415 protein-coding genes, 1 tRNA gene and 8 pseudogenes (1 of these 424 cut by a window edge) are annotated in these 461373 nt (G+C 69.7%); 219 read left to right on the top strand and 205 right to left on the bottom strand.

The features are described 5' to 3' along the window. Positions 1 to 131: 131 nt before the first annotated feature. The 3 genes from IEY88_RS15380 to IEY88_RS15370 all read left to right on the top strand — a co-directional run bounded on the left by IEY88_RS15380 (position 132) and on the right by IEY88_RS15370 (position 3019). On the top strand, positions 132 to 554 hold the full coding sequence (locus IEY88_RS15380) for a YciI family protein (protein WP_189155357.1): 423 nt from the start codon (positions 132 to 134) through the stop codon (positions 552 to 554). 29 nt (positions 555 to 583) lie between these two features. Next, entirely contained in the window at positions 584 to 1873 is a 1290-nt protein-coding gene (locus IEY88_RS15375; RefSeq protein WP_189155356.1) for an RNA polymerase sigma factor, read from the top strand. Positions 1874 to 1942: 69 nt separating this feature from the next. Continuing rightward, the gene (locus tag IEY88_RS15370; protein WP_189155355.1) at positions 1943 to 3019 is read left to right on the top strand and encodes a hypothetical protein; all 1077 of its coding nucleotides are present in this window, start codon (positions 1943 to 1945) and stop codon (positions 3017 to 3019) included. Positions 3020 to 3055: 36 nt separating this feature from the next. Here the strand turns inward: IEY88_RS15370 and IEY88_RS15365 are convergent, their stop codons facing one another. Then, on the bottom strand, positions 3056 to 4480 hold the full coding sequence (locus IEY88_RS15365; protein WP_189155354.1) for an amidase: 1425 nt from the start codon (positions 4478 to 4480) through the stop codon (positions 3056 to 3058). A gap of 50 nt (positions 4481 to 4530) precedes the next feature. Here IEY88_RS15365 and IEY88_RS15360 point away from each other — a divergent pair, with 50 nt between their 5' ends. Beyond that, positions 4531 to 5043, top strand: coding sequence for a hypothetical protein (locus IEY88_RS15360; protein ID WP_229693404.1), 513 nt, complete (start codon positions 4531 to 4533; stop codon positions 5041 to 5043). Between the two features lie 33 nt (positions 5044 to 5076). On the opposite strand, the gene IEY88_RS15355 is transcribed toward IEY88_RS15360, so the two are convergent. Continuing rightward, a complete protein-coding gene (locus IEY88_RS15355) occupies positions 5077 to 5577 on the bottom strand; it encodes a CGNR zinc finger domain-containing protein (RefSeq protein WP_189155352.1) in 501 nt (166 codons plus the stop codon). Between the two features lie 25 nt (positions 5578 to 5602). Here IEY88_RS15355 and IEY88_RS15350 point away from each other — a divergent pair, with 25 nt between their 5' ends. Next, entirely contained in the window at positions 5603 to 5809 is a 207-nt protein-coding gene (locus IEY88_RS15350; RefSeq protein ID WP_189155351.1) for a hypothetical protein, read from the top strand. Next, positions 5796 to 6410: a TetR/AcrR family transcriptional regulator gene (locus IEY88_RS15345; RefSeq protein WP_229693403.1), complete on the top strand. Its 615-nt coding sequence runs from the start codon at positions 5796 to 5798 to the stop codon at positions 6408 to 6410. The genes IEY88_RS15350 and IEY88_RS15345 overlap by 14 nt, the downstream gene beginning before the upstream one ends. 47 nt (positions 6411 to 6457) lie before the next feature. Here the strand turns inward: IEY88_RS15345 and IEY88_RS15340 are convergent, their stop codons facing one another. Both IEY88_RS15340 and IEY88_RS15335 read right to left on the bottom strand, forming a co-directional pair. After that, complete coding sequence (locus IEY88_RS15340; RefSeq protein WP_189155350.1) at positions 6458 to 6979, bottom strand: P-loop nucleotide/nucleoside kinase family protein; 522 nt, start codon at positions 6977 to 6979, stop codon at positions 6458 to 6460. 10 nt (positions 6980 to 6989) lie between these two features. Continuing rightward, positions 6990 to 7853 carry a ferredoxin family protein gene (locus IEY88_RS15335; RefSeq protein WP_189155349.1) on the bottom strand — a complete coding sequence of 288 codons (864 nt, stop codon included), beginning with the start codon at positions 7851 to 7853 and terminating at the stop codon, positions 6990 to 6992. A gap of 110 nt (positions 7854 to 7963) precedes the next feature. Between IEY88_RS15335 and IEY88_RS15330 the strand changes: the two genes are divergently transcribed. Beyond that, positions 7964 to 8335, top strand: a complete 372-nt coding sequence (locus tag IEY88_RS15330) for a DoxX family protein (protein WP_189155348.1) — start codon at positions 7964 to 7966, stop codon at positions 8333 to 8335. On the opposite strand, the gene IEY88_RS15325 is transcribed toward IEY88_RS15330, so the two are convergent. Then, positions 8336 to 8659 carry a hypothetical protein gene (locus IEY88_RS15325; protein WP_189155347.1) on the bottom strand — a complete coding sequence of 108 codons (324 nt, stop codon included), beginning with the start codon at positions 8657 to 8659 and terminating at the stop codon, positions 8336 to 8338. It lies immediately after the preceding gene. After that, complete coding sequence (locus tag IEY88_RS15320) at positions 8656 to 9243, bottom strand: PadR family transcriptional regulator (RefSeq protein ID WP_189155346.1); 588 nt, start codon at positions 9241 to 9243, stop codon at positions 8656 to 8658. Before IEY88_RS15320 ends, IEY88_RS15325 begins: the two co-directional genes overlap by 4 nt. 49 nt (positions 9244 to 9292) lie before the next feature. On the opposite strand from IEY88_RS15320, the gene IEY88_RS15315 reads away from it, so the two are divergent. Next, positions 9293 to 9991 carry an SDR family NAD(P)-dependent oxidoreductase gene (locus tag IEY88_RS15315; protein ID WP_189155345.1) on the top strand — a complete coding sequence of 233 codons (699 nt, stop codon included), beginning with the start codon at positions 9293 to 9295 and terminating at the stop codon, positions 9989 to 9991. A gap of 56 nt (positions 9992 to 10047) precedes the next feature. Further along, entirely contained in the window at positions 10048 to 10677 is a 630-nt protein-coding gene (locus tag IEY88_RS15310) for a class I SAM-dependent methyltransferase (protein ID WP_189155344.1), read from the top strand. A gap of 96 nt (positions 10678 to 10773) precedes the next feature. On the opposite strand, the gene IEY88_RS15305 is transcribed toward IEY88_RS15310, so the two are convergent. Both IEY88_RS15305 and IEY88_RS15300 read right to left on the bottom strand, forming a co-directional pair. Further along, positions 10774 to 11523: a ZIP family metal transporter gene (locus IEY88_RS15305; RefSeq protein ID WP_189155343.1), complete on the bottom strand. Its 750-nt coding sequence runs from the start codon at positions 11521 to 11523 to the stop codon at positions 10774 to 10776. 3 nt (positions 11524 to 11526) lie between these two features. After that, on the bottom strand, positions 11527 to 12612 hold the full coding sequence (locus IEY88_RS15300; protein WP_189155342.1) for an epoxide hydrolase family protein: 1086 nt from the start codon (positions 12610 to 12612) through the stop codon (positions 11527 to 11529). Between the two features lie 52 nt (positions 12613 to 12664). Between IEY88_RS15300 and IEY88_RS15295 the strand changes: the two genes are divergently transcribed. The 4 genes from IEY88_RS15295 (at position 12665) to IEY88_RS15280 (ending at position 15653) form a co-directional block, all read left to right on the top strand. Then, a complete protein-coding gene (locus IEY88_RS15295) occupies positions 12665 to 13609 on the top strand; it encodes a helix-turn-helix transcriptional regulator (protein WP_189155341.1) in 945 nt (314 codons plus the stop codon). A gap of 2 nt (positions 13610 to 13611) precedes the next feature. Continuing rightward, complete coding sequence (locus IEY88_RS15290) at positions 13612 to 13878, top strand: hypothetical protein (RefSeq protein WP_189155340.1); 267 nt, start codon at positions 13612 to 13614, stop codon at positions 13876 to 13878. A gap of 338 nt (positions 13879 to 14216) precedes the next feature. Next, entirely contained in the window at positions 14217 to 15083 is an 867-nt protein-coding gene (locus IEY88_RS15285; protein WP_189155339.1) for an SDR family NAD(P)-dependent oxidoreductase, read from the top strand. A gap of 9 nt (positions 15084 to 15092) precedes the next feature. After that, positions 15093 to 15653, top strand: a complete 561-nt coding sequence (locus IEY88_RS15280; RefSeq protein ID WP_189155338.1) for a TetR/AcrR family transcriptional regulator — start codon at positions 15093 to 15095, stop codon at positions 15651 to 15653. Here the strand turns inward: IEY88_RS15280 and IEY88_RS15275 are convergent. Both IEY88_RS15275 and IEY88_RS15270 read right to left on the bottom strand, forming a co-directional pair. After that, positions 15642 to 16439, bottom strand: coding sequence for an LLM class flavin-dependent oxidoreductase (locus IEY88_RS15275; protein WP_189155337.1), 798 nt, complete (start codon positions 16437 to 16439; stop codon positions 15642 to 15644). The two genes, IEY88_RS15280 and IEY88_RS15275, sit on opposite strands and share 12 nt — an antisense overlap. Before the next feature lie 55 nt (positions 16440 to 16494). Next, positions 16495 to 16989, bottom strand: a complete 495-nt coding sequence (locus IEY88_RS15270; protein ID WP_189155336.1) for a DinB family protein — start codon at positions 16987 to 16989, stop codon at positions 16495 to 16497. A gap of 786 nt (positions 16990 to 17775) precedes the next feature. Here IEY88_RS15270 and IEY88_RS15265 point away from each other — a divergent pair. The 5 genes from IEY88_RS15265 to IEY88_RS15245 all read left to right on the top strand — a co-directional run bounded on the left by IEY88_RS15265 (position 17776) and on the right by IEY88_RS15245 (position 22738). Next, a complete protein-coding gene (locus IEY88_RS15265; RefSeq protein WP_229693402.1) occupies positions 17776 to 18753 on the top strand; it encodes a tyrosine-type recombinase/integrase in 978 nt (325 codons plus the stop codon). Between the two features lie 129 nt (positions 18754 to 18882). Then, the gene (gene ku / locus IEY88_RS15260) at positions 18883 to 19707 is read left to right on the top strand and encodes a non-homologous end joining protein Ku (protein WP_189155335.1); all 825 of its coding nucleotides are present in this window, start codon (positions 18883 to 18885) and stop codon (positions 19705 to 19707) included. Then, entirely contained in the window at positions 19708 to 21150 is a 1443-nt protein-coding gene (gene ligD, locus IEY88_RS15255; RefSeq protein ID WP_189155334.1) for a non-homologous end-joining DNA ligase, read from the top strand. Then, positions 21140 to 22012, top strand: coding sequence for a non-homologous end-joining DNA ligase (gene ligD, locus IEY88_RS15250; RefSeq protein ID WP_189155333.1), 873 nt, complete (start codon positions 21140 to 21142; stop codon positions 22010 to 22012). The genes ligD (IEY88_RS15255) and ligD (IEY88_RS15250) overlap by 11 nt, the downstream gene beginning before the upstream one ends. 33 nt (positions 22013 to 22045) lie before the next feature. Then, entirely contained in the window at positions 22046 to 22738 is a 693-nt protein-coding gene (locus IEY88_RS15245; protein WP_229693401.1) for a GrpB family protein, read from the top strand. Here the strand turns inward: IEY88_RS15245 and IEY88_RS15240 are convergent. Beyond that, positions 22716 to 23732, bottom strand: a complete 1017-nt coding sequence (locus IEY88_RS15240; protein ID WP_189155332.1) for a GlxA family transcriptional regulator — start codon at positions 23730 to 23732, stop codon at positions 22716 to 22718. The genes IEY88_RS15245 and IEY88_RS15240 overlap by 23 nt on opposite strands. A gap of 53 nt (positions 23733 to 23785) precedes the next feature. Here IEY88_RS15240 and IEY88_RS15235 point away from each other — a divergent pair, with 53 nt between their 5' ends. Beyond that, the gene (locus IEY88_RS15235) at positions 23786 to 24163 is read left to right on the top strand and encodes a cupin domain-containing protein (protein ID WP_189155331.1); all 378 of its coding nucleotides are present in this window, start codon (positions 23786 to 23788) and stop codon (positions 24161 to 24163) included. A gap of 124 nt (positions 24164 to 24287) precedes the next feature. Next, a complete protein-coding gene (locus IEY88_RS15230; RefSeq protein WP_189155330.1) occupies positions 24288 to 27011 on the top strand; it encodes an AfsR/SARP family transcriptional regulator in 2724 nt (907 codons plus the stop codon). A gap of 684 nt (positions 27012 to 27695) precedes the next feature. Here the strand turns inward: IEY88_RS15230 and IEY88_RS15225 are convergent. From IEY88_RS15225 to IEY88_RS15210, 4 genes are read right to left on the bottom strand one after another with little or no spacing between them, the layout of a single operon-like run. Then, positions 27696 to 29228: an ATP-binding cassette domain-containing protein gene (locus tag IEY88_RS15225; RefSeq protein ID WP_189155329.1), complete on the bottom strand. Its 1533-nt coding sequence runs from the start codon at positions 29226 to 29228 to the stop codon at positions 27696 to 27698. Continuing rightward, a complete protein-coding gene (locus IEY88_RS15220; RefSeq protein WP_189155328.1) occupies positions 29225 to 30061 on the bottom strand; it encodes an ABC transporter permease in 837 nt (278 codons plus the stop codon). Before IEY88_RS15220 ends, IEY88_RS15225 begins: the two co-directional genes overlap by 4 nt. Further along, the gene (locus tag IEY88_RS15215; protein ID WP_189155452.1) at positions 30058 to 30963 is read right to left on the bottom strand and encodes an ABC transporter permease; all 906 of its coding nucleotides are present in this window, start codon (positions 30961 to 30963) and stop codon (positions 30058 to 30060) included. The genes IEY88_RS15220 and IEY88_RS15215 overlap by 4 nt, the downstream gene beginning before the upstream one ends. Before the next feature lie 45 nt (positions 30964 to 31008). Next, a complete protein-coding gene (locus IEY88_RS15210) occupies positions 31009 to 32766 on the bottom strand; it encodes an ABC transporter substrate-binding protein (RefSeq protein ID WP_189155327.1) in 1758 nt (585 codons plus the stop codon). Positions 32767 to 32809: 43 nt separating this feature from the next. Between IEY88_RS15210 and IEY88_RS15205 the strand changes: the two genes are divergently transcribed. Continuing rightward, positions 32810 to 33637, top strand: coding sequence for a M55 family metallopeptidase (locus tag IEY88_RS15205; RefSeq protein ID WP_189155326.1), 828 nt, complete (start codon positions 32810 to 32812; stop codon positions 33635 to 33637). Between the two features lie 49 nt (positions 33638 to 33686). Then, a complete protein-coding gene (locus IEY88_RS15200; RefSeq protein WP_189155325.1) occupies positions 33687 to 34973 on the top strand; it encodes a M20/M25/M40 family metallo-hydrolase in 1287 nt (428 codons plus the stop codon). A 100-nt stretch (positions 34974 to 35073) separates the two neighbouring features. Here IEY88_RS15200 and IEY88_RS15195 read toward each other — a convergent pair whose 3' ends face one another. The 4 genes from IEY88_RS15195 to IEY88_RS15180 all read right to left on the bottom strand — a co-directional run bounded on the left by IEY88_RS15195 (position 35074) and on the right by IEY88_RS15180 (position 37875). Next, positions 35074 to 35649, bottom strand: coding sequence for a pyridoxamine 5'-phosphate oxidase family protein (locus IEY88_RS15195; protein WP_189155324.1), 576 nt, complete (start codon positions 35647 to 35649; stop codon positions 35074 to 35076). A 316-nt stretch (positions 35650 to 35965) separates the two neighbouring features. Continuing rightward, positions 35966 to 36544, bottom strand: coding sequence for a DinB family protein (locus IEY88_RS15190; protein WP_189155323.1), 579 nt, complete (start codon positions 36542 to 36544; stop codon positions 35966 to 35968). A 4-nt stretch (positions 36545 to 36548) separates the two neighbouring features. Beyond that, positions 36549 to 37139, bottom strand: coding sequence for a DinB family protein (locus IEY88_RS15185; RefSeq protein ID WP_229693400.1), 591 nt, complete (start codon positions 37137 to 37139; stop codon positions 36549 to 36551). Positions 37140 to 37152: 13 nt separating this feature from the next. Next, the gene (locus IEY88_RS15180; RefSeq protein WP_189155321.1) at positions 37153 to 37875 is read right to left on the bottom strand and encodes a class I SAM-dependent methyltransferase; all 723 of its coding nucleotides are present in this window, start codon (positions 37873 to 37875) and stop codon (positions 37153 to 37155) included. Between the two features lie 105 nt (positions 37876 to 37980). Here IEY88_RS15180 and IEY88_RS15175 point away from each other — a divergent pair, with 105 nt between their 5' ends. Beyond that, positions 37981 to 39642: a M14 family metallopeptidase gene (locus IEY88_RS15175; protein ID WP_189155320.1), complete on the top strand. Its 1662-nt coding sequence runs from the start codon at positions 37981 to 37983 to the stop codon at positions 39640 to 39642. Positions 39643 to 39651: 9 nt separating this feature from the next. Here the strand turns inward: IEY88_RS15175 and IEY88_RS15170 are convergent, their stop codons facing one another. Continuing rightward, a complete protein-coding gene (locus IEY88_RS15170; protein WP_189155319.1) occupies positions 39652 to 40857 on the bottom strand; it encodes an FAD-dependent monooxygenase in 1206 nt (401 codons plus the stop codon). An 86-nt stretch (positions 40858 to 40943) separates the two neighbouring features. Between IEY88_RS15170 and IEY88_RS15165 the strand changes: the two genes are divergently transcribed. The 3 genes from IEY88_RS15165 to IEY88_RS15155 all read left to right on the top strand — a co-directional run bounded on the left by IEY88_RS15165 (position 40944) and on the right by IEY88_RS15155 (position 43045). Then, the gene (locus tag IEY88_RS15165; RefSeq protein WP_229693399.1) at positions 40944 to 41480 is read left to right on the top strand and encodes a TetR/AcrR family transcriptional regulator; all 537 of its coding nucleotides are present in this window, start codon (positions 40944 to 40946) and stop codon (positions 41478 to 41480) included. Positions 41481 to 41747: 267 nt separating this feature from the next. After that, complete coding sequence (locus IEY88_RS15160) at positions 41748 to 42197, top strand: hypothetical protein (RefSeq protein ID WP_189155318.1); 450 nt, start codon at positions 41748 to 41750, stop codon at positions 42195 to 42197. An 83-nt stretch (positions 42198 to 42280) separates the two neighbouring features. Continuing rightward, positions 42281 to 43045, top strand: a complete 765-nt coding sequence (locus IEY88_RS15155; RefSeq protein WP_189155317.1) for an alpha/beta fold hydrolase — start codon at positions 42281 to 42283, stop codon at positions 43043 to 43045. Positions 43046 to 43049: 4 nt separating this feature from the next. Here the strand turns inward: IEY88_RS15155 and IEY88_RS15150 are convergent, their stop codons facing one another. The 4 genes from IEY88_RS15150 to IEY88_RS15135 all read right to left on the bottom strand — a co-directional run bounded on the left by IEY88_RS15150 (position 43050) and on the right by IEY88_RS15135 (position 45965). Continuing rightward, positions 43050 to 43595 carry a TetR/AcrR family transcriptional regulator gene (locus tag IEY88_RS15150; RefSeq protein WP_189155316.1) on the bottom strand — a complete coding sequence of 182 codons (546 nt, stop codon included), beginning with the start codon at positions 43593 to 43595 and terminating at the stop codon, positions 43050 to 43052. 23 nt (positions 43596 to 43618) lie between these two features. Further along, positions 43619 to 44695, bottom strand: a complete 1077-nt coding sequence (locus IEY88_RS15145; protein WP_189155315.1) for an agmatine deiminase family protein — start codon at positions 44693 to 44695, stop codon at positions 43619 to 43621. A 76-nt stretch (positions 44696 to 44771) separates the two neighbouring features. Then, positions 44772 to 45557, bottom strand: coding sequence for a pentapeptide repeat-containing protein (locus tag IEY88_RS15140; protein ID WP_189155314.1), 786 nt, complete (start codon positions 45555 to 45557; stop codon positions 44772 to 44774). A gap of 6 nt (positions 45558 to 45563) precedes the next feature. Beyond that, positions 45564 to 45965 (bottom strand): winged helix-turn-helix domain-containing protein, encoded by a 402-nt coding sequence (locus IEY88_RS15135; RefSeq protein ID WP_189155313.1) that lies wholly within the window; start codon positions 45963 to 45965, stop codon positions 45564 to 45566. 48 nt (positions 45966 to 46013) lie between these two features. On the opposite strand from IEY88_RS15135, the gene def reads away from it, so the two are divergent. Continuing rightward, complete coding sequence (gene def, locus IEY88_RS15130) at positions 46014 to 46586, top strand: peptide deformylase (RefSeq protein ID WP_189155312.1); 573 nt, start codon at positions 46014 to 46016, stop codon at positions 46584 to 46586. Here def and IEY88_RS15125 read toward each other — a convergent pair. The 3 genes from IEY88_RS15125 to IEY88_RS15115 all read right to left on the bottom strand — a co-directional run bounded on the left by IEY88_RS15125 (position 46526) and on the right by IEY88_RS15115 (position 50734). Beyond that, positions 46526 to 47500 carry a coiled-coil domain-containing protein gene (locus IEY88_RS15125; RefSeq protein ID WP_189155311.1) on the bottom strand — a complete coding sequence of 325 codons (975 nt, stop codon included), beginning with the start codon at positions 47498 to 47500 and terminating at the stop codon, positions 46526 to 46528. The genes def and IEY88_RS15125 overlap by 61 nt on opposite strands. Before the next feature lie 421 nt (positions 47501 to 47921). Continuing rightward, positions 47922 to 49421: a DNA/RNA non-specific endonuclease gene (locus IEY88_RS15120; protein WP_189155310.1), complete on the bottom strand. Its 1500-nt coding sequence runs from the start codon at positions 49419 to 49421 to the stop codon at positions 47922 to 47924. After that, entirely contained in the window at positions 49379 to 50734 is a 1356-nt protein-coding gene (locus tag IEY88_RS15115; protein ID WP_229693398.1) for an ArgE/DapE family deacylase, read from the bottom strand. The genes IEY88_RS15120 and IEY88_RS15115 overlap by 43 nt, the downstream gene beginning before the upstream one ends. Positions 50735 to 50857: 123 nt before the next feature. On the opposite strand from IEY88_RS15115, the gene IEY88_RS15110 reads away from it, so the two are divergent. Then, the gene (locus IEY88_RS15110) at positions 50858 to 51295 is read left to right on the top strand and encodes an Lrp/AsnC family transcriptional regulator (protein WP_189155309.1); all 438 of its coding nucleotides are present in this window, start codon (positions 50858 to 50860) and stop codon (positions 51293 to 51295) included. A gap of 21 nt (positions 51296 to 51316) precedes the next feature. Here IEY88_RS15110 and IEY88_RS15105 read toward each other — a convergent pair whose 3' ends face one another. The 5 genes and pseudogenes from IEY88_RS15105 to IEY88_RS15085 form a co-directional block, all read right to left on the bottom strand. Continuing rightward, the gene (locus tag IEY88_RS15105) at positions 51317 to 52666 is read right to left on the bottom strand and encodes a hypothetical protein (RefSeq protein WP_189155308.1); all 1350 of its coding nucleotides are present in this window, start codon (positions 52664 to 52666) and stop codon (positions 51317 to 51319) included. An 88-nt stretch (positions 52667 to 52754) separates the two neighbouring features. Continuing rightward, positions 52755 to 52940 (bottom strand): annotated as a pseudogene (locus tag IEY88_RS15100) (M15 family metallopeptidase); the annotation flags it as partial. 131 nt (positions 52941 to 53071) lie between these two features. Further along, positions 53072 to 53806, bottom strand: coding sequence for an SDR family NAD(P)-dependent oxidoreductase (locus IEY88_RS15095; protein WP_189155307.1), 735 nt, complete (start codon positions 53804 to 53806; stop codon positions 53072 to 53074). Between the two features lie 106 nt (positions 53807 to 53912). Beyond that, the gene (locus IEY88_RS15090) at positions 53913 to 54503 is read right to left on the bottom strand and encodes a TetR/AcrR family transcriptional regulator (RefSeq protein ID WP_189155306.1); all 591 of its coding nucleotides are present in this window, start codon (positions 54501 to 54503) and stop codon (positions 53913 to 53915) included. Positions 54504 to 54630: 127 nt separating this feature from the next. Then, a pseudogene (locus tag IEY88_RS15085) lies at positions 54631 to 55494 on the bottom strand (helix-turn-helix transcriptional regulator); the annotation flags it as partial. Between the two features lie 62 nt (positions 55495 to 55556). On the opposite strand from IEY88_RS15085, the gene IEY88_RS15080 reads away from it, so the two are divergent. After that, positions 55557 to 55955: a VOC family protein gene (locus IEY88_RS15080; protein WP_189155305.1), complete on the top strand. Its 399-nt coding sequence runs from the start codon at positions 55557 to 55559 to the stop codon at positions 55953 to 55955. On the opposite strand, the gene IEY88_RS15075 is transcribed toward IEY88_RS15080, so the two are convergent. Then, positions 55906 to 56472 carry a TetR/AcrR family transcriptional regulator gene (locus IEY88_RS15075; protein WP_189155304.1) on the bottom strand — a complete coding sequence of 189 codons (567 nt, stop codon included), beginning with the start codon at positions 56470 to 56472 and terminating at the stop codon, positions 55906 to 55908. The genes IEY88_RS15080 and IEY88_RS15075 overlap by 50 nt on opposite strands. A gap of 67 nt (positions 56473 to 56539) precedes the next feature. Between IEY88_RS15075 and IEY88_RS15070 the strand changes: the two genes are divergently transcribed. Next, complete coding sequence (locus tag IEY88_RS15070) at positions 56540 to 57031, top strand: FBP domain-containing protein (protein ID WP_189155303.1); 492 nt, start codon at positions 56540 to 56542, stop codon at positions 57029 to 57031. Positions 57032 to 57034: 3 nt separating this feature from the next. Here the strand turns inward: IEY88_RS15070 and IEY88_RS15065 are convergent, their stop codons facing one another. The 7 genes from IEY88_RS15065 to IEY88_RS15035 form a co-directional block, all read right to left on the bottom strand. Further along, positions 57035 to 57211, bottom strand: coding sequence for a hypothetical protein (locus tag IEY88_RS15065; protein WP_189155302.1), 177 nt, complete (start codon positions 57209 to 57211; stop codon positions 57035 to 57037). Between the two features lie 82 nt (positions 57212 to 57293). After that, positions 57294 to 58052, bottom strand: coding sequence for an isocitrate lyase/PEP mutase family protein (locus IEY88_RS15060; RefSeq protein WP_189155450.1), 759 nt, complete (start codon positions 58050 to 58052; stop codon positions 57294 to 57296). Between the two features lie 74 nt (positions 58053 to 58126). Next, entirely contained in the window at positions 58127 to 58489 is a 363-nt protein-coding gene (locus IEY88_RS15055; protein WP_189155301.1) for an ArsR/SmtB family transcription factor, read from the bottom strand. Then, positions 58486 to 58950 (bottom strand): SRPBCC domain-containing protein, encoded by a 465-nt coding sequence (locus IEY88_RS15050; protein ID WP_189155300.1) that lies wholly within the window; start codon positions 58948 to 58950, stop codon positions 58486 to 58488. The genes IEY88_RS15055 and IEY88_RS15050 overlap by 4 nt, the downstream gene beginning before the upstream one ends. 79 nt (positions 58951 to 59029) lie before the next feature. Further along, positions 59030 to 59191, bottom strand: coding sequence for a DUF397 domain-containing protein (locus IEY88_RS15045; protein WP_189155299.1), 162 nt, complete (start codon positions 59189 to 59191; stop codon positions 59030 to 59032). Beyond that, the gene (locus IEY88_RS15040; RefSeq protein ID WP_268241238.1) at positions 59169 to 60032 is read right to left on the bottom strand and encodes a helix-turn-helix domain-containing protein; all 864 of its coding nucleotides are present in this window, start codon (positions 60030 to 60032) and stop codon (positions 59169 to 59171) included. The genes IEY88_RS15045 and IEY88_RS15040 overlap by 23 nt, the downstream gene beginning before the upstream one ends. A 90-nt stretch (positions 60033 to 60122) precedes the next feature. Further along, on the bottom strand, positions 60123 to 60707 hold the full coding sequence (locus IEY88_RS15035) for a TetR/AcrR family transcriptional regulator (RefSeq protein ID WP_189155297.1): 585 nt from the start codon (positions 60705 to 60707) through the stop codon (positions 60123 to 60125). Positions 60708 to 60798: 91 nt separating this feature from the next. Between IEY88_RS15035 and IEY88_RS15030 the strand changes: the two genes are divergently transcribed. From IEY88_RS15030 to IEY88_RS15020, 3 genes are all read left to right on the top strand, one after another. Further along, complete coding sequence (locus IEY88_RS15030) at positions 60799 to 61830, top strand: NAD(P)-dependent alcohol dehydrogenase (RefSeq protein WP_189155296.1); 1032 nt, start codon at positions 60799 to 60801, stop codon at positions 61828 to 61830. A 57-nt stretch (positions 61831 to 61887) separates the two neighbouring features. Next, a complete protein-coding gene (locus tag IEY88_RS15025) occupies positions 61888 to 62454 on the top strand; it encodes a TetR/AcrR family transcriptional regulator (RefSeq protein WP_189155295.1) in 567 nt (188 codons plus the stop codon). Between the two features lie 72 nt (positions 62455 to 62526). Continuing rightward, the gene (locus tag IEY88_RS15020) at positions 62527 to 63945 is read left to right on the top strand and encodes a carboxylesterase/lipase family protein (RefSeq protein WP_229693396.1); all 1419 of its coding nucleotides are present in this window, start codon (positions 62527 to 62529) and stop codon (positions 63943 to 63945) included. On the opposite strand, the gene IEY88_RS15015 is transcribed toward IEY88_RS15020, so the two are convergent. Beyond that, positions 63942 to 64166, bottom strand: coding sequence for a hypothetical protein (locus tag IEY88_RS15015; RefSeq protein WP_189155293.1), 225 nt, complete (start codon positions 64164 to 64166; stop codon positions 63942 to 63944). The genes IEY88_RS15020 and IEY88_RS15015 overlap by 4 nt on opposite strands. On the opposite strand from IEY88_RS15015, the gene IEY88_RS15010 reads away from it, so the two are divergent. Genes IEY88_RS15010 through IEY88_RS15000 form a run of 3 tightly spaced genes read left to right on the top strand, consistent with a single transcriptional unit; the run spans position 64167 to position 66417 of the window. Further along, positions 64167 to 64544, top strand: coding sequence for a hypothetical protein (locus IEY88_RS15010; RefSeq protein ID WP_189155292.1), 378 nt, complete (start codon positions 64167 to 64169; stop codon positions 64542 to 64544). A 52-nt stretch (positions 64545 to 64596) separates the two neighbouring features. Then, positions 64597 to 65154, top strand: a complete 558-nt coding sequence (locus IEY88_RS15005) for a vitamin K epoxide reductase family protein (protein WP_189155291.1) — start codon at positions 64597 to 64599, stop codon at positions 65152 to 65154. 39 nt (positions 65155 to 65193) lie between these two features. Next, positions 65194 to 66417: a hypothetical protein gene (locus IEY88_RS15000; RefSeq protein ID WP_189155290.1), complete on the top strand. Its 1224-nt coding sequence runs from the start codon at positions 65194 to 65196 to the stop codon at positions 66415 to 66417. On the opposite strand, the gene IEY88_RS14995 is transcribed toward IEY88_RS15000, so the two are convergent. Beyond that, entirely contained in the window at positions 66391 to 66939 is a 549-nt protein-coding gene (locus IEY88_RS14995; RefSeq protein ID WP_189155289.1) for an HAD family hydrolase, read from the bottom strand. The two genes, IEY88_RS15000 and IEY88_RS14995, sit on opposite strands and share 27 nt — an antisense overlap. After that, complete coding sequence (locus IEY88_RS14990; RefSeq protein WP_229693395.1) at positions 66936 to 67673, bottom strand: DeoR/GlpR family DNA-binding transcription regulator; 738 nt, start codon at positions 67671 to 67673, stop codon at positions 66936 to 66938. Before IEY88_RS14990 ends, IEY88_RS14995 begins: the two co-directional genes overlap by 4 nt. A gap of 74 nt (positions 67674 to 67747) precedes the next feature. Here IEY88_RS14990 and IEY88_RS14985 point away from each other — a divergent pair, with 74 nt between their 5' ends. The 5 genes from IEY88_RS14985 to IEY88_RS14965 are packed head-to-tail and all read left to right on the top strand — an operon-like array spanning position 67748 to position 71024. Next, positions 67748 to 68908, top strand: a complete 1161-nt coding sequence (locus IEY88_RS14985; RefSeq protein ID WP_229693394.1) for an MFS transporter — start codon at positions 67748 to 67750, stop codon at positions 68906 to 68908. A 10-nt stretch (positions 68909 to 68918) separates the two neighbouring features. Continuing rightward, complete coding sequence (locus tag IEY88_RS14980) at positions 68919 to 69590, top strand: RraA family protein (RefSeq protein ID WP_189155287.1); 672 nt, start codon at positions 68919 to 68921, stop codon at positions 69588 to 69590. Between the two features lie 5 nt (positions 69591 to 69595). Further along, positions 69596 to 70162, top strand: a complete 567-nt coding sequence (locus IEY88_RS14975; RefSeq protein ID WP_189155286.1) for a TIGR03086 family metal-binding protein — start codon at positions 69596 to 69598, stop codon at positions 70160 to 70162. A 47-nt stretch (positions 70163 to 70209) separates the two neighbouring features. Beyond that, positions 70210 to 70608 (top strand): VOC family protein, encoded by a 399-nt coding sequence (locus IEY88_RS14970; RefSeq protein ID WP_189155285.1) that lies wholly within the window; start codon positions 70210 to 70212, stop codon positions 70606 to 70608. A gap of 5 nt (positions 70609 to 70613) precedes the next feature. Then, a complete protein-coding gene (locus IEY88_RS14965) occupies positions 70614 to 71024 on the top strand; it encodes a YciI family protein (RefSeq protein ID WP_229693416.1) in 411 nt (136 codons plus the stop codon). A 31-nt stretch (positions 71025 to 71055) separates the two neighbouring features. Here IEY88_RS14965 and IEY88_RS14960 read toward each other — a convergent pair whose 3' ends face one another. The 4 genes from IEY88_RS14960 to IEY88_RS14945 form a co-directional block, all read right to left on the bottom strand. Next, positions 71056 to 71751, bottom strand: coding sequence for a hypothetical protein (locus tag IEY88_RS14960; RefSeq protein WP_189155283.1), 696 nt, complete (start codon positions 71749 to 71751; stop codon positions 71056 to 71058). A gap of 50 nt (positions 71752 to 71801) precedes the next feature. Continuing rightward, entirely contained in the window at positions 71802 to 74954 is a 3153-nt protein-coding gene (locus tag IEY88_RS14955) for a S8 family peptidase (protein ID WP_189155282.1), read from the bottom strand. A 95-nt stretch (positions 74955 to 75049) separates the two neighbouring features. Continuing rightward, positions 75050 to 75742 (bottom strand): aspartate/glutamate racemase family protein, encoded by a 693-nt coding sequence (locus IEY88_RS14950; protein WP_189155281.1) that lies wholly within the window; start codon positions 75740 to 75742, stop codon positions 75050 to 75052. A gap of 8 nt (positions 75743 to 75750) precedes the next feature. Continuing rightward, complete coding sequence (locus tag IEY88_RS14945; protein WP_189155280.1) at positions 75751 to 76305, bottom strand: TIGR03086 family metal-binding protein; 555 nt, start codon at positions 76303 to 76305, stop codon at positions 75751 to 75753. Positions 76306 to 76370: 65 nt separating this feature from the next. Between IEY88_RS14945 and IEY88_RS14940 the strand changes: the two genes are divergently transcribed. Next, entirely contained in the window at positions 76371 to 77141 is a 771-nt protein-coding gene (locus tag IEY88_RS14940) for a helix-turn-helix domain-containing protein (protein WP_229693393.1), read from the top strand. Here IEY88_RS14940 and IEY88_RS14935 read toward each other — a convergent pair. Further along, positions 77134 to 77556, bottom strand: coding sequence for a VOC family protein (locus IEY88_RS14935; protein WP_229693392.1), 423 nt, complete (start codon positions 77554 to 77556; stop codon positions 77134 to 77136). The genes IEY88_RS14940 and IEY88_RS14935 overlap by 8 nt on opposite strands. Positions 77557 to 77679: 123 nt before the next feature. Here IEY88_RS14935 and IEY88_RS14930 point away from each other — a divergent pair, with 123 nt between their 5' ends. Further along, positions 77680 to 78270, top strand: coding sequence for a LysE family translocator (locus IEY88_RS14930; protein ID WP_189155278.1), 591 nt, complete (start codon positions 77680 to 77682; stop codon positions 78268 to 78270). Here IEY88_RS14930 and IEY88_RS14925 read toward each other — a convergent pair. From IEY88_RS14925 to IEY88_RS14880, 10 genes are all read right to left on the bottom strand, one after another. Further along, positions 78267 to 79511 carry an RNA polymerase sigma factor gene (locus IEY88_RS14925; RefSeq protein WP_189155277.1) on the bottom strand — a complete coding sequence of 415 codons (1245 nt, stop codon included), beginning with the start codon at positions 79509 to 79511 and terminating at the stop codon, positions 78267 to 78269. The genes IEY88_RS14930 and IEY88_RS14925 overlap by 4 nt on opposite strands. Before the next feature lie 7 nt (positions 79512 to 79518). Beyond that, entirely contained in the window at positions 79519 to 79749 is a 231-nt protein-coding gene (locus IEY88_RS14920; RefSeq protein WP_189155276.1) for a YciI family protein, read from the bottom strand. A gap of 63 nt (positions 79750 to 79812) precedes the next feature. Next, positions 79813 to 80649: an NAD(P)H-binding protein gene (locus IEY88_RS14915; RefSeq protein ID WP_189155275.1), complete on the bottom strand. Its 837-nt coding sequence runs from the start codon at positions 80647 to 80649 to the stop codon at positions 79813 to 79815. Beyond that, positions 80646 to 81401 carry a TetR/AcrR family transcriptional regulator gene (locus IEY88_RS14910; RefSeq protein WP_189155274.1) on the bottom strand — a complete coding sequence of 252 codons (756 nt, stop codon included), beginning with the start codon at positions 81399 to 81401 and terminating at the stop codon, positions 80646 to 80648. Before IEY88_RS14910 ends, IEY88_RS14915 begins: the two co-directional genes overlap by 4 nt. 62 nt (positions 81402 to 81463) lie before the next feature. Further along, entirely contained in the window at positions 81464 to 82150 is a 687-nt protein-coding gene (locus tag IEY88_RS14905) for a hypothetical protein (RefSeq protein ID WP_189155273.1), read from the bottom strand. Positions 82151 to 82220: 70 nt separating this feature from the next. After that, positions 82221 to 82730 (bottom strand): YflT domain-containing protein, encoded by a 510-nt coding sequence (locus IEY88_RS14900; RefSeq protein ID WP_189155272.1) that lies wholly within the window; start codon positions 82728 to 82730, stop codon positions 82221 to 82223. 37 nt (positions 82731 to 82767) lie between these two features. Beyond that, positions 82768 to 83544, bottom strand: coding sequence for an arylamine N-acetyltransferase family protein (locus tag IEY88_RS14895; RefSeq protein WP_189155271.1), 777 nt, complete (start codon positions 83542 to 83544; stop codon positions 82768 to 82770). After that, positions 83522 to 84031 (bottom strand): GNAT family N-acetyltransferase, encoded by a 510-nt coding sequence (locus IEY88_RS14890; RefSeq protein WP_229693391.1) that lies wholly within the window; start codon positions 84029 to 84031, stop codon positions 83522 to 83524. Before IEY88_RS14890 ends, IEY88_RS14895 begins: the two co-directional genes overlap by 23 nt. 40 nt (positions 84032 to 84071) lie before the next feature. After that, positions 84072 to 85328 (bottom strand): hypothetical protein, encoded by a 1257-nt coding sequence (locus tag IEY88_RS14885; protein ID WP_189155270.1) that lies wholly within the window; start codon positions 85326 to 85328, stop codon positions 84072 to 84074. Then, the gene (locus IEY88_RS14880) at positions 85325 to 85903 is read right to left on the bottom strand and encodes an RNA polymerase sigma factor (RefSeq protein ID WP_189155269.1); all 579 of its coding nucleotides are present in this window, start codon (positions 85901 to 85903) and stop codon (positions 85325 to 85327) included. Before IEY88_RS14880 ends, IEY88_RS14885 begins: the two co-directional genes overlap by 4 nt. 113 nt (positions 85904 to 86016) lie before the next feature. Between IEY88_RS14880 and IEY88_RS14875 the strand changes: the two genes are divergently transcribed. Beyond that, positions 86017 to 86265 carry a hypothetical protein gene (locus IEY88_RS14875; protein WP_189155268.1) on the top strand — a complete coding sequence of 83 codons (249 nt, stop codon included), beginning with the start codon at positions 86017 to 86019 and terminating at the stop codon, positions 86263 to 86265. A 493-nt stretch (positions 86266 to 86758) separates the two neighbouring features. Then, positions 86759 to 87490 (top strand): SDR family oxidoreductase, encoded by a 732-nt coding sequence (locus IEY88_RS14870; protein WP_189155267.1) that lies wholly within the window; start codon positions 86759 to 86761, stop codon positions 87488 to 87490. Here IEY88_RS14870 and IEY88_RS14865 read toward each other — a convergent pair. Both IEY88_RS14865 and IEY88_RS14860 read right to left on the bottom strand, forming a co-directional pair. Next, positions 87472 to 87975 (bottom strand): DUF2087 domain-containing protein, encoded by a 504-nt coding sequence (locus tag IEY88_RS14865; RefSeq protein WP_189155266.1) that lies wholly within the window; start codon positions 87973 to 87975, stop codon positions 87472 to 87474. The genes IEY88_RS14870 and IEY88_RS14865 overlap by 19 nt on opposite strands. Before the next feature lie 71 nt (positions 87976 to 88046). Next, on the bottom strand, positions 88047 to 88523 hold the full coding sequence (locus tag IEY88_RS14860; RefSeq protein WP_189155265.1) for a hypothetical protein: 477 nt from the start codon (positions 88521 to 88523) through the stop codon (positions 88047 to 88049). Positions 88524 to 88571: 48 nt separating this feature from the next. Between IEY88_RS14860 and IEY88_RS14855 the strand changes: the two genes are divergently transcribed. Then, complete coding sequence (locus tag IEY88_RS14855; protein WP_189155264.1) at positions 88572 to 89540, top strand: helix-turn-helix transcriptional regulator; 969 nt, start codon at positions 88572 to 88574, stop codon at positions 89538 to 89540. On the opposite strand, the gene IEY88_RS14850 is transcribed toward IEY88_RS14855, so the two are convergent. Genes IEY88_RS14850 through IEY88_RS14830 form a run of 5 tightly spaced genes read right to left on the bottom strand, consistent with a single transcriptional unit; the run spans position 89528 to position 94480 of the window. Beyond that, a complete protein-coding gene (locus tag IEY88_RS14850) occupies positions 89528 to 90271 on the bottom strand; it encodes a DUF3626 domain-containing protein (RefSeq protein WP_189155263.1) in 744 nt (247 codons plus the stop codon). The genes IEY88_RS14855 and IEY88_RS14850 overlap by 13 nt on opposite strands. After that, a complete protein-coding gene (locus tag IEY88_RS14845; protein ID WP_229693389.1) occupies positions 90264 to 90878 on the bottom strand; it encodes a DUF2238 domain-containing protein in 615 nt (204 codons plus the stop codon). The genes IEY88_RS14850 and IEY88_RS14845 overlap by 8 nt, the downstream gene beginning before the upstream one ends. Further along, entirely contained in the window at positions 90868 to 91386 is a 519-nt protein-coding gene (locus IEY88_RS14840; RefSeq protein ID WP_189155445.1) for a sugar O-acetyltransferase, read from the bottom strand. Before IEY88_RS14840 ends, IEY88_RS14845 begins: the two co-directional genes overlap by 11 nt. Positions 91387 to 91403: 17 nt before the next feature. Beyond that, positions 91404 to 92162, bottom strand: coding sequence for an SWIM zinc finger family protein (locus IEY88_RS14835; RefSeq protein ID WP_189155262.1), 759 nt, complete (start codon positions 92160 to 92162; stop codon positions 91404 to 91406). Further along, on the bottom strand, positions 92162 to 94480 hold the full coding sequence (locus IEY88_RS14830; protein ID WP_189155261.1) for a DEAD/DEAH box helicase: 2319 nt from the start codon (positions 94478 to 94480) through the stop codon (positions 92162 to 92164). The genes IEY88_RS14835 and IEY88_RS14830 overlap by 1 nt, the downstream gene beginning before the upstream one ends. 41 nt (positions 94481 to 94521) lie before the next feature. Here IEY88_RS14830 and IEY88_RS14825 point away from each other — a divergent pair, with 41 nt between their 5' ends. From IEY88_RS14825 to IEY88_RS14805, 5 genes are all read left to right on the top strand, one after another. Beyond that, the gene (locus IEY88_RS14825; RefSeq protein WP_229693387.1) at positions 94522 to 95277 is read left to right on the top strand and encodes a TetR/AcrR family transcriptional regulator; all 756 of its coding nucleotides are present in this window, start codon (positions 94522 to 94524) and stop codon (positions 95275 to 95277) included. 107 nt (positions 95278 to 95384) lie between these two features. Then, on the top strand, positions 95385 to 96626 hold the full coding sequence (locus IEY88_RS14820; RefSeq protein WP_189155260.1) for a GlnX family signal transduction membrane protein: 1242 nt from the start codon (positions 95385 to 95387) through the stop codon (positions 96624 to 96626). After that, a complete protein-coding gene (locus IEY88_RS14815; RefSeq protein WP_189155259.1) occupies positions 96623 to 97579 on the top strand; it encodes a glutamate ABC transporter substrate-binding protein in 957 nt (318 codons plus the stop codon). Before IEY88_RS14820 ends, IEY88_RS14815 begins: the two co-directional genes overlap by 4 nt. A gap of 11 nt (positions 97580 to 97590) precedes the next feature. Then, entirely contained in the window at positions 97591 to 99717 is a 2127-nt protein-coding gene (locus IEY88_RS14810; RefSeq protein WP_189155258.1) for a serine/threonine-protein kinase, read from the top strand. Next, the gene (locus IEY88_RS14805) at positions 99717 to 100688 is read left to right on the top strand and encodes a PP2C family protein-serine/threonine phosphatase (RefSeq protein WP_189155257.1); all 972 of its coding nucleotides are present in this window, start codon (positions 99717 to 99719) and stop codon (positions 100686 to 100688) included. The genes IEY88_RS14810 and IEY88_RS14805 overlap by 1 nt, the downstream gene beginning before the upstream one ends. A gap of 134 nt (positions 100689 to 100822) precedes the next feature. Here the strand turns inward: IEY88_RS14805 and IEY88_RS14800 are convergent, their stop codons facing one another. Then, positions 100823 to 101092 carry a virion tegument protein gene (locus tag IEY88_RS14800; protein ID WP_189155256.1) on the bottom strand — a complete coding sequence of 90 codons (270 nt, stop codon included), beginning with the start codon at positions 101090 to 101092 and terminating at the stop codon, positions 100823 to 100825. Between the two features lie 211 nt (positions 101093 to 101303). Between IEY88_RS14800 and IEY88_RS14795 the strand changes: the two genes are divergently transcribed. Continuing rightward, positions 101304 to 102071, top strand: a complete 768-nt coding sequence (locus IEY88_RS14795; RefSeq protein WP_189155255.1) for an alpha/beta hydrolase — start codon at positions 101304 to 101306, stop codon at positions 102069 to 102071. On the opposite strand, the gene IEY88_RS14790 is transcribed toward IEY88_RS14795, so the two are convergent. Then, positions 102064 to 103107, bottom strand: a complete 1044-nt coding sequence (locus IEY88_RS14790; protein ID WP_189155254.1) for a LacI family DNA-binding transcriptional regulator — start codon at positions 103105 to 103107, stop codon at positions 102064 to 102066. The genes IEY88_RS14795 and IEY88_RS14790 overlap by 8 nt on opposite strands. Positions 103108 to 103243: 136 nt before the next feature. On the opposite strand from IEY88_RS14790, the gene IEY88_RS14785 reads away from it, so the two are divergent. From IEY88_RS14785 to IEY88_RS14775, 3 genes are read left to right on the top strand one after another with little or no spacing between them, the layout of a single operon-like run. Continuing rightward, the gene (locus tag IEY88_RS14785) at positions 103244 to 104254 is read left to right on the top strand and encodes a sugar ABC transporter substrate-binding protein (protein ID WP_189155253.1); all 1011 of its coding nucleotides are present in this window, start codon (positions 103244 to 103246) and stop codon (positions 104252 to 104254) included. Positions 104255 to 104258: 4 nt separating this feature from the next. Then, the gene (locus tag IEY88_RS14780) at positions 104259 to 105212 is read left to right on the top strand and encodes an ABC transporter permease (protein WP_189155252.1); all 954 of its coding nucleotides are present in this window, start codon (positions 104259 to 104261) and stop codon (positions 105210 to 105212) included. Next, the gene (locus tag IEY88_RS14775; protein ID WP_189155251.1) at positions 105209 to 105973 is read left to right on the top strand and encodes an ATP-binding cassette domain-containing protein; all 765 of its coding nucleotides are present in this window, start codon (positions 105209 to 105211) and stop codon (positions 105971 to 105973) included. The genes IEY88_RS14780 and IEY88_RS14775 overlap by 4 nt, the downstream gene beginning before the upstream one ends. A 90-nt stretch (positions 105974 to 106063) precedes the next feature. Here the strand turns inward: IEY88_RS14775 and hrpA are convergent, their stop codons facing one another. After that, positions 106064 to 109930: an ATP-dependent RNA helicase HrpA gene (gene hrpA / locus IEY88_RS14770; protein ID WP_189155250.1), complete on the bottom strand. Its 3867-nt coding sequence runs from the start codon at positions 109928 to 109930 to the stop codon at positions 106064 to 106066. 441 nt (positions 109931 to 110371) lie between these two features. Between hrpA and IEY88_RS14765 the strand changes: the two genes are divergently transcribed. Beyond that, complete coding sequence (locus IEY88_RS14765) at positions 110372 to 110926, top strand: DUF4240 domain-containing protein (protein ID WP_189155249.1); 555 nt, start codon at positions 110372 to 110374, stop codon at positions 110924 to 110926. Next, positions 110926 to 111252 carry a hypothetical protein gene (locus IEY88_RS14760; RefSeq protein ID WP_189155248.1) on the top strand — a complete coding sequence of 109 codons (327 nt, stop codon included), beginning with the start codon at positions 110926 to 110928 and terminating at the stop codon, positions 111250 to 111252. Before IEY88_RS14765 ends, IEY88_RS14760 begins: the two co-directional genes overlap by 1 nt. Here the strand turns inward: IEY88_RS14760 and add are convergent. Next, complete coding sequence (gene add / locus IEY88_RS14755; protein ID WP_189155247.1) at positions 111168 to 112196, bottom strand: adenosine deaminase; 1029 nt, start codon at positions 112194 to 112196, stop codon at positions 111168 to 111170. The genes IEY88_RS14760 and add overlap by 85 nt on opposite strands. Positions 112197 to 112416: 220 nt before the next feature. Next, a complete protein-coding gene (locus IEY88_RS14750; protein WP_189155246.1) occupies positions 112417 to 112824 on the bottom strand; it encodes a hypothetical protein in 408 nt (135 codons plus the stop codon). Between the two features lie 161 nt (positions 112825 to 112985). On the opposite strand from IEY88_RS14750, the gene IEY88_RS14745 reads away from it, so the two are divergent. The 3 genes from IEY88_RS14745 to IEY88_RS44225 are packed head-to-tail and all read left to right on the top strand — an operon-like array spanning position 112986 to position 115571. After that, complete coding sequence (locus IEY88_RS14745) at positions 112986 to 113357, top strand: DUF4180 domain-containing protein (protein WP_189155245.1); 372 nt, start codon at positions 112986 to 112988, stop codon at positions 113355 to 113357. A gap of 52 nt (positions 113358 to 113409) precedes the next feature. Continuing rightward, positions 113410 to 114456: a threonine aldolase family protein gene (locus tag IEY88_RS44230; protein ID WP_229693386.1), complete on the top strand. Its 1047-nt coding sequence runs from the start codon at positions 113410 to 113412 to the stop codon at positions 114454 to 114456. After that, positions 114453 to 115571 (top strand): site-specific integrase, encoded by a 1119-nt coding sequence (locus IEY88_RS44225; protein WP_229693385.1) that lies wholly within the window; start codon positions 114453 to 114455, stop codon positions 115569 to 115571. The genes IEY88_RS44230 and IEY88_RS44225 overlap by 4 nt, the downstream gene beginning before the upstream one ends. 379 nt (positions 115572 to 115950) lie before the next feature. On the opposite strand, the gene IEY88_RS14735 is transcribed toward IEY88_RS44225, so the two are convergent. Next, the gene (locus IEY88_RS14735) at positions 115951 to 116400 is read right to left on the bottom strand and encodes a YybH family protein (RefSeq protein WP_189155244.1); all 450 of its coding nucleotides are present in this window, start codon (positions 116398 to 116400) and stop codon (positions 115951 to 115953) included. A 104-nt stretch (positions 116401 to 116504) separates the two neighbouring features. Between IEY88_RS14735 and IEY88_RS14730 the strand changes: the two genes are divergently transcribed. Both IEY88_RS14730 and IEY88_RS14725 read left to right on the top strand, forming a co-directional pair. Further along, a complete protein-coding gene (locus IEY88_RS14730; protein WP_189155243.1) occupies positions 116505 to 116879 on the top strand; it encodes a YciI family protein in 375 nt (124 codons plus the stop codon). Next, positions 116876 to 118054 carry an RNA polymerase sigma factor gene (locus tag IEY88_RS14725; RefSeq protein ID WP_189155242.1) on the top strand — a complete coding sequence of 393 codons (1179 nt, stop codon included), beginning with the start codon at positions 116876 to 116878 and terminating at the stop codon, positions 118052 to 118054. Before IEY88_RS14730 ends, IEY88_RS14725 begins: the two co-directional genes overlap by 4 nt. Here IEY88_RS14725 and IEY88_RS14720 read toward each other — a convergent pair. The 3 genes from IEY88_RS14720 to IEY88_RS14710 are packed head-to-tail and all read right to left on the bottom strand — an operon-like array spanning position 118026 to position 120602. Further along, entirely contained in the window at positions 118026 to 118718 is a 693-nt protein-coding gene (locus IEY88_RS14720) for a histidine phosphatase family protein (RefSeq protein WP_189155241.1), read from the bottom strand. The two genes, IEY88_RS14725 and IEY88_RS14720, sit on opposite strands and share 29 nt — an antisense overlap. A 10-nt stretch (positions 118719 to 118728) precedes the next feature. Beyond that, entirely contained in the window at positions 118729 to 119556 is an 828-nt protein-coding gene (locus IEY88_RS14715) for an undecaprenyl-diphosphate phosphatase (RefSeq protein ID WP_090062663.1), read from the bottom strand. After that, entirely contained in the window at positions 119553 to 120602 is a 1050-nt protein-coding gene (locus IEY88_RS14710; protein WP_189155240.1) for an LLM class F420-dependent oxidoreductase, read from the bottom strand. Before IEY88_RS14710 ends, IEY88_RS14715 begins: the two co-directional genes overlap by 4 nt. Before the next feature lie 72 nt (positions 120603 to 120674). Here IEY88_RS14710 and IEY88_RS14705 point away from each other — a divergent pair, with 72 nt between their 5' ends. The 3 genes from IEY88_RS14705 to IEY88_RS14695 all read left to right on the top strand — a co-directional run bounded on the left by IEY88_RS14705 (position 120675) and on the right by IEY88_RS14695 (position 122706). Next, positions 120675 to 121640 carry an aldo/keto reductase gene (locus IEY88_RS14705; RefSeq protein WP_189155239.1) on the top strand — a complete coding sequence of 322 codons (966 nt, stop codon included), beginning with the start codon at positions 120675 to 120677 and terminating at the stop codon, positions 121638 to 121640. A 200-nt stretch (positions 121641 to 121840) separates the two neighbouring features. Next, positions 121841 to 122497, top strand: coding sequence for a YncE family protein (locus tag IEY88_RS14700; protein ID WP_189155238.1), 657 nt, complete (start codon positions 121841 to 121843; stop codon positions 122495 to 122497). Continuing rightward, positions 122494 to 122706, top strand: a complete 213-nt coding sequence (locus IEY88_RS14695) for a DUF5703 family protein (RefSeq protein ID WP_189155237.1) — start codon at positions 122494 to 122496, stop codon at positions 122704 to 122706. The genes IEY88_RS14700 and IEY88_RS14695 overlap by 4 nt, the downstream gene beginning before the upstream one ends. Here the strand turns inward: IEY88_RS14695 and IEY88_RS14690 are convergent. Then, a complete protein-coding gene (locus IEY88_RS14690; RefSeq protein WP_189155236.1) occupies positions 122699 to 123631 on the bottom strand; it encodes an aldo/keto reductase in 933 nt (310 codons plus the stop codon). The genes IEY88_RS14695 and IEY88_RS14690 overlap by 8 nt on opposite strands. Positions 123632 to 123864: 233 nt before the next feature. On the opposite strand from IEY88_RS14690, the gene IEY88_RS14685 reads away from it, so the two are divergent. The 3 genes from IEY88_RS14685 to IEY88_RS14675 all read left to right on the top strand — a co-directional run bounded on the left by IEY88_RS14685 (position 123865) and on the right by IEY88_RS14675 (position 128889). Continuing rightward, positions 123865 to 124587 (top strand): helix-turn-helix domain-containing protein, encoded by a 723-nt coding sequence (locus tag IEY88_RS14685; RefSeq protein WP_189155235.1) that lies wholly within the window; start codon positions 123865 to 123867, stop codon positions 124585 to 124587. A 46-nt stretch (positions 124588 to 124633) separates the two neighbouring features. Further along, positions 124634 to 128260 carry an nSTAND1 domain-containing NTPase gene (locus IEY88_RS14680; RefSeq protein WP_189155234.1) on the top strand — a complete coding sequence of 1209 codons (3627 nt, stop codon included), beginning with the start codon at positions 124634 to 124636 and terminating at the stop codon, positions 128258 to 128260. Positions 128261 to 128427: 167 nt separating this feature from the next. After that, positions 128428 to 128889 (top strand): hypothetical protein, encoded by a 462-nt coding sequence (locus IEY88_RS14675; protein WP_189155233.1) that lies wholly within the window; start codon positions 128428 to 128430, stop codon positions 128887 to 128889. Here IEY88_RS14675 and IEY88_RS14670 read toward each other — a convergent pair. The 9 genes and pseudogenes from IEY88_RS14670 to IEY88_RS14630 all read right to left on the bottom strand — a co-directional run bounded on the left by IEY88_RS14670 (position 128870) and on the right by IEY88_RS14630 (position 137669). Beyond that, on the bottom strand, positions 128870 to 129970 hold the full coding sequence (locus IEY88_RS14670; protein WP_189155232.1) for a hypothetical protein: 1101 nt from the start codon (positions 129968 to 129970) through the stop codon (positions 128870 to 128872). The genes IEY88_RS14675 and IEY88_RS14670 overlap by 20 nt on opposite strands. Positions 129971 to 129985: 15 nt before the next feature. Then, complete coding sequence (locus tag IEY88_RS14665) at positions 129986 to 131071, bottom strand: hypothetical protein (RefSeq protein WP_189155231.1); 1086 nt, start codon at positions 131069 to 131071, stop codon at positions 129986 to 129988. Between the two features lie 11 nt (positions 131072 to 131082). Next, on the bottom strand, positions 131083 to 131916 hold the full coding sequence (locus IEY88_RS14660; RefSeq protein ID WP_189155230.1) for an alpha/beta fold hydrolase: 834 nt from the start codon (positions 131914 to 131916) through the stop codon (positions 131083 to 131085). Between the two features lie 63 nt (positions 131917 to 131979). After that, positions 131980 to 132771 (bottom strand): SDR family NAD(P)-dependent oxidoreductase, encoded by a 792-nt coding sequence (locus tag IEY88_RS14655; protein ID WP_189155229.1) that lies wholly within the window; start codon positions 132769 to 132771, stop codon positions 131980 to 131982. Positions 132772 to 132783: 12 nt separating this feature from the next. Beyond that, positions 132784 to 134109 (bottom strand): M20/M25/M40 family metallo-hydrolase, encoded by a 1326-nt coding sequence (locus tag IEY88_RS14650; RefSeq protein WP_189155228.1) that lies wholly within the window; start codon positions 134107 to 134109, stop codon positions 132784 to 132786. 19 nt (positions 134110 to 134128) lie between these two features. After that, positions 134129 to 135020 (bottom strand): annotated as a pseudogene (locus IEY88_RS14645) (glutaminase). A gap of 26 nt (positions 135021 to 135046) precedes the next feature. After that, positions 135047 to 135640 carry a DUF6801 domain-containing protein gene (locus IEY88_RS14640; protein ID WP_189155227.1) on the bottom strand — a complete coding sequence of 198 codons (594 nt, stop codon included), beginning with the start codon at positions 135638 to 135640 and terminating at the stop codon, positions 135047 to 135049. A gap of 144 nt (positions 135641 to 135784) precedes the next feature. Further along, entirely contained in the window at positions 135785 to 136942 is a 1158-nt protein-coding gene (locus IEY88_RS14635; protein ID WP_189155226.1) for a PucR family transcriptional regulator, read from the bottom strand. 58 nt (positions 136943 to 137000) lie between these two features. After that, positions 137001 to 137669: a GAP family protein gene (locus tag IEY88_RS14630; RefSeq protein WP_189155225.1), complete on the bottom strand. Its 669-nt coding sequence runs from the start codon at positions 137667 to 137669 to the stop codon at positions 137001 to 137003. 141 nt (positions 137670 to 137810) lie between these two features. Here IEY88_RS14630 and IEY88_RS14625 point away from each other — a divergent pair, with 141 nt between their 5' ends. From IEY88_RS14625 to IEY88_RS14595, 7 genes are all read left to right on the top strand, one after another. Next, entirely contained in the window at positions 137811 to 138692 is an 882-nt protein-coding gene (locus IEY88_RS14625) for a LysR family transcriptional regulator (protein ID WP_189155224.1), read from the top strand. 68 nt (positions 138693 to 138760) lie between these two features. After that, the gene (locus IEY88_RS14620) at positions 138761 to 139645 is read left to right on the top strand and encodes an ABC transporter ATP-binding protein (protein WP_189155223.1); all 885 of its coding nucleotides are present in this window, start codon (positions 138761 to 138763) and stop codon (positions 139643 to 139645) included. Next, a complete protein-coding gene (locus IEY88_RS14615; protein ID WP_189155222.1) occupies positions 139642 to 140349 on the top strand; it encodes an ABC transporter permease in 708 nt (235 codons plus the stop codon). Before IEY88_RS14620 ends, IEY88_RS14615 begins: the two co-directional genes overlap by 4 nt. After that, entirely contained in the window at positions 140322 to 141488 is a 1167-nt protein-coding gene (locus IEY88_RS44220; RefSeq protein WP_229693384.1) for a sensor histidine kinase, read from the top strand. The genes IEY88_RS14615 and IEY88_RS44220 overlap by 28 nt, the downstream gene beginning before the upstream one ends. Next, the gene (locus IEY88_RS14605) at positions 141485 to 142090 is read left to right on the top strand and encodes a response regulator transcription factor (RefSeq protein ID WP_189155221.1); all 606 of its coding nucleotides are present in this window, start codon (positions 141485 to 141487) and stop codon (positions 142088 to 142090) included. The genes IEY88_RS44220 and IEY88_RS14605 overlap by 4 nt, the downstream gene beginning before the upstream one ends. Before the next feature lie 1035 nt (positions 142091 to 143125). Further along, a tRNA-Leu gene (locus IEY88_RS14600) sits at positions 143126 to 143208 on the top strand. Positions 143209 to 143304: 96 nt separating this feature from the next. After that, positions 143305 to 143781 carry a hypothetical protein gene (locus IEY88_RS14595; protein WP_189155220.1) on the top strand — a complete coding sequence of 159 codons (477 nt, stop codon included), beginning with the start codon at positions 143305 to 143307 and terminating at the stop codon, positions 143779 to 143781. On the opposite strand, the gene IEY88_RS14590 is transcribed toward IEY88_RS14595, so the two are convergent. The 4 genes from IEY88_RS14590 to IEY88_RS14580 form a co-directional block, all read right to left on the bottom strand. Beyond that, positions 143753 to 144823: an integrase core domain-containing protein gene (locus tag IEY88_RS14590; RefSeq protein ID WP_189155219.1), complete on the bottom strand. Its 1071-nt coding sequence runs from the start codon at positions 144821 to 144823 to the stop codon at positions 143753 to 143755. The two genes, IEY88_RS14595 and IEY88_RS14590, sit on opposite strands and share 29 nt — an antisense overlap. 35 nt (positions 144824 to 144858) lie before the next feature. Beyond that, a complete protein-coding gene (locus IEY88_RS14585; RefSeq protein WP_189155218.1) occupies positions 144859 to 145485 on the bottom strand; it encodes an NB-ARC domain-containing protein in 627 nt (208 codons plus the stop codon). Positions 145486 to 145800: 315 nt separating this feature from the next. After that, complete coding sequence (locus tag IEY88_RS45480) at positions 145801 to 146070, bottom strand: integrase core domain-containing protein (protein WP_373294087.1); 270 nt, start codon at positions 146068 to 146070, stop codon at positions 145801 to 145803. Continuing rightward, a complete protein-coding gene (locus IEY88_RS14580; RefSeq protein WP_229693383.1) occupies positions 145982 to 146887 on the bottom strand; it encodes an integrase in 906 nt (301 codons plus the stop codon). The genes IEY88_RS45480 and IEY88_RS14580 overlap by 89 nt, the downstream gene beginning before the upstream one ends. Before the next feature lie 97 nt (positions 146888 to 146984). Here IEY88_RS14580 and IEY88_RS14575 point away from each other — a divergent pair. After that, positions 146985 to 147239, top strand: a pseudogene (locus IEY88_RS14575) (SGNH/GDSL hydrolase family protein); the annotation flags it as partial. Here the strand turns inward: IEY88_RS14575 and IEY88_RS14570 are convergent. After that, entirely contained in the window at positions 147225 to 147581 is a 357-nt protein-coding gene (locus IEY88_RS14570; protein ID WP_189155216.1) for a hypothetical protein, read from the bottom strand. The pseudogene IEY88_RS14575 and the gene IEY88_RS14570 sit on opposite strands and share 15 nt — an antisense overlap. A gap of 664 nt (positions 147582 to 148245) precedes the next feature. Here IEY88_RS14570 and IEY88_RS14565 point away from each other — a divergent pair. Next, positions 148246 to 151191 (top strand): hypothetical protein, encoded by a 2946-nt coding sequence (locus tag IEY88_RS14565; RefSeq protein WP_189155215.1) that lies wholly within the window; start codon positions 148246 to 148248, stop codon positions 151189 to 151191. Next, positions 151184 to 154654, top strand: coding sequence for a hypothetical protein (locus tag IEY88_RS14560; protein ID WP_189155214.1), 3471 nt, complete (start codon positions 151184 to 151186; stop codon positions 154652 to 154654). Before IEY88_RS14565 ends, IEY88_RS14560 begins: the two co-directional genes overlap by 8 nt. A gap of 17 nt (positions 154655 to 154671) precedes the next feature. Here the strand turns inward: IEY88_RS14560 and IEY88_RS14555 are convergent, their stop codons facing one another. Both IEY88_RS14555 and IEY88_RS14550 read right to left on the bottom strand, forming a co-directional pair. Then, the gene (locus tag IEY88_RS14555) at positions 154672 to 155412 is read right to left on the bottom strand and encodes an LGFP repeat-containing protein (protein ID WP_189155213.1); all 741 of its coding nucleotides are present in this window, start codon (positions 155410 to 155412) and stop codon (positions 154672 to 154674) included. A gap of 8 nt (positions 155413 to 155420) precedes the next feature. After that, positions 155421 to 157457 carry a hypothetical protein gene (locus tag IEY88_RS14550; RefSeq protein WP_189155212.1) on the bottom strand — a complete coding sequence of 679 codons (2037 nt, stop codon included), beginning with the start codon at positions 157455 to 157457 and terminating at the stop codon, positions 155421 to 155423. Positions 157458 to 157568: 111 nt separating this feature from the next. On the opposite strand from IEY88_RS14550, the gene IEY88_RS14545 reads away from it, so the two are divergent. From IEY88_RS14545 to IEY88_RS14535, 3 genes are read left to right on the top strand one after another with little or no spacing between them, the layout of a single operon-like run. Beyond that, on the top strand, positions 157569 to 157940 hold the full coding sequence (locus tag IEY88_RS14545; protein WP_189155211.1) for a response regulator: 372 nt from the start codon (positions 157569 to 157571) through the stop codon (positions 157938 to 157940). A 47-nt stretch (positions 157941 to 157987) separates the two neighbouring features. Further along, complete coding sequence (locus IEY88_RS14540) at positions 157988 to 159709, top strand: histidine kinase (protein WP_189155210.1); 1722 nt, start codon at positions 157988 to 157990, stop codon at positions 159707 to 159709. Next, positions 159697 to 160383: a LuxR C-terminal-related transcriptional regulator gene (locus IEY88_RS14535; protein WP_189155209.1), complete on the top strand. Its 687-nt coding sequence runs from the start codon at positions 159697 to 159699 to the stop codon at positions 160381 to 160383. Before IEY88_RS14540 ends, IEY88_RS14535 begins: the two co-directional genes overlap by 13 nt. 1007 nt (positions 160384 to 161390) lie before the next feature. On the opposite strand, the gene IEY88_RS14530 is transcribed toward IEY88_RS14535, so the two are convergent. Then, on the bottom strand, positions 161391 to 162836 hold the full coding sequence (locus IEY88_RS14530; protein WP_229693382.1) for a recombinase family protein: 1446 nt from the start codon (positions 162834 to 162836) through the stop codon (positions 161391 to 161393). Positions 162837 to 162975: 139 nt separating this feature from the next. Between IEY88_RS14530 and IEY88_RS14525 the strand changes: the two genes are divergently transcribed. Then, on the top strand, positions 162976 to 163257 hold the full coding sequence (locus tag IEY88_RS14525; protein ID WP_189155208.1) for a hypothetical protein: 282 nt from the start codon (positions 162976 to 162978) through the stop codon (positions 163255 to 163257). A gap of 100 nt (positions 163258 to 163357) precedes the next feature. Here IEY88_RS14525 and fxsT read toward each other — a convergent pair whose 3' ends face one another. Further along, positions 163358 to 165787 (bottom strand): FxSxx-COOH system tetratricopeptide repeat protein, encoded by a 2430-nt coding sequence (fxsT, locus tag IEY88_RS14520; RefSeq protein WP_229693381.1) that lies wholly within the window; start codon positions 165785 to 165787, stop codon positions 163358 to 163360. Between the two features lie 513 nt (positions 165788 to 166300). Here fxsT and IEY88_RS14515 point away from each other — a divergent pair. Together IEY88_RS14515 and IEY88_RS14510 are read left to right on the top strand one after the other, a co-directional pair. Then, complete coding sequence (locus IEY88_RS14515; protein ID WP_189155207.1) at positions 166301 to 166990, top strand: DUF7822 domain-containing protein; 690 nt, start codon at positions 166301 to 166303, stop codon at positions 166988 to 166990. Positions 166991 to 167310: 320 nt separating this feature from the next. Then, on the top strand, positions 167311 to 168213 hold the full coding sequence (locus IEY88_RS14510) for a hypothetical protein (RefSeq protein ID WP_189155458.1): 903 nt from the start codon (positions 167311 to 167313) through the stop codon (positions 168211 to 168213). A gap of 424 nt (positions 168214 to 168637) precedes the next feature. On the opposite strand, the pseudogene IEY88_RS44210 reads toward IEY88_RS14510, so the two are convergent. The 3 genes and pseudogenes from IEY88_RS44210 to IEY88_RS14500 all read right to left on the bottom strand — a co-directional run. Then, positions 168638 to 168724, bottom strand: a pseudogene (locus tag IEY88_RS44210) (hypothetical protein); the annotation flags it as partial. Positions 168725 to 169097: 373 nt separating this feature from the next. Continuing rightward, entirely contained in the window at positions 169098 to 169430 is a 333-nt protein-coding gene (locus tag IEY88_RS44205; RefSeq protein WP_229693380.1) for a hypothetical protein, read from the bottom strand. 197 nt (positions 169431 to 169627) lie between these two features. Then, positions 169628 to 170329, bottom strand: coding sequence for a GntR family transcriptional regulator (locus tag IEY88_RS14500; RefSeq protein WP_189155206.1), 702 nt, complete (start codon positions 170327 to 170329; stop codon positions 169628 to 169630). A 128-nt stretch (positions 170330 to 170457) separates the two neighbouring features. Between IEY88_RS14500 and IEY88_RS14495 the strand changes: the two genes are divergently transcribed. The 8 genes from IEY88_RS14495 to IEY88_RS14460 all read left to right on the top strand — a co-directional run bounded on the left by IEY88_RS14495 (position 170458) and on the right by IEY88_RS14460 (position 176997). Next, positions 170458 to 171423, top strand: coding sequence for a phosphoglycerate dehydrogenase (locus IEY88_RS14495; protein ID WP_189155205.1), 966 nt, complete (start codon positions 170458 to 170460; stop codon positions 171421 to 171423). Beyond that, on the top strand, positions 171420 to 172175 hold the full coding sequence (locus IEY88_RS14490; protein WP_189155204.1) for a hydroxypyruvate isomerase family protein: 756 nt from the start codon (positions 171420 to 171422) through the stop codon (positions 172173 to 172175). Before IEY88_RS14495 ends, IEY88_RS14490 begins: the two co-directional genes overlap by 4 nt. Next, entirely contained in the window at positions 172172 to 172801 is a 630-nt protein-coding gene (locus IEY88_RS14485; protein ID WP_229693379.1) for a hypothetical protein, read from the top strand. The genes IEY88_RS14490 and IEY88_RS14485 overlap by 4 nt, the downstream gene beginning before the upstream one ends. After that, positions 172798 to 174030: a 3-oxo-tetronate kinase gene (gene otnK / locus IEY88_RS14480; RefSeq protein WP_189155203.1), complete on the top strand. Its 1233-nt coding sequence runs from the start codon at positions 172798 to 172800 to the stop codon at positions 174028 to 174030. Before IEY88_RS14485 ends, otnK begins: the two co-directional genes overlap by 4 nt. Next, positions 174027 to 174656, top strand: a complete 630-nt coding sequence (locus IEY88_RS14475; protein ID WP_189155202.1) for a class II aldolase/adducin family protein — start codon at positions 174027 to 174029, stop codon at positions 174654 to 174656. Before otnK ends, IEY88_RS14475 begins: the two co-directional genes overlap by 4 nt. Next, positions 174653 to 175333: a substrate-binding domain-containing protein gene (locus IEY88_RS14470; RefSeq protein ID WP_189155201.1), complete on the top strand. Its 681-nt coding sequence runs from the start codon at positions 174653 to 174655 to the stop codon at positions 175331 to 175333. Before IEY88_RS14475 ends, IEY88_RS14470 begins: the two co-directional genes overlap by 4 nt. A 69-nt stretch (positions 175334 to 175402) precedes the next feature. Then, positions 175403 to 176746 carry a TRAP transporter large permease subunit gene (locus IEY88_RS14465; protein WP_189155200.1) on the top strand — a complete coding sequence of 448 codons (1344 nt, stop codon included), beginning with the start codon at positions 175403 to 175405 and terminating at the stop codon, positions 176744 to 176746. A gap of 20 nt (positions 176747 to 176766) precedes the next feature. Beyond that, on the top strand, positions 176767 to 176997 hold the full coding sequence (locus IEY88_RS14460) for a hypothetical protein (RefSeq protein WP_189155199.1): 231 nt from the start codon (positions 176767 to 176769) through the stop codon (positions 176995 to 176997). Here the strand turns inward: IEY88_RS14460 and IEY88_RS14455 are convergent. The 3 genes from IEY88_RS14455 to IEY88_RS14445 form a co-directional block, all read right to left on the bottom strand. After that, on the bottom strand, positions 176953 to 177300 hold the full coding sequence (locus IEY88_RS14455) for a hypothetical protein (RefSeq protein WP_189155457.1): 348 nt from the start codon (positions 177298 to 177300) through the stop codon (positions 176953 to 176955). The genes IEY88_RS14460 and IEY88_RS14455 overlap by 45 nt on opposite strands. Positions 177301 to 177697: 397 nt before the next feature. Next, positions 177698 to 178636, bottom strand: coding sequence for a hypothetical protein (locus IEY88_RS14450; RefSeq protein WP_189155198.1), 939 nt, complete (start codon positions 178634 to 178636; stop codon positions 177698 to 177700). A gap of 131 nt (positions 178637 to 178767) precedes the next feature. Beyond that, complete coding sequence (locus IEY88_RS14445) at positions 178768 to 179079, bottom strand: PAS domain-containing protein (RefSeq protein WP_189155197.1); 312 nt, start codon at positions 179077 to 179079, stop codon at positions 178768 to 178770. 710 nt (positions 179080 to 179789) lie between these two features. Between IEY88_RS14445 and IEY88_RS14440 the strand changes: the two genes are divergently transcribed. Then, complete coding sequence (locus IEY88_RS14440) at positions 179790 to 179945, top strand: hypothetical protein (protein WP_189155196.1); 156 nt, start codon at positions 179790 to 179792, stop codon at positions 179943 to 179945. Between the two features lie 85 nt (positions 179946 to 180030). On the opposite strand, the gene IEY88_RS14435 is transcribed toward IEY88_RS14440, so the two are convergent. Continuing rightward, a complete protein-coding gene (locus IEY88_RS14435; RefSeq protein ID WP_189155195.1) occupies positions 180031 to 180360 on the bottom strand; it encodes a hypothetical protein in 330 nt (109 codons plus the stop codon). Positions 180361 to 180489: 129 nt separating this feature from the next. On the opposite strand from IEY88_RS14435, the gene IEY88_RS14430 reads away from it, so the two are divergent. Further along, positions 180490 to 183300, top strand: a complete 2811-nt coding sequence (locus IEY88_RS14430; protein ID WP_229693378.1) for an AfsR/SARP family transcriptional regulator — start codon at positions 180490 to 180492, stop codon at positions 183298 to 183300. 849 nt (positions 183301 to 184149) lie between these two features. Here IEY88_RS14430 and IEY88_RS14425 read toward each other — a convergent pair. Together IEY88_RS14425 and IEY88_RS14420 are read right to left on the bottom strand one after the other, a co-directional pair. Next, positions 184150 to 184683, bottom strand: coding sequence for a MarR family winged helix-turn-helix transcriptional regulator (locus tag IEY88_RS14425; RefSeq protein ID WP_229693377.1), 534 nt, complete (start codon positions 184681 to 184683; stop codon positions 184150 to 184152). A 73-nt stretch (positions 184684 to 184756) separates the two neighbouring features. Beyond that, positions 184757 to 185983, bottom strand: a complete 1227-nt coding sequence (locus tag IEY88_RS14420) for an amidohydrolase family protein (protein WP_189155193.1) — start codon at positions 185981 to 185983, stop codon at positions 184757 to 184759. 108 nt (positions 185984 to 186091) lie between these two features. Here IEY88_RS14420 and IEY88_RS14415 point away from each other — a divergent pair, with 108 nt between their 5' ends. Beyond that, positions 186092 to 186586 (top strand): MarR family winged helix-turn-helix transcriptional regulator, encoded by a 495-nt coding sequence (locus tag IEY88_RS14415; protein WP_189155192.1) that lies wholly within the window; start codon positions 186092 to 186094, stop codon positions 186584 to 186586. A 381-nt stretch (positions 186587 to 186967) separates the two neighbouring features. On the opposite strand, the gene IEY88_RS14410 is transcribed toward IEY88_RS14415, so the two are convergent. Then, on the bottom strand, positions 186968 to 188107 hold the full coding sequence (locus IEY88_RS14410) for a TIGR03364 family FAD-dependent oxidoreductase (protein ID WP_229693376.1): 1140 nt from the start codon (positions 188105 to 188107) through the stop codon (positions 186968 to 186970). A 166-nt stretch (positions 188108 to 188273) separates the two neighbouring features. On the opposite strand from IEY88_RS14410, the gene IEY88_RS14405 reads away from it, so the two are divergent. Then, positions 188274 to 189740 carry an alkaline phosphatase family protein gene (locus IEY88_RS14405; protein ID WP_229693375.1) on the top strand — a complete coding sequence of 489 codons (1467 nt, stop codon included), beginning with the start codon at positions 188274 to 188276 and terminating at the stop codon, positions 189738 to 189740. A gap of 17 nt (positions 189741 to 189757) precedes the next feature. After that, positions 189758 to 190834 (top strand): alcohol dehydrogenase catalytic domain-containing protein, encoded by a 1077-nt coding sequence (locus IEY88_RS14400; RefSeq protein WP_189155191.1) that lies wholly within the window; start codon positions 189758 to 189760, stop codon positions 190832 to 190834. A gap of 9 nt (positions 190835 to 190843) precedes the next feature. On the opposite strand, the gene IEY88_RS14395 is transcribed toward IEY88_RS14400, so the two are convergent. After that, a complete protein-coding gene (locus IEY88_RS14395; protein ID WP_189155190.1) occupies positions 190844 to 191572 on the bottom strand; it encodes a GntR family transcriptional regulator in 729 nt (242 codons plus the stop codon). A 131-nt stretch (positions 191573 to 191703) separates the two neighbouring features. Between IEY88_RS14395 and IEY88_RS14390 the strand changes: the two genes are divergently transcribed. The 7 genes from IEY88_RS14390 to IEY88_RS14360 all read left to right on the top strand — a co-directional run bounded on the left by IEY88_RS14390 (position 191704) and on the right by IEY88_RS14360 (position 200117). Beyond that, complete coding sequence (locus tag IEY88_RS14390) at positions 191704 to 193749, top strand: alkaline phosphatase D family protein (protein WP_189155189.1); 2046 nt, start codon at positions 191704 to 191706, stop codon at positions 193747 to 193749. Positions 193750 to 193890: 141 nt separating this feature from the next. Next, entirely contained in the window at positions 193891 to 194793 is a 903-nt protein-coding gene (locus IEY88_RS14385; protein WP_189155188.1) for a phosphate/phosphite/phosphonate ABC transporter substrate-binding protein, read from the top strand. Further along, the gene (locus IEY88_RS14380) at positions 194793 to 195494 is read left to right on the top strand and encodes a phosphonate ABC transporter ATP-binding protein (RefSeq protein WP_189155187.1); all 702 of its coding nucleotides are present in this window, start codon (positions 194793 to 194795) and stop codon (positions 195492 to 195494) included. The genes IEY88_RS14385 and IEY88_RS14380 overlap by 1 nt, the downstream gene beginning before the upstream one ends. Continuing rightward, positions 195491 to 196324 carry a phosphonate ABC transporter, permease protein PhnE gene (gene phnE, locus IEY88_RS14375; protein ID WP_229693374.1) on the top strand — a complete coding sequence of 278 codons (834 nt, stop codon included), beginning with the start codon at positions 195491 to 195493 and terminating at the stop codon, positions 196322 to 196324. The genes IEY88_RS14380 and phnE overlap by 4 nt, the downstream gene beginning before the upstream one ends. Beyond that, positions 196321 to 197016, top strand: coding sequence for a phosphonatase-like hydrolase (locus IEY88_RS14370; RefSeq protein WP_189155186.1), 696 nt, complete (start codon positions 196321 to 196323; stop codon positions 197014 to 197016). The genes phnE and IEY88_RS14370 overlap by 4 nt, the downstream gene beginning before the upstream one ends. 151 nt (positions 197017 to 197167) lie before the next feature. Continuing rightward, positions 197168 to 198100, top strand: coding sequence for a helix-turn-helix domain-containing protein (locus IEY88_RS14365; protein ID WP_189155185.1), 933 nt, complete (start codon positions 197168 to 197170; stop codon positions 198098 to 198100). Positions 198101 to 198314: 214 nt separating this feature from the next. After that, on the top strand, positions 198315 to 200117 hold the full coding sequence (locus IEY88_RS14360; RefSeq protein ID WP_189155184.1) for a S8 family peptidase: 1803 nt from the start codon (positions 198315 to 198317) through the stop codon (positions 200115 to 200117). 79 nt (positions 200118 to 200196) lie between these two features. Here IEY88_RS14360 and IEY88_RS14355 read toward each other — a convergent pair whose 3' ends face one another. From IEY88_RS14355 to IEY88_RS14345, 3 genes are all read right to left on the bottom strand, one after another. Beyond that, complete coding sequence (locus tag IEY88_RS14355) at positions 200197 to 201063, bottom strand: XRE family transcriptional regulator (RefSeq protein WP_189155183.1); 867 nt, start codon at positions 201061 to 201063, stop codon at positions 200197 to 200199. A gap of 90 nt (positions 201064 to 201153) precedes the next feature. Continuing rightward, on the bottom strand, positions 201154 to 202326 hold the full coding sequence (locus tag IEY88_RS14350) for a PrsW family intramembrane metalloprotease (RefSeq protein ID WP_229693373.1): 1173 nt from the start codon (positions 202324 to 202326) through the stop codon (positions 201154 to 201156). Next, on the bottom strand, positions 202323 to 202913 hold the full coding sequence (locus IEY88_RS14345) for a hypothetical protein (protein ID WP_189155182.1): 591 nt from the start codon (positions 202911 to 202913) through the stop codon (positions 202323 to 202325). Before IEY88_RS14345 ends, IEY88_RS14350 begins: the two co-directional genes overlap by 4 nt. A 770-nt stretch (positions 202914 to 203683) precedes the next feature. Here IEY88_RS14345 and IEY88_RS14340 point away from each other — a divergent pair. Continuing rightward, the gene (locus IEY88_RS14340) at positions 203684 to 203923 is read left to right on the top strand and encodes a hypothetical protein (protein ID WP_189155181.1); all 240 of its coding nucleotides are present in this window, start codon (positions 203684 to 203686) and stop codon (positions 203921 to 203923) included. A 253-nt stretch (positions 203924 to 204176) separates the two neighbouring features. Here the strand turns inward: IEY88_RS14340 and IEY88_RS44200 are convergent, their stop codons facing one another. The 4 genes and pseudogenes from IEY88_RS44200 to IEY88_RS14325 all read right to left on the bottom strand — a co-directional run bounded on the left by IEY88_RS44200 (position 204177) and on the right by IEY88_RS14325 (position 208705). Next, positions 204177 to 204479, bottom strand: coding sequence for a recombinase zinc ribbon domain-containing protein (locus IEY88_RS44200; protein WP_268241236.1), 303 nt, complete (start codon positions 204477 to 204479; stop codon positions 204177 to 204179). 104 nt (positions 204480 to 204583) lie between these two features. Next, a pseudogene (locus tag IEY88_RS44195) lies at positions 204584 to 204760 on the bottom strand (hypothetical protein); the annotation flags it as partial. A 1015-nt stretch (positions 204761 to 205775) separates the two neighbouring features. After that, positions 205776 to 207380 carry a choice-of-anchor M domain-containing protein gene (locus IEY88_RS14330; RefSeq protein WP_189155180.1) on the bottom strand — a complete coding sequence of 535 codons (1605 nt, stop codon included), beginning with the start codon at positions 207378 to 207380 and terminating at the stop codon, positions 205776 to 205778. After that, positions 207377 to 208705 (bottom strand): choice-of-anchor M domain-containing protein, encoded by a 1329-nt coding sequence (locus IEY88_RS14325; RefSeq protein ID WP_189155179.1) that lies wholly within the window; start codon positions 208703 to 208705, stop codon positions 207377 to 207379. The genes IEY88_RS14330 and IEY88_RS14325 overlap by 4 nt, the downstream gene beginning before the upstream one ends. Positions 208706 to 208886: 181 nt before the next feature. On the opposite strand from IEY88_RS14325, the gene IEY88_RS14320 reads away from it, so the two are divergent. The 9 genes from IEY88_RS14320 (at position 208887) to IEY88_RS14280 (ending at position 219218) form a co-directional block, all read left to right on the top strand. After that, positions 208887 to 209534: a choice-of-anchor M domain-containing protein gene (locus IEY88_RS14320; RefSeq protein ID WP_189155178.1), complete on the top strand. Its 648-nt coding sequence runs from the start codon at positions 208887 to 208889 to the stop codon at positions 209532 to 209534. Next, entirely contained in the window at positions 209531 to 210166 is a 636-nt protein-coding gene (locus tag IEY88_RS14315; RefSeq protein ID WP_189155177.1) for a choice-of-anchor M domain-containing protein, read from the top strand. The genes IEY88_RS14320 and IEY88_RS14315 overlap by 4 nt, the downstream gene beginning before the upstream one ends. A gap of 170 nt (positions 210167 to 210336) precedes the next feature. Then, positions 210337 to 211869 (top strand): anchored repeat ABC transporter, substrate-binding protein, encoded by a 1533-nt coding sequence (locus tag IEY88_RS14310; RefSeq protein WP_229693371.1) that lies wholly within the window; start codon positions 210337 to 210339, stop codon positions 211867 to 211869. 14 nt (positions 211870 to 211883) lie between these two features. Continuing rightward, a complete protein-coding gene (locus IEY88_RS14305; RefSeq protein WP_229693370.1) occupies positions 211884 to 212792 on the top strand; it encodes a choice-of-anchor M domain-containing protein in 909 nt (302 codons plus the stop codon). Next, positions 212789 to 213532 (top strand): anchored repeat-type ABC transporter ATP-binding subunit, encoded by a 744-nt coding sequence (locus IEY88_RS14300; RefSeq protein ID WP_189155174.1) that lies wholly within the window; start codon positions 212789 to 212791, stop codon positions 213530 to 213532. The genes IEY88_RS14305 and IEY88_RS14300 overlap by 4 nt, the downstream gene beginning before the upstream one ends. Further along, positions 213533 to 214405 carry an anchored repeat-type ABC transporter permease subunit gene (locus tag IEY88_RS14295; protein ID WP_189155173.1) on the top strand — a complete coding sequence of 291 codons (873 nt, stop codon included), beginning with the start codon at positions 213533 to 213535 and terminating at the stop codon, positions 214403 to 214405. 105 nt (positions 214406 to 214510) lie between these two features. Continuing rightward, on the top strand, positions 214511 to 216688 hold the full coding sequence (locus IEY88_RS14290; protein WP_189155172.1) for a TIGR03773 family transporter-associated surface protein: 2178 nt from the start codon (positions 214511 to 214513) through the stop codon (positions 216686 to 216688). Positions 216689 to 216767: 79 nt separating this feature from the next. Next, entirely contained in the window at positions 216768 to 218183 is a 1416-nt protein-coding gene (locus IEY88_RS14285; protein ID WP_189155171.1) for a choice-of-anchor M domain-containing protein, read from the top strand. Between the two features lie 60 nt (positions 218184 to 218243). Continuing rightward, positions 218244 to 219218, top strand: coding sequence for a WxL protein peptidoglycan domain-containing protein (locus IEY88_RS14280; protein ID WP_189155170.1), 975 nt, complete (start codon positions 218244 to 218246; stop codon positions 219216 to 219218). Between the two features lie 548 nt (positions 219219 to 219766). Here IEY88_RS14280 and IEY88_RS14275 read toward each other — a convergent pair. The 4 genes from IEY88_RS14275 to IEY88_RS14260 form a co-directional block, all read right to left on the bottom strand. Further along, the gene (locus IEY88_RS14275) at positions 219767 to 220411 is read right to left on the bottom strand and encodes an SAM-dependent methyltransferase (protein ID WP_189155169.1); all 645 of its coding nucleotides are present in this window, start codon (positions 220409 to 220411) and stop codon (positions 219767 to 219769) included. 47 nt (positions 220412 to 220458) lie between these two features. Further along, complete coding sequence (locus IEY88_RS14270) at positions 220459 to 220881, bottom strand: Fur family transcriptional regulator (RefSeq protein ID WP_229693369.1); 423 nt, start codon at positions 220879 to 220881, stop codon at positions 220459 to 220461. A 96-nt stretch (positions 220882 to 220977) separates the two neighbouring features. Then, entirely contained in the window at positions 220978 to 222072 is a 1095-nt protein-coding gene (gene mrf, locus IEY88_RS14265; protein WP_189155167.1) for a ribosome hibernation factor-recruiting GTPase MRF, read from the bottom strand. Between the two features lie 264 nt (positions 222073 to 222336). After that, the gene (locus tag IEY88_RS14260; RefSeq protein ID WP_189155166.1) at positions 222337 to 222486 is read right to left on the bottom strand and encodes a zinc transporter permease; all 150 of its coding nucleotides are present in this window, start codon (positions 222484 to 222486) and stop codon (positions 222337 to 222339) included. A gap of 220 nt (positions 222487 to 222706) precedes the next feature. On the opposite strand from IEY88_RS14260, the gene IEY88_RS14255 reads away from it, so the two are divergent. From IEY88_RS14255 to IEY88_RS14205, 11 genes are read left to right on the top strand one after another with little or no spacing between them, the layout of a single operon-like run. Beyond that, entirely contained in the window at positions 222707 to 223957 is a 1251-nt protein-coding gene (locus tag IEY88_RS14255; protein WP_189155165.1) for an ATP-grasp domain-containing protein, read from the top strand. Beyond that, on the top strand, positions 223954 to 224748 hold the full coding sequence (locus IEY88_RS14250) for a Rossmann-like domain-containing protein (protein WP_189155164.1): 795 nt from the start codon (positions 223954 to 223956) through the stop codon (positions 224746 to 224748). The genes IEY88_RS14255 and IEY88_RS14250 overlap by 4 nt, the downstream gene beginning before the upstream one ends. Further along, the gene (locus IEY88_RS14245) at positions 224748 to 225803 is read left to right on the top strand and encodes a PLP-dependent cysteine synthase family protein (protein ID WP_189155433.1); all 1056 of its coding nucleotides are present in this window, start codon (positions 224748 to 224750) and stop codon (positions 225801 to 225803) included. The genes IEY88_RS14250 and IEY88_RS14245 overlap by 1 nt, the downstream gene beginning before the upstream one ends. Then, entirely contained in the window at positions 225800 to 226828 is a 1029-nt protein-coding gene (locus tag IEY88_RS14240; protein WP_189155163.1) for a dipeptide epimerase, read from the top strand. The genes IEY88_RS14245 and IEY88_RS14240 overlap by 4 nt, the downstream gene beginning before the upstream one ends. Further along, complete coding sequence (locus tag IEY88_RS14235) at positions 226825 to 227997, top strand: MFS transporter (protein ID WP_189155162.1); 1173 nt, start codon at positions 226825 to 226827, stop codon at positions 227995 to 227997. Before IEY88_RS14240 ends, IEY88_RS14235 begins: the two co-directional genes overlap by 4 nt. Further along, the gene (locus IEY88_RS14230) at positions 227994 to 228779 is read left to right on the top strand and encodes a class I SAM-dependent methyltransferase (RefSeq protein WP_189155161.1); all 786 of its coding nucleotides are present in this window, start codon (positions 227994 to 227996) and stop codon (positions 228777 to 228779) included. The genes IEY88_RS14235 and IEY88_RS14230 overlap by 4 nt, the downstream gene beginning before the upstream one ends. A gap of 11 nt (positions 228780 to 228790) precedes the next feature. Then, on the top strand, positions 228791 to 230320 hold the full coding sequence (locus IEY88_RS14225; RefSeq protein ID WP_189155160.1) for an ABC transporter substrate-binding protein: 1530 nt from the start codon (positions 228791 to 228793) through the stop codon (positions 230318 to 230320). Continuing rightward, the gene (locus IEY88_RS14220; RefSeq protein WP_229693368.1) at positions 230317 to 231261 is read left to right on the top strand and encodes an ABC transporter permease; all 945 of its coding nucleotides are present in this window, start codon (positions 230317 to 230319) and stop codon (positions 231259 to 231261) included. The genes IEY88_RS14225 and IEY88_RS14220 overlap by 4 nt, the downstream gene beginning before the upstream one ends. Further along, complete coding sequence (locus tag IEY88_RS14215; RefSeq protein WP_189155158.1) at positions 231258 to 232031, top strand: ABC transporter permease; 774 nt, start codon at positions 231258 to 231260, stop codon at positions 232029 to 232031. Before IEY88_RS14220 ends, IEY88_RS14215 begins: the two co-directional genes overlap by 4 nt. Next, on the top strand, positions 232028 to 233446 hold the full coding sequence (locus tag IEY88_RS14210) for an ABC transporter ATP-binding protein (RefSeq protein ID WP_189155157.1): 1419 nt from the start codon (positions 232028 to 232030) through the stop codon (positions 233444 to 233446). Before IEY88_RS14215 ends, IEY88_RS14210 begins: the two co-directional genes overlap by 4 nt. Before the next feature lie 32 nt (positions 233447 to 233478). Then, complete coding sequence (locus tag IEY88_RS14205) at positions 233479 to 234018, top strand: GNAT family N-acetyltransferase (protein ID WP_229693367.1); 540 nt, start codon at positions 233479 to 233481, stop codon at positions 234016 to 234018. 43 nt (positions 234019 to 234061) lie between these two features. On the opposite strand, the gene IEY88_RS14200 is transcribed toward IEY88_RS14205, so the two are convergent. Beyond that, positions 234062 to 234421 (bottom strand): ArsR/SmtB family transcription factor, encoded by a 360-nt coding sequence (locus IEY88_RS14200; RefSeq protein ID WP_189155156.1) that lies wholly within the window; start codon positions 234419 to 234421, stop codon positions 234062 to 234064. Between the two features lie 40 nt (positions 234422 to 234461). Between IEY88_RS14200 and IEY88_RS14195 the strand changes: the two genes are divergently transcribed. Then, entirely contained in the window at positions 234462 to 236351 is a 1890-nt protein-coding gene (locus tag IEY88_RS14195; protein WP_189155155.1) for a heavy metal translocating P-type ATPase, read from the top strand. On the opposite strand, the gene IEY88_RS14190 is transcribed toward IEY88_RS14195, so the two are convergent. The 7 genes from IEY88_RS14190 to IEY88_RS14160 form a co-directional block, all read right to left on the bottom strand. Then, entirely contained in the window at positions 236346 to 238112 is a 1767-nt protein-coding gene (locus IEY88_RS14190) for an ABC transporter permease subunit (RefSeq protein ID WP_189155154.1), read from the bottom strand. The genes IEY88_RS14195 and IEY88_RS14190 overlap by 6 nt on opposite strands. Beyond that, positions 238109 to 239605: an ABC transporter substrate-binding protein gene (locus IEY88_RS14185; RefSeq protein WP_189155153.1), complete on the bottom strand. Its 1497-nt coding sequence runs from the start codon at positions 239603 to 239605 to the stop codon at positions 238109 to 238111. The genes IEY88_RS14190 and IEY88_RS14185 overlap by 4 nt, the downstream gene beginning before the upstream one ends. A gap of 83 nt (positions 239606 to 239688) precedes the next feature. Beyond that, positions 239689 to 240498 (bottom strand): class I SAM-dependent methyltransferase, encoded by an 810-nt coding sequence (locus IEY88_RS14180; RefSeq protein WP_189155152.1) that lies wholly within the window; start codon positions 240496 to 240498, stop codon positions 239689 to 239691. After that, positions 240491 to 241381 carry a class I SAM-dependent methyltransferase gene (locus IEY88_RS14175; RefSeq protein WP_189155151.1) on the bottom strand — a complete coding sequence of 297 codons (891 nt, stop codon included), beginning with the start codon at positions 241379 to 241381 and terminating at the stop codon, positions 240491 to 240493. The genes IEY88_RS14180 and IEY88_RS14175 overlap by 8 nt, the downstream gene beginning before the upstream one ends. After that, a complete protein-coding gene (locus IEY88_RS14170) occupies positions 241381 to 242517 on the bottom strand; it encodes a GTP-binding protein (RefSeq protein ID WP_189155150.1) in 1137 nt (378 codons plus the stop codon). Before IEY88_RS14170 ends, IEY88_RS14175 begins: the two co-directional genes overlap by 1 nt. Positions 242518 to 242811: 294 nt before the next feature. Next, on the bottom strand, positions 242812 to 244242 hold the full coding sequence (locus tag IEY88_RS14165; protein WP_189155149.1) for an MFS transporter: 1431 nt from the start codon (positions 244240 to 244242) through the stop codon (positions 242812 to 242814). A 128-nt stretch (positions 244243 to 244370) separates the two neighbouring features. Further along, on the bottom strand, positions 244371 to 244856 hold the full coding sequence (locus tag IEY88_RS14160) for a DUF4396 domain-containing protein (protein ID WP_189155148.1): 486 nt from the start codon (positions 244854 to 244856) through the stop codon (positions 244371 to 244373). Between the two features lie 163 nt (positions 244857 to 245019). Between IEY88_RS14160 and IEY88_RS14155 the strand changes: the two genes are divergently transcribed. From IEY88_RS14155 to IEY88_RS14115, 9 genes are all read left to right on the top strand, one after another. Then, positions 245020 to 245397 carry a DUF6153 family protein gene (locus IEY88_RS14155; protein ID WP_189155147.1) on the top strand — a complete coding sequence of 126 codons (378 nt, stop codon included), beginning with the start codon at positions 245020 to 245022 and terminating at the stop codon, positions 245395 to 245397. Between the two features lie 52 nt (positions 245398 to 245449). Continuing rightward, positions 245450 to 246061, top strand: coding sequence for a DUF305 domain-containing protein (locus IEY88_RS14150; RefSeq protein ID WP_189155146.1), 612 nt, complete (start codon positions 245450 to 245452; stop codon positions 246059 to 246061). A 373-nt stretch (positions 246062 to 246434) separates the two neighbouring features. Further along, positions 246435 to 246716 carry a metal-sensitive transcriptional regulator gene (locus IEY88_RS14145; protein ID WP_189155145.1) on the top strand — a complete coding sequence of 94 codons (282 nt, stop codon included), beginning with the start codon at positions 246435 to 246437 and terminating at the stop codon, positions 246714 to 246716. Positions 246717 to 246752: 36 nt separating this feature from the next. Beyond that, positions 246753 to 246962: a heavy-metal-associated domain-containing protein gene (locus IEY88_RS14140; RefSeq protein WP_189155144.1), complete on the top strand. Its 210-nt coding sequence runs from the start codon at positions 246753 to 246755 to the stop codon at positions 246960 to 246962. A gap of 11 nt (positions 246963 to 246973) precedes the next feature. Beyond that, the gene (locus IEY88_RS14135; protein WP_189155143.1) at positions 246974 to 247912 is read left to right on the top strand and encodes a DUF8832 domain-containing protein; all 939 of its coding nucleotides are present in this window, start codon (positions 246974 to 246976) and stop codon (positions 247910 to 247912) included. A gap of 31 nt (positions 247913 to 247943) precedes the next feature. Then, entirely contained in the window at positions 247944 to 250184 is a 2241-nt protein-coding gene (locus IEY88_RS14130; protein WP_189155142.1) for a heavy metal translocating P-type ATPase, read from the top strand. Positions 250185 to 250242: 58 nt separating this feature from the next. Next, entirely contained in the window at positions 250243 to 250413 is a 171-nt protein-coding gene (locus tag IEY88_RS14125; protein ID WP_189155141.1) for a hypothetical protein, read from the top strand. A 146-nt stretch (positions 250414 to 250559) separates the two neighbouring features. Further along, positions 250560 to 250922 carry a BlaI/MecI/CopY family transcriptional regulator gene (locus IEY88_RS14120; RefSeq protein WP_189155140.1) on the top strand — a complete coding sequence of 121 codons (363 nt, stop codon included), beginning with the start codon at positions 250560 to 250562 and terminating at the stop codon, positions 250920 to 250922. Continuing rightward, the gene (locus IEY88_RS14115) at positions 250919 to 251851 is read left to right on the top strand and encodes a M56 family metallopeptidase (protein WP_189155139.1); all 933 of its coding nucleotides are present in this window, start codon (positions 250919 to 250921) and stop codon (positions 251849 to 251851) included. Before IEY88_RS14120 ends, IEY88_RS14115 begins: the two co-directional genes overlap by 4 nt. 89 nt (positions 251852 to 251940) lie before the next feature. On the opposite strand, the gene arsM is transcribed toward IEY88_RS14115, so the two are convergent. After that, on the bottom strand, positions 251941 to 252828 hold the full coding sequence (gene arsM / locus IEY88_RS14110) for an arsenite methyltransferase (RefSeq protein ID WP_189155138.1): 888 nt from the start codon (positions 252826 to 252828) through the stop codon (positions 251941 to 251943). Positions 252829 to 252908: 80 nt separating this feature from the next. Between arsM and IEY88_RS14105 the strand changes: the two genes are divergently transcribed. Continuing rightward, positions 252909 to 253259, top strand: coding sequence for an ArsR/SmtB family transcription factor (locus tag IEY88_RS14105; protein ID WP_189155137.1), 351 nt, complete (start codon positions 252909 to 252911; stop codon positions 253257 to 253259). 135 nt (positions 253260 to 253394) lie between these two features. Further along, on the top strand, positions 253395 to 255461 hold the full coding sequence (locus tag IEY88_RS14100) for a PhoX family protein (RefSeq protein ID WP_229693365.1): 2067 nt from the start codon (positions 253395 to 253397) through the stop codon (positions 255459 to 255461). A gap of 87 nt (positions 255462 to 255548) precedes the next feature. Here the strand turns inward: IEY88_RS14100 and IEY88_RS14095 are convergent, their stop codons facing one another. Next, entirely contained in the window at positions 255549 to 256184 is a 636-nt protein-coding gene (locus IEY88_RS14095) for an arsenate reductase ArsC (RefSeq protein WP_189155136.1), read from the bottom strand. Next, on the bottom strand, positions 256181 to 256867 hold the full coding sequence (locus tag IEY88_RS14090; protein ID WP_189155135.1) for an arsenate reductase/protein-tyrosine-phosphatase family protein: 687 nt from the start codon (positions 256865 to 256867) through the stop codon (positions 256181 to 256183). The genes IEY88_RS14095 and IEY88_RS14090 overlap by 4 nt, the downstream gene beginning before the upstream one ends. Before the next feature lie 196 nt (positions 256868 to 257063). Here IEY88_RS14090 and IEY88_RS14085 point away from each other — a divergent pair, with 196 nt between their 5' ends. Next, positions 257064 to 257711, top strand: coding sequence for a TetR/AcrR family transcriptional regulator (locus tag IEY88_RS14085; RefSeq protein ID WP_189155134.1), 648 nt, complete (start codon positions 257064 to 257066; stop codon positions 257709 to 257711). 183 nt (positions 257712 to 257894) lie between these two features. Continuing rightward, the gene (locus IEY88_RS14080; protein ID WP_189155133.1) at positions 257895 to 258818 is read left to right on the top strand and encodes an NmrA family NAD(P)-binding protein; all 924 of its coding nucleotides are present in this window, start codon (positions 257895 to 257897) and stop codon (positions 258816 to 258818) included. 337 nt (positions 258819 to 259155) lie between these two features. Here the strand turns inward: IEY88_RS14080 and IEY88_RS14075 are convergent, their stop codons facing one another. The 10 genes from IEY88_RS14075 to IEY88_RS14030 all read right to left on the bottom strand — a co-directional run bounded on the left by IEY88_RS14075 (position 259156) and on the right by IEY88_RS14030 (position 267041). After that, on the bottom strand, positions 259156 to 260121 hold the full coding sequence (locus IEY88_RS14075) for an ArsO family NAD(P)H-dependent flavin-containing monooxygenase (protein ID WP_229693364.1): 966 nt from the start codon (positions 260119 to 260121) through the stop codon (positions 259156 to 259158). A gap of 4 nt (positions 260122 to 260125) precedes the next feature. Continuing rightward, positions 260126 to 261202: an ACR3 family arsenite efflux transporter gene (arsB, locus tag IEY88_RS14070; protein WP_308425977.1), complete on the bottom strand. Its 1077-nt coding sequence runs from the start codon at positions 261200 to 261202 to the stop codon at positions 260126 to 260128. Continuing rightward, on the bottom strand, positions 261199 to 261492 hold the full coding sequence (locus IEY88_RS14065) for an ArsR/SmtB family transcription factor (protein ID WP_229693363.1): 294 nt from the start codon (positions 261490 to 261492) through the stop codon (positions 261199 to 261201). Before IEY88_RS14065 ends, arsB begins: the two co-directional genes overlap by 4 nt. A gap of 54 nt (positions 261493 to 261546) precedes the next feature. Then, positions 261547 to 261906, bottom strand: a complete 360-nt coding sequence (locus IEY88_RS14060) for an ArsR/SmtB family transcription factor (protein ID WP_189155131.1) — start codon at positions 261904 to 261906, stop codon at positions 261547 to 261549. Positions 261907 to 261919: 13 nt separating this feature from the next. Further along, on the bottom strand, positions 261920 to 262735 hold the full coding sequence (locus IEY88_RS14055) for a response regulator transcription factor (protein ID WP_189155130.1): 816 nt from the start codon (positions 262733 to 262735) through the stop codon (positions 261920 to 261922). Positions 262736 to 262738: 3 nt separating this feature from the next. After that, entirely contained in the window at positions 262739 to 263638 is a 900-nt protein-coding gene (pstB, locus tag IEY88_RS14050) for a phosphate ABC transporter ATP-binding protein PstB (RefSeq protein WP_189155129.1), read from the bottom strand. 25 nt (positions 263639 to 263663) lie between these two features. Next, entirely contained in the window at positions 263664 to 264557 is an 894-nt protein-coding gene (gene pstA / locus IEY88_RS14045) for a phosphate ABC transporter permease PstA (protein WP_189155128.1), read from the bottom strand. Then, the gene (gene pstC / locus IEY88_RS14040; protein ID WP_229693362.1) at positions 264557 to 265540 is read right to left on the bottom strand and encodes a phosphate ABC transporter permease subunit PstC; all 984 of its coding nucleotides are present in this window, start codon (positions 265538 to 265540) and stop codon (positions 264557 to 264559) included. Before pstC ends, pstA begins: the two co-directional genes overlap by 1 nt. Then, on the bottom strand, positions 265537 to 266505 hold the full coding sequence (locus IEY88_RS14035) for a PstS family phosphate ABC transporter substrate-binding protein (protein WP_229693361.1): 969 nt from the start codon (positions 266503 to 266505) through the stop codon (positions 265537 to 265539). Before IEY88_RS14035 ends, pstC begins: the two co-directional genes overlap by 4 nt. Before the next feature lie 170 nt (positions 266506 to 266675). Next, on the bottom strand, positions 266676 to 267041 hold the full coding sequence (locus tag IEY88_RS14030; RefSeq protein ID WP_229693360.1) for an ArsR/SmtB family transcription factor: 366 nt from the start codon (positions 267039 to 267041) through the stop codon (positions 266676 to 266678). A gap of 85 nt (positions 267042 to 267126) precedes the next feature. Here IEY88_RS14030 and IEY88_RS14025 point away from each other — a divergent pair, with 85 nt between their 5' ends. From IEY88_RS14025 to IEY88_RS14015, 3 genes are all read left to right on the top strand, one after another. Then, on the top strand, positions 267127 to 267768 hold the full coding sequence (locus IEY88_RS14025; protein WP_189155126.1) for an arsenate reductase ArsC: 642 nt from the start codon (positions 267127 to 267129) through the stop codon (positions 267766 to 267768). Further along, positions 267768 to 267932 (top strand): hypothetical protein, encoded by a 165-nt coding sequence (locus IEY88_RS14020; protein ID WP_189155125.1) that lies wholly within the window; start codon positions 267768 to 267770, stop codon positions 267930 to 267932. Before IEY88_RS14025 ends, IEY88_RS14020 begins: the two co-directional genes overlap by 1 nt. 76 nt (positions 267933 to 268008) lie before the next feature. Then, positions 268009 to 268410, top strand: coding sequence for an arsenate-mycothiol transferase ArsC (locus tag IEY88_RS14015; RefSeq protein ID WP_189155124.1), 402 nt, complete (start codon positions 268009 to 268011; stop codon positions 268408 to 268410). On the opposite strand, the gene IEY88_RS14010 is transcribed toward IEY88_RS14015, so the two are convergent. Together IEY88_RS14010 and IEY88_RS14005 are read right to left on the bottom strand one after the other, a co-directional pair. Continuing rightward, the gene (locus tag IEY88_RS14010) at positions 268407 to 269543 is read right to left on the bottom strand and encodes an MFS transporter (RefSeq protein ID WP_229693359.1); all 1137 of its coding nucleotides are present in this window, start codon (positions 269541 to 269543) and stop codon (positions 268407 to 268409) included. The two genes, IEY88_RS14015 and IEY88_RS14010, sit on opposite strands and share 4 nt — an antisense overlap. A gap of 40 nt (positions 269544 to 269583) precedes the next feature. Continuing rightward, positions 269584 to 270915 carry an FAD-dependent oxidoreductase gene (locus tag IEY88_RS14005; protein WP_189155122.1) on the bottom strand — a complete coding sequence of 444 codons (1332 nt, stop codon included), beginning with the start codon at positions 270913 to 270915 and terminating at the stop codon, positions 269584 to 269586. A gap of 98 nt (positions 270916 to 271013) precedes the next feature. Between IEY88_RS14005 and IEY88_RS14000 the strand changes: the two genes are divergently transcribed. Together IEY88_RS14000 and IEY88_RS13995 are read left to right on the top strand one after the other, a co-directional pair. Next, positions 271014 to 271850: a helix-turn-helix domain-containing GNAT family N-acetyltransferase gene (locus IEY88_RS14000; protein ID WP_189155121.1), complete on the top strand. Its 837-nt coding sequence runs from the start codon at positions 271014 to 271016 to the stop codon at positions 271848 to 271850. Positions 271851 to 271907: 57 nt separating this feature from the next. Further along, positions 271908 to 272924 carry a flavin-containing monooxygenase gene (locus IEY88_RS13995; RefSeq protein ID WP_189155120.1) on the top strand — a complete coding sequence of 339 codons (1017 nt, stop codon included), beginning with the start codon at positions 271908 to 271910 and terminating at the stop codon, positions 272922 to 272924. A gap of 51 nt (positions 272925 to 272975) precedes the next feature. Here IEY88_RS13995 and IEY88_RS45085 read toward each other — a convergent pair whose 3' ends face one another. The 4 genes from IEY88_RS45085 to IEY88_RS45470 all read right to left on the bottom strand — a co-directional run bounded on the left by IEY88_RS45085 (position 272976) and on the right by IEY88_RS45470 (position 273999). Beyond that, a complete protein-coding gene (locus IEY88_RS45085; protein ID WP_268241234.1) occupies positions 272976 to 273101 on the bottom strand; it encodes a hypothetical protein in 126 nt (41 codons plus the stop codon). Between the two features lie 187 nt (positions 273102 to 273288). Next, positions 273289 to 273591, bottom strand: a complete 303-nt coding sequence (locus IEY88_RS45475; protein ID WP_373294096.1) for a tetratricopeptide repeat protein — start codon at positions 273589 to 273591, stop codon at positions 273289 to 273291. Continuing rightward, positions 273515 to 273811, bottom strand: coding sequence for a hypothetical protein (locus tag IEY88_RS13985; protein WP_189155118.1), 297 nt, complete (start codon positions 273809 to 273811; stop codon positions 273515 to 273517). Before IEY88_RS13985 ends, IEY88_RS45475 begins: the two co-directional genes overlap by 77 nt. Next, positions 273745 to 273999, bottom strand: coding sequence for a tetratricopeptide repeat protein (locus IEY88_RS45470; protein WP_373294081.1), 255 nt, complete (start codon positions 273997 to 273999; stop codon positions 273745 to 273747). Before IEY88_RS45470 ends, IEY88_RS13985 begins: the two co-directional genes overlap by 67 nt. Before the next feature lie 141 nt (positions 274000 to 274140). Between IEY88_RS45470 and IEY88_RS13980 the strand changes: the two are divergent. After that, positions 274141 to 274326, top strand: a pseudogene (locus IEY88_RS13980) (histone-like nucleoid-structuring protein Lsr2); the annotation flags it as partial. 377 nt (positions 274327 to 274703) lie between these two features. Here IEY88_RS13980 and IEY88_RS13975 read toward each other — a convergent pair. The 9 genes from IEY88_RS13975 to IEY88_RS13940 all read right to left on the bottom strand — a co-directional run bounded on the left by IEY88_RS13975 (position 274704) and on the right by IEY88_RS13940 (position 314754). Continuing rightward, the gene (locus IEY88_RS13975) at positions 274704 to 275918 is read right to left on the bottom strand and encodes an MFS transporter (RefSeq protein ID WP_189155116.1); all 1215 of its coding nucleotides are present in this window, start codon (positions 275916 to 275918) and stop codon (positions 274704 to 274706) included. Further along, entirely contained in the window at positions 275915 to 295474 is a 19560-nt protein-coding gene (locus tag IEY88_RS13970; protein WP_189155115.1) for a non-ribosomal peptide synthase/polyketide synthase, read from the bottom strand. Before IEY88_RS13970 ends, IEY88_RS13975 begins: the two co-directional genes overlap by 4 nt. A gap of 14 nt (positions 295475 to 295488) precedes the next feature. Further along, positions 295489 to 309138, bottom strand: a complete 13650-nt coding sequence (locus IEY88_RS13965) for a non-ribosomal peptide synthetase (protein ID WP_189155114.1) — start codon at positions 309136 to 309138, stop codon at positions 295489 to 295491. Between the two features lie 82 nt (positions 309139 to 309220). Next, positions 309221 to 310549: a serine hydrolase domain-containing protein gene (locus IEY88_RS13960; protein WP_189155113.1), complete on the bottom strand. Its 1329-nt coding sequence runs from the start codon at positions 310547 to 310549 to the stop codon at positions 309221 to 309223. Between the two features lie 424 nt (positions 310550 to 310973). Beyond that, positions 310974 to 311177, bottom strand: coding sequence for an MbtH family protein (locus IEY88_RS13955; RefSeq protein WP_229693358.1), 204 nt, complete (start codon positions 311175 to 311177; stop codon positions 310974 to 310976). 472 nt (positions 311178 to 311649) lie between these two features. Continuing rightward, positions 311650 to 311799: a hypothetical protein gene (locus IEY88_RS13950; protein ID WP_189155111.1), complete on the bottom strand. Its 150-nt coding sequence runs from the start codon at positions 311797 to 311799 to the stop codon at positions 311650 to 311652. A gap of 388 nt (positions 311800 to 312187) precedes the next feature. After that, positions 312188 to 312406: a Rossmann-fold NAD(P)-binding domain-containing protein gene (locus IEY88_RS45465; RefSeq protein WP_373294080.1), complete on the bottom strand. Its 219-nt coding sequence runs from the start codon at positions 312404 to 312406 to the stop codon at positions 312188 to 312190. Then, positions 312400 to 312921, bottom strand: coding sequence for a DoxX family protein (locus IEY88_RS13945; RefSeq protein ID WP_189155110.1), 522 nt, complete (start codon positions 312919 to 312921; stop codon positions 312400 to 312402). The genes IEY88_RS45465 and IEY88_RS13945 overlap by 7 nt, the downstream gene beginning before the upstream one ends. 219 nt (positions 312922 to 313140) lie before the next feature. Further along, a complete protein-coding gene (locus tag IEY88_RS13940; protein WP_189155109.1) occupies positions 313141 to 314754 on the bottom strand; it encodes a peptide chain release factor 3 in 1614 nt (537 codons plus the stop codon). Between the two features lie 163 nt (positions 314755 to 314917). On the opposite strand from IEY88_RS13940, the gene IEY88_RS13935 reads away from it, so the two are divergent. The 3 genes from IEY88_RS13935 to IEY88_RS13925 all read left to right on the top strand — a co-directional run bounded on the left by IEY88_RS13935 (position 314918) and on the right by IEY88_RS13925 (position 317702). After that, the gene (locus tag IEY88_RS13935; RefSeq protein ID WP_189155426.1) at positions 314918 to 315289 is read left to right on the top strand and encodes a MerR family transcriptional regulator; all 372 of its coding nucleotides are present in this window, start codon (positions 314918 to 314920) and stop codon (positions 315287 to 315289) included. Between the two features lie 72 nt (positions 315290 to 315361). Beyond that, positions 315362 to 317038, top strand: coding sequence for a ribonuclease J (locus IEY88_RS13930; RefSeq protein ID WP_189155108.1), 1677 nt, complete (start codon positions 315362 to 315364; stop codon positions 317036 to 317038). 358 nt (positions 317039 to 317396) lie between these two features. Further along, positions 317397 to 317702 carry a hypothetical protein gene (locus IEY88_RS13925; protein WP_189155107.1) on the top strand — a complete coding sequence of 102 codons (306 nt, stop codon included), beginning with the start codon at positions 317397 to 317399 and terminating at the stop codon, positions 317700 to 317702. A gap of 93 nt (positions 317703 to 317795) precedes the next feature. On the opposite strand, the gene IEY88_RS13920 is transcribed toward IEY88_RS13925, so the two are convergent. Further along, positions 317796 to 318710: an SDR family NAD(P)-dependent oxidoreductase gene (locus IEY88_RS13920; protein ID WP_189155106.1), complete on the bottom strand. Its 915-nt coding sequence runs from the start codon at positions 318708 to 318710 to the stop codon at positions 317796 to 317798. Positions 318711 to 318810: 100 nt separating this feature from the next. On the opposite strand from IEY88_RS13920, the gene IEY88_RS13915 reads away from it, so the two are divergent. Continuing rightward, positions 318811 to 319476 carry a TetR/AcrR family transcriptional regulator gene (locus tag IEY88_RS13915; protein WP_189155105.1) on the top strand — a complete coding sequence of 222 codons (666 nt, stop codon included), beginning with the start codon at positions 318811 to 318813 and terminating at the stop codon, positions 319474 to 319476. Between the two features lie 318 nt (positions 319477 to 319794). On the opposite strand, the gene IEY88_RS13910 is transcribed toward IEY88_RS13915, so the two are convergent. Then, positions 319795 to 320457, bottom strand: coding sequence for a response regulator transcription factor (locus tag IEY88_RS13910; protein WP_189155104.1), 663 nt, complete (start codon positions 320455 to 320457; stop codon positions 319795 to 319797). Next, a complete protein-coding gene (locus tag IEY88_RS13905) occupies positions 320454 to 321563 on the bottom strand; it encodes a sensor histidine kinase (protein ID WP_189155425.1) in 1110 nt (369 codons plus the stop codon). The genes IEY88_RS13910 and IEY88_RS13905 overlap by 4 nt, the downstream gene beginning before the upstream one ends. 212 nt (positions 321564 to 321775) lie before the next feature. On the opposite strand from IEY88_RS13905, the gene IEY88_RS13900 reads away from it, so the two are divergent. Beyond that, on the top strand, positions 321776 to 323218 hold the full coding sequence (locus tag IEY88_RS13900; protein ID WP_229693356.1) for an alpha/beta hydrolase family protein: 1443 nt from the start codon (positions 321776 to 321778) through the stop codon (positions 323216 to 323218). Positions 323219 to 323745: 527 nt separating this feature from the next. On the opposite strand, the gene IEY88_RS13895 is transcribed toward IEY88_RS13900, so the two are convergent. Beyond that, positions 323746 to 323940, bottom strand: coding sequence for a hypothetical protein (locus IEY88_RS13895; RefSeq protein WP_189155102.1), 195 nt, complete (start codon positions 323938 to 323940; stop codon positions 323746 to 323748). A 1068-nt stretch (positions 323941 to 325008) separates the two neighbouring features. Between IEY88_RS13895 and IEY88_RS13890 the strand changes: the two genes are divergently transcribed. Continuing rightward, positions 325009 to 325404, top strand: a complete 396-nt coding sequence (locus tag IEY88_RS13890) for a hypothetical protein (RefSeq protein ID WP_189155101.1) — start codon at positions 325009 to 325011, stop codon at positions 325402 to 325404. A gap of 346 nt (positions 325405 to 325750) precedes the next feature. Here IEY88_RS13890 and IEY88_RS44185 read toward each other — a convergent pair. Further along, positions 325751 to 325861: pseudogene (locus IEY88_RS44185) on the bottom strand (integrase core domain-containing protein); the annotation flags it as partial. Between the two features lie 236 nt (positions 325862 to 326097). Between IEY88_RS44185 and IEY88_RS13880 the strand changes: the two are divergent. Both IEY88_RS13880 and IEY88_RS44180 read left to right on the top strand, forming a co-directional pair. Continuing rightward, positions 326098 to 326328 (top strand): hypothetical protein, encoded by a 231-nt coding sequence (locus IEY88_RS13880; RefSeq protein ID WP_189155100.1) that lies wholly within the window; start codon positions 326098 to 326100, stop codon positions 326326 to 326328. Positions 326329 to 326490: 162 nt separating this feature from the next. Then, positions 326491 to 326628 (top strand): hypothetical protein, encoded by a 138-nt coding sequence (locus IEY88_RS44180; RefSeq protein WP_229693355.1) that lies wholly within the window; start codon positions 326491 to 326493, stop codon positions 326626 to 326628. Between the two features lie 418 nt (positions 326629 to 327046). Here the strand turns inward: IEY88_RS44180 and IEY88_RS13870 are convergent, their stop codons facing one another. After that, complete coding sequence (locus IEY88_RS13870) at positions 327047 to 327313, bottom strand: DUF3253 domain-containing protein (RefSeq protein WP_189155099.1); 267 nt, start codon at positions 327311 to 327313, stop codon at positions 327047 to 327049. Positions 327314 to 328622: 1309 nt separating this feature from the next. On the opposite strand from IEY88_RS13870, the gene IEY88_RS13865 reads away from it, so the two are divergent. From IEY88_RS13865 to IEY88_RS13850, 4 genes are all read left to right on the top strand, one after another. Then, a complete protein-coding gene (locus IEY88_RS13865; RefSeq protein WP_229693354.1) occupies positions 328623 to 329444 on the top strand; it encodes a phosphotransferase in 822 nt (273 codons plus the stop codon). 339 nt (positions 329445 to 329783) lie between these two features. Beyond that, a complete protein-coding gene (locus IEY88_RS13860; protein ID WP_189155098.1) occupies positions 329784 to 329963 on the top strand; it encodes a hypothetical protein in 180 nt (59 codons plus the stop codon). Positions 329964 to 329982: 19 nt separating this feature from the next. Then, positions 329983 to 330390: a hypothetical protein gene (locus IEY88_RS13855; protein WP_229693353.1), complete on the top strand. Its 408-nt coding sequence runs from the start codon at positions 329983 to 329985 to the stop codon at positions 330388 to 330390. A gap of 41 nt (positions 330391 to 330431) precedes the next feature. Continuing rightward, positions 330432 to 330875 carry a hypothetical protein gene (locus IEY88_RS13850; RefSeq protein WP_189155096.1) on the top strand — a complete coding sequence of 148 codons (444 nt, stop codon included), beginning with the start codon at positions 330432 to 330434 and terminating at the stop codon, positions 330873 to 330875. Positions 330876 to 331144: 269 nt separating this feature from the next. Here the strand turns inward: IEY88_RS13850 and IEY88_RS13845 are convergent, their stop codons facing one another. From IEY88_RS13845 to sbnA, 10 genes are all read right to left on the bottom strand, one after another. Continuing rightward, positions 331145 to 332446: a UDP-glucose dehydrogenase family protein gene (locus IEY88_RS13845; protein WP_189155095.1), complete on the bottom strand. Its 1302-nt coding sequence runs from the start codon at positions 332444 to 332446 to the stop codon at positions 331145 to 331147. A gap of 3 nt (positions 332447 to 332449) precedes the next feature. Further along, the gene (locus tag IEY88_RS13840) at positions 332450 to 334171 is read right to left on the bottom strand and encodes an asparagine synthetase B family protein (protein ID WP_189155094.1); all 1722 of its coding nucleotides are present in this window, start codon (positions 334169 to 334171) and stop codon (positions 332450 to 332452) included. Between the two features lie 61 nt (positions 334172 to 334232). Beyond that, entirely contained in the window at positions 334233 to 335978 is a 1746-nt protein-coding gene (locus IEY88_RS13835) for an asparagine synthetase B family protein (RefSeq protein ID WP_189155093.1), read from the bottom strand. Between the two features lie 35 nt (positions 335979 to 336013). After that, positions 336014 to 337069 (bottom strand): nucleoside-diphosphate kinase, encoded by a 1056-nt coding sequence (locus IEY88_RS13830; protein ID WP_189155092.1) that lies wholly within the window; start codon positions 337067 to 337069, stop codon positions 336014 to 336016. Further along, positions 337069 to 337713, bottom strand: coding sequence for a hypothetical protein (locus IEY88_RS13825; protein WP_189155091.1), 645 nt, complete (start codon positions 337711 to 337713; stop codon positions 337069 to 337071). Before IEY88_RS13825 ends, IEY88_RS13830 begins: the two co-directional genes overlap by 1 nt. A 4-nt stretch (positions 337714 to 337717) precedes the next feature. Further along, a complete protein-coding gene (locus IEY88_RS13820; RefSeq protein WP_189155090.1) occupies positions 337718 to 338200 on the bottom strand; it encodes an NUDIX hydrolase in 483 nt (160 codons plus the stop codon). Between the two features lie 15 nt (positions 338201 to 338215). Continuing rightward, positions 338216 to 339019 (bottom strand): hypothetical protein, encoded by an 804-nt coding sequence (locus IEY88_RS13815; RefSeq protein WP_189155089.1) that lies wholly within the window; start codon positions 339017 to 339019, stop codon positions 338216 to 338218. Then, the gene (locus IEY88_RS13810) at positions 339016 to 340704 is read right to left on the bottom strand and encodes an amino acid adenylation domain-containing protein (protein WP_189155088.1); all 1689 of its coding nucleotides are present in this window, start codon (positions 340702 to 340704) and stop codon (positions 339016 to 339018) included. Before IEY88_RS13810 ends, IEY88_RS13815 begins: the two co-directional genes overlap by 4 nt. Beyond that, positions 340701 to 341723, bottom strand: a complete 1023-nt coding sequence (gene sbnB / locus IEY88_RS13805) for a 2,3-diaminopropionate biosynthesis protein SbnB (protein WP_189155087.1) — start codon at positions 341721 to 341723, stop codon at positions 340701 to 340703. The genes IEY88_RS13810 and sbnB overlap by 4 nt, the downstream gene beginning before the upstream one ends. Before the next feature lie 26 nt (positions 341724 to 341749). After that, complete coding sequence (gene sbnA, locus IEY88_RS13800) at positions 341750 to 342745, bottom strand: 2,3-diaminopropionate biosynthesis protein SbnA (protein WP_189155086.1); 996 nt, start codon at positions 342743 to 342745, stop codon at positions 341750 to 341752. 718 nt (positions 342746 to 343463) lie between these two features. Here sbnA and IEY88_RS13795 point away from each other — a divergent pair. The 9 genes from IEY88_RS13795 to IEY88_RS13755 are packed head-to-tail and all read left to right on the top strand — an operon-like array spanning position 343464 to position 357775. Continuing rightward, a complete protein-coding gene (locus tag IEY88_RS13795) occupies positions 343464 to 344609 on the top strand; it encodes an acyl-CoA dehydrogenase family protein (protein ID WP_229693352.1) in 1146 nt (381 codons plus the stop codon). 44 nt (positions 344610 to 344653) lie between these two features. After that, a complete protein-coding gene (locus IEY88_RS13790) occupies positions 344654 to 344902 on the top strand; it encodes a phosphopantetheine-binding protein (protein WP_189155084.1) in 249 nt (82 codons plus the stop codon). A 25-nt stretch (positions 344903 to 344927) separates the two neighbouring features. After that, a complete protein-coding gene (locus IEY88_RS13785; RefSeq protein WP_189155083.1) occupies positions 344928 to 352739 on the top strand; it encodes a non-ribosomal peptide synthetase in 7812 nt (2603 codons plus the stop codon). After that, a complete protein-coding gene (locus IEY88_RS13780; protein ID WP_189155082.1) occupies positions 352732 to 352950 on the top strand; it encodes an MbtH family protein in 219 nt (72 codons plus the stop codon). The genes IEY88_RS13785 and IEY88_RS13780 overlap by 8 nt, the downstream gene beginning before the upstream one ends. Positions 352951 to 352958: 8 nt before the next feature. After that, the gene (locus tag IEY88_RS13775; protein ID WP_189155081.1) at positions 352959 to 354089 is read left to right on the top strand and encodes a nucleotidyltransferase family protein; all 1131 of its coding nucleotides are present in this window, start codon (positions 352959 to 352961) and stop codon (positions 354087 to 354089) included. Beyond that, a complete protein-coding gene (locus IEY88_RS13770) occupies positions 354086 to 355030 on the top strand; it encodes an ABC transporter ATP-binding protein (protein WP_189155080.1) in 945 nt (314 codons plus the stop codon). The genes IEY88_RS13775 and IEY88_RS13770 overlap by 4 nt, the downstream gene beginning before the upstream one ends. Then, positions 355027 to 355797 (top strand): ABC transporter permease, encoded by a 771-nt coding sequence (locus tag IEY88_RS13765; protein WP_189155079.1) that lies wholly within the window; start codon positions 355027 to 355029, stop codon positions 355795 to 355797. The genes IEY88_RS13770 and IEY88_RS13765 overlap by 4 nt, the downstream gene beginning before the upstream one ends. Beyond that, entirely contained in the window at positions 355797 to 356600 is an 804-nt protein-coding gene (locus IEY88_RS13760; RefSeq protein ID WP_189155078.1) for an ABC transporter permease, read from the top strand. The genes IEY88_RS13765 and IEY88_RS13760 overlap by 1 nt, the downstream gene beginning before the upstream one ends. Before the next feature lie 20 nt (positions 356601 to 356620). Then, entirely contained in the window at positions 356621 to 357775 is a 1155-nt protein-coding gene (locus IEY88_RS13755) for a threonine synthase (RefSeq protein ID WP_229693351.1), read from the top strand. Positions 357776 to 358779: 1004 nt separating this feature from the next. Here the strand turns inward: IEY88_RS13755 and IEY88_RS13750 are convergent. Next, the gene (locus tag IEY88_RS13750) at positions 358780 to 360816 is read right to left on the bottom strand and encodes a hypothetical protein (RefSeq protein WP_189155076.1); all 2037 of its coding nucleotides are present in this window, start codon (positions 360814 to 360816) and stop codon (positions 358780 to 358782) included. A 128-nt stretch (positions 360817 to 360944) separates the two neighbouring features. Between IEY88_RS13750 and IEY88_RS13745 the strand changes: the two genes are divergently transcribed. The 19 genes from IEY88_RS13745 to IEY88_RS13655 all read left to right on the top strand — a co-directional run bounded on the left by IEY88_RS13745 (position 360945) and on the right by IEY88_RS13655 (position 388677). Continuing rightward, positions 360945 to 361895, top strand: coding sequence for a hypothetical protein (locus tag IEY88_RS13745; RefSeq protein ID WP_189155075.1), 951 nt, complete (start codon positions 360945 to 360947; stop codon positions 361893 to 361895). After that, the gene (locus tag IEY88_RS13740) at positions 361888 to 365223 is read left to right on the top strand and encodes a CHAT domain-containing protein (protein ID WP_189155074.1); all 3336 of its coding nucleotides are present in this window, start codon (positions 361888 to 361890) and stop codon (positions 365221 to 365223) included. The genes IEY88_RS13745 and IEY88_RS13740 overlap by 8 nt, the downstream gene beginning before the upstream one ends. 75 nt (positions 365224 to 365298) lie before the next feature. Beyond that, positions 365299 to 366093 carry a hypothetical protein gene (locus tag IEY88_RS13735; RefSeq protein WP_189155073.1) on the top strand — a complete coding sequence of 265 codons (795 nt, stop codon included), beginning with the start codon at positions 365299 to 365301 and terminating at the stop codon, positions 366091 to 366093. Beyond that, positions 366090 to 366896, top strand: coding sequence for a hypothetical protein (locus IEY88_RS13730; RefSeq protein WP_189155072.1), 807 nt, complete (start codon positions 366090 to 366092; stop codon positions 366894 to 366896). The genes IEY88_RS13735 and IEY88_RS13730 overlap by 4 nt, the downstream gene beginning before the upstream one ends. Next, a complete protein-coding gene (locus IEY88_RS13725) occupies positions 366893 to 367330 on the top strand; it encodes a hypothetical protein (protein WP_189155071.1) in 438 nt (145 codons plus the stop codon). The genes IEY88_RS13730 and IEY88_RS13725 overlap by 4 nt, the downstream gene beginning before the upstream one ends. After that, on the top strand, positions 367327 to 368292 hold the full coding sequence (locus IEY88_RS13720; RefSeq protein ID WP_189155070.1) for a hypothetical protein: 966 nt from the start codon (positions 367327 to 367329) through the stop codon (positions 368290 to 368292). The genes IEY88_RS13725 and IEY88_RS13720 overlap by 4 nt, the downstream gene beginning before the upstream one ends. Positions 368293 to 368295: 3 nt before the next feature. Beyond that, positions 368296 to 369501, top strand: a complete 1206-nt coding sequence (locus IEY88_RS13715; protein ID WP_189155069.1) for an OmpA family protein — start codon at positions 368296 to 368298, stop codon at positions 369499 to 369501. After that, complete coding sequence (locus tag IEY88_RS13710; protein WP_189155068.1) at positions 369498 to 371759, top strand: protein kinase domain-containing protein; 2262 nt, start codon at positions 369498 to 369500, stop codon at positions 371757 to 371759. Before IEY88_RS13715 ends, IEY88_RS13710 begins: the two co-directional genes overlap by 4 nt. A 34-nt stretch (positions 371760 to 371793) precedes the next feature. Beyond that, positions 371794 to 373149: a hypothetical protein gene (locus tag IEY88_RS13705; RefSeq protein ID WP_189155067.1), complete on the top strand. Its 1356-nt coding sequence runs from the start codon at positions 371794 to 371796 to the stop codon at positions 373147 to 373149. After that, on the top strand, positions 373146 to 375107 hold the full coding sequence (locus tag IEY88_RS13700; RefSeq protein ID WP_229693350.1) for an AAA family ATPase: 1962 nt from the start codon (positions 373146 to 373148) through the stop codon (positions 375105 to 375107). The genes IEY88_RS13705 and IEY88_RS13700 overlap by 4 nt, the downstream gene beginning before the upstream one ends. Next, positions 375104 to 375700, top strand: a complete 597-nt coding sequence (locus tag IEY88_RS13695) for an FHA domain-containing protein (RefSeq protein ID WP_189155066.1) — start codon at positions 375104 to 375106, stop codon at positions 375698 to 375700. Before IEY88_RS13700 ends, IEY88_RS13695 begins: the two co-directional genes overlap by 4 nt. A 20-nt stretch (positions 375701 to 375720) precedes the next feature. Then, positions 375721 to 376962, top strand: a complete 1242-nt coding sequence (locus IEY88_RS13690; RefSeq protein ID WP_189155065.1) for a hypothetical protein — start codon at positions 375721 to 375723, stop codon at positions 376960 to 376962. Continuing rightward, positions 376959 to 377633 carry a 4Fe-4S single cluster domain-containing protein gene (locus IEY88_RS13685; RefSeq protein WP_189155064.1) on the top strand — a complete coding sequence of 225 codons (675 nt, stop codon included), beginning with the start codon at positions 376959 to 376961 and terminating at the stop codon, positions 377631 to 377633. The genes IEY88_RS13690 and IEY88_RS13685 overlap by 4 nt, the downstream gene beginning before the upstream one ends. Positions 377634 to 377901: 268 nt before the next feature. Then, on the top strand, positions 377902 to 378864 hold the full coding sequence (locus IEY88_RS13680; RefSeq protein WP_189155063.1) for a hypothetical protein: 963 nt from the start codon (positions 377902 to 377904) through the stop codon (positions 378862 to 378864). A 61-nt stretch (positions 378865 to 378925) separates the two neighbouring features. Continuing rightward, on the top strand, positions 378926 to 381619 hold the full coding sequence (locus IEY88_RS13675) for a CHAT domain-containing protein (RefSeq protein ID WP_189155062.1): 2694 nt from the start codon (positions 378926 to 378928) through the stop codon (positions 381617 to 381619). 31 nt (positions 381620 to 381650) lie between these two features. Next, on the top strand, positions 381651 to 383123 hold the full coding sequence (locus IEY88_RS13670) for a hypothetical protein (RefSeq protein ID WP_189155061.1): 1473 nt from the start codon (positions 381651 to 381653) through the stop codon (positions 383121 to 383123). Beyond that, a complete protein-coding gene (locus IEY88_RS13665) occupies positions 383120 to 385975 on the top strand; it encodes a helix-turn-helix transcriptional regulator (RefSeq protein ID WP_189155060.1) in 2856 nt (951 codons plus the stop codon). The genes IEY88_RS13670 and IEY88_RS13665 overlap by 4 nt, the downstream gene beginning before the upstream one ends. Before the next feature lie 25 nt (positions 385976 to 386000). Further along, positions 386001 to 388382: a caspase family protein gene (locus IEY88_RS13660; RefSeq protein ID WP_189155059.1), complete on the top strand. Its 2382-nt coding sequence runs from the start codon at positions 386001 to 386003 to the stop codon at positions 388380 to 388382. 10 nt (positions 388383 to 388392) lie between these two features. Beyond that, a complete protein-coding gene (locus IEY88_RS13655) occupies positions 388393 to 388677 on the top strand; it encodes a hypothetical protein (RefSeq protein ID WP_189155058.1) in 285 nt (94 codons plus the stop codon). Between the two features lie 298 nt (positions 388678 to 388975). Here the strand turns inward: IEY88_RS13655 and IEY88_RS13650 are convergent, their stop codons facing one another. Beyond that, on the bottom strand, positions 388976 to 389353 hold the full coding sequence (locus IEY88_RS13650; protein ID WP_189155057.1) for a hypothetical protein: 378 nt from the start codon (positions 389351 to 389353) through the stop codon (positions 388976 to 388978). 160 nt (positions 389354 to 389513) lie between these two features. Here IEY88_RS13650 and IEY88_RS13645 point away from each other — a divergent pair, with 160 nt between their 5' ends. Continuing rightward, a complete protein-coding gene (locus IEY88_RS13645) occupies positions 389514 to 390056 on the top strand; it encodes a CHAT domain-containing protein (protein ID WP_373294095.1) in 543 nt (180 codons plus the stop codon). 20 nt (positions 390057 to 390076) lie between these two features. Here IEY88_RS13645 and IEY88_RS13640 read toward each other — a convergent pair whose 3' ends face one another. Then, a complete protein-coding gene (locus tag IEY88_RS13640) occupies positions 390077 to 390922 on the bottom strand; it encodes a hypothetical protein (RefSeq protein ID WP_189155055.1) in 846 nt (281 codons plus the stop codon). 86 nt (positions 390923 to 391008) lie between these two features. On the opposite strand from IEY88_RS13640, the gene IEY88_RS13635 reads away from it, so the two are divergent. The 6 genes from IEY88_RS13635 to IEY88_RS13610 all read left to right on the top strand — a co-directional run bounded on the left by IEY88_RS13635 (position 391009) and on the right by IEY88_RS13610 (position 396124). Next, complete coding sequence (locus IEY88_RS13635) at positions 391009 to 391587, top strand: hypothetical protein (RefSeq protein WP_189155054.1); 579 nt, start codon at positions 391009 to 391011, stop codon at positions 391585 to 391587. 125 nt (positions 391588 to 391712) lie between these two features. Further along, on the top strand, positions 391713 to 392171 hold the full coding sequence (locus IEY88_RS13630; RefSeq protein WP_229693347.1) for a hypothetical protein: 459 nt from the start codon (positions 391713 to 391715) through the stop codon (positions 392169 to 392171). 2 nt (positions 392172 to 392173) lie between these two features. Further along, complete coding sequence (locus IEY88_RS13625) at positions 392174 to 393907, top strand: hypothetical protein (protein WP_189155053.1); 1734 nt, start codon at positions 392174 to 392176, stop codon at positions 393905 to 393907. 2 nt (positions 393908 to 393909) lie between these two features. Next, on the top strand, positions 393910 to 394062 hold the full coding sequence (locus IEY88_RS13620) for a hypothetical protein (protein ID WP_189155052.1): 153 nt from the start codon (positions 393910 to 393912) through the stop codon (positions 394060 to 394062). Between the two features lie 4 nt (positions 394063 to 394066). Beyond that, complete coding sequence (locus IEY88_RS13615; RefSeq protein ID WP_189155051.1) at positions 394067 to 394564, top strand: hypothetical protein; 498 nt, start codon at positions 394067 to 394069, stop codon at positions 394562 to 394564. A 15-nt stretch (positions 394565 to 394579) separates the two neighbouring features. Further along, positions 394580 to 396124, top strand: a complete 1545-nt coding sequence (locus tag IEY88_RS13610) for an AAA family ATPase (RefSeq protein WP_189155050.1) — start codon at positions 394580 to 394582, stop codon at positions 396122 to 396124. Positions 396125 to 396328: 204 nt separating this feature from the next. Here IEY88_RS13610 and IEY88_RS13605 read toward each other — a convergent pair whose 3' ends face one another. Continuing rightward, on the bottom strand, positions 396329 to 398962 hold the full coding sequence (locus tag IEY88_RS13605) for a helix-turn-helix transcriptional regulator (RefSeq protein WP_189155049.1): 2634 nt from the start codon (positions 398960 to 398962) through the stop codon (positions 396329 to 396331). Positions 398963 to 399149: 187 nt separating this feature from the next. Between IEY88_RS13605 and IEY88_RS13600 the strand changes: the two genes are divergently transcribed. The 3 genes from IEY88_RS13600 to IEY88_RS13590 all read left to right on the top strand — a co-directional run bounded on the left by IEY88_RS13600 (position 399150) and on the right by IEY88_RS13590 (position 402745). Then, on the top strand, positions 399150 to 400709 hold the full coding sequence (locus IEY88_RS13600) for a S8 family peptidase (protein WP_189155048.1): 1560 nt from the start codon (positions 399150 to 399152) through the stop codon (positions 400707 to 400709). Positions 400710 to 400733: 24 nt separating this feature from the next. Then, positions 400734 to 402494, top strand: a complete 1761-nt coding sequence (locus IEY88_RS13595; protein ID WP_189155047.1) for a trypsin-like serine protease — start codon at positions 400734 to 400736, stop codon at positions 402492 to 402494. A gap of 71 nt (positions 402495 to 402565) precedes the next feature. Next, entirely contained in the window at positions 402566 to 402745 is a 180-nt protein-coding gene (locus IEY88_RS13590) for a hypothetical protein (protein WP_189155046.1), read from the top strand. Positions 402746 to 402805: 60 nt separating this feature from the next. Here IEY88_RS13590 and IEY88_RS13585 read toward each other — a convergent pair whose 3' ends face one another. Then, complete coding sequence (locus tag IEY88_RS13585) at positions 402806 to 404365, bottom strand: S8 family peptidase (RefSeq protein ID WP_189155045.1); 1560 nt, start codon at positions 404363 to 404365, stop codon at positions 402806 to 402808. Positions 404366 to 404525: 160 nt separating this feature from the next. Between IEY88_RS13585 and IEY88_RS13580 the strand changes: the two genes are divergently transcribed. The 4 genes from IEY88_RS13580 to IEY88_RS13565 all read left to right on the top strand — a co-directional run bounded on the left by IEY88_RS13580 (position 404526) and on the right by IEY88_RS13565 (position 410081). Beyond that, positions 404526 to 407381 carry an ATP-binding protein gene (locus IEY88_RS13580; protein WP_189155044.1) on the top strand — a complete coding sequence of 952 codons (2856 nt, stop codon included), beginning with the start codon at positions 404526 to 404528 and terminating at the stop codon, positions 407379 to 407381. Positions 407382 to 407447: 66 nt separating this feature from the next. Then, a complete protein-coding gene (locus IEY88_RS13575) occupies positions 407448 to 407636 on the top strand; it encodes a hypothetical protein (RefSeq protein WP_189155043.1) in 189 nt (62 codons plus the stop codon). 200 nt (positions 407637 to 407836) lie between these two features. Beyond that, complete coding sequence (locus IEY88_RS13570) at positions 407837 to 408997, top strand: AI-2E family transporter (RefSeq protein WP_229693346.1); 1161 nt, start codon at positions 407837 to 407839, stop codon at positions 408995 to 408997. Positions 408998 to 409040: 43 nt separating this feature from the next. Further along, positions 409041 to 410081 carry a fatty acid desaturase family protein gene (locus IEY88_RS13565; RefSeq protein ID WP_189155041.1) on the top strand — a complete coding sequence of 347 codons (1041 nt, stop codon included), beginning with the start codon at positions 409041 to 409043 and terminating at the stop codon, positions 410079 to 410081. A gap of 133 nt (positions 410082 to 410214) precedes the next feature. On the opposite strand, the gene IEY88_RS13560 is transcribed toward IEY88_RS13565, so the two are convergent. The 7 genes from IEY88_RS13560 to IEY88_RS13535 all read right to left on the bottom strand — a co-directional run bounded on the left by IEY88_RS13560 (position 410215) and on the right by IEY88_RS13535 (position 416037). Continuing rightward, the gene (locus IEY88_RS13560) at positions 410215 to 410784 is read right to left on the bottom strand and encodes a GNAT family N-acetyltransferase (RefSeq protein ID WP_189155040.1); all 570 of its coding nucleotides are present in this window, start codon (positions 410782 to 410784) and stop codon (positions 410215 to 410217) included. Positions 410785 to 410789: 5 nt separating this feature from the next. After that, positions 410790 to 410936, bottom strand: a complete 147-nt coding sequence (locus tag IEY88_RS45460; protein WP_194518677.1) for an RGCVC family protein — start codon at positions 410934 to 410936, stop codon at positions 410790 to 410792. Positions 410937 to 411299: 363 nt separating this feature from the next. After that, positions 411300 to 412076, bottom strand: a complete 777-nt coding sequence (locus IEY88_RS13555; RefSeq protein WP_229693345.1) for a transglutaminase-like domain-containing protein — start codon at positions 412074 to 412076, stop codon at positions 411300 to 411302. 89 nt (positions 412077 to 412165) lie between these two features. Then, a complete protein-coding gene (locus IEY88_RS13550; protein WP_189155039.1) occupies positions 412166 to 412321 on the bottom strand; it encodes a DUF6307 family protein in 156 nt (51 codons plus the stop codon). Beyond that, positions 412318 to 412851, bottom strand: coding sequence for a DUF5994 family protein (locus tag IEY88_RS13545; RefSeq protein ID WP_189155038.1), 534 nt, complete (start codon positions 412849 to 412851; stop codon positions 412318 to 412320). Before IEY88_RS13545 ends, IEY88_RS13550 begins: the two co-directional genes overlap by 4 nt. A gap of 411 nt (positions 412852 to 413262) precedes the next feature. Next, positions 413263 to 413652, bottom strand: coding sequence for an STAS domain-containing protein (locus IEY88_RS13540; protein WP_189155037.1), 390 nt, complete (start codon positions 413650 to 413652; stop codon positions 413263 to 413265). 324 nt (positions 413653 to 413976) lie between these two features. Continuing rightward, positions 413977 to 416037, bottom strand: coding sequence for a fimbrial biogenesis chaperone (locus IEY88_RS13535; protein WP_189155036.1), 2061 nt, complete (start codon positions 416035 to 416037; stop codon positions 413977 to 413979). 262 nt (positions 416038 to 416299) lie between these two features. Here IEY88_RS13535 and IEY88_RS13530 point away from each other — a divergent pair, with 262 nt between their 5' ends. After that, on the top strand, positions 416300 to 416689 hold the full coding sequence (locus IEY88_RS13530) for an HPF/RaiA family ribosome-associated protein (protein ID WP_189155035.1): 390 nt from the start codon (positions 416300 to 416302) through the stop codon (positions 416687 to 416689). 301 nt (positions 416690 to 416990) lie between these two features. Next, positions 416991 to 419705 (top strand): AfsR/SARP family transcriptional regulator, encoded by a 2715-nt coding sequence (locus IEY88_RS13525; protein ID WP_229693414.1) that lies wholly within the window; start codon positions 416991 to 416993, stop codon positions 419703 to 419705. Here IEY88_RS13525 and IEY88_RS13520 read toward each other — a convergent pair. Further along, positions 419672 to 420190, bottom strand: coding sequence for a hypothetical protein (locus tag IEY88_RS13520; protein WP_189155033.1), 519 nt, complete (start codon positions 420188 to 420190; stop codon positions 419672 to 419674). The genes IEY88_RS13525 and IEY88_RS13520 overlap by 34 nt on opposite strands. A gap of 247 nt (positions 420191 to 420437) precedes the next feature. Between IEY88_RS13520 and IEY88_RS13515 the strand changes: the two genes are divergently transcribed. After that, positions 420438 to 421415 carry a zinc-binding dehydrogenase gene (locus tag IEY88_RS13515; protein ID WP_189155032.1) on the top strand — a complete coding sequence of 326 codons (978 nt, stop codon included), beginning with the start codon at positions 420438 to 420440 and terminating at the stop codon, positions 421413 to 421415. A gap of 25 nt (positions 421416 to 421440) precedes the next feature. Here the strand turns inward: IEY88_RS13515 and IEY88_RS13510 are convergent, their stop codons facing one another. Both IEY88_RS13510 and IEY88_RS13505 read right to left on the bottom strand, forming a co-directional pair. Next, positions 421441 to 422937, bottom strand: a complete 1497-nt coding sequence (locus tag IEY88_RS13510; protein WP_189155031.1) for a hypothetical protein — start codon at positions 422935 to 422937, stop codon at positions 421441 to 421443. 150 nt (positions 422938 to 423087) lie between these two features. Continuing rightward, positions 423088 to 423246: a hypothetical protein gene (locus tag IEY88_RS13505; protein WP_189155030.1), complete on the bottom strand. Its 159-nt coding sequence runs from the start codon at positions 423244 to 423246 to the stop codon at positions 423088 to 423090. Positions 423247 to 423370: 124 nt separating this feature from the next. On the opposite strand from IEY88_RS13505, the gene IEY88_RS13500 reads away from it, so the two are divergent. Both IEY88_RS13500 and IEY88_RS13495 read left to right on the top strand, forming a co-directional pair. After that, the gene (locus IEY88_RS13500) at positions 423371 to 424336 is read left to right on the top strand and encodes a hypothetical protein (RefSeq protein WP_189155029.1); all 966 of its coding nucleotides are present in this window, start codon (positions 423371 to 423373) and stop codon (positions 424334 to 424336) included. Between the two features lie 173 nt (positions 424337 to 424509). Then, positions 424510 to 426027 carry a carboxylesterase/lipase family protein gene (locus tag IEY88_RS13495; RefSeq protein ID WP_308425976.1) on the top strand — a complete coding sequence of 506 codons (1518 nt, stop codon included), beginning with the start codon at positions 424510 to 424512 and terminating at the stop codon, positions 426025 to 426027. A gap of 12 nt (positions 426028 to 426039) precedes the next feature. On the opposite strand, the gene ligD (IEY88_RS13490) is transcribed toward IEY88_RS13495, so the two are convergent. After that, the gene (gene ligD, locus IEY88_RS13490) at positions 426040 to 427035 is read right to left on the bottom strand and encodes a non-homologous end-joining DNA ligase (RefSeq protein ID WP_308425975.1); all 996 of its coding nucleotides are present in this window, start codon (positions 427033 to 427035) and stop codon (positions 426040 to 426042) included. Positions 427036 to 427118: 83 nt separating this feature from the next. Here ligD (IEY88_RS13490) and IEY88_RS13485 point away from each other — a divergent pair, with 83 nt between their 5' ends. Beyond that, positions 427119 to 427895 carry a GAF and ANTAR domain-containing protein gene (locus IEY88_RS13485; protein WP_229693344.1) on the top strand — a complete coding sequence of 259 codons (777 nt, stop codon included), beginning with the start codon at positions 427119 to 427121 and terminating at the stop codon, positions 427893 to 427895. Between the two features lie 135 nt (positions 427896 to 428030). On the opposite strand, the gene IEY88_RS13480 is transcribed toward IEY88_RS13485, so the two are convergent. Together IEY88_RS13480 and IEY88_RS13475 are read right to left on the bottom strand one after the other, a co-directional pair. After that, the gene (locus IEY88_RS13480) at positions 428031 to 429350 is read right to left on the bottom strand and encodes an alpha-lytic protease prodomain-containing protein (protein ID WP_189155028.1); all 1320 of its coding nucleotides are present in this window, start codon (positions 429348 to 429350) and stop codon (positions 428031 to 428033) included. Between the two features lie 195 nt (positions 429351 to 429545). Beyond that, a complete protein-coding gene (locus IEY88_RS13475) occupies positions 429546 to 429974 on the bottom strand; it encodes a DUF3995 domain-containing protein (protein ID WP_189155027.1) in 429 nt (142 codons plus the stop codon). 61 nt (positions 429975 to 430035) lie between these two features. Here IEY88_RS13475 and IEY88_RS13470 point away from each other — a divergent pair, with 61 nt between their 5' ends. The 3 genes from IEY88_RS13470 to IEY88_RS13465 all read left to right on the top strand — a co-directional run bounded on the left by IEY88_RS13470 (position 430036) and on the right by IEY88_RS13465 (position 431190). Next, complete coding sequence (locus tag IEY88_RS13470; protein WP_189155026.1) at positions 430036 to 430611, top strand: TetR/AcrR family transcriptional regulator; 576 nt, start codon at positions 430036 to 430038, stop codon at positions 430609 to 430611. 97 nt (positions 430612 to 430708) lie between these two features. Then, positions 430709 to 430840: a hypothetical protein gene (locus IEY88_RS45080; RefSeq protein ID WP_268241233.1), complete on the top strand. Its 132-nt coding sequence runs from the start codon at positions 430709 to 430711 to the stop codon at positions 430838 to 430840. Between the two features lie 86 nt (positions 430841 to 430926). Further along, positions 430927 to 431190: a GlsB/YeaQ/YmgE family stress response membrane protein gene (locus IEY88_RS13465; protein WP_189155025.1), complete on the top strand. Its 264-nt coding sequence runs from the start codon at positions 430927 to 430929 to the stop codon at positions 431188 to 431190. Between the two features lie 128 nt (positions 431191 to 431318). On the opposite strand, the gene IEY88_RS13460 is transcribed toward IEY88_RS13465, so the two are convergent. Together IEY88_RS13460 and IEY88_RS13455 are read right to left on the bottom strand one after the other, a co-directional pair. Continuing rightward, positions 431319 to 431975, bottom strand: coding sequence for a response regulator (locus tag IEY88_RS13460; RefSeq protein WP_189155024.1), 657 nt, complete (start codon positions 431973 to 431975; stop codon positions 431319 to 431321). Beyond that, a complete protein-coding gene (locus IEY88_RS13455) occupies positions 431972 to 433111 on the bottom strand; it encodes a sensor histidine kinase (RefSeq protein WP_189155023.1) in 1140 nt (379 codons plus the stop codon). Before IEY88_RS13455 ends, IEY88_RS13460 begins: the two co-directional genes overlap by 4 nt. Before the next feature lie 158 nt (positions 433112 to 433269). Between IEY88_RS13455 and IEY88_RS13450 the strand changes: the two genes are divergently transcribed. From IEY88_RS13450 to IEY88_RS13440, 3 genes are all read left to right on the top strand, one after another. Continuing rightward, positions 433270 to 433743, top strand: a complete 474-nt coding sequence (locus IEY88_RS13450) for a DUF6326 family protein (RefSeq protein WP_189155022.1) — start codon at positions 433270 to 433272, stop codon at positions 433741 to 433743. 159 nt (positions 433744 to 433902) lie between these two features. Then, positions 433903 to 434595 (top strand): hypothetical protein, encoded by a 693-nt coding sequence (locus tag IEY88_RS13445; protein ID WP_189155021.1) that lies wholly within the window; start codon positions 433903 to 433905, stop codon positions 434593 to 434595. Next, the gene (locus tag IEY88_RS13440; protein ID WP_189155020.1) at positions 434592 to 434870 is read left to right on the top strand and encodes a hypothetical protein; all 279 of its coding nucleotides are present in this window, start codon (positions 434592 to 434594) and stop codon (positions 434868 to 434870) included. The genes IEY88_RS13445 and IEY88_RS13440 overlap by 4 nt, the downstream gene beginning before the upstream one ends. A gap of 12 nt (positions 434871 to 434882) precedes the next feature. On the opposite strand, the gene IEY88_RS13435 is transcribed toward IEY88_RS13440, so the two are convergent. The 4 genes from IEY88_RS13435 to IEY88_RS13420 form a co-directional block, all read right to left on the bottom strand. After that, positions 434883 to 435305, bottom strand: a complete 423-nt coding sequence (locus IEY88_RS13435) for an ATP-binding protein (protein WP_189155019.1) — start codon at positions 435303 to 435305, stop codon at positions 434883 to 434885. Between the two features lie 76 nt (positions 435306 to 435381). Beyond that, positions 435382 to 435759 carry an STAS domain-containing protein gene (locus tag IEY88_RS13430; protein WP_189155018.1) on the bottom strand — a complete coding sequence of 126 codons (378 nt, stop codon included), beginning with the start codon at positions 435757 to 435759 and terminating at the stop codon, positions 435382 to 435384. Continuing rightward, positions 435756 to 436997, bottom strand: a complete 1242-nt coding sequence (locus IEY88_RS13425; RefSeq protein ID WP_229693343.1) for a PP2C family protein-serine/threonine phosphatase — start codon at positions 436995 to 436997, stop codon at positions 435756 to 435758. Before IEY88_RS13425 ends, IEY88_RS13430 begins: the two co-directional genes overlap by 4 nt. Further along, positions 436994 to 437803, bottom strand: a complete 810-nt coding sequence (locus tag IEY88_RS13420; RefSeq protein WP_229693342.1) for an alpha/beta fold hydrolase — start codon at positions 437801 to 437803, stop codon at positions 436994 to 436996. The genes IEY88_RS13425 and IEY88_RS13420 overlap by 4 nt, the downstream gene beginning before the upstream one ends. 238 nt (positions 437804 to 438041) lie before the next feature. Here IEY88_RS13420 and IEY88_RS45455 point away from each other — a divergent pair, with 238 nt between their 5' ends. Both IEY88_RS45455 and IEY88_RS13410 read left to right on the top strand, forming a co-directional pair. Continuing rightward, a complete protein-coding gene (locus IEY88_RS45455; RefSeq protein WP_373294076.1) occupies positions 438042 to 438455 on the top strand; it encodes a hypothetical protein in 414 nt (137 codons plus the stop codon). Continuing rightward, positions 438452 to 440740 (top strand): SpoIIE family protein phosphatase, encoded by a 2289-nt coding sequence (locus tag IEY88_RS13410; protein WP_229693341.1) that lies wholly within the window; start codon positions 438452 to 438454, stop codon positions 440738 to 440740. Before IEY88_RS45455 ends, IEY88_RS13410 begins: the two co-directional genes overlap by 4 nt. A 189-nt stretch (positions 440741 to 440929) precedes the next feature. Here the strand turns inward: IEY88_RS13410 and IEY88_RS13405 are convergent, their stop codons facing one another. Then, a complete protein-coding gene (locus IEY88_RS13405; RefSeq protein ID WP_189155017.1) occupies positions 440930 to 441238 on the bottom strand; it encodes a hypothetical protein in 309 nt (102 codons plus the stop codon). 132 nt (positions 441239 to 441370) lie between these two features. Continuing rightward, on the bottom strand, positions 441371 to 441607 hold the full coding sequence (locus IEY88_RS13400; protein WP_189155016.1) for a hypothetical protein: 237 nt from the start codon (positions 441605 to 441607) through the stop codon (positions 441371 to 441373). A gap of 587 nt (positions 441608 to 442194) precedes the next feature. On the opposite strand from IEY88_RS13400, the gene IEY88_RS13395 reads away from it, so the two are divergent. Further along, positions 442195 to 444201 (top strand): ATP-dependent Clp protease ATP-binding subunit, encoded by a 2007-nt coding sequence (locus tag IEY88_RS13395; RefSeq protein ID WP_189155015.1) that lies wholly within the window; start codon positions 442195 to 442197, stop codon positions 444199 to 444201. Between the two features lie 118 nt (positions 444202 to 444319). Next, a complete protein-coding gene (locus tag IEY88_RS13390) occupies positions 444320 to 444667 on the top strand; it encodes a hypothetical protein (RefSeq protein WP_189155014.1) in 348 nt (115 codons plus the stop codon). Here IEY88_RS13390 and IEY88_RS13385 read toward each other — a convergent pair. After that, a complete protein-coding gene (locus IEY88_RS13385; protein WP_189155013.1) occupies positions 444640 to 446790 on the bottom strand; it encodes an ATP-binding protein in 2151 nt (716 codons plus the stop codon). The two genes, IEY88_RS13390 and IEY88_RS13385, sit on opposite strands and share 28 nt — an antisense overlap. Positions 446791 to 447124: 334 nt before the next feature. On the opposite strand from IEY88_RS13385, the gene IEY88_RS13380 reads away from it, so the two are divergent. After that, positions 447125 to 447790 (top strand): GNAT family N-acetyltransferase, encoded by a 666-nt coding sequence (locus tag IEY88_RS13380; RefSeq protein WP_189155012.1) that lies wholly within the window; start codon positions 447125 to 447127, stop codon positions 447788 to 447790. A gap of 174 nt (positions 447791 to 447964) precedes the next feature. On the opposite strand, the gene IEY88_RS13375 is transcribed toward IEY88_RS13380, so the two are convergent. From IEY88_RS13375 to IEY88_RS13355, 5 genes are all read right to left on the bottom strand, one after another. Beyond that, complete coding sequence (locus IEY88_RS13375; protein ID WP_189155011.1) at positions 447965 to 449023, bottom strand: hypothetical protein; 1059 nt, start codon at positions 449021 to 449023, stop codon at positions 447965 to 447967. After that, entirely contained in the window at positions 449020 to 449523 is a 504-nt protein-coding gene (locus IEY88_RS13370) for a SigE family RNA polymerase sigma factor (protein WP_189155010.1), read from the bottom strand. Before IEY88_RS13370 ends, IEY88_RS13375 begins: the two co-directional genes overlap by 4 nt. Positions 449524 to 449871: 348 nt before the next feature. Next, a complete protein-coding gene (locus tag IEY88_RS13365) occupies positions 449872 to 451005 on the bottom strand; it encodes a Gfo/Idh/MocA family protein (protein ID WP_189155009.1) in 1134 nt (377 codons plus the stop codon). Then, a complete protein-coding gene (locus IEY88_RS13360) occupies positions 450975 to 451685 on the bottom strand; it encodes a ThuA domain-containing protein (RefSeq protein WP_189155008.1) in 711 nt (236 codons plus the stop codon). The genes IEY88_RS13365 and IEY88_RS13360 overlap by 31 nt, the downstream gene beginning before the upstream one ends. A 161-nt stretch (positions 451686 to 451846) precedes the next feature. Further along, positions 451847 to 452512, bottom strand: a complete 666-nt coding sequence (locus tag IEY88_RS13355) for a lytic polysaccharide monooxygenase auxiliary activity family 9 protein (protein WP_189155007.1) — start codon at positions 452510 to 452512, stop codon at positions 451847 to 451849. 263 nt (positions 452513 to 452775) lie between these two features. Between IEY88_RS13355 and IEY88_RS13350 the strand changes: the two genes are divergently transcribed. Further along, on the top strand, positions 452776 to 453525 hold the full coding sequence (locus IEY88_RS13350) for a GH12 family glycosyl hydrolase domain-containing protein (RefSeq protein WP_189155006.1): 750 nt from the start codon (positions 452776 to 452778) through the stop codon (positions 453523 to 453525). 112 nt (positions 453526 to 453637) lie between these two features. Continuing rightward, on the top strand, positions 453638 to 454813 hold the full coding sequence (locus IEY88_RS13345) for a fumarylacetoacetate hydrolase family protein (protein ID WP_229693340.1): 1176 nt from the start codon (positions 453638 to 453640) through the stop codon (positions 454811 to 454813). 69 nt (positions 454814 to 454882) lie between these two features. On the opposite strand, the gene IEY88_RS13340 is transcribed toward IEY88_RS13345, so the two are convergent. Together IEY88_RS13340 and IEY88_RS13335 are read right to left on the bottom strand one after the other, a co-directional pair. Further along, on the bottom strand, positions 454883 to 455419 hold the full coding sequence (locus IEY88_RS13340) for a hypothetical protein (protein WP_229693339.1): 537 nt from the start codon (positions 455417 to 455419) through the stop codon (positions 454883 to 454885). A 63-nt stretch (positions 455420 to 455482) separates the two neighbouring features. Beyond that, positions 455483 to 456277 (bottom strand): DNA-formamidopyrimidine glycosylase family protein, encoded by a 795-nt coding sequence (locus IEY88_RS13335; protein WP_189155004.1) that lies wholly within the window; start codon positions 456275 to 456277, stop codon positions 455483 to 455485. Positions 456278 to 456350: 73 nt separating this feature from the next. Here IEY88_RS13335 and IEY88_RS13330 point away from each other — a divergent pair, with 73 nt between their 5' ends. Then, positions 456351 to 456671 carry a hypothetical protein gene (locus IEY88_RS13330; RefSeq protein ID WP_189155003.1) on the top strand — a complete coding sequence of 107 codons (321 nt, stop codon included), beginning with the start codon at positions 456351 to 456353 and terminating at the stop codon, positions 456669 to 456671. Positions 456672 to 456796: 125 nt separating this feature from the next. On the opposite strand, the gene IEY88_RS13325 is transcribed toward IEY88_RS13330, so the two are convergent. The 4 genes from IEY88_RS13325 to IEY88_RS13310 form a co-directional block, all read right to left on the bottom strand. Next, complete coding sequence (locus IEY88_RS13325) at positions 456797 to 457951, bottom strand: ROK family transcriptional regulator (protein WP_229693338.1); 1155 nt, start codon at positions 457949 to 457951, stop codon at positions 456797 to 456799. An 82-nt stretch (positions 457952 to 458033) separates the two neighbouring features. Further along, positions 458034 to 459533, bottom strand: a complete 1500-nt coding sequence (locus IEY88_RS13320; protein WP_189155001.1) for a glycoside hydrolase family 36 protein — start codon at positions 459531 to 459533, stop codon at positions 458034 to 458036. Between the two features lie 29 nt (positions 459534 to 459562). After that, positions 459563 to 460903, bottom strand: coding sequence for an ABC transporter substrate-binding protein (locus IEY88_RS13315; RefSeq protein ID WP_189155000.1), 1341 nt, complete (start codon positions 460901 to 460903; stop codon positions 459563 to 459565). A gap of 29 nt (positions 460904 to 460932) precedes the next feature. Further along, positions 460933 to 461373 carry the 3' end of a carbohydrate ABC transporter permease gene (locus IEY88_RS13310; protein WP_229693337.1) on the bottom strand. It continues 510 nt past the right edge of the window, so 441 of the gene's 951 nt are visible here — the last part of the coding sequence; the start codon falls outside the window, past its right edge; its stop codon occupies positions 460933 to 460935.

The following is a 461373-nucleotide window of genomic DNA, read 5'->3' as shown; positions in this document are numbered from 1 at the left end:
GTCGTCTCACCAGCGGAAACAGAAAGTTCGAAGAAAATCCGGATCACGTGTCGATCGAAGACCCAGCTTGTTCGACCTGAGCGTGAAAGGGTCCACAACGGACCCGCACGAACCATCTGGGAGCAACCGACATGAAGTTCATGCTGATCTGGCGCGTGACCTCCGACGAGGCCTGGGGCAACCTCGGCGAGATCGACTTCGACCAGATGCTCGAGACCGTCGGCAAGTTCAACGAGGAGCTCATCGAGGCCGGCGTCCTGGTCGCCGCCGAGGGCCTCGCCCCCGCGGAGGAGGGTGTGGTCGTCGACTTCTCCTCCGAACCGCCCGTCGTCACCGACGGCCCGTACGGGGAGACCAAGGAGCTGTTCAACGGCTTCTACCTGATCAACGTCCCCACCATCGAGGACGCGATCGGGTGGGCCAAGCGCACGCCGATGACCGCGGCCGGGTTCAAGACCGAGATCCGCCGCGTCCCCACGATCGACGAGTTCCCGCAGGACAACGAGTGGATCAAGAAGGAACGGGCCTGGCGCGAGTCCACCGGCCAGCTCTGACCCCGTCCGGCTGATCTATTTTGGGGCCCATGGACGACCCCACGGGACGCAAGGCCGTAGCAGCGGTGTGGCGCATCGACTCCGCGAGGATCATCGGTGCGCTCACCCGCTACACCGGCGACTTCGCACTCGCCGAGGACCTGGCGCAGGAGGCACTGGCCGAGGCGCTGGTCACCTGGCCGCGCGAGGGCGTCCCGAACAACCCGGCGGGCTGGCTGCTCACCGTCGGCCGGCGCCGCGCGATCGACGCGTTCCGCCGCCGCAGCGCCCGCGACGAGAAGTACGCCGCCATGGCCCACCACCTGCCCGAGGGAGGCGCGTTGACCGGCGCCGACCCCGGACCCGCCCCCGACGACGTGCTGTGGGACCCCGACCAGATCGACGACGACACCCTCGCGCTGATGTTCACCTCCTGCCACCCGGTGCTCTCGCGTGAGGCCGGGGTCGCGTTGACGTTGCGCGTGATCGGCGGTCTGACCAGCGACGAGATCGCGCGGGCGTTCCTGGTGCCCACCGCGACGGTGCAGGCGCGCATCACGCGGGCGAAGAAGACCCTCGGCGCGGCCGGGGTGCCGTTCGAGGTGCCGCCGGTGGCCGAACGGCCCGCGCGGCTGGCCCAGGTCCTCAGCGTCGTCTACCTGATCTTCACCGAGGGCTCGTCCGCGAGCTCCGGCGACGAGGTCATCCGCTTCGACCTGGCCGGGGAGGCGCAGCGGCTCGCGAGGATCCTGTCGCGGCTGATGCCCGAGGAACCCGAGGTCCACAGCCTGCTGGCGCTGCTGGAGCTGACCGCCGCGCGTTTCCCGGCCCGGCGTGGCCCGGACGGGGAGACGGTGCTGCTGGAGGAGCAGGACCGGCGCCGCTGGGACCGGTCCGCGATCGCCCGGGGCCGTGCCGCCCTCGCGAAGGCCACCGGCGCGGGCCGCGGGTACGGCTACTACGGGCTGCAGGCCGCGATCGCCGAGTGCCACGCGGTGGCGTCGTCGGTGGGGGAGACGAACTGGGGCCGCATCGTCGCCCTCTACGACGGCCTCGGGCGGCTGGCTCCGTCGCCGGTCGTGGACCTCAACCGCGCCGTGGCCGTGTCGATGGCGCAGGGCCCCGAGGCCGCGCTGCCGATCGTCGACGCGCTGGCGTCCGCGGACACGTTCAAGGACTCGCACCAGCTACCGGGCGTGCGCGGAGAGTTGCTGCGCCGCCTGGGCCGGTTCGGTGAGGCCCGCACCGAGCTTGAGCAGGCGATTCGATTGTGCGGCAATGAACGTGAGCGGGAAGTCCTGACGAGGAAGCTGGCCGAGCTGTCGCCATCTGACCACTGAGGGTGAACCTTAAATCCGATAGGGCGACATCCGTAGCACTCGACCGGGTGACGCGGGAATGATGTTGTGATGGACTCGCTGCCCGCCGCCGTGGCCTCCGCGCTCGTCGAGGCCGACAGCGAGACCGCCGACTGGCCCGCCCGCTGGCAGGCGCTCACCGCCGTGTCGGTCGAACTGCAGTCGCTGCTCGTCACCGACCCCGGGCCGCGGCTGGTCGCGCTGATCGAACAGATCGTCACCCAGCTCGCGGACGGCGTCGCGGGCAGCCGCCGCCATCGCGTCGAGCTCGCCGAACTGGCCCACCGCGTGCTGGGCACCCACGCCCGCGCGTGCGCCGAGACCGCCCCCGACCCGTTGCGCCTGGCCGACTGGCTGCTCGACCTGCAGCTGCGCCACCCCGACGCGCCCGACGTCAGCCTCTCGGCCTACACCGGCGCGCTCGACGACGACGGTCTCGCGCGCTACCGGGAGCGGGCGGTGGCGTTGTTCGAGCCGCTGCCGGTGATCGGGTTCGGCGAGACCGGCCGCTACGACCGCGCCCGCTGGGCGTTGCTGCGCGTCATGGAGGAGCTCGCCGAGTACACCGACGACGTCGACCTGCAGCTGCTCGTGCTGTCCAAGGACCTGTCCTCGGGCTGGCACTACCTGCAGGTCGCGACCGTGCTGCGCGACAACGGCCGGTCCGACGAGGCGCTGGAGTGGGTCGAGCGCGGGCTGCGGGCCGTGGGCGGGCGGGGCGCGGCGCTGCGGCTGATCGACCTCGCGGTGGAGGAGCACCTGCGACGGGGCAGCCCGCAGCGCGCGGTGCGGGTGTGCCGGGAGGCGTTCCTCACGCGGCCCAACCTCGACGTCTACCTCAAGGTCCGGGCACTGGTCGTGCACACCGACGACTGGCCGCCGTTGCGCGCGGAACTGGTGCGGCACCTCGTGACCGACGGCTCCCGGCTCGCGATCGAGGTGTACCGGCGGATCGTGGAGGTCGAGCTCGCGCGCCGGGGGATCGAGGAGCAGGAGCTGCTCGTGGAATGGCTCGCGCAACTACGCGGTCTGCAGCCCGACGCGTTCGCCGACTACCTGGACCACATCAAGACGCGGCACGTCGCGGACCGCGAACTGCTCGACGAGTTGACCCGGCGCGGATTCTGACCGTTTCCGGTTCGGATAGTCCGTTCTCGTAATATCCTAGTTCGTATGATCGAGGCCGGTGGGGATCCGGTCCGCCCACGGCCGAGCGCGCTCGAGCTGGGCGGACACCGACAGCAGCGTGCACTCGTCGTGCTGGCGGCCCACGAGCTGCACCGCCAGCGGCAGACCGGTCGACGTGCGGCCGGCGGGAACCGAGGCGGCGGGGTTGCCGACGATGTTCCACAGCGGCAGGAACGTCGTGTAGTGCGACGCCGCGAGCAGCGCCGTCACGACGTTGCGGCCGTCCCACTCGCCCACGCGGATCGGCGGGCGGGTCAGTGCCGGGGTCAGCAGCACGTCGATCGAGGCGAACACCCGGTTCGCGTACGCGGTGAGCGCCGCGTCGTCCTTGGCCGCCCACCGCGCCGTCGCCCGCGGGACGCGCCGGCCCAGCTCACCGACCGCGCGCGTGCGCGGCTCGACCAGGTCCGGCAGCTCCATGCCCTGCCGTGCCAGGTGGGCGTTGTGCAGGTAGCGGGCCGCGAACTGGGTGGAGGCGGTGACGTCGCGCATCGGCGGGTCCAGGCGCACCACGTCGTGGCCGAGGTCGGTGAGCAGCGCGGCGGTGTCCTGCACGACGTCGCGGACCTCGTCGGCGAGCGCGATGCCCGGACCCCACGGCCGCAGCGACACCCCGATCCGCAGCCGGCCCGGATCCGTGCGCGCGGCCTGGGTGAAGCTCGTGCGCGGCGGGTGGGCGACGTGCGCGTCACCGGGGGCGGCGCCGTGGATCTGGTCGGCGACCAGCGCCCAGTCCGCCACCGTGCGCGTGAGCGGTCCCGCCACGACGAGACCTCCCAACATCTGCGGCTCGGGCGCCAGGGAGATCCGGCCGCGCTGGGGCTTGAGCCCGAACAGGCCTGTCACGGCGGAGGGGATGCGGATCGACCCGGCGCCATCGGTGCCGATCGCGGCCGCCGCGAGTCCCGCCGCCACCGCCGCGGCCGAACCACCGCTGGACCCGCCCGGCGAGTGCGTGAGCGACCACGGGTTGCGCGTCGGCCCGGCCCAGGAGCTCTCGGTGAACGGCCACAGGCCCAGTTCCGGCATGCGGGTGCGGCCGATGATCACCGCCCCGGCCTCGCGCAGCCGCGTGACGATCGCGGCGTCCGCCGGCTGCGGGGTGCGCGCGGCGTTGGTGCCCTTGGTGGTGGGCAGGCCCGCGAGCGCGATGTCCTCCTTGACCGCGATCGGCACCCCCAGCAGCGGCAGGTCCTCGCCCGCGGCCCTGCGCTCGTCGGCCCTCGCGGCCTCGGTGAGGGCCTGTTCGGCGAAGACCAGCCGGAACGCGTTGAGCCTCTGGTCGATCCGCTCGATGCGGTGCAGGTGCTCGGCGACCAGGTCGTGCGCGGTCACCTCACCGGACCGCACGGCGTGCGCCTGCCTCGCGACCCCGGCGAAACACAGCTCCGTCAGCTCCATGAACCGACCCTAAGCGCCCGCAGCTGATCTACGGAATGGGAGTTCCCCGCATGAGAGTCCTCGCGATGGCCGCCGCCACCCTGCTCGCCCTGAGCACCCTGGTGTCACCGGCCCATGCCGCCGCCGCGCCGATCTACCGCTACGAGATCATCAACCGCGCCAACAGCTGGCTCACGGCGAACAACGGCACCCGCGTGCCCTACTCGCAGAGCCTCAAGTGGACCGACGGCTACCGCCAGGACTGCTCCGGCTACGCCTCGATGGCCGCGAAGCTCGACAAGGTCCCGGACGCGCCCAACACCGTGGCTCTCAACACCTCGACCTGGACGTTCTCGATCTCCATGTCCGAGCTCAAGCGCGGTGACCTGGTCATCGACGCCCTCGGTGACGGCGACAACCGCCACGTCGTGATCTTCGACCGCTGGACCGACTCGGCCAAGACCCGCTACTTCGCCTACGAGCAGCGCGGCGACTGGGGCACCGACTACCGCTCCCGCACCTACGGCCTGGAGCCCTACTCCGACTACAAGCCGCGCCGCCTGCACAACGTCATCGACAAGTGACCCCGGGCGCGGTGCCCGGACCGGGCACCGCGCTCACGCCGTCTGGCGGTGGCGGTGGTTCGCGACGGCGACGCGGTTGGCGCACTTGGTGGAGCAGAACCGCCTGCGGCCGTTGCGGCTGGTGTCGACGAACACCGTCTCGCAGCCGTCACGGTCGCACGAGCCGATGCGCCCGGCGTCCTCGCAGAACAACGCCGCCATGCCCGCCGCCGTGTACGCCTTCACGCGCACGTCGGTCGGCGCGTCCTCACGGGCGTAGTGCAGGTGCGGGGCGCGGCCGTCGTGCGTGGAGATGTAGTGCGTGGTCGAGGACTGGGCCAGCAGGTCGTTGAGCAGCTCGACCGTGGGTGCGCGGAAGGCCTGGCGCAGCCGTTCGACCCAGTCTCGTACGTCACGTTCCTGCCGTGCGTCCAGCGACCCCAGGGGCTTGTAGTCCGACGCTTTCAGCACGTCGAGCAGGTCTGCGGCGGGGTCGGCGTTGACCAGGGTCGCGGCGAGTTCGGCGGCCGCCCCGCCGTAAGGGTTGAAATGCACTAGACCATGACATCAGAGTGAGGTCATGATCGCCACCTGCCCCGCCTGCCACTGGCCGTCCGCCTCCGCGCTGTCCTCGCACGGCGCGGTCGCCTACCTGCGCTGCGTCTGCGGCCTGTTCCTCGTGCTCGAACGCGGCGTCGTCACCGCGACCGCCGGGACCAGCACGTTCGCCCCGATCCGCCAGGTCAGCGGTGATCTTGCTAGTGTCCCGGACCGTGAGCCGTCGTGATCTCCTGTGCGACACCGCGATCCAGATCCTCGCGGTGCAAGGCGGCCGGGGCCTGACCCACCGCGCGATCGACCGCGAGGCAGGCGTCCCCATCGGCACCACCAAGAACTACTTCCCGACCCGCGAGGCCGTCCTCACCGCGTGCGCCGCCCGCATGACGTCCCTGCACCGCGCCGCCGTGCAACGCCTGCGGGAGACGACCCCGGCCGACATCGGCGCCACCGACGTCGCCGAGCTCTACCCGGCCCTGCTGCGCCGCGCCGTCGCCGACGACCCGACCCAGATGCTCGCGATGGTCGAGCTCTACCTGGAGGCGGTGCGCCGCCCCGGCGTCCGCGAGGCGCTCTCGGGCATGGTCCTGGCCAACGCCGAGGCCGCCGCCGCCCTCCAGCAGGCCGCGGGTCTACCCTCGACCGTCCGCGACACGGGCCTGCTCGACGCCTACTTCCTGGGTGTCGCCATCTCGCTGCTCGCACTGCCGGCCGAGACACTGGCCACGGTGGGCCTGGACGACCCGTACGCGCTGGGCATCGGCGTGTTCTCCGCGACCGCGCCCAACGCCGACCCGGCACCACAACGGCGATCAGCAGGATCACGCTGATCACCGCCGGCGTCGCGGGCGGTTCGCCCTTCGCGTGAGCGGCGAGATCACCCCACGTCCAGCGCCGCCCTCAGCGCGGCATAGGTCGCGTCGGCGTCGCCGGTGGCGTCGAGCACCGTCGTGGCGGGGGTGAGATAGGCGGTGACGCGGTCGTGGCTGCTCCGGATCACCTGCTCGCCGCCGAGCGCTTCGACGACGTGGTCGATGTGGTGCTCGCGCCGCCGGTAGCGGTCGAGGACGGTCTCGGGCGGGGTGAGCAGCACGAACTCGACGTAGTCCGCGCCCGCGGAGCGCGCCGCCGCGGCGAACCTGTCGCGCTCGCCGCGGCGCATGATCAGCTGCGGCATCACCACGTCGTTGCCCGAGGCGAGGTGGGTGGCCGCCATGGCGAGCGCGAGAGGCCGGACGAGGTCGACCGCGCCGTAGAAGTCCTCACGCCAGCCGCCGACGAGCCGGACTATCTCGTCGGCGTCGAGGTCGAGGGTTCCGGGGTGGTCCGCGGCGTAGCGCGCGGCGATCGTGGACTTGCCGACGCCGGTGGGACCGTTGAGGTGGATCAGCCGGGGCACCCGGACGAGATTAGCGGCACACCTTCACCAGCTCGTCGATCGCCGTCGCGACCAGCGCGATCGCGATGTCCGGCGACTTCCCGCAGCTCGCGGGCCGCGGCGGCACCGGCTGCTCGGTCAGCGCCACCCGCCACTCCCGGCCGTCGGTGTGCTGCACGGTCGCGGAGTCGGCGTCCTCCGAGACGACGGTGAGCACGTCGCGGGTCTCGCCGATCTGCTGCCGCACGGCGACCTCGGCGACCTGGCCCCGCGGGGTGAAGCAGGAGCGGCCCCGGCAGCGATCGGCGACGATGCCCTCCGTGACGACGCGCTGGGCCAACTGGTGGTCGATACGTCCGTACAGGTGACCGGTGGGCAGCAGCACTCCGGTGGGCGCGAAGCGGTGCCCGCCGGTGTGGGTGCACTCCCACAGGTTCAGCGCGGTGGCGATCGGGCGGCCGTAGAGGGCGCAGCAGACGTCGCGTTTGCTGTTCGTGCAGATCAGCAGCAGCGGGTCGGTCACCGGGGTGCCGAACGCGGTGGAACGGCCCGCGCCCAGGGCCTCGAAGTCGAGTTCGAGGGCCTCTTCCGGGGCGGCCAACTCGGCCTGCTCCAGCCACGACCCACCGGGCTTCGTCGAGGCCAGGTACAGGCGGCGCCGTGCGGGGACGTGGTCGTCGGCGTGCCGGCCGGGGCGGCGGATCAGCAGGATGCGCACGCCGGTGCCGTCGGCGCGACGCTGCAGTTCGGCGCCGAGCTCCGGGTCGAGGTGGCTCTCGGTCAGGGCGTCGCGGCCCCACGGGCCCGACTGCTCCAGGCACAGCCACGCCGTCGCGGTCGCCGCCGTGCCGGCCAGCGGTTCGCCCGCGAAGTCGGAGAGTATCGAGCACCTCATCTGCACACTCTATACGGCCGTTCGGGTGAGGACTAAGGCCACCCTTAGTTGATCGGTGTGGCCTTGGTGCCGGTGGTCGGTGGGCTGGGCACGGGGCTAGGTTTTCGTTCATGGACGTCGCGGTGTGGATCGTGTCGGGAGTGCTGGCGGCCCTGTACCTGGTGGCGGGCTTCACCAAGCTCGCGAAGTCCAAACAGGAACTTCTGGCCGAGCCGCGGATGGCGTGGGCGGGGGACTTCTCGTCCGGGCAGGTCAAGGGCATCGGCGCGGTCGAGGTCGCGGGCGCGTTCGGGCTGGTGCTGCCGTGGCTGACCGGTGTCGCACCGATCCTGACGCCGATCGCGGCACTCGGTCTGGCGCTGGTGCAGGTGGGGGCGGCGATCACGCACGTGCGGCGCGGTGAGGGAGCGCTGGTGCCGATCAACCTCCTGCTGTGCGCGCTGGCGGTGTTCGTCGCCGTGGCCCGCTTCGGGCAGCTCTGATCAGCCCTGGAGCCGCCGCACCCGTTCCCGCATCGACGCCTCGAGCCGGGCGCGGTAGCCGAGGAACAGCTTGTTCGCCAGGTAGGGAGCCCAGTTGCCCTGCTTGGCGATGTTGTAGACGCGGTGGCGCACGAGCGTGCCTTCGGGGTGGGGGTGCAGCGTGTCCTCGCCGCGGTACCACCAGTCGCCCCAGTAGGCGATGACGCCGTTCTCGCGGTCCACGAGCCGGTGTGGTCCTGACTCGCCGGCGTCGGCGAACATCCGTGCGCGCACGTCCTCTATCGGCGCGTGCACCACGCCGGTGACTTCGAACAGCAGTCTCATCGGTGCCTGTCCTCCCAGTCGGGGTAGCCGCCGACGGTGCCCTCACCGGTGGCGGTGGCGAACCAGGACAGCCAGGCGCGTTCGGCGCGCAACATGGCCATCCGGTAGTCGAGCTCGATCCACGCGAGTTGCGGCAGGCCCATGCCCGCGAGCTTCTCCAGCAGCACGGCCAGCGCGGTGAGCTGCTCACCCACGGCGGCCTCACGCCGGCGCACGACCTGCAAGGCGTCGGCCGGGGGCAGCAGGCCGACCAGCGAGATCCCGGCCTCGAAGCGCGGGTACTCCCTGGCGGGGACGGCGATCAGCTCGCGCAGCCAGTCGTGCAGCTCGGCCGTGCCCGCGTCGGTGACGGCGTAGACGGTGCGTTCGGGGCGGTTGCCGGCCTTCTGCGTGGCGGAGGCGGTGATCAGCTCGTGGCGCCGCAGCGACTCGACGACGGTGTAGAGGGAGCCGTAGTTGAGCTTGATGACCTCCTCCTGGTGGCGTTCCCGCATGGTCCGCGCCATCTCGTAGGGGTGCATCGGCCGCTCCGCCAGCAGCGCCAGCACCGCGAGGGCCAGGGGGTTTGTGCGCTTGAACGTCATATCCGCTCCCGTATATCCGGTACCGAGTATACGGTTTAGGGTGGGTGGCATGACAACGGTGATCACCGGGGGAAGCCGGGGGATCGGTGCCGCGACCGCGCGCAGGCTCGTGCGCGACGGGCACCGGGTCGTGATCAGCTACCGGCAGGCGCAGGACGAGGCACGGCGGCTGGAGCGGGAACTGGGTGTGCTCGCCGTGCGCGCCGACACGGCGGACGAGGACGACGTGGCCCGCCTGTTCGACGCCGCGGGCGACGACATCACCGGTGTGGTGAGCAACGCCGGCATCACCTCGCCGTCCGGCCCGCTGGCGCAGTTGCGCACCGAGGACCTGCGCCGGGTGGTAGACGTCAACCTCGTCGGCGCGCTCTTCGTGGCCCGCGAGGCGGCGCGGCGCATGACCAGCGGGTCGATCGTGAACGTGTCGTCCGGGGCGGCGACGCTGGGCAGCCCGGGGGAGTACGTGCACTACGCCGCCACCAAGGCCGCCGTGGACGCGCTGACGATCGGCCTGGCCAAGGAACTCGCGCCGAGCGGGATCCGCGTCAACTGCGTGCAGCCCGGCACGATCCGCACCGACATCCACCGCCTGTCCGGCGAACCCGGCCGGCCCGACCGCGTCGCCTCCCGGATCCCGCTGGGCCGCCCCGGTGAGTCCGAGGAGATCGCGAACGCCATCGCGTGGCTGCTCTCCGACGAGGCCTCCTACACGACCGGCGCGATCCTGCGCGTCGCCGGCGGGATGTGAGCTACGGCCTTTCGCCTCTGCGGCCGGTGTTCGCGCTGCCCCTAAGCTTCTCCGTCATGTCCGCGCCCACGCTCACCGACTTCGTGCTCGCCAACACGACGCTGGCCCCCGTGCCGCTGGTGCCCGAGGTGGTGCTGCACAGCGCGGCCGAGGCGATGGACCTGTGGGAGCTGACCCGCCACGACCAGCCGCCGTTCTGGGCGTTCCCGTGGGCGGGCGGCCAGGCCCTGGCACGGCACCTGCTCGACAACCCGGGCCTGGTGCGCGACAGGAAGGTGTTCGACCTCGCGTCCGGCTCGGGCCTGGTCGCGATCGCCGCGGCACTGGCCGGCGCCGAGGTGGTGACAGCGAACGACATCGACCCGCTGGCACTCGCGGCCGTCGAGCTCAACGCCGCCGCCAACGGCGTCACCGTGCGCACCCTGGGCGGCGACCAGCTCGACAGCGACGCCCACGGCGCCGACGTGGTGCTGGCGGGCGACGTGTTCTACGACGCCGAGATCACCGCGCTGGTGCTGCCGTTCCTGGCCAGGGCCGCGGCACGGGGCGCGCTGGTGCTGCTCGGCGACCCGGACCGCGCGCACCTGCCTCCCGGCCTGTTCACCGCACGGGCCCGCTACGACGTGCCGGTGCCGCTGACGCTGGAGAGCACCGAGACCCGCGGCGCGACGGTGTGGCGGGCCTAGCCGCACCGGACCCAGCCGCACCGGACCCAGCCGCACCGGACCCAGCCGCACCGGACCCAGCCGCACCGGACCCAGCCGCACCGGACCCAGCCGTGGTCAGCCGAGCCGTTCCACCACGAACGCCGTGAGGAACCCGGCGGTGGTGCACAGCCCCGTGTACAGGCGCGCCCGCTCGTAGGCCTCGGGGATCATGGTGTCCGCGATCATCGCGAGGATCGCACCGGCCGCGACCGCGGTGATCACGGCGATGAGCTGCGGGGACGCGCCGTCGAGCAGCACGTTGCCCAGTGCCGCGGACACCCCGCTCGCCACGGCGATCGCACCCCACACCCCGAACACGTACCCCGCGCCGCGGCCCGCCTGTTTCATGCCCGCGACGCTGGAGAGCCCTTCCGGGACGTTCGAGATGACCACCGCCGCCAGCATCGCCACCCCGACCCCGCCGCCGCTGAGCAGCGACACACCCAGCACCACCGACTCGGGGACGCCGTCGAGCAGCGCTCCCACCGCGATCGCGGTGCCGCTGCCGGCCTGGTCGCTCTCGGCGGGCTGGTTGCTGCTGCGCTTGCGGTGCCGCGCCCCCCGTCTCGCGAGGAACAGGTTCGCCAGCACGTAGCCGACCGCGCCACCGAGGAACCCAGCGGAGGTGGCGAGCAGGCCGCCGGTCTTCTCCGCCTCGTCCATCAGCTCGAACGCCGCCGCCGCGGTCAGCACCCCGGCGCCGAACGCCATCACGACGGCCACGACGTCGCGGGGCACGCGCAGGAACCAGGCGACGAGCGCGCCCGCCACGAGCGCCCCGCCGCCTGCCAGTCCCCAGATCCCCGCCTCTACCCATTGCGGCATGACCTACATCTTGGCGAAGAACACCTTCAGATCGCCCGCCAGCAGCTCCGGCGAGTCGTGCCCGGAGTAGTGCCCGCCGCTCTCGAACTCCGACCAGTGCACGATGTTGTGGTGGTCGCGCTCGGCGAAGCGGCGGATGCTCTGGAAGTCGTCGGGGAAGACCGCGACGCCCATCGGCACGGTCGTGGGCTCGGTGGGCTGGTCCTCGCGGTGCGCGTCCTCGAAGTACAGCCGCGCCGAGGACCCGGCGGTGGCGGTGAACCAGTAGATCGCCACGTTGGAGAGCAGGAAGTCCTTCGAGACGGCCGGTTCGCCCATCAGCTGCATCGTCCAGGCGAGCTGGCCGACGGGGGAGTCCGCGAGCGCGAACGCCACGTTCTGCGGCCGCGCCTGCTGCAGCTTCGCGTACCCGGACATGGTCTCCCAGAAGTTCTGCAGCACCCCGAGCCGCCGGTAGTCGTCTCCCGTCAGACCTTCCATCTCGGCCGCGTCACCCGAGGGGAACGAGAACACCTGCGTGACGTGCACCCCCGCCACGTGCTCCGGATCGACCTGCCCGACCTGCGGCGCGATGATCGCCCCCGCGTCGTTGCCGTGCACCCCGTAGCGCCGGTACCCCAGCCGCGCCATGAGCTCCGCGAACGCCTTCGCGATCCGCCCCGAGTGCCAGCCCGTCCGCGTCGTCGGCCCGGAGAATCCGAAACCGGGGATCGACGGGATCACCAGGTGGTGGTCCTCGCGCAGGTGCTCGACCACGTCGGCGAACTCCAGCACCGAACCCGGCCAGCCGTGGATGAGCAGCACCGGCAGCGCGTCCGGGTTCGGGCTGGTGACGTGCAGGAAGTGAACGTTCGTGCCGTCGATCTCGGTGACGAACTGCGGGAAGCCGTTGAGCCTCGCCTCGACCGCCCGCCAGTCGAAGTCCTCCGCCCAGTACCGGGCCATCTCCCGCACGTCCGCGACGTCGTCGCCGTAGAGCGACCCGGCCCCCTCGACCTGGTCGGTCCACCGCGTCCGCGCCAGCCGCGCCTTGAGCTCATCGAGGTCCGCGTCGTCGATCGCGATGGTGAATTCCCTGATCTCCGTCATAACCCGAGGCTAACGACGCTTGCGGCCAGCCTCTGTCCTAAAGTGTCGGTCCATGTTGGAAACCTCGGCACGCCTGCTGCGCCTGCTCGCCCTGCTGCAGTCACGCCGCGACTGGCAGGGCAGCGAACTGGCCGACGAGCTGCAGATCAGCCCCCGCACCGTCCGCCGCGACGTCGACCGCCTGCGCGAGCTCGGCTACCCGGTCAACGCCACCACCGGCTCGTTCGGCGGCTACCGCCTGGGCGCCGGCGCCGAGCTCCCACCCCTGCTGCTCGACGACAACGAGGCCGTCGCCGTGGCCGCCGCCCTGCGCACCAACGCCGTCACCGGCCTCGAAGAGGTCTCCCTGCGCGCCCTGCTCAAACTCGAACAGGTCCTCCCGTCCCGCCTGCGCCACCGCGTCTCCGCACTGGAACAGATCGAGTCCGTCCCCCGCGACCACCCGGCCCCCGCCCTGGACCCCGAACTGCTCTCGACCCTCGCCGCAGCCTGCCGCGACAGCGACACGCTGCGCTTCGACTACAACGCCCACGACGGCACCCCGACCCGCCGCCGCGTCGAACCGCACCGCCTCGTCAACTGGGGCCGCCGCTGGTACCTCGTCGCCTGGGACGCCGACAAACAGGACTGGCGCAGCTTCCGCGTCGACCGCATCACCCCACCCCAGCCCCCGTTCGGCCCCCGCTTCACCCCACGGGACCTCGACGCCACCACCTACGTCGCCTCCCGCGTCACCCAAGCCGCCTGGCGCTTCCAGGCCCGAGTCCTCGTCCACGCCCCGGCCGACGCCGTCGCCGCCCGCATCCACGCCGCCATCGGCACCGTCGAAGCCGTCGACGAGGTGTCCTGCGTGCTGGTCACCGGCTCCGACTCCGTCGAGACGCTCGCCGTGTGGATCGGCATGCTCGGCTTCGACTTCGAGATCACCTCACCACCCGAACTCGTGGCACACGTTCGCTCTCTTGCGGCCCGCTACGCCCGCGCCGTACAAGACTGAGCATGGCCATCACCGGACGGGACATCGAGCGCCTGCTCTACACCGACACGCCCGACCCGATCCTGGTCGTGCACAACGAGGTGGCCGAGATCGTGGCCGCCGCCGAGTTGGGCGGGCACACCGGAGCCGTCGTCGTGTGCTCGCGCAGCGAGATCCTGCGACACGTGGGGGAGCGCGACCTCAGCGAGGGGGAGCTGACGGCGATGGCGGCGGCGCTGACCGCGGCCATTCGTGACCCGGCTCAGCAGCAGCCGCTCTGGCCCGCCTGAGCACGCCGGGCCGACCCGGGAGCCCGTCCGCCGGCAGCGGTGCGGGATCGGTCCCGGCGAGTTCGAGCACGGCGGCACACGCTCCGAGGGCGCCGACCACGGCTGCCACCAAGATCGCGGCGAAGCCCAGGTACCGGCCCGACACCACCTGTCACGGTGACCTCGCCCGCGCGAAGGACTAGGCCAGGTCGTCGACGTTCGCCACCGCGAACACGGCCGCCTGGACGGTCACCCGAGATCCGCAGCGAGCATCCGACCCAACGCGAAACGGATAGCTCATCCGGATGTGTGCTAGCGTCGCCATTAAGCGGATTCGCTATCCGGATCGAGGAGACGTCATGACACGCAAGGCAGTGGTCACCGCCGGCACCGGAGGCATCGGGCTGCAAACCGCACTCGGACTGGCAGAAAAGGGCTTCGCCGTCACCATCGTCGGACGCAACGCCGAACGCGGCGACCAGGCCGTCACGACCATCAACGCCAGGGGAGGGCAGCCCGCACGCTTCCTGCAGGCCGACCTCGCCTCACTCGACCAGGTACGCCAGCTCGGCGAACGCATCGCCGGCGAAGGAGAACTCGCCGTACTGGTCAACAACGTCGGAGCCATGTACCCCGACCGCACCGAACTCGACGGCGTCGAGGCCTCGTTCGTCGTCAACCACCTCTCGCCCTACCTGCTCACCGAACTGCTGCTACCCGTCCTCACCGAACGCGTCGTCAACGTGACATCCGGATCCGTCGTGGTCGCCAAGAAGATGTTCGACGCCGTCGAACCACCCGGCGGCTACTACGGCTTCCACTGGTACGGACGCGCCAAGCTCGCCAACCTCGCCTACACCCTCGACCTCGCCCAGCGCACCACGGGCATCGGCGTGTTCGCCGCGGACCCCGGGGGAGCGGCCACCGACATGACCGACGGCACCCTGCGCACCCCCAAGATCGTCTCGCCACCGCTGCGCCTGCTCTGGCCGCTCGTGCGCCGCACCTTCGAACGCTCCACCTCAGGACCCGCCGCCGTCGCCGCCCGATCCTCGATCACCGCCGCCACCGCCCCCACGCTCACCAGCGGCACCGTCATCGGACGCCACAACAAGCCCGTGAAACCACACCGCACCGCCACCGACCCACGAGTCCAGCAAGCCGTGCGCCGCCTCAGCGAGAGGCACGCACCACTCCGCCCCGTTCCGGATGGCGTATCCACCTAGAATCCGGGCATGACGCCGCAGCGAAAGGACGCCGCCCGCAACTGGGAGCACATCCTCACCGTCGCCAGAGAACTCGTCGACGAAGGAACCCCGCTGCAGCTCAACGACGTCGCCCGGCGAGCAGGCCTCGGCGTCGGCACGGTCTACCGGCACTTCCCGACCACCGAAGCGCTCCTCGAGACCATCGCCACACCCTGCCTCGAAGCACTCGCCGGCCACGGCGAACAAGGCCTCACCCACGACGACCCCTGGACCGCCTTCGCCGACTTCCTCGCCAGGGTCGTCGAAGGACAGGTCACCGACCCCGCACTCGTCAAAGTCGCCGCCGCCACCCAGGACGAACTCCCGCGCACCACCGAACTCAAAGCACAGATCCTCGCCGCCGGCACCCAACTCCTCGCCCGCGCACGCGACGCCGGAGCCGTCCGCCCCGAAGTCGACGACGCCGACCTCGTCCCACTCATGTGCGGCATCGCCTACGCCACCTACGTGCACAGCGCAGGCCCCGCCGACCGGCTCCCCACCGCACGCCGCTACCTCGACACCCTGCTCCGAGGCCTACACGCCTGAACGCGGGGGACCAGCCACCACAAAAGCCCGCAACTCCTCAAGACCCCGCGCGCCGCCGTCGGTCAACATCCACGTCACACCGGCCTCCTCGTACTCCGCCACCTCCACCGGTAACGAGGCCCCGCCCCACAACACGACATCACCGTCCGCCGGACCACCCGACGCCACGAAATCCGCCTTCAACCGAGTGGCATCAGCAGGGGAGAGCACCACCAGACCCTCCGGCCCGAACGTCGCCGGCACCACCCCCGCCGCATGCTCCGCCGCACGGAACGGCACAGACCGAGGCCAGACACCACCCACCCAGATCGGCACCTCCACCGGCGCGAACCGCACACCCGACACGTCGAACAACGCGCCGTGATGCTCCACCTCGACACCCGACAACAACGCCCGCACCAACCCCACACCCTCCGACAACGCCTCCGCCCGCGACACCCGCTCGCCGAAGGGGGAGTAGTCCTGCGGCACACCCGCACCCACCCCGAGCACCACCCGCCCACCCGACAGCCGCTGCAACGTCGACGCCTCCAACGCCACCTTCCACGGACGCCGACGCCCCAACGACGTCACCAACGGACCCAGCCGAATGCGAGACGTCCGCGCCGCCACCGCACCCAACGTCACCCACACATCCGCCACCACCGGCTCACCCGGCACCACCACGTGATCCCACAGGAAGAACCCATCCCACCCCGCCGCCTCCGCCGACACAGCGAGCGACACCAGCACAGACGGATCACCCAGAGACGAACCGAACGACGGCACATAGATCGCATTGCGCATGACCCGAGTGTGCCAAGCACCCCCGACAAGATCATCTACACGCGGGGGAGCAGCACTAACGACCCTCCCCGGTCGCCCCGTCCAACTGCTCCCGCAAAATGTCCGCATGCCCGGCGTGCCGCGCCGTCTCCGCCACCCGGTGCACCAGCACGTTGAACAACATCACCTCAGGACGCGGCCACCACGGCACAAAACCACGCGCATCCACCGCAAGCGCCGAGACCGTCGCATCCGCATGCACCCACACACGCCGATAGCGACCAACGATCTCCTCAACCGACTCCGACTCATCCGCCCGCATGTCCAACCCACGCGCCGCCACGTCGTCCCACCGCGGCAACGGCTCGGAAAACGGCCGCCCGAACACCTCACCGAGGTACCGCGACTCCCACAACGCCAGATGCTTCACCAAGCCCAGCAGGTTCGTCCCCGAAGCCGTCAGAGGACGCCGCACGTCCGCCTCCGACAACCCCTCGAGCTTCCACACCACCGCCTCGCGCAACTCACGCAGATCGCCGAGCAGATAGTCCTTGGCGAACTCATCGATCACGACCACTCCCGTTCGCCTCTATCGCCACGGTGACGTAAGGCCACATCTCCTCGAACGGAACCGCCGGCCACGGACACCGGAGTGACAGTCGCGGCCACCAGCAGAGCGGACAACACCGGCAGATCCGCCAGCGGACCGCGCGCCCAAGGGGAAGGCTCGCCGACGGCGTCACCGAAGCGCTCGTGATGGTGCAGGAACCGATCCCAGTCAGGCATGGCGCCGATCATGGCAGGAGAGCGCGTCCAGGCGGCCCGGATCTCCGTTACTTGACATAATGTAGATTATCGGCGAAATGGTGACATGCGAAGATCGCGTCAGAAGGGGCTGAAACGCCCGTGTTGGCGCGTCTGCAAGCCACAGCCAACGGGCAGGCCGGCTGCGCTTGCAGACGCCACAACATCAGATCCACGGCGATGCCGGAGCGCGGTCGGCACCGACGTGCAGTCATGAAGACGTACGTGCGAGGGCGCCATTACGCTCACGATCCCCGACAAGTGACGCCACCTGGTCGAGCAACGTCCCGAGCCGAACCAGAACCCGGCGAAACGGACATTTCATGCATAATCGCCATTATCCAGCACAACAACACCAAGCGACCCCGCGAACTCGAACGGTCGACATCCAACGCAGTTCCGCCAACGGCACGCCGGCGCGCGTCAGGCCCCTCGGTCTCCCCGCTCCGCAGCTCTGACCTGCGACTCCGCCCCCGCACGACGACCGGGTGGGTGCGAAACGGAGGGTCTCCCCTCCCCTGGCCGCTCCACGGCGTCCAGGATTGTCGGTGGCGTGCGGTACAAGATCCATATGCACGTGTTCGCCGCCCAGGACGCCTTCTTCCTCGCCCGCCGCACTCGCAAGGACTCGCCGCACACCACGGCCGCCTACCAGCGAGATCTGTCCGGCGTGAACACGCTCCTGGCCGAGACCCTCTCCTGCCCCGCCGAGGACCTGACGGTCGGTCATCTGACGGGGGCGAACCTGCGTCAGGCCTTCGGGTTGTTCGCGGACACTCATGCCAAGAGCTCGGTGTTGCGGGCGTGGTCGACGTGGAACCAGTTCCTGACGTTCTGCGTGGCGGAGGACTTGATCGCCGGCAACCCGATGGGTGCGGTGGCGCGGCCGAGGACGCCGGCGCTGGTGCCGAAGCCGTTGCGGGGTGAGGACACTCCGGAGCAGTTGCTGACGGCGGCGGCGGAGGGTGCTCGGAAGGGGCGTGATCCGTGGCCGGAGCGGGATGTGCTGGTGATCGCGCTGGGGTTGGTGGCGGGGTTGCGCAGTGCGGAGATGCGGACGTTGACGCTGGCGAGTGTGGTGGGGCGGGAGGGTGATCGGCGGTTGCACGTGAGGGGGAAGGGCAACCGGGATCGCAGTGTGCCGATCGAGCCGCCGATGGAGCGGATCGTGGAGGCGTACTTGGCGAGTTGCAAGCGGCGGTTTCCGCAGGGGCGGTTCGACCGGGACAGTGCGTTGTTGCGGGATCGGCATGGGGAGCCGATCGGGCGGGGTGGGTTGGAGTACCTGGTCAAGTCGTGTTTTCGGTGGGCGGGGTTGAACGATCGGGTGCCGACGGGGGCGAATCTGCACGCGTTGAGGCACACGTTCGCGACGCGGTTGGCGGAGGACGGGGCGTCGGCGAGCGAGATCATGGCGTTGCTGGGGCATGCGAGTTTGGCGACGAGTCAGAACTACATCGAGGCGACGGCGCGGGAGCGGCGCGCGGCGGTGGCGAGCAATCGGACGTATCGGGCTTTGAGGGACATGTAGCGGGGTTCGACCGTGGTGCGGGACGCTCTGTCGTGACGTGTGAGCCGGGGGTCGCCCTGTTGCCGGATCGTTAGGCCGAGTGGGTGACCTGATAGTGCGAAAACCGCATTTCAGGGGTACCCAATGAGAATGAGATCCGTGTGGCGTGGGGCCATCTCCTTCGGGTTGGTGACGATCGCCGTGCGCCTTTACACGGCTGTCGAGGAGCACGACTTCCGTTTCAACCAGGTGCACCGGGAGGACGGCGGGCGCATCAAGTACAAGCGCGTCTGTTCGGTGTGCGGTGAAGAGGTCGAGTATTCGGAGATCACCAAGGGCTACGAGTTGGACGACGGCCGGATGGTGATCATGGAGAACGAGGACTTCGAGAAGTTGCCGGTGAAGACCGACAAGTCGATCGACGTCCTGGAGTTCGTGCCGGCGGAGGAGATCGATCCGATCTACTTCCAGAAGACGTATTACCTGGAGCCGGACAAGGCGGCGGCGCGTCCGTACGTGCTGCTGCGGGATGCGTTGGTGAAGACGGGTCAGCTGGCGGTCGTGAAGATCACGATCCGGCAGAAGGAGACGCTGGCGACGATCCGGGCGCGGGATGACGTGTTGGTGATGCACACGATGTTGTGGCCGGATGAGATCCGCAAGGCGGAGTTCGACTTCCTGGACCAGGACGTGGAGGTGCGTCCGCAGGAGTTGAAGATGGCGACGTCGCTGGTGGAGTCGATGGCGGGTGACTTCGATCCGGACACGTTCACCGACGACTACCGGGATGCGCTGGAGAAGGTGATCGCGGCGAAGGCGGAGGGTGCGGAGTTGCCCGAGCAGCCGGAGGCCGAGGAGAAGGGTGATGTCATCGATCTGATGACGGCTCTGGAGCGCAGTGTGGAGAAGGCGAAGGCGGGGCGGAAGGGCGCGGAGAAGAAGTCGGCGCCGAAGAAGAAGGCTTCGTCTGCGTAGATGGCCGGGCTTGACGAGTACCGGCGCAAGCGGGATCCGGCCAGGACGCCGGAGCCCGTTCCTGATGCTGATGTGCTGCCGCGGGGTGGCAACGACACGTTCGTGGTTCAGGAGCATCACGCGAGCAGCCTGCATTGGGATGTGCGGTTGGAGCGTGATGGGGTTTTGGTGTCGTGGGCGGTGCCGAAGGGTTTGCCGCCGACGACTGATGTGGTGCGTCTGGCTGTGCACACCGAGGACCATCCGCTGGAGTATGCGGAGTTCTCCGGGGAGATCCCGAAGGGTGAGTACGGCGGCGGTGAGATGTTCCTGTGGGATCGCGGCCGGTACGAGACGGTGAAGTGGTCTGACCGCGAGGTCGACGTGATTTTGCACGGGCAGCGTGTGCAGGGGCAGTTCGTGTTCTTCCGGTCGGGTGGGGACGGGAAGAACTGGATGATGAAGCGTCGTCATGCGCCGGCGCGTCCGGACTGGCAGGTGTTGCCGGAGTTGGTCAAGCCGATGCTGGCGGTGCCCGGTCCTCTCCCCCGTGACGATGATGATCAGTGGGCGTACGAGTTCAAGTGGGACGGTGTGCGGGCGGTCCTGCGGGTGGAGGGTGGCCGGGTGCAGGCGTGGTCGCGTCTGGGCAACGACATCACGGTGGCGTATCCGGAGTTGCAGGGTGTGGGTGAGCAGCTCGGTTCGACGGAGGCTCTGCTGGACGGGGAGATCGTGGCGTTGCGGGACGGGCGCCCGAGTTTCAGCGCGTTGCAGAACCGGATGCATGTGACGAAGTCCGAGGCGGCGCGGCGGGCGGCTCGTCAGTACCCGGTGACGTTGTTGTTGTTCGACCTTCTGCACCTTGATGGCACGTCGGTGACGCATCTTCCTTTCCGGCAGCGGCGTGAGTTGTTGCGGGAGCTGGAGTTGCGGGGTTCGCATTGGCTGACTCCCCCGTCGTACGACGAGGAGGGTGCGGCGGTGCTGGCGGCGAGCCGGGAGCAGGGGCTGGAGGGGGTGGTGGCGAAGCGGCTGGATTCGCCTTATCAGCCGGGGACGCGGTCGCCGGTGTGGCGCAAGATCACGGACCTGCTGGCGCAGGAGGTGGTGATCGGTGGCTGGCGGATGGGTGAAGGCAAGCGTGCGGGGGTGATCGGCGCGTTGTTGCTGGGTATCCCGCGTGATGGCGGGCTGGCGTTCGCGGGGTCGGTGGGCACGGGGTTCAACGACGCGGAGCTGGCGGTGCTGACGCCTCGGTTGGAGGCGTTGGCGCGCAGGTCGTCGCCGTTCGTGACGGAGATGCCGCGGGAGCGGTCGAGGGGCGCGAAGTGGGTCGAGCCGGAGCTGGTGGCCGAGGTGGTGTTCCGGCAGTGGACGCCGGACGGGCGGATGCGGTTTCCGGCGTGGCGTGGTTTGCGGCCGGACAAGTCGCCTGAGGAGGTGCGTCGGGTTGTCGAGTGATGCGACGGTGCGGGTCGAGGGCCGGGTGCTGAAGCTGACGAACCTGGACAAGGTGCTGTATCCGGAGTTCGGGTTCACCAAGGGTGAGGTGATCGACTACTACACCCGGATCGCGCCGGTGCTGCTCCCCCATCTGAAGGATCGTCCGGTGACGTTGAAGCGGTATCCGAACGGGGTGGACGGGAAGTGGTTCTTCGAGAAGAACGCGTCGGAGCACCGTCCTGACTGGGTGCGCACGATGCGGCTGGAGTCGCCGGGCAGCACCAAGGGCAACGAGACCGTGAACTACGTGATGGTGGACGAGCTGGCGACGCTGGTGTGGCTCGCGAACCTGGCGGCGCTGGAGTTGCACGTGCCGCAGTGGACGGTGGGGCCGCGCGGGGGGAAGCGGGATCCGGATCTGCTGGTGTTCGACCTGGATCCGGGTGCGCCGGCGACGGTGGTGGAGTGTTGCCGGGTGGCGGAGCGGATCCGGGAGGTCCTGGACGACGACGGTGTGGACTCGTGGGCGAAGACGTCGGGCAACAAGGGGATGCAGATGTACGCGTACGCGCCGGCGAAGGACACGTCGGAGTACGCGAAGGCGGTGGCGCAGCGGTTGGCGCAGGAGTTGCCGGAGCTGGTGGTGGCGACGATGGCGAAGGCGCAGCGCACGGGGAAGGTGTTCATCGACTGGTCGCAGAACAACCCGGCGAAGACGACGGTGGCGCCGTACTCGTTGCGGGCTCGGGAGCGGCCGGCGGTGTCGACGCCGTTGACGTGGGACGAGGTCGAGGACTGCGAGGTCGTGGGGGATCTGGTGTTCACGGCGGACGAGGTGCTGGAGCGGGTGGATTCGGCGGGTGACCTGTTCGGGAGTTGATAGTCTGGCCGGCTGCCTGTGAGGGGGTCTGCTGTGAGTGTCGAACGGGAATCGCTGGTGGTGTGGCGGCGGGAGTTGCTGCGGGACTGGTTGCGGGACAACGCCGCGGATCGTGAGTTGTACGCGGCGTCGGGTGCGGCGGTGGAGGTGGAGATCCTCGAACGGGCGTGGGCCGCGGTGGTCGAGGAGCCTGCCGAGGTGGAGTACGTGACCGAGGTTCCACCGCACAACGCGCCGATCACGCTGGAGGAGTACAACCCGCAGTGGCCGTGGTGGTATGCCGTGGAGGAGGCGAGGATCCGGGCGGCGCTGGGGCCGGTGGCGGTGCGGGTGGAGCATTGCGGGTCGACGTCGGTGCCGGGGCTGGCGGCGAAGCCGTTGATCGACATCGTGCTGGTGGTGCCGGACGCGGCGGACGAGGCGTCGTACGTGCCCGCGTTGGTGCGGGCGGGGTACTACCTGCGGTTGCGGGAGCCGGGCTGGTTCGAGCACCGGTTGCTCAAGGGCACGGTGCCGAACGTGAACATGCACGTCTTCTCCCCCGGGTGCGAGGAGGTGGACCGGATGCTGGCGTTCCGGGATCGGCTGCGCTCGCACGACGCGGACCGGGAGGCCTACGAGCGGGTGAAGCGGGAGCTCGCGGTGCGGACGTGGGAGCGGGTGCAGGACTACGCGGACGCGAAGACGCGGGTGGTGCGGCGGATCACCCTGCGGGCGCTGGCGTGACCGGTGCTGAGTTGGTTGGTTCTGGGCTGGCGGGCGCTGGGCTGAAGCGGCGGCGGTAGTCCGAGGGTGTGAGGCCGGTTTCGCGGCGCATGAGGGCGCGCAGGTTGGCGGCGGTGCCCAGGCCGGTGCGGCGGGCGACGACGTCGAAGCGCCTCTCCCCCAGTTCGATGAGCCGGCAGGCGAGGGTGACGCGTTCGCCGGTGAGCCACGCGAGGGGTGTGGTGCCGAGCTGGGCCTGGAAGCGGCGGTGCAGGGTAGCGGGGCTGACGGCGGCGCGGGTGGCGAGGTCGCCGACGGTGAGCGGGGTGTCGAGGTGGTGCTGGGCCCAGGCGAGGACGGGGGCGAGTGACTCGTCGCGCAGGTCGGGTACGGGGCGTTCGACGAACTGGCGCTGGCCGCCGTCGCGGTGGGCGGCGAAGACGAGGCGGCGGCTGACGGAGGCGGCGGTCTGGGCGCCGTGGTCGCGGCGGACGAGGTGCAGGCCGAGGTCGAGGGCGGCGGCGCTGCCGGCGGAGGTGAGGATGTCGCCGTCGTCGACGAACAGGACGTCGGGTTCGAGGTGCACGGCCGGGTAGCGGGTGCGGAAGTCGTCGGCCCACTGCCAGTGGGCGGTGGCGCGGCGGCCGTCGAGGACGCCTGCCTCGGCGAGGGTGAAGGCGCCGCTGCAGAATCCGACGAGGCGGGCGCCGCGGGTGTGGGCGCGGCGGATGGTGTCGAGGACGTCGGGGCGGCGTGGTGCGTCGACGTTGGGGCGGTTGGGCACGATGAGGGTGTCGGCGTGCTCGGCGGTGTGCAGGCCGGTGACGCCGGTGAGGGTGAAGAAGCCGTCGCGCATGACGGTGGCGGGTTCGGGTGAGCAGAGGCGGAAGTCGTAGAGGTGGCCGCCGAGTTCGGGGCGGTGCAGGCCGAAGACCTCGGTGGCGCAGCCGAGTTCGAACGGGTTGGAGTTCTCGTCGACGATCACGACCACGCGGTGCGAGGATTCTTGCGGCATGTGCGATTCCTAGCACTCACGCTCGCGTTCAGGCAACGGCGAGGCTGAACACCATGAACCCCATCTCGCTGGACGACGCCCTGGCCTCGTTCGACGCCCTGTGGAGCCCTCGGATCGTCACCCGCGTCAACGACTACGACGTGCGCGTGGCGAAAGTGCGGGGTGAGCACGTGTGGCACGTGCACGACGACACCGACGAGTTCTTCCTCGTGCTCGACGGTGAGCTGCACCTCGCGCTGCGGGACCCCGAGCGCACGGTCAGCCTCGCGAAGGGCGAGGTGTTCACCGTGCCGCGCGGGACGTTCCACAAGCCGTCGGCCCCGCACGGTGCGCGGATCCTGATGTTCGAGCCGACCGGCACGCTGACCGTCGGTGACCGGCACGACGAGGTCCCGGGGCACGTGGACGCGACGACCGGGCACGAGCTGTGATGCAGGAGATCGCACGTGGCCACCGAGATACGGGCCGTCACCGAGATGCGTTGGTAGTCGATCTGTTCGGCCCAGCGCCCGTTCCGGTCTCGCCGATCAAGGAACTCGGGAACAATCACCCCCTGTGAGGTTCGGGGTGCTCGGTCCGGTGCTGGTCGACGGCGTGGAGGTCGCGGCGCCGCGGCAACGGGCGTTGCTGGCCATGCTCGTGATGGACGCTGGTCGGATCGTGGGGCACGACCAGCTGATCGGCGGCTTGTACCCCGAGCCGCCCGCGGGTGCGGCGAACGCGCTGCAGTCCCAGGTGTCCCGGCTGCGCCGCACCGTCGCGGGCCTGGTCCTCGAGCACCACCCGGCGGGCTACCGGCTCGTCGCCGACCCGGCCGACGTCGACCACCTGCGGTGCGCCGAGCTGCTGCGTGCCGGTCGGGCCGCGGACGCGCTGGCGTTGTGGCGCGGCCCGGCGCTCGCCGACGTGGACGCGCCGTTCGCGCAGGCCGCGCGGCACACCCTGACCGAGCTGCTCATCGAGTGCGCGGTGGCGGGCGGGACGACGAGACACCTCACCGAACTGCTGGCCGGGCACCCGCTGCGGGAGGACCTGCGGGCCGCGCTGATGCGGTCGCTGCACCGCGACGGCCGCCAGGGCGAGGCGCTGGAGGTGTTCGCGCGAGGCCGTGCGCTGCTGGCCGGCGAGCTCGGCGTCGATCCCTCCCCCGCGCTCGCCGCCGCCCACCTGGAGGTGCTCGCGGCCCAGGCGCCGCACCGGGGCGTGCCCGCGCAGCTCACCAGCTTCGTCGGACGCGACGAGGACTTGCGGCGCGTGTCGACGTGGCTGCGCGACAACCGGCTCGTCACCCTCATCGGCCCCGGCGGCACCGGCAAGACCCGGCTCGCCGTCGAGGTCGCCCACCGCGAACCCGGTGAGGTGGCGTTCGTCGACCTGAGCGCCACCTCCGACGTCGCCCGTGCGCTGCTCGACGGCGTCGGGGTCCGCGAGGCGGGGCTGGCGCCGGCGGGTCCGCTCAGCGCCGAGGACCGGCTGCGGGCGGCTCTGGCGGCACGGGAGGTCGTGCTGGTCGTGGACAACTGCGAGCACGTGGTCGACGAGGCCGCCCGCGTGCTCGGCGCCGTCCTGTCCACATGCCCCGGCGTGCGGGTGCTGGCGACGAGCCGTGAGCCGCTGGGCATCACCGGCGAGACGCTGAGCCCGGTGACCGCGCTGGACGACGAGGCGGCGACCCGGTTGTTCCTGGACCGGGCGCGGGCGGTGAAGCCGGGGTTCCACGCCGAGCGCGACCTCGTCGCCGAGGTGTGCCGGCGCCTCGACGGCATCGCGCTCGCGATCGAACTGGCCGCGGCGCGCGTGCGGGCACTGCCACTGGCCGAGATCGCCGCGCGCCTGGACGACCGGTTCCGGTTGCTGTCCAAGGGAAGCCGCACCGCCGCGCCCCGCCATCGCACGCTGCACGCCGTCGTGGAGTGGAGCTGGGACCTGCTCACCGGTCCCGAACGCGACCTCGCCGCCCGCTTCACCGTGTTCAGCGGCGGCGCGGGTCTCGACGCCGTCACCGCCGTGTGCGAGTCCGATGTGGACACACTGGTCTCGCTGGTGGACAAGTCCCTGCTCGAACTCGCCGGCGACCGCTACCGGATGCTCGACACCATCCGCGCGTTCTGCGCCACCCACGCACCCGATCTGCGCGAGCGGCACGCACGCTGGTTCCTCGCCCGCGCGCAGGAAGCCGAACCGCACCTGCGCGCCCACGACCAGATCGACTGGCTCGCCCGGCTGTCCGCCGAGCACGACAACCTCGTCGCCGCCGTCACCTGGGCCACCGGCCACGACGTCGGCCTCGCGCTGGAACTCGTCGCCGCCCTGGCCACCTACCACTGGTGCCGGGGCCTGCGCACCGAGGCCGCCCGGCAGGCCGACGCCGTGCTGCACGCCTGCGGCGAGACCCCGCCGCCGGGTCACGAGCAGGAGTACACGCTGTGCCTGCTGCTCGCGTGGCCGATCGCGACCGGTGACCAGAGCGCCCGCATCCGCCAGGCCGACGCCCTGCTGACCGCGCTCGACGCCCCGCCGCGCTACCCGATCATGACGATGATGTGGGGCATGGCGCTCGGGGCGCCGGAGAACGACTCCACGGTGTGGCACCGCCGCACCCGGCTGCTGGGCGACGACGCGTGGAGCGCGGCACTCGTGCTGGTCGGGGACGGTCTCATGGCGCGCTTCGCGGGCGAGACGGCGGTCGCGCGGGACCTGCTGCTGCGGGGCGCGGCGGCGTTCACGCGGGTCGGTGACCGGTGGGGTGCGGCGCTGGCGTTCAACCAGCTCGGCGAGATCGCGCTGACCGACGGCGACGCCGCGAATGCTCTGATCCACATCGAACGGGCCCGCGGGCTGCTCACCGAGCTCGGCGCCAGCGAGGACACCGCCGAGGCCGTCAACGGCCGTGCCCAGGCCAAGATCGCCGCGGGTGACCTCGACGGGGCGAGAGCGGACTTCGTCCTCGCGTTGTCACTGGCCGAGCGGGCAGGGGCGCTCGTGGTGCGCGCGGGCGCCCACCTCGGGCTGGCCACGCTCGCCCGCGTCACCGGTGACCACGCGACCGCACGAGCGGAGTGCGACCGGGCGTGGGAGCTGTGCCCGGTCGGCTGGTACGGGCCCGACGAGATGCGCTGTCACATCGCCGTGCAACGCGGTCTGGTCGCGCGCGACCGAGGCGACCTCGACGAGGCCCGGCAGCACTTCGAGGACGCGCTGCGGCGTGCGCTGGGACAGCGCAACCGCGTAACCGAGACCGCCGTGCGCGCCGAACTCGCCGCGCTGGCCGTGACCTGAGCCGCCGCCACCACAGCCACGCCGGCAGCCTGCGGTGCGCGATGAACGTCCACAGGTCGTCCTGCGCCACCTCGTCGGGATGGCGGCGCAGCACCTCCAGGCACTCCCGCGACACCACCCCGTGCAGGCGGGCCACGTGCGCGAGCGCCGTCGCGCCCTGGCGGCGGACCTCGATGCGGTTGTGGTCCAGCGCGCGGGCCACCCGCCGCGAGACCACCAGCGGGTCCGGGTACGACAACGCGAGACCGATCACCGCCACCCCGACCATGTCCTCGCCGCGGTCGAACGCCGCGTCGACCTCCTCCGGCCGCACCGCGCCCATCAGCGCGGCGTCGTCGTGCCAGTCCATCCCCTCGCCGCGCATCACCCGGTCCAGCAGGAACCGCTGCCGGCCGTCGGAGCGTTGCCCAGTGTGCTCCCAGTCCGCGGCCAGGTAACGCCACACCGCGGCGGTGTCGACACGGGAGGTCGAGGCGAGGATGCGGCACAGTTCCAGCACGTGCCCGGGTTCGCTGGCCTGCGCGAGCTCGCCCAGCACACCGGGCGGGCGGCCCAGGTCCTGCCACGCCAGTGCCGCCAGCGCCGGCACCTCCTCGACGCGCACCCAGCCGTCGGCCCCGCCCCGCCCGATCTCGGCGGGCGTCAGCGAGGCCCGGTAGCGGGCGTGTTCGAGCGGGATCACCCTCACACCCGCGGCACCGCGCGCAGCAACGCACGCGTGTAGTCGTGAGAGGGGGCGAGCAGGACCTTCTCCACCGAGCCTTGTTCCACGATTGTCCCCTGGTGCATCACCGCGACCCGGTCGGCGATCTGCCACGCCAGCCCTAGGTCGTGCGTGATGATCAATGAAGCAAGGCCCAGTTCGCGGCGCAACCGGAGCAGCAGCGCCACGACCTCCCCGCGCACCGAGGCGTCCAGCGACGCGACGGGCTCGTCGGCCACCAGCAGACGGGGCCCCAGCACCAGTGCCCCGGCGATCACCACCCGCTGCTGCTGACCCCCGGACAGCTCGTGCGGCAACGACTCCAGGTACAGGCTCGCCGGACGTAGCTCCGCCCGTTCCACAGCGGCCGTGACCAGGGCTTCCTCGTCGCCGGGGACACCGTGCACGCGCAGTCCCTCCGCGACGGCGTCGAACACCGCGTGCCGGGGGTTCAGGGCACTGGAAGGATCTTGGAGGACGAGCTGGACCTGGCGCCGGAACGCCTTGAGCGCCCGGCCCGTGCGGGCCACCTCGGCACCGTCGAAGATCACCCGACCGGAGGACGGTGTCCGCAGCCCCATTATGGTACGAGCCAGTGTCGTTTTGCCGGAGCCGGACTGGCCGACCAGCGCCACGATCTCGCCCCGCCCGACCGTCAGGTCCACACCGTCGACCGCGCGCGTGCGCCCGTAGTCGACCACCAGGTCCCGGACCTCCAGCAGCGGCTCCGGCTCGCCGGCGGGTTCGGCCCAGCGGTGCGCGGGGTCGCCGATCACCGGGAACGCCGCCGTCAGCGCCGCGGTGTGCGGATGGCGGGGGTTCGCGATCACCTCACGGGTCCGGCCGCGCTCCACCAGCTCGCCGCGGTGCATCACCGCCAGGTCGTCACACGTCTCCGCCAGCACCGACAGGTCGTGGCTGATCATCAACAGGCCGAGGTCCTGCTCGGCGACCAGGCGCCCCAGCACCGCCAGCACCTGGGCCTGCACCACGACGTCGAGCGCGGTGGTCGGCTCGTCCGCGATGACCAGGCGCGGCCCGCACGCCAGCGCCATCGCGATCATCACCCGCTGCCGCTGCCCGCCCGACAGCTCGTGCGGGTAGGCCCGCGCCTTCTCACGCGGCAGCTCGACCTGCTCCAGCAGCTCGGCGACGCTGCCGGGCGTGCCGTGCAGGCGCATCGGCTCGGCGATCTGGTCACCGACGCGGTGCACCGGGTTGAGCGAGTGCATCGCGCCCTGGAACACGATCGACGCCGACGCCCACCGCACCGCCCGCAACCGGCCCCACGACATCGTCGCCACGTCGTCGCCGTCGAGCAGGACCTCGCCCCGCACCCGCGCGGCCCTGGGCAGCAGCCGCAGCACCGCCATCGCCACCGTCGACTTGCCCGACCCCGACTCACCCGCCAGGCCCAGCGTCTGCCCCGGCGCGAGCGTCAGGTTGACGTCGTTGACGACGCACTTCGGTCCGTAGTGGACCGTGAGGTTCCTCAACTCCAGCAACGGGTTCACCTCTTCGGCGTCACAACGGCTTCGAGTGCGCGCCCCACCAGCGTGAACGCCAGCACCACGGCCACGATCGCCAGCCCCGGCGGCAGCAGGTACCACCACGCCCGCTGCGGCACCGCGCCGTGCAGCTGGGCCTGGTGCAGCAGCGCGCCCCACGAGATCCGCGTCGGATCCCCGAGGCCGAGGAACGCCAGCGTCGACTCGGCCACGATCGCCGACGCCACCGCCAGGGTCGCGTTGACCAGCACCAGCGGCACCACCGACGGCAGCACGTGCCGTCCGATCACGTGCGCGTGGCCGCCGCCCAGCGCGCGTGCGCGTTCCACGAACGGACGGGCCTCGATCGTCAGCGTCTGCGCCCGCACCATCCGCGCCGTCGACGGCCAGCTCGTCAGCCCGATCGCCAGGATGATCGTGCCCAGCCCGCGCGGCAGCACCGTCGACAGCGCGATCGCCAGCACCAGCGCCGGCAGCACCAGGAAGAAGTCCGTGACCCGCAGCAGCGCGCCCGCGAGCAACCCGCCGAAGTGACCGCTCAGCACACCCACGAGCGTGCCGATGCCAACCGACAGCACCGCCGCCGTCAGCCCGACGAACAACGACGTGCCCGTGCCCTGCGCCATCAGCAGCGCCACCGACCGTCCGGTGTGGTCGGTGCCCAGCCAGTGCCCCGCGCCCGGCAGCTGCCACGCCGCCGCCGTCACCCGCGTGACGTCCAAGGCGTCCGCGGGGATCAGCAGGGGCGCGACCAGGGCGATCACCGCGGCCGCGACCAGCACCGCCGCGCCGGCCGTTCCCGTGCGCTGGGCCAGCAACCCGGCCCTGAACGTGCTCATACGACCTTCACCCGTGGATCGAGGACCCCGTGCAGCAGGTCGGCCAGCAGGTTCATCACCACGACCGCGCCCGCCGTCACCACCAGCAGCCCCTGCAGCAGGAAGTAGTCCGGCCCGGTCAGCGCGTCGTAGAACAACAACCCCAGCCCCGGCCAGGAGAACACCGTCTCCGTCGTGATCGCCCCGGCCACCACCAGCCCGAACCGCAGGAACACCAGCGTGATCGCCGGCAGCACCGCGTTCGGCACGGCGTGCCGGCGCCGCACCAGGTCGTCGCGCAGGCCCTTGGCACGCGCGGTCGTCAGGTAGGGGGCGTGCATCTCCTCGAGCAGCGACGACCGCATCACCAGCGCGTACTCCGCGCACACCACCGCGACCAGCGTCACCGACGGCAGCACCAGGTGATGACCCACGTCGAGCGCCTGGGAGACGAAGTCCGGCGCCGTGTCGGTGTCGCGCATGCCCCGCGACGGGAACAGGTCCCCCGTCACCATCATCAGCAGCATGCCGAGCCAGAACGTCGGCACCGCCCACAACGTCAGCGACACCCCCGTCGTGACCCGGTCGAACGCCGAGCCCCGCCGCCACGCCGAGCGCACCCCGAGCCACAGCCCGAGCAGCACCGCGATCAGCGTCGCCGTCCCGACCAGCAGCACCGTCGGCCCCAGGCGTTCGAGGATGACGTCCGCGACCGGGCGGCGGAACGTGAACGACGTCCCCAGATCCCCCCGCAGCAGCGAGGTGAAGTAGCTCCAGAACTGCTCGGGCAGGGAGCGGTCCAGGCCGAACTGCGCGCGCAGCTCGGCCTGCATCGCCGCGGTGGTCGGGCGGCCGCGCGTCATCGACACCACGGGGTCGCCCGGCACCACCCGGAACAGGAAGAAGCCCAGCACCGCCACCATCAGCAAGCTGAGCGCGGCACCACCGAACCGACCGGCCAGACGCACCTACTCGCGCTCCCCCGCCGTCGCCTTGCGGCGCCGTGTCACCACCACGAACGCCAGCACCAGCACCGCGACCGCCGCGCCCGCGACGGCGAACCCGCCCCAGCCCGTGCTCCCGGCCTGCGAGGTGCGCACCGCCGGTTCGGCGCCGTAGTAGCCCCACATGCCGTTCTGCGCCATGATCACGCCCCCCTGCGCGGGCTGCGTCGTGAACTTGGCGAAGTGGTCGGAGCGGTAGCCCTCCAGCGCGTTGTCGTAGGCGAGCACGACGGCGGGCACCTGGTCGTAGAAGCGGGCCTGCATCTGCTTGACGATCTCGACGCGCTTGGCTTCGTCGAACTCCGAGAGCTGCTGGGCGTAGAGCCTGTCGTAGGTCTCGTCGCAGAAGTAGGTGTCGGTGGTGCCGCCCTTGCCGTCCGCGCCCGGCCGTTGCGCGCAGGTGTGCAGGCTCAGCACGAAGTCCGGGTCGATGTTGGTCGACCAGCCCGAGAACGCCAGGTCGTAGGTGGCGGCGGTGGTGGACTCGTTGAGCTGGTTGTCCGACACCAGGCGCACGTCGAGCGGGATGCCGATGTCGCCCAGCGACCGCTTGAGGTACTCGCTTGCCTGCTCGTCGTAGGCGCGTCCGGCGCGGCCGATCAACCGCAGCGGGAAGCGGGTGCCGTCGGCCTTGCGGGGCAACCCGGCGGCGTCCAGGGCCGCGTTCGCCGCGGCGGGGTCGAACGTGCGCAGCTCGGCGGCGCCGGGCTGCCAGTGGTACTTGCCGAACACCGGCGGCACGAGCCCGGCGCCCTTCTCCGCGTACCCGAGGTTCACCCGCGCGATCAGCGCGTCCAGATCGATGGCCCGCGCGATCGCCCGGCGCACCCGCACGTCGCGCAGCACCGGGCTGCCGTCACCGATCGGCTCGCCGGTGCGGGTCTGCGCGCCGGGGTTGATCATCAGCTCGGTGAAGCGCCGGCCCTGCGCCTTGTTGCGGGTGACGCCCGGCTTGCCCTGCAGGGAGTCGAACTGGGCCGGTGCCATCCTGTTGACCAGGTCGATCTCGCCCTTGCCCAGCGCCTGCACCGCGGCGTCGGAGTTCTGGAAGTACACGAAGTGCAGCTCGTCGAACTTCGCCGCGCCGCGCCAGTAGTCCTTGTTGGCCTTGAGCTTGATGAACTGCCCCGGCACGTGCTCGGACAGCACGAACGGCCCGGACCCCACGACGGGCATCCGGTCGTTGGCGTAGTCCTTGATGCTGCCGGCCTTCTCCCACACGTGCTTGGGCACGATCGGGACGTCCAGCGCCAGCATCGTCACCTGCGGCGCCTTGGTCGTGATGACCACGGTCCGGTCGTCGGTGGCGGTGACGGACGAGAAGTTCGCGACGAAGCTGCCGTTCGCGGTCCGGGCGACCTCGTCGGTCATCATCAGGGTGAAGGTGAACGCGACGTCGCGGGCGGTGATCGGCACGCCGTCGGACCACTTCTTGCCCTCGGGGACCGTGAAGGTCCACGTCAGCTTGTCGGCCGAGGGCTCCCACCTGTTCGCCAGGCCCTCGGTGACTGACTGGTCCGACGCGGAGTACGCGGTCAGGTAGTCGTACATCAACCGGCCGACCTCGGTGCTCGACTGGAACACCGCGAGGAACGGGTTCATCGAGTCGATCTGCTGCACGATCGCGACCTTCAGCACCACCGGCTGCTGCGCCGGTGCCGGAGGTGCCGAAAGCCCCAGAGTCGTTGCCACGGCAAGCAACGCGCACAACTTCACCCGCACGAAAACCCCTCTTCCCCAGCAGCCACCGCTAACTTACCGAGATGTGCGGATCATGATCTCGGCGGACATGGAAGGCGCCACCGGAGTCACCTGGACCGGGGACGTCATCCCCGGTACCGAGCAGTGGCAACGGTTCCGGCGCCTGTTCACAGCAGACGTCAACGCGTGCGTCACCGGCCTGGTCGCGGGCGGGGCGCAGCAGGTGGTCGTCAACGAGGCGCACTCCTCGCAACGCAACCTCCTGCTCGAAGACCTCCACGACGCGGCACGCCTGCTCACCGGCCGGCACAAGCCGTTGTCGATGATGCAAGGTATCGACTCCGATGTGGACGGAGTGGTGTTTCTCGGCTACCACACCGGCGCGGGCGCCCGCGGCGTGCTCGCCCACACCTACCTGGAGAACTCGATCACCGGCGTCTGGCTCGACGGCGTGCCCGCCTCCGAGGGCCGGCTCAACGCCGCACTCGCCGCCGAACACGGCGTTCCCGTGCTGCTCGTGACCGGTGACGACCTCACGTGCGAGGACGCCGTCTCCTACGCCGCCTCGGCGTGGACCGTGGCCGTCAAGCAGTGCGTGTCGCGGTACGCGGCCGTGTGCCTGCCACCCGCCGTGACTTCTTCACAGATCACAGAAGCGGCCACCGCCGCCATGGCCTGTGCGGGCCGCGCCACCGGCGTCGTGGCGCCGCACCGCGTGGAGATCGAGTTCGACGCCACGCACCTGGCCGACGCCGCCGCGATCGTGCCGACCGTCGAGCTGCTCGGGGCACGCCGCGTCGGGTTCGACGCCGCGTCGATGACCGAGGCGATGAAGGCGTTCAAGGTCGTCACGCACATCGCGGCCGAGGCGGTCGAGGGCATCTACGGCTGACACGGGGTTGCGGCGATTCCACCTCACACGTGCGGATACGGTGGGATTCATGCCGCTGGACGTCGCGCAGGTCTGCGCACAGCTGATCCGGTTCGACACCACCAACCGCGGCGGTGGCGAGAGCGCCGGCGAACGGGAGGCCGCCGAGCACGTCGCGGCGCTCCTGCACGACAACGGCGTGCCCGCCACACTGCTCGAACCGGCCCCGCGGCGCACCAACGTCCTCGCCCGCGTGCACGGCACCGACCCGTCGCTGCCCGCCGTGCTGGTCCAGTCGCACCTCGACGTCGTGCCCGCCGACCCGGCCGAGTGGAGCTTCGACCCGTTCGCCGGGGAGATCCGCGACGGGTTCGTGCACGGCCGGGGCGCGGTGGACATGAAGGACATGGCCGCGATGACGCTCGCCGTGCTCAGCCGCTGGCACGCCGAGGGCCGCCGGCCGCGCCGCGACGTGGTGCTGGCGTTCGTCGCCGACGAGGAGGACCAGGGCGCCTACGGCGCGCACTGGCTCGTGGAGCACCACGCCGCCCACTTCGCCGGGGTCGGGGCGGCGATCAGCGAGTCCGGCGCGTTCTCCTACGACGTCGGCGGCGTGCGGCTCTACCCGATCGGCACCGCCGAGCGCGGCACGTCGCACATGAGGCTCACCGCCACCGGCCGCGCCGGGCACGGGTCGCGGCGCAACGACCAGAACGCCGTCACCGCCCTGGTGACCACACTGGGCCGCATCGCGGCGCACCAGCACCCCGTGCGGCTCACCCCGACCGTCGAGGCGTTCCTCGTCGGCGCGGGCAAGGCCCTGGGCGTCGAGGTCGACCTCGACGACGTCGACGGCACGCTCGCCAGGCTCGGACCCGCCGCGAAACTGGCGGAGAACACCGTGCGCTGCTCGACCACACCGACGATGCTGCAGGCCGGGTACAAGGTCAACGTCATCCCCGGCACCGCCACGGCCCACCTCGACGTCCGCACCCTGCCCGGCACCGTCGACGAGCTCGTCGCCACGATCGACTCGCTGCTGGCCGACGGGGTGAGCCGCGAGTTCCTCGAGCACCAGCCACCCGTCGAGGCGCCGATCGACACCCCGTGGTTCACCGCCATGGCCGACGCGCTGCGCGACGAGGACCCCGCCGCGGCCGTCGTCCCGTACTGCCTGGGCGGCGGCACCGACGCCAAGGCGTTCAGCCGGCTGGGCATCCACTGCTACGGGTTCTCACCGCTGCGGCTGCCCGAGGGGTTCGACTACCGGGCGATGGCGCACGGCGTCGACGAACGCGTACCCGTGCAGGGCCTGGAGTTCGGCGTGCGCGTCCTGGACCGCTTCCTGTCGAGCTGACCGGCACACCGCCCGCTCCCTGCTGAGCGGGCGGCCGAGGAACGCCTGCGAACTCGCTCTTCGTCATGCCCCGGGACAGAGCCGTCGCGACGATCTCGACTCAGCGCGGCGGCAGCGGCAGCTCCATCGCGGGCAGGCCGTCGATGCTCGCGATGTTGTACGGCTTGTTGTTCGTGTACTCGCGGAACTCCTCCTCGCTCTTGCGGCCGAAGTGGTTCGAGTGCAGGTCGCGTTCGGCGCGGTAGTCCATGAACGGCACCGCGAACCCGCACGTGTCGCTGATCAGCTCCGCGCTCACTACGATCACCGCCCGCAGCCCCGGCCCGTCCGCCTCGCCGAAACCCGCCGCCAGCCCGGCGAACCGCGGGTCGTCGCGGAACACCGGCTCACCGCGGCCGTGGATCCGCACGATGTTCGGCGCCCCCTCGAACGCGCACCACATCAACGTCACGCGCCCGTTCTCCCGCAGATGCGCGATCGTCTCGGCGTGACTGCCACCGAAGTCCAGGTAGGCCACCGTGCGGTCATCGAGGATCCGCAACGTCCCCTGCCGGCCCTTGGGCGAGAGGTTGACGTGCCCGTCACCCGCCAGCGGAGCCGTCGCCACGAAGAACACCTTCTGGTTCTCGATGAACTCCCGCAGCCGCGGCTCGATCCGCTCGTATTCCTTACCCATGCTCAGCAGTATCGATCGCCTCGCGGAACCTGTCAGCCGTCTTTCCCAGGTGGTGAACCAGCTCCGGCCCGTCCACGAAGAACCCGCACCCCAGCACGCCCAGGTACACCGCCAGCAGCTCCACCGTGTCCGCGGCCCTCCACTGGCGGTGGCCGGTGCCGGGACGTTCCTGGGAGTGCGTCCCGGCACCCGGCCACCACCAGCTGTGCTCACGCCACGCCTGCCGCCGAACGCGCCCCCAACTCCAGCCACACGTGCGTGGTCAAAGCCATACCCGCTGCCCTGCGCGCTTCCAACTCCAGCCACACCCATGTGGTCAGGCCATACCCGCTGCCGTGCGCGCCTCCAGCTCCACCCGGTCCCGGTAGACCTGCCAGTCCTGATCGGGCAGGTTCGAGGTGCCCGAACGCAGCCCCGCCACACCGTCGAGGCCCTCGCGCAGGATGTCCGCGTGCCCGGCGTGCCGGTTCACCTCCGCGATCTGGTGCACCAGCAGCAGGTGCAACGTCACGTACTTGCGCTCCTCGGGCCACCACGGCACGACCCCCGGCGCGTCCAGCGGCAGCTCCTCGATGCTCGTGTCCGCGAACGCCGTCGCCCGCGCGAACAACCCGAGCACGTCCTCCCGCGACTCCCCGGCCGTGGCGAACATGTCCGAGTTCGGGTCGGCGTCCACGTCGAAGGGCAGCTTCTCGGGGAACGGACGGCCCAGGCAGTCGCCGAAGTAGCCCGCCTCGACCCCGGCCAGGTGCTTGACCAGGCCCAGCAGGTTCGTGCCCGTCGGCGTCAACGGGCGCCGCACGTCGTACTCCGACAGGCCGTCGAGCTTCCACAACAACGCGTCGCGGGCGGCCTTCAGGTAGCGGTGCAGGTCGGATTTCGGGTCAGAGGCCATGCCCTCACCCTCGCAGAGCCGGGTCCGCGGCGGCGGCGATTTCCTCCAGCCGGGCGTGGTGCCCCGCCCACCAGGACGCCTCCACCTCCGGCATGTTCGTGTTGCCGTCCTGCATGCCCACCGCGCCGTCGACCAACTCCCGCACCACGTCCGCGTGCCCGGCGTGGCGGTGCAGCTCGACGATCACGTCCAGCAGCACCTCCCGCAACGACACCGCACGCCGGCTCTCCGACCACCACGGCACCACACCCGGCGCGTCCACCGGCAACGCCGCGATCGTCTCGTCGGCGTACGCCCGCACCCGCCCGTAGAAGGCGACGACCGACTCCCGCGACTCGTCGAGCGAGGCGTACATGTCCGAGGCCGGTAACGCCTGCGCCGTCGACCACAGCGGCGCGCCGGGGAACGGGCGGCCGAACACGCGGCCGAAGTAGTTGAGCTCCACCCCGGCCGCGTGCTTCACCAGGCCCAGCAGGTTCGTGCCCGTAGGCGTCAACGGGCGCCGCACGTCGTACTCCGACAAGCCGTCGAGCTTCCACAACAACGCGTCGCGGGCCTCGTTCAGATACCGGTGCAGCAGTGCCTTCTCGTCCACATCGAGAAGCGTCTCAGACGGCACCGACAGTTCTGAGCACCAGCAGATCGAGGTGGTCCACCACCGGGCCGGACTCGACCTCGGCCGCCGCCAGCAACCGCTCCCGGCCCGCCTCGAACTCCGCCGCCGACAGCGACCGCAGCAGCGTGTCCGCCTCCTGCCGCAGCGTCGAAGCCTTGTCCGCCAACGACAACGCAGTCACCTGAGCCACCGCCTCCAGCCGGTCCACGACGAACCCCATGCCGTCCGCGACCTCGCCGACCGTCGGGAACCCCGACAGCGCCCGCACCGCCTCGGGGAAGAACCGGAACACCCCGATCCCGTGATGCCGTTCGCGGAACAACGACCGCAGCACCACCACCCCGCCCGGCCGCAGCACCCGCCGCACCTCCACCCCCGCGGCGGGCAGGTCGCGCACGTGGTGCACGACCGTCGACATCCACACCACGTCCACCGACGCGTCCGGCAACGGAATCGCCCCAGCGTCTCCGGCGAGCATCCCCAACCCCGACGCACGCCTCATGTCCGCCGACGGCTCCACCGCCACCACCGACACCTCCGGGAACCACGCCCCGAACGCCCGCACGAACAACCCCGTCCCGGCCCCCAGGTCCAGCACCACGCGTCCCGGCGCGAAATACGGTGCCACCGCGGCCCGCCACGACGACAACCCCTCGAGCGAGATCTCGCGGGCCACCCGGTACGCGGTGGCTTCCTCCACGTCGTAGCGCGTCATCCCACCAGCTAACGCCATACGTATGGCGGGATGACAGTGAGGCTTCACACGCACTAAACATCGGGGAGCCATGTCCCTGCCGTGGTCACGAAAGGGTTGCCCTGCATGCGAAAGAGCCATCTCAGACCCCTGATCGGGGTCACCGTCGCCGCGAGCGTCGTGTTCGCCATGGGAGGCGTGCCCACCGGCGCGGCCCCCGGCGCCGAGGAAACGTCGACGAACTACCAGGTCAGCAACGTCCGCACCGCTGATCAGCGCACCAAGCTCGCCAAGTCCGGTGCCGCCATCGACTCGGTCGAGGAACACGGCATCGTCGTGATCACCGCGACCGCGCGCGAGGCCAAGAACCTGAAGGCACAGGGGTTCGAGGTCACCGAGCTGCCCAAGCGGATGGAGGCGAGCTCGGCCATCGGCCCGTTCGACTTCCCCGCGGCGGACTCGAACTACCACAACTACGCCGAGATGACGACGGCGATCAACAACGCCGTCGCGGCGCACCCGAACCTGATCAGCAAACAGGTCATCGGCAAGACCTACGAGAACCGCGACATCCTCGCCCTCAAGATCAGCGACAACGTCGCGGCCGACGAGAACGAGCCCGAGGTGCTGTTCACCGCGCACCAGCACGCGCGTGAGCACCTCACCGTCGAGATGGCGCTGTACCTGATCAACCAGTTCACGAGCCAGTACGCGTCCGACGCGCGCATCAAGGGCCTCGTGGACACCCGCGAGATCTGGATCATCCCGGACGTCAACCCCGACGGCGGCGAGTACGACATCGCGACCGGCACCTACCGGTCGTGGCGCAAGAACCGGCAGCCCAACGCCGGTTCGGCCAACGTCGGCACCGACCTCAACCGCAACTGGAACTACAAGTGGGGCTGCTGCGGCGGTTCCAGCGGCAGCACCGGTTCGGAGACCTACCGCGGGCCGAGCGCGGAGTCCGCGCCCGAGGTGAAGGTCGTGGCCGACTTCGTGCGCGGCCGCAACGTCGGCGGCAAGCAGCAGATCACCGCGTCCATCGACTTCCACACCTACAGCGAGCTCATCCTGTGGCCGTGGGGCTGGACCTACGACGACGTCGCACCGGGCCTGACCCAGGACCAGCGCGACACGTTCGCCACCATCGGCCAGTCGATGGCCTCGACGAACAACTACACACCCGAGCAGTCCAGCGACCTCTACATCACCGACGGGTCGATCCCCGACTGGCTGTGGGGCACGCAGGGCATCTTCGCCTACACCTTCGAGATGTACCCCGGCAGCGCCGGCGGTGGCGGCTTCTACCCGCCCGACGAGGTGATCCCGGCGCAGACCGCCCGCAACAAGGAGGCCGTGCTGCAGCTACTGGACCGCGCCGACTGCCCGTACGAGGCCATCGGCAAGGAAGCGCAGTACTGCGGCGTGAACCCGCCGGACCCCGGTGGCAAGTTCTTCGAGAACGCCGCGGACTTCCAGATCAGGGACAACACCACGATCAACTCCCCGATCACCGCGTCCGGCCTGACGGGCAACGCCCCGTCGACGCTCAAGGTCGCCGTGGACATCAAGCACACCTACCAGGGCGACCTGAAGGTGGACCTGGTGGCTCCGGACGGCACCGTGTACGTGCTGCACAACCGCTCCGGCGGCGGCACGGACAACATCAACACCGCCTACACCGTCAACGCCTCCAGCGAGGCCGCCAACGGCACCTGGCAGCTGCGGGTCAACGACAACGCCAACCAGGACACCGGGTTCCTCGACAAGTGGAGCCTGCAGTTCTGAGCTGAGCCGTCAGGGCGCCGGAGTTCCGGCGCCCTGACGCCCGTAGTCGCGCACCCGCATCGAGTCGTGCATCCGCACGCCCTTCGAGTTGAGCTTGGCCAGCGGCCGCACCACCCACGACGGCAACGACGTGAGCACCTGCGCGCCCCGCGTCAGACCCCACACGCCGAGCCGCGTCGACGGGATCAGCGTCTTCGCGACACCGAGCGCGAACGCCCTGCTGCGGTGCACCAGGTCCCGCATCTCGTTCTCGTAGCGCGCGAACGCCGCCGCGTGGTCCCCGCCCGCGGACAACTCGCCCGCCAGCACGTACGCGCCCAGCACCGCGAGGCTGGTGCTGCCGCCGATCGCCGGGCCGGGGCAGTACGCCGCGTCCCCGACCAGCGCCACCCGCCCGCGTGACCACGTGTCCGTCCGCAGCTGGGTGATCGAGTCGAAGTAGAACGCGCCGTCGCCGTCCAGGTGCTCCAGCCACGAGTCGACCTCGGGATGCAGTCCGCGCAACGCCTGCCGCAGCAGCTCCTTCTGCCGTGCCACGTCGCGATGGTGGTAGGACAGCTCGGGCGAGCGGAACAGGAACACCGCGCGGGCGTCGTCGAGGTGCCGTGCCCCGTACACCGCCGCGGTGCGTCCCGGTCCGATGTGCCCGATCATCTCTCCCGGGACACCCAGATCGCGGGGTACCGACAGCACCGCCAGATACGCGCCCACGAACGTCTTGGCGACCTCGCCGAACACCAGCCGCCGCACGTTCGAGTGCAGCCCGTCCGCGCCGATCACGAGGTCGAACCGGCGCGGCGCTCCGGTCTCGAACGTCACCTCGTCGCCGATGGACGTGATCGAGTCGCCGAACACGTACTCGACGTCCTTGCGGGTGGCGTCGTGGTAGATCTCGCTCAGGTCGTCGCGCATGACCTCGACGTGCCGGTCCGACGCGGCCGCGAACAGCTTCGTCACGTCGGCGCTGAGCGGCTTGCGCGTCCCCTCGCGCAGGTACGTCAGCCGCGTCGTGCCGGTCGCCAGCGTCTCAATGCGCGGCAGCACCCCCATGCGTTCGGAGATGTCCATCGCCGGCTTGAACAGGTCCACCGCGTGCCCGCCGGTCTTGCGCAGCACCGGTGACCGCTCCACCACCGTCACCTCGTGCCCGTGCCGGGTGAGCCAGTAGGCGAGCACCGGACCTGCGATGCTGGCCCCGGAGACGAGAACACGCACGTCAAACCCCCTTACTTAACGGTCGGTAAGTGACTTGCCGCGAGCGTACACCCGAGACTTACCGATCGTTAAGTAGGATTCTGGGCGTGGTACGACAGTCCGACACCAAGCAGCGGATCATGCAGACCGCGCGGGAGCTGTTCGCACGTCAGGGCGTGCAGCAGACCAGCCTGCAGGAGATCGCCGACCGCCTCGGCATCACCAAACCCGCGCTCTACTACCACTTCGCCTCCCGCGAGGACCTCGTCCGCAGCATCGTCACCCCGCTGCTCGACGACGGCGAGAAGTTCCTCGCTCGCATGGAACAGCGCACCGACGTGCCGGCGCGCGAACTCGTCGAGGGCTTCTTCGACTTCCACCACCGCCACCGCAAGGACATGTTGCTGCTGCTCACCGAGCTGACCACGCTCGCGGAGCTCGGCCTGATCGACGTCGTGCTGTCCTGGCGCGCCCGGCTCACCGCCCTGGTGTTCGGACCCGAGGCCACGCTGGAGCAGCAGGCTCGCGCGGTGCTCGCGTTCGGCGGCATGCAGGACTGCACCATGCAGTTCCCCGACGCCCCGTTCGACGAACTGCGGGCCGCGACCGTCACCGCCGCGAGCGCCGCGCTGGGGATCGACTGACCGATCGGAGATCCCGATCGAGGTCAGCGGCACTGTCAGACCCCCGTCGCTACCGAGGAGCCGCGCAACGCTTGCCGATCTTCCAGCCGACGTTGCCGAAGCACCAGCGCGAGAACTCGGACGCCAGCGTCGTGCCGGACGAGATCAGCCAACGACGTCCACATCCCGGAACCCCGGCCACCAGGGGTTGCCGAGCCCGGCGGACGCGCGTCAAAAGCCGCCGTTCGGTCGCTGTCGATCCGCGCCGGGAGGGACGAACATCACGCGATGCCCCTCCGCCGCGCCTGGGTGCTGCCGCTGACACCGACCGCCGTCGTGCTCCTGATCGCGATCGCCCTCGTCCCCGTCACCGGCTCCCACGAAGCGTGGCTGCTCGTCGTCCCGATCACCGCCGTGCTGCTCGCGAGCGCCGTCGCGGCCGCCGCCGGACACCTCTCGGGCCACCTCACCGGGCACCCCTGGCCGATGGCCCTCGCCACCGGCGTGATCACCGCCACCACCCCGTTCGCGGTCGGCGGCCTGCTCGGCGGACCGGTACCACCGCTGCTCGTCCTGCCCTGGCTGGTCTTCGGCCTCGGCGCCGGCTACTGGCAGCTGCACCTGTGCGAGGGAGCGCGATCGCGCCCTCTGCACGCCGCCATAGGATTCAGCTACACCTTCGTGTTCACCGCCGTGACGCTGCTGTTCGCAGTGGTGTCCGCGCGGCTCGTCGACTAGATGAGAACGGACTCTCGGAAACCGCGCTCGGCCCGTCTGAGCGCGAGGTAGGGTCCTGAAACCGATTAACCGCCGGGAGAGACATGCGCGCCGTCGAGATCAGACCTGGGGTCCGGATCCGCTGGGTCGAAGTGCCGGGTGCCACGCCGGCACGCGTCTACCTGCACGGACTGGGCGCCTCGTCGGCGCCCTACTACGCCGAGGCAGTCGCGCACCCGCTGCTGGCCGGCCGCCGCAGCCTCATGCTGGACCTGCTCGGCTTCGGCATCAGCGACCGCCCCGCGGGCTTCGCCTACTCCCTCGAGGGCCATGCCGACGCCCTCGCCGTCGCGCTCGCGAAGATCGGCCTGCGCCGCTGCGAGATCATCGGCCACAGCATGGGCGGCGCCGTCGCCATCGTGCTCGCCGCACGCCACCCCGAGATGGTGCGCTCGCTCGTGCTCGTCGACCCCAACATCGACCCCACCACGCCGTCGCTCGGCGCCCCCGGCAGCCGCGGCATCGCCGCCTACGGTGAGGCGGACTTCCTCAGCCACGGCTTCGACCGCGTGCTGCGCGACGTGGGCCCGCACTGGGCCGCCACCATGCGCATGGCGGGCCGCGAAGCCCTCTACCGCAGCGCCGTCGACCTCGTCCGCGGCACGTCCCCGACGATGCGCAAGCTGTTGCTGGAACTGGAGATCCCGCGCGTGCTGCTGCACCCCGAGGACGCCCCGCCCGGTGGCGGCCGCGAACTCGCCGGAGCCGACGTGCAGCTCGTCTCCGTGCCGAACACCGGCCACAACATCATGATCGACAACGTCGAGGGCTTCGCGCGCGCCGTCGCCCAGCAGCGCCTGTCCGTCTAGGGCCCTAGTCCAGTTCGCGGGCGATCGCGCCGGCCAGCAGCTCCCGCGCCCGCCGCAGGGTCAGCGAGCCGCTGTGCCAGCGCTCGCTCAACCCCTCGACGAGCGCGGTGAGCCGTTCCGCCGCGGCCACCGCGTCGAGCTCCGGATCCACCTGCCGCACCAGCGTTTCGACGTCGGCGTTCCACGCCTCGGTGGCCGTGCGCAACGTCGCGCGCAGCTCCTCGTCAAACGCCGCGCTCGCCCGCAGCTCACCCCACGCGACGCTGGTCTCCCGCACCACCGCGTCGTCCTGCAGCTCGCCCAGGAGCATCTGCTCGACCCGTGTGCGCGGGTCGTCGGACTCGGCCCCGCCGGTGTAGGACCGCGCGCGCTGGTTCACGTGCTCCAGCGCGGCCCGCAGGATCCCGGCACGGTCCTTGAAGTGGTAGTAGATCAACGCCGTGGACACCCCGGCCTCGGCCGCGAGCTTCTCGACGCGCAACCCGCGCACGCCGTCCTGCGCGATCACCCGCACCGCGGCCTCGAGCATCTGGGTCCTGCGCTCCGACACTGGCGCCCTCACTTCCGTTCTCGCTACCGGGGTTGCTGCTGCGTGGTGCAGTGGATGCCGCCCCCGCCCGACGCGATGGCGTCGATGTTGATCTGCACCACCGTACGTCCGGGGAACAGCCGCTCCATCGTCGCCTTCGCCGCGGCGTCCGCCCGCCGGTCACCGAACTCCGGCCCGACCACGGCACCGTTGCACACGTAGAAGTTGACGTACCCGGCCGCGAAGTCCTCATCCCGCACCCGGACCGTCTCGGGCCCTTCCATCACCTCGACCCGCAACGGCCTGCCCGCCGCGTCCGTGGCGCCGCGCAGGATCTCCAGGTGACGGCGCGTCACGTCGTAGTCGAACGACTCGGGGTCGTTGTCCAGCCCCGCCACCACCACGCCGGGCCCGGCGAACCGCGCGTAGAAGTCGGTGTGGCCGTCGGTGATGTCGCGCCCGGCGATGCCCGGCAGCCAGATCACCTTCCTGATCCCCAGCAGGCGCGCGAGCTCGGCCTCGACGTCGCTCTTCTGCCAGCCCCGGTTGCGGTTGCTGTTGAGCACGCAGCTCTCGGTGATGATCGCCGTGCCCTCACCGTCGACCTCCAGCGCGCCACCCTCCAGCACCAGGTCCGTCCGCACCCGCTCCGCACCGGCCTGAGCGGCGACGAACCCGGCGACCTTCGCGTCACCACGGTGGTCCTGCTTGCCGCCCCAGCCGTTGAAGTTGAAGTCGACCGCACCGCCGCCGGTCACGAAAACAAGTCCGGTGTCGCGCATCCACAGGTCGTCGAACTCCGCTGTCACCAGCTCGACCCCCGGCATCAACGACCGGGCCAGCTCCAGGTCCTCGGCCCGCACCAGCATCGACACCGGCTCGAACCGGGCGATCGTCGTCGCGACCGCGGCCTGGTCACGCCGCACCTGGGGCAGCAGATCCGGGCCCCAGATCCGCTCGCCGGCCGCGAACGCCATCCACGTCCGCTGGTGCGGCTGCCCCTCCTCGGGCATGACCCACGACTTCTCGCCGGCGGTGGTGCCGCCGGTCCCGCTCCCGCACCCGGCGACCAGACCGCTGATGGCGGCTGCCGCCGACTGCACGAAGTTGCGCCTGTTCATGCCCCCACCGTATTCCTGACTAAATTTTCAGTCAAGTCGAAACCGCTGGTAGAGCCGTCACATGAGCGTGGGAGCGTCAGTGGCGCCTGGCGGGCGCCGTCCAGTGCGCGGGCCGGGACAGCGCCTCGGGCAGCTTCGTCCGCGCGTTGCCCCGCGCCGCGTTCACCTGCGGCTGGGTCAGGAACAGGCAGGTGCTCAGGTCCGCCCCCGACAGGTCGGCGCCCCGCAGATCGGCGCCGATCATGTCCGCCCGCGACAGGTCGGAGTTCGTGAGATCCGCGCCGATCAGGTACGCGCCGCGGAAGTCCGCGCTGCTCAGGTTCTTGTTGCGCAGCCGCGCCCCGATCAGGTCGGCGCCCCGGTAGGACTTCGCGCTGGCCCGCAGCTGTTCGCTGGTGCGCAGCAGCAGGACGTTCACCTTCGCCCGGATCTCCGCGACGTCGAGCGCGAGGATGTCCTCCGGCGTGGCGACGGTGTGCTGTTCGACGTCGGCGTAGGCCTCGGCGAGATCGTCGTGCGGGTCCAGGCGGCGCGCCTCGGCGAGGTACCAGAGCAGCTCGTGCAGCTGCCGCACGACCGGGAACACCGCGAACATCTTCTGCCGCTCGCCGGTGCGCCAGTCGACGCCGGCGAACACCGTCTGCGACACGCGCTGGCCCGCGCCGAAGCAGTCGTAGACCGTGCAGCCGGGATAACCCTTCTGCCGCAACTGGTCGTGGATGCCGCAGGAGTGGTCGGCCAGCAGGTTCCGGCAGGGTGAGCCCGCGTCCTTGGTGGCCGCGAAGTCCGCCGACCTGGCGAACGGCAGCGCGACGCAGCACAATCCGAAACAGTTGGCGCAGTCGCCTTTCAGCTCGTCCATCGCCGGTCAGCCTACTGGGTTGCCGGTGCGCAACCTGACCTCCGCCGTCACGGCCACCGCGTCCGCGGGGCGCGTGCCCCGGTCGCGGTAGCGGAACAGCAGGCGCCGGATCGACGCGCTGATCTCCGCCATCTCGTCCGGGGTCACGTGGATGAGCGCGGTGAACGCGTCGTCCGCCGGCTCGTCGTCGGTCTCCCACCGCAGCTGCCACGGGCGTGCCTTGCCGCCCTGGTGCGGCGCTTCCTCGATCAACCCCAGCTCAGCGAGCTGCCGCAGGTGGAACGAGCACGACCCCGAACTCTCGCCGAGTCGTGCGGCGGCCTGGGTCGAGGTGAGCGTGCCGTGCTCGGCCAGCAGGTCGAGCAACGCGAGGCGCACGGGGTGGTCCGGTAGCGGGCGTCGGGACATGACGGGCACCCTACCGATAACTTTGCAAAGACTGCTACTTTGCAAAGCATGCCTGGTTCACCCCGCCGCATCACCGTCGTCGGCGAAGAGATCCTGACCCGCCGCTGCCGCGAGGTCACCGAGTTCGGCACGCCCGAGCTCACCCGGCTGATCGACGACATGTTCGCCACCAACCACGTAGCCGAGGGCGCCGCCATCGCCGCGAACCAGGTCGGCGTCGACGCGCAGCTGTTCGTGTGGGACATGACCGACGAGTGGGGAACCCGCCACACCGGCCACATCCTCAACCCCGTGCTCGACGACGTGCCCGCTGACCAGCGCACCCTCCTCGAGGAACCGGAGGGCTGCCTGTCCGTGCCGGGCCCGTACCGCGTCGTGGCCCGCCTCGACCGCGCCGTCGTGCGCGGCCAGGACAAGGACGGCATCCCGATCGTCGTCGAGGGCAGCGGCTACTTCGCCCGCTGCCTGCAGCACGAGACCGACCACCTGCACGGCAGGCTCTACCTGGACCGGCTCACCCAGCGCGAACGCAAGTCCGCCCTGCGCGAGATGGCGGCTTCTCAGGACGAGGTCTTCGCCCGCCGCGCTGCCCGCAGCTCCTCCGCCGCCTCGTCCAGCTGACGTTCCGCACGCTCGGCGCGGGTCAGCGTCTGGGTACGCGCGTCCTCCACGACGGCGAGCGTCTGCCGTACCGCCGCCACCTGCTCCGCGCTCTCCTGCCTGACCTGCGCGAACCGCGTCTCGAACTCCCCGCGTGACCGCTCCAGCTCAGCCCGCGCGTCCGCGGCGGCCTGCTCGGCGCGTTCCGCTCGCACCACTGCCTGATCCCGTGCCTTCGCGGCCCGGCTGACGGTCTCCGCCGCCTCCTGTCGCGCCTGGCCAGCGGCCTCGACCGCCGCGGACGCCTCGGCTTTGGCCTGTTCCACCACGGCCTGCGCCTCCACGCGCGTCCGTTCGACCTCCTGGGCGGCCTGGGCACGAGCCTGTTCGATCTCCTTGGCCGCCTGCCTTCGCGCCTGCTCGGCGTGCTTCACCGCATCGGACTTCGCCTGCTCAGCCGCCTCCAGCGCCTGACGCACCTTCTCGTCGGCCTCGGCCCGGATCTCCTCGACCACCGCGGCGGCCTGCACCCGGACCTCGGCGATCTCCGCCTCAGCACGGTCAACAGCGACCCTCGCCGCCTCGCGAGCCTCGTCCCGTTCCGTCACCGCGGTGTCGACGGCGTCGTCGGCCTCCTCCGCCGCGCGCACCGCCTGCTCGGTGGTCTCCTCGGCGGCCTTGCGCGCCTGCTCCGCCTCGTGCCGGCGTCGTTCCGCGGAAGCCACCTCGGCCTGCGCCTCCGCGACCCGTCGCGCGGCCTCGGCTTCGGCGGCCTGCACCAGGCTCTCGGCGACACTCGGGTCAGCCATCGCGTTCAGCTCACCGACGGCCCGTCCGAGGGTCTGGTGCATCTGCTCCGACAGCACCCGGAACCGGTCGAGGAGCTCTTCGGCCCTGATCTTGGCGGTACCGGAGACCCTGGGGAGATTCGTCACGGTGACGACCTCCACGTTTTGCTCGGGGGCTTCCGCCAGTCGCTGCCTCTCCCGCCACGCCCGCCAGCGCGTGTGCTCCGGCAGATCGCAGTACTCCGAAGGCCTGCCAGGCCCGCCACCTCGAAAAACGGGGCGCTCACAGCCGGGGAAGTTGCAGCTCGTCTCCACGGCGATAGCGTAGCAGAAATACGTGTGCAATAACGTTAAGTAACGCAACGCTACTCAATTGGGCGGGAAAAGTCTGGCCGCCGATAAGTGAACATTATCGGCGGCCAGAAATGGCGGGCGGGAGTTCCGTTGGGGTGCCCTGATCACGCTGGCTCTGCCGCACGGAGAGGGCTGAAAAACATGGGCATCGACTTCGACTGCGAGTTCCACGTGCACCGGACAGCCTGGCCGGCTACGCACAGGTGCCGCGACATCAGTGGATCGTGTAGTTCGAGACCGTTCGGCGGATGATCTCCTTGCCGGTGCACAGATCCCGCGCCACCACCTCGATCGCGACCGGCGACAGGACGTTGCCCTCGTAGACCGGGGTCGCCGTGTACTCGACGCACGTGGTCGGGTTCAGGGTGACGAACTCCTCGACGTGGGACTCGACGTCCACGTACATCCGGATGTTCTGCAGCCCGCCGAACGGCACGAGGTTCTCCCGTCCCCCGCTGCCACCCAGCACCCTGGCGAGCAGGTGGGCCCGGTGCTGCCCGGCGACGACACCCGAGTAGCCGGCCGGGTCCTCCAGCGGGCGCTGGCCCGACCACGTGCGGCCGCGCATGGTGGCGCGGACCCCGGTCGCGCGACCCAGCGAGTCGAGGCCGCCGTAGGTGGCGTTCGTGCCGGGCGGGCACTCGCACTCGCCGTCGCCGCCGTCGGGTTTCTCCTCCTGCGCGGGGTCCGTGTCCGCGAGGCCGCCCGGTGGCAGGGTGCCGCCCCACTTGTCCATCTGCGCGTTGATTTCCTGGGTGTGCGCGATGGCGTACGCGACCCCGAGCGTGATGGCGACGCCTACCAGCGTGAGCACGACGAACACCGGCGCTTTCACGGCCAGGCCGAACGCCGCGCGGCGGGCCACCGTCTGCGTGGTGATGGGGACGAGTCGGCAGGCGACGATGCGGTAGATGCCGCTGGCCTCGCGGGCGGTCTTCGCGAGGTCGACCGCGGGCAGGGCGCTCAGCACGACGACCGGGCCGCTGGCCACGGAACGGCCGCCGATCGACGCGCCCTCTCCCCTGGCCAGTTCGGAGTCGACGGCCACGATGCGCTCGCCGCCGGTCTGCTGGCGTTCGGCCACGGGACCGAGGTCGCGGTCGCCGACGACCAGGTGGGCGGACCTGTCGGGTACCTCGACGCCCCGGTCCTTCGCCGCCTTCGCCACCTTGCCAGCGATGCGCTCGCTGTGGTCGTGCGCGACCTCGGCCAGGTCGCGGATCGCGTCCGGTGGGAGTTTCGCCAGCCGTGAGGTGATGTCCTGGTCGGACATGGCGTGCAGCTGGCGGGTCACCGCGGCCCACTCGCCGGCGCGGACCGCCTGCTCGTACACCTGGTAGATCCGTCCGATCCGGGCGACCTCCGCCCGCCCTCTGTCCAGCGCCGCGATGATCGTCTGCTCCTGCGGCCACCCGGCCAGGTGCACCGCGACGGCGGCCCTGGTGTTGGCGGCCTCGCCCACGGACAGGCCTGCCGAGAGCCGGACGATGTCGGCGTCGTTGAACCCGTTGAGCCGGGTGGCGACCGTCTGCCACTCACCGGCCTGGATCGCCCCGCGCAACGCGGTGAGCAGGTCCGACCGTGACGCCCGTTGCACCGCGAGCCGCTGGACGAGCCCGGTGACGGCCCTGTTGCCCACGGCTCTCTGCAGCGCGTGGGCAGGGGCGTGCGTCAGCGGGCTCCGGGTGGGTTGGACGGCTTGGGCGTGGAGCATGGAATCCAGGCTGTTCCACCCCGACGTTCACGACAACGGCCGTAGGGGCAGTCACCCGACCGTCCGCAGGGTGGCCAGGACCAGGGCCCGCGCCACCGTGACGACCTCATTGACCCGCACCTGCTCCTGCGGGCCGTGGGCGAACCGCACGTCACCGGGTCCGTACTGCAGCGTCGGGATTCCCGCTCCCGCGTACAGGCGCAGGTCACTGCCGTAAGGCGCACCTGCTCGGCGGGTCGCGCGGACCTGGTGACGTCGGCGTGCGCGTCGCCGACCAGCGCCGCCAGGGGATGCGCGGCCGGCAGCCTGCCGCTGGCGAACTGACCACCGGGCCACGTCACGACGGCCGGGTGCGACCGCAGCCACGGGTCCGACGCGCAGGCCTCGGCCACGCACGCCTCCAGGTCGGCGCGGGCCTGCGCGGGATCCTCGCCCAGCGCCACGCCCAGCCGTCCCTCGGCGACCAGCAGGTCCGGCACGCTGCTCGCCCAGTCGCCGGCCCGCACCGTGCCGACCGACAGCGGGTACGGGATCTTCCAGCCCGACATCAGCGGATCGGCGTCGGCGTTGCGCCTGGTCTCGAGGCGGGCGAGCGCGGCGTGGATCGGCAGGTACGCGTCGATGGCGCTGACCCCGGCGTAGCGGGTGCTGCCGTGCGTGGCCTGGCCGGGGACCTCGATGCGGAACGTCAGGGCGCCGCCGTTGGCGACCATCAGCGCGCCGCTGGTCGGCTCGGTGATGATGCAGGCGTCGCCGGTGTGGCCGCGCTGGATCGTGCCGAACGCGCCGAGCCCGCCGTCCTCCTCGCTGACCACGAAGTGCACCGACACCTGGCCGCGCAGTCTCGCGTCCGCCGCACGGATCGCGGCCAGCGCGGCGAGGATCGCCACCACACCGGCCTTCATGTCACACGCCCCGCGGCCGTGCACGACGTCGCCGACGGCCCGAGGGCGGAACGGATCGCCGTCCCACTGCGCCACGTCGCCGGGCGGGACCACGTCGACATGCCCCTGCAGGATCAACGTCGGCCCGTCGCCGGTCGCACGGCTGCAGCCCACCAGTCCCCACGCTTCTGTGCGCGGGGCTTCGCCACCGGGGAAGTCGGGGTGCGCCCGCAGTGAGGCCAGGTCCATGGACCACAGGTCGACGTCCAGGTCCAGCCGCTCCAGGTGCCCCGCCAGCACGTGCTGCGCCTCGGACTCCGCGGCACTGCCCGTCACGCTCGGCACCGCGAGCAGGTCCAGCAGGAGCCGGCCGATCGCGGCCTCGTCCACCGCGGCCAGCGCCGCCGCCTCGACATCGTTGATGGTCACGAGCCGTGAGATTAGGTTCGCCCGCACACGCAATCAATCGCCAAAATCGGCATCTACCAGCGCATTCTTTGCAAAGATCAGTGCTCTATGGCAGTTATTTGCACCAGGCCGGATCCTCTGGGCATGGACGACATCGACGAAGCGATCATCCGGTGCGTGCTGCGCAACGCCCGCGCCACGTACGCCCAAATCGGCAAGGCAGCGGGGTTGTCGCCGTCCGCCGCCAAGAGACGGCTCGACCGCCTCGTCGCCACCGGGGCGATCCGCGGCTTCAGCGCCCTGGTCGACCCGCAGGCCATGGCGTGGCACACCGAGGCGTTCGTCGAGGTCTACTGCACGGGCAACCCCACCCCCGCCGAGCTGACGAAGGCTCTCCACGACATCCCTGAGGTCATCGAGGCCTGCACCGTCTCCGGTGCCGCCGACGCGATGCTCTACATGCTCGCCCGGGACATCCCGCACCTGGAGCAGGCCATTCAACGAGTGCGCTCCACGGCTCTCGTCGACCGGACCGAGAGTGCGATCGTGCTCTCCCGGTTGCTGACCCGACCTCGCCTGTGAATGCGCCCTGGCACCGCACGACTAGGAGCCCTTCTTCTCCGGCGACAGGGCGTCGGCGAGCTTGCCCGCCGCGCGCCGCCTGGCCTCGCCGTCCGCCGTCCTGACGTAGGAAAACGGGTGCTGCCCCTCCTGGGAGATCACGTCGTGGACGCACTGGTAGATCCTCCGGAGCGCGACGCGCCAATCCAGGCCGTCGGGAATCTCGCGGAGTTCGATGATCGCGGCCGGCGTGCTCTCTGGTTCGTCGCGGTGCGCGACCTGGTCGACGCGCGGACCCAGCGCACCCAGCCCTTCGTGGATCTCCTCCAACACCTGCAGCAGCTGTGCCGGTCCCATCTTCGGTGGCGCCCACTCGATGCCGGCCCGGAGGGACTCCGCGCGCTCGCCGCCCTCCAGGAACCCCGCCTTGCCGCGGGCGGTCAACAGGTCGACACCCCTGGCCGACATGCCTTCCAGCCAATCGCGCCGGCTCGTGTGGTTGCGGTGCCCGAACGTGATGCCCTTGTTGTCGTACCTGAGGTGCTGGGAGAACACCGGTGCCGACGCGCGGTCGTCCCCGCCCATCGCGAGCTCGTCCGTGAGCGCGGCGACCCACAGCTCCTGGCGGTCGCGGATGACCCGCTGCTCGTCCGCGGGGATCATCGTGAACAGGGTCGCGAAGTCCGTCCTGGACATGGCCCGCACGAGCCCCTTGAGCGTGCGAGCGGAGTCGCCGCGATCGCCGGCGACGAGGTACGACCGCAGCAGGTGGATCAGCCCGGTCAGGTCGGGGCTGGGCGAGTCGACGATCCGTTCGGCGGCCTGGTGCGGCCAGCTGTCCTTGGGGCCCTGCACCACGGCGGCGCGCGCCTGGGTCAGCGCGGCGAACAACTGGGGGATCCGCGCCAGCGGCACCCCGACCGTCACCTGTGCGAACGGCGTGAAGGGGTCTTTCGACTCGAGCAGAAACCCCTTGCAGCCGTCTTTCAGCTTCAACGCGCGGAACTTCTTGCCGGTGGCCCGCTTGTCGAGCTGGGTGATGGTCTCGCCGATCTGCCGAATCAGCGCTTCGAGACCGCCGGGGTCCATGACACCCGGCGGGTGCGACACGATCTCGAGGACGGACCCGGTCCCCGCGTCCTCGGCCTGCAACTGGAACTCGTCGCGGACGGCGATGGGGACGCCCTTGTCGACGCGTTTCCGTGGCCTCGTGTCGGTGACCACCGACCACTTCGAGTCTTCGAGCTCGATGCCGACGTTGCGCTGGACCGACAGCAACCTGCCCATCGCGCGGTTGCCGGCCGCGCTCTGCAGGGCCATCAACCCGGCACGCGTCGGCCTCGCCACCGGAAGGGCCTGCTCGCGCCGCGGCTGCGGCAAATGGTCGTGCACACTGCCTCCCGTGGAGTAGTCGCAGTGCACAGTGGCGCGACCGGCGGCCTGGCCGCAGCGTCCGTGCGGGCTGGCGGAAGGGCGGCGGTCAGCGCGCGACGGGGAAGTTGAAGTAGGTGTCGGGGAACGGCTCGTCGTTGAGCGTGAAGTGCCACCACTTCTCGGGCAGGTTGCGGAACCCGGCCCGCGCCATCGCCGACTCGAGCAGCTGGCGGTTCTCCCGCGCCTGGCCGGTCACGCGCGGGTCGTCGGTGTGCGAGAGCGTGTCGAAGCAGTCGTAGCCGGTGGAGGGACAGGGCCAGGAGCGCGGACAGCAGCACGGCTCGCATGGACCTCATCCAAGCAGTTCACGTTGCCCGCGCACCGGCTCCGGCCGAAGCGCCATCTCCTCGCCGAGACCCTGCCTCAGATCTGCGCGTAGCCACCGTCGACGGCGAGTTCGGAGCCGTTGACGTAGCTGGACGCGTCCGACGCGAGGAACACGGCCGCCGCGGCGATCTCCCGGGGCTCGGCCAGCCTGCCGAGCGGAACCGCCGCCTCGCCGGCGGCGAGCGCCTCGGGCGGGACCAGGTCGAGCAAGCCCTGCGTGCGGGTGCCGCCGGGCGAGAGCACGTTGATCCGGTACTGGCGTGTCCTGGCGCCGTGGGCGAACCCGCGGGCCAGGTTGCGGATCGCGGCCTTGGTCGCCCCGTACACCGGCAGGAACGGCTCGGGCCGCGAGGCCGCCGTCGACCCGGTGAGGATGATGGACGCCCCAGGCGCGAGCAGGGGCAACGCCTTCTGCACGGTGAACACCGTGCCCTTGACGTTGGTGGTGAACATGGCGTCGAACTGTTCCTCGGTGATCTCGCCCAGCGGGGCCGCGATCCCGATCCCGGCGTTGGCGACCAGGACGTCGATCCGGCCAGCCTGCTCGGCGACCGTCGCGTAGAGCCGGTCGAGGTCGTCGAGCAGGCCCACGTCGCAGCGGATCCCGGTCACCGCGGACCCCAGTTCGGCCTCCACCCCGGCGAGCTGCGCCTCGCGGCGGCCGGCGACGAACACCCGTGCGCCCTCGGCGACGTAAGCCCGCGCGATCTCCAGCCCGATGCCCGCGTTCGCGCCCGTCACGACCGCGACCTTGCCGTCCAGCACCTTCATGACCACTCCGCTCCAGTTATTGACTGATTGGTCCATAACACCCCGATGTGGACCGTTCGGTCAATAACTCGGGGAGCATCGTGGCGCAGGCCACTGCGGAGATGTCTCAGGAAGAGGGGAGCAGACCGGCGAGCAGAGCCTCGGCCATGGCCGACAGGGCGGCGGGGTCCTGGCCGATGCGGCCGAGCACGACCAGCCCGAGCTGACCGGCCAGCACCGCGCGGGCGGTGACGTCCGGGTCGAGACGGGACGCGACGTCGCCCTCGCGCTGCGCCCGGCGTACCGCCTCGGCCAGCACGGCGGTGGTCGCGGCGTAGCTGCGCCGCGCCTCCGCGGCCACCTCGGCGGCGCTGGCCGAGAGCTCCATCGCGGTGTTGGCGAGAAGGCACCCCCGGCGGGCCTGCTCACCGCTGGGGTCGAGCAAGGACCCGGTCACGAAGTCGCGGATCACGTCGATGCCCCGGTCCGCGCGCTCCAGCCACCCGCGCAGCATCCGGTCGTTGGCCTCGTCGTACTCGCGCAGGACGCGCAGGAACAGGCTCTGCTTGTCCCCGAACGCCCCGTACAGACTCCCCTTGCCCAGGCCGGTGGCCGTCAGGAGGTCGTCGAGCGACGTGCCCGCGTACCCCTTGTCCCAGAACGCCGCCCGCACGGCCGACAGCACGAGTTCCTCGTCGAACTGGCGTGGGCGCGGCACGGTCCGAGACTACCCGTAATGGACCGATCGGTCCATGATCAGGGCAGGTGAGGAGGCGGGCCGACCGCAGGAGCCGACCGGCGAGAGCCGCGACGAGGTCGCGCAGCTCGTCCGGCCGCTCGACCACGAACGACAGGTCCAGCGACGCGAGCACGGCGGGCAGCCAGTCGAGCCGCTCCACCCGCAGCACGACCCGCGACCAGCCCTCGGCGCCTGGTTCCACCACCGCGACGCTCGCGGGAAGCCGGGTGTGGATCTGCTCGGCGGTGCCCTGGATCCGCAACGTCACCTCGTGCCGGTGCGGCGCGGTCGCGATCCCGGTCAGCACGCGTTCCGCCGCGTCGACCGGGCCGGGCGGGTCGAACGAACCAGGCAGGGTCCGGACGGCGACCACGCGGTCCAGCCGGAACGTCCGGTCCTCGCCGACCGCCGGATCGGAGCCCGTCACGTACCACCGGCCCGAGTGCGCGACGAGTCCGTACGGGTGGAACGTGCGGTCGCTCCGCTTGCCGTCCCCGGCGGTGTACCGGAGCGCCACAGGCCGGTGGTGGGTCACCGCGTCGGCGATCGCGAGCAGGACCGGCGCGTCCGGAACGGCCGGCGACTCGCGCCGGTCGGTGAACGCGAGCGAGCCCAGCACCGCGTCGAGCCTGCCGGCGAGCCGTGCGGGCAGCACCCGCCGGACCTTCGCCGCCGCCGTCTCACTCGCTGTACCCGTCATCAGACCCGTGACCAGGCCTACCAGCACCGCCAGGGCCTCGTCGTCGCTCAGCATCAGCGGCGGCATACGGTACCCGGCAGCGAGCCGGTATCCGCCGTAGCGGCCGCGCACCGATTCGACCGGCACGTCGAGGTCGAGCAGGTGGCCGACGTACCGGCGCACGGTGCGTTCGTCCACGTCGAGGCGCTCGGCGAGTTCGCCCACGGTACGGACGCCTCCTGATTGGAGGAGCTCCAAGAGCGCGAGCACGCGGGCGACGGGCCGGGGCATGACCGCAATCCTCCCGCACATACCGGGCGGGTTCTGTCCGGTATTGGTTTTAGCGTGCGGTCATGGACTTCGCATCGATCCGCATCATCACCGCCGACGTCGCCCGCCTCGCGGGCTTCTACGAACGCGCCACCGGCGTGGCCGCGACCTGGGCCACCGAGGACTTCGCCGAGATCAAGACCTCGTCGGCCACCCTCGCGATCGGCAGCACCCGCACCGTCGCGCTGTTCGCCGCCGGGTCGGCCGAGCCGTCCGCCAACCGCAGCGTCATCATCGAGTTCCTCGTCGACGACGTGGACGGCGTGCACGAGAACCTGACCGGCGTGGAGGTCATCCAAGAACCCACCACGATGCCGTGGGGCAACCGCTCGTTGCTGGTCCGCGACCCCGACGGCAACCTCGTCAACTTCTTCAGGCGGGCCACGCCCGCAGCAGCGAGTCCAGCGCGTCCAGGGCTCTGAGCCACGACGCCTCGACCCCGCGCGGGTGGCTGTGGAACGCGCCGGAACGTTCCAGCGACACGAACCCGTGGAACGTGCTGTGCAGCAGCCGTACCGCGTCGGTCTGGTCGGGTTCCCACAGGTCGTAGCCCCGCAGCAGCGCGCGCGTCATCTCGGCGTGCTTGCCGGCCGCGCTGTCCGCTGCCGTGTCGGGGTCGAGCGCCATCTGCATCGCCGAGTAGCGGCCGGGGTGCTCGTGGGCGTACCGGCGGTAGGCGCTCGCGAACGCGACCAGGGCGTCCTTGCCCGACCGTCCCGCGATCGCCTCCGCCACCCGGTCCGCGAGCTCGGCGAGCGCCAGGACGGCGAGCCGGACCCGCAGGTCCTGGGCGTTGCGGATGTGCGAGTAGAGCGAGGCGTCCTTCACCCCGAAGCGGCGGGCCAGCGCGGACACCGTCACGTTCTCGAAGCCGACCTCGTCCGCCAGGTCCGCCGCCGCCTGCGTGAGGCGGTCGGCCGTGAGCCCCGCACGTGCCATCCGTCACCCTTCCTAGGGTCCTTAATGATTTGCCTAGGACCTCTAGGTAAGCCTAGCGTCCCTGGTCATGAAGCCGCTGACCGAACACGACATCCGCGCGTCCTTCGTCAATTCCACCAAGGGCGAGGCGAAGCGCATGCACGTACCCAGGGATCTGGGCGAGCGGCCGTGGGACGACCTGGACTTCCTCGGCTGGACCGACCCGGCCGCGCCCGACCGCTCGTACCTCGTGACCGAGCTGGAGGGACGGCTCGTGGGCATCGCGCTGCGACGAGCGGCGCAGGCCGGACGCGCGCGCAAGACCATGTGCTCGTGGTGCCTGACCACGCATTCCGGGGACGGGGTGTCGCTGATGAGCGCCCGCAAGGCCGGCAAGTCCGGGCAACTGGGGAACACGGTCGGCGTCTACGTCTGCGCCGACCTGGCCTGCTCGCTGTACCTGCGGGGCAAGAAGAGCGCGGGACCCGGCTCGCGGTTCAAGGAGTCGCTCTCGCTCGACGAGCAGGTCGAGCGGATGACGTCCGGGATCAGCGCGTTCCTGGGGCGGGTGAACTCGTAGGCGTCAGAGCTCGAGCACCAACTCGGCGGTGCAGGCGCGGGCACAGGGCCACGGGTCGCCGCACTCGGTGCAGCCGGTGGTGGCGGGCAGGTGCGTGTCGAGCACCTGGACCGCCCTCGTTCGATAGCGCTCCAGGTCAGTCTCCCAGTTGTGGCGGGAGCCCGCGGTCGCACTCGTCATGGTCATCAGTCCTCGGGTTGAGCTTGTGCACACAGCATGCACCTGTGACGCCGCTCACGGGCGACAATTGCGCTAAACCCGCCTATCGGCGGGTCGCGAGCTGCTCGACGTCGGAGCGCAGGTGGCTGAGGGCAGTGCGGTAGAGCTGCGGGCCGACCGAGACACGGGCGACACCGGCCGCACGAAGCGCCTGCAGCGACCCACCCCGCAACGGCAGACCCGCGTTCACCGGAGCGCCGACCTCGGTGACGACCGCACGGAGGTCCTCCGGCCCGGCTCCGGGCACGAACACGCAGTCGGCGCCGGCCGCCCGGTACGCCTCCGCCCTGCTGATGGCGTCCGTCAGCCTCCGCTCCCCGGAGAACGGCGAGGCGGGGAAGAACGAGTCGATCCGCGCGTTGATCACCAACGGCACCCCGATCCGGTTCGCGGCCGCCCTCATCTCCCCGATGTAGGCGGCACGCACGTCCAGGTCGACCAGACCGCCGTTCGCGTGGTCGGTGTCCTCGACGTTGCAGCCGGCCGCGCCGATCCGGGTGATCAGCTCGGTCAGCTCGCCGGGAGGCAGTCCGTACCCGGCTTCGGCGTCGACCGTGACCGGCACGTCCACCGACGCCACGATGCGCGCGGCGACGAACATCATCTCGTCCCTCGGCGCTCCCTCCCCGTCGTCGTAGCCCAGCGCGGCGGCGATCGCGTTGCTCGCCGTCGCGATCACCGGGAAGCCCGCCTCGACGACGACGCGGGCACTGCCGACGTCCCAGGCGTTCGGCAGCACGAGCGGGTCGCCCGGGACGTGCAGCGAACGCAGGAGTTCGGCCTTGGCGGCCTGGTCGGACATGGGTGGTACGGGCACCTCGGCCGGTGACCGCTCGACGGTGGAGTAGCCGCGCTCGGTGCGCGGCGCCGGTGTCGTCATGACTTCTCAGGTCCTGCCTCTCGATCAGCCCTGTCACGCTGGATCCGCTCGGCGATGCGCTTGATGCGTTGCAGCCGGGCGTCCCAGGTCGCGCCGACCGCGGACAGCTGGGCGACCGCGCGGGCGAGCTGCGCCTCGTCCACCTCGTAGCGGCGCTCGCGTCCGGCCGGCGTCACGTGCACCAGACCGGCGCGGTCGAGCACACCGAGGTGCTTGGCGACCGCCTGCCGGGTGACCGGGAGCCGCTCGCTCAACGTCGTCGCGGTGCCACCCCCGTCACTGAGCAGCAGGTCGAGCATCCGGCGACGGGTCGGGTCGCCGACCGCGGACCAGAGGTCGTCGTCGATCGCGGTGCTCACGATCGCGCGACCAGGGCGTCGGCACGCGCGACGAGGCGCGGCAGGAAGTGGTCCCACCCGCGGACGTGATCGGCGTAGGCCTGCTCCAGCACGGCGGCCTCCCAGCCGCGCTCCCGGAACCCGGTCTCCTTGAAACGCAACACCGTGCCGTCGCCGGACGCGATCAGGTCGATCGTGACGAGCAGCGAGTTGCCCGGCGCCGCCGACGCCCCCTGGTCGTAGACCCAGCGGAACGCGAACCTCCGCGGCGGGTCGGCCTCGACGACGGTGAGCTGCTCGACCTTCACGTCCGGAGAGGCCGGGTCGCCGAAGCTGATCGTGCCGGTGCCACCGGGCACCGGTTCGAACTCGGCCTCGTCGGGCCACCACTCGCGCATGTGCTCGGGCGAGCTGACCACCTCGTAGACCACCTCGGGGGCGGCGTCGATGCGCAACTCCCGTTCGATGCTTCCGTGCTCCATGCGACTCTCCTCAAAGCGCAACCATCGGTTGCACTTCACGCTAGCCGGAGAGGTCAGCTCGCGCAACCTTTGGTTGCACTCAGGACTGCTTGGTCACCATGCGCAGGAAGTCCGCCCACTGGTCGGCGCTGAGCGGAAGCTCGACGGACGGGGACTTGCTGTCCCGTACACCGACCCCACGGCCCACCTCGACGCAGTTGGTGTCGGCAGCGCTGTAGCTACTTTTCCGCCAGCAGGTCATGACGAAACTCCTCACCGATGATGTCGGTGATCAGCATCCTGGTTCGCGCCTCGTCCAACGCCGTCCGTCCGAGTGACTTCAGCACGTCTTCGTAGAGACCGACCGAAGGCTGATCTTCGAGAAACACCGTAGCTCCCGCGCTCTCCACGTAGACGAGCGGCGGGATCTTCTTGAAGGTCAGCATGTCGAACGAACCTGACAGTCCGTCGTGCGGCCCAGCCGCCGTGGGGATCACTCGGATCGTCAGGTAAGGCCGGACCGACACGCGCAGCAGGTGATGAAGCTGGTCAGCCATGACATCCGGACTTCCGACCGGCAGGCGGAGGGCCTGTTCGTGGATGTAGAGCGTGATGGCTCGGAAGCCGTCGAGAGCAGCGTTCTGACGCTCGATCCGGTTGCGGATCGCACCAGGGCGTTCTTCTGCCGACAGCTGCCGTGATGAGTTCACCATGGCGGCGATGTAGTCGGGAGCTTGCACCAGGCCGTGCACGACGTTCATCGACCAGCCGGTGACGCCGGTCGCCTTCTGCTCCTGCTCGCGCAGTGTGCGGGCCCTGTCCTTGGTACCGGCTTTGGGCTGCAACCAGTCCCGCTGGTGGGTTTCGTGGTGCAGGGCCATCAGGTGGTCGAACTCGTCGGGCGGCGTGCGCAACAGTCCCAGCAACTTGGCGAGGTCGACGTCGCTCACGCCTTCCTTGCCGTTGACCAGTTCCGAGACCTTGGCCTCCTGCCAGCCCAACAGCTCGGCGGCGGCCCGGTTCGTGAGGTCGGCCGCGCGCAGCAGCGCCCGCATCGCGTCACCGAACTCGCGGCCGCGCACCGTTGATCTCCGCAAAGGCATGCGGGACAACGTAGAGCGGCTGTTCCGTTTGGCTCCACCCATTCGCCGCAGGTCAACCTGAAAGCATGCTGTTTGGACGAATTCCAAAGGTCAGGGGGCTACGGCGCGGCGCACGCTGTCGCGCAGGAAGTCCCGCCTGCGGTCGTGTGCCTCGGCGGGTTCGCCGGCGGTGGCCGCGTAGACGTTGCTGACCGGCGACCACGCCATCGACATCGCGATGACCATGGCCATCAGGTCGAACGGATCACCGTCGCGGACCAGTCCGTCCGCCTGCGCCTGAGTGATCGCCTGGAGCTTGGACGTGTCGAGGCGGTCGGTCTCGGTGACGAGATGGCCGGCGGGGCGTCGTTCTAGGCGGGTCCACGTGGCCAGCCGGATGAGCTCCGGGTTCTGCAGGTACTCGTCATAGAGGCGGACGGCCCAGTCGGGGAGGTCGGTGGCGTCGATGGGGACGACGTCGACGATGCGTTCGAGCGAGGCGAAGAAGATCGCGTCGAACAGGCCTTCCTTGTTGCCGAAGTAGGCGTAGAGCTGGGCCTTGTTGGTGCGTGCGGCGGCGACGACCCGTTCGATGCGGGCGCCGGCGATGCCGTGTTCGGCGAACTCGCGGGTGGCGACGTCGATGATGCGCTGCCGGGTGGCGGCGCCTCGGGTGGTCAGCTGCTGGTCGGGCATGGGGGAACTGTACCGACAGACCAGTCGGTTTACTTTCGGGCCGCAGCGGGCTAGCTTGAAATAGACCGAACAGTCTGTTTGAAGGAGCGTCATGCGAAGCACCACCGGCTGGCAGGCCGACGGAACGGCGTTGCGCTCGACGCCGATCTCCCGACGTGACCTGCGCAGCGACGACATCGCGGTGCGCGTGGACTTCTGCGGGGTCTGCCACACCGACCTGCACTCCCTGCGCGGCCACAACGGCGAGGGGCCCCTCGTGCCGGGTCACGAGTTCACCGGCGTCGTGACCGAGGCCGGGCCGGACGTGACGGCGTTCCAGGTCGGCGACGCCGTGGCGGTCGGCAACATCGTCGACTCCTGCGGCGTGTGCACGATGTGCGTGGCCGGCCAGGAGAACTTCTGCCGTGAGTTCCCCACGCTGACCTACGGCGGTACCGACCGTTACGACGGGACGACGACACTCGGCGGCTTCTCGCGGGAGTACGTCGTGCGCGAGAAGTTCGCCTATCCCCTGCCGTCCGGGTTGGACCCGGCAGCCGCAGCGCCGTTGCTGTGCGCCGGGATCACCGTCTGGGAGCCGTTGCGGGCGTTGGGTGTCGGTCCGGGAACGCGGGTGGCGGTGGCCGGGCTCGGTGGGCTGGGGCACCTCGCGGTCAAGTTCGCGGCGGCGCTCGGTGCCGAGGTGTCGGTCGTGAGCCGGTCCGCAGACCGCGCGAAGGACGCCCTGCGGCTGGGTGCGCACGACGTCGTGGTCTCCACCGACGCGGAGAGCGCGGCCGCTGCCCGCGACCGGTTCGACGTCCTGATCGACACCATCCCGGTCCAGCACGACCTCGGTCCCTACCTCCAGCTGGTGGCCGTCGACGGGACGCTGAGCCAGGTCGGGTACCTCGGTCCCCTCTCCCTCGAGACGATGGACCTGCTCGTCGGCCGCAAGAAGCTGAGCTCCGGCGGTAGCGGCGGGATCCCGGCGACGGCCGCCATGCTGGAGTTCTGCGCCGCTCACGGCATCGTCGCCGACGTCGAGGTGCTGCCGTCGGCCCGCGTGGACGAGGCGCTCGACCGGCTCGACCGCGGAGACGTGCGGTACCGGTTCGTCCTCGACCTGTCCGACCTCGACTGACAGGGCTTTCCAGTCGACGGGCACACTTGATTTGCTCAGGCGTGCTAAGTTTTGCTCATGCGAGCAAAGTCCGTGACCGAGCAGGCCCGGCGGGCGCAGATCGTGGCGGCGGCCATCGCCACGATCGCGGAGCTGGACTACGCGGAGACGTCATTCAAGGCCATCGCGGCACGGGCCGGACTGAGCAGCACGGGACTGATCTCGTACCACTTCAGGAACAAGCAGGAACTCGTCGACGTGGCGTTCGCGGACATCTTGGAGCGCTTCCAAGGATTCGTGAACGCACGGATGGGCCAGTCCGGGGCGCGCGCCGAACTGCGGGCGTTCCTGGTCGCCAACATCGCGTTCCTGCGCGAGCACCGCGCGGACATGGTGGCGTTCCTGCGGATCACGGCCCACGCGGCGGTGACGGACGGGGGCATCGCCGACTCCGATCACGCGGGGCTCGCCGACCTTCTGCGACAGGGACAGGAGGCCGGCGAGTTCCGCGTGTTCGACCCGGAGGTGATGGCCGTGTTCGTCCTCGCGATGCGCAACGGCGTCGTGCTGCGGTCCGGGTCACTCGATCTCGACGTCTGCGAACAGGAGTTGGTCGCGGCCGTCGACCTAGCCACGAGGGGTTGATTCATCGTGCGTCGGGGCACGTTGTTGATCGCCGCGTTACTGCTGGTCAGTGCATGCGGCAAGGGGGAAGCCATGACGTCGGGCGTCGTCACCACCGACACGGGGAAGGTCAAGGGGGACCAGCGCGACGGGCACCTGCGGTTCCAGGGGATCCCGTACGCGGGCGCGGAGCGGTGGAAGCCACCGGTGCGGGCGGCGGCGTGGAGCGGGGTCCGGGAGGCTGCCCGGCCCGGCAGCCCGTGTCCGCAGGTCGGGTCCAGCTACTCCGAGACGAAGAGCACGAACGAGGATTGCCTGTTCGCGAACGTCACGACACCTTCGACCGGTGGCCGCAAGCCGGTGCTGGTGTGGGTGCACGGCGACGGCGCGATCGGGGCCGGGCACCACTTCGACGCGGAACGCCTTGCGCGCCAAGGGGACGTCGTCGTGGTGACGTTCAACTACCGGATGGGCGTGTTCGGCGGGTTCGGGCTGCCAGGGCTCGAGCACTCCGGCGAGTTCGGCCTGCTGGACCAGCGCGCGGCGTTGGAGTGGGTCCAACGCAACATCACCGGTTTCGGCGGGGATCCGGGCAACGTGACGTTGTTCGGGGTGTCGTTCGGCGCGACGGCCGTCGGCGCGCACCTGATCGGGCAGCCGCCGCTGTTCCACAAGGCGATCATGCACAGCTCGTTCACGATGGTGGACGTGCCGAAGGGCGCCTGGTACCCGGACCTGGAGGCATTGCCGTCGCTCGCGTGGCGGCCGGTGCCGGAGATCCAGGAGATCGGCGCGATGATCAGCTCCGAACTGGGCTGCGCGGACGTCGAGTGCCTGCGCCGGCTGCCGGTCGAGAAGCTGCTCGACCACCCGCAGATCATGAACATCTTCCAGCCCGTCGGCTACGGCGGCTCGCTGCTGCCCCGTTTGCCGGGAGAGTCCTTGCAGGCGGGCGAGTTCGCGGACGTGCCCATGCTCGTGGGCGCGACCCGCGACGAGCACAACAGCTTCGTCGGCCTGTTCCGCCCGGACCCGATGTCCACTGAGGACTACTCACGGCTCGTGCGGGAGGCGTTCCCGGACCGCGCGGCCGAGATCGAGCGCGAGTACCCGGTCAGCGCGTTCGCCTCGCCGAAGCAGGCATGGGCTTCCTTGCTGACGGATCGCGTGTGGGCGAGGGCGACGTTCCAGCAGAACACGCTGTACGCGAAGAAGGCACCCGTCTACGCGTTCGAGTTCGCCGACCGTGCGGCGTCCACGGACCCGTCGTTCCCGCCCGAGCTGCACGGCGCGAACCACTCGTCGGACATCGACTACCTGTTCCCGGACGCGGACTTCGCCAAGGACCGCGGCCTGTCCGACCACATGATCAAGACGTGGACGGACTTCGCCCGCGCGGGAACGCCGGGGTGGCCGCGGTTCTCCGACGGGCAATACGTGCAGTCGCTCGCGCCGGGTGCGATCGGGCGCGTCGACTACGCGGCCGAGCACAGGCTGGGGTTCTGGCGTTAGAGCGCCTCGGCGAACTCGCCGAGGTCCCTGATCTGGTCACCGGTGAGGGTCTCCAGCTCGGCGGCGGGGATGTTCAGCAGGACGGCCAGGTCGCCCGCCCCTTGCGCGAGTGGCGCCAGCGCCTCCAGCACCGGCTGTCCGGCGATCACCAGCCTGTCTGATTCGTGCAGCTTCTCCCCCATGTGCGCGAGCCTGGGCACGACATCGCTACCCTGGATCACGTGCCAGGCACCCGCAGCTCGCGAACCCGCGCGTACGTCGCGCGGGTTTTCGCCGTGCTCGCGCTGGTCGCCGGTGTCGCGATGATGCAGGGCACGCCGTGCGAGACGGAGTTCGCCTGGACCGCGCAGTGTCCGACGTCCTCCACGTCGGCGATCGCCTTCGTGGCCGACGACGCGGACGCGGGTTCGTCGATGCTCGACGGCATCCTCGTCGCGGGCTGCTGTCTCGTGGTGGCGCTGGCCGTGCTGATCGGGTTCGCGCTGCTGCGGCGGACCGGTTCGTTCGCTCTGCTGGCGGTGCGTCTGCCTGCTGTTCTGCCTCCCCCTTCACGCCGGCTGGAAGTGCGGCTGACGCAGCTCTGCGTGCTGCGCGCCTAGACCGACCCCGTTCTGCGGGTCCGTCTTCCTTCGCCACACGTGGAGTTCTGCCATGTCCAAGAACGCTCGTCTGTCCCTGATCATCGTCGCCTGGGTCCTCGCGATCGGCGGCTTCGTCGGCCTGGTCGCGTCGTTCGTCCTGACGATCGAGAAGATCGCGCTGCTCAAGGACCCGTTCTACGTGCCGACGTGCAGCATCAACCCGGTGCTGAGCTGCGGCTCGATCATGAAGACCCCGCAGGCCGAGCTGTTCGGGTTCCCGAACCCGCTGCTCGGCATCGCGGGCTTCGCGGTGGTGGCGACGCTGGGCGTGCTGCTGCTCGCCGGCGTCGAGTTGCCGTCGTGGGTGTGGATCGGGCTGCAGGTCGGCGTGACGGCCGGTGTGCTGTTCGTGCACTGGCTGATCGTGCAGTCGCTGTACGAGATCGGGGCGTTGTGCCCGTACTGCATGGTCGTGTGGGCGGTGACGATTCCGATCTTCTGGTACACGACTTTGCGGAACTTCCGGCCGGGGTTCCAGTTCCACAGCGTGGTGCTGATCCTGTGGTACCTGGTGATCGTCGGGCTGGTGCTGCAGGCGTTCTGGTTCTACTGGTCGTCGCTCGTTTAGGTCCGTAGCGTTCTCGTCCCCTGCGGCGACTAACCCGCCGTGGGGGACGGAAAACAGACACGGCCTCAGTTGCGGCGCGGCATCTCGGCCAGTCGAGCGAAGCACCTGCGGGCACGGCTCGAGCCTGGGCGTGAGCGCTACCGGGTGGTGCACGAGGTCGCCGCCGAGCACGGAGTCCCGGTCGACCTGGACCGGGCTCACCACCGGAAGCTCGACCTGCGGCTGGTCCGGGACAGGATCTGCTCCGCCCGGTGGGAGACGGCAGGCGCCATGAGCTATCTCTTCCTGCTGCTCACCGTGGGGACTCTCATCGCCCAGCACTTCAAGGTGTCTTCAGCGCACGGCGTGTTCATCAGCCTGTTCGGCGTGATGCTCGTCGGATTGCCGGCAGTGGGCGCAGACGCACTGGCGCGGGGACGATTCCGGCGCGTCGCGTCCCTGTTCTTCGTCAGCTACAACTTCGTGATCGTCGCGGCGGCCGCGCTCATCGTCTACGGCGAGTTCGTCGGCAAGGGGCCCGTACACGCGCTAGTCGGCCACCCGGCCGACAACAAGGATCTGTACGTACTGGTGCACGCGGCGCTCACCTACGCCTGCTTCGTGGTGGCGATGTTGGTGTCGATGCCGATCGAGAAGCTCATCGATCGGCATCGCCGGTTTCGCAGCCGTTCGATGGCCATCGCGGTGGACACGCTGTTCCGCTGCGTCGAGTCGGCCCGCGACGAGAAGTCGTTCATGGACCCGGACACCAGGAACCGGCTCATCACGCAGACGCAGGAAGTCGCGCTCGTGCTGAAGCACGGGCTGTGGCGGACCATGCGCGTGCGAAACCCGCTGGCGTCCAGGGAGTTCAGGAGACGGTGCGTCCACGCCGGGCAGTCGATCGAGCTTCTGTGCGTGAAGCTGGTGCTGCCCGACAGGACGACTCATCGGGACTACCTGCACAAGATCCTCACGCTCGCCGACACCCTGCTGTCCGGCAGGTACGGCGAACTGCCGGACGATCCCGAGCGCGCCTCGTACGTGGTGCGGAGCAAGATCGCGATGGCCGGCAGGTTCGTGGGCAAGGTGACCGTCGGCCTCGCGCCGTTGGCCGTCTACCTGCTCCTGCGTCACTTCAAACTGGTCCCGGCCGCCGCGGAGGTCCCGGTGCTGACGCTGTGCATCGCGTGGCTCGCCACCTACGGACTGAACGCCCTGAGCCGCCACGACAGCTCGTCGCAGTTCCCGAACGTCCTAGGCATCTTTGGCAGCACCAAGTAGACCGCGCAGGCCGCCGATGCCGGTGAAGTGGTGCCCGCGCATCCCCACCAGCTCGGCGGCTCGCACGTTCTCCATCCGGTCGTCCACGAACAGGATGTCGTCGTCCCCCAACGCGTCCCGGCAGAACTCGAACGCCGCCCGCTCCGGCTTCGCCGCACCGATGCGGCACGAGAACGCCCGCAGCTCGAACAGGTCCAGCCACGCATAGGTGCGCTCGAAATGACGCGCGTGCTCCTCGGGGATGTTGGACAGCAACGCGATGCGCTGGCCCGCGTTGCTCAGTTCGTGCAGCAGCGCGACCATCTCGTAGTCAACGCGGGCCCAGCTGGCGACGTCCTGTTCCACCAGTGGCGGGTGGCCCACCAGCGCCCAGTACTCGTCGGCCGTCACGTCGCCGCGGTCGTAGCCGGGGCGGTGGGCCCAGTAGGCGGTCCAGAAGTCCGGTGAGGTGCTCATCGTGGCCATGACCTCGGGTGACTGGTCGCGGGCGATGACGCCGAACATGTCGAACAGCACGATCATGCCGTCACCACCGTGACGCCCGCCGCGGTCAGGCCGTCGTCGCCTTCCGCGTCGGTGACGACGGCGTCCAAAGAGGACACCGCGGCAACGTGGGCCAGGGCGGTGCGGGTCAGCTTCGAGGCGTCCACGGCGGCGATGACGCGGCGGGCCGAGGTGATGGCGGCTCGTTTCACCGAGGCGTCCTCCAGGTCGAAGGCGGTCAGGCCGTGTTCGGCCGACAGGCCGCAGCAGCCGATGACCGCGGTGTCGAAGCGCAACGCCTGCACCGAGGCCAGGGTCAGCGGTCCGGTCAGCGCCAGTTCGCCGGGGCGGGGGCGGCCGCCGGGCACGAGCAGCGTCACGGTCGAAGAAGAAGACAGGGCGTTCACGGCGTGCAGCGACAACGGCATGACGGTCACGCGTCTGTCGTGCAGCAGGCGGGCCACCTCCAGGCAGGTGGTGCCGCTGTCCAGGACGACGGACTCGCCGTCCGCGATCAAGCCGGCGACAACCGAGGCGATGCGGCGCTTCGCGGCCGTGTTGTCGTCCGAGCGCAGCGCGAACGGGGGTTCCGACCCGCGCAGGAGCAGGCTGCGCGCGCCGCCCCGGTAGCGTTCGAGGACACCCTGGGCGGCGAGGATCTCCAGGTCACGGCGGATGGTCATCTCGGAGGCGCCGGTCAGGGTCGCCAGGTCCGCCACACCGAGCGAGCCGGCGTCGCGGACCGCCTCGGTGATCTGCTTCAGTCGGGACACACCCGAGATTGAACAACAGTGATGTTCGAAACTCAACCTTTCGAACATGCGATTCGTTCGTTAGCGTGCTCCGTGTGAACGCTCTCAAGGCCGCGCGGGTGGCCACCTTCACGTACTTCGCGCTCAACGGGTTCCTGCTCGGCCTGTGGCTCGTGCACATCCCGACGGTCGAGGACCGCACCGGCATATCGCACGCCGAACTCGGCCGACTGTTGCTGCTGCTCGGGCTCGGCGCGTTCATCGGCATGCGGCTCGGCGGCAAGTTCACCGACCGCGTGGGCGTGAAACTGGTCGTACCCGCCGCAGGGGTGTTCTGCAGCATCACGGCCCTGATGCCGGGTCTGGCCGTGAACCAGTGGACGCTCGGTGCGGCGCTGCTCATCTTCGGCCTCGGCAACGGCCTGATCGACGTGAGCATGAACGCGCACGCCGTGGTGGTGGAGCGGCACTACCAGCGTCCGGTGATGTCGGCGTTCCACGCGACGTGGTCACTCGGCGGTGTGGCCGCGGCGTTGACCGGCGCACGCACGCTGAGCTGGGAGCTCTCCCCTGCCACGACACTCGGCGCCGCCGCGGTGCTCGGTGTCGTCGTCAGCCTCGTGACCGCCCGGTTCCTCCTCAACGAGAAGGAGGAGCAGCACGCCGTCGAGCAGACCGGAAAGCGCAAGGTGCCGCGCCGGATCTGGATCATGGCCGTGCTCGCCCTGCTGGTGATGCTGAGCGAGGGCGCCGCGAACGACTGGAGCGTGCTGCACCTGCAGGACATCCTCGACGCGTCACCGCAGATCGCCGCGCTCGCCTACGGCGCGTTCGCCACGACCATGACCGTCGGACGGCTGCTCGCGGACCGGATCACCGCGAAGGTCGGGCCGATGGCGGTGCTGCGGTGGGGCTCGGTGATCGGTGCGGTGGGCATCGCGACCGCCGCGCTCTCGCCGTGGATCTGGCTGGCGCTGGTCGGCTGGGCGATCGCCGGCATCGGTCTGTCGGGCACGGTGCCGCAGCTGTTCAGCGCGGCCGGGCACGCGGAACCCGGTGCGGCGGGCGCCAACGTCTCCCGCGTGGCCGGGCTCGGTTACCTCGGCGTGCTGGCCGGACCTGCGGTGATCGGCTGGCTGACGCACGTCGTGCCGCTCAACATCGCGTTCCTGCTGCCGGTGGCGCTGTGCCTGGTCGCGGCGCTCTCGGCTGGCGTGTTGCGCACAGAACCCACCGAGGAGAAGGTCGCGGCGTAAGAATGCCCGCATGGATCTCGCCACCCTCGATCTGACCACCGCGCACCTGGCCGACGCCTGCATCCGGGCGAACATCCCGGTGCGCACAGTCGTTCTCACGCCGGTCATCCCCGGCACGAAGACGTCCGGCCGCGTCCTGCCCGCCCGGCACGCGGGCAGCGTCGACGTCTTCCTGGAAGCACTCGAACGCAGCCAGCCCGGCGACGTGCTGGTCGTCGACAACGACGGCCGCACGGACGAGGCCTGCGTGGGCGACATGATGGTGCTCGAAGCGCAGCAGGCTGGGCTCGCGGGCGTCGTGATCTGGGGTCTGCACCGCGACACGCAGGACATCCGCACGATCGGGCTGCCGGTGTTCAGCCTCGGCGCGAACCCCACGGGGCCGTTGAGCCTGCGCGACCGCGCGCCCGAGGCCCTCTCGACCGCGGAGATCGACCAGTGGACCGTGACGTCGGACGACGTCGTGTTCGGTGACGACGACGGCGTGCTGTTCGTGCCGGCGTCCGAGGCGGCCGCGCTCATCGAAAAGGCGCGCGGCATCCGGGATGTCGAACGAGCGCAGGCGGACCGCGTGCGGCAGGGTGAGTCCCTGCGCGACCAGCTCCGGTTCGGCGAGTACCTGGAGAGCGGGCTCACCTTCCGCGAACACCTGCGCAGGATCGGCGGCGCAGTCGAGGAGTGAGGCCAGTGATCGCGGAGAGATATCGCGCTCGTGCGGAGGCGTTCGAGGCGAAGGTCGCGAACGTGCGTTCAGACCAGTGGGGCAACCCCTCGCCGTGCGCGCAGTGGACGGCCCTGGAAGTCGTGGACCACGTCATCGACATGCACGGCGTGATGCTCGGCCATCCGATCGAACGCACCGAGGACCCGCTCACGGACTTCCGCGAGGCCCGCCGTCAGGTTCAGGCGGCATTGGAGTCGGACCGGGCGACAACCGAGGTCTCCACCCCGGCCGGCCCGATGACGCTGGAGGACCACGTCGACCAGGTGGTGAGCGACGACCTGGTGCTGCACGGCTGGGACCTCGCCCGCGCCACCGGCCAGGACGAGACGATCCCGGCCACCGACGTGGAACGCCTCTGGGCGACGGCGACCGCCGTACCCGCCGACCTGATGGAACGCTTCCGCACACCCGGCGCGTTCGGTCCCGGCATCGAGGTCTACGGCGCCGAGATCGCGGTGCCTCCCGACGCTCCGCTGCAGGACAGGCTGCTCGGGTATGTGGGCCGGGACCCCATGTCGAAAAATCCCTGAGCACTTCGACGGGTCCACGTAGGCAGCCGCTGAAAGGAACTTCGAACATGGACTGGACCCTGGAAGTCGTCGTCGTACCGGTGTCGGACCTCGACCGGTCGAAGCGGTTCTACTCCGAGCAGCTCGGCTTCACCGTCGACCACGACACGACGTTCAGCGAGGACGCGCGCGTCCTGCAGCTCACCCCGCCCGGCTCGGGCTGCTCGATCGTCATGGGCAAGGGCATCGTCAAGGGCGAGCCGGGTTCGCTGAAGGGCGTGCAGCTCGTCGTGTCGGACCTGGAGAAGGCCCGCGCGCAGCTGCTGGAGCGCGGCGTCGAAGTCGGCGAGATCGTGCGCATGAACGAGGCGGACGGAGGGTCGTTCATCTTCTTCGACGACCCGGACGGCAACAGCTGGGCCGTGCAGGAGATCAAGGCCCGCGCTACCGGTGGGGAGTGGAAGTGAAGTACATGCTGGTCAGCTACGGCGGCAGCCAGGAGGACTGGGAGGGCCTCGCCGCCTGGTCGGACGAGGACATGCACCGCATGATCGCCTACATGCGCGACCTGGACGCCGAGCTGCGCGCGTCCGGCGAGCTGCTGCAGTCCGAGGGGCTCAGCGGTCCGGCGCGGGCGTTCGTGGTGCGGGGCAGCGACAGCGGCCCGGTCGTGGTGGACGGTCCGTTCGCGGAGTCCAAGGAGGTCATCGCCGGGTACTGGGTGGTCGACGTGGCCAGCCGGGAACGGGTGCTGGAGATCGCGCAGAAGGCGTCGGCTTGTCCCGGTCCTGGTGGGACGGTGCTGAACCAGCCGATCGAGGTGCACCCCGTCATGGGGGCACCCGACGTGGACCCGGAGACGCTGGCGCCGTACCAGCAGTAGCGGTGAGGGGGCCGGCGACACCGGCCCCCTGCTAGGCGCTGATGGCGTTTTCGACGTCTCGGTCGGTGAGTGACGGCCGGAACGGTGTCACGTCGACCTCAACGTTGTTCCAGTCACGAACGCCATGGACCTCATGCCCTGCGGCGTTGCGCATGACCACCTCCGACATCCTGTGCAATGCGAGTCCTCGGTGAGGGCGGTCCCAGAGTTGGGCGTCTCGCCACTGTCGGCTGATCTGCCGCCTGCGAAGGACCCCATGGGAGTCGCGGTGCCAGCCGCGTCCCTGACTGTCGATGAACGTGGTGTCGACCAACGCATCGTTCGGCAGCGCGACGGTGTCGCATCCATCTGCGCCGAACAACCGCGCGTATCTCGCCTCATCTGCAGGAACCATGTTGACGTACGCGGCATATCGCTTGCCCCGCGCGGGCACGTAGATGGAACTCACGACTGCGTAGTACGGGTGTGCGGAGGAGTTTGCGACCTTGATCGTGAACTGGGAGTCGGGGTGACCGTTGCGCTGATCCGGTTCGTGCCCCGAGTCATCGCCTTCCAGGTCAACCTGGCAGATGACGACTCGGGCCGATGCGTGCAGCCCGGCAGCGTCTCGGCGCGCTTGGTCCTCGCGGTTCTTCCGGAGCGCCGTTGCGGCAACGATCGCACCCGCGGATCCGGCGATCGCGGAGACACTGCTGGCGATGACAGGGACGGTTGAGGTCCAGCTCATCGCGTGACGGTAGACGTGAGGGGGCCGGCGACACCGGCCCCCTCACGCGGTCACCTCAGGTCGTACGCGCGGATGATCGTCTGCTGGACGTCACCGCCCGCGTCCGCCGCCCGAGCCTTGAACGACACGTTCTCGGCCCCGTGCGGGTGGATCAGCGTGACCTGCCAGCCCGCCCGCGTCTTGCGCAGCGGCACCGGCTTCCACGACTTGCCCTCGTCGTAGGACACCTGCACCGCCGGGGCCTTGATGTCGGTGACGGTGCCCGTTCCGTTGCGCTCCACCGTGATCGGCACGGTGACGACGCGTCCGGCGCGGTTGTGCTCGTCCAGGGCCGGCGCGAAACGGACCGCGAGCAGCGGGATCGACTGGAACGCCTCGCCTGGGACGTGTTCCGAGGTGAACGACCAGTCCGCGGTGACCCGTGACGACAACGAGTCGCGCGTCGCCTCGGTGTGGACGGTGTAGCGCTTCTTCTCCGCCGGCGCGTCCGGGATGTAGGCGTAGCCGGATTCGGGCTGGTCCGAGATGACCTTGCCGTCCACCGTCACGGTGGTGCGGCCGGTGCTCGGCGAGTAGCCGTACATGCCCTGCGCGCTCTGCAGTGGCACGTCGAGGCGCAGCAGGTTGCCGACGCGTCCGGCGAAGCGCACGGTTCCCGGTGCGTGAGGCACGCCGGGGCCGTAGACGGCGCTGTTCCAGTGCTCGGTCACGGTCCTGCCGAGCTTGAACACGCGGGGCGTGATCGAGGACTGGAAACCGAGGCTGGGCCACTCGCCGAGCTTCGCGAACTCCGTCAGCGAGCCGGACCACTCGACGCCGGGGGTGTAGAACTCCTCGAGCCGCAACGGCAGCGGGCCGGAGGCGCCGTTGTCGCGCTGGCCGATCGAGCCCGGTACGCGGGCGTGCGTGACCGAGTTGACGCGGGCCAGTTCGCGGTCCTTGACGGAGCGCTGGACGTTCGCCGGCACGCGGGTCTTCTCGCTGATCCGCACGTGGTACTGGTACGGGCTGCCGTCGAACTTGCCGTTGGCGTCCGGCTTCGCCAGCACGGACTCGGCGTAGAAGTCGAACTTCGGCCACGACGTCTTCGACGGGCGGACGCGGATGCCCTCGAACGAGTTGAGGTACCAGGTGCCGCCCGTCGCGCCCCAGTTGGCCTGCATCAGGAAACCGAGGCCGGCCTGCGCCGCCTTCGCGTCCTTCTGCTCGACCGCGATCGAGGGCTGGGTGCCCTGCCGCGCGTCGAACACGATCTCGGTGTTGCCGGTGACCTCCAGGGCCGGCTCGGTCAGCGTGGTGATCAGGCCGCCCTTGGTCGGGTCGGGGTCGCGGGTGCTGATCGTGCCGTCGAGGAAGAACTTGCCCTTGGGCAGGCGCTGCACGATCGTGCCGGACGGGTCGTGGCGGAAGTGCGCCTGCGGCTTGTCCAGGTCGACGAACCTGTAGTCGTAGTACTGCGTCGGCGCGCCGTTGTGGTCGAGGAACGTGAGCTTCAGGTCGTAGCTCTCGACCTCCTTCACGACACCGACCGCCACCCGCACGCCGTCGGACGAGAGGACCACCGCGCCGTAGATGCCGTCCGCGACCGCGGCGCGGGTGTCCGCCGTGACCGTGGCGTCGGCCGATCCACCTGCGGGGATGGTCAGCTTCGCCGGGGAGACGCTGAACAGGCCGGCTGCGGCGGGCTTGACCTCGGCGATGCTCAGGTCGACGGTCACGTCGGTCGTGCCGTTGTTGCGGTAGGTCAGCTTCTGCGTGATGGGCTTGTCGTCGTCGTGCGGCCACACCGCGGTGCCCAGCGAGAGGCTGCCGTGGTTCGTGGTGACCGCGGAGGACACGGCGCGGCCGACGTCGAGACGTCCGGCGCCCTGGTCGTAGATGCTCAGCGACGGGTTGGGCTTGGCGCTGTTCATCAGCGCGGCCTTGATGTCCTCGGCCTTCCACGCCGGGTTCTTCGACGCGAGGATCGCCGCCGCTCCCGCCACGTGCGGGGTGGCCATCGACGTGCCGGACAACGCGACGTGGCCTTCGCCCGCGGGCGTGCCGATCTGGCCGTTCTTGGCCTTCGCGGCCACGATGTCGACGCCCGGCGCGGTGATGTCGGGCTTGACGGCGTTGTTGAACCAGCGCGGGCCGCGCGAGGAGAACTCGGCGAGCGTGTCGTCGCGGTTGACTGCGCCGACGGTGAGGGCCGCGTCGGCGGAGCCGGGTGAGCCGATGGCGCCGCCGGAGTTGCCGGCGGCCACGACGAACAACGCGCCGGTCTGCTCGGTGATGCGGTTGAGCGCGAGCGACATCGGGTCGGTGCCCTCGTCGGGCCACGAACTGCCGAGGCTCATGTTGATGACCTCGGCCTTGGCCGCGGCCCACTCCATGCCGGCGATGATGTCGCTCTCGCGGCCGCCGCCGTAGTCGCCGAGCACCTTGCCGTTGATGAGCTTCGAGTCCGGCGCGATGCCCTTGTACTTGCCGTCGCCGGTCACGGTCGACGCGACGTGCGTGCCGTGGCCGACACGGTCGTCGGTGGTGTCGCTGTCGGAGAAGTTCTTCGACTCCACGACGGCGCCCGCGAGGTCCGGGTGGGTCTCGTCGACGCCGGTGTCGAGGATCGCGACGGTGACGTCCTTGCCGGTGAAGCCCTTCTCCCACGCCTGGGGCGCGCCGACCTGCGCGGCGCTGCGGTCCAGGGACGCGGTGACCTTGCCGTCCAGCCAGATCTTGCCGGTGCCCGCCGCCCGGGCACCGGCCCAGAACGAGCCGTCCTTGCTGATGGTGATCGCGTGCGAGCCGATGCTCGGCAACGACTCGGCGTTCGCCGCGCTGATCACCTGCCCCTGCACGATCAGCGGGATCGTCTTGCTGGCCGCGTCGTCGTAGCCGGATCTGGCGAGCAGTGAGACGTCGAACAGCCGCTCGTCGAGCGCGCCGGAGTTGAGCCCTGCCTGGGCGTCGAGCGGCACGACGTGCAGGTCTCCGCGCGGGTCCTTGAACGAGCGGAACCCGACGTTCTCCCTGCCCTTGGCGCCTCTCGCCTGGACCTTGCCGTTGCTGACGACGACCTCGTCGCCGGTGACGAGCGTGACCTTGGTGCTCAGCCCGTCGGCGCGCACCTCTTGTTCCTGCGGTGCCGCGGAAACGGGGACGGCTGCCGTGGCGGCAACCACGACAGCCGTCAGCCCTGCGGCGATGTGTGCTCGTTTCAACGCGAACTCCCCTAGTTCACCGAAGTAGGAATAGCCCTCAGTGACTAAGACATCTCGTTGAGTCGCGACGTTGCTGGCTTGGCCAGGTCATCCGTTCACAGAGTTGTCTGGATTGCCCGTTCGACGGCCGCCTCGACGTGCAGGCGGGTGGTCGGGAACACCGGAAGCGGCACGTCAGCCTGCGTGATCAGCAGTTCGATCTCGGTGCAGCCGAGGATGACTCCCTGCGCCCCGTCGAACTTCGAGATCACGTCTTGATAGGCGCGGCGGGACTGTTCGCGAACGATGCCGAGGCACAGCTCGTCGTAGATGATCCGATGCACGGTCGCGCGGTCCTCGGCCGAGGGCAGCAGCACCTTCAGCCCGTGGGACTCCAGGCGTTCGCGGTAGAACGGCTGGTCCATGGTGAAGCCGGTGCCGAGCAGGCCGACGGTGGTGAAGCCGGCCCGCTTGATCGCCTGGGCGGTGGTGTCGCCGAGGTGGATCACCGGGATGTCGATCGCGGCCTGGACCTGGTCGAACACCTTGTGCATGGTGTTGGTGCAGATCAGCAGGAAGTCGGCGCCACCTGCCTGGACCTGCGCGGCGGCCTCGGCGAGGGCCTTGCCCGCGTCGTCCCACCTGCCCTCGACCTGCATGCGCTCGATCTCGGCGAAGTCGACGGAGTGCAGCACGACCTTCGCCGAGTGCAGCCCGCCGACGCGTTCGCGCACGAGCACGTTGGCGAGCCGGTAGTACTCCGCGCTGCTCTCCCAGCTCATCCCGCCCAGCATCCCGATCGTCAGCATGGGGCCAGTCAAGCACTCCAGCGCGGGTCGCGGCCGGTGGAGGCCAGCAACTGCTCGAACGGCGACGCGTCGGCCGGTGCCTCGACGGCGTCCTTGAACACCTTCCACTCGACGGCCATCGGCCCCATCTGGTTGACCAGGCTCGCGACCTCGGCGAACACCTCGGGGTCCGGTTCGAAGCGCTGGCCGGTCGCCTGCGCGAGGTCGGAGACGTGGATGGTGAGGTCCAGCAGCGCCAAGCCGCCGACGGTCTGCGCGGGCATGTTCATGTTGCCCGAGATGCCCTCGGTGGCGCCGGGCTCGCCCCACGCCTCGACGAGCTTCGCCGTCTCGGTGGGGTACTGAGCGCGCCAGTCCGGGTAGGACGGGGTGTGGCTGAAGTCGGCGTCCTGCTTCGCGGCGAGCTTCTGGAACTCCACGACGACGTGCAGCAGGTGGTCGAGCAGGGCGCGGACGTCGTAGTCGGCGCATGGGGTGGGCCTGGCTACATCGTCGTCGGTGATGTTCGCGATGACGGGCAGTGCGTGGTCGCGGGCTCGGTCGAGCAGAACGCTGAGCTTCATGGGCCTGAGCCTATTTCCGGGTGTTCCGGTCCTCTTGAACAAACGCGCCAACCTAGGATCCTGCTGTGCAGGGGCCGCGTCGGGACACTCGCGGGATCGTGGACGCGCGCGAGTTGTTCGCCCGCGTGCGGTTCCGCCGCCGCATGCCGTGCGCCGAGCTGCGGCCGTACCTGGAGCACTACTGGCTGATCGACGGCTCGTTGGACGCGCCGTACACCACACACGTCGTGCCGCATCCGTCCGTGAACGTCGTCTTCGAGCGTGGGTTTGCCCAGCCGGAGATCGCGGGCGTCGGGCTCGGGTTGTTCAGCCGGGTGCTCGAGGGGCGGATCCGGGTCGCGGGCGTGCAGTTCCGGCCCGGTGGGTTCCGGCCGTTCCGCGCGGAGCCGGTGTCGGAGTGGACCGGGCGGCACGTGCGGCTCGACGTCCCGTCGGCGCTCGTGCTGGACGTCGAGGACGAGGACGAACGGGTGGCCGCGCTCGACGCGTTCCTGCTGGGGCTCGGACCGGTGGCCGATCCGCAGGCGACACTGGCGATGGACCTGGTCCAGCAGATCCGCGACGACCGGGAGATCCGGCGGGTGGCGGACTTCGCGCGGGACTGCGGCGTGGCGGTGCGCACGATGCAACGGCTGTTCGCGGACTACGTCGGGGTGAGCCCGAAGTGGGTCATCCTGCGGTACCGCATCCACGAAGCCCTGGAACGGGCCGAGTCGGAGGTCGAGTGGGCTCGTCTGGCCGCCGACCTGGGTTATAGCGACCAGGCCCACCTCGTCCGGGACTTCACGCAGACCGTCGGTGTCTCTCCCACGGCGTACGCGCGCGCTCTCACGTGAGGTACTCGCACAGCTCGATGAGAATGCCCTCGGGGCCGCGGACGTAGCAGGTCCGGAGGAGGTCCTCGTACTTCTCGACGTTCTTGACCAGCTCGGCGCCGTGCGGCTTGATGCGGGCGAGAGTGTCGTCGAGGTCGTCGACGGTGAACGCGACGTGCCGCAGGCCCAGGGCGTTGATCGGCGCGTGGGAGCTGCCGTCGATGCTCCGCGGGGTCTGGAACTGGCTGAACTCGATCCGGTACCGGTCGTCCGGGGTCTTCATCATCGCTATCTCGCTGACGGAGCCGTCGAGGCCGATGACACCGTCGACGAACTCGCCCTCCATGTGGGCCTTGCCCTCAAGCTCCATGCCGAGTGCCTCGAAGAACGCGACGGCGGCCGCGAGATCGGTGACGGTCATTCCGACGTGGTGCATGCTCCGGATGCTCATACCCCTGGGACGGTGCCACTCACGCGTTCTCGACGTCAAAAGTGGTCCAACTTCGTGGTCGGTTTTTGGCTCTCCTTACTGGACCGCTTTCGCGGCAGAGTTCACCGCATGAGCCTCGCCTTCCTGATCACTACGTTGATCGCGGTCGCCACTCCTGGCACCGGTGTGCTGTACACGTTGTCCGCCGGCCTCGCGCACGGGCGGAAGGCGAGCGTGATCGCCGCGTTCGGCTGCACGCTGGGGATCGTGCCGCACGTGCTGGCCACGGTGACCGGCCTGGCGGCGTTGCTGCACGCGAGCGCGCTGGCGTTCGAGATCGTGAAGTACCTGGGCGTCGCGTACCTGGTCTACCTGGCGTGGGCGACGTTGCGGGACAAGAGCGAACTGGTCGTGGACACCGCCACCGCACCGGCGTCCGCGCGCAGGGTCGTGGTGTCGGCGGTGCTGATCAACCTGCTCAACCCGAAGCTGACGATCTTCTTCGTGGCGTTCCTGCCGCAGTTCGCGACGGGGCTCGGGCAGATGGTGACGCTGAGCGCGGTGTTCATGGCGCTGACGTTCGTGGTGTTCGCCGTCTACGGGGTGTTCGCGGCGTCGATGCGCGACCGGGTGCTGGCCCGGCCGCGGGTGATGGTGTGGCTGCGGCGGTTCTTCGCGGCCTCGTTCGCCGCGCTGGGGCTGAAGCTCGCGCTGACCTAACAGCTCGCGGCGCGTTCGAGCAGCAGCGTCCGTTCGCGTTCGTTGCGGGTGAGCGAGGCGGCCTTCTCGAACTCGACCTTCGCCTCACCGTTTCGCCCGAGCTTCAGCAGGAAATCGCCGCGCACGCTGGGCAGCAGGTGGTAGCCCTGCAACGCCTTCTCGCCCGCGATCTCGTCGACGAGCGCGAGTCCGGCGGCGGGCCCGAAGGCCATCGACAACGCCACCGCGCGGTTGAGCTCGACGATCGGTGACGGCGAGATGCCCGCGAGCACCTGGTAGAGGGTGGCGATGCGTTGCCAGTCGGTGTCTTCGGCCTTGCGCGCGCGGCCGTGGCACGCGGCGAGGGCGGCCTGGACGTAGTACGGGCCGGGCGGCTGGTTGAGGGCTTCGGCGCGTTCGAGGGCCTTGAGGCCGCGGCCGATGAGCAGCCAGTCCCAGCGGCCCCGGTCCTGCTCCAGCAGCAGCACGGGCTCACCGCCGGGACCGGTGCGTGCCTTGGTGCGGGAGGCCTGGATCTCCATGAGCGCGACCAGGCCGTGGACCTCGGCTTCCTTGGGCGCGAGCTCGGCGAGCACGCGGCCGAGCCGCAGCGCCTCGGCGCAGAGTTCGGGGCGCAGCCAGTCGTCGCCCTGGGTGGCGGAGTAACCCTCGTTGAAGATCAGGTAGATGACCTCGAGGACGCTGGCGAGGCGGGCCGCGAGCTCGGGGCCTTCGGGGACCTCGAACGGCACGCCGGCGTCCGCGAGGGTCTTCTTCGCGCGGACGATCCGCTGGGCCACGGTCGCGTCGCTGACCAGGAACGCCCGCGCGATCTCCTCCGTCTTGAGGCCGCCCAGCATCTTCAGCGTGAGCGCGACCCTCGCCTCGGTGCCCAGCACCGGGTGGCACGCGGTGAACATGAGGCTGAGCAGGTCGTCGCCGATCTCGTCGTCGATGCCCTCGCTCGCGTCCGGCGTGGCCTCCTGGACGTCGCGGCCGATCTCCTCGACCTTGCGGTTGAAGTTCTCGCGGCGCCGGATCTGGTCGATCGAACGCCGCTTGGCCGTCGTCATGAGCCACGCGCCGGGGTTGCGCGGGACGCCCTCCACCGGCCACTGCTCCAGCGCGGCGACCAGCGCGTCCTGGGCCATCTCCTCGGCGAGTCCGACGTCGCGGGTGTACCGGGCCAGGGCGGCGATGACCTTCGCCGACTCCATCCGCCAGACCGCGTCGACGGTGCGGTGCACCGAGGTAGCCCCCATGGAGGAATCAGACCACAGCCACCTGACGTATTTCCACGACGCACGCCGGGAGCGCGATGCGCCTGATCCGTTCGACCGCCTCCTCGCGGTCGCGGACGTCGATCAGCCAGTAGCCCGACACCCCGCACGCGTCCGGGACGAGGTCGCCCACGTCGAGCAGGACACCCGCGCGCCGCAACACGTCGCCGTGCAGCGCCGCCAACGGACTCGGGCTCCTGACGAACACCATGAACCGCACCGGGCCTCCTCGTTCGCCGTCCATGAAGACGTCGAACGAGGAGGAGCCGAATCGACGCGGTGATCAGCCGCGGAAGTCCGCCTCGTGATCACGTGCCCACTGCGCGAACGTCCGGTACGGCCTGCCCATGAGCCGTTCGTAGTCCGGCGACACGACGAACTCGTAGTCGGCGAAGTCGTCGGGGTCACCGCCCTCGTAGCCCGCGATGCCGAGGACGTACCGCGCGATCTCCTCGGGCCAGCCGACGCTGACGTAGTAGGCGAGCGCCTCCTCGACGGTGACGTCCTGGAACGTCAGCGAGCGGCCGATCGCGGCGCCGATGTCGCGCGCCATGTCCCGCTGGGTGATCTGCGGCGGGCCGGTCAGGTCGTAGGCCTTGCCCGCGTGGCCGTCCTCCCGCAGCACCTTGATCGCCACGTCGGCGATGTCGGCCTCGTGGATCGGCTGCCCGGCCGCGTCCGGCTCGGGGTGCACGATCGTGCCGTCCGCGCGGATCGACGGGCCCCAGAGGTCGATCTTGTTGACCGCGAACTCGCCCGGCCGCAGGTGGGTCCACTCGACGCCGGACGCCTCGACGGCCTGTTCGACCGGGAGGTGGTGGCTGGTGTCGTAGCCGTGGGTCACCGCGCCCGAGGACAACGTGACGATCCGGCGCACCCCCGCCCGCACTGCCCGGTCGACGACCTCCTGCGCGGTCGGCGGGTGCACGAACAGGTAGAGCTTCTCGACGCCGTCGAACGGAATGCTGTCCGGGTCGTCGAGGTCGGCCTTCACCACCTCGACGCCCGCCGGGAACTCCGCCCTGGCCGGGTCGCGGGTGATCGCCCGCACCGGGCCGGTGAGCCCGCGCACCACCAGCCGGCCGACGTTGCCCGTCGCGCCGGTCACGAGTGTCGTCATCTCATGCCGCCTTCGATGCCGTCCAGCAACCTGTCGAGCCCGTAGTCCCACGAGGTGTGCACGTGGTCCGCGAGCGTGCCCTCGGTGTCGTAGGCGCCGGCGTTCCACAGCGCCGTCATCGCCGGGTAGCGCTCGACGTCGAAGTAGTCGTCCCAGAACACCTGCCGCGCGCCCCACCACGTGTCGCCGGACTCACCGGTGGTCGCCGCCAGTTGCTGGTCGTCCACCTCGGACGCCGCCGCGCCGTGCACGAAGCCCTCGACGGCGACGTGCGCGACGGTCACCTGCCTCGGCTCCAGGCCGGAGTCGGCCAGCGCGGCCAGCACGAACTCCTGGCCGTCCATCAGGCCGGGCCCGAGCGGCGGCCGCACCATCGACACGTCCCGCATCCACGGATGTGCCTGGTAGACCGCGCGGGTGCGGTCCGCGTAGTGCTTGATGCGCTCGCGCCAGGTGCCCTCGGGCGTGAGTTCGCGTTCCTGCAGCACGGTGTCGGTCATGAGGTCGATCAACTCGGCCTTGCCGGGCACGTGCGTGTAGAGCGACATCGTGCCGACGGTCAGTTCCTGTGCGACGCGGGCCATCGACATCGCGCCGAGGCCCTCGCGATCGGCCACCGCGATCGCCGCGGTGACGATCTGGTCGACGCTCACCTTGGGCTTCCTGCCGACCTGCTTCGGCTCTCGCGGCGTGCGCCAGAGCAGTGCGAGCGTCCTGGCCGGGTCTCCCCCGCCGCTGCGTTCGGCGGCCATCCGTCCACCCCATTTCCGTAGGCCATACGGAAAGAATACCGTATGTCGTACGGAAATGGGTGCTAGCTGACGTACCAGAGCACCTGGACGCTGGTGGGGGACGTCTCGTGCAGCTCCGCGCACACCTCGTGGACCAGGACGAGTCCGGTCTGCCTGCACATGCGCTCGTCGGTGGGCAACGGTGGCCGGTGGGTGAACCCGCCCGACGCGAGTCCCGCGCGCACCACCTCGGTAGCGCGGTCCCCGGTCGCGGTCAGCTCTCGCGAGCAGTTGGCGCCGTGGCCGGAGCCGCAGTGACCGCTTCCCTCGGCCACCTCCAGCCCGGAGGCGGCCGACACCACGCCCTCGTTATGGGGCATGCGCGCGTCGAGCTCCAGGATGACGGCGATGGCCACCCCGGGGACGATCATGGCGGGCAGCCACAGGACGCCGGCGAGCAGGCGCCGTTGCACGAGCAGACCGACGGCGATCACGACCGCCGCGATCATCGGGTAGAGCCAGTAGACCTCGAGCGCCGAGGGCACCCACCGGCCTGGCAGCTCCATTCTGCGCGGCAGCACGAACCACGCCAGCAGGACCACCAGGAGCAGGCCGACCACGATCCCGGTCCGCCACGAACGGGCGAGGACGATCCACAGGACGATCGGCACCATTCCGAAAAGTCCGGTGTCCACGGACAGCACGTTCACGACGAATCCCGCCACCAGCGGCACGGCACGCCACCAGTGCAACTCCCCCAAGTCCCGCACGCGACCATTAAAGCGGAAACGCCGCCCCGAAGATCGGGACGGCGTTTCCTTGTGGTGGGAGCGGGTTTTCCTACGAGCGCCAGGCGAGCGAGGTCAGCATCTCCTTGCCGCGTTCGGCGCTGCGCGGGTGGCTGAGCACGTCGTAGCGGCCGGCCACGAGCTGGGTGGTCGAGGCGAAGTCGCGGCGGCCGCGGGTGGCCGCGTAGCGCATCGCGGCGCTGGCCAGGCCGAAGACCGTACCGACGACGAGACCCGTGATGATCGGGGCGAGGGCGCCGCCGGTCGAGAACAGGCCGAGCAGCAGACCGACGAACAGACCGAACCAGGCACCCGACGCGGCACCGGCGCCGAGCACGCGACCCCAGGTCAGGCGGCCGGTGACGCGTTCGACGATCATCGGCTCGACGCCGACGATGGTGACGTCCGCGACCGGGAAGTCGTTGTCCGCCAGGTGGTCCACGGCCCGCTGTGCCTCTTCGTAGGTCCCGTAGGAACCGATGGGCCAGCCGGTGGGCGGAGTAGGCAGTGCGTTGACGCCCGTGGAATTCGTTCCCGTGGCGAACGGAGTCGCGGTGGTCATTTCCAACACCTCCGAATTGCGATCCCTGCACCTGGTACTACGAACGGGCGTCCGATTCTGTTCCCAAGGTTGAGCTGATGTGACTCAGCTCCCTGTCGGTAAGCGTGATGTCCAGTGATTCCAGCGTTTTCCCGAGGTCGTCCACCTGAGAATTCTCAGGTTTCTCCCCCGCGCGTTCCACGGTGAACTCGGTGCCGACCAGACGGCGGCTCAGCCCCGGTTCCAGACGCATGGCGACGAGCTGGCGACTGAACGGCGACCGTTCGTGCGTGGCGACGTAGTAGTTGGCCGCCATGTAGTCGACAGGGCGTTGCTCGATACCGGTCTCGAACGCGTGCTGCAGGTCCCAGCCGTCCGGCGATTGCTTCTCCAGCACCCAGCGGCCGTCCTCGCGGCGCAGGCGGTGCGGCCACCCGGCCTGGTCCACGACCGCGCCGTCGACCAGCGGCATCGGGTGCAGCATCCCGGCACCGAACCCGACGTCGACGAGCTGGTCGTCGACGATGGACACGAAGTGCGTGCGCGGCCCGGTCATCACGCGGCTCATCTGCCGGCTGACGGTGTGGCCGAGACGTTCCAGCACGGCCGTGAAGAGCAGCTGGTGCTCGTAGCAATAGCCGCCGCGGCGCCGTCCGAGCATCTTGTCCTGGATGTCGCCGAGGTCGAGTGACGGCACGTGGCCGAGCATCACGTCGATGTTCTCGAACGGAATGGCGCGCACATGCGCTTCGTGCAACTCCGTCAGCGAACTCGACGCCGACGCCCCCGTACGCGCGAAGTACGCGCCCAAATCAACCGAGTCGGTCTGCCACATGCGGTTCCCCCTGAGCTCGCTGCCATTCCTCCTTTGTCAGCGCGTACTCGACCTCTCCGTATTCCGAGCCGGGCAACGGTTCGGGGAAATCGACGTGGAACGTGCGGACGTGCCGCAGCCCGCACTTCTCCATCACCCGCCGCGACCCGGCGTTGACGAACATCGTCGTGGCGACGACCCGCCGCACACCGCCGACGGTGAAACCGCGTTCGATCAGGGCTTTCCCGCCCTCGGTGGCGTAACCGAGCCCCCAGCACGCGCGGTGCAGCCGGTAGCCGAGCTCGACCTCGCCGGTGCCCTTGAACTCGAACCAGCCGGCGAACCGGCCGCTCGCCTTCTCGAACGCCGCGTGAAAGCTCTCGCCGAGGTAGTTCTCGACCGGCGCCGGGTCGAGGTACCGCATGACCTCGGGATCGGCGTGCAGCTCGCGCAGCGCGTCCACGTCGGACGGCCCGACAGGGCGCAGCGTCAGTCGTTCCGTTTCCACGCGGAGATCGTGCCGCACTCGCGCGAGCTGCCCCACCTGTTTACGACGGGTTCTGCGGTGTGATCGTCTCCAGGACCTTCCCGGTGGCGTCGCGGACGACCACGCGTGCCTCGGGGTGGCGGTCGAGCAGCTTCGCCGCGAGCACGAACGTGCCGTTGCCGATCGTGGCGGGCACGTCGGCCGCACCGGGGCTGGTGTAGGTGATGGAGGCGACGCGGGGGTCGAGCACCAGTCCGGTCGCCGCGGCACTGGTGCTGCCGCCGTCGTAGTACTCCCCCTGCTCGTTGACCTTGTACGGCTTGAAGTCGTAGTACGCCAGCATTCCCGCGATCGTCGTACCGCGGTACTCGCCCAGGTCGTCGAGGTCCATCACCGTGCCGGGTGTCGGGTCGTTGTCGGAGTCGCGGCAGTAGAGCAGCAGGCCGCCGAACCGGCCGGTGACGAGCGTGTCGGTGGCGCTGACCTTGACCGTGAGTCCGTGCGCGAACTGGTCGGGGTCGGGGACCGCCCGGTTCTTCAGGCAGGCGCCGAACCGCGCGGCCTCGGGGGTGTCACGTGCGGCGGGCGGCAGCGGCCGGTCGACGACGGACGCGGTGGGCTTCGGGACGCCGCGCACGGCGAACTCCTCGCCGTCGACCAGGGCCTTGGTGCCGTTCTCCGCCTTCTGGAACCCGCTGGGCGCGAGGAAGAGGCCGTCGACCAGCGCGGGGATCGTGTTGCTCTGCGCGGAGTCGGCTATCTGGGACAGGCTCAGGATCCTGATGTCCGACGAGACCAGGCCCGCCATCGTGCCGCTCGGCGTGGTGAACAGGATCTCCACCTGACGCCGGCCCTCGAGCACGGCCGGGTCCGGCACGGAGATGGTCGTCGTGGTGGCGGTGTTCGCGCAGAAGAACACACCTGCGGGCACCCGGAACGCGCTGAGGACGGTGCCGTTCTTGTTGCTGGTCGCCAGCGGCGTCCACTCGGCGGCGGGCGGGTGCTCCTTCGCGGCGGCGGCGCACCGGGCCAGCGCCCCTGGGGCGACCTTGCCGGTCTCGACGTGGTTGACGATCTTGCGGTCCTTGCCGACGAACTCGCCGTTGTGCTGCATCGGCGGGGCCGCGACGTCGGCCGGGCTGCCGAGCAGGGCCTGGCTCGCGAAGACGGCGCCCGCGGCGAGCACGCTGACGCCGGCGGCGATCAGCAGCGGCCTGCCGGTGCGGGCGGCCGGGCTCATACCTTCGGAGAGCCGCTGCCGGGCGCGCATGCGGACGTCGTCGGGCAGGGGGCGGTGGTCGGGCATCTGGTCGATCACGGGGTGTCCTCGGGGGTCAGGTCGCGCAGGCGGGCGCGGGTGCGGGAGACGCGGGCGCGGACGCTCGACTCGGTGATGCGCAGCAGCGCGGCGGCGTCGGCGGTGGACACGTCGCCGAGAAGGCAGAGCTGGGCGATCTCGCGTTCGGACGCGGGCAGCTTCGCGATGGCGGCGACGACCGCGGCGAGGCGGCGTTGCGCGTCGGTGCGGGCGGCGACCTCGTCGGCGTGGTCGCGTTCGTCCTGCGGGGTCAGTCTCGCGACCAGGCGCAGGGCCCTGCGCGAGGCACGCCATTCGGTGCGAGCGCGGTTCGCCGTGACCGTGTAGAGCCAGGGCAGTGCCGAATCGCGCACCAGCTGGGCCTCGCCGCGTTTTCGCCACGCCGTCAGGAACGTCGCGGAGAGCAGGTCCTCGGCCTGCGACCAGGAGGCCGTCAGGCGGTAGGCGTAGTTCCAGACCGCTTCCGCGTGGCGTTCGAACAGCTCGGTGAACGCGGCGTGGTCGCCTTCCGCGATCTGCTCCCAGAGGCGCGTGTCGGGCGGCCCGACGTTCGCGCGCTCGGTCGTCTCAGTCATCACACTCCGCCTGGGGCCGTCACGGCTCAGTGTGCTGCGTGACGTGCGTCACCGGGCGGTGGGGAGCTGCCCCTCATTCGAGGCGTGAATGACACCGATGGCAAGATCGTGGGGTGCCGATCGAGCAGCAGCAGCCCGGCAATGTCGAGGCGGAGACCCAGGTGTTCGCGAAGATCACGACCCCGCAACTGGAGGCGGTGACGATCCCCGGCGTGGCCCCGGCGACGCCCGTTCCCCCCGTGGCGGCCCCTCCGCCGGTCGTACCCGCGGCCGCCACCGCGGCGTCCGCGTCGAAGTCCAAGTCGCTGACCCGGCGGTTGGCCCGCCGGATCCTCGGCCCGACCTTGATGACGAAGAGATAGGCCCTGCGACGACTACCGGTCGGGGACCTGACCCAGGCCTCCGCAGACCCGGCAGGCGGTCCGGTCCTCGTTGAGCCCAGAACCAAGGCAACGGCTGCACTCCTTCACAGAAGAACAGTGTCCGCTTCTACTGGGAGTGGGGGCAGCCGCCAAGCAGGGACCGTCCCGGCAATAATGGGTGACCCCCATCGTTCACGCTCGGTGATCAGGCGCGGGTGGACGGTCCGGCTGGAATCTCGTTGGCACGTGCGACATTGCCTGCGACGATGCCCTTGCTCTCCCCGTGCGGCAGCCTCCACCAACCGGAGCAGCCGCGCGGGCACGGGTGCGACATCTCGTGCAGCACCAGCCCTTCCGGACCGGGAACGGGTTGTTGCCACGACATGGTCCCGGACCCCGCGCACAGCAGGCAGGTGTCCTCTTCGCACTCCACACCTGTAAGTACTCCACACGGGACACTTCGGGCAATCGCTGGATCGAGGGGAGATCACCGATGGCGGTCGCGGTCGTGACGGGAGCGGGTTCCGGGGTGGGACGCGCGGCGGCGCGCACCCTGCTGGCGGCCGGGTTCGAGGTGGCGCTGGCGGGCCGGCGCGAGGACGCGCTGGCCGAGACCGGAGAGGGCTTCCCCGACTCCGCCCTCGTCGTGCCCACGGATGTGTCGCGTGAGGACTCGGTCGTCGCGTTGTTCGAGGCGGTCGTCGCGCGCTTCGGCCGTGTCGACGTGTTGTTCAACAACGCCGGGATGAACGTGCGCGCGACACCGGTCGAGGAGTTCTCGTTGAGCGCGTGGGAGAAGGTCGTCGGGGTGAACCTCACGGGCGCGTTCCTGTGCGCTCGGGAGGCTTTCAAGGTGATGAAGACGCACGGCGGTGGCCGGATCATCAACAACGGATCGATCTCGGCGTCCGTGCCGCGCCCGCACGCGGTGGCCTACAACGCGACCAAGCACGCGATGACCGGGCTGACGAAGTCGTTGTCACTGGAGGGCCGTGCGTTCGGCATCGCGTGCGGGCAGATCGACATCGGCAACGCCGCTACGGAGATGACCGAGCGGATGGGCGCCGGTGTGCTGCAGGCGAACTTCGAGGTCCGGGCGGAGCCGACGTTCGACGTGCAGCACGTGGCCGACGCCGTGCTCTACCAGGCTCGGTTGCCGCTCAACGCCAACGTGCAGTTCATGACGGTGATGGCGACGGCCATGCCTTACATAGGCAGGGGTTGAGCCTGGTACATGCCGCCGCCGCGCTCGAGCAGACCGAAATCGACGAGGTAGCGGCGGATGGTGACGTGGTCGACCTCTCCCCCGTCGCACCACGTCTTGAGCAGCTCGTTGACCTCGGTCTCGTCGTAGTAGGTCCGCGCGGTGAACGCGTGCGCGGCGACGTGCTCGAGGATCTTGCGGCGCCGCTCGGGGGCGACCGGCAGTGAGATGAGCTTCTCGCCCCTGATGAACGGCGCGAGCCCGTCTGCCGGCATCGCGTCGGTGAGTGTCGCGGCGAGCGGCTTGAGGTCGGCCGGCCTGGCCGGTTCCCCTTCGACCAGCCCGGCCTCGCGCAGCTTGACCAGCGCGGTGCCGGCGTCCTTGACCTTCAGCCCGGAGGCGGCGGCGACGTCGGCCAGGGTGCCCGCGCCGAGGACGACGGCGGCGAAGGCCCGCAGCCTCGTGGGTTCGGCCAGGGCGCGCACGACGGCTTCCGGTGTGGTCATGTCTGCGAACCTAACGCCGCCGTCCACCCGTTTTCAGGATCAGCGGGCGGGTGATCCCTGCCAGTCCTCGCTCACCGGCCCACCAGGCCCTCGGCCATGACGTCGCCGAGGTAGGCCTCGAAGTCCGGTGTGCCGGGCTTGAGCACGTGCCGCACCCACGCCGTGCGCTCGTGGGCCAGCGGCGGCAGCTCCCAGACGCAGCCGATGAGGTCCTTGGGGATGACGGTGAAGTGCGTGAGGTCGGGGTCGGTCGAGCCGAGGAACGGCTGGTCGCCGGACACGGCGGTGCGGCAGTGCAGGACGTTGTCCCAGACCCAGTTGTAGGCGTTGAGGTACATGCCGGCCTGGCTGCGGTGCAGGACCGTCACCGTGGCGGGCGGGGTCGGGTCCTCGAAGTCCGGGTAGATCTTCGGCAGGAACGCGTAGGCGGCCTCGCGGATGTCGTCGGTGATCTCCAGGCCCGGGGTGACGACCTCGTAGCGCTTGACGTGCCTGCCCGCGACGACCAGCGGTTTCCTGACCGTCAGCTGCTTCTCGTAGAAAGCCATGCGTCGAACATATGAACTAACCCTGACAGGGTGTGTCAGTGTGTCCGCGTGCGCGCGAGTCGATTGGTGTCGTTGCTGCTCCTGCTGCAGACGAAGGGCCGGATGACGGCGCAGGCGCTGGCCGACGAGCTGGAGGTCTCGGTCCGCACCATCTACCGCGACGTCGACTCGCTGCACGCGGCGGGCGTGCCGCTCTACGGCGACGCGGGCCCGTCCGGCGGCTACCAGCTGCTCGACGGCTACCGCACCCGGCTGACGGGCCTGACCGAGCAGGAGGCGGAGTCACTGTTCCTCGCGGGCATGCCGGGCCCTGCCGCGGACCTGGGCCTGGGCGACGCGGTGTCGGCGGCACAGCTCAAGCTGATGGCGGCGTTGCCGTCGCCGATGCGCGACCGGGCCTCGCGGATGGCCACGCGGTTCCACCTCGACGCACCCGCCTGGTACTACGACCCGGAACGCTCGCCGTTCCTGGAACTGGTGGCGGACGCGGTGTGGCGCGAGCGCCTGCTGGAGGTGAGCTACCGGCGGTGGCGTTCACCGGAGGAGGTGACGCGCGTGCTGCGACCGCTGGGCCTCGTGCTGAAGGCAGGGCGCTGGTACCTGGTGGCCCTGGGGTCGTCGCGGATCTCGACGTACCGGGTGTCGCAGATGCAGGCGGTCACCGTGCTCGACGAGTCCTTCACGCGGCCAGCGGGCTTCGACCTGGCGGCGCACTGGGCGGCGTCGCTGGAGGAGTTCCAGGCGCGGCAGTACACGGGCGTCGCGGTCATCCGGTTGTCGGCTCGCGGCTGGGAGATGTTCTCGAACCACGTGCTGCCCGTCGTGGCGCGGGCGGCGGAGCAGTCCGTGGTGGAGGAGGACGGCTTCTTCGTGGTGACGATCCCGATCGAGTCTCTCGGGCACGCGGCGGGCATGTTGCTGCGGCTGGGCGGTGAGGTCGAGGTGCTGGAGCCCGCGGAGTTGCGGGAGCAGGTGACGGCGGCTGTGCGGCGGCTGGCGTCGATCTACCTGGGGTGACCGAACCGGGCGAGGTGGTGCCAGAGGTGTTTGACGACCTGGGGGTTGGCGTCGGTGTTGTCGAGCAGGTCTGGGGTGATGAGGCCGTCGCGGGCCAGCTCGAGTCCCAGTTCGACGGACTCGGGTGTGCGGTAGTCGCGGTGGCGCAGCAGGTCCTGTGTGGACAGCCGGAAGCCGGGGTGCCGTTCGACCGGGCACGGCAGGTCGACCTCGGGGAAGGTCGGGTCCAGCACCACGGCTTCGACGTCGGCGAGGGTGATGGGGCCGTGGACGTGGGCCTCGACGTAGTTGTCGAGCGGGTCAAGGCTGTCGTCCTCGGTCAGGGCGAAGTGCCGGGCGGTGCCGAAGTCGACGGGCTCGAAGACGCTGTCCGGGTAGCAGAACGTCGTGCGGTCCAGCACCTCCTCACGAAGGCGCAGGTGAGCGGAGCCGAAGCGGGGCGCACCGCCGTACGACAGCCGACGGTGGTTGAGCGCGCCGTATTTCGGCCGGTCCGAGGGTGTCGCGTGGTCGTAGGCGCCACCGAACAGGCGGCTCTCCCAGTCGCAGCGGGCGCCGCCAAGTCCTCCGTTGCTGGTGCCGGTCTCGAACTGGGAGCGGTAGACACCGTCGCGCACGAGACTGTCGAGCACTCCGCGTCCAGGGTGGAAGTTCAGCGTGACACGGAGGTCTCGTGACAGCGGTCCGCCGACAGACAGGCTGTCAACGTGCGCGATGGCCAGCTCAAACACGTGCGAGCTCCCGGTCGTGCACCCGCCCCAGCACCACCTGCGCGACCAGCGCCCCCAGCAGCGCCATGAACATGTCCCACTGCGTGTCCCAAACGTCGCCCTGGGTGCCGAGGAACTCGTCCGCGCCCGAGCCGGCGACCACCGCCGCCAGCCACTCACCCATCTCGTAGGTCGCGCTGAACGCCAGACACACGCACACGACGAGGAAGAACACCCACCCGCCGGGCCGCACGACACCCCGTCGCAGCAGGATCTCGCGGGCGAGCACCGCCGGCACAAAACCCTGCACGAAGTGGGCGAAGCGGTCGTAGTGGTTGCGCGCCAGGTCGAACCAGTCCTGCACCCAGAACCCGGCAGGCACCCGCGCGTAGGTGTAGTGGCCGCCCAGGATCAGCACGAGTGCGTGCAGGAAGATCAGCCGGTACAGCAGCGGCGTCAGCCGGAACCGCCGGTAGGTCGAGACCAGCAGCACCCCGCCGATCACGACGGGCGCCACCTCCAGGTACCAGGTCGAGCGTGAGTGGGGCGAGATCCCGGACGCGATCAGCGCGACGACGGTCAGGCCGAGCAGGACCAGTGGTTCGACGGCGCGTTTGTCATAGCTCACGGATCACCTTGCAGGGGTTGCCGACGGCGAGCACGCGCGGCGGGATGTCGCGCGTGACGACGCTACCGGCTCCGATGACCGAGTTGTCGCCGATCGTGACGCCGGCGCAGACGATGACGCCGCCGCCGAGCCACACGTTGTTCCCGATGGTGATGGGGGCGGCGGATTCGAACCGCTGGCGGCGGGCCTCGTGGTCCTCGATGGGGTGCAGGGCGGTGAGGAGCTGGGCGCGGGGGCCGATGGAGACGTCGTCGCCGATGGTGATGGTGGCGCAGTCCATCAGGATGGCGTCGTAGTTGAGGAAGCTGTTGGAGCCCATGTGGATCTGGTAGCCGTAGTCGCACTGGAACCGCGGCATGACCCACGAGCCTTCGCCGAGGGAGCCGAAGAGTTCGGTGATGACCTCGCCGGAGCGGGTGGCGTTGAACTCGTCGACCAGCGTCTGGCAGCGCAGGCGTTCGGCGACGAGTTCGGGGTCGGAGTCCTTGTAGAGTTCGCCGGTCATCATCTTCTGCTTTTCGGTGATCACTCTTCGAGAGTGCCCGAACTCAGCAGTGCGCGGGCGCGGGAGGCGGCGATCTCCATCAGTGCCACGACGTCCGCGGCGGCGAAGCCGGGTGGCGGTTCGACCGCGAGCACCACAGGTGTGGTGGCCGGAAGTGCGGGACGGGCAGGGAGTTGACCTGCGTCTTCGACGGAAACCACCACAGGTGTTCTGGTTCCGACGGGGCCGGCGACGCGCTGGCGCAGGGCGTCGAGGAGTTCCTGTTCCGGTTTTCCTTTGAGCAGCAGCAGTATGAACGGGTCTGCGTCGAGCAGCCACCCGACTTGCAGTGCCAGGGCGGCGGCGTGGCGGCACGGGGAGTCCCAGCCGTCGCAGTCGCACTCTCCCTCCAGGTCGCCGATGCCCGGCAGCAGGTCCACTCCGGACTCCTCGGCGGCGAGGACGAGGTCGCGGGGCATGTCGTTGTCCAGCAGGGCGGCGATGTGGCCCGCGTGCTCGGCGACGCGGTCGAGGAACCGTCCCCATTGGACTTCCGAGAGCACCGGGACGCGCACGGTGGTGCTGTAGACGGTGTCGTCGTCGTGGACCTGGGCGTGCAGGAGGCCTGGGCTGACGGTGATCGGGCCGACGACGCCGGCGTGGGCGTAGCGGCGGGCGAGGCGGATCAGGCCGGTGTCGAGCGCGGTGTCGGACAGGGCCTTCACCCACGCCTTGCCCCACCACGTGGTGGAGACGCGGCGACTGACCTTCGGGAACGCGGCGAATCCGCGTGCGGTCACTACGAGCTCCTCAGTGCCACGAGTTCGGCGAGTTCAGCGTCGGTGAGTTCGGTGAACGCGGACTCCCCGCCGTGCAGCACGGCGTCGGCGAGGTCGCGCTTGTCCTGCAGGAGCGCGGCGATGCGTTCCTCGACGGTGCCCTCGGTGACGAGCTTGTGCACCTGGACGGGCCTGGTCTGGCCGATGCGGTAGGCGCGGTCGGTGGCCTGGTCCTCGACGGCGGGGTTCCACCAGCGGTCGAAGTGGATGACGTGGTCGGCGCGGGTGAGGTTGAGGCCGGTACCGGCGGCTTTGAGCGACAACAGGAAAACGCGCGCGCGGCCGTTCTGGAAGTCGTCGACCATCCGCTCGCGTTGCGGGATCGGGGTGCCGCCGTGCAGGAACCGGGTGGGCTGCTTGATGTGCTGTTCCAGCAGCCGGGCCATGCCGACGTACTGGGTGAAGATCAGCGCGGAGCCGTCCTCGGCGACGATGGTGTCCAGCAGTTCGTCGAGCAGGTCGAGCTTGCCGGAGGGGCCCTGCAGCGTGGGGTGGCCCAGGTAGTGCGACGGGTGGTTGCAGATCTGCTTGAGCCCGGTGAGCAGCTTGAGCACGAGCCCGCGCCGCGCGATGCCGTCACTCGACGCGATCTGGTCGAGGATCTCGCGGGTGAGCGCCTCGTAGAGCGCGGCCTGTTCGGTGGACAGCGAGATGTAGCGGTCGGTCTCGGTCTTGGCGGGCAGTTCGGGGGCGACGCCGGGGTCGGACTTGCGGCGGCGCAGCAGGAACGGCCGCACGACCTTGGCGAGGGTGTCGTCGGGTTCGGGCCAGCGGGCCCGGAACGCGCGGTGCGTGCCGAGCAGACCCGGTGTCGTCCAGTCCAGGATGGACCACAGCTCCGACAGCGAGTTCTCCACAGGCGTGCCGGACAGCGCGACGCGGGCGGCGGCGGGGATGGAGCGCAGTGCCTTGGCGGTGCCGGAGTGCGGGTTCTTGACGTGCTGGGCCTCGTCGGCGACGACCATGCCCCACGGGTGTTCGCGCAACGCCTCGGCGTCCAGGCGCATGGTGCCGTAGGTGGTGAGCACGACGCCTTCGGAGGCGAGGGTCCGTTGTGGACCGTGGTAGCGGCTGACGGGTGTGCCGGGGGCGAAGCGGTGGATCTCGCGTTCCCAGTTGCCGAGCAGCGACGCCGGGCACACCACGAGCGTGGGCTGGTCGTGGCCGCGGTGCAGGTGCAGGGCGATGAGAGTGATGGTCTTGCCCAGGCCCATGTCGTCGGCGAGGCAGGCGCCGAGCCCGAGGCCGGTCATGTGGGCGAGCCAGCGCAGTCCGTGCAGCTGGTAGTCGCGCAGCCGCGCCTGCAACGCGGCGGGCTGGTCGAACTCCGGGACGGTCGTGATCGCCGCGGCGAGGTGGTGCGGGACGACGTCGACGCGTTCGCCGTCGATGATCGCCACGCCGGTCAGCGCGGCGGTGACGGCCTGGGCGGCGGTGATCGGCTTGAGCCGGCGGCGGACCTTGCGGCGCAGGCCTGGGTCGACGAGCACCCACTGGTCGCGCAGCCGCACGACCGGCCGCGACGCCTCGGCGACGAGGTCCATCTCGGCCTCGGTCAGTTCGGTGTCGCCCAGGGCGAGCCGCCAGTCGAACGTGAGCAGGTCGCCGGCCTGGAACGTGCCGCTGTGCTCGCCGATGACGGCCTTCGCGGACAGGTTGGTGGCGAGCTCGCGCGGCCAGTGGACCTCGATGCCGGTGGCGAGCAGCTCGCCGACCTCGTCGTCGGTGAGCTCGGCCTGGTCGAGCAGGCGCTGCAACGGCGGCCAGTCGACACGGGCCATGGCCCTGATGGCGTCGAGCTCGCGGCCGGAGCCCCGCACGTCGCGCGGGTAGGGGTCGGTGACGGCGCGGACCTGCACGATCGCCCGGAACCGCAGGTCCTCGGTCGTCTCGATGCGCAGCGACAGCGTGATCTGCTCGTCGGCCCACGCCTTGAGCCCGGAGACGTCGCAGGGTTCCATCCCGGCGAACGGCCCGGTGCCGGTACGGGGCAGCGTGTCGGCGACGGCGTCGAGGAACCCGCGCAACGACTCGTAGTCGCCGTGCGCGGCGAGCTGGCGCAGGTGCAGCTCGTCGGCGTGGTCGAGCGGCCCGATCCGCCAGGTGTCGTGCCCGGCGGCCGTCACGCCCGGCACGATCCGCCCGCGCGCGACGAGGCTCAGCGCGGTCGCGGCGGCGACCGACCAGTAACCGTCGCCGGACAGCACCTCGGGTAAGGCCTCCAGCAGGGGTTTTCCGTCGAACTGGCCGAATCTGGGCGGGTCGGCAGGCACGAACATACTCTGTACCGTACACGATACGGTACGGTAGTGTCGGGCTCGTGATCGAACACACGGGCAGCGGTGACCCGGCGCGGACGCTGGCGTTGCTGTGGCGCACCCAGGAACGCGTGTCGCGCAAGGGCAAGCCGGACCTGAGCGTGGACCGGATCGTGCGGGCGGGCATCGAGCTGGCCGACTCCGACGGCCTCAAGGCGCTGTCGATGCGGCGCGTGGCGGAGTCGCTGGGCGTCGGGACGATGTCGCTCTACACCTACGTGCCGGGCAAGGGCGAGCTGATCGACGTCATGGTCGACACGGTGCAGGCCACGACCGGCCGTGAGACGGCGCAGGGCTGGCGGGCGCACCTCACCTACGTGGCGCGGGAGAACCTGGCGCTCTACCGGCGGCATCCGTGGTTGCTGCAGGTGGCGCCGTCGCGCACGGTGCTGGGCCCGCAGGTGGCGGCGAAGTACGACTTCGAGCTGCGCGGCCTGGACGGCATCGGCCTGTCGGACGTGGAGATGGACTCGGTGCTGGAGCTGGTGCTCGGGCACGTGCAGAACTCGGCGCGGGGGCTGACGGCGGCCGCGGTGACCGAGAAGGAGACGGGGCTGACCGACCAGCAGTGGTGGGACGCGGCGGCTCCGTTCCTGATGACGGTGTTCGACCCGGCCCGCTACCCGGTGGCCGCACGGGTCGGCGGTGCTGTCGGGGAGGCGCACCAGAGCGCGTTCAGCCCGGAGCACTCGTTCGAGTTCGGGTTGGAGATGCTCCTGGACGGCGTGGGGCGGTTGATCGAGTCGCGGGCGCTGTAACACCTGGGTGACGCTTGCCGCCATGCGTCGTTAGTTTCCACGCGGGGTCATCGAGGTGCCTACAGTTACGCGACGCCGATCAACTTCGCCGTTCGGGAGGCCCGCTCGTGGTGATCGACTCGCAGCCGCGGCAGGCGCTGGTGCGCCGCGTCACCGGTCTGGCGCGGTCGACCCCGGGCCGGCTGAGCCTGATCGCCGTGGTGCTGGTCGTGGCGGCCCTGGCGAGCGGGTGGCTCTCGACGTGGAGCGTGAACCGGCAGGAGCGGGCGCTGGAGGACCTGGCGACGCGGTCCGAGCCCCTCGCGCACGCGGCGCAGGAGGTCTACCGGGCGTTGCAGGACGCCGACGCGACGGCGGCGAGCGCGTTCCTGTCCGGCGGGCTGGAGCCCTCCCAGCTGCGGGAACGCTACGAGGCGGACATCGCGCAGGCGCAGGCGGCGCTGTCGGTCGCGACGGCCTCCTCCCCCGATCTCACGGCGACGCTCGCGGCGCAGCTGCCGGTGTACACGGGATTGATCGAGACGGCGCGCACGAACAACCGGCAGGGTTTCCCGGTGGGCGCGGCGTACCTGCGGGAGGCGTCGGGGCTGATGCGCACGCAGCTGCTGCCCGCGGCGCAGGAGCTGTACCGGGCGGAGACCGACCGGGTGGCGCGTGCGCAGGACGAGGCGAACTTCCCGGTCGTGTCGGCGCTGGTGGCGCTGGCGTTCGTGATCGCGCTGGTGCTGATCCAGCGGTACCTGACCCGCAGGACGAACCGGCTGCTCAACGTCGGCCTGCTGGTGGCCACGGGGGCGGCGGCGCTGTCGCTGTTGTGGGTGACGACGGTGTCGGTGCTGGTCATGAACGACGTGGCGGACTCGCGGACGGCCTCGCAGAAGGTCGACGTGCTGGCGCAGGCGCGGATCGCGACGCTGACCGCGCGGGGCGAGGAGACGCTGACACTGGTCGCGCGGGGTGCGGGCCAGTCCTACGAGAAGAACTTCGTCGAGGTCTCCGAACGCCTCGAAGGCCTGCTGGACCGGGCCAAGGCGCTGGACAGCACGGAGGCCGTGGACGCGGCGACGCAGCACTTCCGGCAGTGGCAGGAGGTGCACCAACGCATCCGCGAGGCCGATGACGCCGGGCAGTACAACGAGGCGGTGGCGTTGATCGGCAACCCGCACTTCGACTCGCTGGACCAGGCGCTGGTGCGGGCGATCGGTGAGGCGCGGCAGGACTTCAGCGACGAGGTGGCGGTGGCGCGGGCGTCGCTGGCGGGCACGGCGGTGGGGGTGCTGGTGCTCGCGCTGATCAGCGCGGCGGGCTCGACGGCGGGGCTGTGGCAGCGACTCAAGGAGTACCGATGAGGCGACTGGCACTGGCGGGGTTGCTGCTGCTCGGCGCGTGTTCGGCCGGGCCGGCGCCGAGTGAGGTGGTGCCGCGCAGCGCCGCGGCCCCGCAGCCGGCGAACGCGAGCACGGTGTCGGCGGCGCCCAGCAGCGCGGCGGGCGCGCCTCCGTCGTGCGACGCGACGGCGAGCCTGCGGCCGGGCCCGTTGCCGGCGGCGGGTCAGATGCCCGCGGGCTCGACGATGGAGAAGATCCAGCAACGTGGCCGGTTGATCGCCGGGGTGGACCAGAACACGTACCTGATGGGGTTCCGCAACTCGTTCACCGGCGAGATCGAGGGCTTCGACGTCGACGTGGCGCGCCAGATCGCGAAGGCCGTGTTCGGTGACGAGAAGAAGGTCCAGTTCAAGGTCGTCACGGCCGCGGAGCGCATCCCGATGCTGCAGAGCGGCGCGGTCGACGTCGTGGTCCGCACGATGACGATCACCTGCGAGCGGCTCGAGAGCGTCGCGTTCTCGCAGGTCTACTACCAGGCCGGGCAACGGGTGCTGGTGCGCCGCAACTCCGGGATCACCGGCGTGGAGGGGCTCGGGGACAAGCGGGTGTGCGTGGCGTCGGGGTCGACGTCGCTGGGCAACGTGGTGGGCCGCGCGAAGACGACGGTGAGCGTGCCGAACTGGACGGACTGCCTGGTGATGCTGCAGCAGGGGCAGACGGACGCGATCTCGACCGACGACACGATCCTCGCGGGGCTGGCGGCGCAGGACCCGTACACCGAGGTCGTGGGGGCGCGATTCACCGACGAGTCGTACGGGGTCGGGATCCCGAAGGGGCAGGACGACCTGGTCCGGTTCGTCAACGGTGTGCTGGAGCGGATGCGCGCGGACGGCACGTGGGGCGGGATCTACGGGCGGTGGCTCACGCCGCTGGGCCCGGCACCGTCGCCGCCGGCCGCGCGTTATCGGGACTGAAGGGGGCGCTGATGAGCGAGGAACTGCCCGAGACCGGGCCGTCGACGGCGCCGGGGACCGCGCCCTGGTCGGTGTCGCAGGAGGTGTCGCGGTCGAGCTCGGGCCGCACGCGCCGCGGCAGCGCCCGGTCGATGAGCCGCGGCCGGCTGGGCGCGGGACTGGTCGAGGTGCCGCGGGTGCCCTACCGGGACCCGAAGACCGCGGTCCTGGAGAACCCCGAGGTGCCGGAGGCGAAGCGGTTCTGCTCGAAGTGCGGCAAGAAGGTCGGGCGGCAGGGCGGCGGCAAACCGGGCCGGGTGGAGGGGTTCTGCCCGCAGTGCGGGCACGCGTACTCGTTCACGCCGAAGCTCGCGCCGGGCGAGGTGCTGCACGACCAGTACGAGGTGCTCGGGTGCCTCGCGCACGGTGGCCTGGGGTGGCTGTACCTGGCGCTCGACCACGCGGTGAGCGACCGGTGGGTGGTGCTCAAGGGCCTGCTCGACTCCGGTGACGCGGACGCGATGGCGGCGGCGCTCGCGGAACGCCGGTTCCTCGCGGAGGTCGAGCACCCGAACATCGTGAAGATCCACAACTTCATCCGCCACGAGAACAAGGCCAGCGGCAAGCTCGTCGAGTACATCGTGATGGAGTACGTCGGCGGCGAGTCGATCAAGGACATGATCACGCGCCGGCGCCGGGAGGGCCGCGGTGACGAGGCGTTGCCGCTGGCGCAGGCCATCGCGTACGTGCTGGAGATCCTGCCCGCGGTCGGCTACCTGCACGGCGTGGGCCTGCTGTACTGCGACTTCAAGCCGGACAACATGATCCACACCGAGGAGCAGCTCAAGCTGATCGACCTGGGCGCGGTGCGCCGCATCGACGACCACCACTCCCCCATCTACGGCACGATCGGCTACCAGGCGCCGGAGATCCGCGCGATCGGCCCGTCGGTGTTCTCCGACATCTACACGGTCGGCCGCGCGCTGGCGGTGATGAGCTTCCCGTTCGACTTCCGCGGCGCCGGCAAGGACCGGCTGCCCACGGTGGAGGAGCAGCCGCTGCTGGGCCGGTTCACCTCGTTCCACCGGCTGCTGCTGCGCGCCACGAACCCGAACCCCGAGCTGCGGTTCTGCTCCGCGCAGGACATGGCCGAGCAGCTCACGGGCGTGCTGCGCGAGGTGCTGGCGATCGAGGACGGCGTGCCGAGGCCGGGGTCGTCGCGGCAGTTCACGCCGGAACGCCGCCGCTTCGGCGTGGAGGGCGAGCTCGACCTGGCCGAGGTGGCGCTGGCGTTGCCCGCGCCCAGCGTGAGCACCTCCGACGCGGCCGCCTCGTGGCTGGCGACGGCGACGACGTCGGATCCGGAGGGCCTGCGCAAGGCACCGGAAGTGACGGTGGAGGTGCGGCTGCGGATCGTGCGGGTGCTGATCGAGTCCGGTGACACCGCGGCGGCGATGCGGGAGCTGGAGTCGCTGACGGCGCCGTCGATGTTCGACGAGCCGGAGCTCGACCCCGCCGAGGACTGGCGGCCCGACTGGTACCGGGGCCTCGCGGCGCTGGTCGACGGGCGCGCGGGGGACGCGCTGCGGTTCTTCGACGCGGTGTGCTCGGCGGTGCCGGGTGAGGCGGCGCCGAAGCTGGCGCTGGGCGTGTGCTGCGAGGCCGTCGGTGACCTGAAGTCTGCGGTGGGCTGGTACGAGCTGGTGTGGCGCACGGACCACGCGTACGTGTCGGCGGCGTTCGGGCTGGCACGGGTGCTGCTCGCGTGCGGTGACCGTTCTCGGGCGGTCGAGGTGCTGTTGTCCGTTCCGGACACATCTTCACAACACTTGCCGGCGCAGATCGCGGCGGTACGCGCGCAGCTCGGCGACTGCGCCGCGGAGGACCTCGTCGCGGCCGGGGAACGCTTGCACGCCTTGGACATCGACGTCCACTCGCACACGCAGCTGTCGGCGGAGGTGCTGGAGGCGGCGTACGACTACGTGACCCGCAATCAGGCCGCCGAGGGCAAGGTGCTGGACTGTGCACTCTCCGAACACGAGCTTCGGCTGGGTCTAGAGGCGCGCTACCGCACGCTTGCCCGGTTCGCGGCCACGCCGGAGGAACGGATCGCATTGGTGGACCGCGCGAACGCGGTAAGGCCTAGGACGTTGGTTTGATGGACACCCTGAAGTGCCCGGAGTGCTTCGCGCCCGTCGCGGCGGAGGACCGGTTCTGCGAGGCGTGCGGACGCAACCTGCTGGTCCGCCGCACGCCGCTGGGCGGACCGACCGGTCCCGCGCAGGCCTCGTGCATCCTGTGCGGGTCGCCGGACATCGATGACGAGGACTACTGCACCCAGTGCGGCCGTCACCAGCCCTCGGCGCGTGACCGGGTCGAGTACACCCTCGGCGCGGTCTCGGGCGTGAGCGACCGGGGCAAGCGGCGGGCGCGCAACGAGGACTCGATGGCGTTCGGCCACGTCGCGGGCAAGGGTGTCGCCGCCGTGGTCTGCGACGGCGTGGCCTCCTCCGAACGGGCGGAGCAGGCCTCGCAGGCCGCCGCCGACGCCGCGGTGGACGTGCTGCTCAACGCCCTGATCGACACCGCGGACGCCGAGCAGGCGATGGTGGACGCCGTCGCCGCGTCGTGCTTCGCGGTGGAGAAGCTCGTCGAGGACGAGCCGATGGAGCCGGGCGCGCGGGGCGTGGCACCGTCGTGCACGTTCGTGTCCGCCCTGGTGACGGGCTCGTCGGTGACGATCGGCTGGGTGGGCGACTCGCGCGCGTACTGGCTGTCCGACGAGGGCTCCAAGCAGCTCACCGCGGACGACACGTGGGCGGCGCAGCTGGTCGCGGAGGGCGTGCTGACCGAGGAGCAGGCCCGCACGGACCGCCGCGCGCACGTGCTGTCGCGGTGGATCGGCGCGGACGCCGGCCAGGTCGAACCGCAGGTCGTGACGGTGCAGCCGACGTCGCCGGGGGTGTTCCTGCTGTGTTCGGACGGGCTGCACAACTACCGGCCGGAGCCCGAGGACCTGCAGCCGCTGCTGCCGTGCGGGCCGGAGGAGTTCGTGAAGGTGGCGCTGGAGGCGGGCGGGCACGACAACATCACGGTGGTGCTGGTGCCGTTCGCGCCGGAGGAGCCGTAGAGGTTCACTCTTCACGGTGAGTTACCTCAGGTGGCCACCGTCGCGGCGGGAGATTCGTTACGTCGTGGCGGTGGCCGCTTTCGTGCCAGCAGGGTGGCGCACGCGAAGTCGGCGCGGCGACCTCTCTTCCCCGGTCAACCGCGGGTCTGCGGCGCGACTCTGGGATCCGTCAGGATCGCCCAGATGTACGACGGGCCTTGCAGATCCTGGATGCTGCCAGGTCCAGGCAGCGGTGCTCGGTCGAACGCCCGGCGGAAATGGCTCATCGGCAGCTGCCTGTCGGTGGTGTCCGGCACGATCTGACCCGAGACGACGCGATAGGTGAACGGGCGCCCCGTCTTCTGGTGGAATTCCTCTCCTTGCAGTTCGTTGATCCTTCGCCACGCCTCGCCGAATCCGTTCACGTCACACCCCGTGCCGATGAATGGTCGTTGCTCTCGGCATGGGTGAAAACACCAGGTGCCTGTCTAGTGACACCTGGCAGGTTTTTTTCTGAGCAGCCGGAAACGCGCGGCCGCCACACCGCGCTGGGCGCGTTCGTCGACCCGGCCGGTGGCCCGGGCAACGTTTACCAGGAGTTCGCCGGCGAGAGCTGCCGACCGACAGAATGGTCCGATGAGGAGGCCGGTGTTGATCGCGGTCGCGGTGGTTGTCACCATCGTCGCCGTGGTCTTCACCTTCCAGCGCAAGCTCGTGTACTTCCCCTCCCCCGGCCCGGTGCCTGCCGCGGACGAGGTGCTGCCCGGCGGCCGTGACGTCCGGCTGGTGACGGCGGACGGTCTGCTGCTCGACGGCTGGCACTTCGAGCTGCCCGGCGCGCCCGCGACGGTGATCGTGTTCCCCGGCAACGCCGGCAACCGGGAGGGCCGGGTGTCGCTGGCGCGGGAGCTGACCGCGCGCGGGCTGTCGGTGCTGCTGTTCGACTACCGCGGTTACGGCGGCAATCCCGGCAAGCCGTCGGAGGAGGGTCTGGGCTTCGACGCGCGGGCGGCGCTGGACCTGATCGACGGGCCGGTCGTCTACTTCGGGGAGTCGCTGGGCGCGGCGGTGGCCGCGGAGCTAGCGACGTTCCGCGCGCCCAAGGCCATGGTGTTGCGCTCGCCGTTCGCGTCGCTGGCGGCGGTGGGCTCGCACCACTACCCGTGGCTGCCCGTCAAGATGTTGTTGCAGGACAAGTACCCGGTGGTGGAGCGGGTGTCCGCTGTGGACGTCCCGACGGTGGTGCTGCTGGGGACGCGGGACTCGGTGGTGCCGCCCGCGCAGAGCCGGGAGGTGGCGAGCGCGGCGCGGGCCAAGTTGATCGAGATCGACGGCGCCGACCACAACGACCCGGTGCTGAACTCCGGGCCGCAGGTGATCGACGCGGTGCTGTCGGTCAGCTGAGCGGGACGATCTCGCCGGAGCCCCGGGGCACGAGGGCGGCGGGGACGACGGCGTGCACGGGTGGTGAGGTGTCGCCGTCGATGCGGGCGAGGACGAGGTCGGCGGCTTTGCGGCCGATGCCGGGGACGTCCTGGCGCACGACGGTGATGCCGGGGTCGAGCATGTCGGCGAGCGGGAAGTCGTCGAACCCGATGACGGCGACGCGGCGGTGCAGGTCACGCGCCCGCAGGACGCGCATCGCGCCGACGGTGACGAGGTTCTGGGCGGTGAACAGCGCCGTCGGGGGCCTCTCGAGGCAGAACAGCTCGGCGGTGGCGGTCTCGGCGAGGTCGGCGCCGTGCAGGTCGGTGCGCACGAGCTCGCCGCGCAGCGCGACACCGGCCTGGGCGAGGCCTTCGACGTAGCCGGTGTAGCGCTCCTGGCTGGTCCACAGGGTGCGGCGGTCGCCGAGGAACGCGATGTCGCGGTGCCCGAGGGCGGCCAGGCGCGCCACGGCGTCGCGGGAGCTCTCGCGGTTGGTGGTGGTGACGCAGTCGGTGCCGCCGAAGGTGGGCGGCCGGTCGACGAGCACCATCGGGGTGCCGCGTTCGCGTTCGTGCTGCAGGGCGTCCTGGTGGCCGCCGGCGGCCATGACGACGACGCCGTCGACACGGCGCGCGGACAGCGACAGCAGCAGTTCGCGTTGCAGGGTGTGGTCGTCCTCGTTGCTGCCCGCGAGGACGAGAACGCCGCTGTGGCGGGCCCGGTCCTCCACGGCGCGCAGCAGGGCGGCGTCGAAGGGGTTGGACAGGTCCTCGAACAGCACGCCGATGGTGGCGCTGCGCCGGTCGGAACGGCGCAGGCTGCTGGCGGTGAGGTTGGGGCGGTAGCCCAGGGTGCGGGCGGCGGCGCGGACGCGGTCGGTGACCTCGGTCCCGGCGCCGGGCAGGCCGTTGATGACGCGCGAGACGGTCTTGGTGCTGACGTTCGCGAGCGCGGCGACGTCGCGCATGGTGGGTTCGCGCATGGTGGGTTCGCGTCTGCCGGTCGGCTCCATGTCCACGTCCCTTGGCCTCTTGCGTCAACGATGACGCGAAGGGTATACCCGATCGGTATCACGCGTAGCCGCTCTTCCGTCACTCACGGTGGGGTCGCGGGGGCTTGGTTACGTCAACGTTGACGTAGGAGTTGTCATGCGCAGAACGGTCGGGGTTGTCGGCGCAGCGGCGTTGCTCGTGCTCTCCGCGTGCGGGGGTGGTGGCTCGTCCGGCGGGTCGACGCTGGTGGGGCTGGTGACGAAGACGGACACGAACCCGTTCTTCGTGAAGATGAAGGAGGGCGCGCAGCAGGCGGCGTCCTCGTCCGGTGCGACGGTGCAGTCGTTCGCGGGCAAGCAGGACGGCGACAACCAGTCGCAGGTCGACGCGGTCGAGAACCTGATCGCCTCGGGCGCGAAGGGCATCCTGATCACGCCGAGCGACTCGAAGGCGATCGTGCCGTCGGTGGACAAGGCGCGGGCGGCGGGCCTGCTGGTGATCGCGCTGGACACGCAGCTGGAACCGGCGAACGCCGCGGACGCGACGTTCGCGACGGACAACTACAGGGCGGGGCTGCTGATCGGGCAGTGGGCGAAGTCGAAGTTCGCGAAGGAGGGCAGGCAGGCCAAGATCGCGCTGCTGGACCTCAACCCGAACCAGGTGTCGGTCGACGTGCAGCGCGACCAGGGGTTCCTGGAGGGCTTCGGCGTCGACGTGAAGGACAAGACGCGCATCGGTGACGAGTCCGATCCGCGGATCGTGGGCCACGACGTGACCGACGGCGACCCGTCCGGCGGCCGGCGCGCGATGGAGAACCTGCTGCAGCGCGACCCGTCGATCAACCTCGTCTACACGATCAACGAGCCGGCGGCGGCGGGCGCGTTCGAGGCGTTGAAGGCGGCGGGCAAGGACAAGGACGTCGTGATCGTGTCGGTCGACGGCGGCTGCCCCGGCGTGAACAACGTCAAGGCGGGCGTGATCGGCGCGACCTCGCAGCAGTACCCGCTCAAGATGGCGCAGCTGGGCGTGGAGGCGGTCGCGAAGTTCGCGAAGGACGGCTCGAAGCCGCAGGACACCGACTCCGGCGTCACGCTGGTGACCGACCAGCCGGCCGACGGCGTCGAGTCGAAGGACTCGGCGTGGGGCCTGCAGAACTGCTGGGGCTGACCCGATGGCCGTGGTGGAGTCTCGTGAACGGTCGCTGCTGACACGGGTTCAGCACCTGCTGCACGCGCAGGCGACGATCGGCCCGGCGGTGGTGCTGCTGGTCGCGGTGGTGGTGTTCGCGCTGCTGTCGGACCGCTTCCTGACGCCGGGCAACATCTCGCTGGTCCTGCAGCAGGTGGCGGTGGTGGGCACGCTCGCGGTGGGGCAGACGATCGTGATCCTGACCGCCGGGATCGACCTGTCGTGCGGGGCGATCATGGTGCTGACCTCGATCGTGATGGCGAAGGTCGCGTCGGAGACGGGCCTGCCGGGGTTGCCCGCGCTGCTGCTCGGGTTCGCCGTGGGCACGCTGTGCGGGTTGCTCAACGGTCTGCTGGTGACGCGGTTGAAGCTGCCGCCGTTCATCGTCACGCTGGGCACGCTCAACGTGTTCTTCGCGTTGAACCTCTGGTACTCGGGCAGCGCGACGATCCGCGGCACGGACATGCCGTCGTTGCTGCTGTGGACCGGCCAGACGATCAACATCGGTGGCACGCGCATCACCTACGGCTCGATCCTGCTGGTGCTGCTCGTGGCGGCGATGGCGTTCGTGCTGAAGAACACCGCGCGCCTGTCCGGTATCCGCACGACGCGGGTGCTGGTCGGCGTGTACGCGACGGCGGGCCTGATCTACGCGATGGCGGCGTGGACGCTGATCGGCCGGATCGCCTCGGCGTCCCCGCAGGCGGGGCAGACCGACAACCTGGACTCGATCACCGCCGTGGTGATCGGCGGGACGTCGCTGTTCGGCGGCCGCGGCGCGGTGGTGGGGTCGCTGATCGGCGCGTTGATCGTCGGCGTGTTCCGCAACGGCCTCGCGCTGGCCGGGGTGGACGTGCTGTGGCAGACGATGGCGGTCGGTGTGCTGATCATCGTGGCGGTGTCGCTGGACCAGTGGATCAGGAAGGTCCGCTCATGACCCCGGTGCTACAGGCGCGCGGCCTGGTGAAGCGGTACGGGAAGGTGACGGCGCTGGCGGGCTCGGACCTGGAGCTGCTGCCGGGCGAGATCCTCGCGGTGATCGGCGACAACGGCGCGGGCAAGTCGTCGCTGATCAAGGCCCTGTCGGGGGCGGTGGTGCCGGACGAGGGCGAGGTGCTGCTCGACGGCTCCCCCGTGTCGTTCTCGACGCCGCTGGACGCACGGCGCGCGGGCATCGAGACGGTGCACCAGTCACTGGCGGTGTCGCCGTCGCTGGACATCGCGGCGAACCTGTTCCTGGGCCGTGAGCTGCGCCGCAAGGGCGTGCTGGGGTCGGTGTTCCGGATGCTCGACCGCGCGGGCATGCGGGAGGAGGCGCGCCGGCAGCTCGACGCGTTGGGGATCATGACGATCCAGAACCCCGGCCAGGCGGTCGAGACCCTGTCCGGTGGGCAGCGCCAGGCGGTCGCGGTGGCGCGGGCGGCGGCGTTCGGCAGCCGGGTCGTGATCATGGACGAACCGACGGCGGCGCTCGGGGTGCGGGAGTCGCGGGCGGTGCTGGACCTGATCCTGCAGGTCCGCGACCGGGGTCTGCCGGTGATCTTGATCAGCCACAACATGCCGCACGTGTTCGAGGTCGCCGACCGCATCCACATCCAGCGCCTGGGCCGGCGCAAGGCCGTCGTCGACCCCAAGTCCGTGTCGATGTCGGACGCGGTGGCGATCATGACCGGCGCGCTCGAACCGCCGCCGGGTTAGCCGGTACCGAAGGGGTTGCCGATCACGTACCGCCACCGGCCGTCCGCGCCTCTGCGCGACGCCGGTGGCGGTACCGGGCGAGCTCGCTCCTCACAACGGCACCGCGTCGAGCGCTTTGTAGATGCGCTTGTCGCTGATCGTGTACCGCGTCTTGATGGTCTGCGCGAAGTACGACAGCCGCAGCTCCTCGATCATCCACCGGATCTCGTCGAGCTCGGGCGCGGGCTCGTCGGCCGGGGTCTGCGCGCGCAGCTCCCGGTACTCGGCGTGGACCTGGTGCACCGTGTTCGTCCACTCGAGGTCGCGGCGCGGGTTCTCGGGCAGCTTCTCGATCCGCCGCGTCACGCCCTTGAGGTAGCGGACGAGGTCCGGCAGCCGGTCGTAGCCGGTTCGGGTGACGAAACCCTTGTACACCAGCGAGTTGAGGTGTGCGCGGATGTCGTTGGCGGAGTCCGGGACGCCTTTGAGGCCGCTGAGTTCCAGTTCGGCCTCGTGGTGGGCCTCGAGGACCTTGCGGACCTCCTGCACGACGACCCAGGTGGTGTCGTTGAGCGCGGCCTGGACCTTCTTGAGCTGGGCGGCGTAGGACCTGGCGTCCCACGCCGGCTCGCCCATGAGGCGGTCGACGGCGGCCATGATGCAGTCGGCGAGCAGGGCCGCGACGCTGCCGTGGGGGTTGCGGGTCAGGGCGAGCTTGGCGGCGTTGTCGAGGTGGCGCTGCAGGTGTTTGACGGGCGAGTTGACGCCGAGCAGCAGGAGTCTGCGCACGCCGCGGCGGTGCGCGTAGGCCTGGCGGCCCGGGGTGTCGAGGACCTTGATCGCCGCGGTCTCGCCCTGGTCGAGCAGCGACGGGTAGGCGGTGACGGTGATGCCGGACTGCCGCTGCTCGATGGTGCGGGGCAGCGCGTCGAAGTCCCAGCCCGTCAGGCCGGTGCGTTCGAGGTGGCCGGCGGCCTGCGACAGCGACTCGCGGACCTCGTCGCGCAGCTTCTCCTTGAGCACCGCGATGTCCTTGCCCTCGGCGAGGGTGCGGTTGTGCTCGTCGACGACCTGGAACGTGAGCTTGAGGTGGTCCGGGACGGCGTCGAACTGCCAGTCCTCGCGGTGCACGGTGACGCCGGTGAGGGCTTTGAGCTCGCGTTCGACGCCGCCGAGCAGGCTCATCTCGCCGGGCTTGATGCGGGCGAGCACGGCCGTGGCGACGTCGGGGACGGGCACGAAGTTGCGGCGGATCTGCTTGGGCAGCGACCGGATGAGCGCGACGACGAGGTCGTGGCGCAGGCCGGGGATCTGCCACGAGAACGCGTCGTCGTCCAGCGTCGTCAACGCCGGCAGCGGCAGCTGGACGGTGACGCCGTCGTTCTTCGTGCCAGGCTCGAAGTGGTAGCTCAACGGCAGCGTCAGCTCGCCCTGGCGCCACTGGTCGGGGTAGGCGTCGGGGGTGACGTCGGCACGGTCGTTGACCAGCATCTCCTTGGTGAAGGTGAGCTGGTTCTCGTCCTTCTGCTTCTTCCACCACGAGTCGAAGTGCCGCGCGGACACGACCTCGGCGGGCACGCGCTTGTCGTAGAACTCGTAGAGCGTCTCCTCGTCGACGACGATGTCGCGTCGCCGCGCGCGGTTCTCGAGTTCGCCGACCTCCTCGAGCATCGCCCGGTTGGTGTGGAAGAACCGGTGGTGCGTGGTCCACTCCCCCTGCACGAGCGCGTGCCGGATGAACAGCTCACGCGACAGCCCGGGGTCGATGCGGCCGTAGCTGACCTTGCGGCCCGCGACGATCGGCACCCCGTAGAGCGTGACCTTCTCCAGCGCGACGACGCTGCCGCGTTTGCTCTCCCAGTGCGGTTCGCTGTACTGGCGTTTGACGACGTGCTCGCCGAGCCGTTCGGCCCACTCGGGTTCGATCTTGGCGGCGATGCGGCCCCACAGGCGGCTGGTCTCGACGAGCTCGGCGGCCATCACCCACTGCGGTGGTTTCTTCGCCAGCGCGGAGCCGGGGAAGATCGCGAACTTGGCGTTGCGGGCGCCGAGGAACTCCGTCATGGGGCGACGTTTCTCGCCTGGTGCCTGCTTCTTGAGGACGTCCTTGACGCCGATGTGGCTGAGCAGACCCGAGAGCAGCGCGATGTGGATGTTGCGGGGATCGCCGGGCTGCTCGTCGAGGTGCATGCCCATCTGCTTGGCGACTTGACGCAGCTGCAGGTAGATGTCCTGCCACTCGCGCACGCGCAGGTAGTTGAGGAACTCGGCCTTGCAGCGCTTGCGGAACTGGTTGCCGCTCAGTTCCTTCTGCTGTTCCTTGAGGTACTGCCACAGGTTGAGGAACGTGACGAAGTCGGATTCCTTGTCCACGAACCGCGCGTGCGACTGGGTCGCGGCCTCCTGCTGGTCGGCCGGGCGTTCGCGGGGGTCCTGGATGGACAGTGCCGCGGCGATGATCATGACCTCTTTGAGGCAGCCGGTGGTGTCGGCCTCGAGCACCATACGCCCCAGCCGCGGGTCCACCGGGAGTGCGGCGAGCTTGCGGCCGGTCGGGGTGAGCTTCTTCTCGGCGGCGTTGATCGCGCCGAGCTCTTGGAGCAGGCCGATGCCGTCGTTGATGTTGCGGGAGTCCGGCGGGTCGATGAACGGGAACCGCGCGACGTCACCGAGGCCGATGTTGGTCATCTGCAGGATGACGCTGGCGAGGTTGGTGCGCAGGATCTCCGCGTCGGTGAACTCCGGGCGGGCCTCGAAGTCGTCCTCGGAGTACAGGCGGATGCAGATGCCCTCGCTGACGCGGCCGCAGCGGCCCTTGCGCTGGTTCGCGGACGCCTGGCTGATGGGTTCGATCGGCAGCCGCTGGACCTTGAGGCGGTGGCTGTAGCGGGAGATGCGGGCGTTGCCGGGGTCGACGACGTACTTGATGCCGGGCACGGTGAGGCTGGTCTCGGCGACGTTGGTGGCGAGCACGACGCGCCGGCCGGTGTGCCGCTGGAACACCCGGTGCTGCTCGCCCACGCTGAGCCGGGCGTAGAGCGGGAGGATCTCGGTGTTCTTGAGGTCCTCGGCTTTGAGGGCGTCGGCGGTGTCGCGGATCTCGCGTTCACCGGACAGGAACACCAGGACGTCACCGGGTCCCTCGGCCTGCAGTTCGTGGACGGCGTTGACGATCCCCTGGGTCTGGTCGTCGTCCTCCTCGAGCGGCCGGTAGCGGGTCTCGACGGGGTAGGTGCGGCCGGAGACCTCGATGACCGGGGCGTTCTCGAAGTGCGCGCTGAACCGCTGCGGGTCGATCGTCGCGCTGGTGATGACGACCTTGAGGTCGGGGCGGCGCGGCAGCAGCTGCTTGAGGTAGCCGAGCAGGAAGTCGACGTTGAGGCTGCGTTCGTGGGCCTCGTCGATGATGATCGTGTCGTAGCGGCTCAGCTCGCGGTCGGTCTGGATCTCGGCGAGCAGGATGCCGTCGGTCATGAGCTTGACCAGCGTCTCGTCACCGGACTGGTCGGTGAACCGGACTTTGTACCCGATCGTGTCACCGAGCTTGGTGCCCAGCTCCTCCGCGACGCGTTCGGCGACGGTGCGCGCGGCGATGCGGCGCGGCTGGGTGTGGCCGATCTGGCCGGTGATGCCGCGACCGAGCTCCAGGCAGATCTTGGGCAGCTGCGTGGTCTTGCCGGACCCGGTCTCGCCCGCGACGATCACGACCTGGTTGTGCGCGATCAGCTCTTTGATGTCGTCCTTGCGCTGGCTGACCGGCAGCTCGGCCGGATAGCTGATCTGGGGGACGGACTCCCTGCGCAGCGCGACCTTGAGCGCGGCCTCGTCGATCTGGGCGGCGATCTCCTCGGTGATCTTCTTGCGCGCGAGCGGGTCCTTGACCCGGCGTGCGCCGTCGAGGCGCCTGGCGAGCCGGCGTTGATCACGCGGCATGAGCTCGGGCAGGCGTTTGTGCAGTTCAGCGTGCGGGGTGTCCATTTGGCCTCAAGGATAGTCAGGCACCCGTGGTTCGCTCGCGTCAATAACCGCGAGATCCCGCCGCCGACCTCGCTCCGCAGCGCCCGGACCACGCACGAACCATGTCTGACCTGCGGCAATGCCGGGGTGGTGGTCGGGGCGCCTCGCGTCGCCGTCGGCGGGTGAGATCGCCGACTCCCGTGGTCTGGGTCGACGAGCAGCGCTCCCGCCACCGCGTTCGGCTGCCTCGCTGCTTCCTCCTCGCTGCTTCCTCCGCTCCTGCCCTGCCTGTGCTCCGTGCTCTTCCGAGCGGCGTCCGCTGCGTCTCGCGGCGGCCCCCACCGTCAACCGCGACCCCCGCCCGCCCTGTCGTAGCGCCCGAGCCCCGAGTCGTTGAGCCCCTGAGCTGCGTGGATGCTCGGGCTCCGAAAATTGTCAGACCCTGTCGCTAGCGTTCTCGGCATGGACCTGAACGCGTTCTGGGGCCTGGTCGAGTCGTCCGCGGTGGGCGCTTCCGACCAGGACGATCGGCTGGAGCGGCTGACCGCCGCTCTGGCCGCGCTGCCTGCCGGTGAGGTGGTGGAGTTCGCGGTGCGGCTCGACGAGGTGCGTCGGCGGGTCGACACATGGGGGCACTGGCACGCGGCGGATCTGATCTGCGGCGGGTGGTGTTCGGGCGACGAGTTCTTCTACTTCCAGGCGTGGCTGGTGGGTCAGGGGCGGGCGGTGTTCGAGGCGGTGGCCTCGTCGCCGGACGCGCTGGCCGATCTGCCGCACGTGCGGCTGCTGGCGTCTCGTGGCGGTGTGCACGCGTGGGCGGAGGAGGAGTGGCCGGACTGGGAGGGTCTCGACCACGTGGCGGCCGAGGCGTTCGACGGTGATCTGGAGGCGCAGCCGGCGGTGGGCGGGCTGCTGGTGTCTCCGGATCCGGCCGGTGAGCCGTGGGATTTCGCTGATCCGGCGGAGATCTCCGCGCGGGTTCCGCGGTTGGGTGCGTTGTTCGGGAAGGTGGCGTGATGGACGTGCCGGTCGATGTGGTGGTGTGGCGGGCTCCTGGTCCGGCGTCGTTCCCGGAGGCGGCGGCCCGGTACGCGGAGCTGCGGTCCTCACCGCTGGGCGCGTTCGAGCCGGCGGTGGCGGCGTTCGTGCGGGAGTTGCGGCAGACCTCGCCTGATCCCTCTTCCCCGGTGTCGTGGGACGAGGCGCTGACGGTAGGGGTCGACGCGGTCATCGTGCACGTGGTGTGGCCAGGGCGGCGTCAGGTGCTGGAGCTGGTGGCGTTGCTGGCGTCGCGGCACGGGCTGGTGTGCTTCGAGCCTGCCCGCCAGGTGGCGATGTCGTGACGTAGCGCGGTCTTCGTCGCCTCAGGTGCGAAGGAGGCGTCGACGGCGTTGGTGGCGAGACGGGCCAGGGTGTCGTCGTCGAAGCCGAGGTGCTCGCGCAGCAGCCGGTACTCGCCGGTGAGCGTGGTGCCGGTGGAGGCGGGGATGTCGGTGCTGAGCGTGACGGTCAGGCCGGCGTCGAGCAGCAGTGGCAGCGGATGAGAGGAGATGGATTCGACCAGTCCCAGCGCGACGTTCGACGACGGGCAGGCTTCGAGCGGTGTGGCGCGGTCCCGTAGCAGCGCGACGACCTCCGGGTCTTCGAGGGCGCGGAACCCGTGGCCGATCCGGTCGGCGAGCCCGACGGTCAGGGCCTCGGCGACGCTCGACGCCCCGCAGCACTCTCCGGCGTGGTGCACGAGTCCGATCCCGGCGTCCCGCGCGGCGCGGAACACGGCGGTGAACGGGGTGAGCGGGTGGTCTTCCGCTCCGGCCATGCCGATCGCCACGACCTGCGGGTGATCGACCGCGAGTCGTAGTGAGTCCTGAAATCGCGCTACCGATCGCTTCCTGGGGTGGTCCACGATCACACGGCATTCGATGCCGTGGGCGGCCTGTCCTGCGGCGAGCCCGGACAACACCGCCTCGAGCGGCATGTCCGGATCACCGAGTCGTTCTCCGTGCGCTGCCGCGGTGAACGTGACCTCGGCGTACCGGGTCCCCTGCGCTGCTTCCTCGGCGCAGAACTCGTACGCGATCCGGTGGAAGTCCTCGGCTCGCCGCAGGCAGTCCCGCACCGCCCCGTTGTGGGCGGCGAACTGCGCGAACCCGTCGAACGCGCCCGCTTGCACGGCGGGGACGTCGACGCCGTGGTGCTCGGCGAGCTCCGCGAGGGTGTCCGTGCGCACGGTGCTCTCGAGGTGCACGTGCAGGTGGGCTTTGGGCAACGCCGCGAGATCACGCATGGGCCGCGACGCTACCCAGACCCGTCAGCGCACGCCCGGCATTTTCGGGGCGGGTCACCGCGCGAGGAACGCCACCGCGCTGTCGATCTCGTGGCCGGGGACGTCGCCGTGCCCGCCGGGGTTGGCGTGCAACGACTCCACCAGCGCCCGCGTCGGGTTCTGGGGCGTGTCCATGGGCACCGCCCCCGGCATCCCGCTCGTCGCCGCCGAACCCCCGCGTCTACGCGGCCGTTTTCGGAGTCATCGGCGCCGCCGTCGGACTTCGGCGCGCCGCCGCGCGGATCACCGTGCCTGTGCGGTTCCTGCTGCGATGCGACGACCGGCTCGTCGCCCGCGACGACGGCCTCACGGTGTTCGACGCCTTCGCCACACCGCACACGTCGTCGGCGGTGCGGGGCCTCTCGCCGTGGCCGGGGCGTCGAGCCTGACGACGGCGAGTCCGGCGGCGGTGCATCGGCGCGTGGGCGATGACACCGGGGGCGTGGATGTGCTGGCCGCCGCCGTGGGCACCGAGCACGAGCCCGGCCGAGGCTCCCGCAGGTGTCAGCAACGCTCCCGGGACGCCGTCGTGGACGAAGTCGCGCCGGGTGGTGCCGTCGGAGGCCGTGGTCGTGGAGGTGAGGTGCATCGTCGATCGCCTTCGGGGCTCCTGGAGCGCTGGGGTGACCGCGTTGGTGGGACTCAGCTCCTCGGGCCCACCGCGTGCGGTGGCCCAGGCAGGCGGTGATCGGCGGGCGCGCGGGTATACCGCGCGACACCGGATGCGGGCCGAGGCTAGGTTGCGGTGCCATGCCTGATGTTGTGCAGACGCGCCACGGCGCGAGCGTGCTGATGTGTGCCGCCGACGGTCCCCCGATCACCGACGAGCAGTCCGCTGTGGACCTGATCGGCACGTTGTGGGGGCAGGACGTGCAGTGGCTGGTGTTGCCGGTGGCGCGACTGTCGCAGGACTTCCTGGTGCTGCGCACGCGGGTGGCGGGCGCGGTGGTGCAGAAGTTCCAGCAGTACGGGTTCCGGGTCGTGGTGGTCGGCGACATCGCGGAGCAGGTGGCGGCGAGCACGGCGTTGCGGGACTTCGTGTACGAGTCGAACCGGGGCCGGCAGCTGTGGTTCGTCGCGGACGAGGCGGAGCTGGACGCACGGCTGGCCGCAGCCGCCTGACCACGGCGAACGGCTCTATTGCATATTACTTGCAATAGGTAGTGTCGCAGGCATGGACATCCGTCGTTCTCTGTCGCAGCACAGCGGCCCGCGCAAGTCACCGCACGAGGTCCTCGGCCGTCTCGCCGAGTGGGTCACGCCCGCCATGAGACCCGAGGATCCCGTGCGGGAACTGGAGGAACGGGTCGCGGGCCTGCTGGGCAAGCCCCAGGCGTTGTTCTTCCCGTCGGGGACGATGGCGCAGCAGGTGGCGTTGCGGGTGCACGCCGACCGGACAGGCCGGCGCTCGTTCGCGGGGCACCCGCAGTCACATCTGCACGTATGGGAGAACCAGGGCTACAACGCACTGCACGGCCTGTCGTTCCATCCCGTGGGCGATCGCCACGAGCTGTTCGGCCTGCACGACCTGAAGGCGGTGCACGAACCGCTCGCGGCCGTGGTGTTCGAACTGCCGCAACGCGACATCGGCGGCCTGCTGCCCTCCTTCGAGGACCTCGCGGCGCAGGCGGGGTGGGCGCGGGAGTCCGGCGCGGCCGCGCACTGCGACGGCGCGCGGCTGTGGGAGGCGCAGACCGGCTACGACGCCACCTTCGCCGAGATCGCCGCGTTGTTCGACACGGTGTACGTCTCGCTCTACAAAGGACTCGAAGGTGTGCGGGGCGCGGTGCTCGCCGGGGACGCGGAAACGATCGGGCACGCGGCGGTGTGGCGGCGGCGGATGGGCGGGGCGATCGTCGACGCGTGGCCGCTGGCCGCGATCGCGTTGATGGGCATGGACGTGAACCTGCCGAGGATGGCGGAGTTCAAGCAGCACGCCCAGGCGCTCGCGGAGGCGATCAACGCCGACGGGTTCGCGCACACCACGCCCGGCACACCGGCCACTCCCCTGTTCCACGTCCACCTGCCGATGTCGCGCCACGACGCGCAGAAGGCCGCACAGCACCTGCTGGAGGAGACGGGGATCCGGCTTTTCCTGTACGCGCGGTCCAATCCCGACCCGGGCCGCTGCTCGTTCGAGGTGAGCGTGGGGATCAGCGGCCTGGAGTTCACGCCGCGCGAGGTCGTGGAGTTGATCAGAGGACTACCATCGCGGGTGTGAGCCTGCCCGAACCCGTCCAGCACGCGCTGGTCAGGGTCTCGCACTCGGTCCTGATCGACGTCGACGCGCTCGCGGGGGTGCGCGAGAGGTTCGACGACGAGCAGGCCGCGTCGCTGAGCGGCTACCTGCGCAGCGCCCAGTCGCCGAACACGGTGCGCGCCTACCGGTCGGACTGGATCGCGTGGGCCGGGTGGTGCCAGGCGGAGGGCCGCCAGGCGCTGCCGGCGGACCCGCTGGACGTGGCGGTGTACCTGGCGGTCGCGGCGGACACGGTGAAGCCGGACGGCTCACCCGCGTTCGGGCCGTCCACGCTGGAACGCAAGTCGGCGGCGATCTCCGCGGTGCACGCGGCGAACGGACTGCCCAGCCCAACCCGCAGCGATGTCGTGCGGCTGACGCTGCGCGGTATCCGCCGCACCCGCAAGGCCCAGCCCCAGCGCAAACGGCCGGTGCTGCTCGACACCCTGGAAGCGCTGCTGGCCGAACGCCCGCCCGAGGGCCCGGCCCGCACGCGCGACGCCCTGCTGCTGCTGGTCGGGTTCGCGGGGGCGTTGCGGCGCAGCGAACTGGCGGGCGTCGAGTTCGAAGACGTGACCGTGGACGTCGATCCGCGCACGCACGAGCCGCTGCTGCTGATCCGGCTCGGCACGACCAAGACCGACCAGACGGGCAAGCACCAGCAGTCGGTGGTGCTGCCGCGCGGCAGCAGGCGCCCGACGTGCCCGGTGTGCGCGTTCGCCGACTGGACGGAGGTGCTCGACGGCAAGGAGATCATCGAGACCGGCCTGCACCGCTGCCACGGCTACCAGCCCGGCGCACGTCAGGGCGCGGTGTTCCCGATCATCAACCGCCACGGCGGCATCAGCGCCAAGGCCATGTCGGGACGCGCGGTGGCCGAGCTCGTGAAGCGCTACGCGGTGCGCGCGGGCCTGGACCCGGCGATGTTCGGCGGGCACTCGCTGCGGGCCGGGTTCGCGACGCAGGCGGCGCTGGGCGGGGCGAGCGACCGGGAGATCATGCGGCAGGGCCGGTGGACCAACCCGCGCACCGTGCACCGCTACATCCGGACCGCGAACCCCCTCGAGGACAACGCCGTGACCCGCCTCGGCCTGTGAATTTGTGACCCAGCTCTCACTCTGCGCAGTTAACTGTAAACAAGATCCCCTCCGATAGTGCTGCACCAGAAGACGCAGCCCGTTACGCCGGAGGCCGGATCGGACCGGGACGTTTCCACCGTGTTTCCACGCCGTTTGAGCTGCCTTTATGGTCCGCCGCTCGGCGAAAATCCGGCGCCCTGACCAGCGACGCGCCGCAAATCATGAAGCGATCTCGCACTTTGGGAGTGGCTGGTCGCATGCACCCAGAGCAATACGATCACCACACCCGGTCATCGACGATCGTCGTACCCGCAGACCACCTGGGATCCGCCGCAAGAACGCCGAGGTCCGGACCGACCCCCTGCACGGTCCGGACCTCGGCACAGCGACACCCCGCTCACGGCTCCAGATCGGTTGCCGCCAGGAACGACCCGTCCATGTGGAACGGCACCGAGTCGTGCGCGTGCGTCACCAGCCACCGCCCGTCCCGCCGCTGCAACCCCACGGTCGTCCGCATCCACATCGAGAACCCCTCCGGATACCCGACCGGCACCGCCGCCAGCCGCGCCAGCCCGTGCGCGAACGCCACGTCACCCGACACCACCACCGTCAGGTCCCGGTGCTCCAGGGTGATCGGCCCCGCGAACCCGGCCATCCACCCCGCCAGCGACTCCACGTCCCGCGCGTCCGGCCCCGTGTTGCGCAACGGCGGCGCCAACGTCGCCGTCACCACGTCCTCCGCGTACCGGGCCACGATCCGCGCGGGATCACGCAACCGCATGCCCTCCTCGTGCTCCGTGAACGTCGCACGGATCGCGGCCTCGTCCTGCGTCAGCGTCCGGGTCATCTCACAACCTCCGTCTCGAAGTGACACCCCGGTGTCGAGACACGGACCGCGGCCTCGACATGGCGGTGAGAAGATTTTTCGGCAGCCACGAGCGGAGGCCCGACGTGAAGTACCTGATCCTCATCTACAGCAACCCGAAGTCACGGGCGGCGTGGGACAAGCTCACCGAAGAGCAGCAGAGGAAGTTCGGCCAGGACCACTACGACCTGAGCGACAAGCTCCGCGCCTCCGGGGAGCTGGTCGTCAGCGAAGGCCTCCCCGGGCCTGAGACCGGCAAGGGCGTCAGCATCCGCGACGGCGAGGTCGTCGTCACCGACGGACCGTTCGCCGAGGCCAAGGAGTACCTCGCCGGCTTCTACCTCGTCGAAGCCGACACGATCGACCAGGTCATCGCCCACGCCGCCACCCTGCCCGACGCGCACAACGACGGCATCGAGGTCCGGCCCGTCTGGGACATGTCCATGCTGGACGACGCGTGACACCACAGGTGGAGGGCCTGCTGCGCACACTCGCGCCGCAGGTCCTCGGCGTCCTCGTGCGCCGCCACGGCCAGTTCGACGTCTGCGAGGACGCCGTGCAGGAAGCCCTGCTCGGCGCCGCCCAGCAATGGCCCGCACAGGGCGTCCCCGACAACCCGAAGGGCTGGCTGATCACCGCGGCCTCCCGCAGGTGGATCGAGCAGTACCGCTCCGACACCGCACGCCGCCAGCGCGAGGACAAGGTCGTCGCCCTCACACCCCCGCCACCGGACCCGGTGCCCGCCCAGGACGACACCCTCACGATCCTCGCCCTGTGCTGCCACGAGACCCTCACCACGGCCTCGCAGATCGCCCTGACCCTCAGAGCGGTCGGCGGACTCACCACCGCCGAGATCGCCCGCGCGTTCCTCGTCCCCGAAGCCACGGTGGCGCAACGCATCAGCCGCGCCAAACAGAAGATCAAACAGTCCGGCGCGAAGTTCCGGCCCCCGAAAGACCTCACCGCCGTCCTGCACGTCCTCTACCTGATCTTCACCGAAGGCTCCACCGCGAGTTCCGGCGACGACCTGCTCCGCGTCGACCTCACCGCCGAAGCCCTCCGCCTCACCAGACAGCTCCACAAACGCCGGCCACACGACGGCGAACTCACCGGCCTGCTCGCACTCATGCTGCTCACCGACGCACGCCGCCCCGCCCGCACCGACCCCCACGGCGCACTCGTCCCCCTCGCCGAACAGGACCGCGGCAAATGGGACTCCCGCGCGATCGAAGAAGGCACCGAACTCATCAGCACAGCGCTGGAAACCGCCCAGATCGGCCCCTACCAGCTCCAGGCCGCGATCGCCGCCGTCCACGCCGACGCCCCGACCGCCCAGGACACCGACTGGCACGAGATCCTCGGCCTCTACGACCTGCTCACCGTCACCGCACCCGGCCCGATGGTGTCACTCAACCGCATCGTCGCCGTCGCCATGGTCCACGGCCCGGACCAAGCACTCGACGAACTGTCCACACTGGAACTCGACCACTACCGCGTCCACGCGGTGAAAGCACATCTCCTGGACCTGCAAGGACAACACGAGCAGGCAAGGCAGGAATACGAGAAGGCCGCGAAACTCACCCTGAGCGTCCCCGAACAGCGCTACCTCAAGCTCCGGTCGCGCCACCCACGGTAGCGTCCGACGACGGAGCCTCCTGCGGCGGCGCCACCGGCACCACACCCGACAGATCCCCGCCGTTGTCGTTGGACCGCAACACAAAAGGCCGCGTCTGCGTGTACTGCACCACCGAGATCGAACACGGATCCACCACGATCCGCTGGAACCCGTCCAGATGCACACCCAACGCGTCCGCCAGCACCGACTTGATCACGTCACCGTGCGAGCACAACACCCACACCGCACCCGGACCGTGCTCCCGCGAGATCCGCGCGTCATGCGCCCGCACCGCCGCCACCGCACGAGCCTGCACCCCCGCCAGACCCTCACCCTCCGGAAACACCGCGGCGGAAGGATGCTGCTGCACAACAGCCCACAACGGCTCGTCGTACAGGTCCTTCAACGCCTTACCGGTCCACGCGCCATAATCCACTTCGGACAGATCCGGCTCCGTCACCGCCTCGAGAGACCGATCGGCCAGCAACGGCGCCAACGTCTCCGCACACCGCTGCAGAGGAGACGACACCACCGCGCTGACCGGAACGTCCTTCAACCGGGCGACCAGCGCCGCGGCCTGAGCCTGCCCGCGCTCGTCCAAACCCACACCCGGCGAACGCCCGGCGAGCACACCGGAACCGTTGGCGGTCGAACGCGCATGTCGAAGCAGGATCACCGTGGCCACGACGCCCACCTTAGATCGGCTGCAGCAACCCCATCGACAGCAGCCCCATCAGCACCAGACCCAACATCAACCGGTACCACACGAACACCGAGTACGAATGCTTCGACACGTACTTGAGCAGCCACGCGATCGTCGCGTACCCCACCACGAACGAGATCAGCGTCGCCACGACCATCTGCGGGATCGACGCCTGCACACCCGTACCGGAACGCTCCAGCACGTCCGGGATCGAGAACAACCCCGCCCCGAACACCGCCGGAATCGCCAGCAGGAACGAGTACCGCGCCGCCGCCTCCCGGTTCAACCCCAGGAACAGACCCGCCGTCAACGTGCCACCCGACCGCGACACACCCGGGATCAGCGCCAACGCCTGCGCCAGCCCCATCCCGATCGCGTCCTTCATCCGCAACTCGTCCCGCTGCTGCTTCGCCAGATGATCCGCCAACCCCAGCAGCAGACCGAACACGATCAGCATCGTCGCCGTGATCCACAGGTTCCGCGCCGACGTCCGGATCTCGTCCTTCAACAGGTACCCGAGAACCGAGATCGGCACGGAACCGATGATCACGTACCAGGCGAGCTTGTAATCCCTCTCCTTCCGCGCCTCCGCGGAGAAGAGGCCGCGGAACCAGGCGCTGATGAAGCGCCCGATGTCCTTGGCGAAGTAGATCAGCACCGCCACCTCGGTACCCAGCTGGATGACCGCGGTGAACGAAGCGCCCGCGTCGTTGCCGAAGAACAGCGTCGACGTGATGCGCAGGTGCGCACTGCTGGAAATCGGCAGGAATTCCGTCAGTCCTTGGACCAGTCCGAGGACCAGAGCCTGCAACCAGCTCAACTACCCACTCCTGCCAGATCCAAAGCCTCGGCCGCGGTCCGAAGACCCGCGATCCCCTGCTCCAGATCTTGCAGCATCGGCGAAACGGACAGCGTGGTGACCCCCGCCGCGGCGAGCGCCTTCATCCGGTCTGCTATGCGCTCCTTCGGGCCCAGCAACGACGTCGCGTCCAGGAACTCCAGCGGGATCGCCGCCATCGCCCCCGCGTAGTCCCGAGCCAGGTACTTCTCCTGGATCTCCTCGGCCTGAGCCGGGAAACCCATGCGCACCATCAAGTTGTTGTAGAAGTTCTGCTTGCGCGAGCCCATACCGCCGACGTACAGCGCCGTGTACGCGCGGACCGGGTCAGCACAGGTCTTCCAGTCATCGCCGACGATCAACGGCACGGTGGGAACGACGTCGAAGCCGTCCATCGTCAACCCGGCCTTCTCCCGGCCCGCCCTCACCGACGCCAGCGACTCCGCCGAGTACTCCGGCGAGAAGAAGATCGCCAGCCACCCGTCCGCGATCTCCCCCGTCAACTCCAGGTTCTTCGGACCCACAGCGGCGAGGTAGATCGGGATCTGGTCCCGCACGGGGTGCACGGTGAGCTGCAACGCCTTACCGGGCCCATCCGGCAACGGCAGGGTGTAATGCTCACCCTCGTACCGCAACTTCTCCCGCGACAACGCCTTCTTCACGATCTCCACGTACTCACGCGTACGCGCCAAAGGCTTGTCGAACCGCACACCGTGCCAGCCCTCCGACACCTGCGGACCCGACACACCCAGCCCCATCCGGAACCGGCCACCCGACAACGTGTCCAAAGTGGCCCCGGTCATCGCGGCCATCGCAGGCGTCCGCGCCGGAATCTGGAAGATCGCACTACCGACGTCGATGCGTTCGGTCTGCGCGGCCACCCACGCGAGCACCGTCGGCGCGTCGGAACCGTAGGCCTCCGCGGCCCACACCACCGAAAAGCCGAGACGGTCGGCCTCCTTGGCCAGCTCAAGGTTCGCGGCGTCGTTGCCGGCGCCCCAGTATCCGAGGTTCAATCCGAGCTTCACGAAGCGAGACCCTACCGGTCAGTAACACCGATTGCTAGGCTCACACGATGATCACCCCTTAGCATCGCGCACGTGGAACAGCGATACCTCGGCCGCAGCGGCCTCCGCGTCTCCAGAACCGCACTGGGCACGATGACGTGGGGCCGCGACACCGACCCGGACGAGGCCGCCACCCAGCTCATGGCCTTCGCCGACGCCGGCGGCACCCTCGTCGACACCGCCGACGTCTACTCAGAAGGCGAAGCCGAACGCATCCTCGGCACCCTCCTGCACGAAGTCGTCCCCCGCGACGAACTCGTCCTCGCCACCAAAGCCGTCGCCCGCCGCACCGAAGGCCCCTTCGGCGGAGGAGCCTCCCGCGGCGCCCTCCTGACCGCACTGGACGGCTCACTGCGCCGCATCGGCGTCGACCACATCGACCTCTGGCAACTCCACGCCTGGGACGCCGGCGTCCCCATCGAGGAATCCCTCTCCGCCCTCGACCACGCCATCACCAGCGGCAAAGTCCGCTACGCCGGCATCTCCAACTACAGCGGCTGGCAACTCGCCACCGCCGCCATGACCCCCACCACCCACCCCCTCATCTCCACCCAGGTCGAGTACTCCCTGCTCGAACGCGGCATCGAACGCGAAGTCGCCCCCGCCGCCCGCCACCACGGCCTCGGCCTCCTGCCCTGGGCACCCCTCGGCCGCGGCGTCCTCACCGGCAAGTACCGCAACGGCACCCCACCCGACTCCCGCGGCGCCTCCGCCCACTTTGCGGGCTACGTCGAACAACACCGCAACGAACGTGCCGCCCGGATCGTCCAGGCCGTCTCCACCGCCGCCGAAGGCCTTGGCACCTCCGCGCTGTGCGTCGCCCTCGCCTGGGTGCGCGACCGCACCGGCGTCATCGCCCCCGTCGTCGGCGCACGCGACACCAACCAGCTCATCGCGTCACTCGAAGCCGAGCAGCTCACCCTCCCGCCGGCGATCCGCGCCGCACTCGACGACGTCAGCGCCATCGAATTGGGCTACCCCGAGCGCCCCATGCCCTGACCTGCTTCTTTCGTTGCTGTTTTTGGGCCGGTCGACATCCGGGCACCAGAACCGGTTGAGTATTGAATTTAGTCAACACTGAAACTATAGAGATAAATGTTCAAGGCGGCCGAACGGGGTTTCACCCCACCCCTTGCGTGACCTCCGCCCGAACGTCGTGGATGCTGGAAGACCACGACGTTTCACAGGAGGAACCGATCTTGCGCCGGCTCGCTGCTCTGATCCTGACCACCGCCACGCTGGCAGCGTGCGGCCAGAGCGAGGGGTCACAGGATCCGCTGCAGGTCGCGGAAGTCCTCGAAGCCGCGAAACCGGCCCACTCCCCCGCCCAGAACGCCACCCCGCCCGGTGAGATCACTCCCGGCGGCACGTTCACCGACGCCGGCACCACACTGAAGTTCCAGGTCAACGGCCGCGACGTCGAACTCGACCGGCTGCGCAGCGCCGTGTTCGAGATGAGCGAGGACGACAAGGGCGCCAAGACCAGGGGTGCCGGCCTGCGCGCGGGAGACGGCGCCACCAACGGCGTCCCCGACCGCTTCGGCCGCCTGCTCGTCGTCGACACCCGCGGCGGGGAGTTCATCGCGTTCTCCATCAACCCGCTGATCATGCGCCAGCGCTACCCCATGCCCGGCACGCCCTACGGCATCGCCTACGACGCCAAGCGCGACATCGCGTGGATCACGCTCACCGAGCGCAACGAGGTAGTCGGCCTCAACGTCGCCGCCGGAGAACCAGCCGAGAAGTACCGGTTCCCCACCGTGCGCCAGCCCAACACCGTCAGCGTCGACCAGGAATCCGGACGCGTCACCGTCACGTCCGGCGACAACGGAGGGGTACAGGTGATCTCGCCATGACCGAAGGGGTGATCGACGGGGAATGGGAGTACCGGCCGCTGCGTCTGCCGCCCGGCGTCTCCCGCCGCACCGCGACCACGCAGCTGGCCATCCAGGCCGAGTTCGCGGGCTGGGAACTGTCCCGCACGCTGCTCTACAGCGACGGCTCCCGCAAGATGTGGCTCCGCCGCAAGGTCCAGCCCGCCCTGGTGCCAGGCCTCATCACCTGACCACCGGACCGTCGCCGAACGCCACCGGTTCGCACTCGGCGATGAAGTCCGCCGGAAAGCCCCGTTCGAACGGGGCCGCCGCCTCCAGGCGCGCGACCGCTTCCGGCGGCAACACGACCTCGCCCAGACAGTCCAGCACCTGCTCCGGAGTCCGCGCGCCCACCAGCGGCAGCGCCCCGGACACACGCACCCACGCCAACGCCACCTGAGCCGGCGTCGCACCCGACTCCTCCGCGACCTCCCGCACGACGCGAGCGACACCCTCCTCCCGTTCGGACAACCGACCGGACCGTTGCGTGCCACCGGAGAGCTTCCCCTGCGCCAACGGCGCCCACGCCGCCACGGTCAGCCCCAGCGCGGACGCCATCGGCAGCAACTCCCGCTCCACATCACGCCGGAGCAGGCTGTACGGCACCTGCAGCCCCGCGAACGCCGTCCAGTCACGCCACTCCGCCAGCGTGTTCGCCCGCGCCACGAACCACGCCGGCGCGTCGGACACCCCGACGTAGAGCACCTTCCCCGCCCGCACCACGTCGTCCAGCGCCCGCATCGTCTCCTCGACCGGCGTGTGCCGGTCCCACAGGTGCACCCACAACACGTCCACGTAGTCCGTCCGCAGCCGCCGCAGCGACTGCTCCAGCGACAGCACCAGGTTCTTGCGGTGGTTCCCGCCCGCGTTCGGATCCCCCGCGTCCCGCGACAACGCGTACTTCGTCGCCACCACGAACCGGTCCCGCCGCCGCAGCACGGCCCCCAGCACCTCCTCGCTCTCGCCGTACGCCGAGGCGGTGTCGAGGAAGTTCCCGCCCGCGTCGGCGTAGGCGTCGACCACCCGCCGCGCGAGGTCCTCCGAACGCAACGTCATCGTGCCCAGCAACAACTCCGAGACACGCAGGCCGGTCCTGCCGAACAGTCGGTATCGCATGATCCACAGCATCACCGCGGACGCCGGAACCAGGGAGACCGGCTCAGGGCCCCTCTAGGCGCCGTCCTGCAAGTTCGTCAGGTGACAGACGCGGGCGAGAGTCCCGGAGACGGCGCCGCCGCAATGACCTCATACCGGGCGTATTCGGGCGTTGCGGCGGCGCCGTCTCCGGGGCCCTCGGCCGCCGCTGTCGCCCGACGAGACTTGCAGGACGGCGCCTAGACTCGGCCGTCATGGCCGACAACGCACTGGGCCGCTTCCTGCGCGCCCGCCGCGAAGCCACCGCTCCCCCGACCACCGGCCGCCGCCGCACCCCGGGACTGCGCCGCGGCGAGCTCGCCGACCGCGCCGGCATCAGCGTCGAGTACCTCACCCGCCTCGAACGCGGCACCGACCGCTCCCCCTCCGGCCAGGTCCTGTCCGCCCTCGCCGACGCGCTGGCCATGACCGCGGACGAACGCGTCCACCTGTACCGCCTCATCAAGGCCGGCGCGGCCTGCTCCCCTCCCCCGCCACCGCCGTTGCGGCCAACCGTGCACGCGATGTTGGACACCCTCGAGCCCACCGCGGCGGCCGTGCTGTCCCCCGCCGGCGACGTCCTCGCGAGCACCGCGCGCTTCCGCGAGATCTCCGGTCTGGGCGACGAGCAGAACCTCGTCCGCTTCGCGTTCAGCCCGCAGGCCAAAGCCCACTACCCCGACTGGGACCAGATCGCGGACGCCCGCGCCGCCTCCCTGCGCGCAGCCGCTGACCTGGGCGATCACCCGGCGGCGACGCTCGCGTTCGAACTCTCGATCACCGCCGGCGCCGCCTTCACCGACCGCTACGACGCCGCGGCGTCGCTGCCACCCGCCACCGGCGTCGAGCGCTGGGGCCTTCACCTCCTGGCGTTCGAGAGGCTGTACCTGTCGGGCGAGGGTGATCAACGGCTGATGGTCTATTTTAGTCAACACTGAAGCTATAGAGAGTGACGATTCGCAGACGGATGGAAGAATCCGAGTCATGCCTCGCCCGGAAAAACCGCTCGACCCGTTCGCCGGGCCTGTTGAACAGTTCGCCTTCGACCTGCGCAAGCTCCGCGAGAAGGCCGGCTCCCCCGGCTACCGGGAACTCGGCAGGCTCAGCCACTACTCCGCCAGCACCCTCGCCGACGCCGCCCGCGGCCAGCGGCTGCCGAGCCTCGCCGTGTCCCTCGCGTTCGTCCGGGCCTGCGGTGGCGACGAGGAGATGTGGGAGCAGCGCTGGCGTGACATCAGCGAGGCCGCGCCGCCGCACCCCGAGGGCGACTCCCCCTACGTCGGCCTGAAGGCGTTCACCGAGCACGACGCCGACCGCTTCTTCGGCCGGGAACGACTCGTCGGCAGGCTGCTGGGCAAGCTCGAGCACCACGACACCGTGCTCGTCGTCGGCGCGTCGGGCTCAGGAAAGTCCTCGCTGCTCAGGGCCGGTCTGCTGGCGCGCGTCCCTGGCGAGCTGACCACCCCGAGCACCCACCGCACACTCCCCGAGACCGACGGCCTGCTGGTCGTCGACCAGTTCGAGGAGGTCTTCGCCCTCCCCCACCGCGACGAGTTCATCGCCGCGCTCACCCGCCGCGAGGGCCAGACCGTCATCGGAATGCGCGCCGACTTCTACGGTCACTGCGCCCGCTACCCCGACCTCGCCAAAGCCGTCGAGGAGGCCCAGGTCCTGGTCGGCCCGATGAGCACCGACGAGCTGCGCAAGGCCATCACCCAGCCCGCCGTCGAGGTCGGCTGCGCGCTCGAGACGGGACTCGTCGCCCGCCTCATCGCCGACGCCACCGGTGAACCCGGCGTCCTCCCCCACGTCAGCCACGCACTGCTCGAGACGTGGCGGCGCAAGCGCGGCAACACCCTCACGCTCTCCAGCTACCACGAGAGCGGCGGCATCGCCCGCGCCATCGCCAACACCGCCGAGAACGCCTACACCGGCCTCGACGAGCGGCAGCAGGCCCAGGCCCGGCAGGTCTTCCTGCGCCTGATCACCCCCGGCGAAGGCACCGAGGACACCAAACGCCACGTCAGACGGTCCGAACTCGCGGCGGACGACGTCGTCGAACACCTCGCCGATGCCCGCATCCTCACCGTGGACGACGACAGCGTCGAGATCAGCCACGAAGCGGTCATCCGCAGCTGGCCGCGCCTCAAGGAGTGGATCGCCGAGGCACGGGACGACCTGCGGGTGCACCGCCGGCTCACCGCCGCCGCCGCGGACTGGGAGGCGCACGGCCGCGACCCCGGTTCGCTCTACCGCGGCGTGCCGCTCACCCAGGCCACGGAGTGGGTCCAGCGCGATCCCGGCGCCCTCAACGCCGCGGAGAAGGCGTTCCTCGACGCCAGCAAGGCCGCTGTCGAACACGAACTGGCCACGGAGAAGCGCCGCACCACCAACCTGCGCCGCGTGGTCGCGTTGCTCGCCGTCCTGCTGCTCGTGGCCACCAGCGCGACCGTGTTCGCTGTGCGCGCGCAACGCCAGACCACCGAACAACGCATCAACGCACTCGCCCAGAAGGCCATCGCCGAGGCCAACGGCCTGCAGGACCGCGACCCGGGTCTCGCGAGCCAGATCCGCCTCGCCGCCTACCGCCTGACCGGGTTGCCCGCCGCCCGCGACAGCCTGCTCAGCACGTTCTCCGGCCCCCAGGTCGCTGTCGCCAGGGGCCACGCGGAAGCCACGTCGTTCGCGATGTTCAGCCCCGACGACAAGCTCATGGCCTCGGCGGGTGACGACCAGAACGTGATCATCTGGGACGTCAGCGACCGCTACCACCCCACCGAACTCGGCCGCGTGCACGCGGGCGACGAGGCCACCCACGGCATGGCGTTCAGCCCCGACGGCCGCACCATCGCCACCGCGGGCTGGGACGGCGTCATCCGCCTGTTCGACGTCTCCGACCCGCGCAAGCCCGTCGAGAAGGCCCGCGTCACCGGGCACGAGGGCGAGGTCGAGACCGTCGCGTTCGCCCCGGACGGCACGCTCGTCAGCGGCGGCCAGGACGGCACCCTCCGGATCTGGAACGTCACCGGCCCCGCGAGGCTGGTGCGCACCGTCAAGGCACACGACGAGACCCTGCACACCCTCGCGATCAACGTCACCGGCACCGTCGCCGCGACCGCGGCCTGGGACGGCACCGCCAAGCTCTGGGACCTCGCGACCGGCGAGAACCTCTCCACCATCGCAGCCACCCCGACCAATTTCGTGGTCGCCTTCTCCACCACGGGTCTGCTCGCCACCGGGGCCGAGGGCGAGCAGGTGCGGATCTGGGACGTGAAGGACCCACGCAAACCCGTGGGGCTCGGCAGCGCCACCGGACACATCGTCCCCGTCCACTCCGTCGCCTTCTCCCCCGACGGCAGGTTCCTCGCCACCGGTGGCGGCGACAAGGCCACGCGCCTGTGGGACGTCACCGACCCGAACCACATCCAGCTGGCCAGCGAGGTGGCCGGCCACACCGACACCGTCTGGTCGGTCACCTTCAGCGCCGACTCCCGGCAGATGATCACCGCCACCACCGACCCCGAGATCCGCGTGCTCGACCTGGCGAACCTCAGCTACCCGCGCCACCGGGCGACGGCGTGGAAACTCGACTACGACCCCGCGGGCAAGTTCTTCACCACCGTCTCCTCCGACGGCGACATCAAGCTGTGGCGGCCGCAGGACCGGCACGCCGAACTGGTCGCGGCCCTGCCGCAGCTGCACACCGCCGACGAGGAAGCCACCGTGGACGTCCACCCCGGCGGCAAGATCCTGCTCGCGTCGACCTACTCCTCGAGCGGCCTGTGGGACGTGAGCGATCCGGCCCGGCCGCGCGAGCTCACCAAGGCGCTCACCGGTGACGAGGCGTTCGTCGCCGCGAGCTTCAGCCACGACGGGAGGATGCTCGCGGTCGCCGACGAGAACGGCGTGCTCGCGCTCTGGAACGTCACCGACCCCGCCAACCCCGTGAAGACGGCAGGTTTCGCCGTCCCCAAGGCCGACACCGTGTGGCAGGTCGAGTTCTCCCAGGACGACCGCACGCTCGTCATCGCGAACGGCACCCGCGAACTGCAGGTCTGGGACGTCAGCGACCCCGCCGCGCCCCGCGCCCACCCGCCTCTGCGCACCGACGACGACCCGGACCCGATCCGCCGTGGCGGGCAGGCCGGCCGCGACGAGGTCATGACCGTGGTGATCCACGGCAACGTCATGGCCTTCGCGAACATGGGCTCCAGCGGCGCGCTGTACGACATCAGCGATCCCGCACAGCCGCGCAAGCTGAGTTCGCTCCCCAACGACGGCGGACCGCTGCAGCGCCTCGCCTTCTCCCCCGACGGCACCCTCCTCGCCGCCGGTACGACCGACGACCTGGTCCGCGTGTGGAACGTGAGCGATCCCCGGAACCCCCAGCTCCGGGCAGTGCTCCACGGTCACACGGAGAAGGTGTGGGGTGTGGACTTCGCGCCCGACAACCGCACCCTGGCCACCACCGGCGCGGACCGCACCGTCCGCGTGTGGGACATCGATGTCGAGGCGACCGCAGCCCGCGTGTGCGCCACTACGACGGCGCACCTGTCCACTCGTCATTGGGAGCAATACTTCCCCGGCGTGGAGCCGAGGCCTCTCTGCTGAACAACACCGCCACCTTTCTCTCACTGCATTTGTAGTGCGAAAACGTTGTGCGGTGTCGGTGTCGGGGCGCCGGACAACAACGTTCGTGCAACGGGAGCGGCCAACCGGCCGAAGGTGACTCGTCAGTCAACACTGAAGCAATAAAATCTACCGAAGTAGTTGCCGATGTGATCAGATTCTGGGTCATGGAGCTCGTGCCGCACGAAGTCGGGGTCGCTCACAGCGCACTGCCGCACGACGAAACGTCCGCCCGTGCCCTGCTCGCGCAAGCCGCGGCGCAGGGCCTGCACACAGTCGTCGTCACCGCCGAAGAAGGGGACGAACGCGCGATAGCCGTGCTGCGCGAACTACGCGCGGAATGGCACACGGAAGACGGCCGGATCACCGCCCAGCTCGACACGGACGCCGAGGGCCAGTTGCAGCACCTCTGGGGTCTCACGGCGGACGAGCGGGCCGCGTGGCTCGCCGCGTTCCCCCGCCACGACGACCCGAACTGGTGGATGCACCGGCTGCTGGTGCTCAACCACCACCCGGAGTGGGCACCGCTGAAGGACTGGCTGGTCGACGAGCACGTGAGGCTCTTCGGCCGGCCGCCGGGAAGGCGGCGTCCTAGCGCGGCAGGCCGCTGAAGTCGGGCTGGTGGAACCGCTGGATCCAGGGGACCGGGTCCTCCTTCGGGGTGTCCCGGTCCGGCTGGACCGCGGCGAACGTCAGCACCGGCACCCGCGGCACGCCCACCGCGATCACGTCACCGTGCGTCCCGGCTATCCACATGACGCCGGTGTCGGCGATGTTCGCCACCACGCTCAGCTCCGGTAGCACGAACTGCACCAGCGCGAGCCCGCCCGGCATCTCGGCGAGCCCCGCCACGTGCTGGTTGGGCTGCCACGGGAACAGCGTGATCGCCACGGGCGTCCACTGCGCCGAGTTCTCCACGGCCCGGACCGCGTCGCGGTACCAGCGGCTGATCTCGACCGCCGTCGGGATGCCGAGCAGCCCCAGGACCAGCACGAGCCCGCCGACCACCAGCCCGGCCGGCGCGAGCGGGAACAGGCTCAGCAGCACCAGCACTCCCCCGGCGACCGCGGGCACCACGGCCCACAGCCACGCCCGCACACCCCACCGCATGCCCTTGAACGCCCGCGCGGTGGCCTGATCGTCCAGCGGCCGCCCGAGTGGCCGCTCCACGCGCTCGCGAACCGGTTGTGCGCGCGCGTCCTCACCGTGATCGACCTTGGCGTTCTCCCACTTGGCGAACCCCGCGGCCCGCACCACGGCCCTGCCGCCGGCGTCCGGGCCGCAGACGAAGACCTCCTGCCGTTCCAGCACCATGTCCGGCAGGTCCTGGAACCAGCCCTTGAGCACGACGTCGTCCACCAGCAGCCGGTCGGTGCCGTCGGCGTGCTTCTCCAGCACCTGGGCCGGCACCCGCCGCCACGGCTGCTCGAGCAGGCCGCGCCGCTGCGGTCGCGTCTCCACCCGGTACATCAGCGGCGCCAGCCCGAACACGAGCGTGACCAGCGCCAGCACCACGAACGCGCCGATGTTGCCCGGCGACGTCGGCAGCAGCCAGCACGTCACCGCGCCGGCGCCCGTGCCGGTCGCGATGCCGCCGAGCGCCTTCGCACCCCAGCCCAGGTCCTGCAGGATCAGGCCGGTGGACCAGTCGTCCTTCGCCGGCACGTCGGTCCGCGGCTCCAGGTACTGCATTCCAGCCCCTCCCGGTCAGCGCGGCAGCGCGCTGAAGTCGACCTGCCCGATCCTCCGCCACGACGCCATCGGGTCACTCGCCGCCACCGGTCGCACGACCGCGGTCATCAGTGCGCCGGCACCGGGCAGACCCACGGCGAGTCGTCCCCGGTACGTGCCCGCGACCCACATGACGCCGGTGCCGGCGATGTTCGCGACCAGGTCGGAGTTCGGCCTGGGGAACCGCACCAGCGCCGGGCCGCCGGGCAGTTCCGCGATCCCGGCGACGTGGTGCCCGCGCTGCCAGGCGAACAGCCTGACCGGCACCGGAGTCCACTCGTCCGAACCGTTCACGGCCCTCGCGTTGACATCGTTGTGGAGGAACAACTCGATCGCCGTGGGCAGGAAGAACAGCTGCGGCACCAGCACCGCGACCGCGATCAGCCCCGCCGGCGCGGGCGGGGACACGCTCAGCGCGAGCAGCACGCCCGCGACCACGACCATCAGCACCGGCAGTCCCCAGAACAGGTGCCTGAGCACGCGCATCATGTCGACGCCGTCCTCGAGTTCCCGTTCGTCCGCGGGACGGCCCAGCACGCGCTCGACCCGTTCCGCTGCCCGGTGCCCGCTCTCGTCGACCGGCGCCGCCACGTACATCGACGTCGACCCCGCGGCCCTGAGCAGCACCAGGCCGTCGCCGTCGGGTCCGAGGACGAAGACCTCCTGCCGTTCAGCCACCCTGTCCGGCAGGTCACCGAGCGAGCCCACGAGCACCAGGCCGTCCGCCAGCAGCCGATCGCGCGGATCGTCCTCCCGCTTCTCGGCAACCGCCGCCGCGACGCGCCGCCACGGTTCGTCGAACACCCCGAGCCGCACCGCACGCCGGAGGTGCCGGTTGGGCAGGAACCCGCCCAGGGACATCACCATCAGCACGCCCAGCACGATCCGTGCGGCCGTGTTGCCCGGCGAACCGGGCAGGAAGAACGTGGCGACGAACGTCCCTGTCACGATGATCGTTTCGACGCTGTGCCTCGTGCTGATGAGGACGTCGGCGAACGCGAGCCTGGTGGACCAGTCCTCCTTCGCGGGCACGTCCGTCCGCGGTTCCAGCAACTGCAGCACCAGCCCCCCAGCTATGCCTTGGCGGCCACCTCCCGGATGAGGTTCGCGAGTTCGGCGGGCCGCTCCAGGGGAAGCATATGTCCGGCATCGGCCAGGACGACCGAAGTTCCGCCGAACCTCTCAGCGTCCGACTCCGGCACGAGCCGGTCCTCGTCCCCCACCACGGCGACGACGGCCTTCTCCTTCGCCACGGTCAGCCCGGCCTCGCGGTCGTAGCGGTCGACGGCGGGCCGGAACAGCGCGACCGTCTCCGGCCAGTGGCCCCACACCATGTCCGCGGTCAGGTCCACGTCGTCGTCGGCGGGCTGGTCGCCGAACAGCCACCAGCGCAGCCCGGCGGTCTTGGCCGGCTCGATCTTCTCCCGCACCGCGCGCACGAGCGGCCCGAACGCCCGTTCCAGCTCCCGCACGAGCTTGCCGACGGACTTGGGCCACGCCAGCGTCGTCTCGGACATGCCGCTCGCCGCGGTCGACACGAACACGTTGCCCAGCACCCGTTGCCGGAACAGCCGCGGCCGGCGCTCGGCCATCGCGAGCGCCGCCATGCCGCCCATCGAGTGCCCGGCGATCACGACCTGGCCGTGCGGCACGGCGCGTTCGATCAGCTCGCCCAGGTCCTCGCCGAGCTGGTCGATCGTGGCCGTCTCCTTGGACGCGCCGCCCGACCCGCCGTGACCGCGGTGGTCGTAGGCGATGACCTGGAACTCGGGGCTCAGCTGCTCGACGACCTTGTGCCAGGAGCGGTGGTCGAGCGCGTAACCGTGGGCCAGCACGACCGTCACCGCTGCCTCGGGGTCGCCCGCGCGCACCACGTTGAGCTCGGTCCCGTCCTCCAGCCGCACCATGCGGTGTCCTTTCGCCGTGTCGTCTGTTCGTCCTAACGAGACAACCCGGTTCCAGGACACGCCCTAAATGCGACCGAGCACCACATTCCGTGGTGGCAACCGGCCGCCGCCGACGCCGGGCACACCGCGGAAGTCGTACGCGGTCGCCTTGCCGCCGGGCTGGATGATCCAGGCCTCCCCCGGCTCGCCGTCGGACAGCACCGACTGCACGGCCTCCGCGACGTCCGACGGTGTCAGCAACGGGAACGAGGCCGCCGCGAACTCCTCCTTCGCCGCGCCCAGCAGCAACGTGTCGACGAACCCGGGGCACAGCGCGGAGACCGTGATGTTCTCCCCCGCGAGCGCCTGGCCCGCCGCCCGCGCGTACCCGACGACCGCGTGCTTGGTCAGCGTGTACAGCGGATCCGACGGCATGGCGGTGATCCCGGCCAGCGAGGCCGTGATCACGATCTTCCCGCCGCCCTGCCGCCGCAACGCCGGGACGGCCGCGCAGAGCCCGTACACGACGTGGTCGACGTTGACGCCGACCAGCTTGCGGTAGCGGGCGACGTCGAGGGCGTCGTCCACACCGGCCTGACCGCCACCGATCCCGGCGTTGAGGTGCACGACGTCGAGGCGTCCGAGCTCCTCCTCGACCTGCGCCACCGCGGCGGGCATGGTCGCGGGATCGGCGACGTCACCGATGATGGCGGTGCCGCCCACCGCGGACGCGACCCGGTGTGCGCCGGCCGCGTCGAGGTCGAGCACGGCGACGCGGGCACCCAGCTTCGCGAGCCTGCGCACCACGGCGCTGCCGATGCCTCCCGCGCCGCCGGTGACCAGTGCGACCCGGCCGGTCAGATCCACAGTGGACACGACACCACTCCCCTAGCTGTTGCGCAGGAATCGGTCGAGGACCCGGACGCCGAACTTCAGGGCGTCCACCGGCACGCGCTCGTCCACGCCGTGGAAGAGCCCGGAAAAGTCGAGGTCGGCGGGCAGCCTCAGCGGTGCGAAGCCGAAGTTGCGGATGCCGAGCTGCTGGAACGACTTGGCGTCCGTGCCGCCGGAGAGCATGTACGGCAGCACGCGCGCGCCGGGGTCCTCGGCGATGAGCGACGCCGTCATCGCGTCCACCAGGGCGCCGTCGAACGTCGTCTCGACCGGCGGCAGGCCGACCCACTCGCGTTCCACGTCCGGGCCGAGGAGCTCGGCGAGCTCGCGGTCGAACGCCTCCTCGCGGCCAGGCAGGATCCGGCAGTCCACAGTGGCCTCGGCGGTCGACGGGATGACGTTCGCCTTGTACCCGGCCGAGAGCATCGTCGGGTTCGCCGTGTCGCGCAGCGTCGCGCCGATCATCCGCGACAACGCGCCGAGCTTGCCGATCGAGCCCTCGATGTCGTCCTCGGGGAAGTCGAGGCCGGTGATCTCGGTGACGCCGTCGAGGAACTCGCGCACGGACGGGCGGATGATCAGCGGCCACTGGTGCTGGTCGAGCTTGGTGACGGCGGCGGCGAGCTTCGCCACGGCGTTGTCGCGGTGGATCATGCTGCCGTGCCCGGCGGTGCCCTTGACGCGCAGCTTGAGCCAGCGGATGCCCTTCTCCGCGGTCTCGACGAGGTACGCGCGGACGTCGTCCTTCAGGGTGATCGAGAAGCCGCCGACCTCGCTGATCGCCTCGGTGACGCCCTCGAACAGCTCCGGCCGGTTCTCCACCAGCCACTTCGCGCCGTAGAGCCCGCCGGCCTCCTCGTCGGCGAGGAACGCGAACACGATGTCGCGCGGCGGCACGACGTTCTCGCGCTTGAAGTGCCGCGCGAGGGCCAGCGTCATGCCGACCATGTCCTTCATGTCGACCGCGCCGCGGCCCCACACGTACCCGTCCTGCACGGCACCGGAGAACGGGTGCACCGACCACTCCGAGGCGTCGGCGGGCACGACGTCGAGGTGGCCGTGCACGAGCAGCGCGCCGCGGCTGGGATCGGAGCCCGCGAGCCGTGCGACGACGTTGCCGCGGCCCTTGGCGCCGGACTCGACGTACGTGGTCTCGTAGCCGACCTCGGACAGCTTCTCCGCCACCCACTCGGCGGCCGCGCGCTCCCCCACGACCGTCGCGGGATCACCCGTGTTCGTCGTGTCGATCCTGATCAGCTCGCTGACGAGCGTGACGGCCTCTTCTTGCGCCAGTGCCAGTGCGTTCCCCGTTGTGCTCACCCCGTCTTCCTATCACCTGTCAGAACACGGACCAGCCTGTGAGAGTGGTGAAACGGTCCAGCGCGTCGACTCCCGCGACGGAGTTGCCCCGTGCGTCCAATCCTGGACTCCACACGCAGATCGCGCACTTCCCGGGGACGACGGCGATGATCCCTCCGCCGACGCCGCTCTTGCCGGGCAGTCCGACGCGGTAGGCGAACTGGCCGGCGGCGTCGTAGGTGCCGCACGTGAGCATCACGGCGTTGACGCGCTTGGCTCCGCTCACGCCGAGGAGCCGGGTGCCGTCGTTGCGGACGCCGTGGCGGGCGAGGAAGAGGGTGGCGCGGGCCAGATCGGCGCAGCTCATCGCGATCGAGCACTGCCGCACGTACTCGTGCAGCACCACGTCGACGGGGTTGCGCATGTTGCCGTAGGAGGCCATGAAGTGCGCGAGCGCGCGGTTGCGGTCGCTGTTGTCCGACTCGGACTTCGCGACTTCGGCGTCGACGCCCAGTGCGGGGTTGCCGCTCTCCTGCCGCAGGAAGCCGAGGAGCCGGTCGGCGGCGCCGAGTCCCAGGTGGTCCGTGACGACGACGGCGCCCGCGTTGATGAACGGGGTTGCGCGGGATGCCCTGCTCGGTCTCCAGCTGGACCAGCGAGTTGAACGGCGAGCCGGACGGTTCTCGGCCGACGCGGGTCCACACGTCGTCGTTCTCGGCGAGGGCCAGGGCGAGCGTGAACGCCTTGGAGATGCTCTGGATCGAGAACGGCCGGTCGTACTGCCCCGCGCCGAAGACCTCGCCGTCCAGTGTGGCGACGGCGAGGCCGAAGGCGTGCGGGTCGATCCTGGCCAATGCCGGGATGTAGCCGGCTGAGGTGCCACCTGGCGTGACCTCTGAGGCGATCTGGTCCACCAGCTGCTGCAGCTCCATGCGCTCATCCCATCACGGGACGAGCCCTACGCCACCGTGAACTCGTAGAACTTGGTGGGCTGGCCCGCGACGACGGTGCAGGGGACGTGGACGACGCCGATCCAGGTCGGCTCGCCGTTGTCGTAGCGCGGCGTCAGCGCCAGGTCCGCGTTGCCGAGGTTGATCGACGTCGTGCCGGCGTTGGCCAGCGTCAGCGCGGGCAGGGTGCCGCTGGCGACGACCTGGAACGTGCCGGACGAGGGAACCGGCGTGTTCGGGATGGTCAGCGTCGACGACAGGTTCTGGACGCTGCCGGCGTTGTCCACGGCGATGTTCGTGGTGAGCGTGCCGTCGACGGAACGGCCGCCGATCCACCACAGCGTGTTGCGGACGTCGTCGGACACGGTGGACGTCACCGTCGCCGACGCCGGCGCGGTCGGCACCCCGACGACGGCCGAGTCCGGCAGGTTCGGTGAGCTGACCACGGTCGGCACGTCGTGCGTGCCCGCGACCGAGAACTGGCACGAGTAGGTGAGGCTCAGCTCGGCGGTCGCGGCGGAACTCGTGCCGGCCGTCGCCACGCTCAGCGCTCCGGCAACCATCAGAACTGCGGCTGCGCGCGTGAAAAGTCCGGTCTTCATCTGCAGGGACCTCCTGGAGTACGTCATTGAACTGCAAGAAGGCGGTGTTGCTTTACTCGCCAGTAAAGTAGCCAGCTTTGATTCGGCAAGGCAAGCGAAAACCGGCTTTTGTCACCTGCGTACGAAATGGCTTCCTGCTCTTTGTCAGTCGCGCAGCAACAAATAGTGCGCGCGCAGCGCCAGTTCGAGGTTGAACCGCTCTCCGGCGTCGTGCATCCGGTCGCCGAACAGTTCGTCCAACTGGTTGACGCGGTAGCGCACGGTCTGCGGGTGCACCTTCAGCCGGGCGGCGACCTCGGGCGCCCCGCCCCGCGCCGACAGCCACACCAGCAGCGTCTCGGCGAGCTTGGTGCGTTGCAGGTCGGTGAGCGGGGCGAGCGGCGCCAGCGCCCGTTCGGCGAGCTGGCGGGCCAGGAACTCGTCCGCCAGCACGGTCAGTTCGACGATGTGGTCGGCGCAGTCGAGGACCGGCCGGTCCGGCAGCACCTTCTCCCTGGAGAGGGCGAGGACCCGGCGTGCGCAGGCCAGTGACCTGCTCACCTCCTGAGGAGCCACGGGCAGGCCGACCGCCGCCCGCCACCCCGGCAGCGCCCCGCGGAGCCAGCGCGTCACCGCGGCGGGGTTCGGCACCAGCAGGTACGGCGTGGTGTCCTCGAAGTTGACCAGCACGTCGGCCGGCAGGTCGTCGGCGGGCGCGGCGGACGGCTCGAGCGCCACCGCCACCAGCCGGTCCGGCATCGGCCACGCCGCCGCCCGCGCCGCGTCCAGCACCGCCTGCCAGTTGCCGGCGGAGTCGGCGACGAGCAGCTCCATCAGCTTGCGCCGCTTGCGTTCCAGCGTGCCCGCCGCACTCGCCTGGGCGGCCGCGTACCCCTCGACCGACAGGCTCACCAGCTCGTCGACGTGGGCGATCATCGCCTCGCCCAGCACCGACATCGAGCGCAGTGACAGCGCGCGCTGCTCGGCGAACCCGCAGACGTGCCGCCACGCCACCCGCGCGCCGATCCGGTAGGCCGCCTGCAGGCTGTCGAGGCTGCGGCCGGACTTGAACTCCCACGCGCCGAGCTTGCGGTGGATGTCGTCGTGCGGATCGGGCTCGGAATCCGGCGCGGCGATGCGGTCGACGAACTTCACCAACGCCTGCCGGATTCCGTCGACGACGTTCTCCCGGAACGTGCTGTATTCCGGAATCGATTTCTCGATCGCCTCGAAAATGCTCACCGAAACGGGCGTCACTTCCATTCGGAGCAACGGCGCCAGTTCGCGCGGGACCGATCTGCGCGGATCGTCCAGCCCAGTCACCCTGGCGAGTGTAGGAGGAAAACGAAACCGGGTCGTTCAGCCAACTGGACCAAATGGTTCACAGGAAGAACAGCCGAGCGATGGCATCGCGTGCCACCAGGAACCCGGCGATGCCGAGGATCCATCCGGTCGCACCCGCCCCCTTCTCCGCGAACCACGTGCTGATCCGCGTCAGGAACGGCTCGACCCTCGACCGCAGCGCGAGCCTCGCGCCGAGCAGCACCAGCGCCGGCACGATCATGACCAGGCAGTACCCGGCCAGCAGCAGCCCGATCTGGGCCGGTCGCAGGTCGGCGGCGCTCATCATCCCGATCGCGCCCAGGTACGGCAGCATCGTCGCGAGCTCGACCACGCCCGCCAGCACCGCGACCCCGGCCAGCGCGACCGCGGACCCGTTGGCGTTGATCCGGTTCTGCCACTTCCCGGTGTTCGTCTTCTTCTTGCTGTCGAAGCGGAAGCTGATCGCGAACAGGAAGACGCCGATCACCAGCTGGATCCACAACGCCACCGGGCTGTCGAGATGGCCGATCAGCCGCGTCGCGCCGAGCACGATCAGAACGCCGACGCCGAAGTAGAAGACCGTGATGGTGCCGAGGTAGACGGCGAACCTGCTGAGCTTCAGCCGTCCCGGTGTCAGCATGAGCCAGATCGGGATGAACAACGTCCCGATGCTCGTCGAGTCGAGCAGCGCCAGCCCCGCCAGCGCCGCCACCAGTCCCACTGTCATGTGCTCCCCCAGATTTGTTTTAGCACGATCGTGAGATTACCACTCTCCTGGCACCAGCAGACCTGCGGGGCGTTCAACGGAGACCGCGAGATCACCGAGATTCAGGGGCGATACCACCCTCAGCCCGTATACATCTGGGTCATGGACCTCACTGCGGTTCCGCTGGTGGCGTTGCGGGTGTTCCAGGAGGTGGCCGAGCGCGGCTCGCTGAGCGCCGCGGCCACCGCGCTGGGCTACACGCAGTCGGCGGTCACCCGGCAGATCGCCGCTCTCGAGCGGGTCGTGCGCGCGCCGTTGTTCGACCGTCAGCGCGATGGCGTGCAACTGACCGATACGGGGCACGTGCTGCTGCGGCACGCGGGTCTGGTGCTCGTGCAGCTCGACGCGGCGAGCCGTGAGCTGTCCGGGCTGCCGGCGACCGCGGGCACCGTGCGGCTGGGGTGGTTCACCAGCGCGGGCGGCACGCTGGTGCCGTCGGCGCTCGCGGCGTTGCGGCGCAGTCATCCGGCGCTGACGGTGACCACGCGCGACGGCACGACAGCGTCGTTGGTACGAGCTTTACGGGCACGCACGGTGGACATCGCGGTGCTCGCGTCCGAGCCGCCGTTCCCGCCACTGGACGACGAGACGCCCGCGTTGCGCACGAAGGTGCTCGACGAACGCGAGCTGCTGCTGGCCGTTCCCTCGATGCATCCGCTGGCGCACAAGGACTTCATCACTGTGGCCGACCTGCGCGGCTGGGCGTGGATCGCCGGCCCGCCGGGGTTCGGCGTCTGGCCCGGCCTGGATGAGCGGGTCGTCGTCGCGCACGTGGCCCGTGACTGGCTGGCCAAGCTCCAGCTCGTGGCGTCCGGTGCGGGCATCACGACTTTGCCCGAGCCGTTGGCCACGTTGGTACCGCACGGCGTGCAGGTGATCCGGGTGCGCTCACGAGAGCGTCAGCGCGTCGTCGTCGCGTGGCTGAACCTGTCCGAACCGGCCTCTGTGGTGGTGGACGCGCTCGTCAGCGGTACCCACCCATGACGTCTGTCATGAGTAACTGATGTTTGGCGGCACTGCCGATTGTCCGTTCTCACCGAGATCGTGGAGACATGACAGCGATCGAGGTGCGGGGGCTGACCCGCCGGTACAGCGGAGGTTTCGAGGCTGTGCGGGGCGTGTCGTTCGAGGTGGAGAAGGGCGAGATGTTCGCTCTGCTCGGCACCAATGGTGCGGGGAAGACCTCGACGGTGGAGGTGGTGGAGGGGCTCTCACGTCCGGCCGAGGGGTCCGTGCGCGTGCTGGGCCACGATCCGTTCGCGGAGCGTTCTCTCGTGCGGCCGCGGATGGGCGTGATGTTGCAGGAAGGCGGTTTCCCGCCCGACCTCACGGTGGCGGAGGCCGCGCGCATGTGGGCGGGGACCCTGACGTCGCCGCGACCCGTCGACGAGGCGTTGGCGCTGGTCGACCTGGCGCATCGGGCCTCGGTGCGGGTGAAGCAGCTGTCCGGGGGCGAGCGGCGGCGGCTGGACCTCGCGCTCGCGTTGCTGGGGAAGCCGGAGGTGCTGTTCCTCGACGAGCCGACCACCGGGCTCGACCCGGAGAGCCGGCGGAACACGTGGGAGCTGATCCGTGCCCTGCTGCGCGAGGGCGTGACCGTGCTGCTGACCACGCACTACCTGGAGGAGGCGCAGGCGCTGGCCGACCGGCTGGCGATCATGCACCGGGGCCGGATCGTGGCGCAGGGAACGGTGTCCGAGGTGGTCGACGCGTATCCGTCGCGCATCTCGTTCACGCCGCCGTCCGGGGTCGCGCTGCCCGTCGTCGCCGACGTGGAGTCGTCGGGACGCGTGACCGTGCGGACCAACGAACTGCAGTCGACGCTGCACGAGCTCCTGGTGTGGGCCGCACACAACAACGTCGAACTGTCCGGATTGGACGCCCGGTCGGCGTCTCTCGAAGAGGCGTTCCTGGCGATCGCGGAGGAGGCGGCATGAGGGCCGTGGCCATTGGAAAGGCCGAGCTGAAGTTGTTCTGGCGCAACAGGACCGCGCTGTTCAACTCGCTGCTGCTGCCGTTGTTGCTGGCGCCGGTGCTGTACTCGGTGGACGCCGACGGGGTGCCGCTGGTCGTCGGCCTGGTCGGGTTCGCGCTGCTGATGGCGGTGTACTACAACCTCGTGACCACGTTCGTCGCGCGGCGCGAGGAGCTGGTGCTCAAGCGGCTGCGCGTCGGCGAGCTGACCGACCCGGAGATCCTGGCCGGCGCCGCGCTGCCGTCCGTCGTGGTGGCGCTGGGTCAGATGGTGCTGTACTCGGCGGTCGTCGGGGTGATCACCGGCGTCGCGCTGCCGGCCCGTCCGTGGTTCATCCTGCTCGGGGTGCTCGGCGGTACCGCGGTGTTCGTGCTGCTGGCGGCGGCGTCCTCGGCGTTCACCCGGACCGTCGAGATGGCGCAGGTGACGTCGTTGCCCGTGCTGATGGCGTGCATGCTCGGCTCCGGCCTGGTGTTCCCGCTGTCGGTGCTGCCGTCGGGTCTCGCGACGGTGCTGCAGTACCTGCCTCTGACACCGGTGCTCGAGCTGCTGCGCGCCGGCTGGGCCGACGGCCCCGTGCTGAAGCCGGTGAGCGTCCTGGCGGTGTGGATCGTGCTGGGGACCTACGCTGTGCGGCAGTGGTTCAGGTGGGACCCGCGGAGGTGAACTTGCTCGGCTGGTGGCGGTCGCGTGGCAACGCGGCGCGGTTCGACCTGTTCGTCCGCTACACGTTCTACCTCAGCTACGTGTTCCTGCCACCGCTGCTGATCACCGGCTTCGCCAACGAGGTCGGCACCGTCGGTCTGATCGTCCTGATCACGACGGTGCTGGCCTACGTGGTCCTGAGCATCCGCCTGGTCCACCTGGGCGTCGAGCACCACCTGGACCGCTCGCCGTTCCCCCGCCGCCTGCTGACGACCTACCTCGTCGCCACCTGCGTCGTGCTGGGCGTCGGACAGCTCTTCTACCCGGACCCGTTGCCCGGCAAGCCGGACAGCCCCGGCGACGGCATCTCGGTGATCTTCCTCGTCCTGGCGATCACCACCCTGTCCGCCGTGCTGCGCCCGCGCACCCTCGTCCTGCTGGCCCTGGCCGGCGGCGGATGGATGCTCCTCACCGCACCGCAGGGCCACGCCCTGTTCATCACCCTGATGCTGCAGTTCCTGGTGGGCGCGTTCCGCTCGACCCTGTGGATGCTGCGGATCGTGTGGGAACTGGACCGCTCACGCGAGGTCCGCGCGAACCTGGCCGTGGCCGAGGAACGCCTGCGCTTCGCCCGCGACCTGCACGACGTGGTGGGCCGCAACCTCTCGGCCGTGGCCCTGAAAGCGGACCTCGCGGCCCAACTGGCCCGCCGCGACCGTTCCTCCGCCGCCATCGACGAAATGCTCGAAGTCCGCCGAATAGCCCAGGAATCCCTGGACGAACTCCGCGCCGTCGTCAGCGGCTACCGCACCGCCGACCTCTCCGTCGAGCTGGCAGGCGCGCGCTCGCTGCTGGCCTCCGCCGGCATCGACTGCCGCGTGATCGGCGACGTGACCGTGGAAGGCGAACAGGCAGGCGCCCTGGGCTGGGCCGTCCGCGAGGGCGTCACCAACGTCCTGCGCCACAGCGAGGCCCGCACGTGCACGATCACGTTGCGAGGCAAAGTACTGACCATGACCAACGACGGCGCCTCGTCCTCCCCGTTCCGCTTCGGCAGCGGCCTGACAGGCCTGCACGAACGCGTAGCAGCCCTGGGCGGCTCCGTGACCGCGACCCCAGAAGCTCCCCACCGCTTCGTCCTGACCGTGGAGCTCCCGTGATCCGCATCCTGCTGGCCGACGACGAACACCTCATCCGAGGCGCCATGGCCGCACTCCTGTCCCTAGAGGACGACCTGGAGGTAGTAGCCCAAGCAGCCACCGGCAAGGAAGCCCTGGCCACCGCCCGAGTGGTCCACCCGGACGTGGCCGTCATCGACCTGCAAATGCCAGACCTGGACGGCGTCTCAGTAGCCCAATCCCTAGCCGTAGAGCTCCCCAGTTGCTCCACCATGATCGTCACCAGCCACGGCCGCCCCGGCCACCTCAAACGAGCCCTGGCAGCAGGAGTACGCGGCTTCCTGCCAAAAACCGTCTCGTCAGACGTCCTGGCCACAGTGGTCAGAACCGTCCACACAGGCGGCCGCTACGTGGACCCAGCCCTGGCAGCAGAAGCAATCAGCGCCGGCGACAGCCCACTAACCCCACGAGAAGCAGACGTACTGGAACTGGCACTAGAAGGCGCCCCCATCGACGAGATAGCGCGCCGCGCCTCCCTCTCCCCAGGCACAGTCCGCAACTACCTCTCCTCAGCGGTAGGCAAAACCGGCGCCTCGAACCGCCACGAAGCAGCCCGCTTCGCCAGGGCCAAAGGCTGGATCTAGCGATCCCACCACTGAAGAACCCTTGTTCCGTACAAGGTGAGCCACCTGGACGGCTCCCCAGCAGGCACGTCGACCTCGAACCACACGTCCCCAACATGCCGCCCGAACTGCGCCCACGTCCCGTCGCCCCGCCGAGCCGCCCGAATGATCTCCACAGCCTCAGCCATCCAAGGATCCTTCCGCCAGCCCGCCAAAAGTGATCCATGGCGTTGAGCACGCTGTACCCCCACCGAAACGGCGACCGGAACTGCAAAGCCCAGTCCCCACCACCTCCCCAGTGGACAACCGCCGAAACAACCCCGCTCGAGCAGGTACTCCTCCCCACCCCGCCGAGCAGCCCGACTGGCCGCAGTCCCGCCGGTCGCCGACTCGTGAACCAGCAACCCCTTCACCGAGTTGAGCATCGAGTGGAACGAAGACCTCTCGGACCCCTCAACCCACTCGCAGTTCCACCCACCGCCCCAAGCTGATGGCCCACGAACCACTCAGCGATCCCTCCGACATCAACCCCTAGCCACACCCCGTTGGCCAACGTCCAGGAGTTGATGCAGCAGTCAACCTCCCCACCCAATAGGGCAGGTCCTGGTACTCCCACCGACACCCAGCCGCAAGCAACTCAGCAGTCCGCCCCAGCACCCCACTCCCGCAGAGAAGTCAACGACCAGGTGGTAGCCGTCCAAGGCTGACCAGCCAAACCCCGGTCACACCCAGCGGGAAAGAAGGCCCCACCGGCCCACACCCCGTCGTCCCCTGAGCAGCAAGCAACCGAGCCCCAAACCTCTCACGAGCCACAAGCCCACGAGTAGCCCGTCACACAGCCTCAGGCTCCCCCAGAAGATCCCGCCGCACCTGCCACCGCAACGCAGGATCAGAGTCGAGCAACCACTCAGTCAGCTCCCGCACGCCAGGAACCCTAGCCCCACCACAAGGCCACAACCAGCACAAACAGCAGCCCAACCCCCCGATTTTGGCCCACACCGACGATCATGTAATCTAGGCACACACCACGGCGCGAGCCGAGGCAGAACTAAATACGTCCGGGTGGCGGAATGGCAGACGCGCTAGCTTGAGGTGCTAGTCCCCGAAAGGGGGTGGGGGTTCAAGTCCCCCCTCGGACACGAAAATGTCGCAAATTTGCGACGTCTACGTGGCAGGTGTTCAAGTCCACTTGAGCACCTGTTTTGCGTTTCCGCGCCACGTGCAGGTGGCGTTCGATGACGATTTCCTACATCCGGCCGATCGTCCCGGATACCGCGCCAGGAAAAGCGGCGGGCGCATCTGCCCGTGCCGCTGGTCAGCCTCTTCCGCTCATCGTCGTTCCTGCGTCACGGCCGCCTCGCCTGACGAACGTGCTGTATCGGATGGCCACTGTCGACCACCGCGGCCGAGTCGCAGACCGCCACGTCACAGCCGCGCTGGGCTGGCATGCGGGAACCCGGCTCAACATTCGTGAACACGACGGCTTGCTCGTCGTGACCGCTGATCCGCACGGCGTCTTCAAGCCCACTAAAGAGGGCTATCTCCGGCTCCCCGCCGACGCCCGCCGCGTGGCAGGTGTCAGTTCCGGAGACCGGGTCCTGTTGACGGCTCACGTCGACCGCCAGTCAGTGACGGTGTTCCTGTGGGGTGCCAAAACATGCTCCGATAGGGCTGACCTGCGCATCAAGCAACTGCAGGTTCGTACTCGTTGATCAGCCCACCTAGTACTCGCCGACGACGTACGGACCTACAGCGTGGCCCTGCAATCGGGTGATCGGGTCGTGGTGGGGTGTGGTGTCGCGCTCGGTGTGGTCGTCGGTGGTTGTAGTGGGACACATAGCGGTTCAGCACTGACTTGAGGTGATGCTCGTTGATGATGAGCAGCCGGTCTGTGAGCTCTCGTCTGATCGTGCCGACGAAACGTTCGGCGTAGCAGTTCGCCCGCGGACACCGTGGCGGGATCTTCACGACATCGATCCCCGCGTCAGCGAGAACAGAATCGAACGACACCGTGAACTGACCTGCCCGGTCGCGGACTAGGAATCGAAAGTCGCTGGCCCGATCCTCGAGGCTCAGAAGGAGATTGCGGGCTTGCTGTGTGGTCCACTGCCCGTCAGGATTGGTGGTGGTGCCGAGGATGTGGACGTAGCGAGTGCCGACCTCCATCACGAAGAACACGTACACCCGTTTCAACGTGACGGCGCAGTCGACGTGGAAGAAGTCGCACGCCAGCATGCTTGCCGCTTGAGCACACAGGAACCGCCGCCACGACGTGTCGGTATCCCGGCTCGGCGAGGGCGGTACCCGCAGTCGCTTCAGTACGCGGCGGACAGTTGACGCGGCTGCATGGTGGCCGAGCTTGAGCAGTTCACCGTGGATACGGCGGTAACCCCAGCCGGCGTTCTCCCGCGCCATCCGCTCGATCAACGCCACGACGGTCTCATCGATCCGCGGTCGTCCAGTCCGGTTCGGGTAGGTCCACTTCTTGGCGACCAAGCGCCGATGCCACCGCAACACTGTGCTGGGGGACACCAATCGGTGCTCCCTCAACCAGACAGGCAACCGCCGCACCAACATAGCGAACACCGCGCGATCAGCCCAGTCCAGACGCGGACGGCCATGGGTACGGCGCAGCACCGCGACCTCGTGTCGCAGCACCAGCAACTCCACATCCTTCACCGCCGACGACCGGCCGAGCAGAACCAACCAGCCACCGAGCTGAACAAAGACGAGGTACAGCAGTCGCAGCGCCACGCCCACGATCATGCCGTCAGACCGACAGAACCCAATCACTGCAGCTCAGCGGGCGAGTGCAGAGTTCTGGCACCCCACAGGCCCTGCTCTGTCAGCGGCGGCCACAACCCCACCAGGTCACCTGGAGTCTGTACGTCGTCAAGTACCACCAGCCATGACACCGCCGTTCCGGCCAGCCACTCCAAGAGCGACCGCGCAGACCGCGCCGGATCGGAATCCTCCACACCGGTCAACATCGCGACCGCGCGGGCGTAGGTCGACATGATCGCCTCCCGCGACCCCGCCGTCACCCACACCAACAGCTCGACCTCGCCCGCGGCCCACACACGCTCGGCGTACTCAGCCGCCAGTTGAGTCTTGCCCACTCCGCCCAGCCCCGTGAGCACTGTGGCCTGCCCCGCGCTGTCGGAGATCGGCACCGCCGCGTCCCCAGCGTCCAGCACTGACGCCACCAGATCACTAGCGGCACGCTTTTGAAAGGATGTTGCACGCGGCGGCACGACCCCAACCCGAAACGGCAAGACAGCGGCAGGACCTACCGTGCGCGGCTGATGGATGTGCACCCCGCCGGTGATCGTGCCCGCCTGCAGCACCGTCCCGACCACCTCGGCGTCCACCGTGTTGGCCACCCGCTCCTGCGGCACTTCGGCATCGTGAGGCATCGAACCAGTATGCCGTCACCTCTGCCGCACAGACGACAGAGAACAACCCCAAACCCTGAAGGCCCGGCTTCTCTCGGTGCACGACAAGGCATCTGCGCTATCGGCACGAGCTCGCTCGAGCAACGCGATCAGCGGCATGAGCGGACTTGGCACTGTTGCTGCACCTCCACATCACCGCCCGGAGACGTTGTGGAAGCTGAGCCGCGGAGGTTTAGCGGGTCATACCTGAAGCCGGGTTAACAGCTCTCTTGCTTCCAGTGTTCTGTCTTCAGCTTCCTCGTCTCGGCTGTGCCGCTCGAAAGTCATCGCTGCAGCTCACGCGGCGTACCTGTGCTCGTTGATCACCCCACCGAGAATCCGGGTGCGTAGTGGTCGACGGCGAAGGATGTCGAGGTCACGCGCCGCTGCGAGGTGCTGTTGGATGCCTGGTGGTCGCTGGTCCCGTGCCTGGTGAGGCCGGCGCTCGTTGCAATGCGCTTGGTAAGCCGCGAGGACTTCACGCACGTGAGCTTCTCCCAGGATGAGGACGTGGTCGAGAACCTCGCGGCGGATGCTGCCGATGATCCGTTCGCACTGCGCGTTCATCCGCGGAGTTCGGCGCAGTCGCAATCACACGCAGTTCCTCTGCCTCAAACACGGCGTCGAAAGCGTTGCCGTATTTGCCGTCGCGGTCACGCAGCAGGAAGCACAGTGAGTCTATGCGTGCTCCGAGTTCGCCGACCAGGTTCCTCGCCTGCTGCACCGCCCAGTCCCGCGTCGGATGCCCGGTGACGCCGGTGATGTGAAGGCGCCTGGTGCCGTGTTCGAGAAACGCCAACGGGTACAGACGCGCGCCGAGCACGGTGTCGATGTGGAAGAAGTCCGCCGCGATGATGCCGTCCGCCTGCGCGGTCAGAAACTCGCGCCAGGTCGGACCGCCTCGCCGCGGTGCCGGATCGATGCCCGCGCGGTTCAAGATATCCCAGACCGTCAAGGCGCCCAGGCGATGACCAAGCCGAACCGGCTCGCCATGGATCCGCCGATGTCCCCACCGCGGATTCTCTCTGGCAAGCCGGAGCACGAGCGCCCTGATCGCAGTCTGAGTGGAGGGACGCCCGGTCCGCCGACGCGCGGTGTAGTCCCACTTCCAGGACAGGAACCTGCGATGCCAGCCGAGCAACGTCCCAGGAGTAACCGGAAAAACCACCTTCCAGCGCGAGCGGTCCACCAGTCTCGACAGCGCGGCGAACCAGCACCGGTCCGCGGGCCCGTAACGGAGCCGCCCGGTCAACTGCCGACGAAGCACGACGTTGTCGTGCCGCAGGACCAGAAGCTCCGCATCCTTGGCTGCCTCACTGCGAAGCAGAACCACCGGAACAGACAGCAACTTGCAGACCATCTTGTACAACAGCGAAACGATCACCCGAACATGCTCGCAGCTAGAAGAACATCACTGTTCAGAGCTGCGATGACTTTCCGGGCGGCACACGCGCCCCCAGCGCTGACGCCGTACAAGCGGCGTGGTCGGCGCGACGATCACGCCGTTCAAGGGCTGGAACAGCTACACCAGGGGGCTGGAGGCCGTGCGGCAGGCCATAAACTCGTTCATCCGCACGAGCCGCGACTTCGACGCCGTGGTCGATTTCGCCCAAGTCATCCGCGAATCGGCGGACCCGCAGCGGATCAGGCCGGACTACGACGAGGGCGACCACCTGCACCCCGGCGACAAAGGCTTCGAGGCGATGGCGAAGGCCGTGCAGCTAGCCACGCTGTGACCTCCACGAGGATCGGGCGTCCTCCGCCCACGCGAGGACGCCCCCAGCGTCGACGGGCTGGACGTCGAGCACGGGCAAGTCGAACGTGTACAGGTCCAGCCGCATCGCCCGCTCCAGCACCTGGTCGTCGGCTGACACGACACCTGCCACCACCAGCCGCCTCAGCGACACGTAGTCGGCGAAACCGGGATCACCGTCGAACAGGATCCTCACGTACCGCGCCGTAGACGGATTCCCCAGTTCGGCCCGCCAGTCGTGCAGGCATAGGTCTTCCGCTGTGACGACGACGTCCACCGACACGTGAAGGCCGTGGTACTTCCAGGTCCTGATGTCGAGGAGCACCTGGCGCAGGACGGAGGGAGAGCCTCCCGACCAGCCGCGTCCAGTAGGACGGTTCGGAGATGCCGTCTCGGTAAGCACAAACGGACCGGCCGAGGTGAGTCGTCCAGCGGTCTGGTGTTCGACCGCCTGGCGGATCCGTCGTCATGATGAAGAGGTGATCCGGTACATGGCGGGAAAAGCAGCGAAGCTCTACGCGACCCGTGGTGCAGAAAGTGGAGAGTCACGTTGAGCGCATGGAAGACCCACGCCGTTCTGTGACACGAGGCAGCATCATCGCCGAACGGTACGAGACTCACGGAATCTGGTTCGGCACGTAGCACGGGTGGGAAACGCCCGTTGCCGTTCATCGAGGTTCAGGTGACCTACGAGGAGGGGGCGCCTGCGAAGAATCGATCGAAGACGGCCACCGTGAACGGACAGAACGCTGGCTACCGGGATCACCGCGCCGCCGGCCGCGGGTTGTCGCTGACGATCTCCGATCACGGTCGTAGGCGCGGGCGGAATCTTCGTGAACACCGTTGCGGTCACCGAATGCGTAACACACCCCTCGCGCTCGCGGCGAGGATCGTACGGGTCACAACGGACGCACACCTGACGTCGCCACGCACCCCGAATCAGGGCTGGCACTGATGCCGTGACGGCCGGCGCGGCCCACTCTGGGCTGGTGACCCCGGACTTCTTGCTGGTGCGTGCCGCCGACCACGTCGTGCTCGGTGTGTCGTGGCACGGGTTCGACGTGGTGGCGGGCCCGGCGCTGCGGGCGGGCGTCGAGGCGATGCTGACGCTGACATTCCCGCCGCAGCACATCGCCGAGCAGGTCAACGATGACGGTCCGCCGCCGTGGTACGCCTTCACCGAGCACCTTCGCTCGCGGGCGGCGGGCCCCAGCCGGGTGACGTTCCTGTTCCACGAGGGCGCCGTGATCACCTTGACGGTGGAAGGCATCCTCGCGGCGGTGCGGGGAACGCCGGTGTTCTCCGCGGCGACCGCGATCGAGCTGCCGTGGCGGTTGGTGCTCTCGCCGGAGGCGGGGTCGGGCGCCGAGGTCGTCTGCACGCACGAGCACACGGCCGGAAGCTTCGACGTGGCCGTGTGGCGGACCGTGGTGGGCAGCGCGAACGGCCTCGTCCTGCGGTCGCTCGACGAGCAGCTGGCGGCGACGCCGGAGGCGAACTTCCGGCCCTCGCTGGACCAGTTCACGCGGAGCACGATCCACCGGTACTCCTCGACCGCACCCGCGGCGTGCGAGCGGCTGGAGCTCAGCAGCCTCGGCGGCACCCTGTCGGTCCGGGCGGACTGGGGTGCCTTCGCGTGGGAGCACCACGCGCGGCTCGGGCGCGACGTCCGGGTGCGCAACGCGTGGAAGTGCGTGCTGTGGCCCTTCGGGCACCGGGTCGAGTACGTCCAGCTGACCGAGCGGGTCTACCTGCCGTGGCGGCCATCGATCCTCGGTCTGAAGCAGACCCGCACGGTCGTGCTCACCGAACGCGTGCGTGCCAGGCCGGAGGATGCGCGGCTCGCGCACGCGTTCCCGTTCGGCGCGGTGGAAATCGTCGAGAACGCCGTCACGGGCCTCGACCCCCTCGTCCCGGTGACCATGCGACGACCGGCACCCGACGCCGGGCTCCTCCAGCTGCTGATCGACCAGCAGCGGACCTATCTCGCCGAGGCGGAGCAGGCCGCGCTCGACGTGCTCTACGGGCCGGGGCACACGATGCGCGACTTCGCGCCGGCGAGCCCCGAGGAGGTCTTCGAGACCCCGCACGGCGAGCATCCCCCGCCGGAGGTCGAGCGGTGGCGCGCCATCCGGGACGAGATCGGCTACCTCGAGTCCCTGCTGGGCGGCGCGGTGGAGGAGGTGCCGCTGTACGCGCGACTCACGAAGGGTGGCGCCGAGTACCGGTTCTCCGTCCGGCTCGCGGGCACGCAGGGCGACGTGCACGTGTCGATGCCGCTTCTGCTCGTGTTCGACGAGTCCCGTGCGGGCGACGCCGCGCTAGGTGAGTTTCACACGACGACCGATCCGGAGGCGTTGCGGATCCTGGACCAGGAGTGGCAGCGCGGCGGGGCCGGCGTGGTGGCGACGTCCGGCGCGCGAATCGACCTGGTCGGCGCGGGCAGCGCCACCGACGTGCACGAGGTGCACCGCCTCAACATCGTGGGCAACGGGCACGCGAACGTGTTCGCGCCGACGCTGGGCCCGGTGGCCGGCAGCCAGGCAGAACGATGGGCGGTCGACGTCGCCCTGCCGGCGGTGCGGGCGTTGCAGGGTAGCGAGGGCGGGACCCTGGTCACCTACGCGGAGGGGTTCCTCGACCACGGCGCCGCCGAAGACGTGGCGCTGCGGCTGGGCGGCGACGCCGCAATCGACTTCGTGGGTCGGAGCATGGGCTCTGGCGGGCTCATCGCGCCACAGCTGGCCCCGGACGCGATCTCCCGCGCGCACGGCTTGGTGCAGAGCGCCGCGGCGCTGCCAGGCGGCGGGTTCGATCCCGAGAAGATCATGGGCGCCGGCGCGACGCTGCTCGGTCTGCCGATCACGACGCTGCTCGGCACCGGCGGGCTCACGGCGCCGCCCGCGATCACACAGTCCTTTGTGGACGGCAGGCCACCCGAGGTGCGGATGCTGTGGGAGAACGTGGAACTCCACGACTCGCCGCCGTTCGTCAGCGAGGGCACGACGATGCGGCTGGACGTGGTCACCGGTGTGCCCGAGGCGAGCACCACGTGCTCACTGAGCGCCTTCGAGCTGCGGCTGCCGGCGACCGGGCCGGAGCTGCTGCGCCTGCGGTTCTCGTCGTTGACGTTCACCCACCACGCGCGGCAGGTGCCGTCCCTTTCGATCGGCCCGGTCACGGCGAGCTTCGTGGGCCTCCTGGGCTTCCTGCAGGAGCTGGAACGCAAGGTCGGGCTCGGCACCGCCGCGCCGACGATCTCCGTGACGCCACAGGGGATTCAGGCCAGGTACAGCCTGCCGGTGCCGTCGGTGTCGTGCGGTGCGTTCGCGTTGCGCAACATCGTGTTCGCCGCCGCGGTGGAGGTGCCCTTCGACGGCCGGCCGGTCAGCACGACGCTGGCGTTCGCCAGCCGCGCCGCGCCCTTCAACCTGAGCGTGCTGATGTTCGGCGGCGGCGGGTACCTGGAGCTGGAGGTCGACAGCGGCGGCCTGCGCCGACTGGAGGCGGCGCTGGAGTTCGGGGCGTCGATCGCGGTGAACTTCGGCATCGCCTCCGCCGAGGTACACGCCATGGGCGGGATCCGCTATCTGATGGACGCCGCGGGCGAGCCCCACCTGACGGGTTTCCTGCGGCTGGGCGGTGCGGTCGAGCTGCTCGGCCTGATCTCGGTGTCGGTGGAGCTGCGGCTGGAGCTGACCTACGACGGGGCGCGCAACAGCATGGTGGGGCGGGCGACGCTCGTCGTGGACATCGACCTGACGTTCTACTCGGCGTCGCTGGAACTGGACAGCGGCGACTGGGAGTTCGTCGGCGGCAGCGACCCGGCGTCGCGGCCGATGGCCCTGTTGGCAGAGGCGGCGCCGGTCGAGCACCCGCTGGACACCTGGCGCCGATACCGCGGCGCGTTCGCCGGGAGGCTTGACCATGAGTGAGCTGGTCTTCGTGACGGTGCCCGGCGCGCGGCCGGACCGGCTGCGGGTCGTCGTGGTGCCCCGGCTCCAGGACGACCTGTCCACCGTGGGGATGGCGGACTGGCCGGCCGCCGCCCGCGGCGCCGCGCTCGTGGTGGAGATCCGGTCACCGGGCGGGGAGATCCAGCAGGTCGGGCACGCGCTGGTGTCCACCGGCCGGTCGCAGTTGTGGCGGGCCGCGTTCGACGGGGTCGCCGTGCGGCCAGCGACACCGCCAACGCCCCACGATCCCCCGGAGGTCGTCGAGACGTCCCGGGACGCGGATCGGGTCGTGACGTCGTTCGCGGAGTCCGCGGCGGCGCTGTCGACGCCGGGACCGGCCGCCGACGCGGCGGTCGCCACCACCATCGCTTCCTGGGACGACGCGGACCCGATCACGCCGCCCCCGCCCGTGCAGGGCCCGCCGGAGTGGCCGGACCGGCCGCCGCTGGACTTCCACGGCGCCGTCGACCACCTGCGTGAGCACCCGGCCGTCCTGCGTGCACTCGGGCTGGTGCTCGAGCTGACGGTCGAGGGTCTGCCTCGCTCGACCAGGGACGACCCGTTCCTGATCCGGGTCACCTGGCCAGCGCCCACCGTCGCGGCCACGATCAGCTCGCCGTGGACGGCCTACGAGTTCGACGGGCGGCTGTTCGTGCCGCACGCCGCCGGGGACGTGCGGGACGGTCTGCTCGACCTCGCGGGCGCACCGGCGTTCGAGCCGCTGGGTCCCAGGGCGCGCTGGGAGGTCGCCACGTGCGACGTCGAGGGCGCGGCGAACAAGCTGCGCGACGCGGCACGCGCCCTGCTCGCCGGCACAGGACCCGCGGCGATGCCCGCGCTGCGGTCGGCCGGGCTGATGCTGCTGCACCCCGGTCGCCTCGAGCACTTCAGCCGCCGGACCAGGTCCGCGCGGGCGAACCTCGATCGAGAGGGTGCGCAGGCGCCGCCGTTCACGGCCGAGGACCTGATGCTGGGCTACCGCGTCGACATCAAGCCGCAGGGCGTGGACGACTGGCTGCCGCTGTGCCTGCTGGCCGGCGACTACACCGTCGCCGGCCAGCAGGTCGCGCTCGACGACAAGGGCGAGGAAGGCCACCTCAAGGCCAACGCGGCAACGATCGAGATGGCGGGCCCTGACCGGGTGCTGCGCACCGACGAGGTAGTGGCCCGGTGGAACGGGTGGAGCCTGGTGGTGCCCAGGCCCGTGCTCGACCGTTCCGCAGACCGGTCGCGGCCGCGGCGCAGCCACGCGATGCCGTTCGGCTTCGTCTGGGGGCTGCGGGTGCCCGACGGCACGCTGCCGCCGCTGCGGTTCGGCTCGGACTACCGGATGCGGGTGCGGATCGCCGACCTCGCCGGCGGCGGCCTCGGCGCCGGCGACGGCGAGAACGACGGCGCGTCCGACCTCATCGGGTACGCGCGGTACGAACCCGTGCCACCGCCGCGGTTGCGGGAGCCGACCGGCCTCGTGGACGCCGCCGGGCACGTCGATCCCGCCGTGCTCGGTCCTGGCGGCACCATCGACCGCCTGGTGGTGCGCGACGGCGACGCGGTCTACCCCGCCAACGACGAGCGCGTGCTGCTGGCGCCGGCGACCACGTTCGAGCTCGCCGAGCAGCACGGCGTGCTCGACCACGCCGACGAGGCGACCTGGGCGCGGGCCGCCAGGGCGATGAACGTGACCTGGGACGGCGTGCCGGCCGTCGAGACGGCCGAGCCGGTCGAGCCGCTGCCCGACCCGGCCGCGGCCGGGGTGACCGTGTTCCTGGCCGGCGCGGACGGACAGGTCGCGGACGACGCGTGGGGGCCGTGGCCCACGACGGCAGAGAAGCGGCTGGTGCTGGCGCCTGGCGCGCCGGGGTCCCGGCCGGCGCTGTCGTTCGACGACGGGGTGGCGGTCGTGACGCTGCCGCCGGCGGGTGAGGCGACGGTCGAGGTCTCGTCGTACGTGCGCCGCGACGACCTGTCGGACTTCGCGATCAAGACGTACCTGCCCGCGGTCGGCGAGGACCTCGCGGTCAAGGGCAGGCACCCGATGGCTACGCCCGCACGGACGTTCTCGCTCGTGCACGCGGTCCGCAGGCCGCTGCGCGACCCGGCTGGCGAACTGCGCGTGGCCAGGGCCCTGGGTGCGACGGACGTATCGCTGACTCCCCTGCTCGCCCTCGACTCCGCGAGCACCGCGCAGCTCGACGTCGTGGCCAGGTGGGACGAGCTGGTCGACGACCCCTCGGCGGAGTCGCCGAGCGAGGAACAGAGGTCCGTGCTGGTGCGTTCGATCGTGGTCCACCGCGGTGACGACACGTTGCCGTTGCTGCGCCACGACTTCGGCGACACCAAACACCGCGCGGTGACCTACGAGGCGACGGCGACGACCCGGTTCCGGCAGTATTTCGCGGCGGACGAGCCCGCGAACCTGTTCGTAGCGGAGGCGACACCGAGGACGGACCCGGTGCTCAGCACCGCGCGACCGGACCCGCCGACCGTGCTCGGGGTGACACCGGTGTTCCGGTGGCAGCGCGACACACCCGCCGGGTGGAGCTACCAGGTCGGCGCGGTGGTCACCCACAGCCGGCTCGGCGGCCGGCTACGGGTCGAGCTGGCCCGCCCGTGGTTCTCCAGCGGCCGTGGGGAGGCACTCGCGGTGCTCACCCGCGTGGACGCCGACCCGCCGGTCGCCGTGCAGCCGTACGTGAGCGAGGTCGGCCGGGACCCGATCTACGACTCGAACACTTTCTTCATGAGCGGCGACGAGATCGCCGCCGCGCGGTGGCTCGACCCGGAGTCCTGTGTGGATCTGACGGGTGACCGGCGGCCGGTGCCGCTGGCCGAGCTGGGCACGGACGTGATGGCGAACCCGTACGCGGTGCAGCACAAGGAAAGCAGGTGTTTCTCCGATGTGGCGATCACCTCGGTGCGGGACCGGACGTACTGCCCGCTGGCGCGGCTCGCGGTGGCCAGGTACCAGCACGCGAGCATGACAGGGATGGAACTGTCCACTGTAGTCGTGCTGGACCCGGTGCCGCTGTTCCCCGATCGGACACTCACGATCGAGCGCACGGTCGGCGGCCTGCGCGTCACGCTGACGGGCCGGGGCCCGATGAGCGGCTCCGGCCGGACGAACCGGGTGGACGCCATCCTGGAACGCTGCGACGCCGACCCGAACACGGTGGCCCTCACGGCGATCGGACCTGTCCTGGCGGTCCCGGCGCCCGGGATGGACGTGGGCGGGGTGCCGTCCTGGCTGCGGGTGCAGACCGTGTCCGGCGGCCTCGACGTGCCATTGCCCGAACTGACCGTCCCAGATGAGGGTGCCTACCGGCTCTACGTGCGCGAGGTAGAACGGTTCTACATCGGCGACGTCGAACTGGTCCAGGAACCCCACCCTGGCGGCGAACTGGCCGAGCGGGTCGTGTTCGCGGACGTGGTCCCGCTCGACTGAGCCTTCTGCGGCCGCCGTCAGAAGCTGTCCGCGTCGAAGAAGATCGGGGCGCCATCGTCCGGGCCGGTGATCTCCACGGCGACGGCGCCGTTCTCGGCGCGTAGCGAGCCGTTCTCGAAGCTCTGCACGATGGCGGCGCCGTCGAAGGTCTCGTCGGCGATCGGGAAGCCGAGTGGACCCGTCTCCTCGCCATGTTGCTGGTAGGCGTGGAAGAACGTCGAGGTCACCAGGAACGCGCCGACGTGACGCTTGTAGGAGATGCGGCTGATCTCGCCGGGTGGGCCGCCTGAGGACGAAAGCCGCATCGCGCCGGTGGTGCCCAGGACCGGGAAAGTCGGCAGGTTGTATTGGACACCGGTGGCCGCCCCCACTTCCACCGCCTTGGCGGCGATCGCGGCGTCGCACTCGTCGAACAGGACGCACTGGTGATCCAGTTTGTTCAACGTCCTCGGCCCGGTGAAACCGTCGACGAAACCGGTGGGCTCGTCGGGCGGGAAGTGGATGTCGTAGTGCTCCTTGTAGTTGAGCACGGTCCGGGTGGTCAGCGGCCCGTAGATCCCGATGACGAACACGGACCGCTCGAGCACCGGCGGACGCAGCGTCTGGGTCCACTGCAGGTCGAACAACGCCTGCTGCACGGGCAGCACAGCATTCGCCGGACTGCCGGGACCGAGCTTCAGCTCACCGGTGTCCGGGTCGTTGAGAATTTCCTCCAGCAAGGCGTTCCCGGCGAAGCGGGGCGACCGGAACACGTGCATGACACTCCTTATGGGACGATCGAGAACTCCTGGCCGTTGGTCGTGACGGCTCGGCCGGTCGTGAGGTCGACGTGCCCGATCGGACCCGCAAACGTGCCGGCCACGCGCGGCGCGGCGCCGCGGAGGTCGACCACCAGCCGCTCCCCGTCGGTCATCTCCGCGATCGCAACCGGCGCGTCGGTGAACCCGGGCACGTTGTAGGTCGCCGCGAGGCCGGGCAGGTCCACCTGCGGCGCGGCCTGACCGGCCGGCGCCAGCCCCTGCCCTGGGCCGGCGGTCCGCAGGAACACGCGGGCCTCGCGGGACTCGACGAGCCGGGTCAGGGGCGCGCGGTTCAGGCGTTGGATCGTGGCGCGGCCCCGCGCGTCGGCGCGGACGATCGCGGGCAGCACCGCGCGGCCCTCGCCGTCGGCGGTGACCTCGATCCGGTGCGTCGGTGTCGTGAGCCGCACGATCTCACCCCCGTCGAGGCCGCCCACCGTCACCAGCTGCGTGGTGAAGCCCTGGGCGCCCTGGACGAACGTGTCCCAGTCTCCTGGGCCCCAGACCATCTGCTGCTGCTCCTCCCACCAGGCCTGCCAGTCCTGGAGGGTCTGCGGTGGCGCCTGCTCGTGCAGGCAGTCGTCGACGTAGATCAGCTCCGGGACGGCTCCCGGCACGTCGTCGTCACCAGGCGGGCCCGGACGGGACGGCACGCCGAGGTCGATCAGCCGCACGCCCCGCGCGGTGCGCACGATCATGCGGATCGGCTCGGTGAAGACCGCCTCGGGGCCCAGGTTCACGGTGAGCTGGCAGGTCTCCTCCTTCGCCCCAGGCACCGGCGCGGTGACGTAGGGCGCGATGCCGGGGGTCAGGAACTCGACGTCCCCGAACCGGCCGCAGTTCCCGAGCAGCACCCGCGCGACCGCGTGCGCGTCCGGACCGGGCGGCACGAAGCCGGTGTCGGGTGTCGCGCCCTGCGAGCAGAACACCATCAGCTCGGGCGGGCCGCCGAAACCCGAGTTGGACACTCGCAGTGTGTCGGTGCGTGCGGGCGCCCCGAGGAACACGCTGCCGGCGATCGTCATGCCGGCTTCGGTCGCGGTCAGCGAGCCATACCAGAACCGCACCCCGTCCGGCGTGCCGAGGCGGGGCAGCGGCCGGTCGAGGGTGAACGACGTGGGCCCGGTTCGCATCCCGCCCAGCGCCGCCGGGTCCAGCGCCGCGGCGATCCCGTCCTCCACGGCCGACTCGACCGCCCCCGGCGCCAGCGGGCCGAGGTCGACATGCACCGAGTAGACGACCGACGTGCGCAGCACGTCGAACGGCGGTGTGGTGAAGGACAGGCCACACCACAGTGTCCCGCTCACCGACGCCGTGAACGGGTCCGGGACGTCGACCTTGCCGGAGTAGTCGATGTCGAGGTTCGGCCGGCCGTGGCGGGGCCGCCAGTGCGGCACGACGGCCGGGCCGGTCAGGCGCGCGTGCAGCGCGTCCGCGATGCCGCGGGACGCGAGATCCCCCATGCTCGCGTCGTCCACGAACAGGCACCAGTCCTCGTCGCCGACGCGCCGGGTGGCCGGGCCGTGCGGGTCGAACCGGACGGCGACGACGTCCTCAACCGTCTCGACCCTGGCGTGCCCCCACGTGCCCGTGCCGAGCGCGGCCAGCGCGGCGCCGAGGTCGAACAGCAGCACCACACCGATCCGGGCCACGAGCCGGTCCACCGGCAGCGCCGTCTCGAGACCGACACACCGCACGGCCAGCTCGCCGCCCTCGACCGCGATCTCCAGCACGAGCACAGCGTGGTCGGCGGGGGTGCGGCTCCCCGGCGGCACGCCGCCCGCCAGCACCTCGTCCCGCGACACCAGGTAGACGTCCAGTCCCAGCCGCAGGTGCACGGCCGCGCCCACCTGGACGCAGCGGGCCGGCATGCCCGAGACGTCGATGTGGTCGATGTGGACGTTCCCGACCGGCGGCGGGCAGAACAGCCGCAGCCGCGCGGACAGCCCGCGACCGATCATCTCGGCGAGGGTCGCCGTGCGGACCTGGAGTTCGACGCTCACCGGTCCAGCCTGCGGCGGCGCGGGTGGGCCGTCATCAGGGCCAGCCCTGAACACCAGATTTAGGTGCGTGCCCGGATGTGCGGCGCGGCCTGCCCGGTCGATCATCGGCGCATGCCCTTTCGTGTGCTCGTCGTGGACGACGTGGCGGCTTTCCGTGACTTGGCACGCCGGCTGCTCGCGAGCGCTGGTGTGCAGGTGGTGGGTGTGGTGGGCACGGGCGTCGAGGCGGTGGCGGCCGCTCGCGCGGACCGGCCGGACGTGGTCCTGCTGGACGTGCAGCTCACCGACACCGACGGGTTCGCCGTGTGCCGCGCGTTGCGTGCCGAGGGTTTCGAGGTGGTGCTGTGCTCGGTCCGCGACGAACGGGACTTCGCCGGCGAGGTCGCCGAGTGCGGCGCCAGGGGGTTCCTGCCCAAGCACCAGCTCTCGGCGGCCGCGCTCCTGCGATTTTTCGCGGGCGACCGGGGTAACGAGATCGGCTGAGCAGACGAGAGTCAGTAAGGAAGGTCGTTCCGTGAGGGGGTCGGCCAGTGGGCGTCACGCACAGCCGGGCCGTCCTGTGGGGACTTGGCGCGGCCGGGGTTGTCCTGGGCACGACGGCGGCCGTACTGAAGGCGGCCGACGGCTCCCACCCTGTCCCGGATGTCGTGCTGACCACGTCGGCCGGCGCGTTGTTCGTCGCGGCCGGTCTGTTCGCGGCGGTGCGGGTGCGGGCGAACCCGTGCGGGCCGCTGATGGTCCTGGTCGGACTCGCGTTGTTCGCCGAGGACCTGCAGTTGTCGCAGGACCCCGTGGTGTTCACCGCGGGCCTGCTCGTCGCACACGTCTCCACGCCGCTGGTCCTCCACCTCGTGCTCGCCTTCCCCGACGGCAGGCTTGAGGGCCGTGCCCCGCGAGCACTGGTGGCCGCGACCTACATCGCGGCCGTCGTGCTCCCCGCTGTCGGCACCCCTTTCGTCGACTGGGCGGGCCGCTTTCCGGCCAAGCCGGATAACCTCCTGCTGATCGTCGACGCGCCCGGCTTCACCACGGGGCTGCTGTGGACGATGAACGCGTGCGGCCTGGTGATCGCCGCCGGTGTCCTGGTCGCCCTGTTGAGACGGTGGCGGGCGCGACCGGCGCTGCGGCCCGTGCTGGTGATGGCGCTCGCGGGCGCGGCGTGCTCGGCCGTGGCGGCCGCCATCGAGCCCACGTACGCGGTCGCGATCGCGGCGTACAAGGTGGCGTTCTGCCTGTGGCCGTTGACGTTCACGCTCGGGATCGTGCGTACCGCCCCGCGGGCGGCGGACCTCACGAACCTGTTGCTGGCGCTGCGTGGCGAGGTCGACCTGCGTGAGCTGCTCGCCCGCACCCTGCACGACCGGTCTCTGCGGCTGGGCGAGTGGGACCCGGTGACGCGGACCTGGCAGTTCCGCGACGAGAACGGCGAGCTGGTGACGTCGGCCCCCGGCGAGCGCACGGTGACGCTGGCCTGGTCGGAGAACGGGCCGATCGCCGCCGTGCTGCGCCGGGACACCACGTGGGACGACCCGCGGGTCCTAGAGGCCGCCGGCACCGTCGTCAGGCTCGTCACCGAGCACCAGCGCAAGCTCGACGCGGACCGTGCCCGGCTGGCCGAGGCACGCCGAACCGGTGTGCGCCTGGTCGAGCTCGCCGACGCCGAACGGCAACGCGTCGAACGCGACCTGCACGACGGGGCGCAGCAGCGGCTCGTCGTGGTCGCGTTGGGACTGCGCATGGCACAGCAGCGGCTGGACACGCGTGGTGACCCGGAGCTGGCCGAGCTGCTGGCCTCCACCGCCGACGGGCTCGACGCCGCGATCGTCGAGCTGCGTGACCTGGCGCGTGGCATCCACCCGGTCGCGCTCACCCAGGGCGGTCTGGTGCCCGCGGTGACCGCGTTGATCGAACGCACCCCGCTGCCGGTCGAGCTGGCCTCGCCGACACTGCCGCGTTTTCTGCCCCCGGTCGAGGCCACCGCGTACTTCGTCGTCGCGGAGGCCATCACCAACGCCCTCAAGCACTCCGGCGCCACCAGCGTGACGGTCACCCTCGACCTCGACGCCGACCGGCTCCACATTCGCGTGTGCGACAACGGGATTGGCGTCCTGAACGGAAGCGGCTCCGGTATCGCCGGCCTCGCGGACCGGGTCCGCGCGCTGGAGGGCCACCTGCGAGTCGAGGGCAACTCAGGGGTGGGCACAGCCGTACACGCCACGATTCCGGTGGGAGACCCGCTGTGCGCGACCTGACCGTGGTGCTCACCGACGACGCCGCGTTGTTTCGCGAGGCGTTGGCAGGTGTGTTGGGGCGCGCGGGTTTCCGCATCCGCGCACAGCTCGGCGACGCCGCAGCGGCACGTGCCGCCATCGCGGAGCACCGCCCGGACCTGGCTGTGTTCGACATCCGCCTGCCGCCGACGCACACACTGGAGGGACTGGTCGCCGCAGCCGAGATACGCGAGTCCCATCCCGACACCGGAGTGCTCGTGCTGTCACAGCACCTGGAGACCCGGTTGCTCCGCATGCTCGTCCGCTCCTCCTCCCGCGGTGTCGGCTACCTGCTGAAGGAACGCGTGACCGGCATCCAGGACTTCGTCGACGCGGCCCGGCGGGTGGCCACCGGCGGCTGCGCGTTCGACCCGGAGGTGGTGCGCGCACTAACCCGCGGCGATCCGCTGGGCAGGCTGAGCGAACGCGAGCACGAGATTCTGTCGCTGATCGCGCAGGGCAGGTCCAACATGGCCATCTGCGAACAGCTCCGACTCACGAAGAAGACCGTCGAGTCCCACGTCCGCAGCATCCTGCTCCGCCTGGACCTCCACCCCCAGCCAGACGACCACCGCCGCGTCCTCGCGGTTCTCGAGTACCTGCGGCCGTGGAGCGAGGAGGCCTACCGGCTCGCGCTGCCACCTCCGCGGACATGAGCCCATCAGGGGTGGGGCCTGGCGTGTCTCCGCGGGGTGGCCTGCCGAGCCCATCAGGGCGGTGGTGACACGGCACCTCGGTCTACCGCAACATGCACAGACATGACCTCACGGAACTGATCACCGTGAAAGCCCGCTCATACTCGCCCACGGTCCTCAATGGACTTGAACGGACCCGCGCCGACCTGCAAGAAGGAGTCCTCGAAGCGTCCTGAACTACGCTCAATCGCGCCAAGCCCCAGGTCAAGGGCAGTGAACGGCTCAGTAGCGAAGGCCGGAGGTGCTGAGCGCTTCGTAGGTCTGGGTGCGCGCGGGTGTGTCGCGGATCAGGGCGTAGTGATCCTCCTGAAGCCGCCCCGCACACCCTCCTCGCTAAAGACATTGATCTCGGTGGCCCGGAATTTGTCAAGGTGAATGAGACCAGTGGGAGTTAGGCGGCTTCTGTGTCGGTCTGCTGGTCGGTGTTGTCGGCTGGCCGGTTGAACCAGACGGTGTCGGGTAGGTCGAGGATCTTCGGTGCTGTGGTGATGCCACCGAATCGGTGCGGGTGACGGGCGCGTTGTGCGTGCCGAGAACTACGTCCATCCAGCTAAGCCGCATGGCGATACTCGTGGATGATTCCGCCCAGACGGTCTTGCCGATCTACGTTGAGACATTCGATCTGATCGGGTTCGAGAGGCTAAGGCCGGTCCCTCAAGGGCGCCGCGCCAGCGAGTGATCGGCGGGTGCGGTGCTCGTTGTAGTGTCGCTCACAATCACCGCACACCATAGACCGATCTGATTCCAGATCAGCCTGCGATCCAACAGTTCGCCGCGAAAGGTCTTGACCCCAATCGATAGAACTTGACGACGAAAGATTGAATCGCGTCGACTGGCCCTCTATACTAGCTTCGAGCTATCCAATAGCGCATGAACACACGAACTGCGCAAGCTTGCTGCATATGGGGACTCAAGTCTCGGACACGGAATTACCCCACGAGCGCAATATTACCCGTGGGGTAATTGCTTTATATAGGCACTTCTGACGTGCCCATCCCCCAGTCCAGCGCTAACGCAGCCTGCCTTGCGGGCGCAGTTCGCGCAGGGTTTCGACTGGTAAGCCGGGATATTAATCTCAGATCAGACCCTACACAGGTGATTTCTAGCCGCAATTCACGGAGTTGTGTTATCAGATCAGACTCCGGAACGTGCCTGCGCTCAATGATCAGTCCTGGGATCGCCTGAAGCATGACGTCCTCGCGGACGTAGGTGTTGGCCGGCGCCTCCGGAGGCCTGGTCGACGCACTGTTGAAGCCGTGCCGGCACCGGTAGGCAGGCCTGCCGTGCACCCAATGAGCGTCCATCCTCCGGTCACACACCCCACATACGACCAGACCAGCCAACGCGTATCCGCGCACCCCGCCGTCCTTGGCCTGCCTCGGTGCCCTGATCCGCTGAATCGCCACGAAGGTCTCATCGTCGACCAGAGGCTCATGAGAGAGCTTCTCCGACACCTCCCACGCCGTGACCGGGTTGCGGGTCACTCTGCCCGCAGCACGACCACCCAGTCGGCCTCCAGGTCCCCTCCCCCGCGTTCCGTGCCGGTTCCACACTTGCCTGCCTGTGTACCGCGGGTTCTCGAGAATCGCCGCGACCGCGGTCACCATCCACCGCCCACCCCGCCGATGCGGGTTGCGTCCCGGATCCGCACTCGACGGACACGGGACACCACGGCTATTCAGCTCGCGGACGATCGACGCGAGTGCACGACCACCCGCACGCTCACCGAACATCCACCGCACCCACGGCGCCGTCGCAGGATCCGGCGCCAGCACCTGCAACCGCCGACCCCACCCGCCGTGCCGAACATTCGGATGCGGGCCACCATCGACCAAGTGGTAACCGTAGGGCGGACGACCTCCGAGGAACCGGCCCTGCTGACTGGTCTGCGCCCGCATCGCCGCCAGCACCCGCTGTCGGGCACGAGCCACCTCCCGCTGAGCCTGCGCACCGAGCAACACCATCAACGCCTGGTGGATTGGGCTGTCCAACCCGACCGGGCCACCAGCCTCGGGTAACCACACCGCGACGCCCAGTTCGTTCAACCGCGACACCACCTCACGGAACTGGTCACCGTAAAACGCCCGCTCGTACTCCCCGATCACCACCGCATCGAACGCACGGTCCGACCGGGAAGCTGCGGCGAGCAACGCCGACGCCTCAGGACGTTCCCACCACGACCAACGACGCGACCGCCCGACGTCGAAGAACTCCACCACCACCGAGCCGACACCATCGATCAACTCGTCCGACACGGCACGCTGCCACGCTCTGGAGGTCCGCGGGTCCTGAAACTCGCTTGTGGACATCCGGCCATAGAACGCGAACCGCACACCTGCCTCGAGCATCGGCGTTGGCACTGGGCGGTGATTTGCCACCACAGCCAGCAATTCGACGTTTGTCAGCACGGTCATCACCTGCTCCTCAGGTCAGAGCCGAGACCTCAACACCGCAGGCGCATGACGAGCCCCGGCTCACCTCCACCCAAATAGCGCAGTCCGCCACTTCCGGACAGTCCTCGCCGACGTTGAGCGCGAGGTCCCGATTGCGCTGATGACCAACCCAGTCACCGGCATCCTCGCGCCCGCCGCGGCGCTCGGGCTGATCGAAGGCATCTGCAACGGATTGGCCGGCGCAAGCCGGTTCGTCGGCGCCCCCTTGGCCAACGACGTCGGGCGCCGCCGCCTGACGGTCAGTGGCTACACCGCCACCGCAGTGCTGTCGTCGCTGACCGGCACCTGTCGGCGTACCGCGTTGTTTGCCCAGTCGTATATGGGTAAAGAAGATGCCCAGAATCGTCGTTCCAACAATCACCCTTCGGGCGACGCCCTGTGAGCCGACGCCACCAGTGTCCTCTCATGCCGATGACAGGACGTTGCTGACGTTGCCGGGGTAGCGCCTGGCGTCGCGCGTCCGTGCGCGGTAACAAGGCTGTTCAGCTGCCCCTGGCAGTTTCCGTGTTCCGGCGGACAACCTTGGTCGTGGGGTGATCGGGACCAAGCACCCGCTCGCAGTCGGTGTGGGTCGCCTGGTACAGCGGGATCGCCCGCCCCAGATCACCCGCCGACTGGTAGGCACTGGCCAGGTTGTTCCGCGAGATCAACGTGTCCGGGTGGTTGGGACCCAGCAACCGCACCTCATCAGCGAGGATGGCCTCGTACAACGGGATCGCCCGCCTCAGATCACCCGCCGACTCATAGGCGCACGCAAGATTGCTCCGCGTGATCAACGTATGCCGATGGTTGAGTCCTAAGACTCGGACCTGATAAGCAAGTGTGGCCTCGTACAACGGGATCGCACGGCCCAGATCACGCACTGAGCGGTATGCGCAGGCCAGGTTATTCCGCGAAGTCAGCGTCTCCAGATGATCAAGTCCCAGCACCCGCTCGCAGTCGGCGACTATGGCCTCGTGCATGAGGATCGCACGGCCCAGATCACCTGCCGCTCGATAAGCGGAGGCCAGATTGCTCCGCGACTCCAGCGTGTTCAGATGGTCGGGTCCCAGTACCCGCTCGCGGTCGGCGATTGTGGCCTCGTACAACGGGATCGCCCGCCCTAGATCACCCAACGATTCGTAGGCGCCCGCAAGATTGCTCCGCGCAGTCAGCGTGTCCGGGTCGTCGGCTCCCAGCACCCGCACCTCATCAGCGAGGATGGCCTCGTACAACGGGATCGCCCGCCCTAGATCACCCAACGATTCGTAGGCGCCCGCAAGATTGCTCCGCGCAGTCAGCGTGTCTGCATGGTCAGGGCCGTTGAGACGGTGGCAGGTGTCGGTGGCGCGGGTGTAGTAGGCGACGGCGGTAACCGCGTCGCCTTGCCCTTCGAGATAGCCACCTAGTTCGTTGAGCAATCGGCTGGTCTGCGTGGTGTCACAGTGGGGCGTGGTGTGCTCCAGCAGAGCACGTACGTGGAATAGGACCATCCGATAGATAGGCCAGTCGGCAGGATTCTCCGGGTGTAGCCCGGCGAGAGCAGCGGTGAGGCTGGTCGTGGTTCTGTCGCGGGCTGTAGCGATGTCGGCGGGTTGTCGGTGGGGGTCAATAGGGTCAGGTGCGCGGGTGACGGCTTGGACCAAACGGTGCACCGCGACGGTGTCCGTGGTCAGGGTGATCATGCTGTAGGCGGCCAGGCGACCCAGTGCCTCGGACAGCTCCGGCTCCGTGATCCCGCCAGCCAGCCTGTTGCGTGGGATGCCGTCCGGTGCGTACCAGGCCATCTGGCGCAGCAGCTGTCCTGCGGCCGGGGTGTCGGTGAGGCACTCGAGGGTGACGTGCCAGACCATCGCCATAGTCCGCTGGGCGTCGGTACCTTCCGCCGTCGCGGTGTACATCCGCGCAGGAGACCGTGCCAGCAGATCCAAATAGGCCTTTGGGGTGATGCGCGTCTGGGCGATGTAAGCGGCTGCCTGCTCAACCGCCAGCGGTAGCCTTCCCAGCTCGGCACATAACCGATCCATACCTGTGAGATCTGCGCTGGGCTGGGCCGCGTGGATGATTCGAGTCATTAGGTCGATGGCTTCGTCAGGGCTCAGCACGTCAAGCGCCACTGGCTCGGCGAGCGTGTGCCATCCCACGCTGTGGCGACTGGTGATCACGACCGTGCCGGTGCGCACACGCGCCAGCAACTTCGCCGCGTCCTTCGGGGCGGACAGGTTGTCCAGCACCAGAAGCCAGCCGGTGTGCGTCGCCAGCCACCGTACGCCCAGTTCGGTGCGCTGCTCTGACGGCAACTCTGCGGTCTGCGGCGCTACCGCTGCAGCCAGCTCGGCCAGGCCCGCGTCCATCGCGGCTGGCGAGTCCGCGATCATCCACCACACCAACGAAAAACGAGTCTCGTGCACCTCGGCGAACCGCGCCACGAGCGTGCTCTTGCCGATCCCGCCTAAGCCATGCACTGCGACCACCACCGCCCGGCCAGTGCGAGCCACCACCGCGTCCAGCCGCCGCAACTCCTCCGACCGCCCGACGAACACTCGCTGCCCCGCCGGAACCCGGCCCAGCCCCGGCACCGCAGCCACCACTTCCATCTCCGGCACCACGACCGGCGGCACCACCACCTGAGTACCGACGATATTGCGCTCGCCGATCACGACCGGCCCCTCGACCGACCCCGCCTGCGCCGCGGAACCGCTCACCGCCGACCCACTGATCACATTCCCCGTGCCCGCAGGGTCAATCTGCGGCGCGGCAGAGGACTCAAGACTCAGTCGCCCCGCCTTCAGCAGGCCATATGCCGACAGAGCCAGGCCCAACGCACCACAGACGCCCCCGACCACACTCGCGATCTTGTCCGCCGACTCAAGATCCACCCACGCCAGAGCGCCACCGCCAGCGGCCACCACAAAACCCGCCACGATCCACATAACCCAGCCACGGCGCGACACACCCACATCATCGCCGCCCCCCGCCAAACGTAACCACGCACGCGCCGCACACCGACGACCAAAGAAATTCCAGGTGAGCCGCCCACGACACAACGTCCGCTCATGCCGCCGAGCGCGCTGGTGTCCTCGAACGGCGGTTCAGGGTGATGTGCGGAAAGGAATCCATAGCCATCCGAGCGGCCGCGCTACGCCAACTCGTCCTCCAGACACCGGCACCCTTAATCGCGGACGCGCTCGGCTTCCACAGCAAGCACGTCACCCGAATCTGGGCCGACGCAGGTGGCGTCTGGACACGCCTACACCCCCGGCGATCACAGCCGGTGAGGTTCACCGTGGAATACCAACCACTCGATCAATGGAGCCTGTCAGCCTCAAGGGCCAACTCCTGTGGGCGGGGGGAAGCGGAGAACGCCCGCGTCTACCCGCAACCGAAACGGACCATCTGTCTCGGCCAGGTCTAGCCCCGCTGCAAGCCCGTCATAAGATCAGGTCGTGGCGAACCGTTCGTACCTGTACAGCACCGCCAACCGGCCGGAGTCCTATGAGGATCGGCCGGAGACGGTCTCCGGGTTGTCGGAATGGCCCTACGCCATCCCGTTCTCCTTCCTGGTGCTCCTGTCCGGCGATCCCCGGCTGTGCGCGTCCCTGATCGCCGACGGGTTCGACGGCGAGCCCCCGGAGAGCAGGACCACGCTGTACGCCACCAGCGGTGAGTTCGACGCCGGGTTCGCGCGGCTGACGAAATTCGCCGCCGCCGTGCGCGCCGTGAGCGACGCCGAAGGCCTGCACGCCGGCCTCGCCGAGGCGGAGCGGTTCCTCGACGCACACCGCGACCGGTACATCCTGCTCGAGACCATCGAGCTCGACACCATGATCGAGAGCGGCGAAGACGAACTGCGAGCGCTCATCGAGGGCCACCTCGACCTGTGCCGGGCGGCCGGCGCGGCCATCGACGCACTGCCCGACGACGCAGCGGCGGCCGGGGCCATGCTCGCCGCGGCAGCGGCCCAGCGGTCGGCGCCGCCGCTGGACGCATTCCACGGGCTCGTGCTGACCGACGACTTCGACAACACCCATGACGACAGGACCGAGAACCCGATCGGCCTCAGCTGGTGGACCGACGTCCTCTACTTCGCGCTGTGGAACCGGGCGGAGTACGCGGCAAACCAGCCGAATCAGTAACCCGCGGCGGCCAGGACAGCCTCGGCGATCGCCTCGTGCCCGGCCGGGGTGAGGCGAATGTCGGTGTCCGTGCAGAAGTGCGTCCGGCCACCACGTCACCAGTGACGACCAGAAACGCACAGATCACCTACTTGGCCGTAGAACCGAGGACAACATGGCCGACGTCCCCAGATTCTGACCACCGGACCGGTTTGACTCGGTATTCTGTCATTGCGAATCATTTAGAAGCAGGAGGAGTCCATGGGCGTCCCAGTCTCTATTCAGGGCTTCTATGCGCCAAGTATGGAAATATTTGCGCCTACCCGCAATGCACCCAGAGCTTGATCGTAACAAGCCGTAACGAAGAACGTTTCTTCGGCCAGATCGCGCATATCGTGTCCGAAAAGGTCAATGGGCCCCGTTACGATCCCAGCTTTCCAAAGGACCAGATAGATGCCGAACCGAACCTGCTAGTAATGTGCGAACGACACCACAATGAAGTGGACACGTTCGTCACCGATTGGCCAACCGAGAGGTTACGGGGACTCCGACGCGACGTACTGGAACAGACTGCTAACGGATGGCAACCTTGGCTGCCACGCCTGCAAGCTATTAGCTACGCCAACCCAATCAGACTCGGCCATCTGGCGCTATTGCGCGGCGTCAGGATTGACCTGCCTTTTGGTGCTCCGTCTAGATCCGGACTCGATACCTTTATGTGGATTCAGTCAGTGCTCGATGGGCTTTCAAAATTGAACATCGAAACCCGTCGACTTACTGTGGACTTCAACCTGCGCACACTAATACCGGGCGACCTCTTGGTATTTGATCGTCAAGTACGGACACTTCACGGCGTCCCGATGGACGCAGCCGAAACACCGCTCACGGGCGATTTAGACATCGATCCGCTGATATATTTCTCACGTGGCGGCATCCGCGTGGTTATGCCAATTGATCCAAAGTGGATTACTACACAGACGGCTTTCCTCGACTTTACTCAAGGCGTAGTCCACCTAGCTGGCCTGTGCCAGATCAAACGCCGGTTGCCGCCGAGTAATCCACCAACCACGAAACGTAAACCGCGTGGCCAGTTTCTGGCGTCACCTCTACTGCTAGGTATTGGCGCCCTTCCTCACGATGCCGATCTTGAGGAGAGACGAGTCTTTCAGGCATGGGATACGGAGACTGACGAGGAGACGTGGATTGGGCCGTGGACAACCGGCTTCGCCGATGAAACCACGTAGTACCGCTGTGCGTGCCGAAAACTACGTGATAGTACCGAAAAACCGTTCGGCGGTAACTGTAGCGACAAGAGACCTGAGTCCACAGGACGCTGCACGCCGACGGAGAACAGCTGCGGGCGGAACCACACCGACGGCTGCGGTCCAATCGTGGCCCAGGATAGTCGCTGCAGACAGACCGGAGGAACGAAAAAGAAACCAAACGGTGGCTACGCAAGCAGTATGTGCGCCTGTGCGTGCCGAAAATTACGTCCGCACAGGTCAAGCGGCATGCCTCCTCGTGGAGGACTCCACCGAGACGGTCCCGTCGGAGCACCGCAAGGCGTTCGGTCCGGTCAGGTCCAAGGTGCTGGTGCCGGGCTCGCAGGGGTGCTGCGGCGGCGAGTGATCGGTGGGTACGGTGCTCGTTGTAGTGCCGCTCGTACTCACGCAGCGCGTGTCGAAGATGGGCCTCGGTCCAGATCAGTGTGCGGTCCAAAAGCTCGCCGCGCAGCGACTTGACCCAGCGTTCCATGATCGCGTTCATGCGGGGCACCCGGACGCCGGTCAGGATCGTCGCGATCCCGGCGCCGCCGAGGATCTTGTCGATCAGTGCGGGGTACTTGCCGCCGCGATCACGGATGAGGAACCTGACTTGTGCGAGGCTGCCGGCGTCTTCGAGGTCCAACAGGAGATTTCGGACGGCCTGTGTCACCCAGGCATGTGTGGGGTGCGCGGTTGTGCCGAGATGCGCACGCGCCTACCGGCATGGTGAACAGCGGCAAGGATGTACTGGCGTGCGCCGGTCAGCGTGACGGTCTCGAGGAGGGCGAGTTCTCCGTGGATGCGCCGATAGCCCCACGAGGAGTTCTCGGCCGCCAGGCGGAGGGCAAGGCGGCGGACCGATGTCACGGTCCGCGGCCGCCCACGCCTTCGACACCGGCTCGCCTGGACGTGGCGACGTTTGCCAGGTCACGGTGCCATCGCAGCACCGTGTCCGGGCTGACCAGCAGTCGGAGTCGGCGCAGAGTGGCACGAGCCAGCGGCGTCAGGAGCGCGGCGAGGAACACCCTGTCCTCAGGTCGGAGTTGAGGACGTCGGTCGCCGAATTGGCGCTGCAAGACGGTGAGTCGGTGGCGAAGAGCGAGAATCTCGACGTCCTTCTCGCGGTCAGTCAGTGGCAGCAGCCGCAGCGCGGCGAAGGCGTGGGTGATCGCAAGGTAAGCGAAGCGAACCAGCACGGGGCGTGATCATGCCCGACGATCACCTGCCACGCGCCGAGGTCTGTGACCTGCACGGACGTACTTTTCGGCAAGCACAGCGTCGTGATCAACATGGCGAGTCGTTCGCCGCAGAGGAGCAAGAGCGCCGCCTTCCGGACGCCGACCTCGTCTCCGTGCTCCGGTGCGCACGTGACGGGTCGGCGTGCGCTTGGTCGTCACTGCTCGCCGTCGGCCGCCACGGACCTGCGGTCTGCGAGCACGCGTTGCTTGGCGTTCTCGATGTGGTCGCGCATCCGGTCTGCCGCATCGACAGGGGAACCGTCCGCAAGAGCGTCGTAGACCGCGCGGTGTTCCTCGGCCGCCTGGCCGGGGGCACCGCGGGCGGACCCCAGCTCGACGAAGAAGCGGAAGCGCTGGACCTGGCCGCCGAGCGCCCGGTACGCCTTCTCCAGGAACGGGTTCGCCGCCTGGTGCGCGATGAGCAGGTGGAAGCGCTCGTCGATCATCCAGTACGAGCTGAACACGTTGCTGTCCGGTGATTTTGCTGCCCGCGCGAGGTCGTCGACGGTCTCGAGCACGTCGGCGAGGAACTCCGGGGTGGTGCGGCGCGCGGCCTCGAAGGCCAGCGCGGGCTCGAGCACCAGGCGCGCGTCCATGAGCTTGGTCAGCTCCTGCTCGGTGAGCAACGGTGCGACGCGGTAGCCCTTCAGCGCCTCCCTGCGCACCAGGCCGGTGTGCTCGAGGCGGGCCAGGGCTTCGCGCAACGGCGTCTGGCTGACGTCGAGCTCGCGTGACAGCGCCCCGATGTTGACCGGCTCGCCCGCCGCCCAACGCCCGTCGGTGAACTGTCCGAGCAACACCTCGTACATCTTGTCGGCAAGCGGCTGCCGTCCTGACCTCCGCTGCGGAGAAGCCATGCGTCCTCCCTGCTCGTCAAGCACAAGATAGCCCGCTCGCGGACGGTTCTCGATCAATGGCACACTATAGTATTGACATCAATACTATATTATCCACACAGCAAGTCCTCTGACCGGGAGAAACGTCCATGCGAGTGCTCATCACACCCCCGTACCTGGAGCCAGGAGGGGAGGTCGACCGGATGCTGACCGCCGCTGGTCTGCAGACCGTCTTCGCCTCCGCCGCCGTGCGCCGGTCCACCGACCGGACGCTGGTCGAGCTGATCAGCGGCGTGGACGCCGTCGTGGCCGGCACCGACGCGTTCACCGCGGAGGTCATCGAGGCAGCCGACCGGCTCAAGGTGTTCGGCCGGTGCGGGGCCGGCTACGACAACATCGACGTCGACTGCGCGACCCGGCGCGGCATCGCGGTCACGTACACGCCGGGTGCGAACCGCCGTTCGGTCGCCGAGCACGTCCTCGCGTTGCTGCTCAACTGCGCCCGGCGGATCCCCCAGAACGTGGCGGGCGTCCGCGCGGGCCGGTGGGACCAGCACAGCGGCACCGAACTCGCCGGCACGACGCTCGGCGTGGTCGGTCTGGGGTCCATCGGCAGGGAGGTGGCCCGCCTCGGGGTGGCGCTCGGCATGAGCGTGCTCGGCCACGACCTGAACCCCGATCCAGGCTTCCTCGCCGAGACCGGAGTCCGCGCCTGCTCGCTGCCGGACCTGCTCGCCGAGTCCGACTTCGTGACCCTGCACCTGTTCCTGGACGACTCGACTCGCCACCTGATCGACGCGCACGCGCTGACGCTGATGAAGCCGGGCGCGTATTTGATCAACACTTCGCGCGGCGAGATCGTCGACGAGGAGGCACTGGCCGACGCGCTGGCGAACGGCGCACCGGGCGGCGCCGCACTCGACGTCGTGGCCGACGAGCCGCTGCCGGCCGGGAGCAGGCTGCGCGGGCTGGACAACGTCCTGGTCACCGCCCACATAGGCGCCGCGACCACGCAGGCCCGAGCGCGCTCCAGCCTGCTCGCCACACGCCAAGTTCTCGACGTCCTGCACGGCCGCACCCCGCCGCACCTGGTCAACCCGGGCTACGCGCGATGATCGCCGTCGACCGCCTCGCCGCGAACCTGAAGTGGCTGTTCACCGACCTGCCCTTCGAACGCCGATTCGACGCCGCCGCGCAGGCCGGGTTCACCGCCGTGGAGTACCCCTCGCCGTACGAGTTCCCGGCCGCCGAGCTGCGGCGCAGGCTGTCCGACGCGGGCGTGACGCAGGTGCTGCTGAACTCACCGCTCGGTGGCGAGGGAGAGGTGGGTACGGCATGCCTGCCGGATCGCCGCGAGGAATTTCGCGCCGGTATCGACCGGGGTCTGGACTACGCCGTCGAACTGGGCGCGGCGTTCCTGCACGTGCCCGCTGGCATCAACCACGTCAGCCGGGACCGCGGTTTCGCCCACTACGTCGCCAACATCGCCTGGGCCGCTGAGCGGTCCCGCGGCACGGGGCTGCGGATCGTGCTGGAGGCGCAGAACAAGCGGGACGCGCCGGGGTTCCTGCTCGACGATCAGGCGCACGCCGCCGCCGTGGTGGAGGCGGTCGGCGCGGACCACGTGGGCCTGCTGTTCGACGCCTACCACGCCCACCATGACGAGGACGACGTCGTGACCGTACTGCGTGAGCACTTGCCGAAGGTGTTCCACGTCCAGGTCGCCGACGCGCCCGGCCGCGGTGAACCCGGTACCGGCGACATCCGGTGGCCCGCCGTCTTCGACGCGCTGACCGGCTACGACGGCTGGATCGGCTGTGAGTACCGGCAGTCCGGCCCGACCGGCCTCGGCTGGGTGACGTCGTGACGAGGGTGGCGCTGATCAGCGCGACGCCCGCCGCGATCGGCCCTGCGGTGGCCGCACTGGCTGACCGGTTCCCGGCGGCCGAGCCGTGGAACCTGTTGGACGACAAGCTCCTCGCCGACGCCCGCGACGGTCTCACTCCGGCGCTGGAGGAGCGCATGCGCCGGCTGATTGCCCTGGCCGTCGACGGCGGTGCGGGGGCGGTGCTGCTGACCTGCTCCCTCTACGGCGAGCTGGCGCGTACCGCGTCGGCAGCGGTTCCCGTGCTGGCGCCTGACGACGCAGCATTCGATGACGTGGTGGCGCTGCACCCGCGCCGGATCTTGGTAGTCGCGTCGGTCGAGGGCGCGCTGCACGACAGCACCGCGCGGCTGCGACGGCGGTCGACGTCCGAGGTCGTCGGTGTACACGTACCCGACGCGCTGGGTGCCGACTCCGACGCACTGACCAACGCGCTGCTGACAGCCTGCGGCCCGCTGAGGTCCACGGTGGACGCGATACTGCTCGCCCAGTACTCACTCGCACCCGCGACGGCCGCTCTGGCGGAGGCGTTGGGACTGCCGGTGTTCGCCGGTCCGCTCAGCGCGGCCCACCGCCTGGCCGAGCTGACCGAGGCGGCGGCAACGTGATCGGGGCAATCGCCGACGACGTCACTGGCGGCACGGACGTCGCCGTGGCGCTGCGCCGTGGCGGTCTGCGCACGCTGTTGTTCTTCGGTGTGCCGCCCGCCGGCACCACTCTGCCCGCGCACGACGCGGTGGTGGTGGCGCTCAAGAGCCGCATGGCCTCTCCGCAGCAGGCGGTCGCGATGTCACTCGAAGCACTGGAGTGGTTGCGGAACAACAAGGTCAGTCAGGTCTACGTCAAGTACTGCTCTACCTTCGACTCCACGGCGGAGGGCAACATTGGGCCGGTGCTCGATGCGCTGTCCTCGGCGCTGTCGGTCGACGTGGTCGTGACCACGCCGAGCTCGCCCCGGCACGGACGCACCCAGTACCGCGGCCACCTGTTCATCGGCGACGGGCTGCTCGCCGAGTCACCGATGCGCGAGCACCCGGTGACCCCGATGCGTGACTCGAACCTGGTGCGGCTGCTGCAGGCGCAGACCCGCACCCCGGTCGGGCTGATCGGTCACGACACCGTCCGCGAGGGGGCGACCGCGGTCCGCGGCGTCCTGGAGCGGCCGGCGGCACGGTACCTGCTCGCCGATGCCACCACCGACGAGGACCTGCTGGTGCTGGGCCGGGTGCTGGCCGGTGCGCCACTGGTCGCGGGAGCGGCGGGCCTGGCGTCCGGCCTCGCGGCGGCCGCGGGATCGAGCCAGGCGTCCGGCCCTGACGTCCTGCCGGCCGGCCGATCCGCGGCGCTGTCCGGCAGCTGTTCGGCGCGCACGCTGGACCAGGTGGCCGAGGTGCTGCGCCGAGGCCGTCCCGCGCACCGGCTCGATCCGGTCGCCGTCCCGGACCCCGCCGCCCTCGCCGCGCGCGCACTGGCGTGGTTCGACGCGGCGGACGCGGACGGGGCGCTGATCTACTCCTCGATGCCACCGGAGGACCTGCACCGCACTCAGGAGGTCCTGGGGGTACAGCGGTCGGCGCGCGTGCTCGAACGGGCGACCGGGCTGATCGCGGCAGGCCTGGTGCGCCGCGGCGTACGACGGCTGGTCGCGGCGGGAGGCGAGACGTCCGGCGCGGTGGTGGCGGCACTGGGCGTCCGCGGTGGCGTGGTCGGGGCCGAGGCCGCACCCGGCGTGCCGTGGATCCACCCCGTCGACCCGGCGCACCCGGCGCTGCTGCTCAAGTCCGGGAACTTCGGCGAACCGGACCTGCTCGCCGTCGCGACGGAGCCGGCCCGGTGAGCCGGCGGGAACGCGCGCAGGTGGTCGCCGTCGCGCGGGAGGTGCACGCAGCCGGGCTCACCCACGGCCGCACCGGCAACCTTTCGGTCCGCGTCGATGACCGGCTCCTGGTCACACCGACCGGTGCGGCCCTGGCGACCGTCACCGCCGCCGAACTGTCCGTCGTGGACCTCCACGGCCGGCACCTGGACGGACCGCCACCGTCCAAAGAAGCGTTCCTGCACGCAACGGTGTTGCGCCAACGGCCGCAAGACCGGGCTGTCGTACACACCCACTCCCCGCACAGCGCCGCCGTGTCCTGCCTGGCGGAACTCGACCCCGACGACGCACTTCCCCCTTTGACCGCGTACTACGCCATGCGCGTCGGCCGGTTGCCGCTGCTGCCGTTCCACGCGCCCGGCGATCCCGCGATCACCCTGCACGTGGCTCGCGCCGCAGCGGGACACCACGCGCTTCTGCTGGCCAACCACGGCCCGGTGGTCGCCGGTCCCGACCTGGCCACCGCGCTCGACACGCTCACCGAACTCGAACACACCGCCGCCGTGCACCTGCTGACCGCAGGCCTGCCGACCCGTTCGCTCACCGCTGCCCAGCGTGACGCCATCGACCAGAGGAACCGAGCATGAACGACCGTCCTCCCCTCTCCCTGTTCAGCGCTCTCTCCGTGCGCAAGGCTCTGGACGGCGGGGTGCTCGCGGCCTTCACCGCCGAGTTCGGGGTCGCCGTCGACGTCGTCTACGACCCGACCAGCGTGCTGTTGCGTCACGTCGCCGACGGCGCCCGGCCCGATGTCGTGATCGCGATCACCGACTCCCTGACCGCGTTCGGGGACGCGATCGACCTGTCGACGAGCGCCGTCCTCGCCCTCAGCGGTATCGGCATCGCCGTTCCCGCGGACGCCGCCGTTCCACCTTTGTCCACAGTGGACGAACTGTGCGCAGCTCTGGTCGCGGCCAGGTCGGTCGCCTACTCGCGCACCGGGGCCAGTGGCATCCGGTTCGCCGGACTACTCACCGAACTGGGCATCGCGGACCAGGTCGGTGCCAGGGCAACGGTGGTGGAGAAGGGGTTCACCGCGGAGGCTCTGCTCGACGGCCGCGCCGACCTGGCCGTGCAGCAGCTCAGCGAACTGGCGTTCGTACCGGAAGTCCGGATCGCGGGCCCGCTGCCCGAACCCGTCCAGCACTACTGCGAGCTGTCGGTCGTGTCGGGCGCCGGAGGGCGGGGCAAACCGCTCTCCGGCTTTCTCACCAGGCCGGCGGCAGCGGAAGCCTTCCGTGCCACCGGTCTGCGCACCGACTGACCACCGACCCCACACCCGCCGACGCCGCCGGAGACCCGTCATGACATCGACACCCGTTGGGGGCACAAGATGAGCGCCATCTTCGCCCTCGTCACGTTCATCGCCGTGATCGTGCTGTGGAACGCCGTGTTCAAACGCAACATCGGCGAGGCGATGCTGGTGGGCTTCCTCGCCACCGCCGCCTTCGCCGGCCGTGATGCCCTGACCGTGGGCTGGGACAGCCTGGTCGACGGCATGAAATCCGAGATCACCTTCGCCGCGCTGGCGTTCGTGTTCGTCAGCGAACTGCTCACCAGGACCGGGCTGGTCGGGCGCATGGTCGCCATCCTCAGCTCCGTGCTGGGGCGGCGCAGAGGCGGTTCCGCCTACGCCGCCACCGTCGCCTCCGGGCTGTTCGGCGCGGTCGCCCACAACGGCGCGGCGATCGTGGCCACCATCGGTTCCATCACCATTCCGTGGATGAAGCGCTCGGGCGCACGAGGTGAGACCGCGGCGCTCGTGCTGTCCGGCAACGCGGGTGTCGGCGCGACCTTCCCGTTCAGCGGCGCGTTCTTCCTCCTGCTGGCCGCGCCCACGGTGCTGCCGGTGCTGACCGGCGCGGACATCGTCGCGACGATGTTCGTCACCGGTGTCTGGATGGTGTTGATGCGCGTCCTGGTGGCGTACGTGATCGTCAAGCGGCACGGTGTGGGCGCGATGGACCCGGCCGACGTGCGCCCGCTGCGCACGACCTTCCGCACGGGCTGGACGTCGTTGGTGGTGCTCGGCTCGATCGCCGTGCCGGTCCTGCTCACCGCACCTCCCACGAGCGACGTGGTGACCGCGTACGTCGGCGTGGCCGTGGACGAGGCCGTGCCGCTGCTGGTGTGGCTGCCCGTCGTGATGCTGCTGGTCGGTCTAGTGGTCGAGCGCCGCTCGCTGCCGTCCGGCCGGGCACAGTGGTGGGACCTGCTCGGCCACGTCGGCCCCAAGCTCGGCCTGGTCGGAGTCACAATGGTGTCGGCGTTCGCCGCGTCGAACGTGCTGAAGACGCTGGGTCTCGGCCCGCAGCTGACCCCGTACCTGACCGGCCTGACCGGCGTGTCCCCGGTGGTCGCAGCGATCGTCGTCGGCCTGGTGATCGTGGTGGTGGCCGGTCCGCTCAACACCACCTCCACAGTGTCCGCGGTGGGACCGGTCGCCTTCGCGGCCCTGGTCGCCACCGGCATTCCGCCGCAAGTGGCCTTCGCCGCCGTCCTGGTGTGGGCGTCGTCGGAGGGCTGCTCACCGCCGGGCGCCGCGCCGCTGTACGTCGCGGCGGGCATCGCCGAGATCAACCCGGTTCGTGTCTTCGTGCCGGTCGTCGTCTACTACCTGCTGCCCACACTGCTGTTCGGCGTCCTGATGGCCGTCGGCGTGCTGTGGCTGCCCTGAGCCTGCGAGGTGTCGCACTGATGTACCGCATCCTGCTCCTGGCCACCCGTGTGTGCCTGATCGTGTTCCTGCTCGGTGGTGTCGCGGTCGTGGTCGGCCAGACGGTCGGCATCGTCGTCGGCTCCGGCCCGCTGGTCGAGTCGTTCGGCGACACCGTCACCGAGATCGCCTGCGTGGTGGCGGCCGTGACCGGTGCGCTGGCGTTCCTACTGCTCTACACGCAGGAAGGGAGGCAGTACGTCGACGAGTGACAGGTTCAGGCCGCCGGCACCGGTCAGGTCACGTGTGCGAGCCTGGTGTGGGAGCTTTCGGAACCAATTCAGCGCGCACAGCGGCGAATTGGTGGTTGCAGCAGCCGGAGTGGGAGCTGGAAGACACGTCAGCGGCCCCGCGATCAGCCCGTCCAGCCGAGGACGGCGCTGACCTCGACGCAACACCGCGACCTCATGCCGCAACACCAACAACTCGACGTCCTTGGCCGCCGAGGACCGGCCGAGCAGAACCAGCCAGCCACTGAGCCGAACAAGGATGAGGTACAGCAGTCGCAGCGCCACGCTCACGATCATGTCGCCAGGACGACAGAACCTGATCACCGCAGCAGCATGTGACTGCAGAGTTTTGGCACCCCACAGGCCACCAACTCCTGCTGCCCGGCACCCCGTACGGGCCACCACCTTGCGCGCGGCTACTCCCCCAAAGGGCGCTCACCACCTTGTACCGCTGCGCGGGCATCGGCGCGGTTTGCTTCCAGGTCGCGTCGTCGGTGTGGTTGATCAGCCTGTGGTACAACTGGCTCGCCACCGCGTACGCCTGCCGGTAGGGCTCGGTCGAGCGGAGATCCGGCTCCACTTCGGTCAGGTAGCACCGCGACAAGGGCTTGGCTGTTCGGCCCAACCCCACCGAGACAACGAGAGGCCCCGCTCGGCGAGCGGGGCCTGCGCGACCGAAGGCTCAGCCGACCGGCGGGGACATCGTGAACCAGTTGAAGCCCTCGACCAGCGGCTTGTTCTGGTCGGCGTACGCCGTGCCGGACAGCTCCCAGCGCTCGACCGAGCGGTACGTGCCGGGCTGCAGGCTCTCGTCGGCCGGCGTCGCCTCGTCGTCCTTCACGGGCAGGTACTCGTAGACCGACCGGCGCGTCAACGTCACGGCCAGCGTCTCGTAGGCGGACTGCGTGTCGAGGTAACCCGGCTTGCCGTGGTCGGCCGCCTCGGCCGGGTCGGCCAGCCGCAGCTGCACGAAGTCACCGCCGAAGGACCCCTTGGCCGACACCACCGTGACGAGGTGCCCGCCGTCGCGCTTCAGGCTGTTCTGCGGACCGGCGACGTAGCGGCCGTACCACATCTGCACCGGGCCCTGGCTGAGCTTCTTGGCCAGGTCACCCGCGAAATCCGGGCCGGCAGTGGTGCCGATCCCACCGGTCGCCGTGGACCACCCGGCGTCCCGGGCGGGCTTGGTGGCGATGTTCCACGCCGTGCGCAGGTTGCCCGAGTAGGTGCCGTCCTCGACGCTCCACTTGGAATCCGTGGCGATCCGACCGATCGAGTTGGTGACAATGCCGTAGTTGGCCGGGTTCCTGGGGTCGAGGTCGCGGACCTTGGTGGTGAGCCAGCCGACCGGTGCCTGCTTCTCATGCCCCCAGTAGTGCAGCACGTTGTAGAGCGACGACGGACCACAATGGGTGCCGCCGTTGGCCGCGAAGCCGGCGCGGTACTGGTCGACGTCGCTGACGCCGCACTGCTTGACCTCGAAGTCCGGGCCGGTGATGTCGGCGATCTTCACGCACGGCGGCGGCGTGCCGATGATCGGGTCGGCGGCGGCGAGGCCGGGCAGGGCGACGGAGCTGACGGCGGCGGTGGCGATGGCGGCGATGACGACCTTGCGCAACATGGGATTCCTGCCTCCTGTGAAATGGGCCATTTCTCGTGGCCCCTTCGATGGGAGAAGCTTGATCTGCGCAGACGTCGATGGCATGAGGGTCGACCCCTCAACCTCCGCCGAAAAAGATGGGTGTATCAGGCCTACCCCCACCCCACTCCTACACAGTCAGGCAAGAGCCCCTCGCACGGCACGAGATGCTCGTGCGCGGGGCCGATCAGCGCGAGCAGCATCGGGACAGGCGCCTCAGCCCAGCGCTGATCGATCATCTCCTCCGGGCTACAACCCCAGAAGCGAGCTGACTCCTGTCCGATCCACACCAGCCGATCCTCGACGTCATAGATGGCCGCCCGAACCGGCACGTGATTGAGGAAAGCAGCGAAGCGGTGATCACTGGCGACCAAAGCCTGGCGGGCGGCCAGCTCATCGGTGATGTCGATCGCGATCTCGCCCACCAGGCGTCGGCCGTCGTCCTCCTGCAGAGGAACACCCAGCCAGCGATGTGCCGTTGCCCCGCTGCGTGGGTGATCGCGCCATCAACTCGCACCGGCTGACCGGAGTCCATCACTTGCAGCCCGAACCGGTCACCGCGGCCGCGCAACCTCAGGACCTCCAGCAGGCCGTGAGCGATCAGCGGAGCGGTTCTCGGCCAATGGCGCGCACGCCGATCCCGCGAAGCCCCAGTAGCGGATCTCGGCGGCCACTACCGCCGAGCTGACCGTGGTCTCCAGCTCCGGGGACAGCAGTCCCGACTGCTTTGCTTGACACAGCGGGAGAACGCCGGTCTGTACGGCATGCCGCGCGTGGCGTGCTGACGCTCCGAACGGAACGTGCACGGTGTGCGGCCGCCACCAACGGCTTCGGGCACAGCGGTGCCGGTGGTGCCACGTGCATCGGCGCCACGGTTTCGCCGAACGCGGCCTGACCGGACAGCTGTGGCTCGACCACCTCCCGCCCCACCAGCCCGTGAATACCGTCCACGCCGGAATCACATCGCTGTAACCTGCTGAAATGCCGCAGCCGCCACCCATTCAACCCAGCATGAGCGAGTCCTGAGCCAGCCCGTCGCGGAACAACCCGTCCTCGTCGACCACCGGGACCGGAAGTCGCCACGGCACGCACACCGGAGACCGACCCGCCAGGCCTGCCCGCCTACATCGAACCGATGAAGGCCGCCGCGGACGACGGCCACCTCGTCGACGACCCGCGCTTCGCCTACGAACTCAAACTCGACGGCTACCGCGCGATCATGCGCGTCGCCCCGAATCCGGCCAGGGACGTCTGTTCATCGTGTGTACGCCGCGAAGCCGGGATGAGGTGAGGGCTCTCATCCCGGCTTTCGCCGCGTGCGGGCCGTGAATATGCCTGTTCAGGCGCCGGGCCCTGGGGTCATCCGGCGGGTCTGGTCACGGCTTGCAGGTGGCCTGGCTCGGGTGCACGTATCCGGCTCCCCCCGTGCTCAGATACACCACCCACCAGCCGCTCGTCTTGACGCAGCCGGGCCGCCCGCCCATGACGTCGCCCTTCTTCTTCTCCCGGAGCACCGGAGCGCCGTCCATGGGCGACGCCCTCACGAAGGTCGGGGTCTTCGTCGCGGTGTAGGTGGCGTTTCGGGCGACCGCGCCACCGTGTTCCGCCTGAGCCGTTGCCGTCGTCGCGCCGAGCAGCGCGCACAGCGCTGAGACGGTCACCGCCAACTGCGAACCGAGTTTGCGCTTGTTCACGATCTTGTTCATGATCACGCTCCCTGAGGTGCCGGATTGCTTGCGGACACCAGACTGGGCGGCCGATCGTGTGAACTCGCCTCAAAATCCCACAGTCACTGGTCAGCGCCGGTATCCATGCCTTCGCGGGAGTTGTCGCGGGTGGGGGGTAGCGGCGAGGTGGAGGTCCGGCTGCTGGGGGAGGTGGCCGTGCTCGTGGACGGCTGCGGGATTGAGCTGGGTCCGGCTCGGCAGCGGTGTGTGCTGGCCGCGTTGGCGGTGGACGTCGACCGGGTGGTCTCGGTAAACGTCCTGGCCGAACGGGTCTGGGGTGATCACCCGCCGCTGCGGGCTCGGGCAACGCTGGTGAACTACCTGTCCCGGCTGCGTCAGGTGTTGGCCGCGGTGGATGCGGCACACGTGGTTCGCAGGTCGGGCGGGTACTCGCTGGAGGCCGGGCAGGCGGTGGTCGATCTCCACCGATTCGACGACCTGTATGCCCGTGCCCGCACTGGCGATGACCGACAGATCGTGGCACTGCTGGAGAAGGCACTGGGGTTGTGGCGCGGGGAGGCGCTGACCGGAGTCGACGGGGACTGGGCGGCGACCGAACGCGACCGGCTGCACCAGCGGCGCCTGAACGCCGAGCACGACCTCGCCGACGCCCTGCTGCGGCTGGGACATGGCGAGGACCTGGTAGCCGGGTTGTCCGCGCGCGTCGCCGACAATCCGTTGGACGAGCGGGTGGCCGGCCAGTACATGCTCGCCCTGTACCGCGCCGGTCGCGCCGCCGACGCCCTGGAGCACTACCGACAGGTCCAGGAACGGTTGGTGGAGGAGCTGGGCACCGACCCCGGCGAAGCAGCACAGCAACTGCACCTGCGGATCCTCGCCGCCGACCCCGCCCTCACCGCCGCACCGACGGCTAGCGCACCCGTGACCGTGGCAGCCGGGTCGGTGGTGGTGCCCCGGCAACTGCCTGCCGCTCCCACACCGTTCGTCGGCCGCCACGACGAGCTAGACCGGCTCGACGCCACCCTGCGGACCGGTTCGGACACGGCGACCACGGTCGTCATCTCCGCGATCGCCGGCGCGGGCGGGATCGGCAAGACCTGGCTCGCCCTGCACTGGGCTCACCGCCACGCCGACCGGTTCCCCGACGGGCAGCTGTTCGTGGACCTGCGCGGCTTCAGCCCCGACAGCACACCGATGGATCCGACGGTGGCGGTACGCGGATTTCTCGACGCGTTGGGCGTCGAACCCGGTCGTATGCCGGTCGACCCGCACGCCCAGACAGCGCTGTTCCGCAGCCTGGTCGCGGGCAAGCGGATGCTGCTGCTGCTGGACAACACCGTGGACACCGCACACGTCGCGCCGCTGCTGCCGGGCAGCGACACCTGCACCGTGATGATCACCAGCCGCAACCGGCTATCGGGCCTGATCACCGGACACGGCGCCCACCACCTGTCCGTCGACATCCTCACCGACACCGAAGCCCGCAGGCTGCTCACCGACCGACTCGGCACCGCCCGAATCGACGCGGAGACGGCGGCGGTGGACGAGCTGATCGGGCTGTGCGGCGGATTCCCGCTGGCGTTGAGCATCATCGCCGGCCGCGCCCACAGCCACCCGCGCCTGTCCCTCGCCGCCCTCACCGCCGAACTGCGCGACAGCGCACTCGACGCACTCGACGACACCGACCCGACCGCGAGCCTGCCCGCCGTGCTCTCCTCCTCCCGCCGTGCACTGACCCGGGAACAGGCTCAAACGTTCGGGCTACTCGCCATCGCACCCGGACCCGACATCGGCCTACCCGCCGCCGCCAGCCTCACCGGCCTTCCCCCGGCGCGGACCACGGCCGTGCTGCGCGCGCTGGATCAGGCATCCCTGATCAGCCAAGACACCGACGGCCGCTACCGCATGCACGACCTCATCCGCCGCTACGCCACCGACACCGCTCACAGCGACCTGTCGGACGACATGCGAAAGGCGGCGCTGGAGCGGGTGGTCGGCTTCTACCTGCACACCGCCCACACCGCCGACCGCCTCCTGGCCCCTCACCGCCCCCCGACCCTGCTTGGTCCGCCCGCCCCCGGCACCCACCCCCAGCCATTGCCCGACCACCCAGCCGCGCTGGCCTGGCTGGACACCCACCACCCACACCTGCTCGCCGCCCAACACACCGCCGCCGCGCACCACCGCCACCACGCCGTGCGGCTCCTGGACTGGGCCCTGCACACCTTCCACCAGCGGCGCGACGAGCTCGCCGTGTGGCAGGCCGCCGCCGACGCCGCCGACCACCTGCCCGACCCCGCCACCCGCGCCCAGGCCCACCGGCTCCTCGGCCACGCCCACGCCGAACTGGGGCGGCACGAGCAGGCCCTCGGACACCTGCACCAAGCCCTCGCCCTGGCCGAACACCACCACGACCCCACCCAACAGGCCCACACCCACCACGCCCTCTCCTGTGCCTGGGAGCAGCAGGGGGACGACCAGCAGGCCCTGGACCACGCCCGCCAGGCCCTGGACCTCTTCCGCACCCTCGACCAACCGGTGCGGGAAGCCATCGCGCTCAACGCGGTGGGCTGGCACGCCGCCCGCCTGGGCGACTACGACACCGCCCGCGAGCACTGCCAGGCCGCCCTCACCCTGCACCGACACCACCACGACCCCGGCAGCGAGGCGAACACCCTGGACAGGCTGGGCTACATCGACCACCACAGCGGACACCACCACCAGGCCATCCACCACTACCACCAGGCCCTCACCCTGTTCCGCACCCTCGGCAACACCAGCCAGGCCGCCGACACCCTCGACAGCGTCGGCCACCCCCACGCCGCGCTCGGAGACCGCGAGCAGGCCCGCGCGGTATGGCTGGAAGCGCTGGAGCTGTACCGGCAAGAAGGACGCGACGACGACGCCGAACGCACACTGCGGCAACTCGACGCACTCGACCAGCCCGACGGCGGATAGCCCTTCGGAGCCGCCGAATCCGCAAGAACTCCGCGGTCCCGGCCCGCCCGGCTGTCCGCGATCGGCATTCCTGCTGCCACAGACGGGCAAAACCGGGGAACGTTCCCCACTGAAATCCGACGCACCCAACAGCAGACGAGCAATTCGCCAGTCTCGACAGTCGTCACTCACGTCACAGCGGGCTGTGTGCATTCGTCCCAACCAGGCATTGATCGTTGGCGGCACACGAGGTGCGCGCGGGACCAGCGCGCGAGCAACGGCCGCCGCGACGTGGATGGGTCGAGCCACGCCAGCACACCAGGCGGGCCGAGCTGCGCGAGCCCGCCCTTGATGTCGACCTCAATTGCGCCGAAGAAGTTCACGTTAAGATTCGGATGAGTTATCCGCTGTGAGCCGATCTGCATCCAGCCAGGCGCAGCCGGCCGACGTCGTCGGCCGGGTCGACCTCACGCCGGCGATCCGGCCGAAACCCTCAGCGCCTCTTCGAGCGGCCGAGCCGCGGAGGCCTCCACGCAGACGACACCCACCCACGGCGCATCGGGGCACAAGGTAGCTGCAATTACCAGGTGCGCCTCTCCCAGCTGGTACCTAGAACGAAGACTGGCGTTCGCTGGCAGACTGTCAGGTTCGCGACCAGCGCGTCGAGCGTCGCCGGGAGATGGGCGGAACGGTGGCTCTTGATGTAGCCGACCGCACGGCTGAGATGGCTGCGGTGACGCAGAGGACCGTCGATGACGAGCAAATCGTTCTGCAGCCGTGATCAGCGAGTGCCCCGCGAGGGAAGACCGGTCCGGTCCGGCGCCGTGAGTACCGGTCACCCTGACCAGACACGGTCCACCGCCCGTGCCGTCACGCCACCGCGCGGCGGACGCCCCCGCGCCACACTCCCTTGATGGACAGGGAATCGCTGATGTTCTTCGTCGGGTCTCCGTCCACCAGCAGGAGATACTTGATGATCAAACGGGCGAGTTCGCGACGTTCGGCCACCGGCCAGTCCTGGGTGATGTATTCGAAGGCCTGCCGCTGCTGAGAGCGAAACCGATCACGGAGCGCTAGACCGGCCTCCGTTAGGTGCAGCACCGCTTTCCGGCCGTCGAGCTGCGAAGGCGCTCGAAGCACGTAGCCATGGGAGATGCAGTCGGAGACCATTCGACTGGCAACGGAGGGATCAATCCCGAGAGCGTCGGCCACCCCGCCGACACTCACCTCTCCCTCGATCTCGTCGATGACGTTCAGCACGAGGTTGCGATTGATGTCCTTGCGCTCGACCGGTGGATCGACAGGCACCTGCGGCGTCCGCCTGCGCAATCGCGCGAAGGCGGGGCCTACGGCCTCGAACAGGTCGGCGTCAGAGTCGTGCTGCGGGTGTGCCTCGTCCGTCACGTACCCACAGTAATCAACTGCAGATGGCAAGCACATGCGTGACCACATGCATACGGCGACGTCGCTGCCCGGATCACATCGCCAGACGAGTCCCGCGACGCCAGACGGCGCGGGTGTTGAGGGTGTCGGAAATGGTGATGGTCGGGTCGCCGTCGACGAGGAGGAGGTCCGCACGGAGACCCTCGGCGATACGTCCACGGTCATCAAGACCGAAGCGGCGGGCGGTGGTGGCGGTGGCCGCGCGCAGGGCCTGGACAGGGGTGAGGCCGGCCAGGGTCAGGTACCGCAGTTCGTGGTGGACGCTGGCGCCGTGAGCGAGCCCGCCCAGGAAGGGCAGAGGGAGGGAGACGTCGGTACCGGCCAACAGGTCCACTCCAGCGTCGCTGAGAGCTTTGACGGTGGCCAGCACATCCTCGATCCGGCCCTGAGGGTAGTGGCCGAAGCTGGAGCGCAGGGCCTTGTCCCACTCGTCGTCCAGCCGGGAGGCGACGCGCGGGTCGTCGGCGAGATCGCTGCCGGTGATGCCCATCATGGAGGCGTTCAGGACGACGCAAGGGGCCACGAACACCCCGGCGTCCTTGACCAGGTCGATGATCTCGCTGGTGTGGGGCTGGTCCATGAACAGGTGGACCAGGCCGTCGATGCCCGCCTCGATGGCCATGCGCGTCGCGTCCACCGTCAGGGCGTGCGCGACGGTGAGCATGCCGTGCTTCTTGGCCTCGGCCACCCCGGCGTTCAAAGTGGCCTGGTCAAGCATGGGCAGGCCGGGGTGCCCTTCGACGCTGCCGTCGTCGACCATGAACTTGATGTAGTCGGAGCCCCGCTCGATCAGCTGCGGGATGAACGCCACGGCTTCTTCGGGCGTGGTCGAGAACGGCATGAGCGGAGGCGGTCCAGCCGGCCTCGCGCCAGCGGGCGGGCCGGGACGGAACCCCTCGGGGAACAGCTCGCTGGGATGCCCGCCCGGAGGGGTGATGGCGAAACCGGAGGAACGCACGTCGGCGACGGTGTCGTCCTCGCTGATGTGCGCCCGGATGTCCCGCGTGTTCGTGCCCTGCATCTCCAGCTCGGTCGTCACACCGAACCGCAGCGCCAGCGCCAGCGCGTCCTTGCTGGTGTGGACGTGGGCGTCAATCAGGCCCGGCAGCAGCGTGGCACCACTGCCATCGATGATCTCGGCGTCGTCCGGGGCATCGCCGCCGATGCGGGCGATCCGCCCGCCGTCGACGAGCACGGTGGTCACCCCCAGCGCCTGCCGGCCGTCGAAGACCTGGGCACCGGTGATAGCGGTCACGGTCATGGTCATCTCGATCCTGGAGTAGGAAACCCTGCCGAATGAATAGTACATGCTATGCATATGCTTCTGGCATGGGTATGCGTAGTGAGCGAAACTCTTTAGAGTGGCGGCATGAGCACCTCGCCGACACCCCCAGAGCCCGGCAAGGCCCTCTTCGACCGGATCGGACCTGCCCTGTCGCGACTGCGCCGGCGCACCTCAGGCGGCCGTGGGGACCTGACCCGCAACCTCATCCTGAACGTGGTCGCGGACGCATCCGGCGAGGTGACCGTGGGCGCTGTTGCCGCCGAGATGGGCGTCTCCCAGCCCGTCGTAAGCCGCACCATTGCCGCCTGCATCACCGACGGGCTGCTGCGGCGAGCCGCATCCCAGGCGGATGGCCGGCGCACCGTCCTCGAACTCACGCACGCCGGCGAGACCGAGCGCCACCGCTTCGCCTCCGAGCAGCGCGCGACCTTCGAACGCATCACCGCCGCATGGGACCCGGCGGAGCGTGTCCAGTTCGCCCAGTTCCTCATCCGCTACAGCCAGGACGCTAGTGCCTGGGCCACCCAGCAGACCCGCCGCAGCGAGGACGACGCGAGGTCGCATCCGGAATCGCCGTGACTCGTACCTGGATATCCCGCCGCAGCACATGCCGCTCGTGCGCTCCCCCTTCTTGCACCACTGCCCTGCGAACCTCCGAACTTCTGCGAGAGCCCGGCCGTACCTTGATGTCAGCATTTATCACTGGGTTGTCAGAGCTGATCGACTGGCTGGGTGAATCGCCCGATCGCATCGCCGACCTGGACAGCGGAACCGGGACCGGCTCCCTCGCTCTCGCGCGGCGTTTCACCCAGGCCGACGTCACAGCTGTGGATCTTTCTCCCCATACGAACCGATGCTCATGGCCTTCCGCAACGTGGCCGACCTGCCGCGTATCGGTCTCACCCGGTTCGCGCCGACCTGCCCGACGCGACACCACGTCAACTCCTGGCGGCCACCCGATCATCGGCCTGCCCCGCCGCCGGCGCGGTGACCGGGACGGCGGTCGTTCAGGCCGTCGAGGACGGTGGGGGCGAGTCCGAAGGCCGTGGTCATGCCGATGCCGGAGGTCACCGAGACGACCCTGGTGGTCGGGTGCGGCGCGGCGATGAGGAACTCGTCGGGGGCGGAGGCGTAGACGCCGGTCCAGCGGCGGCGCACGGTCAGTGCGGGTACGCCGAGCAGGCGGGCCGCCTCGCGCAGCACCAGTTCGTCGATGTCCTCGTCGAGGAACGGGTCGTGGGTGACGGCGTAGTGGTGGGTGTCGCCGACGACGAGGTTGCCGTCGGGGCGTTGGGTGAGCATCAGGTTGACCACGGCGTCGAGAAGTTCCGGTTGGTCGCGGGCGATGCGGGCGCGGACGTCAACGGCCGCGGCGGTGCCGGACAGGCCGGGGTAGCGCAACATCGACGTGCCGGACAGGACGGCCGGGGCGATGACGTGCCCGCCGGGCGTAGCCACCTCGAACATGCGCAGGCGGCAGCGCTTCAGGCCGGCGGCGTCGGCGAGGTCGGGCAGCAGGCGGTCCACGTCGTGGCCGACCGCCACCACGGTGGCGCCGGCCTCGAACGCGCCGCGGGTGGTGCGGACCAGGCCCGCTTCCACACCGGTCACCGCCGTGCGCCAGTGGAACTCCACGCCCTGGGCGGCCAGCCACGAGGCCACGGCGGGCACCGCCTCGCGCGGGTCAACGCGCAGGTCCAGCGGCAACCGGGCAGCGCCGAGCACGTCGTCGGCGAGCAACGGCAGGTCGATGCCGCGCCGGTCCAGCACGGTGACCTGGTCGTCGCCGCGGGAGGCGGCGAACTCGGCGAGCACGGCGAGTTCGTCCTCGGCGCGGGCGAGCACGACGGTGCCGGCCTCCCACAGCCGGAAGCCGGCCTGGGGTGCGAGGTCCAGCCACGTCCGCCGGGCGTCGCGCGCGTAGCCGAGCGCGCGGCCGTCCTGCGCGGTGACGCAGACGTGGCCGAAGTTGCGCACCGACGCGCCGACCGCGCGTTCGTCGCGGTCCAGGACGACCACGCGCATCCCGCGCCGCACGCCCTCGAGGGCGTGCGCGAGTCCGACGATGCCCGCGCCGACGATCACCAAGGTGGGTTCCACGGTCCAACAGTGCGCCGGGCGCTCGTGGACCCACAAGCCGACCAACCCACTTGTAGTGACAAGTTATCTGACTATTAACCCTGCTGGTGAGCGTTGTCGCCCACGATGGATCGGCGCACCTCGTGCGCTCATATGGTCAAGTTCCCCGTAGCGAATGGAGACGTGCGTGGGTTCCCTGCGCCACCTCGCCGCCATCGGTCTCGCACTTGCCGCGCTGACCGCCGTCCCCCTGCCCCACGCCACTGCGGCGATCAGCCCGAAGGTACTGGTCATCGGCGTCGACGGGTTGATGATCGACCGGATCGCCGCGGCCGACGCGCCCGCGCTGGACTCCCTGGTCGCCACCGGCTCGTCGTCGAGGACCTCCTTGTACGCCAACCCGATGGCCCCGACGCTGTCCGGACCGGGATGGGCGACCATCGCCACCGGTGCGTGGCCCGACAGGCACGGCGTGCTGAGCAACTCGTGGGGCGCGAACCACCGCCTCACCGAGCACCCCGACTTCCTCACCCGGCTGGAGCGCGCCGACCGCGCCACGTCGACCTACGTCATCGCCACCTGGGCGCCCCTGGTCACCACGAGCGCGGGCACGCCGATCTTCGGCTCCGAGATCGACCTGCGGATCTCCTCCGGCGGCGACCAGGCCACCGCGGACCGGGCCTCGCAGCACGTTCGCACCGCGGACGCCGACGCCGGTTTCCTGCACTTCGACGACGTCGACGCCGCCGGGCACTCCTGCGGCGCGGCCGGCGCGTGCTACCGAGCCGCGATCACGGCCGTGGACAAGAGGATCAAGCAGGTCCTCGACGCGATCGCCGCCCGGCAGACCCGCGCGCAGGAGGCGTGGACCGTCATCGTCACCTCCGACCACGGCCACACCGACACCGGCGGGCACGGCGGCAGCACGCCCGGTGAGCGCGCGTCGCTGATCATCCACACCGGACCCGGCGTCACCCCCGGCACACCGGCCGTCGCGCCGAAGAACGTCGACGTCGCCGCCACGGTGCTCGCCCGCTTCGGCGTCTCCACCACCGGCCTGGACGGCCGCCCGCTGGGCACGGCGTCCACCGACCCGTTCGACACCGTCGCGCTCAAGCCCGCCGTGCACGAGCCGATCGGTGTGCCCGGCTGGTCGGACACCGCGCCGTCCGGGTGGCGCATCGACAACACCGGCATGGGCACGGGCGGCGTCACCGAGTGGCACGGGTGGGCGTTCACCAATGACGACTTCTGGACCCGCACCGAGGCCGGCCAGTGGCGCGAGACCAACGTGCGCGCCAGGGGCGTGTTCGCGGTCGCCGACTCCGACGAGTGGTCCGACCGGACCCGTACTGACACCTTCACCAGCGCCCTGGTCTCCCCGTCCTACGACGTGTCCGGTCGCACGCGCGCGACCGTCGGCTTCGTCTCGCACTATCGCAAGGAGGGCGCGGAGACCGCGACGGTGTCAGTGGCCTTCGACGGCGGTCCTGCCCGAACCGTGCTGACCTACGCAGGCGACGTGCTCGCGAAGGCCGAGTCCGTGGCGGTAGCGGTTCCCGCCGGCGCTCGGCGAATGACGGTGACGTGGCGGCTCGCCAACGGTGACAACAACTGGTACTGGGCCGTCGACTCTCCGACGGTCTCCTTCTGAGAGGCGCTCACGTGCAGATGACTCCACCGCGGACCTCGGCCGGACCGGACCGCGTGCCCGTCCGCTACGCCAGATGGGACGGTGTGGACCGGCCGTTCACGCCGGTCGCCACCACCACGCCGGGCACACCCGGGTCGGGTGAGGTGCTGGTGCGAGTCGACCTGGCCACGGTGTGCGGCAGCGACCTGCACACCGTGACCGGGCGCCGGGCCTCGCCGATCCCCTCGGTGCTCGGACACGAACAGGTCGGCACCGTGCTGGCGGTGGGCGGGGGTGGTGTGCGCTGCGTGGACGGCACGCCGGTCGTCCCCGGGATGCGGGTCGTCTGGTCGGTGACCGCCTCGTGCGGCGACTGCGACCGGTGCGCCCGCGGCTTCACCCAGAAGTGCCGCCGGCTGCGCAAGTACGGGCACGAGCCGCTGGACGAGGCCGCGCCGCTGACCGGCGGGTTCGCCACGCACTGCGTGCTGCTGCCGGGCACCGCGGTCGTGGCCGTGCCCGGCGACCTGCCCGACGCGGTCGCCGCGCCCGCCTCCTGCGCCACGGCCACCGTCGCCGCGGTGCTCGCCGCCGCCGGCCCGCTCGCGGGGCTGCGGGTGCTGGTGACGGGTGCGGGGATGCTCGGCGTCACCGCGGTGGCGATGGCCGCGCACGCCGACGCGCACGTGATCGCGGTCGACCCGGACCCGGACCGGCGGGACCAAGCCCTGCGGTTCGGCGCGGCCCAGGTCGCCGCGGTCGCGCCCGATGAGGTGGACGTGGCGCTGGAGCTGTCCGGGAAGCCGTCGGCGGTCCAGGCCTGCCTGCGCTCACTCGCGGTGGGCGGCACAGCGGTGCTGGCGGGGTCGGTGTCGCCGGGCGATCCGGTCGCGCTGGACCCCGAACGGGTGGTGCGCGGGCTGCACTCGGTCGTCGGCGTCCACAACTACCGGCCGGTGGACCTCCAGACCGCCGTCGGCTTCCTCGCCGCCCGGCACCGGACCCGGCCGTTCGCCGAGCTGGTGTCGGGCGGCTTCGGGTTGGACGAGGTGGACGCCGCCTTCGCCGCCGCCCGGACGGCGAGGGTGATGCGCACGGCCGTGACGCCCCGTTGACCGGCCCGCTCAGAGCGCCGCGGTGCGGGTGCTGCGGGTGTTGGTGACGGTCACCGTGGCGATGTCGGGGCGGTAGCGGTCGTCGGACCACTCGATGGGCGTCCCCGTCGAGTCGGTGGTGAGCCGCCGCTCGCGCAGCAGCGGGGCGCCTTCGGGCACCTCGAGCAGGCGTGCGTCGAGGGCGTCGGCGGCCACGGCGTCGAAGGTGTGCCGGGCCGAGTGCAGGTCCACGCCGCGGTCGATAAGCAGCGCGTAGATCGACCCGGCGTCGAGGTCGGCGTCCAGCAGCGGACGGCCGACCGCCTCGACGTAGGTCATTCGCTCCAGCATCGCCGGGCGGCCGTCGAGCAGCCGCAACCGCAGCAACTGCACGACCTTCTCGTCGAGATCGATGCCCAGGGCCGCGGCGACCGCGGGTTCCGGGCGGCGCAACGCGATCTCCTGGAGCTGCTGCCCTGGTTCGTGACCGGTGATCTCGGCACGGCGGGTGAAGGACAGGAACGTCTCGAACGGCTGCGCGGGCACGGCGTCGAGCACCACGGCGCGCTTGCCCTGGCCGACGCCGATCAGCCCCTCCTCGCGCAGCGTGGCCAACGCCTGCCGGACCGGGCCGCGGGAGGTGGCGAACTCCTCGCACAGCCTCGCCTCGGACGGCAGGGCCTCGCCGACGGCGATCGTTCCGCCGCGGATGCGCTGCCGCAGGTCCGCGGCGATGACCCGGTGCAGGGCAATCGTCATGCCTTGACTCTACAAGTCGCGGTCCCTGGCGAACCGTGCTCATCGCAGGCGTGAACAACCCATGACTTGTAGATACAAGAGCTTGTCGTGGGTCGTGGCGATGACCGATCGTCCTCCACCGAGGAGGACACATGACCAACGAAGGATTCCACCGCAGGTCGTTCCTGGTCGGGGGTGTCGCCGCGGCGCTCACCGCGACCACCGCCGGCACCGCCGGGGCTCAGGCGCCGCCGACCGCGGCGGTGCTGGAGTTCACCGACCAGTGGACGAAGGCGACCGGTCTGGCGGAGTTGTTGCGCCGCGCGGGTTTCACGACCGTGCCGCTGGACATCGCGAAGCCGCCCACCGCCCAGAACGTGGACCTGATCGCGTTCGGGAGCTTCACCAACAACGACTCCCGCTACCTGAATTACACCTCCACCCATGCGGCCGCTCTGCGCGAGTTCGCGGCGACCGGCCGGGTCGTGCTGGACCTGGCGCAGTCCGACCAGTACGGGGCCGCCGTCGCCTACCTGCCGGGCGGAATGGCGGCGGTGCGCACCGACTCCGACTACGACACGGTCTTCCCGACCGCCGCCGACCATCCCCTGGTCGCTGGTCTGCGCGTGTCCGAGGGCCGGCTGTTCACCGGACGTGCCACGGCGATCCGGGTCAGCTGGGAGACCGTCCGCTCCTGGAGGTCGATGCGGGTGCTGATGGCGTGCGCGGCGACCGGTGCGCCGCCGTGCCTGCTGGAGGGCGCGCACGGGGCCGGCCGGTTCCTGGTGAGCAGCCTGACCGTGGACAAGTGCTTCGACACCACCGGAACGGCCGTGCAGCCCGCGGCTGCGGTGGCGGACAGCGTCGCGTTCTTCACCAACCTCGCCGGCTACGTGCGACGGGTCCGGGCCGGTACCGCACCCGCGGTCGTGCCCACTCCAATGCCCGCCGAGGCCGCGGTCGGCCCGCTGACCGGCCACGTCGACGAGACCAGCGCACGCCTGTGGGCACGTCCCGGGCTCGATCCGGCGTCGTTCCCGGCCTGGGTCTGCACCGTGCGCGCCGGGACCACGACCAAGACGGTCACCACAACCCTCGCCACCGCCAACGACAACACGCTGCTGGCGACCGTGACAGGTCTGCGCGCCGCGACCCGCTACGAGTACTCGATCGCCCCGCAGGGCGGCGCGGCCGGTTTCGTGCCGCTCACCGGCTCGTTCACCACGGCACCGGCGGCAGGCACGCCCGCGATCGTCACGATGGGACTGGGCTCGTGCGCACCGTCCACACCGAACACGGTGTGGACGCGGATCGTGGACGAGGGCTGCGACAGCTTCGTCATGCTCGGCGACACCCCCTACGTCGACTCCCCCGACCTCGCCGTGGCCCGCACCAAGCACCGGCAGTTCCTGGCCCAGCCCGAGCTCGCCCGGATGGTGCGCTCGATGCCGGTCTGGGGCACGTGGGACGACCACGACTTCGGCGGCAACGACTACCACGGCGACTACAGCGCCAAGGCCAACAACCGGGCCGCGTTCGTGGACTACCGGGCCAATGCCACCTTCGGCCACGACGCGAACGGCGTCCAGCTCACCACCCGCGGTGCCGGGCAAGGTGTCTACACCTCGTTCCGCCGCGGCCCGGTCGAGGTGTTCCTGCTCGACCCGCGCTGGTTCAGCCGCACCGAACCCAGCTGGGCCGACCCCGCCAAGACGACCTGCCTGGGCCGGGTGCAGTGGGACTGGTTGCGCGACCGGTTGCGCCGCAGCACCGCCACCTTCAAGGCCCTCGCCACCGGAATGATCTGGGACGACAAGGGCAACGCCGAGAAGGACGACTGGGAGACCTACGCCCACGAGAAGAACGCGATCCTCGACTTCGTCACCGCCGAGCGCATCCCGGGCTGCTTCCTCGTCGGCGGTGACATCCACGTCTCCCGCGCCCTGAACTACGGCCCACGCGTGGGCTACGACCTGTGGCAGTACATCGTCAGCCCACTGCACAACAGCACCATTCCGAGCCTGAACACCCCGCATCCCGCTCTCGTGCACAGCGCCGTCGAACCGCACGTGTTCCTCAAGCTGGTGGCCGACACCACGGTCTCCCCGGCCACGCTGACCGCCACGTGGATCAACCGCGAGGGCCGCCGGCTGTTCGAGGTGCGCCGCACGGCCACCGACCTCGGCCACCCCGCCTGACCCACCGGCCTACGCCAGGTGAACAGGCGATGACTTGTCAATACAAGTATTGACCGGTCGCGCGTCGACTTGCGACCGTTCCTGCCGGGCCCGCCGCCGCGGCAGGTTCCCCCTCCCCCATCGTCCTGACCGGAGCCCACCGTGTCCGTCCGCCGTTTCGCCCTCGTGGGCGGCCTCACCGCCGTCCTCGCTCTCACCGCCTGTGGCGGCCCCGCCGACAGTGCCGAGTCCGCCACCTGCCCGAACGGCACGATCCGCTTCGGCGTCGAGCCGTTCGAGGACCCGGCACGCCTCACGCCGGCCGCCAAGGTCCTCGCCGACGCGCTGTCCAAGACCCTGAACTGCCCGGTCGACCTCACGATCACCGAGGACTACTCCGCCGAGGTCCTGGCCATGCAGAACGGCCGGCTCGACATCGGCATCTTCGGCCCGCTCGGTTACGTGTTCGCCAGCAAGCGCGCCAAGGCCGAGGCCGTCGCGTCCTTCGGCGAGTCCGACGGGAAGCTCTCCAGCTACACCGCGGGCATCTGGGTGCCCGCCGGATCCGACATCACCTCGATTCCTCAGCTGCGCGGCAGGTCGCTGGCACTGGGCTCGGTCGGCTCGACCTCCGGCGACGCGCTTCCCCGCAAAGCGCTGCGGGACGCGGGCATGGCCGACTCCGACCTGAAGCTGACCTACGCGGGCGGTCATCCCGAAGCACTGCTCGCCCTGGTCAACGGTGCGGTCGACGCCGCCGAGATCAACTCGCAGCAACTGGGCAGCGCCACCGCCGCGGGCACCTTCGACCAGTCGAAGTTCAAGCGCGTGTGGACCTCCGAGCCGATCCCGAACGACCCGATCACCGTGCGCGGCGACCTGCCGCAGGAGTTCAAGACCGCGGTGAAGGACGCGCTGCTGAAGCTGCCGCCGGACGCGGTGGCCGAGATCGGCAAGCTGCTGGACGTCGACCCGCCCGGCCCGCTGGTGGCCGTCGACAAGTCCACCTACCAGCCGCTGTTCGACCTGGCCGAGACCATGGGCCTGACCGAGGCGGACATCTGATGCTGGCACTGTCCGGGATCACCGTCCGCTACGGCGAACGTCCGGTGCTGCACGGCGTGGACGTCACCGTGAGCCGGGGCGAACTGCTCGCCGTGCTCGGCGCCAACGGCTCCGGCAAGTCCACGTTGCTGCGTGCCGCCGCGGACCTGGTGCCCGTGGCCGCGGGGCAGGTGACCGTGGACGGGGGTCCCCGCGACCGGCTCGACCTCGCGCTGGTGTTCCAGCGCATCCACCTCGTGCGGCGGCGCAGCGTGCTGGACAACGTGTGCGCCGGGGCGCTCGGCCGGCTGCCGCTGCGCTCGTCGCTGCTCGGTTTCCCGCGCGAGGTGCGCGAGGAGGCGATGGCCTGCCTGGAACGGGTCGGGCTGGCCGACCGCGCCCACGACCGTGCGGGCAGCCTGTCGGGCGGACAGCAGCAGCGGGTGGCCGTGGCGCGCGCGTTGTGCCAGCGGCCGCGCGTCGTGCTGGCCGACGAACCGGTGTCCGCGCTGGACCCGGCCGCATCCGAGCAGGTGCTCGCGCTGCTCGCCGAACTGGCCCACGTCGAGGGCCTGGCCGTGCTCGCCGTGCTGCACCAGCCCGCGCTCGCCGCCCGTCACGCCGACCGCGTTGTCGGCCTGCGCGACGGCCGGGTGGTTCTGGACGGACGCCCCGACCAGTCCGTCGACTCCCTCTACCAGGTTCTGGAGCCCGTGTCGTGACCACTGTGGACGGTGTGCGCCGCCTGCCGGTGCCACCCAAACCCCGCCGCCCCAAGGCGATGCTGATCGGCTGGGCCATCGCCGCGGTCGTGGTGGCCGCGCACACCGTGGCGTGGGAGACGACCGGCATCTCCCTCGGCGCGCTCGTGGACGGCTGGCGCGGCATGGCCGACTTCCTCGGCGAGGCCATACCGCCTGATCTGTCCTGGAAGGTGCTCGGCCCCAGCCTGGACGCGGCCCTGGTCACCCTGTGGATCGGGTTGCTGGGCACCACGTTGTCGGTGCCGATCTCCCTGCTCCTCGCCCTGCTCGCGGCCCGCGGCACGGCTCCGGCGGAGTGGGTCTACCAGGCGGCGCGCGCCGTGTTGTCGTTCCTGCGCGCCGTACCGGACGTGGTGTTCGCGCTGATCTTCGTCACCGCCGTCGGCCTCGGCCCGTTCCCCGGCGTGCTCGCCCTGGTGTGCCACAACGTCGGCGTCATGGGCAAGTTGTGGGCAGAGGCCCTGGAGGACGCCGACCCCGGCCCGCCGCAAGCCCTGCGGTCGGCGGGCGCGAACCGCGTCCAGGTCGCCGCGCACGCACTGTTGCCGTCGGTGCTGCCCCAACTGGCCGGTCTGCTGATGTACCGCTTCGACGTCAACGTCCGCTCGTCGCTCGTGCTCGGCCTGGTCGGCGCGGGCGGCATCGGATTCCTGATCAACCAGTCCATCAAGCTGTTCAAGTTCGACGAGATGCTGACCCACATCCTCGTGGTCGTCGTGCTCGTCGTCGCGGTCGACCGGCTCTCCGCCGTCGTCCGCCGCAGGCTGTCCGAAGGGGACCACGCATGATCGCGCTCGCCGCGCTGGACATCGCAGGCACGACGGTGGACGAGGGAGGCGCGGTGTACCGCGTGCTCACCTCCGTCGTGACCGACCACGGTGTCCCCGACGTCGACGTCCGCCCGTGGATGGGTGCCGACAAGCGCGAAGCCCTGGCGGCGCTCACCGGCGACCAGTCCGCTGTGGACGATCTGCACGCCGAGTTCGTCGCACGCCTGCAGGCCGCCTATGCCGCCACCCCACCCGTCCCGCTGCCCGGCGTACCCGAGGCATTGGCCGCACTGCGTGCCACCGGCGTGCGGGTCGTGCTCACCACGGGCTTCGACCGGACGATCACCGACCCGTTGCTGGACGCCGTGGGCTGGAAGGCCGGAGAGCACCTCGACGCCGTCGTGTGCGCCTCGGAGGTCGGCGGCGGCCGCCCGCGACCCGACATGATCCATCGGGCGATGGAGCTGACCGGCGTGACCGACCCCGCGCGTGTCCTGGTCGCCGGCGACACCGTGCTCGACGTGCGCGCCGGCCTCGCCGCCCGCGCCGGGATCGTCGTGGGCGTCCTCACGGGCGCCCAGACGCGAGCGGAACTGGAAGCCGAGCACCCGACCCACGTGCTGGCCGGGGTGCGCGACGTCCCGTCGCTGCTCGCCGGGCGGCAGCGGTCCCCTCTCGCGGGGAGCGACTCGATTTCGTCATGCGGGTGACAGCCCCTGCGGCGGCTCACGTCCTGGCCTCTACCGATTTACCGTAACTGTAGATTTTGCGGCCAATGGTTTTCGTTGACCGACGCCCATCTGCGCGGCACAGTGCGAAGAATTGTTTCCACGGTGCTTGTTGAGACTGGGAGGTTGATCGATGAGTGGCGAGCAGGGATTGCTGCCCGCTGCGCGCGAAGACATGGCGGGCGTTGACCGAGCCATCGACACCGAATTCGCCGCGGCACTCCGCGCGGCCATGGGCCGCCGCGGTCTCACGCTCGACCGGGTACGTCAACGGCTGGCCGACCGCGGCATGAAAGTCAGCCTGAGCACGCTCAGCTACTGGCAGAACGGCCGAAGCCAACCCGAGCGCGACTCGTCGCTGAAGATCGTCGACGCGCTCGAGCTCCTCCTCGACCTGCCCGACGGCACATTGCGGCAGTCACTGGGGCCGCGTCGCGCCCGTGGACAAGCCGGCGGCGGCCAGGACAACCTCCTGCTGGCCTTGGACACACGGGCGCTGGGACCGGAGTTCGCCGACCTGAACCGCGGCCTGCGTCAAATGATCACGCACACGACCGTGTGGCTGAACGAACACAGATCCATCAAGTGCACCAGCACACGCACAGTGCTGCGCGCTCTCCGTGACGGCGTGGACCGCATGATCGTGCTGCGCGTTCACGAGGAGTCCGCTCCGATCCTGCCGGAGGTCGTCGTGCGATTCGGCAGGCTCGGCGAACTGACGTACCTGCCGCACTTGCGCTGCACGGCGGCGGAGATCTTGTTCGACAGGCCGCTCCCCCGCAACGAAACGGCGGTGGTCGACTACGACTTCGTCGCCGGTGCGACGCCCAGGACCGACCGGCACTACCAGCGCAACATTCGGACAGGTCTGCGGGAATCCTTGATCCACGTGGTGTTCGACCCAGCCGCGCTGCCTGCCGCGTGCCACCGCTACCACCGCACCGCCCATGACTCAGGGAAGCTGCACCTCGAGCGCACTCCCCTGGACGGCGCCCACTCGGTCCACACACTCGTCAGCAGATGGCGTGTGCCCGTTCACGGCATCTCGTGGGAATGGCCGGACTAGGCGGCTCACGTCGATCAGCGCGGCGCCCTGAAAGTCGAAAAACTCAGTCAAGCGAACGGTTGTTGTCGACCTGTGGTCGTCAATAACATGCTCCATGCGCACCGGCGCCGATCAGGGTGTCCGTGAATTCATCATTTCCGCCGCGTCCCTGCAAATATGCGGGGCGGAAGCCAGGAGACAACACGTGAAAACAGTGACGCGCAAATTAGTGACGATGGTCGCCGCAAGCGCGACGCTTGTCGGTGTGGTCGCCACGATGGCCACGACAGGTGCTGCCGCCGCGCAGCCGGTCTCGACCTCGGGTGCCGTCGAGACCGAGCGCGTCGTGGTGACCTACAAGGACACCACCATCGCGGCTCGCTCGAACCCGGCCGCCGTGGCGGACGCGGCCGACAAAGCCGTCGAGTCCGGCCAGACGGTGCGGTTCGAGAGGCGCCTGCCGACCGGCGACGCCGTCTTCAGCCTCGGCGGCATGAAGCCCAAGGCCGAGGTGGGCAAGGTGATGGCCGAGTTCCGGGCGGACCCGAACGTCACCGCTGTCGAGCCCGAGATCACGATGCACACGACGGCGGTCGACGTGCCGCCCAACGACACCGAGTACGCCAAGCAGTGGGATCTGTTCGAGCCGCGAGGCGGGATGAACGTTCCTGCAGCGTGGGCGAAGTCGACCGGCCGTGGCGTCAACGTGGCCGTCATCGACACCGGCTACGTCCGGCACAGCGACCTGCAAGCCAACGTCGAGGGCGGCTACGACTTCATCGGCACCGCCGAGCGGGGCCGCGATGGCGATGGCGACGACCCGAACCCCGCCGACGAGGGTGACTGGGAGGCGGCGGGCGAGTGTGCCCCCGGTAGCCAGGCCGGCGACTCGTCCTGGCACGGCACCCACGTCGCGGGCACGATCGCGGCGGTCACCGGCAACCGCAAGGGCATCGCAGGCATCGCACCCGACACGAAGATCACCCCCGTCCGGGTCCTGGGCCCGTGCGGCGGCAGCAGCCTGTCCATCGCCGTCTCCATGCTGTGGGCGGCAGGCATCCCCATCGAAGGCGCGCCCACCAACCCGAACCCGGCCGAGGTCATCAACATGAGCCTCGGCGGCGCATCGGCAGGGTGCCCCGCGTACTACCAGCGCACCATCGACCGCGTCGTCGCCAGGGGCGTCACCGTCGTCGTCTCCGCCGGCAACGGCAACACCGACGCGTCGCAGTCCACCCCGGCCAACTGCAACAACGTGATCACCGTCGGCTCCAACAACCGCGAGGGCGGCCGGGCGTGGTACTCCAACTACGGCTCCAAGGTCGAGATCAGCGCCCCCGGTGGCGAGACCCGCCGGGCCACCGACACGCCGGGCACCATCACCACGCCGCAGAACGGCATCCTCTCCACGCTCAACGCGGGCAAGACCAGGCCGGCGGCCGAGACCTACAAGCCGTACCAGGGCACGTCCATGGCCGCTCCGCACATCTCCGGCTTGGTCGCGCTGATGAAGTCCGCCAAGCCCAGCCTGACCCCTGCGCAGATCAGCGACCTCATCAAGGCCAACGCCCGCCCCATGGCCGTGTCCTGCCCGCAGGGTTGCGGCGCGGGCATCGCCGACACCGCCAAGACCCTTGCAGCCGTTGCCGGCGGCGGCAGCGGTGGTGGCACCAACCCCGACCCGTCCACGCCGACGACCTACACGAACACCACCGCGACGGCCATCCCCGACAACGGCCCCGCGGTCACCTCCACCATCTCCGTCACCGGCCGCACCGGCAGCGCTCCGGCGAACACGAAGGTCGCCGTCGACATCAAGCACGCCTGGCGCGGTGACGTTGTCATCGACCTCGTCGCTCCCGACGGCAGCGTCTACAACCTCAAGCCGTCCTCCGGTTCCGACAGCGGCGACGACATCAAGACCACCTACACCGTCAACGTCGCCGGTGAACAGGCCAACGGCACCTGGAGCCTGCGGGTCCAGGACACGGAGGACTACCTGGCAGGCACGCTCAACTCCTGGGCGCTGACGATCTAGCACCGATGCCGTGCGGTCAGGTCTTGGCCTGACCGCACGGCGCTCGTCCACACGAACGATCGGTCCAGCCCGGCTGCCCTCAGACCGGCCAGTCCCAGGCCAGCCCGTGGATTCCCGGGTCAACCCTGGAAACGAGCAAGTGCGCAGACCCGAACGAATCGAGACCGACTCGCCGCACACGCTGCTCGGCGCCGTCGTCGTCGGCACGGAAGAAACTGCGACACCACTCCGGCCGCGCGCTCGGGTGGAACACCACGTGCAGCAGCCACTCGTTCAGCGGGTGAACGAACCGCCGCGTGCATTCCGGCTTGGACGCCTGACTCCCGTCGAACTCCTGCTCGTAGTGCACGATCGCGGTTTCGTTACGAGCCAGCGTGCAACCGAACCTCATCTCCACGACCACACACCCCGCGGCGGGTACCGTCCGAACCTCTCCCAGATGTCCGGTGTGGATGGTGACCCGAGGTGGACGGGTCACGTCGTCGGCGGTGACCACGTGGTGCACCGACTGGAGATCGTCGCGAGTAGCCCGCACCACCATCGTCGTCTCCACGGACGTGCTGGCGCGGTCGGCCCCGACCCTGATCAAGTCCTTCACCGACACCAGCCGCACATGAGACCGATACCGCTCGTACTCGTCACCGAGAGCGCGCTCCAGCGGAGAGACGGGCTCCCGGCCGCCTGCTCCACCGACCCGACCCCGAGGCCGGGTCGAGCGCAACCGGGAACTCAAGGTCCCCGGCGCGACAGCGAGGATGCGCTCGAGCGCCGGGATCGCCTGCAGCGACGCAGGTTGCTCAGGCTGACTCCTACCGCGCTGCCACGTGCTCAGCGTGGCGATGCTGACCGAGAAACCCTGATCCGCGAGTTTGGCGTGCACCCGTTCCAACGACAGCCCCGTGCGAAGGCGCGCACACCGGAACGCCTCGGCGAAGGAGTCGGTCATCGGCGCCTCCCATGTCCTCGCAATCGCGCCAGGCCACTATAGGTGCCGTTCGAACCGGCACCAGGAGACGATTGTTCTCGGCTTCCGCTGCTAAGCCGCCGCGCGCTGGTCAGTGGTCAGCGCGGTCAGTCGGGCACGGGCGCGGTGCACGGCGTACTCGTGGTCGAGGAGCTTGACGCCTGCGCCATATCGTCCGTGGTACATCACCAAACGCACTTGTTCACGCTGCAACTCGCGCAGGGCCTTCGCGGCCTTGCTTCCCTTGGCCTTCTTCAACTCCTTGCGGGCGTGGAGACGCCGGCGCAGGGAGGGCAGGTCCTCTCGCTCCGCCGGCGTGATGAGGTCGTCGGCGACGAGGTGATCGGCCAGAACCTTCAGGTACGTGCCCTCCTCCTTTCCGGCGAGCCGCCAGATGAGGTAGCCGACGATCGCGACCGGCACGGCCTTGATGAAGATCGAGGGGAGGAACCCGAGGTCGGTGAAGAACGGCGAGTTCCAGAAGAAGTGCAGCGACCACGCCGCCGCGAACGCGGCGACAGCGACGGCGACGCGCTGGACGAAGGGCTTGTGACGGCGCGTGAGGAAGTAGCCGATGCCGAACGCGGCGACGGAGGTGAACATCGCGTGGCTCCAGATACCGCTGAGAATTCCGCGGGTGCCCAGCATGAGCGCGACGGGCAGCACCTCGTTGTCCATCGGGAACGCGATCGCGGTGTTGATGCTGTAGGACATGTCTTCCAGGACCTGGAAGCCCAGGCCGACCATCGCACCGGTCGCGACCACGGACAGCAGGGTCGGGAACTGGTTGCGCGCCACCAGAACCAGCAGGACCACGCCGAGGAGCTTGAGGGGCTCCTCGACGGTCGGGCCTGCCAGGGCGGGCCCCCAGTCGGCGGCGTACTGCGGTCCGCCGAGCTTGGACGCGAGGGAGAAGATGGCGCTGTTCGCGGACACGGCCAGATAGGTCGCGGCGAATCCGCCCCAGGCGAAAGCCAGCACGAACCCCAGCGGCGGATGTTGCTCGAACAGGTCCAGCGACCGGAAGAACAGCAGTACCGGAATGGTGTAGAGCGTCCACAGCACGACGCCGAACAACACCGCCACGGGCACGATGCGGTAAGCGGTGAGCAGCTGGGTGGCTTCGAAGAACAAGCCGTTGGCGATGAAGAACACCATGACCCAGAACGCCACGCGCCGGGGCTGGAAGAAGCTGTCGACGCCGACCGGCGCAAGCAGGTCGGGAGTGTTGTTGGCCTGCGTCACGGACGGGCTCCCGTCATCCGGATGCTGTTGAGCATCGAGTCGATCGGGCCCGCTGTCTGCTGGTAGGTCTCCGGCGCGCTGGGCCCGAAGGCGACGACGGACACGTTGGCCTGCTCGTCCACCGCGATCCACGCACGGCCCTGGAGGTGCTGGCCGACGTAGGCCAGCGCGACACCGGTGAGCCCGCCGACGGTGTGGAACGAGGTGCCCTCGCCGGTCAGCTGCACGTCACCGCTGGCCGTGATACTCCGCTTGGTGCGTTCGACCTCCTCGGCCGTGGTGCCGTCCCACTCGTTCGCCCGCACCGTGAACGAACCACCCCGCCCCGCCACCTGCGACGCACTGCCCGGCGTGGTGTTCTCGGGGATGATCGACCACCCGTCGGCAGGCACGTAGGTCACCCCCTGACCGACCTCGATGACCGTGCCCGGCTCGACGGCCTGGGCCCCGGAGATGTTGTTGTCGACGACCACCAGTGTGCCGACCAACGCCACGATGACCGCCACCACGATCAGCGATCCCCACCACGTCCGGTAGGGCTCTCGCCGAGGCAATTCGGGAAGCGCCGTCGTTCGTGGACTGGTCACGCAACCACCTCCGTAGTCGATCGGGCGTTCAACCTGAGGGCTTGTCCAGTATGTGCATCGTCAAGAAAACCTGCCAATCGTCGGCATGCCGCTTGCAAATGCAGAGCACGGGCGATGCGAGATGGAATAGATCAATTTCGTCGCCTATAACATGGAGCTGCTCAACTCGCATGACATGCGATCGGCCTCATCCGTCCGAGCGCCTACAGTGCGCGAGGCACCAACATGGCTTAATAGGCCTGGCCTGTGCCACAAGCGGCTTCAGGTTCATACTCTTTGATCAAGCCGCCGAGTATTCGCTGGCGACGTACGGACCCACAGCCTGACCTTGCGAGGGGCGATCGGGTCGCCCTCGGCGTTGTCGTCAGTAGCTGTAGTGGTGCACGTAGCGGTTCAGCGCTGACTTGAGGTGAAGCTTGTCGATGATCAGCAGCCGATCTGTGGACTCACGTCCAACGGAGACCAGTTGCGCCTCGGCGTCAAGTGGGTGTGGCCGAACGAGACCACCGATGTGATGAGCGTTGCGCGTGGCGAAACAGCATCCGCTCAGTTAGGGATGACGACCCTCATGAATGACTCCGCCCAGACGGGCCTGTCGACTTATGGCGAGGCGTTCTATCCGGCCAGGTTCGAGAAAGTGAAACCGTGCCCGCAGGGTGCTTCGACGACGAGCGACTTACGGGTGCGTTGCTCAGAAACTACTGACGAAAAGTTGAGCCCTCGTCCGCACTACAGCCGAGGCGACCGGCAACGACGGGTACGACGTGCGTGTGGGGATCGAGTGGACGGGCGATCAGCCGCTGACGATCTTGGTTACCGAGAACGTCGGACTCCCCTATGACGGTGCTTCCAAACCGCTGCACCGCTACACGCCCATCGAGGTCACCGTAGACGTACGCGAGCCCGACCTGGGCTACTCCTGGCGTGTTCACGATCTCGCCCAGGACTGCGTAAACCAGGTCGGCGTCTCCTACTTGTGTACGATCCACCCACCAAAGCGGAACGAATAGAAGTAGCCGAAGGTGCCAATTAATAAAATGGCCCTCTATTTCGGCGGCGAGCTATCCATATCCACATGAACACACAAACCGCGCAAGGTTGCTACCCACAAGTGTCCGAGTCCCTCTTCGGACATTCCCTTACCCCACGGGATTCACCAGAATCCCATGGGGTGATTCATATTTCGGCCACTTACGTCAGCACACCCCTCCAACGCGAGCACTGGCTGAATTGGGTGACGAGCAGGTTCCACAGTTTTCAGCGTTAGTCGGTGCGGGGGCGAATTTCACGACGCCGGTCGTCATAATGAATCTGCAAACACTGCTCGCGGACGTGATCGACCAACTCCTCACCCGCGCCTTCCTCCACGGGTCCAGCGGTCCACCCGAGTAGGTGTGGCAGTGCCTCGAGCAGGCGGTCTTCTCGGACGTAGAGGTTCCGTGGTTCGCCGTCGGAACGTCGCTTGGCGCTGGTAAAGCCGTGTCGGCATCGGTAGCCCGCTCGCCCATGAACCCAGTGCCCGTCCATCCGCCGGCCACACAGCCCACACACGACGAGCCCAGCCAGCCGATAGCGCCGAACTCGCCGTCCTTGGCAGGCTTCGCCACCCGCATCCCCTGCACCGCGACGAACGTCTCGTCATCCACGAGAGGGTCGTGCGCGATTCGCTCGGACACCTCCCACCCGTTGACCGGGTTCCGCCGCAGCGCTCCCGAGCCACGGCCGCCGGCACGTCCGTGGCCGGTTGTGCTGCTTCGGTTCCACACCTGTCGGCCGGTATAGCGCGGGTTCTCCAGAATCATCGCCACCCGTTCGCACGATCCACGGCTCCCCCGACCTATGCGCATTCCGCTCCGGGTCAGCACCCGACGGACACACCACTCCACGCTCGTTGAGCTCTCGTGTCAACGACGCCACCGTGCGACCGCGAGCGCGTTCGGCGAACATCCACCGCACCCACGGCGCAGTCACTGGATCCGGCGCCAACACCTGCACCCGCCTACCCCACCGCCCATGCACAGGATTGGGATGCCGACCACCATCAACAAGCCGATACCCATACGGCGGACGGCCACCCAGAAACCGGCCCTCCACACGAGTCTGCGCCCGCATCGCCGCCAGAACCCGCTGCCGCGCCCTCGCCACCTCACGCTGCGCCTGCGCACCCAGCAACACCATCAACGCCTCGTGCACCGGACTGCCGAGTTCCACCGGACCGCCAGCCTCCGGCAGCCACACCGCAACCCCCAGCGCATTGAGCCCTGATACCACTTCACGGAACTGATCACCGTGAAACGCCCGCTCGTACTCGCCTACGACGACCGCGTCGAAATCACGACCAGGGTCCGCGGCAGCAGCCAGCAACGCTGCAGCCTCCGGACGGTCCTGCCACAACCACCGCCGTCCGACACCGCACGCTGCCACGCACGAGAAGTCCGCAGATCCTGGAACGTGCTCGTCGACATCCGGCCATAGAACGCAAAGCGCAAGCCAGGCTCGCCCGACGGCACCACTGGACCGCGAGGTCGAGTCAACGCGGTGATCAGTTCGGCATTCGTCAACGTCGCCACCGTCAACCCCCTTGGTCAGAACCGAGACCAAAGGCCGAAGGCATCGTGACGACAGCATGCCCATCTCCACCCGGACAGCCCAAAAGCGGAACCGCTGAGATTCGAACCAGCAGCCGGTCGTCTACCGACCGCCAACTACGCGATGCGGACTCTGGTCGCCGTGGCAGGTAGAGCAACATTGCGTCGCTACCTATTCGCAGCGGCACGCCGCCGGTAGAGGCATCCGCGAAGACGTTCACGACGCGGGAGCAACCAACACGCGGTTCGCAGCCTGGTGAGCCGCGCCCAGGGCTCAGTGGCGGCGCCGGCGGCTGAGCAGCAGGACGGCGACTCCACCGGTGGTGAGCAGAGAGGCCAGGAGAACTGCTGGGCCGAGACCACCGACGCCGGTTGAAGCCAGGCCGGCACGAGGAGGCACGAGCGCGGTAGTGGCGGAAATCGGCATGCTGGGCGCTAGGGTCGTCGTGGTCGGCGGTGCGCATGAGCGTCCGGCGGTGGGGTCCACGGCGCCCACGGCGATGGTGAAGACGTCGGTGTCAGTGGCGGTGCGGCCGTCAGCGAGGGTGGCTGTGACGTCGACGGTGACGCGGTAGGTCCCCTCGGTGCCGAAGGCCCAGTTGGCGTGGGCATGGGTGCCCAGCGGAACGGTGATGGCGTCTGGAAGGCCGTTGGCCGAGTCGGCCAGGACGGTCGGGGTGAGGCCGGTGAGGAACACCGCCATGCGGCCTGGACCGTCCACTGCGGACACTCGAACGCTGACGTCGCCAGAGATGTCCTGCGGGTTCAGGGACTCGGTGTTCCACCCCGCCCAGACGATGCCGGGGATCTGGGTCTGCGGGATGAGCCACACGGGTGCGCCGGGTGTGCCCAGGAAGTCGTAGGCCGGGTCGTTCGGCACGGTGTTGCGGGCCGCGGGAACGAGGTGCAGCACCACGTCGGAAGGATCGCGCCACACCGCCGCGTCCGGCCCAGCGGTGCCGTCCTTGACCTCGGTGCGCAATGCGCCTTCACGGAGACGTGGGGCGATGAGGTCGACATGGCCATCGTTCAGCACGACGCATGAAGCCGGGGGGACGGTTGTTGCTGTCGTCGAGGCAGTCGTCGTGGCAGCGGAGGTCGTTGTAGTTGTGGTGGCGGAGGTCGTCGTTGTGGTGGTGGTGGTGGTCGTTGTAGTCGTCGTGGTGGTCGGCACGCCTGGCTGGACCGTGCGGGGATCGACGTCGCCAACAGCGATCGTGTAGGTGGTGGTGTCGCGCAGTGGCACACCTGCGGGCGTCGTGGCTTCGACGGTGAACGTGAGGCGGTAGACGCCCTGCGCGGAGAACGTCCAGTTCGCGTGGGCGTGCGTGCCGAGCGTCAGTGGGTGGTGTTGCGGCAAGGGCTGGGCGGTGTCGAAGACTCGCGGCAGCGGCTCTCCGAACGGACCGGACTGGAACACCGTCAGCGTGCCCGGTGCCGGGGCGGCCCGCTGGTCACCGGCGATGGAGTCGAGTGTCCAGCGCACGGAGTTCGGATCCACCTGGCCCGCGGTGAGGGACTCGGTGTTCCAGCCCGCCCAGACGACGTTGGGGTCCTGCACCTCGGGAATGAGCCAGAGGTCGCTGCCCGCAGGTCCCAGGAACGCGTACTCCGGCAGGTCGGGCACCTGGATGCGGGACTCCGGCTTGACGTGCGTGACGACCTGTTCGGGATCGTGCCACGTCGGCGGCATCGTGTTGCCGTCCTTGTAACGCACGTCGAGGACGCCGTCCGTCACGACCGGTGCGAGAAGATCGACGTGACCCTGGTCGACGACGGTGGTGGTGTCCTGGGCGAACGCCGTGGCGAGGGAAAGCGAGGTGAGCGCGACCACCGTCACGGTGGCGAGCGCGGCCCAGCCGCGATTCGAGGTGCTCACGAGGTCTTCTCCTGGACGCGGCGGCGGGTGACGACGAGCACGGCCACACCCGAGGCGAGCAGGGCCAGGCCCAGGCCGGTGACGGCCGACAGGCCGGCGGGACCGGTCGACGCCAGAGTGATGGCGGGGTTGCGGTTGACGGCGCCGGGCTGCTGCGCCGGCGACGACGTGCCGTCGCCGATCGTGAACGTGTAGGTCTCGGTGTCGGTCAGCGGTCCGCCGGCGCCGGGTGCGGTGGCGGTGAACGTGAGGCGGTACCGGCCGGGTTCGGCGAATGCCCAGTTGGCGTGGGCGTGCGTGCCCAGTGGCACGGACTGCGCGTCCGGGAGGCCGTCGGTGCTGTCGAAGAGAACCGTCGGCTCGCCGAACGAGCCGGTGGTGAACAGGCCGAACGCACCAGGCCCCTCGACAGCGGTCAGCGACCACGTCACCGGTCCTGACACGTCTGCCGGGCGCAGTTCCTCGGTGGACCAGCCCGCCCACAGGACGTCGGCCCGCTGGGTCTGCGGCAACAGGAAGACCTGTTTGCCTGCTGCGCCGAGGAAGGCGAGCTGCGGGCTCGCGGGCAGGGCGGTGCGGGACGCGGAGGTGACTTTCAGTTCCACGTCCGCTGGCTCGCGCCACGTCGTGGTGCCGGCGACCGTGCCGTCCTTGACCTGGATGTGCAGTCCGTCCGGCAGCAACCGGGGAGCGACGGCGTCGACGTGTCCCTTGTCGATGACGACGCGACCTGTGGCCGTCGGTGGTTGTTGCGCGGCAGCGAGGATCTGCGGGCTCGGTGCGGCCACCTCGGGCTGGCGAGCCGGCGGGAGGATCTCGGGCTGGGGCGCCGGGGGGAGGACCTGCGGCGCCACTTCGGGGCGAGCCGCCTCGGCGACCGACAGGGCGTAGACGCTCTCGACGGTCAGCGGCCGCCCGTCGAGAGCATGTGCGGTGGCTTCGAGGCGGAGCTCGTGCCCGCCCGGTCCCGGAGGATCGACCTGAAGCGTCCCGGTGGACGCGACAGGAACGGCGACCGGCTCCCCCGCCGGTTTCCCGCTGTCCACAACGGATGCCCGCAGGGTGACCCTGTCGCCGAAGACGGTGCCGGGCTCGATGGAACTGGTGTCCCAGGTCAGCTCGACGGGCTTGGCCGGGTCCGCCGCCTCCACCCGCTGTCGCGCGACGTCGATCTCGAGACGATCTCCGGCCACGTCCAGGACGGCGTCCGCGACAGGGTCACCCGGTTCGGCCGGCTCGGCGAGCGCGGCGGGCGCACTCATCAGCAGTGCGGCGACAACGGCGAACTGTCCCGCCGCGACGCGTGTAGACGCACGCACGCGCATGTGTTCTCGAACCTCCAGACACCGGTGCCGACGGATCGGCGACGCGGAACGACCGTAATACAAACGACAATCGTTTCCAATACGCCGTTCGGCCCTGTTGACAACGATTTCCATTGACAAGACTGCGACGTGTGCCGCGGCCCGCTCGGGCCGCACCACCGCACGATTGGAGTCCACGTCCGTGCGCACCACTGCACACCTCGCCCTGCTCTTCGCGGCAGCGACCGGCTTGACCACCCTCGCCGCCGCGCCCGCCACCGCCGAAACGATCACCACGATCGACAGCGGTCACGTCGACGTCTTCGGTGTCGCCTTCGAGGACGGCGCCTTCCACCTGCACGTTCACGACGAGGCCGCCGAGGCCGAGTACGAGCCCTCGGAGGTGCTGCTGGTGGCGAAGTCCGCCGCCAAGACCTCCGTGCCCACCGACCCCGCGTACGCGTTCCTCGGCACGCCGGGCGCTCCGGTCTGGGTACTGCCCCAGGTGCAGGACCCGAACCTGCTGTGGCCCGGCATCGCCGCCGAGGAGATCGAGCCGGGGGTCTTCACCGAGGGAACGCTGAAGCTGAAGGTCGAGCGCGTCCGCGGTCCCGGCGACTTCAGCATCTTCACCACCGACGCCGTAGGTGCGCCGACCGTCCTGGTCGACAGCGGCAACGGCCTGCCCGACCGCATCGAACTCACCGCCGGAGGACACCGGCACGCCAACTGGGCGTTCGAGGCCGCCGGCACCTACACCGTGACCGTCCGCGCCTCGGGCACCCTCGCCGCCACCGGCCAGAAGGTCGTTTCCGACTCCGCCACCTACCGTCTCAAGGTGAACCGATGAACCGCCGCATCGCCGCCGTCGCACTCGCCGCCGGGCTCGCCCTGGCGACCACGGGCACCGCACACGCCGCGGTGACCCTTTCCTCCGGCCACGCCGACGCCATCGACATCGACTGGACCGGCAGCGCCCTCACGCTCGACGTCCGGGACGACACCGTCGTCCCCGGCGCGGACCGCGACCCGTCCACGGTGACGCTCAACGCCGTCCCGGCGAGCCGCACCACGGTGCCGTCGAACCCCTCCTACGGGTTCCTCGGCTCCCCCGGCTCACCGGTGTGGATCCTTCCGCAGAGCCAGGCGAGCGGCGTGCTGTGGGCGGGCTTCAACACCGAGGGCGTGCCGACGGGTGTGCTGCAGGGCAACACGCTCGCAGTGAAACTGGTGTCCGTCACCGGGCCCGCGGGCTTCAGCGTCTTCACCACGGGCTCGTTCGGCACGCCGACGGTGTGGTTCGACAGCGGCAACGGCCTGCCCGACTCCCGCACGTTCGCCGTGAACACCCACGCCCACGCCAACTGGGCGTTCGAAGCGGCCGGCACCTACACCGCGGTCTTCGAGGTGACGGCGACCAAGGCGGCCGGCGTCGCGGTCACCAGCGGCCAGAAGACCTACACCTTCACCGTTCAGCCGTGATGCGCGCGGAGGCCGGGGTTCGCCTCGGCCTCCGGAGCGCCAGGGGACCGCAGTCAAGTGGTGTGGACCACGACTGTCGACGAGCTCTGGCTTCCGGGAGCAATTGATGATTATGGTTATCGTTACTAACTACTTCCGGTACAGATGGGCGTGACGACGTGCTCCCTGGCTTGCGCCGACGCCTGCTGGTCGGGTTGGTCGCCATCGTGGGGGCGGCGGGCTGCACCGCCCCCGCCACGCTGACCGATCGCGACGACCGGCTGCAGGTGGTCACCACGACCGGCCTGCTGCAGGACCTCGTGCGCAACGTCGGCGGGTCGAGGGTCAACGTCACCTCGCTGGTGCCCGACGGGGCCGACCCGCACTCCTACGAACCGAGCCTGCGTGACGTGCGGAACGTCGTGTACGCGGACGTCGCGTTCAGCAACTACGTGATGCTGGAGGAGCACTCCATCATCAGAGCCCTGGACGCCAACCTCCGGCCGGAGGCCGCGAACGTGTCGCTGGCCGAGGAGGCGGTCAAGTACGCGGCCGAGATCATCCCGCTGGTCGAGGACGTCACGCTGGACACCGTGTGGCTCGGACTGCGGGCCAGGGGCGACGGCAAGGCCCGCGGCGCGAACCGCGCGTCGGAAGTGCTGCTGAGCATGACCGCCGCCAGCGGCCCAGGGAACGTCTACGGCTACCTCACCGGGTCGTTCGGCGACGCCGACGTCTACTTCGACTCCAGTGACGGCTTCAACCCCGGCGACGGGTACGGCGACGACACCGCGATCCTGCCCGCCGACGCCCACACGCACATGTCCTGGGCGTTCACCGCACCCGGTGTCTACGAGGTGACCCTGTCCGCGAGCCTGAAGGTGGACCAGCGATCACGACCGGTTCCGCTCGGCGGGTCGACGTTCACCTTCGCGGTCGGCGTGCAGCCCCCGAACCGGCCCGCGCTCGTGGACCGGGGGCACGCCGACCTGACCGTCGACGTGGACGGCGAGCAGATGTACGCGCTCTACGACCCGCAGGGCGGCGGAGAGAAGGCGCAGCAGACCGTGCCCGCGAACGAGGCCGTGATCGTCGTGCCGAGCAAGGCGCTCAGCGAGATCCCCGCCGGCTTCGGATTCCTCGGCCGGCCGGGCGAGCGGGTCTACCAACTCGCCCAGGCCGTGCTCGGCAAGCACGTGCACGGCGAGATCGACCCGCACCTCTGGCAGAACGTGCGCAATGCCATGGCCTACACACAGGTCATCCGCGACAAGCTGATCGAGAAGGACCCTCGGGGCGCACGGGAGTACCGGCGCAACGCCGAGGCCTATCTCGCCGAACTGGACACACTCGACCGATATGTGCGCACACGGATCGACGAGATCCCGGCAGCGCGCCGCCATCTGATCACCACCCATGACGCGTTCGGTTACCTCGCTCAGGCGTACGGCATGAGCGTTGCCGGGTTCGTCACGCCCAACCCCGCCACCGAGCCGTCTTTGGCCGACCGCCGCAAGCTCACCGAGACGATCCGCAACCTCGCGGTGCCCGCGGTGTTCCTCGAGCCCAACCTGGCCGCCCGCTCGTCGACGCTCAGCCAGGTCGCGGAGGAGCAGGGAATCCGGGTCTGCCCCATCTACGGCGACACCTTCGACGGCGAGGTCACGACCTACGTCCGGATGATGCGGTTCAACGCCGACTCGCTGCGCGACTGCCTGCGCTGATGAAAGAGGAGTTCATGAGACGGTCCCTGCCGAGCGCCCTGCTGGTCGTGATGGCGCTGCTGACGCCTGCCGCGGCTCTGGCGCAGCCGCCCAGCGACGGGCCGGACCAGACTATCGCGCCCGATCAGCGGACTGCGGCGGACGAGGCCGTGCTGTCGCGCGGCCACGTCGACATCGGCCCCCGCTACGTCGACGGCGCGTGGAAGCTGATGGTGCACGACGACACCGGCGAACAGTCCGTGTGGCGGGACCTGGACCGCACGGCGTTCCAGGTCCCGGACAAGGCGCTGCTCACGGTCCCGGACAACCCCGCGTACGCCTTCATCGGCAAGCCCGGCGCGAAGGTGCACGTGCTGCCGCAGGTGCAGAACCCCGAGGTGACCTGGGTCGGCTGGAACACCCAGGACCCGGAGGTGATGGAGACCGTCGACCGGGGCGTCACCCTGACGCTCACCGGTGTGGACGGTCCCGGCGAGCTGTTCGTCTACCTGCAGGCCGGGAACTTCGGTGCCGCGGATGTGCTCTGGAACTCCACCAAGCCGGAACGCCAGGACATCTGGGTCGACACCAACACGCACACGCACGCCAACTGGGTCTTCACCACACCTGGTGTCTACCTCGTCCAGGTCGAGGCGCACGCCAAGCTGGTGGACGGCAAGGAGGCTCGCCACACCGCGACGCTGCGCTTCGCCGTCGGTGACGCCACCGACACCAAAGCGGCCCTGACCGCTGCGTCGCGGACGTCGGCGAGTGCATCACCCTCCGCGGCGGCGTCCGAAAAGGACACTGCCGGGAACAACGGCGGTTCAGGACCACCACTGGGTGTTGTCGCTTTGATCGCGGCGGTCGTCGTGCTGGCGGTACTCGTCGTCGTTGTGATCGTGCGCGGCCGCGCGGCGAAGCGGCAGGGGACGTCCGGGTGAACGCGCTCCGGGTGAGCGGGCTGGCTGTGGACCTGGGCGGACGCCGGGTGCTCACCGACGTCGACCTCACCGTCGACCGAGGTGAACTCGTCGGGTTGGTCGGGCCGAACGGCGCGGGCAAGACCACGCTGCTGCGCAGCCTGATGGGCCTGCTGAAACCCAGGGCGGGTGAGGTGGAGGTCGACGGGGAGCCGGTGCGCCGCGCGGGCACGGGCCTGGGCTACGTGCCTCAGCGGCACGAGTTCGCCTGGGACTTCCCGCTCTCGGTGGAGGGCGTGGTGATGACAGGCCGCATCGGGAGGCTCGGCTTGTTCCGCAGACCACGTGCGGCGGACTGGCGCGCGGTGGTGGAGGCGCTCGACCGCGTGCGCATGGCCGACCTGCGGACGCGCCCGGTCGGGGAACTGTCCGGTGGGCAGCGTCAGCGCGTGCTGCTGGCGAGGGCGTTGGCGCTCCAACCATCGGCGCTGTTGCTCGACGAGCCCTTCACGGGTCTGGACATGCCCACCCAGGAACTGCTCTCGGACCTGCTGCTGTCACTGGCCAGGGATTCCCACGCCGTGCTGACCACCACCCACGACCTGCCGGGAGCGCTCTACACCTGCGACCGGCTCATCCTGCTCAACCGCACGGTCGTCGCCGCCGGGCCACCGAATGAGCTGCGCGACGAGCAGCCGTGGATGGACACCTTCGGCGTCGGCGAGGGCAGCCCGTTGCTCAAGATCCTCAAGGCGGTCTGAATGTCCCCCATCGACTTCCTCCGCGACTTGGTCAACCCCGATCTCGCATTCCTGCCCAAGGCACTGCTCGTCTCCGTCATGTCCTCGATCGTCTGCGGTGTCGTGGGTTGCTACGTGGTGCTGCGGGGGATGGCGTTCATCGGTGACGCGGTCGCGCACGCCGTGTTCCCCGGACTGGCCATCGCGTTCGCGGTGTCGGGCAACCTGATCCTCGGCGGCACCATCGCCGGCGTGGCGACCGCCGTGCTCGTCGCGGTGTTCTCGCAGAACCGGCGGCTTCGCGAGGACTCCGTCATCGGGATCTTCTTCGTGGCCGCGTTCGCCCTGGGCATCGTGGTGATCTCCAGGGCGCCGGGCTACGCCGGGTCGCTGCAGCAGTTCCTGTTCGGCTCCATCACCGGAATCCCGGACGAGGACCTGTACACGGTCGCGGTGACCGGCATCGTCGTGCTGGGTGCGGTGTTCTTGCTGCACAAGGAGTTCGTCGCGGTCACCATCGACCGGGAGATGGCCAGGGCCACGGGCCTGCGGGTGTTCTGGCTCGACATCGTGCTCTACGTGCTGGTCACCCTCGCGGTGGTGATCTCGGTGCAGACCATCGGCAACATCCTGGTGCTCGCGCTCCTGGTGACGCCCGCGGCGACCGCCCGCCTGCTGACCGACCGGCTCGCCGTGATGATGCTGCTCGCGCCTGCGATCGGCGGCACGTGCGCGCTGATCGGCCTCTACGTGTCGTGGTCGTGGGACTTCCCGACGGGCGGAACGATCGTCCTCGTCCTCACCGCGGTGTTCCTGACCGCGTGGATCTCGGCGCCGAAGCACGGTCTGCTCTCCCGCGCGTCCGGACGCCGGGCCGAGAGCGCCGCGACCTAGCAAGCCGACGACCTGAGACGTTCCCGACCGTGGACACCTCACCTTCTTATTGAAAATGACAATCATTTGACTTACGTTCAGGTCGTGGCTCTGGGAAGGATCGGCATGCGAATCCGCGCAGGTGGGCGAAACCCGAAACGACGGGGTGCGGTCGCCGCTGTGGTGGCCGCAGTGCTCGCCGTTGCCGTAGCTCCCACTGCCGTCGCCGTGCCGGGTCCAGCGCCCGAACCCCCGAGGCGGCAGCTCATCGCGGGTGGCCACGTCGATCTGGCGGCCGTGTTGCTCGAGAACGGCGTGTTGACCGTCAAGGGCAAGAGCGACTCCGGACCGTTCGACCCGGCGGCCACGACGCTCAACGTCACGGACGCGGCCAAGCGGCCGGCACCTTCCTCGCCCGCCTACGACTTTCTCGGCGTGCCGGGCGGCACGCCTATCCACGTGATCCCGCAAGCGTTCCAGCCGGACGTGCTGTGGGCGGGCTGGAACACCGAGTCGGTGCCGCGCGGCGCGCTCGCCGACAACGTTGTCGACCTCACCCTGCGGGCGGCGCACGGGCCAGGCCGCCTCGAGGTCTACGTCTCCGGAACCGACGGCCCCGAACGCGTCTTCAGTTCGCACGATCCCGCCGTGCGCACAGCGCGCGTAGCGGTTCCCACCCATGCGCACGCCAACTGGGCGTTCACCGCGCCTGGCGTCTACGAGTTGGAGTTCGAGGCATCGGCCACCTCGATCTCAGGCTCGCGCCTGGTCTCACCTCCGGCCCGGTACGCGGTCGTCGTCGGGCCGCGCAGCGCGGTGGCCACGACCACGACGTTGTCGGCGATCGGTACACCGGCAGGTCTTGAACTGACCAGCACGGTCACCGGCGGACCGCCGAGCATCAACGGCGGCGTTCCGCAGGGCTGGATGGAATTCATCCGGCACACCGCGGCGCGTGACGAGGTCGTCGCCCACGAGACGCTGCGCGGAGGCTCCGCGAGCCTGGTGCTGCCGGCGGACGCCGAGGCACTGGCGTTCACCGCTCGATTCGTCCCCGCGGCAGATGACCTCGTCGCGCGGTCGCAGTCACCGCCCGTGACCAACCCAGGCGCGCCCTCGGGTGCGGTGGTGACCGGAGTCCGCAACAGCTACACGCAGGGCGAGAAGATCACGGCTACCGCACTCGTCACCCCGCAGCGACCCGGCCACACCGTCACCTGGTGGACGCGGAAGGCCGGCGCCACCACCGACCGGGGAACGGGCGAAGTCCTGTCGCTGACCGCGAACCTCGACCTGCACGGCGTCGAACTCGCCTTCGACGTGCGGGACCAGGGCGGGGCGACGGTGGTCTCGGCCCGGCCCGTGGTCCTGGACGTCCGCGCGGATGTCCCCACCACGACCCCGCCCGCCCCGACGACCACTCCCCCGGACACCACCGCGGTCGCACCACCGAAGGGCGCGTCGCCCGCGACCGCGACGACGCAGCCCTGCGTGCCCACGACGGTGACCCGAACGGCGCCACCCGGCGAGGTCGAGGTCGTCACGGACGGCCACTTCGACTTCGGGCCCGTCGTGGAGGGTGGTGCGTTCTCCGCGCGGGTCAAGGACGACCGCCAGGGCAGCCCGGTCTTCCGCGATCCGGCGAGCTACGTCTTCCACCTCGGCGACGCCGCGCGGGCGACCCCGCCGCCGGGTTCCGGTCTCGACTTCCTCGGTTCGGGTCCGGTGTGGACGATCCCGCTGACACAGCGCTCCGGTGTCCCGTGGCTCGGCTGGAACACCCAGCACCCGTCCGTGCTCGCCGCCGTGAAGAGCGACATCACGCTGACCCTGGACAAGGTCGACGGCCCCGGCGAACTGGCCGTCTACGGTCAGGACCCGTTCGGCGGAGTCGGTGACCGCTACTTCGGCACAGTGGCGGGGTTCCCGCGCGCCACGACCGTCCCGGTCGGACAGTCTGGTGTGCACGTGCACGCGGTGTGGGCGTTCACCAAACCCGGCAGCTACGCGGTGACGTTCTCCATCGGCGGTTCCATCGACGGCCGCCAGGCCAGCGCCAAGAGCACTCTCACCTTCCACGTGGGGCCGGGCGACCCGAAAGCCGCGCGCACGGGCACACCGGTCGTCGAGCAGGTGGGCCGCACGGCTGACGGCAAGGAGTGCGCGCTGCCCTCCGGCCTGGCCTCGACCGGTCTCGACGGTTTTGCCGTCGCCGGCCTCGTGGTGGCCGCCGGCCTGCTGATCCCGCTCGGCTTCCTGCTCACCAACCTGGCCACCCTCGCCGGCGTTCGCCGTCGGCGCTGAGCTCCATCCCCGGTCCCCGAAGAAAGGCAAGGACGCAGTGACCGCAACAAAAGCAAGAACGAGAGGGCGAGCAGCCGTCGTGGCGCTCGCGGCTCTGGGGTTGATCGCCGGCCCCTTGGCCGGGACCGCCGCCGCGCAGGAGAAGGTGGTCGTCTCCGAGGGCCACCTCGACCTGTTCTACGTCGACGTCCAGAACTCCGCCCACGTGCTCACGGCGCACACCGGGAGTGGCAACGTCGCGCCTGGCGACCTGACCGTGCACGTCAAGCCGTCGGTGGCGTCCCGCACCGTCAGCGCCTCGATCGCCGGACTGCCGGGCTGGAAGGCACAGGGCGAGACCTACTACCTGTTGCCGCAGAACTCCCAGGCCGGTCAGGTGTTCGCGGGCTTCGGCTACAGCTCGGCCGTGGCCGACGGCACGTCGGTGACCTACACCCTCGACTCGCTGCAGGGCCCCGGCGCGTTCGCGCTGTGGCAGAACGGCGAGGAAGGACCGAACGTCTTCCTCGCCTCCGCCGACGGCGGGCCGAAGTCGTTCACCAGCGCCGCGGACCACGAGCACGTCAACTGGGGCTTCACCGAGCAGGGCGAGTACGCGCTGACCGTCAGCGCCACCGCGACCCCGCCCGGCGGAACCCCGGTGGCGATCCCGCCGGTGACGTACGAGTTCTTCGTCGGCGAGCAGCTTCCCTCCGAGCCGGGCACGCCGGCGACCCAGCTGTCGATCACCGGCTTGTCGGCCCACTACCACGCCGGTGGCGTCGCGGCGCTGACCGCGGTGCAGAACCCCGTGACCGACGAGAACCACTACCACTGGTTCTCCAGGGCTGCGGGCGCGACCGAGTGGTCCGTCGTGTCCGGCGCGCTCACCGGCAAGTACGGCTTCGTGGTCCGCACCGCGGACAACGGCCGTCAGGTCAAGGCCGTGCTCTACGACCACGACCACAAGGTGATCGCCGAGTCCGAGCCGGTCGTCATCGTCGTCGACGACCACGGCAACGACCCGGTCAACGGCCCGGCCATCACCACCACGCTGGCCGCGGAGCAGGGCGTGCTGGCCATCAGCGTCGCCCCGGAGAACCGCGAGGTCGACCTGGGCGCGCTGACGCTCAACGCGGCAGCTGACCGGTTCAGCGCCGCGGGCGCGCTCAAGCCGATCACGGTGACCGACACGCGCGCCGACAACCCCGGCTGGACCGCGTCCGGTCGCGTGCGCTCGTTCACCACGGTCGACGGCAACCAGCTCGGCGGCAAGTACCTGGGCTGGGCGCCGAACGTCGTGTCCGCGTCCACCGGCCAGACGGTGACCGCGGGCCCGCAGGTGACGTCCGGCTTCACCACCGGCAACGGCCTGGCCACGTGGTCGCAGCTCGCCACCGCCGCGGCGGGCGCGGGCCGTGGCACCGCCCAGCTCGGTGCCGGACTGACCCTGGAGGCTCCGGTCGAGACCGCGCCGGGCGCCTACCAGGCAATGCTCATCCTGACCGCCATCTGATACCGGACCAGGACGGGTGCGGGGCTCGCTCCGCACCCGTCCGTCCACACGGAGCACCGCGTGAGAAGACCACTCGCCGCCCTGATCGTCGTGCTCGGGCTGCTTTCGGCAACGCCCGCAACGGCACAACCCGCTCCGAATGACGGAAGGCTGACCTGGTCGGTCTCCCCCGCCGACGCCGGCGGACCGAACGGCCGGGCGCAGTTCGACTACGTCGTCGAACCCGGCATGCGCTACGACGACCACATCGCCGTCCGCAACCTGGGCGAGAGCGAACTGGCCGTGGACCTCTACGCCGCCGACGCCGTCAACACAGCCACCGGCGGCTTCGACCTGCTCGCGCGCGACGAGCCGTCGCCCTCAGTGGGCGCCTGGATCTCCGTCGCGGAACCGAAGGTCGTCCTGAAGCCCCGTTCCACCACCGTTGTGCCGTTCAGCCTGGTGGTGCCCCCGGACGCCGAACCGGGCGACCACGTGGGCGGCCTGGTCGCCGCTCTCACCACCAGTGCCCAGGTGCAGGTCGAACGACGGGTCGGTGCCAGGCTCTACGTCCGGGTCGCCGGCCCGGTGACCACGAACCTGCGCGTCGACCCACCCTCTGCCGAGTACCGCGGCACGATCAATCCCGCAGCGCCCGGCGAGGTCGACCTGACCTGGACCGTCGTCAACGACGGCAACGTCCGCCTCGCGGTCCGCCCCTCGGTTCACGTGGAGGGTCTCTTCGGATCGGGCGGGACCGGGTGGACGGGCGACACCGCGACCGAGCTGCTGCCCGGCAGCGCCATCACCTTCTCCCGCACTCTCAGCGGGGTCTGGCCGCTGGGACCGCTCACCGTGCGCGGGGAGGCCGAACCTGTCGCATCCGCGGGTCAGGACCTCGTTGGTGCGGTCACGACCGCCACCGGCACGACCACGATCTGGGCGATTCCCTGGAGTGCGCTCGGCGCTCTTCTGTCGCTCACGGCGATCCTGTTCGCACTGTGGCGCGTCCGGCGCCGGATCCGTCAGCTGACCAGAGCGGCCGAGCGGTCCTAGTGCCGTGGCCGTCAGCCTTTGCCCCGTGTTCGGCGGTCAGACGGTCGCAGCGTGGTGCCGGCCCCACGTCCCTGTACTGGTTGTACCGGGGCGTGGGGCCGGTGCCGCGATGTGGCCCGCTGAGCGTCGAAGACGCGGCGAAGGCTGGCGGCCACGGCACTAGTTCTGAATGGACTGTTGCCGAGGGTGCTGGATCCTCCGCAACCGCGCAGGGAGTGTGCTCCCGTCGAGGGGGTCGGTCTCCAGCCAGCCTGTCACGGCGACGAGATCGTCGGCGGTGCGAATGGGACCGACGATGACTGCGGACCCCACCGGGCTACGGCCGGCGGTGCACGGTTGCACGATCAGGATCCAGCCTGAGTGCGCCGAACCCTCCCTTGCTTTGCAGTAAATCCTCCCAAGAGGACAGTGAACGCGAACGAGCATTCCGTGCACGCTGCGGCGGATCGTCTCTCGCAGAAGCTCGAGGTCGTGCTCTTCGGTCAGGCAGGTGCCGCAGGTGATGGCGGTGAAGCCGGCCACCGGCGCGGCGAAAGGCACTGGGCGGTTCATCCGACCGAGCGCCTGACGATCAGGACGTGGTCGGTCACGGTCGCGATCTGGCCACCAGGTCCGGTTGCCTCGCGACTCACGGCCTCGGCCCGCGGACAGCTCCACTCGGTCGTCAGCTCCAGGTCCGCGAAAACCTCACGAGGACTGGGAAACCGGGTCGACGGGTCCTGGTTCCACGACCACGGGGCGATCGAACCGTGGTCGACGACGAGCAACAAGCCGCCTGGACGCAGGGAGGCAGCCGCCCGTCGCAGCACGCCGGACCGGTCGAACTCGAACGGCGAGTGGAAGTACATGGCCGACACCAGGTCGAACTCCCCGGCGGGAAATGTTCCGGACAGATCGTGCTTCTCCACTCGCAGCCGCTCGGCCACTCCTGCGGCCGAAGCCGCGTCTCCGACCCGTTCCACGACCGTGGCGGAGATGTCCACCGCCGTGACTCTCCATCCACGCCCGGCGAGCCAGAGCGCATCCCCACCCGTGCCGCACGCGAGGTCCAGAGCGTCCCCAGCGTTCAGCGGCTCGGCCACCTCCGCGAGCCGTTCGTTCGGCCGCGCGCCCCACGACTCCGCGCGATCTCGGTGCTCGCGGTAGATGCCTTCCCAGAAAACTCCGGCCTCTGCGGCCCCGCCCTCCGACATCGCGCACCCACTTCCCGGCGTCACCGCCACAGCATTTGTCCGACAGTTCAACGACATTCGACCGTTGCGGGCAAAGGCGGCGCGCAGGCCGCGCAGGTTCCGGACAACAGCACCGAGCTGTCGGTGATCATGAAGCCGTGCAGGGCGGCGGTCTGCGCGACCCATGTGGTCACTTCGTCGTCGTCCGCGTCCACGACGAGGGCGCACGCGGAACACATGAGGCGGTGGCCACTTCCGCACGCGGGCCGGAGTCCGTAGACAGCGGTGCTCGACCGGATGGTCGCGCGCTCGAGAGTTCCGGCCTCGAGCAGCCGCTTGACGCACTGGTACACGGTGGCCAACCGGATCGGTGGGCCCGTGGACATCAACCGGTCACGGACTTGTGCGACCGTCAGGAATTGCCGCTGGGATTCGAACACGCTCACGATGCGGTGCTCGTGGTCGGTTGGCGGCCTGGGCCGGGCGCACATTCCGCACTCCTGTCAGCACGGGCGACCCGACCGGCGCGGCGGGCCAGCTATGACGAAGTCCGATGCGTTCGCTTCATCGCATGGCGGAGCTCCTCCTCACGACTCCTCCATCTCGTCGTGCCACTCGGCGAACGGATCGACGAACTCCAACTGGTCGGCGAGCTCCAGTTCCTCGTCGGTCACCAGCGCATCGCGCAGAGCCGAGGTGATCTCCTCCGGTGACGCGGTCGCCGTGATCACCACCAACTCCTGGGACCTGTCGCCGTACTGCGGGTGCCAGGTCGCCGAAGCCATCGCACGCCGGTCCTCCGGGACGTCCGACCAGTCCTGCACCGCCGCGAGCCACGACCCCAGGTTGCCCACGCTCAGACCAGCACCGGCGGACTCGAGCCACAGCGCGGTGTCCGGCTGGCTGGCCAGCCACACCCGGCCTCGGGTGCGCACCACGCCATCGAGCAGAACGTCGATCGCGTGATGCAGCCGCGCGGGGTGGAACGGCCTGCGTTCGGTGAAGTGGACGACTGACACGCCTTGCACCGCTTCCAACGGAGGCTGTCCCTGCAGCAGGGTGCCGAAGCCGTCGTCGAAGCGTCCCCTGCGGGCGTCGTCCGGGATGGCGGCCAGCAGAGCGGTCACGTCCAGCCCTGCCCGGTCCCGCCGAGGTGCGCGCGGGTTGAGCCGGTCGAGCACGGAGTCCAACACCGCGTCGCCTCCGGCACCGGTCAAGACGAGAGCATCAGCGAACTCGGCCTGCCCCACCACGACCTGGGCCACCGTGCGGTCGTCCTCGGCGGCAGCGGCCAGGCCACGCTCCGCCATCGTCTCCCCGCCGACGGCATCGGCCAGCCAGTTCTCCCGGTCGACCACGGCGACCACCGCCGCGACCCTGACGTCGATCTCCTTCAGGGCGAAGCAGACGGCCTCAGGCTCCAACGCCGGGTCCAGGTCGACCACCACCTGGCCACCCAGGCGCTCCAGCAACGGCAGCAGGTCCAAGCGCAGCGTGCAGGAAACGCACCCGTGCGCCAGTTCCAGCACGGTCAGCTCGCCGTCGACCCAGCGGCGCACCACTCCCCCGGCGAGATCACGCAGGTCGTGGCGGACCAGCACCGTTCCCGGCAGCGCGCGCCAGACCTCCTCGGCTACGTCGTGCCGCGTCAGACCGGCGACCAGGACGACCTCGACTCCCATGAGGTCAGCTTAACGGAAATGATTGTCGTTTCAAACGCTGGACCGGTACTCGCTTGGCCGAGTTCGAGGACACTGGACTCGACCGAGCAGCAGCCCGCATCGCCGAGCCTGGAAGCGGACATGAACCAACGGTGGATGAAAGTCACCGCGGCCGTCATCGCCGCGGCGGTCGCACTGAGCGCGTTGTACTACCTGGTCGCCAGCTTCTGATCGCCGAAGAACAGGCTGGTCGCGTCCCCGCACGGGACGCGACCACGACGTAGATCAGTGTTCGTCGTAGTGCCCGTCGTGGACGGCATGGCGGTGACCGTCGTGCGCGTAGTCGACGTGATCACCGTGCGGGACGGCCACATGGCCGCAACCGTCGCCGTGAGCGTGGCCGTGGTCCGCGTGTTCGAGGTGTGCCGTGGTCATGATCGACCTGCCTGTCGTCGCGCCGGACTTCATTTCACCCGGACGTCCTAGCGTCGTGACTGAACGCAACAAATATTAGTCAACGCGCATGAATGGCGCGCGTCGAACGCTCACTCATCCGGCGCAGCCCAGTCCCCGGGAGGCGGTAGAGACCACGGATCGATAATGATTACCATGTTCCTCAATTCCGCCGCGGGGGTCGCGGCGGGGAGGAGGACTTGTGGCTCACCTGTTGATGATCGAGAGCTGGGTCGGCGCGATGAGCTCGCTGTTGCCCAGGGCGATCAACGAGTCAGGGCACCGCTTCACCTTCATGACCCGCGATCTGCACCACTACCTGCGCGCTGCCCCCGCGCACCCGCATCCGTTGCTGGCCGCGGACAACGTGCTCACCGCGGAGACCAACGACGTGCCCACCCTGCTCGACCACGTCGAGCGCCTGCACGCTGTCCTGCGTTTCGACGGCGTGATCTCCTCGTGCGACTACTACCTCCCGGCCACCGCGCGCGTCGCCGCGCACCTGGGCCTTCCCGGTCCCGACCCGGACGCGGTGGAACGGGCGTGTCGCAAGGACCTCACCCGGACCACGCTGAGCGACGCTGGCGTACCGGGTCCGCGCTTCGCCCTGGCCGAGGACTGGCCGGCACTCGCCAAGGCGGCAGCCGAACTGGGTTATCCGCTGGTGGTCAAGCCGGTCGACCTGTGTGCCGGCATGTACGTGCGCAAGGTGACCGACGAGTCGGAGCTGCGCGAGGCGTTCGCCGCGATGGAGGCGTTCCCGGTCAACGCACGCAACCAGCCCAGGGTGCGGACCGTGCTGGTGGAGGAGCTGCTGACCGGACCCGAGGTGAGCGTGGAGACCGTCACCGTGGACGGCACGACGCACGTCGTCGGTGTCACCGACAAGAGCGTCGCGGGCGATCCGTGGTTCGTGGAGAGCGGGCACATGTTCCCCGCCGATCTTCCCACCGATGACGCCGAGGCCGTCGCCGTCGCGGCCATCGAAGCTCTAGGCCTGGACCGCGGTGTCGCGCACACCGAGGTCAAGCTGACGACTGACGGCCCGAAGCTCGTCGAGGTCAACCCCCGCCCCGCGGGCAACCAGATCACGGAGCTCGTCCGGCGAGTCACCGGCATCGACCTGCCCGCCGCCTACGCCCAGCTCGCAGTGGGCGAACAGCCGGATCCACGTCCTGCGGACACCGGTGTGCGCAGCGCCGCGATCTCCTTCCTGCTGCCGCCGCGCTCTGGTCTGGTGTCCGCCGTCCGCGGCGCCGAGGCGCTCGACGCCGCCCCCGAGGTGGTGGACTGGACCGTCAAGCGGCCCGGTCACCGCGCAGGTGACCCGACCAGCAACAACAGCTACCTCGGCCACGTCGTGGTGACCGACTCGGCCGGTCTCGGCGCACGCGCACGTGCCGAGCAGCTCGTCGGTGGTCTGTCCGTCGACTACGCCGAGGTGCCCGCGTGACCCTCGCCGACCTCGTCGAGCTCGTCCGAAGTGGCGGGCTGGGCCCTGATCCCGCGTCGTGCACCGTGAGCGTCGGGTTCACCACCAGGCAGGGAGCCCGGCACGCCACGCGCGGGCAGTCCTACCGCAACACCGTGGTCAGCCTCCGCGTGGAAGACGCGGTCGGGTCCTGCGCGGTGGAGGACGTCGCCGACGACGACGTGCACGGCTGTGTCGGTTCGACCGTGCTCGAGCTGCTCGGCCACCCGAACCCGGCCCTACGCACCGCCGCGCTCGACGCCTATCTGGCGCACGTCCGGCCGCACCATCTGTCCGCAACCAAGTCGGTCACGATCGGCCCCGGCAGCTCCCTCACCAAGTCCATGGCCCGCGCCGCAGCCGTGGTCGACCTGCTCGATCCGGCGCCGGGTGACCGGGTGCTGGTGGTCGGCGTGGTCAACTCGCTGCTGCACCACCTGCGCGAACGAGGCGCGACCTACGTGGCGTGCGATCTCAAGGGCGGCCGGACCGAGTGGGACGAGCCGATCACCACCGAGGCGGAGAGCGCGCTCGACGGCTGCGACCTCGTGCTCGCCTCGGGGATGACAGTCGGCAACGGCACGTTCGAACCGCTGCTGTCGCGCGCTGTCACAGCGAGCACGCCGATGGTCCTGTTCGCGCAGACGGCCGCCGCGGTCCTGCCGTGGTTCATCGGCAGTGGAGTGCGGGCCGTCTCGGCTGAGCCGTATCCGTTCTTCTGGCTCGACGGCGGTCCCACGACGATCCACCACTACACGGAGCGCCCGTCGTGATGATCCCGCGTCAGAACCGGCACCTGCTCGACCTGCTCGGCCAGAGCCCGGTCACCCGCATCACCACGCCGCTGCCCCACCGGCACAGCGGGTTCTGGGCGAAGCTCGAATGCCTGAGCGCCGGCGGGATGAAAGCCCGGCCGGCCGTGTCGATGCTCCGTGCCGCTCGCGAGCGCGGCGAGCTGCGCCCTGGCGCCGTCGTCGTGGAGTCCACCAGCGGCACGCTCGGCCTCGGCCTCGCGTTCGCCTGCCAGGTGTTCGGTCACCCGGTCGTCCTGGTGGTGGACAGCGAACTGGAGCCGTCGATGCGCGCGCTGCTGCGGGCGCACGGGGCGCGGCTGGAGGTGGTGGACCGGCCGCACCCGGTGGGCGGCTGGCAACAGGCCCGCCTCAACCGGCTCCAAGCCGTGCTGCGCGAGTTCCCCGACGCCTACTGGCCCGACCAGTACAACAACCCCGACAACCCGAAGGGCTACGTCGGGCTGGCGAGGGAGCTCGTGGAGCAGCTGGACCCGGTCGACGTGCTGGTCTGCAGCGTGGGCACCGGCGGGCACAGCGCCGGTGTGGCCCGGGAACTGCGCCGGTACTGGCCCGGTGTGCGGCTGATCGGCGTGGACACCGTCGGCTCCACGATCTTCGGGCAACCCGCGCGGGCCAGGGTGATGCGCGGCCTGGGCAGCAGCATCCACCCCCGCAACGTCGCCTACACCGAGTTCGACGAGGTGCACTGGCTGGGCCCGGTGGAGGTGGTCGACGCCTGCCGCAGACTCGCCCGTGACGCCTTCGTCACCGGTGGCTGGAGCAGCGGCGCGGTCGCACTGGTCGCCGCCTGGGCCGCCAGGGTCGAGCCGGGCGCGGTGGTCGCGACGATCTTCCCCGACGGCCCGCACCGCTACCTCGGCACGATCTTCGACGACGACTTCTGCACTGCTCGCGGACTGCTCGGGGCGGCCGCCGACCGGCCGGTGGAGATCGGAGATCCGCACCGGGTCGAGGCGACGGGCTGGACGCGGTGCCGGTCGGTCGTCGCACCGAGGGCGGTGGTGCTCGCATGAAGGTCGATTGGGAGGTCTACGGCCTCGAACTGAGCACACCCCTGCGCATCTCCAGGTCGGTGATGTCACGACGTGACGCCGTACGGGTCATCGTCGAACACGACGGGCAGCACGGCCACGGCGAAGTGGTGACCAGCACCTACTACCAGCTCGACGCGCAGGCGATCGCGTCCCGGCTGAACCGGCTGCGGCCGGTCCTCGCCGACGCGGACTCCCCCGAGACCGCCCTCGACGACCTGCACGCGGACGAGACGATCCCCGCCGGCGTGCGTGCCGCGGTCGACGCGGCGTTGCACGACCTGCTGGGCCTTCGTCAGAACGTGCCGGCACACGTCCTCCTCGGTACCAGGGAATGGCATGACACCCCGACCGCCTTCACGATCGGCATCACCACGCCGGACGACGCCGCAGTCCAGGCAGCCGCACTGACCGAGCGCGGATTCTCCCTGCTCAAGATCAAGGCGGGAGCCGACCCGGAGCGGGACGTGGCCACCGCGGTCGCGGTCAGGGCCGCCGCGCCGGACGCGCGGCTGGTGCTCGACCCCAACGGCGGCTGGAGCCCGGACGAGACGGTGCGCGTCGTGGAGCGCCTCACCGACGACGGTGTCGTGCTCGACGCTGTGGAGCAGCCGATTCCTCCCGGTACCCCGGACGCACTGGCCTGGGTCCACGAACGGTGCCCGGCACCGCTGATCGCCGACGAGGACGCCTCCACCGCCGCCGATGTCCGGAAGCTCACGGGCGCGGTGGACGGCATCAACATCAAGCTCGCCAAGTGCGGCGGTCTGAGGCCGGCGCTGGACATCGTCTCGGCCGCTCGCGACGGCGGCCTCGATGTGATGCTCGGCTGCCTGGTGGCCAGTTCACTGGGCATCGCGCCCGCCGTCCACCTCGCCGGGCACGCTCGCTGGGCTGACCTGGACGGGCACCTGCTGCTCGCCCACGACCCGTGGTCGGGCATCGGCGGAGAGGACGGCACCCTGCGGCTGTCAGGAGCACCAGGACTGGGCGTGGTGCGGCCATGACCCGGTTCGCACTGCCGGTGCGGCTGCTGCTGGTCAACCAGTTCGCCGTCAACACCGGCTTCTACCTGCTCATCCCCTACCTCGCCACGCACCTGGGCAGCCTCGGCATGTCCGCCGCGGTGATCGGCGTGGTGCTCGGCGTCCGCACGCTGAGCCAGCAGGGCCTGTTCCTGGTGGGAGGAACGGTGTCGGACCGGCTCGGGCCGCGCACCGCCATCCTCCTCGGCTGCGGTCTGCGCGCGGTGGGGTTCGGGTTGTTCGCGATCGGTGACTCGCTCACCGTGGTGCTGGCCGCCTCTGTCCTCAGTGGACTGGCCGGGGCGCTGTTCAACCCCGCTGTGCGCGCGTACATCGCTTTGGAGGCGGGAAAGGCGCGCACCGAGGCGTTCGCCCGGTTCAACGTCTACGCCCAGGCGGGTGCGCTGTGCGGACCGGTGCTCGGCAGTGTGCTCTTGCTGTGGGACTTCCGAGTCTCCGCGGTGGTGGCGGCCGGGATCTTCGCGGCGCTGACCATCGCACAGGCCGTCGTGCTGCCCGCTCGGGCGGCCACGCGCAAGGGCGGGTCGATCCTCGGCGACTGGCGCGAGTGCCTGTCGAACCGCCGGTTCGTGGCGTTCACCTGCGTGCTCAGCGGGATGTTCGTCCTGCAGAACCAGCTCTACCTGCTGCTGCCGATCCAGGCGCAGAAGGCGACCGGCTGGGCGGGCGTGGTCGCCGCGCTGTTCATCGTGTCCACGATCGTCACGCTGCTGTTCCAGGTCCGCATCACCCGCTTCGTCTCCGATCATGCGCGGGGTCCTGTGATCGCCGTGGGTCTCGCCGTCATGGGCGCGGGATTCGCCGCGCCCGCGCTGTGGTCCGGACTCGTGCCCGTGCTGGTGGCCACGCTCGCTTTGGCGGTCGGCGTGATGATCGCGCATCCCCTGGTCTACGACCTCATTCCGTCGTTCGGCCCGGCCAGCCTCGCCGGCACGCACTTCGGCGTGTTCTACCTCGGCTCTGGGCTGGCGGCCGCGCTGGGCAACACCGCGATCGGGTGGGTGAGCGGGTTCGGCGACCGGCTCGCGTCACTGCTGTGCGTCGCGATCGGACTCATCAGCGCCGCGGGTGTGGCCTGGTTGCACCGGCGCGGCGCCCTCACGCCACGGCAGCAGGAGGTAGCCAGATGAACCTGCTCACCGACAACCCCGAGCTGTACGAACACCAGTTCCCCGACCCCGGGCACGTGGCGGCGAGGTTCGTGCACGACGTGGTCACCCGGTTCGGCGGCGGACTGGACCTGCTCGACATCGGTTGCGGCACCGGTCGTGACGCGGGCTGGTTGTCCCGCAACGGTTATCGCGTCGCCGGGGTGGACAGCTCGGAGAACATGCTCGCGCACGTCCGCGAGCACCACCCGGCCGTCGACGTGGCGTTGGCCGACATGCGGTCCTTCGACCTCGATCGCCGCTTCGACGTCATCACCTGCCTGGACAGCGCGATGCTGTACTGCCACACCAACGCCGACCTCACGGTGTTCCTGGAACGGTGCCGCGCGCACCTGCTACCCGGCGGATTGTTCGTGGCGGAGATGCGCAACGGCGCGTTCTTCCTGGGCAACACCGAACTCCTCGATGGTGTGCGCACCCGTTCGGTCACGTGGCGGGGCACGGAGTACACGTCGCACACCGAACTGTGGATCGACCACGCCGCCCAACTGCTGCGCCGTCGGCGCACCTGGGAGTGGGCGGAGCGCACCGAACCGCTCGTGCAGCGATCGGCCTGGCGCCTGCTGTTCCCCCAGGAACTGCGCCACCTGCTCGACCTCGCCGGGTTCGACGTGCTCGCCCTGTTCGACTCCCCCGGCCCGCGCACCGATCAACCCTGGACCGCCGACGCCCCGCTGAGCGGCGAGCTGTCCGGCGACCGCCTCCACGTCGTGGCCCGCCTCCGCCGAGGCGGGTGCCAGTGAAAGGAACCAGCATGTCCCTGAACCGCCGCGGTTTCCTCGGCCTCACCTCCGGTCTGGCGGTCGTCACCCTCGCGGGGTGCGGCAGCGGTGCGACCTCCGCCTCCTCCACGCCGCGCACCGGCGGCAGGCTTCGCGCCGCGTTCGCCGGTGGCGGCGCCAAGGAGGTCCTCGACCCCCACCTGGCCAACCTGTTCGTCGAAGCCGCGCGGTCCAAGGCGATGTTCGACAAGCTCGCCGACCTCGGCAACGACGTGTCGCCGCAACCGCGACTGGCGGAGAAGTGGGAGCCGGACGCAGACCTGACGCGCTGGCGGATCAGCCTGCGCCAGGCGACGTTCCACGACGGCAGACCGGTGCGGGCTCAGGACGTGCTCGCCAGCTACGCGCGCATCCTCGACCCGAACCGCGCGTTCCGCGCCAAGTCGAGCCTCGCGCTGATCGACCTGGCCAACAGCCGCGCGGTCGACGACCGCACCGTGGAGTTCGCGCTGAAGCGGCCGTTCGGCGAGTTCCCCAACGCCCTCGCGGCGTTCGGCGCCTACATCGTGCCCGAGGGCGCCGACGACTTCACCAAGCCTGTCGGCTCGGGGGCGTTCAGCTTCGTGTCGTTCGAGCCGGGCAGGTCCGTCCTGCTCAAGCGCAACCCCGACTACTGGGAGGGCGCACCGCTGCTCGACGAGCTCGAGTTCGTGATCGCCAACGAGGAGTCCGCGCGCACCAACGCGTTGCTCGGCGGTCAGGTCGAGTACGCCCACGACCTCACGCCGACCACGGCGCGCAGCAACGCCTCCGGCGACCGCATGACGATCCACCGCTCGCCCAACAGTGCCGTGCAGGCGTTCGCCATGAAGGTGGACCGGGCGCCGTTCGACAACCGCGACCTGCGAGAAGCGATGTTCCTGCTCGCCGACCGCCCTCAGCTGGTGGAGTCGGTGCTCGCGGGCAGCGGACAGGTCGGCAACGACCTGTTCGGCAAGGACTACCAGCATTACGCCGGTGATCTCCCGCAGCGGCAGCGCGATCTGGACAAGGCGAAGTTCCTGATCCGCAAGGCCGGCGCCGAAGGCCTGACGGTCAAGCTCGACACCTCTACAGCCGCGGCTGGCATGGTCGAGGCGGCCACGGTGTTCGCGGACCAGGCCAAGGGGTCCGGTCTGACGATCGAGGTGGTGCAGGGCAACAAGGACAGCTACTGGGCTGACACCTTGAAGAACGGCTCGCTGTCGAGCTTCCGTTCCGGCGCCATGCCCATCGAGACCCATGTCGCGCAGCGCCTGCTCAGCGGCTCGGGCACCAACGTGACCAAGTGGGCGCGGCCCGAGTTCGACGCGCTCTACGAGAAGGCGGTGTCCACTTCGGACCCGGCCGCGCGCACCGAGGCGTACCGAGAGATGCAGCGCGTGCTGCACGCCGAGGGCGGCTACCTGATGTGGGGCTTCGCCGACTGGATCGTCGGCGCGAAGCCGAACGTCGGCGGCATCTCCACCGCACCCGCCAACACGCTCGACTGGGCCCGCTTCGACAAGGTGTGGCTGGGGTGAGTCTCGCTTCCTACACGGCCCGGCGCGCCGCGCTCGGGCTGGTGCAGGTGCTCGCCGTGGTCACGCTCGTGTTCTTCCTGGTCGAGGCCCTGCCGGGAGACGCGGCGGTGGCCTTGGCCGGGGACAACCCCGACCCCGCGCGGATCGCCCAGATCCGCGCGGCCATGGGCCTGGACCGGCCGACGTTCGAACGGTTCGCGCAGTGGCTCGTCGGGCTGCCCCAGCTGGACTTCGGCGTGTCCCTGGTGTCAGGCCGACCGGTCGCGGACTTCCTGTTCAGCGGGATCGGCCCGACCGTCGCGCTGGCGGCGCTGACCCTGGTGCTGCTGGTCCCGATCTCGGTACTGGTCGGTGTGCTGGCCGCGTTGCGCGAAGGCAGCCTGCTGGACCGGGCGTTGACGTCGATCACCGTGGCGCTGCACTCGATCCCCGAGTTCGCGCTCGCCGTGGTGCTGATCGCGGTGTTCGGCGTGCAGCTGGCCTGGCTCCCACCGACGGCGGTGGGCGCCGACCTGTTCGCCCAGCCCGCGGTGCTCGTGCTGCCGCTGGTGGTGCTGCTGGCCCGGCCGATCTGCTCGATCAGCCGCCTGGTCCGTGCGGGCATGGTGGACGCGCTGGCGTCCGACTACGTGCGCCATGCCCGCCGCCTCGGGATCGGCGAGACGCGGGTGCGGTTCGCCCACGCGCTGCCCAACGCACTGGCACCGGCCGTGCAGCAGGTCGCGCGGACCACGGACTGGTTGCTGGGCGGCGTGATCGTCGTCGAAGCGGTGTTCGTCATCCCCGGGCTCGGCACCGTCCTGGTGGACTCCGTGGCCGCCCGCGACCTCCCGGTCGTGCAGGGCCTGGCCGTGGTCTTCGCCGTCACCACGGTGGCCGTGAACCTGCTGGCCGACCTGGTGGCGTTCCGGCTCGCTCCGCGCGCGGAGGTGGTCGCGTGAAGCGGGCAGGCATCGGCGGGCTGCTGATCGCGGTGCCGTTGGCCCTGGCGTTGCTGGGACCGCTGTTCGTGCCGGACCAGCAGACCCGCAGCGCGCCTTTCCTGCCGCTGGGTCCGCTCGGCACCGACTTCGTGGGCCGCGATGCCTGGTACCAGGTGCTCGCGGGTGGCCAGACGGTCGTGCTGGTGGCGTTGATCGCGACCGTGCTCTCCTACCTCGCCGGTGTGCCCTACGGCGTGCTCGCGGCCACGGCGCGGCTGCGGTTGGTCGACGAGGTGCTGATGCGGCCGCTCGACGTGCTGCTTGCGGTGCCGTCGCTGCTGGTGCTGATCCTCGTGGCCGCCATCGCCGGGCAAGGCCTCCCGGTGCTCATCGGTGTGGTCACCCTCGTCAACTTCCCCGACGTGGCCCGCCTCTCGCGGGCGGCGGCACTCGAGATCTCCGGACGACCCGCCCTGGAGGCGATGCGCATGCAGGGCGAGTCGTGGTGGCGGACTTCGATCGTCTACACAGGACGGTCGATGCTGCGCACACTCGCCGCCGACGTGGGTGTCCGGCTCACGGCGGCGCTGTACCTGGTGGCATCGGCCAGCTTCCTCGGTGTCGGCGTGCCGCCCGACGCGGCGGACTGGGCCGTGATGGTGGACCGCAATCGAGGTGGGTTGTTCCTGCAGCCGTTGACCGTGGTGGTGCCCGCACTGCTGATCGTCGCGTTGTCCGTCGGATTGAACCTCGTGTTCGACCGCGCTCTGAGGAAGGTGCGCACGTGAGCCCGGTCGTGCACGTCGAGGACCTGCGTGCCGAGGTGGACGGGCACGTGCTGCTCGACAGCGTCAGCTTCGCGCTGTCCGCCGGCCGGGTGCTCGCCCTGGTCGGCGCCTCGGGCAGCGGTAAGACCACCACCGGTCTCGCCCTGCTCGGCGAACACGGCTCCGGTGTGTCGGTGAGCGGACACGTCGAGGTGCACGGGCGCGTCGGGTTCGTGCCGCAGCAACCCGCGTCCGCGCTGAACCCGGTGCGCCGCCTGGACGCAGTCTTCCGCGAGATCGCCGCACTCCACGAGGGTGACCCCGGCGAGCTGGTCGAGACGGCCCTGCGCCGGGCGCGCGTGCCGGCCGACCTGCTGCGCCGCTACCCCCACCAGCTCTCCGGAGGCCAGCAGCAGCGCGTCGTGCTGGCCCAGGCGCTGGTGGGTGACCCGGCGGTACTGGTGGCCGACGAACCCACCACCGGGCAGGACGCCCTGACCCGCGCCGAGGTCGTCAGCGAGCTCGCCGCGGTCGTCGCACAAGGCGTCGCGCTGGTGCTGCTGACCCACGACGTGGAAGTGGTGCGAGCGCTCGCCGACGAGATCGTGGTGCTGCGAGCGGGTCGCGTCGTCGAAGCCGGGACCGCGCACGAACTCCTGACCGATCCTCGCGAGGACTACACCCGCGCGCTGCTCGACGCCACGCCGCAGGTGTTCGCGGAGGTCCCCGATCGGGAACCTCGCCTGCGGGTGCGCGGCCTGACCGCCCGGTACCGCAACACCACCGTCCTGCACGACGTGGACCTGGACGTCGGTGAACGCCTGGCGGTCGTCGGCCGGTCCGGCAGCGGCAAGACCACCTTGGGCCGAAGCCTGGCCGGTCTGCACCAGCAGGCCACCGGCGAGGTGCTCCTCCACGACCGGCCACTCGCCCGGTCGTTGCGCCGCCGGTCGCGGGCCGCACTCGCCGCCGTCCAGTACGTCTTCCAGGACGCGCGGGGCTCGTTCGACGAGCACCGCTCCGTGCTGGACCAGGTCGCCCGGACGGCGGTGCGGCTGCGCGGCGTGCGTCCCGCTGAGGCCCGGTCGACGGCGTTGGCCGCCTTGAGCCGTGTCGGCCTGGACGAGGAGACGGTGCTGCGCAGGCCGCGCGACCTGTCCGGCGGAGAGCTCCAAAGGGCCGCGCTCGTGCGGGCCCTGCTCGCCGAACCCGAGGTCCTCGTGTGCGACGAGATCACCTCGGGCCTGGACGCGGTGACCCGCGCCGGGTTGCTCGACCTGCTCGCGAGCGTGCCGTGCGCGCTCGTGCTGATCAGCCACGACCTCGACGTCGTGGCCCGCCTCGCCGACCAGGTGGTCGTGCTCCACGAAGGACGCGTCGTCATGGACGGTCCGGTCGCAACGACCCTGGACGGCGCAAAAGAGAGGATGAAGTGAACACGCACCACCAAGCAGCGGGATCCTACGAGGTGCGGTTGGCGACTCACGCCGACCTGCCCGGAGCCCGCAGCGTCATGCTGGACACCTTCTACCGCGAGTTCGGACACGGCTACAGCCCCCAGTGGCACGCCGACGTGATCGACCTCGCCGCGACGTACCTGGAGACTCCGCGGCACGCGTTGTTCGTCGCGGTGTGCGGCGACGAGGTCGTGGGCACCACGGCCGTGCGGGCGCAGGGGCCGGCGAGCCCGCCCCACCCGGCGTGGATCGCCGAGCGCTACTCCGGTGACCAGACGGCACAGCTCTTCCGCGTGTACGTCCGGGCCGAGCACCGGCGCCGTGGTCTGGCACGCGCCCTGGTCGACGCCGCAGTCGGGTTCGTCGCCGAAACCCCCGGCTACGAACAGATCTACCTGCACACCGACACCCGCATCGCCGGGGCGGAGGGGTTCTGGCGCTCGGTCGCGAAAGAGGTCTGCGACGCCCGCGATGGCGACCCGGACCGCAACCAGACCGTGCACTTCGAGATCCCGATCCCGGTCCTGGCCGTGACGGCCGACCCGAGATGACCTGACGGTCGGGGGTGGTCGCATCGGTCCATCCCCGGCCCGCTCAGGCGGTGTCGACGTCGTCGGTGGCGCCGAGGCCGAGGTGTTCGATGTGGTAGACGGCTTCATCGAGCAGCATCGCGACGTGGTTGTCGTACAGGCTGTAAACCACACTGCGCCCCTGGCGCGTACCGGTCACCAGGCCGAGCGCGCGCAGCAGTCGCAGCTGGTGGGATACCGCGGACTGTTCCATCTCCACGGCCTCCGCCAGCTCGCCGACCGGGCAGGCGCCGTGACGCAGGCGGGTCAGGATGCGCAGACGGCTCGGCGTCGCGAGGGCCTGAAGGGTGGCGGCCACCGTCGCCGCCGACTCCGCGTCCAGCTGCGCCGGCGGTGTGGCCCTGCCATCGACTCCGTGACCCATGGCAGCATCCTACTCAGTGAACACATGAAGAGGTCTTCAGATGTTCCTGTATGGTGCTTCCGTGACTTCGACGCTTGCCGTGAACGCGCCGCACCACACACCACATCTCCGGCACCGGTCCGTCTTCGCGATCGATGAGGTCCGCTGGGCGGCCGTAGCCACCGCCCTGTTCCTCGCCGGGCTCGCGACCAAGCTCGCCGGAGGGCCGTCGTGGAGCTGGTGGGTCTTGCTGCTCGGCTGCTACGCGACCGGCGGCTGGGAGCCCGCGCTCGCCGGGCTCAGGGCGCTGCGCGAGCGGACGCTCGACGTCGACCTGCTGATGATCGTCGCCGCGATCGGCGCGGCCGCGATCGGCCAGGTCGTCGACGGTGGCCTGCTGATCGTCATCTTCGCCACCTCGGGCGCGCTGGAGGCCGTGCTCACCCAGAGGACGGCCGACTCGGTACGCGGGCTGCTCGACCTCGCGCCGCAGCGCGCCACCCTTCTGCTGCCGGGGAACCGCGAACAGGAGGTGGATGCGACGACGCTGCGGATCGGCGACGAGATCCTCGTGCGGCCGGGTGAACGGATCAGCGGGGACGGCGTGGTCGTCGACGGCCGCAGCGAGGCCGACCAGGCGTCGATCACCGGCGAGTCGCTGCCCGTGCCGAAGGAACCCGGTTCGGAGGTGTTCGCGGGGTCGCTCAACGGCACCGGCGGACTCCGCGTGCAGATCACTCGCGCGGCCAGGGACACGGTGATCGCCCGCATCGTGGCGATGGTCGAGCAGGCATCTGCCACCAAGGCGAAGACACAACTGTTCATCGAGAAGGTCGAGCAGCGCTACTCACTCGGCATGGTGGCCGTGACCCTCGCGCTGTTCGCGGTGCCTTTGTTGTTCGGCGCGGCGCTGGAGCCGACGTTGCTCCGGGCGATGACCTTCATGATCGTCGCCTCGCCGTGCGCCTTGGTGCTCGCCACCATGCCGCCGTTGCTGGCCGCCATCGCCAACGCCGGAAAGCGCGGTGTTCTGGTGAAATCCGCCGTGGCGATGGAACAACTGAGCACAGTGGACACGGTGGCGTTGGACAAGACCGGCACACTCACCGAAGGCATGCCGCAGGTCGTCGGCATCACCACCGACGAGAAGCAGGACGAGGTGCTCGCGCTGGCTGCGGCAGCCGAGCAGTTCAGCGAGCACCCGATCGGCCGCGCGATAGCCGAAGCCGCACGGCAACGCGAGCTGGTCGTGCCACCCGCTGCGGATTTCCGGGCCACGCCCGGTGTCGGCGTGACGGCACGCGTTGCGCAGCGCACCGTTTCCGTGCACCGAGCCGACTCCGCACCGAACGGCAACACAGCGGTCGTCGTCACCGTGGACCAGCACCAGATCGGTGTCATCGAACTGGCCGACCGGCTCCGTCCGTCCAGCGCCCTCGCCGTCCGCGATCTCACCGTCCTCACCGGACGAAGCGCGGTGCTCCTGACAGGAGACAACCACTCGGCCGCACAGCGCGTCGCGGAGGCGGTCGGCATCACCGACGTGCGCGCCGAACTGCTTCCGCAGGACAAGGTGCGGGCGGTCGGCGAACTGGGCGGCAGAGTCTTGTTCGTAGGGGACGGCGTGAACGACGCGCCTGCGCTCGCGACAGCACACAGCGGCATCGCCATGGGGCACAGAGGATCCGCGCTGACCGTGGACACCGCCGACGCCGTGGTCGTCGGTGACGATCTGACCGTCGTACCGGCACTGGTCGCGCTGGCCCGCCGGGCGAGGAGGGTCGTGATCGCCAACCTCGCCATCGCCGGCGCGTTCATCGTGGTGCTGTCCGCGTGGGACCTGTTCGGCACGTTGCCGCTCCCGCTCGGCGTCGCCGGGCACGAGGGCTCGACCGTGCTGGTCGCGCTCAACGGGATGCGACTGCTGAGCAGGCGGGCCTGGAGGTCATGAGAAGGTGTTCCGCCCAGGACGAAGGGCGAGCCCCGAGGAGAGCAAGGCCGACAACGACATGCTGAACACAGCGACGAGCAACAGCATCATGGCAGGGCTCAAAGCCGCGAACGGCGCTCGTTCGACATAGGGCAGCGACTCGGCCAGCATCAGGCCCCACTCCGGTGCGGGCGGCTGGGTGCCGAGACCGAGGAAGCCCAGCGAGGCCAGAGCCAGCGCGATGCCGGGCAGGCGGAGGACGGCGTTGCGGGCGACCGGGCCCGCGACAGCGGGCAGAACGTGGCGGAGTTCGATCCGCGACGGAGTCGCACCGAGTGCTCGATGCGCGGAGATGTGGGTCGAGGCGCGCGTTTGTTCCACGAGCGCGGCGGCATGTGCGGCCAGGGTCGGCCACGAGACCAACGCGACGGCGAGCGACGCTCCGAGCGTGCCGGGTCCCAGCACCGCGGCCACGAGGATCCCGGCGATCACGGGCGGCATGGCGTTCGCCGCTTCCGCCGTTCCTCGCGCGACATCGGGAAGGAAACCGATGGCCACGGCAGCGACGTAGGAACACACGCACACCGCGACGGCCACACCGATCGTCGCCGGTGCGCCATGCGCGACCCGTGCCAGAACGTCGCGGCCGAGTCCGTCCGTCCCCAGCGGATGGGCCCAGCTCGGCGCCGCGAGCCGTGCCGCGGTGTCGATCCGCAGGGGATCGCGGAACAGGCCCCACCCGATCATCAACGCCGTGATCACAAAGCTCGTCACGGGAACCGCGATGTGCCACCGGTGAGGTGTCCATCGAACGACCGCGGGCAACGACAGGGAGGCGTCGCGCAGCGCGGGCCCCAGCATGTGGCGGCGGACCACGCCGACGACCGCACCGGCCGCGAGACCCAGCAACACGAGCGCGAGCACGCATCCCTGCAACATCGGCACGTCCTGCGCACGCGCCGCGCCCAGTGCCGTCCTGCCGATGCCGGGAACCGCGAAGACCGCCTCCACCGCCACTGCGCCGCCGGTCAGACCGACGATCACCAGCCCCGCCTGGGGCAACAACGGTGGTAGAGCGCGCTGCAGGACGCCTCGGACGAGAACCGATCGGCCGCAACCCCAGGACCGCCAGACGTGGACCCACGGTTCTCTGAACACTGCGGGTAGGGCGTCGGCGAACAACGTGCCCAGCACGGCCCCCGCGGGAATGCCGAGGGCGAGCGCCGGTAGGACCAGGTGTTGTGGGCCTTGCCAGCCGTACGGCGGGAACCAGCCCAGCCATACCGAGAAGGTCACCAGCAGCACGGCCGCGAGCAGGAATTCGGGCAGTGCGGCGAGCGCCGCACCCGCGGCACCGAGCGCTCCGGTGGCCTCGCCACGAGCACCGCGCATCAAATTCCGCAGGCACAACGCTGATGCCACGACGAATGCGACGACTACCGCCGCGCACATCAGCGTGAGGGAAACGCCGAGGCCGGACAGCACGGCCGGCAGCACCTCGGCACCGCTGGTCCAGGAACGGCCGAGGTCTGCGCGCAGCAGGCCGGACACCCAGCCGGTGAACACGCCGACGGGCCCGGCGTCGAGCCCGAGCTGGCGGCGTACGGCGTCGAGTGCCTCCGGGGTCGGCTCCTGCTCGGCTGACCGCGCCCGCAGCACCGACAGCGCCGGGTCACGGCCGGACAGCCAGGGCAGGAGCCCGACGACGACGGTGATCAGCGCGAGCGCGCCGAGGCGTGAGAGCACGACTCCCGCGCGTCCGCGCTTTGGTTCCGCCTTCACTTCACTTGCGTGGCAGCGGTGATGAGCGCCCGCTCTCGCGGGTCCTTCACGGAGCCAGCAATCGAGGTGGCGTCGCCTTGGATCACGCGCTCGTGGAGCATCGGGATGGCGGCGTCGGTGCGTAGCACGGCCGCCTCGGCCTCCAGGATCGCCGCACGGCGCTGGTCGCCGGCCTCCGCGGCCTCGGCCTTGCGCACAGCCTGGTCGACCTTCTCGTCGCACAGTTGCGCGATGTTGAAGGAGCCGTCGCAGGTGAAGTCCGACTTCAGGTACGCGACCGGGTCGCCCGAGTCCAGCACGGTGGCCCTGGACAGGATGAACGCGTCGAACTTGCCTGCCAGCATGTCCTGTTCGACGTGGGCGTACTCGCGCACGACCTGGTTCACCGTGAACCCGGCGTCCTGGAGCTGTTGCTGGACGATCGAGGCGACCTCGGGCAGTTCGGCGCGGTCGGTGAAGGTCGCCAGCGTGATCGTGGCGCCGTTCGGCCGGCCGGCGGCGACACGGCCGGTGATCTCCTGTCGCGCCTGCACGGTCCACGGCAGCGCGGGCCCCAGCAGTCCCTTGGCGACGTCGGCGCGGTTCTCGTAGACGCCGCTGACGAGCTGGCCCCGGTTGACCGTCTCGCGCACGGCCGCCCGTACCGCCGGATCGGCGAATGGACCTGACTTGGTGTTGAGGTACAGCGTGTTGGTGCGTGGCATCGGCACCTCGCTGATGGTCTGCGGATCGAGCAGCGCAGCCTGCGAGACGGGAACCGCTTCGGCGATGTGCGCCTCGCCGCTGCGGATGGCGGCCGCACGCGCGGTGCCGTCCGGCACGAACGACACGTCGATCCCCGCGGCCTTCGCCTTCTCCCCCCAGTAGCCGTCGTGGCGGTCGAGGGTCGCGCTCGTGGTCCCGCCCACGCTCACCAGTCTGAACGGCCCGCTGCCGGTACCGACCGGGTTGGCCTTGCCGTCCGCGGCGTACGCGCTCTCGGCCAGAATGGACAGCTGAGGTGACGACAGCCGCTGCGGCAGCAGCGGATCCGGCGTTCCCGTGGCGACGACCAGCTTCTCCCCCGCCACCGAGGCCGTCAGTGCGACGCCGTCGAGGATCCGCGGCTTGGGCACCGCCTTCGTCGCCCTGGTGAGCGTGTTCACGGCGGCCGCGGCGGTCAGGGTGCTGCCGTCGTGGAAGCTCACTCCCGGCCGGATGGTGAACTCCCAGGCGGTGTCAGAGGTGCGCCGCCACTCGGTGGCGAGACCAGGGCGAGCGTCCCCGTTGCCGTCCAGCGTCACCAAGGTCTCCGCGGTCGACCAGCGGGACAGCTTGAACGCGTCGTCGCTGAACGGCGACAGACCCGACCGCGGCGGCTGCATCATGGCCAGCTTGATCCTGGCCTCACCGGACGAACCAGCCGTCTCTCCCGCACCGGAGGCGAAACATCCGGCGAGGAGGACCGAGACGGCGGTCAGGCCGGCGGCGGCCAAGGGTGCGCGGTGGTGCATGAGGCTTCCTGTCGTCGTGAGAGCGTTGAGCACGGCGACGGTAGCTCATGACAATCATTTGCATCTAGCGTGCGAGTCGCAGGTCACGCCACGCGGTGCCCGCTGCCGATCAACGTGGTGGCGTCGAGCTCTGCCACGCCCTCGTCGCGCAGCGACGCCAGATAGCGGTCCCGCACGGCTTCCACCAGATCCGCGGGCACCTTCGTCAGCGCTCCCCGGAAGCCGGACCCGACGATCACCAGCCACGCCACCTCCGGGGTCATCGTCAGCGTCATCTCGTTCGTGGTCACCTCGACGTCGACCAGACCGCGCTCACCCAACCAGGCCGCGTAGGGGTCTTCCTGGTTGATCCGGTCGATCAGATGAGGCGGCCGTGGCGCCGGCACCGGCGTGTTCGTGACCTCGGCGACGGCGAGGCCGAGATGGCGGCCCGCAGCCGCCATCGACCCACCGCGCCAGATCGTGAACACCGCTCGCCCACCGGGCCGGACCCGGCTGATCAGGTGGTCGGTCCCGACGGTCATGTCGGGGAAGAAGAAGATGCCGAGGGCCGACTGCACGAGGTCGTACCCCTCTCCCGGCCACGTCGTCACGTCCGCCTGGTGTGCGTGCAGCTGAGGCAGACCGGCCGACAGTCGGCGCAGCTCGTCGATCATCGGGCCGGACACGTCCACGGCATCGACGTGTCCGGTCGTCCCGACCAACCTCGCGGCCGGGATCGCCGAGGCACCGGTGCCGCAGCAGGCGTCGAGGACACGCTCGCCCGGCTTCGGATCGGCGACGGCGACCGCCGTGGTGCCGATCGGCTCCCACAGGTGCCGTCCCAGTGCGGTGAAGTCCGCTGCCGCGGCGTCGAACGCGCCGCGGATCTCGGTCTGCCGATCGTCAGCCATGAACCCCTCGCTTCGTTCCCATGTGGACAGTCCTGGCGGTGAGCAGCGCCAGATCACCGCGATCCCCCAGCCAGTCCGGCGACGTGCGGTCCAGCAGAACGCCCCACGCGGCCAGGTCATCCTCGCCCAAGAAGGCCTGCGCCCGCGCGACTCGCGCGGCCAGTTCCGCGAGCACGACCTCCTGTGCGCCGGAACTGAGCGGAGCGGGCAGGTCCAGCAGAACAGAGCGACTGGTGACCTGCTCGAGCCCGGCGGTCCTCAGCAACTCCGGCCATCCGCGAGCGTCGCGCACGACACCGGGCCTGCCCTCGAACCACACCGTGAACCACTCGTTGTGCGCGGCGTCCAGCCTGGCTTCCAGACCGGGCCTGCCCTCGAACCACACCGTGAACCACTCGTTGTGCGCGGCGTCCAGCCTGGCTTCCAGACCGGGCCTGCCCACACCGACGTCCCACGGCAGGCACCGCGCAGGCAAACCTCCCTCGCCGAGCGCGAGCACACCACCCGATCCGAGCAGCCCGGTCAGTCCGGACACCGCTTCCTGCCAAGACAACGCGTGGTGCACGCATGCACCGGACCAGATCAACGACACGGCTTCCGGCAGCGGAACGGGCCCGTCGTCGAGATCGTGCAGCACCGTGCGCACCCGATCACCGAGTCCCGCTCGTTCGGCGCGTTCGCGGACCATCGCGAGCATCATCTCGTCGCTGTCCACGGCATAGACTCGTGCAGCGCCTTCAGCCAGACGAATCGTGCTCGTCCCGGATCCGGGTCCTACATCCGCCACCACACCGGTAATCGGCAACGAGTCCAGAAGCGCGAGCTCTGCCGGAGCGAACACCGCCTCCGCCGCGGCGGGATCGCCGGTCGACGGGCCGGTCATCAGGCGTGCTCGTGCAGGTCAGCGAGGTCCCACTCCGGCAGCGGGTCCTCGAGCGTGCGCCAGTGCTCCGGCCCGGCCGCGAACTCGTCGTCCGTGAGCAACGCGGGCTCCAAACGGCGGCGCGGTTCGTCGAGATCGAGACCGACACCGATGAAGACCAGTTCCTGTCGCCCTTGCGGGGTGTCGAGCAGCTGCCCCGGCTCGAAGGTGAGGTTCGGGCCGGCCTGCGACCACACCGCGAGAACCTCGGGACGGCTGGCGATGTGGCAGAAGCCCTTGCTGCGCAACACACCGTCCCAGTCGGCCAGCGCCGCCATCAGCCGAGCGGGGTGGAACGGCCGCGACGCGCGGAAGGCGACCGAGCGGATGCCGTACTCCTCGGTCTCCGGAACATGACCGGTCCCCGCCAGTTCCTGGGCCCAGCCGGGAGACTGCGCGGCGGTGATCGGGTCGTAGCGCCCGGTGTCGAGCACCTCGGCGAGGTCGACGACACCCTGCCGTGTGTGCAGCAACCGGGCGACGGGGTTGAGCCTGCGCAGCACCGCGTCGAGCGTCGCGAGCTGCTCCGCGGTGACCAGGTCGGTCTTGTTCACCACCAGGAGATCCGCGAACTCGACCTGGTCGACGAGCAGGTCCGAGATCGTGCGCTCGTCCTCCTCGGCTGCGGCCAGGTCGCGTTCGGCCAGCTGGTCGCCGATGGTCAGCTCGCGCAGGAATCCGGCCGCGTCCACGACCGTCACCATGGTGTCGAGCTGGGCGTGGTCGGACAGGCTCGTGCCGTCTTCGAAGGTCCAGTCGAACGTGGCGGCCACCGGCATCGGCTCCGAGATCCCAGTGGACTCGATCAGGATCGTGTCGAACCGGCCCGAGCGCGCCAGCTCACCGACGCTGCCGAGCAGGTCTTCGCGCAACGTGCAGCAAATACAGCCGTTGGTCAGCTCGACCAGCCGCTCCTCGGTGCGGTCGAGGCTGCCCTGGCCCGCTACCAGCGCGGCATCGATGTTGATCTCACTCATGTCGTTGACGATCACCGCCACCCGCCGTCCCTCGCGGTTGGACAGCACGTGGTTGAGCAACGTGGTCTTGCCAGAACCGAGGAAACCGGACAGCACGGTCACGGGGGTGCGTCGAGACATGTGCACATGATAATCATCTTCATCGCTGAAGTGCGCAAACCCGGCCAACTGCTCACCCGCCCCAGGTGAGGGGCGTGCCAGTGCAGTGTTCTGGACCTACTTCTCGCAAAGCCTCCTTGCTCATCGGTCGCCGCCGCCGTCACCATGCCCCACCGGGCCGCGTCGCCCGATGATCTCGGCGAGCGGGCTTCGTCGGCGCTTCGGCCAGGCCGGGAGCGTGCAGTCGTCGCGTGAGTGCTCCCGACAGAAGGTTGTCGCCCACTGACGCGAGGCGGGCGACAACCGGGGAATGACTCAGACCTTCACCGGCTCGCGCTCTGCGGCGGCGACGGCACGACGGCCACGCAGGGTGCCGCCCGCGGTGATCGCGCCCGTGAACGCGATGCCAGCGGCACCGATGAACGCGGCGGACACACCGCTGGTCAGGGCATCGGCGTCACCGAGCTGACCGGCGCCGTACGAGGCGGCCAGCGCGCTCATGGCGGCCAGTCCGAGCGCGGACCCGATCTGGTAGCTGGTGTTGACGATGCCCGACGCGAGACCACCCTCCTCCGGGCGGGCACTGGAGATGGCGGTACCGAGCGAGGGGATGAAGGCCAGGGCCATGCCGGTGGCAGCCACGAGCGACGCGGGCAGGACATCGAGCCAGTAGTCGCCGTTCGGGCGCACCAGTGCCAGCCACCCTAGACCGGCGGCGAGCACGACGAGCCCGGTGACCACCATCGGCTTGACGCCGAACCGGGCGGTCAGCCGCGGAGCAACGAACACCATCAACACCATGATCGCGGTGGTCATCGGCAGTAGCGCCGAGCCACTGGCGAAGGCACCCAGACCGAGCACCTGCTGCAGGTAGAGGTTGAGGAAGAACCACATCGGGATCCACGCGCCACCGAGCAGCAACTGGGCGATGTTCGCCGCGCCGAGCTGGGACGTGCGGAAAATGCCGAGCCGCACGAGTGGGGCCTTCCGCTTGGCCTGGATGAGCAGGAACGCGCCCAGCAGCACGATGGCGACGATCAAGCCGACGATCGTTTCGGCCGAGGCCCATCCCGCTTCCGGGGCGCGCACGACGGCGTACACCGCTACCGCCAAACCAGCCGTCACCGTGATCGCACCGAGCAGGTCGGTGGAGCCGCGTTGAGCAGCACCCGCGGGCATCAGGGCCGGGATGGCGATCAGTGCGACCACCGCAATCGGCACGTTGACGTAGAAGACCCATGGCCAGCTCAGGTACTCGGTGATCACGCCGCCGAGGAAGACACCGGCCGTTCCACCGGCCGGAGCCGCTGCGCCGTAGATCGCGAGCGCCTTGCCGAGCTGTGCCGGTTCGCTGCCGAACAGCATCATCAACAGGGTCAGCGCCGAGGGAGCGATGAGCGCGGCTCCCGCGCCCTGCACCGCACGACCGAGCAGCTCCACCCAGATCTCCCCCGCTGCGCCGGCGATGACGGAGCCCACGAGGAGGACCAGCCAGCCAGTGGCGAACATGCGGCGGGCACCGAGCAGGTCGGACAGCCTGCCACCGAGCAGCAGCAGCCCGCCGAAGGCGACGACGTAGGCGTTGAAGACCCAAGACAGGTTCTCCTGGGAGAAGCCGAGATCCGCCTGGATCCGCGGCAGGGCCACCCCGATGATCGAGGTGTCCATGATGACCATGAACTGGGCGGCGGCAATGACGGCGAGCGCCCACCACCTGCGCCTGTTCACCTGCTCCACACGGGACATTTCAGTACTCCATACCGGTAGGGGGTATTGACGAGGCAGACGTGTGCCCCGACAGCGCTGTGCGCCCACCCCTGCAAACGAAAGATCTGGAGGACTGTGGCCGCGAAGTCCTCGCGGCCACAGTTCACTCAGTGCTGGTGATGGCCTTCGTGGCCGTCACCGTGGTACTGGTGCACCACCGCGTGTCCCTTGCCGCGCGAGATCAGCCAGCGGTTGACCGGGACCGTCACGACGAATGCCACAGCCAGCGCGAAGGCGAGGCTGACCCAGAACAGCCAGCTGGCCAGGCCCGCCTCCATCGCACCGGGCACGAGGAGCATCACCGCGTTGTCGACGATTTCCATGACGGCGATCGACACGGTGTCGGCGGCGAACGCGACGCCGATCGCGGCACGCAGCGGCAGGCCGGACTTGAGCACCGGACGGATGGTGAGCGCGTAACCGAACACGAAGGCCAGCGCGACCGCGAGCGCGATGGTCGACAGGGCGGACCAGCCCAGCGCCGTGCCGATCACCATACCGAGCACCTCGCCGATGGCACAGCCGGTGAGGCAGTGCAGCGTCGCCGATATGGCCAGTTTGGTCAGACTCTGCTGTGCGCTGCCGTGCTCCATAACTTTCCCCTTCAAGCCTGGGTACCCCTGGGGGGTATCTCGGCGAGCACGCTACGCCTATACCCCCTAGGGGTGTCAAGACTGATATGAGTGATCGAGGTGAACCAGTTGCGACGGTCACCCGTAGAGGACGTTGATGGAACCTACTAGGTACGGTAGTGGCATGAACGGGAGAGCGCAGCGAACAGTGGCCCAGTGGGCCCTGTTCTGCCTGCTCGTTCTCGGCGTTGTCGGGATGCATCACGTCAACGTGGGCACCGAAACCCCCGGCGAGCACGCATCTGCCGCGGCCAGCCCCCACGGTGACCACCAAGCGCCGGACGAGCCGGAGCCCACACCCGCACACGACATGTTGCACATGTGCATGGCGATCCTGTGCGCCGTGGCGTCGTTCCTTCTGCTCGGCTGGCTGCTGCTGCACCTGATCCGTCCGTCTGACGAACCGGCGGCGCCCGCTCCGGCATGGTCACGTGCACCTGCCAGACCGCCCCCTCGCTACGGCCGTTGGCTGCTGAACTCGTTGTGCGTGCTGAGGCTGTGATCGACACCGGTTCTCCGGACGGTCAAGTTCCCAGCACAGAAAGTTGCACACGATGAAGAAGTCCCTAATTGGTTTCGGCGTCGCCGGCGTAGTGGCGGTCGCGCTCCTCGCGGGCTGCGGCAGCGGCAACGACATGGCGGGCATGCAGCACGGCTCGACCACGACGCCGCCGTCCTCCACGGCCGAGCAGGACGGCCACAACGAGCAGGACGTCAAGTTCGCGCAGGACATGATCGGGCACCACCAGCAGGCGCTCGACATGGCGGCGATGGTCCCGGGCAAAAGCACGAACCCGAAGGTCACCGACCTCGCCAAGCGCATCGCGGCGGCACAGGACCCCGAGATCAAGACGATGACCGAGTGGCTGACGGAGTGGGGCGCCGCTCCCGCCTCGACGTCGATGCCGGGCATGGATCACGGCTCGGGCCACGGCTCCATGCCGGGCATGATGACGGCCGAGGAGATGGCGAAGCTCAACGGCGCCACCGGCGCGGAGTTCGACCGCATGTGGCTCGACATGATGATCAAGCACCACCAGGGTGCCGTCGAGATGGCCAAGACGGAGCAGGAGAAGGGCGCCAGCGCCGACGCCAAGAAGCTGGCGCAGGACATCATCGCCGCTCAGCAGGCGGAGATCACCGAGATGCAGGCGCTGCTCAAATAGAGCTGAAACGCTGAATGCCGGACGGAGCGCGTGTAGCAATCCGTCCGGCGTTTCGCTGGCCGTGACAGGAAGTCCAGCAAGGCGCGCTGGCGGGGATCCATCCGCCTCTACTACGACAAACAGTAGTTTTGCGCAGTCACTGCGTGCTCCAGAGGAGTTCGTCGCGCCGGGCAACCTCGAATGCAATGCCGAACGACTACCTGGCTGTGCCTGATCGGGCACCGAGCGTCACCTCGCGTCGTATACCCCTAGCCCGTATCGCCGAACTCCTTGCAAACCCATACCCCCCATGGGTATAAAGATGGCAAGCGCCCATCGTTCCCCCGGTCATCCACGACCGGCCGCGCGGTGGACCGATCGACAGGAGCGGTAGATGCACGGCTACACCAGCAACAAGGAAGACCACCTGCGGCGGTTGCGGCGCATCGAGGGTCAGGTGCGCGGACTGCAGCGGATGATTGAGAACGACGAGTACTGCATCGACGTCCTCACCCAGATCTCCGCCGCCACCAGGGCGTTGCAGTCGGTGTCGCTCAACCTGCTGGACGAGCACCTCAAGCACTGTGTCAGCCAGGCCATCACCGAGGGCGGCACGACCGCGGACGAGAAGATCGCCGAGGCCACCAATGCCATCGCCCGTCTGGTCCGCTCCTGATTCCGAACGTTTCGAACCACATCTGAGGAGCACCTGATGTCCGAGTCCGTCTTCACCGTCAGCGGCATGACCTGCGGGCACTGCGTCAGCTCGGTGACCGAGGAGATCGGCCAGATCGGCGGCGTGCAGAACGTGGCCGTCGAGCTCGACAGCGGCAAGGTCACCGTCACCAGCGACCAGCCGGTCGCCGAGGACGACGTCCGCGCCGCAGTCACCGAGGCCGGCTACACGCTGGTCAGCAGCTGAGGGGCAGCCAGATGAACACCGCCACGAAGGTGGCCGCCTACGCGGGTGTGCTGGCGATCGTCTTCGGCGGCGCATGGGCTGCCGGCGCCGCCGCCGGACCGTTGGGCGGGCCGGCAACGCCGGACACGATGGAGCACGGCGCCGAGCAGTCCGGCTCAGCTGACAGCAAGGCTGAAAGCAAGCTCCCACCAGGACTTTCCGTTGCGGACAACGGTTACGTGCTCGACCTGGCGCAGAACACCCTGCCCGCGCGGACACAACAGACGTTCAGCTTCAAGATTGGAACGGTCAGCGGTGACACCGTGACCAAGTTCGACGTGGAGCACGAGAAGAAGCTCCACCTCGTGCTGGTGCGCCGGGACGGCTCCGGCTTCCAGCACGTGCATCCGGAGATGGCCGGGGACGGCACCTGGTCGGTTCCGCTCACTCTTCCCACAGCCGGGAGCTACCGCGTGTTCGCGGACTTCAAGCCCGAGAACGGCGTGAAGACCACGCTGGGGGCGGACGTCCAAGTTGCCGGCACGTACAAGCCGCAGCAGTTCACCAAGGACTCTCGCGAGTCCGCGGTGGATGGTTACGTCGTCCGGCTGTCCGGCGACCTCACTGCGGGCGCCGAGTCCACCGTGACCACCACGGTCACCAAGGACGGCGAGCCGGTAACGGACCTGCAGCCTTACCTCGGCGCGAACGGCCACCTGGTCGCGTTGCGCGCGGCCGATCTCGCCTACCTGCATGTACACCCGCAGGACGGACCTGGTGCGGGGCCTGAGGTGAAGTTCGCGGTCGAGGTACCCACGTCGGGCCGGTACCGGCTGTTCCTGGACTTCCAGCACGAGGGCAAGGTCCGCACGGCGAGCTTCACGCTCGACACCACTGGCTCCGCACCCGCGTCCGCACCAACGACCGCCACGCCCACGCCGACGGACGACCACGGTGGTCACGGTGGCTGAGCACGAGACCCTCGCAGAGGAGGCGCGTTCCATGAGCTCACCGGCAAGTGAGATCGAACTGTCCATCGGCGGCATGACCTGCGCCTCCTGCGCCGCGCGCATCGAGCGCAAGCTCAACAAGCTCGAAGGCGTGCAGGCCACCGTGAACTACGCCACCGAGAAGGCTCGGGTCAGCTTCCCCGAGTCGCTGACCGCCGCGGACCTGGTCGAGGTCGTCGAGAACACCGGCTACACCGCAGAACTCCCCGCTCCCCCGCAGTCGGACGTGAAGGTCGAGGAGGACGACCCGACTCGCCCTCTGCGCCAGCGACTGATCACCTCGATCGTGCTGAGCGTGCCGGTGATCGCCCTGGCGATGATCCCGGCGCTGCAGTTCACGTACTGGCAGTGGTTGTCACTGACGCTCGCCGCGCCGGTCGTGGTGTGGGCCGCGTGGCCGTTCCACAAGGCCGCGTGGACCAACCTGCGGCACGGTGCGGCCACGATGGACACGCTGATCTCGCTCGGTGTGGGTACGGCGTTCGCGTGGTCGCTGTACGCACTCTTCTTCGGTACCGCAGGCGTTCCGGGCATGACCCACGGCTTCGACTTCACCGTCCAGCGCGCGTCGGGCTCGGGCAACATCTACCTCGAGGTCGCCGCCGGCGTCACGACGTTCATCCTCGCCGGACGCTACTTCGAGGCACGGTCCAAGCGCCGCGCCGGTGCGGCTCTGCGTGCCTTGCTCGAACTCGGGGCCAAGGACGTCGCAGTGCTGCGGGACGGGCGCGAAGAGCGCATCGGTGTCGACGAGCTGCGGGTCGGCGACCGGTTCGTCGTCCGTCCCGGCGAGAAGATCGCCACCGACGGCGTGGTCGACGAGGGCAGCTCCGCGGTCGACATGAGCATGATCACCGGCGAGTCCGTGCCCGTCGAGGTCGCCACCGGTGACGCCGTCGTCGGCGCCACGGTCAACGCGGGCGGACGGCTGGTGGTGCGTGCGACTCGGGTCGGCGCGGACACGCAGCTCGCGCAGATGGCCAAGCTCGTCGAGGACGCGCAGAGCGGCAAGGCCGAGGCGCAACGGCTCGCCGACCGGATCTCCGCGGTGTTCGTCCCGATCGTCATCGCCCTGTCCGGCGGCACGCTGGCGTTCTGGCTGGGTGCCGGTACGGGTGCCTCGGCGGCCTTCACCGCCGCTGTGGCGGTGCTGATCATCGCCTGCCCGTGCGCGCTCGGCCTGGCCACACCGACGGCGTTGCTGGTCGGGACCGGTCGCGGTGCCCAACTGGGCATTCTGATCAAGGGTCCCGAGGTGCTGGAGTCGACCCGTCGTGTTGACACGGTCGTGCTCGACAAGACCGGCACGGTCACGACCGGCCAGATGAGCCTGGTCGAGGTGCACGCCGCTGACGGTGTCGACGAGAAGCAGGTGCTGCGCCTGGCCGGTGCTCTGGAGCACGCTTCCGAGCACCCGATTGCCAAGGCCATCGCCACCGGTGCCACGGAACGGGTCGGAGCACTTCCAGCGGTCGAAGGCTTCCAGAACCTGGAAGGCCTTGGCGTGCAGGGTGTCGTCGGCGAGCACGCCGTCCTGGTCGGCCGCGCCCGGCTGCTCGAAGAGTGGAGCGTCCGGCTCGGCGAAGACCTCGTCACCGCGAAGAAGGAAGCGGAGGACAAGGGTCGTACCGCCGTGCTGGTGGCGTGGGATGGCGAGGCTCGCGGTGTGCTGGTCGTGGCCGACGCGGTCAAGCCCACCTCGGCCGAAGCGATCGCCGGACTGCGTCAGCTCGGTCTGCGGCCGGTGCTGCTCACCGGTGACAATGAGGCCGTGGCGCAGGCTGTGGCCGCCGAGGTCGGCATCGACGAGGTGATCGCCGAGGTTCTGCCGGCGGACAAGGTCGAGGTGGTCAAGCGGCTGCAGGCGGAGGGGCGTGTCGTGGCCATGGTCGGCGACGGCGTGAACGACGCTGCCGCACTCGCGCAGGCCGACCTCGGGCTCGCCATGGGCACGGGCACGGACGTCGCCATCGAGGCCAGCGACCTCACGCTCGTGCGCGGCGACCTGCGCGCGGCGGTCGACGCGATCCGCTTGTCGCGGCGCACGCTCGGCACCATCAAGGGCAACCTGTTCTGGGCCTTCGCCTACAACGTCGCTGCCCTGCCGCTGGCCGCGCTCGGCCTGCTCAACCCGATGATCGCCGGAGCCGCGATGGCGTTCTCCTCGGTCTTCGTCGTGAGCAACAGCTTGCGCCTGCGGGGCTTCCGCAGCGCGAACAAGCAGACCGTCTGATCCGTGGTCCGGCTCGCGCATCCGCGAGCCGGACCACTTCCACGCTGAGGGGGCAGTCATGCAGGACAGCTATGTCACCAGGGCGGGCGCGAAGATCGCCTACGAACTCACGGGATCCGGGCCACTTCTCGGCTACGCCCACGGCGTCTTCCTCAGCCGCGCGGCCGTGCTGCGGCTTCACCTTCTCGACTTCGACACCCTCTCGCGGTCTACAAGCCGCGCGGCGTGACAGGGCTCAGGATCTGAGGGCCTGCAGCGGGGGTCGCCTCCAGCACCTCAACGGCATCCTCCGCCTTGACAGGCGAACAAGGGAGTTCAGGTTCAAGACCCTCTCGCTGGGCAGGCATACTCACCGTTGCGGAAAGGGTGTGATCGATGCACGGGCTCGGTGAGCTGGAAGCGGCGGTGATGGACGTGCTGTGGCACGCCCGCGAGCCGCTCAAGGTGCGTCAGGTGCTGGAACGGCTCGACACCGGCAAACAACTCGCCTACACCACCGTGCTCACCGTGCTGGACAACCTGCACCGCAAGGACTGGGTGACACGCGAACTCGAGGGCAACGCCTACCGATACCAGCCCACGATCACCCGCGCCGAAGCCGCCGCGAACGCCGTGCGAGACGTGCTCATCGCCTCCGGCGACCCTCAAGCCGCGCTACTGCACTTCGCACAGTCCGCGACCGCCGAAGAGTCGGCGGTACTGCGCCGCGCACTGCGCAGGAAAGCCTCCGGACGATGACAGTCGCCCTGGCGCTGCTGCTCGGGTCCGCCGCAGCGGGCTGGCTGGCGCCGCGCCTGTTGTGGCGAGTCAGCGACCCCGTGGTGGCCCTGGTCGCGTGGATCGCCTCGATCGCCGCCGTGGTGATCACCTCGACCGTGGCCGTGGTACTGCTCGTGCTTCCCGAGCACGGTCTCGGCGTTCTCGACACCCTGCACCACTGCTGGGACTCCGTGCGGCATGGCACCACGCCGACGATCGAGGTGATCAGCGGCCTGACCGGTGGCGTACTGCTGACCTCGCTCCTCGTCCGGCTGGTGGTCGTCGGCGCCCGCAGCACCCGTCAACATGCCCGCGCTCGCCAGGAACACCTTTCGATCCTGCGCGTCGCCGGACGACGACAAGCCGGCCCGCACCCGACCGTGTGGCTCGACCACGACCGTCCCCTGGCGTTCAGCCTCGCGGGCAAGCCCGGCGTCGTCGTTGCGACGGAAGGACTGCACCGCCATCTGACCCCCAGCCAGGTCGACGCCGTGCTCGACCACGAGCGAGCCCACCTCGACGGTCGCCATCACCTGCTGGTCGCCGCCGCGGACGCGGTAGCCGCCACACTCCCAGTCCTGCCACTGTTCACACGAGCGGCAACGACGATCCGCGAACTCGTCGAGATGGCCGCCGACCTGACCTCCGCACGCACACACGGCGTCGAAACCGTCCGCGAGGCACTGATACGGGTGTCCCGCCACGGAGTTCCGAACTCAGCACTCGCGATGAGCAGAGACGCGCTGGGAACGCGGCTCGACCGCCTGCAACGACGGCGCCGGATGCCGAACCGCACCCAAAGGCTGCTCTCCTGTGGGATCGCCGGCATCACCGCCGCAGCGCTTCCGATCGTTACCGCGTCCGCAGCGCTGACCGCAGTGATGCTGCTGGCATGTCCATCGAGCTGATCATCTTGTCAGCACCTCGGCGGCCCCACCTGGCGAATCCGGCGAGCACGACCGTCAACGGTAAGCCTGTCCCTGATGCCGAATACAAGTCACTGACAGCCACATCCGGCAACGGACTTCGCTTCGGCCGCCGTGACGCCCGGTTCGACCGACCGCTCAGTCGGCGTGCAGCACGCGCTAACCCCGCAACATGACGTTTCACCCTGTGCCGCAACAGATGCGGCCGCCGATTCGATCGGCTTGGTCGCGCGCACGATGGCCCCGTGCATGCCGTCAGCGGCCTCGAACGTCGGGGTGATCTCGATGTTGGTGAACCCGGCGGCTCCGAGGCCCTCGCGGTACTCGGCGAAGGTGAGTGCTCCGGCGATGCAGCTGACGTAGGAGCCGCGTCCGGCTCGCTCCGCAGGCGTGAGGTGGTCGTCCGCGACGACGTCGAAGATACCGAGACGGCCGCCGGGCCGCAGGACGCGGAAGGTCTCGGCGAACACGGCGGGCTTGTCGACGGAGAGGTTGATGACGCAGTTGGAGATCACGACGTCGATGGTGTTGCCGGGCAACGGGATGGCTTCGATGTTGCCCTTGAGGAACTCGACGTTGGTGGCGCCTGCCTTGCCGGCGTTCGAGAGCGCCAGCGCCAGCATCTCGTCGGTCATGTCCAGGCCGTAGGCCTTGCCGGTCGGGCCGACACGGCGTGCGGACAGCAGGACGTCGATGCCACCGCCGGAGCCCAGGTCCAGCACCCGCTCGCCCTCACGCAGCTCGGCAACCGCGATCGGGTTGCCACAACCCAGTGAGGCGGCGACCGCTTCGGCGGGCAGTTCGTCACGCTGGGCTGCCGGGTAGAGCGTTGCGCCGAAGGTCTCGTCGACCTCCACAGCTTGCCCGCTGCAGCACCCGGCCCCACCTTCGCTGACGGCGATAGCGGCTGCGGCGTAGCGGGCTCGGACGGTCTCGCGCAGTTCGATCTGCTCGCTCATAAATGGCACTCCTCCAGGCTGTATCGAAGTTTGTCTATGTCATGTTTGCACTGGAGGCGAAGGCGAGTCAATATTGAAGTATGTCGAACCAAGGCGAGGGCTGCTGCGAGCCGCTGTCCGAGGAGCCGCTCGCCAAGGAGCAGGCCGCGGAAATGGCGACGGTGTTCAAGGCGCTCGGCGATCCCGTGCGCCTGCGCCTGTTGTCGCTGATCGCATCGCGGCCGTCCGGCGAGGTCTGCGTCTGCGAACTGACGCCGGCGTTCGAGCTCTCGCAGCCGACGATCTCGCATCACCTCAAGCTGCTGCGCCAGGCGGGCTTGGTCGACTCGGAGCGCCGCGGCACGTGGGTCTACTACCGGGTGCGCCCGGAGACCACGGACCGGATGTCCGCACTGCTGGCCAGCGTGAGCAGAGAGCGCACTCCGGCGTAGGTGGAGCAGGGTTCGCCTGCTGTTCACGTTCGCTTCGCGTGCGAACCGGGAGCACCACCTAGTGTCCTGGATCGACATAAACCGATCTACGCGTTCGGCTCATGTCGTTCCCGAACGGACTCGCATGGAGGTACCGTGCCGCCGCGTCCCACCACGGACCAGCGAATCATCCCGCTGGCCCTGGCGTCGACCAATCACGCCGGGCGTTCTGCCCTGACCTGCCGCTACCGCTGCGGCGACGCCTGCTTCCACGAGGCGCCCAACACCTCTGACAACCCCTACCTCGGTGACGTGATCACGAGCGCGGTCTCTCGTCGCTCGCTGCTCAAGACCACGGCCGTGCTGTCGCTTGCCGCTGCCGGAACCGCCGCGGTCGCCGTACCGGCGGCGGCGGATGTCGAGGCCGATCTGCGCCTCGGCGGTGGCCGTGGTGCTCGTGGCCTGCGCTTCGAACCGGTGGCGCACAACAAGCTCGACGCCGTGGTCGTGCCGCCTGGCTACTCGCAGGACGTCGTGATCCGCTGGGGTGACGCGGTTCTGCCGGGCGCGCCGGCGTTCGACGCCGCCAAGCAGACCGCTGCCGCGCAGGCGAAGCAGTTCGGCTTCAACGTCGACTACCTCGCGCTGCTGGAGCTGGACCATGACCGGCTCGTGCTCGTCGCGAACCACGAGTACACCAGTGAGCAGGTGATGTTCGCCGGGTACAGCGCGGCCAACCCGACTCGCGAGCAGGTCGAGATCGCCTGGGCCGCGCATGGGCTGAGCGTCGTCGTGCTCGAGGACCACCGAGGCAAGCTCTCCCCGGCCAAGCACCGCCTCAACCGGCGCGTCACGGCCACGAGCAAGCTCCAGTTCACCGGTCCCGCAGCGGGAAGCGCGTTCCTCAAGACGTCCGCGGATCCGGCTGGGCGCACGGTGCTGGGCACGCTGAACAACTGCGGTGGCGGCGTCACGCCGTGGGGCACGGTGTTGTCCGGCGAGGAGAACTTCAACCAATACTTCGGCAACGCCGATCTCGTCACCGACCCGGACACGAAGGTCCGCCTCGCCCGCTACGGCTTGCGCGGTTTGGCGAGTGAGCGCAAGTGGGAGCGGTTCGACAAGCGCTTCGACGTGGCGCAGGAGCCCAACGAGGTCAACCGGCACGGCTGGGTCATGGAGATCGACCCGTTCGACCCGGACTTCGTGCCGCGCAAGCGGACCGCGCTGGGCCGGTTCAAGCACGAGGCTGCCGAGCCGCGGCTCACCCCTGACGGCCGCGTCGTGCTGTACATGGGTGACGACGAGCGGTTCGACTACTTCTACAAGTTCGTCTCGAAGAACCGGATGAAGCGCGGGCGCAGCGAGTCGGCTCGCCGGCACAACCTGACGCTGCTGGACGAGGGCACGCTCTACGTCGCCAAGTTCACCGGCGACAGCCCTGCCGCCGAGATCGACGGCACCGGCAAGCTGCCCTCGGACGGCGCGTTCGACGGCACCGGCGAATGGGTCGCACTGGCGAGCGGGAACACGTCGTTCGTGCGGGGTATGACAGCCGCCGAGGTCTACGTCTTCACTCGCCTCGCAGCCGACAAGGTGGGCGCGACGAAGATGGACCGGCCCGAGGACGTCGAGCCGCACCCGGACAACGGGACCGTCTACATCGCACTGACCAACAACTCCGACCGCGGCGTGGCAGGCAAGGCGGCGCCGGACGAGGCGAACCCGCGCACCCGCAACAGGCACGGCCAGATCATAGAAGTCATGGAGTCGCGCAACAATGCGGCGGCGACCAGCTTCCGGTGGCGGTTGTTCCTGGTGTGCGGTGACCCGGCGGACCCGAGCACGTACTTCGCCGGGTTCCCGAAGGACCAGGTGTCGGCGGTGTCGTGCCCGGACAACCTGGCGTTCGACGGCCACGGCAACCTGTGGATCGCGACCGACGGCAGCGCGCTCGGCTCCAACGACGGCCTGTTCGGCGTAGCGGTCGAGGGCCGGTATCGCGGTCAGGTCAAGCAGTTCCTCACGGTGCCGATCGGCGCGGAGACGTGCGGGCCGATCATCGAGGAGCGGCGGATCATCGTCGCGGTGCAGCATCCAGGCGAGATCGACGGCGCGACGGTCGAGAAGCCGGGATCGACATGGCCCGGCGGTCCGGGCACGATCGCGCGACCGTCCGTGGTCGCGGTGCGCCGATCCGATCGAGGCAGGATCGGCGACTAGGACTCGGCTACCGATGGCCGGGATCGGTTAGTGGGAACGACTGACCAAGCGGGGACCGTCCGGTTCGGACGGTCCTCGCTCCCGTTGTCAGACGCGGGCCTCGACCCCGAGCTCGTCGAGCAGGCCGCGGACCCTGAGCTCGATCTCGTCACGCACGGGGCGCACGTCAGCGACGTCCTTGCCCGCAGGGTCGTCGAGCGTCCAGTCCAGATAACGCTTGCCGGGGAACACCGGGCACGCGTCGCCGCAGCCCATCGTGACGATCACGTCGGCGGCGCGAACGATCTCGTCGGTCCACGGCTTGGGGAACTCGCGGGAGATGTCGATGCCGCGCTCGAACATGGCTTCCACGGCCGCCGGGTTGATCTCGTTGCCGGGCTCGGAGCCGCCGGACCAGGCCACCGCGCGGTCGCCGGCGAGGTCTTCGAAGAAGCCGAGCGCCATCTGGCTGCGGCCGGCGTTGTGCACGCAGAGGAAGAGCACGACCGGCTTGTTGTCAGTCACGTGGCCTTCGACCTTGGCCAGGGCGTGCAGGCGCTGGCGGGCGAACCGTTCGGCCAGCAGCGGCAGATAGTTCGGGATGGTGCTGTTCGAGGCGAACTGGTCGTAGCTGGTGCTCAGGAACCGTTCGATGGTCTCGGTGCCGAAGATGCCGTGGAACTGCTGCCGCAGGCGGCTAGCGGCGGTCTTGAGGGCGAGTTGCTGGTCGATGCTCAGTGTCATCGGTCTTCTCCAAGCTGGTGAACGACGGGGGCCAGCCGGTCGACCCGGTCGGCGAGATCGAGATAGGCGTGTTCGAAGGCGTCTTCGGTGCCGACGCGGGCCGGGTCGGGAACCGACCAGTGCAGGCGCTCCAGGTCACCGAGCTGTTCGTGGGCGTTGTCGCAGACGGCGACCACGAGGTCGTCCGGCCGCAAGATGTCCTCGACATGGGCGGTGTCCGCGCGGGCGAGCGGGATGCCGTGGGCCTCGGCGGTCGCGACCGCGAGCGGGTGCACTCCGTCCGCGGGCTTCGTGCCGGCGGAGGCGGTGGGCACGGCGCTGCGCTTCTTCCACAGCGCCGCGGCGAGCTGGGAGCGCGCCGAGTTGTAGGTGCAGACGAACACCACGCGTGGCGCTGTTCGGTTTCCGGCCGGGCCGAGCCCGGTCAGCGCGTCCGCGCGCAGCCGCAGGTAGTTGCGGCGCTGGTCTCCCTCTGAACGAATGCGCTCCAGCACACCCGCCTGTTCGAGCAGCTTCACGTGATGTGCCAGCAGGTTGCTGGGCAGGCCGAGTTCGCGACCGACCTCGCTGGGCGAGGCGTCGCCGAGAAGCAGCCGGTCGACGATCGCCAGCCGTGCAGGTTCGCCGAGCACCGCGTGCAGACGTGCCCGCTCCACCACCGAGGAAGACCACTCAACGTTCATTGAGTCAATGATCGTTGAGTATTTCGGCGAAGTCAAGGCTCGGCGGACACTCCGCTCCTCTCGCTGACAAGCCGTTCGCGACTGGCAGCGTTATCGCCGGTCCGGTGAAGTCAGCCATGTCCACGAAGAACCCTGACGCGGCGCGGGCGTACCCACCCGGCAACGCCAAACGGTTACGCGCAGTACGGTCGTGTGTATGAGCAGGCCTGTCCGACCAGTTGGGCGCCAGCGTCCCGGCGGCGCCTTCGGGCCCGTCCGCGACGAGGCGCGAGACGCCCGCATTGTCGAGGCGGTCTTGGACTTGATCTCCGAAAGTGGGTACGCGGATCTCACGATGGGGGCGGTGGCCACACGCGCGAAGGTCGCCAAGGCCACCGTCTACCGTCGCTGGTCCTCGCGCGAGGACCTGGTCGCCGACGCCTTGGAGAGCATCATGCTGTCCCCGGCGCCAGACGAAGAGGCGACTGCCGCGACGCTGCGTGACGACCTGATCGCCACGCTGGCGCGCAGCTCCGGGTGCCTCGAGCCTCAGGGCCGCCGCTTCACGGCGTTGCTGGCGGCCACGGCCGCTTCCCATCCTCAGATCACCGACACCCTGCGGGAGCGCTACATCGCCGCCCAGCGGCAGGGGATCGCGGCGTGCCTGCAGCGCGGCCAAGGACGTGGGGAGATCGCCGCGGACACGGTCGAGCGCCTGTTGTCGCCGGGCAGGCTGGAAATCGACGCGGTCATCGCCGTCCTGTTGCAGCAGGAAGCATTGCTCGGCGCCGTTCTCGACGCTGAGGGCGTCGCACGCCTGGTGGACCAGGTCCTGCTTCCCCTCATCAGCACCCACACGACCTGAAGCCGTCACCACCGGCTCCATGCGGGCCACTCCGCGTCGTTGACGGCCCGACCACCGACCGTGCTGGAAGACACAGATCGTCAACTCGATACGACCTAGACTCGATACTGTATCGTCTCTAGTTGTCAGGCTGACGCGCCCGACAACCTCCGAGAACGTGCCGTACTAAAAGGAAGGCGTATCGTGTCACGTCAAGACAAGGCGAAAGTGCTGGTCACCGGGGCGACGGGGATGCAGGGCGGCGCTGCCGTTCAGGCACTCCTGCGCGCGGGCCACCCCGTGACCGCGTTCGTGCGCAACCCGTCTTCGGTCCCCGCCCAGGCGCTTGCCCGGCAGGGCGTCGCCCTTGCGACCGGAGACATGGACGACATCGCATCCCTTGAGGCTGCCACTGCCGGACACGACGTGGTCTTCTCCGTGCAGCTGGCGGGCGTCGACCCGGCCGATCCCGGCGCCGAGCAGCGCAAGGCCCGCAACATCGCCACCGCGGCCAAGCGGGCCGGCGTCACCCAGATCATCCACACATCCGTGTCGGGGACCGGCTGGCGAAGCCAGCACCCCGGTTACGAGCTATCCGACCTGATGAAGGCCTATTGGGACGAGAAGGAGGCTGCGGAGGACGCGATCCGGCAAGCGGGCCTGGAGCGCTGGACCATTTTCAAGCCCGCCTACTACATGGACAACTTCCTCCCGGCCAGGTGGGACACCCAGTCCCTCGGCCTGTCCGAGGGCAAGCTGATCACCGCTACGAGCCCACAGGCCGTGATGGCGCTCATCTGCTCGGACGACTTCGGAGCAGCCGTCGCCGCCGCCGTGGCCGACCCCGCCAAGTTCCACGAAGCCGAGATCGAGTTCGCAGGCGACGCCCTGACCTACCCCCAGATCGCAGACACCCTCTCCAAGACCACCGGCCGCGAAACCACCGCCATCTTCCTCTCATGGGAGGAACAAGAGCAGCGCATCGGCGCACCCTCGGCGGACAGCCAGATCTGGAACAACCGCGTCGGCTACCCCGCACGCCCCCACCACGCCGCCCACTACGGCCTGACCACCACCACCTTCGAGCAGTGGGCAGCACAGCAGGACTGGCGCCTCCCAGCCGCCTGAACTCCAGGCAGCCCTCCAGCTCCACCAGCGCAGCGGTGTTTCCGGCGGCGCCCCGCCACCGGGAACACCATCTCCCGCCCGAGGACGACCATGTCCAATACCTTCCGCAGCAGCACTGTGCCCGCGGGCACAGGACACCCACTGCGGAGCTACCTTCGCGAACGTCGCCCAGCTCTGCAGCGCTTACAACGCCAGGGACCTCTACGTCCCGTATCGGCTGATGTCGACACATGTGCACCCCACAAACGGGTGATCCAGGTGACTCTCGCGATCAACAGCCTGCTGAGCAACGAAATCCTGGCCGCCGCGATCGGCGAAGCTCAGGAACGGCTTGGCCTCACGATCGAGCGCCCAGAGCTGCGCTGATCCTCGCCACGGTGGCCTTCGCGGTAGGTCCCACGCCGATCAATGTCGCGGACGCGGCGCCCGTCCAACCGCCGTACCCGAGCAGGTGCACGCACGGCTCCCCCACGGCTGTCGTGCCGTCCATCGCAACGCGGCCGCGGTCGTCGCGCAGCCGCAGTGGTGCGAGGTGTCCAAGCGCAGGCCGGAACCCAGTGGACCAGATCACGATGTCGGCTTCAGCGAGGAGGTCGTTGTCCATCGGCGTCGCCACGAGCAGCCCGCTGTCCCGAGCCTCTCGAACCGGCGGCACCGCCACGATGTCGCCGAGTTCCCCCACGCCACCCGCGCGTCGGCTGGCGATGTCGAACAGCGCCTTGCCGTCGATCTCGTCCGGCAGGTACCGCGGCGGACGACGAGTCATCCACGTCACCGACGCGTGCGGGACCAGGTCGGCCGCGATCTGCGCGCCGGAGTTGCCGCCACCGACCACGGCCACCTTCTGCCCCGCGAACTCCAGCGGGTCTCGGTAGTCGACGGTGTGCAGCTGGCGGCCGGGCAGGTCCATCAGCGGCCGGAACGGCCGCCACCACGTACCGGTCGCGCTGATCACGTGCCGCGTAGACCAGGCTCCGGAATCGGTGTGCACCAGCAGCTCGTCGCCGTCGCGGCTCACCGAGCTCACCACAACGGGCCGCTGCACGGGAACGTCGTACCGCTTTTCATACGCGATCAGGTAGTCGACGACGTGCGCAGCGGTCGGGTAACCGTCCGAGAAGGCCGGCATCGGCCAGCCGGGCAACGAGCTGTGGCGCGCGATCGAGAACAACCGCAACGAGTTCCACCCATGCGGCCACGCCCCGCCAGGAATCGGCTGCGCGTCGAGCACCACATAGGACAGACCAGCGCGGCGCAGGTAGTAGGCGGCGGCCAGTCCAGCCTGGCCGCCGCCGATCACCACGACATCAGACTTCAGAGCGTGCCACCCAACGTCGCCGCAGCCACAGGCTCACGTACACGAGCCCGACCAGCACCGGCACCTCGATCAGCGGGCCGACCACGCCGGCCAGCGCCTGCCCGGAGGTCACGCCGAACACGCCGATCGCGACGGCGATGGCAAGCTCGAAGTTGTTGCCGGCAGCGGTGAACGCCAAGGTCGTCGTCCGCTCATAGGACAACCCCGACGCCTTGCCCAGCGCGTACGAACCCGCCCACATGATGGCGAAGTAGACCAGCAGCGGCAGCGCGATCCTGACGACGTCCAGCGGGCGGTTCGTGATGGTCTCGCCCTGCAGCGCGAACAGGATGACGATCGTGAACAGCAGGCCGTACAACGCGATCGGGCCGACGCGCGGCAGGTACTTGGACTCGTACCACTCGCGACCCTTGGAGCGCTCCCCCAGCTTGCGGCTGAGGTAGCCGGCCAGCAGCGGGATGCCGAGGAAGATCAGCACGGACTTGGCGATCTCCCACGCGGAGAAGTCCACCGAGGCGGTGTCGAGGCCCAGCCAGCCCGGCAGCAGGTCGAGGTAGAACCAGCCGAGCACACCGAACATGATCACCTGGAACACCGAGTTCAACGCCACCAGCACCGCGGCGGCCTCGCGGTCGCCGCAGGCGAGGTCGTTCCAGATGATGACCATGGCGATGCAGCGCGCCAGGCCGACGATGATCAGGCCGGTGCGGTACTCGGGCAGGTCCGCCAGGAAGATCCAGGCCAGCGCGAACATCAGCGCCGGGCCGAGCACCCAGTTGAGCACCAGCGACAGCACCATAGTGCGCTTGTCGCGGGTGACGGTGTCGAGCTTGTCGTAGCGAACCTTCGCGAGCACCGGATACATCATCAGCAGCAGGCCGAGGGCGATCGGCAGCGAGACTCCGTCGACCTTCACCGCCTCCAGGACGCCCTGCAGACCAGGCACGAAGCTTCCGAGCGCGAGCCCGGCGACCATGGCGAGGCCGATCCACGCCGGCAGCCAGCGGTCCAGGAAGGACAGCCGGTGCAGGACGTCCTGCTCCGCCGTCGGGTTGGTGGTGCTCAACAGGGCCTCCTGGCATCGGAGTCGGCGCGGTCGGCCAGCTCGGTCAAACTGCCCGCGATCCGACGCAGGGCGTCGGGGCGAAGCCGGTAGTACGTGAAGCGCCCGCACGGCTCGGTGTCGACGAACCCGGCCTCGCGCAGCACTTTGAGGTGGTTCGACACGTTCGTCTGCTTGGCGCCGGTTTCCTCGACGAGGTGGCACGTGCACAACGCCTCGCCGGCCAGCAGCTCCAGGATCTTGGCGCGCAGCGGATCGGCGAGAACCTTCAACACATCAGCATCGAGTGACATCAGTCGGGAATGATACATCAGCCCGGCCTGATGAGACGCACGGCAAGAGGCAGGTCAGTCGCAGTCGGAGGCAGGCTCGTCGCGCAGCGGGCCACCGGGCCGCAGAAGCTGCTCCATGGTGTCGAACACGTCGTGGTCCAGGCGGTACCAGCTCCACGTGCCACGTCGTTCGCGCTGCAGCACACCGGCGTTGACCAGGATTTTCAGGTGGTGGCTCAGCGAGGACTGAGGCATCTCGAACTGGTCGGCGAGGTCGCAGAAGCACGCCTCACCGCTCGCTGCATGCCTCACGAGCACCACCAGCTGAACCCGGATGGGGTCCGCGAGAGCCTTGAAGAGACGTGCGGCGGAGGCCGATTCGTCAGGCACCGCCACCAGCGCCTCCCTTCGCGCGTCCAGGTCCATCGTCGACATGGTGACATGTTCATCAATCGGAATGAACGTCCGGTGAACGCGACACTACCGGCGGCACGGCGAACTGGTATCCGAGGCCGCGAACGACACGAATCCACGTTGGATTGTGGTCGTCGTCACCCAGCCGCTTGCGCAGCCGCATGATGTGGACGTTGAGCGTGTTGCTCTTGGCCGACGGCCGGTCCGCCCACAGCGCCGCGACGAGCTCGTTGCGGCTGACCACCGCGCCTGGTCTCTCGGCGAAGTAGCGCAGCATGAGGAACTCCATCGGCGGCAGTTGCGTGAGCACGCCGTCGAGCCAGAACTGCGGCACGGCGCCGTCCACGCGCAGCCGGCCGAGGTCGATGACCATCGGCCGGATCTCCACCGTGTCGGTCTTCGGCGCGACCGATCCGAGGAACGCCAGCAGCTGCTGGGTGCGGTACGGGCGCGGCACCACCGCTGTCGCGCCCGCCTCGGCCGCTCTCGCGGCGAAGTCGCCCGAGCCCAGCCCGGCGCCGACCACGATCGGGACATCTGGGTCGTCCGCGCGCACGATCGTGAGGAAGTCGATCGGGTCGAGCTTTCCCACCGCGGGCCCGAGCAGCACGGCGTCCGGACACGTCCGGCCGAGCACCAGCAACGCCTCTGCCGGGTCAGGGCAGACGCGCGGCTCCACCGGCTGGCCGGTGAAGCCGTCGAGCAACTGGTGCACGACGTCGGCGTCGTGATCCACCACGAGGACGGCGAGCCGGTTCTGGACCCGGCCCTTGTTCGCCAGACAGGCTCGCCGCCGCGTGTGGAACTGTGAGCTGTCGGACTCCCAAGCCCCCAACGCAGAGCCCGTCATGGCTTAACCGAATCGTCCGGTGATGTACGCCTCGGTCCGGGCGTCGGAGGGGTTGCCGAAGATGTGCTCGGTGGTGTCGAACTCGACCAGCCGGCCTGTGCGCTGCCCCTTGTCGTCGGCTTCGGCGGTGAAGAACCCGGTGCGCTGCGAGACGCGGGCAGCCTGCTGCATGTTGTGGGTGACGATGATGATCGTGTAGGTCGAGGCGAGCTCCACCATCAGATCCTCGATCTTGGCGGTGGCGATCGGGTCGAGCGCCGAACACGGCTCGTCCATCAGGATCACCTCGGGTGAGGTGGCGATGGCGCGGGCGATGCACAGCCGCTGCTGCTGACCGCCGGACAGGCCGAAAGCGTTCTGCTTGAGCTTGTCCTTAACCTCGTCCCACAACGCGGCACCACGCAACGCCCGCTCCACCACGTTGTCCATGTCCGACACCTTCATGCCTGTGACGCGAGGGCCGTAGGCGACGTTGTCGTAGATGGACTTCGGGAACGGGTTCGGCTTCTGGAACACCATGCCGATGCGACGGCGCACCTCGATGACGTCCACGTCCTCGCCGTAGATGTCCACGCCGTGGTAGGCGACAGCGCCCTCGACGCGGGCGCCGGGCACGAGATCGTTCATCCGGTTCAGGCACCGCAGCACGGTGGACTTGCCACATCCGGAGGGACCGATCAGCGCGGTGATCTCCCTGCTGCCGAACGACATGTTCACATTGGTGACCGCGCGGAAGTCGCTGTAGAAGACTTCAAGGTCCTTCAGGGTGATCACGCCGTCGGGTGCTCCCTCCACGGGCGGCACCGTGTTCGAGCGCTCGATGGTCACCTGGCTCTCCGATGCGGTGTCACTCTTGTTCGTGCGCTGCTCGGTGGACACGGTTCGCTGCTCCGATCTGGTCATGAGTTCTCGCTCCTTCATTCGCGTGTCACCACTGGCGCTGATAGCGGTTGCGCAACCAGATCGCGAGCGCGTTCATCACGAGCAGCACGATGATCAGCAGGAGGATCGTGGAGTAGGCCAGGTCCCGGAACTCGACGCGGTCCAGCGGCACCAGGCTGAAGATCTGCGTTGGCAGCACGGTGTAGCGGGAGAACACGCCGTCCGGATTGAACGTCAAGAACGTCGTGGCACCAACGAGAAGCAGCGGCGCCGCTTCACCGATCGCCCGTGACAACGCGAGGATCGAGCCGGTCGCGATACCGGGCACAGCCGCGGGTAGCACCTGCTTCCACGTGGTCTGCCACTGCGTCGCGCCGAGCGCGAGCGAGCCGGAGCGGATCTCCGACGGCACTGAGCGCAACGCCTCACGACAGGTGATGATCACGACCGGCAGGATCAGCAACGCCAGCGCGATCGCGCCCGCGAGCAGGACCGCGCCGATCGACAACGGGCCACGGACGACGAACCCGAGCGCGAGGATGCCGTAGATCACCGAGGGCACCGCGGCGAGGTTCTGGATGTTGAGCTCGATCAGCCGGTTCCACCAGCGGGTGCCGTCCGCGTACTCCTCCAGGTACACCGCCGCCGCGATGCCGAGCGGCAAGGCGATGAGCGCGGTCAGCACCATGATCCAGATCGTGCCGAACAGCGCGGACTTCACACCCGAGGTGTCCGGTCGCAGCCGGGACGGGTGCTCGGTGACGAGGTTCGGGTCGAACCGCGCCAGGCCTTTCTGGACGATCACCGCGAGCACGAAGAACAGGAACGCGCAGATGATCGCCAGGCACGCCCACAGTGCGATGGCGAACACGGTCGACCCCACGCCTTTGCGGCGGCCGGACTTCAGGCTCTGGTCAACAACCAGTGTCGTCGCGGTCATCAGTAGGCCTGCCTGTACTTGCGGACCAGCCGGATGCTGATCATGTTGATCAGGAGGGTCATCACGAACAGCAGCGCGCCGATCGCGAACAACGCGTAGTAGGACGGGCTGCCCTGCGGGGTGTCACCGCTCGCGGCCTGAGCGATGAACCCGGTCATCGTCTGCGCGCCCTTGAGCGGGTCCGCGGTGAACAGCGGCATGTTGCCCGCGGCGATCGCGACGATCATCGTCTCGCCGATCGCGCGCGAGATGCCCAGCACGATCGCGGCGACGATGCCCGACAACGCGGCCGGGAACACCACGCGGATCGTGGTCTGCATCCTGTTGGCGCCCAACGCGTACGAGCCCTGCCGCAACGCCAGCGGCACCGCCGACATCGCGTCCTCGCTGAGTGAGGCGATCGTGGGCACGATCATGAAGCCCATCACGATGCCGGGCGAGATCATGCTGTAGATGCCCTCGATGCCCAGCAGGGGTTTGAGGATCGGCGTGATCACGGTCAGGGCGAGGAAGCCGTAGACCACGGTCGGCACGCCGGCGAGGATCTCGAGGATCGGCTTGAAGATCTTCCGCACGCGCGGCGAGGCGTACTCGCTGAGGTAGATCGCGGCGCCCAGACCGAACGGGACCGCCACCACCAGCGAGATCAGAGTGATCATCAGCGTCGCGGTGACCAGCGGCAGAACGCCCCAGGACTTGTCGTCCCAGTTGAACTTGTCGCCGAACAGCGCCGTCCACTCGGTGCCGAACAGGAACTCACCGAGGCTGACGTGGGTGAAGAACTCGGCGACCGGCGCGAACAGCGACGCGACGATGCCGACCGTGACGAGAACCGACAACGCGGCCGCGCTCACCAGCACGGCCTTGATGATCTTCTCGCCGATGCGCGGGCTCTGCGCGGTCAGGTCGACCGGCGGCCCTTCCCATGCGACGGGGTGGCCGCCCGAGTCCGGACGGCCACCGTCGCGAGTCTTCGTGCTCACTTGCCGCCGGCCTTGGCCTGCAGCGTGGCGAGCTCGTCCTTGGCCTTCTTCTTCTGGTCCTCGGTCAGCGGGACGAAGCGCGCGGCCTTGACGATCTCGTCGTTGTTCGCGAGGTAGAACTCGACGAACTTCTCGACCTGGGCCTTCTTCAGGCCGGCGTCGGAGGGGTAGATGAACAGCGGGCGGGCGAGCGGCGCGTAGCTGCCGTCCTGCGCGGCCTTCACCGACGGCTCGACGCAGCCCTTGCCCTTGCCGCCGTCGATCTTCACGGCCTTGAGCTTGTCGGCGTTCTCCTCGAAGTAGGAGAAGCCGAAGTAGCCAAGACCACCCTTGGAGCCGCTCACACCCTGGACGGTGATGTTGTCGTTCTCGGTCGGGTTGTAGTCCTTGCGGCTGGCGCCTTCCTTGCCGTTGATGGCGCCGGTGAAGTAGTCGAACGTGCCGGAGTCAGCGCCGGCGCCGTAGAGGTCGAGCTTCTGGTCCGGGAAGGACGGGTCGACCTCTTTCCAGTTGGCGACCTTGGAGTCCGGCTCCCAGATCTTCTTGAGCTGCGCGACGGTGAGGCACTGCGCCCAGGTGTTCTCCTTGTTCACCACCACGGTCAGCGCGTCGTTCGCGATCTGCAGCTCGGAGAAGCTGATGTTCTTCTCCGTGCAGGTCTTCTTCTCCTCGTCCTTGATCGGACGGGACGCGTCGGAGATGTCGGTCTCGCCGACGCAGAACTTCTTGAAGCCACCGCCGGTGCCCGAGGCGCTGACCGACACCTGGACGCCGCTGTTCTTCTCCATGAACAGCTCGGCCGCGGCGATCGACAGCGGTTCCACGGTGCTCGAACCGTCGATGACGACGGGGCCGGAGAGCTGCTCACCCCCGCTCTCGGAGCCACTGCCGTTGTTCTGCCCACCACAGGCGGACAGGGTCAGCGCGGCGACAGCCACGACGGACAACACGTGCGCACGCTTCACCTGGCGGATGGTCACTGACGTGCCTCCTGCTCGAGACCCGGATCGGGGCCGGGGATCTTCGACAAGCCCTCGTTCGAGGACCCCTGCATCGAAGAATCTCGTTCTAAACAGAAGGTGAACACCGAGTGACATCGAAAACTATCGTTGAAAAATCTCGATCCAACGCAGGATCACTGTGCGGCAACGGGCTGACCGAGCAGCCTCCGGACCTCGTCGAGACCTTCGGGAATGGCGACGTACCAACCCCACGTTCCGCGACGTTCGCCGCGGACGAGGCCGGCTTCGGCGAGCACACGCAGGTGATGGCTGACCGTGCCCTGACTCAGGCCGAGACTGGCGACGAGGTCGCAGACGCAGGATTCGCCGCCCGGCGCTTCCTGCAGGAGGCGGAGCAGTTCGAGGCGAGGCGGGCTGGCCAGCGCCTTGAACACCTCGGCGACGCGACGCGCGTCAGCCAGTTCCATGCCCTGACCGAGTGACACGCAGCGTTTGTGGCCGCCGTTGTCCATCTGGAGTTCACCGCGGGGCTCCACCATGACCCCGAGGGTACGACCTAGATTGACAAAAGTCGATGCAACCGGTCTGCTTTGTATCGACAATCTTCGGTCCAAGGAGATCTTGATGACCCGCCTCGAGGGCCTGCCTCAGCACGAGCTCACCGCCCAACTGCTCCGCATCACCGACGAGCTGGCCGACAAGTTCCACGGCGTGTTCAGCCGGGAGACCGTCGAGCAGTTCGTCGAGGAGACCTATCAGCTGCTCAACGCCAACTCCACGGTCAAGACGCACCTCGCGACGTTGACCGCGCGGTTCGCCAAGCAGCGCCTGACCGACCATGGCCGAGCACAGGGTCTGACCAAGGTCGAGGTGCCGCAGGTGCTGTTCATCTGCGTGCACAACGTCGGTCGCTCTCAGATGGCGTCTGCGCTGTTGGAGCACCACGCGTTCGGCAAGGTCGCAGTGCGATCCGCCGGTAGCCAGCCCAGCGGGTCCATCCCGTCGGCGATCACGGAAGCGCTGGCGGAGTTGAACATCCCGCTCACGCAGGCGTTCCCGAAGCCGCTGACCGACGAGGTCGTGCGGGCAGCGGACGTCGTGGTCACGATGGGCTGCGGCGACTCGTGCCCGGTCTACCTCGGCAAGCGCTACCTCGACTGGGAGGTCGCCGACCCGGTAGGCGCCCCGCTCAACCGCGTCCGTGAGGTCCGCGACGACATCGACCGCCGCGTGAGAAGCCTGCTGTCCGAGCTCCTGGGCGACTGATGCTGCAGGTCTTGCTGGTCACCCTGATCGGGACGCTCGGGATCGTCGCGACGTTCGCGCTCGGCGTCACGAGCCTCTCAAAGGGAAGCAAGACCTTCGCCTGCATCTGGTTCACCGTCTGCGGCGCACTCGTCGTAGGCGGGCTGTACCTGTACGTGACGTGAGGAAGTCGTGTCACCAACCGTTCACCTGGATCGGGCATTATCGAACCAAGGAAACGCCCGCCAGGAGGAGATCGACGTGTCCAAGACCCCCGAAGTGCTGTTCGTCTGCGTGCACAACGCCGGCCGGTCCCAGATGGCCGCGGCACTGCTGCAGCACTACGGCATGGGCAGGATCTCGGTCCGCTCGGCCGGCTCGGCGCCCGCCGAGAAGGTCAACCCCGCCGCTGCCGACGCGCTCGCCGAGTGGGGCCTCGACATCACCGCCGAGGTCCCCTCGAAGCTCACGACCGAGGACGTCGAAGCCTCCGACGTCGTGATCACCATGGGCTGCGGCGACACCTGCCCGGTGTTCCCCGGCAAGCGCTACCTCGACTGGCAGCTCGAGGACCCGGCGGGCCAGGGCATCGACTCGGTCCGCCCGATCCGCGACGACATCGACCGCCGCGTGCGCGGCCTGGTCGCCGAACTGCTGGACTAACGCGGGACGCTGGCGGTCGACAGCGCGGCCGCCAGCACCCCGATCACGCCCAGCACCACGAACACCGCCGGGTATCCCCCGAGCCACGCCGCCATCGCGCTGCCTGCCCACGGCGCGATCGCCGCGGTCAACATCACCGGCACCGCAAGCAGTCCGCTCAACTGTCCGTAGTGGACAGCGCCCCACCGATCGGTGACCGCGGTTGCCTGCACCAGCGTGAAGATCCCGCGCGCCACACCTGCGAGCACCGATCCCGCGATGAGCAGCAAGGCCGGGCCTAGGATAACGCCCAGCAACGTCGTCACCACCGCGCTCACCAGCAGGACCAGCGCCGTCCGCGTACGCACCGACGTCCTCGCGGTCAACCTGGCGTAACCGAGCCGTCCGAGTACCTGGCCCACCCCACCGAGGCCCAGGGCCACGGCGGCCGCCGCTGTCGACATCCCGCGTTCGGTCAGCAGCGGCACGAGGTTGACCACCACCGCGTAGACGCTGAACGCTGCCAGGCTCATCGCGATCGTCAACACGATGAACGCCCTGCTCCTCGCCACCGCGGACGGATGATGCTCCGCCTCGTGCTCGATCTCCGGCCACGGCAACCGCAACCCGAACAGATGCAACGGAACCGTAGTGACAGCAAGGATTCCCGCCAGCACCAGATACGTGCCCCGCCAGTCCAACTGCGTGTTCAGCACCGCCGTCAGCGGCGCGAACACCGTGCTGGCCAGTCCTGCCACCAACGTGAGCGCAGTCAGCGCGGACACCCGCCTCGCCCCGTACCAGCGGGTGAGCGCGGCGAAGGCGGGAGCGTAGAACACCCCGGCCATCGCGACACCGATCAGCAACCACGCCACCGTGAACCACGCCAGCGACTGAGCCGTCGCCAGCATGATCAGCGCCGGCACCGCGACGATCGAGCCGGTGGTCATGACGACGCGCGGACCATGGCGGTCCAGCAGTTTGCCCACCGGCACGCCGACGAGTCCTGCCACGATCTGGCTCGCCGAGAAGCCCGCGGTGATCGCGGCCTGCGACCACCCGGTCTGCGAGCTGATCGTTGGCAGCAGTACGGGAAACGCGTAGTAGAGGATTCCCCAGCTGATGATCTCGGTGGAGCACAACACGATCAACACGCGGCGCAGCCCGGCATCGGTGCGGGGCCGCGCCGTCGTGTCAGCGTGCACTGGCCGCGAGGCCGACCGTCAGTTCCCTCTGCTCGGGCGAGCTGCAGCAGCCGCCCTCGTTCTTCTGCTCCTGCGGCGCGTCGAACACCCCGGCGCCACCGCACACCCCGGTCTCCGGCAGCACGAGCTCAACGCGTCCGGCCGCCTCGTGGTCACCGGCGATCGCGGCCACGACCGATCGCGACTGCTCGTAGCCCGTCAGTGACAGGAACGTCGGCGCACGGCCATAGCTCTTGATTCCGACCAGGTAGACGTTCGGTTCGGGGTGGCGCAGCTCGGCCTCGCCGTGCGGGTAGACAGTGCCGCACGAGTGCACGTTGGGGTCGATGAGCGGCGCGAGCTTCGACGGCGCCTGCAGCACCGGGTCCAGGTCGAGCCGGACCTCCGACAGCCACGACAGGTCAGGCCTGAACCCGGTCAGCACCACGATCTCGTCGATACCCTCGACCTGGTGACCGTCGAACGACTCCAGCGTGAGGCTGCCGTCCGCCGCCCGTTCGATCGCAGCGGTGCGGAACCCGGTCGCGGTCTCGATGTGGCCCGCTTCAACAGCCTTCTTGGCCCGCAGACCCAACGCACCGCGCGCCGGCAGCTGGTCGGCCTCCCCGCCACCGAACGCGTTGCCGACAGCACCGCGACGCAGCAACCACACGACCTTCGTGCCGGGCTCCTGCTCGGCAAGCTCCGCCAGCACCACCAACGCGGTGAGCGCGGAGTGACCGCTACCGGCGACCGCGATCCGCTTGCCCGCGTACCGGCCGCGTTCGGCCATGAGGTCCGGCACGCGGTAGGTGATCTTCTCTGCCGCCGCCTTCTCCCCCACCGCGGGAAGGCCATCCCCGCCCAACGGGTTCGGCGAGCCCCAGGTACCTGACGCGTCGATCACCGCACGCGCCGTGATCCGCTCTTCCCCCACCGCCGTCTCCACGTGCACGGTCAGCGGCTCGTCCTCGCGTCCCGAGTCCACGATCCGGTCCCGCCCGCGCCGGGCGACGCCCACCACGCGCGCACCGAACCGCACCCGCTCACCGAGCACCTCAGCCAGGGGGCGCAGGTAGCTCTCCACCCACTCGCCGCCGCTCGGGTAGGCGTCACCGTCCGGACGCACCCAGCCGGTCTCCTTCAGCAGTCGCTCGGCCGCCGGGTCCACGAGCTCGCTCCACTGCGAGAACAGGCGGACGTAGTTCCACTGCGACACGGCTGCACCGGCGCGATCGCCCGCCTCCAGTACGAGCACCTGCTCACCCCGTTCGACCAGGTTCGCCGCCGCAGACAAACCCGCAGGTCCGGCACCCACCACGACGACTGGCAAACCGCTCACCACGCACCCCTTGAATCGAAGGTTTTCAAATCAACACGGCCGACTCTATCGACCCGGATCGATTGACGCAACCATCGATTTGCGTCGATACTTCAGCCATGACGACGACCGCACCCTCGCCGGCCGTACTACCGGCCGACGACGCCGCGACCTACGCGGACTGGTTCGCGTGCCTGGCCGAACCGACCCGCGTACGCCTGCTGCACGCCGTCGCAACCGCAGGCCGCTCAATGACCGTCGGCGAACTGACCGAACTGGTCGGCATCAGCCAGTCCACCTGCTCACACCACGTGCGCAAGCTGGTCGAAGTCGGCTTCCTGCGCCAGCACAAAGAAGGCACCGCCACCCACGTCAGCGTGAACCCGTCGTGCTGCACCGGCCTGCCCCACGCCGCCGACGTCGTCATGGGCATGCTCGCTCCACGCCCCTGCTGCCCGACGGACCTCCCTGCCGACGTCCTGATCCGCCCACTGGAAACCGCCGACTGGAACGCCGTACGCCGCATCTACGGCGAAGGCATCGCCTCTGGTGACGCAACCTTCGAAACCGAAGTCCCGCTGCGCAGAGCGCTCGACGCCAAGTGGCTCCCCGACCACCGCTGGATCGCCGAGGTCGACGGCCAGGTAGCAGGCTGGGCCGCCCTGACCGCCGCGTCCACACGGGACTGCTACACAGGCGTCGCCGAGACCTCCGTCTACGTCGGCGCCGACTTCCGAGGCCGTGGCGTCGGCAAAGCCCTGGTGCACAAGCAGGTGACCGCCGCCGACGACACGGGCCTGTGGACGTTGCAGACCTCGATCTTCCCCGAGAACCGCGCCAGCCTCGCCCTGCACCACTCCGCGGGCTTCCGCACCCTCGGCGTCCGCGAACGCATCGCCCAACACCACGGCGTGTGGCGCGACACCGTCTTCCTCGAACGCCGAACCGCCAACTAGCTCCCGATCTCCCACCCATCCGTCGCCGTACTCGGCGACGGCGACTTCGAGGTGCCCATGAACAGCCACGACGCCATCGTCATCGGCGCAGGCCAGTCCGGCCTCACCACCGCCCACGCCCTCATCGCACGGGGCCTACGCCCGCTGGTGCTCGAAGCCGGCGACGAACCCGTCGGCTCCTGGCCGCACTACTACGACAGCCTGACCCTGTTCTCTCCCGCCAGATACAGCGCCCTGCCCGGCCTGCAGTTCCCCGGCGATCCAGAGCACTACCCACGCCGCGACGAAGTCGTCGACTACCTACGCGCCTACGCCCTGGGCCTCAAGGCCGACATCCGCACCGGCCAGCGCGTAACCGAAGTCCTGCACGACAACCACTACCGCGTGACCACAGCAGAAGGCTCGACCTTCACCGCTCCGATCCTCATCGCCGCCACCGGCGGCTTCGGCAACCCACACCGACCAGCCCTGCCCGGCCTCGACGACTTTCCCGGCACCGTCCTCCACGCAGCGCACTACCGCTCCCACGCACCGTTTCACGGCCAGCGAGTCATCGTCGTGGGCGCCGGCAACTCCGCCGTCCAGATCGCCACCGAACTCGTCGAACACGCCCACGTCACCCTCGCCACCCGCAAGCCGGTGAAGTTCTCCGCCCAACGCCCGCTCGGCCGCGACCTGCACTTCTGGCTCGACCGCACCCGCCTCGACTACCTCCCGATCGGCCCATTGCTGCCCGACGGCTTCACGACCCCGGTTCTCGACACCGGCCGTTACCGCAGCGCCTTAAACGACCGACGCCCCGATCGCCGGCAGATGTTCACGGCGTTGGAGGGTTCGAAGGTCATCTGGCCGAACGAACAGCGCGAACACGTTGACGCGATCATTCTCGCCACCGGCTATCGCCCCGACCTGCCGTACCTGAACAGGCTGGGAAAGGAGCACGGCCGCGGTGTCTCCCGCCGTCACAGCGGACTCGGTTTCGTGGGCCTTGAATGGCAGCGGAGTCTTTCCTCCGCCACCTTGCGAGGTGTTGGGCGAGACGCCGCCTACGTGGTTGGCCGCCTGCTCAGGTGAAAGATTGCTACGGCGCCCGTGCCGCCACCTCGGGGCTCGGGACGAGATCCATCAAGGCGGAACTCGAATCAAAGTGTCGGACACCGCGTCCGCGAACAACGCGTCGAACTCGGCGGACGCTCCTCGATGGGGCAACGTGCAGGCCTTCGTGGCCCACGGCTCAGCCTCTCTGCTCATGGTTCGACGGCAAGCCTGTACCTGGGTATCCGATGCAAGTCTCCGACGACCGCATCCGGTAGCCGAACCGGCATCCGCTCCCGGCCTATCAATGCGTCACAGCAGCGCTGGCCGTTATCAATCGTCACCCATGATCGTGGCGCATCTCGTCCCAGCACGCTTCGGCCTAGCAGCAACGGGTTCGCGTTCAACCACTCTGTCGGCGATAATGCGCGAGCCCAGCTCTGACCCTGACAGTGTTGGGGTGGTCGCGCCCGAAAACTTGCGCCTCCGTTACGGCGAGCTGTTCAAGCTCCGTGACCGCGCTGGCAAGATCACCGGATTTTGCTCGCATCACTGCGAGATTGTGGCGTGTACGCAACACAGGAGGATGCTCCGAGTTCAGGATCTGCATTTGATCAGCAAGCAGCGTTTCAAGCTCGGTGACCGCCCGCACGAGGTTGCCGTGTAGCGCATGCCAGTTGGCCAGGTTCCCCCGTGCTGTCAGCATCCGGGTTGCGGGGACCGAGAACATGCGTCGAGAGGTCGATCAATGTTTCTAGATCCTTGATCGCGACGGCAGGGCCGTGCAGGTGGCCGCGCACTTCGGCCAGGGTGCCGCGTGTGATCAGGGTGTGTGGGTGATGCTGGTCGAGCCCTGACCTCATGTCGTAGAGGATTTGTTCCAGTTCGATCTCTGCGCGCCGCAGGTCGCCGGCCTGTGCAGCCATCGTGCGAGATTTCCTCTGGTCGTCAAAGTCTCCGGGTGTGCGGCTCCGTGCGCGTTGCTCTGGTCCGCCGCCAGGTGCTCCAGCTCCGCGATGGCGGTATCGAGATCGCCAGCATCGGCTCGTGCGTGTGCGATGTTATTGCGCAGGTCGAACGCCGCGATGCTGTCCGCTCCGTGAACTCGCTTCACGCTTGCAAGCAGTTCTTGTGCGTCTGGTTGGCATCGTTCACGAAGTTGGCCAACTCGACGATAACTGAGTTCACAATGGGTACCCCTCGAGTGCCGACCTAGATCACCCCAATCAATTCCTCAGGCATTGTGAGGCAATGGATGGCACAGAAGTTCCTCGTCCAGCTCGTCGATGACTTGGACGGCAGCACAGCAGAGGACCTCGAGACGGTGCACTTCGGTCTTGACGGAGTGACGTACTTGATCGATCTTAGCGCAGAGAACGCAGACGACCTGCGAGCGAGACTGCGAGAGTTCGTCGCCCACGCCCGCCAGACCGGCGGCCGGGCCGCGCACCGCCATCTCCCGATCGCCGGTGAAGCGCGCTCGGAGAAGACTCGCATTGACCGATGAATTGCGGCGATCGTTCACTTGAACGCGAGACCTGCCCGCCGTCACAACTGGTCAGCGAGCTGAGATGCCCGCGAGAAGTCCAGCAGGAGTGAGCCTGGTTAACGATTCAAAAGCCGGGCAATGGCCGACACGGAACGAAATGGTGTTGAGATCCGTGTACGACAACACATCTGAGCATCCTCCTGCTTGTACCGGAACAGCTCTCGCCGAGTTGCTAGGTCGGCGAGAGCTGGACGAGCTGTGCGGCTCTTCGACACGAGGCTCAGCACTCCCACGACGGCTCCCAAGCGCGTTCTGTCCTTGGTGAAATTTCACTCCACCGTCTCTTCTCGGGAGAACCTCCGCAGAGTCGGATTCACGGTGGCGAACACCGTCAACACCCCGCTGCCTACGGCGCAGGTGAGGATGGCTTGCGCGGGAGTCAGAAAGTCGACCAGCACACCGCCGACGGCGGGGCCTGCGATCGCTGCGACGCCCAGCGCAACGCCCATCACGCTGCTCAGCCTGCCGCGGAGCTCGTCGGGTGTGAGGAGCAGCTGATAGGTGGTGATGGTGGTGTTCGCGGTAGGGGCCAGGAAGGCGGCGGCCGCGAACAGTACGCCCGTGGGGATCCCTGGATCGACGAACAGCGCGAGCGGGATCAGGGCGGTGATGACCCAGAACACGCCGACGATCGCCCGATGCGGTCGCAGCGTCCGGTGCAGCCGCGGCGCCACCAGTGCGCCCAAGATGCCGCCCACGCCGAGCATCGCACCCATGATCCCGATCTGGCCGGCGGGCACGCCCTCCCGGTGCGCGATGGCGATCATCAGCAGGTAGAACGCCTGGAAGAACAGGTTGAGGCCAACCGCGCACAAGGCGACCACCCGCACCACCGGCTGGGTCCACACCCAGCGCAGGCCTTCGCCGATCTCGCGGTGGAAACGATTGAAGGGTGCCGGTTCCCGCTCCCGCGGGGGAACGCGGATGAACAGCAGCGACAGGAACGTCGCCACGTGCGTCACCGCCTCCACGGCGAACGGCAGCCACCGGCCCAGGCCGAACAACACCCCGCCCAGCGCCGTGCCGGAGAGTTGCCCGAGGTAGCCCCGCGCGGCGTTCATCGCGACCGCGTCCGAGAGATGCCGCTCGGGCACGATGGCGGGCAGCACGGCCTCTTCCGCCGGCTCCGACAGGGCTCTGCAGACACCGAGCACGATGACGACCAGCACCACGTGCTCCACGCCGATGGCGTCCCACCACAGGCCGATCACCAGGACGGCCACGGCCAACGCCTGTACGGCTTCGCAGACGAGCATCACCGTTCTGCGGTTCCAGCGGTCGACGAGCGCCCCGGCCGGTAGGCCGACGACCAGCTGCGCGGCGGCGGAGGCGCCCAGCACCAGGCCGGTCGCCGCCGCCGAGTCGGTGAGCAGGAGCACCAGCAGGGGCAGCGCGATGGTGGACGCGCTCGCCCCCGCTTCGGACAGGGCCTGCCCGGCCCACAGCAGCCGGTAGTCGCGGTTGCGCGACAGCGACGTGGTCATCGGTCGCCCCTGCAGTCCGCGGCGATGGCGCGCAGCGCGTCGAGGAAGTCCTCCGCGACCCGTCGCACCGTGGCCTCGTCGTGCCGGTCCGGCTGGTAGTGCCAGGTGAAGCGGAGCTCACCGGCCGCCACGCCGCCGACCACCTCCAGCAGGTGTGGTCCCCGGTCGGTCGGGTCGCCGTCCTGCCCGATGGGGTCGAGCACGGTCCGGTAGAGCCCGTCGCCGGCCTGGTCGGTGGTGCTGCCGGACTGGCCGAGGTAGTTGAACACCACCTGCGGCCCTTCACCGCGGAGGCGTTCCCGCGCGTCCGGCGTGCCCAGGTGCTTCAGCGCCCCGAAGCCGAACCCGTTGCCCGGCACCGTGCGCAGCTGCCTGCGCATCGCCTTGACCACATCGCGCCATGTCGCCCCGTCGTCCGGCAGCGTCAGCCTGACCGGGTAGAGCGTGGTGAACCAGCCGACCGTGCGGGACAGGTCCGCGCCGAGTACGTCCTCGCGGCCGTGGCCCTCCATGTCGAGCGACACCGTTCGTCGTCCGGTGAATCGGGACAGCGCACAGGCCAGCGCGGCGAGCAGGACGTCGTTGATCCTCGTGCGGTAGACCGTGGGTGCGTCGTGCAGCAACGCGTCGGTGCTCTGCTCGTCGAGCGCTACGTGCACCTCGGCCGCCGGAGTACCCGGGGTCGGCTGCTCGTGGTCGACGGGCAGCGGAGCGGCATCGAGTGCCGCCGCCCAGTGGTCCAGCTCGTGGTTCAGCGCTCCCCCGGCGACGTGCCGGGCCAGGCTGTCCGCCCAGTCGCGGAACGACGTCGACTTCGCACCGAGGTCCACCGCCTCACCGCGGACGGCCTGCCGGTAGCAGGTGTCGAGATCGTCGAGCAGGATCCGCCAGGACACGCCGTCCACGACGAGGTGGTGCACGGTGAGGAACAGCAGCGGGGACGGCATGTCGTCGGCGTGGAACAGCACGGACCGGTACAACGGACCGGCGGCGAGGTCGAAGCCCGCGTGGGCCTCGTCGGCGATCTTCACCAGCTGCGCCTGCCGTTCCGGCTCCCCGATCGAGCTGAGGTTGTATCGCTCCAGCACGCCGCCCGGCTCGACCGGGGCGTTGTGCTGACGCCACTCGCCGTCGACGTGCTCGAAGCGCATGCGCAGCGCGTCGTGGTGCGCCACCACGGCCGCCAAACCCTTTTCCAGCGCGTCCTCGTCCAGGTCCGGGGTCAGTTCCAGCAGCATGGACTGGGCGTAGTGGTGAGGCGCGACCGTGCGCGTCTCGAAGAACCAGCGCTGGATCGGCGTGAGCGGAACGTCGCCGACGACCTCTGCTGTATCCACCGGTTCGGTCTCGAGTTCGGTGACGAACGGCGCGAGCGCCTCGATGGTCTGGCTGCGGAACAAGGACTTGGTGGTCAGTGCCAGCCCGGCCTTCCTGGCACGGGACACCACCTGTATCACCAGGATGGAGTCACCGCCCAGCTCGAAGAAGTTGTCCCGCACCCCGACGCGGCCGACGCCCAGCACGGCCGCCCAGATCTCGGCGAGCGCGCTCTCCACGGGCGTGCGCGGCGGTACGTGCTCCCCCTCGTCACCGGCGGCCGGTTCTGGAGCGGGCAGCGCCGCCCGGTCGAGTTTGCCGTTGGGCGTCACCGGCAGGACGGGCAGCGCGACGAAAGCCGACGGCACCATGTAGGCGGGCAGGCGGTCGACCAGGAACGCGTGGAGCTCGGCCGTGCCCACCTCGCTGCCGGCGACGAAGTACGCGACCAGGCGGGCATGGCCCTGAGCGTTGTTCACGGCAACCACGGCGGCCTCGGCCACCCGCGGGTGGCGCAGGAGCGCGGACTCGACCTCGCCCGGTTCGACGCGGTGCCCGCGGATCTTGACCTGGTCGTCGATGCGGCCCAGGTACTCGACCACGCCGTCCGCGCGCCTGCGGACCAGGTCACCGGAGCGGTACATCCGCTCCCCCGGCTCGCCGAACGGGCACGCCACGAACGACGCCGCGGTGAGGCCCGGCCGGTTGAGGTAGCCCCTGGCGAGGCCGTCGCCCGCGATGCACAGTTCACCAGGCACCCCGACTGGCACCGGCCGCAACAGGTCGTCCACGACGTAGAGCCTGTGGTTCCAGGCCGGGTGGCCGATCGGCACGGCTCCGGGCGCCAGCGGTTCGCCGGGTTCGACGCGATGCTCCATGCAGCCGACGGTCGCCTCGGTCGGGCCGTACTCGTTGATCACGGCGGCGGCCGGGTTCGCCCGCCGCCACTCGTCCACCACCGCGCCCAGCAACTGCTCCCCGCCGACGACGAGGTCGCCGGTCGGTGACAGCTGCGCCGGCATGGTGCCCAGCAGGGACAGGTGGCTCGGCGTGGCCTTGAGGAACGCCGTCTGCTCCACCGGAACCGCGTCCTCGTCCAGGTCGCTCACCACGATGCGGCCGCCGGCCAGCAGCGGGCCGAACAGCGTCGTGACGGTGAGGTCGAACGAGACCGGCGAGTGCAGGACCGCCGCGCCGCGCAGGCCGGGGTAGGCCTCGGTGGCCCAGGCCAGGTAGTTGACGACCGAGCGGTGCTCGACGACGACGCCCTTGGGCCGTCCGGTCGACCCGGACGTGTAGATCACGTACGCAGGGTCGCGGGTGGTCGACGGCGCCGTCCGGTCGTGGTCTCCCGGGTTGTCGTCCCGGCCGCCGGTGGCGCGCACGAGGTCCGGGTCGTCGAGGACCAGGACCGGCCGGGCGTCGTCGAGCACGAACGCGACCCGGTCGGCGGGCTGGTCCGGCTCGACCGGCACGTACGCGGCGCCCGCCTTGAGCACCGCCAGTACAGCGACGAGCAGATCCGCGGAGCGTGGCAACGAGATCGCGACGTACCGGCCGGGGCCGACGCCCTGCGCGATCAGGTTGTGCGCCAGGCGGTTGGCACGGGCGTTGAGTTCGGCGTACGTCCACTTCGCACCGCCGTCCACCACCGCGGTGGCGTCCGGCGTCCGCGCGACCTGGAGTTCGACCAGCTTCGTGATCGTGGCGTCGGGCACGACGTGAGCCGTGTCGTTCCACGCGTGCAGGACGTCCCGCTGTTCCTCCACGTCCATCAACGGCAGGTCGGCCAGCAACCGGTCCGGGTCGGCGACCACACCGGTCAGCAGCACGCGGAGGTGCTCGGCCATCCGCTCGACGGTCGGGGCATCGAACAGGTCGGTGTTGTAGTTGACCGCCGCGTGCAGTGCGTCGTCGTCCTGCTGGAACTCCCACGTGAGGTCGAAGTTGGCCGCCACCACCGGCAGCGGCAGGTCCTCGACGTGCAGGCCAGGCAGGTCCGGCGCGGCGCCGGGGGTGTTCTGCAGGATCACCATCGACTGGAACAGCGGGGTGCGGCTGGTGTCGCGCTCAGGCCGCAGCTCCTCCACCACGCGCTCGAACGGCACGTCCTGGTGTGTGAACGCGTCCAGCACGGTACCCCGCACCTCGCCGAGGAACTCACGGAACGTGCTACCGCCGTCCACAGTGGACCTGAGCACGAGGGTGTTGACGAAGAACCCGACCAGGCCCTCCAGCTCCGCGCGGTCCCGCCCGGAGGCCACCGTGCCCACGGCGATGTCGTCCTGCCGCGACCAGCGGGCGAACAACACCTGGCACGCGGCGACCAGCGCCATGAACAGGGTCCCGTCCTGCTGGCGCGCCAGGACCTTGAGCCCTTCGGCGACCTCGCTGGGCAGGGTGAACAGGTGCACCGCGCCGTGGTTGGTGCGGACCGCGGGCCTGGGCCGGTCGGTCGGCAGTTCCAGCGGGGTGACTCCGGCCAGCCGGTCCCGCCAGAACGAGAGCTGCTCGTCCGCGAGCGGTCCGGTCAGCCGCTCCCGCTGCCATGCCGCGAAATCCGCGTACTGGATCGGCAGATCGGGCAGGGCGCCGCCGCGGTAGAGCACGTTGAGCTCGGTGGTCAGCACGCCGTTGGACCAGCCGTCGGTCACGATGTGGTGCGCCAGCAGGAGAAGTACGTGATCGTCTTCGGCGATGCGCAGCAGCAGCGGACGCAGCAGCGGACCGCGAGCGAGGTCGAACGGCCGGGTACTTTCCCGCACCAGCACCTCGTGGAGGCCGTCCTCGCCGTCGGGGACGTCGAGCACCGGCAGCTCGACGCGGTGGGGCGGGTGCACGACCTGCACACCGTGGCCTTCTACGCTGTCGACGGTGGTGCGCAACGACTCGTGCCGCGCAACCAGCGCCGTCAGCGCCGTGGCCAGGGCGTCGAGGTCCAGGTCGCCGCGCAGCCGCAGGAGCGACGGCGACAGGTAGTCGGTGCTCTCCGGCTCAAACTGGTCGAGGAACCACAACCGCTGCTGCGCGAACGACAACGGCAACGTGCCGTCGCGCGACACCTTCGGGATGAAGTCGTCGGCGGCACCCGTTCCTGCCCCGATCGCCTGGACCAGCCGGGCGACCGTGGGCGAACTGAACAGCTCCCGCGGCGACACGGGCGCGTCCAGTTCGGCGCGCAGCCGGGACACGACCCGGATGCTGAGGATGGAGTCACCGCCCAACTCGAAGAAGTTGTCGTCCAGCCCGACCCGCGGCACGCCCAGCACGTCGGCCCAGATGCGGCAGACGCGCTCCTCGATCGGGGTGCGCGGCGGGCGGTAGGCCGAGGCATCGGCCCGCAGGTCCGGCGCCGGCAGTGCGCGGCGGTCCACCTTCCCGTTGGCGTTGAGGGGAATCGCGTCCAGCGAGACGAACGCCGACGGCACCAGGTAGTCGGGCAGACGCTCGGCCAGCCATGCCCGCAGGTCCGTCGTTCCGGCACCGGTGACGTAGGCGACGAGCCGCTGGTGCCCGTCATCGTTCCGCGCGATCACCACGGCTTCGCGAACGCCGGGGTGCTGAGTCAGCACGGCCTCGATCTCACCGGGTTCGATGCGGAAGCCGCGGATCTTCACCTGGTCGTCGGTCCGGCCCAGGTAGTCCAGGGTGCCATCGGCCAGCCACCGCACCCGGTCACCGGTGCGGTACATGCGCTCACCCGGCCCACCGAACGGATCGGCCACGAACCGATCCGCGGTCAGGCCCGGACGACCGAGATATCCCCGCGCGACTTGGACGCCGGCCAGGTGCAACTCCCCTGGCACACCAACGGGCACCGGTCGCAGGTCCTCGTCCAGCACGTAGGCGCGCGTGTTGAGCAGCGGGCGTCCCACCGCGACGGGAGAATCGGGCGTGATGCGGCAGGACAGGGCATCCACTGTGGACTCGGTCGGGCCGTAGAAATTGTAGCTCGCGGTACCCGGCACATCGGTCAGCCGCCGCCACAGGTCCTCACCGATCGCTTCTCCGCCCAGCATCAGCACCTTCGGCCGGTGCTCACTGTCGAGCAATCCGGCCTCCACGAGCTGCCGGGTGTACGACGGGGTCAGGTCCAGGAAGTCGATTCGCTGATCGACCACGTACCGCACGAGCGCGGGCGGATCGAGACGCAGCTCGTCGTCGAACACGTGCAACTCGTGACCGTCGGCCATCAACACGAAGCCTTCCAGCGACGTGTCGAACGAGAACACCGCCGACAAGCCTGCCCGCAACCGGCCACCGGCCGCGGCGACGAAGTCCTTGCGGTGGTTCACCAGCAGGTTCACCAGGCTGCGGTGTTCGACCACCACGCCCTTGGGGCGCCCGGAGGAACCGGAGGTGTAGATGACGTAGGCGGCGTGGTCGCGGCGCACCGGAGCCAGGTCGCCGGACTCCTGGTCGTCGGACGGGGGCAGCGATCCGCGGACGACCAGCACCGGATCCGCGTCCCGCAGCAGGAACTCCACGCGGTCGTCCGGTAGCGACGGATCGACCGGCAGGTAGACACCACCGGCCTTCCAGATCGCCAGCAACGCCACCACGAACTCCACCGACCGCGGCAGGGACAACGCCACCAGCCGCTCCGGGCCGACACCCGAGGCCACGAAGACCCGGGCCACCCGGTTCGCCCACGCGTTCAACTCCGCGAACGACAACGACCGATCCCCCACCACCAGCGCAGTGGCCTCCGGCGCCGACCGCGCCCAAGCCTCGAACAGCTCCACGACCGTCGCCTCGGGCACCTCACCGGCCGTCGCGTTCCAGTCCACGAGCACCCGGTGGCGTTCGTCGCCGGTCATCAGCGGCAACTCGGCGAGCGTCCGGTCCGGGTCGGTCGCCAGCTCCTCCAGCAGCACCACGAGGTGCGCGGCGACACGCTCGGCGGTGCCGGCGTCGAACAGGCGCGGGTCGTAGTCCAGCTCGAGCCGCAGCCGGTCGCCGAAGTTCGCACTGAGGGCGAGCGGGAAGCTGGTGGTGTCGGCGCCTTCGACGTCGAGGACCCGGACGCCCTGGTCGGCGTCGAGCAGGTCGTCCAGCGGGTAGTTCTCGAACACCACGGCGCTGTCGAACAACGACGACCCCGCAGGCACGTCACTCCACGACCGCAATTCCGCCAGCGACACGAAGTCGAATTGCCGCGACTCGGTCTGCGCGGCCTGGACCTCCGCCAGCCACGGCAGCACCAAGGCGTGCGGGTCGACCCGCACGCGGGTGGGAACGGTGTTGATGAACATGCCGACCATCGACCCGATCCCCGGCAGTTCCGCCGGGCGGCCGGACACGGTCGTGCCGAACACGACGTCGGACTCGCCGCTGTAGCGAGACAGCAGCAACGCCCACGCGCCCTGCACCACGGTGCTGGCCGTCAGCCCGGCGGCGCGGGCGACCCGGTTCAGGTCGGCCGACCGATCGATGTCCAGTGCCACGTGGACGGTCGCGCTGGACTCAGCGCGGTGCGCCTGGACCGGCGAGCGGTCCCACGGCAGCGGGGTCGGCGCCTCGACGCCGGCGAGCACCTGCCGCCAGTGTCGTTCGGCCGCCGCGGTGTCCTGGTCGGCCAGCCACCGCAGGTAGTCGCGGAACGGCCGCCGTGGCGCGAGTTCCGGCTCCCGGCCGCCCACGAGGGCGGTGTACTGCTCGCACGCCTCGGCCAGCACCTGCGCGAAGCTCCACCCGTCCAGCAGGACGTGGTGGGCCGTCCAGAAGAGCGTGACCTCGTCGTCGGTGAGCCTGGCGATGGCCAGGCGCAGCAGCGGGGCCCTGGTGAGGTCCAGTTCCTCGCCACCCACCGTGCCGTGCGCGGCCTCCTGTTCGTCGGCGGGCAGGTGGCGCCAGTCGTGCTGGTCGATCGGCAGGTCGACTCGCTTGCGCACGACCTGCACTGGTGCCTCGACGCCTTCCCACACCACACCGCCACGCAGTACCGGTGTGCGGTCCACGACGCGGCGGCAGGCCTCCGCCAGCGCGTCCGGGTCGGACACCCCGAACAGCCGCAGCCGGAACCGGTTCGAGTACGCCGTCGAGGTGTCGTCCACCAGCGTGTGGAACAGCATCCCGGTCTGCAGCGGGGTCAGCGGGTAGATGTCCTCGACGTCGTCACCGACCAGTCGATCGACAGCCGCTTGGTCCAAGCGCGCCAATGGGAAGTCCGACGGCGTGCGGCCACCGGCACCCGGCTCGGCGCAGTGCGCCACGATCTCCGCCAGCCCGCGCACCACCGCATCGGCCACGGTCCGCACGGTCGACTCGTCGTGCAGGTGTTCGGAGTAGAACCAGGACAGCACCAGTTCGCCGTCCTCCACACCGCCCACCACGTCGAGCTGGAACGGGCGCGTGCTGTCCGTGGTGTCGGCTGCCGGGGTGTCCAGCCGTGCTCGGATCAGGCCCTCTTCGGCTGCGGTCACGTCCCACCGGCCGTGGTAGTTGAAGCTGACCGGCGGCAGCGCGGTCCCGGCGAGAGCGGGGTCGGCACCGAGCTGGCGCAGGGCCTCGAACCCGAAGCCCCGGCCGGGTACGGCCCGCAGCTGCTCCTTCACCGACTTGAGCACCGCGCCCCAGTCGCCGTCCGGCACCGTGAGCGCGACCGGGTACTGGGTGGTGAACCAGCCGACCGTGCGTGAGACGTCGGCGCCGTCGAGCACGTCCTCCCGGCCGTGGCCCTCCATCGTGACCGCGACGCGGTCCCGCCCGGTCCACGCCGACAGGGCGCGGCCGAGCGCGCTGAGCAGCACGTCGTTGACCTGCGTGCGGTAGGCGTCCGGCACGCGGTGCAGCAACGCGTCGGTGCGCTCGCGGTCCAGCCGCACCGACACCACGCGCGTCGAACCCGCGGTGTTGGGTCCATCTCGGTCCACCGGTACCTCACCCGCCGCGTCGAGCGCGGCGGTCCAGTGCGGCAGTTCGGCGTCGAACGCGCCCGACCGCACGTGCTCCGCCAGCCGGTGCGCCCACTGGGTGAACCGGGTACCGACCGGGGCCAGGTCGATCCGTTCGCCCGCCACGGCCTGGCGGTAGGCGGTCTCCAGGTCACCAAGCAGGATTCGCCAGGACACGCCATCCATGACGAGGTGGTGGCCCACAAGGAACAGCCGCCTTCCGGAGAACAGCAGTGCGCGCATCACCGGGCCGTGGGTGATGTCCAACCCAGCCTGGGCGGACGCGATCACAGCTGGCTCGTCCACTGTGGACGGATGGTGCTCCAGTTCGACCGCGGTGTCGGTGACGTCCTGCACCCAGTCGCCGTCCACGTGCGTGAAGCGGGTGCGCAGACCTTCGTGGTGCGCCGCAACCGCGTTCAGGGCAACCGCCAGCGCCACCGGGTCGGCGTCCTCGGCCAGCTCCAGGTGCATCGACATGGTGAAGTGGTGCGGGTCGGCGGAGTTCGAGTCGAGGTACCAGCGCTGGATCGGCGTGAGCGGTGCCGGACCGGCGATCTGCGGCAGCTCGGCCGCCGCCGGAACGCGGGTGCGGACGACGGTGGCCAGCTCGGCGATGGTCTGGTGGGTGAACACGTCCTTGGTGACCAGTTCCAGGCCCGCCTGGCGGGACCGGGACACGATCTGGATGCTCAGGATCGAGTCGCCGCCCAGGCCGAAGAAGTTGTCGTGCACGCCCACGCGGTCCACGCGCAACGCCTCGGCCCAGATCCGCGCCAGCTCCCGCTCCGCGGCGGTGCGCGGCGGCACGAAGTCCTGCCCGTGTCCTGCGGTCGCGTCGGGCGCCGGCAGTGCGCGCCGGTCGACCTTGCCGCTGTCGGTCTTGGGCAACTCGTCGAGCAGCACGAACAGCGACGGCACCAGGTAGTCCGGCAGCCGCTGCTTCAACCGCGTGCGCAGGTCGTCCGCGTCGGCCGCGCCCACGACGTAGCCGACGAGGCGGTGCGTGCCGGACTCGACCTCCTGGGCCACGACCGCGGCCTCCGCCACCTCGGGCAGACCGACCAGTGCGGCCTCGACCTCGCCGGGTTCGACGCGGTAGCCGCGGATCTTGACCTGGTCGTCCGCCCGGCCCCGGTACTCCAGCACGCCGTCTGCGGTCCACCGGGCCAGGTCGCCGGTCCGGTACATCCGGCTTCCGGGCGGCCCGAACGGGTCGGCGGTGAACCGGTCCGCAGTCAGGCCCGGCCGGTGCAGGTAGCCACGGGCGACCTGGTCACCCGCCAGGTGCAGCTCACCGGGCACGCCGACCGGCTGGGGCCGCAGCCCGTCGTCGAGCACGTAGGCGCGCAGGCCCTGGCCCGGTGTGCCGATCACCGGCCGCTCCCGGTCGGTGATCTCGGTCCACACCGAGTCCACTGTGCACTCGGTGGGGCCGTAGAGGTTGAACCCGGTCACGCCGTCGGCGTCAGCCAGCGCACGCCACAGCGGTTCGCCGACGGCCTCGCCGCCCAGCGCGACCAGGCGCGGCCGGTGCTTCCCCTTGGCCAGCAACCCTTCCGGCAGGAGCTGCTGCAGGTACGACGGGGTGCAGCTGAGGAAGTCGATCCGGTGCCGCCGGATGTGCTCGACCACGGCGCGCGGGTCGAGCAGGACGGAGTTGTCGAGCAGGTGCAGCTCGTGGCCCGCGGCGAGCAGGAGCAGGCCTTCCCAGGAGGCGTCGAAGGTGTACGCGGCTGTGGCGATGCCGCGCAGGACCACGCCGTCGCCGGGCAGCAGGCGGGCGTGGTGGTCGGCGACGAGCGCGGCGAGGTTGCGGTGCTCGACCACGACGCCCTTGGGGCGGCCGGTGGAGCCGGAGGTGTAGATCACGTACGCGGCGTGCTCCGGTCGCAGCGGTGCCGTGCGGTCGGCGTCGGTCGGGTTGGCGGCAGGGCGGGCGGACACGGCTGGATCATCCAGTCGTACCAACGGCAGACCGCCGGAGACGTCGTCGTCCGCCGCCACCACGAGTACCGGCTGGGCGTCCTCCAGCACGAACGCGATCCGCTCGGCCGGGTGTTCCGGGTCGACCGGCAGGTACGCGCCGCCCGCCTTGAGCACGGCCAGGATCGCGAACACCAGCTCGGCCGACCGGGGCAGTGCCAGCGCCACCACCGACTCGGGTCCGGCGCCGGCGGCGATCAGGTGGTGGGCGATGCGGTTGGCGTGGTCGTTGACCTCGGCGAAGGTCCACGACCGATCGCCGTCGACCAGGGCCGTCGCGTCGGGCGTGTGAGCGGCACGGTCCTGGAAGACCTCGTGATAGGCCGGCGCCGAACCGGCTGTGCCGGTGTCGTTCCACTCCTGCAGCACGTTCCGCAGCTCGTCGTCGGTGAGCAGCGGCAGGTCGGCCACGGGGCGGCCGGGGTCGGCGGTCGCGCCGTCGAGCAGCACGCCGGCGTGCGCGACCATCCGCTCGGCCGTGGTGGCGTCGAACAGCGCGGTGTCGTAGGTCAGCACCGCTTCCAGGCGGCCGTCGACCTCCTGGAACTGGAACGACACGTCGAAGCCGGCCGCGACCGACGGCGGCGGCAGTTCCTCGACGCGCAGACCGGGCAGCCGGGGTTCGTCGTCGGTGGTGTTCTGCAGCACGACCATCGCCTGGAACAGCGGGGTGCGGCTGGGGTCGCGCACGGGGTGGACCTCGTCCACGACCCGCTCGAACGGCACGTCCTGGTGGGCGAAGGCGTCCAGCACCGTCTCCCGGACCTGGCCCAGGAGGGGCCCGAAGCCCTGGTGCGGATCGACGTCGGAGCGCAACACCAGCGTGTTGACGAAGAACCCGACCAGGCCCTCCAGCTCGGTGCGGTCGCGGCCGGAGACGACCGTGCCGACGGCGACGTCCCGCTGCCCGGACCAACGGGCGAACAGCACCTGGCACGCGGCGAGCAGCGCCATGAACAGCGTGCCGTCGTGGTGGCGCGCCAGCGCTTTGAGCCGGTCGGTGACCTCGGCGGGCACCTGGAAGTGCACCAGCGCACCCTGTTTGCCGCGGGTCGCCGGCCGGGGCCGGTCGGTGGGCAGTTCCAGCGGCCGCACGCCGTCGAGCGCACGCCGCCAGTGGGCCAGGTGCTCCTCCAGCGCCTCCTCGGTCGACGCGTTCCGTTGCCACACCGCGTAGTCGGCGTACTGCACGGGCAATTCCGGCAGCTTCGCCTCCCTGCCGTACGTCGCGGCCTCGTAGCAGGCGCCCAGCTCACCGAGCAGCACGCCGTTGGACCAGCCGTCGGTGACGATGTGGTGCAGCACCAGGGAGAGCACGTGGTCGCCCTCGCCCATGCGGGCCAGCAGCACCCGCACCAGCGGGCCGTGCCGCAGGTCGAACGGCGTGGTCGTCTCGCGGGTCAGGACGTGCGGCAGTTCCTCTTCGGACACGTCGAGCACCGGCACCTCGACCGGACTCGGCGGGTGCACGACCTGCACACCGCGCCCGTCGACGGTCTCGAAGGTGGTGCGCAGCGACTCGTGCCGCGCGACCAGCGCGGTCAGCGCCGCGTTCAAGGCATCGACGTCGAGGGGCCCGCGCAACCGCAGGATCGACGGCGTCAGGTACTCGACGCCACCGGGTTCGAACTCGTCGAGGAACCACAGCCGTTGCTGCGCGAACGACAGCGGCAGGCCGCCGTCGCGGGACACCACGGGGATCTCGGCCAACCGGGCTGTGGTCGATTCCGAGACCAGTGCGGCGATCCCGGCGACGGTGGGGTGGGTGAACAGGGCGCGCGGCGACATCGCCACGTCGAACGCGGCACGCAGCCGTGAGATCACCCGGATGCTGAGGATCGAGTCGCCGCCGAGCTCGAGGAAGTTGTCCTGCACGCCGATGTCGGGCACGCCCAGCACCTCGGACCAGATGACGGCCACGTCGCGCTCCATGTCGGTGCGCGGTGCGACGTGCCCGGTGCGAGCCTCGGCGTAGTCGGGCGCGGGCAGGGCGCGGCGGTCGACCTTTCCGTTGGCGTTGAGCGGAATCGCGTCCAGCGAGACGAACGCCGACGGCACCAGGTAGTCGGGTACTCGTTCGGCCAGCCAGGCCCGCAGATCCATTCCGGCTCCGGTGACGTAGGCGACGAGCCGCTGGTGCCCGCCGTCCTTCCGGGCGATCACAACGGATTCCCGGACGTCGGGGTGCTGAGTCAGCACGGCCTCGACCTCGCCGGGTTCGATCCTGAACCCGCGGATCTTCACCTGGTCGTCGGTCCGGCCCAGATAATCCAGCGTGCCGTCGGCCAGCCACCGCACGCGGTCACCGGTGCGGTACATGCGCTCCCCAGGACCACCGAACGGATCGGCGAGGAAGCGGTCCGCGGTAAGGCCAGGACGGCCGAGGTAGCCGCGCGCGAGCTGGACGCCGGCCAGATGCAGTTCCCCCGGCACACCAACAGGAACCGGCCGCAAGTCCTCGTCCAGCACGTATGCCCGCGTGTTGAGCAACGGGCGTCCCACGACCGGCCGCCCGTCGCCGGCGATCCGGCAGGACAGGGCGTCCACTGTGGACTCGGTCGGGCCGTAGAAGTTGTAGCTCGCGGTACCCGGCACATCGGCCAGCCGCCGCCACAGATCTTCACCGATCGCTTCTCCGCCCAGCATCAGCACCTTCGGCCGGTGCTCACCGTCGAGCAACCCGGCCTCGACCAACTGGCGCGCATACGACGGAGTCAGATCCATGAAGTCGATCCGCCGGTCCGAGGCATAGGCCACCACTGCGGACGGGTCGAGCCGAACCTCGTCGTCCAGCACGTGCAACTCGTGGCCATCGGCCATCAGCACGATGCCTTCCAGCGACGTGTCGAACGAGAACACCGCCGACAACGCCACCCGCAACCGATCACCCTGGACGAAGCCCTCGCGGTGAGCCACCACCAGGTTCACCAGGCTGCGGTGCTCGACCACGACCCCCTTGGGCCGCCCGGTCGAACCGGACGTGTAGATCACGTACGCCGCGTGCTCCGAGGCGACCGGCTCCAGGTCGTCCGAGTCGTGTCCGTCGACCTCGGGCAGTGCGTCACGCACCACCAGCACGGGATCCGCGTCCCGCAGCAGGAACTCGACGCGGTCAACGGGCAGGGACGGATCGACCGGCAGGTACACGCCACCGGCCTTCCAGATCGCCAGCAACGCCACCACGAACTCCACCGACCGCGGCAACGACAACGCCACCAGCCGCTCCGGCCCCACACCCGACGCCACAAAGCTCCGGGCCACCCGGTTCGCCCACGCGTTCAACTCCGCGAACGACAACGACCGATCCCCCACCACCAAAGCGACGGTGTCCGGCATCGACCGCACCCGAGCCTCGAACAACTCCACGACCGACGCCTCCGGCACCTCACCGGCCGTGGCGTTCCACTCCTCCACCACCTGACGCCGTTCGTCGTCCGTCATCAGCGGCAGTTCCGACACCGGTCGCCCGGAGTCGGCGGCGATGGCGTCGACGAGCAGGAGCAGGCGGCCGGCGAGGCGGCGGGCCGTGTCGGCGTCGAACAGGTGCGGGTCGTAGGCGAGGTCCAGGTGGAGTTGCTCGTCGAGAACGGCGCTGAGGGTGAGCGGGAAGTTCGTCGTGTCGCGCGCCCGCACGTCGGTCGCCTGGATGCCGCCGACCTCGGCGACATCGTTCAACGGGTAGTTCTCGAACACGATGGCACTGTCGAACAACGACGACCCCGCCGGCACATCACTCCACGACCGCAACTCCGCCAGCGACACGAAGTCGAACCGCCGCGACTCGGTCTGCGCGGTCTGCAGCTCCCGCAACCAGCTCGCGGCGTCGGCGTCGTCGCGCACGGCGACCCTGGCCGGCACGGTGTTGATGAACAGGCCCACCATCTGCTCCACGCCCGGCAGTTCGCCGGGGCGGCCGGAGACGGTCGTGCCGAACACGACGTCGGACTCGCCGCTGTGCCGGGACAGCAGCAGCGCCCACGCTCCCTGCACCACGGTGTTGACCGTGAGGCCGTGGCGGCGGGCGGTGCGGCGCAACCGGTCGGTCTGCTCGGCGGTGAGCGCCACGGGCACCGCCGCGGAGGACTCGGTGGCGTGGCCACGCGCGGGTGAGCGGTCGTAGGGCAGCGCGGTGGGCGCGGAGAAGCCCGCCAGCACCTCGCGCCAGTGCTGTTCGGCCTCGGACCGGTCCTGCGCGTCCAGCCAGCGCAGGTAGTCGCGGAACGGCCGCCGGGTCACCACCTCCGGCGCGCGGCCGGCGGTGATCGCCTGGTACTGCTCGCACACCTCGGCGAACACCTGCGCGAGGCTCCACCCGTCCAGCAGCACGTGGTGGAAGGTCCAGACGAGCAGCACCTCGTCGTCGGACAGCCGGACCAGGTCGATCCGCATCAGCGGTGCCCGACGCAGGTCGAGGCCTTGTGCCGCCAGCACTTCCACCTCACGCTCACGGTCCTGTTCGGACAGTCCGCGCCAGTCGTGGAACGAGCAGGGCAGGTCCACGTGGGACCGGACGACCTGGACCGGCCGTTCGACGCCTTCCCAGACCAGCGCGCCGCGCAGCACCGGGGTGCGGTCGACGACGCGTTGCCACGCCGTGGCGAGGGCCCGCTCGTCGTCGACACCGGTCAGCCGCAGCCGCACCTGGTCGAAGTAGGCCGTGGACGACGGGTCGGCCAGGCCGTGGAACAGCATCCCCTCCTGCAGCGGGGTCAGCGGGTAGACGTCCTCGACCTCGTCACCGGCTCCGGCCAGCCGGTCCACCGCCGCCTGGTTCAACCGCGCCAACGGGAAGTCCGACGGCGTACGGCCACCGGCACCCGGCTCCGCGCAGTGCGCCACGATCTCCGTCAACCCGCGCACCACCGCTTCCGCCACGGTCCGCACGGTCGACTCGTCGTGCACGCGCCCGGAGTACAGCCAGGTGAGCTCGAGCCGGCCGTTCTCCACCAGGCCGACGACGTCGAGCAGGTACGCGCGGGCGTTGCCGGCAGCGGTGTCCCGGCCGAGCGGGGCGCAGCGGGCCCGAAAGAGCCCGTCGGCGTCGGACGCCACGTCCCACTGGCCGTGGTAGTTGAAGCTGATCAGCGGATGCGGGTCGTCCCGCAGGGCGGTCGCCGGGGAGTCCGGAGCGGCCAGGTAGCGCAGCGCCGCATAGCTTTGGCCGCGGCGCGGCAGCGCACGCACCTGTTCCTTGACCGACTTCAGCACACCGCCCCACTCCCCCGCGGGCACGTGCAGGGCGAGGGGGAACTGGCTGGTGAACCAGCCCACAGTCCGGGACACGTCGAGGTCGTCGGGCACGTCCTCGCGCCCGTGGCCCTCCAGCCCGACGAGCACGCGGTCGTGGCCGGTCCAGTCGGCCAGCGCCCGGCCGAGCGCGCTGAGCAGCACGTCGTTGACCTGCGTGCGGTAGACGCCCGGCACCTGGTGCAGCAACGCGTCGGTGTCGGCGCGGCCGAGCCGCACGGTGACCGCGCGGACGTCCTCGGCCGGGTCGCCGCCCTCGCGGTCCACGGGGATCTCGGCGGGGACGGACGCGGCGAAGCCGGTCCAGTGGTCGAGGTCGGCGTCCAGCTCGCCCGCTCTCACGCGGTCGGCCAGGCGGCGGGCCCAGGTGGCGAACGCGGTGGCCACAGGTTCCAGCACGACCGGTTCGCCACGCGCCACCTGGTGGTAGGCGGTGTCGAGGTCGTCGAGCAGCACGCGCCAGGACACGCCGTCCACGACGAGGTGGTGCACAGCCAAGAACAGCCTGGAGCGGCCGTTGCCGAGGCGGAACAGCAGGGCCCGCACGAGCGGGCCCGTGGCGAGGTCGAGGCTCGACTGGGCGGCGAGCGCCTCGGCCTGCGCGGTCTCCTCCCGCGTCCGCTCGTCGAGCCCGAACAGGTCGCGCACCCGCAGCACACCGGTCGGTGCGGTGGGCGAGACGTCCTGGCCCCACCGGTCGCCGTCGCGGGTGAACCGGGCGCGCAGCGCGTCGTGGTGCGCCACGACGGCGTCCACGGCGGTGGCGAGCGCCTGCTCGTCCAGGCCGGGGGCCAGCTCCACGTGCGTGGACATGGTGAAGTGGTGCGGACTTGCGGGCGAGGTGTCGAAGAACCACTCCTGGATCGGCGTCAGCGGCGCGGGTCCCGCTGCCGGGGCGTCCGGCGCGCGTTCGACCACAGCTGTCGCGGCGGCGGCCAGTTCGGCGACGGTGGGGTGCAGGAAGACGTCCTTGGACGACAACCGCAGACCGGCCCGGCGGGCGCGGGAGACGAGCTGGATGCTGAGGATGGAGTCGCCGCCCAGCTCGAAGAAGTTGTCCTCGATCCCCACGCGGTCGACGCGCAGCACCTCGGCCCAGACGCGGGCCAGCTCCCGTTCGGCGGGAGTGGCGGGCTCGACGTGGCGGGTCGCGCCGTCCGGCCGTGCCTCGGGTGCGGGCAGCGCGCGGCGGTCGACCTTCCCGTTGCCGCTCAACGGAAGCGCGTCCAGCGCCACGAACGCCGACGGCACCATGTAGTCGGGCAGTTCACGGGTGAGCCACGTGCGCAGCTCGGCGTGCGCGGGGATCGTGCCCGCCGCGGGAACGACGTAGGCGACCAGCTGCTTGCGGCCGTCGTCGGCGCGTGCGACGGTGATCGACTGGGCGACGCCGGGGTGGCGCACGAGCAGGGCGTCGATCTCGCCGGTCTCGACGCGGAAGCCGCGGACCTTGACCTGGTCGTCGGTGCGGCCGACGAATTCCACCACCCCGTGCGCGCGCCACCGGGCGACGTCACCGGTGCGGTACATGCGGGAACCGGGCGGGCCGAAGGGGTCGGGCAGGAACCGCTCGGCGGTCAGGCCGGGCTGGCCGAGGTAACCGCGGGCCACGCCGGCGCCCGCGATGAACAGTTCGCCGGGCACGCCGACAGGCACCGGCCGCAGCCCCTCGTCCAGCACGTAGACGGCCATGCCGTCCAACGGGCGGCCGATGGGGATCACGTCGGGTACGGAGTCGGTCATCGGGAACGACGTGGCGAACGTCGTGGACTCGGTTGGCCCGTAGCCGTCGACCACGGTCAGGCCGGGGCACGCGTCGAGCACGCCGCGAACGGCCGCGGCGGGCACCACGTCACCGCCGGTCCACACCTCGCGCAGCCCGGCGAACGCCTCCGGCGCCTCGTGGGCGACGAGCCGGAAGAGGCCCGCGGTCAACCAGATCGCGGTCACGCCGTGCGCGGCGACGGCGTGCCGGATCGCGTCGGCGTCCACGTCGCCCGGACGCGCGACGACGACCTGGCCGCCGCGCAGCAACGGCACCCACAGCTCGTAGGTGGAGGCGTCGAACGCCGACGGCGAGTGCAGCAGCACGCGGTCGTGCGCGCCGCCGTCGAAGCGGGAGTCCAGCGCCAGTGCCACCACGTCGCGGTGCCGCACGGCCACGCCCTTGGGCAGGCCGGTGGACCCCGAGGTGTGCATGACGTAGGCGAGCTGGTCCGAGTGCACCACCACCGCGGGATCGGCAGCACCGGACCGGTCGCCGTCGAGCAGCACGGTCTGTCCGTCGTGGACGGACGTGGCCACCTTCTCGCTCGCGGAATCGGTGATGAGAACCGCGATCCCGGAGTCGGCGAGCACGCGCTTCATCCGCTCGGCCGGTGCGCGACCGTCGAGCGGCACGTACGCCGCGCCGGCCTTGACCACGGCGAGCTCGGCGATGACGAGGTCGGTGGACCGCTCCACGAGCAGCCCCACCGGGTCCTCCGGTCGCACGCCGAGGCCGATCAGCCGGTGGGCCAGACGGTTGGCCCTCGCGTCCAGCTCGGCGTAGGTGAGGACCAGGTCGTCGGAGAGGACCGCGGGTGCGTCCGGCGTCCGGCGCACCTGCTCGGCGAAGAGGCCGGGGATCGTGTCCTCGACCGGTGCGCGGCAGGCGTCGTTCCAGTCCACCAGGACCTGGTCACGTTCGGCGTCCGACAGCCACGGCAGCTCGCCCAGGGGCCGGCTCGGTTCGGTCGCCACGCCGTCGAGCAGCCGCACGAGGTGACCGGCGAAGCGGTCGACCGTGGCGGCGTCGAACAGGTCGGTGTTGTACTCCACCAGACCTTCCAGGAGGCCGTCGCGCTCCTGGAACTCGATGGTCAGGTCGAAGATGGCGTCGCGGCGGGACAGCCCGACCTGTTCGACCTCCAGGCCCGGCAGTCGCGGCGGGGTGCCGTCGGCGTTCTGCAGCAGCACCATCACGTCGAACAACGGGTTGCGGCTGACGTCGCGGTCCTTGCGCACGGCGTCGACCAGGTGCTCCAGCGGGACCTCGTCGTGGGCGAACGCCTCCTTGACGTTCTCCTTGACCTGGTCGAGGAAATCGATGAAGCCAGCCTGGCTGTCCACTGTGGATCTGAGCACGACGGTGTTGACGAAGAACCCGACCAGCCGTTCCAGGCCGGGCCGGCCGCGGCCGGTGGTCACGGTGCCCACGGCCACGTCGTCCTGTCCGGCGTAACGGGCCAGCAACGCCTGGCAGCCGGCCAGCAGCACGGAGTACAGGATCGTGCCGCGCTCGTGGGCCAGCTCGCGCAGCGCCGCGGTGGTCGGGGCGGGAACGGTGAACGGGTGCGCTGCGCCGTTGGTGGTGCGCACCGGCGGCCGGGGCCGGTCGGTCGGCAGCTCCAGCGGGGTGGTGCCGGTCAGCCGCCGCGTCCAGTGGTCGAGCTGGCCGACCAGCGTGTCACCGGAGAGCCGTTCCCGTTGCCAGGCGGCGAAGTCCGCGTACTGCAGGGGCAGGGCGGGCAGCGCCGCCTCCCGTCCCTGGACCGCCGCGCCGTACAGCTCACCCAGCTCCTCGGTCAGCACGCCCATCGACCAGCCGTCGGTCACGACGTGGTGCGCGGTGACCAGCAGGACGTGCTCCGCCTCGGCGAGCCGCACCAGCAGCGCCCGCACCAGCGGGCCGCGGCGCAGGTCGAAGGGGCGGGAGTACTCCTCGGTCAGCAGTTCGTCCAGCGCGCCGCGGTCGGGTGACTCGATCACGGGCACGGCGAGGTCGAACGGCGGGTGCACGACCTGCACGCCGACGCCGTCGACCTCGTCGAGCGTCGTGCGCAGCGATTCGTGCCGTGCCACCAGACCGTTGAGCGCCGTGGTCAGCGCGGGCACGTCCAGCCGCCCCGTCAGGCGCAGGGACAAAGCGCTGTTGTAGCCGGAGCCGCCGGGCTGGAAGCTGTCGAGGAACCACAGGCGCTGCTGGGGGAACGACAACGGCAGCGGCCGGGACCGGTCGGCCGGCCTGATGGCGTCGGCCTGCTCGGAGCGGCCGGAGAGGCGGCGGCGCATCTGCTCCCGCAGGTGCGGGGGCAGGGCGGCGATGCGGTCCTCGATCGACGACGACATGGTGTGGTGTCTCCTCACAGGTTCGGGGTGGCGCCGTCATCGAGCGCGAGTCGTTCGAGCTCGAGCAGGATCTTCTCCTCGACCAGCCGCGACAGCTCGGCGACCGTGCGGGCGGTGAGGACGTCGTGCGGTGTGAGCGGTACGTCGAACGCGGCACGGCAGCGGGACGTGACGAGCAGGCTGCGCATGGAGTCCCCGCCGAGGGCGGTGAAGTCGTCTTCAACGCCGACCCGGTCCACGCGCAGCGCTTCCGCCCAGATCGCGGCCATCACCTGTTCGGTGTCGGTCCTGGGCGCCACGTACCGCGCGGCGGGCACGGGGGCGGACGGTGCGGGCAGCGCGGCCCGGTCGACCTTCCCGTTGGCGCTCAACGGCAGCGCGTCGAGCACCACGAACACCGAGGGCACCATGTAGTCGGGCAGGGTCCGCCCGGCGAACGCGGCCAGGTCTCCCGGGTCCGGCTCACGGCCGGGGTCGGCGGGCACCAGGTAGGCCACGAGCTGCTTGCCGCCGAGCGCGTCCTCGCGGACCACCACGACCAGCCCGCCCACGTCGGGGTGGCGACCCAGGACCGCTTCGACCTCGCCGAGCTCGATGCGGAACCCGCGCAGCTTCACCTGGTCGTCGGCGCGTCCGGCGAACTCCAGCACGCCTTCCGGCAGCCACCGCACGACGTCACCGGTGCGGTACATCCGCTCCCCCGGCGCGCCGAACGGGCAGGCGACGAACCGGGACGCGGTCAGGCCTGGCCGGTCGAGGTACCCGCGCGCCAGGCCGGCACCCGCGAGGTACAGCTCACCGGGCACCCCGACGGGCACCGGTCGCAGCCGGTCGTCCAGCACGTAGGTGGCCATGCCGTCCAGCGCGGAGCCGATGGGCACGGTGTCGGGCACCTGGCCGGCCATCCGGTGCGCTGTCGCGAACGTCGTGGTCTCGGTCGGCCCGTACCCGTCGACCACCACCAGGCCCGGACAGGCCGCCATGGCCTGGCGGACCGCCTGCGCGGGAACGACGTCGCCGCCGGTCCACACCTCGGCCACGCCCGCCAGGCAGCCGGGCGAGTCCTGCGCCAGCACCCGGAACAAGCCCGCCGTGAGCCACAACGCCGTCACGCCGTGAGCAGTGATCAGGTCGCGCAGCACCGCCGCGTCGAGGTCTTCCGGCGGTGCGACGACCACTCGCCCACCGCGCAGCAACGGCACCCACAGCTCGTAGGTGGACGCGTCGAACGCCAGCGGCGAATGCATGAGCACGGCGCGGTGGGCGGGCCTGTCGAACCGTGAGTCCAACGACAGTGCGACCACGTCCCGGTGCCGCACGGCCACGCCCTTCGGCGTGCCGGTGGAGCCGGAGGTGAACTCGACGTAGGCGAGGCCGTCCGGGTGCGCGGCCGTCCGAGGCCGGTCGGCCGACTCCTCACCATCGGGGACCACGACGTGCCCGTCGAACGGGACGACGTCCGAGTCGGTGATCAGCACCCGGCTCCCGGCCTGCTCCAGCACCAGCCGTTGGCGTTCCACCGGCGCCCGGCTGTCCAGCGGCAGGTACGCGCCGCCCGCCTTGAGCACGGCGAGCACCGCGATCACCACTTCGGCCGATCGGCGCAGCAACACCCCGACGCGTTCCTCAGGGCGCACGCCGAGCGCGATCAGCCGCTGTGCCAACCGGTTCGCGCGGGCGTCCAGTCCGGCGTAGGTGAGTGACGTGTCGCCCGCGACCACAGCGGTCATGTCGGGGGTCCGGTCCACCTGAGCGGCGAACAACTCGGCGACGGTCGTCTCGGGGACGCTGGTCTCGACACGCTCCGGGAGGACGATCCGCCGCTCTGCGTCGCTGAGGACGTCGACCTCGCCCATCATCCGCTCGGGGTCGGCGGTCAGGCCGAGTAGCGCCGCGGCGAGGTGACCGGCGACGCGCTCGACCGTGGCGAGGTCGAACAGCGCCGGGTCGTAGCTGAGCCGGAACTCCAGCTCCGTTCCGGGGCGGACGCCCAGGCTCAGCGGGTAGTTGGTCGTCTCCACGGCGTCCAGGTCGCGCACGGTGACGCCGTGGGTCGCGGCCTCGCTGATCGGGTAGTTCTCGAAGACCAGGATGCTGGTGAACAGCTCGGTCCCGGTCCACGCCTGCAGGTCCGCGAGCGACACGTGCTCGAACCGCCTGGCCTCGGCCTGGGCCGCCTGCAGCCGCCGCAGCCACACCGCGACCGGCTCGTCCTCCACGATCGCCGTCCGCACGGGCAGGGTGTTGATGAACATGCCCGTGATGGCGTCGGCGCCCGGCACATCGGCCGGGCGACCGGACACGGTGGAACCGAAGCACACGTCGGTGTGCCCGCTGTAGCGCGACAGCAGCAACGCCCACGCGCCCTGCACCACGGTGTTGAGCGTCAACCCGTTGCGCTGCGCGAAGTCGCGCAGGCCGTCGCCGGGCAGTGTCAGCGTGGTCCACTCGGCCGAGCGGGTGGCGTGGCCGGGCCCGGCGAGCCGGTCGAGCGGCAGTGGCGTGGGAGCGTCGAGCCCGCGAAGCGCCTGCCGCCAGTGGGTTTCCGCCGCGTCGGGGTCCTGGGTGGACAGCCAGCGCAGGTAGTCGCCGAACGGGCGGCGGGACGGGAGCTCGGGCTCGCGTCCGGCGGTGAGGGCCGCGTAGCCGGCGATCACGTCGCTGAGCACCTGGAACGTGCTCCACCCGTCGAGCAGCACGTGGTGGAACGTCCAGCCGACCCGCACGGCCGTGTCCGACTCGTGCTCCAGGGCCAGTCGCATCAGCGGCGCGGTGCCGAGATCCAGCTCCTCGTCGTCCAACGTCGCGGAGATGGGCAGGTCGACGTCGCGGCACACCACCTGCACCGGCCGGTCGACGCCCTCCCACACGACGCGGCTGCGCAGGACCGGGGTCCGCGTGACCACCTCCCGCCACGCGCGGGCCAGCGCCTCGATGTCCGCGACGCCGTCGAGCACGAAGGAGATCCGTTCGGTGTAGAGGCCTTCGTGGCCGTGGGACAGGCTGTGGAAGACCATGCCCGCCTGCATCGGCGTCAGCGGGTAGATGTCCTCGACGTCGCGGCCGTCGCCGGCCAGCCGGTCCACCGCTGCCTGGTCCAGGCCCGCCAACGGGAAGTCCGACGGCGTCCGGCCGCCCGCGCCGGGCTGGGCGCAGTGCGTCACGATCTCCCGCAACGCCGCGGTCATCGCGTCGGCCAGACCCCGCACGGTCGACTCGTCGTGCGTCTCCTCGCTGAAGTACCAGGTCAGTCGGAGTCGTTTGTCCTCAACGGCTCCGACGACGTCGAGCAGGTGTGGCCGGGGTGTGCCGGCGTCGGCGTCGGCGGTCAGCCCGCCGACCGTCCGGAACACGGTCCCGCCCGCTGCGCCGTCGAACTGGCCGAGGTAGTTGAACGCCACCGCCGGGCCTGGAGACCGGTGCGCGGCGCCGTGGCCGATGCCGCGCCGGGGCACCGCGCGCAGCCGTTCCTTCGTCGCCTTGAGCACCTCGCCCCAGTCCCCCGATGGCACGTCCAGCGCCACCGGGAACACCGAGGTGAACCAGCCGACCGTGCGGGACAGGTCGACGCCGTCGAGGAAGTCGCCGTCCCGGCCGTGGCCCTCCAGGTCCACCAGGACCCGGTCCCGGCCCGTCCATCCGGACAGCACCCGGCCCAACGCGCTCAGCAGCACGTCGTTGACCTGCGTGCGGTACACGGCGGGCACGTCCTGCAGCAGCGCCCGCGTCAGGTCGGCGTCGAGTTCGGTGGTGACGCCGCGCACGGAACCTGTCGTGCCGGTGCCGTCGCGGTCCACGGGCACGCCGGGATCTCCGGTCACGCCCGCCCAGTGGCCGGCCTCGTCGTCGAACCCGCCGTCAGCGGTGTACTCGGCCAGCCGCAGCGCCCAGTCCCGGAAGGACGTCGTCTTCGCGCCGAGGACGATCTGGTCGCCGCGCACGGCCTGCAGGTACGCGGTCTCCAGGTCTTCCAGCAGTACTCGCCAGGACACGCCGTCCACGACCAGGTGGTGCGCGGTGAGCCGGAGTGCCCGAGACGTGAGCGACGTGGCCCGCAGCAGCGGTCCGCGGTTCAGGTCGAACTCTCCGTCCACTTCGGACAGCAGGTCGACGGGCTCGACGGGCGGGTTGTGCTGCCGCCAGCCGGAGCCGGTGCGTTCGAACCGCATTCGCAGTGCGTCGTGGTGCTCCACCAGACCGGCCAACGCTTTGCGCAACGCCGCCGGGTCGACATCGTCGGTGAACTCGACCTGGACGGACTGGTCGAAGTGCTCGGGACGCGGCGGTTGCGCGTCGAGGAACCAGCGCTGGATCGGTGTCAGCGGAACCTCGCCGGCCACCGGTCCCTGCGGTACGCCATCCTGTTCGGCGACCGCGGGCACGGCCGCGGCGAGTGCGGCGACCGTGGGGTGGGTGAACAGGTCGCGCGGCGCCAGGCCGTACCCGGCCTGCCGGGCCCGCGAGACGACCTGGATGCTGATGATCGAGTCACCGCCCAGCTCGAAGAAGTCGTCCTCGACACCGACCCGGTCGAGCCCCAGCACCTGCGCCCAGATGTCCGCGAGCACGCGCTCGGCCTCCGTGCGCGGCTCGACGTGCCGGGCACCGGTCGTCTCCCACTCCGGCGCGGGCAGCGCCTTGCGGTCGAGCTTCCCGTTGCCGGTCAGCGGAAGCCGGTCCAGGTGCACGAACGCCGAGGGCACCATGTGGTCGGGCAGGGTCCGCGCCAGGAACCCGCGCAGGTCGACGCCGTGGCCGCCGACGACATAGCCGACGATCACCTTGCGCCCTGCGTGGTCGCGGACGTCGGCCACCGCCGCGGCCACGTCGGGATGTGCTTCGAGCGCGGCCTCGATCTCGCCGAGCTCGATGCGGAAGCCGCGGATCTTGACCTGGTGGTCGGCGCGCCCGAGGTAGTCGAGCCGGCCGTCCTTCCAGCGGGCCAGGTCGCCCGTGCGGTACATGCGCGAGCCGGGTTCGCCGAACGGGTCGGCGACGAACCGGGAGGCGGTCAGGCCAGGCCGGTCGAGGTAGCCACGTGCCAGTCCCGCGCCGGCGACGTGCATCTCGCCGACGACACCGGGCGGCACGGGCCGCAGGTCCTCGTCGAGGACGTACACGCGCAGGTCCGGGATGGGTTCGCCGACGGTGCCGTCGGCGGGCGTCCACGTGACGTGCACGGTGGTCTCGGTGATGCCGTACATGTTGATCAGCTCGCCGGGACCGTTCCAGGCGGCCAGCTTGCGCACGTCGAGCACCTCACCGCCGAAGACGACGTACCGCAGGCACAGGTCCTCCGGCTGTTCGGCGATCAGCTGGTAGAACGCCGACGGTGTCTGGTTGAGCACCGTGACGCGTTCCCGTGCCAGCAGCGCGGCGAACTCGCCCGGCGAGCGCGACACGTCGTGCGGCACGACCACGAGCCGCCCGCCGTGCAGCAGCGGACCCCACAGCTCCCACACGGAGAAGTCGAAGGCGTAGCTGTGGAACAGGGTCCACACGTCGTCGGAACCGAACCCGAACCAGGCGTCGGTGGCCGAGAACAGCCGGGCCACGTTGGCATGTGGCACGACGACGCCCTTGGGCTTGCCGGTGGAGCCGGAGGTGTAGATGACGTAGGCGGGGTTCTCCGGCCGCAGCGCCACCTCCGGCGCCGTGGACGGCCGGCCGGACACGTCCGGCAGCTCCGTCAGCACGGCCACCGGCCGGGTGTCCTCGACCATGCCCGCGATCCGGTCCTCGGGGTAGGACGGGTCGATCGGCAGGTAGGCCGCGCCGGACTTGAGCACGCCCAGCACCGCCACGACCAGGTCGGTGGAGCGGGGCAGCCGCAGCGCGACGTACCGCTCCGGTCCCGCGCCGCGCTCGATCAGCGCGTGCGCCACCCGGTTGGCTCGGGCGTCCAGCTCGGCGTAGGTCAGGTGCTCGCCCTCGCAGGTGACCGCGACGGCGTCGGGCGTGCGCGCGGCCTGCTCGGCGAACAGCCGAGGCAGCGTGCCGACCGGGAAGTCCCGGCTGGTGGGGTTCCACTGCACCAGCACCTGATCGCGTTCGGTGTCGTCGAGCAGCCGCAGGTCGCCCAGCGGCTGTGCCGGGTCCGCCAGCACGTCGTCCAGCAGCATCCGCAGGTGCCGGCCGAGCCGGTGCACCGTGGTCTCGTCGAACAGGGCCGGGTCGTGGTCGAGTTCGACCACGAGGCGCGGGCCGGGCGACACCACGACGGTGAGTGCGTAGTTGGTGGGCTCATGCGCGTGCACGTCGTGCAGTCGCAGGCCGTGCTCGGCCATGGCGTTCTCGTCGAACGGGTAGTTCTCGAACACCAGGATGCTGTCGAACAGGTTCGCGCCGCCGGGCAGCGAGCTCCACCCGCGCAGCCGCGCCAGTGGCACGTGCTCGAAGCGCCGCGCCTCGGCTTGGGAGGCTTGCAGGTCACGCAGCCAAGACAGCTGGTCGCGGCCGCGGTCGACGGCGACGCGGGTCGGCACGGTGTTGATGAACATGCCCACCGTCGACTCGACGCCCGGCAGGTCCGCGGGCCTGCCGGACACGGTGGTGCCGAACACGACGTCGGACGTGCCGGCGTAGCGGGCCAGCAGCACCGCCCACGCGCCCTGCACCACGGTGTTCACCGTCAAACCGTTGCGCTGGGCCGCTTCGCGCAGCCGTTCGGTGCTGCGGGCGGACAGTTCGAATCGGACGGTGCCACCGGACTGCGCCCTGTGCGCGTCGAACGGACGGCGGTCGAAGGGCAGCGGGGTGGTCTCGTCGAAGCCGTCGAGCACCCGCCGCCAGTACTGCTCGGCCTGCTCGCCGTCCTGCCGCTCCAGCCAGTGCAGGTACTCGCGGAACAGTGGCCGGGCCGCGGTGGGCCCCGAGGCGCCACGGGTGATGGCCGCGTGGTGCTCGCAGACCTCCGTGAACAGCTGGGCCGCGCTCCACCCGTCGAGCAGGACGTGGTGGAACGTCCACAGCACCAGCACCTCGTCGTCCGACAGCCGGGCGAGTGCCACGCGCATCAACGGCGCGGTGGTCAGGTCCAGCCCGGCGGCACGATCGCTGTCGAGCAGTGCGCGCAGCTGCTCGTACTGGCCCTGCTCGTCGAGGTCTCTCCAGTCGAGGTGGGTGATCGGAAGGGTGACGCGAGGGCGCACCAGCTGCAGCGGTTCCGCCAGCCCGTCCCACACCACCTCGCTGCGCAGCACGGCGTTGCGGTCCACGACCCGTTGCCAGGCCTCGCCCAGCGCACGCGGGTCCGCCACCCCGGAGAGCCGGAACCGGACCTGGTTGAAGTACGCGCCGGTGGTCGCGCCGTCCACCAACCCGTGGAAGACCATGCCGGCCTGCATCGGCGTCAGCGGGTAGACGTCCTCCACGTTCCGGCCGTCACCGACCATCCGGTCGACAGCGGCCTGGTCCAGGCGCGCCAGGGGGAAGTCCGACGGCGTGCGGCCGCCTGAGCCCGGCCGGCCGCAGTGGGCGACGATCTCGCGCAACGCCGTGGCCATCGCCTCGGCCAAGCCCCGCACGGTCGCCTCGTCGTGCACCCGGTCGCTGAAGTACCAGGTGAGGTCGAGGCAGCCGTGCTCGACCGCGCCGACGACGTCGAGCAGGTGCGGGCGCAGTGCTTCCGGTGCGCTGTCGAGCTCCAGGCTGCCGCGCACGGCGTGCAGCACACCGCCCTCCACGCCCGCCCAGTCGAGCCTGCCGAGGTAGTTGAGGCTGATCTGCGGGCCACCGGTACCGGGCTCGTGCAGGGCGCCGTGGCCGATTCCCTTGCGGGGAACGGAACGCAGTTGTTCCTTGACCGACTTGAGGACCGCGCCCCAGCCGCCGTCGGGCACGTCCGGCGCGACGGGGAAGATCGAGGTGAACCACCCGACCGTGCGGGAGAGGTCGACACCGTCGAGCACGTCCTCGCGGCCGTGGCCCTCCAGGTCCACCGGCACCCGCCGGCGGCCGGTCCAGCCGGCCAGCACCCGGCCGAGCGCGCTCAGCAGCACGTCGTTGACCTGCGTGCGGTACGCGCCGGGTACGTCCTGCAGCAACGCCCTGGTGGTCTCGCGGTCGAGCCGGACCGAGACGGCGCGGGTGGACCCGGCGGTGTTGGGGCCGTCGTGGTCGACGGGCAGGGACGGGTCCGCCTCGGCGGTGGCGGTCCAGTGGTCGCGTTCGTCGTCGAACCCGCCGTCGGCGGTGTGCCGCGTGAGCCGGTGCGCCCAGTCCCGGAACGACGTCGTCTTGGCGGCCAGCCGAACGGGCTCGCCGCGCGCGGCCTGGTCGTAGGCCGTGACGAGGTCCTCGAGCAGGATGCGCCACGACACGCCGTCCACCACGAGGTGGTGAACGCTCAGGCGCAGCACCGGGTGCTTGCCCTCGGGGCGCTCCAACTCGGCGTGCAGCAACGGGCCGGTCGCGAGGTCGAACGCCGCAGAACGTTGCGTGGTCAGCAACTCCGCTCGCTCGACCGGCGCGTTGTGCTGCCGCCATCCGGAATCCGTGCGCTCGAACCGCATCCGCAGCGCGTCGTGGTGCTCCACCAACGCCGTCAAGGCCCGGCGCAGCGCGTCGGTGTCCACGTCGTGGACCAGCTCGGCGGTCAACGCCTGGTTGAAGTGCTCGGGGTGGCCGGGGTTCGTGGCGAAGAGCCATCGCTGCACCGGGGTGAGCGGCACGTCGCCGACCACCCGCCCCTGGTCGGCCTCGGTGGGTCCGGCGACGGCCGCCGCGACCGCGAGAGCCGCCACGGTGGGGTGCCGGAAGAGGTCGCCGGGGGTGAGGGCGAGTCCTGCCTGGCGGGCGCGCGACACCACCTGGATGCTGAGGATGGAGTCACCGCCGAGCTCGAAGAAGTTGTCGCCGGCTCCCACACGGTCGACGCCGAGCAGTTCCGACCAGATCCCGGCCAGCACGGCCTCCGGTCCGTCGGCGGGCGCGACGTGCGTGGCGGTGGCGGCGGCCCACACCGGGTCGGGCAGGGCGCGCCGGTCGACCTTGCCGCTCGCGTTGAGCGGCAGTGCGTCCAGGACGACGAACGCGGAGGGCACGAGGTAGTCCGGCAGCCCACGGCCGAGGAACTCCCGCAGCACCGCCACTTCGGGCGCGGTGTCCATGGCGGTCAGGTAGGTGACCAGCCGCTTGCGCCCGGTGTCGTCGGCGCGCACGACCGTCACGGACCCGGCGACGGCGGGGTGCGTGGACAGCGCCGTGTCGACCTCGCCCGGCTCGACGCGGAACCCGCGGATCTTGACCTGGTCGTCGGTGCGGCCGACGAACTCCACCGTGCCGTCTGCCTGCCACCGCACCAGGTCGCCGGTGCGGTACATCCGCTCCCCCGGCGCCCCGAACGGGTCGGCGACGAACTGCGACGCGGTCAGCCCTGGCCGGCCCGCGTAGCCGCGCGCCAGGCCGGAACCGGCGATGAACAGCTCGCCCGGCACACCGATCGGCGTGGGCGACAGGGTGTCGTCGAGCACCCGCAGGCGCATGCCGTCCAGCGGGCGGCCGATGGGCACCACGTCCCCGACCGCGCCGGCGTCGGCCATGCGGTGCGAGGTGGCGAAGGTGGTGGTCTCGGTGGGGCCGTAGCCGTCGACCACGGCGATGCCGGGGCAGGCGCCCAGCACCCGCCTGACCGCGGGTGCGGGCACGACGTCGCCGCCGGTCCACACCTCGCGCAGTCCGGTCAGGCAGTCCGGGTCGTCCTGCGCGATGACGCGGAACAGGCCGGCGGTCAGCCACAGCCCGGTGAGGCCGTGGCCGGTGACCAGATCGCGGATGCGGCCGGCGTCCAGGTCTCCTGCCGGAGCGACCACGACGGTGCCACCGTTGAGCAGCGGCACCCACAACTCGTATGTGGTGGCGTCGAACGCGGGCGCGGAGTGCAACAGGACCCGGTTGTGCGCACCGCCGCCGAACCGCCGGTCACGTGCGAGGTCGGTGACGTCGCGATGCCGCACGGCCACGCCCTTGGGCACGCCGGTGGATCCCGAGGTGTGCATGACGTAGGCCAGCTGGTCTGAGTGCGGGGCCACGTCCGGCGCGGTGGCCGTTTCCCCGATCATGTCCTCGGCGTCCAGCACGACGACGCGGCCGGCGTGGACCTCTTCCGCTGTGGCGAGCCAGGTGCGGTCGGTGAGGAGGACGCCGGCACCACTCCCCGCCAGCAGCACGGCCAGCCGCTCGGCGGGTGCCCTGGTGTCGAGCGGCACGTACGCCCCGCCCGCCTTGACCACCGCCAGTTCGGCTGTCACGAGGTCGACCGAGCGACTCAGCAGCAGGGCCACCGGCTCCTCGGCGCGCAATCCGTGGTGCAGCAGGTGGTGGGCCAGGCGGTTGGCGCGGGCGTCCAGCTCGGCGTAGGTCAGCGACGTGCCGTCGGCGACGACGGCCTCGGCGCCGGGGTTGCGCAGGACCTGGTCGGCGAACAGGGCGGTGATCGTGGCCGGGGGCCGGTCGCTCGCGGTGTTGTTGAACGCTTCCAGGACCTGGTGGCGTTCCTGCGTTCCGAGCAGCGGGAGCTCGCCCAGAGGCCGGTCAGGGCCGGTGGCGATGGCTTCCAGCAGAACCCTCAGGTGACCGGCCATCCGCTCGATCGTGGCGGCGTCCCACAGGTCGGTGTTGTACTCCAGAGACACGTCCAGCGAGCCGTCCCGCGGCCAGAACTCCACCAGCAGCTCGAACCGTGCGCGCGGGCGCGGCAGGTGGTGTTCGGTGACGTTCAGCGCGTCGACCGCCTGCGGCCGCACCATTTCCTGCTGGAGCACGACGAGCGCCTGCACGAGCGGGGTGCGGCTGGCGTCGCGGTCCGGCCGCAGTTCGTCGACGAGCCGGTCGAACGGGATCTCGTCGTGGGCGAAAGCGTCGAGCACGGTTTCCCGGACGTCGGCGAGGAACCGCTCGAACGACATGGTCGGGTCCACTGTGGACCGCAGCACGAGTGTGTTGACGAAGAACCCGACGAGGTCGTCGAGCTCAGGTCGGCCGCGTCCTGCGGACGCGGTGCCCACGGCCACGTCGCGCCGCCCGGTGTAGCGGGCAAGCAGCAGCTGCACAGTTGCCGCCAGCGTGGTGAACAGGGTGGTGCCGCCGTTGCGGCCAACCTCGGCCAGCCGCTGCACCAGCCGTTCCGGCAGGGCCTCGCGGTGCACGGCGCCCGCCGTGGTGCGCTGGGCGGGACGGGGCCGGTCGGTGGGCAGGTCGAGGGGTTCGAGATCGGCGAGGACACGTCGCCAGTGGTCGATCTCGCCGGCCACGGCGGGCTCCTTGAGGCGGTGGCGCTGCCACGCCGCGAAGTCGCCGTAGCGAACGGGTAACGGCTCGAGGTCGGCTGTGGTTCTTCGGACGGCGGACCGGTACAGCTCGAGCAGGTCGTCGACCTGCAGCCGGACCGACCAGCCGTCGGTGATGATGTGGTGCTGGTCGAGCAACAGGACGTGGTCGTCGTCTGCCAGCCTGGCCAGCACCACACGGACCACTGGTCCGCCCCGCAGGTCGAATGGCGTGGTCAGCTCCTGCGCGCACAACCGGTCGAGCGCGTCGTCCCGGTCGGCGGGCGCGACACCGGAGAGGTCCTCCACGCGCAGCGGCAACGTCGCGTGCGCGGCGACGACCTGCACGCCGCGGCCGTCGGCCTCCTCGAAGGTGGTCCGCATGACCTCGTGCCGTTCGACCAGCGCATCCAGCGCGGTTCGCAGTGCGTCGTGGTCGAGCGGACCGCGCAGCCGCAGGCCGACACCGGTGTTGTAGTCGGTGGCCGTGGGGTCGAGCCGGTGCTGCAGCCACAACCGTTGCTGCATCGGGGACAACGGCAGCACGCTGTCGTGCGGCACCGGGGTGATCCGGTCGGCCGCCTCGATGGGCAGGCGGTCGGCGAGCAGGACGGCGAGACCGGCCACGGTCCGCGCGTCCATCAGGTCCCTGGTGGACAACGGCACGTCCAGCGCCGTGCGCAGCCGCGACACCACCCGCAACGCCTGGATCGAATCGCCGCCCAGTGACAGGAAGTCGTCCTGCGCCCCGACCCGGTCGGGAGCGACCGCGAGCACCGCTGCCCATGCCTGCGCGACAGCGCGTTCAGCGGGCGTGCGCGGCGGGATGCGCCCGGCACGCCGGTCGAGGTTCCAGTCCGGTTCGGGCAGCGCCTTGCGGTCGACCTTTCCGTTGGTGTTGAGCGGAAGCCGTTCCAGCGCAACGAACGCCGACGGCACCATGTAGTCGGGCAGCGAACGCAGGACGACGGCGCGCAGCTCGTCATCGGAGGGCGCCGTGGAGCCGGCGGCGACGACGTAGGCGACCAAGCGCTTGACGCCGCCTTGGTCCACCTTCGCCAGCACCGCTGCTTGCGCGACATCGGGGTGCTCGGCCAGCACGGCCTCGATCTCGGCGGTCTCGACTCGGAAACCGCGGATCTTGACCTGGTCGTCGACGCGGCCGACGAAGTCGACGGTGCCGTTCGGCGTCCAGCGGACCAGGTCGCCGGTGCGGTACATGCGCTCACCCGGTGCGCCGAACGGGTCGGCCAGGAAGCGGTCCGCTGTCAGACCGGGGCGGTGGAGGTAACCGCGGGCGATGCCGGCGCCCGCGATGAACAGCTCACCGGACTCCCCGTCGGGGACCAGGTTCAGGTCGTCGTCCAGCACGTGCAGGCGCATGCCGTCCAGTGCCGTGCCGATGGGCAGGACGTCGGGCACCGCGCCGAGATCGGGCAGGGGGTGGCAGGTGGCGAACGTGGTGGTCTCCGTGGGGCCGTAGACGTCCACCACAGTGGTGCCCGGACACGCTTCCAGCACTCGCCGCACCGCCGCGGCGGGCACCACGTCACCGCCGGTCCACACCTCGCGCAGCCCCGCCAGGCACGCGGGGTCGTCCTGCGCCAGCACGCGGAACAGGCCCGAGGTCACGAAGAGCCCCGTCACGCCGTGCTCGTTGATCGCCCTCCGCAGGACCTGTCCGTCCACATCACCGGGAGGAGCGATCACGACACTGCCGCCGTTGAGCAGCGGCACCCAAATCTCGTAGGTCGAGGCGTCGAACGCCACCGGTGAATGCACCAGCACGCGGTCGTGCGCGCCACCGGTGAACCGCTTGTCACGGGCGAGGTCCACCACATCGCGGTGCCGCGCCGCCACGCCCTTCGGCATGCCCGTGGACCCCGAGGTGAACACGACGTACGCCAGGTTGTTCCCGTGCACCACCGCGCCGGGCACGGTCTCCCCCGCTGCGTCCTCGCCCACAACCAGCACGTGGCCGGCGTGAACGCGTTCCGCGACGACCTTCCACGTGTCGTCGGTCACCAGCACCGGCACCCCGGCCTCCGCCAGGACGGTCGACATCCGCTGGTCGGGCGCACGAGCATCGAGCGGCACATACGCGCCACCGGCCTTGAGCACGGCGAGCAGGCCTGCCACGAGGTCGGCCGAACGCTCCAGCAGCACACCGACCGGCTGTTCCGGCCGGACTCCCAGTCGGAGCAGGCGTCCTGCGAGCCGATCCGAGCGCGCGTCCAGTTCCGCGTAGGTGAGTTCGCCGTCGTCGGCGAGCACCGCCGCAGCGCCAGGGGTGAGCCGGACCTGCTCGGCGAACAGGCCGACCACGGAGTCGCGCTGCTCGGCACAGAACGGACCGCCGGCCGGCGTGGTGGCGGGCACGGTGTCGGGGAGCGTCATCGCCGTCCAACCTCTTTCGGGCGCGCTGCGGCGCCTCAGGTGCAGGGGTAGAGGAAAGGTGTGCGGAAGCTGCGCAGAGCCGTCAGGCGACGTCGCGCTCGTGGTGCCGTCGGCCCGCGACCCGTCCGCCGATCTGGATCCGGTCGATCCGACCGCTGCGGGGGTCTCGCAGGAAGCGGCCGGGATGGCCGGTGGCACCGTTGGCCAGGTCGGTCACGGAGAAGATGAACCCGTCGTGGACCGCGAGCCGCGCGGCCGGTTCGTCGTCGACGACCAGGTGCAGCTCATCGCCTTCGACCACCACGGAGAAGGCGGTGTCTCCGTTGACGTACGTACCGGTGCACTCGCGCGGGATGGACGTGCGCGGCTCGGCGTTGATCGTCGCGGCGCTGTCAGCGAGGTCGATGCCCGCCGCGCGCAGTTCGGGCAACAGGTCGCGCCAGAGGGTGGCACCGGTGGCGGAGTTCGCGGTCAGGGCCACGATCGTGCCGGTCTCGGGGTTCAGCCGCAGGTGGCAGGAGGTGCCGTCGGCGGTGCCGTCGTGGCCGATCCAGCCGGTGCCGTTGCTTCGGAAGAGCGCGAGGCCCAGACCCCAGCCGTCGGCGAGGCCGAACGGGTCCGCGCCGGGCACCGGGCGGCGCATCTCGGCGAGGTGCTCGGCGGTGACCAGGCCGGGATCGATGCCGCCGTGCTGAGGGGCGAGGTGCATCCTCGCGAGTTCGACCAGATCGGCGGCACTCGCGGCCAGACCGCCCGCAGGCGCCTCGACCGGCGTCAACTCCTGCTCGACGGGACGGACCAGGCGCAAGGCGTGGTTGACGGTGTGGCCACTCGCCGTCGGGAGGCCGGGGCTGTCAGGACCCGCGATGAACCCGAGGTCGACGTCGAGCGGCTTGAGCAGGATCGTGCGGACCGCTTCCTCCCAGCTCATGCCGGTCACCACTTCGATCAGGCGGCCGACGAGGGCGTATCCGGTGTTGGAGTAGGAAAAGCCCGTCCCTGGCGGCTGTACGACGTCCTGCACGGAAGCCGCCAACGCCACCCGGCTGTCGGCCGGCGGGGCGACGACGTCCGAGGGCAGTCCACCGGTGTGACTGAGCAGTTGGCGGGCGGTGAGCACCTCGGCGTTGTCCCCCAGCGTCTGCCGCAACTCCGGCAGGTACTCCACGACCGGCTCGTCCAGGTCGACGTCGCCGTCGGACACCAGGACCATCAGCAGGGTCGCGGTGAAGGTCTTCGTGATGGAGCCGATGGGCACCTTGCTGTCGCGTCTCACCCCGCGACCTGTGCCGTACCGCTCTTCGCCGAACTCGAACTCCCAGGCCTCACCACCGCACCAGACGACGAGCTGCGCACCGGGCACCTCGTGGCGGCGGGCCGACCGTTCCAGCACCTCGCGTAAGTGGTCCACCGTTTCCTCTCCATCGAACGTTTATAATTTCGTGAACGGTCTTTCTGCCTGTGACTCAGGACACGGTCATCGGATCCGGCCTCGATCTTGCTGAACACACTGGTTAGCATCCGCAGCTGGTTCCGCAGATCTCGAAACAGAGCAACGACTCATATGCCCACCTCCACCACGGACTGCTGAATTCCACGCCAGAAAGAATTCATCCGAAGCTCGTATCCCGAAACCGTGACACAGTGACTTCAACGACTATGTCGAGCAAAGGATACGAACTTCCAGAACACAGCTGGTGAACTCATCGAATATCAATGATGATGACCCAGAGCTCGCAGTGACGGATGAGATTCACCCACGCGCCAGGTTTAGCACGGCCGAACCAGAACCCGCCGAGACGAGATCACGCCCTAGGTCCTCGCACACCGGAACATCAGCCGTCCCTGTCCGCCGCCATCCGTTCCTGCAGGCTACGGGGCCGCATGTCGGTCCACACGGTGTCGACGTAGTCCATGCACTCCTGCCGCGACCCTTCTTTGCCCTCGCTGCGCCACCCCTGAGGAAGCTCTTTTCCCAAAGGCCACAACGAACGCTGTTCCTCGTCGTTGACCAGCACCTGGTAGGCGACATCGGACACAGCTCTCTCCTTCTCGTCGTCGGACATCAGGCGCGGACCGGCACTTGCCGGAGTCAGGACGATTGGCAAACGCCGAGGAGAAACCTCATGCGCAAACCAGCCGCCTGCCGCAACAGACGATAACAGTGCAGTTCCGCACCTGCAGCACACACCGCCAAAAGGAGCATCACAATTGACCATTATTTGGACATCAGGGAATTGTATGTTTAGCCGACTTCAAGGAAGGGAACAGTCCGCTACTTGAGAGTTACTTACTTCTCCACGCTAGCTCCGCCCGCAACAGCTTGGATACGAGCTGTCAATAGAGCGCAGCACTCGAGCACCGCGGGGACAATACATGTGACAAACGCGCGCCGCGACCAACCCTCCACATTGGATGATGCGTCTCTTTGGCCGGATCCACGCATGAGGCTCAGCAACACACGTACCTCGGCACAGTCGCGTACCAAGCGGCGGGCTGCCTCCGACAGAATCAGGACCGCGTCGACACAGGAGACGCGCACGCTCTGCGGGTCCAGCCCAGGCGCCGCTCGTCCCGCTCGGCGTCGCCCGGGATGACCACCTCACCCGGCATCAACGCGGCGAGTTCCCGCAACGCGACCTTCAGGATCAGACCATCCACTGTGGAGCTGGTCGCGTCGTTCTTCTTGCTTCCGTTTCACCAGGACAGCACGACGCGCCGGGCCTCTTGCAGGTCGCTTGCCGTCTCAAGTGGCGGCACTTTCCACCGGCTTTCCGTCAGAGTTCGCGCCATGGGCCATGGGGATGCCTACACGCTCCTGAGCCAGATCGGGCTCACGACCCGCCGCCGCGGCGTCGAGGTGAACGCGCGCAAATCCGCGACTGCGGCACGCTGGCCACCACGCTCGATGACGTGTGCCGGCGCAGCGGCACCGGGAAAGCCAGACGTTCCACTACTTTCCCGAGGGCCAGGAACAACTCCTTCTGGCGGGCACCGAACTTGAGGCCCGCACGCGTTCGACGAGCGCCGACGCACTGCCCTGCACACCTCAGCACGCCCTCACCAAGCCAGAACGCCGTCCACGTTCCTGCAAGGTTCCGGCGGGGCCGTTCACGTCGAGGTTCGCCAAGCGCACTACGACCTTCGCGCTTTCGTGCACCGATCGCCCGATTCCGAAGGCCGCTGTCATGTCGGTGGCGGTCGGGCCGGGCTCGACCGCGTTGAACTTGATGCCTGGGTGGGCTTTAGCATGCTGGACGGTCAGCATGGTGGCGGCCGCCTTCGACGCGGCGTAGAGCGCGAGAGGTATCTGGCACTCGGCACGGTCGGGGTTGTTGACCGCCCAGAACGATCCCATGCTGCTCGAAACAGTAACCACGACGGGGTTCGCGGACTTGCCGTAGGCCGCAACGTCGGCGCGAACGCATTCCGGTAGACCCACGCCAGGTAGATCTCGACCGCCGCGAGCACCACGGCGATCACCGCCCCACTGGGCTCCAGCAAGAGGTGGAACCCGAAGATGCCGACCACCAGCGGTGCCGACAAAGCCAGCGCGACCGGCACGAACCTGTTGACCAGCAACATGATCCCGGCTACCAGCTCGACGACCTTGATGACGGGCATGACGAACCCGCTCTCGCTGAGCGCCGTGGCGAAGTCGACCGCCTCGACCGCCATGCCGTCGGTCGACTGCGAACCTATCCCGAACACCCCGGAGAACGCGAACAGCGCCCCGAACAACACATGCAGGACAACGTTGATGTACTTGAAGGTCCTGGTCATGCGGGAAATCTTGGAACCTCCAATTCCATGGAGGTAAGCCCGTTCGCTCGGCGCTGAACCACCACCGGCCCGCCATCACAGCGGGACGTCGTGGCGAGCGTGACATCGCAGACGCACGATCCGACGGCAGGGACACGTTCATACTGCGGACGTGCCGGTGCCCAAGAGCACTGCGGTCAGTCCCAGCACCTCGAACTTGCGGACGACAGCAGGAGACGGTCAGTCGTCGGTTCCTGCGACGAGGGACTCCAGTCGCACCTCGGGATGCAGGCGCCGCATGACGCCCAGCGCGGTGGAGTCGACGAACAGGGCGAGGTCCACGCCGTCGGTGCGGGTGAGCACCTCGGTGCGGTTGCCGTCCACCAGGGACCGTTGCTTGGGGTCGGCCAGGCGGCGCACGACGGTGTAGGGCAACGGTTCCAGCCGCACGGGTGACTTGAACTCCGCTTCGAGGCGATGTGCCGCGACCTCGAACTGCATGGGACCGACCGCGGCGAACACCGGCGCCCCGTCACCGCGACGCAGCGAACGCAGGATCTGCACGACGCCTTCGGACTCCAATTGCTCGATGCCTCTGCGGAACTGCTTGGAGCGACTGAGGTCCGCCGGTCGCGCGACGGCGAAGTGCGCAGGCGCGAAGCTGGGCAAACCAGGGAAACGCACCACGGGTTTGCCCGCGTGCAGGGTGTCGCCCACGCCCAGCGCGGTGGCGTTGACCAACCCGATCACATCACCGGGAAAGGCCGTGTCCAAAGTGGAGCGCTGTTGGCCGAAGACCTGTTGCACGTACTTGGTGGCGAACGGCTTGCCCGTGGCGGCGTTGGTCACGACCATGCCTCGCTCGAACACGCCGGAGCACACACGCGCGAACGCGATCTGGTCGCGGTGCGCGCGATCCATGCCCGTCTGCACCTTGAACACGAACGCCGAGAACGGCGCGTCCAGCTTGCGCGGATCACCGGCGGCATCCGGCCGCGCGGTGGGGCGGGGCGCGATCTCGACGAGCAGGTCGAGCAGCTGCCGCACACCGAAGTTGAGCACCGCCGACCCGAAGAGCACCGGTGTCGCCGTGGCGGCGAGGAACCGCTCGATCTCGAACTCACCGCCGGACGCGCCGAGCAGTTCCGCTTCCTCGCGGGCACGCGTCCAGCCCGCGCCCTCCTCGGCTTCGGCCTGACTCGGCAGCAGGTGCTCCTCGCCCGCGGCGGTGGCTCCGCCCGCGGTGCGCTGGTAGCGCACGAAGTGCCCGCTGCGGCGGTCGAGCACGCCGCGGAAGTGGCCGGCGTCGCCGACCGGCCAGGTCAGCGGCATCGCCTGCAGCCCGATCCGCTCGCCCAGCTCGTCGCACAGGTCCAGCGCGTCCCGGCCGGGACGGTCCCACTTGTTGATGAACGTGATCACGGGGATGCCGCGGTAGCGGCAGACGTCGAACAGCTTGAGAGTCTGAGGCTCGAGGCCTTTGGCCGCGTCGAGCAGCATGACCGCACAGTCCACCGCCGACAGCACCCGGTAGGTGTCCTCGGAGAAGTCGGCGTGGCCGGGAGTGTCCAGCAGGTTGATCACGCAGTCGCGGTAGGAGAACTGCAACGCGGCGGACGTGATGGAGATCCCGCGCGCCTTCTCCATCTCCATCCAGTCCGACACCACACCGCGCCGACCGGCCTTGCCGTGCACCGCGCCAGCCTCGGAGATCACCTTCGCGTGCAGGGCCAGCGCCTCAGTCATGGTCGACTTGCCCGCGTCCGGGTGACTGATCACCGCGAAGGTGCGCCTGCGTTCCGCTTCCGCGAGCACGGTTCCGGACGAGGCGGTCACCGGGGTGGCGGTGGTCATTCGCGATCCTTCGGGGTTGGACGACATCTCGCCAAACTCTACCCTCACGTGACGGTAATCTGGACCTGCCCTGGAGGCGCAAGTGGGGCACAAGCACCTGGCGTGATGCCAGAATGGGTGGTGATCGTGACGCAGTTCTGGAAGGGATGTTGTGGGCGAGCACATGCAGATCGGTGAGGTGGCCGAGAGGGCCGGTCTGTCGTTGCGCACGATCCGGTACTACGAGGAGGTCGACCTGGTGGTGCCGAGCGCGCGCAGCCAGGGCGGTTTCCGTCTCTACACCGAGCCTGACGTGCAACGCCTCGACGTGATCAAGCGGATGAAACCGCTCGGCTTCCAGCTCGAGGAGATGCGCGAGCTGCTCGGGATCCTCGACGCGCTGTCCACTGGCGACGATCCCGATCGCGACAAGCATCTCGACCGCCTCTCTGGGTTCTGGACCGCCGCCGACGAACGCTGTCAGCAGCTGCGCGCGCAGCTGCGCATCGCCGAGGACTTCGCCACGACGCTGCGGTCCCACCTGCCCTCGGACTGACGAACATCACGCCTGGCCCGCGTCGCCGATTTTCTCTCACCGGCAACTCTCACGTAACGTGAGGGTGTGACCATGGCTCGAACGTCCACCCCTCCGCCCGCACTCGCCCCGGATGCCCTGCGGGTCATCGCCCTCGGCGGCCTCGGTGAGATCGGCCGGAACATGACCGTGTTCGAGCACGAGGGCAAGCTGCTCATCGTCGACTGCGGGGTCCTGTTCCCCGAGGAGCACCAGCCCGGGGTCGACGTGATCCTCCCGGACTGGAGCTGCATCCGGGACCGGCTGGCCGACGTGGTCGCCATCGTGCTGACCCACGGCCACGAGGACCACATCGGGGGCGTGCCGTACCTGCTGCGGGAACGACGGGACATCCCGGTCATCGGCTCCCGGCTCACGCTGAGGTTCCTGGCCGCCAAGCTGGCCGAGCACCGGATCAAGCCCGTCCTGGTCGAGGTCCGGGAAGGCGAACAGCTCACTCGAGGGCCGTTCGACCTGGAGTTCCTCGCCGTCAACCACTCCATCCCCGACGGTCTGGCCATCGCCATCCGCACCGACGCCGGTCTCGTGCTGCACACCGGTGACTTCAAGATGGACCAGTTCCCGCTCGACAAGCGGATCACCGACCTCCGCGGTTTCGCCCGCCTCGGCGAGGAGGGCGTCGACCTGTTCCTCGTCGACTCCACCAACGCCGACGTGCCCGGCTTCACCACCTCGGAACGCGATCTCGCGCCCGCGATCGACGAGGTGTTCCGCACCACGCCGCGCCGGGTGATCGTTTCCAGCTTCGCCAGCCACGTGCACCGCATCCAGCAGGTGCTCGACGCCGCGGCCGTGCACGGCCGCAAGGTCGCCTTCGTCGGCCGCTCCATGGTCCGCAACATGGGTCTGGCCGCCGAGCTGGAGTACCTGAAGGTGACCGACGGGCTCGTCGTCGACATCAGGGACGCCAACCGGCTTCCCGCCCACCAGGTGACGCTGGTGTGCACCGGGTCGCAGGGAGAGCCGATGGCCGCTCTGTCCCGCATGGCGGCCGGCGAGCACGAGATCGTCATCGTCGAGGGCGACACCGTCCTACTGGCCAGCTCTCTGATCCCCGGCAACGAGAACGCCATCTACCGCGTGATCAACGGCCTGACCGACCTCGGTGCCAACGTGGTGCACAAGGGCAACGCCAAGGTCCACGTCTCCGGGCACGCCAGCGCCGGTGAACTGGTCTACTGCTACAACCTCGTGCAACCCACCAACGTCCTGCCCATGCACGGCGAGGCACGCCACCTGCGGGCCAACGCCGAGCTGGCCGTCAAGACCGGGGTCGACCGCGACCAGGTGCTCGTCGCCGCGAACGGCCACGTCATCGACCTGCACGAGGGCCGGGCCTCGGTCACCGGCCAGGTCGAGATCCACAACATCTACGTCGACGGCCAGACCGTCGGCGGCGTCACCGAGGACTCCCTGGCGCAGCGCCGCACGCTGGGCGAGGAAGGCATGATCACCGTAGTCGCCATCATCGACACCGACACCGGGCGGCTCGACGACACACCCGACTTCATCGCCCACGGCTTCGAACACGACGCCTCGACGTTCCTGCCGGTGATCCCCGCCATCGAGAAGGCCCTCGCAGGCGCGGCGGAGAGGAGCACCACCGACGTGGCGGAGTTCGAACGTCTCATCGGCCAGCAGGTGCAAATGTGGGCACAACGCACATACCGCCGCCGACCGGTGGTCATCCCGGTCGTCATCGAAGCCTGAATCGCACGTGGTGATGACCATGAGCAACCCGCGCCGATTCGAAGCGACGAGCATCTTGCAGATGTCCTGGTCTGATTCCAGATCAGCGTGCGGTCCGACAGTTCGCCGCGAAATTTCTTGGCCCCGGCCGACGTAACTTAGCGACGAAAGATTGAATCGAGTCGACTGGCCCTTTATCCTAGGTTCGAGCTATCCAAAAGCGCATGAACACACGAACTGTGCAAGCTTGCTACATGTGTGGACTCAAGTCCCCCCTCGGACACCGAAATGTGGCAAATTTGCCACATCCACGTGGCAGGTGCTCAAGTCCACTTGAGCACCTGTTTTGCGTTTCCGTGCCACCAGTGGGTGGCGTTCGATGACGTTCCCCTACATCCGGCCGATCGTTCCGGAAACCACCCAAGAAGACGCCAGGAACGCGTCAGCGCGCCTCGTTGGCCAGCCCCTTCCGCTTATCACCGTCCCAGCATTCCGAGCGCCTCGACTGACCAACGTCCTATACGGAATGGCCAGCGTCGACAGCCGCGGTCGGGTCGCTGACCGCCAAGTCATCGCGGCGCTGGACTGGAGCGCAGATACCCGGCTGAGCATCCGCGAGCACGACGGCTTGCTGGTCGTCATTACGCGGCGCTATGCGTCGTCAAGCTGGCCGGCACTTGGTTAGTTGGCGCCGTACTGCTTCTCGTCGACCCTGACGAGGTCGAACTCGTGCAGCGCAGCTCGCGCGAAGAACAGGAATGCTGTCCCCTCGCGCGGCTCATGCCGCGGCAGTTGCCCAACCGACAGGAAACCGCACGCCGGTGAGGTCCTCCGAGGCGGTCCAGAGGCGTTGCTGCACGGTCAGGTCGTAGGAGTCGGGACTGGAGGTGACCAGCTTCGGGTGGCCGCGCCGCTCGGCCAGGCCGTCGGGTCCGTAGTACTGCCCGCCGAGGACGGACGGGTCGGTGGCGGCCCGCAGGATGGGCAGCGCGCCCGTCGTCGCGGGCTGGGAGATCACCGGAGCGAGCCAGGTGATCAACCGGCGGGCGAGCGGCGGGGTGTTGCGGGCCAGTTCGGTGTTGGAGATGCCGGGATGTGCGGCCACTGCGACGGTGGTGCCGTGCGCGGCGAGCCGGCGCTGCAGCTCGTAGGTGAACATCAGGTTGGCGAGCTTGGACTGGCCGTAGGCGGCGGAGCGGCTGTAGGAACGCTCCCATTGCAGGTCGTCGAAGTGGATGGCGGCGTTGATGCGGTGGCCGGTGCTGCTGACCGCGACCACTCGTGAGCCGGGCACGGGCAGCAGCAGGTCGAGCAGCAGGCCGGTGAGCGCGAAGTGGCCCAGGTGGTTGGTGCCGAACTGCATCTCGAAGCCGTCGCGAGTGGTCTGCTTCGGCGTGTACATCACCCCGGCGTTGTTGATCAGCAAGTCGATCCGCGGGTGAGCGGCGCGCAGATCGGCCGCGGCGGCGCGCACCGATTCCAGCGAGGTCAGGTCCAGTTCCTGCACGGAGACATCGCCGTTGATCCGGGCGGCGGCCAGCTTGCCCTTCTCGGTGTCGCGCACGGCCAGCACGACCGCCGCGCCGCGTTCGGCGAGTCGCCGGGCGGTCTCGAAGCCCAGTCCGGTGTTGGCGCCGGTGATCACGGCGACTCGGCCGTTCTGGCGCGGGATCTGCTGCTCGGTCCAGTTCATCACATGCTCCTAATGTACCGCCGGTAACTTATAGCTGAACAGTAATGTACCGCCGGTACACTGTCAAGGTACCGGCGGTACCCAAGCTAGGATCCACGTCATGACGTTCCAGCGGGCGCGCACCGAAGAGCAGCGTGAGGTCCGGCGCCGGGCGATTCTGGAGACGACCTCGGCGATGCTCGACGAGATGCCGGTCGCCGGGGTGACTCTGAACGAGCTGAGTCGGCGGGTCGGCCTGGCCAAGACGGCGGTGCTGCGCTACTTCGAGTCCCGCGAGGCGGTGCTGCTCGACCTGATGGACGACCGGACGGCGACCTGGCTGGCCGAACTCGAGCAGGAACTGGCCCGCGGCGTCGACCTGGCCCAGCCCGCGGTGGAACGAGCGGAACAGACGGCCGACGTCCTCAGCCGGTCGCTCGCCGCCCAGACGGCGCTCTGCGATCTCTACGGCGCGCAGGGCGGAGTGCTCGAGCACAACGTCTCGGTCGACGTGGTCCGCCGGCACAAGCGGGCCTCGCTGAGCAATCTCGCGGTGATGGCCGACCTGGTCCGGCGGTACCTGCCCGAGGTCGGCGACCAGGCCGAGCAGTTCTGCCTGACCAATCTGCTGGTGGCAGGCGCACTGTCCGCCTACACCTCGACGCCGCCGAGCCTGCTGGCCGTCTACGAATCCGAGCCGGCGCTGGCGGTCCACCGCATCGAACTGCGGACAGCGCTGCGGCTTTCGATCATCACCTCACTCCTGGGCGTACTGCCGCGCTTCTGAGTCCGAAGTGCGGCGGCCGCCTGACGGCTTCGACCAGCGACGTGCGACTCCGTCCACAATGGACAAGACGGCTGGCGGCAGAGAACGGCCAGTGACGCCGATAGCGATCACGAAGCCTCCCAGGCCGTGCCGTTCGACTTGAACAGCACGGACTCGCGGCGGGCGGGCTGTGAGTGATCAATGACGAGATCGCGGTTGTCTCCTCCCCGGCCTTCACCCACGCGTACTCGACGGAGTCCGTTTCGCACAGGCGTCCGCGGCTCGTACCGCGCCTTGACGCGGTCTCCACTCAACCGCGATCGCATGGACCTACGGACATCACACCGGGTGGATGAGGCGGCTTTCGTAGGCGAAGATCACGGCCTGGATCCGGTCGCGGAGTTCGAGCTTGTGCAGGATTCGCCCCAGGTGGGACTTCACAGTCGCCTCCGCGAGGTGCAGGGTGGCGGCGATCTCGGCGTTGGACAGACCGGAGCCCACCTGGACGAGCACCTCGCGCTCACGGGCGCTGAGCCTGCTCAGCCGCTCGTCACGGGCGATTGCAACGGCGTCGGGGATGTGCGGGCGGAATTTCTCCAGCAGGAGGCGGGTGATGCGCCCGGAGACGACCGCGTTGCCCGCGGCCACGGTGCGGATCGCGGTGAGCAGTTCCTCGGGTCTGGTGTTCTTCAACAGGAAGCCCGAGGCTCCGGCTTTGAGTCCTGCGAAGGCGTACTCGTCCAGGTCGAAGGTGGTGAGGATCAGCACCTTGGTCTGCGGGCAGTTCCGGACGATCTGCCGGGTCGCCTCGATTCCATCGGTTCCCGGCATGCGGACGTCCATGAGGACGACATCGGGACGCAGGTCGGCGGCGAGCCGGATCGCGGTGAGGCCGTCCTCTGCTTCACCGACCGATGTCAGGTCCGGCTGCGCCTCCAGGATCATGCTGAACGCCATGCGCAGCAGCGCCTCGTCGTCGGCGATCAGGACGCGGGTCGTCATGCGGACGCCACTGGGCGACCGCCGAAGACGAGGCTGGTGTGCACTCCCCAGCCGCCGTCGGGAAGCGGTCCGGCCAGCACCGTCCCTCCGTAGCCGGCCGCGCGCTCACGCATGCCGGTGATGCCGTGGCCAGAGGCACTGACAGGGGAAGTCGGCGGGCCGGTGTCCGTGACGTCGACTGTGACGGTCTCGGCACCACACTCGATCCGGACCTTCGCGTGTGTGCCGGTGGGCGTGTGCTTGAGGGTGTTCGTCAAGGCCTCCTGCACCAGGCGGTAGACGGTCAGTTGCGCGGTCGCGGGTATGTGTGTGCAACCGCCGTCGATGTCCAGGCCGGTCGGGAGACCAGCGGCGCGCATCTGGTCTGCGAGGGTTTCCAGTTGCGCGATGCCGGGCAGCGGGTGGCGCACCGCGTCCGGTTCATCGGTGCGCAGGACGCCGAGTGAGCGCCGCATGTCGGCCAACGCCTGCCTGCCTGTCTCGGAGACCTGGAGCATCGCGGCGTTGGCTTTGGCAGGCGACCGGTGCTGCGCGTAGACGGCTGCGTCGGTGAGCGCGATCATGACGGACAGGTTGTGGGTGACGATGTCGTGCATCTCCCTGGTGATCCTGGCTCTTTCCTCGGCAACGGCCCGTTCCCGCACGACTTCCTGGTAGGCACGTGTGGCCCGGTCGTTCACACCGAGCACGGCCGCGGCGACGACCATCGCGGTGAGCGCGGCGAAGGGGGTCAGGAACGCGCCATCCGTCGCCCAGCGCAGGCAGGCGAGAACGGCCCCGATCTCCACGACGGTGACGGCGACGAGTGTGACGCGCCTGTCCGAGTTCGCGGCCACCGTGTAGAGAGCCACCAGCAGTGCGATGTCCGCGGGCAGTTGGACGTCCGCCAGCCACTGGACGAAGGCCGCTGCCGCCACCGCGCCGAACACCGCGAGCGGGGCCCGGCGCCGCCACACCAAGGGCAGCGCGAGTGCGGCGGTGAGCGCGGCGGCCACGGGCAACTCCGCAGGCGCCCACATGGTCAAGACGTGCAGCAGGAGAACCGCTGGCAGCAGCGAATCCCGCACCGCCGGCGGCAGCCGGGACGCCCAGCCCCGCTCGGTCATCACACGGCGATGGTAGGCCGACGCCCCCACCGCACACATGAGCCCGCCGTATGACGGCGGCGAGCCGGACTGCGACCACGGTAGAAGTCCCGATACCTCCCGTGGTCGTAGTCCGGCCTCTGATCCGGGTGCTCGATTGCCACTGCGGACGGCACCGGAATCGCGCCTGGAGAGCGATGTGTCCGCGCGGGTCCGGCACCGAACATGGCCAGGTGAACGAGATCATCATGGGACTGAACCTGTCCCCGCTGGAAGTCCTGACGTTGCTCGGCGCCGTCACGCTGGTGATGGCGCGCTGGCTGCCCGCCGCCGCCCGCCCACGCGTCACCATCGCGGCGGGGACGGTGTTCCTGTTGTCCGCGATCTCGCTCTGCGTGACAGGCATCCGCTGGCAACTGCTGCCGGTGCTGGCGGGTGCGATCGTCGCGGCGCCGTTCGCCTTCTCCCCACTGGTGCGAGGCCGTACCAAGCGGATCCGCTGGTGGCTGGCGTTGCTGGGATCGGTGGCCTGCACCTGCCTGATCGCCACAGGCCCCGCGACGATGTGGGCTTTCCCCGTCCCCGTCTTCCCAGAGCCCACCGGCGGCTTCGCGGTCGGCACCCGCGTGCTGCAGTGGACAGACCCGGACCGCCCCGAGACCTTCACCGCCGACCCGCAGGACCAGCGCACGGTAGTGGCCCAGCTCTGGTACCCCGCGCGGCACAGCTCGGTGGACCGGCCACGTGCTCAGTACCTCGGACGCACCGAGGACGAAGCGCGCACCGTCTCCGAAGCACTCGCCCGCGGAGTCGGACTGCCGGGTTTCCTCCTGGACGGTGTCCCGCAAGCCCGTGCGCACGCGATTCCCGATGCCCCGGTGGCCGGTGAGGGAGAACGGTTCCCGATCGTGCTGTTCTCGCCGGGATCCGGTGGAGTGCGCACCCAGAACACCGCCTGGGCGGAGGAACTCGCGAGCCACGGCTACGTGGTGGCCGCGCTCGACCACCCGTACGACTCCGCCGCCGTCGTGCTCGACGACGGCCGGACGATCACCACCGCGACCGTCTCCACCGGCGACCGGGACGAGGACGAGAAGCTGGCCCACGACTGGACGGCGATCCGGGCCGCCGACCTCCGCTTCGTGCTGACCCGGCTGGACGGTCTCGACCGAGGTGACGGCGCCGACCCGCTGGCCGGGCGCCTGGACACCGAACGGGTCGCCGCGACCGGTCACTCCATGGGTGGTGCCGCCGCACTGCAGACAGCCAGGCAGGACCACCGAATCGACGCCGTCATCAATCTGGACGGCTACCCTGGCGGCCCGCTGTCGCCTGACCTCGGCCAGCCGACGCTCGCGCTCACCCAAGCCATCACCCCGGACACCGATCCACGCTACCCGCCTCGGCTCACCGAGGTGCTCTCGCGCGGCACGGCGACCAACTACCGGCTCACCATCCCCGGCGCCGCTCACCTCACCTTCATGGACGGCGCCCTGTACCTGCCGCCTGTGCCCTCGATAGTCGGCTCACTAGGCCGCGACGAGAGTCCGCGCGTCGTCGCCGCAGCCACTCTCGCGTTCCTGGATTCCGTCCTGCGCCACGGATCCAGCGACCTTGCGCGTGCACTGTCGACCTACGGCGAGCTCAGCGTGTTCCGCCTGGGCAACGGCCGCTGACCGGCTCAGACCTGCGTATGGACTTGCAGCCGGGCTCTGCGATCGGGTGGCGGGGGTTGTGGTGTCGTATTTGTCGAGCGGGTCGGTCCCTTGATCGCCTCAACCAGCGCAGACGGTGGTGAGCCACCCAGTGATCAGCTCTTCCGCCTCACGGACGATCCTCCCGCACCGTGGGGATGTCGTCGATGGGCCCCTGCGCCAGGCCGGCACTCCAGATGCCGGCCTCCAGGTCGCCGTCCTCGAACACCTGGTTGCGCGAGCAGGCCCGTACCGTCGACAGAGTGCTCGCGCACCACCCATTGACACGAGTTCGGCGGCGTCATGCCACTCGGTGCCACGTCTGTGGCGGGTGGCCAGCTTGTCCTCCCGCTCTTCGAAGTCCGGGTACTTCCGGCGCGTGCCCGGCGATCCAAGCCAGCAGGCTGAACCTTCGTGGTCGGGATTCGCTCGGCCGATCGGTTCGTCGCCTACCGCAGTCACCAGTGCGGCAACATCGTCGTGATCCAGCGTTGGCACCGCAAGTTGGATCAGCCGAAAACCTCGTGCCGCAGCTCGCGCTGATAGAGGAAACCCTTCTCCAGCAACCACTGGATCTTGTCGGAAGCATTGACGTCGGTGCGCACGACCCAGCCGTGGACGGCAAGCCGACAGAGGATCGGGACTTCTGACACCGCCCAGCGCCGCAGATGTGCGTCCGCTCTGACATCTCCCGCAGTGATCAAGGCCTCGATGCAGTCACGTACGGCGTCGATGAGCGGGTCGAATGGGTCCTCGAGCTGCTGGTCCTGCTCGTGCGGCTCGATTGCGGAGCGACCGAAGGACCAGGCGAGGCGCCGCTGTCCGCCATGGACCGCAGCAAGGCTTCCTTCTCGAGATGGCGTACCACGACAGACAGCACGTCATTTGCCACGGCGGACAGGAACGGCCGGAATCCCGTCCGCCAAGCGTTCCCGAGTCCACGGCCAGCGCGCGGCCGCACCTCGAACCGAGCCCCGCGCAGCCCACCGAACCTGGACATCGGCCTGAGCACGGGTTCTGACGAGTGTTCCAAGTGCAGCAACACCGTTGCCCGATCGTCAGGGAGGGCGCACCGGGCGAGCATGTCTTCAATCCAGCCAGACTCAGTGTCCGGCACGTACCGCACGAGCCACGCCACCCAGGCGTGCAGGTGTACGGGTAGCGGGTGGTCTGCCGCGTAAACCCACGAGCACACGGCCTTGGCGAGATCTCGGGACAACGCGCCACCGCTTGGTGCGCAATCGCCAGTGCCTCCGCTGAGTGCACAGGATCCACGACGAAGTGCTCGGCGATCCAGGCCGCCAGGGACCACCCGATCGGGGCGGACGGCGCCTCGTGGTCGAACAGCACCTGGAACCCGGCCGAGCGGCGAGCCGCGAGCCAGTCCGAGCCGTGGGCGAGGTCCGTGAACAACCGCGTCCGTCCGGCGTCCGCGAGCGTCGCGTCCAGGTAGGACTCGTCATCCGGGATCAGCGAGGCCCTGCGAAGATCACCAGTTCGCCCGCACGGTGCGCCTCGATCAACTCCGCGGAAATTCCACACCACGGATGTACATGGGCGTGACCTTCTTCCACACCAACAACTTGAGATCAGGCTACCGGCACCTCGCGGCGCGCCTCGTGGCGGTTCATACTGGATGCTTCTGGGCTGGCTCACAGAGGCTGGTGGATCACATGCGGATTCCGGGGCGTCGCCCGCGGCGAGCCGCGGCCGTGACAGGCGCGAAGAATTCCGCCGCCGCGCGTCTGATTGCTCTTCGGTCGCTGCTGGAGGTGGCCAAGCGTGCCGTCGCACTCCAGCCCGCCGCCGAGCAGATCATCGGCGCCTGCGCGCAGCCTGGCGACGTCCCGGCGCAGGTGGCCCGCCAGGGCGGCCGGCTCGCGTCCGACTACTGCCGACTGCACGGGTGGGCGATGGACCTCATCGGCGACGCCGACCGCGCGTCGCTGGAGTTCCGGGTGACTGAGCTGCTGCACTACCACGCCGAGATGATCGACACGTGCCTCAAACTCGCCTTTCCGAAGTTCCGGAGCCCCAGGCTCGAACAGCGGCGGCTGGCGTTGCGCGGACTCGGCGAGCCGACACGCACCCTGCGGGACGCGCGGGCGGCACTTGCCCTGTGGATCTCCGACCTCGAACTAACCGACGGCGTCGTACCGCCACCCTGAACCGCCAGCCGCACGTTCCGGCGGCGTCGGCAGCTGTGGTGGCGGCTGGATTTAGTCGTTCGGCTGCCTCCAGCGCCGCTGCCTGGTGGCTGAGCGCTTATGCGTGCCGGAGCCCCGTCCATGCAGGTCAAGACGTACATCGATCCTCGTGAATGACTACCGTGAGGCGCCAGAACACGGTCCGGTGGGTGTGACTTGGTCTATCAGGCTGCTGTGGGTGTCAAAACATGGACCACCGGGCCTGACCTGCGGATCAAGCTGTTGCGGGTTCGTATCGTTGATCAGGCCGCCAAGCACTCTCCGACGACGTACAGATCACAACTTGGGTTCCGGTCGGGTGATCGGGTCATGGTGGAGTGTGGTACCGCGCCCGGTGCGGTCGTCGATGGTTGTAGTGGGACGCGTAGCTGTTCAACACTGACATCAGGTGACGCTCGTTGATGACAAGCAGCCGGTCGGTGGACTCTCGTCTGACAGTGCCGGCAGTCCGTTCCGCGTAGCAATTAGCCTGCGGACATCGATGCCGGGGTCAGCGAGAACGGAATCGAACGACGCCGTGAACTGGCCAGCTCTGTCACGAACCAGGAAACGAAACTCGCCGGCCCGGTCATCCAGCTCTATGAGAAGGTTCGAGCCTGCTGTGCAGTCCACGCAGCAGGGTTACCGCACTCTTATGGAACCCATGGCGCCGCGGTGTTCCGGCACAACTCGCACACCTCGGCCCGCTACGACATCGGCCGCAGCCACTGGCTCGGCCAGCCCTCGATCGCCGGCGAATGGCTCCTCGTCCCGTTGCACGACAGCACTTCGAGCAGCCTGGCCGTCTTCGACACCGCCGACGTGGCCGCTGGCCCGCGCTCCGTCGTCCAGCTCCCTGTCACTGTGCCTGTCGCCACGCGCACTTCGTGGCAGCCATTCCTTTGACCGCACCACTTCCAGCCCGGCGATCACGGCTGATCGACCAGCCTAATTCGCCGGTCTCCGCCATTCGCAGCACTCCGTAACGGACCTGCTGCACACCGCGACCCCGGGGTGAAACGTTGCACGGACCCAGGAGGCAGGTGCCAAGTACGAGGGATTCGCCGAATGGATCGCCAAACACGGGAATTCACCCAGGCGGTGACGAAGCTGCTGCACGACCCCGACGGCGCGTCCCTTCTCACCACCACGACCCCGGCGGCCGACGAGCCCACCCGGATCTTCCTGAAGTACCGCACCGAATAACTCGACCTGGGACGTGAGTTCCTCCTGGCGGCCGCCGGTGCCGGGATCGGCCGCGACGACCGCCGGAAGCTGCTGGTCGCGTCCGAGGCCGACGCGCACCTGTTCCACAACGCGGCGGTGCTCTGGCTTGAGGAAACCCCGGCAACGTCCTGCAAGACGTCCTGGACTACGAGGATCGCCTAGCGAACGCGTTGCCGAGGTTGCCGGCACAGCCGACGCTCCCGATGGAGGCGAGGATCGCCGAGATCTGCCTGCGATCGGCAGCCGGCATGATCCGAAGTCGACCAGATCGGGCTTCAGCTCCGGCGGAACCTCAGGGTCCTGCATGCGATCTCCTCCCGCAGACGCAACGGCCCGGACCTCGTCGGCGTTGGCCGCCGAAGTTTACGGCTCACTGTCTTGCGGCAGAACGCATCCGTCAGGGTTGCCCTGCTGCCGTCGTGCGGATCCGGATCGGGCCTCGCCACTCCTCGGACGGCGACAGCTCCCGGCCTCGACTCGTCAGGACGACCCGGCCTCGTGCGGCCAGCTGCCTGGCGACGGCACGGGCCTGGTCCATGAGGTCGCGCCACTCTTCACCACCGACCGCGCGGGCCGCCTCGGACGGGCAGATCGACTTTGCTGGGCCGCGGGCGTCCGCCAGGTCCAGGATCACGCGCTCCAGCCGCTGCTCAACCGTGGTCACCCGGACGGCCTACCCCGTTGCCCCGGTGGTGAATCCCCGACCTGTGCGTACCGAAAACCGCATCCATGCAGGTTAAGCGACATAGCGATACTCCTGGATGACTCCGCCGAGAGGATCGCGTCGGTCTATAACGCGGAGTTCGATCTGGCTGAGTCGAGCGACTGGGGGGTCGAAGGGGTGCGTCGCCGGCGAGTAATCGCGGGGGGCGATGCTCAGCAGGTTCGGCGCGAGGCAGAACCGAGTCCTACCGGACCTTGTCCCTTACGCTTCGCCGAAGCGGCCGCAACACTCCCCTAGCAACAAGGTTCAGCGCAAAAGATTGAATCGCGCCAGCTGGCCCTCCATACTGATTCGAGCTATCCAGTGGCGCGTGAACACACGAACCGCGCAAGGCTGCCACTTGTGGGCACTCAGTCCCCCTCGGACAACAGAACGGCTGGAATTCCAGCAATCAAATCCCACGCAAGGTAAGCGATCAGCTACCGAGAGTGGGATTTCTGCTATATCTAGCCTTCCTGCAGGTGCCGTCGCCTAACATGGACTTACGCTCGCACGGTCGCCGCGGGCTGACGCGCCATCAGTCGGCACCACTATCACTGGCGTCCCAGCCGACGGCGGTGATCCGGCATGCGTGAGCGTCCAGTTCCGCCGTTGCTGCCACCGACACCGCATCACCATCTGGCCCACAGACGTACCGCGTCGTCAGCCAGGCGTCAGCACGCACTGGATCCGATACCCCACGCTCACATGGGTCGAACGCCACTTCGGCTACGCGGCTTTCGCGCGTTCGCCGGACACAACGACACCAACACTGACGCCGGAAGCACCACGACCTACGTCCGGGCCACCCTTGAAGAAGTCGCCACAGCACTGGCCGCGCTCACCGGTGAGCACCATCCGCTGGCCGCGTAACCGATTCCAGAACCGTCGGGGGCTCCCTGCCGACAGCAGCCAGCCCCCAGGCTGACATCCCTCAACCGCGATCTTGGATGTCCGTTGGACAGCAGATCAGCGGTGACGCGCGATTGGTACTTGATTCGGTCGACACTGACATAACTATGAACACAGGGGAAGGTGCGCAGACTGCTGCGTGATGATGAAGTAGCTCGTCAGCGGCGAACGCGGTGGCAAGCCCGCAACTCGCTCACCAAGCTCCCCGATTGGGCGTGTCCCTTTCATTTCCTCGCTTGGAGTGTTACCAAGCGGTACCAAGGAACTCGCACAGTGTGCTCGGTGAGCACCAAGGCGAGGGGATCCCGTGTCCGAACAGCTTGACCATCCATCCGTGCTCGACAGCGACGGCCGAACGTTGAGCGTCGACCTGAGCGAAGCCGACGCCCAGTTTCGGCAGTGGATGTACGAAAATCTCAGCCACGCCGCCGAGCACTTCGGCCTTACCGTTGCCGGGCAAGTCCGGCTCGGCTGGCTCGACCGGTCGATCAGCGCACCTGTCCGAGCGTCTGGTCGGCGACTCTGGCTTCGGGTGGTGTCCGAGGACAAGCAGTGGATCGGAGATGACTTCTGGACCGGCAACCTCGACGCCAACGTGTTCGCCACACTGCCCAAGCCGCAGGTTCTCGACGTCTACGAGTGGGAGGAGTGGCGGCAGCAACGTGCCGAGCTGATGACCTTGGCGCCAGGTTCACCCTGCTCCCCCACCGACACCGTGCGCCACGCGCTCGACCTTCCCGATAGCTGGTGGACGGAACTCCGCAGAACGATCGAGGTAATCGCGGCAACGCCGACCGACCGGGTCAACGCCGATCAGGCTTTGATCACCGGACGGATCCAGCAGCACTTCGGAAACTCCGCGAACCCCGTTGTCCGCCAATGGGAAACCGTGCACGGCGACCTGCACTGGGCGAACCTGATGGGACCGGACTTCATGCTGCTGGACTGGGAGCTGTGGGGCCGCGGTCCAGCAGGGACAGACGCAGCCACATTGCTCTGCTACAGCCTTCTCGTGCCGGAGACTGCTGAACGAGTACGCGACACCTTCGCCCACGTGCTCGACACCGACGCCGGCCGACTCGCTCAGCTCTACGTCGCGTCCCGCCTGCTGCACCGAGTCGTCAAGAGTGACCACCCGGACCTCGCCGCACCGCTCAGGAAGCTCGTCGAGACCTTGTGAGCCGTCCTCAGACTGCCTCACCGAGTGGCAGCTGCGCGCCTACCAGGAGGGTGAGGCCGCTTACCCGAGCAACCCGCCCGATCGCACGCTCGCTCCGGAGGAACTGGAGAACTCGCGCGTCAAGTGGGCCGGCGGCCACCTGCTGGCCAACGAGCTCGGCGGCCTCGGCGGCCTCGGCGAGTACCTCAACATGCACGGGCAGATGGCCGGATCCAACTCCGGCAACGCAAAAGAACGGTTGGTTCCACGCCCCGTCGTGGCGAGCCAAGGAGACAGAGCTCGTCGAGTTCTCGGGCCAGCCACATCAGGACGTCCAGAACTACCAGGTAGGCGGACGGCGTGCCGACCGAGGTGACCATGCGCTGGCAGGAGGTCACTTACGCGCGCAACGCGGACGGCACGGTCCACATGGGACCAGACAACAAGCCGGTCGTGGAGAACGTGGGGACCAAGGAACGCGTCTTCCCGAACCGCCCGGAGGTGAACTATGCACCCCAATCCCGCTACAAGGGTCGCTGACATCCTCGCTCTGCTGGAGGTGGGGGCACCAGTCGGGTGGAACCGCGTCACCCTCGACGTCTGGGCGAACGTCCTGTCCTACGAACTCGCAGCGTCCGCACAGGACGCCCAAGGCAGGTTCGCTGGCGAGGTACGGCTGGCGGAAATCACCGACCAGCTGCAGGGACTCCGCGAGCGGATGTACGTGGAAGGCAGGGGCACGTGGCTGTCGGCGCGATTCGTGCTGCACCGCGAGGCCGAGCCCGAGGCGACCTTCAACTTCGACGAGAACCCCCGCTGGTCACCGGAGCTGCACCCGATGATGTTCGTGCGCGACCTGGAGGCATTCCCCCGCACCGACGAACACGTGCCGAACTGGCTGCGCAAGACCGTCGAACGCGGGCTGGAACTGCAGCGCGCGCACGAGGCGGGCCTGGCTCATCAGTAGGCTGGCCAAGCACGACCGCGATCCAGGAGGAAGCGAACACCATGGCGAACTGGCCGGCGCTCAGCCCGATCGAGCAGCAGGAGAAGCTCGCGGAGATCACCCAGGAGATCCTCCCGACCCTGCCGCAGGGATGGTCGCGTCTGGTGTTGCGCGCCAAGATGATCGGCCCGCACAGCGAGGCCGACACAAGCGTGAAGATGACCGACGGCACCGTGCGCGGCTGGTCCTTCCCGCCCGAGGTGTGGCGGAAGTTCCAGCAGCTGCGCAAGGGCATGTACTCCGAGGGCCACGGCTCGTGGATCGAGTTCGAGTACATCCTCGACCCGCCCGGCAAGTTCACCATCCGCTACAACCGCGACGTGGCCCCCAAGTTCGACATCGCGCCGTCGCCGGAAAACTTCGCCACTGAACAAAAGTGGTTCCCGCGAACCGACGAAAGCATGCCGGAGTGGTTCCGCACAGGGCTCGCCGCAGCAGACGTCTGAAGCTACGCGACCGCCTCGCACGAGCCTGTGGGGTTGCGCGTGCCGAACACTACTTCCATACAGGTTCAGCAGCATGGCAATACTCGTAGATGACTCCGCCGAGCTTTCAGAGAGCGCTCGAGTCGGTCCTGCTCGAGTACTGCATAGGCTCCCCCGCCGTACTGCCAATCGTGGAGGTGCCGACCATGGTCGGCAACGACCCCGCCCTCGACACATACGGCCGGCGACGATGCTCTGCAGCAGGCTCGTCGGCGGCCATCCGCCAGTGGCTACCTGCCGAGCCCCACGCCGCGCCAGTCGAGTCCGGCTCGCTCCAGCACCTCGGGATCGAGGTGGTTGCGCGTGTCGACCACCGTCGTGCCGCTGAGCAGGCTCGCGATTTCCGTCCAGTCCTGGGTGCGGAACTCCGGCCACTCGGTGAGCAGCATCAGCGCCGACGCGTCCTTGGCCGCCGAACGCGCGTCCGCCACCACGTCGATCCCGTCGGTGACACCCAGCACCGCCAACGGCACCTGAGGGTCATAGGCCACCACGGTCGCTCCCTCCTGGACCAGGCGCCTGGCGACGATCAGCGCGGGTGACGAGCGCAGATCTCCCGTCCCCGCCTTGAAGGCCAGCCCGAGCAGGCCGATCCGGGCGCCCTCCAGCTCTCCTCCGCACGCCTCACGTGCCTTGGCGACCACCAGGTCGAACTGCCGTTCGTTGGTCGTGATGGTCGCCCGCAGCAAGGAGAAGTCCACTCCCGACGACGCGGCCACCTGCTCGAGGGCCATCGTGTCCTTGGGCAGGCAGGATCCGCCCCATCCCGGTCCCGGCCGCAGGAAGGCCTGGCCGATCCTGTGGTCGTAGCCCATGCCTTCGGTCACGTCCGCGACATCGGCGCCGAGTTGCTCGCACAGCTCCGCGATGGCGTTGACGTAGGACAGCTTCATCGCCAGGAAGCAGTTGGCCGCGTATTTGGTCAGCTCCGCGCTCTGGGCATCGGTGAGCACCAACGGTGCGCCCAGCCTCGAGTACAGTGCGGCGACCCGTTCGGCGGCGTTCTGGTCGGACGCGCCCACGACGATGCGGTCCGGGTGCAGGAAGTCGTGCACCGCGGTGCCCTCACGGAGGAACTCGGGATTGCTCACGACCGTGACGTCCGCACGACCCAGCAACCGCTCGGCCAGTGCCGCCGTGCCGACCGGCACCGTCGACTTGTTCACCACCACGGTTCCGGGGGCCAACTGGTCACCGATCTCCGACAGCACCGATTCGATCGCGCTGAGATCGGCGGCACCGGTAGGGCTCATGGGAGTCGGCACGCACAGGAACAGCACCTCGACCTGATCTGGGCACTGGAAGACGCCGCTCGCGCCCACCACGAACTCGAGCCTTCCCGCGGCCACACCTTCGGCGACCAGTTCGGGCAGGCCCTCTTCGAGGATGTCGACCTCCAACCGCCGCAGCTTCGCGACCTTCCCGGCGTCGACGTCCGCGCACACCACCCGATGACCCAGCGAGGCCAGGCACGCCGCCGTGGTCAGCCCCACGTAGCCCGCGCCGACAACAGCGATCCGACGAGCGAACACTTCTCAACCACCTTCACCGGTTCGAACACCAACGGGGACGTCCTCGACGCGCCTGCGCAGAATCTCCTCACTCGCGGCCATGAGCAGGGTCCGGTCGTAGCGCCCCCTGCTGGGATCCACGCGCACCGGCCGTCCGGTGCGAACGGCGAAGCGGTCGGCGAGATCGGAGAGGAACCGCTGGTACGGACCGTGGTTGTGCGGGAACGCGAAGCCGACCTTCGTCGGCCTGTGCGTGATCTCGTCGGGCACGATGCCCGCGCTCGCCAGCCGCAGCGCCACCTTCGTGGTCAGATCGCGGATCTTCAGCCGCTCGGGCAGCGCGTACGCCGCGGTGATGACGCGGTGGTCGAGGAACGGGCAGATCTTGTCCACTCCCCAGTACTTGTCCACTCGTGCCGTGTCCAGCAACGGCTGGCCGGAGATCGCAGTGTCGACGATGCCCATCTGGTCCACGAGGCGGTCGCCCGCAGCCGCGAACAACGACCGCACGAGCGCGAGATGAGGCCCGTCACCACCTGAGGCGTCTCCGCGCTTCATCAGTGTGAAGTACTTCAGCGCCTCGTCCGCGTCCTGCGGCACCGTCGCGATCTTCTCGAACAACGGCCGGTAGTCGCGCAACAGCGGGTGCTCCTGGGCCAGCCTCATCGCGGTCGCGCGGTCGCGGTCCAGGTATCCGACGAGGTAGCGGACCTCGCCACCGAGAGACTCGTCGGCCCCGTAACCGCTGAAAAGCCTCGTAATACCGCGTTCGGCGGCGGCACGGGCGATCCAGTACTCGATGAAGTGCGCCGCGTTGGCCTTCACCTCACCGAGAACCTCGATGGTCTTCGGGTAGTGGGTGGCGAAATCGGAGGCGTTCGGCTCCAGCACCACGTGCTCGGCGCCTGAGTGCTTCGCGGCCAACGCGGCGTACGGCGCCTCGTTGTAGACGTGATCGAGCTCGGCGAAGGCCGTCGTGAAAGCGAAGCGGGGCGGTGATCCCAGACGCGCGAGAGCTCCCGCGACGAAGCTGCTGTCCTGGCCACCGCTGAGGAAGCACGAGTTCGCCCCGCCGTCCATGCGCAAGGTGATCGCGTCGAACAGCAGGTCTCGGAAGCCCGCCACGACGTCCTCATCGGACTCGGTCGTCTCGCCGGGCTCGACCTGCCAGTAGGTCCGCGTGGTCACACGTCCCTCCGCCGCGTCCCGGGTCAGCACCGATCCCGGCGGGAGCTTGGAAACGCCCTCGAGCATCGTCTCGGCGCCGACCGGGGTCTCGAAGACGCGGAAGCTGTCCGGAACGACGATGCGTGCTGTGCCGAGGGACTCGGCAACGGACAGCACGGTGCTGGCGGCGACGAAACGCCGCGGCCCGCCACCGTGGTACAGCTGCTCCTCACCGATCTTGTCCCGCCAGCAGGTGATCGTGTGCGCGGTGACGTCCACCGCGGCGAACTTCCCGTTGACGTTGGCCAAAGTCCACTGTGGATCGTGGCGCAGCAGCAGAGCGATCGCGTGTGCGCAGGAGGTGATCTCGGTCCGCGCGTCCACGACCGCGCGCAGCCGGCGGGTCAGCTCCGGCCAGTTGTAGATGATCCCCGCGTACCCGAACGCCCCGTCCGGGTGGTGCCACAGGTGCTGCGCCAGGTCCTCGGCTCGGCCGCCGACTCCGTCCACCGACAGCGTCCAGGAGGCCGCCGACGCCGACGTGCGCACCAAGGGCACGCCGGAGGTCGGTGGGAGCACCGGACGCCGGTCCTCCCCTGTGGCACAAGCGATGTAGCTCACCGCTACCTGACGAGCAGGATCAAACCGCAACGTACTGCTCCCCCTTCACCACGTCGGTGGGCGACGTCCACTGGTGTCGCCAGATGCCCATCAGTACCGCCATCATCCGGGCGCGGTCGTACCGTCCGCCGCCCGTTCCGGCGTCGTGCTGCTGGTTCCGCCCGCCGGTCCACGTCCTGCTCCAGGCCGCCAGCTCGTTGTCCAGCCAGAAGGGAACCGGTGACGCGAAACCGCGCTTGTCGACCGCTTCCCAGATCGAGCGCGGTACACCGACGTCGGCGGCCACCTCCCTCAGCACGGCCTTGAGCCCCAGCAGCGGTGTGCGCTTGCGCGTGAGCGGCAAGGCGTAGCAGCACTCCGCGAACTCGTGGTCGAGGTAGGGCGACCGCCGTTCGAGCCCGAAGTGGCTGGACAGCTTGTCGGAGGTGAGCATCAACGGCGGGAACGCCGTCAGCAGGTCCGTGATGCTCAGCGCCCTCGCCACGTCGGGTGCGCCGGCGAACACGCCGTGCACCAGCCGGCGCACGCTGCCGTCGACGTCCGGTCCCCGCAGGATGAGCCGGTAGTACCGCTCCGCAGCGGACCGCCTGGACATCGAGTGCCGTTTGAACTTGTCCCGCAACGGGGCGTACGACTCGAGCCCTGCCGCGCCGTCGCCCAGCGGACCGTCCAGCAGGATCGCGTGCCGCACGTAGCCGAGCAGCAGTTCGTCAGGTCCCGTGCCGCCGACCACGACACGCAGTCCCATCTCGGCGACCCGCTCGTAGAGCATGAACTCCGAGAGGAGGCTGGCGTTGCCCACGGGATGGTCGAGCGCACGCACGATCTCCTCGGCACGGGCCGCGAAGTCCGCGGCCGTCGGCAACACGGTGACCAGCGGGATGCCCAGCGAGTCCGCCACGAGCCGCGCGTCAGCGGTCTCGTCGAGCCTGTCCTCGCCGGGGTATCCCACCGTGACGAGGACGTCGGGCCGCATGGTGGCCGCCAGCACCGCCGAGTCGAGACCGCCGCTCAGCATGAGGGCGAACGGCTCGCTCGGCCGGGTCCGTTCGAGCGCCGTGTCCAGCGCCGCGCGCACGTCCGCGCCGTCGTGCTCGACGGACTCGGGCGCCCAGTACCTCGTGACGCGGCCGCTCCCCGTCCGCAGGTCGAACACGAGGAATGTGCCCGGTTCGAGGAGTTCGGCGCCGTCGAACAACGTGGCCGATCCAGTGGTGGTCTCCAACGCCCAGAACGAATCCGGCACACGAGGGGACACCGGTGCCAAGGCCGCCAGCGCTTTGATCTCGGACGCGAAGTGCAGCGCGTCCCGGTTCGCCTGGTAATAGAGCGGTTTCTCGCCGAAGCGGTCACGGGCCAGGAGCACCTGAGACGTCCGCGGGTCGTGCACCGCGAGAGCGAACATCCCCACGAGCTGCGTGAGGAAGTCCGCCCCGTGCAACAGGTATCCACGCAGGATCACGTGCGCGTCCGTGGTGGCCCGGTCGAGCGGAACGGACCAGCGAGCCGCCAGTTCGCGGTAGTTGTACACCTCACCGTTGAACGTCAGCATCACGCCGGAAGCGTGGTCCGTGTAAGGCCCGCACTCGACCCCCGTGGACACGACGGCGAGCAGGTTCATGCCGAACACGGCTCGTCCGTCAGCCGATTCCCGCACCGCGCGCCCGTCAGGTCCGCGATGCCCTTGACGATCGGCGGCGTCCACCACGGCCGCGATGTCCCGCGGTCCGTCATCGACGTACGCGGATCCAACGACACCGCACATACGGCATCCCCCCAGTCACAGCAAGTCGCCCGATATCAGTCCACGTCCGGAAGGTGTGCGGCGTAGTACATGGTGGTGTCGACCACCAGCCGCTCCCACTCCGTCGTGTGAAAGCGCAACCGCTCCAGCGCGTTCCACAGGCGATGTGCCGTGTCGAAGCTGTACTCGCGGTGGCCAGCCAGCAAGATCGCGAGCGGGGCGTGCACGGCGGAGTCGGGACAGGCACGCAGCGCCGCGAGATCGGCGGCGCACAGCGCGCGGTGCCGCTGCCATGCCGTGCGCACGTCCAGCGACGACCGCAGGACCTCATGCAGTTCTCCCCGCTGCCGTCCCAGCGCAGAGGAACACACCCCGCACGAGACGGTGGCGATGAGCCGGAGCTTGATTCGCGTGAGCACGCGAACGAAGTCGATGTCCTCGGAGCCTCGCCCGATGACGTCGAGGCAGTCGAGCCACTGCCTCCTGCCCAGGTACGCCGGCCCGTCCGGGGCGAGCACGCGATCCAACGCGGTCTCGAGCTCCTCGTGAGCGGAGAAGAGCAGGAACTCACGAGCGGTGCTCAGCGGATCGTCCGAGCTGTGCACCAGGTTGAGGGCCAGGTTGGTACCGCCGAGCCTGCCGCGCAGTTGGTCCGGTGTCGCGCGATAAGGGTTGGAAGGGCCCTTGAGCGCGGTCAACCGGTCGTGCCCGGTGCCGCCCGGCAGGTGGAGCAACGCGGCGATGCTCGGTCCCATCGAGTACACGCGGCGGTTGAGCCACCACGCACCGACCATGTTCTTCTCGTTGCGCACGGTCAGGTTGAACTTGTAGAGCTCCTCGAACGTTCGCTCACCCGCGCCGAACGTCGGAGCCACGTGCAAGAAGCGGGCGCCGGCGTCCTGCAGGGCGCTACAGACCGCATCCCCCTTGCCGGACGCGACGGCGTCGGGCTTGACCATCACGAACACGACCTCCCGCAGGGCCTGTTCGCGCCGGCCACCGAGCCGTAATCCGAGCGACTCCCAGATCTCGTCAGCCAGGCCCAGCACGTCGATCATGCCGCCGCGTTCGACGAACCCGACGGGAACCTCGGCCTCGACGTCGACCGTCACTACGCCACCCCGGCGCGCTCTGCGAGCTCCAGCACCTCGCGCAGCCGATGCTCCGAGGTGCGCACCTCTTCCACGGCCTCGGCCGTCTCCTTCTCCCTGCCGTACTGCCAGTACACGCTGCCGTCGCGACGCACGCGCAGCGCTCGTTCCTTGTCGCTGGGCCCCCGCACGATGAGGCTGAAGGTATTCGCGTCCATGCGCACGTTGTGCACCATCTGATCGTCGATCGTGTACGAGACACCTGGCGTTTCATCGCGGACCATCGCCGCTGACGGGAGCACGTGGTTCTGCTCGACCGACTGGTTCACCCACTTCTCCGGACCGTACAGCCAGTTCCTGTACCGGCCCGCGAGCACACGCGTGGTGAAGCCCCAGCGGTGGCTGTGCGGCAGGTCGGTCGCCTGCTCGAACCGGTGCAGGCGAAGCCGGACGCCGGAGCCGGGATCGTCGAAGAGGATCACCCGGTCACCCCAGTGCCTGCGTTCCGAAAGGTCGAGCAGGCGCTGATCCTCGACGACGTTGTTCAGCAGCTCCCGCACCACCGCCGGCCTGGTCAACTCGTCGAGGGCCTTCGTCGTGACCCGCCTGACGTTGTCGATGTCGGCCCAGTCCAGCTGAACCAGCTGATTGAAAACCTTGTCCACGTGTCTAAACGCTCCCCAGAGATCGGTGCCGCACGCGGTACGCGTTCAGCACCTGTCGAACAAATGGCGTGATCTGCAGTTCATCCAGCTCGTCGAACGAGAAGAAACGCAGATCCTGTCCTTCCGTCAGAGTGAATTCGTCGACCGGCAGCTCGGTGTTCGTGACGAATACCCAGACGAGGTGCCGGTGCCCACCGCGGTCGACCACACTGCAGAAGTGCTCAACGTGGTCCGCGACCAGGCCGATCTCCTCGTGCAGTTCGCGCCGCGCGGCGTCGGCGGGCGACTCGTCGGGCTCAACGGCACCGCCGAGAATCGCCCAGTGGTTCGGGTAGAGGATCTCAGGCTTGTCGTCGCGCAGGTTGAGCAGCACGCGCCCGGACGCGTCGAGCACCATCGTCATGGACGCGTGCCCGTTGAACTCGCCCCGGACTGCCTCCTCACGGTCGACCTCGGTCAGGAATTCAACACTCGCCAGATCGCGCACCGCACACCTCTGCCATTAGCCGGAAACTTGCGCGGATGTTAACACGGACAAGAGCGAGTAGCATTTGTCGAGCGTGAGCTGAACCCACTCCCCCGGATTTTCCGGCGAGAATTCGCGCATTGTTTGAAGACGCCAGTATTCCGTCAGCGACAGCGGCGGATCGGTGACCTTGTCCAGCGCCTGCCGATACTTGAGATACCGCCACTTCTCGGCGGGTGCCAGCGCGCCCTGGTGAGCGGAGAAGGCGTCGATCGCGTGGTCGAGCGCTCGCCGCGCGGCGAGCACACTGCTGTGCAGATCGCCCGATGCCTCCAGGCCGAGAGCGTCCTCGATCGCGGCGTCCGCCTCCTCCGCCGCGGCGCAGGCGATCGCCGCAGCGGCACCTGACCGCTCGACCACGAACTGACGCTCCCGCAGATACTCGTGACCGGCGATCGCCACACCGGCCGACAGCCGGTAGAGGAAGGCGACATCGCTGGGTTGCAACAACTTCGCGAGCCCGCGCACGTCGTCGCGGTACTCGCCGAGCCGGGCGAACAGGTCGTCGAGCAGGCCCGGTGTCCAGTAGCACACGTCCCACCGGCGGCCGTCGACGAAGTGGACTGCCGTCTCGACCTCGTGGTCCACCAGGCCGAGCGTCGAGAGGAAATCGGCGTGCGCCGGTCCCTCCTCCCGCACGACATACACGTCGACGTCGCTGTCGCGATGTCCCCAGCCCTCGACGAGCGAACCGCTCAGGAAGACGCACAGCGCGCCACGAACGTCCACACAGGACGGAAGGTCGGTGGCGACGCCGGGCACCGCACGTGCTGTGGTCACGGCGCGACCGCTCGCGAGAGGGTCCGGTAGTCGATCTTTCCGTTGAGGCTCAGCGGAAGCTCGTCCATCACCACCCAGCGATTCGGCACCATCGCCGGCGGCAGAGTGGCGCGCAGGTGTTCCAGTAGCGCCGCCTCACCGGTGAAACGATCGGAAGGCACGTAGTGCGCCACCAACTCCGGTGCACCGGCACGTTCGGCCACCAGCACCGCACTGCGGGAGACACCGGGATGCCGGTTGAGCACCGCCTCCACCTCATCGGGTTCGATGCGGACACCCGAGATCTTGGTCTGCCGGTCCAGCCGTCCGAAGAAGCAGAGAACACCGTCGCGCAGGGCGGCAGCGTCACCCGTGCGGTAAAGGCGTGCTGTGGGCGACTTCGGGTCGATGGGATCGCGGAAGAACGCGTCCGCGGTGGCGCGTGTGTTGCCGACGTACCCCCGGCCGACGGGAAGTCCTCCGACGAACAGCTCACCGGTCTCGCCCGGTTCGGCGGCACGCCATCCCTCGCCGGTCTCCACGAGCACGTACAGCGTGGAGTTGATGACCGCGGACCCCACCGGCAGCCGGCTGCCCACCAGGTCCGCAGGCATCACGACGTGGTGGGCGACGTCGTCCGAACACTCGGTGAAGCCGTACGAGTTGAGCAGCCCGACCCCGGGCATCGTCTCGAACACGCGCTCGGCCAGCGACGGGTGCAGTTCCTCACCGGTCGACACGACCCAGCGCAGGCTCGGCAGTCCGCCACCGCCCCGCCGGATCTCGTCGACGAGCAGGCCGACCACGGTGGGCACCAACTCGACCACGGTCGTGCCGGTGCGGCGCAGGTCCGCCAGCAGGCGACGTGGGAAGGCGGCGGTGGCATCGTCGACCACCACGGCGCGGCCGCCGAGCACCAGCGGGATCAGCATCTGGCAGATGGCGATGTCGAACACCAGCGGCGAGGTGAACGCCAGGACGTCGTCGGCCGTCATGCCGAGATCGGTGATCTTCGCCCAGAGGTGGTTGATCATGCCGCGGTGCTCGACGAGAGCCGCTTTCGGGACACCGGTCGTGCCAGAGGTGCAGTAGACGTAACGGGGTTCTCCGTCATCGTCACACCGGTCCCGGCCGACCTCCGCGATCGCGTCCGGCAGCGGCAGTGCGGGACAGGCGTCCGGTTCGATCCGGACGACCGGCACGCCGAGCCGGGCGACGGCGCCGGCCAGCTCGTCCTGCGCCCGCGCACCCTGTGGCAGACGGAGGTAATCGACCACGCGGACGACCCTCGACTCTGTGAGGACTGCTTCGAGACGTGCCGAGGGCCAGCTCGGATCGAGCGGGAGGTAGACCGCGCCGATGGTCTCGAGCGCGAGGAACACGACAGCGGTGTCCACACTGCGAAAGCCCTGAACCGCGACGACCTCGCCCGGAGCGCACCCGCTCGCGACCAGACGCCGTCGCGCGGAGGCGATCCGCCGCACGAGATCGGCGTACGTGGTCTGCTCGGACCCGCTGAGGAACGCGACGAGATCCGGCGTCTCGGCGGCCCGGCGGGCCACCTGTCCGACCACGGTCGCACCGAGGTCCAGCGCGCACTCGTCGCCCGTCGCCGCGAACTCGGCGGCTCGCCGCACCTCGTCCGGGGAGATCGCCAGCGGTGGGAGCTCCGTCGTGATGCCGAGCGAGTCGGTGTCGATGGTCATTCGATCCCCTCGTGGAAGTTCTCGATCAGCACCGCGCTGCCCTTGGCAAGGCTTTCGGCGTGGACGAAACGCGCGAGCACGAGGTCGAGCACGCCGAGCCCGAACGGCGAGAAGACGACGGTCCGGTCTGACGGCGCGGTGAACGCACCGGTGAGCACGTCGTGCAACGTCGCGTTCACGAAGTCCCGGCTGCCAGTCCGTTGCTCCGTCAGGTGCGGGGACGTTTCCGCTCGCAGGCAGTGGTCGACGTCGTCGACGACGTTCACGGCGTCGAGCAGCACCTCCGGCGACAGATCGCGCAGCGAGACGTGCAGCACGAGCGGGTGGTGCGCGAACAGGCCAGGGTCGGTCACGTGCGGTTTCGCCGCGGTGGTCGCGAAGACGACGACGTCGCAGGACGGAATCAGGTCCTCGCTTCTCTCGTGCACCGTCACCGCCGGTCCGCCGGATGCCGCCGCCCACTCACCGAAATCGGCGGCGCGCGCGGCGTTCAGGTCGTGCACGTGGATCTCGTCCACGGGCCAGCCCGCGGCGAGGAGGTACGAGTGGATGTGACGGGCGATGGGCCCTGTGCCGACGTACCCGACGCGGCCCCGTTCGGCGCGGGAGCCAGCGAGCTTCACCGCGGCCAGCGCGGCGGAGGCCGCCGTGCGGGAGGCGCTGATCACCGAGCTCTCGAGACAGGCCGTGGGCACCCCGGTCTCACCGTCGTTGAGCACCAGGACGGCGGAGGCTCGCGGCAGGCCCTTGCCGAGGTTGTCGGGGAAGCTGGAGATCCACTTCAGGCCCGCGGCTGGTTCGTCGCCCCGCAACGCGGCGGGCAGCGCGATGATCCGGGCGTTCGGCATGTCCGGGAAGCGCAGGAAGTAGGACGGCGGGTTGATCGCGTGACCGTCTCCGTGCAGGCGGTAGGCCGTGTCGACGAGCTCGATCACGCGGGTCCGGTCCGCTTCGAGGACGCTCCGCGCGGCGGCGCCGGAGATGACGGCGAACGATGCCGCACCGGTGAGTGCGTTCATGTGTTTGTCTCCTGGTCTCGTGTGCGTCAGCGGGCGCACATCGGAGGCGCGAAAGCCGGGTCCATCGGCAAGAGTCCCTCGGGGCCGAAGTGCCGCAGCACCCATGCGTCGTCGTAGATCGTGTCCAGATAGCGTTCGCCCATGTCGGCGGAGATCGCGACGGCCGACAGCGAGCCACCAGGATCTTTGTCCCGCAACCAGGCCAGTGCTCCCGCCACGACGGTCCCGGTGGAACCGCCGAGGAGCAGGCCGCGCGACGACAGGGTCCGGCACGTCCGCACGGTGTCCACTTCGGACACCAGTACGACGTCGGCGACGAACTCGGGTTCCAGCATCGGGGGCCTCACACTGGCACCGAGCCCCGGCACCAGCCGAGCGGCCGCCGGGTGACCGAAGCTCACCGAGCCCTCCGCGTCGACGGCGATCACCCTCGTCGTGCCTCCCTCGGCTCTGAAGTACTTGGCGCATCCCATGACCGTTCCCCCGGTTCCGGTTCCCACGAACAGCACGTCCAGGTCCGGAAAGCGGTTCGCGATGCCGGCGGCGGTCACCGCGTAGTGCGCCTGCCAGTTCGCTGGGTTGGTGTACTGGTTGAGCCACACGTAGCGGTGGTCCCGCGCGCAGAGTTCGCGCACCCGCTCGAGCCGTGCGGCGAGGAGACCTCCGTCGCGTGCCGGATCATCGACGACGACCACGTCCGCGCCCAGGCTGCGCATGATGGAGAGCGTCGTCTGGTTGCAGCGGCGATCGGTGACGCAGGTGAACCGAAGTCCTTTGCTCGCCGCGATGACGCTCAGCGCGACACCGAGGTTTCCCGACGACGACTCGATCAGCGCCGAGTCCGGGCCGAGCAGTCCGCCCTTCTCGGCGGCCGCCACCATCGCGGCCGCGGCGCGCATCTTCACCGAACCGCCGAAGTTCAGGCCCTCGCACTTCAGCAGGAGGCCACGACCGAACAGCGGCGCGAGGTCGACGTACAGGTCCGAGTCGATCAGCTCGTGCGGAGCCGAGAGCACGGGCACGGGCAGTCCCTTCTTTCCAGTCGGGCTGTTCGCCAAGGCCATCAGGCGGTGATCGGCGAACGCGCTGCCACGGACACCGGAGCGTTCTCCCAGATGTGAACCACGAGTTCTCCCCCAAAGACGGCTCGAACGGAGCAGCCGCCCCGCGAACCGTTGCCGAACTTCCCAATTCCCCCAACCGTGCCGTGCCGCGAAGAATCCGAGCTGGCACTTCCCCAGGAGCTCGGCCGCGTATCTCGGCTGACGCAACATAACCGACCGTTTGCCGCCCAGCAACCGGTGCGACACAGTTGAACTGGCGAGTTTGGCTGCACAAAATTCCCTGTTAACACAACAGAATCGTTTCAAGAACAAGACGCATCGATGGTAATTTGGATCACGTCCGGTTGTGAGGGTCAGGTACGCTTGGCATAGTCGGCAACCACGTTCCGGCCAGCCGCCCGAACAGGTCGGCTCGCACCGAATACACGCTTGTCACACAGGTTATGGCCACTGGGGGGTGCCATGCTTTGCGGACCGCTGCGCAGATAACGCGCCTACACATGCCCGTGGACGACGTTCACGGTTGACTGAGCGCGCAACTCACGAGCGCCAAGCAGAGCGAGTCCACCACGGACTCGCTGCTCGGCATGTCAAAAAACCCATTCACTTTCCCCGTGCAGCGCGGAAAGAAGACTTCTGGAGCGCGAAAGACTTGCCTTCGTCACCTCACGTGAACGTGGCCGAGAAGATATTGCCCCTGCTCAGGGAAAATGCGGCACAGGTCGACGGTGACGCGACCTTCCCCGAGGCCGGTTTGCGCGCGTTGCGCGAATGCGGGCTCATGGGACTGCTCGTTCCCGAAGAACACGGAGGTTTGGGCGGAGACCTCCACGACCTGGTGGACGTGGCCGGAGTGCTCGCTTCCGCCTGCCTTTCCACGGCGATGATCTGGGCAATGTACTGCCAGCAGGTCGACGCCGTGGTGCGGTTCGCCGTCCCGGGACTGGCCAAGGACCTGTTGCCCCGAATCGCCGCGGGCGAGGTCTACCTCGCGTCGGTGACGACCGAGGCAGGATCCGGCGGTCACCTGATGACGGCGGACGCGTCGCTGCGTTCCGGCGGCGAGGGCATCGCGTTCGAACGTCTGGCGCCGATCGTGACCGGTGGCCGGTACGCGGACGGCTTCCTGATCACCATGCGCGACGGGGAGGACACGACCGCCAACAAGGTGACCCTCGTCTACGCCGCCCGTGACCAGCTCGAACTCGAGACCTCCGGCGAGTGGAACCCGCTCGGCATGCGCGGTACGCACAGCGAGGGCATGCGCATCACCGGAACGATCCGGCCGGACGGCGTCATCGGGCCGCGCGGCGGCTACCGGACGGTCGCTGTCGAGAGCGCCATTCCGCTCGCCCACCTCGCCTGGTCCGCGTGCTGGCTCGGAGCGGCGCGGTCCGCCACGGCCGACGTGATCGGCCTGCTGCGTTCGCGCAAGCGTCCGGGCAGCATCGATCTCAGCTCGGACCTGGTGAGCGAACGCCTCGCCCGTGTGCGGATGGACCTCGAACTGGTCAGCGCCTACCTCCGCACCGTGTGCGACGAGATCACCGAGTGCCGGACCGATGGGCGCACCGTCGACGTCCCGAGCACGCAGATCCACCTCAACACGCTCAAGGTGGCGGCGGCCGAGCACACGTTCCGTGCGGTCGACCGGCTGGTCCAGTTGTGCGGACTGTCCACCGGCTACCTGCGCACCTCCCCCATCCCGCTCGAGCGGCACTTCCGCGACCTCAGATCGGCGAGCCTCAACTACGCGAACGACCGGCTGCTCAAGGCAAACGGCAGTCTCTCCCTGGTCGACCGCGGCGTACGGCTCGCATGAAGTCCACAACGGACGTCCACAGTGGCTCGAAAGGTGGTTCTCACTTGCCCACGCAGTGGCCCGACCAGTTCGAAGCGGTAGTGCGCAAGCACCTGCCGATGCTGGGCGACGACGGTGTGTCCCCCGAACTCGTGCTGGCCGACCGCGGTCTGGACTCGATCGGGACGATCAACCTGCTCGTTGCGCTGGAGGACGAGTTCGACGTGGTCTTCCCGGACGAACTGCTGGCGGCGACGACGTTCGAGACGCCGGGGGCGCTCTGGGCCGTGCTCGCGTCGTTGATCGACCGCTGACCGCGGCAGAACCACCGGGGGGATCATGAAGAACAGTTCAACACCGTTGTCGTCCGGCCAGGAGCGCCTCTGGCTGGTGCAACAGCTCGATCGCGACAGCGCCGCTTACAACGTGCCCATCGCATTGCGCTTCCGCGACGGCATCGACTTCGAGGTGCTCGACCGGGCGCTCGCAGCGCTCGTCGAACGCCATTCCGCGCTGGCCGGCGTGTTCGTCGAGGACGAGGCGGGCGCGCCGGTCACGCGCCCGGTGCCGGGCTTCCGCGTGCCGGTGGAACGCCGGGTCGCCGAGGACGCCGAGGAGGGTTGGCGCCCGCACGGGGAACAGTTGGCCGCCGAGCCGTTCGACCTCGCGGCGGCTCCGCCTGTGCGCGCGCTGGTGGTCGAGTGCGGCGACGGCTCGGCCGTGCTGTGCCTGGTCGTCCACCACATCGTCATCGACGGCCGATCGATCAGGATTCTGATCAGGGACCTCATCGCCCTGTACAACGCGGAGCCACTGGTACCGCTGGAGTCGACCTACGCGGACTTCGTCGCGTGGCAGCGTTCCGTGGACGGCGCGGCCGTCGAGGCGCACGTTGACCATTGGCGGCGTGAGCTCGACGGGTTCGAGCCGCTGCGTCTGCCGCTGGACCGGCCGAGGTCCGCCGACGCCGGATTCGCGGGCGGCCACGTCGACTTCGCGTTGTCGGCTGAGCTCACCGCGACTTTGAGCGCGCTCGCCCTGCGCAACCGCTGCACGTTCTCCAGCGCCGTGGCCGCGGTGTTCCAGGCGCTGCTGTCCCTCCACTCCGGACAGCAGGACGTCACGACCGGATCGGTGCTGTCCGGCCGCGATGACGCCCGGTTCGCCGACGTCGTCGGGTTCTTCGTGAACACCGTCGTGTTGCGCACCCGCATCGGCCCGGAGACGTGCTTGCGGGACCTGCTCAAGCTCGCGCACCTCAAGGTGACCGCGGCGCACGTTCATCAGCAGGCGCCGTTCGACCAGGTCGTCGCCGCCGTCCAGCCGGACAGGGAACCGGGGAGCAACGCGATCTTCGACGTGGTGTTCGTGCACCACGGTGAAACCTCGGCCCTCACCGAGGGCGGTATCAGCCGCGTGCCGTGGACCGCCGCGGCCACCCGGTTCGACCTGGAGCTGAGCACCCACGTGAGGCGGCACCAGCTGCACGGCACGCTCACGTTCCGGTCCGGCCTGTTCCACCGCGCCACCGCCGTCCGGCTCACCGAACGGTTCGTCACGCTCGTGGAGCAGGGCCTCCTGCAGCCGGACGTGCCCATCTCCCAGCTCGACCTGATCTCTGCGGACGAGCTCGCGCGCACCGAGGCGAGGTGGCACTCCTCCCGCCGGGCCGTGGCCGGGGAGACGGTCGCCGCGCTCTTCGAGGCGCAGGTCGAGCGGACGCCCGACGCGATCGCCGTTGTCACACGAGGAGAACGCTTCACTTACGCGCAGTTGGACGAGAGGGCGAACCGGCTGGCCCACGCTCTCATAGCGGCCGGCGCCGGCGCCGAGGACGTGATCGGGGTGTTGGCGGAACGCGGATCGGACGTGCTGACGGCGTTCGTCGCGATTCTGAAGACCGGCGCCGCCTATCTGCCGCTGGCGACCGATGATCCGGCCGTCCGGACCCAGGCTCTCCTGCGCGAGGCCGGGGCACGCCTGGCGCTGTCCGACGAGACCTCGCGCGAGTTCGACGACGTCGTCCTCATGGGGTTCGGCGGGGAGGGGTTCCCCGTGCACGCCCCCCGGCAGAACGTGCACCCCGACCAGCTCGCCTATGTGATGTACACGTCGGGCTCGACCGGCGAGCCCAAGGGTGTGGCCGTCAGCCACCGGCAGGTGGCCGAACTGGCACTGGACCGCGGGTGGACCGAAGCCACCCGACGCGTGTTGCACCACTCGCCGCACACGTTCGATGCAGCGACGTTCGAGATCTGGGTCCCGCTGTTGTCCGGCGGGTGTGTCGTGCTCGCCGCGCCGGGGCGGCTCGACGCCGCGGAGTTCGAACGCCTGGTGCGTCAGGAGTCTGTGACGTGCGCCTGGCTGACCGCGGGCCTGTTCCGCGTCTTCGCCGACGAGCGTCCCGGCGCGTTCGCCGGTCTGCGGGAGGTGTGGACCGGCGGCGACGTCGTCCCGCCCGACGCCGTCGCCGAGGTTCTGCGGCGCCACCGGCATCTCGTGGTCGTCAACGGCTACGGCCCGACCGAGACCACCACCTTCGCCACCACCCACCGCGTGCGGGAGATCGATCCAGCCGCGGGCGCGATCCCGATCGGCACGCCGCTCGACAACACCAGGTGCCACGTCCTGAACAACAACCTGCGGCCCGTCCCGGAGGGTGTGGCCGGTGAGCTGTTCATCGCGGGCACCGGGGTCGGGCGGGGCTACCTCGGCCGTCCCGACCTCACTGCCACGCGGTTCGTCGCGGATCCGGCCGGCCCGCCGGGCGCCCGGATGTACCGCAGCGGTGACCTGGCTCGTTGGCGCTCCGACGGCGTGCTGGAGTTCCTCGGGCGGGCCGACGGTCAGGTGAAGATCCGCGGCTACCGCGTGGAGACCGGCGAGGTCGAACACGCGCTGGCTTCCCTCCCCGGCATCCGCCAGGCGGTTGTGGTGGCGCACGGCGACAGCGACAAGGTCCTCGTCGCCTACGTCGTACCCGAGTCGGCACACGGTCTGAGCGAGAAGTCGCTGCGCGACTCGCTCGGCGAGGTCCTGCCGGGCCATCTCGTCCCGTCGGCGTTCGTCTTGCTGGACCAGGTGCCGGTCACCCCGAACGGCAAGGTGGACCGTCGCGCGCTTCCGGAACCCAGCAGGCGTGGCCGCACCGCCGGTCGAGCACCTCGCTCCGTGCGCGAAGAGCTGCTGTGCACGCTCTTCGCTGAGCTCCTCGGCGAAGAGGCCGTCGGCGTCGACGACGACTTCTTCGCGCTGGGCGGGCACTCGCTGCTCGCCGCCAGACTGGTGAACCGGGTGCGCGTCCTGTTCGACGCCGGCCTGTCAGTGCGTGACATCTTCGAGAACACCACGCCGGCAAGGCTCGCCGCCGTACTCGACCACGCGGCAATGGCGCGTCCAGCGGTGACGGTGAGGCCGAGGCCGCCGCGGGTCCCGCTGTCATCGGCACAGCAGCGGCTGTGGTTCATCCACCAGGCCCAAGGACCGAACCCCACCTACAACATCCCTGTGGCGCAGCGTCTCCGCGGATGGCTCGACGCGGAGGCGCTGCGAGCGGCGCTGCTCGACGTCGTCGACCGCCACGAGTCGCTCCGCACGGTGTTCCCGGCCGAGAACGGCACACCGCACCAGGTGGTCCTACCACTGTCCGAAGTGGACTCCGAACGTCTCTGGGGCGTCGTCGACGTCACCGAGGCCGTTCTGCAGCAGGCACTCGATGTGGCGGCGAGGCACTCGTTCGACCTCAGGTCCGACGTGCCAGTGCAGGCCCGGCTGTTCCGCCTGAGCCCCGACGATCACGTGCTGCTGGTGCTGATCCACCACATCGCGGGTGACGGCTGGTCGATCGGCCCGTTCCACCGCGATCTGGCCACGGCGTACCAGGCCAGGACTGCCGGCCGGAAGCCTGCCTGGAGCCCGTTGCCCGTGCAGTACGCCGACTTCAGCCTGTGGGAGAGGGACGTCCTCGGAGAGCACGCGGAGAGCGCCGCTCAGGCGAGGTACTGGAGCGACCAGCTCGCCGGCCTCCCGGTCGAGCTCGCGCTGCCGGTCGACCGCCGCCGGGGTACCGATGTCACGAGCGACGGTGACCGCGTCCCCGTCGACATCGACCCCGAACTGCACGGCGTGCTGCGCGACCTCGCCGTGCGCCGGCAGGCGAGCCTCTGCATGGTGTTGCAGGCCGGTCTCGCGGTCCTGCTCTCCAAGCTCGGTGGTGGAACGGACATCCCCCTCGGCGGTGTGGTGGCCGGCCGGTCCGACGAGGCGCTGACCGATCTGATCGGGTTCTTCGTGAACGCCCAGGTGCTGCGCTACGACCTGAGCGGCACGCCGACGTTCGGCGAAGTGATCTCCGAGGTCCGGCGGACCAACCTCGCCGCCTACCACCACCAGGACCTCGCCTTCGAACGCGTCGTCGAGATCGTCTCCCCGCCACGCATGCTGACCAGGCACCCGCTCTTCCAGGTGGTGCTCGCGTTCCAGGCGAGCTCGGACACCGCGTTCGTGGTCGACGGACTCACCGCGGAGCCGATGCAGGCGCACGTGCGCACCGCGAAGTTCGACCTGAACTTCAGCTTCAGCGAGAGGACGGACCGCGACGGCGCTCCCCTGGGCCTGCGCGGGGTGCTCGAGTACGACACCAGCCTCTTCGACCAGGCGACCGCCGAAAGGATCTCCGGGCTGCTGGTTGGCCTGCTGGGTGCGCTGGCTCGCCACGCGGACCTGCCGGTGCACCACGCGGACATGGGGCACGCCGCGGACGCACAGTTGCTACAAGCGTGGAACGACACGGCGGTCGACGTGCCACCGTCGACTCTCGTCGAGCTGATCGAACGGCAGGTCGCGCGCACACCGGACGCCGACGCCGTCCTGTTCGAGGACGAGCGGCTCTCCTTCGCCGAACTGGACTCGCGCGCGAATCGTCTCGCCTCGCTCCTGGTCGATCGCGGAGCAGGGCCGGAGCGGTTCGTGGGCGTCGCACTGCCGCGCTCCGTCGACCTCGTCGTGACGTTGGTGGCCGTGCTGAAGGCGGGAGCGGCGTACCTGCCGATCGAGACCGGCCAGCCGGTGGACCGAGTCGCGATGCTGCTGGAGGAATCGACTCCGATCGCTGTCGTGGCCAGGCGTGACACGGCTGGCGACGTGCCTCGCGACGCACCGCTGGTGGTGATCGACGACGAGCACGTGGTCGCCGCACTGGCCGCGAGCACGGGGAATCCGCGACGAGAACCGTTGTCACCCCAGCACCCAGCCTACTTGATCTACACGTCCGGCTCGACCGGACGTCCCAAGGGTGTGCTCGTCTCCCACGAGGCGATCGTCAACCGGCTCGAGTGGATGCAGGCGAAGTTCGGCCTGGCGTCGGACGACCGGGTGCTGCAGAAGACCCCCTTCGGCTTCGACGTGTCCGTGTGGGAGTTCTTCTGGCCGCTGATCACAGGTGCCGCGCTCGTGGTCGCCCGACCGGACGGGCATCGCGACCCGGACTACCTGGCAACCCTGATCCGCACCGAGGGCGTGACGACCGTCCACTTCGTACCGTCCATGCTGCAGGCCTTCCTGTCCGGCCGGGGCGCTGCGGGGTGCACCGGGTTGCGTCGCGTCATCTGCAGCGGTGAGGCTCTGCCCGCGGCGCTGGCCGATCGGTTCCACGAGATCCTCCCGGTCCCCCTGCACAACCTGTACGGACCGACCGAGGCGGCCGTCGACGTGACGAGCTGGGACTGCGAGCCAGGTTCGGACCGCGCGTCGATCCCCATCGGCGCGCCGGTGTGGAACACCCGCACACACGTTCTCGACCCGTTGCTGCGCCCCGTGCCGATAGGTGTCCAGGGCGAGCTCTACCTCTCGGGGGTGCAGGTGGCGCGGGGCTATGTCGGCAAGCCAGACCTGACCGCCGAACGGTTCGTCGCCGATCCCTTCGGGCCGCCCGGTTCCCGCATGTACCGGACCGGCGATGTCGCCCGGTGGACGTCCGGTGGCGCGTTGGAGTACCTCGGCCGCACCGACGACCAGGTGAAGATCCGGGGCATGCGCGTCGAGCCGGAGGAAATCAGCGCGGTGCTGAGCGCGCATGAGGCCGTGGAACACGCGGTGGTCGTGCCGCGAGACAACAGGCTCGTCGCCTACGTGGTTCCCGACGCCGTGAACGCCGGCGCGGTCCGCGACCTGCTGGCCCTGTCCAGGACGGGCGAGCTCGACGGCCTGCCGTCGCGCGAGCTGCCCAACGGCATGGTCGTGCTGGGGCGCAACAACGCGGAGATCGAGTTCCTGCACCAGGAGATCTTCGAACGCCGCGAATACCTCAGGTACGGGATCACGTTGCCAGACGATGCGGTCGTGTTCGACATCGGCGCCCACGTCGGTCTCTTCTCCCTCTTCGTCGCGCACCACGCGCCGGACGCGACGATCTACGCGTTCGAGCCGATCCCGGACCTCGCCCGCGAGCTGCGGCTCAACACGGCGGTGAACGGCGTGCGGGCGCACCTGTTCGAATGCGGTGTCGGTCAGACGGCCGGTGAGGCGACGTTCACCTACTACCCGCAGCTGTCCATGCTGTCGGGCCGGTTCGGATCGGAGTCCGAGGAACGCGCGGTCGTCGACGCCTACGCCTTGCGGGACGCGGAGGAGGACGTCACCGCGCTGGTCGGCGACCTGGTGACCGAACGCCTCCGGGACCGGCGAGAGCTCGTCTGCTCACTGCGGGCCGTGTCGGACGTCATCGCCGAGCACCAGGTCGAGCGGATCGACCTGCTGAAGGTGGACGCCGAGAAGAGCGAGCTCGAAGTGCTGCGCGGCGTACGGGACGAACACTGGCCGATCATCCGGCAGGTCGTCGCGGAGGTGCACGACCAGGGCGACCGGGTCGACACCATCACGGAGTTGCTGGCCGGCAAGGGTTTCGTCGTGCACGTCGAAGCCGCCGACCCGCTGGCCGACAGCGGGCTGGTCAACATCTTCGCCGTCAACGAGCCTCGCCCGGCGGCGACCGGTGTGGCACGCCCTCGTGCGGCCGGCACCCGTGCGCTCACGGCAGAGCTCAAGGGGGCGGCCCGGACCCGGCTTCCGGAACACATGGTGCCGGACGACGTCGTCTTCCTGGAGGCACTCCCGCTCTCCCGCAACGGAAAGCTGGACCGCAAGGCGCTCCCCGCACCTCAGCGCCGTCCCTCGTCGTCCAGCCGCGGCCCGGCGAACCCGGTGGAGGAGCGACTGTGTGGACTGTTCGCGGAAGCCGTCGGGCTCGAGCACGTCGGGGTGGACGACGACTTCTTCGACATCGGTGGCCACTCGCTGCTCGCCGCACGGCTGGTCGGTGAGATCAAGTCCGCTCTCGCGGTCTCCCTGTCCATCGGCCACGTCTTCCAGGCGCCGACCGTCGCACGACTGGCCGCCCTGATCGACGGCGGACAGCTGACGGCGACCCACGACGTCCTGCTGCCGATCAGGGAGAGCGGCGACGGGTCACCCGTGTTCTTCTTCCATCCTGGAATCGGGCTGAGCTGGTGTTACGCCGGGTTCGCGAAGCACCTGCGAGGCCTGCCGATCTACGGTCTGCAGGCAAGGGCGGCGTCCGATGTGACACTGCTCGCGCCGTCTCTGGCGCACATGGCGCGGGACTACCTGGAACAGATCCTGGTCGCGCAGCCGGAAGGGCCCTACCGGTTGGTGGGGTGGTCCTTCGGCGGCAACGTCGCCCACACCGTCGCGTCGATGCTGCGCGAAGCGGGTCACGAGGTCGAGCTCCTCGCCGTGATCGACGGCTATCCGTACGCGGGCAGGGCGACACGTTCTCCGGGGAGGCCGAGCACGCCGGACCTGGCGATGGTGCGGAGCCGGCACCTCGACGGCACCGCGCTGTCCGAAGTGGATGACGAACGCGCGGCCGAGCTGGCCGAGGTGCTGGCGCACAACACGGGACTCGCACAGGAGCACAAGCCGCCGCTGTTCGACGGTGACGTGCTGTTCTTCGGCGCCGCCGGGCATCGCGACGCCGCCGAGCTGAAACCCGGCGCCTGGCAGCCCTTCGTCACAGGAACCGTGCGCGTGCACGTCGTCGAGGCCGCGCACCACGAGATGTTGCGGCCGGAACCGCTGGCATCGATGGCAGCGGTGATCTCTGGAGAGCTGGGGAGGACTGGGCGTGTCTGAATTGTTCGACGACCCGGACGGGGAGTTCGTCGTGCTGGTCAACAACGAGTTCCAGCACTCGCTGTGGCCCGCGGTCATACCGGTGCCCGACGGGTGGACCGCGGTCAGCGGGCCGGCGGCCAGGTCGTCCTGCCTCGAAGAGATCCGCGCTCGGTGGACCGACATGCGTCCCGCAAGCCTGCGCGCGCAAATGGAAGCGACTAGGAGTTGAGGATCATCATGACTGAACCGTCGTGGTCTCCAGAGATCGAGCTGGCACTGCTGTTGTCCACGCCCTCGCTCGACGATGGCGGGCGCAACCGGGTGCGCGAGCTGGTCGGTAGTCACCTCGACTGGAACCAGGTCCTGGGCATCCTCACGCTGCACCGCACTGCGGGCGTCGCGTGGCGCAACGTCCTGGACCTCGGGTTCGAGGGCATGAAGTCGTTCCGGCCGGAGTACGTCCTGCGCAGCCTCGAGCTGACCCACAAGGCGCAGACCATGTACGGCATCGACCAGCTGACTCACACCACCCGGCTGATGCGCGCGTTCGACCGCGACGGCATCCGTTGCGCGGTGCTCAAGGGTGCGGCGGTGGCCAGGATGGGCTACCGCGACCCCGGCATGCGGCTGTTCGGTGACAACGACATCCTGTTCCACCGCAGCGACCTGGCCGGTGTCGCCAAGATCATGAAGGAGTTCGGTTACCAGCAGGGCTGGTGGGACGTGCCGAACGAGACGATCATCCCGGCCAAGCGCAGCGAGATCCTGCTGCATTCCGTGCACGCGCACGAGACGTTTCCCTACATCAAGGTCATACCGGACGCGCTCATCGCCGGCTCGCACACAGCGGACGTGCACTTCTCGGTGGACTTGCTGACCAACAACAACACAGACGACATCGTCGACGAGTTGCTGTCGCGCCGCATCGAGATCGAGGGTCTCGACGGTTCCCCGCTGTGGACGCTCCACCAGGACGACATGTTCGCGTTCGTCAGCGTCCACTACGAGCGCGAGGCCACTCACATCAGCGAGGTCGACACGACGAAGGACCTGTTGCTGTACAAGCTGATCGACCTGCTGGGAATGTTGAGCAACCCGGCGCTGCCGATCGACCTGACGGCCGTCGTCAAGCGCGCGCGAGAAGTCAACATGGCACGGGAGCTGTGTTTCGCGCTCCACCACCTCGACGTCATGTTCCCCGGCAGGGTCCCCCAGGACGTGCTCGACGCGCTGGCACCGGACGCGTCCGACATCGACGAGGTGCGAGACCACAAGGGCCCGGTGCACACCTGGCGGTCCTCGCTGCGGGAGCGGTTCTTCAACACCCGCAGGCAGCTGGAGATCGCGGGCATCGGGGACCCTGCGTGACCGCCGTCGAGGTGCGGCACCTCCGACGGACCTACACCCGCCGGAAGAAGGAGCCGCGGACCGCGCTGGACGACCTGAACCTCGTTGTGGAGACCGGCGAGGTGCACGGACTCCTCGGTCCCAACGGCGCGGGCAAGACAACCCTGTGCAAGATCCTCAGCACCGTGCTGCTGCCGACGTCCGGCACCGCCAGGGTGGACGGGTTCGACGTCGTCGAGCAGACCGACGAGGTCCGGCGCGCCGTCGGCATCGTCTTCGGCGGAGAGCGGGGTCTCTACACCCGGCTGACCGCGCGGCAGAACCTCCTGTACTGGTCCGCGCTCTACCGCCAGCCCACGAAGGTCGGCCGCAAGCGCGTGGAGGAACTGCTCGAACGCCTCGGTCTGCAGGAGCGCGCCGACGAGCCCGTTGAGACGTTCTCCCGCGGGATGAAGCAGCGCCTCCACCTCGCCCGGGGCCTGGTCGGCACACCGCGGGTCCTCATCCTCGACGAGCCGACCGTGGGCATGGATCCTGTGGCCGCCAGGGACTTCCGCGCCTTGGTCGTGGAACTGCGGGGAGAAGGGCACTCGATCCTGCTCACCACCCACGACATGGCCGAGGCCGAGGAGTTGTGCGACCGCGTCTCGCTCATGGACGGCGGCCGGCTGATCGCGACCGAGGACCCCAAGACCATCGGCAGCTGGCTGTCCCGTTTCGAGCGCGTGCGGGCGGAGGGGGTCTCACCCGAACTCGCGGCACGGTTGCGCGACCTCCCCGGTGTCGCGGCCGTCGAGTCACGGGGAGATCAGATCGTCGTGGAGGTCGAGGAGGCCGGCGCGACCGGCGAGGCCCTCAGACTCCTGGTGGAGGCCGGTGTCACGAGTCTCGCCACCACGAGGCCGACGTTGGAGGAGGTCTACCTGCAGGCGATCGGCGATCGGGGGCTGGGCGTCCGATGATCGCACTGTTCTGGGCATCCGTGCGGTTCCAGCTCCAGGTGCTGCGCCGGTCGCCCGACTACCTCATGGCGGTGGTGACGATCCCGTTGCTGGCCATCGCCTTCCTCGCGATCATGAAGAACGCGGGACGGGCCGACCTCGCCCCGTACGCGGTGCTGGGCTCGACGTTGATGACCGTCTGGGCGACGGCGCTGTTCGTGTCCGGCGAGTTGATCGAGTCCGAACGCACGCAGGGCACGCTGGAAGGTGTTCTCGCTGCGCCCGTGCAGTACCAGGTGCTCGTGCTGGGCCGCATCTCGATCGTGACCGTGCTGAGCTTCTTCGGGCTCGCCGAGAGCATCGTGGTGGCCTGGCTCGTGTTCGGCTACCTGATCGCGGTGCCCCATCTCGGCCTGTTGCTGCTCACCTTGCTGTGCACCGCCTTCGCCATGGTCGGGACAGCGTCGATCATGGCGGGGCTCTTCGTACTGGCCCGCTCGGCACGCATCTTCCAGAACTCGCTGTCGTACCCGTTCTACGTCCTCGGCGGCACGGTCGTGCCGATCGCATTGCTGCCCGGTTGGCTCCAACCCGTGTCGAAGATCGTGTTCCTGTCGTGGGCGTCCGATCTTCTCCGGGACTGCCTCGCACCCACGCCACCCCGGGACGTCCTGTTCCGGCTGACCATGATCCTCGTCCTCGGCGCGGTGGCGTTCGCGATCGGCCACCTGCTCACGAAGAAGATTCTGCGTCGAGTGCGCCAGACTGGATCGGCGGGATACGCCTGATGACTGTGCTCCGCAACAACGCCCGTGTCCTGCGGTACGCCTTCACCAGCGCCATGGCGGACATGCGGGCGACCTACACCTGGAAGTCCTGGACGTTCGCCTGGCTGGCGCGCATCCTCTGCCAGGTAACGCTGTTCGCTCTGATCGGCAAGCTGCTGGGCAGTCCCGAGCAGGTCGAGTACCTGGTGGTCGGCAACTCCGTGTTCATCGTCGCCGACATCGTGATGATGGTGTGCGCGACCACCGCCTGGGAACGCCTGGCGGGCACGTTGCCTCTCCTGGTGAGCTGCCCGAGCACGCCGTTCGTGGTCTTCGCTGGCCGCAGCGTGCAATGGCTCGTCGACGGGCTGGCGTGCAGCACTGTCTCGTTGTTGCTGCTGGCGCCGGTGCTCGGGGTTTCGCTGCCGTTGGGCGCGGCGCTGACGGCGGTCCCGATGATCGCCGTGATCTCCGTGAGCGTCTACTTCTTCGGCCTCACGCTCGCCGGTCTGGCGCTGCGCGTCATGAAGGCCCGCAACCTCGTCGGCCGACTGGGCAGCATCGGCCTCATGGTGCTTACCGGCGTGCAGGTTCCCGTGACGTTCTGGCCGGTGCCTGTCCAGTACATGTCGAACGTCCTTCCTCTGACCCACGGTCTGCACGCGGTGCGCGAGCACCTGCACGGCGCACCGCTTCCCAGGGTTCTCGCCCTGCTCAGCCTGGAGGTCGCGGTCGGCACGGCATGGACGGTCATCGCTTTCTTCACCTATCGCCGGCTCGTGAACAGCGGCAGGCACGACGGCACGATCGAGTTCGGAGGATGACGACCGTGGGAAGAGCGACCGTGGCCAGGAACGATCACGGAGACGACCTTCTGACGTACGACTACGGGCCGGACCTGCTGCCGGCGCCCGGTGGTCCACTCGACATGTGGCGCTACCGCGACCTGCTGCCGATCGGGACCGGGTCCGTCCGCTACCCGCTCGCGGTCGGGGGCAGTCCGCTGTTGTGCTCGCCGGAACTCGCCGACCAGGCGGGGATCGAACGCCTGTGGGTGAAGGACGAGACCCACGGGCCTAGCGCGTCCAACAAGGACAGGGCGACCGCGCTGGTCCTGGAGTCAGGCCTGCGGTCGGGTGCGTCCGTGATCACGACGTCGTCGACGGGCAACGCCGCGATCGCGACCGCGATCGGCGCCGCAGCGTGCGGCGTGCGTGCCGTGATCTTCGTGCCCGACGATTGCATGCCGTCGAAGGTGGAGTTGATGCGCCGCTGTGGCGCCGTCGTCTTCCGCGTGCGCCAGGGCTACCGGGCCGCGTTCGAACTGTCCCGGCAAGCGTCGGCGGAGCTCGGCTGGCTCGACCGCAACACCGGCGTCAACCCGTTGACCCTCGAAGGCAAGAAAACTGTCGCCTTCGAGGTGTGGGAACAGCTTGGTCGCCGCGCGCCGGACGTCGTCATCCTCCCGGTCGGGGACGGACCGACTCTCGTGGGATTCGCCAAGGGATTCAACGAACTCCGGGCCTGCGGCGCCGTGCCTCGTGTTCCGCGCGTCATCGGCGTTCAGGCCACCGCATGCCAACCGCTGGTGCGCGCGTGGCGCAACGAACCGCCCGCGCCCGAAGACCCCGCCGGCACCGCGGCCGACGGCATAGCGGTGCCCGTCCCGTCGATCGGCGGGTGGACGGTCGACGAGGTCCGGCGGACCGGAGGCGCCTTCGTCGCGGTGAGCGAGGACGAACTGCGGGCCGCAGGCCGGATCCTGGCCGGGTGCGGTGTCGACTCCGAGCCGGCGGGTGCGGCCTCCTACGCCGGACTTCGGCGAGCGGTGCGCGACTCGCTCGTCGCCTCCAACGAGGAGGTCGTCGTCCTGGTGACCGGTCGCGAGGTCTCGCTGACCCCGGCCTCGGCCTCGAACGGAGCCGTGTTCACCATCGACGCCGACCTGGGCGAAGTGCTGAGCAGGATGGGAGGGGTGGACCTGCCGTTGCCGACCTGAGTCCGGTCTCGTACTGCCAGCAGAAGCACCCCACCGATGTTCGCCTATGAGCGCTCAGACAGAGTCAGCCGTGCCGCCGATGGCCCCTTCTCCGTCCGCCTTCGAATCGAGCTGTCCCTTTTCCTGCGGGTTCGAATATCTGCAGCTGGCGGCTGCCAAGCACAACGTGTGAGGAACATTCGACGTGATCACCGCGCGATAGATCCTGCTGCGCGGAGCGGGGACCTGTGGGGTGCCAAACGAGGCTTGATGGTCTGACCTGATCCTCAGGTCGCCGCAGGGTCGTGCTCGTTGATCAAGCCGCCGAGTACTCGCCGACGACGAACGGCCCTACAACCTGACTCTGTGAGCGGGTAATCGGGTCGTTGTGGAACGTGGTCCCGCGCTCGGTGTGGCCGTCGGTGGTTGTAGTGAGAACACGCAAACCGCGCAAGCTTGCTGCGCGCGGGAACTCAAGTCTCCCCTCGGAAATGGAAGTTGATCGAACGTCTGGACGGGCACGAGCAGCTCGTAGCGAACGACCCCAGGCATGGTGGCCGGTCGTAGCGATAAGTCGTCCAATCTAAGAACAAAGAGTAAAAAACGTAAATCAACTCGCAACCGAAGAACCGCTCGTCCGACCATTGCAGATTCCCAGACTCCGGGTCAACCCTATCATCCGAATCGTCGTTGACAACGTTACGTGCGAGGCGCGCTACACCGGACTAGCGCATTTGTTTGCACTATCACCGCAGTTCAACAATGGTTGGTCATATAGGGACAGTATTCCATACGTAACGGCATACGGGTGCAGTTGCTATGTGTAATGCGTGACTCCGCCGCTGTCGACGACGAGCAGGCACGGGCAGGCGACATCGCCGCCCGCGCCCGCTTCAAATGGTGCGTCTCACCTTTGCACCGACTCGTCACCGCTTGCTGTCATCTCCGTTGCCGCCTCCGGACATCGTCAATCACCTCCACCCGGACATGGCGGCCCGGAAGGCGACTCAGACGATCGTCAGCGCTCAGGCACGCGCCCTGGCTGCGGTGACGCGGTTGCGCAGTCCCACGACTTTCACGTGGTAGCGGGACCTCTCGACCTGCCCGTCGGTGTTCTCCTTCAACCACAGCTCGATGAGCTGCACGAGCTCGTCAGCGCGACGCAGAGCCGCCGCGCTGTCGGTGGGGACGTCGTGCTCGACCGCGAGCAGCAGGACCGGCGCCGCCCTCAGTGCGAACAGGCAGTCGTCCAGCCTCGGGTGCAGCTTGCCCTGTGCGAACCGGCGGTCGGCCAAGACGTTGCCCACCCACTCAAACGCCTGCGCGATCCACTGCAATGCCTCGTCCTCGGCACCCGCGGCCAGCAGGACCTCGGCCAGCGCGGCGGCCGTCTCGGCGGCGAGGTACCAGCTGCGGGCGATCGGGCGGATGTCCCTGTCCCGGTTGTACAACCGGGACCTGCCCGGGATCACCGCCTTGGCGAACAGGTGCAGCGCCGCACGCAGATCCGCTTCGCTGTCCCGGTTGCCGCCGAGGAAGGCCGCGTAGTTGTGCAGCTGGAAGCTCAGGCCGGTGCGATCCACGTCCGGGTTGAAGACGTCCACCTCGACGGCGTCGGCGAACGCGCGCCAGTAGCGGTGCACCGCCTCGGTCAGCACGGCCTGGTCCCCGGCCATCTCGCGCAACTGGAAGAGCTCGACGCACACGACCACCAGCACGTCCGCGAGCATGCCGCGGTCCAGGACGGCGGAGACCAGGCAGTCGTCGGCGGCGCGGAGCAGCGCGGTCACGGTCTCGTGACCGGCGTGGCCGTCGTGCCGTTGGACGCTTGCCCGCTGCACCGCGACGCGCAGGCGCGTCTCCGGCACGATCGGATCGCCGGAGGGCAGGGTGCCGAGCAGTTCCTCGACGTCATCGAGCAAAGCAGCGAACTCGGGCCCGCACACCCACCTCGACGGCGCCAGCAATCCCATCTGACGCACGACGCCCATGGCTGCGAGCACCACCACACGGCGCGCGAGCACCGGGAGCGCGGCCACTTCGCGCGGTGCGGGCAGCCGCACGGGCTGCGCCATCGCGTCGCCGAGCGCGTCGGTGAACTCGTCGGAATGCGGCAGTTCGCCAGGTCCGTGAGCCCAGGCTTCGACGAGCTCACGAACCAGTCCGGACGAGGGCAGCATGGCCTCGGCGACCGCCTGACCGGGCTGACGTTCGCTGACCCACACGTGGCCGACGCTGTCCGGCGACCCCATGTCCGCGAGCAACCGCACCAGCAGTGCCGCCATCCGTTCACCGATGCTCGGCCCGCCGCCGAATGGCACCGCGTCGGATTCGTCGATCGGCAGCCCTCCGGCCGCGTCAAGCCGTTTGACCGCGATGCGGTCGATGAAGTCGAGGTCTGCCGGTCTCGTCACCGGGTCGGGCGGTGGCGGTGCCACCGCGCCCATCTCGCAACGGGCCTTGGCATTGCCCGCCAGCCGGTCCGCCCACGGGAACACCGGAGCGGTGAGCGACTCGCGCTGGATCGAGCGTGCCTTGACGGCCGCGAGGACCAGGGCCGGCTGCGAACGGTAGACCTCGACCGCAGTAGCCGCCCAGGCCGCGATCCACTGCACCGTGGGGAGTTCGCCGCCGTCCGCGCCACGCAGCAACGGCAGCCCGGCGGCGATCGCCGTGGTCACGGGGGCGAGGAGCACGTTCGTCGCGCTGAGCACCACCGCGGCCTTGGTGTCGGGACCGAAGCGGTTGACCGTCGCGGCCACGATCTCGTTCGGCAACGTCTTGCCACCGACGGCGAGCACGGCTCGGCCATGTTCGAGCCATTCGCCCTCGTGCGGTTGCCCGCGCAGCTCAGCCGCGGCAGCCCTCGTCGGCAGCGGAGCACCACGGGCGATTTCGGACACCGTGATGGTGGTGAAGTCGCAGACCCACGTCATGGGGCGGAAGGGGTTCGACTCGGAGGGCACGCCGAACAGCGCAGCGACCTTCCTGGCGAACCGGGCGGGCACCAGCTCGGCCCTCTTCTCGATCAGCCCAGGTACGACAGCGGGCAGCAACGCCATCACTCACTCCTATTCCACGGCACCGAAACACTCGCACACCCGCCGGTGGGGATCGCGTAGGCCGCACGTTCGTCACGGTTCAGCAACCCGTGTTCACATAGAAACTTCTGTTAGTGTAGGAAACTCTCATGATTTTGCCGCCGCAGACGTTCCTCCTTTCGGCCGAAGTCGTTCAGGTCACACTGGCCGAGCTGCACAAGCCCCGAACCGACCTGCACCGCAGCCACCTCGTCAGCCGGTGCGACATGACGCTCGCGATGCCCGGACTCCGCGTCGGGCGTGCCCAGCGGTCCGCCCTGTTCGAGTTGACCGGCGAGTGCGTATGTCGTGACCTGGTGGTGGACGTGTTGCAGATCGTCTGCGATTTCCTGACGGAACACGGTGCCGACCGCACCAACCTCATCGGGGCGGTGCGGTCCCACGTGCGCAAGCGGGTGGTCGACGTGTTCCGCGGCTACCGAGCCCACCAGGGCGCGCAGGTGAAACCGAAAACCGTGCGACACAACAGGTTCGGCCGCGCGCTACCCGACGAGGAGCACCGTGCGGTGCTGGGTCACCTGGCGGACGAGGCCGGCTACTCGTCGCCCTTACCCGGGCAGGCCTACCTGTTACGCAGGCTGGCCGAACGCTGTGCCAAGGAGTTCGACCAGCCCATCCCCTACTACCTCGAGCGCCTGCCCGCGATCCTGCGCACGGTCAAGTCGGTGTGCAGCGGCGGGCACCGCGTCAACGTCGGCACCCGCACCTCCCCGGAGTACGTGTCCTGGTACGACGCCTACATCGACCGACCGCTCGGCCGGCGCCCGGACGCGCACACGCAGCCGCTGGAGGACGACAGCGCCTGGACCTCCGGTGACCACGAGAACGCTCACAGCTCCGACGCGGTCGTCGTGGACGTGATCGCCACGGCCGTCGCCTCGGCGCCGTCCGGTGCGCAGCCCCAGGCCCTCCGCACCGCCGTGGTCCAGCTCGCCGACCGCGGGCTCGTCCCCCGGCACCAGGCCGCCTCACTGCTCGCGGACCAACTGCGGTTCGACGGGGCACTGGCCGAGGTTCGGGAGGTCATCGCCCATGTCTGAACCGATGCCCGAGCCACCGCCCGACGACCTTCGGCTGAACGCCGCACGGCTCGCGGAGTCGTTGCGGGCCGACGAGAACGCCGTGGACCCGGTGGATGCCGGGTCGACAGGGCTAGCACTGCTCGACCTGCTCGACGACGCCGAGGAGGCAGCGGAACCCCACGAGGTTCAGCGCGGCGTCGACCTGATCGATTTCGCGCTGCGCCACCTGCCCGGCCACCCCTGCGCTCACCTGTGGCGGTTCCGCTCCGCGGGCGCCCTCACCTACCTCGCTGAGCACACCGGATCCGAGGAACTGCTCGCCTCGGCGCTCTCGAACCTCGCGCTCGTGGCCGCGGACGCGAGCGCACCCGCGGACCTCGCCGAGTGGGCCGCGGTCGACACCGCCGAACTGACCAAGGTCCGGCTCGCCACCGGCGACTTCACCGCCGAGGAGGCAGGCCGGCTCCTCGATGCCCTCGCCGGTCACGCCGCCGTCGTGCACGACCGCGAAGAACTGCTGTCCTTCCAGCGAGAACTGGCGCTGGCACACCGCTGGGCCTACCCGCACACGCTCGACCTCGGCCATCTGGAGCACGCGGCGACCGGCCTCACAGCCGTCCTCGCCGAACTGCCCGAAGGAGACACGAGTCGTCCGGAGGCCTGGGAAGCGCTCGCACTCGTACAAGAGGAGCGCCACCGGCTCACCGGTGAGTTGCCCCTGCTCGACGCCGCGATCACCGCGGCGAGCGCGCTGCGCGATCTTGTGGCGGAGATGCCGGGTGTCCACCAGGCCAGAACACTGCTGGCGGGCCTGCTGTGCGTCCGGTACCTGGAACGCGACACGACCGACGACGCCGACGAGGCCCTCCGCGAGTACGACGCCGTGCTGGCCGTCGAGGAGCTCGACCCGGATCACGCGACCAATCACGGCGTCCTGAAGTGCCTGCGCGCGAACGACCGGGACGACGCCGACGGGCTTCTGGCCGGAGTGCGGGCGCTGACCGAGGTCGCCGACACCGCGGCAGGCCGCTCGGCCTGGGTGCTGAGCATGCTCGCCGACGCGCACGCCTCCCTCACCCGCCTGGTCGGCGCGGAGCACCTCTGGCCGGTGCTCGACTGGGCCGGTGCCGCTCTGGCCGTGGCAGGCGAGGAGCACGACGGAACCGTTCAGCTGAGGATCACCCGCTTCGAGGCGGCGGAGGCCGCGGCCGAGCAGTTCGGTGTCCACACCGTGCTGGCCCGCTACGACGTGCGCGACTGGCTGGCCGACGCAGAACGCGCGGTGCTGGACGCACCGCCGGACATCGACCAGCGGCTCCGCGCGCAGCTGACGATCAGGCTGCTGCTCCTGCGCACTCGGTGGATGGCCGAGCTGACGCGGCCGGACGACGACCTGGGCGTGGAGTTGCGGGACCTGTGCGACCTCGCCGACACGGTGCGGAAGAACATGCCGGACGCGGAGAACAACGCGCTCGCCGGTCTCGTCGCCTATCTGAGCTCGATCAACCGAGCGTACGTGGCGGGCGGGTCCGCCGATCCGCTGGAACTCGCCCTGATGACGCCCTTCTACGACTTGTTCCGCACGACCAGACCCGACTCCGAGGCCGACGCGGTCGGAGCGGAAATGATCGCGCTGACCCGCGCGTTGTCGGAGCGTCTCCGAGCCGGCCAGGACTTCCGTGCGCTGACGAGTGACTACATCGCACTGGCGTGGCGGGTCGACGCGCTCGCCCCCGGCGCGGAACGGGATCGGCTGCAGCACTCCGTGCGCCTGCTGTCCATGGGTTTCGGTACGCCGCGCAGCACCGCGCCGGAGGTCCCCGCGGAGGTTCTGAACCCCGTCTCCGACTTCGACTCCCTGTTCGGCAAGGCGGCTGAACTGCGGTCCGCGGTGATGGCGGGAGACGTGGACCGGGCGCTCGCGCTCCAGCAGGTCGTCGAGCAGTTCGCTGCCGACTCTCCGAAGGGATCTCCGCAGGAGCTCCTCGTGGGGATCGCCTCCGGCGTCGCCAGGGCCACGATGGTGAAGCTGCTGCCGACGCAGCCCGAAGCTCGCGACGAGGAGATGGCCTCGGCGGAAGCCGAGTGGTCGCGCTCCGGGCACCCGGAGGCGGCACTCGGGCTCGCCCGCCGGCTGCGCTCGCGGGGCCTTCCCGGTGACCGCGAGCGAAGCCGCGAACTCGGCCTGACCGCGGCCCACTCGAACGGCGAGCAGGTGACCGTGTGGTGCCTCGCCGACGAGGACGACGACGGCCTCGTGCGGGTGCTGGAAACCAGGAGAGCGATGGCGTTGGACATCGTTCCGCGCGGGTTCGGAACCGCCGAGGTGCAGTCCGCTCTTCGCGCCACCGGCACCGACGCGCTCATCTACCTCCTGCCGCGCAACGATCTCCACGTTGGCGTGGGTGTGGTCGTGCCTGCGGACAGACCGGTCCGCGTGACCCCGCTTCCTCTGCTGCGCGTCGAACGGATCTCCCGTTTCCGCAGGGCTCTCGAGACCTTCCAGGCGGACGCCAGAACGGCACCGCGCCGGCAGGTGTGGCGGGACGAGGTCACCGCGCTGTGCGCATGGGCTTGGGAGGTCGCCGGTCCGGTGTTCGAACCCTGGCAGGACGCACGGCTCGCACTGGTGCCAGTGGGCGAACTGGGTCGCGTGCCCTGGGAGGCGGCACACCGGGACGTGGACGGCCGGCGCCGGTTCCTGCTGCAGGACAACGAGATCACGCTGGTTCCCGCCGCTGCCGTGCTGTCCACTCACGTCGGCGGCACGGCCGTTCCCCCTCGGGCCGTGTTCGTCGGCAATCCAGGCAGGGACGCCGCCGCAGCCGCCGTGACGGCCGAGAGCATGCGCGACGAAAGCCGTTGTGGCGGTGTGTTCCTCGGCGGTCATGGTGGTCCACCACGACCGTGGCGGCAGTCGCCTGACGGCGCGGGTACGCCGGAGGAAGTGCTCGCCGCCATGGCGCACGGCCTCGACGTCCTGCATCTGGGCTGCCGCGCGACGTCCGAACTCGACGATCCCGGCAGGTCCGCGCTCACCTTGCACGGCGGTGACCTGGTGCCGCCACCAGCAGACGTGGGGCTGGTGACACTCCCGGACCACGTGCTGCGCGGGGACGTCCACGACGACGCCAAAACGTTGCCGGCGCGCTTCCTGGCCGGTGGAGCGCGGCACGTCCTCGCGGCCCGATGGCCGACCTCCGGTGACCTGGTGCGGCGCGTCCACCACCTGCTGGCGTCGGCGGACGGCAGCACTCCCGGTGCCGCTCTGCGCGAGGTGCAGCGAGAACTGCTCGAGCGGTCCGCCATAGACGAGTGGGCGGCAATCGCGCACCACGGAGGCTGAGGCACGCCGGGTCCGAAATGGACGGGAACGAGCTCACCAGATCGGCCGAGGCCGGTAATCCGTCATGGAGACAACGTGGACTGGAACAACGTGTTGTGGGCGCTGGTGGCAGCGCTCGTGATCGCACTGGTGGCCACCGCGCTGGCGTGGGTGCTGGGCATCCGCCGCAGGCGTGCGCACTCCGCGCTGGTGCGGAACGCGGTGACCCGCATGTGCGCACAGCGGCCGGAACACCCCGGCAGGCTGACCCGCCTGACGCGTGAGGTCGTGTCCGTCCTGCTTCGCCAGGAGGAGGGAGCCGTCCTCCTCGACCGCGGCGAGCGCCACGGCGACGCGGAACGGATGGTGTCCGCCACCGCGGACACCGCGATGCTGGTGGCCGCCGATGCGGCCACCGCCCCGCACACGTTGGCACGCAGGCGGAAGACTCCGGACGACAGCATCTGGAACCCGCAGGGTCAGGCGCCGAGAGTCGCGAGCCACCCTGAACTGGCGGTGCTCTGTTCCCTGTTGCGCCGCACGACCGACCGCCGGATCGCCCGCGCGCGCCTGGTGATCGGTGAGGCGGAACGACTCGGCGATCAGGAGGACGAGGACTGCGGCGCACGACTGCGGGCAGCGTTCGACAGGGCCACGGCTGGTCTGCGCAACGCGGCCGACCTCGCCGCGGCCGGGCACGTCCTGGCCGCGCTCGACACGATCGTCCACCTCGACCTCCCGGTGCCAGAAGAGGGTGTGCCGGGACAGGCCGACGTGGCGGACCAGCGGGCGCAGGTCAACGCTCTGGCCAAGCTCGCGCTGCGGCACCGCGCCGCGCTCGACTCGCACCGGCAGGTCGTCACGGTCCTGTCGCCTCTGGAGCAGCCGTGAGCGCGCCGCGGTACGGGCCGCTGCGCAAGGTCAAGGACCGCGGCCGGGGACGGCGCGACGGGCGCGACTGCGTTCCGTCCCTGGTGGCGGTGCAGACGCTCGCCGAGACGGGTGAGGCGATCTCCGCGCCGTACCCGGACGTCCTGCTGAGCAAGGCGCTGCACGAGATCACGGTCGTGCACCAGAGGTTCGAGAGGCAGGTCGACGACGACAGGGCAGCGCTCGCGAAGCTGCGCAAGGATTGGGCGCTCGCCGGGGAGGCACTCGTCCGGACGGCACAGCTCGTCGTCGAGGCTCATGCCGCGCTCACAGAGGAAGAACTCCGTCCACGCAGCTACGACGAGTTGATCCAGGGCAACGGCCACAAGGCGCGCAGCCGATCCGACCGGCGCCGCGACCACCGCATCGCCCAGGCGATCGCGCGGCAGAACGCCCAGTTGCAGGCCCGCGACGACATCAGCAGCCGGACCGCGGTGGTCGAGGAGCGGATCAGGAACGAGTTCGCGGTGGCGCAGGCCGACGCCCGCGCCCTGAGCGAGCACTACGCGACCAGGGTGCAGGCGTACTGGGAGCACAACGTCCACATCCACCCCGAAGGCGTGTACATCGCGGCGTGGCTGCACTACACCGCCCAGCTCCTGCCGTCGTGGGTGCTGGAGGAGCCGGTCGGTGACCCCGCCGACCTCGGACGTGGCCCGTTCGAGCTGCACCGCCTCGCCAGGCAGGTGACACCACCGGTGCGGCGCACCGGCCGCAAGCAGCCGATCACGCACCCCGCCGACGAGATCCAGGAGTCCCCGTGAAGTCACTCCCGTTCCTGCGAGCCTCCCTGTCGCTCAGGCAGATACGCAGACGCCTTCCACAACTGCGCGGGCAGTCGTCTCCGAAGCTCGACCTGTCGGAGGTCCGCGAGAAGGCGCTCGAACTGGCCGCCGAGGTCAGCCAGACGAACGCCACGGCCGCCGAGCCCGTGCTGGCCGCGTACGTCGACACGCACATCGCCGACTGGCTCGCGAACGTCAAGGCGCGCCACGACATCGTGACGGCCGAACTCGATCTTCTCGCCGTCCGCGTCAGCGAGTCCAAGGGCTTCTACCAGGTCCACCACGACGACCAGGAGAACGTGCTGGACGACCTCGAGGGCGCGGTGTCGCACGCGCTGGAACGGCTCAGCGATCCCGATTCCCCCTTCTACGACCCGGAACCACGAAACAAGCGCCGAGGCAGGAGCTCATGACGACGACACCCGTGAGCGGTCAGAAGTTCGGGCCGCTGCGCCGCCGCACCACCATCCACGGCGACCCGTCGCTGATCGCCGGGCACTCCCCGTGGAGCACCGGCCTGTACTACTTCGTGCTGCTCGCCGCCATGGGCGTCGACCTGGTGACGTTCCACCAGGTGCTGCTGCCCGCGATCGACGAATCCGAGGAGATGCTCTGGATCGTCGTCGCCGGCTTCACCGTCGTCTGCGTGGCGATGTCCCACACCGCCGGACAGCAGGCCAAGAAGGCCGTTGGCACCCGGCACGCGGTGGGCGCACGAACGGTCTCCCTGCTCAGTCTGGCCGGCTGGGTCGTGCTGGGAGCCGCGGCGTTCGCGTTCCGCTGGGAGTACACGAGCCTCGACATCGGTACCGCGTTCGTGGTCGACGGCGTGGAGCAGACCGGCGTGTCCGACGCCGCGCTGCACGAGCAGCACCTCGCCGCACTGCTCTTCCTGGCTCTCTACGTCGCGACGGGCGTGGTGTCGGGTGGAGCCGGTTTCCTCCGGTACCAGCCGGAGGCCAAGCAGTACGCGCGCGCCTTGTCCCGCCGCACCAAGGCGGCGGCCAAGCACAGCCGGTTGGAGGCCAGGCTCCAAGGCGTCACCAAGCTCGCCGTCGCCGTCGACAAGGCGCGTGACGAGCACGCTCAGGCGTGGCTCGCCCTCGAGGTCCGCTGCAACGCCGCCGCCGAACGGTTGCGGCGCGAGATCCAGCTCAAGTTGCTCGAGACGGGCACCGGCCCGTTGTCAGCCGAACACCCGCGGGCGGTCCCCCCTCCGCGTGAGAACCGATCCCGCCTCCCGGCAGGGAGACCCGAGCCGTCCGATCCGGGAACGAGCCCGACCCTGCGGTTCCGCAGGCCGGGCGCCGTTCCGCCCGAGGGCGAGAACCCGCAGCCACCACCGACCTGGAAGCCCGACGAGGAAGCCGAGTAGGACATGTCGAACAACCGCACAAGTCAGGTCATAGCCGGACTGCTCACGGTCATCACGGCCGCGGCGCTGACCGCCTGCTCCCAGAACGACCCCGCCGGCTCGTCCGGAGGGGAGGACGCGGTTCCGGCCGGTGGGTGCCCCGCGGCCTCCGGCGAGCCGCTGACCCTCGTCGTCGGCGCGCGCATGGGCAGCCAGCGCCCCAGCCTGCCGGGCGAGGTGAAGGCGCTCGTCAAGGCGACCGCGACCAGGGGCGGACTGCTCCAGGTCGTCCGGGTCGACGGGCAGCCGACCGTCGCGTTGAGCGCCGACGTGAAGATCGACGCCGCGAACGAGGCGCGCAAGGAGAAGGCGGTCAACGAGGCCGTGGAGAAGGTCTCCTCGGTCGTCACGAACCTGGAGCCGAAGAAGGCCGAGGCCGACGTGCTCGGTGCGCTCGCCGAGGCGGGCAGGGTCACCCCGTCCGGCGGCACCGTCGTACTGATCGACTCGGGGCTCTCCACCGCCGGAGCACTGTCCTACCTGGACAACCGCATGTTCAACGTCGTGCCCGCCGACGTGGCCGCCTACCTCAAGAGCGGCAACCTGCTGCCCCAGCTGTCCGGGAAGTCGGTGCTGCTGGTCGGTCTCGGCGGCACCGCCGAACCACAGGCCGCGCTCGACGAGAACCTGCGCGGCAAGGTCGTCGACCTGTGGCGCGCGGTGGTCACCGCCTCCGGTGCCTCGTGCGCGGGCGACGTGCAGGTCGCCTCACGACGGGACGCGTTCGAGACCACCGTGCCGGTGGCCCAGGTGAAGCTGCCGGAGCCACCGCCTCCGTTCAAGGAGTGCGGCACCACCGTGCTGAGCGACAGCGGTGCCGTCGGGTTCGTGCCCGACCAGGCGGAACTCCGTGATCCCGCCGCGGCCGAACGCACTGTCCGAGACCTCGCGACGCCCGTGGCCAACGGCAACGAGAAGTTCACCCTCATCGGTAACACCGCCACCGTCGGGCCGGAAGCCGGGTTGAAGGACCTCTCCAAGCGTCGGGCCGAGAAGGTGAAGGAACTGCTGACACGACTCGGTATCGCCCCGGACCGCATCACGACCCGGGGTGACGGTGCCACTGGCCCGCACCACGTCACCGACCTCGGTCCCGGTGGGGTGCTGCTGCCCGGCCCTGCCGCGCAGAACCGTTCGGTCGTCGTCGAACTGAGCTGCTCCGCGCGATGACCACGCCAGAGCAGGACGCACCGACCGTGCGAGACCCCGGCCGCGACGCACCCGTCGGCGCGGCCGGGCAACTCGCCGAGGCGCAGACCGAACTCGACGAAGGGCGCGTCCGGCCTGGATCTGAACCGCGAACGCTGACCGACCCCGGGCGCGAGCCGATGCCCGCCGGTCGTCTGCTGCCGGCGGAACTGCTGGACCGCTTCGAGGTCGTGCGCGAGCTGACCGGCAACGGCGCGCAAGGTGAGGTCTTCCTGGTGAAGGAGCGCGCGTCCGGAGCGGACAGGGTGCTCAAGGTCCACCACCGCCCGCCCGGCCTCGACACGCACGTGGCCTGGTACCTGACGAGGAACCGGCCGGCGAACGTCGTGCTGGTGCACGAGGTCGGTCTCGCGGAGAACCGGCCGTTCGAGGTCATGGAGCACATCACCGGCGGCACGGTGCTCGCGTGGCGGAACAGGGATCCGTCCAGTGCCGGCGCCGATGTGCTGACCGAACTCGTGCGGCAGCTCAGCACAGGACTGAAGGCGTTGCACGAGAACAAGATCGTGCACCGTGACCTCAAGCCCGCCAACGTGTTGGTGCGATCGGTTGAGCCGCTGGAGGTCGCCATCGCCGACTTCGGCATCAGCGTGCACGTTCCCGGTCCGGTGATCTACCGGCGAGAGGAACGCGACACCGTCGGCACCTTGCCCTACACCCCGCCCGAGTACCTCGGCGGTGGCGCGATCGGCCCCGCGTTCGACTGGTGGTCGCTCGGGATCACCGTCCTGGAACTCGCGAGAGGCGAGGCGCTCTGGGCCGGCGTGCACCGCGACATCGTCATGTCGGAACTGGCGGTCCGGGTGCTGGACGCGGATCGGGTGCCGGACGAGCGCATCGCGATGTTGTGCCGGGGACTGCTCACACCCGACCGGCGGCACCGCTGGGGAGCCGAAGAGGTCGACGCGTGGCTGCGCGGGGAGTCACCCGGAGTCGTAGCGGCTCCCGTACCGACTCCGAGCAGCCAGGAGGCCTCGCAGCCGTACGAGTTCCTCGGCGCCGACTACCACGCGCGCGACCTGCTGGCCGTGTCGATGACGAGGCACTGGAACGTCGCGCGTGAACGGTTGTTCGGCGACGGCGGCGGTCCCCGCAGGCGAGAACTGGCCGAATGGCTCAAGCAGTTCCCCGACCAGGGCGACCTGGTGCGCGAGCCGCGCGGGCGCCGTTCGAACGACACCAGGTTGCTGCACCTGTTGCGCCGCATGGATCCGGAACACCCACCGGCCTATCGGGACCGCGACGTGAGCCGCGCGTCACTGCCGTTGCTCGCCCAGGAGGCCTTCGACCAGGACGAGGGCGCCGCCGCGGCCGTCGTCACCGATCTGTGGCGGGCCGACCTCCTGCCGATGTTCGCGACCGCCAAGGGCGGCGACGGCCTGGCAGAGGTGAGATCTCGTTGGCACGGCGAGGAAGGCAGGCTGCGCGAGCTGGCCCGCGGTCTTCGTGACGAGGACGCGCGCGCCGAGTTCCAACGGTTGTTGCGGCAACGCGCCTCGCTGGGGATCGTGCTTTCGCTCCTCGCGGCCTGCGCCACCGAGGACACGCGATCCGAGCTGCGGCACAGGCTCAGCCGTGAGGACCGGGCCCTGCAGTTGCCGTGGTTCGCGGACTTGGTGCGACAAGAGGACTACTGGTGGATAGCGCTCGCGTTGATCCCGTACGCGAACCGCGAAACTGATCGGCTCGAGTCCGAGGAACGCGGGCGACGTGCCCACGACGCGTGGCTGCGCCGGACCGCTTGGCAACGCGAGACGCTGCGCCGGTTGAACCGGCCGATGGCGCTCGGGTACGCCGCGGTAGCCGTGGTGGTGCTGGCGGTGGCCCTGTACGCGCTCGTGACGCTCAGCGAGGTCGTCGGGTACGCGAGCGAGGACCAAATCCTCGACACCTACCTGGCGTCCGTGGTCGCGCTCGCGGTGTCGCTCGTCGCGGAGTCGTTGCTGGCGTGGGACGCGGGACAGCGCTACCACCCGGCCTACTCGTTCCTCGGCGCGAGTCGTGTCGTGTTCGGACGGATAGCGCGACGCCTGCTGACCAGGCGGATCGCGGTACCGGTGGTGCTGGTGACGTTGGCCGCTCTCGCCGCGCTGACGATCTTCCAGCCGGTGTTCGTCCCGTTCGTCGTGGTGGCTCTGATGGTGATGTGGACGGTCCAGCGACACCTCGCGTGGCGCGAACAGGACCGCGAGGAACTGGCGATCATCGCGACGAGCTGAGGTCGTCCGTCAAGTATCCGGCGAGGAGGTCAGGATGAGTGGTGGTGGAATCATGCTCGCGCCCGTCGTGCTGCCGGCGGTGGCCGCGGGTGCGGTCGTTCTCGTCGGCGCCGTGGTCGTCGCGGGCGCGGCGGTGCTGGTGGTCCGAGGCGCCAACGCGGCGATCGAGGGCGGTGTCCGCGCGATCGCCGATGCCGGTGAGCGGACCGAGGCGGAGATCGCCTCCATCGAGGCGCGGGCCGAGGACACGCTGCGGTGGCAGGCCGCGGCCGCCGACGTCGTCGCGATCAACGCGCGCATACGGCTGCTGCACGAGCGCGTCGTCGCGGCCGGCATACCGATGACGGTGCCGCAGCCGCTGCGGTTGACGGCGAGCAAGAACCCGGCCGAGCTCGGCAGGCTGGCCGCGCAGGCGCAGGACGCGCTCGCGCAGGCGCAGGCCGCCCTGGACCGCCGGCTTCCCCGCCCGCGGCTGGGGTTGTTCTCCGCACCGAACCCCGCGGTGGCCGCAGCTGTCGACGGCACGCTGGACGCGTACGAAGAGGTGCTGCGGTCCCGTTACGCCGCGGTCGCCGCTCCCAGGCCCGCTGTCGCCGCGCCGGCAGTCTCTCCGGACGAGGTGCACCGCGTCCTCGGCCTGCTCGACCCAGACGCGGGCGACGACGACCGCACGGCCGTGCTCACGCTGGCGGCGAAGGTCGCGCGGTCCGAAGCCGACGGCGACGTCTACTGCGAGGAACTGCGAAGGCGTGTCACCGAGGACATCAACCCGAAGATCGCCCGGCGCAGGCTCGCCGCGACCTGGTTGCAGACCATGGAGACGGGACCACTGCCGGACGCACTCGCCGAGGCGAGGATCACTCCTCCGATCTCGGTCGGCGACGCCGCGGAGGCGTTGCGGAGGGTCGTGTCCGGCGACGAGGACCTCACCCCGCAGACCCGTGCCGAAGCGGTGCAGGCCATGGCGTGGCTGGAGGACAAGGCCGACCAGGTGCTCGCGCTGCGGGCGACCCAGCACTGCCTGGAGGAACAGGGCTACGAGGTGGTCGGCACCTTCGACGCGCGCAACGCCGTCGGACTGAAGGTGGCCAAGGCCGAGTGGGGCGGACAGCACAACGGAACTGTTTGGGTTGACGAGAAGCGGACTGTCCACAGCAGACTCCATCGGCCGGAGGGCGCGACGGGTGACGCGGCGAGGGCACGCGATCGGGAACGCTGCGCCGAGTTCGCCGACGACCTCGAACAGGTGGGCGCGCACGTCTCGTCCACGGGTACGAACGTCACCGTGCGGATGAACCGCGACATGCCGGTCGCCCAGGAGTCCAGGCACGACGACGGCCGGGGCGACGAGATCAGCAGGCCGGACGAGAAGGCGAGGAAGCTGAAGTGACGAACGCCAGCACCGCGGTACTCCCCCAGCCGGCCGGAAGCCTGCTGCCGGACCACCCCACCTTCGTCAACGAGATCGTCGGCACCCTGTCGGTCCACTCGCAGTACGTGCTGCACGGCAACCTGCGCGACGAATTCCTCGTCGGCGGCGAGATCATGCCGCTGCACAAGGCGTTGTGGAGCGCGTTGCGGCCCAGCGGGTTCGAGGCGCTGATCACCTACGACCAGATCGACGGCATCGGCGTGTACCCGCCCAACGACCCGGCCGTGCTGCAGGCGGTCGAACGCGTCCTCGGCCCGAACGTCGTCGGCCGGCGCCCGTCCCCGGAGAGGTTGCGGGTGCACTTGGCCAAGGCGGTCGGCGTGCCCGAGCAACCGCCGGTCGAGGCGGGCGGTTCCGCCGCCCGGTCGGCGCCCGCCGTCGCGCCGGTCGCGCGCCCGGCCGCACGGGTGGCCGTGGTCGTCGACCACGCCGCCCGGCTGTTGCGCGCACCAGGTCAGCTCAGCGAGGAGGAGCGGGATTTCTTCCTGCTGTGCCAGAAGCTCGCGTCGGCGGCCAAGGCGCACACGTTCCCCGGCACGCGACAGGCTCCGCTGCACAATCCGGTGCTGTGGCTCGTGGACGGCGAACGCGACCTGCCCGCCTGGTTCACCGCCGGGGTGGAGTCGATCAGGTCGGTCGCGGTCGCCCTTCCGACGCTGGAGCACCGGCTGGAACGGGCCAGACTGCTCATGCCCATCTTTCCGCCGTCCATCCAGGACGTCTCAGCCGCCAAGACCGATCCGGTCGAGGTGTTCGCCAGCCGCACGGAGGGCATGACGCTGCAGGCGATGCGGCGGATCACGCTGCTGGCGCGGGACCGCGACTTGGGCGCCGACCGCGTGGCCGACGCGGTGCGGATCTACAAACTCGGTGTCGACGACAACCCCTGGCGCCACAGCAGCGTGCGCACGCAGATCATCAAGGGCGAGAGGGTCATCTCCGACAGGGTGAAGGGTCAGGACCGGGCTGTCGCGAAGACGCTCGACATCCTCAAGCGTGCCGCGCTGGGGTTGTCCGGAGCTCAGGCCAACACCTCCGACTCACGTCCACGCGGTGTGCTGTTCTTCGCCGGCCCCACCGGTGTCGGCAAGACCGAACTGGCCAAGCAGGTCGCCGAACTGCTCTTCGGCGACGCCCAGGCCTACCTCCGGTTCGACATGAGCGAGTTCTCCGCCGAGCACGCCGCCGACCGGCTCACCGGCGCCCCGCCCGGCTACGTCGGGTTCGAGGCGGGTGGTGAGCTGACCGGCGCGGTGCGCACCAGACCGTTCCAGGTCGTGCTGTTCGACGAGATCGAGAAGGCGCACCCGTTGGTGCTGGACAAGTTCCTGCAGATCCTGGAGGACGGCCGGCTCACCGACGGCCAGGGCGTGACGACGTACTTCACCGAGTGCGTGCTCATCTTCACCTCCAACCTGGGCATCATCCGCACCGATCCCGACACCCGGAAACGCGAGCTGCTCGTGAACCCGACCATGGGTTACGACGAGCTGGAGCAGAAGGTCAAGGACGCGATCCGCGACCACTTCACCACCACCCTCGGCAGGCCGGAGCTGCTCAACCGGCTCGGCGACAACATCGTGGTGTTCGACTTCATCAACGCGGCGACCGCCCGCGGGATCTTCGACGGCCAGCTGGCGAACGTGATGCGCAAGGTCTCCACCGACCTGGGCATCGAGGTCGTCCTGTCCCCCGCGGCACGCCAGCAGCTGGAGGGCATGTGCACCGCGGACCCGTTCAACGGTGGTCGCGGCATCGGCAACCAGCTGGAGAGCGCTCTCATCAACCCGTTGGCGCGACGGATGTTCGACGACGACGCTCAGCCGGGTGATCGGATCTCGATCACCGGACTGCAGGCCGGCGAGGGCAGCGCGGGGGCAACGCTCTGGACGAACGTTGAGAGGGGCGCGCGATGAGCATGCGCTGTCCGCAGGACTCGAACGAGGTCTTCTCCGACGAGGAGTCCTTCTGCACCGAGCACCTGTGTCCATTGGAACCCGTGGTCGCCGCGCCCACGGTGCCGGAGGCGGAGCCCACCTCCGGCGCCACTTCCTCCGGCGCCACTTCCTCCGGCACCACGTCCTCCGGCACGGCTCCGACGCGTCAACCGTGGTCCAAGAAGGTCTGCTGGCACTGCGACACCGAGTCGCCCAACGAGGCCAACGCCGACTGCCTCAACGACGACTGCCGACGGTCGCTCACCCCTCCTGAGCTCTACTTGCGGTTCCGCGACGGCGAGGTCGAGGTCGAACGCGGTGAGCAGGCGGAACTGGGTCGTCGGGGCGAGCACGGACAGGTGTTCCGCGCCTACCCCAACGTCTCCCGCCGCCACGCACTCGTCGGGGTGGGCGCCGACGGCATGGCGTGGATCACCCCCGTCAACACGCCCAACGGCACCTTCGTGAACGGCACCGAACTCCAGCCGGCTGTCCGCACGGCGCTGCACTCCGCCGACGTCGTCCGGTTCGGCGCGCACGCCGAGGGCACGGTCACGCTCTACGACCACTGACTAGCGATGGGACCACAGCAGTGAGCACTCCCCTTGGCAGCCGTGCCCGGACGCGGCGGCTGCGGCTGGCGGTCGGCGAGACGCCGCTGCCCGAATCGAAGGTCGACCCGCGCATCCCGGCGGCCGTGCTGGTCGCGGAGGCGCAGGCGCAGGGAGTCGCCGACGCGCGCAAGCACGTGCTGGACGGCTGGTCGTTCGGCGCACCCGATGCACCACGTTCGGCGGCGTTCGACCCCAGCTACGTGCTGAGTCTGCGGCACCTGCGCGACTGCGCCGTGCAGTCCGCGCTGGAGCGGCACGTCGAGGCGAATGCCCGCACCGCGCACCTGCGTGAGCAGAGCGACGAGGCCGGGAGCTTCATGGACTCCGCGCGCGCCGCGATGAACTCCCTCGCGGTGACCGCGGCCCGTACCCGCGAGCCGATGGCCGGCACGCTCGAGGCCGACGCCGCGGTGGACGCGGCACAGGACGTCCCCGAGGGCGGCGATCCGGTGTGGGAGGGGGAAACGGTGCCCGTCCGGCTCGTGTGGCGTCTGCTGGTGCTGCTTCTGCTGGTCGTGGCGCAGACACCGGTGCACCACCTGGTGTTCGGGCACTTCCTCGAGGACCGGCTGGCTCCTGGCCCGATCTGGGCGTTGTGCGGGTCGATGGCCGTGTTCCTGGTGGCCACGCCGCACGTGTCGGCGTTCGTGGCCCGCTCGCGGCAGGCGACGGGCAGCGAACGTCGGCTCACCGCCGGCGTGGTGATCACGATGGCGTTCTGGGTCGCCGTGGTGTGCGTGCTGGGGTGGATGTGCGGCGCGGTGCTGAGCCTGCAGCGCGAGAAGCTGGCGCCCCTGCACGTCACGCCGGTCACGGTGGTGCTGATGTTCGTCGGCGGGCTGCTCGTGGCGGGCGCGACGTCGTACCTGCTGGGGTTGTCGCGCCGCCACCCGTTCCAGGAGTCGTACGCGTTGCACCGCGAACGGCGCGAGCACGCCGAGGCTGAACGCCGCCTGGTGATCGCGCGGCTGTGCCCGGAGCACGCGGCCGGTGGCGAGGAGGGCGAGATGGGTCCGGAACCGTTCGTGCGGGCGATCAGGTCCGCCTACGCCGCGGCCGAGGAGGCGTACTTCGCGGCGCTCACCCAGACGGTCGGCGATCCGAGCTTCACCGAGGCCGTCCAGCACCGCCGCGGCCTGCGGACCGAGGCAGAGCCGCAACCTCGTCCCGAACCGGTGCCGGGCGAGGTGCCACCTCCGATGGCGGAGGCCGTGCAGTGAGCACGTTGCGGTTGAGCCGCACCCACTTCCCCGTCACCGCCCTGGGACCGGGCAGGCGACTCGGACTGTGGGTGCAGGGCTGTTCCCTGGCCTGCAAAGGATGCATGTCCCTGAACACGTGGGACCCGAGTAGCGGCGTTGAAGTGGAGGTGGACGACCTCGTCCGGCTTTGGCTGGACGCGGTGCGCGCCGGCGCGGACGGACTCACCATCAGCGGCGGCGAACCCCTGCAGCAGCCCACCGCCCTGCGTGACTTCCTCCGTGCGGTGCGCAGGGAGACGGGCCAGGACAAGGACGTGATGCTCTACACCGGCTACGACGAGAGCGAACTGGACGAGGTCCAGCGCGGTGCCGCCGACCTGGCCGACGTGCTGGTGACGGGCCGGTTCGACGTGGCCTCGCCGACTTCGTTGATCTGGCGTGGCTCGGCGAACCAGCGCATGGTGCTGCGCACCGAACTGGCCAGGCGTCGCTACGCGAACTACGTCGACCACGAGCCGGAGTCACCACAACTTCAGGTCGGCCCGTCGGAAGACGGCGGCGTGTGGCTCATCGGAGTGCCACGTCGCGGTGCGTTGCCCGGACTCGTGCGAGACCTGCGCGACCTGGGCCTGCCCCCCGAGGACGTCACCTGGCGTCCGGCGCGCAGGTCCGGACGAGACCAGGAGTGAGGCAAGGCGAAAGTCGGCTCGGGCGGTGAAGACAGAACTGGAAGCACCGGTTGAGACGAACGACGCACCGGTTGAGAAAAACCTTTGAAAGCAGGTTCGAACTAGCTGAAATTCGCTATTTGTACGGCGGTTGATAGCGCAGAAGAGAACGACATCCCTAACGTCGCCCATATCGGATGAAGTGATCTCACGGATTCCACCCATGGCGTCGTGACAGCTTTTCTCGGCGACGCCGAATTCATCCAGGCGTTGTTCGGGAGATGCGACCATGACCGAGGAAATCGATGCTGTGCGCCTGCTCGCGGTTCAGGGCGAGCTGGCGAAAGTGGCTGCTGAGGCATCCGTCCAGGAACGCCGTCGGCTGAGGACCGCGCTGTACGAGATCACCCAGCCGGTCGTGTTCACACACCTGACCAGGAGACTGGAACTCAGGCGCGGGCACAGGGGTTGCGCCCGCTCGGTGTTGCGTCTGGAGGCGACCTGCCTCGACCGGTTCCACGACGACATGGATGCCGTGCTCGACGACGTCTTCCGGCACGCCACGATTCCTGTGCACAACCTTGAAGGGTGGGTGCGCGGGCGGCTCCAGATCGCCACGATCAACGGATACCGGCGCAGGCGCGGCGAACGAGGAGCGCTGCAGCGGCCGCGGGTTCCTCGTTGGCTCGCCGCCGCTCTCGGGGAGGAGCTGCGGCTCACCGCGCTGGCCGTGGACCTGCTGGAGTTCGTGGGCAACGACGCCACCGCCGGCCTCACGATCTGGCCGGTGGAGTGGTGGGCCGAGCAGCGCGCGACCACCGGTGGCGGCGACTACGAGTCGGCTCGTCGCGAGATCGTCCGCGACGTCCAGACGGTGTTGGCGGCGATGCGCACCAAGCCGCGGTGGTACGCCGACTACGTCGAACGACCTTTGGGGCACAAGGAGCACACGTCGGTTCCGTTGCCCAGGACGTCCTCGGAGGGCCCGGAGGTCGCTCACGCCGCTGCCGAGCCGCTGCGGGAACTGGCGAGCGCGGCGGTGCGGGACATCGGTGCCCGCGTGGCACGGGGCGAGCACCCGAGCAGGGCCGCCGCCGACGTGGTCGTCGAGGTGTTCACGCGCGGCCTGGCCGGCGAGGAGATCGACCACACGCCCCCCTCGCCCACGTGGTCGCCGGAACTCGTGGCTCGCAGGCTGACCGATCGGGCGGTGCTCGACCTGCTCGCCGCCACAGCCCTCGGTGAGGAGTGATGTGCCCGTCCGTCAGATCTCGTTGAAGACCCGCGGCAGTGAGTGACGAGGAGACCATCGGATGGCCGAGGAGAACGGCATCGCCGAGATCGTCGCGCGGTGCGACGCGGTGACGCGCGGCGCGACGCACACGTCGGTGAGCGCGGGAGAGTTGACCGCGTTCACCGCCGATGTCGCGCGGCTGCCGGAGGAGAACCCGGATCGCAGCAGGCTCGCCGTCACCATGCTCACGACGGTGACCCGGGGCGGCGGTCCGGCCCAGATCACGCTGATCCCGCACCTGGACGACCTGCTGCGGCTCGTCGGCCGGGTACCGGCGTCGATGATCGGCTGGGCGCACGTCGTCGGGTCCGTTCGCGCCCAGCACCTCGCCCACCTCGTGGCGAGCGGCGAGTACGTCGACCTCGCGGCGGCCCGGCACGAACTCGCCGGGCACGCGGAGGCGGCCAAGGGCGCCAAGGTGACCACCATGCTCGTCGAGGCTGCCCAGGCCGCCGTCACCATGGCCACCGACGGCTCGAACGCCAGCAGCTCCGAGATGACGAGGGTCTTCGACGACATGTTCGCGCAGATCGGCGACCACCCGATCGCCCCGACCATGCACAAGTACTCCGACGCGATGGGGCGGTTGCTCGACGCGGCCAAGAAGAGCGACGTGAACATGGCCGCGAGCGCGTTCCGCGAGCTGCGGGGGCTGGTCGACACCTTGCTTCCGGAGTTCCGCTCCCAGATGAACCTGGACGACGCCCAGCGAAGCTTGGAGGAAGTGCTCGGCGTGTTCGAACCGGCCCAGGCCGAGCAGGACGAACGGTCTGCCGGCGACTTCCTCAAGAATGCCGGCCCTTCTCCCAACGCCCAGCTGCGCGCGCGGGTGTTCGCCGCGGTGACCCTCTTCCAGCGCGGCGAAGAGACCGACGTCGGGCGCGTCAACGAGGCTCTCGACCACATCCGCGAGGCGATCACGTTCGACCAGGGCGATGACCTCGGCCTGTTCGCGTTGACCGGGCTCGCGGCGGGCCTGCTGCGGCGGTCCGAGCTGATCGGCTCGGTCGCGGGTCTGGACGAGGCGGAAGAGGTGCTGCACAAGGCACTGGCACGGATGCGGGACGCCAGCCACCCGCAGTGGTCGCTGACGCACGAGATGCTCGCGGCGATCCGGCACAGGCAGGGCGACTTCGCCGGTGCCGGTCCGTTCTCACTGGCCGCGCAGCGCGCCTACGTGTGGCGAGTGCTGCTCGAGAGCGACCCGGCCGAGGCCAAGTGGGCGATCAGGGACGCGGTGGGGGCCGCGATGGACACGGCGATGCGCTGTCTGTCCGCAGGCAGCGTGAGCGATGCCCTGCGTGCCCTCGACACCGGCCGAGGCCTGCTGCTGTTCGCCGAGGCCGAGCTCCGCGCGCTGCCCGCGCGGCTCACCGCGGCCGGTCACCCCGATCTCGCGGAGCGCTGGGTGTCCGAAGGCCGCGACTCCCAGGGCCTTCGCAAGCAGGTCATGACCACGTTGCTGGCCGACGGCAGCATGGCGTCGACCTTGCTCGACCCGCCCTCGCTCGGGGAGATCAGGTCGGCGCTGGCCTCGTCCGATGCCGACGCGCTGGTCTACCTGGTTCCTGGCAAGCACCCGGGGCCCGGCTACATGGTCATCGCTCCCAAGGCCGGGCCACCGGCGTACCTCATGCTGCCCAACCTCCACGTGGGCAAGGGGACCGAGGTCGACCAGTACCTCGCCGCACTGACCGACCGGGCCAGGAACGTCAAGCCGGTCGGCGGCACGCGCGCGAGCTTCGCGGAACAGGTCGACTCCCTGTGCGACTGGGCATGGCGGTCGGCGATCGGGCCGATGCTGGAGTCGTACTTCGCCGAGTTCCCGCCAGGCTCCACACCGGCCGTCGTGCTGGTGCCGATGGGCGACCTCGCGCGCATCCCCTGGCAGGCCGCACGGCGACAGGACGGCCGGTACGCGATCGAACTGGCGTCGTTCTCCCAGGCGGTCTCGGCCAGGTTGTTCTGCGAGAACGCCAAGCGCTCCCCGATCGGGCCGACCTCGACGGGGCTGGTGGTCGGTGATCCGGACACCCGCAGCGACGCGCCGTCGCTGGCCTCCGCGCGAGCCGAGGCCCAGGCGGTCCGCCGCGTCTTCTACCCCGGTGCGCGATACCTGGGAAGACGGGCGGACGGCTCGCAGAGCCCGTCCGGCCGGGGCACCACTACCGAGATCCGCGAGTGGCTCGCCGACGCCGCACCGTACGCGGGAACCACGTTGCACCTGGCCTGCCACGGACTGTTCGCGCCGACCGAGGACGGAGGGCGTGCGGAGCTCCAGCTCGCCCCGGACGACCCGGACGGGCCGGGGCCGGGTCAACTCGACGCCGACGAGATCATCCGGATCCTCGAAGCCGTGCCGGAGCGCAGGATCGGGCTCGTCGTCATGGGCGCCTGCCACACCGGCAGGTCGATCCACGGCTACGACGAGGCGTACAGCCTCGGCACCGCCTTCCTGGCCGCCGGTGCGCGCACCGTGCTGTCGACGCACTGGGCGATTCCGGACGCGGAGACGTCCGCGCTGATGTTCCTGTTCCACCACCACCTGCTCACGGAAGGCCTGCCATCGCGCGAGGCGTTGCGCGCGGCGCAGCTGTGGATGCTCAGCCCCGACCCGGTCGTGCCCGCCCGCATGCCCGCGGACCTGGTCTCGCTGGCCGCCGACCGCACCGCGGTCGTCGCGTGGGCGGGATTCACGCACGCAGGCCACTGATGTCCCACCACGAAGGCCAGAGGGAGACCACATGACCTCGGTAGACCCCGTCATCGACGAACTGCGCGCCGAGCTCGCCGGCCTGACCGGCGTGGCACGCATGGCACCGCTGTGCCGACTCGGCCAGATGTTGTTGCAGCGCTTCAGCTTCAACGGCATGCAGTCACCGAACTCGTTGGGAGACCTGAACGACTCGATCGCCGCGTTCGAGGAGGCGATCGAGCTCCAGGAGGAGGACGACCCGTTGCGGGCCAGTACCTCGTTCCTGCTCGGTTTCGCATTGAGCGGCCGCAGCGCGTACCTCTCCGACGACGACAGGGACGACACCGCGGCTATCGACTGCTTCCGCACCGCGGTCGACTCGGGCAACCTGCCGCAGGCCCACGTCCCGCTCGCCCGAGTGCTGCTCGGCGCCCAGCACGTGCGCAGGATCGCGAAGCCCGGCCACATGGCGAGGATCATGAACGAGCGGATGCTCCGGGTGGCCACGCCGAACCCGCAACCGGTCGCGGTCTCGGACATCGACCTCGCCACCGAGTGCTTCAGGACCGTCCTGGACGACCGGACGATCGCGCCTGACCTCCGCAACGTCGCCGAGCTGATGCTGGAGTTCACCGAGGTCCTCGCGGTCCTGTACGGCGCCTCCGCCGGAGAGTTCAACCTCTCGGACATCAGCACGTTCCTGGGGAGGTTCCAGCGCCTTCAGGAGCGGGTCACCACCCAGGCCAGACCGGGCTACGGGGCCTTCCGTATCCCGGACGTCTTCACCGTCAGCCTGGACAGCTCGAACCGGCTGCTGAGGTCGTCCGCGGAAGACCGGCCGGTGATGGTCATGACCGAACAAGGCGGCGTCTACGAGGCCACACCCGAGCCCGTGGTGCTGGAGCACGAGCCGGTCGGCGAAACGGCGCCGGACCTGCACAAGCCGTTGCGGGACAGGCTTTCCCTCGACGCCGGCGTGCCGCTGTGGGAAGCGGTCACCGCGTTGCTGCAGCCGTCCGCCGCCGCGCCCGACATCGCCGCGATCGACGACGCGGTGGCCATGGCGAGCACGATCGTGGACCAGCACCCGACCGACATCGTCCCCGAGGAAGCCGCCGTCGACCAGTTCGTGCTGGCCGTCACGTTGCTGCTGCGCCATCGACTCGACCCCACCGACGACGCGGACCTGCAGGCGGGTGCGGACGCCCTGCTCGTGGCAGCGCGCACGGTGCCTGCCGACCACGACTCCGCGCCGGTCGTGCTGCGCTCCCTCGGGGCGTTCCTCGACGCCGGCAACCCCTTCGGGGGCGTGCTGGACCGGGTTGCCGCCGGTTTCGCGGGCCGGCTGGACGTGGTGCTCGCCTCCGTGACCGATCCCGACGAGCAGGCGAACCTGCACGCGCTGCGATGCGTGTGCCGCGCGGCCTGGGCCATCGCGGACGCGGCCAGGGCCGTCGAACGCCTGTCCCCCGGCTACCCGTGGGCGGAGGCGCTCAAGGCCGCCGCCCTGCCGATCCGATGACCAGGCTGATCGGCCGCGACGAGGAAGTCGCGCGGCTCACCCGGCTGCTCGACGACGCCGTCGCTGGCACGCCCGTGGTCGTGATGGTCAACGGGGAGGCCGGTGTCGGCAAGACCCGGCTCATCGCCGAGTTCGCGGACCGGGCGCGCGCCACCGGTGCCGTGGTGCTCGCGGGAGGCTGCCTCGAACTGCAGGGCGGCGCGGTCCCGTACGGACCACTGGTGCAGGCGCTGCGGTTACTGGTGCGCCAGCACGGCGAGCAGGAGACGCGACGGCTGTGCGGGCCGGTTTGGGACGAGCTGGCCTCGTTGATCGCCGGTGTCGGGGAGGGCCCGGTCCAGGTCGCCTCCGGGCTGGGAGCGCAGCATCACGTCTTCCTCGCGGTGTCGCGGATGTTCGACCACATCGGCACGCTGGCACCTCTCGTCGTGGTGTTCGAGGACGTGCACTGGGCCGACACCGCGACGCTCGACCTCATCGCCTACCTCGCGCTCACGGCATCCGATCAGCGGATGATGCTGGTCTGCGGCTACCGCTCCGGCCTGCGGCTCGGCCACCCGCTGCGCGTCCGGCTCGCCCAGCCCGACTTCACCCGGCACACGCACCGCGTGGCGCTGGCACCCTTCACGAAGGGCGAACTGCGGGCGTTCGTGGCCGAGTTGACGGACGGCGAGGTGAGCCCGGAGCGGGCAGACCGGTACTTCGAACTGTCCGAGGGCAATCCGTACTTCACCGAGCAACTGGTGGCCGCCGACGATCCGGCCCGGCCGGACCTGCACGTCCCGGAGTCTCTCACCGACCTGATGCACGCACAGCTCGCCCAGCTGGGCCCGGACGCCACGAGCGTGGTGCGCGTGGCCGCGGTCGCCGGCCGCCAGGTCGGCGACACCCTGCTGGTCCAGGTCGCCGGGGTCGCGGAGTCGGCCCTAGACGCGGCGCTCACCGAGTGCGTCGACAGGCAGGTGCTGACCGAGGTGGTCGGCGACTCCTACCGGTTCCGACACGCGCTGCTGCGCGAGACCGCCTACGGCACGGTGCGCGCGCGGGAACGCAAGCGGCTGCACGCCGCACTCGCCGAGGTGTTGGCCGAAGAGGTGGACCGTGACCCGCACGTCCTCCCCGAGCTCGCCTACCACTGGTCGGCCGCAGATCGCGTGCCAGAAGCGCTGCGGGCCGCCATCGGCGCCGGTGACCTGGCCGCCCGCGTGCGGGCGTTCCAGGACGCGGAGGTCCAGTACCGGCGCGCGCTCGACCTGTGGACACGGCACCCCGACGGGGCCCCCGCCGGGTTCGGTCACGTGCAGGTGCTCAAGGTCGCCGCCGACTCCGCCCGGTGGGCCGGCCACTTGAAGCAGGCAGTCGACTGGGCCGATGAGGCTGTGGCCGTCGCGACCGCTTCCGCGGTGGACCCGCAACTGCTCGGCGAACTGCACGAGCGGCTGGGCAGCTATCGGTGGGAAGCCGGGTTCGACGCCGAGAGCGTGCGGTCTTACCGCCGTGCGCACGAACTGCTGGAGGGCCAGCCGCCGAGCGCGCTCCGTTCACGGGTGCGTTCGGCTCTCGCGACCGTGGAGGCCAAGCGCGGCAAGTACACCGATGCGCTCGATCTGGCGGACAAGGCGCAGGAGGAGGCGGAGCAGGTCGGTGCCCGCGCCGAGGTCGGCAGGGCGAAGAACAGCTCCGGCCTCGCCCTCACTCTGCGCGGAGACCACGCGATGGGGATCGCCGCCCTGCGCGACGCGTACCGGATCGCCGAGGAGACGGACCACCTCGAAGACCTGCTGCGCGCCGCCGGGAACCTCGGCGTCTGCCTGGAACGCGCCGGGCAGGACGCCGAAGCCGTCGAGGTGTTCCGGCAAGCACTGGAGCGCAGCAGGCAACTCGGCCTGATGGGCTCCCGCCAGGCGGGGCTGCTCGCCAACAACGCCTGCGCGATGTTGTTCCTCGTAGGCGAGTGGGACGAGGCCGGCCGCCTCATCGCCGAGGTGCTGCGGTACTACCCCAAGCGGGAGACCACCTTCCAGCGCCTCACCAAGGCGGAGATGGACCTCGCCACCGGCAGGGTGGACGAGGCCGAGCGGCTGCTGGAGAGCGTGCGCAACCACCCCAGCGCACAACCGAAGTTCCTCAGCCCGCTCTACCGGTGCCTGGCCGAACTGGCGGCACTCCGGGGTGATCCCGCAGCGGCACTCGCGACCGTGCGACACGGCATCGAGGCCGTGGCCGGCACCGAGGAGTACCTGCTCCGGCTGCAGCTCTGCGCGTTCGGCCTCAGGGTTGCCGCCGACGCCTCGCTCGATGCCGCCGACCTGCTCCCCCGAACCGGTGTGGTGGAGGACGACGCCGAGGTGGCAGTGCTGGCGGCCTTGTGCGTTGCCGAGGCCGAGAGGGCCGCGGGTACCGACACGGCGGCCACCTGGCACTCGATCACCGAGGCGTGGCGGGAGCTGGGCCGGCCCTATCCGATGGCCTACGCGCTCGCCCGGTGCGCAGACGCGGCGGCACGGGCGGGTGAGCGTGATCGCGCGGTGGCCGCCGGCATCGAGGCCGCCGCGATCGCCGAACGCCTGGGTGCCGGGCCGCTCGCGGACACGATCAGGTCGATCCGCCGCGCACACCACCTGGTGCCCCGCGAGACCCAGTCGTCCCGCAACCCGTTCGGGCTCACTCCTCGCGAACTCGAGATCGTGCGGCTGCTGGACAGCGGACTGACGAACCGGCAGATGGGTTCCCGCCTGCACGTCACCAAGGAAACCGTCGGCACCCATCTGTCCAATGTGTACCGAAAGCTCGGCGTCGACAACAAGACGCAGGCGTTGCGCGCAGTTCGCGATGCCGGGCTTCTCGACTGACCCGCGCACTTCTCTGGAGGACCTCATGGGGCGCAAAGCACTGCTCATCGGCTCGCAAGTCGGCCTCAACGGTGTCGGCAACGACCTCAGATCCATGGCGGCGGCGTTGGCCAGGTGGGACTTCACGTCCACCCGTTGCGAAGGGGAGAACGCGAGCAGGGCGGGAATTCTCGACGAGTACGAGCGGTTCATCGGCAAGGCCCGCGACGGCGACGCCCTGGTCGTCTACTACAGCGGGCACGGTGGCTACGCGCACGACCCCGGTCTCGGCCACGGCACGCCGGGCCCCGGCACGCTCCAGTTCATCGTCCCCACGGACTTCGAGGAGACGACCGAGGACGACTTCCGCGGCATCACGGCACTCGAACTGTCCGTGCTGCTGGCGAGGTTGACCGAACGCACGGACAACGTCACGGTGGTGCTCGACTGCTGCCACTCCGGGCACATGTCCCGCGCGCCCGGCCTGGTGCGCTCCTACCCTCGTCCCGTTCCCGACCACGTCATCCGCTCGCACGTCGAGACCCTGCGCCGGGAAGGGCTGGCGGCCGACCTCCGGCACCCGCGGGGAAACCCTTACGCCGTCCGGATCGTCGCGTGCGCGCCCGAGGAGAGCGCGTGCGAGGGCGTCAACGTCGACGGCGTGCCGATGGGGTTCCTGACCGACGCGCTGACCCGCACGCTCGACGAACTGCACGACAGCGGCCTGACCGCGTCGTGGGCGACGCTCACGGACAGGCTGCGGCACCGCGTCAACCAGATGTGGGCGGGACAGCGTCCGGAGATTGAAGGGCCCGCGCACCGGATCCTGTTCGGCACACGCGAGATCGACCCCCTGGGCGCACTGCCGATCACCGAGGTTCGCGGCGGGGTTCGCATCGCGGGAGCCGCTCTCCTCGGCGCGCGACCGGGAGATCGGTTCGTCATCATGCCGGACGACTCGCCAGAACCGGACGAGACCCGCAAGATCGGCGAGGTGCGCGCTGACCGCGTCGACGCACAGGCCGCCTACGGCGTGCTCGGCGTACCTGTGCCGCTGGGGGCACGCGCCCACCTGATCCACACGGCCCTGCCGCCCTTGCTCGTGCACACCGACCACCCGGAACTCACCGAGGCGATCGACAAGGCCCCAGTTCTCTGCTCGGCCACGGGGAACGCGGCGCACGTGCGGCTGGTGGCGGACGAGAGCGGGTACACGATCCACGACGCGGCCGGTCCGTTGCACGAACCGCGAACCTCGGTCTCGAGCGTCGTGGCGGACCTGACCCGCTTCGCCAGAGCCCGGGCGCTGAGGTCACTCACCGAACCCGTCGGACTGGCCCTCGGCGATCCGGTCGAGATCCGGTTCTGCCGGGTGAGCGACGGCACCACCACCGATCTCCCGCTCTCCGGCGGGACAGTCCACTCCGGACAGTCAGTGTCCGTCGAGGTGCGCAACCGCGGCGAGTCCACGGTGTACGTGTCGTTGCTGAACGTAGGCGTGTCGGGTCAGGTCGCGTCGCTCTACCCTTCGAGTCCGAGCGGGCTGCGGCTCGATCGCGGCGTCTCGTACGTGTTCGGCACCGATGACCACACGAAAGCGCTGCCCGGCATGGAGGTCTGGTGGCCGGAGTCCGTACCGGCCACCAGACCGCGCGACGAGGCGATCGTCGTCCTCGTGACCAGCGAGCCCACCGACACGAGGCTCCTCGAACAACCCGGCATCCCCAAGAACAGGGAGCGGACCGTCTCCCGGCTCGAACGCCACCTGAGCATGATCGGCGCCAAGGACGGCAGGGAGACCACGCCGGTGCGCGGCAAGGCGGTGAAGTTCGCCGTGCGCACCATCACCTTCGATCTCGACCCGCGGCCCGCGCCGCCCGGCGAGCACGCGGTGTTCGAGGTGGACGACCGGCCGCCCGCCAGACCTCGTGCAGGCCGAGAGGAGGTCGCGCTTCAACTGTCGGACCTGGTCGTGCACCACAACCGCGCCGCACGGGGCTCGGACATCCGCCTCGACGCCCTGGTGCTCACGGAGGACGCCCAAGGCCGGCCGCGGTACACCGCGCACACCGAACGCTTCAGCGACGTCAGCGACGGTGAACGGCTGGCACTGAACGACTCCGATCTGTTCCGCGGCGACGCACACGGCCACCTCGACATCGCTGTGTGGATCTCACGGGAGAACGGCCGGCACCCCGATCTCTTCGCCCTGCTGCCGAAGCGCGAAGAGGTGTCCGTCGACTCCGTCCACCGCGCACTCGACCACGCCCTGGGCGGGGCCAGGGCTGTCTACCGCAACTCGCTGCTCACACCGGCGCGGCCTCGCCAGCGGCAGTCGTTCGACGTCCGCGCCGAGGACTTCTCCTTCCGCTGCAACGTCAGCGGTCCGTCAGAAGTCGGTTGGCAAACCCTTTCACCCACCACATAAGGACACCACCATGACCGACAGCACGAACCACCGCGTCACCCTCGACGGCATGTCCTGGCAGATCGCACCCGCCGACGTCGCCAAGGTGATCGCCGAGATCGAGGGCGCCATGGCCAACGGCACCGTCGCCAGGCTCTCGCTGTTCGACGAGGACGGCGCCGCCACCGTGTTCTTCAACGGCAGGCTCGTCACGAGCGTCGTCGTCGACAACGGCAACGGCCCGCGCCCCACCGAGATCTCCGGACGTGTCGGCAGCGGCGCCGGCCAGCCGCGGCAGTCCGAACTGCCGAACTGAAGCCGTGGGCCGCGTCGCACGCGATGCGGCCCACGCATCACTTTCTTGTGCACAGAACGGCCCTGCTGCGAGGCTCAGGAACTCGTGGACCTGACTACTGCGCAGCCCATCGTTCATGGAATTCAACATTCGATTCACCGCTCCTTTCCACGCTTGTGAGGTCCCTGACTTTCAACCTTCAGGACTTGAGCGGTCAACTCTGACAGCCGCGCTGGGTTTGCGTTGTAGCGCAACAGAATCCGACGACGACGCCGACCTGCACAAGAGCGTGAGGCTCTTCGCGGAAACGATTTTCCAGCTACCCCGGGAATTCCTGCTCCGCGTCGACCACTTCGTCGAGTTCGCCGAGCTGAGCATGCGACAGCACTGGCGTGCCCCAGAGCGCGTGCCGTACGAGCTCGCGATCGCGGCCGTCGAGGAAGTCGTCCAGCTGCCCGGCGAAGACGATCCCGGGCTGCACCGCTTGGCCGTGCACCTCATCGAGACGGGGCACGCCTCTGACGACAGCGCGGCGAACGAGCGCGCCATCCGCCACTACGCCGCCTGCGCGGAGGAGTTCCCCGACGAGTGGGACACGTACGGCTTCGCCTTGTACCGGCGGGCCGAGGAGACCGAGGACCCGGACCACTTCCTCGAAGCGCTGCACTGGTTCGAGCGGCACGTCGAGCGACAGCAACCGGTGGACAGGTGGTCGTGGTTGGCCCCCACGCTTCTGTCGGAGGGCTACCGACCATCCTCGGCACCGCGCCCATTCGGCACGCGCACGAAAGCCGGACCGCGACGCTCAACCTGGCCAAGCTGTTGCGGCGGCGCGACGCCCCCGGAGACCGTGCACGATCTCGGGTCTGCGGGCTCGACCTGCTCGCGCCGCGATGTGGACCGTGCTCCAACAGGAAGGTGTCGAGCACCTCGCCAGCCACGCGGTAGCGGACATGCGGGAACCGTTGCGGTCCCAGGTGAACCTGGCCTCGGGGCCGCTGCCCGCCAGCGCCCTGCTGGAGATCAGCCCGGTCGACCTGCTGTCGCTCGGGCTGGTCAATCTTGCCTGCTGCACGACGAACGTGTCCGGGGTCGACTACGACGAGGCGCTCAGCCTCGCGACCACGTTCCTCGCGATCGGCGCGCGCACCGTCATCGGTTCGTTGTGGTGGGTGCCGTCCGGGCGTGCCACCGCGCATCTGATGTACATGTTCTACCGCCACCTCGACGACGGGTTGCCGGCGGCGGAAGCGTTGCGCCAGGCCCAGTTGTGGATGCTCGACCCCGGTCGCGTGCTGCCGGACGACATGCCCGACACGCTCAGGGCGATGCCGCCGGCGGCGGAGTTCAGCGAGGAGCAGGTCGAGTGCTGGGCCGGGTTCACGCCGCTGGGCCGATGAGCACCGTCCACATCGGCCGGTCAGGCGGCGGGACCCGCCGTGCGCACCATGACGTCGACGACCTGGCGCATCTGGGTCCAGTCGGCGGCGTTCGAGGCGCCGTACACGATGTAGTCCAGGCCGGCCCGCCGCCAGTAGCGCGCGAACGCGTGCCGTTGCACGCCCTCCGCCGTGTACAGGAACTCCCACTCCACCACTTCCACGCCGGAGGGCACGGTGGCAAGCTTGATCTGCTGATAGCCGGTCTTCACGCCGGCCTCGTTCGCGGCGACCGCGTCGTAGAGCGGCCGGGCCTCGGAGCCGCTGGCGCCGTAGCGGATGACGGCACCCGGCGTGGCCGGATCCTCCGCCTGGTGGTTGGTCGGCTGGCTGCCCGGCGCGACCGTCCAGGTCTGCGGGATCGAGACGAAGACTCCGTTCGGACCGGTCACCGCGCGGTATCCGGCGGGAGTGGACACGGAACTGGACATCGACGTGGACGGTCGAGTGGTCGTGTACCTCGCCGGCGGCGGTGTGGTGCTGACGGGCGCGAACCTATTCGATGTCACCGGGACTGGTGCGGCGCCCACATCCTGTCCACTCGGGGATTCCTCGTCACCACGCATGAAACTGACGACCACGACGGCGGTGACGGCCACGAAGGACACGACCACGGCCGCGATGACCGCCTTGCCCTCAATGGACTTCTTCGCCGCAGGTGGTGCGGCGTACTCGGTCGCGCCCCACGTGGGCGGGTCCTCGTAGACCGGAGCAGGCGGCGGCACCGGTGGCGGCGGCGTGCCCCGCACCGGGGCCGGGCCCCACAGCGGAGCTCGCGACTGACCCGCGTTCTCCCTTGTCACATCGGTGTTCGCGGCGTCTTCCATGCCGGTCCGTCCTTCCCGAGACCACTTCCAAGAGAAACAATCGCCACCGCATCGTGCGATGTTTCTCGCATGACGAGGAGAGCACGATGACCGACGACCGTCCCGCAGCAGGAGATCTGACGGATCAGCACGTGCCGGGCCGCGTGGCGGTCGGCACCATCACCCGGATCGGCGCCGTCCGTCAGGAACCTTTCGTGAGAAGAACCAGCTTCGCCGTCGCGGCGTGGGGATGCGCCGCGCTGACCGTCGCCGAGGTTGTGGTCAGCGCCGCGGTCGGCGGGATGTCCCTTCTGGCCAAAGCAGTTCTAGTCACCGTTGTGGTCACGGCGGCGACGTACGCGCTGCGCCGCTGTGCGCCCGAGCCCGGCGGGGTCGACGTGCATCCGCTCTGGGTCACGGACGTGACCGGCAAGGAACACGCTTGCCGCGTCAGAGGTTCGACAGCACAGGGCCTGCCCCTGGAAGGCACCGGCGTCGAGGTGTACGGCCGGGCGGACAAGTCGGGATCGGTGCTGGTCCGGGAGCTGGTCACGGACGGCGGGCAGGCGTGGCACCCCAGGTTGCCGCTGCCCCAACGGATCGTGCGCGGCGCCGAGGTGCTGACCGTCGTGCTGTGGGCCTGGGCGGCGTTCGCGGTGGCGTGGTTGCTGGTGTTCTCGAGATGAGCGGTTGCTCCGGTCGAGTGACTGTTCGACGGAGATCTCGCACGGCGTAATGGTTTTTCCGCTGCGTTCGATGAGACCGGCATCGAACGCGTGACGTCCTCGATGGACATGAGGGAGCTGGTGGCGTGCCGAGGCCACTGATGAACAACAGGTCGAACGACGTGACCTGGACCGGACGGACGACGGGGTCGACCTCCCCGGCGCGGACGAAGGTGCTCGACGGGCGCCGGTCAGCGCGGTATCTGAAGGCACTGCGGGCGCTCGACGGTTCCGGCAAGCTCGCCACCGCCGACGTCGACGAACTCGTCGGCGCCGTGCACCGGGAGTTCGCCGAGAAGTTCTGCACGACCCCGCTCGGCATCGTCTCGCGCTGCTACCTCGGCGCACCGTACGAAGTGCACACACTGGCGTTGGACGGCTCGATCATCTCGCACTACCGCGCCGGGGAGCCGTTGCCGCACGGCATGGACCGGGCGCGTTCCCTCGCCGAGTCCGAACGTTACCTCGCCATCGAGGTCTACCCGGACCGCCTGATGTGCGTCCGCCCCGACGGCTCGACCGTTCTGCTGGAGAGTGCCCGGTGAACATGACGAACGTATCCACGACCGACATCTCCGGCCTGGTGAACGCGGTGCGGCAGGTGTCGCGCAACCAGGAGACGCTCGGCAACCAACAGGTCGTCCTGCACAACGACATGTCGGCGATGCAACGCAACCAGGACAGCACCCAGCGGGAGCTCCTGGACCTCAAGTCGCAGTTCGTCGAGTACGTCCGGCGCGACGAGCTGCGGCAGAACCTTCAGCTCGCGCAGGTGCAGATCCTCGAGGTGCGCGGCGAGCTGAACGACAAGTTCGGGAAGTTCGCCGAGGTGCGCGAGCTCGCCACCGGCACGTTGCAGGCGCTCGACGCGGGCATCGTCTCGCACGGCGCCATCCGCGACCTGTCCGAGGAGCTGATGCTGCGCACGCCGGGCTACTGGCTCGCGCCCGCGCTGATCGCGGTGGCCTCCTGGATCAGGGACGAACCGGAGCTCGCGGCCAAGGCGATCGGTGAGGCGCTGCGCAGGGACAACGACAAGGCGTCGCTGTTCTTCGCACTCGTGCTGCGCCGGCAGCAGCGCGACCGGGCCACCGCCGCCTGGGTGCGGCAGTACGCGGCGCGGCAGGACCCGGCGAAGCTGTCCCGGGAGTTCGTCGTCGTCCTGGACGCCGTGTCGACCGGCGCGTTCGGGCGCGAGGCGAAACCGATGCTGCTGGAGCAGATGTCCGAGTGGTACGGACGACTGGGCCAGGACCAGGACACTGTGGACAGACAGGTCGAACGCTGGGCGAAGATGATCGACACGATGCGTCGCCCCGCCGACGCCCGCTACGAGCTGCTGCCCGTGCTCAGCCCCACCTGGCCGCAGCTCAAGGACTTGCTCGAGGGCGCGACCGTGCACGGTGCGGCGGAGGAGATGCTGCGCACCACGTTCGAGGGACCCGTCCCGCAGAGCCGGGACCTCCACGAACGCGTGGACGGCATCCTCGACAACCTGGTGCGCGACTTCGACGCGGAGGAAGCCCCCTTCCGCAAGCGGGAAGCGGAACTGCAGGCCATCGTGGACGCGCAGGGCGACCACGACCTGGCCAGGAAGAAGATGACCGCCGAAGACCCGTTGCACGAGCAGACGGTCGACTTCCTCACGTTGCTCAGCAACGCCGCCCTGCACGGCGATCGCGCGGGAGCCTCCGCCGGCACCCAGCGGTTCACCCTCGCGCTGGCCCGCGACTGGCTGGTACAGGGCGCGGGCAGGCTCGAAGCCGCCAACATCGCCGCGATGCCGTCCCGGGTCGAGCTGCGCGCCGAGGGCTGGACCGGCTGGGTCGACGGCGACACCGACGAGCAGCGGCTGGTCGGATCGCTGTCCGAGCACATCGACCGGGAGACGGCGAAGGCCGTCAGCGAGGTGCGGATGAGCGGTGCCGCGCAGGCGGCCGCGGTCTGCGGCGGTCTGGCGCTGCTGGTGGCGTTGCTCTCGGCGGTCGGTGGCGCCAGCGGGTTCGCGTTGTTCCTGCTGTTCGTGGCCGCCGCGCTGGGCGTCTGGGCAGCGTTCGACGTCCGGGCGCTGCCCGCCCGCCGCGCGGAGATCCGCCGCAAGGGCGACCAGCGACGCGTCGCCGCCGTGGTGCGGCTGCGCGGGGCCATCGCCGAGCTGGTCGACCTGCGCGGCGAGTGGCAGCAGGAGATCGCGAAGGCGGACTCGCTGCGGACCTTCGCGGAAGGGCTCACCGCCACCGCCTTCGTCGCCATCGCACCCGACCAGCCACGAGGAGCCTGACCATGCCCGGCCCAGCACACAGCCAGGACCAGCAGCACCCGAACCAGCCTCGGGTCGCGCGGCACGGCGTCGCCGAACAGGACATCGCGGTGCAACTGCCCGAGTGGGACCTCCTGCCTCCCGCGGAGTTCCTCGACCGTCACCGCAGGCGGTAGCCCGATGCGGCATGTTCCCGGGCCCTACGCGGACTGGCGCGCGTGGCTCGACGCCTTCGGCGAGGGCACCGATCTGCCGTCCGACCACCTCGCGCCGATCGGCGAGCAGATGGGACCACACGTGCAGGAACGGGTGCTGCGGCACGTCGCCGAGGCGTTCGCGCGACGGCAACGCCGCTGGGCGGAGACGTTTCAACGCGACCTCGGCGCGTTGAGCGGTGATCCGGTGCACGCGCTGGCCGCGACCCTGGCGAGCGCGCGCGCCCGGCTCGCGCCGTTGCGCAGGTTCTGCGTTTCCCCCGCCATGCCACCGGCGTTGCGCGACGAGCTGACCAGCGCTCTGAACGACACCGTGCGGTCCTCGCAGCAAAGCCTCGACGACTCGGTCCGGCACGCCCCGATCGCGTTGCAGGCCGTGGTGCGCGAGAACCGCCTGACGACCGCACCGCCCCCTCCCCCGTCGCCCGGCAGGCAGAGTCCCGGCCGGCGAGTGATCATCTGACCATCGGAGAACCACATGCCCAACGGAGCGGAGACCAAGGCCCGCGTCGAGTCGTACCTGCTCGCCCGGATCCCGTTCGTCTCCATCCGGACCGTCGAACGCGCCCGCGTGCTGGACGCGCTCGGCGAGCTGGCCCGCGAGAAGCAGCTCGACGTTCTGGTGCACACGCTGAGCCAGGGTCTGCGCGACCTGCGGACCAGAGCCACCATCAGTGAGGACAAGTCGTTGCTGGGCGCGCTCGACCTCGCCGGCGAGTGGTTCCAGTCGAGGTCCAACCTCACCATCGTCTTCACGGACGTGCAGCACCTCTCCGACGACAACGACGTCGCCCGCCGGTTCGCCGACCTGGCCGCACTCGCCGAGGAGCACGGCGGCTGCATCGTCATCATCACCTCCGACCCGGTCTGGAGCACGTTGCAGCGCATGGGCATGTCCGTGCGCCTCGACCTGCCGGACTTCGACGAGATGCACCAGGCGATCAGGGAGTTCCTCCGCCCGTACGCCACCGACATCCGCATCGAGTGGAACCCGGCGGACTACGAGCAGGCGGCGTCCATCCTCGCCGGCGTGACCAAGACCGAGGCGCTGAACATCCTCGCCACGTTCGTGGTGAAGAAGGAGATCACCAAGGCGGACCTCGTCCAGCTGAGCCGTGCCAAGGACTCCATCTTCAGCGAGCTCTCCGGCATCGAACGCGTCGAACTGCGCCCCGGCGAGTACGAGGTGGGAGGCCTCAACGGCCTGCGGCAGTGGCTCGACCGCAAACGCGACCTGCTCACCATGGACCTGCGTGACCGAGGCATCCGCGCCCCTCGGGGCGTGCTGCTCGTGGGCGTACCGGGCTGCGGCAAGTCCCTGTCCGCCAAGACGATAGCCTCCGACTGGCAACTCCCCCTGTACCGCCTGGACATGGGCTCCGTGCTGGGCGCGTACGTCGGCCAGTCGGAGAAGCGCCTGCGCGAGGCACTGGCCACCGCGGACACGGTCGCCCCGTGCGTGCTGTGGATAGACGAGATCGAGAAGGGCCTCGCCGGCTCCGGCACCGACTCCACCGGCGTCACCACGCGCCTGGTGGGCCAGTTCCTCTACTGGCTGCAGGAGTCACGCGCACGCGTCTTCGTCGTGGCCACCGCGAACGACGTCCGCTCGCTGCCCCAGGAACTGCTGCGCAGCGGGCGCTTCGACGACATGTTCTTCGTGGACCTGCCCGAACCCGACGAACGCCGCGAGATCATCGCGATCTACCTGCGCAAGTACCTGCGCACCCCGGTCGAGCCGGACCTCGTGGACGAGCTCGTCCACATCAGCGACGGCTTCGCGGGCTCCGACATCCAGTCGGCCGTGACCGAGATCTGCCACGAGGCCATCCGCGTCGGCGACCAGAACGTCGGCAGGGACTACTACCTGAGCTGCTTCCGCAACGTCGTCCCGCTGCTGCGGTCCGCGCCGGAGAAGGTCGAGGAGATCAGGCAGCTGCGCGACCGGGCGATCCCGGCGTCGGGCCGCACCCGTCCCGCGGTCGTCGAGGCCGCCGCGAGCCGCCGGGTCGTGCTCGGCTGACTTGCCACCAACGCCGAACCGACGCGATTCTGCGCTTTCTCCGAGACTGTCCTGTCTACAGTGGAACGCTTGATCTGGCCCGCGCCAGGGTCGTCCGCAAGAAAGAATCGCGTCGACTGTCTCGGACGCTGCCGCCAGGCCGCCAGGTTCGTGCTCGAACTGCACCGTCGAACTTCCGGATCACCGGGTTCAGGATTGCTGGACTCACGCCATCGCACGGGCGACGTCACGGCGCGACTTCACACCCAGCTTCCGCAGAACACTTCCCACGTGGTGCTCGATCGTCCGACGGGAGAGCAGCAGCATGTCGGCGATCTCCTGGTTGGAGCGGTCGCGGGAGAGCAGTTCCGCCACGTCTCGTTCGCGTGGTGACAAGGTTCGCGGTCCTGCTCTGTGCCAGCGGCGGGTGTGGGTGGCTGAACCGTGGTCGCGCAGCAGGAGGCGGCAGCGGTTGGCGTCGCGGGTGGCGCCGAGGCGGTCGTAGTGCGCGATCACGTCGATCAGGGTCTCGGTGGCGGAGGTGTCGCCCATGCGAAGGCGGGTTCGGACGGCGCTTTCGGCGTGGGTGGTGGCGAGGTAGGGCATTGCGGTTCTGGCCGCGTGGTGGCGTGCTCGGCCGAAGTGGAGCAGCGCGCGTTCTTCATCTCCTTCTGACGCTGCCACTTCGCCGATCGCCGCGTGGCTGGCTGACAGCAGTGCGGGTGCGTCGAGGCGGGCTGCGGCGGCGGCGAGTTCGTAGGCCAGGTCGCGGGCTTGCGCGCGGTCACCCGTGTGGATCCACGTCCGCACTACGGCCGGGACGACGTCGGCCGCCCATGCCCAGTTGTCCTTGCGTTGGAACAGGTCCCACGCGCGGTCGGCGGTGACGGCGGCGGTGGTGATGTCGTCGCGGTCCAGGGACATGCGGATCAGGCTCGCGCCGGCGGCGAGCACCACGGGGCTGATCGCTTCCTCCGGATCGTCCAGGCCGGTGCGGGCGAGCCAGTGCAGCGCCGCCGGCCGGTCACCGGTCGCGACCGCCAGCGACGCTCGTACCAGTGCTGCTTCGGCGGCATCTGGCAGTGTGGCCAGATGTTCTCCTGCCCGGTCAGCCAGGTCTGTCCACCGCCCCGTGCGCCAGTCGAGCAGTACGGCGAGGCCGGCTCCCGTCCCCTCGCACGACAACCTGCGGGCCGTCTGGAGGTGGGCGCGTGCGGAGCCCAGGTGGCCGGTCCAGGTGAGGGCGCGCGCCACAGTCAAGTGTGCGTCAGCGAGGTCCTGTTGGTCGTGCGGGCCGTCGGGTGAGCGGCGCAGCAGGTCCGGCACGTCGTGATCTGCCGTGTGCACCAGGGTCGCGATCGCGGCCGCGAGCAGCGCGGGCTCGTCGTCGGTGATCACGCGCGCCGCCCACGCCTGGTGCTCCGCCACCGGCCTGGTGCCGAGCGTCGGATCGGCGAGGATCGTCATCGCACGTGCCGCCCGCTGTCCCAGGTCCGCGACCGCGAGGGCCAGTTCCGCCCTGCCTGCCTCCACCCGTCCCGAACGCTCGACGAGCAACGCGCCGAGTGCCAGGCGCGCTTCTCCGCGTGCGGCTGTGCTCAGACGACGGTCACGGACCAGGCGTTCCAGCCTCGTCACGCTGTCCGGAGCGGGTGATCGCCGAGCCACCCTCGCGTATTGGACGGCCGCGCGATCCCGCAGATCGGGCGGCAGCGCAGGTTCACAGAGGACCTCACCGAGGGCATCGGTCGTCGCGGCGGCTTCCGCGCACGCGACCCAGTCCGAGAACCGTCCCGCGGCGCGGGCGTGTTCCGCGCGTCGCTCCGGCGGCATGGACGGGACGGCACGCAGCACGCGGAGGTGAATTCGCCTCGCCGCGGGACCAGAGAGTCCCCCACGCACACATCGCCTGATCACGCCGGGTTCCACGCTGAACCGGCCGGGTTCGGGTTCCGCGAGCACACCGCTCCGGACGGCTTCGGCAGCCGCGTCCACCGCCGCGGCCACCGTGGTCCCGGCTACCGGCGCCAGGACTTCCAGCGGCATCGGTGAACCCACGACCGCGGCGGCCTCGACAAGCGCACGGGCCGCTGCGGTCAGTTTCTCCTGGCGTGAGGCGGTGTCCAGTCGTATCGCGTCCGGCAGCGGAACTCGGTCCAACGCGGCCTCGCCCGTGCGCACCAGGCTCATCACCGCGTCTACGACCAGGTCTGGGCGACCGCCGGTGTAGGCGGGCAGCTCGGCGAGGACGCGTTCGGGCAGACCGGGCACCAGCGTCGTGGCCAGTTCCACGACGGAGGCACTGTCCAAAGCAGACAGTGTGATCACGTGCTGGCGTGGCAGTTCCGCCTGGCCGGTGACGACGACGGACAACTGCTCGACGGGATTGATCGCCAGGTATCGCAGCAACGTGCGGGTGTCCTCATCCGCCCAGTGGACGTCGTCCACCACCAGCACAGCCGGAGTCAACGCCGCCAGCAGATCGCGCACGGCCCGGAACAGGCGGTGCCGCTCGGCAGCCGGATCGGGCAACGGGGGCAGCGCGGCCGGCAGGTGTGCGGCGATCTCCGGCAGGTAGGCCGCAAGCGCCCCCGTCACCGGGCTCGCCACCGTGCGTTTCGGAGTGGACGTGCGCAGCGCGTCGAACACGGGCCCACACGGGAACTCTGCTGAGGGCAGGCAACCGCCACGCAGCAGGGTGCGCATGCGCACCTGCCGGTCGTCCAGGATTTCCGCCACGAGCCTGCTCTTGCCGATCCCTGCGGGCCCGGTGACGCACAGGACCGCGGGCGGTGTCAGGAGCACGCGCACGCCCTCGGCCAGTTCGTGCCGTCGTCCCACAAAACCCGCCGCTGTCATGGATCCGACGCTAGGCGATCAAGAGAGGACTTCGGCCCGCGCGCAAAAGTTGGGGGCCACTACCCAATTCAGCACGGATGGTTCACGCCCCGGTGGCGGACAAGGTGCCCACAGGCGGCCGCTAGTTCCACTCCCCTGCCCGCGGCCGCCTCGCCGCGTCAGCGGTGGTGGTGAACGGAGCACATCGATGGGTTCGAGCAAACCAGTTCGTCTGGCGGTGATGGGCGTGCTCACGACGGCCGCGCTCGTGGCCGCGTTGCCACCGGCGTCGGCGGCGCCGCCGGAGGCTCCTGTGCGGGGCGCCGACGCTCCTGGCGCGGTGAAGGACAACTACATCGTCGTTCTCAAGGACGACAAGCAGGTCGACGCGAAGGCGGGTGACCTCGCCTCGAAGTACGGCGCGAAGCGGAAGCTGACGTACACGACGGCGATCAGCGGCTTCTCGGCGACGATGTCCGAGCAGCAGGCGCGGCGCCTGGCCGCCGATCCGGCCGTCGCCTACGTCGAGCAGGACGGCATCGCCCGTGGGTTCGGCGAGCAGGCCAACCCACCGTCGTGGGGCCTCGACCGGCTCGACCAGCAGTCCCTGCCTCTCGACAAGAAGTACGCCTACCCCAACGACGGTGGCGGCGCGACCGTCTACGTCGTCGACAGCGGGATCAGCAACCACTCCGACTTCAGCGGGCGGCTGACCTCCGGCCGTGACTTCATCGACAACGACAACGACGCCTCCGACTGCCACGGACACGGCACGCACGTCGCCGGCACCGTCGGCGGCACGAGCTACGGCGTCGCCAAGAAGGTCAAGCTGGTCTCGGTCCGCGTGCTCGGCTGCGACAACAGCGGCGCCTGGTCGGCGATCATCGGCGGTTTCGACTGGGTCGCGCAGAACGCGGGCGCGAACTCCGTCGCCACCGCGAGCCTGGGTGGCAGCTCCACCACGTCGGTCGACGACGCGGTCAAGCGCATCCTCGCCAAGGGCATCACCGTGACGCTCGCGGCGGGCAACTTCGGGCAGGACGCGTGCGGCACGAGCCCCGCCCGCGTGGCCGGGGCGATCACGGTCGCGGCCTCCGACGACCAGGACCGCCGAGCGACGTTCCCCAACGGCAACCTGTCGAACTACGGGTCCTGCGTCGACGTGTTCGCTCCGGGCAACTACATCGTCTCCACCAGCAAGAACGGTGGCTCGCAGACGATGAGCGGCACGTCGATGGCCACGCCGCACGTAGCGGGTGCGGCGGCGATCCACCTGACGGCGAAGCCGGGCGGCAGTCCTGCCCAGGTGTCGGCCGCGATCGTCGGTGCCGCGCTGAGCGGCAAGATCACCAATCCCGGCAACGGTTCACCGAACAAGCTGCTCAACGTCACGGGGCTCGGAGGCGGTACTCAGCCCGGTGAGTGCACGGCTCCCGGCAGCACCACCGAACTGCCCGTTCCGGACGCCGGTTCCGCGGTCGAGTCGCCGATCAGCGTCAGCGACTGCACCGGCAACGCCTCGGCCACCACCGCGGTGAAGGTCGAGGTCGACCACAGCTACTCCGCCGACCTCGCGATCGACCTGGTCGCGCCCGACGGTTCCGTCTACTCGCTGAAGAAGCCCGGCGGCATCGGCGAGTCGGGCGTGCGCGCCACGTACACCGTCGACGCGTCGAGCGAAGCGAAGAACGGCAACTGGAAGCTGCGGCTGACCGACGCCTACCGGTACGACACCGGTTCGCTCAAGTCCTGGTCGATCACCCTCTGACGATCCACTGTGGAAGGACAGCAGATGTTGAGACACAAGCGGATCGCGTTGATCGCGGCCACACTCGCACTCGGCACGGCGGTCACGACCGCCAGCGCCGCCCCGCACGACAACGGCAACTCCTACGGCGACAGCTCGGTCTCCACGTTCGACGGCGCGTCCGGGCAGATCTACCAGGGCCAGAACGCCACCGTGGCGGAATTCCCGGCGGTCGTCGCCAACCTCCGTTCCGAGGGCAGCAGGCCCAAGGGCCAGTCCTGCACGGGCGCGGTCATCGGCCGCCGGCACATCCTCACTGCGGCGCACTGCCACGACCTGGCGGGCACCAAGACGTCGCTGTACGGCCTGGACGACCTCGTGGTGGGCACGGGTACGACGCTGACCACCAAGTCGTACGTCAAGCACCCGAAGTTCATCAACTGGGACCAGGGCTACGACGTCGCGGTGATCACCACGAACGAGGACATCCCGCTCGCGCCGGAGAAGTGGGCGAAGTACGCCACCTCCGCCGACGCGGGCATCTGGAAGGTCGGGGACACCGGCCGCAGCTACGGCTACGGCAAGAAGACCCACAACGACAGTCCGGCCGACGTGTCGCTCGACAAGCAGGACTTCCCGATCGTCGACGGCGTCACCCAGTGCCAGGGCGTGGCCGCGGGGTACAAGCTCGCCACGATGATCTGCGCCGGCTATCCCGACGGCCGCACCACGATCCTGCAGGGTGACAGCGGCGGCCCGTTCGTGGTCAAGGACAAGATCGTCGGGCTCGCCTCGTGGAGCCGGTCGGACTTCCGCTGGTACGGCGTCTTCTCCCGGCTCGACAACGACATGGGCGACTGGGTCAGGCAGCAGGTCGGGGACACCCAGCCCGCCGAGTTCGGCGTCGGCGTCGACCCGTCGTCGGTGCGCGTCACGGCGGGTGGCGCGGGATCGGTCGCGGTGAAGACCATCGCGGGATCCGCCGTCGAGGACGTCGCCCTGTCGGCCTCCGGGCTTCCTTCCGGTGTGCAGGCGTCGTTCCAGCCGTCCTCGGTGAAATCCGGTGAGGGCTCGAAGTTGTCGTTGGCCGTGGCCTCCGGCACTCCGGACGGCACGCACCAGATCACCGTGACCGGGCGGGCCGCGTCCGGAGTGTCCAAACAGGCCACTCTGACGCTGACGATCGGTGCCGGCAACCCCGGTGCCGACTTCGCTCTCGGCCTCTCGCCGGCCTCGGTCAAGGTCAGCCCCGGCGCGCACGTGTCGACCACCGTCACCAGCCAGGTGGTCGGTTCTCCCGCTGACGTCTCGCTGAGCGCCAGCGGTCTGCCGTCCGGCGCGCAGGCGGTGTTCCAGCCGGCGTCGATCACGTCCGGTGGCGCGGCGAAGCTGACGATCACCACGTCGTCGAGCACGCCGGTGGGCAACTACTCGGTGAAGGTCACGGGCACGTCCGGCTCGGTCAGCAGGGACACCACCCTCACGCTGACCGTCGGCGACGGCGGACCTCAGCCCGGCGGGCTGACGGTCGCTCTGTCGCCGTCGTCCGCGAGCGTCTCGAAGGGCGGCGCGACCTTCCCGTCGATCTCGGTCACGGGAGCGACGGGCGCCGTCACGTTGAGCGCCTCCGGGCAGCCGGCCGGTGTCGGCGTTACGTTCCTGCCGTCGACGGTCAACCCCGGCGGGAAGGCGATGGCCCACGTCACGACGTCGTTCTCGACGCCTCCGGGCACCTACCGGATCAAGATCACCGCCAGTGGCGGCGGCAAGTCCGGCAGCGCGGACTTCGTCCTCACCGTCAGCTGACCCGTCCCGCACGCACGTCGAGGAGCCGGGCACCCGTGCCCGGCTCCTCTCGATTTCCCCCTGGAGAGAACGTGATCAGGAAGTGCACCATCCCGGTCGTGCTGGCGATCACCGCGATGCTGGCGGGCGCGAACTTCATCGTGGCAGAGGACGGCAAGGCCGGGAGCGTCTTCTTCGGCAAGGACTTCCTGCTCGGCGACGACAAGGCGTGGTCCTCGGTCTCGCGCAACTCCAAGGCCGCATCGAACTGATCGGCCGCAATCTTGGGCCGCCTGGTGCAAGTCACCAGGCGGCCCAAGCGTTTTGCGAGATCAGAGACTGAGGCTCCAACCCTCCAGCGTCCCGGCGTCGTAGCGGTAGACGTCCTGCACGCTCAGCTTCCAGTCGCCGTTCCGCACCTCGGACGAGAGGTTGGCGGTGAACGTCTGGCGCACGTCGTCGGCGTGGTCGGACGCGCTCGACTCCTTGAGCCGGTACGAGGTGCCGTCCGGCGCCACCAGCGACACCACCAGGTCACCGCGGTAGGCGTGCGAGATCGCCACCTCGACCTGAGCGAACGACGAGCCGTTGCCCTCACAGCCCGAGACGGCGATCGTGCTGCTGACCGCACCACCGGCGTCCGGAACGGCGACGTCGGTCTCGTTGGACTTCTTGGCGCACTCCGGGCCAGGGCCCCCGGTCAGTCCCTTGGTGTACAGCAGCTTGTTCGGCGAACCGGTGCCCGCGTTCGTGACTTTGCCCGGCGTGGCCGAGTCGACGATCGCCTTGTTCACCTCGGCCTGCGTCGCGTTCGGGTGGCCCTGCAGGTACAGCGCGGCGGCCCCGCTGACCAGCGGCGCCGAGAAGGACGTGCCCTGGTCGGACCGGGTCGCGGTGTCGCTGCCGTAACTCGCACCGGTGTTGTTGCCGCCGGGTGCGAACAGGTCGACGCAGCTTCCGGTGTTCGAGAAGCCCGAACGGGAGTCGTTGCGCTCGGTGGAGGCCACGGTGAGGCCCTCCGTGACACGGGCCGGGCTGTAGCCGCAGGCATCCGCGCCGTTGTTGTTGCCGGCAGCGAAGACGTAGACGAACCCCTTCTGGATGGAGGCCCTGATCTGCTCGTCCCCGATGCCCGCCACGTACTGGCCGAGGCTCATGTTGACCACGGCGGGCTTGCGGCCGTTGGCGTCGATCCACTCGACCGCGTCGATCAGCAGGTCGTCCGGGCCCGCGTTGCCGCAGTCGAACACGCGCAGCGCGACCAGCTTCGCCTTCTTCGCCACGCCGTAGGTCTTGCCGACCGACGTGCTCGCGGTGTGCGTGCCGTGGCCGTGGCAGTCCTGGGGAATCGGGTCGTTGTCGAAGAAGTCGTAGCCGTTCGACGCCCTGCCCTCGAACTCCGAGTGCGAGACGCGGGTGCCGCTGTCGACGTTGTAGACGGTCACGCCCTCACCGGTGGCGTTGTACTCGTACTTGGTGTCCAGCGGCAGGTTCGCCTGGTCCACCCGGTCGAGGTTCCACTGCGCGTTGCTCTGGACCTCGGAGCCACGGGCGGTGCCGGTCTGGTGCACCGACTTCACCGCCGGGTTCGCGGCCAGGCGCCTCGCCGCCTGCTCGGACAAGCCCTTCACCGAGAAGCCCTGGATGGACTTCGACCACGTGGAACGGATCGTGCCGCCGTACTGCTCCGCCAGGGACCGCGCCGCGGACCCGACCGAGGCGGCGCTCGCGCCCGCCGCGTCGTGCAGGCGGACGCTGTACCAGCCCGCCGCCCAGGGTTCGGCGGCCGGCACGACCGCCTTCTCCTGAGGTGCCGCCACCGCCTGCGGCACGACGGTCCCCAGCGCGACGACCACCGCCGCGAGCAGGGTGCACTTCGTGTGCTGTTTCATCTGCATGGCTCCTCGTCCGAGCGGCATGGGCAGGGTGCCGCCGCTCGTGCCCACCCTGGGGCCACCGCGGACCCCGGCACATCGGAGCCGGAATTCATCGGGGATACCCAATCATTGCGACATCTGGCGCAAGGGTTACCGGCCAGTACCATCGCTGTGCATGACGGTCCCCCTGTCCGCGGCACGGCCACCTCGTTCGGTCTTCGTCGGCCGCGCCGCGGAGCTGGCCGAGCTGGCACGGGTGGCGATGCGCCCGCCCGCTCTCGCGCTGGTCGAGGGCGAGGCCGGGGTCGGCAAGACCCGGCTCGTCCGCGAGCTGGTGCGCCGTCCCGAACTCGTCGGGCGGACGATCCTGCTCGGATGCTGCCAGCCGATGCGCGAACCGTTCCCCTACGGACCCCTCGTGGACTTGCTGCGCGACACCTCGCCTCTGCTGGCACGCGTGGCCGGGTCCCTTTCACCGATCGTGGGCGCGCTGCGACCGTTGCTGCCGGAGCTCGCGCCGTTGCTGCCGCCCCAGCCTCCCCGGGGTGACGCCGCGACCGAGCGGCACAAGATCTTCCGCGCCGTGCGCGAGCTCCTGGCCGCCTACGGCCCGTTGGTGCTGGTGATCGACGACCTGCACTGGGCGGACGAGGGGACGCAGGACCTGCTCCGGTTCCTGATGACGCCGCCGACCGGGAACCTGGCCTTGGTCGCGACCTGCCGCCGTGACGTGCACGGTGCCGGAGCGTGGTCGGTGCTCGAGCCGGCGCACCGACTGCTCTCCGGTGACCAGACGGCGTTGCTCAGGCTGCGTCCGCTCGGACCGGTCGACGTCGGGGTGCTCGCGGCCGGGCTCCTGGGCACCCGTGCCGTAGGCAGCGACTTCGCCGCCGCCCTGCACCACCGCACCGCGGGCATCCCGTTCGTGGTCGAGGAAGTGCTCCGCGAGTTCCGGGAGATCGGCGCGGGGCCGCAGTCGCGCACGCTCGACCTGGTCGACATCCCGGTGTTGCTGCGCGACACGATGGCCGAGCGACTGCGCCGCCTGGGGCCGGCAGTGGCCGCGGTCGTGCACGCCGCCGCCGTGCTCGACGCCCCTGCGACCGAGGACGACCTGGTCACGGTGTCGGCGCTGCCTCCCAACCGGGTCGCACGAGCCGTGACGGACGCACTGGCGGGCGCCGTCCTGTTCGAGGTCGGCACCGGCCGCTACGCGTTGCGGCACCCGCTGGCGAGGCAGGCCGTGGACGTGTCGATCCCCAGCCCGCAACGGCGCAAACTGCACGCGCGCGCCGCCGAACTGCTGGCCGCTCATCCCGACCGGGTGCTCGTCCGCCTGGCACACCACTACCGCCAGGCCGGCGACCTGCCGAACTGGGTCAGCCGCACAGTCGCCGCAGCCGACCACGCGACCGAGATCGGCGACACCGCGCTCGCCCTTCAGGTGCTCGAGACGGCACTCGCCGACGAGACCCTGCCCGCGCGATCCGCCCGCACTCTCGCGGTGCGGCTGAGCCGGGTGGCGGTCACGGGCATCGCGCGGGTCAGCACGGTGGAACGACTGCAGTCGCTGCTGCGCGGAGGTCTGCTCACCGGCACCGCGCGGGGCGAGGTGCGGATCAACCTCGGACGCCTGCTGATGAACCAGACGGGCCGCATCGAGGAGGGCCAGGGCGAACTCGAGATGGCCGTTCTCGACCTGACCGACCGCCCCGCGCTGGCCGCACGCGGCGCCGCCGCCCTGACGCTGCCGACGTTCGGCTGGCGTCCCGTCTCGCACCAGTTCGGCTGGCTGGACAAGGCCACCGGGCTCGCCGCCGCCGCACCGCGCGACGACGAGCTGTCGATGATCGTGAGGGCCAACCACCTGGCGCTGCTGGCCGGTGTCGGCGACCCGTCGTTGCAGCCGCTGCTCTCCACGCTTCCCCGCGCATCGCGCTCACCACGAGTACGCCGCCAGCTCGCCCGCGCGTTCAACAACATCGGCGACTCGTTGGCGTGGATCGGCCACTACGCGCAGGCACGCGAACTGCTCCAGGTCAGCGACACGCTCATGTCCGACGACGACGTGCCATACCTGTGCACCCTGCGCAACGGCACCAGGCTGCGTGTCGACGCCGTGACCGGATCGTGGGCCACGCTGCAAACCGATGCCGCGCAACTGGTCGAGCAAGCCGGCGAGATGCCGTCCCTCGCGATGGACGCCTTGCTGGCGCTGGCGTCGACGACCTTGGCCCGGGGAGACCGGGACGCCGCCGGGTGGTACCTCGACAGCGCCCAGGCAGCAGCACCCGAGACCCCGCCCCTGCAACTCGCGGTGTCCGCGGCACGGGTGGCGCTGGCACTGGCCCGCAACGACGTCGCGGCGGCCGCGGTGGGCGCGGACCGTGCGCTGATCCGCGTCAACGCCAAGGACAACTGGGTCTGGGCAGCCGACCTGGTACCGCACGCGGTGCGCGCGTTCCAGCGGGCGGGCCGCAGCACCGATGCCGTTCGCCTGGCCGAGCAGTACAGCTCGAACGTCAGCGGCACCGACGCGCCCTTGGCGGCAGCAGCCACCATGCTCGTCACAGCGTTGGTGGCCAAGGATCCCGCGACAGCGCTGGACGGCTACCTGGAAGCCGCCGCCACCTATGCCGGACTCCCCCAGCCACACACCGCGGCAACCATCCACGAAGCAGCCGCATCCGTCGCCATCACCCTCGACGACCACGCAGCCGCGTTGTCCAACCTCACCATCGCGTCGGACATCTACACCGAACTCGGCTGCGCTCGCGACGCCGAGCGGTGCCGCCGAAGCTCACGGCGCTTCCGCCCAGCCCGCCCTCGCGGCCGCAAGGGGTACGGCGAGGAACTGTCGCCCCGCGAACGGGAGGTCGTCGATCTCGTCGCCGCGGGCCGCACGAACCGGCAGATCGCGGATGAGCTGTTCCTGTCCCCCAGGACAGTCGAACACCATGTGGCTCGGGCGATGCGCAAGCTCAACGTTGATTCACGAGCAGCTTTCCAGGCAGACCACTCGGCGGGGTGACTTCGCATCTTCTCGCCTGCGGTCGACTCGGCGTCCATTGTGGATGGGCGGTGACTTCCCGCCCTCGTGGTTCCGCTCCGGCAACGGCCTGGCCGTCAAGATAGCGATCCCGAGGAGTCGATCTTCCGCGAACTGGACCCCGTGCTGACGGCCGCTGCCGTCGAAGGACTGAACTGGCAGGGCCTCGGCGCCTTCACCGAGGAGCTCGGCGCCGCGCCGAGCGGCGTGGACCACATCCCCGAGCGAGTGCGTTGATCGAGGCTTGCGGGTCGGTCCCGCCAGACCGCCACGAGCAACCTCCTGCAAGACGAGCCTCGGCCTTCGAACGCCGAACCGCCCAGCTGGTTTGCGACCGCCGTGGCAGGGCACTCCGGCAGAGGCAGGCGAACGCCTGCCGAACTCATCGATGATCCCAGACCCCGGCGTCGGAGATCGGCACTGGAGGTGCGGACGTGGTGAGCACCGATCGCGGTGACGTGCCGGCCAGGCGGGACCCGATTCCCGGCGTCCTGCGGGTCAGTGCGGCGTTGAGCTGGCGCTTTCTCGTCGTGGTCGCGGCGCTGTACGTCATCGGTGTCATCTTCAGCAGGCTGGCGGCGCTCGTCGTGCCGCTCGCGATCGCGCTGCTGCTGGCGGCCTTGCTCGCGCCGGCCGTCGATTTCCTGATGGCGCGGCGGGTTCCCAGGGGTCTCGCGACCGCGCTGGTGCTGGTCGGCGGGCTGCTGCTGCTCGGCGGGATGCTGACGTTCGTCGTGGTGACGTTCGTCAACGGGCTGCCGGACCTGTCCGCGCAGCTGGCCCGCAGCATCGACGCGGTGTCCGGCTGGCTGGTCAACGGCCCGCTGCAGCTGAGTGAGACGCAGCTGCGGGACTTCGTCGACCGGATCATGAAGACGGTGCAGGACAACCAGTCCGGCATCACGACGGGCGCCATCACCACCGCGGCGACCGTCGGCGAGATCTTCACCGAGATGCTTCTGGTGCTGTTCGCTCTCGCGTTCCTCCTCTACGACGGTCCCAGGATCTGGCAGTTCCTCATCCGCGTCGTGCCCGGCGGGCCGCGCAGGCGGGTCGACGTGGCGGGCCGGCGCAGCCTCGCCGCACTGGTCAGCTACGTCCGCGCCACCGGTGCGGTCGCGGTGGTGGACGCGATCGGCATCGGCATCGGACTGGCCGTGCTGCGCGTGCCCTTGGCGGTTCCGCTGGCGGCTCTGGTGTTCATCTGCGCGTTCGTCCCGATCTTCGGCGCGGTTGTGGCCGGTGCGGTGGCCGTGGTCATCGCGCTCGTCGCGAACGGTCCCCTGACCGCGGTGATCGTCCTGATCATCGTCATCGCCGTGAACCAGCTGGAAAGCCACATCCTGCAACCGTTCCTGCTCGGCCGCGCGGTGAAGCTGCACCCGCTGGCGGTGGTGCTGGCCATCGCGGCAGGCCTGCTCGTCGCGGGCATCGCGGGCGCTCTGCTCGCCGTTCCGCTGCTGGCGGTGCTCAACTCCGCCATCCGCTCCCTGCGCAGCGAGGCCGACGAACACGTGTCGCCCGCGGACGTGCACACCAGCCAACCCGAAGAGTCCGGCCCGGACGAACCCGGCCTGGACACCGAAGCCGACAAGTGAATCCCTCGACGGCTCCTCGCAGCCGATTACCCGGAGCAGGCACATGACCTCAACGCACGTCGCCGTGGCAGACACGGCCGACCGCCCTCGCGGCAGCGATTTCGCCCGCCTCACCAAGGAACTCAAGGCCGCCGGCCTGCTGGAGCGGCGGCGCGGCTACTACCTGCTGCGGATGACCGCCAACGCGCTGCTGCTCGGCACGATCGCCGTGGCGTTCGCGCTGCTGGGCGACTCCTGGTGGCAGGTGCTCACGGCCGTGGCCCTCGCCGTGGTCTCGACCCAGCTGGCGTTCATCGGGCACGACGCCGGGCACCGGCAGATCTTCCGCAGCCATCGCAACAACGACGTCGTCGGGCACCTGCACGGCAGCCTCACAGGCATCAGCTACCAGTGGTGGGTCGCGAAGCACAACCGGCACCACGCCAACCCCAACCACGAGGACCACGATCCCGACATCGAGATCCACGCCCTCGCGTTCAGCCGCGCCCAGGCGACCCAGAAACGCGGCCTGTACAGCTGGATCACCAAGCACCAGGCGTTCCTGTTCTTCCCGCTGCTGACCGCTGAAGCGGCCGTGCTGCGGATCTCCGGCCTGGTCGCCCTGTGCCGCAGGGAACTGCGCAACCCGTGGCGCGAGGCCGCGTTCCAGATCGTGCCGCTCGCGGCATACCTGGTGGCTGTGTTCGTGGTTCTCTCTCCGCTGAAGGCCATCGTGTTCATCGCCGTGCACCAAGGGCTGATGGGTGTCTACCTGGGCTGCTCGTTCGCTCCCAACCACAAGGGCATGCCGATCATCGCCCAGGGACAGCGCCTGGACCACCTGCACAAGCAGGTGCTCACCTCTCGCAACGTCACCGGCGGCCGATGGGTCGACGCGCTGCTCGGCGGGCTCAACCACCAGATCGAGCACCACCTGTACCCGCACATGCCCCGCCCCAACCTGCGCCGCGCGCAACCCGTCGTCGAGGACTTCTGCCTCCGGCAAGGCATTCCGTACAGCAAGACCACCATGATCAGGTCCTACGCCGAGGTCCTGCGCCACCTGCACGACGCGGGAGCGCCGTTGCGCGGCGCGGCACGGTGATCAGACACGAGGAGACGACTCGCGGACCTGCTCGCGGCCGAACGGTCGCGGCAGGGCCAGTTCACCGAGCTCATGGCGCTCGGTGGCCGCTTCCCGTCGCCGAACCGCTGAACACGCCGAGGACCTGAAGCCATCAGTCGCGGCCGGGTGGTCCGGCTGACGAAACCGCGTCCACGTCGAGGTCCGCCACGCGAAGCCGGAACACCTGCAGGTCGAGGCCGAAGTACTTCCCGGTCTCACCGACCCAGTGCATCCCGTTCTTCCGCACGGCGGACGAGGCGCGCGTGTCGCCTGTGCGGACGACGGCGAAGACCTCGTACACGTCATGGCCGAACGCCCACCCGGCGAGGGCGTGGGTGGCCTCGGCGGCGTAGCCCTGGCCCCACACGTCGGGCCTCAGCTGCCAGCCGACCTCCAGGTCCTCCCGTCCGGGCGGCAGCGGGAGCAGGTGCGCGCCGCCGACCAGCTGACCGTCGGCGTTGCGCTCGACCGCCCATCGCCCGGCCGGAGCCGGAACGCGTGCGCTTTCAGCGATCCACTGCTGCAGCAACAACCTCATCGCCGCTGCGTCCGGGACCTGGTCCATCTCCGGACTGAGCCAGCGAGTGACCTCGGCACGGCCGTAGACCTCGAGCGCGGCCGCTGCGTCCTCGGCACGCCAATCGCGCAGCGTCAAACGGCTGGTGGTCAACACGTTCGTCATCACGGTCATGGGCAGATGCATCCTCGCGTGAGCGCGGACGCGGTCGTCGCGGTGCAGTAGCGCGCGCCGAGCGAGTCGTGCTCGTTCCACAGGTGAGGACACACCGTGCAGCTCGCATTGTCGTCGGGGGCGGCGGTTCGTGACTCGGGCATGCGGAAGCTCCGATGGTCGGTGCTGGAAGGGGGAGAACGAGACCGTCAGCGCTTGCGCCTGATCGGAGAACCGGGCGACGGTTCGATGACGGCCGGGTCGGGCGACAATGGCCGCCAGCTCCCGGCGAAGTGAGGTCCGTCGGTCAGTCGTTTCCCTCGTGACGCGGGGAAAGACGCGGTGGACGATGACGCGGTGGGTGATGGTGCAGTGGTGCAGAGCTGATCCGAGTTCATCTCGGCGCTCCCGCCTCCAGCCGAACACGGCCGGGCTTCCTGATGCGCCCAAGGCGGCTCCAGCTCGAACGCTGTCGCACGACGTGCCCTCGGTGGTTCTCATCCTACTCCGCGGAGGGCACCTCCCGCTCAGCGCCAGGACGGGGCCAGGTCCTCTTCCGCCTGCACGACCATCGACTCCAGCCTCGGACCACCGAACGTGGTCACCATGGCGACGTCAGCCGCATCGCGACCCCGGCCGATGACGACGCGTCCCTTGCGGGGCTCGTTGTTGCGCGGGTCGAAGGTCCACCAGCGGTCGCCCAGCCAGACCTCCATCCACGCCGCGAAGTCCATCGCCGTGTCACCGGGCGGCACGTCCAGGTCCGGCAGGTAGCCGAAGACGTACCGGGCGGGAATGTTGAGCGCGCGGCAGAACGAGATCGCCAGGTGCGTGAAGTCGCGGCACACGCCGAAACCGGCCGCGTTGACGTCGGCCGCGGTGGACAACGCGGTGGAGGTGCCGTAACCGAAGTTCAGCGACTCGTGGACGTGCCGGCAGATCTCCCGCACCCGGCCGTAGCCGGGTGGATGCGCACCGAACCGCGACCACGCCTCGTCGCCCAGCACGTCGGACACGCAGTACCTGCTGGGCAACGTGTACAGCAGCACGTCGTCGGGAAGTCCGTCGGGCAGCGTCTCCGGCACGGTGTCGTCCACGTCCTCCGTCCTGTCCGGCACGTCCACCCACGCGCTGTAGTGCACTGTGGACAGACCAGCGGGAAGCACGACACGGGTGTTGCGGTTGCCGTACGGATCGAGGTGGTGCCGCATCGGCACGTCCGGCTTCACGTCCAGGTTCTCCTGGCTCATCCGGATGTCCGTGTTCCACAGCGGTCGCACGAGGAAGACCGCGGGCGTGGGCACCTCAGCTCGATACGTGAACGCACAACCGACGCGGAGCAGTCGGGTGCCCCACGTCAGCTGTGCCGCGCCAGTGCCGTAATGGCGCGAATTCACCGAACTCGCTCGGGTATGTGGTCCAGTGCGCTCAGCACACGCACCGCGAGATCCCGTGCGGCCTCGCCCACGAGGTCGGTCCGGTCGGTCAGCACGTCCTGCACCATCTTGAGCCTGCGCTCATACGCGGATGTGTGGAGCGTCGTGGTCATAGATCTCCTCGAAACGTCTGTTCGGGTACGCGGCTGCCGCCAGCGGCCACTGGGTCCGCAGTGGACATACCCGTTGTGGTGCCGCGGAGCAGAACCTCGACGGTGTCGATGTTGTCCCGCTCGGCGGCACAGGTCATGGCGTGGTGGGCGGCGGAAGGTTCGGTGTCCGGCGGGACGAGGAGCAGCGTCAGACGGCGCCGGTCCCCCGCGATGACGTCCACGGTGTGCGCGGGCCTGGACCAGAACCCGCTCAGCCGCACCCGGAGGCCGTCCGCGGCGATCTGACGCGGCGCGGTGTCCCACTCGATCAGGTTGTAGCTCACCCGCGGGATCTCGCCCAGCCGAACTGCCAGCACCGCGAGCAGCGCGGGCAGTTCGGCGGCGAGGTCCCGGGAACGCGGCCACCAGGCACCGTCGACATACCCCGTGGTGAGCGCCTTCGGCCGCAACCGCAATCGCAGCGGACACCGAGGCTGCTCGTTGGCCGTGACGGCCGGAGGGGCGATGGAAAGGTGAGGAGCCGACGTCATGCCGGGACTCCCGTCTCCGGCCCGAAGCGGACCGGTTCAGGTTTCGCCGAGTGCGACGTGAGCTTGATTGCCCGCGTGCGAGATGCTCTCGACAAAATCGACACTACACCATTTCCGCCCGATCAGCAGAAAACAGTTCTCATGTCACAAAATCACGATCCAGCATTTGCCACAAAAACTCGGGCGGCAGTCGTGCGGCGTCAAGGGCCGAGCGCTCGGCATCTCTCCAGTTCAGCGCCCGGCCAGCACTGCGACAGCGAGCACGGCAGCCGCGACCAGCCTCGATCGTGCATCGGAATTTTCGCTCGCCGAGCGATCTCCAGCGGCAGAATGGCCTCGGAGGTATTCGGACACGACGTCCCGGTCGAGAACGCCGATTTTTCTTCGATTTCGGTTCCAGCGAACCTGAGGTCACGCTTCGCGGTGTGCTGCTGCCGTGCGCAGTGCCTCCACCGCGTGTGGAACCGTCTCGTGCAACAGCAGTACGCGATCCATGCCCGCGGTCAGCAGTGAACGCCGCGCTGAGCGGACCGTCGCCACGACGGCGAACCCTGTCCCGGCCTGCCGCGCACGCTGGTTGGCCTCACCCAGGATCGACAGTCCCGACGAGGCGAGGAAACCCACCGCCAGGTAGACCACGATCCCCACCGGACAGCTGTTCAACCCGTCCTCGATCGCGGCCCGCAACTGGCCCGCGTTGGTGATGTCGATGTCGCCGGTGACCGCCATGACCACAACGCCGTCGTGGTCGATGGTGTCGATGCTCAGGTCTGAAATGCCGTCGCTGTGCGTACGCGTCATCGTGTACCGCCGGCCATGCTCGACCACCCTCCCCTGACCGCCGTGTGCCGGTGCCAGGCTCGCACCGATCAGCGGTTCCCGCTCGCCCAAATGCCCCGCAGCGCTGTGCACCGACACCCGATGGTGGACGTCCGGCCCTCTGACACGAGGCGAGCTGACGGGAAAGCGCTGCCACGGCTGATGCGATCACCCGTGAGCCCGCCCGAGCTGTACGGGCGGGCCGGACGGCCATGGAGGAGCTCGGGGCGGTGGGGCCCTGGAACTCCTCCCGGCCGCTCGTCGGGTTCTACCGCCAGCACACCGTGATCGAGAGGTGGGTGCCGGTCACCTGACGGCCGCGGTCAGCGCGTCCACCTGCAGTCGCGTCGAGCCCTCCGCCCGCACGGTGATCCGCACGGACCGGGTCCCGTCACGCAGCCGCACGTCGGATTGCTGGTGCCGCAGGTAGTTCAGGCCCGCCGAGCCGATCGTCACCGGCTCGGTCAGCGTGGAGGCCACCTCACGGCCCGCCTCGTCGAGCTCGGTGAGCACGAGCCTCGCGGTGCCGTCACCACGCAGGATCGCGTTGGGCACAAGGGTTCCCGGCCGCACCGCGACCGTCGCGTGCACTTCCAGCGTCGCCGGCTGCGCTGAGGTGGCCTCGCGGAGGGTGCCGCAGTCGGCCACCAGGCTCCAGCGCGAGCACAGCACGCCGAATCCCGGCTTGGCGCGGTCCTTCGTGAGGTAGCCGAAGGCGATGCTGTTCGGGTGCGGTGGCGTACGCGGGTCGTCGTAGAGCTCCCAGGCCATCGTGATCGGCACCTGGAGGCCATCCGTCGTCCGCAGCGACCGCCCGGTGTAGTCGGCTTGTTCGCGCTCTTGCTGCTCGCCCGGCGCGCTCTTCCCGATCTCACCCACGAGCACCGTGCCGGCCGGGAACTTCTCCCGCAGCCCGCGCACCGCCCCGTCCAGCACGTCCAGGTTGCCGTAGCCGTGGACGTCGACGAAGTCCATCGGCTTGCCCACGAGAGCGTCCGCGAGGTCCGCGCCGTCGGTCGACGCGTGCATCACGGACACTCCGCGCTTGCCCCTCGGCACCGCCGTGCGGTCGTAAACCATGGCCACGTAGGCGCTCTGGAGGTTCGGCTGCTTGCCCCGCACGCCGGTCGTCTCGTTCTGCAGGTCGTAGTACAGCACCGCGCCGCCGGGCTCGAGGGCGTTGACGTAGGTGTTCATCCAGTTCGCGCTGGTGACGGCGAACTCGGCCCACTTCGAGCGGCCACTCGGCCAATCCGCGTTGGTCAGCCGGCTGTTGGCGAACGCGACCACGAGCCGGATGCCGCGCTGCTTCGCGATCTCGGCCAGGTCGGCGAGGTTGCGGGCCTGCGCTGCCGCGTTCGTGCTCTTCTCCGGCCACAGCACGACCCTCGCGACGGTGCCGCCGGCGGACGCCATCACGTCGAAGTCGTGCGCGACCTGGTCGCGCACCTGCGGCCACACCGCGTCGTCGAGGTACTCCTGGTACCGCTTCTCGTGCTCCGGCAGGTAGTTGAAGCCCGCCCAGCCACGCGCGTCCCGCAGGATCGTGACGCTCGCGTGCGTCACCACCGAGCCGCCTTCGTAGACCCGCACGACCTTGCGGTCCGCGCCGCGCGTGCTGATCGCGGCCGATCCGCCGCTGAGCGGCGTCTCGGTGCCGTCGTCGTTGACGAGCCGCGCCTCGCCTCCGGTCCAGCGCACGGTCGCGCTGCCGGTGCCGTCCGGGTCGACGACCACGGGCCGGTCGAATGAGGCCGACGCGCCGGAGTCCGCGGTGACGACGAGAGTGTCGAGCAGGTGTTCCTGCGCGGTGCCGGACCACAGCGTGAACACGGTGGTGCCACGGCTGATCCAGGTGATCCGGCCCGTCCCGGACGGACCCTGCGCGTACAGCTTCTGCGGGTTTCCGCCGTGCGACACCCACACCTGGGCGTCGCTCAGCGCCGTGGCCCACGACAGGTCGATCGTGCCGGTGGTGCCGGGCGCGAGCGCGAGGTGCGTGCGGTCGGCGCCCAGCCGGCCGGGCGCTCGTGCCGTGCTGCTCGTGGTGCCCAGCACGGTGCCGAAGTTCGGGCCGCCGCGCAGCTCGAACGTCGTCGTGGTGCCGTTGTAGAGGTGCGGCCAGGTCGCGCTGCCGTTCACCTCGTGCCGCCACAGCTTGGCGGCCTTGCCGGTCTCGCGGATCCAGACCTGGACCGTCTGGTTGCCGTCGGTGCGCCAGCTGACGCCGACCGACGCCGTGTTCTGGCCCGGCGCCAGCGTCACCTCCGTCGCGGACACGCTGATCTGGTTGCTCGCGTGCGCCGGCGCCACGAGTGTGGCGACCAGCGCGACCGCGAGCACGATCGTCTTCCCCCAGGTGCTCATGCGCCCCATCTGAGCAGATCGGGCGCCGGCGCGGGAGGCGGTTGGACGCTGACGGCCGCGGAACTCCCCAGCGGGACCGCGAGCAGCGAACTCGAGAGCGTATGCCGGGCAGGGCCTGGGCGACGGCTTGCCGCACTCTCACCGCAGCTCAGCACCCTGATGCGGAGTCCAGGTACCCCACGCGCCGAACGCCGCCGGGTTTGAACCGGCCGCTCACGTGGTATCGATCAGCACCATTTCTGTCCCGTTCCGGAGGGTGCTCATGCAGATCCAGGTCAACACCGACCACAACATCCACGGTGGCGAACGACTGGCCACCTATGTGACCACCGACCTGGAGAACAGCCTGTCCCGGTTCAGCGGCTGGTTGACCCGCGTGGAAGTGCACCTCAGCGAGGACGGGGGCGGCAAACCGGAGGACAAGAAGTGCGTCATCGAGGCGCGGCCGGGAGGCAAACAGCCGGTCGCGGTCACCCACCACGCGACGACCGTGGACGACGCGTACGCCGGGGCGGCGCACAAGTTGGGACGGGTGCTGGATTCCCAGTACTCCCGCGCCCACGACCACAAGGGCAGTGAGAGCATCCGCCACATGCCCGCTCCAGACGACCTGGACCAGGTCGGCGTGATCGAGGACGAGCCTCGGAGCTGACCAAGGCGGCACAACGCCGCATGGATCATCGGCCGAACCCCTGGTCGGGTGTGCCGGCCAGGGGTGACGGCCGTGGACGCCAGCGCCGTTCTCCACCCGCTCGCCTGGTTCCGAGCTTCGAAGCCCCTTCGACGACCTGAACAGGTCTTGCTGCACCTCGCCGTATCCGGCTCCGCACAGGTCTACGCCGTACACCTCGGAATCGTGGTGTCCGGCGGGAACGCGGCGGGCGCCGGCGTCGTCCGATGGACGAACACCCGAGCAGGTCCTGGGGAGCGGGGGAGCCATCAGCCGGTTGAGCGTGCGGGTGCTGGGCCCTCTGGAGGTCTGGCGGGACGGCCGCAGGGAGAATCTCGGGGGCGTCAAGCAACGGGCCCTGCTCGCGCACCTCGCGCTGCACGCGAACGCCGATGTCTCACTCGACCAGCTGGTCGAGGCCCTGTGGCCCGCGACTCGGCCGCGGTCGGTGGTGCAGAACGTCCGGACCTACGTCTGGCGGCTGCGGCAGTTGCTCGACGAGCGCCTGCGCACCCACGGCACCGGTTACGTGCTCGAGCTCGGGGCTGACGAGCTCGACGCGCTGATGTTCGACGAGCTCGTCGCGGAAGCCCGCCGACGCCCCGGTGCGGCGCTCGGATTGTTGAGGCGGGCGGAGTCCCTGTGGCGCGGCCGTCCGCTCGAGGATCTGCCGGACCACGACGCGTGGACGCCCGCCCTCGCCCGGCTCGACGAGGCCCGGCTCGCGGCGACCGAGCAACGGCTCGGGTTGCGGGTGGCCTCGGGTGAGTACGCCGAAGCGATCCCGGAGCTCCGGGCGTTGCTGGTGGAGCACCCCTACCGCGAGAGCGTGTGCGGACAGCTCGTGCTCGCCCTGCATCAGGACAACCGGCGTGCTGAGGCGTTGCAGGTCTACGCGGACATGCGCGCGCGGCTCACCGACGAGCTCGGACTGGAGCCCGGAGCCGCGTTGCGGGAGGCCCAGCTCGCGGTGCTGCGCGACGAACCGGCAGCAGCTCCTCTCCGTCAGCTACCGCCGGTGGTGTCCGATTTCTGCGGCCGCGCGGGCGAGATCGCGGTGCTGACGTCGGCGCTGCGGCAGGGCCCAGCACCGGCCGCGGTGACCGGGCCTCCCGGGGTCGGCAAGTCGACGCTCGCGATCCGGGTGGCGCACCAGGTCGGTGACCACTTCCCGGACGGACAGCTCTACGTCGACCTCGGCGGCACGTCCGGCCACCCGCGCGAACCGGGTGAGGTGCTCACGGAACTCCTGCACGCCCTGGGGATCACGGGCGCCGGACTGCCCGCGCAGGTCGCCGCGCGAGCCGCGCTGTTCCGCTCGAAGCTCGCCGGTCGACGGGTGCTGGTGGTGCTCGACGACGCCTCCTCGGTGAGCCAGCTCGTGCCCCTGCTCCCGGCCGACGCGGGCTGCGCGGTCCTGGTGACCAGCCGGCGCAGGCTACCGGAGCTGCCCGGCGCGCTGCAGGTGGAGCTGTCACCGTTCTCCCCGGAGGAGGCGGCGGAGCTGCTCGCCGCCATCGCGGGCGAGGACCGGGTGTGTGCCCAGCCCGGCGAAGCGGCGGCGATCGCGGCGGCGTGCGGGCACCTGCCACTGGCGATCCGGGTGGCAGGAGCGCGGCTGGCCGGGCGTGCCAGATGGTCGATGCAGGTGCTGCGCGAGCGGCTCGTCGACGAGTCGACGCGGTTGCGCGAGCTCACCTCAGGTGAGCTGGCCGTGCGGGCGAGCTTCGACCTGAGCATCCGGCAGCTGCCCCCGCACGAGTTCCAGGCGTTCGTGCGGCTGGCGTTGCTCGGCCCGCACGACTTCCCGAGCTGGGTGGTCGAGACACTGCTCGGCGAACCGGGCACGGAGCACCTCGTGGATGGGCTGGTCGACGCTCATCTGCTCGAGACCTTCGGCGCGGACGACATCGGCCAGCCGCGCTACCGGCTGCACGACCTGTTGCGGTGCCACGCTCTGAACCACTCACTGCCGGACCGTGGGGCCGCGCTCGAACGGACGCTGCACGCGTGGCTGTGGCTCGCGGTCACGGCCGCACGGCGGTTGCCCGTCACGTTCGGCACCACCATCGCCGACGTCGCCCCGGTCGCGGCACCGGAACACCTGCTCGCCGAGCCCGTCGCGTGGTTCGAGGCAGAACGGCGCACGCTGTGCGGCGCGGTCGACATCGCGGCGGACGCGGGCCTCGACGAGGTGGCGTGGCAGCTCGCGGCGGCCTGCGTGCCGTTCTTCGACCTGCACAGCCACTACGAGGACTGGGCACGCACCCACGCGCGGGCGTTGCGGAGCGTCCGCGCGGCCGGCAACAAGGCGGGCGAGGCGGCGTTGCTGCGCGGCATCTCGCAGGCGCACATCTACCGCAGTGAGTTCACGGAGGCCGAGCTGGGACTGCTTGCGGCACAAGAGCTCTATCGCTCGCTTCGCGACGACCGCGGTCAGGGCATCTCCCTCGCGGGCATCGGCGTGGTGTACCGGCTGCGGGCGGAGTACGAGCGCTCGATGGAGTTCTACACCGAAGGTCTGCGGCTGCTGGAGCTCGCGGGTGATCTGCATTCCGTCGCACACGTGCGGGCGTCGATCGGCTCGGTCCACGGCTCGCTCGGCAGGCCCGAGGAGGCGCGGAAATGGCTCACGAACGCCCGGCGGCTCGCCGCGGACCTCGGTGACGCACACCGCGAAGCTCTAGTGCTGGTAAGGCTTTCCGCGCTCTACCGCAGCACGGGCGAGCACGAGCAGGAGCTGGCGAGCGCACGCCGGGCCGTCACGATCCTGGCGGACCTCACCGACGAGCGGTGCACGGCGTTCGCCCAGGTCGAGCTGGCCGAGGCGTTGATCTCGAACGGCCACCCGCAGGAGGCGCACACCCTCCTGCTGCAGGTGCTGGAAACCTACCGCCGCACCGGGAACCGGGAAGGCGAACCCGCCGCGCGGCGAGCACTCGCACGCGCGGCGGGATCACTGGATCAGTTGCTGTTGCCGGGCTTCCAGCCGAGGTAGTTGCGGAAGTAGCCGGTCGAACTGCCGTGGCCGATCTTGCCGCCGACGCTGGTCGACCAGAAGCCGCCGTTGCCGTCCGCGATGCCGACGTGGCCGTACTGGCTGGTGTTCCAGAAGACGAACGCGCCCCTGGGCGGCGTGCCGGTGGTGCGGCGGGCGCCGTCCGAGGACCGCCAGTGGGCGATCGCCGACGCGTGGTGCGTCGAGCGGTCCCACGCCAGGCGGACGGCGCGCTCGCAGTAGCCCTCGTACGCCGTGCTGCCGCGGCGGTCGGACATCCACTTGATGGCGCCGGCCGCCGTCTGCTGGATGGCGACGTCGCCTTCGACGGCGGACGCGGTGGCCGTGTCGTCGAGCCACGGCTGCGCGATCTCGACGTTCGGGCTGAACACTTCCCCGCCGGCCGCACCGGCCGGAGCGGCTGTGCCGATCAGGGCCGCGCCGAGCAGGCCGATGGCAGCGACCGTGACTTTGGTGAACCGCATGAGATCCCCTTCTCGCATGTCTGCACTGCTCACACAGCGTCCGGGGATCGCATACACGGCCGATACATCGCCGATACACGGCGTGAGAGCGGGGTGGATGACCTCGGAGCGCAGTGGTGCGAGGGACCAGACGGGCACGCACGCCTGGCGGGCTGTGACCTCACGCTCATCGACGTCAGCAGGGGCATGGCGCAGCCCGCTGCCGCGTTGTGGTCACACGTCCCCTGACCACTCGGAAAGGCATGTCATGCGCGCACTGGTCCAGCAGAAGTTCGGTGACCCCGCCGAGGTCCTCGAGGTGCGGGAGGTGCCCGCTCCGCGGCCCGGTCCCGGAGAGGTCCTGGTGCGGGTGTTGCTCTCCCCCGTCCACAACCACGACCTGTGGACCGTGCGCGGCACCTACGGTTTCAAGCCCGAGATGCCCGCACGCTCCGGCACCGAGTTCGTCGGGGTCGTCGAGTCGCTCGGCGAGGGCGTGGACGGCCTCGAGGTGGGCCAGCGCGTCGCCTCCGGTGGCACCTTCGGCGCCTGGGCCGAGTTCGTGGTCGCGCCCGCCCAGACGCTCATCCCGGTTCCCGACGCCATCGGTGACGAGGCAGCGAGCCAGCTGGTGTCGATGCCCTTCAGCGCCATCGCGCTGCTCGACTCGCTGGAGCTCGCCGAGGGTGACTGGTTGGTCCAGAACGCCGCCAACGGAGCCGTCGGCAGGCTCGTCGCCCAGCTGGCGGCGGCCCGCGGCGTCCACGTCCTCGGCCTCGTGCGCCGTGCCGACGGCGTGGCCGAGCTGCGCGAGCAGGGCATCGGCGACGTCGTCGCCACGGACGACGACGGCTGGCGCGACCGGGTCCGCGAGATCGTCGGCGACGCCCCGGTCAGGGCCGGTGTCGACTCGGTCGGCGGTGCGGCCGCGGGCGACGTCGTCTCGCTGCTCGCCGAGGGCGGCCGGCTCGTCGTGTTCGGCGCGATGGCCTCCCCCACCCTCGAGATCAGCTCGGGTGACGTGATCTTCAAGCAGGTGACCGTCACCGGTTTCTGGGGCAGCAAGGTCTTCCCGGCGATGGCGGCCGGCAAGCGCGCCTCTCTGCTGGGCGAGCTGGTCACGGGCATCGCCTCGGGCGCGCTCACCCTGCCGGTCGAGCACGTCTACTCGCTGGAGGAGATCGCCGGCGCCGCGCGCGGCAACGCGGCTCCCGGCCGGAGGGGCAAGATCCTTCTGCGTCCCTGACGGGTCCGGACCGCGACCCGCGGAATCAGTGTGGACCGGGTGCGCCCTTGATCCGGCAGCCGACGCCGCCCTGACTTTCCAGGCTGTGCTCGGCAGCGCCGACCGGGCTGGTGTGCACGGCCACCGCGACCTTCAGTTCCTCGACCAGCAAACGGACGAAGGCGTTCAGAACCGCCGCGGTGCCCGTGCCATTGGTCAGGTAATGGACCTGATCACCCTCGTCCGCGACGAACTCGCCGTTGAAGAAGTTGTAGACGGAACCGCTTTCCAGCTTGTGCCGGTGCACCGTCAACCCCCCGGCGGCGAGGTCGCGGGCCGCCAGCGCCTCCAGGCCGCACTGGAGACGCAGCTTAGCCGCGTGCCGCCGGCTGGCCTCGTCCTGGTAGGTCGCGAGCCTGGTCTCCGCCTCCGCGAGCTGAGCCCGGCTGTCGTTGAGCAGCACGACGCCCTTGCCGACGAACAGCAAACCCATGTCCAGGTGGAACTTCCCCGGCTGCTCGACGGGGATCACCTGCTGCACCGCGACACCCAGGTCTTCGGCGATCAACGCCAGCACCGGGTTGTCGTCGGCGAACAGGTACTCGCCGGCGGTCGCGGCGATCGAGTCCCGCCCGACCAGTGCGATCGTCTCCCCTGCCGCGTTCTCACCGACGATCAGATTGCCGCCCTCGGCGTAGAACCGGAGGTGTCTTGCCCTGCGATGCTGCCGCTCGAGCGCGGTCTCGACCATCTCGCGGGTCTGGCCCGCGACGACCAGCAGCCCTTCCGGCACCCACTCCTTCGACTTGACCGGACCGAGGACCTCGTTCGCGTAGGTGGCGTCCAGCAAGGCCGCCCATCGCGCCCGGCGCCCGGCCACCAGCCCCGCCCGCAACGCGGTGGCGTTGAACTCCTCCAGCACCGCCACCTCTCCGGACTGCAGGTACTCGACGCTGTCCTCGGCCCACTCGGAGGCCACCTGGTCGACGATGGTCCAGTGCGGGTCAAGGCCCTTGAACACGTCGTCTTTCCGCAGGTCGCGCTGCCCACCCTCGGTGGTGAGGACCCGCACTCCCAGCTTGAGCGCGCGTGCCTGGTCGGCGAAGAACCGAGCGTGGTCGAACTCGGTGGTCTTCCGCACGTTCTGCTGCCCGGTCTTGTAGTTGAAGACGATCACCTTGGTTTTCCCGGCAGGTGTCTTCTTCTGCGGCGGAACACCACCTGTGTCCGAAGGGCGCACCGCTGCTCTCATTGCGTCCTCCACCGCCGGGAGGTGCTGCTGCGCCTGCAAAGCCGGCAGATTCGCCCGCAGGGAGTGCAAGTCCCGCCGTGCCCATGTGCCGAGCTGCCGCAGCGCCGAGTCGAGCAACAGGTCCAGGTCCTCGAGGACCTTCAGGTCGTCCCTCTTCTTGGACATGTCGAGCAGCAAGCGCACGCACGAACCGCTGGGCAGTTCTTGCATCTCCTTCGACTTGCGTTCCGGCACCCAGTCGGTGTCCCACAGAACCGTTGCGGCCGGACCGAACCCCGTCTTGAACCTCATCGCGCGGGCTCCCCTCCTCGTGACTGACGCTTGCGCGTCCCGAGGTAGATCGCCGCTTCCGGCACCCGCGCAACGGCCGAGCCGTTGGTACTACTCGAAAGCACCAAGATCCGGCCGAGGAGCCGGTCGGGCAAGGTCGGCAGCCAGCTCTCAGAACAGGTGGCCCAGCAACCTGGTGATCGCGTCCAAGCTCTCGAGCAGGACGAGGCCGAGCTGCAGCAGGACGAGCCCGGCCTGAAGGGCGAGGACGGCCTGCTGCGACCGTCGACGCTGCGGCTGCCGGCGAGGTTCGCGGGAGTGCCTGCTCATCGTTGTCACCTCTCTGCGGGTCGGTGATCACAGGCAACTGGAAACGGTCTGACGTGGGTAGTTCGCGTGGTTCCTCTCAAGCGGAGGAATCGTTGCGGGCCACTGCCGGGGATACTCGGTCACCATGTATGACGGTCCGTTGGACGACGTGGCGACCAATGTGCGCACGAAGAGCGGCAGGTTGCTGCCCACCGGCCGGCGGCTGGCCAACAGCCCGGTCGTGCGGGCCTGCCTCGAGGGCGGCCGGCGTCTGGCCGAGCAGGAACTCCTGGGTTTCGCGGGCGAGGAGCACCTTCACCGTCCTCTGGACACGCTGACGCAGAAGAACATCGCCCGCGAGGCGGAGCTGATCTTCCAGGAAGCGCTTCGTGACGAACACGTCGCTCACGCACTGTTCGGAACGCCGCCCGACTGGAAGAAGGCCGGCACCAGGCCCTCGGTCGGCACCATGAAGGACCGGTGGCCCACTCTCGCCCTCTACATGGGCGACCTGGTCCGGTACGTGCTGCGGGAGCGGTATTCGCTGACCGACGGCATGCTCGACGAAGCGGCACGTGCCGAGCTGCGCGAGACGGCGGCGTTCAGTGCCGCGGTGGACAAGGTCGCCTACCACGACATGAAGATCGTCTACGCCGACGAGACCTCGGCGCGGTTCCAGTACCTGGTGACTGCCCTGACCGACTTCCACAAGCAGATCAGGGAAGCGCTCGACGGTGTGTACGAACACTCCTTCGGCTACTGGCGCGACCTCTACGCGGAGATCCTCGAGGCGCGCGGTGTCTCGTTGCGTCCAGGAATCTCGCTCAACGAGTTGACGATGATGTTGACCGGCATGGCACAGGGGCTCAGCCTGCGCCACATCGGAGCCGCCGGCGGCAAGGTGATCGATCACGCCAACCAGCGCTGCCTGCTGGGAAAAGCCTCCCAGATCCTGATCGCCGGTGCCATCGACCCGGGAGACGGCAGGAAGGTCGCGGATGTCGTCGACGAACTGATGGCCGTGCGCGTCCCGGTCGATGAGGACCGGAGGAAACCGCGACGGTTCCGTGCTCGGGTTCGGCGGCTCAGGCGCGGAAAGCAATGGCCATGACGAAGCGGGTCGAGCATCGAGCTTCCGCTCAGCGGAAACCCTTGCTTGTGCGGGGCGTGGGTGCGCCGAGTTCAATGGCCGAGATCCGGCAGGGGTCCGGCGACGGTCTCCCCGCGTCGGGGCCGGCCGCACCGAGCAGGACCAGGAGCATGCGATGACGGTGGTGGAGTCCCGTGGACCGGCGGACACCGCTGACCCGGTGGTCGAGACGATCTCCGGCCGGGTCGTGGGACGCGGGGAGTCCGGCCTGGCGGTGTTCCGCGGAATTCCGTTCGCCGAGCCGCCGGGCGGGCGACGCGAGGTTCGCCGCGCCCCGGCCCGCACATCGCTGGGACGGAGTGCGCGAGGCGTTCTCCTTCGGTCCCCCACCGCCGCAGGACCCTGGCATGCCGGGGGCCGTCTCGCCTTCCGGTGTCGCCGCCGGCGACGACTGGCTCACGGTCAACGTCTGGACTCCGGACCCCGGCCCCGCCGCCCGCCGGCCGGTGATGGTGTGGATCTACGGCGGCGCGTACCGCGTCGGTTCGGCGGACACGCCCGGCTACGACGCGAGCCACCTCGCCCGCGACGGCGACCTCGTCGTCGTGACCTTCAACCACCGGGTCGGTGTGGAGGGGTTCGCGTCGATCGACGGTGCTCCGGCCAACCGCGGGCTGCTCGACCAGGTCGCCGCACTGGAGTGGGTGCGGGACAACATCACCGCGTTCGGCGGTGACCCGGACCAGGTCACCGTCTTCGGTGAGTCGGCAGGCGCGGGCAGCATCGCCGCGTTGATGGCGATGCCACGTGCGGCCGGACTCTTCCACCGGGCCATCGCGCAGAGCGTGCCCGGCACGTACTTCTCCGACGCACTCGCGAAGGACGTCGCCGCCGCCATCTCGGCCGAACTGCGCCTGGGCCCGAGCGTGGCCGATCTGTCCGGGGTGGACCCGAGTGCGCTGGCCGCAGCCGGCGCGGCGGTCGCCGCCAGGCTCAGCGAGTACGCGGACCGCTGGGGTCAGGTCGCCCTGACGCCGACTCCCTTCTCCCCCGTCGTGGACGGCGACGTCCTGCCGTCCACTCCCTGGCAGGCCCTCGCCGGCGGCTCAGGCCGCGAGGTGCACCTGGTCACCGGGCACAACCGGGACGAGTTCCGCCTGTTCATCGCCCACGAACTCGGCCAGGTCGACGAAGCGCGGGCGGCGCGGGCACTGCGGGTCTTCGGCCCCGGACCTGACGGTGCGCGGGCCTACCGCGGCGCCTACCCGGACGCCACCGCGGCCCAGCTGTACGAACTCGTCCAGTCCGACTGGCTGTTCCGCATGCCCTCGCTCCACCTCGCCGAGGCACAGCTCGCGGGAGGCGGCCAGGCGCACATGTACGAGCTCACCTGGACCGCTCCTGCCCACGGCGGTTTTCTGGGCGCGTGCCACGGCCTCGACGTACCGCTGGTGTTCGGCAACCTCCACTCACCCATGGCACAGATGCTTCTCGGCTCCGAACCGCCACCGGCCGCGGAACTGCTGTCGAGGCAGTTCCGCACGGCCTGGACCACCTTCGCGGCAGCGGGCGATCCCGGCTGGCCGCGCTACGACAGCCACCAGCGGCTCACCCGTGTCTTCGACGTCGATCCCCTTGTCACCGCTTACCCCGAAACAGAGTCGCGCCGCCTTTGGCACGGCCACTCGTTCGACGCACTGCCCTTGCTCTGACCTGCAACGCTGTCACCGCCGGGGCGGCAGCACGACGCTGGACGGATCCCGGTCCGGACGCAGTCCGCGCCAGGCCGGGTGGCGCAGGCGGCCGTCCGAGGTCCATTGCCGGAACTCGACCTCGCCCACCAGCCCCAGGTCGACCCAGCGGGCGTCACGGGCGTGCTCGCGCGGTACCTCGACGTCGAACGCGCTGGTCGGGCGTGCCCGTCGCTCCAGGTCCCGTTGCAGGTCGGCGAGCACCTCACGGCTGAAACCCGTGCCGACGTGGCCCACGTAGACCAGGCGTCCCTGCTCGTCGTGGGCGCCGAGCAGGAGCGATCCGATCCGGCCCGCGCGGTTGCCCTGGCCTGCCCGCCAGCCGCCGATGACGACCTCCTGGGTGTAGCGGAAGGGGGTCTTGATCCAGGAGGGCGACCGGCGGCCGGGCTCGTAGGTCGACTTCGTCCGCTTGGAGACGATGCCCTCGAACCCGTACTGGCTCGCCACGTGCAGGACGTCGTCCGGCTCGGTGTCCGGGAAGGACGGTGGCACCTGCACCGCGTGGTTGCCGGGCAATGCGAGCTCGCTGAGCATGGCGCGCCGGACGTCGTAGGGCGTGTTCAGCAGTGATCGCCCGTCCAGGTGCAGCAGGTCGAACACGAAGTAGGCGATGGACGGCCGGGTGCGCCGCAGCTCCCGCACTCCGGGGGCGAACTTGTCACGTTGCTGCAGCAGGCCGAAGTTCGGGCGTCCCTCCTCGTCCAGCGCGACGATCTCGCCGTCGAGCACGGCCGTGCGGTGGTGCAGCAACTCCGGCAGGACGCCCAGCTCGGGGAAGCGGACCAGGAAGTCGAGGTCGTTGCGGCTGAACACCCGCACGTCACGGCCCTGGCAGTGTGCGAGACCCCGGTAGCCGTCCCATTTGAACTCGACGGCCCAGCCGTCGCTGTCGGGCGGGTTGCCCGGGGTGGCGAGCATGGGCCGGATGACGCCCAGCGGTTCTGCCGCTGTTGCCGCGCTTCCCACCTGGACACCTCCTCCAGCTGACCTCTAGTCATGGTCAGTGAGAATCGGCCACTTCGCAGCACGACGGGCTTGGCTACGGGCACGTGCCGTTCGGCACCAGGTTTAACCCGATGATCAATCCGGGTACAGGTGCTGGACACTTCGAATCCTGGTGTGGAGGCATCATGAGCCCGGCTGACGACGGCACCCTGAGAAAGCTGGCGGGAACACTGAGCGGCGTCGCGCGTACGCTGCAGGCGGAGCCGGACGTCGAGACGACGGTCAGCGCGATCGTCAAAGTCGCGCTCGACTACGTCGCCGGTGCCGAGTACGCCGGGATCGCTCTGGTCGAACGAGGCAGGATCCACACGGTCGCACCGACCGGCGAGATCGTCAGGGCCATCGACAAGCTGCAGTACGACCTCCGCGAAGGCCCCTGCGTGGACGCCATCGCCGAGCACCAGACCTACCGGGTCGGCAACGTCGGCCGGGAGAGGCGGTGGCCCTCGTTCGGCCCTGCCGCGGCCAGGAACGGCATCCACTCCCTGCTGTCCTACCGGCTCTTCGTGAGCGACAGGACACTGGGCGCACTCAACTTCTACTCAAGTCGCGTCGATGCCTTCGACCAACGCACCGAAGACGACGGCACGCTGTTCGCCACCCACGCCGCGATCGCGCTGATCGGCGCTCAACGGGAAGCGCAGCTCAGCCTCGCCATCGACAACCGCGACATCATCTCCACCGCCAAGGGCATCCTCATGGAGCGCCACGACATCGACGCCGCCGAGGCCTTCCGGATATTGGTGGAGGCCTCGCAGTCGGCCAATCTCAAACTGCACCAGACCGCGGCCTGGTTCGTGGAGAACCGCGGTCAGGGCTGAGCCCGCCGAGGCGTGATCGACGCGATGGGCGGGGTGAAGCGGACACCGGCGCCCGCTGGCCGCCTCCGTGCCCTGTTCGCACACCTGCCGTCCCCGGCGGCGAGGGCCGCCGGGAACGGTGGGAGGGCGTGGCCGTCAGAGCCGCTGCCAGAGGGCAGGGGTGTTCGGCGGCTCCCATCCGGGGACGGACGTGTGCGGCTGGATGACGCGGTAGGTCGCGCCGCCGTAGGTGACCTGGGCGCCGTTGGCGTAGTTGGTGTACGGGGCCCACGAGCCGCCACCGCCGGGGGGCGTGGTCGTGGTCGTGGTCGTGCTGGTCGGCGGGGTGGTCGTGGTCGGACCGGCGGAGGTCACCAGGCGCAGGTTGTAGACCTGCAGGATCTCGGTCAACGGCTGGAAGTAGATGGTGCCGCCGGTCTGGCAGTTGCCGGACCCGCCGGAGGTGACGCCCTGGGCCTGGTCGCCGGTCAGCCACGAGCCGCCGGAGTCGCCGGGCTCGGCGCAGGCGTTGGTGCGGGTCAGGCCGGTGATGGTGCCCTCGGGGTAGGTGACGGAGGCGTTCTTCTGCTGGATGGTGCCGCAGCGCCAGCCGGTGGTGGAGCCGGAGCGGCAGACCGAGGAGCCGACCGGGGCCTCCTGGGAGCCCGCGACCGGGACGGTGCCCGGGTAGCGGTTGACCAGGGCGCGCGGGGTGTTGCCCGCGTCGGTGCGGACCCAGGCGTAGTCGTTGCCGGGGAAGCTGCTGCCCTGGATGGTGCCGCCGGGGTTGGAGGTGCGGCCGCCGGTGGCTCCGCAGTGGCCCGCGGTGACGAAGCCGCCCTCGACCGCGAAGCCGATGGAGCAGCGGCCGCCGCCGGGCACGCCGTAGGCGTTGCCGCCGATGACGTCGATCAGCGGCTTGGGGTCCTCGGTGCTGGCCTCGAAGGCGACGATGTCGCCGCGCAGGCCCGACTCCGCCGCCCACGCCCTGGCCTGGTCCTCGCCGCCGGCGCGGGCGAGGACGACGATCTTGTTGGAGCGCACGTCGACGTACCAGCCGGGGACCGCGTCGGGCGCGGTGGTGGCCTTCGCGTCCAGCTTCGTCTTCGCGCTGTCCAGAGCGGACGCGCTGTGCTTCGCCGTGGTGGCGGCGGCGCCACGTGAGCGCACCGCGCTCGCCAGTGCCGGGTCGGTGACCGCGACCGTGAGGGTGCGACCTGTGCTGTCCAGCCAGGACCCGGCGTACGCCGGGCCGAGACGCGATTTCAGGGCGGCGTCGGTCTGGCCGGCGACCTTCTCGGCGTCGAGGCGTTCACGCGCCTGGTCCGAGGAGATGCCGAGGTCCCGGGCCATCGCGGCCAGCACGGCGGGATCTGCCGTGTCGGCCGCGGTGGCGCTGGTCGTCAGCGCCACCGCGATGGTCAACCCGGCCGCCGTGACCGCCGCCGTGGCGGCGGCGATGAGCTTGCGGTTCATGTCCGCTCCTTGCATGCAGGGTGATTGCGGGCAGACCGTACGACGGGGACCACACCAGTGGTACATACCAATTGGCCATAAGGTTGAACCACACGGAGCTGATCGCCGCAGCTCAGCAGCGGGTGCGGAGTTCCAGCGCTCCGCAGGAGCACGTCAACCTGGCCACGTCGTCCTCGGCCGCCGGCCCTCGAACGGTCACGGCGAGCCCTGGCCGAGCACCGCCACGGCGGCGCAGGAAACGGCGAGGACCAGGCACAGCGGCGAGTAGTACCGGCGATCGAGTCGCGCGAAGTCCGTGCTCCTGCGGGACGACATCACCAACCCGCCCACGCCGCGCAGCGCGAGCACCGCCGCGACACCGCCCGTGCCCAGCAACGGGAGCCATCCCGGCCCGAGGGTGGTGACCAGCCCGGCGCGGGCCACCACGAGGTAGCCGGCCACGCCGAGCAGCAACGCCACGACTGCCGTCAGTCCGGGCGCCGGCAGCTTCTCGACCGGCACGTCGACCACTCGGCGGGCGAACTCCTCACGGGTGCGCAGCGGCCACGGCGAGAACATCCACACGACGTGCAACGCGCCAACAAGCATCAGCACCGCAGCGGTGAACAGGGCCAACACGGTCATCGAGACCTCCACAACGTTCCATACAGTCCTGTATGGTTTTCCGTACAGTACTGTACGGAAGGTGGCGAAGCCCCGACTTTCCAAGCAGGACTGGCTCACCGCGGCGCTCACCGCACTGGCCGAGGGCGGGGTCGGCGCTGTCGCCGTCGAGCCGCTTGCCCAACGGCTCGGCATGACCCGCGGCAGCTTCTACTGGCACTTCACCGACCGGAACGCGCTGTTGCGCGAGGCGCTCGAGTGGTGGGAACAGCAGGGAACGCACGCGGTCATCGAACGGGTCACCGAGATCGCGGACCCGCGGGAGCGCATGCGCACGCTCTTCCGCATCGCGATCACCGAGGATCCGACCAGCGGGCTGGAGCCCGCGCTCGTGGCGCACGCCGACGACCCGGTGGTGGCGCCGGTCCTGCACCGCGTCACCCAGCGCCGCGTGGCCTTCCTCGCCGACGGATACGCCGAACTCGGCTTGCCGCCCACGCGGGCACGGCACCGAGCGGTGGTCGCGTACGCCGCCTACGTCGGCTGGGTCCAGCTCCGCAGAGCCACCCCGTCGGCGGTTCCGGAGATCGTGGACGATCCCGACGCTCTCACGCATCTCGTGGAGCACCTGGTCGGCGTGGACGCAGGACCTACATGACGTCCTGGCTGTCCGTTCGCCGGGCCCGCCTTGAAGTCACGGGGAAGCAGCCAGTCATGACTCGCTGAGGAATTTCAGTGCCTCGTCGACGAACTCGGTGTGGGAATGGAAGATTCTCGGGACGCTGCAGCTCTCCCGCGCCCTCGCGGGCCAGCGGCTCGCCGACGACGTCCCCGAACAAGGCATCCGCAACGCCCTCGCGGTCCTCGACACGGCGCCGCGGAACTGAGCAGCCGCCAGGCGTGCGCGACGGTTGATCGAGAGTCCGGCTGGGTACCTGGGTGAAGCAAGGCAATCAACTACCAGGAGGCTGACGTGATCGGGTTCATCGTCGCCGGACTGATCATCGGCGCGCTCGCCCGACTGATCAAGCCCGGCAAGCAGAACCTCGGCATCGTGGCGACGCTGCTGCTGGGGCTGGTCGGCTCCGTCATCGGCGGCACGATCGCCAACCTGCTCGGCACCGGAGACATCTTCGAGCTCAACGTGCTGGGCTTCATCATCGCCGTGATCGCGTCCGTGCTGCTCATCGGCGTCGCCGAGGCCGTCGCCGGTCGCAAGCGCACCACCGTGCGGTAACGACAGACCGAACTTCGACGGCCCTGGTCACCGAATGTGGTGACCAGGGCCGTCGAGGTTCGGTACGAAGACGCCAAAGCATTCGAACAGCCAGTCGGTCTCGAGGCCGGTGACGTTGTCGCGGAGAGCTAACTGGCTCTCACGCGTCTGGTGTCGTACGCCCACATCGCGATCTCGACGCGGTTGCGTGCGCCGAGCTTGGTCATCAACGATGCGACGTGGTACTTGACCGTGCTCAGGCCGACGAAGAGCTCGGCGGCGATCTCGGCGTTGGTCCGGCCCCGTGCCACCAGCGCGAGCACCTCCTCCTCGCGCTCGGTGAGCGGGTCGACGGGCTGGACCGGCACCACCGGCGCCTGGCCGGCGAAGATCGCCAGGAGCCGGCTGGTGACGTTCGGGGCGATCAGCGCGTCCCCGTTGGCCGCCGCGTGGATCGCCTGCACGAGGAGCGCCGGACCGGCGTCTTTGAGCAGGAAGCCGCGGGCGCCCGCGCGCAGGGCGCCGAGGACGTACTCGTCGAGGTCGAAGGTGGTGATCACGACGACCGCCATCGGGTCCGTCACGTCCGGCCCTGCCAGGCGCCGCGTCACCTCGACGCCGTCGAGGCCGGGCATCCGGATGTCGACGAGGAGGACGTCGGGACGCAGCCGGGTCGCCAGGTCGAGCGCTGCGAGCCCGTCCGCCGCCTCCCCCACGACCTCGATGTCGGGCTGCGCGCCGAGGATCATCACCAGCCCGGTCCGGACCAGGTCCTGGTCGTCGGCCACGACGACACGGATGCTCACGCCACCGCCTCCACCGGCAGCACGGCCTCGACCACCCAGCCGCCCTCCGGTCCCGGCCCCGCGGAGAGCGATCCGCCGAGGAGCTGGGCGCGTTCGGCCATGCCCAGCAGCCCGAACCCGGGCTCCGGGACCGGCCCCGGCCCGGTCTGCCCGTCGTCGCTGACACGCAGCCTGACAGCGCCACCTTCCCTGCGGACGTCGATCCCGACGCGGGTCACGCTCCGGGCGTGCCGTACGGCGTTGGTCAGCGACTCCTGCGCGAGCCGGTAGAGCGCGATGTCCACGGGTCGCGCCAGCCTGGTCAGCGCACCGTCCAGCGAGACCTCGACGGTGGGCGTCGCGTCGGCGCGGGCCAGAGCAGGCAGGTCCGCCACACCAAGCTGCGGCGTGTACGCGACGGCCTCCTCCTCACGCAGCACCCGCACCACGGATCTCATCTCCGCCAGGGTTCGCGACGCCTCAGCCTCGATCACGGCCAGGAACTCGGCGGCCTTCTCGGGCTGGATGCCGGCGACCACACCACCGGCCTGCGCCTGCACCGCGATGGCCGAGACGTGGTGGGCCACTGTGTCGTGCAGCTCGCGCGCCAGCGCCACCCGCTCCTCGTTGCGGATCTCGCGCTGCTGACGCCGCCAGAGGTCCGCGCGATAGCGGAACACCGCCGCGAGTGCGACGAACAACAGCAAGAGAACGGTCCCGCCGAAAACGTCGGTCAAGCCCGCGGCGGAGGCGTACATCCCCAGCGCGACGACGACTGCCACGAACGCCGTCCCCAAGACCATCTCCCGTCCCGAGCCCCACCGCACCAGGGAGTAGAGCAGGATCAGCACGGCAGTCATCGAGTGGAGGCCGAGTTCCCCGGTGTGCGCGGTCAACTGGAGGACCGAGAGCAGCCCGGTGACGCCCCACCCGGTCAGAACGGCCACCAGGGGGCTCCTCCGCCGCCAGAGCAGCGCGGGCGCCAGCGCCAGGGCGAGCACCGTGACGAGCGGTTGCCAGGCCACGCCCGGCAGAACGATGCCCTCGACCAGGGCGGCGGCCGCGAACACACCCACCAGCAGCCAGTCGAGACGACCGACGGGTGGGGCATCAGCAGGCCTCGGCTCACGCCAGAGGGAACGCCGGACAGTGACCACGGCACCAGCCTAGGGATCGGCGTGCCTCGGCGTACCAGCCGAAAGAACAGTTGGCGGACCGTGCCATCGGCCAGGCGGGACCGGCCTCGGGGCCGGGGCGCCCGCCGCCGGGCTCAGCGATCGTGGTCTCACCGATCCTCACCACAACGGAGCCCATGATGAGAACGCGTCAACCCACCGCCGCCGCGCTGGAGGACCAGCGGGTCCCGGTGAGAACCAAGCTCGCCGCGACGTGGACGAGCCTGATGTTCCTCTACGTCTACGTGGACATCCTCAACTTCTTCACGCCCGGCGTCATCCAGGAGATCCTCGACGGCAAGGTCTTCGAGTTCGACCTCTCCCAGACCTTCTCGACCGCGTCGCTGACCCTCATGTCCGTCCCGATCCTCATGGTCGTGCTGTCGATGACGCTGCCCGCCCGGGCGAGCCGCGTCACGAACCTCGTCGTGGCCTCGCTCTACGTCCCCGTGACGGTGTTCAACGCGGTGGGCGAGTCCTGGCTGTTCTTCTACGGCCTCGGCATCGTGCTGGAGTTGGTCCTCCTCGCCTTCATCGTGCGGTACGCCTGGACCTGGCCCCGCACCGCGCCGTCGGCGACCAGCCCGGACCGTGAGACCGTTCGCGCCCGGTAGCAAGCGCGGGCCCTCCTCCCGGCAGGGGCCTGGGCTCCGCACAGCCGCGTTCCGCCTGGTCGGAGGACCGGCCACCGATGGCCGGTCGGTGGCCTGGCCCCGGCACGACGTCCTGCCCTGTGATGACCGCGAACGTGGTGTCCCAGGAAGGGGAACGAGATGTCAACGGCCACTCCCGCGATGCAGGAGCGGGAACGCAGGCTCCGGTCGGTGCGGCTGGTGGAGGTCCTGGCCGCCGCCGGCGCGATCACGGTGCTGGTCGCCGGTGGGTACCTGGTCGAGGAGTTCGCGACCGGCCCGGCGCTGGCGACGGCCGGTGGCCTCGCGCTGCTGGTGACCGCGTCGCTCACGGCCCGGCGGATCCGGCGGAAGGTGCGGTACCGCGTCGACCGGCCGAACTCGACCGCGTGGCTGGCGGGGAAGATCGCCGCGGTGCTCGTGGGCGGCGCCGTCGTCGTCCTCGTCGCCCGGGCGCTGGAAGTGCCGTCGCTGCCGCGCGGACTGCTCGTGTTCGCCCTGGTCGGCTCGCTCCTGGCCGTCGTGAACCAGCACGCCGCCCGATGGACGCTGCTGCAGGTCGACGCCACGGGGGTGAGGCTGCGCCGGACCCACGTGCCGTGGCTCGCCGTGGCACGGCTCGACCTGGCCGATGCGGCACCGGGCCTCGTGGAGGTCGGTGTCCGGCTCGCGCCGGGGCACGTCGCCGGCGACGAGGCGGTACGGGGCACCGTGCTCACCGATCTCCCGGTCAGCACGGTGGTTCCCGGCGCGGCCGCCGGCGCGGACCGGCTCCGGCGGGCGATCGCCGAGTTCGGCGACCGGCCCGTCGAGGTCGCGGTGAGGACGCCGTGACCAGCGGGCCGGAACGGTCGCGGCTGGCCGCGCGCGAGGCGGCGGACGATCCCCGGCGCTACGGAGCCAGGCTCGACCCGGTCTACGCCGGCTACCTGTGCGGAATGGACGAGCCGGCCGGCATCAGTCGCGGCCGCCGCGGCGGCGAGGTGGTCCTCACCGCCGCGGCCGTCGCCTACCTGCAGCAGCTCCCGGCCGGGTGGGACGGCCACGTCGACGCCGGGAGGAGGCGGATCTACTTCGAGGGGGCGCCGCACCGGTTGAGCCGGCTGTGAGCAGGGCAGTCGCTACGCAGGGCGCGTCTCCCCCTCGGCGGACCAGACCAGCGCGTACACGGTCTTGCCGCCCTGGGCGAGAGGCCTGGCCCCCCACGCGTGCGTGATGTTGTCGATCATCACCATGCCCCGTCCTCGGTTGCCGCCGAGTCTGGACCGCCCGTAGACCGGCTGCTGCGCCGAACAGTCGTCCACTTCCACCACGACCTGGCACCCGATCCGGTTGAGGAGGATGCGCAACCGGCCGTCGCCGGCCGTGTGGTCCAGGACGTTCGACACGAGCTCGGTCACCACCAGCAGGACGTCGTAGCAGTGGTCCTCGTCCAGTTCGCGCAGAGCCTCGTGCACGCGCGACCGCACCACCGGCACCGACGTGTTCCGGTCGATCGGCAGGTCCATGACCACCGACCAGAACGTCTCGCCAGTGGTGGTCACGGTTGCGGTGCCTCCAGCGTGATGAACCGGACCGATCGGTGCCCAGCCCGGACCGCGGCGCGCGCTCGTCCGGCCATCACACGACACCGTCTTCCCGCGAGCCGGCCGGGCTCCAGGCCGCGGACGCGTCGTCTGCTGTCGGGTAGGTGGCGAACAGACCGGTGAGGCCGAGGATGTCCAGCGTTCTGCCCAGCTGGCGTGACACCGCGGCCAGGGCGAACCCTGCCCCCGCCCCGCGGGCGAGGTTGTGGGCCGAGACCAGGACGGTGATGCCGCTGGAGTCGCAGAACTCCAGTCCGGCCAGGTCCACGACCAACTGGTCGCCGGCGTTCAGCGACAGCTTCGTCATCGCACCGTGCGCGGCGGGCGCGGTGCCGGAGTCGAGCTCGCCGGCGAAGGCGAGGACCGTCCCGGTGGGGACGGTTCTCGTGGTGACGGCGAAGACACCGCTCATGAGTCGCTGCCGGGGACGCTGAGCGCGAGCAGGGCGGTGTCGTCCTCGACCCCGTCGCCGAAGCCGCGCAGCAGGTCGGTCAGGACGCGGATGACCTCGGCCGCGCCGGTCGCGTTCGCCGTCGCGAGGAAGGCGAGCAGGTCTTCCTCGCTGTAGCGGTCCGAGCTGCCGGTCGTGCGTGCTTCGGTGAGGCCGTCGCTGTAGAGGAGGAGGGTGTCACCGGGCCCCAGGCGTGTCGTGACCGCGGTGAAGGACGCGTTGGGCACCCCGCCGACGAGCATGCCGCGTGGGGTGTGCAGGAAGCGAGCGGTGCCGTCGGCTCGCACGACCACCGCCGGCGGGTGCCCGCCACTGGCCAGGGTGATCTCGCAGCCGTCCGGCACGGGAACGAGCGAACCGTAGATCACGGTGCAGAACCGGGCGTCGCCGGCGAGGAACCGTTCGTGCAGCACCGTGTTGAGGTTGTTCAGCACGCTGATCGGTTCGGGTTCGAACACGGCGGCGGCGCGCAGCGTGTAGCGGATCAGGGAGGTCACCACGGCCGCCTCGGCGCCCTTGCCGGACACGTCGCCGAGGAAGAATCCCCAGGTGCCACCGGTGAGGGGGAAGAGGTCGTAGAAGTCGCCGCCGACCTCGTCCACCGAGGCCGGGTGGTAGTGGGCCGCCGTCTGCAGTCCCGGCACCGTCATCAGCACCGGGGGCAGCAGGGTTTGCTGCAGGGTCGACGCGAGTTTGCGCACGCGATCCCGTTCCTCGTCGGCCTGTCGCCGGGCGCGCAGCAGCTCCCGTTCGTACGCGAGCCGGTCACGAGCGTCGAAGATCGTGATGCGGATCAACTGCGCGTCGCCGTCGCTCCCCCGCTTCACCGTCGACGTCACCAGCACCGGCAACTGCGTGCCCGCAGCGGTTCTCAACTCCAGCGCGAGACCGCCAGCTTCACCCTGCAACGCCAGCATCGGACCTATGTGGGTCTCGTAGTAGATACGGCCGCCCACGGTGAGCAGGTCGCTGAACCGCCGGCGCCCGATGAGCTCGGCACGCTCGAAGCCGAGCCAGCCGAGCAACGTCGTGTTGATCTTGGCGATCGTGCCGTCCATCAACGTGGAGAGGTAGCCGCACGGCGCGTGCTCGTAAAGATCTTCGGCGCTGTCCTCCAGCAACGCGGAGAACGTCGGAGCCACGCCGCCGGGGTCATCGTCGTCGGCGGCGTTCTCGGTCTCACCGGCCGCACGGATCACCGCGCACCCGCGAAAGCGCTGATCGCCTCTGCCGTCACTTCAGGAGCGCTGAGCTGCGGGCAGTGCCCGATGGCGTCCAGCGTCACCAGTTCGCTCCCGGCGATCTGCGCGTGGACGAACCGGCCGACCTCCTGCGACGCGATCGCGTCCTGCGCGGTCTGGATCACCAAGGTCGGCACCCCGACCTTCGGCAGGTCCGCGCGGTTGTCCGACAGGAACGTCGCCCTCGCGAACACCTGCGCGATGGCCGGGTCGGTGCGGCAGAAGCTGTTCGTCAGCTCCGCTCCGAGCTCGGGACGGTCCGGATTGCCCATGATCACCGGCGCCATCGTCGCCGACCACCCCAGGTAGTTCGAGTCGAGGGACTCCAGCAGCTCGTCGATGTCAGCCCGGCTGAACCCGCCCCGGTAGTCACCGTCGTCGAGATAACAGGGCGACGGCGTGAGCAGGACGAGCTTCGCGAACAGCGCCGGTTCGCGGTTCACCGCCAGCACCGCGATCATCGCCGACACCGAGTGCCCGACCAGCACGACGTCCCGCAGGCCGAGCTCGGCGCAGATCTCCAGCACGTCCTCGGCGTACGCGTCCAACGTCGCGTACCGGTCGGCCGACCAGGCCGACAGATCCGACCCACCCGCACCGACGTGGTCGAACAGCACCACCCGGAACGTCTTCGCCAGCACCGGGGCGACCAGCCTCCACAGGTTCTGGTCGCAGCCGTAGCCGTGCGCGAGCAACACGGTCGGACCGTCGGTGCGGCCGATGACGGTCACGTTGTGCCTGCTGCTCACGTCCACGTCGCTCATCGTGCCACCTGATCAGCTCCGACACCGTTCGCGGCGACGCCGACGCGCGGGTGTCGTCCGCGCGCCCGGCCCGTTCGTCCGACATCGTTCTTCCCCGGCGGCACGGGTCGCCGCGCCCGGAGCGCTGAGGCGGATGGGGGGCACCACTCCAGTAATGTCGTTGCGGTTCGCCGAGGTGAGCTTGAGCAGACAGGCGTACACCTCCACGTGGTTCAGCCGTGCAGTGGAGGACGCTGGAATGAGCACGACCACACCGGCAGACGGCTCCGCCGGTCAGGACACCGCACGAAGAGCCGCGGACCTGCGCCAGCTGCTCGCCGGGCTCACGGCGGTGCGCGACGGCGACCTCGGCATCCGCCTGCCCGGCGAGATCGGCACGGTCTGCAACGGCACGGTGGACCAGCTTTCGCCGTTCACCTCCGAAGTCACCCGCGGCGTCTGCGAGGTCGGCAGCCCGGGCGGCCAGGCCGAGGTGGCGGGTGTCGCTCAGAGCGCAATGACGGACCAGACAGACACCGCCACCCGCATGGTGCCCGTGCCGGCGCACCACACACGGCCGCTCAAGCTCCTGTCCAGTTTGGACGAACTGCGGGAGCGGATCGCGTTGCACCTCAACGCCGCCTGCGCCCACCGGTGGATGCGGGCCCGGTGACCCGGGACGAGGTGGACGTCGGCCGTCTCGCGGGCACCGTCAGCCGCCTGCGCACGGAGATCGACGCGGCACGAGCGGCCGCGGACGGCAGGGCATTGCTGGAGGTCGCCAAGGGAATCCTCGTCGAACGGCTGCGCTGCGGCCCCGCGCAAGCAGCCCGGCAGCTCGCGTTGCTCGCGAATAGCGCGGGCACCACACAGCTCGAGCTCGCCGTGGAGATCATCAACGAGGTCTCGGGCGACGAGCTCACCGCTGTTCCCACGCCGGCGGAGGAACCAGGCCTCGCGGCGGCGATTCGGTTGCGCACAGCGGAAAGTGGTGTCCTGCAGGCCGGCGACGCGCAGTCGGTGGCCGGGTCGCTGCTCACCCACGCGCTCGCACCGCTGGGCGCCGGCGCCGTGGCGATCTGGCTGGTGGGCGCCGACTCCTCGCTCACGCTCGCCGGGCACGCCGGGTTCGCGGCCGGTGAGGCCGGTCGCTGGCGCTACGTACCGCCGGGCGTGTCCACACCTGCCCGCCGGGCGGTGCTCGAACGGGAAGCGGTGTGGATCGCCGACCTCGGCGAGTCGGGGCTGCCCTCGGTCGGGTGCGATCTGCCCGGCCGCGTTGCCGTTCCCGCCGGGACCGGCGGCCGGATCGCCGGTGTGCTGGAGATCTGCTGGCACTCGACGCTCTCACCGCAGCCGCTCGGCGTGCGCGAACAGGTGGAGGCACTGGCAGAGCTGTGCGCCGCCGCCCTCGACGACGCGGTGCCCGCAGGTTTCTCCAGCCCGGCACCGTCCGAACTGGTCGGCCTGGCGGACGGCCTGCTCGACCCCGCGCTGGTGCTCGGCCCGGAAGTTTCTCCCGACGGCACGACCGCGGACTTCCGGGTGCACCACGTCAACAGCCAGTTCGCCGACATCGCGGGCCGGCCGCCGACCGCCGTCGCGGGGCAGTCGCTGCTGGAGTTCTATCCACTCGCCGCTGCCGAGGGTGGCCTGTTCGACAAGATCGAGCACGTGCACGCCACCGGCGAACCCTTCCGCGCGGAGCAGATGAGCCTCCCGGCGGTCGTCGACGACGTCCCACTGACCGTGACAGCGGGGGTGAGCATCACCCGGCACGGGGCGCTGGTCCTGATCGTGTGGCGAGTGCGGGACGAGACGGCACGACTCGCGAACCTGCTGCAGCACGCGCAGCGCCTCGGCCGCGTCGGCGGCTTCGAAGAGGACCAGGACAACGGCACGATCATCTGGAACAGCCAGCTCTACGCACTCCACGGACGCGACATCAGCTCCGGACCCGTGCCGCTGTCGGAGATCACCCGGTACGCGCACCCGGACGACGTACCCGCGCTCAGCGGGTTCGTGCACACCGTTCTGCGCGAGCACCGGCACGCGTCGGCGGCTTTCCGGCTGCAGCGCTCCGACGGCGTCACCCGGCACGTCCGCGTCATCGCGGAACCGGTGCTCGACTCGCGGGGCGCGTTGCTCGCCGTTCGCGGGGCCTACCAGGACGTGTCCGCGCAGCACTGGACCGAGGTCGCGCTGTCCGCGACCCAGGACCAGCTCGCGATCACCACCCAGGAGGCCGCCGAGCGCAACAAGCTGACGCTGCAGCTCCAGCAAGTGATCATGCCGCCGACACACCCCACGATCGACGCGTTCGGACTGCGCGTGGCGGTGCGGTACCGGCCCGCCGCGCAGGAGGAACTGGTCGGCGGCGACTGGTACGACGCCGTCGTCCTGCCCACCAAGCAGATCCTCGTGTCGGTCGGCGACATCACCGGCCACGGCATCAAGGGCGCGACCGGCATGGTGGTGCTGCGCAACGCACTGCGCGGGCTCGCCGCCACCGGCGCCGGCCCCGCACAACTGCTCACCTGGCTCAACCTCGTCGCCCACCACCTCGCCGACAGCATCCTCGCCACCGCCGTCTGCGGCCTGTACGACCCGCACACCCGCGTTCTGCGCTGGGCCCGCGCCGGTCATCCACCGCCGGTGCTGATCAGGAACGGACGTGGCGAACTGCTCCCGATGCTGCCCGGCGTGATGCTCGGCGCGATCGCTGAAGCGTCCTATGTGGAGGACGAGGTGGTGCTGGAACCGCGCGACACCCTGCTGCTCTACACCGACGGCTTGGTCGAGCGCAAAGACCTGGCGCTGGACGAGTGTCTGGAACGCCTCTGCGAGGTCGCGCGGGAACCCCGGACCAACCTCGACGACCTTCTCGACCACCTGCTCGCGCAGTCCGATTCCGACACGGACGACGACACGTGTGTCGTAGGCGTTCAGCTGCTGTGACAGCGACGCTTCCGCGGAACGCCCAAAGCGCCCGGCCGGGTGGTTCCAGCTGGGCGCCTCACGGCCGTACACGGGCCAGCGTGCGCGTGGACCGTCATCACCACGTACCGCGGCTGCGGGCGTACCGGCCCCCGAAGCTTCAGCCGGTAGCAACCCGGTGCGTCACGGCTTCACCTGGCGAACCGGGGTTCAGCGGTCCGAGTCGTGCTCGGACGAGTGCTCGACCTCGACGTCGATGTCGGGGTTCGCGCACAGACCGCTGTCGTTGTCGGACAGGACCGGCACCGCGATGACGTTGACGTCGACGTGGCACACGTTGAGGTCACTGAGCAGCTCGGAGTCCTCCATGTTGACCGCACCGACCTGGTGGGTGTGGTCGTACTGCGGGGCCAGTTCCTTCACGTCGTCCATCGCACCGCCCTGGGTGGCGAAAGCAGGCGTGCCCATCATCAGGAAACCCGCGCCGACAGCGGCGGTGGCGGCGAAAACCTTCTTCATCGTGGCGATCTCTCCTCGTGAACCAGTCGTCGATCTGCACGTGCAACGGAGGGAGGAGCGGAGCAAGCGCTGGACGGAAACCCCGCTCCCCCGTCCGAATCCGGCGGCCACCACGGCGGCCGCCGGCTCATGTCACTTGTCGTCGGGGTTGACGCACAGGCCGCTGTCGTTGCCCGACAGAACCGGCACCGCGATGACGTTGACGTCCACGAAGCAGGCGTTGAGATCGCTGAGAACCTCGGAGTCGTTCAGCTGGGCCACGCCGGTCTGGTCCGTGATGTCCAGCTCGGGGGCGTCGGCCAGCGCGGTGGAACCGATACCGAGGAAAGCGCCCGCGATAGCGACGGCCGCTCCTGCCTTCTTCAGCACAGAAATCTCCTAGTTCGTATTTTTCCCGGAGTGTTCGCTGCGGCAAATCTCGCCGCCGCAAGTCCGACGGGACCGTATCCAAACGGCCACGGAGATCCAAATCAGAAATCACGCGTTAGCGTGAACGCAGAAACTCTGCATCACACTTTCGAGTGGCACCTGATCTTCAATGTTTAAGAGTGTTACGGGCGTTGATCAGTCAGAATCGGTGAACCTCCGCACCGGGTTCCGCGATGGGGTGACCGAACTGGTGCATCGCGCCTCGACTCGGGCCAGGAACGGCATGACGCGTTCCTGCGGTGCGCCGGCGGGCGACCGGAAGTGCGACACGCTCTGGGTGCGGCTCCGGCATGGTCACAGGCGCATCCCGAGCGGGCGCGATGATGGACGTCCGATGCCGGATTTCGGGCTTGTGCCGGTAACTCGAAATCCCACTGGAAACAAGGGTGCGACCGGACTGACGCGAACCGATGATGATCGCGTCGCCACGTGCATCGCGGATCCGGGTGGTGTCCGGTCTGTGCGGACGACGCGCACAGTGGAGGATCGGAGGCGGAAGTCCCTCCAACGGGTGAAGGTGGCAGGCAGTGAGTGGTGACGACTGGGTGTTCGGCTTCGGGTCCCACTCGTGGGAGGACCTCGTCGGGAAGCTGTTCGGAGGGCTCGGCCAGCCCTCGTCCGCGACGAGGCGGACCGACCACTACGGCCGCGATCTCACCGCCGCGGCGCGCGACGGCCTGCTCGACCCGGTGATCGGGCGGGAGGACGTCGTCGACGAGGTGCTCGAGGTGTTGTCGCGGCGCACCAAGAACAACCCCGTCCTGATCGGTGATCCGGGCGTGGGCAAGACCGCGATCGTCGAGGGCATCGCGGCACGGATCGCCAGTGGCGACGTGCCCGCCACGCTCAGCGGCAGGCGGCTGGTCTCCCTGGACCTGGCGGGCATGGTGGCCGGGGCGAAGTACCGGGGCGAGTTCGAGGAACGGCTCGAGGGCGTGATCGAGGAGGTGGCCGCCTCGAACCGCATGGTGGTCCTGTTCATCGACGAGCTGCACACCGTCGTCGGCGCCGGCAGTGCCGAAGCCTCGCCGATGGACGCCGCGAACATCCTGAAACCCGTGCTCACGACCGGGCGGCTCCAGGTGATCGGGGCGACCACGGCCGAGGACTACCGTCGCCACATCGCGAAGGACGCCGCGTTCGAACGGCGGTTCCAGCCCGTCTTCGTCGCCGAACCGTCTCCCGGCGAGACGATCGACATCCTCCGCGGCCTGCGCCCCCGCTACGAAGCCCATCACGGGGTGCGGATCACCGACGAGGCGATCGTGTCGGCCGTCGAGCTGTCGGCCCGCTACGTGACCGACCGGTTCCTGCCGGACAAGGCGGTCGACCTGGTGGACCGCGCGGGCGCGCGCGTCAGGTTGCGGGAGAAGACCCCGATGCCCCCGGATCCGGCGGAGCTCGAACAGCGGGTGGCCCGGCTGAAACGGGAACGGGACACCGCTCAGGCCGAAGACCTGCCGTTCCTCGACGACGACCTGCGCCGCGCGATCGCCGAGCTGGAAGCTGCCCGCGCCGCGCTGGCCGACGCGCCCGAGGTCGGGCCGAACGATGTCGCCGAGATCGTGTCACGCAGCACGGGCATCCCGGTCGCCCAGCTCACCGAGGCCGAACGACACCGGTTGCTGCACCTCGAGGAGCACCTGCACCAGCGGATCATCGGGCAGGACGAGGCGGTGGAAGCGGTGGCCGACGCGGTCCGCCAGGGCCGTGCCGGCCTCAAGCACCCGAACCGGCCCATCGGCTCGTTCCTGTTCCTCGGCCCGACCGGGGTGGGCAAGACCGAGGTGGCGCGGGCGTTGGCGGAGACGCTCTTCGGCTCGCAGGACCGGCTGATCCGGTTCGACATGAGCGAGTTCGGCCAGCAGCACACGGTGTCCCGACTGATCGGCGCGCCCCCTGGCTACGTCGGCTACGAGGACGCCGGACAGCTCACCGGCGCGGTCCGGCGGGTGCCGTACTCGGTGCTGCTGCTGGACGAGATCGAGAAGGCGCACTCCGACGTCTTCAACACCCTGCTGCAGGTGCTCGACGCGGGCAGGCTCACCGACTCCCAGGGACGCACCGCCGACTTCGCCAACACCGTGATCATCATGACCAGCAACATCGGCGCCGACCAGCTGCTGGCCGCGGGCACCTCGGGCGTCGACGTGGAACAGCTGCGCGGATCGCTGATGTCCGCGGTGCGCCGGTACTTCCGCCCGGAGTTCCTCAACCGCGTCGACGAGATCATCCTGTTCCGCGGCCTCGACCCCGCCCAGCTGCGGCAGATCACCACGCTGCTGCTCGGCCCCACCCGCCATCGGCTGCGCGAGCAGGACGTCACGCTCGAGGTCGACGACCAGGCCGTCGACTGGCTCGCGGCCCGCGGCTACATGCCCGAGTACGGCGCGCGGCCGCTGCGCCGCACGATCACCAAGGAGCTCGACCGGCGACTGTCCCGCGCACTGCTCGCGGGCGAGTTGCGCGGCGGGCAGCACGTCCTCGTCACGGTCGTCGACTCGGACCTGGCGCTGACCATCACCACCCCCTGACATCGCAACGGATGGCGTGCGGGGGGCACGGTGGAGAACGACGCGGCCCGGGGTTCCACGGCCGTGGCCGTTCAGCGGACGGTCTGCCCGCACACCGGTGCCAGCTAGGGTGGCCCGCATGGGCGTCTCCCTCTACTACACGGCTCGCCGCGCGACCCCGCTGACCGGCGCCGAGCTCGCGGCGGTCGGCCAGGCCGCCGACAGCTCCAACGCGGGCGCGCCGTTCTCCCGGGAAGAAGAGGGGCTGTACCTCTACGACCGGCTGGAGCAGGGAACGGTGCTCGACGGGTCGACCAAGCTGCCCGCCGCGGATGAGCGGGCGGTCCCGTCGCTGGTGCACTGGCTGGCCGCGGTCACCGCGTTGCGCCGGGCGGTGCCGGACGCGGACTGGACCTTCACCCTCGACGACTACGAGATCGAGTGGGACGACCACACCGGCTACCGCTTGCCCGGCCTCGACGACTGACCCTCCAGCTCGGCGAGCTTCGCCCGCACGTCCTGGGCGTCCGGGTGGGAGAGCCGGTCGAGCAGCGTGAGCGCCTGGCGCCACACCTTCTCAGCGGCGGAGCGGTCGCCCATGACGAGGTACGTGTCGCCCATGCGCGCCCAGGTGGTGGCTTCGGTGTAGCAGTCACCCAACTGGCCGGACAGAGCTATGGACTGCTCGTAGTGGCGGAGGGCTTTAGCGTGGTCGTCGAGGTGGTGGTGGATGTAGCCGAGGCTGTCGAGGGTGTCGGCCAGGCCCGGCCGGTGCTCCAGGTCCCGGAACAGCGCCAGGGCCGCCTCGCAGTTGACGCGGCCTCGCGCGTGGTCGCCGAGCAGGGCCTGCTCCCAGCCGAGCTGGTCGAGGGCGCGGGCCTGTCCTGCCCGGTTCCCCGCCGTGCGGAACAGGTCCAGGGCTCGGGCGGCGTGGTCGACCGCCTCGGTGTAGCGCTCCTGCAACTCGCGCACCCAGCTGAAAGCGATGTGCGTGCGCGCCTGGCCGAGCGGTTTCCCCATGTCCTGGTAGAGGTCCAGGGCGTGCTGGAGGTGTGAGGCCGCCTCCTCGTAGCGTCCCAGACGGATGGCAGCGCGGCTGAGAAAGCGGTGCGCCCGGGCCTGGGCGGCACGGTCGTTCAGGCGCGTCGCCGCGGACAAGGCGGCCTGCTGGGTCGTCACCCAGTCCTGCCAGTGCCCCTGGCGTTCGAAGTAGGTCGCGAGTGTCCAGGCCAGCTGCCAGGCGTGGACGTCGAGTCCGTGCCGGATCGCCTGGTCGATGAGGACCGGCAACGTGGCGTGTTCGGCGACGAACCAGGCCAGTGCCTGTTCCTCGTCGGCGATGTCGAGTGGCGCTACGTCCGGAGCCGGCTGCCGCAGGTCGATGCGCTCCCGCTGAGGGGCGATCCGGCGATCAGCGGCGGAACAGGTCTGCAGGAAGAAGTCGAGCACTCGGCGGACCGCGGCTTCGCGCCGTGCGCCCGTCTCCTCGGCCGCGGCCAGTTCGGCGGCGTAGCTGCGCAGCAGGTCGTGGAACTGGTAGCGGCCGGGGCTGGGCTGCTCCAGCAGGTGGGCACGGGTCAGTTCGGCCAGGGTCGCTCGTACCTCGGCCAGGGGAACACCCGCCAGGGCGGCCGCCGCGGGCGGGCTGATGGTGGGGCCCGGATGAACGCCGAGCAGGCGGAACAACCTGGCGGCGCTGGAGGTGAGGGCGCGGTAGGACCAGGAGAAGACCGCGCGGGCACCGCTGTGGCGGTCGCCGGCGTCGAGGACGTCGAGCCGCAACCGCTCGTCCCGCAACTCCTCGGCCAGGGTCGTCAGCGGCAGGTCCGGATGCGTGGCCGCGTGCGCCGTCACCAGCCCCAGGGCGAGCGGCAGGCGGGCGCAGAGCTTGATGAGCTCCTGAACGGCGCCCCGTTCGGAGTCGACCCGTCGCGCGTCGAGGCGCCGAGTCAGGAGTTCGACCGCCTCCTCGTCGGACAGGACCTTGAGGGTCATCGGCCGCGCGCCTTCCCTGGCGATCAGGCTGGTGAGCTGGTCCCGGCTCGTGACGAGCACCACGCAGGTCGGGTTGCCGGGCAACAGCGGACGCACCTGTTCCGAACTGTGCGCGTTGTCGAGCACCACCAGCACCCGCCGTCCCGCCAGCAGGCTCCGGTACAGGGCGACCTGGGCGTCGAAGCCGGTGGGGATCCGGTCGGGGGCGATCTGGAAGGCGTCGAGGAACCCGCGGATCGCCTCGGCCGGGTGCACGGGCACACCGGTCGGGTCGAACCCCCGCAGGTTCACGTACAACTGGCCGTCCGGGAACCGCGCGACCGCCTGGTGCGCCCAGTGGACGGCCAGGGTCGTCTTGCCCACGCCCGCCGTCCCGCTGACCGCGGAGATGACCAGCGTCGTCACCTCCGACGCGCCGTCGTCGAGCACCGCGGTCAACCGGGAGAGCTCCGGCGCGCGCCCCACGAAGTACGGGAACGCGCCGGGCAACTGCTGCGGCGTCACCCAGGAGCGGTCGACCTGGTGGAAGTGCACTCCGCCCACCACCGAGTTCGCCTGGACGACCGAACCCGTGACGGTGCCGGTCACCTCGTTGTCGCTGCTGGTGACGCCCACTCCGCACACCTCGTCGCTGAGATTCCACTCATTCGGCAGCACCGCGCGTCACGTGTGACGACTTTGCCGTGCTCGACCAATGCATTCATCCGCACCTGATACAGCGGGCGGTCCGGCAACGGCACCTTCCCACTTCGCGATGGCGCGACGGAACGTTACAGACTTCGCGGGTTCTCGGGAACGATCACGGCCATCGGGATGCGCAAATTCGCAGATCGCCGCGAAATTCGCTTCAACCGAGAATAGTCCACTGCCTGCTTCCCGATCGTGTGGCCCGACATCTGGCAGGTGGTTAGAGTGTGGCGCACCTACCCACGAGGAGTCCTGGCACAACATGAACAACCGTGGTCGCGAATCCACCCCGCCGTCGATACGCCGACGCGACTGGCCAAGCGTGCCACAGGTCGATTGCCGACGAATCGTGTCGATATGGGAGGAAGCGTTCCCTCCCGAGGAACGCAGTGCGCACGACACGGTGTCCCAGCGCAACAGCACGTGGCTGTGGACGGCCCACTCGCCCGAGGGGAACCTGATCGGGTTCGCCACGGCCCTGCTCCTGCCGACGTCCGAGGCCGCTTACCTCGAATACCTCGCCGTGTCGCCGTCAGCGCGCGGCACCGGGACAGGTGCCGCGCTGCTCTCCTCGATCGGGACCGACCTCCAGGAGGAACGGTCGGCGCACGGGGTCGTGCTCGAGGTGGAGGACCCGCTCCGCACAGCAGGACGTGATCCTCTGCTGGCGCGACGAATGGCCTTCTACGCGCGGTGGGGCGCATTGCCGGTGCCGTCGTTGAACGACTACTTCATGCCCGACCTGGCGAATCCCGGCGGGCTGGTGCCGATGACCCTGCTGTGGCGCGGAATCCGCGATGATTCGATGCTCACCCCCGACGGGGTCGCGCGAGTTCTGACCGACCTCTATCACGGCTATTACGCGCACGCCGCATCAAAAGACCACCTCGAGGACATGCTGGAGCGCATAACACCCGCCGCGCCATGATCGCTTGATGGTGCGCCGCACCATTCCCGCCCACGCTGGTCAACGAATCTCAACGACCTGATCTTCGCACTTGCCGCGATTCCTCAGCGACCAAAGTGGCCGGGCCGGTGCTGTCGTCTGAACCCCCGCCAGACGACAGCACCGGCCCTCCACACACGCGTCCTCCCTGCCCGGTCAGCTCGGCAGCACGAGCCGGTTGGCGATGTCGTACAGGGCGGCCTCGGGCACCCGGCCCGCGACGACGACCGGGGCTCCCCCGATCGCGTCGAGGACCCACAACCGCTGGTAGCCGTTCTCGTCGACATGACGCGTCTCGCGGCCCTGCACGGGTTGTCCCGGTGTGCCGGCGGGTTCGCCGACGACAGCGCTGCTGACGTGGACCGTCGGCAGGACGGCGCACGTGCCCAGCGAGTAGCTCGTGCTGGTCTTCGGCGCGGCCGGGGAGCGGTCCAGGCCCTGCTGGACGTTGAAGGCGCAGATCCGCATCCCGCCGGGCAGGTCCCGCAGGCCGAACGCCGGGGTGACGGTCGTCGTGCCGGGGAACTGGATGTTCTCCGCGATCCGGCGGCCGGTGTCGACGAGTTGCTGCGCGGGCGCGGTGCTGCCGTGCTCGGCGGACACGTGCACGTACATCGAGCCGCCGTCGGGGTGCGCCACGTACAGCTCGTACCCGCCTGGCCCGGCGGACACCGAGCTCTCGACCCCGCGCTGCCCCTTGATCGTCACGGACTTGCCGGGACCCGACTTGAACATCGCCTCGTCCACGGTCACCATCCGGAACTGCTGGACGTCGACCTCCAGCACCTGGCCGTCCGCCGTGACGGTCAGCATGTACTCGCCGCCGTACAGGGGCACGTCCGGACTGGCCGCGCCGGCCCCGATGTTGATCCGCTGCGCCCGGTAGGCCACCGAGCCCGGCGGGAGCCAGCCGAGTGAGTAGGGCATCTGCAGACCCGCCGGCGCCGGGGTGGCGGGGGCCTGGCTGTCCTGGGGTCCGTTGGCGGCGGTGGCGATCGTCTGGGGCTGCTCTGCGGCATCCGGCCGGTTCAGCACCACGGCGGTGACCGCGCCGAGGGTCAGCACGGTCGCCCCGGCGGCGACCGCCAGCGGCCGGCTCAGCCCGGAGCGCCTGCTGTCGATGCGCCGGCGCGCCGCGGCGAGCACCGCGTCGCTGTCGGGCGCGCCGTGTTCGCGCGCCGTGAAGGTGTCCTTGATCAGGTTCTCTAGGTTCATCGCGTCTCCCTGGCCTCCGCCATCTGCTCGATGGCCAAGCCGTTTCGCAGTGAGGCCAATGCCTTGTGGGCGTGTGCGCGGACGGTGGCCTGGGCGCAGCCGAGCAGCCCGGCGATCTCGAAGTCGGGCAGCTGCTCGTAGTACCGCAGCACCACCACGGCCCGCTGGCGCTTGGGCAGCCGCGCCAGGCGCTGCCACATGTCCTCGCGCGCGGCGTGGTCCGACGCGAAATCGTCCGCGCGTGCCTCGTCGGGGAGGTCCCCCGACGCGATCACACGCGCAGACCAGCTATGTCGCCAGGACAGGTAGCCGTTGGTCACCATCCGCAGCACGTACCGGTCGGGGTGATCCGTGCCGCTGATCCGGGGCCAGTGCCGGTACATCTTGACCAGCACGTCCTGCACCAGATCAGCCGCCTGCTCCCGCTCGCCGGTGAGCATCGTCGCGTACCGCAGCAACCGCGGCAGTTGCGCTCGGGCGAAGTCGTCGTAGTCAGCCATCACCCTTGATGACTCACGCCGGCGGCGATCCGTTTACCGGCTTCCCGAACAAACAGGTTGATCCACTCAACGAGTCATGGAGACGAGGGGAAACACCAGCCGACGTCACAAGGGGCGATCTGTGCACAAACGCGGTCTCATCCATGCGGCGGTCTTCGCCGTGGTGGCCACCGGGGTGGCCGTCTCACCGGCAGCCGCGCACCAACCCGCTCCGGCGCCGGCGGAGGCGCCCAGGACGGTCACGCTGATCACCGGCGACAAGGTGACCGTCACCAGGAAGGACGGCTCGTGGGACGCGCGACGGCGACCGCCGCGCGGGCCCGCTGCCACACCCGGCTCTGTGCTGACTCACGCATCGCGGCATACCTCGGTCTCCTCCGCCGGTGTCCTGCGCCGCCGCCACTCGTCCACGGAGATCAGGGGCACCGGCGACGGCCGCTCCGCCGTGGTCGTCAGCTCGATCCGCTGCCCCTCGTCAGCCGCCCGGAGCACGGCGGTCATCGTCTCGAGCACGTGCAGCGCGAGCTCGCCGCCGGCGCGCGGTGTGTCGGCTGCGATGAGGTCGAGGAGGCCGATTCCCCTTCCTGCGCCCGTGTACCCAGCGCTGCGGGGAAGGGTTCGCCATCCGGTGCCACCGAGCGGGAAGAGACGGGTCTCGCCGTCGAAGTGGTTCGGGTCCGGGACCGCGAGTGTGCCGGTCTCGCCGTGCACCTCGATCGGTGCGGCGGTGGTGGCCACCCCGTCGAAACTGGTCGTGATGGTCGAGAACGCACCGTTGGCGTGTTCGAGCACGCCGGTGACGTGCGTGTCGACCTCGACCGGGACTCGCTGGCCCCTCCGTGCGCCGGATCCGATGACGCGCTCGGCGCGCAGGCGACTGGCCGCGCCGAGCACCGTGCGCACCGGGCCGAGCAGGTGGATCAGCGCGGTGATGTAGTACGGCCCCATGTCCAGCAACGGACCGCCACCCGCGGTGTAGTAGAAGTCGGGGTTGGGGTGCCAGCGTTCGTGCCCCGGCGTGACCATCACGGCCGATGCGGAGATCGGGCGTCCGATGAGCCCGTTGTCGATCGCCGCCCGCGCGGTCTGCGTACCGGTGCCGAGAACGGTGTCCGGTGCGCACCCGAGCCGGACGCCGGCCGCGGCGGCACGGTCGACGATCGCCCGGCCGTCCGGGAACGTGACGGCGAGCGGCTTCTCGACGAAGACGTTCTTGCCCGCGTCGATCGCGCGGAGGGTGATCTCGGCGTGGGCCGCGGGGACGGTGAGGTTGAGCACCGTGTCGACGTCCGCACCGCCGAACAGGCGCTCGACGCTGACCGCCTCGGTGTCCCGGAGCTCCGCCGCGATCGCGGCCGAGCGGGTGGAATCGAGATCGGCGACCGCGGTGACGTGCACCGCGGGGTGGCCACGAAGCGTGTCGAGGTAGGCGCCGGAGATGACCCCGAGACCTACGACGCCGACGCGGTGCTGGTCGCCCACGACATCCCCCTCGTGATGACGGCTCGGACGCTGGGATGCTCCAGCACGTCCAGGCTGTGCCCCGGCGTCGTCACCACGATCCTCCCCGCGCCCCACCTGCGGGTCCAGACCGCCGGACAGGTGACCGGCCGGTGCCACGGCTGCCACGGCCGGGCCGGGTGGGTCGTGGTGGCCAGCACGTCGACCAGATCGTCGTGCAGCACCCAGTACTGCTCGGTGACCAGTTCGAAGTCTTCGACGCCCGCCGTGATCGGATGCTCCCGGCCGAGCGCGGTGATGTTCACCGTGTGCGGCAGGTAGTTGTCCTCCTGCACACCCTGGCGCTCGCACGGCTCCTTGCCGGGGTGCGTGACGAACTGGCCGCCGACCAGGTGCAGGTAGTCCGCAGACGCGCGGAACGAGTCCGCGATGCCTCCGTGCCAGCCGGTGAAACCGGTACTTTCCTCGACCGCCGCGCGCAGCCCGGCCAGTTGCCCCTCGGTGATCTCCGACATCGACACGCACTGCACGACGAGGTCGGCGCGCGCCATCTCGGCAGCGTCCGCGTACACCTCGGTCGACTCCTCGACCCGCACGGCGTAGCCGTTGTCCCGCAAGAAGGGGATGAACAACTCGGTGGCTCTCACCGGCTCGTGGCCTTCCCACCCACCGCGGACCACCAAAGCCTTCGGCTGCGCCACACCCACCCCCTGGTCACTGCACATCCGGCCCCGATCAGCACAGTGCCGCGCACGCCACCGTTGGTCAAGAACGCGGGCTCGGGCACGGTTGCTCGAGCGTGTCCGGCGCCGGGATCACCGGCGCCGGACACCGGCGAAATACGGTTGGCAGGAAGGGGTTGCTAACCGAAGTTCACGTCACTGCACCACATGTACGCCTGGTCCAGGTGCGACGCCTGCCAGATCGTGAACACGACGTGGTGTCCGCGGTAGGCGCCGGAGGTCTGGACGTTGAACGTGATGTCCTTGGCAGGGGCGAACCTGCCGGTCTGCGTGATGAAGTCCAGGTTGCCCCACCCGAGTCTCTGGGTGGTCGGGTCGTACCCGTTCTTGCTGATGTAGACCCGGAAGTAGTCGGCGCCGTGACTGGCCTGGTCGTGCAGCTGCATCGAGAAGCTGCTGCCGACGCTGGTGGTCTTCCACCGGCCGGGGACGTTCAGGGAGTTGTTGCGCGAGAGGGCGTTGCTGCAGAGCTGCCCGTCAGGGGTGGCTCCCTGGAAGTTCCCGCGCAGCCCGTCCCGCAGCGCGCTCATCCAGTTCCACATGGTGTCGGCGTTGGCCTGGAAAGCCTGCCAGCACATGGGGTCCTGCTGCTGCATGGCGGGATTCGTGTGCTGGCTGCCCCACGTCTTCCAGCACTGGTAGGCGCGGGTGGCGGGGCCGACGATGGTGCCGTGTGCCGAGGCCGGCGGGGCCCAGACGAAAGTGCAGGCCAGCAGGGCGACGATGACGGCGATGACGCTCCGGCGTCTGGTGGTGGCTCCGGAGGAAGTGCCGCGTGAACGCATGGTTGAGCCTCCGTTCTCCGATGATCGAGCTTCGACGGTCGACCTGGGAGCGCTCCCAATTTCCAGGCTATCCGTCACTCTCCGAGATCACAACCATGCACGGGGTGACGAAGCGTTCGAACTGACGATGCCGACGTCAGCGCGTCGATGGAGGTCGTGCCGATTCGACGCGTGTTCGACGATCCCGCCGCCGGCAACCTGCCCTCCTGGCCGGAACTCGCTACTTTGGGAGCGCTCCCAGAACCCTGTCCCCAGGAGTCGTCATGCGAAAGACCATTCGTGCCGCCGCTGCCGTCGGCGCGCTCGTGGCGAGCACGTTCGTCGCGACCGCGGGTCCGGCCCACGCCGACGTGACCATCTGCGACCAGTACGGGTCGACCACCATCCAGGGCCGTTACGTGGTCCAGAACAACCGGTGGGGCACCTCGGCGCAACAGTGCATCAACGCCACGTCGTCCGGTTTCCAGATCACGAGGCAGGAGGGCTCGGCACCGACCAACGGGGCGCCCGTCTCGTACCCGTCGGTGTTCCTCGGCTGCCACTACACCAACTGCTCCCCCGGCTCGACCCTGCCGATGCAGGTCAGCCGGATCCGCAGTGCCACGTCGTCGATCAACTACCGTTACGCGGGCGGCACCTACAACGCCTCGTACGACATCTGGCTCGACCCCACGCCGAAGACCAACGGCGTGAACCAGATGGAGATCATGATCTGGTTCAACCGCCAGGGCTCGATCCAGCCCATCGGCAGCGTGGTCGGCACGACCACCGTCGGCGGGCGCACCTGGCAGGTGTGGCGCGGCAGCAACGGGTCCAACAACGTCATCTCCTACCTCGCCCCTTCACCGATCAACTCGTGGTCGTTCAACGTGCTCGACTTCATCAACGACGTGCGCAACCGCGGCGCGATCACGAACTCGTGGTACCTGACGAGCATCCAGGCCGGTTTCGAGCCGTGGAACGGCGGCGTCGGCCTGGCAGTCGACAACTTCTCGGCCTCCGTCAGCGGCTGAGGCCCGGCAGGCCGTGCCGATAGCGTGGAGGAGCGCGTCCTCCACGCCGGGCGGCTTCCCGGCGGTGGCGGCGCCTCGAAACTGGTCCGTGATGAGAGCAGGAAGGTCATCGATGGGGATCTCACTCGACGCCGCCACCGTTCTCCCCCAGGACTCGGCCGAAGCCACACTCGTGGCGAGGGTCTTCGATCCGTCCGCGGACGGACCTTCGGTCGTCGCGATCCGCGGCGACGAGGTCGTCGACCTGACGGCCGTGACACCGACCGTCTCGTCACTGCTGGAGCGACCGGACGCACCCGGGATCGTCCGGGATCATCCAGGCGGCACGTCGTGGCCCCTCGCGGACGTGCTGGCCGCCACGGCGAACCCCGCCGGCACCGTCCCCCGGTTCCTGGCGCCGGTCGACCTGCAGGTGCTCAAGGCCGCCGGCGTGACCTTCGTCCGCAGCATGCTCGAACGGGTCATCGAAGAGCGCGCCGACGGGGATCCCACGCGGGCCGAGGAGGTGCGCGCGAAGGTCGGCGCGATCGTCCAGGGGCACATCTCCCACCTGAGGCCGGGATCCGCGCAGGCCGCGGAGGTGAAGAGGGTTCTCCAGGCCGAAGGCCTGTGGTCGCAGTACCTGGAGGTCGGCATCGGGCCGGACCCCGAGATCTTCACCAAGGCCCCGGTGCTCTCGGCGGTGGGACTGGGGGCCGAGATAGGCGTTCTCGCCCGCTCGGCCTGGAACAACCCGGAACCCGAGCTCGTCCTGGTGGTGGACTCGCGCGGGAACCCCGTCGGCGCGACCCTCGGAAACGACGTCAACCTGCGCGACTTCGAGGGCCGCAGCGCACTTCTGCTCACCGAGGCGAAGGACAACAACGCATCCTGTGCCATCGGGCCGTTCCTCCGGCTGTTCGACGACGGGTTCACCCTGGCGGACGCCAAAGCCACCGAGATCGCCTTGGACATCACCGGCCCCGACGGCTTCGAGCTGCACGGCGCGAACCCGGTCTCCGAGATCAGCCGAGAGCTCGAGGACCTCGTGTCCCACGCCATCGGCGCTCACCACCGCTACCCCGACGGCTTCGCGTTGTTCACCGGCACGATGTTCGCTCCGACCGAGGACCGGGACCAGCCCGGCGAGGGGTTCACCCACAAGGCCGGGGACGTCGTGCGCATCTCGTCGCCACGGTTGGGCGCGCTGACCAACGTCGTGAACACGGCGGAGGACGCGGCGGACTGGACGTTCGGCATCACCGCGCTGATGCGCAACCTCGCCGCCCGCGGCCTGCTGGGCTCGTGACCGGGTGGTCATGGCGGATCAACGACGTCGACACCTGGAGGCGGTCCTGGGGAGTCCGTCGCTGCCTCGTCAGACCACAACGTCACACGTCTCGTCGTCGCCCGACGGCGGAACCCTCAGGTCCGGTGCGATGTGCGCCAGTACGACGGCGGCCTTCTCGGGTGCCAGGAAGCGCAGGCCCATGAAGTTGTCGCCCGCGTTGAACCCCGGCAACGCCCAGATCTCCTCGTACGGAATCCGCACGGGCCAGTACTTGCGGAGGCTGTAGACGTTGCTCCACAGGCATTTCGCGGGATCAGGTCGCCACAGGTGGCGTGCGAACGCCGGGTCCCGGAACGCGTGCCCGACCTCGCCGACTGCCAGCACGTGCTTGCGACCGGTGAGGAGAACGACGTCACCGGCGGTCACGCTGTCCATCCGCCTGTCGTGCTTCGCCGTGGCACCCCAGAACCGCGCCCGGCCGCTCAGGTGCAGGGCGTCCAGCCTCGCCGAGTCCGCCGAGCCCAGGCCGGCGTCCCGGAACGGCACCGCCCGCGCCAAGGTGTGCGTCCAACTCCTGCGGGCCTCGGGCGTGCCGTAGGAGGGCTGAATGAAGACCTGCACCATCGACCACACCCTACCCGCGGGCCACGGGGCGGACTTCGAGCCAGCGGGGTCGTCGGAGGCGACTCATGCCTGGCAGGCGGGGCACCACCAGGTTTCGCGACCGTGGGACGTGCGTTCGGCCGGACGGAACGCGATCGGCGTGCCACAGCGCAGACACGGACGTCGCGCCCTCCCGTACACCCAGTGCCGGGGCCGGGGCACACCGGTCGTGTTCTGCGCCGGGTTCGCGCGGACCGCGTGCCGCAACCGCTGCCGGGCGTCGGTGAGCAACACCTCGATGCCGTCGACGGACCCGGCGGCCCGCCAAGGGCTGACGCGGTGCAGGAAGAGCAGTTCCTGCGCCCACATGTTGCCCAGTCCCGCCACCCGGCGCTGGTCGAGCAGTGCCGCGACGATCACCTCGTCGCCGGCGGCCGCGACCCGCGTCGTCGCGACGGCGATGCTGTCGACGCCTCCGGTGTCCGTGCCGAGCAGGTCAGGGCCGAGGTGTCCCACCACCGCCTGCTCGTCGGAGGTCCTCAGCACGGTCAGCACCGGAAGCGCGACCCCGGCGATCGTGCGGCCGTCGTGCAGGTGCAACGCGATCCGCAGGTCGGCCATGACCCGTGCGGGCAGTCGCTTGCCCGGACGCAGCACGGACCACGAACCGGTCATCCTGAGGTGGGAGTGCACCGTCAGGCCGGCATCGGTGCGGGCCAGGAGGTGCTTGCCCCGCGCACGCCACTCGACGACGCGCTGTCCAGCCAGGTCGACGGTGGCGAAGCGGGGGTGCCGGACGTCGCTGCGGCTGATCAGCGCACCAGCGGTGGCGGTGTCGAGCCGTGCCGCGATCCGCGCCACGCTGTCACCCTCCGCCATTGCCCCATCATCACCCGCGCGGGCCGGCGCGGCAGCGTTCGTGAGACGACCCGGCCGGTGCGATCCTGATGTGATGGCCGAGCCGGAGCACACGCCAGACGGGCACTTCGTGATCATCAACGGACGGCGGTGGCGGGCCACCGACCCCGAGATTCCGACCGAGCCCGCGGCACGGCTGCGCAGCCTGCTGATGACCGCTCGCCGGGACGTCGGCGCGGCCCTGCGCGCTCAAGACGCCGAGGCGGAGCGCGACGCCCGTGGACGGGTCCAGCTCGCGAAGGTCGCTCTCGGCGAGCGCGGCACCCCGTGGTGGGAACAGACGGCGAGCCAGCGGCGGCAGCGTTGGCAGGACGGCCTGGACGCACTCGACCACCACGGCCGTCCGAACGAGTGATCCGCCGCAGCGACAGCTGAGGAGAACCTGCACGCGCCAGACCGCCGCGGCCCCTGCTCCTCGGCTCGGTCTCGCGCTCGGCGCTGGTCCGCCCTGGCCCAGAGCGGGCCCGCTACTGCGGCGCGTCAGGAGAACTGGGGTGCGACAGGTGCGGCGAGCTGGCTGCTGAGCAGCGTGTTGTCCACCTGGTCCAGAGCGAGTCGCAGCGCCCCCAGTGCGACGCCCTCGTCGCGGAGGGTCGAAGCACGCAGTTCCGGCACGCGCAGGCAGTGCTTGGCGAGTTCGCGGCGCAACGGGTCGAGGACCAGGTCGGCGGAACGGGAGAACCCGCCGCCGTAGACGACGATCTGCGGGTCGAGGGTGAGCACGAGCGCGGCGACGCCGACGGCGAGGTCGCGGATGTAGCGCTGGACGGCGGTCTTCGCCGCGCTGTCGCCCTCGCGTGCGGCCTGGAACACCCAGGCTGCGGCTTCGCCGGGTTTGGCGCCCGAGGGCACCTCCGGGTGGGCCGCGAGGTGCGCGGGTGCGTTGAGCCACCGAACGGCCTTGAGCGCTCCTATCTCCCCCGCCACGCCGCCGTGACCGCGGCGGAGGGTGCCGTCGATGATGAGGCCCGCGCCGGTGCGCAGGCCGGCGAGCAGGTACACGATGTCGTCGGCGTCCTGGGCGACGCCCTTCCAGCGTTCGGCGACCGCGGCGAGCTTGCAGTCGTTCTCCACCCGGATGGGGCAGGTGAACCGCGTCCGCAGGTGGGCGACGGGATCGGTGTCGCGCCATCCCGGCAGGTGGGTGGAGATGATGCTGCGCCCGTTCCCGTCGACCGGGCCGGTCACCCCCATGGTGATCGCCCAGACGTCGGTGACCGCCATGCCGGCTTCGCGCAGCACCTCGTCGATGGTCTCGTCCACCGCCGCGAGCCGCTCGTCGGGACCGGCGTGCGGGTCGGCCGGGCAGCGGAGGGACTGGACCAGGTTCCCCTCCAGGTCGCAGAGCATGACGAGGATCTTGTGCACGCCGACGTCGATGCCGAGCACATGTCCGGCGTTGGCGCGGAAGCGGTAGCGCCGGGCGGGCCGCCCCACCGTGCTGCTCGCCCCCGGTTCCTCCACCTCGGCCCAGCCGTCGGCCACCAGTTGCTGCACGAGGACGTCCGCCGCGGGGCGGGACAGGCCCGTCCGGCCCGCGAGTTCGGTGACGGTCGACGGCGCGGTGCCGCGCAGGGCCCACAGGACGGACAGTTGGTTCATCTCCCGCATCCGGGAGAGGTCTGTTCCGCTCATCGCCATGCTGTGCCCCTCTGGAAAGCGCGTACCACCACAGAATAATGCTACGCAGTTTACTAAGTCCGGTTCCGCGCCGGGCTCAGGCGATCGGATACACCTGCTCCGCGTCCGGGTCGACCGCCGGGCTGAAGTCGGCCTCGCGGCCGTCGAGCGAGAACCGGTAGCGGCCCAGCCTGCGGATGTCCGGCCGGTGCTCGAGGTAGCGGGTCATCGCCTCCAGTTCGTCGGGGCGCAGCCAGCCGGGCGGGTCCGAGATCGCGCGGAAGCCGCAGACGTCGGCCAGGTCGCGCAGCCAGCTCTGCTGCCGGTCGGTGAGCAGGTTGAGGCGGCTGCGGAAGTACACGACGTCCGGGTCGACTTCGAGCAGGGGCGCGTGCCACAGGCGGTGCAGGGTGTTGACGACGGCGTTGCGCGCCAACGCGTCTGAGGGATCCTGCGTGGCGTAGTGGTCCCACATCGGGGCGACGTCGGGGCCGCTGCGCAACCCGTCGACCAGGCCGAGCGAGGGCAGCAGCGGCGCGCCACTGCCCAGCAGATAGGTCTGGTCGCCTGCCGCTTCACGGATGGCGCGCAGGCCGGTCTGGTACGCCTCCTCGCGGTCCACGTCGGCGGAGCGGGAGCCCGGCGTGGTGCCGGCCTGGAGGAAGTCGAGCTTGAGGTAGGTGAACCCCCACTCGTGGGTGACGCGGTGGATGGTCTCCCGCAGGTGTTCCTGCGTCGCGCGCAGGGTGAGGTCGAGCGCCCAGTAGCCGGTCCCCCAGTTGTGGCCCGCGACGACCGGCGCTCCGGCTGCGTCGCGCAGCAGGAGTTCCGGTCGCCTGCGCGCGGTCTGGGAGCCGGGGTGGACGATGAACGGGGCGAGCCACAGACCGGGGCGCAGCCCCGCGTCCGTGATGCGGTCGGCCAGTGCCCGCATCCCGGCGGGGAACTTGCCGTTGGCGTGCCAGTCGCCGATCTGCTCCTCCCAGCCGTCGTCGATCTGGGCCACGGCGAACGGCAGGCCCCGCAGTGCGGTGATGTCCTTGGCGAGCTGGTCCTCGGTGATGTTCTCGTAGTAGGCGTACCAGCTGCACCACACGTTGCCGGCCCGTTTGGTGCTGTGCCCGAGGCGTGCGCCGAGCTGCTCCGCGTAGGCGGCGAAGACCTCGTCCTCCTCGCCGTACGCGAGCAGCCACGGGGCCCCGCCGGACTCGTACCAGCCGACGAGGGTGTCGCGGTCGGCGGCGAGCCGGGGCACGCCCAGACCCAGGGCTCCGAGGAGCAGGACCCGGCCGTCAGGTCCTTCCAGGGCCGCCACCGCCGACGAGTGGTGGCGGTTGGGGTCGTCCCACGTGGTGTCGTCCGCCGTGAGGCGCCGCTCCGCGCTGGCGATGCGCAGGGGGACGTCGGAGAGACGGCGCCACCCGCAGGGACTCCAGGAGTTGTGTCCGTGCCGGTAGAAGGGCGCATCGCCGAGTCCGTGCAGGAGCGCGACCCGGCCGGGTGGCAGCAGCAGTCCTCCGTTGACGAGACGCGGAATGGCGCTGCCCTCGAGCTCGGCCCCGAACGTGCGGCCGCCGACGGTCAGGAATTGGGCCATGGTGTCCTCGCGTGAGATGGGGCGAACGGCTACTTGAAGAGGGCGTTGACCTTGTTGTTCAGGTCCTTCAGCCCCTCGCCGGCCTGGGCGTCGCCGAGGACGACGGACTGGATGGCGTCCTGGACCATCAGGTTGAGCTCGGTGCCGTGTTCGGTGATGGGCAGCAGGAAGGTGTTCTCGGCGGCGCCGGTGAACGCCCGCACGTCACGGCCCTGGGCCTGGTGTGCGGCATCCGCCTTCGCGCTGGCACTGGTGATGGCGGGGAACACCACGGCACGCTGGGCGACCCGGTCCTGGCAGTCGGACGACCCCAGGAACTTGACCCACTTCCAGGCCTGCTCCGGATGCTTGCTGCCGGCCCAGATGGCGTCGGACAGGCCGTTGATCGGGCTCTTGCGGCCCGACGGTCCGGCAGGCAGGGGCTTGAAGGCGAACTTCTGCTTCACCTTGGCGTCGGTGAAGGTGAGGATGGTCCACGAGCCGGTGAAGGAGATCGCGCCCTTGCCCGCGAGGAGCAACTCCGAGTTGGCGACGCTGGACTGCTTGTCGAGACGGGGCGCGTACCCCTTGTCGATGAGGCGCTTGAACCAGGTGATGGTCTCGGCCAGCTTGGGGTCGTCGTACCTGTACTGGGTGCCCCAGGGGTTCTTGTCGAGGTAGCTGAACCCGTTGGCGGCGGCGAGGATTCCCCAGCCGTTCTGCCCGTTGCCGCCGTCGGCCCACTCGGGGAGGAACCCGTAGACCTGGACGTTGTTCTTGTCGAACGCGGGGTCGAGACCGTTGCGGCCGTTGGAGTCCACTGTGGCCTTGGCGATCACCTGCTCGAAAGTGCCGCCGTCGGCCGGGTTCCAGGTGAGGTCGTCCAGCTGCGCGGGGTCGACGCCCTGCTTGCCGAGCGCTTCGGTGTTGACCACCAGCGCCATCGTGTCCCAGTCCTTCGGCAGTCCGTAGCGCTTGCCGTCCTTGACCCACACGTCGCTCAGGCCCTGCTGGTAGGCGGTCAGGTCGACCTTGTCGCGCTGCACGAACGGTTCCACGTCCAGGAGCTGGTTCTGGGTGGCGAACTGCGGGTAGTAGGTGCTCTGGTTGGTCCACACGTCGGGGGCCTCACCCGAAGCGAGCTGGGTGGTGAGGTTCTGCCAGTACTGGTTCCAGGCCGTCTGCGAGATCTTGACGGTGATGTCCGGGTTCGCGGCGTGGAACGCGTCGGCGCACTCCTGGTAGGCGGGCAGCTGCCGGTCGTCCCACAGCCAGTAGTCCAGCGTCGTCGCTCCCCCGGCGCTGTCCCCGCCGCTCCCGCACGCGGCGAGGGGAACGGTGAGGGCGAGGCTGAGCAGGAGGGCGCCGGCGCGCCGTCGTGTGGATCGCATGGTGGGTCTGCCTCTCGGGTCGGTCCGGCTCACTTGATGCCGGTGAAGTTCAGGGACTCGACCAGGCGGCGGCCGAGGAAGATCAGCAGTACGAGCACGGGCAGCACGGTCAGGGTCGAACCGGCCATCAGCCCGGTCCAGTCGGGCTGGGTGTTGGGCGACTGCTGCAGGAAGATGCCGAGCGCGACGGTCAGCACCCTGGTCTCCTCGTCACGGCCGGTCAGCAACGGCCACAGGTAGTCCTTCCAGGCCCACACCGCGGTGGTCAGCCCGATGGTGAGCAACGGGCCGCGGCTCATCGGCAGCACGACGCGCCAGAACATGCCCCAGCCGCCCACACCGTCCAATGTGGCCGCTTCCTCGATCTCACGAGGGATCGACAGGAAGAACTGGCGCAGGAAGAACACCGCGAACGGGGTCATGAGCACGGTCGGGGCGACCATGCCCGCGAAGGTGTTCAGCCAGCCGAG

Source organism: Lentzea pudingi, from assembly GCF_014646255.1.
In the GTDB taxonomy this organism is placed as follows: Bacteria; Actinomycetota; Actinomycetes; order Mycobacteriales; family Pseudonocardiaceae; genus Lentzea; species Lentzea pudingi.
The sequence above is the reverse complement of the archived record's forward strand: the minus strand, read 5'-3'. Positions and strand labels throughout refer to the sequence as shown.

Bases quoted from the DNA above. Each gene is read 5' to 3' on its own strand.
- IEY88_RS15380 (WP_189155357.1), top strand. From the start codon at position 132: ATGAAGTTCATGCTGATCTGGCGCGTGACCTCCGACGAGGCCTGGGGC.
- IEY88_RS15375 (WP_189155356.1), top strand. From the start codon at position 584: ATGGACGACCCCACGGGACGCAAGGCCGTAGCAGCGGTGTGGCGCATC.
- IEY88_RS15370 (WP_189155355.1), top strand. From the start codon at position 1,943: ATGGACTCGCTGCCCGCCGCCGTGGCCTCCGCGCTCGTCGAGGCCGAC.
- IEY88_RS15365 (WP_189155354.1), bottom strand. From the start codon at position 4,480: ATGGAGCTGACGGAGCTGTGTTTCGCCGGGGTCGCGAGGCAGGCGCAC.
- IEY88_RS15360 (WP_229693404.1), top strand. From the start codon at position 4,531: ATGAGAGTCCTCGCGATGGCCGCCGCCACCCTGCTCGCCCTGAGCACC.
- IEY88_RS15350 (WP_189155351.1), top strand. From the start codon at position 5,603: ATGATCGCCACCTGCCCCGCCTGCCACTGGCCGTCCGCCTCCGCGCTG.
- IEY88_RS15335 (WP_189155349.1), bottom strand. From the start codon at position 7,853: ATGAGGTGCTCGATACTCTCCGACTTCGCGGGCGAACCGCTGGCCGGC.
- IEY88_RS15330 (WP_189155348.1), top strand. From the start codon at position 7,964: ATGGACGTCGCGGTGTGGATCGTGTCGGGAGTGCTGGCGGCCCTGTAC.
- IEY88_RS15325 (WP_189155347.1), bottom strand. From the start codon at position 8,659: ATGAGACTGCTGTTCGAAGTCACCGGCGTGGTGCACGCGCCGATAGAG.
- IEY88_RS15320 (WP_189155346.1), bottom strand. From the start codon at position 9,243: ATGACGTTCAAGCGCACAAACCCCCTGGCCCTCGCGGTGCTGGCGCTG.
- IEY88_RS15315 (WP_189155345.1), top strand. From the start codon at position 9,293: ATGACAACGGTGATCACCGGGGGAAGCCGGGGGATCGGTGCCGCGACC.
- IEY88_RS15310 (WP_189155344.1), top strand. From the start codon at position 10,048: ATGTCCGCGCCCACGCTCACCGACTTCGTGCTCGCCAACACGACGCTG.
- IEY88_RS15305 (WP_189155343.1), bottom strand. From the start codon at position 11,523: ATGCCGCAATGGGTAGAGGCGGGGATCTGGGGACTGGCAGGCGGCGGG.
- IEY88_RS15300 (WP_189155342.1), bottom strand. From the start codon at position 12,612: ATGACGGAGATCAGGGAATTCACCATCGCGATCGACGACGCGGACCTC.
- IEY88_RS15295 (WP_189155341.1), top strand. From the start codon at position 12,665: ATGTTGGAAACCTCGGCACGCCTGCTGCGCCTGCTCGCCCTGCTGCAG.
- IEY88_RS15290 (WP_189155340.1), top strand. From the start codon at position 13,612: ATGGCCATCACCGGACGGGACATCGAGCGCCTGCTCTACACCGACACG.
- IEY88_RS15285 (WP_189155339.1), top strand. From the start codon at position 14,217: ATGACACGCAAGGCAGTGGTCACCGCCGGCACCGGAGGCATCGGGCTG.
- IEY88_RS15280 (WP_189155338.1), top strand. From the start codon at position 15,093: ATGACGCCGCAGCGAAAGGACGCCGCCCGCAACTGGGAGCACATCCTC.
- IEY88_RS15275 (WP_189155337.1), bottom strand. From the start codon at position 16,439: ATGCGCAATGCGATCTATGTGCCGTCGTTCGGTTCGTCTCTGGGTGAT.
- ku (WP_189155335.1), top strand. From the start codon at position 18,883: ATGAGATCCGTGTGGCGTGGGGCCATCTCCTTCGGGTTGGTGACGATC.
- ligD (WP_189155334.1), top strand. From the start codon at position 19,708: ATGGCCGGGCTTGACGAGTACCGGCGCAAGCGGGATCCGGCCAGGACG.
- IEY88_RS15240 (WP_189155332.1), bottom strand. From the start codon at position 23,732: ATGCCGCAAGAATCCTCGCACCGCGTGGTCGTGATCGTCGACGAGAAC.
- IEY88_RS15235 (WP_189155331.1), top strand. From the start codon at position 23,786: ATGAACCCCATCTCGCTGGACGACGCCCTGGCCTCGTTCGACGCCCTG.
- IEY88_RS15220 (WP_189155328.1), bottom strand. From the start codon at position 30,061: ATGAGCACGTTCAGGGCCGGGTTGCTGGCCCAGCGCACGGGAACGGCC.
- IEY88_RS15215 (WP_189155452.1), bottom strand. From the start codon at position 30,963: ATGGTGGCGGTGCTGGGCTTCTTCCTGTTCCGGGTGGTGCCGGGCGAC.
- IEY88_RS15200 (WP_189155325.1), top strand. From the start codon at position 33,687: ATGCCGCTGGACGTCGCGCAGGTCTGCGCACAGCTGATCCGGTTCGAC.
- IEY88_RS15195 (WP_189155324.1), bottom strand. From the start codon at position 35,649: ATGGGTAAGGAATACGAGCGGATCGAGCCGCGGCTGCGGGAGTTCATC.
- IEY88_RS15190 (WP_189155323.1), bottom strand. From the start codon at position 36,544: ATGGCCTCTGACCCGAAATCCGACCTGCACCGCTACCTGAAGGCCGCC.
- IEY88_RS15180 (WP_189155321.1), bottom strand. From the start codon at position 37,875: ATGACGCGCTACGACGTGGAGGAAGCCACCGCGTACCGGGTGGCCCGC.
- IEY88_RS15175 (WP_189155320.1), top strand. From the start codon at position 37,981: ATGCGAAAGAGCCATCTCAGACCCCTGATCGGGGTCACCGTCGCCGCG.
- IEY88_RS15160 (WP_189155318.1), top strand. From the start codon at position 41,748: ATGCCCCTCCGCCGCGCCTGGGTGCTGCCGCTGACACCGACCGCCGTC.
- IEY88_RS15155 (WP_189155317.1), top strand. From the start codon at position 42,281: ATGCGCGCCGTCGAGATCAGACCTGGGGTCCGGATCCGCTGGGTCGAA.
- IEY88_RS15145 (WP_189155315.1), bottom strand. From the start codon at position 44,695: ATGAACAGGCGCAACTTCGTGCAGTCGGCGGCAGCCGCCATCAGCGGT.
- IEY88_RS15140 (WP_189155314.1), bottom strand. From the start codon at position 45,557: ATGGACGAGCTGAAAGGCGACTGCGCCAACTGTTTCGGATTGTGCTGC.
- IEY88_RS15135 (WP_189155313.1), bottom strand. From the start codon at position 45,965: ATGTCCCGACGCCCGCTACCGGACCACCCCGTGCGCCTCGCGTTGCTC.
- def (WP_189155312.1), top strand. From the start codon at position 46,014: ATGCCTGGTTCACCCCGCCGCATCACCGTCGTCGGCGAAGAGATCCTG.
- IEY88_RS15120 (WP_189155310.1), bottom strand. From the start codon at position 49,421: ATGCTCCACGCCCAAGCCGTCCAACCCACCCGGAGCCCGCTGACGCAC.
- IEY88_RS15110 (WP_189155309.1), top strand. From the start codon at position 50,858: ATGGACGACATCGACGAAGCGATCATCCGGTGCGTGCTGCGCAACGCC.
- IEY88_RS15095 (WP_189155307.1), bottom strand. From the start codon at position 53,806: ATGAAGGTGCTGGACGGCAAGGTCGCGGTCGTGACGGGCGCGAACGCG.
- IEY88_RS15080 (WP_189155305.1), top strand. From the start codon at position 55,557: ATGGACTTCGCATCGATCCGCATCATCACCGCCGACGTCGCCCGCCTC.
- IEY88_RS15075 (WP_189155304.1), bottom strand. From the start codon at position 56,472: ATGGCACGTGCGGGGCTCACGGCCGACCGCCTCACGCAGGCGGCGGCG.
- IEY88_RS15070 (WP_189155303.1), top strand. From the start codon at position 56,540: ATGAAGCCGCTGACCGAACACGACATCCGCGCGTCCTTCGTCAATTCC.
- IEY88_RS15065 (WP_189155302.1), bottom strand. From the start codon at position 57,211: ATGACGAGTGCGACCGCGGGCTCCCGCCACAACTGGGAGACTGACCTG.
- IEY88_RS15060 (WP_189155450.1), bottom strand. From the start codon at position 58,052: ATGTCCGACCAGGCCGCCAAGGCCGAACTCCTGCGTTCGCTGCACGTC.
- IEY88_RS15050 (WP_189155300.1), bottom strand. From the start codon at position 58,950: ATGGAGCACGGAAGCATCGAACGGGAGTTGCGCATCGACGCCGCCCCC.
- IEY88_RS15045 (WP_189155299.1), bottom strand. From the start codon at position 59,191: ATGACCTGCTGGCGGAAAAGTAGCTACAGCGCTGCCGACACCAACTGC.
- IEY88_RS15040 (WP_268241238.1), bottom strand. From the start codon at position 60,032: ATGCCTTTGCGGAGATCAACGGTGCGCGGCCGCGAGTTCGGTGACGCG.
- IEY88_RS15035 (WP_189155297.1), bottom strand. From the start codon at position 60,707: ATGCCCGACCAGCAGCTGACCACCCGAGGCGCCGCCACCCGGCAGCGC.
- IEY88_RS15030 (WP_189155296.1), top strand. From the start codon at position 60,799: ATGCGAAGCACCACCGGCTGGCAGGCCGACGGAACGGCGTTGCGCTCG.
- IEY88_RS15025 (WP_189155295.1), top strand. From the start codon at position 61,888: ATGCGAGCAAAGTCCGTGACCGAGCAGGCCCGGCGGGCGCAGATCGTG.
- IEY88_RS15020 (WP_229693396.1), top strand. From the start codon at position 62,527: ATGACGTCGGGCGTCGTCACCACCGACACGGGGAAGGTCAAGGGGGAC.
- IEY88_RS15005 (WP_189155291.1), top strand. From the start codon at position 64,597: ATGTCCAAGAACGCTCGTCTGTCCCTGATCATCGTCGCCTGGGTCCTC.
- IEY88_RS14995 (WP_189155289.1), bottom strand. From the start codon at position 66,939: ATGATCGTGCTGTTCGACATGTTCGGCGTCATCGCCCGCGACCAGTCA.
- IEY88_RS14980 (WP_189155287.1), top strand. From the start codon at position 68,919: ATGGATCTCGCCACCCTCGATCTGACCACCGCGCACCTGGCCGACGCC.
- IEY88_RS14970 (WP_189155285.1), top strand. From the start codon at position 70,210: ATGGACTGGACCCTGGAAGTCGTCGTCGTACCGGTGTCGGACCTCGAC.
- IEY88_RS14965 (WP_229693416.1), top strand. From the start codon at position 70,614: ATGCTGGTCAGCTACGGCGGCAGCCAGGAGGACTGGGAGGGCCTCGCC.
- IEY88_RS14960 (WP_189155283.1), bottom strand. From the start codon at position 71,751: ATGAGCTGGACCTCAACCGTCCCTGTCATCGCCAGCAGTGTCTCCGCG.
- IEY88_RS14950 (WP_189155281.1), bottom strand. From the start codon at position 75,742: ATGCTGACGATCGGGATGCTGGGCGGGATGAGCTGGGAGAGCAGCGCG.
- IEY88_RS14945 (WP_189155280.1), bottom strand. From the start codon at position 76,305: ATGAAGCTCAGCGTTCTGCTCGACCGAGCCCGCGACCACGCACTGCCC.
- IEY88_RS14935 (WP_229693392.1), bottom strand. From the start codon at position 77,556: ATGCACCACGTCGGAATGACCGTCACCGATCTCGCGGCCGCCGTCGCG.
- IEY88_RS14930 (WP_189155278.1), top strand. From the start codon at position 77,680: ATGAGCCTCGCCTTCCTGATCACTACGTTGATCGCGGTCGCCACTCCT.
- IEY88_RS14925 (WP_189155277.1), bottom strand. From the start codon at position 79,511: ATGGGGGCTACCTCGGTGCACCGCACCGTCGACGCGGTCTGGCGGATG.
- IEY88_RS14915 (WP_189155275.1), bottom strand. From the start codon at position 80,649: ATGACGACACTCGTGACCGGCGCGACGGGCAACGTCGGCCGGCTGGTG.
- IEY88_RS14910 (WP_189155274.1), bottom strand. From the start codon at position 81,401: ATGGCCGCCGAACGCAGCGGCGGGGGAGACCCGGCCAGGACGCTCGCA.
- IEY88_RS14900 (WP_189155272.1), bottom strand. From the start codon at position 82,730: ATGACCACCGCGACTCCGTTCGCCACGGGAACGAATTCCACGGGCGTC.
- IEY88_RS14895 (WP_189155271.1), bottom strand. From the start codon at position 83,544: ATGTGGCAGACCGACTCGGTTGATTTGGGCGCGTACTTCGCGCGTACG.
- IEY88_RS14880 (WP_189155269.1), bottom strand. From the start codon at position 85,903: ATGACTGAGACGACCGAGCGCGCGAACGTCGGGCCGCCCGACACGCGC.
- IEY88_RS14870 (WP_189155267.1), top strand. From the start codon at position 86,759: ATGGCGGTCGCGGTCGTGACGGGAGCGGGTTCCGGGGTGGGACGCGCG.
- IEY88_RS14865 (WP_189155266.1), bottom strand. From the start codon at position 87,975: ATGACCACACCGGAAGCCGTCGTGCGCGCCCTGGCCGAACCCACGAGG.
- IEY88_RS14860 (WP_189155265.1), bottom strand. From the start codon at position 88,523: ATGGCTTTCTACGAGAAGCAGCTGACGGTCAGGAAACCGCTGGTCGTC.
- IEY88_RS14840 (WP_189155445.1), bottom strand. From the start codon at position 91,386: ATGATGACCGGCGAACTCTACAAGGACTCCGACCCCGAACTCGTCGCC.
- IEY88_RS14830 (WP_189155261.1), bottom strand. From the start codon at position 94,480: ATGTTCGTGCCTGCCGACCCGCCCAGATTCGGCCAGTTCGACGGAAAA.
- IEY88_RS14815 (WP_189155259.1), top strand. From the start codon at position 96,623: ATGAGGCGACTGGCACTGGCGGGGTTGCTGCTGCTCGGCGCGTGTTCG.
- IEY88_RS14810 (WP_189155258.1), top strand. From the start codon at position 97,591: ATGAGCGAGGAACTGCCCGAGACCGGGCCGTCGACGGCGCCGGGGACC.
- IEY88_RS14805 (WP_189155257.1), top strand. From the start codon at position 99,717: ATGGACACCCTGAAGTGCCCGGAGTGCTTCGCGCCCGTCGCGGCGGAG.
- IEY88_RS14795 (WP_189155255.1), top strand. From the start codon at position 101,304: ATGAGGAGGCCGGTGTTGATCGCGGTCGCGGTGGTTGTCACCATCGTC.
- IEY88_RS14790 (WP_189155254.1), bottom strand. From the start codon at position 103,107: ATGGAGCCGACCGGCAGACGCGAACCCACCATGCGCGAACCCACCATG.
- IEY88_RS14785 (WP_189155253.1), top strand. From the start codon at position 103,244: ATGCGCAGAACGGTCGGGGTTGTCGGCGCAGCGGCGTTGCTCGTGCTC.
- IEY88_RS14780 (WP_189155252.1), top strand. From the start codon at position 104,259: ATGGCCGTGGTGGAGTCTCGTGAACGGTCGCTGCTGACACGGGTTCAG.
- IEY88_RS14775 (WP_189155251.1), top strand. From the start codon at position 105,209: ATGACCCCGGTGCTACAGGCGCGCGGCCTGGTGAAGCGGTACGGGAAG.
- hrpA (WP_189155250.1), bottom strand. From the start codon at position 109,930: ATGGACACCCCGCACGCTGAACTGCACAAACGCCTGCCCGAGCTCATG.
- IEY88_RS14765 (WP_189155249.1), top strand. From the start codon at position 110,372: ATGGACCTGAACGCGTTCTGGGGCCTGGTCGAGTCGTCCGCGGTGGGC.
- IEY88_RS14760 (WP_189155248.1), top strand. From the start codon at position 110,926: ATGGACGTGCCGGTCGATGTGGTGGTGTGGCGGGCTCCTGGTCCGGCG.
- add (WP_189155247.1), bottom strand. From the start codon at position 112,196: ATGCGTGATCTCGCGGCGTTGCCCAAAGCCCACCTGCACGTGCACCTC.
- IEY88_RS14750 (WP_189155246.1), bottom strand. From the start codon at position 112,824: ATGCACCTCACCTCCACGACCACGGCCTCCGACGGCACCACCCGGCGC.
- IEY88_RS14745 (WP_189155245.1), top strand. From the start codon at position 112,986: ATGCCTGATGTTGTGCAGACGCGCCACGGCGCGAGCGTGCTGATGTGT.
- IEY88_RS44230 (WP_229693386.1), top strand. From the start codon at position 113,410: ATGGACATCCGTCGTTCTCTGTCGCAGCACAGCGGCCCGCGCAAGTCA.
- IEY88_RS14735 (WP_189155244.1), bottom strand. From the start codon at position 116,400: ATGACCCGGACGCTGACGCAGGACGAGGCCGCGATCCGTGCGACGTTC.
- IEY88_RS14695 (WP_189155237.1), top strand. From the start codon at position 122,494: ATGACCGAAGGGGTGATCGACGGGGAATGGGAGTACCGGCCGCTGCGT.
- IEY88_RS14690 (WP_189155236.1), bottom strand. From the start codon at position 123,631: ATGCGATACCGACTGTTCGGCAGGACCGGCCTGCGTGTCTCGGAGTTG.
- IEY88_RS14685 (WP_189155235.1), top strand. From the start codon at position 123,865: ATGGCCGACAACGCACTGGGCCGCTTCCTGCGCGCCCGCCGCGAAGCC.
- IEY88_RS14680 (WP_189155234.1), top strand. From the start codon at position 124,634: ATGCCTCGCCCGGAAAAACCGCTCGACCCGTTCGCCGGGCCTGTTGAA.
- IEY88_RS14670 (WP_189155232.1), bottom strand. From the start codon at position 129,970: ATGCAGTACCTGGAGCCGCGGACCGACGTGCCGGCGAAGGACGACTGG.
- IEY88_RS14660 (WP_189155230.1), bottom strand. From the start codon at position 131,916: ATGGTGCGGCTGGAGGACGGGACCGAGCTCAACGTGGTGCGCGCGGGC.
- IEY88_RS14640 (WP_189155227.1), bottom strand. From the start codon at position 135,640: ATGAAGACCGGACTTTTCACGCGCGCAGCCGCAGTTCTGATGGTTGCC.
- IEY88_RS14630 (WP_189155225.1), bottom strand. From the start codon at position 137,669: ATGACAGTGGGACTGGTGGCGGCGCTGGCGGGGCTGGCGCTGCTCGAC.
- IEY88_RS14625 (WP_189155224.1), top strand. From the start codon at position 137,811: ATGGACCTCACTGCGGTTCCGCTGGTGGCGTTGCGGGTGTTCCAGGAG.
- IEY88_RS14620 (WP_189155223.1), top strand. From the start codon at position 138,761: ATGACAGCGATCGAGGTGCGGGGGCTGACCCGCCGGTACAGCGGAGGT.
- IEY88_RS14615 (WP_189155222.1), top strand. From the start codon at position 139,642: ATGAGGGCCGTGGCCATTGGAAAGGCCGAGCTGAAGTTGTTCTGGCGC.
- IEY88_RS14595 (WP_189155220.1), top strand. From the start codon at position 143,305: ATGACGATTTCCTACATCCGGCCGATCGTCCCGGATACCGCGCCAGGA.
- IEY88_RS14585 (WP_189155218.1), bottom strand. From the start codon at position 145,485: ATGCCTCACGATGCCGAAGTGCCGCAGGAGCGGGTGGCCAACACGGTG.
- IEY88_RS45480 (WP_373294087.1), bottom strand. From the start codon at position 146,070: ATGAACGCGCAGTGCGAACGGATCATCGGCAGCATCCGCCGCGAGGTT.
- IEY88_RS14560 (WP_189155214.1), top strand. From the start codon at position 151,184: ATGAGTGAGCTGGTCTTCGTGACGGTGCCCGGCGCGCGGCCGGACCGG.
- IEY88_RS14555 (WP_189155213.1), bottom strand. From the start codon at position 155,412: ATGCACGTGTTCCGGTCGCCCCGCTTCGCCGGGAACGCCTTGCTGGAG.
- IEY88_RS14545 (WP_189155211.1), top strand. From the start codon at position 157,569: ATGCCCTTTCGTGTGCTCGTCGTGGACGACGTGGCGGCTTTCCGTGAC.
- IEY88_RS14530 (WP_229693382.1), bottom strand. From the start codon at position 162,836: ATGACCGTGCTGACAAACGTCGAATTGCTGGCTGTGGTGGCAAATCAC.
- IEY88_RS14525 (WP_189155208.1), top strand. From the start codon at position 162,976: ATGACCAACCCAGTCACCGGCATCCTCGCGCCCGCCGCGGCGCTCGGG.
- fxsT (WP_229693381.1), bottom strand. From the start codon at position 165,787: ATGTGGATCGTGGCGGGTTTTGTGGTGGCCGCTGGCGGTGGCGCTCTG.
- IEY88_RS14500 (WP_189155206.1), bottom strand. From the start codon at position 170,329: ATGGCTTCTCCGCAGCGGAGGTCAGGACGGCAGCCGCTTGCCGACAAG.
- IEY88_RS14495 (WP_189155205.1), top strand. From the start codon at position 170,458: ATGCGAGTGCTCATCACACCCCCGTACCTGGAGCCAGGAGGGGAGGTC.
- IEY88_RS14490 (WP_189155204.1), top strand. From the start codon at position 171,420: ATGATCGCCGTCGACCGCCTCGCCGCGAACCTGAAGTGGCTGTTCACC.
- IEY88_RS14470 (WP_189155201.1), top strand. From the start codon at position 174,653: ATGAACGACCGTCCTCCCCTCTCCCTGTTCAGCGCTCTCTCCGTGCGC.
- IEY88_RS14465 (WP_189155200.1), top strand. From the start codon at position 175,403: ATGAGCGCCATCTTCGCCCTCGTCACGTTCATCGCCGTGATCGTGCTG.
- IEY88_RS14460 (WP_189155199.1), top strand. From the start codon at position 176,767: ATGTACCGCATCCTGCTCCTGGCCACCCGTGTGTGCCTGATCGTGTTC.
- IEY88_RS14450 (WP_189155198.1), bottom strand. From the start codon at position 178,636: ATGTTGCGCAAGGTCGTCATCGCCGCCATCGCCACCGCCGCCGTCAGC.
- IEY88_RS14440 (WP_189155196.1), top strand. From the start codon at position 179,790: ATGAAGGCCGCCGCGGACGACGGCCACCTCGTCGACGACCCGCGCTTC.
- IEY88_RS14435 (WP_189155195.1), bottom strand. From the start codon at position 180,360: ATGAACAAGATCGTGAACAAGCGCAAACTCGGTTCGCAGTTGGCGGTG.
- IEY88_RS14420 (WP_189155193.1), bottom strand. From the start codon at position 185,983: ATGACCGTGACCGCTATCACCGGTGCCCAGGTCTTCGACGGCCGGCAG.
- IEY88_RS14415 (WP_189155192.1), top strand. From the start codon at position 186,092: ATGAGCACCTCGCCGACACCCCCAGAGCCCGGCAAGGCCCTCTTCGAC.
- IEY88_RS14400 (WP_189155191.1), top strand. From the start codon at position 189,758: ATGACTCCACCGCGGACCTCGGCCGGACCGGACCGCGTGCCCGTCCGC.
- IEY88_RS14395 (WP_189155190.1), bottom strand. From the start codon at position 191,572: ATGACGATTGCCCTGCACCGGGTCATCGCCGCGGACCTGCGGCAGCGC.
- IEY88_RS14390 (WP_189155189.1), top strand. From the start codon at position 191,704: ATGACCAACGAAGGATTCCACCGCAGGTCGTTCCTGGTCGGGGGTGTC.
- IEY88_RS14380 (WP_189155187.1), top strand. From the start codon at position 194,793: ATGCTGGCACTGTCCGGGATCACCGTCCGCTACGGCGAACGTCCGGTG.
- IEY88_RS14370 (WP_189155186.1), top strand. From the start codon at position 196,321: ATGATCGCGCTCGCCGCGCTGGACATCGCAGGCACGACGGTGGACGAG.
- IEY88_RS14365 (WP_189155185.1), top strand. From the start codon at position 197,168: ATGAGTGGCGAGCAGGGATTGCTGCCCGCTGCGCGCGAAGACATGGCG.
- IEY88_RS14360 (WP_189155184.1), top strand. From the start codon at position 198,315: ATGGTCGCCGCAAGCGCGACGCTTGTCGGTGTGGTCGCCACGATGGCC.
- IEY88_RS14355 (WP_189155183.1), bottom strand. From the start codon at position 201,063: ATGACCGACTCCTTCGCCGAGGCGTTCCGGTGTGCGCGCCTTCGCACG.
- IEY88_RS14325 (WP_189155179.1), bottom strand. From the start codon at position 208,705: ATGCGCGTGCGTGCGTCTACACGCGTCGCGGCGGGACAGTTCGCCGTT.
- IEY88_RS14315 (WP_189155177.1), top strand. From the start codon at position 209,531: ATGAACCGCCGCATCGCCGCCGTCGCACTCGCCGCCGGGCTCGCCCTG.
- IEY88_RS14305 (WP_229693370.1), top strand. From the start codon at position 211,884: ATGAGACGGTCCCTGCCGAGCGCCCTGCTGGTCGTGATGGCGCTGCTG.
- IEY88_RS14295 (WP_189155173.1), top strand. From the start codon at position 213,533: ATGTCCCCCATCGACTTCCTCCGCGACTTGGTCAACCCCGATCTCGCA.
- IEY88_RS14290 (WP_189155172.1), top strand. From the start codon at position 214,511: ATGCGAATCCGCGCAGGTGGGCGAAACCCGAAACGACGGGGTGCGGTC.
- IEY88_RS14275 (WP_189155169.1), bottom strand. From the start codon at position 220,411: ATGTCGGAGGGCGGGGCCGCAGAGGCCGGAGTTTTCTGGGAAGGCATC.
- IEY88_RS14270 (WP_229693369.1), bottom strand. From the start codon at position 220,881: ATGTGCGCCCGGCCCAGGCCGCCAACCGACCACGAGCACCGCATCGTG.
- mrf (WP_189155167.1), bottom strand. From the start codon at position 222,072: ATGGGAGTCGAGGTCGTCCTGGTCGCCGGTCTGACGCGGCACGACGTA.
- IEY88_RS14260 (WP_189155166.1), bottom strand. From the start codon at position 222,486: ATGACCACGGCACACCTCGAACACGCGGACCACGGCCACGCTCACGGC.
- IEY88_RS14245 (WP_189155433.1), top strand. From the start codon at position 224,748: ATGATCCCGCGTCAGAACCGGCACCTGCTCGACCTGCTCGGCCAGAGC.
- IEY88_RS14240 (WP_189155163.1), top strand. From the start codon at position 225,800: ATGAAGGTCGATTGGGAGGTCTACGGCCTCGAACTGAGCACACCCCTG.
- IEY88_RS14235 (WP_189155162.1), top strand. From the start codon at position 226,825: ATGACCCGGTTCGCACTGCCGGTGCGGCTGCTGCTGGTCAACCAGTTC.
- IEY88_RS14230 (WP_189155161.1), top strand. From the start codon at position 227,994: ATGAACCTGCTCACCGACAACCCCGAGCTGTACGAACACCAGTTCCCC.
- IEY88_RS14225 (WP_189155160.1), top strand. From the start codon at position 228,791: ATGTCCCTGAACCGCCGCGGTTTCCTCGGCCTCACCTCCGGTCTGGCG.
- IEY88_RS14200 (WP_189155156.1), bottom strand. From the start codon at position 234,421: ATGGGTCACGGAGTCGATGGCAGGGCCACACCGCCGGCGCAGCTGGAC.
- IEY88_RS14195 (WP_189155155.1), top strand. From the start codon at position 234,462: ATGTTCCTGTATGGTGCTTCCGTGACTTCGACGCTTGCCGTGAACGCG.
- IEY88_RS14185 (WP_189155153.1), bottom strand. From the start codon at position 239,605: ATGCACCACCGCGCACCCTTGGCCGCCGCCGGCCTGACCGCCGTCTCG.
- IEY88_RS14180 (WP_189155152.1), bottom strand. From the start codon at position 240,498: ATGGCTGACGATCGGCAGACCGAGATCCGCGGCGCGTTCGACGCCGCG.
- IEY88_RS14175 (WP_189155151.1), bottom strand. From the start codon at position 241,381: ATGACCGGCCCGTCGACCGGCGATCCCGCCGCGGCGGAGGCGGTGTTC.
- IEY88_RS14170 (WP_189155150.1), bottom strand. From the start codon at position 242,517: ATGTCTCGACGCACCCCCGTGACCGTGCTGTCCGGTTTCCTCGGTTCT.
- IEY88_RS14165 (WP_189155149.1), bottom strand. From the start codon at position 244,242: ATGTCCCGTGTGGAGCAGGTGAACAGGCGCAGGTGGTGGGCGCTCGCC.
- IEY88_RS14160 (WP_189155148.1), bottom strand. From the start codon at position 244,856: ATGGAGCACGGCAGCGCACAGCAGAGTCTGACCAAACTGGCCATATCG.
- IEY88_RS14155 (WP_189155147.1), top strand. From the start codon at position 245,020: ATGAACGGGAGAGCGCAGCGAACAGTGGCCCAGTGGGCCCTGTTCTGC.
- IEY88_RS14150 (WP_189155146.1), top strand. From the start codon at position 245,450: ATGAAGAAGTCCCTAATTGGTTTCGGCGTCGCCGGCGTAGTGGCGGTC.
- IEY88_RS14145 (WP_189155145.1), top strand. From the start codon at position 246,435: ATGCACGGCTACACCAGCAACAAGGAAGACCACCTGCGGCGGTTGCGG.
- IEY88_RS14140 (WP_189155144.1), top strand. From the start codon at position 246,753: ATGTCCGAGTCCGTCTTCACCGTCAGCGGCATGACCTGCGGGCACTGC.
- IEY88_RS14135 (WP_189155143.1), top strand. From the start codon at position 246,974: ATGAACACCGCCACGAAGGTGGCCGCCTACGCGGGTGTGCTGGCGATC.
- IEY88_RS14130 (WP_189155142.1), top strand. From the start codon at position 247,944: ATGAGCTCACCGGCAAGTGAGATCGAACTGTCCATCGGCGGCATGACC.
- IEY88_RS14125 (WP_189155141.1), top strand. From the start codon at position 250,243: ATGCAGGACAGCTATGTCACCAGGGCGGGCGCGAAGATCGCCTACGAA.
- IEY88_RS14120 (WP_189155140.1), top strand. From the start codon at position 250,560: ATGCACGGGCTCGGTGAGCTGGAAGCGGCGGTGATGGACGTGCTGTGG.
- IEY88_RS14115 (WP_189155139.1), top strand. From the start codon at position 250,919: ATGACAGTCGCCCTGGCGCTGCTGCTCGGGTCCGCCGCAGCGGGCTGG.
- arsM (WP_189155138.1), bottom strand. From the start codon at position 252,828: ATGAGCGAGCAGATCGAACTGCGCGAGACCGTCCGAGCCCGCTACGCC.
- IEY88_RS14105 (WP_189155137.1), top strand. From the start codon at position 252,909: ATGTCGAACCAAGGCGAGGGCTGCTGCGAGCCGCTGTCCGAGGAGCCG.
- IEY88_RS14095 (WP_189155136.1), bottom strand. From the start codon at position 256,184: ATGACACTGAGCATCGACCAGCAACTCGCCCTCAAGACCGCCGCTAGC.
- IEY88_RS14090 (WP_189155135.1), bottom strand. From the start codon at position 256,867: ATGAACGTTGAGTGGTCTTCCTCGGTGGTGGAGCGGGCACGTCTGCAC.
- IEY88_RS14085 (WP_189155134.1), top strand. From the start codon at position 257,064: ATGAGCAGGCCTGTCCGACCAGTTGGGCGCCAGCGTCCCGGCGGCGCC.
- IEY88_RS14065 (WP_229693363.1), bottom strand. From the start codon at position 261,492: ATGTCACTCGATGCTGATGTGTTGAAGGTTCTCGCCGATCCGCTGCGC.
- IEY88_RS14060 (WP_189155131.1), bottom strand. From the start codon at position 261,906: ATGTCGACGATGGACCTGGACGCGCGAAGGGAGGCGCTGGTGGCGGTG.
- IEY88_RS14055 (WP_189155130.1), bottom strand. From the start codon at position 262,735: ATGACGGGCTCTGCGTTGGGGGCTTGGGAGTCCGACAGCTCACAGTTC.
- pstB (WP_189155129.1), bottom strand. From the start codon at position 263,638: ATGACCAGATCGGAGCAGCGAACCGTGTCCACCGAGCAGCGCACGAAC.
- pstA (WP_189155128.1), bottom strand. From the start codon at position 264,557: ATGACCGCGACGACACTGGTTGTTGACCAGAGCCTGAAGTCCGGCCGC.
- IEY88_RS14030 (WP_229693360.1), bottom strand. From the start codon at position 267,041: ATGGTGGAGCCCCGCGGTGAACTCCAGATGGACAACGGCGGCCACAAA.
- IEY88_RS14025 (WP_189155126.1), top strand. From the start codon at position 267,127: ATGACCCGCCTCGAGGGCCTGCCTCAGCACGAGCTCACCGCCCAACTG.
- IEY88_RS14020 (WP_189155125.1), top strand. From the start codon at position 267,768: ATGCTGCAGGTCTTGCTGGTCACCCTGATCGGGACGCTCGGGATCGTC.
- IEY88_RS14000 (WP_189155121.1), top strand. From the start codon at position 271,014: ATGACGACGACCGCACCCTCGCCGGCCGTACTACCGGCCGACGACGCC.
- IEY88_RS13995 (WP_189155120.1), top strand. From the start codon at position 271,908: ATGAACAGCCACGACGCCATCGTCATCGGCGCAGGCCAGTCCGGCCTC.
- IEY88_RS45085 (WP_268241234.1), bottom strand. From the start codon at position 273,101: ATGAGCAGAGAGGCTGAGCCGTGGGCCACGAAGGCCTGCACGTTGCCC.
- IEY88_RS45475 (WP_373294096.1), bottom strand. From the start codon at position 273,591: ATGCTGACAGCACGGGGGAACCTGGCCAACTGGCATGCGCTACACGGC.
- IEY88_RS13985 (WP_189155118.1), bottom strand. From the start codon at position 273,811: ATGGCTGCACAGGCCGGCGACCTGCGGCGCGCAGAGATCGAACTGGAA.
- IEY88_RS13975 (WP_189155116.1), bottom strand. From the start codon at position 275,918: ATGACCACGTCGCTGTCGCGCAACCGCGACTACCGGCTGCTGTGGGCC.
- IEY88_RS13970 (WP_189155115.1), bottom strand. From the start codon at position 295,474: ATGTCGTCGTCGATCGAGGACCGCATCGCCGCCCTGCCCCCGCACCTG.
- IEY88_RS13965 (WP_189155114.1), bottom strand. From the start codon at position 309,138: ATGACGCTCCCCGACACCGTGCCCGCCACCACGCCGGCCGGCGGTCCG.
- IEY88_RS45465 (WP_373294080.1), bottom strand. From the start codon at position 312,406: ATGCTGACCGTCCAGCATGCTAAAGCCCACCCAGGCATCAAGTTCAAC.
- IEY88_RS13945 (WP_189155110.1), bottom strand. From the start codon at position 312,921: ATGACCAGGACCTTCAAGTACATCAACGTTGTCCTGCATGTGTTGTTC.
- IEY88_RS13940 (WP_189155109.1), bottom strand. From the start codon at position 314,754: ATGACCACCGCCACCCCGGTGACCGCCTCGTCCGGAACCGTGCTCGCG.
- IEY88_RS13935 (WP_189155426.1), top strand. From the start codon at position 314,918: ATGCAGATCGGTGAGGTGGCCGAGAGGGCCGGTCTGTCGTTGCGCACG.
- IEY88_RS13930 (WP_189155108.1), top strand. From the start codon at position 315,362: ATGGCTCGAACGTCCACCCCTCCGCCCGCACTCGCCCCGGATGCCCTG.
- IEY88_RS13925 (WP_189155107.1), top strand. From the start codon at position 317,397: ATGACGTTCCCCTACATCCGGCCGATCGTTCCGGAAACCACCCAAGAA.
- IEY88_RS13920 (WP_189155106.1), bottom strand. From the start codon at position 318,710: ATGAACTGGACCGAGCAGCAGATCCCGCGCCAGAACGGCCGAGTCGCC.
- IEY88_RS13915 (WP_189155105.1), top strand. From the start codon at position 318,811: ATGACGTTCCAGCGGGCGCGCACCGAAGAGCAGCGTGAGGTCCGGCGC.
- IEY88_RS13910 (WP_189155104.1), bottom strand. From the start codon at position 320,457: ATGACGACCCGCGTCCTGATCGCCGACGACGAGGCGCTGCTGCGCATG.
- IEY88_RS13905 (WP_189155425.1), bottom strand. From the start codon at position 321,563: ATGACCGAGCGGGGCTGGGCGTCCCGGCTGCCGCCGGCGGTGCGGGAT.
- IEY88_RS44180 (WP_229693355.1), top strand. From the start codon at position 326,491: ATGGATCGCCAAACACGGGAATTCACCCAGGCGGTGACGAAGCTGCTG.
- IEY88_RS13850 (WP_189155096.1), top strand. From the start codon at position 330,432: ATGGCGAACTGGCCGGCGCTCAGCCCGATCGAGCAGCAGGAGAAGCTC.
- IEY88_RS13835 (WP_189155093.1), bottom strand. From the start codon at position 335,978: ATGTGCGGTGTCGTTGGATCCGCGTACGTCGATGACGGACCGCGGGAC.
- IEY88_RS13810 (WP_189155088.1), bottom strand. From the start codon at position 340,704: ATGACCATCGACACCGACTCGCTCGGCATCACGACGGAGCTCCCACCG.
- sbnB (WP_189155087.1), bottom strand. From the start codon at position 341,723: ATGAACGCACTCACCGGTGCGGCATCGTTCGCCGTCATCTCCGGCGCC.
- IEY88_RS13785 (WP_189155083.1), top strand. From the start codon at position 344,928: ATGAAGAACAGTTCAACACCGTTGTCGTCCGGCCAGGAGCGCCTCTGG.
- IEY88_RS13775 (WP_189155081.1), top strand. From the start codon at position 352,959: ATGACTGAACCGTCGTGGTCTCCAGAGATCGAGCTGGCACTGCTGTTG.
- IEY88_RS13765 (WP_189155079.1), top strand. From the start codon at position 355,027: ATGATCGCACTGTTCTGGGCATCCGTGCGGTTCCAGCTCCAGGTGCTG.
- IEY88_RS13760 (WP_189155078.1), top strand. From the start codon at position 355,797: ATGACTGTGCTCCGCAACAACGCCCGTGTCCTGCGGTACGCCTTCACC.
- IEY88_RS13750 (WP_189155076.1), bottom strand. From the start codon at position 360,816: ATGGCGTTGCTGCCCGCTGTCGTACCTGGGCTGATCGAGAAGAGGGCC.
- IEY88_RS13745 (WP_189155075.1), top strand. From the start codon at position 360,945: ATGATTTTGCCGCCGCAGACGTTCCTCCTTTCGGCCGAAGTCGTTCAG.
- IEY88_RS13740 (WP_189155074.1), top strand. From the start codon at position 361,888: ATGTCTGAACCGATGCCCGAGCCACCGCCCGACGACCTTCGGCTGAAC.
- IEY88_RS13720 (WP_189155070.1), top strand. From the start codon at position 367,327: ATGACGACGACACCCGTGAGCGGTCAGAAGTTCGGGCCGCTGCGCCGC.
- IEY88_RS13715 (WP_189155069.1), top strand. From the start codon at position 368,296: ATGTCGAACAACCGCACAAGTCAGGTCATAGCCGGACTGCTCACGGTC.
- IEY88_RS13710 (WP_189155068.1), top strand. From the start codon at position 369,498: ATGACCACGCCAGAGCAGGACGCACCGACCGTGCGAGACCCCGGCCGC.
- IEY88_RS13705 (WP_189155067.1), top strand. From the start codon at position 371,794: ATGAGTGGTGGTGGAATCATGCTCGCGCCCGTCGTGCTGCCGGCGGTG.
- IEY88_RS13695 (WP_189155066.1), top strand. From the start codon at position 375,104: ATGAGCATGCGCTGTCCGCAGGACTCGAACGAGGTCTTCTCCGACGAG.
- IEY88_RS13680 (WP_189155063.1), top strand. From the start codon at position 377,902: ATGACCGAGGAAATCGATGCTGTGCGCCTGCTCGCGGTTCAGGGCGAG.
- IEY88_RS13675 (WP_189155062.1), top strand. From the start codon at position 378,926: ATGGCCGAGGAGAACGGCATCGCCGAGATCGTCGCGCGGTGCGACGCG.
- IEY88_RS13670 (WP_189155061.1), top strand. From the start codon at position 381,651: ATGACCTCGGTAGACCCCGTCATCGACGAACTGCGCGCCGAGCTCGCC.
- IEY88_RS13665 (WP_189155060.1), top strand. From the start codon at position 383,120: ATGACCAGGCTGATCGGCCGCGACGAGGAAGTCGCGCGGCTCACCCGG.
- IEY88_RS13660 (WP_189155059.1), top strand. From the start codon at position 386,001: ATGGGGCGCAAAGCACTGCTCATCGGCTCGCAAGTCGGCCTCAACGGT.
- IEY88_RS13655 (WP_189155058.1), top strand. From the start codon at position 388,393: ATGACCGACAGCACGAACCACCGCGTCACCCTCGACGGCATGTCCTGG.
- IEY88_RS13640 (WP_189155055.1), bottom strand. From the start codon at position 390,922: ATGGAAGACGCCGCGAACACCGATGTGACAAGGGAGAACGCGGGTCAG.
- IEY88_RS13635 (WP_189155054.1), top strand. From the start codon at position 391,009: ATGACCGACGACCGTCCCGCAGCAGGAGATCTGACGGATCAGCACGTG.
- IEY88_RS13625 (WP_189155053.1), top strand. From the start codon at position 392,174: ATGACGAACGTATCCACGACCGACATCTCCGGCCTGGTGAACGCGGTG.
- IEY88_RS13620 (WP_189155052.1), top strand. From the start codon at position 393,910: ATGCCCGGCCCAGCACACAGCCAGGACCAGCAGCACCCGAACCAGCCT.
- IEY88_RS13615 (WP_189155051.1), top strand. From the start codon at position 394,067: ATGCGGCATGTTCCCGGGCCCTACGCGGACTGGCGCGCGTGGCTCGAC.
- IEY88_RS13610 (WP_189155050.1), top strand. From the start codon at position 394,580: ATGCCCAACGGAGCGGAGACCAAGGCCCGCGTCGAGTCGTACCTGCTC.
- IEY88_RS13605 (WP_189155049.1), bottom strand. From the start codon at position 398,962: ATGACAGCGGCGGGTTTTGTGGGACGACGGCACGAACTGGCCGAGGGC.
- IEY88_RS13600 (WP_189155048.1), top strand. From the start codon at position 399,150: ATGGGTTCGAGCAAACCAGTTCGTCTGGCGGTGATGGGCGTGCTCACG.
- IEY88_RS13595 (WP_189155047.1), top strand. From the start codon at position 400,734: ATGTTGAGACACAAGCGGATCGCGTTGATCGCGGCCACACTCGCACTC.
- IEY88_RS13585 (WP_189155045.1), bottom strand. From the start codon at position 404,365: ATGAAACAGCACACGAAGTGCACCCTGCTCGCGGCGGTGGTCGTCGCG.
- IEY88_RS13580 (WP_189155044.1), top strand. From the start codon at position 404,526: ATGACGGTCCCCCTGTCCGCGGCACGGCCACCTCGTTCGGTCTTCGTC.
- IEY88_RS13565 (WP_189155041.1), top strand. From the start codon at position 409,041: ATGACCTCAACGCACGTCGCCGTGGCAGACACGGCCGACCGCCCTCGC.
- IEY88_RS13560 (WP_189155040.1), bottom strand. From the start codon at position 410,784: ATGACGAACGTGTTGACCACCAGCCGTTTGACGCTGCGCGATTGGCGT.
- IEY88_RS45460 (WP_194518677.1), bottom strand. From the start codon at position 410,936: ATGCCCGAGTCACGAACCGCCGCCCCCGACGACAATGCGAGCTGCACG.
- IEY88_RS13550 (WP_189155039.1), bottom strand. From the start codon at position 412,321: ATGACCACGACGCTCCACACATCCGCGTATGAGCGCAGGCTCAAGATG.
- IEY88_RS13545 (WP_189155038.1), bottom strand. From the start codon at position 412,851: ATGACGTCGGCTCCTCACCTTTCCATCGCCCCTCCGGCCGTCACGGCC.
- IEY88_RS13540 (WP_189155037.1), bottom strand. From the start codon at position 413,652: ATGACGCGTACGCACAGCGACGGCATTTCAGACCTGAGCATCGACACC.
- IEY88_RS13535 (WP_189155036.1), bottom strand. From the start codon at position 416,037: ATGAGCACCTGGGGGAAGACGATCGTGCTCGCGGTCGCGCTGGTCGCC.
- IEY88_RS13530 (WP_189155035.1), top strand. From the start codon at position 416,300: ATGCAGATCCAGGTCAACACCGACCACAACATCCACGGTGGCGAACGA.
- IEY88_RS13520 (WP_189155033.1), bottom strand. From the start codon at position 420,190: ATGCGGTTCACCAAAGTCACGGTCGCTGCCATCGGCCTGCTCGGCGCG.
- IEY88_RS13515 (WP_189155032.1), top strand. From the start codon at position 420,438: ATGCGCGCACTGGTCCAGCAGAAGTTCGGTGACCCCGCCGAGGTCCTC.
- IEY88_RS13510 (WP_189155031.1), bottom strand. From the start codon at position 422,937: ATGAGGTTCAAGACGGGGTTCGGTCCGGCCGCAACGGTTCTGTGGGAC.
- IEY88_RS13505 (WP_189155030.1), bottom strand. From the start codon at position 423,246: ATGAGCAGGCACTCCCGCGAACCTCGCCGGCAGCCGCAGCGTCGACGG.
- IEY88_RS13500 (WP_189155029.1), top strand. From the start codon at position 423,371: ATGTATGACGGTCCGTTGGACGACGTGGCGACCAATGTGCGCACGAAG.
- IEY88_RS13480 (WP_189155028.1), bottom strand. From the start codon at position 429,350: ATGAACCGCAAGCTCATCGCCGCCGCCACGGCGGCGGTCACGGCGGCC.
- IEY88_RS13475 (WP_189155027.1), bottom strand. From the start codon at position 429,974: ATGACCGTGTTGGCCCTGTTCACCGCTGCGGTGCTGATGCTTGTTGGC.
- IEY88_RS13450 (WP_189155022.1), top strand. From the start codon at position 433,270: ATGAGAACGCGTCAACCCACCGCCGCCGCGCTGGAGGACCAGCGGGTC.
- IEY88_RS13445 (WP_189155021.1), top strand. From the start codon at position 433,903: ATGTCAACGGCCACTCCCGCGATGCAGGAGCGGGAACGCAGGCTCCGG.
- IEY88_RS13430 (WP_189155018.1), bottom strand. From the start codon at position 435,759: ATGAGCGGTGTCTTCGCCGTCACCACGAGAACCGTCCCCACCGGGACG.
- IEY88_RS13420 (WP_229693342.1), bottom strand. From the start codon at position 437,803: ATGAGCGACGTGGACGTGAGCAGCAGGCACAACGTGACCGTCATCGGC.
- IEY88_RS45455 (WP_373294076.1), top strand. From the start codon at position 438,042: ATGAGCACGACCACACCGGCAGACGGCTCCGCCGGTCAGGACACCGCA.
- IEY88_RS13405 (WP_189155017.1), bottom strand. From the start codon at position 441,238: ATGAAGAAGGTTTTCGCCGCCACCGCCGCTGTCGGCGCGGGTTTCCTG.
- IEY88_RS13390 (WP_189155014.1), top strand. From the start codon at position 444,320: ATGGGCGTCTCCCTCTACTACACGGCTCGCCGCGCGACCCCGCTGACC.
- IEY88_RS13380 (WP_189155012.1), top strand. From the start codon at position 447,125: ATGAACAACCGTGGTCGCGAATCCACCCCGCCGTCGATACGCCGACGC.
- IEY88_RS13375 (WP_189155011.1), bottom strand. From the start codon at position 449,023: ATGAACCTAGAGAACCTGATCAAGGACACCTTCACGGCGCGCGAACAC.
- IEY88_RS13370 (WP_189155010.1), bottom strand. From the start codon at position 449,523: ATGGCTGACTACGACGACTTCGCCCGAGCGCAACTGCCGCGGTTGCTG.
- IEY88_RS13355 (WP_189155007.1), bottom strand. From the start codon at position 452,512: ATGCGTTCACGCGGCACTTCCTCCGGAGCCACCACCAGACGCCGGAGC.
- IEY88_RS13350 (WP_189155006.1), top strand. From the start codon at position 452,776: ATGCGAAAGACCATTCGTGCCGCCGCTGCCGTCGGCGCGCTCGTGGCG.
- IEY88_RS13345 (WP_229693340.1), top strand. From the start codon at position 453,638: ATGGGGATCTCACTCGACGCCGCCACCGTTCTCCCCCAGGACTCGGCC.
- IEY88_RS13340 (WP_229693339.1), bottom strand. From the start codon at position 455,419: ATGGTGCAGGTCTTCATTCAGCCCTCCTACGGCACGCCCGAGGCCCGC.
- IEY88_RS13335 (WP_189155004.1), bottom strand. From the start codon at position 456,277: ATGGCGGAGGGTGACAGCGTGGCGCGGATCGCGGCACGGCTCGACACC.
- IEY88_RS13330 (WP_189155003.1), top strand. From the start codon at position 456,351: ATGGCCGAGCCGGAGCACACGCCAGACGGGCACTTCGTGATCATCAAC.
- IEY88_RS13325 (WP_229693338.1), bottom strand. From the start codon at position 457,951: ATGAGCGGAACAGACCTCTCCCGGATGCGGGAGATGAACCAACTGTCC.
- IEY88_RS13320 (WP_189155001.1), bottom strand. From the start codon at position 459,533: ATGGCCCAATTCCTGACCGTCGGCGGCCGCACGTTCGGGGCCGAGCTC.
- IEY88_RS13315 (WP_189155000.1), bottom strand. From the start codon at position 460,903: ATGCGATCCACACGACGGCGCGCCGGCGCCCTCCTGCTCAGCCTCGCC.